This window comes from Bradyrhizobium sp. BR14999 (assembly GCF_056106085.1).
Window position 1 is genome coordinate 7,229,606 of sequence record NZ_CM148536.1, and the last position, 450,798, is coordinate 7,680,403.

At 62.3% G+C, this 450,798-nt stretch carries 430 protein-coding genes, 2 tRNA genes, 7 pseudogenes and 1 riboswitch (1 of these 440 running past the window's edge); of the genes and pseudogenes, 164 read left to right on the plus strand and 275 right to left on the minus strand.

Annotation, left to right across the window (positions count from 1 at the left end; genetic code table 11):
• Nucleotides 1–140 precede the first annotated feature (140 nt).
• On the plus strand, nt 141–962 hold the full coding sequence (locus ACR9YP_RS33760; RefSeq protein ID WP_474217912.1) for an enoyl-CoA hydratase: 822 nt from the start codon (nt 141–143) through the stop codon (nt 960–962).
• A gap of 105 nt (nt 963–1,067) precedes the next feature.
• On the plus strand, nt 1,068–1,355 hold the full coding sequence (locus tag ACR9YP_RS33765; RefSeq protein ID WP_130213122.1) for a hypothetical protein: 288 nt from the start codon (nt 1,068–1,070) through the stop codon (nt 1,353–1,355).
• Between the two features lie 34 nt (nt 1,356–1,389).
• Here the strand turns inward: ACR9YP_RS33765 and ACR9YP_RS33770 are convergent, their stop codons facing one another.
• The 8 genes from ACR9YP_RS33770 to ACR9YP_RS33805 form a co-directional block, all read right to left on the minus strand.
• Complete coding sequence (locus ACR9YP_RS33770; RefSeq protein WP_438110139.1) at nt 1,390–2,469, minus strand: isocitrate/isopropylmalate dehydrogenase family protein; 1,080 nt, start codon at nt 2,467–2,469, stop codon at nt 1,390–1,392.
• 131 nt (nt 2,470–2,600) lie between these two features.
• Nucleotides 2,601–3,668: an alcohol dehydrogenase gene (locus ACR9YP_RS33775; RefSeq protein ID WP_438110141.1), complete on the minus strand. Its 1,068-nt coding sequence runs from the start codon at nt 3,666–3,668 to the stop codon at nt 2,601–2,603.
• 80 nt (nt 3,669–3,748) lie between these two features.
• Complete coding sequence (locus ACR9YP_RS33780) at nt 3,749–4,720, minus strand: ABC transporter ATP-binding protein (protein WP_438110143.1); 972 nt, start codon at nt 4,718–4,720, stop codon at nt 3,749–3,751.
• A complete protein-coding gene (locus tag ACR9YP_RS33785) occupies nt 4,717–5,709 on the minus strand; it encodes an ABC transporter ATP-binding protein (protein WP_438110145.1) in 993 nt (330 codons plus the stop codon). The genes ACR9YP_RS33780 and ACR9YP_RS33785 overlap by 4 nt, the downstream gene beginning before the upstream one ends.
• Nucleotides 5,706–6,578 carry an ABC transporter permease gene (locus ACR9YP_RS33790; protein ID WP_438110147.1) on the minus strand — a complete coding sequence of 291 codons (873 nt, stop codon included), beginning with the start codon at nt 6,576–6,578 and terminating at the stop codon, nt 5,706–5,708. The genes ACR9YP_RS33785 and ACR9YP_RS33790 overlap by 4 nt, the downstream gene beginning before the upstream one ends.
• The gene (locus ACR9YP_RS33795) at nt 6,565–7,515 is read right to left on the minus strand and encodes an ABC transporter permease (RefSeq protein ID WP_438110149.1); all 951 of its coding nucleotides are present in this window, start codon (nt 7,513–7,515) and stop codon (nt 6,565–6,567) included. Before ACR9YP_RS33795 ends, ACR9YP_RS33790 begins: the two co-directional genes overlap by 14 nt.
• Nucleotides 7,516–7,522: 7 nt before the next feature.
• Entirely contained in the window at nt 7,523–9,058 is a 1,536-nt protein-coding gene (locus ACR9YP_RS33800) for an ABC transporter substrate-binding protein (RefSeq protein ID WP_438110151.1), read from the minus strand.
• Nucleotides 9,059–9,191: 133 nt separating this feature from the next.
• The gene (locus tag ACR9YP_RS33805) at nt 9,192–10,388 is read right to left on the minus strand and encodes a CaiB/BaiF CoA transferase family protein (RefSeq protein WP_474217916.1); all 1,197 of its coding nucleotides are present in this window, start codon (nt 10,386–10,388) and stop codon (nt 9,192–9,194) included.
• Between the two features lie 194 nt (nt 10,389–10,582).
• Here ACR9YP_RS33805 and glgA point away from each other — a divergent pair, with 194 nt between their 5' ends.
• Nucleotides 10,583–11,998 (plus strand): glycogen synthase GlgA, encoded by a 1,416-nt coding sequence (glgA, locus tag ACR9YP_RS33810; RefSeq protein WP_438110153.1) that lies wholly within the window; start codon nt 10,583–10,585, stop codon nt 11,996–11,998.
• Nucleotides 11,999–12,168: 170 nt separating this feature from the next.
• On the opposite strand, the gene ACR9YP_RS33815 is transcribed toward glgA, so the two are convergent.
• The 3 genes from ACR9YP_RS33815 to ACR9YP_RS33825 all read right to left on the minus strand — a co-directional run bounded on the left by ACR9YP_RS33815 (nt 12,169) and on the right by ACR9YP_RS33825 (nt 15,254).
• Nucleotides 12,169–13,119 carry an oxygenase MpaB family protein gene (locus ACR9YP_RS33815; RefSeq protein ID WP_438110154.1) on the minus strand — a complete coding sequence of 317 codons (951 nt, stop codon included), beginning with the start codon at nt 13,117–13,119 and terminating at the stop codon, nt 12,169–12,171.
• A gap of 91 nt (nt 13,120–13,210) precedes the next feature.
• Complete coding sequence (locus tag ACR9YP_RS33820) at nt 13,211–14,359, minus strand: patatin-like phospholipase family protein (RefSeq protein ID WP_091892815.1); 1,149 nt, start codon at nt 14,357–14,359, stop codon at nt 13,211–13,213.
• Between the two features lie 70 nt (nt 14,360–14,429).
• The gene (locus ACR9YP_RS33825; RefSeq protein ID WP_438110156.1) at nt 14,430–15,254 is read right to left on the minus strand and encodes a 3-hydroxybutyrate dehydrogenase; all 825 of its coding nucleotides are present in this window, start codon (nt 15,252–15,254) and stop codon (nt 14,430–14,432) included.
• 193 nt (nt 15,255–15,447) lie between these two features.
• Here ACR9YP_RS33825 and ACR9YP_RS33830 point away from each other — a divergent pair, with 193 nt between their 5' ends.
• Nucleotides 15,448–16,335 carry a LysR family transcriptional regulator gene (locus ACR9YP_RS33830; protein WP_091892731.1) on the plus strand — a complete coding sequence of 296 codons (888 nt, stop codon included), beginning with the start codon at nt 15,448–15,450 and terminating at the stop codon, nt 16,333–16,335.
• Nucleotides 16,336–16,514: 179 nt separating this feature from the next.
• Here ACR9YP_RS33830 and ACR9YP_RS33835 read toward each other — a convergent pair whose 3' ends face one another.
• Together ACR9YP_RS33835 and ACR9YP_RS33840 are read right to left on the minus strand one after the other, a co-directional pair.
• Nucleotides 16,515–17,243 carry a peroxiredoxin-like family protein gene (locus ACR9YP_RS33835; protein ID WP_128943981.1) on the minus strand — a complete coding sequence of 243 codons (729 nt, stop codon included), beginning with the start codon at nt 17,241–17,243 and terminating at the stop codon, nt 16,515–16,517.
• An 81-nt stretch (nt 17,244–17,324) separates the two neighbouring features.
• Nucleotides 17,325–17,609, minus strand: a complete 285-nt coding sequence (locus ACR9YP_RS33840) for a hypothetical protein (RefSeq protein WP_438110158.1) — start codon at nt 17,607–17,609, stop codon at nt 17,325–17,327.
• Between the two features lie 237 nt (nt 17,610–17,846).
• Here ACR9YP_RS33840 and ACR9YP_RS33845 point away from each other — a divergent pair, with 237 nt between their 5' ends.
• Both ACR9YP_RS33845 and ACR9YP_RS33850 read left to right on the plus strand, forming a co-directional pair.
• A complete protein-coding gene (locus tag ACR9YP_RS33845) occupies nt 17,847–18,326 on the plus strand; it encodes a cupin domain-containing protein (RefSeq protein WP_438110159.1) in 480 nt (159 codons plus the stop codon).
• An 82-nt stretch (nt 18,327–18,408) separates the two neighbouring features.
• Nucleotides 18,409–19,611, plus strand: a complete 1,203-nt coding sequence (locus ACR9YP_RS33850; protein ID WP_438110160.1) for an MFS transporter — start codon at nt 18,409–18,411, stop codon at nt 19,609–19,611.
• Here ACR9YP_RS33850 and ccoS read toward each other — a convergent pair.
• The 10 genes from ccoS to ACR9YP_RS33900 form a co-directional block, all read right to left on the minus strand.
• A complete protein-coding gene (ccoS, locus tag ACR9YP_RS33855) occupies nt 19,589–19,774 on the minus strand; it encodes a cbb3-type cytochrome oxidase assembly protein CcoS (protein ID WP_091892724.1) in 186 nt (61 codons plus the stop codon). The two genes, ACR9YP_RS33850 and ccoS, sit on opposite strands and share 23 nt — an antisense overlap.
• Nucleotides 19,774–21,963: a cation-translocating P-type ATPase gene (locus tag ACR9YP_RS33860; protein ID WP_474217918.1), complete on the minus strand. Its 2,190-nt coding sequence runs from the start codon at nt 21,961–21,963 to the stop codon at nt 19,774–19,776. The genes ccoS and ACR9YP_RS33860 overlap by 1 nt, the downstream gene beginning before the upstream one ends.
• Before the next feature lie 12 nt (nt 21,964–21,975).
• Nucleotides 21,976–22,461, minus strand: coding sequence for a FixH family protein (locus ACR9YP_RS33865; protein ID WP_438110164.1), 486 nt, complete (start codon nt 22,459–22,461; stop codon nt 21,976–21,978).
• A gap of 16 nt (nt 22,462–22,477) precedes the next feature.
• Entirely contained in the window at nt 22,478–23,944 is a 1,467-nt protein-coding gene (gene ccoG / locus ACR9YP_RS33870; RefSeq protein ID WP_474217919.1) for a cytochrome c oxidase accessory protein CcoG, read from the minus strand.
• Between the two features lie 120 nt (nt 23,945–24,064).
• Entirely contained in the window at nt 24,065–24,937 is an 873-nt protein-coding gene (ccoP, locus tag ACR9YP_RS33875) for a cytochrome-c oxidase, cbb3-type subunit III (RefSeq protein WP_438110166.1), read from the minus strand.
• 6 nt (nt 24,938–24,943) lie between these two features.
• Nucleotides 24,944–25,108 (minus strand): CcoQ/FixQ family Cbb3-type cytochrome c oxidase assembly chaperone, encoded by a 165-nt coding sequence (locus ACR9YP_RS33880; protein ID WP_063691463.1) that lies wholly within the window; start codon nt 25,106–25,108, stop codon nt 24,944–24,946.
• 13 nt (nt 25,109–25,121) lie between these two features.
• Nucleotides 25,122–25,856, minus strand: a complete 735-nt coding sequence (gene ccoO / locus ACR9YP_RS33885; RefSeq protein WP_128943989.1) for a cytochrome-c oxidase, cbb3-type subunit II — start codon at nt 25,854–25,856, stop codon at nt 25,122–25,124.
• A gap of 12 nt (nt 25,857–25,868) precedes the next feature.
• Nucleotides 25,869–27,518 carry a cytochrome-c oxidase, cbb3-type subunit I gene (gene ccoN, locus ACR9YP_RS33890; RefSeq protein ID WP_128935213.1) on the minus strand — a complete coding sequence of 550 codons (1,650 nt, stop codon included), beginning with the start codon at nt 27,516–27,518 and terminating at the stop codon, nt 25,869–25,871.
• Nucleotides 27,519–27,826: 308 nt separating this feature from the next.
• Complete coding sequence (locus tag ACR9YP_RS33895) at nt 27,827–28,252, minus strand: CBS domain-containing protein (RefSeq protein ID WP_091892710.1); 426 nt, start codon at nt 28,250–28,252, stop codon at nt 27,827–27,829.
• Between the two features lie 42 nt (nt 28,253–28,294).
• The gene (locus tag ACR9YP_RS33900) at nt 28,295–29,128 is read right to left on the minus strand and encodes a universal stress protein (protein WP_438110168.1); all 834 of its coding nucleotides are present in this window, start codon (nt 29,126–29,128) and stop codon (nt 28,295–28,297) included.
• A 204-nt stretch (nt 29,129–29,332) separates the two neighbouring features.
• Here ACR9YP_RS33900 and fixL point away from each other — a divergent pair, with 204 nt between their 5' ends.
• The 4 genes from fixL (at nt 29,333) to ACR9YP_RS33920 (ending at nt 32,748) form a co-directional block, all read left to right on the plus strand.
• Complete coding sequence (gene fixL, locus ACR9YP_RS33905) at nt 29,333–30,850, plus strand: sensor protein FixL (protein WP_438110170.1); 1,518 nt, start codon at nt 29,333–29,335, stop codon at nt 30,848–30,850.
• Nucleotides 30,851–30,853: 3 nt separating this feature from the next.
• Nucleotides 30,854–31,471, plus strand: coding sequence for a response regulator FixJ (gene fixJ, locus ACR9YP_RS33910; RefSeq protein ID WP_128939628.1), 618 nt, complete (start codon nt 30,854–30,856; stop codon nt 31,469–31,471).
• A 58-nt stretch (nt 31,472–31,529) separates the two neighbouring features.
• Entirely contained in the window at nt 31,530–31,946 is a 417-nt protein-coding gene (locus ACR9YP_RS33915) for a response regulator (RefSeq protein ID WP_438110172.1), read from the plus strand.
• 103 nt (nt 31,947–32,049) lie between these two features.
• Entirely contained in the window at nt 32,050–32,748 is a 699-nt protein-coding gene (locus ACR9YP_RS33920) for a helix-turn-helix domain-containing protein (protein WP_176945822.1), read from the plus strand.
• Nucleotides 32,749–32,801: 53 nt separating this feature from the next.
• Here the strand turns inward: ACR9YP_RS33920 and ACR9YP_RS33925 are convergent, their stop codons facing one another.
• The 4 genes from ACR9YP_RS33925 to ACR9YP_RS33940 are packed head-to-tail and all read right to left on the minus strand — an operon-like array spanning nt 32,802 to nt 38,708.
• Nucleotides 32,802–34,115: an MFS transporter gene (locus tag ACR9YP_RS33925; protein ID WP_438110174.1), complete on the minus strand. Its 1,314-nt coding sequence runs from the start codon at nt 34,113–34,115 to the stop codon at nt 32,802–32,804.
• A gap of 23 nt (nt 34,116–34,138) precedes the next feature.
• The gene (locus tag ACR9YP_RS33930) at nt 34,139–34,660 is read right to left on the minus strand and encodes a PRC-barrel domain-containing protein (protein WP_165405311.1); all 522 of its coding nucleotides are present in this window, start codon (nt 34,658–34,660) and stop codon (nt 34,139–34,141) included.
• A gap of 23 nt (nt 34,661–34,683) precedes the next feature.
• Nucleotides 34,684–36,888, minus strand: coding sequence for an amylo-alpha-1,6-glucosidase (locus ACR9YP_RS33935; protein WP_438110176.1), 2,205 nt, complete (start codon nt 36,886–36,888; stop codon nt 34,684–34,686).
• 56 nt (nt 36,889–36,944) lie between these two features.
• Nucleotides 36,945–38,708, minus strand: coding sequence for an ABC transporter ATP-binding protein (locus ACR9YP_RS33940; protein WP_438110178.1), 1,764 nt, complete (start codon nt 38,706–38,708; stop codon nt 36,945–36,947).
• Between ACR9YP_RS33940 and ACR9YP_RS33945 the strand changes: the two genes are divergently transcribed.
• Both ACR9YP_RS33945 and ACR9YP_RS33950 read left to right on the plus strand, forming a co-directional pair.
• The gene (locus ACR9YP_RS33945; RefSeq protein ID WP_438110927.1) at nt 38,631–38,828 is read left to right on the plus strand and encodes a hypothetical protein; all 198 of its coding nucleotides are present in this window, start codon (nt 38,631–38,633) and stop codon (nt 38,826–38,828) included. The genes ACR9YP_RS33940 and ACR9YP_RS33945 overlap by 78 nt on opposite strands.
• Before the next feature lie 159 nt (nt 38,829–38,987).
• On the plus strand, nt 38,988–40,058 hold the full coding sequence (locus tag ACR9YP_RS33950; RefSeq protein ID WP_091892693.1) for a glycosyltransferase family 4 protein: 1,071 nt from the start codon (nt 38,988–38,990) through the stop codon (nt 40,056–40,058).
• Nucleotides 40,059–40,250: 192 nt separating this feature from the next.
• On the opposite strand, the gene ACR9YP_RS33955 is transcribed toward ACR9YP_RS33950, so the two are convergent.
• The 5 genes and pseudogenes from ACR9YP_RS33955 to ACR9YP_RS33975 form a co-directional block, all read right to left on the minus strand.
• Nucleotides 40,251–42,179 (minus strand): alkyl/aryl-sulfatase, encoded by a 1,929-nt coding sequence (locus ACR9YP_RS33955; protein WP_438110180.1) that lies wholly within the window; start codon nt 42,177–42,179, stop codon nt 40,251–40,253.
• A gap of 198 nt (nt 42,180–42,377) precedes the next feature.
• Nucleotides 42,378–43,658, minus strand: coding sequence for a TRAP transporter large permease (locus ACR9YP_RS33960; protein ID WP_245471180.1), 1,281 nt, complete (start codon nt 43,656–43,658; stop codon nt 42,378–42,380).
• A gap of 216 nt (nt 43,659–43,874) precedes the next feature.
• Nucleotides 43,875–44,354: pseudogene (locus ACR9YP_RS33965) on the minus strand (TRAP transporter small permease); the annotation flags it as partial.
• A 155-nt stretch (nt 44,355–44,509) separates the two neighbouring features.
• Entirely contained in the window at nt 44,510–45,511 is a 1,002-nt protein-coding gene (locus ACR9YP_RS33970; RefSeq protein WP_438110182.1) for a DctP family TRAP transporter solute-binding subunit, read from the minus strand.
• A 198-nt stretch (nt 45,512–45,709) separates the two neighbouring features.
• Nucleotides 45,710–46,480 (minus strand): methyltransferase domain-containing protein, encoded by a 771-nt coding sequence (locus ACR9YP_RS33975; protein WP_438110184.1) that lies wholly within the window; start codon nt 46,478–46,480, stop codon nt 45,710–45,712.
• A gap of 143 nt (nt 46,481–46,623) precedes the next feature.
• Between ACR9YP_RS33975 and ACR9YP_RS33980 the strand changes: the two genes are divergently transcribed.
• Nucleotides 46,624–47,367 (plus strand): SDR family NAD(P)-dependent oxidoreductase, encoded by a 744-nt coding sequence (locus ACR9YP_RS33980; protein WP_438110186.1) that lies wholly within the window; start codon nt 46,624–46,626, stop codon nt 47,365–47,367.
• Between the two features lie 287 nt (nt 47,368–47,654).
• Here the strand turns inward: ACR9YP_RS33980 and ACR9YP_RS33985 are convergent, their stop codons facing one another.
• From ACR9YP_RS33985 to ACR9YP_RS34000, 4 genes are all read right to left on the minus strand, one after another.
• Nucleotides 47,655–48,269 (minus strand): DsrE family protein, encoded by a 615-nt coding sequence (locus ACR9YP_RS33985; protein WP_438110188.1) that lies wholly within the window; start codon nt 48,267–48,269, stop codon nt 47,655–47,657.
• Between the two features lie 26 nt (nt 48,270–48,295).
• Nucleotides 48,296–48,925, minus strand: coding sequence for a hypothetical protein (locus ACR9YP_RS33990; RefSeq protein WP_370985022.1), 630 nt, complete (start codon nt 48,923–48,925; stop codon nt 48,296–48,298).
• A complete protein-coding gene (locus tag ACR9YP_RS33995) occupies nt 48,922–49,905 on the minus strand; it encodes a TAXI family TRAP transporter solute-binding subunit (protein ID WP_474221158.1) in 984 nt (327 codons plus the stop codon). The genes ACR9YP_RS33990 and ACR9YP_RS33995 overlap by 4 nt, the downstream gene beginning before the upstream one ends.
• A gap of 123 nt (nt 49,906–50,028) precedes the next feature.
• Nucleotides 50,029–51,612, minus strand: a complete 1,584-nt coding sequence (locus ACR9YP_RS34000) for a coiled-coil domain-containing protein (protein WP_438110192.1) — start codon at nt 51,610–51,612, stop codon at nt 50,029–50,031.
• A gap of 1,013 nt (nt 51,613–52,625) precedes the next feature.
• Here ACR9YP_RS34000 and ACR9YP_RS34005 point away from each other — a divergent pair.
• The gene (locus ACR9YP_RS34005) at nt 52,626–54,014 is read left to right on the plus strand and encodes an MFS transporter (protein WP_438110194.1); all 1,389 of its coding nucleotides are present in this window, start codon (nt 52,626–52,628) and stop codon (nt 54,012–54,014) included.
• A gap of 16 nt (nt 54,015–54,030) precedes the next feature.
• Here the strand turns inward: ACR9YP_RS34005 and ACR9YP_RS34010 are convergent, their stop codons facing one another.
• On the minus strand, nt 54,031–55,635 hold the full coding sequence (locus tag ACR9YP_RS34010; RefSeq protein WP_438110195.1) for a B12-binding domain-containing radical SAM protein: 1,605 nt from the start codon (nt 55,633–55,635) through the stop codon (nt 54,031–54,033).
• A 340-nt stretch (nt 55,636–55,975) separates the two neighbouring features.
• On the opposite strand from ACR9YP_RS34010, the gene ACR9YP_RS34015 reads away from it, so the two are divergent.
• The 7 genes from ACR9YP_RS34015 to soxA all read left to right on the plus strand — a co-directional run bounded on the left by ACR9YP_RS34015 (nt 55,976) and on the right by soxA (nt 62,155).
• On the plus strand, nt 55,976–56,425 hold the full coding sequence (locus tag ACR9YP_RS34015) for a (2Fe-2S)-binding protein (RefSeq protein WP_128935233.1): 450 nt from the start codon (nt 55,976–55,978) through the stop codon (nt 56,423–56,425).
• 11 nt (nt 56,426–56,436) lie between these two features.
• The gene (locus tag ACR9YP_RS34020; protein ID WP_474217922.1) at nt 56,437–58,623 is read left to right on the plus strand and encodes a xanthine dehydrogenase family protein molybdopterin-binding subunit; all 2,187 of its coding nucleotides are present in this window, start codon (nt 56,437–56,439) and stop codon (nt 58,621–58,623) included.
• A gap of 54 nt (nt 58,624–58,677) precedes the next feature.
• Nucleotides 58,678–59,949 (plus strand): FCSD flavin-binding domain-containing protein, encoded by a 1,272-nt coding sequence (locus ACR9YP_RS34025; RefSeq protein WP_438110197.1) that lies wholly within the window; start codon nt 58,678–58,680, stop codon nt 59,947–59,949.
• Between the two features lie 199 nt (nt 59,950–60,148).
• A complete protein-coding gene (gene soxX, locus ACR9YP_RS34030; protein ID WP_438110199.1) occupies nt 60,149–60,586 on the plus strand; it encodes a sulfur oxidation c-type cytochrome SoxX in 438 nt (145 codons plus the stop codon).
• A gap of 8 nt (nt 60,587–60,594) precedes the next feature.
• Nucleotides 60,595–61,062: a SoxY-related AACIE arm protein gene (locus tag ACR9YP_RS34035; protein ID WP_370985015.1), complete on the plus strand. Its 468-nt coding sequence runs from the start codon at nt 60,595–60,597 to the stop codon at nt 61,060–61,062.
• Complete coding sequence (gene soxZ, locus ACR9YP_RS34040) at nt 61,062–61,379, plus strand: thiosulfate oxidation carrier complex protein SoxZ (protein WP_438110201.1); 318 nt, start codon at nt 61,062–61,064, stop codon at nt 61,377–61,379. Before ACR9YP_RS34035 ends, soxZ begins: the two co-directional genes overlap by 1 nt.
• On the plus strand, nt 61,376–62,155 hold the full coding sequence (gene soxA, locus ACR9YP_RS34045) for a sulfur oxidation c-type cytochrome SoxA (RefSeq protein ID WP_438110203.1): 780 nt from the start codon (nt 61,376–61,378) through the stop codon (nt 62,153–62,155). The genes soxZ and soxA overlap by 4 nt, the downstream gene beginning before the upstream one ends.
• 27 nt (nt 62,156–62,182) lie before the next feature.
• Here soxA and ACR9YP_RS34050 read toward each other — a convergent pair whose 3' ends face one another.
• Both ACR9YP_RS34050 and ACR9YP_RS34055 read right to left on the minus strand, forming a co-directional pair.
• Nucleotides 62,183–62,881, minus strand: coding sequence for a cysteine hydrolase family protein (locus ACR9YP_RS34050; RefSeq protein ID WP_438110205.1), 699 nt, complete (start codon nt 62,879–62,881; stop codon nt 62,183–62,185).
• A 65-nt stretch (nt 62,882–62,946) separates the two neighbouring features.
• Complete coding sequence (locus ACR9YP_RS34055; protein WP_438110206.1) at nt 62,947–63,900, minus strand: hypothetical protein; 954 nt, start codon at nt 63,898–63,900, stop codon at nt 62,947–62,949.
• Nucleotides 63,901–64,065: 165 nt separating this feature from the next.
• On the opposite strand from ACR9YP_RS34055, the gene ACR9YP_RS34060 reads away from it, so the two are divergent.
• The gene (locus ACR9YP_RS34060; protein WP_438110208.1) at nt 64,066–67,542 is read left to right on the plus strand and encodes an indolepyruvate ferredoxin oxidoreductase family protein; all 3,477 of its coding nucleotides are present in this window, start codon (nt 64,066–64,068) and stop codon (nt 67,540–67,542) included.
• A gap of 256 nt (nt 67,543–67,798) precedes the next feature.
• Here ACR9YP_RS34060 and ACR9YP_RS34065 read toward each other — a convergent pair whose 3' ends face one another.
• The 4 genes from ACR9YP_RS34065 to ACR9YP_RS34080 form a co-directional block, all read right to left on the minus strand.
• A complete protein-coding gene (locus ACR9YP_RS34065; protein ID WP_438110210.1) occupies nt 67,799–69,529 on the minus strand; it encodes an FAD-dependent oxidoreductase in 1,731 nt (576 codons plus the stop codon).
• A gap of 58 nt (nt 69,530–69,587) precedes the next feature.
• Nucleotides 69,588–70,607, minus strand: a complete 1,020-nt coding sequence (locus ACR9YP_RS34070) for a S1C family serine protease (RefSeq protein ID WP_370985009.1) — start codon at nt 70,605–70,607, stop codon at nt 69,588–69,590.
• Nucleotides 70,608–70,689: 82 nt separating this feature from the next.
• Nucleotides 70,690–71,139: a hypothetical protein gene (locus ACR9YP_RS34075; RefSeq protein WP_438110211.1), complete on the minus strand. Its 450-nt coding sequence runs from the start codon at nt 71,137–71,139 to the stop codon at nt 70,690–70,692.
• 207 nt (nt 71,140–71,346) lie between these two features.
• On the minus strand, nt 71,347–72,945 hold the full coding sequence (locus ACR9YP_RS34080; RefSeq protein ID WP_474217923.1) for a GMC family oxidoreductase: 1,599 nt from the start codon (nt 72,943–72,945) through the stop codon (nt 71,347–71,349).
• Between the two features lie 198 nt (nt 72,946–73,143).
• Between ACR9YP_RS34080 and ACR9YP_RS34085 the strand changes: the two genes are divergently transcribed.
• Nucleotides 73,144–73,932: a thermonuclease family protein gene (locus tag ACR9YP_RS34085; protein ID WP_474217924.1), complete on the plus strand. Its 789-nt coding sequence runs from the start codon at nt 73,144–73,146 to the stop codon at nt 73,930–73,932.
• Between the two features lie 336 nt (nt 73,933–74,268).
• Here ACR9YP_RS34085 and cyoD read toward each other — a convergent pair whose 3' ends face one another.
• From cyoD to ACR9YP_RS34105, 4 genes are read right to left on the minus strand one after another with little or no spacing between them, the layout of a single operon-like run.
• Entirely contained in the window at nt 74,269–74,658 is a 390-nt protein-coding gene (gene cyoD, locus ACR9YP_RS34090; protein ID WP_091893731.1) for a cytochrome o ubiquinol oxidase subunit IV, read from the minus strand.
• Nucleotides 74,655–75,296: a cytochrome (ubi)quinol oxidase subunit III gene (locus ACR9YP_RS34095; protein WP_438110216.1), complete on the minus strand. Its 642-nt coding sequence runs from the start codon at nt 75,294–75,296 to the stop codon at nt 74,655–74,657. The genes cyoD and ACR9YP_RS34095 overlap by 4 nt, the downstream gene beginning before the upstream one ends.
• On the minus strand, nt 75,296–77,296 hold the full coding sequence (gene cyoB / locus ACR9YP_RS34100; RefSeq protein WP_438110218.1) for a cytochrome o ubiquinol oxidase subunit I: 2,001 nt from the start codon (nt 77,294–77,296) through the stop codon (nt 75,296–75,298). The genes ACR9YP_RS34095 and cyoB overlap by 1 nt, the downstream gene beginning before the upstream one ends.
• Nucleotides 77,286–78,119, minus strand: a complete 834-nt coding sequence (locus tag ACR9YP_RS34105) for a cytochrome ubiquinol oxidase subunit II family protein (protein ID WP_438110220.1) — start codon at nt 78,117–78,119, stop codon at nt 77,286–77,288. Before ACR9YP_RS34105 ends, cyoB begins: the two co-directional genes overlap by 11 nt.
• Before the next feature lie 253 nt (nt 78,120–78,372).
• On the opposite strand from ACR9YP_RS34105, the gene ACR9YP_RS34110 reads away from it, so the two are divergent.
• Nucleotides 78,373–79,173, plus strand: coding sequence for an SDR family NAD(P)-dependent oxidoreductase (locus ACR9YP_RS34110; RefSeq protein WP_438110222.1), 801 nt, complete (start codon nt 78,373–78,375; stop codon nt 79,171–79,173).
• A 185-nt stretch (nt 79,174–79,358) separates the two neighbouring features.
• Here ACR9YP_RS34110 and ACR9YP_RS34115 read toward each other — a convergent pair whose 3' ends face one another.
• Nucleotides 79,359–80,696 (minus strand): PQQ-dependent sugar dehydrogenase, encoded by a 1,338-nt coding sequence (locus tag ACR9YP_RS34115; RefSeq protein WP_438110224.1) that lies wholly within the window; start codon nt 80,694–80,696, stop codon nt 79,359–79,361.
• A 225-nt stretch (nt 80,697–80,921) separates the two neighbouring features.
• Here ACR9YP_RS34115 and ACR9YP_RS34120 point away from each other — a divergent pair, with 225 nt between their 5' ends.
• From ACR9YP_RS34120 to ACR9YP_RS34130, 3 genes are all read left to right on the plus strand, one after another.
• A complete protein-coding gene (locus ACR9YP_RS34120) occupies nt 80,922–82,148 on the plus strand; it encodes a urate hydroxylase PuuD (protein ID WP_438110226.1) in 1,227 nt (408 codons plus the stop codon).
• Between the two features lie 147 nt (nt 82,149–82,295).
• Nucleotides 82,296–83,153, plus strand: coding sequence for a VOC family protein (locus tag ACR9YP_RS34125; protein ID WP_474217925.1), 858 nt, complete (start codon nt 82,296–82,298; stop codon nt 83,151–83,153).
• A 77-nt stretch (nt 83,154–83,230) separates the two neighbouring features.
• Nucleotides 83,231–83,506: a hypothetical protein gene (locus ACR9YP_RS34130; RefSeq protein ID WP_128935257.1), complete on the plus strand. Its 276-nt coding sequence runs from the start codon at nt 83,231–83,233 to the stop codon at nt 83,504–83,506.
• On the opposite strand, the gene ACR9YP_RS34135 is transcribed toward ACR9YP_RS34130, so the two are convergent.
• Entirely contained in the window at nt 83,503–84,537 is a 1,035-nt protein-coding gene (locus ACR9YP_RS34135; protein WP_438110229.1) for a L,D-transpeptidase family protein, read from the minus strand. The two genes, ACR9YP_RS34130 and ACR9YP_RS34135, sit on opposite strands and share 4 nt — an antisense overlap.
• A 182-nt stretch (nt 84,538–84,719) precedes the next feature.
• Between ACR9YP_RS34135 and ACR9YP_RS34140 the strand changes: the two genes are divergently transcribed.
• Both ACR9YP_RS34140 and ACR9YP_RS34145 read left to right on the plus strand, forming a co-directional pair.
• The gene (locus ACR9YP_RS34140; RefSeq protein ID WP_438110231.1) at nt 84,720–85,682 is read left to right on the plus strand and encodes a transglycosylase SLT domain-containing protein; all 963 of its coding nucleotides are present in this window, start codon (nt 84,720–84,722) and stop codon (nt 85,680–85,682) included.
• Between the two features lie 82 nt (nt 85,683–85,764).
• Nucleotides 85,765–86,226 (plus strand): NUDIX hydrolase, encoded by a 462-nt coding sequence (locus tag ACR9YP_RS34145; protein WP_438110233.1) that lies wholly within the window; start codon nt 85,765–85,767, stop codon nt 86,224–86,226.
• 41 nt (nt 86,227–86,267) lie between these two features.
• Here the strand turns inward: ACR9YP_RS34145 and ACR9YP_RS34150 are convergent, their stop codons facing one another.
• Complete coding sequence (locus tag ACR9YP_RS34150) at nt 86,268–87,242, minus strand: Bug family tripartite tricarboxylate transporter substrate binding protein (RefSeq protein ID WP_438110235.1); 975 nt, start codon at nt 87,240–87,242, stop codon at nt 86,268–86,270.
• Between the two features lie 445 nt (nt 87,243–87,687).
• On the opposite strand from ACR9YP_RS34150, the gene ACR9YP_RS34155 reads away from it, so the two are divergent.
• From ACR9YP_RS34155 to ACR9YP_RS34170, 4 genes are all read left to right on the plus strand, one after another.
• A complete protein-coding gene (locus tag ACR9YP_RS34155; protein ID WP_438110237.1) occupies nt 87,688–88,350 on the plus strand; it encodes a hypothetical protein in 663 nt (220 codons plus the stop codon).
• A gap of 59 nt (nt 88,351–88,409) precedes the next feature.
• Entirely contained in the window at nt 88,410–88,622 is a 213-nt protein-coding gene (locus ACR9YP_RS34160; protein WP_474217926.1) for an HGGxSTG domain-containing protein, read from the plus strand.
• 79 nt (nt 88,623–88,701) lie between these two features.
• Nucleotides 88,702–90,222: a CYTH and CHAD domain-containing protein gene (locus ACR9YP_RS34165; protein ID WP_438110241.1), complete on the plus strand. Its 1,521-nt coding sequence runs from the start codon at nt 88,702–88,704 to the stop codon at nt 90,220–90,222.
• A gap of 10 nt (nt 90,223–90,232) precedes the next feature.
• Complete coding sequence (locus ACR9YP_RS34170; protein WP_438110243.1) at nt 90,233–90,625, plus strand: avidin/streptavidin family protein; 393 nt, start codon at nt 90,233–90,235, stop codon at nt 90,623–90,625.
• Between the two features lie 79 nt (nt 90,626–90,704).
• Here ACR9YP_RS34170 and ACR9YP_RS34175 read toward each other — a convergent pair whose 3' ends face one another.
• The 4 genes from ACR9YP_RS34175 to ACR9YP_RS34190 form a co-directional block, all read right to left on the minus strand.
• Nucleotides 90,705–92,612, minus strand: a complete 1,908-nt coding sequence (locus tag ACR9YP_RS34175; RefSeq protein ID WP_438110244.1) for an outer membrane protein assembly factor BamB family protein — start codon at nt 92,610–92,612, stop codon at nt 90,705–90,707.
• 324 nt (nt 92,613–92,936) lie between these two features.
• Complete coding sequence (locus tag ACR9YP_RS34180) at nt 92,937–93,116, minus strand: hypothetical protein (RefSeq protein ID WP_091893701.1); 180 nt, start codon at nt 93,114–93,116, stop codon at nt 92,937–92,939.
• A 175-nt stretch (nt 93,117–93,291) separates the two neighbouring features.
• On the minus strand, nt 93,292–93,516 hold the full coding sequence (locus ACR9YP_RS34185; protein ID WP_091893699.1) for a hypothetical protein: 225 nt from the start codon (nt 93,514–93,516) through the stop codon (nt 93,292–93,294).
• Nucleotides 93,517–93,671: 155 nt separating this feature from the next.
• A complete protein-coding gene (locus tag ACR9YP_RS34190; protein ID WP_438110246.1) occupies nt 93,672–95,102 on the minus strand; it encodes a TAXI family TRAP transporter solute-binding subunit in 1,431 nt (476 codons plus the stop codon).
• Between the two features lie 306 nt (nt 95,103–95,408).
• On the opposite strand from ACR9YP_RS34190, the gene ACR9YP_RS34195 reads away from it, so the two are divergent.
• From ACR9YP_RS34195 to ACR9YP_RS34210, 4 genes are all read left to right on the plus strand, one after another.
• On the plus strand, nt 95,409–96,656 hold the full coding sequence (locus tag ACR9YP_RS34195; RefSeq protein WP_438110248.1) for an MFS transporter: 1,248 nt from the start codon (nt 95,409–95,411) through the stop codon (nt 96,654–96,656).
• Nucleotides 96,657–96,792: 136 nt separating this feature from the next.
• A complete protein-coding gene (locus tag ACR9YP_RS34200; RefSeq protein ID WP_438110250.1) occupies nt 96,793–97,986 on the plus strand; it encodes a M20/M25/M40 family metallo-hydrolase in 1,194 nt (397 codons plus the stop codon).
• Between the two features lie 74 nt (nt 97,987–98,060).
• Nucleotides 98,061–99,149, plus strand: a complete 1,089-nt coding sequence (locus ACR9YP_RS34205; protein ID WP_438110251.1) for a mandelate racemase/muconate lactonizing enzyme family protein — start codon at nt 98,061–98,063, stop codon at nt 99,147–99,149.
• Between the two features lie 282 nt (nt 99,150–99,431).
• A complete protein-coding gene (locus ACR9YP_RS34210; RefSeq protein ID WP_438110253.1) occupies nt 99,432–100,580 on the plus strand; it encodes an amidohydrolase in 1,149 nt (382 codons plus the stop codon).
• A 6-nt stretch (nt 100,581–100,586) separates the two neighbouring features.
• On the opposite strand, the gene ACR9YP_RS34215 is transcribed toward ACR9YP_RS34210, so the two are convergent.
• The gene (locus ACR9YP_RS34215; protein WP_438110255.1) at nt 100,587–100,802 is read right to left on the minus strand and encodes a hypothetical protein; all 216 of its coding nucleotides are present in this window, start codon (nt 100,800–100,802) and stop codon (nt 100,587–100,589) included.
• A 115-nt stretch (nt 100,803–100,917) separates the two neighbouring features.
• On the opposite strand from ACR9YP_RS34215, the gene ACR9YP_RS34220 reads away from it, so the two are divergent.
• From ACR9YP_RS34220 to ACR9YP_RS34235, 4 genes are all read left to right on the plus strand, one after another.
• Nucleotides 100,918–101,640, plus strand: coding sequence for a DUF72 domain-containing protein (locus ACR9YP_RS34220; protein ID WP_438110257.1), 723 nt, complete (start codon nt 100,918–100,920; stop codon nt 101,638–101,640).
• 235 nt (nt 101,641–101,875) lie between these two features.
• On the plus strand, nt 101,876–103,312 hold the full coding sequence (locus tag ACR9YP_RS34225) for a sodium:solute symporter family protein (RefSeq protein ID WP_438110258.1): 1,437 nt from the start codon (nt 101,876–101,878) through the stop codon (nt 103,310–103,312).
• Nucleotides 103,309–104,502 (plus strand): sialidase family protein, encoded by a 1,194-nt coding sequence (locus ACR9YP_RS34230; RefSeq protein ID WP_474217927.1) that lies wholly within the window; start codon nt 103,309–103,311, stop codon nt 104,500–104,502. The genes ACR9YP_RS34225 and ACR9YP_RS34230 overlap by 4 nt, the downstream gene beginning before the upstream one ends.
• 4 nt (nt 104,503–104,506) lie before the next feature.
• Entirely contained in the window at nt 104,507–105,187 is a 681-nt protein-coding gene (locus tag ACR9YP_RS34235; protein ID WP_474217928.1) for an SDR family NAD(P)-dependent oxidoreductase, read from the plus strand.
• Between the two features lie 34 nt (nt 105,188–105,221).
• Here ACR9YP_RS34235 and ACR9YP_RS34240 read toward each other — a convergent pair whose 3' ends face one another.
• Entirely contained in the window at nt 105,222–106,409 is a 1,188-nt protein-coding gene (locus tag ACR9YP_RS34240; protein WP_438110262.1) for a CaiB/BaiF CoA transferase family protein, read from the minus strand.
• Nucleotides 106,410–106,575: 166 nt separating this feature from the next.
• Between ACR9YP_RS34240 and ACR9YP_RS34245 the strand changes: the two genes are divergently transcribed.
• A complete protein-coding gene (locus tag ACR9YP_RS34245; protein ID WP_438110264.1) occupies nt 106,576–107,463 on the plus strand; it encodes a VOC family protein in 888 nt (295 codons plus the stop codon).
• 224 nt (nt 107,464–107,687) lie between these two features.
• On the opposite strand, the gene ACR9YP_RS34250 is transcribed toward ACR9YP_RS34245, so the two are convergent.
• From ACR9YP_RS34250 to ACR9YP_RS34280, 7 genes are all read right to left on the minus strand, one after another.
• Nucleotides 107,688–108,065, minus strand: a complete 378-nt coding sequence (locus ACR9YP_RS34250) for a PRC-barrel domain-containing protein (RefSeq protein ID WP_438110266.1) — start codon at nt 108,063–108,065, stop codon at nt 107,688–107,690.
• Nucleotides 108,066–108,888: 823 nt separating this feature from the next.
• Nucleotides 108,889–109,017: a hypothetical protein gene (locus tag ACR9YP_RS34255; RefSeq protein ID WP_018322638.1), complete on the minus strand. Its 129-nt coding sequence runs from the start codon at nt 109,015–109,017 to the stop codon at nt 108,889–108,891.
• Between the two features lie 116 nt (nt 109,018–109,133).
• A complete protein-coding gene (fahA, locus tag ACR9YP_RS34260) occupies nt 109,134–110,483 on the minus strand; it encodes a fumarylacetoacetase (protein ID WP_474217929.1) in 1,350 nt (449 codons plus the stop codon).
• Nucleotides 110,480–112,174 carry a cation/acetate symporter ActP gene (actP, locus tag ACR9YP_RS34265; protein WP_474217930.1) on the minus strand — a complete coding sequence of 565 codons (1,695 nt, stop codon included), beginning with the start codon at nt 112,172–112,174 and terminating at the stop codon, nt 110,480–110,482. The genes fahA and actP overlap by 4 nt, the downstream gene beginning before the upstream one ends.
• Entirely contained in the window at nt 112,171–112,491 is a 321-nt protein-coding gene (locus ACR9YP_RS34270; protein ID WP_474217932.1) for a DUF485 domain-containing protein, read from the minus strand. The genes actP and ACR9YP_RS34270 overlap by 4 nt, the downstream gene beginning before the upstream one ends.
• Nucleotides 112,492–112,535: 44 nt before the next feature.
• Complete coding sequence (locus ACR9YP_RS34275) at nt 112,536–113,828, minus strand: CaiB/BaiF CoA transferase family protein (RefSeq protein WP_474217933.1); 1,293 nt, start codon at nt 113,826–113,828, stop codon at nt 112,536–112,538.
• Nucleotides 113,829–113,839: 11 nt separating this feature from the next.
• The gene (locus ACR9YP_RS34280) at nt 113,840–114,616 is read right to left on the minus strand and encodes an enoyl-CoA hydratase/isomerase family protein (protein ID WP_474217934.1); all 777 of its coding nucleotides are present in this window, start codon (nt 114,614–114,616) and stop codon (nt 113,840–113,842) included.
• A 138-nt stretch (nt 114,617–114,754) separates the two neighbouring features.
• Here ACR9YP_RS34280 and ACR9YP_RS34285 point away from each other — a divergent pair, with 138 nt between their 5' ends.
• Nucleotides 114,755–115,426: a GntR family transcriptional regulator gene (locus tag ACR9YP_RS34285; RefSeq protein ID WP_474217935.1), complete on the plus strand. Its 672-nt coding sequence runs from the start codon at nt 114,755–114,757 to the stop codon at nt 115,424–115,426.
• A gap of 46 nt (nt 115,427–115,472) precedes the next feature.
• On the opposite strand, the gene ACR9YP_RS34290 is transcribed toward ACR9YP_RS34285, so the two are convergent.
• Both ACR9YP_RS34290 and ACR9YP_RS34295 read right to left on the minus strand, forming a co-directional pair.
• Nucleotides 115,473–117,035 carry a fatty acid--CoA ligase gene (locus ACR9YP_RS34290; protein WP_474217937.1) on the minus strand — a complete coding sequence of 521 codons (1,563 nt, stop codon included), beginning with the start codon at nt 117,033–117,035 and terminating at the stop codon, nt 115,473–115,475.
• A 163-nt stretch (nt 117,036–117,198) separates the two neighbouring features.
• Entirely contained in the window at nt 117,199–118,146 is a 948-nt protein-coding gene (locus ACR9YP_RS34295; protein WP_474217938.1) for a LysR family transcriptional regulator, read from the minus strand.
• 194 nt (nt 118,147–118,340) lie between these two features.
• On the opposite strand from ACR9YP_RS34295, the gene ACR9YP_RS34300 reads away from it, so the two are divergent.
• Nucleotides 118,341–118,799: a MaoC family dehydratase gene (locus ACR9YP_RS34300; RefSeq protein ID WP_474217939.1), complete on the plus strand. Its 459-nt coding sequence runs from the start codon at nt 118,341–118,343 to the stop codon at nt 118,797–118,799.
• Between the two features lie 56 nt (nt 118,800–118,855).
• Here the strand turns inward: ACR9YP_RS34300 and ACR9YP_RS34305 are convergent, their stop codons facing one another.
• The 8 genes from ACR9YP_RS34305 to ACR9YP_RS34340 all read right to left on the minus strand — a co-directional run bounded on the left by ACR9YP_RS34305 (nt 118,856) and on the right by ACR9YP_RS34340 (nt 127,706).
• Nucleotides 118,856–119,647: an SDR family oxidoreductase gene (locus tag ACR9YP_RS34305; protein ID WP_474217940.1), complete on the minus strand. Its 792-nt coding sequence runs from the start codon at nt 119,645–119,647 to the stop codon at nt 118,856–118,858.
• A gap of 53 nt (nt 119,648–119,700) precedes the next feature.
• Nucleotides 119,701–120,492, minus strand: a complete 792-nt coding sequence (locus ACR9YP_RS34310; protein ID WP_018322627.1) for a crotonase/enoyl-CoA hydratase family protein — start codon at nt 120,490–120,492, stop codon at nt 119,701–119,703.
• 186 nt (nt 120,493–120,678) lie between these two features.
• The gene (locus tag ACR9YP_RS34315; protein ID WP_474217941.1) at nt 120,679–121,779 is read right to left on the minus strand and encodes an NADH:flavin oxidoreductase; all 1,101 of its coding nucleotides are present in this window, start codon (nt 121,777–121,779) and stop codon (nt 120,679–120,681) included.
• 70 nt (nt 121,780–121,849) lie between these two features.
• Nucleotides 121,850–123,028 (minus strand): ABC transporter substrate-binding protein, encoded by a 1,179-nt coding sequence (locus ACR9YP_RS34320; protein ID WP_474217942.1) that lies wholly within the window; start codon nt 123,026–123,028, stop codon nt 121,850–121,852.
• A gap of 99 nt (nt 123,029–123,127) precedes the next feature.
• Nucleotides 123,128–124,723, minus strand: a complete 1,596-nt coding sequence (locus ACR9YP_RS34325) for a class I adenylate-forming enzyme family protein (RefSeq protein ID WP_474217944.1) — start codon at nt 124,721–124,723, stop codon at nt 123,128–123,130.
• A 231-nt stretch (nt 124,724–124,954) separates the two neighbouring features.
• Nucleotides 124,955–125,734 (minus strand): SDR family oxidoreductase, encoded by a 780-nt coding sequence (locus tag ACR9YP_RS34330; protein WP_474217945.1) that lies wholly within the window; start codon nt 125,732–125,734, stop codon nt 124,955–124,957.
• Nucleotides 125,735–125,802: 68 nt separating this feature from the next.
• Nucleotides 125,803–126,807: an NADP-dependent oxidoreductase gene (locus tag ACR9YP_RS34335; protein WP_474217946.1), complete on the minus strand. Its 1,005-nt coding sequence runs from the start codon at nt 126,805–126,807 to the stop codon at nt 125,803–125,805.
• A 35-nt stretch (nt 126,808–126,842) separates the two neighbouring features.
• Entirely contained in the window at nt 126,843–127,706 is an 864-nt protein-coding gene (locus ACR9YP_RS34340; protein WP_474217948.1) for an alpha/beta fold hydrolase, read from the minus strand.
• A gap of 275 nt (nt 127,707–127,981) precedes the next feature.
• On the opposite strand from ACR9YP_RS34340, the gene ACR9YP_RS34345 reads away from it, so the two are divergent.
• Entirely contained in the window at nt 127,982–128,413 is a 432-nt protein-coding gene (locus tag ACR9YP_RS34345) for a winged helix-turn-helix transcriptional regulator (RefSeq protein WP_474217949.1), read from the plus strand.
• 78 nt (nt 128,414–128,491) lie between these two features.
• On the opposite strand, the gene ACR9YP_RS34350 is transcribed toward ACR9YP_RS34345, so the two are convergent.
• From ACR9YP_RS34350 to ACR9YP_RS34365, 4 genes are read right to left on the minus strand one after another with little or no spacing between them, the layout of a single operon-like run.
• The gene (locus tag ACR9YP_RS34350; RefSeq protein ID WP_474217950.1) at nt 128,492–129,313 is read right to left on the minus strand and encodes an enoyl-CoA hydratase-related protein; all 822 of its coding nucleotides are present in this window, start codon (nt 129,311–129,313) and stop codon (nt 128,492–128,494) included.
• Nucleotides 129,314–129,348: 35 nt separating this feature from the next.
• Complete coding sequence (locus tag ACR9YP_RS34355; protein ID WP_474217951.1) at nt 129,349–130,053, minus strand: SDR family NAD(P)-dependent oxidoreductase; 705 nt, start codon at nt 130,051–130,053, stop codon at nt 129,349–129,351.
• A 17-nt stretch (nt 130,054–130,070) separates the two neighbouring features.
• The gene (locus ACR9YP_RS34360; RefSeq protein ID WP_474217952.1) at nt 130,071–132,392 is read right to left on the minus strand and encodes a molybdopterin-dependent oxidoreductase; all 2,322 of its coding nucleotides are present in this window, start codon (nt 132,390–132,392) and stop codon (nt 130,071–130,073) included.
• A gap of 17 nt (nt 132,393–132,409) precedes the next feature.
• Complete coding sequence (locus ACR9YP_RS34365; protein ID WP_474217953.1) at nt 132,410–133,033, minus strand: TetR/AcrR family transcriptional regulator; 624 nt, start codon at nt 133,031–133,033, stop codon at nt 132,410–132,412.
• 162 nt (nt 133,034–133,195) lie between these two features.
• Here ACR9YP_RS34365 and ACR9YP_RS34370 point away from each other — a divergent pair, with 162 nt between their 5' ends.
• Both ACR9YP_RS34370 and ACR9YP_RS34375 read left to right on the plus strand, forming a co-directional pair.
• Nucleotides 133,196–134,392, plus strand: a complete 1,197-nt coding sequence (locus ACR9YP_RS34370; RefSeq protein WP_474217955.1) for an acetyl-CoA C-acyltransferase — start codon at nt 133,196–133,198, stop codon at nt 134,390–134,392.
• 99 nt (nt 134,393–134,491) lie between these two features.
• Nucleotides 134,492–135,694, plus strand: coding sequence for a multidrug effflux MFS transporter (locus tag ACR9YP_RS34375; RefSeq protein ID WP_474217956.1), 1,203 nt, complete (start codon nt 134,492–134,494; stop codon nt 135,692–135,694).
• Nucleotides 135,695–135,811: 117 nt separating this feature from the next.
• Here ACR9YP_RS34375 and ACR9YP_RS34380 read toward each other — a convergent pair.
• The 7 genes and pseudogenes from ACR9YP_RS34380 to ACR9YP_RS34410 form a co-directional block, all read right to left on the minus strand.
• Nucleotides 135,812–136,479, minus strand: a pseudogene (locus ACR9YP_RS34380) (flavin reductase family protein).
• A gap of 127 nt (nt 136,480–136,606) precedes the next feature.
• On the minus strand, nt 136,607–137,620 hold the full coding sequence (locus ACR9YP_RS34385) for an NAD(P)H-dependent flavin oxidoreductase (protein WP_474217957.1): 1,014 nt from the start codon (nt 137,618–137,620) through the stop codon (nt 136,607–136,609).
• Between the two features lie 23 nt (nt 137,621–137,643).
• The gene (locus ACR9YP_RS34390) at nt 137,644–138,831 is read right to left on the minus strand and encodes an acetyl-CoA C-acyltransferase (protein ID WP_474217958.1); all 1,188 of its coding nucleotides are present in this window, start codon (nt 138,829–138,831) and stop codon (nt 137,644–137,646) included.
• A 15-nt stretch (nt 138,832–138,846) separates the two neighbouring features.
• Nucleotides 138,847–139,977 (minus strand): acyl-CoA dehydrogenase family protein, encoded by a 1,131-nt coding sequence (locus ACR9YP_RS34395; protein ID WP_474217959.1) that lies wholly within the window; start codon nt 139,975–139,977, stop codon nt 138,847–138,849.
• Nucleotides 139,978–140,000: 23 nt separating this feature from the next.
• Entirely contained in the window at nt 140,001–141,182 is a 1,182-nt protein-coding gene (locus ACR9YP_RS34400) for an acyl-CoA dehydrogenase family protein (protein WP_474217960.1), read from the minus strand.
• Between the two features lie 14 nt (nt 141,183–141,196).
• Nucleotides 141,197–141,934 carry an SDR family oxidoreductase gene (locus tag ACR9YP_RS34405; RefSeq protein WP_474217961.1) on the minus strand — a complete coding sequence of 246 codons (738 nt, stop codon included), beginning with the start codon at nt 141,932–141,934 and terminating at the stop codon, nt 141,197–141,199.
• Nucleotides 141,935–141,952: 18 nt separating this feature from the next.
• Complete coding sequence (locus ACR9YP_RS34410) at nt 141,953–143,557, minus strand: class I adenylate-forming enzyme family protein (RefSeq protein WP_474217962.1); 1,605 nt, start codon at nt 143,555–143,557, stop codon at nt 141,953–141,955.
• A gap of 234 nt (nt 143,558–143,791) precedes the next feature.
• Here ACR9YP_RS34410 and ACR9YP_RS34415 point away from each other — a divergent pair, with 234 nt between their 5' ends.
• Nucleotides 143,792–144,535 (plus strand): SDR family NAD(P)-dependent oxidoreductase, encoded by a 744-nt coding sequence (locus ACR9YP_RS34415; protein WP_474217963.1) that lies wholly within the window; start codon nt 143,792–143,794, stop codon nt 144,533–144,535.
• Between the two features lies 1 nt (nt 144,536).
• On the plus strand, nt 144,537–145,214 hold the full coding sequence (locus tag ACR9YP_RS34420) for a glutathione S-transferase family protein (RefSeq protein ID WP_474217964.1): 678 nt from the start codon (nt 144,537–144,539) through the stop codon (nt 145,212–145,214).
• 25 nt (nt 145,215–145,239) lie between these two features.
• Here ACR9YP_RS34420 and ACR9YP_RS34425 read toward each other — a convergent pair whose 3' ends face one another.
• Nucleotides 145,240–146,439 carry a CaiB/BaiF CoA transferase family protein gene (locus ACR9YP_RS34425; RefSeq protein ID WP_474217965.1) on the minus strand — a complete coding sequence of 400 codons (1,200 nt, stop codon included), beginning with the start codon at nt 146,437–146,439 and terminating at the stop codon, nt 145,240–145,242.
• Nucleotides 146,440–146,542: 103 nt separating this feature from the next.
• Complete coding sequence (locus ACR9YP_RS34430) at nt 146,543–147,175, minus strand: DsbA family protein (protein ID WP_474217966.1); 633 nt, start codon at nt 147,173–147,175, stop codon at nt 146,543–146,545.
• Between the two features lie 241 nt (nt 147,176–147,416).
• Here ACR9YP_RS34430 and ACR9YP_RS34435 point away from each other — a divergent pair, with 241 nt between their 5' ends.
• Entirely contained in the window at nt 147,417–147,932 is a 516-nt protein-coding gene (locus ACR9YP_RS34435; protein WP_474217967.1) for a winged helix-turn-helix transcriptional regulator, read from the plus strand.
• A gap of 137 nt (nt 147,933–148,069) precedes the next feature.
• On the opposite strand, the gene ACR9YP_RS34440 is transcribed toward ACR9YP_RS34435, so the two are convergent.
• From ACR9YP_RS34440 to purU, 4 genes are all read right to left on the minus strand, one after another.
• Nucleotides 148,070–149,434, minus strand: coding sequence for an MFS transporter (locus ACR9YP_RS34440; protein WP_474217969.1), 1,365 nt, complete (start codon nt 149,432–149,434; stop codon nt 148,070–148,072).
• A gap of 97 nt (nt 149,435–149,531) precedes the next feature.
• Nucleotides 149,532–150,440 (minus strand): bifunctional 5,10-methylenetetrahydrofolate dehydrogenase/5,10-methenyltetrahydrofolate cyclohydrolase, encoded by a 909-nt coding sequence (locus ACR9YP_RS34445; protein ID WP_474217970.1) that lies wholly within the window; start codon nt 150,438–150,440, stop codon nt 149,532–149,534.
• Between the two features lie 7 nt (nt 150,441–150,447).
• The gene (locus ACR9YP_RS34450) at nt 150,448–151,728 is read right to left on the minus strand and encodes an aminomethyltransferase family protein (RefSeq protein ID WP_474217971.1); all 1,281 of its coding nucleotides are present in this window, start codon (nt 151,726–151,728) and stop codon (nt 150,448–150,450) included.
• Between the two features lie 19 nt (nt 151,729–151,747).
• Nucleotides 151,748–152,620 (minus strand): formyltetrahydrofolate deformylase, encoded by an 873-nt coding sequence (gene purU, locus ACR9YP_RS34455; RefSeq protein WP_474217972.1) that lies wholly within the window; start codon nt 152,618–152,620, stop codon nt 151,748–151,750.
• Nucleotides 152,621–152,857: 237 nt separating this feature from the next.
• On the opposite strand from purU, the gene ACR9YP_RS34460 reads away from it, so the two are divergent.
• Nucleotides 152,858–153,826, plus strand: a complete 969-nt coding sequence (locus ACR9YP_RS34460) for a LysR family transcriptional regulator (protein ID WP_474217973.1) — start codon at nt 152,858–152,860, stop codon at nt 153,824–153,826.
• Nucleotides 153,827–153,829: 3 nt separating this feature from the next.
• Here the strand turns inward: ACR9YP_RS34460 and ACR9YP_RS34465 are convergent.
• The 4 genes and pseudogenes from ACR9YP_RS34465 to ACR9YP_RS34480 all read right to left on the minus strand — a co-directional run.
• Nucleotides 153,830–154,027 (minus strand): annotated as a pseudogene (locus ACR9YP_RS34465) (ATP-binding cassette domain-containing protein); the annotation flags it as partial.
• 289 nt (nt 154,028–154,316) lie between these two features.
• Nucleotides 154,317–155,525, minus strand: coding sequence for an ABC transporter substrate-binding protein (locus tag ACR9YP_RS34470; protein ID WP_474217974.1), 1,209 nt, complete (start codon nt 155,523–155,525; stop codon nt 154,317–154,319).
• Nucleotides 155,526–155,563: 38 nt separating this feature from the next.
• Nucleotides 155,564–157,222: a hydantoinase B/oxoprolinase family protein gene (locus ACR9YP_RS34475; RefSeq protein ID WP_474217975.1), complete on the minus strand. Its 1,659-nt coding sequence runs from the start codon at nt 157,220–157,222 to the stop codon at nt 155,564–155,566.
• Between the two features lie 3 nt (nt 157,223–157,225).
• Nucleotides 157,226–159,259, minus strand: coding sequence for a hydantoinase/oxoprolinase family protein (locus tag ACR9YP_RS34480; protein ID WP_474217976.1), 2,034 nt, complete (start codon nt 159,257–159,259; stop codon nt 157,226–157,228).
• Between ACR9YP_RS34480 and ACR9YP_RS34485 the strand changes: the two genes are divergently transcribed.
• Nucleotides 159,252–160,004: a helix-turn-helix domain-containing protein gene (locus ACR9YP_RS34485; protein ID WP_474217977.1), complete on the plus strand. Its 753-nt coding sequence runs from the start codon at nt 159,252–159,254 to the stop codon at nt 160,002–160,004. The two genes, ACR9YP_RS34480 and ACR9YP_RS34485, sit on opposite strands and share 8 nt — an antisense overlap.
• Before the next feature lie 141 nt (nt 160,005–160,145).
• A complete protein-coding gene (locus tag ACR9YP_RS34490; protein ID WP_474221159.1) occupies nt 160,146–161,315 on the plus strand; it encodes a saccharopine dehydrogenase family protein in 1,170 nt (389 codons plus the stop codon).
• Nucleotides 161,316–161,358: 43 nt separating this feature from the next.
• On the opposite strand, the gene ACR9YP_RS34495 is transcribed toward ACR9YP_RS34490, so the two are convergent.
• The 8 genes and pseudogenes from ACR9YP_RS34495 to ACR9YP_RS34530 form a co-directional block, all read right to left on the minus strand.
• Entirely contained in the window at nt 161,359–162,660 is a 1,302-nt protein-coding gene (locus tag ACR9YP_RS34495; RefSeq protein ID WP_474217978.1) for an NAD(P)/FAD-dependent oxidoreductase, read from the minus strand.
• 41 nt (nt 162,661–162,701) lie between these two features.
• Nucleotides 162,702–164,188 (minus strand): annotated as a pseudogene (locus tag ACR9YP_RS34500) (aldehyde dehydrogenase family protein).
• A 10-nt stretch (nt 164,189–164,198) separates the two neighbouring features.
• Nucleotides 164,199–165,458, minus strand: coding sequence for a metal-dependent hydrolase family protein (locus ACR9YP_RS34505; RefSeq protein ID WP_474217979.1), 1,260 nt, complete (start codon nt 165,456–165,458; stop codon nt 164,199–164,201).
• Nucleotides 165,459–165,505: 47 nt separating this feature from the next.
• Nucleotides 165,506–166,195, minus strand: coding sequence for an ABC transporter ATP-binding protein (locus ACR9YP_RS34510; RefSeq protein WP_474217980.1), 690 nt, complete (start codon nt 166,193–166,195; stop codon nt 165,506–165,508).
• Nucleotides 166,189–166,959 carry an ABC transporter ATP-binding protein gene (locus ACR9YP_RS34515; protein ID WP_474217981.1) on the minus strand — a complete coding sequence of 257 codons (771 nt, stop codon included), beginning with the start codon at nt 166,957–166,959 and terminating at the stop codon, nt 166,189–166,191. The genes ACR9YP_RS34510 and ACR9YP_RS34515 overlap by 7 nt, the downstream gene beginning before the upstream one ends.
• A 3-nt stretch (nt 166,960–166,962) precedes the next feature.
• Nucleotides 166,963–167,946, minus strand: coding sequence for a branched-chain amino acid ABC transporter permease (locus tag ACR9YP_RS34520; protein ID WP_474217982.1), 984 nt, complete (start codon nt 167,944–167,946; stop codon nt 166,963–166,965).
• A gap of 1 nt (nt 167,947) precedes the next feature.
• Nucleotides 167,948–168,823 (minus strand): branched-chain amino acid ABC transporter permease, encoded by an 876-nt coding sequence (locus tag ACR9YP_RS34525; RefSeq protein ID WP_474217984.1) that lies wholly within the window; start codon nt 168,821–168,823, stop codon nt 167,948–167,950.
• A 27-nt stretch (nt 168,824–168,850) separates the two neighbouring features.
• Complete coding sequence (locus tag ACR9YP_RS34530) at nt 168,851–170,044, minus strand: ABC transporter substrate-binding protein (protein WP_474217985.1); 1,194 nt, start codon at nt 170,042–170,044, stop codon at nt 168,851–168,853.
• A gap of 134 nt (nt 170,045–170,178) precedes the next feature.
• Between ACR9YP_RS34530 and ACR9YP_RS34535 the strand changes: the two genes are divergently transcribed.
• Both ACR9YP_RS34535 and ACR9YP_RS34540 read left to right on the plus strand, forming a co-directional pair.
• The gene (locus ACR9YP_RS34535; RefSeq protein ID WP_474217986.1) at nt 170,179–170,826 is read left to right on the plus strand and encodes a TetR/AcrR family transcriptional regulator; all 648 of its coding nucleotides are present in this window, start codon (nt 170,179–170,181) and stop codon (nt 170,824–170,826) included.
• Nucleotides 170,823–171,062, plus strand: coding sequence for a hypothetical protein (locus tag ACR9YP_RS34540; RefSeq protein ID WP_474217987.1), 240 nt, complete (start codon nt 170,823–170,825; stop codon nt 171,060–171,062). Before ACR9YP_RS34535 ends, ACR9YP_RS34540 begins: the two co-directional genes overlap by 4 nt.
• A 576-nt stretch (nt 171,063–171,638) precedes the next feature.
• On the opposite strand, the gene ACR9YP_RS34545 is transcribed toward ACR9YP_RS34540, so the two are convergent.
• The 25 genes from ACR9YP_RS34545 to ACR9YP_RS34665 all read right to left on the minus strand — a co-directional run bounded on the left by ACR9YP_RS34545 (nt 171,639) and on the right by ACR9YP_RS34665 (nt 198,444).
• Nucleotides 171,639–172,733, minus strand: a complete 1,095-nt coding sequence (locus ACR9YP_RS34545; RefSeq protein WP_474217988.1) for a branched-chain amino acid ABC transporter permease — start codon at nt 172,731–172,733, stop codon at nt 171,639–171,641.
• Entirely contained in the window at nt 172,730–173,596 is an 867-nt protein-coding gene (locus ACR9YP_RS34550) for a branched-chain amino acid ABC transporter permease (protein ID WP_474217989.1), read from the minus strand. Before ACR9YP_RS34550 ends, ACR9YP_RS34545 begins: the two co-directional genes overlap by 4 nt.
• Nucleotides 173,597–173,603: 7 nt before the next feature.
• The gene (locus ACR9YP_RS34555) at nt 173,604–174,308 is read right to left on the minus strand and encodes an ABC transporter ATP-binding protein (RefSeq protein ID WP_474217990.1); all 705 of its coding nucleotides are present in this window, start codon (nt 174,306–174,308) and stop codon (nt 173,604–173,606) included.
• Nucleotides 174,305–175,018 (minus strand): ABC transporter ATP-binding protein, encoded by a 714-nt coding sequence (locus tag ACR9YP_RS34560; RefSeq protein WP_474217991.1) that lies wholly within the window; start codon nt 175,016–175,018, stop codon nt 174,305–174,307. The genes ACR9YP_RS34555 and ACR9YP_RS34560 overlap by 4 nt, the downstream gene beginning before the upstream one ends.
• Nucleotides 175,019–175,102: 84 nt before the next feature.
• Entirely contained in the window at nt 175,103–176,428 is a 1,326-nt protein-coding gene (locus tag ACR9YP_RS34565; protein WP_474217992.1) for an ABC transporter substrate-binding protein, read from the minus strand.
• 74 nt (nt 176,429–176,502) lie between these two features.
• Complete coding sequence (locus ACR9YP_RS34570; RefSeq protein ID WP_474217993.1) at nt 176,503–178,293, minus strand: FAD-dependent oxidoreductase; 1,791 nt, start codon at nt 178,291–178,293, stop codon at nt 176,503–176,505.
• A gap of 35 nt (nt 178,294–178,328) precedes the next feature.
• Nucleotides 178,329–179,231 (minus strand): intradiol ring-cleavage dioxygenase, encoded by a 903-nt coding sequence (locus ACR9YP_RS34575; protein WP_474217994.1) that lies wholly within the window; start codon nt 179,229–179,231, stop codon nt 178,329–178,331.
• 18 nt (nt 179,232–179,249) lie between these two features.
• The gene (locus ACR9YP_RS34580) at nt 179,250–180,371 is read right to left on the minus strand and encodes a maleylacetate reductase (RefSeq protein WP_474221160.1); all 1,122 of its coding nucleotides are present in this window, start codon (nt 180,369–180,371) and stop codon (nt 179,250–179,252) included.
• Between the two features lie 169 nt (nt 180,372–180,540).
• On the minus strand, nt 180,541–181,428 hold the full coding sequence (locus ACR9YP_RS34585) for a helix-turn-helix domain-containing protein (RefSeq protein ID WP_474217995.1): 888 nt from the start codon (nt 181,426–181,428) through the stop codon (nt 180,541–180,543).
• A gap of 150 nt (nt 181,429–181,578) precedes the next feature.
• Nucleotides 181,579–182,781 (minus strand): ABC transporter substrate-binding protein, encoded by a 1,203-nt coding sequence (locus ACR9YP_RS34590; RefSeq protein WP_474217996.1) that lies wholly within the window; start codon nt 182,779–182,781, stop codon nt 181,579–181,581.
• 147 nt (nt 182,782–182,928) lie between these two features.
• Entirely contained in the window at nt 182,929–183,825 is an 897-nt protein-coding gene (locus ACR9YP_RS34595) for an SDR family oxidoreductase (protein ID WP_474217997.1), read from the minus strand.
• A gap of 192 nt (nt 183,826–184,017) precedes the next feature.
• Nucleotides 184,018–184,317 (minus strand): DUF1330 domain-containing protein, encoded by a 300-nt coding sequence (locus ACR9YP_RS34600; protein WP_474217998.1) that lies wholly within the window; start codon nt 184,315–184,317, stop codon nt 184,018–184,020.
• 103 nt (nt 184,318–184,420) lie between these two features.
• Complete coding sequence (locus ACR9YP_RS34605; protein WP_474217999.1) at nt 184,421–185,497, minus strand: alpha/beta hydrolase; 1,077 nt, start codon at nt 185,495–185,497, stop codon at nt 184,421–184,423.
• Between the two features lie 18 nt (nt 185,498–185,515).
• A complete protein-coding gene (locus tag ACR9YP_RS34610; protein ID WP_474218000.1) occupies nt 185,516–186,766 on the minus strand; it encodes an acyl-CoA dehydrogenase family protein in 1,251 nt (416 codons plus the stop codon).
• A 54-nt stretch (nt 186,767–186,820) separates the two neighbouring features.
• Nucleotides 186,821–188,068, minus strand: coding sequence for an MFS transporter (locus ACR9YP_RS34615; protein ID WP_474218002.1), 1,248 nt, complete (start codon nt 188,066–188,068; stop codon nt 186,821–186,823).
• Between the two features lie 49 nt (nt 188,069–188,117).
• Nucleotides 188,118–188,747 carry an NADPH-dependent FMN reductase gene (locus ACR9YP_RS34620; protein WP_474218003.1) on the minus strand — a complete coding sequence of 210 codons (630 nt, stop codon included), beginning with the start codon at nt 188,745–188,747 and terminating at the stop codon, nt 188,118–188,120.
• A 298-nt stretch (nt 188,748–189,045) separates the two neighbouring features.
• Nucleotides 189,046–189,981 carry a helix-turn-helix transcriptional regulator gene (locus tag ACR9YP_RS34625; RefSeq protein ID WP_474218004.1) on the minus strand — a complete coding sequence of 312 codons (936 nt, stop codon included), beginning with the start codon at nt 189,979–189,981 and terminating at the stop codon, nt 189,046–189,048.
• 16 nt (nt 189,982–189,997) lie between these two features.
• Nucleotides 189,998–190,858 carry a helix-turn-helix domain-containing protein gene (locus ACR9YP_RS34630; protein WP_474218005.1) on the minus strand — a complete coding sequence of 287 codons (861 nt, stop codon included), beginning with the start codon at nt 190,856–190,858 and terminating at the stop codon, nt 189,998–190,000.
• 214 nt (nt 190,859–191,072) lie between these two features.
• Nucleotides 191,073–192,293, minus strand: coding sequence for an FAD-dependent oxidoreductase (locus ACR9YP_RS34635; RefSeq protein ID WP_474218006.1), 1,221 nt, complete (start codon nt 192,291–192,293; stop codon nt 191,073–191,075).
• A gap of 123 nt (nt 192,294–192,416) precedes the next feature.
• Nucleotides 192,417–193,205, minus strand: coding sequence for an SDR family NAD(P)-dependent oxidoreductase (locus tag ACR9YP_RS34640; RefSeq protein WP_474218007.1), 789 nt, complete (start codon nt 193,203–193,205; stop codon nt 192,417–192,419).
• A 25-nt stretch (nt 193,206–193,230) separates the two neighbouring features.
• Complete coding sequence (locus ACR9YP_RS34645; protein ID WP_474218008.1) at nt 193,231–194,031, minus strand: SDR family NAD(P)-dependent oxidoreductase; 801 nt, start codon at nt 194,029–194,031, stop codon at nt 193,231–193,233.
• Nucleotides 194,028–194,588 (minus strand): VOC family protein, encoded by a 561-nt coding sequence (locus ACR9YP_RS34650; protein WP_474218009.1) that lies wholly within the window; start codon nt 194,586–194,588, stop codon nt 194,028–194,030. The genes ACR9YP_RS34645 and ACR9YP_RS34650 overlap by 4 nt, the downstream gene beginning before the upstream one ends.
• Nucleotides 194,585–196,279 carry a thiamine pyrophosphate-binding protein gene (locus ACR9YP_RS34655; RefSeq protein WP_474218010.1) on the minus strand — a complete coding sequence of 565 codons (1,695 nt, stop codon included), beginning with the start codon at nt 196,277–196,279 and terminating at the stop codon, nt 194,585–194,587. The genes ACR9YP_RS34650 and ACR9YP_RS34655 overlap by 4 nt, the downstream gene beginning before the upstream one ends.
• Before the next feature lie 66 nt (nt 196,280–196,345).
• Complete coding sequence (locus tag ACR9YP_RS34660) at nt 196,346–197,557, minus strand: ABC transporter substrate-binding protein (RefSeq protein WP_474218012.1); 1,212 nt, start codon at nt 197,555–197,557, stop codon at nt 196,346–196,348.
• 185 nt (nt 197,558–197,742) lie between these two features.
• On the minus strand, nt 197,743–198,444 hold the full coding sequence (locus ACR9YP_RS34665; protein WP_474218014.1) for a GntR family transcriptional regulator: 702 nt from the start codon (nt 198,442–198,444) through the stop codon (nt 197,743–197,745).
• Between the two features lie 394 nt (nt 198,445–198,838).
• Here ACR9YP_RS34665 and ACR9YP_RS34670 point away from each other — a divergent pair, with 394 nt between their 5' ends.
• Together ACR9YP_RS34670 and ACR9YP_RS34675 are read left to right on the plus strand one after the other, a co-directional pair.
• On the plus strand, nt 198,839–198,931 hold the full coding sequence (locus ACR9YP_RS34670) for an RraA family protein (protein WP_474218015.1): 93 nt from the start codon (nt 198,839–198,841) through the stop codon (nt 198,929–198,931).
• Nucleotides 198,932–198,982: 51 nt separating this feature from the next.
• Nucleotides 198,983–199,171 (plus strand): hypothetical protein, encoded by a 189-nt coding sequence (locus ACR9YP_RS34675; protein ID WP_474218016.1) that lies wholly within the window; start codon nt 198,983–198,985, stop codon nt 199,169–199,171.
• 142 nt (nt 199,172–199,313) lie between these two features.
• Here ACR9YP_RS34675 and ACR9YP_RS34680 read toward each other — a convergent pair whose 3' ends face one another.
• From ACR9YP_RS34680 to ACR9YP_RS34715, 8 genes are all read right to left on the minus strand, one after another.
• Nucleotides 199,314–200,147: a hypothetical protein gene (locus tag ACR9YP_RS34680; RefSeq protein ID WP_474218017.1), complete on the minus strand. Its 834-nt coding sequence runs from the start codon at nt 200,145–200,147 to the stop codon at nt 199,314–199,316.
• 665 nt (nt 200,148–200,812) lie between these two features.
• Nucleotides 200,813–201,307 carry a Zn-ribbon domain-containing OB-fold protein gene (locus ACR9YP_RS34685; RefSeq protein WP_474218018.1) on the minus strand — a complete coding sequence of 165 codons (495 nt, stop codon included), beginning with the start codon at nt 201,305–201,307 and terminating at the stop codon, nt 200,813–200,815.
• Entirely contained in the window at nt 201,304–202,491 is a 1,188-nt protein-coding gene (locus tag ACR9YP_RS34690) for a thiolase C-terminal domain-containing protein (protein ID WP_474221161.1), read from the minus strand. Before ACR9YP_RS34690 ends, ACR9YP_RS34685 begins: the two co-directional genes overlap by 4 nt.
• A gap of 5 nt (nt 202,492–202,496) precedes the next feature.
• Nucleotides 202,497–203,786, minus strand: a complete 1,290-nt coding sequence (locus ACR9YP_RS34695; RefSeq protein WP_474218020.1) for a CaiB/BaiF CoA transferase family protein — start codon at nt 203,784–203,786, stop codon at nt 202,497–202,499.
• A 53-nt stretch (nt 203,787–203,839) separates the two neighbouring features.
• A complete protein-coding gene (locus ACR9YP_RS34700) occupies nt 203,840–205,063 on the minus strand; it encodes an ABC transporter substrate-binding protein (protein WP_474218021.1) in 1,224 nt (407 codons plus the stop codon).
• Between the two features lie 32 nt (nt 205,064–205,095).
• Nucleotides 205,096–206,058 carry a PDR/VanB family oxidoreductase gene (locus ACR9YP_RS34705; RefSeq protein WP_474218023.1) on the minus strand — a complete coding sequence of 321 codons (963 nt, stop codon included), beginning with the start codon at nt 206,056–206,058 and terminating at the stop codon, nt 205,096–205,098.
• 34 nt (nt 206,059–206,092) lie between these two features.
• On the minus strand, nt 206,093–207,412 hold the full coding sequence (locus tag ACR9YP_RS34710; RefSeq protein ID WP_474218024.1) for a Rieske 2Fe-2S domain-containing protein: 1,320 nt from the start codon (nt 207,410–207,412) through the stop codon (nt 206,093–206,095).
• Nucleotides 207,390–207,758, minus strand: a complete 369-nt coding sequence (locus ACR9YP_RS34715; protein WP_474218025.1) for a hypothetical protein — start codon at nt 207,756–207,758, stop codon at nt 207,390–207,392. The genes ACR9YP_RS34710 and ACR9YP_RS34715 overlap by 23 nt, the downstream gene beginning before the upstream one ends.
• Before the next feature lie 205 nt (nt 207,759–207,963).
• Here ACR9YP_RS34715 and ACR9YP_RS34720 point away from each other — a divergent pair, with 205 nt between their 5' ends.
• Nucleotides 207,964–208,446, plus strand: a complete 483-nt coding sequence (locus ACR9YP_RS34720; RefSeq protein ID WP_474218026.1) for a MarR family winged helix-turn-helix transcriptional regulator — start codon at nt 207,964–207,966, stop codon at nt 208,444–208,446.
• A 44-nt stretch (nt 208,447–208,490) separates the two neighbouring features.
• On the opposite strand, the gene ACR9YP_RS34725 is transcribed toward ACR9YP_RS34720, so the two are convergent.
• Genes ACR9YP_RS34725 through ACR9YP_RS34750 form a run of 6 tightly spaced genes read right to left on the minus strand, consistent with a single transcriptional unit; the run spans nt 208,491 to nt 216,242 of the window.
• Nucleotides 208,491–209,729, minus strand: a complete 1,239-nt coding sequence (locus ACR9YP_RS34725) for a cytochrome P450 (protein WP_474218027.1) — start codon at nt 209,727–209,729, stop codon at nt 208,491–208,493.
• A 29-nt stretch (nt 209,730–209,758) separates the two neighbouring features.
• Entirely contained in the window at nt 209,759–210,871 is a 1,113-nt protein-coding gene (locus tag ACR9YP_RS34730; protein WP_474218028.1) for an NAD(P)-dependent alcohol dehydrogenase, read from the minus strand.
• A gap of 30 nt (nt 210,872–210,901) precedes the next feature.
• Nucleotides 210,902–212,110: a CaiB/BaiF CoA transferase family protein gene (locus ACR9YP_RS34735; protein WP_474218029.1), complete on the minus strand. Its 1,209-nt coding sequence runs from the start codon at nt 212,108–212,110 to the stop codon at nt 210,902–210,904.
• An 8-nt stretch (nt 212,111–212,118) separates the two neighbouring features.
• Entirely contained in the window at nt 212,119–214,359 is a 2,241-nt protein-coding gene (locus tag ACR9YP_RS34740) for an acyl-CoA dehydrogenase family protein (protein ID WP_474218030.1), read from the minus strand.
• Nucleotides 214,360–214,367: 8 nt separating this feature from the next.
• Nucleotides 214,368–215,177: an enoyl-CoA hydratase/isomerase family protein gene (locus tag ACR9YP_RS34745; protein WP_474218031.1), complete on the minus strand. Its 810-nt coding sequence runs from the start codon at nt 215,175–215,177 to the stop codon at nt 214,368–214,370.
• Between the two features lie 57 nt (nt 215,178–215,234).
• Entirely contained in the window at nt 215,235–216,242 is a 1,008-nt protein-coding gene (locus ACR9YP_RS34750; RefSeq protein WP_474218032.1) for a FadR/GntR family transcriptional regulator, read from the minus strand.
• On the opposite strand from ACR9YP_RS34750, the gene ACR9YP_RS34755 reads away from it, so the two are divergent.
• Nucleotides 216,180–217,319: an acyl-CoA dehydrogenase family protein gene (locus tag ACR9YP_RS34755; protein WP_474218033.1), complete on the plus strand. Its 1,140-nt coding sequence runs from the start codon at nt 216,180–216,182 to the stop codon at nt 217,317–217,319. The genes ACR9YP_RS34750 and ACR9YP_RS34755 overlap by 63 nt on opposite strands.
• A gap of 84 nt (nt 217,320–217,403) precedes the next feature.
• The gene (locus ACR9YP_RS34760) at nt 217,404–218,570 is read left to right on the plus strand and encodes an ABC transporter substrate-binding protein (protein WP_474221162.1); all 1,167 of its coding nucleotides are present in this window, start codon (nt 217,404–217,406) and stop codon (nt 218,568–218,570) included.
• Between the two features lie 212 nt (nt 218,571–218,782).
• On the opposite strand, the gene ACR9YP_RS34765 is transcribed toward ACR9YP_RS34760, so the two are convergent.
• The 6 genes from ACR9YP_RS34765 to ACR9YP_RS34790 form a co-directional block, all read right to left on the minus strand.
• Nucleotides 218,783–220,015, minus strand: a complete 1,233-nt coding sequence (locus ACR9YP_RS34765; protein ID WP_474218034.1) for an ABC transporter substrate-binding protein — start codon at nt 220,013–220,015, stop codon at nt 218,783–218,785.
• A gap of 87 nt (nt 220,016–220,102) precedes the next feature.
• The gene (locus ACR9YP_RS34770) at nt 220,103–220,882 is read right to left on the minus strand and encodes a 2-keto-4-pentenoate hydratase (protein WP_474218035.1); all 780 of its coding nucleotides are present in this window, start codon (nt 220,880–220,882) and stop codon (nt 220,103–220,105) included.
• The gene (locus tag ACR9YP_RS34775; protein ID WP_474218036.1) at nt 220,879–221,688 is read right to left on the minus strand and encodes an alpha/beta fold hydrolase; all 810 of its coding nucleotides are present in this window, start codon (nt 221,686–221,688) and stop codon (nt 220,879–220,881) included. Before ACR9YP_RS34775 ends, ACR9YP_RS34770 begins: the two co-directional genes overlap by 4 nt.
• A gap of 29 nt (nt 221,689–221,717) precedes the next feature.
• Nucleotides 221,718–223,250 (minus strand): AMP-binding protein, encoded by a 1,533-nt coding sequence (locus tag ACR9YP_RS34780; RefSeq protein WP_474218037.1) that lies wholly within the window; start codon nt 223,248–223,250, stop codon nt 221,718–221,720.
• A complete protein-coding gene (locus ACR9YP_RS34785; protein ID WP_474218038.1) occupies nt 223,238–223,627 on the minus strand; it encodes a hypothetical protein in 390 nt (129 codons plus the stop codon). Before ACR9YP_RS34785 ends, ACR9YP_RS34780 begins: the two co-directional genes overlap by 13 nt.
• A gap of 85 nt (nt 223,628–223,712) precedes the next feature.
• Nucleotides 223,713–224,822: an amidohydrolase family protein gene (locus ACR9YP_RS34790; RefSeq protein WP_474221163.1), complete on the minus strand. Its 1,110-nt coding sequence runs from the start codon at nt 224,820–224,822 to the stop codon at nt 223,713–223,715.
• Between ACR9YP_RS34790 and ACR9YP_RS34795 the strand changes: the two genes are divergently transcribed.
• From ACR9YP_RS34795 to ACR9YP_RS34830, 8 genes are read left to right on the plus strand one after another with little or no spacing between them, the layout of a single operon-like run.
• Complete coding sequence (locus ACR9YP_RS34795; RefSeq protein WP_474218039.1) at nt 224,737–226,134, plus strand: NAD(P)/FAD-dependent oxidoreductase; 1,398 nt, start codon at nt 224,737–224,739, stop codon at nt 226,132–226,134. The genes ACR9YP_RS34790 and ACR9YP_RS34795 overlap by 86 nt on opposite strands.
• A 17-nt stretch (nt 226,135–226,151) precedes the next feature.
• Complete coding sequence (locus ACR9YP_RS34800) at nt 226,152–227,447, plus strand: aromatic ring-hydroxylating oxygenase subunit alpha (protein ID WP_474218040.1); 1,296 nt, start codon at nt 226,152–226,154, stop codon at nt 227,445–227,447.
• Nucleotides 227,448–227,457: 10 nt separating this feature from the next.
• On the plus strand, nt 227,458–227,943 hold the full coding sequence (locus ACR9YP_RS34805; protein WP_474218041.1) for an aromatic-ring-hydroxylating dioxygenase subunit beta: 486 nt from the start codon (nt 227,458–227,460) through the stop codon (nt 227,941–227,943).
• A 15-nt stretch (nt 227,944–227,958) separates the two neighbouring features.
• A complete protein-coding gene (locus ACR9YP_RS34810; protein WP_474218042.1) occupies nt 227,959–228,720 on the plus strand; it encodes an SDR family NAD(P)-dependent oxidoreductase in 762 nt (253 codons plus the stop codon).
• A complete protein-coding gene (locus ACR9YP_RS34815) occupies nt 228,720–229,043 on the plus strand; it encodes a non-heme iron oxygenase ferredoxin subunit (protein WP_474218043.1) in 324 nt (107 codons plus the stop codon). Before ACR9YP_RS34810 ends, ACR9YP_RS34815 begins: the two co-directional genes overlap by 1 nt.
• Nucleotides 229,030–229,776 (plus strand): TetR/AcrR family transcriptional regulator, encoded by a 747-nt coding sequence (locus ACR9YP_RS34820; protein WP_474218044.1) that lies wholly within the window; start codon nt 229,030–229,032, stop codon nt 229,774–229,776. The genes ACR9YP_RS34815 and ACR9YP_RS34820 overlap by 14 nt, the downstream gene beginning before the upstream one ends.
• Entirely contained in the window at nt 229,773–230,660 is an 888-nt protein-coding gene (locus tag ACR9YP_RS34825) for a VOC family protein (RefSeq protein ID WP_474218045.1), read from the plus strand. Before ACR9YP_RS34820 ends, ACR9YP_RS34825 begins: the two co-directional genes overlap by 4 nt.
• Before the next feature lie 28 nt (nt 230,661–230,688).
• Nucleotides 230,689–231,537: a VOC family protein gene (locus tag ACR9YP_RS34830; protein ID WP_474218046.1), complete on the plus strand. Its 849-nt coding sequence runs from the start codon at nt 230,689–230,691 to the stop codon at nt 231,535–231,537.
• Nucleotides 231,538–232,134: 597 nt separating this feature from the next.
• On the opposite strand, the gene ACR9YP_RS34835 is transcribed toward ACR9YP_RS34830, so the two are convergent.
• From ACR9YP_RS34835 to ACR9YP_RS34850, 4 genes are all read right to left on the minus strand, one after another.
• Nucleotides 232,135–232,377, minus strand: a complete 243-nt coding sequence (locus tag ACR9YP_RS34835) for a hypothetical protein (protein WP_474218047.1) — start codon at nt 232,375–232,377, stop codon at nt 232,135–232,137.
• Nucleotides 232,378–232,467: 90 nt separating this feature from the next.
• Nucleotides 232,468–233,481, minus strand: a complete 1,014-nt coding sequence (locus ACR9YP_RS34840) for an MBL fold metallo-hydrolase (RefSeq protein ID WP_474218048.1) — start codon at nt 233,479–233,481, stop codon at nt 232,468–232,470.
• A gap of 63 nt (nt 233,482–233,544) precedes the next feature.
• Nucleotides 233,545–235,005 (minus strand): porin, encoded by a 1,461-nt coding sequence (locus ACR9YP_RS34845; RefSeq protein ID WP_474218049.1) that lies wholly within the window; start codon nt 235,003–235,005, stop codon nt 233,545–233,547.
• A 385-nt stretch (nt 235,006–235,390) separates the two neighbouring features.
• Nucleotides 235,391–236,377, minus strand: coding sequence for an MBL fold metallo-hydrolase (locus ACR9YP_RS34850; protein ID WP_474218051.1), 987 nt, complete (start codon nt 236,375–236,377; stop codon nt 235,391–235,393).
• Between the two features lie 338 nt (nt 236,378–236,715).
• Here ACR9YP_RS34850 and ACR9YP_RS34855 point away from each other — a divergent pair, with 338 nt between their 5' ends.
• Nucleotides 236,716–237,201 (plus strand): MarR family winged helix-turn-helix transcriptional regulator, encoded by a 486-nt coding sequence (locus tag ACR9YP_RS34855; protein ID WP_474218052.1) that lies wholly within the window; start codon nt 236,716–236,718, stop codon nt 237,199–237,201.
• A gap of 723 nt (nt 237,202–237,924) precedes the next feature.
• Here the strand turns inward: ACR9YP_RS34855 and ACR9YP_RS34860 are convergent.
• Together ACR9YP_RS34860 and ACR9YP_RS34865 are read right to left on the minus strand one after the other, a co-directional pair.
• A complete protein-coding gene (locus tag ACR9YP_RS34860) occupies nt 237,925–240,066 on the minus strand; it encodes a 3-hydroxyacyl-CoA dehydrogenase NAD-binding domain-containing protein (protein ID WP_474218053.1) in 2,142 nt (713 codons plus the stop codon).
• Nucleotides 240,067–240,079: 13 nt separating this feature from the next.
• Nucleotides 240,080–241,288 carry an acetyl-CoA C-acetyltransferase gene (locus ACR9YP_RS34865; RefSeq protein ID WP_474218054.1) on the minus strand — a complete coding sequence of 403 codons (1,209 nt, stop codon included), beginning with the start codon at nt 241,286–241,288 and terminating at the stop codon, nt 240,080–240,082.
• A gap of 406 nt (nt 241,289–241,694) precedes the next feature.
• Between ACR9YP_RS34865 and ACR9YP_RS34870 the strand changes: the two genes are divergently transcribed.
• Both ACR9YP_RS34870 and ACR9YP_RS34875 read left to right on the plus strand, forming a co-directional pair.
• Nucleotides 241,695–242,468, plus strand: coding sequence for an SDR family NAD(P)-dependent oxidoreductase (locus tag ACR9YP_RS34870; RefSeq protein ID WP_474218055.1), 774 nt, complete (start codon nt 241,695–241,697; stop codon nt 242,466–242,468).
• A gap of 105 nt (nt 242,469–242,573) precedes the next feature.
• A complete protein-coding gene (locus tag ACR9YP_RS34875) occupies nt 242,574–243,437 on the plus strand; it encodes an SMP-30/gluconolactonase/LRE family protein (RefSeq protein ID WP_474218056.1) in 864 nt (287 codons plus the stop codon).
• Nucleotides 243,438–243,530: 93 nt separating this feature from the next.
• Here ACR9YP_RS34875 and ACR9YP_RS34880 read toward each other — a convergent pair whose 3' ends face one another.
• The 3 genes from ACR9YP_RS34880 to ACR9YP_RS34890 all read right to left on the minus strand — a co-directional run bounded on the left by ACR9YP_RS34880 (nt 243,531) and on the right by ACR9YP_RS34890 (nt 247,063).
• Nucleotides 243,531–244,784, minus strand: coding sequence for a cytochrome P450 (locus ACR9YP_RS34880; protein WP_474218057.1), 1,254 nt, complete (start codon nt 244,782–244,784; stop codon nt 243,531–243,533).
• 584 nt (nt 244,785–245,368) lie between these two features.
• On the minus strand, nt 245,369–246,139 hold the full coding sequence (locus tag ACR9YP_RS34885) for an SDR family NAD(P)-dependent oxidoreductase (protein WP_474218058.1): 771 nt from the start codon (nt 246,137–246,139) through the stop codon (nt 245,369–245,371).
• 198 nt (nt 246,140–246,337) lie between these two features.
• Nucleotides 246,338–247,063: a CoA transferase gene (locus ACR9YP_RS34890; protein ID WP_474221164.1), complete on the minus strand. Its 726-nt coding sequence runs from the start codon at nt 247,061–247,063 to the stop codon at nt 246,338–246,340.
• Nucleotides 247,064–247,144: 81 nt separating this feature from the next.
• Between ACR9YP_RS34890 and ACR9YP_RS34895 the strand changes: the two genes are divergently transcribed.
• Nucleotides 247,145–247,893 (plus strand): IS5 family transposase gene (locus tag ACR9YP_RS34895; protein ID WP_474217651.1). Its coding sequence is split into 2 segments (ribosomal slippage): nt 247,145–247,475 and nt 247,475–247,893, totalling 750 coding nucleotides; the frame shifts between segments, so codons are not numbered across the junction.
• Here the strand turns inward: ACR9YP_RS34895 and ACR9YP_RS34900 are convergent.
• Together ACR9YP_RS34900 and ACR9YP_RS34905 are read right to left on the minus strand one after the other, a co-directional pair.
• A complete protein-coding gene (locus ACR9YP_RS34900) occupies nt 247,890–248,306 on the minus strand; it encodes a CoA transferase (protein ID WP_474218059.1) in 417 nt (138 codons plus the stop codon). The genes ACR9YP_RS34895 and ACR9YP_RS34900 overlap by 4 nt on opposite strands.
• A 181-nt stretch (nt 248,307–248,487) precedes the next feature.
• Complete coding sequence (locus ACR9YP_RS34905; protein WP_474218060.1) at nt 248,488–249,240, minus strand: TetR/AcrR family transcriptional regulator; 753 nt, start codon at nt 249,238–249,240, stop codon at nt 248,488–248,490.
• 87 nt (nt 249,241–249,327) lie between these two features.
• On the opposite strand from ACR9YP_RS34905, the gene ACR9YP_RS34910 reads away from it, so the two are divergent.
• On the plus strand, nt 249,328–250,395 hold the full coding sequence (locus ACR9YP_RS34910; RefSeq protein ID WP_474218062.1) for a phosphotransferase family protein: 1,068 nt from the start codon (nt 249,328–249,330) through the stop codon (nt 250,393–250,395).
• 186 nt (nt 250,396–250,581) lie between these two features.
• Here ACR9YP_RS34910 and ACR9YP_RS34915 read toward each other — a convergent pair whose 3' ends face one another.
• Complete coding sequence (locus tag ACR9YP_RS34915) at nt 250,582–251,817, minus strand: acyl-CoA dehydrogenase family protein (RefSeq protein WP_474218063.1); 1,236 nt, start codon at nt 251,815–251,817, stop codon at nt 250,582–250,584.
• Between the two features lie 234 nt (nt 251,818–252,051).
• On the opposite strand from ACR9YP_RS34915, the gene ACR9YP_RS34920 reads away from it, so the two are divergent.
• The 6 genes from ACR9YP_RS34920 (at nt 252,052) to ACR9YP_RS34945 (ending at nt 259,982) form a co-directional block, all read left to right on the plus strand.
• Entirely contained in the window at nt 252,052–253,020 is a 969-nt protein-coding gene (locus ACR9YP_RS34920; protein ID WP_474218064.1) for a phosphotriesterase family protein, read from the plus strand.
• 99 nt (nt 253,021–253,119) lie between these two features.
• On the plus strand, nt 253,120–254,658 hold the full coding sequence (locus ACR9YP_RS34925) for an AMP-binding protein (protein WP_474218065.1): 1,539 nt from the start codon (nt 253,120–253,122) through the stop codon (nt 254,656–254,658).
• A 1,220-nt stretch (nt 254,659–255,878) separates the two neighbouring features.
• On the plus strand, nt 255,879–257,453 hold the full coding sequence (locus tag ACR9YP_RS34930) for an AMP-binding protein (protein ID WP_474218066.1): 1,575 nt from the start codon (nt 255,879–255,881) through the stop codon (nt 257,451–257,453).
• Nucleotides 257,454–257,513: 60 nt separating this feature from the next.
• The gene (locus ACR9YP_RS34935; RefSeq protein WP_474218067.1) at nt 257,514–258,488 is read left to right on the plus strand and encodes an NADPH:quinone oxidoreductase family protein; all 975 of its coding nucleotides are present in this window, start codon (nt 257,514–257,516) and stop codon (nt 258,486–258,488) included.
• Between the two features lie 144 nt (nt 258,489–258,632).
• A complete protein-coding gene (locus ACR9YP_RS34940; RefSeq protein ID WP_474218068.1) occupies nt 258,633–259,817 on the plus strand; it encodes an ABC transporter substrate-binding protein in 1,185 nt (394 codons plus the stop codon).
• Between the two features lie 18 nt (nt 259,818–259,835).
• A complete protein-coding gene (locus ACR9YP_RS34945) occupies nt 259,836–259,982 on the plus strand; it encodes a hypothetical protein (protein ID WP_474221217.1) in 147 nt (48 codons plus the stop codon).
• On the opposite strand, the gene ACR9YP_RS34950 is transcribed toward ACR9YP_RS34945, so the two are convergent.
• The 20 genes from ACR9YP_RS34950 to ACR9YP_RS35045 all read right to left on the minus strand — a co-directional run bounded on the left by ACR9YP_RS34950 (nt 259,922) and on the right by ACR9YP_RS35045 (nt 279,563).
• Nucleotides 259,922–260,242 (minus strand): AMP-binding protein, encoded by a 321-nt coding sequence (locus tag ACR9YP_RS34950; protein WP_474218069.1) that lies wholly within the window; start codon nt 260,240–260,242, stop codon nt 259,922–259,924. The genes ACR9YP_RS34945 and ACR9YP_RS34950 overlap by 61 nt on opposite strands.
• Nucleotides 260,243–260,271: 29 nt before the next feature.
• On the minus strand, nt 260,272–261,141 hold the full coding sequence (locus ACR9YP_RS34955; RefSeq protein ID WP_474218070.1) for a MaoC/PaaZ C-terminal domain-containing protein: 870 nt from the start codon (nt 261,139–261,141) through the stop codon (nt 260,272–260,274).
• Nucleotides 261,142–261,227: 86 nt separating this feature from the next.
• The gene (locus tag ACR9YP_RS34960) at nt 261,228–261,908 is read right to left on the minus strand and encodes a 3-oxoacid CoA-transferase subunit B (RefSeq protein ID WP_474218071.1); all 681 of its coding nucleotides are present in this window, start codon (nt 261,906–261,908) and stop codon (nt 261,228–261,230) included.
• Nucleotides 261,905–262,576, minus strand: coding sequence for a 3-oxoacid CoA-transferase subunit A (locus ACR9YP_RS34965; RefSeq protein WP_474218072.1), 672 nt, complete (start codon nt 262,574–262,576; stop codon nt 261,905–261,907). The genes ACR9YP_RS34960 and ACR9YP_RS34965 overlap by 4 nt, the downstream gene beginning before the upstream one ends.
• A 44-nt stretch (nt 262,577–262,620) precedes the next feature.
• Nucleotides 262,621–263,043, minus strand: a complete 423-nt coding sequence (locus ACR9YP_RS34970) for a Zn-ribbon domain-containing OB-fold protein (RefSeq protein ID WP_474218074.1) — start codon at nt 263,041–263,043, stop codon at nt 262,621–262,623.
• A 4-nt stretch (nt 263,044–263,047) separates the two neighbouring features.
• Nucleotides 263,048–264,211: a thiolase domain-containing protein gene (locus tag ACR9YP_RS34975; protein ID WP_474218075.1), complete on the minus strand. Its 1,164-nt coding sequence runs from the start codon at nt 264,209–264,211 to the stop codon at nt 263,048–263,050.
• 38 nt (nt 264,212–264,249) lie between these two features.
• The gene (locus tag ACR9YP_RS34980) at nt 264,250–265,455 is read right to left on the minus strand and encodes an ABC transporter substrate-binding protein (protein WP_474221166.1); all 1,206 of its coding nucleotides are present in this window, start codon (nt 265,453–265,455) and stop codon (nt 264,250–264,252) included.
• A gap of 210 nt (nt 265,456–265,665) precedes the next feature.
• Nucleotides 265,666–266,865 (minus strand): NAD(P)/FAD-dependent oxidoreductase, encoded by a 1,200-nt coding sequence (locus ACR9YP_RS34985; RefSeq protein WP_474218076.1) that lies wholly within the window; start codon nt 266,863–266,865, stop codon nt 265,666–265,668.
• Between the two features lie 348 nt (nt 266,866–267,213).
• The gene (locus ACR9YP_RS34990) at nt 267,214–268,392 is read right to left on the minus strand and encodes an NAD(P)/FAD-dependent oxidoreductase (protein ID WP_474218077.1); all 1,179 of its coding nucleotides are present in this window, start codon (nt 268,390–268,392) and stop codon (nt 267,214–267,216) included.
• Between the two features lie 28 nt (nt 268,393–268,420).
• Complete coding sequence (locus tag ACR9YP_RS34995) at nt 268,421–268,939, minus strand: nuclear transport factor 2 family protein (protein ID WP_474218078.1); 519 nt, start codon at nt 268,937–268,939, stop codon at nt 268,421–268,423.
• Between the two features lie 48 nt (nt 268,940–268,987).
• Complete coding sequence (locus tag ACR9YP_RS35000; RefSeq protein ID WP_474218079.1) at nt 268,988–270,022, minus strand: Bug family tripartite tricarboxylate transporter substrate binding protein; 1,035 nt, start codon at nt 270,020–270,022, stop codon at nt 268,988–268,990.
• 43 nt (nt 270,023–270,065) lie between these two features.
• Nucleotides 270,066–271,229 carry a PrpF domain-containing protein gene (locus ACR9YP_RS35005; RefSeq protein ID WP_474218080.1) on the minus strand — a complete coding sequence of 388 codons (1,164 nt, stop codon included), beginning with the start codon at nt 271,227–271,229 and terminating at the stop codon, nt 270,066–270,068.
• 12 nt (nt 271,230–271,241) lie between these two features.
• Nucleotides 271,242–272,507 (minus strand): CaiB/BaiF CoA transferase family protein, encoded by a 1,266-nt coding sequence (locus ACR9YP_RS35010; protein ID WP_474218081.1) that lies wholly within the window; start codon nt 272,505–272,507, stop codon nt 271,242–271,244.
• 26 nt (nt 272,508–272,533) lie between these two features.
• Nucleotides 272,534–272,731: a ferredoxin gene (locus ACR9YP_RS35015; RefSeq protein WP_474218082.1), complete on the minus strand. Its 198-nt coding sequence runs from the start codon at nt 272,729–272,731 to the stop codon at nt 272,534–272,536.
• Between the two features lie 20 nt (nt 272,732–272,751).
• Complete coding sequence (locus ACR9YP_RS35020) at nt 272,752–273,954, minus strand: cytochrome P450 (protein ID WP_474218083.1); 1,203 nt, start codon at nt 273,952–273,954, stop codon at nt 272,752–272,754.
• Nucleotides 273,955–273,972: 18 nt separating this feature from the next.
• Complete coding sequence (locus ACR9YP_RS35025) at nt 273,973–274,794, minus strand: SDR family NAD(P)-dependent oxidoreductase (RefSeq protein WP_474218084.1); 822 nt, start codon at nt 274,792–274,794, stop codon at nt 273,973–273,975.
• Nucleotides 274,795–274,930: 136 nt separating this feature from the next.
• A complete protein-coding gene (locus tag ACR9YP_RS35030) occupies nt 274,931–275,824 on the minus strand; it encodes a fumarylacetoacetate hydrolase family protein (protein ID WP_474218085.1) in 894 nt (297 codons plus the stop codon).
• Between the two features lie 25 nt (nt 275,825–275,849).
• Nucleotides 275,850–276,896 (minus strand): cupin domain-containing protein, encoded by a 1,047-nt coding sequence (locus tag ACR9YP_RS35035; protein WP_474218086.1) that lies wholly within the window; start codon nt 276,894–276,896, stop codon nt 275,850–275,852.
• 52 nt (nt 276,897–276,948) lie between these two features.
• Nucleotides 276,949–277,875 (minus strand): methylisocitrate lyase, encoded by a 927-nt coding sequence (gene prpB / locus ACR9YP_RS35040; protein ID WP_474218087.1) that lies wholly within the window; start codon nt 277,873–277,875, stop codon nt 276,949–276,951.
• A complete protein-coding gene (locus tag ACR9YP_RS35045) occupies nt 277,872–279,563 on the minus strand; it encodes an FAD-dependent oxidoreductase (protein ID WP_474218088.1) in 1,692 nt (563 codons plus the stop codon). The genes prpB and ACR9YP_RS35045 overlap by 4 nt, the downstream gene beginning before the upstream one ends.
• A 251-nt stretch (nt 279,564–279,814) precedes the next feature.
• On the opposite strand from ACR9YP_RS35045, the gene ACR9YP_RS35050 reads away from it, so the two are divergent.
• The 3 genes from ACR9YP_RS35050 to ACR9YP_RS35060 all read left to right on the plus strand — a co-directional run bounded on the left by ACR9YP_RS35050 (nt 279,815) and on the right by ACR9YP_RS35060 (nt 283,083).
• Complete coding sequence (locus ACR9YP_RS35050) at nt 279,815–280,618, plus strand: FadR/GntR family transcriptional regulator (RefSeq protein ID WP_474218089.1); 804 nt, start codon at nt 279,815–279,817, stop codon at nt 280,616–280,618.
• 62 nt (nt 280,619–280,680) lie between these two features.
• On the plus strand, nt 280,681–281,691 hold the full coding sequence (locus ACR9YP_RS35055; RefSeq protein ID WP_474218090.1) for a LysR family transcriptional regulator: 1,011 nt from the start codon (nt 280,681–280,683) through the stop codon (nt 281,689–281,691).
• Between the two features lie 168 nt (nt 281,692–281,859).
• Nucleotides 281,860–283,083: an ABC transporter substrate-binding protein gene (locus ACR9YP_RS35060; RefSeq protein ID WP_474218092.1), complete on the plus strand. Its 1,224-nt coding sequence runs from the start codon at nt 281,860–281,862 to the stop codon at nt 283,081–283,083.
• A gap of 277 nt (nt 283,084–283,360) precedes the next feature.
• On the opposite strand, the gene ACR9YP_RS35065 is transcribed toward ACR9YP_RS35060, so the two are convergent.
• From ACR9YP_RS35065 to ACR9YP_RS35100, 8 genes and pseudogenes are all read right to left on the minus strand, one after another.
• On the minus strand, nt 283,361–284,143 hold the full coding sequence (locus tag ACR9YP_RS35065; protein ID WP_474218094.1) for an SDR family NAD(P)-dependent oxidoreductase: 783 nt from the start codon (nt 284,141–284,143) through the stop codon (nt 283,361–283,363).
• A gap of 133 nt (nt 284,144–284,276) precedes the next feature.
• Nucleotides 284,277–284,690, minus strand: coding sequence for a nuclear transport factor 2 family protein (locus ACR9YP_RS35070; RefSeq protein WP_474218096.1), 414 nt, complete (start codon nt 284,688–284,690; stop codon nt 284,277–284,279).
• An 821-nt stretch (nt 284,691–285,511) separates the two neighbouring features.
• Nucleotides 285,512–286,297, minus strand: coding sequence for a type IV secretion system protein (locus ACR9YP_RS35075; protein WP_474218097.1), 786 nt, complete (start codon nt 286,295–286,297; stop codon nt 285,512–285,514).
• Nucleotides 286,298–286,311: 14 nt separating this feature from the next.
• Nucleotides 286,312–286,887, minus strand: a pseudogene (locus ACR9YP_RS35080) (hypothetical protein); the annotation flags it as partial.
• Nucleotides 286,769–287,140, minus strand: a complete 372-nt coding sequence (locus ACR9YP_RS35085) for a TrbC/VirB2 family type IV secretion system protein (RefSeq protein WP_474221167.1) — start codon at nt 287,138–287,140, stop codon at nt 286,769–286,771. The pseudogene ACR9YP_RS35080 and the gene ACR9YP_RS35085, both read right to left, overlap by 119 nt.
• A gap of 1 nt (nt 287,141) precedes the next feature.
• Nucleotides 287,142–287,237: pseudogene (locus ACR9YP_RS35090) on the minus strand (P-type conjugative transfer ATPase TrbB); the annotation flags it as partial.
• Nucleotides 287,225–287,713: pseudogene (locus tag ACR9YP_RS35095) on the minus strand (ParB/RepB/Spo0J family partition protein); the annotation flags it as partial. The pseudogenes ACR9YP_RS35095 and ACR9YP_RS35090, both read right to left, overlap by 13 nt.
• Before the next feature lie 105 nt (nt 287,714–287,818).
• Nucleotides 287,819–288,781 carry an ArdC family protein gene (locus ACR9YP_RS35100; RefSeq protein ID WP_474218098.1) on the minus strand — a complete coding sequence of 321 codons (963 nt, stop codon included), beginning with the start codon at nt 288,779–288,781 and terminating at the stop codon, nt 287,819–287,821.
• A 1,381-nt stretch (nt 288,782–290,162) separates the two neighbouring features.
• On the opposite strand from ACR9YP_RS35100, the gene ACR9YP_RS35105 reads away from it, so the two are divergent.
• On the plus strand, nt 290,163–290,441 hold the full coding sequence (locus tag ACR9YP_RS35105; RefSeq protein WP_474218099.1) for a hypothetical protein: 279 nt from the start codon (nt 290,163–290,165) through the stop codon (nt 290,439–290,441).
• A 25-nt stretch (nt 290,442–290,466) separates the two neighbouring features.
• Here the strand turns inward: ACR9YP_RS35105 and ACR9YP_RS35110 are convergent, their stop codons facing one another.
• Nucleotides 290,467–290,655 carry a DUF3606 domain-containing protein gene (locus tag ACR9YP_RS35110; RefSeq protein WP_474218100.1) on the minus strand — a complete coding sequence of 63 codons (189 nt, stop codon included), beginning with the start codon at nt 290,653–290,655 and terminating at the stop codon, nt 290,467–290,469.
• A 104-nt stretch (nt 290,656–290,759) separates the two neighbouring features.
• On the opposite strand from ACR9YP_RS35110, the gene ACR9YP_RS35115 reads away from it, so the two are divergent.
• Both ACR9YP_RS35115 and ligD read left to right on the plus strand, forming a co-directional pair.
• A complete protein-coding gene (locus ACR9YP_RS35115) occupies nt 290,760–290,903 on the plus strand; it encodes a hypothetical protein (RefSeq protein WP_235885817.1) in 144 nt (47 codons plus the stop codon).
• Nucleotides 290,900–291,847 (plus strand): non-homologous end-joining DNA ligase, encoded by a 948-nt coding sequence (gene ligD / locus ACR9YP_RS35120; RefSeq protein ID WP_474218101.1) that lies wholly within the window; start codon nt 290,900–290,902, stop codon nt 291,845–291,847. The genes ACR9YP_RS35115 and ligD overlap by 4 nt, the downstream gene beginning before the upstream one ends.
• A 54-nt stretch (nt 291,848–291,901) precedes the next feature.
• Here the strand turns inward: ligD and ACR9YP_RS35125 are convergent, their stop codons facing one another.
• The 3 genes from ACR9YP_RS35125 to ku form a co-directional block, all read right to left on the minus strand.
• Nucleotides 291,902–292,366 (minus strand): metallophosphoesterase family protein, encoded by a 465-nt coding sequence (locus ACR9YP_RS35125; RefSeq protein WP_474221168.1) that lies wholly within the window; start codon nt 292,364–292,366, stop codon nt 291,902–291,904.
• Nucleotides 292,363–292,866: an NUDIX hydrolase gene (locus ACR9YP_RS35130; RefSeq protein WP_474218102.1), complete on the minus strand. Its 504-nt coding sequence runs from the start codon at nt 292,864–292,866 to the stop codon at nt 292,363–292,365. The genes ACR9YP_RS35125 and ACR9YP_RS35130 overlap by 4 nt, the downstream gene beginning before the upstream one ends.
• A gap of 282 nt (nt 292,867–293,148) precedes the next feature.
• Nucleotides 293,149–294,078: a non-homologous end joining protein Ku gene (gene ku, locus ACR9YP_RS35135; RefSeq protein WP_474218104.1), complete on the minus strand. Its 930-nt coding sequence runs from the start codon at nt 294,076–294,078 to the stop codon at nt 293,149–293,151.
• A gap of 143 nt (nt 294,079–294,221) precedes the next feature.
• Between ku and ACR9YP_RS35140 the strand changes: the two genes are divergently transcribed.
• From ACR9YP_RS35140 to ACR9YP_RS35155, 4 genes are all read left to right on the plus strand, one after another.
• Entirely contained in the window at nt 294,222–294,617 is a 396-nt protein-coding gene (locus ACR9YP_RS35140) for a hypothetical protein (protein ID WP_474218105.1), read from the plus strand.
• Between the two features lie 45 nt (nt 294,618–294,662).
• Nucleotides 294,663–295,112, plus strand: coding sequence for a hypothetical protein (locus tag ACR9YP_RS35145; RefSeq protein ID WP_474218107.1), 450 nt, complete (start codon nt 294,663–294,665; stop codon nt 295,110–295,112).
• A 3-nt stretch (nt 295,113–295,115) separates the two neighbouring features.
• Nucleotides 295,116–295,841, plus strand: a complete 726-nt coding sequence (locus ACR9YP_RS35150) for an SOS response-associated peptidase (RefSeq protein ID WP_474218108.1) — start codon at nt 295,116–295,118, stop codon at nt 295,839–295,841.
• Between the two features lie 187 nt (nt 295,842–296,028).
• The gene (locus ACR9YP_RS35155; RefSeq protein ID WP_474218109.1) at nt 296,029–299,688 is read left to right on the plus strand and encodes an SIR2 family NAD-dependent protein deacylase; all 3,660 of its coding nucleotides are present in this window, start codon (nt 296,029–296,031) and stop codon (nt 299,686–299,688) included.
• 74 nt (nt 299,689–299,762) lie between these two features.
• Here the strand turns inward: ACR9YP_RS35155 and ACR9YP_RS35160 are convergent, their stop codons facing one another.
• The gene (locus ACR9YP_RS35160; protein ID WP_474218110.1) at nt 299,763–305,105 is read right to left on the minus strand and encodes a P-loop NTPase family protein; all 5,343 of its coding nucleotides are present in this window, start codon (nt 305,103–305,105) and stop codon (nt 299,763–299,765) included.
• A gap of 232 nt (nt 305,106–305,337) precedes the next feature.
• Here ACR9YP_RS35160 and ACR9YP_RS35165 point away from each other — a divergent pair, with 232 nt between their 5' ends.
• Both ACR9YP_RS35165 and ACR9YP_RS35170 read left to right on the plus strand, forming a co-directional pair.
• On the plus strand, nt 305,338–305,790 hold the full coding sequence (locus tag ACR9YP_RS35165; protein WP_474218111.1) for a mobile mystery protein A: 453 nt from the start codon (nt 305,338–305,340) through the stop codon (nt 305,788–305,790).
• Nucleotides 305,787–306,377, plus strand: a complete 591-nt coding sequence (locus ACR9YP_RS35170) for a mobile mystery protein B (protein ID WP_474218112.1) — start codon at nt 305,787–305,789, stop codon at nt 306,375–306,377. The genes ACR9YP_RS35165 and ACR9YP_RS35170 overlap by 4 nt, the downstream gene beginning before the upstream one ends.
• 13 nt (nt 306,378–306,390) lie before the next feature.
• Here ACR9YP_RS35170 and ACR9YP_RS35175 read toward each other — a convergent pair whose 3' ends face one another.
• Genes ACR9YP_RS35175 through ACR9YP_RS35190 form a run of 4 tightly spaced genes read right to left on the minus strand, consistent with a single transcriptional unit; the run spans nt 306,391 to nt 308,740 of the window.
• Nucleotides 306,391–306,960, minus strand: coding sequence for a hypothetical protein (locus ACR9YP_RS35175; RefSeq protein ID WP_474218114.1), 570 nt, complete (start codon nt 306,958–306,960; stop codon nt 306,391–306,393).
• 50 nt (nt 306,961–307,010) lie between these two features.
• Entirely contained in the window at nt 307,011–307,766 is a 756-nt protein-coding gene (locus ACR9YP_RS35180; protein WP_474218115.1) for an ImmA/IrrE family metallo-endopeptidase, read from the minus strand.
• A gap of 10 nt (nt 307,767–307,776) precedes the next feature.
• The gene (locus ACR9YP_RS35185) at nt 307,777–308,181 is read right to left on the minus strand and encodes a hypothetical protein (RefSeq protein ID WP_474218116.1); all 405 of its coding nucleotides are present in this window, start codon (nt 308,179–308,181) and stop codon (nt 307,777–307,779) included.
• On the minus strand, nt 308,168–308,740 hold the full coding sequence (locus ACR9YP_RS35190) for a hypothetical protein (protein WP_474218117.1): 573 nt from the start codon (nt 308,738–308,740) through the stop codon (nt 308,168–308,170). Before ACR9YP_RS35190 ends, ACR9YP_RS35185 begins: the two co-directional genes overlap by 14 nt.
• A gap of 151 nt (nt 308,741–308,891) precedes the next feature.
• Here ACR9YP_RS35190 and ACR9YP_RS35195 point away from each other — a divergent pair, with 151 nt between their 5' ends.
• Nucleotides 308,892–309,176, plus strand: coding sequence for a DUF3892 domain-containing protein (locus tag ACR9YP_RS35195; RefSeq protein ID WP_474218118.1), 285 nt, complete (start codon nt 308,892–308,894; stop codon nt 309,174–309,176).
• A gap of 23 nt (nt 309,177–309,199) precedes the next feature.
• The gene (locus ACR9YP_RS35200) at nt 309,200–309,406 is read left to right on the plus strand and encodes a DUF2188 domain-containing protein (protein ID WP_474218119.1); all 207 of its coding nucleotides are present in this window, start codon (nt 309,200–309,202) and stop codon (nt 309,404–309,406) included.
• Nucleotides 309,407–309,567: 161 nt separating this feature from the next.
• Here the strand turns inward: ACR9YP_RS35200 and ACR9YP_RS35205 are convergent, their stop codons facing one another.
• From ACR9YP_RS35205 to ACR9YP_RS35215, 3 genes are all read right to left on the minus strand, one after another.
• A complete protein-coding gene (locus ACR9YP_RS35205; RefSeq protein WP_474218120.1) occupies nt 309,568–309,828 on the minus strand; it encodes a hypothetical protein in 261 nt (86 codons plus the stop codon).
• A 183-nt stretch (nt 309,829–310,011) separates the two neighbouring features.
• Nucleotides 310,012–311,376 (minus strand): hypothetical protein, encoded by a 1,365-nt coding sequence (locus tag ACR9YP_RS35210; protein WP_474218122.1) that lies wholly within the window; start codon nt 311,374–311,376, stop codon nt 310,012–310,014.
• Nucleotides 311,377–311,406: 30 nt separating this feature from the next.
• Nucleotides 311,407–312,183 carry a hypothetical protein gene (locus tag ACR9YP_RS35215; RefSeq protein WP_474218124.1) on the minus strand — a complete coding sequence of 259 codons (777 nt, stop codon included), beginning with the start codon at nt 312,181–312,183 and terminating at the stop codon, nt 311,407–311,409.
• Between the two features lie 435 nt (nt 312,184–312,618).
• On the opposite strand from ACR9YP_RS35215, the gene ACR9YP_RS35220 reads away from it, so the two are divergent.
• The gene (locus tag ACR9YP_RS35220; protein ID WP_474218126.1) at nt 312,619–313,923 is read left to right on the plus strand and encodes a hypothetical protein; all 1,305 of its coding nucleotides are present in this window, start codon (nt 312,619–312,621) and stop codon (nt 313,921–313,923) included.
• 158 nt (nt 313,924–314,081) lie between these two features.
• On the plus strand, nt 314,082–314,693 hold the full coding sequence (locus tag ACR9YP_RS35225) for a hypothetical protein (RefSeq protein WP_474218128.1): 612 nt from the start codon (nt 314,082–314,084) through the stop codon (nt 314,691–314,693).
• 1,104 nt (nt 314,694–315,797) lie between these two features.
• On the opposite strand, the gene ACR9YP_RS35230 is transcribed toward ACR9YP_RS35225, so the two are convergent.
• Nucleotides 315,798–315,998 carry a hypothetical protein gene (locus ACR9YP_RS35230; RefSeq protein WP_474218130.1) on the minus strand — a complete coding sequence of 67 codons (201 nt, stop codon included), beginning with the start codon at nt 315,996–315,998 and terminating at the stop codon, nt 315,798–315,800.
• A gap of 179 nt (nt 315,999–316,177) precedes the next feature.
• Between ACR9YP_RS35230 and ACR9YP_RS35235 the strand changes: the two genes are divergently transcribed.
• Nucleotides 316,178–317,692 carry a DUF2235 domain-containing protein gene (locus ACR9YP_RS35235; RefSeq protein WP_474218132.1) on the plus strand — a complete coding sequence of 505 codons (1,515 nt, stop codon included), beginning with the start codon at nt 316,178–316,180 and terminating at the stop codon, nt 317,690–317,692.
• Nucleotides 317,693–318,041: 349 nt separating this feature from the next.
• On the opposite strand, the gene ACR9YP_RS35240 is transcribed toward ACR9YP_RS35235, so the two are convergent.
• Nucleotides 318,042–318,446: a hypothetical protein gene (locus ACR9YP_RS35240; protein WP_474218134.1), complete on the minus strand. Its 405-nt coding sequence runs from the start codon at nt 318,444–318,446 to the stop codon at nt 318,042–318,044.
• A 12-nt stretch (nt 318,447–318,458) separates the two neighbouring features.
• A complete protein-coding gene (locus ACR9YP_RS35245; RefSeq protein ID WP_141340072.1) occupies nt 318,459–318,659 on the minus strand; it encodes a hypothetical protein in 201 nt (66 codons plus the stop codon).
• Between the two features lie 753 nt (nt 318,660–319,412).
• Between ACR9YP_RS35245 and ACR9YP_RS35250 the strand changes: the two genes are divergently transcribed.
• Nucleotides 319,413–320,738 carry a hypothetical protein gene (locus tag ACR9YP_RS35250; protein ID WP_474218137.1) on the plus strand — a complete coding sequence of 442 codons (1,326 nt, stop codon included), beginning with the start codon at nt 319,413–319,415 and terminating at the stop codon, nt 320,736–320,738.
• Between the two features lie 293 nt (nt 320,739–321,031).
• Here ACR9YP_RS35250 and ACR9YP_RS35255 read toward each other — a convergent pair.
• A tRNA-Gln gene (locus ACR9YP_RS35255) sits at nt 321,032–321,106 on the minus strand.
• 261 nt (nt 321,107–321,367) lie between these two features.
• On the opposite strand from ACR9YP_RS35255, the gene ACR9YP_RS35260 reads away from it, so the two are divergent.
• Entirely contained in the window at nt 321,368–323,146 is a 1,779-nt protein-coding gene (locus tag ACR9YP_RS35260) for an acyl-CoA dehydrogenase family protein (protein WP_438111719.1), read from the plus strand.
• Between the two features lie 209 nt (nt 323,147–323,355).
• Here the strand turns inward: ACR9YP_RS35260 and ACR9YP_RS35265 are convergent, their stop codons facing one another.
• Complete coding sequence (locus ACR9YP_RS35265) at nt 323,356–324,594, minus strand: MFS transporter (RefSeq protein WP_474218139.1); 1,239 nt, start codon at nt 324,592–324,594, stop codon at nt 323,356–323,358.
• A 262-nt stretch (nt 324,595–324,856) separates the two neighbouring features.
• Here ACR9YP_RS35265 and ACR9YP_RS35270 point away from each other — a divergent pair, with 262 nt between their 5' ends.
• The 8 genes from ACR9YP_RS35270 (at nt 324,857) to ACR9YP_RS35305 (ending at nt 334,211) form a co-directional block, all read left to right on the plus strand.
• Nucleotides 324,857–325,615 (plus strand): enoyl-CoA hydratase-related protein, encoded by a 759-nt coding sequence (locus ACR9YP_RS35270; protein WP_474218141.1) that lies wholly within the window; start codon nt 324,857–324,859, stop codon nt 325,613–325,615.
• A 265-nt stretch (nt 325,616–325,880) separates the two neighbouring features.
• The gene (locus tag ACR9YP_RS35275; RefSeq protein ID WP_438111716.1) at nt 325,881–327,542 is read left to right on the plus strand and encodes a bifunctional metallophosphatase/5'-nucleotidase; all 1,662 of its coding nucleotides are present in this window, start codon (nt 325,881–325,883) and stop codon (nt 327,540–327,542) included.
• Between the two features lie 133 nt (nt 327,543–327,675).
• Nucleotides 327,676–328,605 (plus strand): histone deacetylase family protein, encoded by a 930-nt coding sequence (locus ACR9YP_RS35280; RefSeq protein WP_474218143.1) that lies wholly within the window; start codon nt 327,676–327,678, stop codon nt 328,603–328,605.
• Nucleotides 328,606–328,678: 73 nt separating this feature from the next.
• Nucleotides 328,679–328,930, plus strand: a complete 252-nt coding sequence (locus tag ACR9YP_RS35285; protein ID WP_008551229.1) for an exodeoxyribonuclease VII small subunit — start codon at nt 328,679–328,681, stop codon at nt 328,928–328,930.
• A 608-nt stretch (nt 328,931–329,538) separates the two neighbouring features.
• Nucleotides 329,539–331,467, plus strand: a complete 1,929-nt coding sequence (gene dxs / locus ACR9YP_RS35290; RefSeq protein ID WP_130220925.1) for a 1-deoxy-D-xylulose-5-phosphate synthase — start codon at nt 329,539–329,541, stop codon at nt 331,465–331,467.
• A 186-nt stretch (nt 331,468–331,653) separates the two neighbouring features.
• Nucleotides 331,654–332,208, plus strand: a complete 555-nt coding sequence (locus ACR9YP_RS35295; protein WP_438111715.1) for a nucleoside 2-deoxyribosyltransferase — start codon at nt 331,654–331,656, stop codon at nt 332,206–332,208.
• A 28-nt stretch (nt 332,209–332,236) separates the two neighbouring features.
• Nucleotides 332,237–332,971 carry a TlyA family RNA methyltransferase gene (locus ACR9YP_RS35300; protein ID WP_370984963.1) on the plus strand — a complete coding sequence of 245 codons (735 nt, stop codon included), beginning with the start codon at nt 332,237–332,239 and terminating at the stop codon, nt 332,969–332,971.
• Nucleotides 332,964–334,211, plus strand: coding sequence for a class I SAM-dependent RNA methyltransferase (locus ACR9YP_RS35305; protein WP_474218147.1), 1,248 nt, complete (start codon nt 332,964–332,966; stop codon nt 334,209–334,211). The genes ACR9YP_RS35300 and ACR9YP_RS35305 overlap by 8 nt, the downstream gene beginning before the upstream one ends.
• Nucleotides 334,212–334,221: 10 nt before the next feature.
• Here ACR9YP_RS35305 and ACR9YP_RS35310 read toward each other — a convergent pair whose 3' ends face one another.
• From ACR9YP_RS35310 to ACR9YP_RS35330, 5 genes are read right to left on the minus strand one after another with little or no spacing between them, the layout of a single operon-like run.
• Nucleotides 334,222–335,073: an ABC transporter permease gene (locus ACR9YP_RS35310; protein WP_438111714.1), complete on the minus strand. Its 852-nt coding sequence runs from the start codon at nt 335,071–335,073 to the stop codon at nt 334,222–334,224.
• A 2-nt stretch (nt 335,074–335,075) separates the two neighbouring features.
• Nucleotides 335,076–335,924, minus strand: coding sequence for an ABC transporter ATP-binding protein (locus ACR9YP_RS35315; RefSeq protein WP_438111713.1), 849 nt, complete (start codon nt 335,922–335,924; stop codon nt 335,076–335,078).
• Nucleotides 335,921–336,967, minus strand: a complete 1,047-nt coding sequence (locus ACR9YP_RS35320; RefSeq protein ID WP_474218149.1) for an ABC transporter substrate-binding protein — start codon at nt 336,965–336,967, stop codon at nt 335,921–335,923. Before ACR9YP_RS35320 ends, ACR9YP_RS35315 begins: the two co-directional genes overlap by 4 nt.
• A gap of 44 nt (nt 336,968–337,011) precedes the next feature.
• Complete coding sequence (locus ACR9YP_RS35325) at nt 337,012–338,226, minus strand: CaiB/BaiF CoA transferase family protein (protein ID WP_438111712.1); 1,215 nt, start codon at nt 338,224–338,226, stop codon at nt 337,012–337,014.
• Nucleotides 338,223–339,158: a hydroxymethylglutaryl-CoA lyase gene (locus tag ACR9YP_RS35330; RefSeq protein WP_438111711.1), complete on the minus strand. Its 936-nt coding sequence runs from the start codon at nt 339,156–339,158 to the stop codon at nt 338,223–338,225. Before ACR9YP_RS35330 ends, ACR9YP_RS35325 begins: the two co-directional genes overlap by 4 nt.
• A gap of 89 nt (nt 339,159–339,247) precedes the next feature.
• Here ACR9YP_RS35330 and ACR9YP_RS35335 point away from each other — a divergent pair, with 89 nt between their 5' ends.
• Both ACR9YP_RS35335 and ACR9YP_RS35340 read left to right on the plus strand, forming a co-directional pair.
• A complete protein-coding gene (locus ACR9YP_RS35335) occupies nt 339,248–340,156 on the plus strand; it encodes a GntR family transcriptional regulator (protein ID WP_474218151.1) in 909 nt (302 codons plus the stop codon).
• Nucleotides 340,157–340,342: 186 nt separating this feature from the next.
• Nucleotides 340,343–341,338: an Acg family FMN-binding oxidoreductase gene (locus tag ACR9YP_RS35340; RefSeq protein ID WP_474218153.1), complete on the plus strand. Its 996-nt coding sequence runs from the start codon at nt 340,343–340,345 to the stop codon at nt 341,336–341,338.
• On the opposite strand, the gene ACR9YP_RS35345 is transcribed toward ACR9YP_RS35340, so the two are convergent.
• Complete coding sequence (locus tag ACR9YP_RS35345; protein ID WP_474218155.1) at nt 341,335–341,934, minus strand: hypothetical protein; 600 nt, start codon at nt 341,932–341,934, stop codon at nt 341,335–341,337. The two genes, ACR9YP_RS35340 and ACR9YP_RS35345, sit on opposite strands and share 4 nt — an antisense overlap.
• A gap of 109 nt (nt 341,935–342,043) precedes the next feature.
• Between ACR9YP_RS35345 and ACR9YP_RS35350 the strand changes: the two genes are divergently transcribed.
• Together ACR9YP_RS35350 and ACR9YP_RS35355 are read left to right on the plus strand one after the other, a co-directional pair.
• Entirely contained in the window at nt 342,044–342,871 is an 828-nt protein-coding gene (locus ACR9YP_RS35350; protein ID WP_474218156.1) for a nucleotidyltransferase domain-containing protein, read from the plus strand.
• A 16-nt stretch (nt 342,872–342,887) separates the two neighbouring features.
• The gene (locus ACR9YP_RS35355; protein ID WP_474218157.1) at nt 342,888–343,661 is read left to right on the plus strand and encodes an enoyl-CoA hydratase/isomerase family protein; all 774 of its coding nucleotides are present in this window, start codon (nt 342,888–342,890) and stop codon (nt 343,659–343,661) included.
• A gap of 12 nt (nt 343,662–343,673) precedes the next feature.
• On the opposite strand, the gene ACR9YP_RS35360 is transcribed toward ACR9YP_RS35355, so the two are convergent.
• Together ACR9YP_RS35360 and ACR9YP_RS35365 are read right to left on the minus strand one after the other, a co-directional pair.
• On the minus strand, nt 343,674–344,309 hold the full coding sequence (locus ACR9YP_RS35360; protein WP_091893624.1) for a hypothetical protein: 636 nt from the start codon (nt 344,307–344,309) through the stop codon (nt 343,674–343,676).
• A gap of 178 nt (nt 344,310–344,487) precedes the next feature.
• On the minus strand, nt 344,488–345,351 hold the full coding sequence (locus ACR9YP_RS35365; protein ID WP_438111704.1) for a DUF1194 domain-containing protein: 864 nt from the start codon (nt 345,349–345,351) through the stop codon (nt 344,488–344,490).
• A 248-nt stretch (nt 345,352–345,599) separates the two neighbouring features.
• Nucleotides 345,600–345,677: riboswitch (Fluoride riboswitch) on the plus strand.
• Between the two features lie 128 nt (nt 345,678–345,805).
• Between ACR9YP_RS35365 and ACR9YP_RS35370 the strand changes: the two genes are divergently transcribed.
• From ACR9YP_RS35370 to clpS, 5 genes are read left to right on the plus strand one after another with little or no spacing between them, the layout of a single operon-like run.
• Nucleotides 345,806–347,014, plus strand: coding sequence for an MFS transporter (locus ACR9YP_RS35370; RefSeq protein WP_438111703.1), 1,209 nt, complete (start codon nt 345,806–345,808; stop codon nt 347,012–347,014).
• 19 nt (nt 347,015–347,033) lie between these two features.
• Nucleotides 347,034–347,423, plus strand: a complete 390-nt coding sequence (crcB, locus tag ACR9YP_RS35375; protein WP_438111702.1) for a fluoride efflux transporter CrcB — start codon at nt 347,034–347,036, stop codon at nt 347,421–347,423.
• Between the two features lie 6 nt (nt 347,424–347,429).
• Nucleotides 347,430–347,858 (plus strand): fluoride efflux transporter CrcB, encoded by a 429-nt coding sequence (gene crcB, locus ACR9YP_RS35380; protein ID WP_438111701.1) that lies wholly within the window; start codon nt 347,430–347,432, stop codon nt 347,856–347,858.
• Between the two features lie 2 nt (nt 347,859–347,860).
• A complete protein-coding gene (locus ACR9YP_RS35385; protein WP_091893616.1) occupies nt 347,861–348,202 on the plus strand; it encodes a DUF190 domain-containing protein in 342 nt (113 codons plus the stop codon).
• Between the two features lie 43 nt (nt 348,203–348,245).
• The gene (gene clpS, locus ACR9YP_RS35390) at nt 348,246–348,551 is read left to right on the plus strand and encodes an ATP-dependent Clp protease adapter ClpS (protein ID WP_091893614.1); all 306 of its coding nucleotides are present in this window, start codon (nt 348,246–348,248) and stop codon (nt 348,549–348,551) included.
• Nucleotides 348,552–348,554: 3 nt separating this feature from the next.
• Here clpS and ACR9YP_RS35395 read toward each other — a convergent pair whose 3' ends face one another.
• The 4 genes from ACR9YP_RS35395 to fabI all read right to left on the minus strand — a co-directional run bounded on the left by ACR9YP_RS35395 (nt 348,555) and on the right by fabI (nt 352,555).
• Complete coding sequence (locus ACR9YP_RS35395) at nt 348,555–349,745, minus strand: adenylate/guanylate cyclase domain-containing protein (protein WP_438111700.1); 1,191 nt, start codon at nt 349,743–349,745, stop codon at nt 348,555–348,557.
• Nucleotides 349,746–349,859: 114 nt separating this feature from the next.
• On the minus strand, nt 349,860–350,948 hold the full coding sequence (gene aroC, locus ACR9YP_RS35400) for a chorismate synthase (protein ID WP_370984947.1): 1,089 nt from the start codon (nt 350,946–350,948) through the stop codon (nt 349,860–349,862).
• Between the two features lie 124 nt (nt 350,949–351,072).
• Nucleotides 351,073–351,672 carry a histidine phosphatase family protein gene (locus ACR9YP_RS35405; RefSeq protein ID WP_474218163.1) on the minus strand — a complete coding sequence of 200 codons (600 nt, stop codon included), beginning with the start codon at nt 351,670–351,672 and terminating at the stop codon, nt 351,073–351,075.
• Nucleotides 351,673–351,745: 73 nt separating this feature from the next.
• Nucleotides 351,746–352,555, minus strand: a complete 810-nt coding sequence (gene fabI, locus ACR9YP_RS35410; protein WP_128935306.1) for an enoyl-ACP reductase FabI — start codon at nt 352,553–352,555, stop codon at nt 351,746–351,748.
• Between the two features lie 171 nt (nt 352,556–352,726).
• On the opposite strand from fabI, the gene ACR9YP_RS35415 reads away from it, so the two are divergent.
• Together ACR9YP_RS35415 and ACR9YP_RS35420 are read left to right on the plus strand one after the other, a co-directional pair.
• Nucleotides 352,727–353,215, plus strand: a complete 489-nt coding sequence (locus ACR9YP_RS35415; RefSeq protein WP_091893603.1) for a sigma-70 family RNA polymerase sigma factor — start codon at nt 352,727–352,729, stop codon at nt 353,213–353,215.
• Nucleotides 353,216–353,318: 103 nt separating this feature from the next.
• Nucleotides 353,319–354,089, plus strand: coding sequence for an anti-sigma factor family protein (locus ACR9YP_RS35420; RefSeq protein WP_474218166.1), 771 nt, complete (start codon nt 353,319–353,321; stop codon nt 354,087–354,089).
• A gap of 322 nt (nt 354,090–354,411) precedes the next feature.
• Here ACR9YP_RS35420 and ACR9YP_RS35425 read toward each other — a convergent pair whose 3' ends face one another.
• Both ACR9YP_RS35425 and ACR9YP_RS35430 read right to left on the minus strand, forming a co-directional pair.
• Nucleotides 354,412–355,377 carry a DnaJ C-terminal domain-containing protein gene (locus tag ACR9YP_RS35425; RefSeq protein WP_474218168.1) on the minus strand — a complete coding sequence of 322 codons (966 nt, stop codon included), beginning with the start codon at nt 355,375–355,377 and terminating at the stop codon, nt 354,412–354,414.
• Between the two features lie 108 nt (nt 355,378–355,485).
• Nucleotides 355,486–355,893 (minus strand): RT0821/Lpp0805 family surface protein, encoded by a 408-nt coding sequence (locus tag ACR9YP_RS35430; RefSeq protein WP_164934631.1) that lies wholly within the window; start codon nt 355,891–355,893, stop codon nt 355,486–355,488.
• A 113-nt stretch (nt 355,894–356,006) separates the two neighbouring features.
• Here ACR9YP_RS35430 and pdxH point away from each other — a divergent pair, with 113 nt between their 5' ends.
• The 5 genes from pdxH (at nt 356,007) to ACR9YP_RS35455 (ending at nt 362,062) form a co-directional block, all read left to right on the plus strand.
• Nucleotides 356,007–356,648, plus strand: coding sequence for a pyridoxamine 5'-phosphate oxidase (gene pdxH, locus ACR9YP_RS35435; protein ID WP_128935310.1), 642 nt, complete (start codon nt 356,007–356,009; stop codon nt 356,646–356,648).
• 38 nt (nt 356,649–356,686) lie between these two features.
• Complete coding sequence (locus ACR9YP_RS35440) at nt 356,687–357,439, plus strand: SDR family NAD(P)-dependent oxidoreductase (protein ID WP_128939757.1); 753 nt, start codon at nt 356,687–356,689, stop codon at nt 357,437–357,439.
• Nucleotides 357,440–358,356: 917 nt separating this feature from the next.
• Entirely contained in the window at nt 358,357–359,604 is a 1,248-nt protein-coding gene (locus ACR9YP_RS35445; protein WP_474218171.1) for a tyrosine-type recombinase/integrase, read from the plus strand.
• 1,196 nt (nt 359,605–360,800) lie between these two features.
• Nucleotides 360,801–361,277 carry a hypothetical protein gene (locus tag ACR9YP_RS35450; RefSeq protein ID WP_474218173.1) on the plus strand — a complete coding sequence of 159 codons (477 nt, stop codon included), beginning with the start codon at nt 360,801–360,803 and terminating at the stop codon, nt 361,275–361,277.
• Nucleotides 361,278–361,399: 122 nt separating this feature from the next.
• Nucleotides 361,400–362,062 (plus strand): SOS response-associated peptidase, encoded by a 663-nt coding sequence (locus tag ACR9YP_RS35455; protein WP_474218174.1) that lies wholly within the window; start codon nt 361,400–361,402, stop codon nt 362,060–362,062.
• Nucleotides 362,063–362,338: 276 nt separating this feature from the next.
• On the opposite strand, the gene ACR9YP_RS35460 is transcribed toward ACR9YP_RS35455, so the two are convergent.
• On the minus strand, nt 362,339–362,620 hold the full coding sequence (locus ACR9YP_RS35460) for a hypothetical protein (RefSeq protein WP_474218175.1): 282 nt from the start codon (nt 362,618–362,620) through the stop codon (nt 362,339–362,341).
• Nucleotides 362,621–363,702: 1,082 nt separating this feature from the next.
• Here ACR9YP_RS35460 and ACR9YP_RS35465 point away from each other — a divergent pair.
• On the plus strand, nt 363,703–363,912 hold the full coding sequence (locus ACR9YP_RS35465) for a PRC-barrel domain containing protein (RefSeq protein WP_474221169.1): 210 nt from the start codon (nt 363,703–363,705) through the stop codon (nt 363,910–363,912).
• 31 nt (nt 363,913–363,943) lie between these two features.
• On the opposite strand, the gene ACR9YP_RS35470 is transcribed toward ACR9YP_RS35465, so the two are convergent.
• The 11 genes from ACR9YP_RS35470 to ACR9YP_RS35520 all read right to left on the minus strand — a co-directional run bounded on the left by ACR9YP_RS35470 (nt 363,944) and on the right by ACR9YP_RS35520 (nt 370,721).
• Nucleotides 363,944–364,093 (minus strand): hypothetical protein, encoded by a 150-nt coding sequence (locus tag ACR9YP_RS35470; RefSeq protein WP_474218177.1) that lies wholly within the window; start codon nt 364,091–364,093, stop codon nt 363,944–363,946.
• A 319-nt stretch (nt 364,094–364,412) separates the two neighbouring features.
• Nucleotides 364,413–364,634 (minus strand): hypothetical protein, encoded by a 222-nt coding sequence (locus ACR9YP_RS35475; protein WP_474218178.1) that lies wholly within the window; start codon nt 364,632–364,634, stop codon nt 364,413–364,415.
• 368 nt (nt 364,635–365,002) lie between these two features.
• On the minus strand, nt 365,003–365,605 hold the full coding sequence (locus tag ACR9YP_RS35480; RefSeq protein WP_474218180.1) for a MarR family transcriptional regulator: 603 nt from the start codon (nt 365,603–365,605) through the stop codon (nt 365,003–365,005).
• Nucleotides 365,606–365,902: 297 nt separating this feature from the next.
• The gene (locus ACR9YP_RS35485) at nt 365,903–366,979 is read right to left on the minus strand and encodes a hypothetical protein (RefSeq protein ID WP_474218182.1); all 1,077 of its coding nucleotides are present in this window, start codon (nt 366,977–366,979) and stop codon (nt 365,903–365,905) included.
• Between the two features lie 57 nt (nt 366,980–367,036).
• Nucleotides 367,037–367,444: a hypothetical protein gene (locus ACR9YP_RS35490; protein ID WP_474218184.1), complete on the minus strand. Its 408-nt coding sequence runs from the start codon at nt 367,442–367,444 to the stop codon at nt 367,037–367,039.
• Nucleotides 367,441–367,638: a hypothetical protein gene (locus ACR9YP_RS35495; RefSeq protein WP_474218186.1), complete on the minus strand. Its 198-nt coding sequence runs from the start codon at nt 367,636–367,638 to the stop codon at nt 367,441–367,443. The genes ACR9YP_RS35490 and ACR9YP_RS35495 overlap by 4 nt, the downstream gene beginning before the upstream one ends.
• Nucleotides 367,639–367,779: 141 nt before the next feature.
• Nucleotides 367,780–368,142: a hypothetical protein gene (locus ACR9YP_RS35500; protein WP_474218188.1), complete on the minus strand. Its 363-nt coding sequence runs from the start codon at nt 368,140–368,142 to the stop codon at nt 367,780–367,782.
• Nucleotides 368,142–368,309, minus strand: a complete 168-nt coding sequence (locus ACR9YP_RS35505) for a hypothetical protein (RefSeq protein ID WP_474218189.1) — start codon at nt 368,307–368,309, stop codon at nt 368,142–368,144. Before ACR9YP_RS35505 ends, ACR9YP_RS35500 begins: the two co-directional genes overlap by 1 nt.
• Nucleotides 368,310–368,331: 22 nt before the next feature.
• Nucleotides 368,332–369,876: a DNA polymerase gene (locus ACR9YP_RS35510; RefSeq protein ID WP_474218190.1), complete on the minus strand. Its 1,545-nt coding sequence runs from the start codon at nt 369,874–369,876 to the stop codon at nt 368,332–368,334.
• Nucleotides 369,876–370,484, minus strand: a complete 609-nt coding sequence (locus ACR9YP_RS35515; protein ID WP_474218191.1) for a hypothetical protein — start codon at nt 370,482–370,484, stop codon at nt 369,876–369,878. Before ACR9YP_RS35515 ends, ACR9YP_RS35510 begins: the two co-directional genes overlap by 1 nt.
• Before the next feature lie 90 nt (nt 370,485–370,574).
• A complete protein-coding gene (locus ACR9YP_RS35520; protein WP_474218192.1) occupies nt 370,575–370,721 on the minus strand; it encodes a hypothetical protein in 147 nt (48 codons plus the stop codon).
• Nucleotides 370,722–370,947: 226 nt separating this feature from the next.
• Between ACR9YP_RS35520 and ACR9YP_RS35525 the strand changes: the two genes are divergently transcribed.
• From ACR9YP_RS35525 to ACR9YP_RS35535, 3 genes are read left to right on the plus strand one after another with little or no spacing between them, the layout of a single operon-like run.
• Complete coding sequence (locus tag ACR9YP_RS35525) at nt 370,948–371,532, plus strand: hypothetical protein (RefSeq protein ID WP_474218193.1); 585 nt, start codon at nt 370,948–370,950, stop codon at nt 371,530–371,532.
• A gap of 11 nt (nt 371,533–371,543) precedes the next feature.
• A complete protein-coding gene (locus ACR9YP_RS35530) occupies nt 371,544–371,774 on the plus strand; it encodes a DNA-binding protein (protein ID WP_474218194.1) in 231 nt (76 codons plus the stop codon).
• 14 nt (nt 371,775–371,788) lie between these two features.
• Nucleotides 371,789–372,061, plus strand: a complete 273-nt coding sequence (locus tag ACR9YP_RS35535) for a helix-turn-helix transcriptional regulator (RefSeq protein WP_474218195.1) — start codon at nt 371,789–371,791, stop codon at nt 372,059–372,061.
• A 64-nt stretch (nt 372,062–372,125) separates the two neighbouring features.
• On the opposite strand, the gene ACR9YP_RS35540 is transcribed toward ACR9YP_RS35535, so the two are convergent.
• Nucleotides 372,126–372,659, minus strand: a complete 534-nt coding sequence (locus tag ACR9YP_RS35540) for a cytochrome b (protein ID WP_474218196.1) — start codon at nt 372,657–372,659, stop codon at nt 372,126–372,128.
• A 575-nt stretch (nt 372,660–373,234) separates the two neighbouring features.
• On the opposite strand from ACR9YP_RS35540, the gene ACR9YP_RS35545 reads away from it, so the two are divergent.
• Nucleotides 373,235–374,005, plus strand: coding sequence for a class I SAM-dependent methyltransferase (locus ACR9YP_RS35545; protein WP_474218197.1), 771 nt, complete (start codon nt 373,235–373,237; stop codon nt 374,003–374,005).
• An 80-nt stretch (nt 374,006–374,085) separates the two neighbouring features.
• Here the strand turns inward: ACR9YP_RS35545 and ACR9YP_RS35550 are convergent, their stop codons facing one another.
• A complete protein-coding gene (locus ACR9YP_RS35550; RefSeq protein WP_370984943.1) occupies nt 374,086–374,304 on the minus strand; it encodes a hypothetical protein in 219 nt (72 codons plus the stop codon).
• Between the two features lie 206 nt (nt 374,305–374,510).
• Entirely contained in the window at nt 374,511–375,488 is a 978-nt protein-coding gene (locus ACR9YP_RS35555; protein ID WP_091893590.1) for a magnesium transporter CorA family protein, read from the minus strand.
• Nucleotides 375,489–375,823: 335 nt separating this feature from the next.
• On the opposite strand from ACR9YP_RS35555, the gene ACR9YP_RS35560 reads away from it, so the two are divergent.
• Nucleotides 375,824–376,510, plus strand: coding sequence for a L,D-transpeptidase (locus ACR9YP_RS35560; RefSeq protein WP_130212824.1), 687 nt, complete (start codon nt 375,824–375,826; stop codon nt 376,508–376,510).
• Between the two features lie 36 nt (nt 376,511–376,546).
• Here the strand turns inward: ACR9YP_RS35560 and ACR9YP_RS35565 are convergent, their stop codons facing one another.
• Entirely contained in the window at nt 376,547–377,632 is a 1,086-nt protein-coding gene (locus ACR9YP_RS35565; protein ID WP_474218198.1) for an extensin family protein, read from the minus strand.
• 65 nt (nt 377,633–377,697) lie between these two features.
• Here ACR9YP_RS35565 and ACR9YP_RS35570 point away from each other — a divergent pair, with 65 nt between their 5' ends.
• Both ACR9YP_RS35570 and ACR9YP_RS35575 read left to right on the plus strand, forming a co-directional pair.
• Nucleotides 377,698–379,326 (plus strand): fatty-acid--CoA ligase, encoded by a 1,629-nt coding sequence (locus ACR9YP_RS35570; protein WP_370984941.1) that lies wholly within the window; start codon nt 377,698–377,700, stop codon nt 379,324–379,326.
• Nucleotides 379,327–379,589: 263 nt separating this feature from the next.
• Nucleotides 379,590–380,444, plus strand: a complete 855-nt coding sequence (locus ACR9YP_RS35575) for a DUF1499 domain-containing protein (RefSeq protein WP_474218199.1) — start codon at nt 379,590–379,592, stop codon at nt 380,442–380,444.
• A 170-nt stretch (nt 380,445–380,614) separates the two neighbouring features.
• Here the strand turns inward: ACR9YP_RS35575 and ACR9YP_RS35580 are convergent, their stop codons facing one another.
• The 4 genes from ACR9YP_RS35580 to ACR9YP_RS35595 all read right to left on the minus strand — a co-directional run bounded on the left by ACR9YP_RS35580 (nt 380,615) and on the right by ACR9YP_RS35595 (nt 386,064).
• Entirely contained in the window at nt 380,615–381,535 is a 921-nt protein-coding gene (locus tag ACR9YP_RS35580) for an MBL fold metallo-hydrolase (RefSeq protein ID WP_474218201.1), read from the minus strand.
• Between the two features lie 184 nt (nt 381,536–381,719).
• On the minus strand, nt 381,720–382,934 hold the full coding sequence (locus ACR9YP_RS35585) for an acyl-CoA dehydrogenase (RefSeq protein ID WP_091892433.1): 1,215 nt from the start codon (nt 382,932–382,934) through the stop codon (nt 381,720–381,722).
• A 146-nt stretch (nt 382,935–383,080) separates the two neighbouring features.
• On the minus strand, nt 383,081–384,157 hold the full coding sequence (gene ribB / locus ACR9YP_RS35590) for a 3,4-dihydroxy-2-butanone-4-phosphate synthase (RefSeq protein WP_091892435.1): 1,077 nt from the start codon (nt 384,155–384,157) through the stop codon (nt 383,081–383,083).
• A 176-nt stretch (nt 384,158–384,333) separates the two neighbouring features.
• Nucleotides 384,334–386,064, minus strand: a complete 1,731-nt coding sequence (locus tag ACR9YP_RS35595) for a cation:proton antiporter (protein ID WP_474218203.1) — start codon at nt 386,062–386,064, stop codon at nt 384,334–384,336.
• 67 nt (nt 386,065–386,131) lie between these two features.
• Here ACR9YP_RS35595 and ACR9YP_RS35600 point away from each other — a divergent pair, with 67 nt between their 5' ends.
• Together ACR9YP_RS35600 and ACR9YP_RS35605 are read left to right on the plus strand one after the other, a co-directional pair.
• Complete coding sequence (locus ACR9YP_RS35600; RefSeq protein WP_474218204.1) at nt 386,132–386,659, plus strand: DUF3124 domain-containing protein; 528 nt, start codon at nt 386,132–386,134, stop codon at nt 386,657–386,659.
• Nucleotides 386,660–386,711: 52 nt separating this feature from the next.
• Nucleotides 386,712–387,944 (plus strand): aminotransferase-like domain-containing protein, encoded by a 1,233-nt coding sequence (locus ACR9YP_RS35605; protein ID WP_474218205.1) that lies wholly within the window; start codon nt 386,712–386,714, stop codon nt 387,942–387,944.
• 17 nt (nt 387,945–387,961) lie between these two features.
• On the opposite strand, the gene ACR9YP_RS35610 is transcribed toward ACR9YP_RS35605, so the two are convergent.
• Complete coding sequence (locus ACR9YP_RS35610) at nt 387,962–388,234, minus strand: helix-turn-helix domain-containing protein (protein WP_128935322.1); 273 nt, start codon at nt 388,232–388,234, stop codon at nt 387,962–387,964.
• Nucleotides 388,235–388,392: 158 nt separating this feature from the next.
• Between ACR9YP_RS35610 and ACR9YP_RS35615 the strand changes: the two genes are divergently transcribed.
• Together ACR9YP_RS35615 and ACR9YP_RS35620 are read left to right on the plus strand one after the other, a co-directional pair.
• Nucleotides 388,393–388,845 carry a hypothetical protein gene (locus tag ACR9YP_RS35615; protein WP_370984935.1) on the plus strand — a complete coding sequence of 151 codons (453 nt, stop codon included), beginning with the start codon at nt 388,393–388,395 and terminating at the stop codon, nt 388,843–388,845.
• Nucleotides 388,846–388,931: 86 nt separating this feature from the next.
• Nucleotides 388,932–389,159 (plus strand): hypothetical protein, encoded by a 228-nt coding sequence (locus tag ACR9YP_RS35620; protein WP_474218206.1) that lies wholly within the window; start codon nt 388,932–388,934, stop codon nt 389,157–389,159.
• A gap of 65 nt (nt 389,160–389,224) precedes the next feature.
• Here the strand turns inward: ACR9YP_RS35620 and ACR9YP_RS35625 are convergent, their stop codons facing one another.
• From ACR9YP_RS35625 to ACR9YP_RS35665, 9 genes are all read right to left on the minus strand, one after another.
• On the minus strand, nt 389,225–390,043 hold the full coding sequence (locus tag ACR9YP_RS35625) for an aldo/keto reductase (RefSeq protein ID WP_474218207.1): 819 nt from the start codon (nt 390,041–390,043) through the stop codon (nt 389,225–389,227).
• A 263-nt stretch (nt 390,044–390,306) separates the two neighbouring features.
• On the minus strand, nt 390,307–391,881 hold the full coding sequence (locus ACR9YP_RS35630; protein WP_474218209.1) for an alkaline phosphatase D family protein: 1,575 nt from the start codon (nt 391,879–391,881) through the stop codon (nt 390,307–390,309).
• 286 nt (nt 391,882–392,167) lie between these two features.
• Nucleotides 392,168–394,366: a tetratricopeptide repeat protein gene (locus tag ACR9YP_RS35635; RefSeq protein ID WP_474218210.1), complete on the minus strand. Its 2,199-nt coding sequence runs from the start codon at nt 394,364–394,366 to the stop codon at nt 392,168–392,170.
• Nucleotides 394,367–394,827: 461 nt separating this feature from the next.
• Nucleotides 394,828–395,247, minus strand: coding sequence for a hypothetical protein (locus ACR9YP_RS35640; protein WP_438111684.1), 420 nt, complete (start codon nt 395,245–395,247; stop codon nt 394,828–394,830).
• Between the two features lie 108 nt (nt 395,248–395,355).
• Entirely contained in the window at nt 395,356–396,357 is a 1,002-nt protein-coding gene (locus ACR9YP_RS35645) for an NAD(P)H-dependent flavin oxidoreductase (protein WP_474218211.1), read from the minus strand.
• A gap of 97 nt (nt 396,358–396,454) precedes the next feature.
• Nucleotides 396,455–398,074 carry a DHA2 family efflux MFS transporter permease subunit gene (locus ACR9YP_RS35650; RefSeq protein WP_474218212.1) on the minus strand — a complete coding sequence of 540 codons (1,620 nt, stop codon included), beginning with the start codon at nt 398,072–398,074 and terminating at the stop codon, nt 396,455–396,457.
• Nucleotides 398,071–399,225, minus strand: coding sequence for an HlyD family secretion protein (locus ACR9YP_RS35655; RefSeq protein ID WP_474218213.1), 1,155 nt, complete (start codon nt 399,223–399,225; stop codon nt 398,071–398,073). The genes ACR9YP_RS35650 and ACR9YP_RS35655 overlap by 4 nt, the downstream gene beginning before the upstream one ends.
• Nucleotides 399,226–399,417: 192 nt before the next feature.
• Nucleotides 399,418–399,579 (minus strand): hypothetical protein, encoded by a 162-nt coding sequence (locus ACR9YP_RS35660; RefSeq protein WP_165405280.1) that lies wholly within the window; start codon nt 399,577–399,579, stop codon nt 399,418–399,420.
• Between the two features lie 15 nt (nt 399,580–399,594).
• Nucleotides 399,595–399,969, minus strand: a complete 375-nt coding sequence (locus tag ACR9YP_RS35665; RefSeq protein WP_438111679.1) for a PRC-barrel domain-containing protein — start codon at nt 399,967–399,969, stop codon at nt 399,595–399,597.
• A 156-nt stretch (nt 399,970–400,125) separates the two neighbouring features.
• Here ACR9YP_RS35665 and ACR9YP_RS35670 point away from each other — a divergent pair, with 156 nt between their 5' ends.
• The 7 genes from ACR9YP_RS35670 to ACR9YP_RS35700 all read left to right on the plus strand — a co-directional run bounded on the left by ACR9YP_RS35670 (nt 400,126) and on the right by ACR9YP_RS35700 (nt 404,093).
• Nucleotides 400,126–400,605, plus strand: a complete 480-nt coding sequence (locus tag ACR9YP_RS35670; RefSeq protein ID WP_474218214.1) for a thiamine pyrophosphate-binding protein — start codon at nt 400,126–400,128, stop codon at nt 400,603–400,605.
• 8 nt (nt 400,606–400,613) lie between these two features.
• A complete protein-coding gene (locus ACR9YP_RS35675) occupies nt 400,614–400,841 on the plus strand; it encodes a hypothetical protein (RefSeq protein ID WP_438111675.1) in 228 nt (75 codons plus the stop codon).
• 86 nt (nt 400,842–400,927) lie between these two features.
• Nucleotides 400,928–401,479 (plus strand): DUF4142 domain-containing protein, encoded by a 552-nt coding sequence (locus ACR9YP_RS35680; protein ID WP_474218215.1) that lies wholly within the window; start codon nt 400,928–400,930, stop codon nt 401,477–401,479.
• A gap of 207 nt (nt 401,480–401,686) precedes the next feature.
• A complete protein-coding gene (locus ACR9YP_RS35685; protein ID WP_474221170.1) occupies nt 401,687–402,577 on the plus strand; it encodes an SDR family oxidoreductase in 891 nt (296 codons plus the stop codon).
• A gap of 99 nt (nt 402,578–402,676) precedes the next feature.
• Nucleotides 402,677–403,258, plus strand: coding sequence for a phosphatase PAP2 family protein (locus tag ACR9YP_RS35690; RefSeq protein WP_474218216.1), 582 nt, complete (start codon nt 402,677–402,679; stop codon nt 403,256–403,258).
• A gap of 2 nt (nt 403,259–403,260) precedes the next feature.
• Complete coding sequence (locus ACR9YP_RS35695) at nt 403,261–403,608, plus strand: DUF3147 family protein (protein WP_130212845.1); 348 nt, start codon at nt 403,261–403,263, stop codon at nt 403,606–403,608.
• Nucleotides 403,608–404,093, plus strand: coding sequence for a hypothetical protein (locus tag ACR9YP_RS35700; RefSeq protein WP_474218217.1), 486 nt, complete (start codon nt 403,608–403,610; stop codon nt 404,091–404,093). The genes ACR9YP_RS35695 and ACR9YP_RS35700 overlap by 1 nt, the downstream gene beginning before the upstream one ends.
• A gap of 148 nt (nt 404,094–404,241) precedes the next feature.
• On the opposite strand, the gene ACR9YP_RS35705 is transcribed toward ACR9YP_RS35700, so the two are convergent.
• Complete coding sequence (locus ACR9YP_RS35705) at nt 404,242–404,400, minus strand: hypothetical protein (RefSeq protein ID WP_474218218.1); 159 nt, start codon at nt 404,398–404,400, stop codon at nt 404,242–404,244.
• A 175-nt stretch (nt 404,401–404,575) separates the two neighbouring features.
• Between ACR9YP_RS35705 and ACR9YP_RS35710 the strand changes: the two genes are divergently transcribed.
• Entirely contained in the window at nt 404,576–404,824 is a 249-nt protein-coding gene (locus ACR9YP_RS35710; protein ID WP_091892472.1) for a hypothetical protein, read from the plus strand.
• Nucleotides 404,825–404,966: 142 nt separating this feature from the next.
• On the opposite strand, the gene ACR9YP_RS35715 is transcribed toward ACR9YP_RS35710, so the two are convergent.
• On the minus strand, nt 404,967–405,170 hold the full coding sequence (locus ACR9YP_RS35715; RefSeq protein ID WP_122404722.1) for a hypothetical protein: 204 nt from the start codon (nt 405,168–405,170) through the stop codon (nt 404,967–404,969).
• A gap of 324 nt (nt 405,171–405,494) precedes the next feature.
• Nucleotides 405,495–405,689: a hypothetical protein gene (locus ACR9YP_RS35720; RefSeq protein WP_091892476.1), complete on the minus strand. Its 195-nt coding sequence runs from the start codon at nt 405,687–405,689 to the stop codon at nt 405,495–405,497.
• A gap of 94 nt (nt 405,690–405,783) precedes the next feature.
• Between ACR9YP_RS35720 and ACR9YP_RS35725 the strand changes: the two genes are divergently transcribed.
• The gene (locus tag ACR9YP_RS35725) at nt 405,784–406,296 is read left to right on the plus strand and encodes a DUF4142 domain-containing protein (RefSeq protein ID WP_474218219.1); all 513 of its coding nucleotides are present in this window, start codon (nt 405,784–405,786) and stop codon (nt 406,294–406,296) included.
• Nucleotides 406,297–406,299: 3 nt separating this feature from the next.
• On the opposite strand, the gene ACR9YP_RS35730 is transcribed toward ACR9YP_RS35725, so the two are convergent.
• On the minus strand, nt 406,300–406,593 hold the full coding sequence (locus ACR9YP_RS35730; RefSeq protein WP_474218220.1) for a hypothetical protein: 294 nt from the start codon (nt 406,591–406,593) through the stop codon (nt 406,300–406,302).
• A gap of 282 nt (nt 406,594–406,875) precedes the next feature.
• On the opposite strand from ACR9YP_RS35730, the gene ACR9YP_RS35735 reads away from it, so the two are divergent.
• Nucleotides 406,876–413,172, plus strand: a complete 6,297-nt coding sequence (locus ACR9YP_RS35735; protein ID WP_474218221.1) for a HAMP domain-containing protein — start codon at nt 406,876–406,878, stop codon at nt 413,170–413,172.
• 13 nt (nt 413,173–413,185) lie between these two features.
• Complete coding sequence (locus tag ACR9YP_RS35740) at nt 413,186–414,676, plus strand: HWE histidine kinase domain-containing protein (protein WP_370984916.1); 1,491 nt, start codon at nt 413,186–413,188, stop codon at nt 414,674–414,676.
• 88 nt (nt 414,677–414,764) lie between these two features.
• On the opposite strand, the gene ACR9YP_RS35745 is transcribed toward ACR9YP_RS35740, so the two are convergent.
• Nucleotides 414,765–414,986 carry a hypothetical protein gene (locus ACR9YP_RS35745; RefSeq protein ID WP_438111659.1) on the minus strand — a complete coding sequence of 74 codons (222 nt, stop codon included), beginning with the start codon at nt 414,984–414,986 and terminating at the stop codon, nt 414,765–414,767.
• Between the two features lie 140 nt (nt 414,987–415,126).
• Between ACR9YP_RS35745 and ACR9YP_RS35750 the strand changes: the two genes are divergently transcribed.
• Entirely contained in the window at nt 415,127–415,384 is a 258-nt protein-coding gene (locus tag ACR9YP_RS35750) for a hypothetical protein (RefSeq protein WP_091892489.1), read from the plus strand.
• Between the two features lie 94 nt (nt 415,385–415,478).
• Nucleotides 415,479–415,721, plus strand: a complete 243-nt coding sequence (locus tag ACR9YP_RS35755) for a hypothetical protein (protein ID WP_091892492.1) — start codon at nt 415,479–415,481, stop codon at nt 415,719–415,721.
• A 202-nt stretch (nt 415,722–415,923) separates the two neighbouring features.
• Here the strand turns inward: ACR9YP_RS35755 and ACR9YP_RS35760 are convergent, their stop codons facing one another.
• Genes ACR9YP_RS35760 through ACR9YP_RS35770 form a run of 3 tightly spaced genes read right to left on the minus strand, consistent with a single transcriptional unit; the run spans nt 415,924 to nt 416,617 of the window.
• On the minus strand, nt 415,924–416,136 hold the full coding sequence (locus ACR9YP_RS35760; protein WP_438111657.1) for a hypothetical protein: 213 nt from the start codon (nt 416,134–416,136) through the stop codon (nt 415,924–415,926).
• 34 nt (nt 416,137–416,170) lie between these two features.
• A complete protein-coding gene (locus ACR9YP_RS35765) occupies nt 416,171–416,380 on the minus strand; it encodes a hypothetical protein (RefSeq protein WP_474218222.1) in 210 nt (69 codons plus the stop codon).
• Between the two features lie 18 nt (nt 416,381–416,398).
• Nucleotides 416,399–416,617 carry a hypothetical protein gene (locus ACR9YP_RS35770; protein WP_438111796.1) on the minus strand — a complete coding sequence of 73 codons (219 nt, stop codon included), beginning with the start codon at nt 416,615–416,617 and terminating at the stop codon, nt 416,399–416,401.
• A gap of 115 nt (nt 416,618–416,732) precedes the next feature.
• Here ACR9YP_RS35770 and ACR9YP_RS35775 point away from each other — a divergent pair, with 115 nt between their 5' ends.
• Both ACR9YP_RS35775 and ACR9YP_RS35780 read left to right on the plus strand, forming a co-directional pair.
• The gene (locus ACR9YP_RS35775; protein ID WP_128935346.1) at nt 416,733–416,927 is read left to right on the plus strand and encodes a DUF3072 domain-containing protein; all 195 of its coding nucleotides are present in this window, start codon (nt 416,733–416,735) and stop codon (nt 416,925–416,927) included.
• An 88-nt stretch (nt 416,928–417,015) separates the two neighbouring features.
• Nucleotides 417,016–417,312 carry a DUF6496 domain-containing protein gene (locus ACR9YP_RS35780; RefSeq protein ID WP_128935347.1) on the plus strand — a complete coding sequence of 99 codons (297 nt, stop codon included), beginning with the start codon at nt 417,016–417,018 and terminating at the stop codon, nt 417,310–417,312.
• A 6-nt stretch (nt 417,313–417,318) separates the two neighbouring features.
• Here ACR9YP_RS35780 and ACR9YP_RS35785 read toward each other — a convergent pair whose 3' ends face one another.
• On the minus strand, nt 417,319–417,681 hold the full coding sequence (locus tag ACR9YP_RS35785; protein ID WP_438111654.1) for a hypothetical protein: 363 nt from the start codon (nt 417,679–417,681) through the stop codon (nt 417,319–417,321).
• 265 nt (nt 417,682–417,946) lie between these two features.
• Entirely contained in the window at nt 417,947–419,491 is a 1,545-nt protein-coding gene (locus ACR9YP_RS35790; RefSeq protein WP_474218223.1) for a Do family serine endopeptidase, read from the minus strand.
• Nucleotides 419,492–419,699: 208 nt separating this feature from the next.
• Between ACR9YP_RS35790 and ACR9YP_RS35795 the strand changes: the two genes are divergently transcribed.
• Nucleotides 419,700–420,536, plus strand: a complete 837-nt coding sequence (locus ACR9YP_RS35795) for a universal stress protein (RefSeq protein ID WP_474218224.1) — start codon at nt 419,700–419,702, stop codon at nt 420,534–420,536.
• A gap of 20 nt (nt 420,537–420,556) precedes the next feature.
• Here ACR9YP_RS35795 and ACR9YP_RS35800 read toward each other — a convergent pair whose 3' ends face one another.
• From ACR9YP_RS35800 to ACR9YP_RS35840, 9 genes are all read right to left on the minus strand, one after another.
• A complete protein-coding gene (locus tag ACR9YP_RS35800; protein ID WP_091892637.1) occupies nt 420,557–420,769 on the minus strand; it encodes a hypothetical protein in 213 nt (70 codons plus the stop codon).
• A gap of 534 nt (nt 420,770–421,303) precedes the next feature.
• Complete coding sequence (gene rpe, locus ACR9YP_RS35805) at nt 421,304–422,041, minus strand: ribulose-phosphate 3-epimerase (protein WP_474218225.1); 738 nt, start codon at nt 422,039–422,041, stop codon at nt 421,304–421,306.
• The gene (cbbX, locus tag ACR9YP_RS35810) at nt 422,038–422,970 is read right to left on the minus strand and encodes a CbbX protein (protein WP_474218226.1); all 933 of its coding nucleotides are present in this window, start codon (nt 422,968–422,970) and stop codon (nt 422,038–422,040) included. Before cbbX ends, rpe begins: the two co-directional genes overlap by 4 nt.
• 99 nt (nt 422,971–423,069) lie before the next feature.
• Nucleotides 423,070–423,477 (minus strand): ribulose bisphosphate carboxylase small subunit, encoded by a 408-nt coding sequence (locus ACR9YP_RS35815; protein ID WP_438111646.1) that lies wholly within the window; start codon nt 423,475–423,477, stop codon nt 423,070–423,072.
• Between the two features lie 10 nt (nt 423,478–423,487).
• Nucleotides 423,488–424,948, minus strand: a complete 1,461-nt coding sequence (locus tag ACR9YP_RS35820) for a form I ribulose bisphosphate carboxylase large subunit (protein WP_474218227.1) — start codon at nt 424,946–424,948, stop codon at nt 423,488–423,490.
• A gap of 29 nt (nt 424,949–424,977) precedes the next feature.
• Nucleotides 424,978–426,063 (minus strand): class II fructose-bisphosphate aldolase, encoded by a 1,086-nt coding sequence (gene fba, locus ACR9YP_RS35825; RefSeq protein ID WP_091892520.1) that lies wholly within the window; start codon nt 426,061–426,063, stop codon nt 424,978–424,980.
• 20 nt (nt 426,064–426,083) lie between these two features.
• Complete coding sequence (gene tkt / locus ACR9YP_RS35830) at nt 426,084–428,102, minus strand: transketolase (protein WP_474218228.1); 2,019 nt, start codon at nt 428,100–428,102, stop codon at nt 426,084–426,086.
• Between the two features lie 31 nt (nt 428,103–428,133).
• Nucleotides 428,134–429,009, minus strand: a complete 876-nt coding sequence (locus tag ACR9YP_RS35835; RefSeq protein ID WP_474218229.1) for a phosphoribulokinase — start codon at nt 429,007–429,009, stop codon at nt 428,134–428,136.
• A gap of 12 nt (nt 429,010–429,021) precedes the next feature.
• Nucleotides 429,022–430,059 (minus strand): class 1 fructose-bisphosphatase, encoded by a 1,038-nt coding sequence (locus ACR9YP_RS35840; RefSeq protein ID WP_370984904.1) that lies wholly within the window; start codon nt 430,057–430,059, stop codon nt 429,022–429,024.
• Nucleotides 430,060–430,179: 120 nt separating this feature from the next.
• On the opposite strand from ACR9YP_RS35840, the gene ACR9YP_RS35845 reads away from it, so the two are divergent.
• On the plus strand, nt 430,180–431,157 hold the full coding sequence (locus tag ACR9YP_RS35845) for a LysR family transcriptional regulator (RefSeq protein ID WP_474218230.1): 978 nt from the start codon (nt 430,180–430,182) through the stop codon (nt 431,155–431,157).
• Between the two features lie 257 nt (nt 431,158–431,414).
• Here the strand turns inward: ACR9YP_RS35845 and ACR9YP_RS35850 are convergent, their stop codons facing one another.
• From ACR9YP_RS35850 to ACR9YP_RS35870, 5 genes are all read right to left on the minus strand, one after another.
• Entirely contained in the window at nt 431,415–431,624 is a 210-nt protein-coding gene (locus tag ACR9YP_RS35850; protein WP_091892639.1) for a hypothetical protein, read from the minus strand.
• Nucleotides 431,625–431,762: 138 nt separating this feature from the next.
• Entirely contained in the window at nt 431,763–432,182 is a 420-nt protein-coding gene (locus tag ACR9YP_RS35855; protein ID WP_474218231.1) for a DUF4118 domain-containing protein, read from the minus strand.
• Nucleotides 432,183–432,320: 138 nt separating this feature from the next.
• On the minus strand, nt 432,321–433,508 hold the full coding sequence (locus tag ACR9YP_RS35860; protein WP_474218232.1) for an MFS transporter: 1,188 nt from the start codon (nt 433,506–433,508) through the stop codon (nt 432,321–432,323).
• A 52-nt stretch (nt 433,509–433,560) separates the two neighbouring features.
• Nucleotides 433,561–434,115 carry a TetR/AcrR family transcriptional regulator gene (locus ACR9YP_RS35865; RefSeq protein WP_438111638.1) on the minus strand — a complete coding sequence of 185 codons (555 nt, stop codon included), beginning with the start codon at nt 434,113–434,115 and terminating at the stop codon, nt 433,561–433,563.
• A 434-nt stretch (nt 434,116–434,549) separates the two neighbouring features.
• The gene (locus tag ACR9YP_RS35870; protein WP_474218233.1) at nt 434,550–435,509 is read right to left on the minus strand and encodes an N-carbamoyl-D-amino-acid hydrolase; all 960 of its coding nucleotides are present in this window, start codon (nt 435,507–435,509) and stop codon (nt 434,550–434,552) included.
• Nucleotides 435,510–435,743: 234 nt separating this feature from the next.
• Between ACR9YP_RS35870 and ACR9YP_RS35875 the strand changes: the two genes are divergently transcribed.
• A complete protein-coding gene (locus ACR9YP_RS35875; protein ID WP_438111634.1) occupies nt 435,744–435,968 on the plus strand; it encodes a hypothetical protein in 225 nt (74 codons plus the stop codon).
• A 218-nt stretch (nt 435,969–436,186) separates the two neighbouring features.
• A complete protein-coding gene (locus ACR9YP_RS35880; protein ID WP_091892543.1) occupies nt 436,187–436,513 on the plus strand; it encodes a hypothetical protein in 327 nt (108 codons plus the stop codon).
• 112 nt (nt 436,514–436,625) lie between these two features.
• Here the strand turns inward: ACR9YP_RS35880 and ACR9YP_RS35885 are convergent, their stop codons facing one another.
• Nucleotides 436,626–436,874 (minus strand): hypothetical protein, encoded by a 249-nt coding sequence (locus tag ACR9YP_RS35885; protein WP_438111632.1) that lies wholly within the window; start codon nt 436,872–436,874, stop codon nt 436,626–436,628.
• A gap of 677 nt (nt 436,875–437,551) precedes the next feature.
• Between ACR9YP_RS35885 and ACR9YP_RS35890 the strand changes: the two genes are divergently transcribed.
• From ACR9YP_RS35890 to ACR9YP_RS35900, 3 genes are read left to right on the plus strand one after another with little or no spacing between them, the layout of a single operon-like run.
• Nucleotides 437,552–438,787, plus strand: coding sequence for a hypothetical protein (locus ACR9YP_RS35890; protein ID WP_474218235.1), 1,236 nt, complete (start codon nt 437,552–437,554; stop codon nt 438,785–438,787).
• A gap of 2 nt (nt 438,788–438,789) precedes the next feature.
• Nucleotides 438,790–439,869 (plus strand): caspase family protein, encoded by a 1,080-nt coding sequence (locus tag ACR9YP_RS35895; RefSeq protein WP_474221171.1) that lies wholly within the window; start codon nt 438,790–438,792, stop codon nt 439,867–439,869.
• The gene (locus tag ACR9YP_RS35900) at nt 439,835–441,802 is read left to right on the plus strand and encodes a pYEATS domain-containing protein (protein ID WP_474218236.1); all 1,968 of its coding nucleotides are present in this window, start codon (nt 439,835–439,837) and stop codon (nt 441,800–441,802) included. The genes ACR9YP_RS35895 and ACR9YP_RS35900 overlap by 35 nt, the downstream gene beginning before the upstream one ends.
• A 206-nt stretch (nt 441,803–442,008) precedes the next feature.
• On the opposite strand, the gene ACR9YP_RS35905 is transcribed toward ACR9YP_RS35900, so the two are convergent.
• Nucleotides 442,009–442,085, minus strand: a tRNA-Pro gene (locus ACR9YP_RS35905).
• Between the two features lie 68 nt (nt 442,086–442,153).
• On the opposite strand from ACR9YP_RS35905, the gene ACR9YP_RS35910 reads away from it, so the two are divergent.
• The 7 genes from ACR9YP_RS35910 to ACR9YP_RS35940 all read left to right on the plus strand — a co-directional run bounded on the left by ACR9YP_RS35910 (nt 442,154) and on the right by ACR9YP_RS35940 (nt 449,422).
• Complete coding sequence (locus ACR9YP_RS35910) at nt 442,154–443,143, plus strand: L-threonylcarbamoyladenylate synthase (protein WP_474218237.1); 990 nt, start codon at nt 442,154–442,156, stop codon at nt 443,141–443,143.
• A 23-nt stretch (nt 443,144–443,166) separates the two neighbouring features.
• Nucleotides 443,167–444,594 carry an FAD-binding oxidoreductase gene (locus ACR9YP_RS35915; RefSeq protein WP_474218238.1) on the plus strand — a complete coding sequence of 476 codons (1,428 nt, stop codon included), beginning with the start codon at nt 443,167–443,169 and terminating at the stop codon, nt 444,592–444,594.
• Complete coding sequence (locus tag ACR9YP_RS35920; RefSeq protein ID WP_474218240.1) at nt 444,591–445,046, plus strand: GNAT family acetyltransferase; 456 nt, start codon at nt 444,591–444,593, stop codon at nt 445,044–445,046. The genes ACR9YP_RS35915 and ACR9YP_RS35920 overlap by 4 nt, the downstream gene beginning before the upstream one ends.
• Before the next feature lie 203 nt (nt 445,047–445,249).
• Nucleotides 445,250–446,353: a hypothetical protein gene (locus ACR9YP_RS35925; protein WP_474218241.1), complete on the plus strand. Its 1,104-nt coding sequence runs from the start codon at nt 445,250–445,252 to the stop codon at nt 446,351–446,353.
• A gap of 61 nt (nt 446,354–446,414) precedes the next feature.
• Nucleotides 446,415–446,996 carry an NUDIX hydrolase gene (locus tag ACR9YP_RS35930; RefSeq protein ID WP_438111612.1) on the plus strand — a complete coding sequence of 194 codons (582 nt, stop codon included), beginning with the start codon at nt 446,415–446,417 and terminating at the stop codon, nt 446,994–446,996.
• Between the two features lie 268 nt (nt 446,997–447,264).
• Complete coding sequence (locus tag ACR9YP_RS35935; RefSeq protein ID WP_474218242.1) at nt 447,265–448,194, plus strand: glycine reductase; 930 nt, start codon at nt 447,265–447,267, stop codon at nt 448,192–448,194.
• 34 nt (nt 448,195–448,228) lie between these two features.
• Nucleotides 448,229–449,422, plus strand: coding sequence for a CaiB/BaiF CoA transferase family protein (locus ACR9YP_RS35940; RefSeq protein WP_474218243.1), 1,194 nt, complete (start codon nt 448,229–448,231; stop codon nt 449,420–449,422).
• Nucleotides 449,423–449,536: 114 nt separating this feature from the next.
• On the opposite strand, the gene ACR9YP_RS35945 is transcribed toward ACR9YP_RS35940, so the two are convergent.
• Nucleotides 449,537–450,301, minus strand: coding sequence for an SOS response-associated peptidase (locus ACR9YP_RS35945; RefSeq protein WP_474218244.1), 765 nt, complete (start codon nt 450,299–450,301; stop codon nt 449,537–449,539).
• Nucleotides 450,302–450,364: 63 nt separating this feature from the next.
• Between ACR9YP_RS35945 and ACR9YP_RS35950 the strand changes: the two genes are divergently transcribed.
• Nucleotides 450,365–450,798, plus strand: partial view of a hypothetical protein gene (locus ACR9YP_RS35950; RefSeq protein ID WP_128935520.1) — the 5' portion only. The gene runs 67 nt beyond the window's last position; only the first 434 of its 501 coding nucleotides appear in the window; the start codon lies at nt 450,365–450,367; its stop codon lies off the right edge, out of view.

Genomic DNA, 450,798 nt, shown 5'->3' on the forward strand with positions numbered 1-450,798 from the left:
CGGTCTGCTGCCATGCGCCGAACTTCGCGCGCGCCATGCAATCGCAGCACAGGCGGATGCAAGCTCGCCTACCCCGGCCCCGGTTGACCGCGGTGGCGCCCGCGCCGCACATTGCCTCGCCAACGATCAGCGAGCGCGCGATGTCCGATATGTCCAGCACGACCGAAACGGCTTACGCCGACGGCAATATCCTCATGCACGCGGCCGGCGGCGTCGGCGTGATCACCTTCAACAATCCCGACAAGCGCAACGCGATGTCGCTGGAGATGTGGGAGGGATTTGGCGAGGCACTGATCAGCCTGCGCGACGACGAGACGGTGCGGGTCGTAATCCTGCGCGGCGCCGGCGGCAAGGCGTTCGTCTCGGGCGCCGACATCAGCCAGTTCGCGAAGGTCAGGCACAATGCAGCGGCGTCCGAGGAGTACGCCAAGCGCAGCGCCGCCCAGCGCGCGCTGCTCGCCGACTATCCCAAGCCGACCATCGCCTGCATCCAGGGTTTTTGCCTCGGCGGCGGCATGCAAGTCGCGATGCTTGCCGACATCCGCATCGCTTCGCACGACAGCCAGTTCGGCATTCCCGCCGCCAGGCTCGGCATCGCCTATGGCTATGACGGCTTGCGTCATCTGGTGTCGCTGGTCGGCCCGTCCTGGGCGCGCCTGTTGATGTACACGGGCATGCGCATCGATTCCTCTGAGGCGCTGCGCATTGGCCTCGTTGAGCGCGTGATCCCCGACGATCAACTCTGGGGCGAGACCATGGGAATCGCGCAAACCATTTCCGAAAACGCGCCGCTCGCCATCAAGGCCGCCAAGATCACCATCGCGCAGGTTCTGAAGGACGAGAGCCAGCGCGACATGGACACGATCAAGGCGATCGGCAACGCCTGCATGGACTCTCAGGATTTCCGCGAGGGCCGGCAGGCCTTCATGGAAAAGCGCAGACCCAAGTTCCAGGGGCGCTGAAACTGAACCTTCGTTCAGGAAGATTAAATTTCCCGCGCGCACGCACCGCGATAGCAACCAGTTGATCTGTCGAAAGTTCTCTCGCCACCAACGAGGGAGATTGCGATGAAACTCAAATTTGCTGTTCTCGGTCTGGCTGCCTTGGGCGGTGCGGCGCTCGCCTCGGGTCCCGCTCTCGCGGCAATGCCGAACGGCATCCCGCAGGCGGACAAGATTGCAGGCGGTCCCGCCGCCGATGTCGATCAGGTGCGCTGGGTCTGTAACCCCTGGGGCCGCTGCTGGTGGCGTCCGAACTACTACGGCGCCTACGGCTATTATGGCGGCCCGCGACGCTTCTACGGCCCGCGTCCGTGGGGCTGGGGTCACCGCTACCACCACTGGCGCCGCTGGTGAACGACAGGGGGCCTGCGGGCCCCTTTTTCCTTGACTACAGCGCCGCGAGCACCGCTTTCGTGATGTCCGCCGTGCCGTTGTTGCCGCCGAACTCCATCGGCTTGATGCCGCCGGCGTAGACCTTGTCTACCGCACGCTCGATCGTCTCGCCGGCCTCCGTCGCGCTCTCGACGCCATGCTTGTCGGCGAGCCAGTCCAGCATCAGCGCCGCCGACAGGATCATGCCGGTGGGATTGGCCTTGCCCTGCCCCATGATGTCGGGCGCGGTGCCGTGGCACGGCTGAAACACCGCATACTTGTCGCCAATGTCGGCCGACGGCGCCATGCCGAGGCCGCCGATCAGGCTCGCGGTGATGTCGGAGACGATATCGCCGAACATGTTCTCCATCACCATCACGTCGAAATCCCAGGGCCGCTTCACCAGCATCGCCGAGCAGGCATCGACATAGAGCCAGTTGGTCTTCACCTCCGGATGCTTTTTGGCGATCTCGTCGAAGATGCCGCGGAAGAAGGCGAAGGCCTTGAACACGTTCGCCTTGTCGACGCAGGTGAGCGCACCGGGCTTGCCGCGCGCCTTGCGCCGCTCGGCAAGGCGAAACGAGAACTCGAACAGGCGCTCGGACGTGTTGCGCGTGATCACCATGGTCTCGCGCGCATCCTCATGGGTGACGACGCCCTTGCCCATCGAGGCGAACAGGCCTTCGGTGGACTCCCTGATCACGACAAGATCGATGCCGCGCCGGTCGGCGCCGACGATCGGGCTCGGCACGCCCGGAATGAGCCGCGCCGGACGCACGCCGGCATAGAGATCGAAGATGAAGCGCAGTTCGATCTGCGGCGCGATCTCGGTGTTGTCGGGGTAGCGCACCGAAGGCAGGCCGCAGGCACCTAACAGGATCGCATCCGCCTCCTCGCATAGCTTGATCGTGGTATCAGGCATCGACTTGCCGGTGGCGAGATAATTGTTGGCGCCGGCCGGGGCCTCGGTGAAGCGGAAGCGCAAATCCGATTTCTGTTCGATCTTGCGCAGCACCTCGATCGCCGGCGCCATGACTTCGGGACCGATGCCGTCACCGGCGAGCACGGCAATGTGGAAGGCGTTATTTGCGGACATAAGAGCCTCAAGGAAGGAGTTAGCCAAGTCGTCATTGCGAGCGAAGCGAAGCAATCCAGGATCTTTCCGCTGAGGCGGTCTGGATTGCTTCGCCGCTTTGCTTCTCGCAATGACGGAGGAGAGAGCGTTCGTTACGGCGTCAGCACGGTGCGTCCGACCACCGCGCCCTGCTGCAACTGCAGCAGCGCGTCGTTGGCCCTGGCGAGCGGTACCGTCGTCACCGGGATCGGCGGCACCTTCTTCGCTCGCACCAGATCGAGCAATTCCTGCGTCTCACGCAAATTGCCGACATAGCTGCCCTGGATCGTCACGGCCTTGATCGGAATCAGCGGCAGCGCCCAGGTCGCACCGCCGCCAAACAGGCCGACGATGACGAGCTTGCCGCCCTTGGTCAGGCAGTCGAAACCGAGCTGCGTCGTCGCGGCATTGCCGACGAGGTCGATCACGGCGCGGATCGGCCCGCCCGCCTTCTTCGCGAGCTGCTCCAGCGCATCCGGCGCCTTGGGATCGACCGTCGCGAGTGCGCCGGCCTTATCCGCCGCTTCGCGCTTCTTCGCATCGATATCGACCATGATCGCGCCCTTGCCGCCCATCGCTTTCAGCAGCGACAGCGCCATCAGGCCGAGGCCGCCCGCGCCGAACATCACGATCGGCGTGTCGAAATGCTGCTCGACCTTTTTCAGCGCGCTGTAGGTGGTGACGCCCGAGCAGGCGTAAGGCGCGGTCGTCGCGGGATCGAGCCCTCTCAGATTGAGCAGATAGCGCGGATGCGGCACCAGCATGTGGTCGGCATAACCGCCGTCGCAATAGACGCCGAGCGAGCGCGGCGTCAGGCACATGTTCTCGTCGCCGCCAAGACATGTGGCGCATTTGCCGCAGCCGATCCAGGGATAGACCAGGCCGACATCGCCGAGCTTGAGGTCGCCCTGGTCGGTCGGCTTCACGTCGGGACCGAAGGCGAGGACTTCGCCGACCGTCTCGTGGCCCATGGTCAGCGGCAAATTGATGCCGCGGTCCTTCAGCGACAGCGGCTTGCGGCCGTGACCGAGATCGTAGCCGCCTTCCCAGATGTGGAGGTCGCTGTGGCAGACGCCAGCCGCCTTCACCTTGATCAGAACCTGGGTGCCCGAGGGCTGCGGCGTGGCCTCGTCGACCTCCTGCAGCGGCGCCTTGAAATCGGCGACCTTGAAGCTCTTCATCGACATCCTCCCGGCATGTTCTTGTTGTCGCGCCAGCATGCCACGACCGGCGAGGCGAGACAAACCCCGACCGTCTTAGTTTAGGCCAGCGGATAATGGCAAGCCGCGAACTGGCCGGGCGCGATTTCACGCAACTCCGGTATCTCCGCGCTGCATCGCTGATCGGCCCGCGGACAGCGGGTGCGGAAGCGGCAGCCGGACGGCGGCGCAATCGGCGATGGCGGCTCGCCGGTCGCTACACTCTCTACGGGACGCACATCCGGATCGGGCACCGGGATCGCCTGCAACAGCAACCCGGTATAGGGATGCGCCGGCTTTGCGAACAATTGCTCCGACGGCCCGACCTCGCAGAGCCGGCCGAGATACATCACCGCGACGCGGTCGCTGACCGCTTTGACCACCGCGAGATCATGCGCGATGAACAGCAGCGTCAGGCCGAAGCGCGCCTTCATCTCCTCGAGCAGATTGAGAATCTGCGCGCGGATGGAGACGTCGAGCGCCGACACCGGCTCGTCGCAGACGATGAACTCAGGATTGAGCACCAGCGAACGCGCGATGCAGATGCGCTGGCACTGCCCGCCGGAGAATTCATGTGGCAGACGACCCGCCACGATATCAGGGTCGAGCCCGACCGCGGAAAGCACCTCGTGAACCCGCCGCTTGCGCTCGGCGGCGTCCTTGACGCCGGCGATGATCAGCGGCTCGGCGACGATATCGCCGATGCGCCGGCGCGGATTGAGCGAGGCGATCGGATCCTGGAAGATCAGCTGCACGCGGCGGCGCATCTTGCGCAGCGCCTCGCCCTCCATCGCTGTCAAATCCTCGCCGTCGAACATCACCCGCCCGGATTTGGCGCGGCGCAACTGCAGGACCGCGCGCCCCAGCGTCGACTTGCCGCAGCCGGATTCGCCGACCAGCCCCAGCGTCTCGCCGCGTGCGACCTGAAGGCTGACACCGGAGACGGCATGCACTGTCTTGTTGCCGAGACCATATTCGACGACGAGATTGTCGACATTCAGCAGCGGCTCGGGGCGCACGGCAAGCTGCATCATGCGCCGATCCCCTCGGCCATCTGGATCGGATGGAAGCAGGCATAGAGATGCCTCGGCACCTCCGCGCTCTTCAGCTCGGGCTTGGCCTCGTGACAGCGCCCCGCGGCATAGCGGCAGCGCGGCGCAAAGGAGCAGCCACGCAGCGGCCGCGTCGGATCGGGCGGGCGGCCGGAGATCGCAGGCAGCGGCGTATGCGGCGCGGTCTCAAGCTTCGGGATCGCCGCCAGCAGCGCCTCGGTGTAAGGCATGTGCATGCGCTTGAACAGCGCCGGCGTCGGCGCGCGCTCGACCACCCTGCCCGCATACATCACGGCGACCTCGTCGGCGCGGCCGGCGACGACGCCGAGATCATGGGTGATGATGATCATCGCCATGTGGCGGCGCCGCTGCTCGCGCGCCAGGAGATCGAGAATCTGCGCCTGGATGGTGACGTCGAGCGCCGTCGTCGGCTCGTCCGCGATCAGCAGTTTCGGCTCGCAGGACAGCGCGATCGCGATCGCGATGCGCTGGCGCATGCCGCCGGAGCATTGATGCGGGTATTGTGCGAGCCGCTGCTCTGGTGCCGGAATGCCAACGGCCGCCAGCAGCCCGATGCTGCGCTTCCTGGCCGCCGGGGCATCCAGCTCGAGATGCTCCTGGATCGTCTCCGTCAATTGGGTGCCGATGGTGAGCACGGGATTGAGCGAGGTCATGGGATCCTGGAACACGACCGCGAGATCGCGCCCGCGCAGGCGCCGCAGCCGTCCCGCATCGAGCCGCACCAGATCCTCGCCGTCGAACATCACCCGGCCCGTCAGCTTCGCCTTCTTCGGCAGGAGCTGAAGCACTGCGCGCGACAGCATGGTCTTGCCGCAGCCGGATTCGCCGACGATGCCGAGTGTGCGGCCGGCCGCCAGCGACAGGTCGACGTGATCCACCGCGCGCAAATTGCCGCGCGGTGTCGGCAGCTCGACCGCAACGTCTTCGATGGTCAAGAGCGGCGCGCTCACAATGCCCCCTGACGCGGGTCGGTCAGCGCCCGCAAGGTATCGCCGACCAGGTTGAAGGCCAGCACGGTCAGGAACAGCGCCGCCGCCGGCAGGAAGGCGAGCCGCGGCGCGACGTCGAGGCTCTCACGTCCCTCGCCGATCATACTGCCCCAGCTCGCCATCGGCGGCGGCACGCCGAGACCGAGAAAGGACAGCGCCCCCTCGACCACGATGGTGACGGCGACGCCGAGCAGGAAGAAGGCGAGCAGCGGCAGGATCACGTTCGGCAGCAGTTCGCGCAAGATGATGCGCGCATGGCTGGCGCCGAGCGCCTCGGCGGCAATCACGAATTCCCGCCGCGCCAGCGTCAGCGTCGCCGCACGCGCCACCCGCATGAAGGCGGGAATGCCGAGCACGCCGAGGATCAAGGTCAGATTGGGGACGGATTGGCCGAGATAGGCAGTCACGGCGAGCGCGAAGATCAGCGGCGGAAAGGCCAGCAGCACGTCCATGCTGCCGACCACCAGGGTCTCGAACCGGCCGCGGAAATAGCCGGCGAGCAGGCCGAGTGCGCCACCGAAAACGAGGCTGATCATCGGCGCGATCAGCCCGACCGTCAGCGACACCCGCGCGCCGAAAATCAGGCGGGCGAGTTCGTCGCGGCCGAGCCCGTCGGTGCCGAGCCAGTGCTCTCCAGAGAATGCCGCGCGGCGTTCCAGCATGTCCATGTCGGTCGGGTTCTGCAGCGGCAACACCGGCGCCAGGATTGCGAGCGCGAGAATGATGGCAAGCCAGCCGCTTGCGAGCCAGAACAGCAGGCCGAGCTTGCGCCTGCCGCGAACGGGCGCGACCGCCGCCTCATCCTGAATCGAGAGCTCAAGCGTGGCCATGGCGGATCCTGGGGTCGAGCACGGCATAGAGCATGTCGACGATGAAGTTGACGAGCACGAAGCCGCAGGCGACCAGCAGCACCACGCCCTGCAGGATGACGAGGTCGCGGGTGTAGATCGCGCCGACCAGCAGCCGGCCGATCCCGGGCAGTGCAAAGATCGATTCCACGATCAGCGTGCCGCCGAGCAGGCGGCCGATATTGATCCCGGTCACCGTCACCAGGGTCAGCGACGAGGGCTTGAGCGCATGCACGAACAGGATGCGCGCCGGCTTGAGGCCCTTGGCCTTGGCGAGCGCGATATAATCCTCCTGCAAGGTGGCGATCATGTCGGAGCGCAGCACCCGCATGATGCCCGGCCATTCCGCCAGCGCCAATGTCAGCGCCGGCAGCACGAAGAAGCGCAGATTGGCCAGCGGCGCCTCGGTGAACGGCACATAGCCGGTCGCGGGCAGCCAGTGCAGCTCGACCGCGAACAGATAGATCAGGAGGATCGCGGTCAGGAAGGACGGCATCGACAGCATGGCGAAAGCGCTGCCGGTCATGAAGCGGTCGAAGGCGCCGCCGGCGCGCGCGGCGCAGGCGATCGCAAGCGGCACGCCGATCACGAGCCCGATGAACTCGGCCATCAGCATCAGCTGGAGCGAGACCGGAATGCGCTCGGCCACCGCCTGGAGCACCGTCTGCCCGGTGCGGAAGGAGCGGCCGAGATCGCCCTGCAGGACATGGCCGAGCCAGCTCAGGTAACGCCACCACAGCGGATGGTCGAGCCCCATGTCACGGCGCAGCGCTGCGACATTATCCGGCGTTGCCTGGTCGCCGAGGATGACCAAGGCGAGATCGCCCGGCAGCAGCGAGGCAATCAGGAAGGTCAGCAGCGAAACGGCCAGCAGGACCGGCAGGATGGCAAGGAGCCGCCGAACGACGAAGTTCAGCATCGCGCTTTCATTCCAGCCAGGTGTTCGAGACGTCGATCACACCGTTGTAGATTTTCGGAAAGCCCTTCAGCTTGGCGCTCGACAGCGCGTAATAGGTGTTCTGGAAGGTCCAGAACCAGATCGCCTGCTTGTTGATCAGGCGGCTGATCGCGCAATAATCCTCGGTCCGTTGGCCGAGGTCGGCCGTGACGCGGGCATGGTCGAGCAGCCGGTCGAGCTCCGGATCGGCGTAGTTGGACAGCGCGAGCGGGCTGCCGCTGCGGAAGTTCGCATACATCTGTGGATCGGGATCGGCGAGATCGACGATACGCCACGGCGTCAACTGGAACTGGCGGGTGAAGGCGCGCGACGGGATGGTGGCCTGATCGACCTGCTCGATCTCCATGTTGCCGCCGACGCGCTTCCAGAACTGCTGGAGCACCTGGCCGATCATGCGGCCACGCGGCGTCGCGGTCACCAGCATCTTAAACTCGACCGGCTTGCCGTAATCCTTGATCAGCGCCTTGGCCTTGTCGATGTCGAACGGCCGCGCGCCGTCGTCCTTGCACTTGACCCAGGAGCCGTCGCCGTACGGATTGGTCGCGGGCCGGCTCAGGCCGTTGCTGATCGCCTGCGACATTTTTGGACGGTCGATCGCCATCACCAGCGCCTGCCGCACGCGAACGTCGTCGAACGGCGCGACCTTGGTGTTGAAGGCGTAGACCTGCGCGCCCGAGCCCTTGTAGGTGTGCACGGTGAGCTTGGAGTCCTTCTGCGCCCTCATGATGTTGTCGGCGTCGTTCTCGTCGTCCCAGATGATATCGGCCTCGCCCGATTGCAGCGAGGCAAAGCGCGACTGCGCGTCGGGCAGCGGCTTTAAGATGATGCGGTCGAGATGGGGACGGCCCTTGTCCCAGTAGTCCGGGTTCTTCTCCAGCACCATGCGGTCGCCCGCAGTCCAGGATTTCAGAATGTAGGGGCCGGTGCCGACGGGATTGCGATTATAGTCGTCGCCCTTGGTCTTCCAGGCCGTCGGCGAATGAATGGCGTTGTTGGAGCTCTGGATGGTGATCACCGCCGGCAGGTTCACGGAGGGATCGGTGAGATTGTAGACGATGGTGTATTCGTCCGGCGCCAGCACCTCCTTGACGTTGGTGATGTAGAAGGCGCAGCGGCACTTGTTGGCGGGATCCTTCTGCCGGTCAAAGTTTTCCTTGAAAGCCTGCGCGTTGAACGGCGTGCCGTCGTGGAATTTCACGCCCTCGCGCAGCTTGAATGTCCAGCTCATGTAGTCGTCGGAATGGGTCCAGGACACTGCGAGTTTTGGCGCCGCCTCGCCTTTCTCGTCGAGCGTCGTCAGCGTGTCGAAGATCGCAGCGGCGGCGGTGAAGGTGGAGGTGTCGTAGACGCCGACCTTGAGCGGATCGAAACCTACAATCTCCAGCTCCTGACCGACGGTGATGCTGCCGCCCGATTTCTGCGCCTGCGCCGGCGCTGCCAGTGCAAATGCCGCAACAAGGAAAATCGGCACGCACTTGCGTGCCACGGCAGCCGCATTCGTCATGGTTCCTCCCGGGGTCCCTCGTCCGATGTTTCGGATCGTTGAATGACTCGGGGAGCGAGATTGGCGACAAATGTCCGCCACGGCAAGAGGAACGCACGAGGGTTCGAGCGCCGCATACCGCGGCGCGATGCGTTCAGCGCGTCGCGGCCGTTTTGCCTGACGGAATTGGCGCCTCGTCCGCAAGACCGATCTCATCGCGTAGCGCATCCGTGTGTTCGCCGAGCACGGCCATCGTCTTGGCCGGCGTGGTGTCGGCGCCCGACATTCGGAACGGCAGATTGAGGACCTGGAATGAACCGCCTCCGTCCCGCACCTCGGACAGCGCCTGCCGGTGCGCGAGCTGCGGATCGGCCAGCGCTTCTGACACGGTGCGATAGGCCGAGGCCGGGACGCCGGCTCCGCCGAGCGCGGCAAGGCATGCATCGGTCGAGAGCTGCCGTGACCAGGCTTCGACCCCGTCCATCATGTCGGCCCAGTTCTCGCGACGCGCGGCGTAAGTCGAGAAGCGCGGATCGGAGATCCATGCGGGGCGCCCGATCACCCCCATCAAACCCTGAAACGTCTTCTCGCTGGCGATTGTGATCATGACATAGCCGTTTTCCGTCTCGGTCGGCCCGAACATCGGGCGCGGCGGCGGCTTCACGGCGAATTGCGAGCTCTGCAACTCGGTCAGCGTCAGCGACAGCATGGTTTCGAGCATGGAGACGTCGATGTGCTGGCCAAGGCCTGTCACGGTGCGCTGATAGAGCGCGGACGCGATCGCGCCGAAGCCGTAGGTGCCGGTGACGACGTCGGCATGATAGATGCCGCAATAGTCGGGGCGGTGACGGCCGGGCTGATAGGCGAGATGCGCCATGTCGTAGCCCGAGGCCGCATGGATCACCGGGGCATAGGCCGGCAGCTCGGCCGAGGGGCCGGTCTGGCCGTAGCCCGAGATCGAGCAGTAGATCAGCTTTTGGTTGACCTGACGCATGCTGTCGTAGTCGAGCCGCAGCCGGTGCATCACCCCCGGGCGGAAGTTCTCGACCAGGATGTCTGATGTCGCGGCCAGCCGGCGCACCGCCTCCAGGCCGTCCTCGGATTTGAGGTCGAGCACCACGCTCTTCTTGCCGACATTGAGCTGGCCGAACGTGGTGCTGCACCCCTTGCGCAGCGGCGGCCGGGTCCGCATCGTCTCGCCGCCGTCGGTCTCGATCTTGATCACCTCGGCGCCCATGTCGGCGAGCATGCGCGTGCAGTGGGGACCGGCAATCGTGGTCGAAAAATCCAGGACCCGCAGGCCGGCGAAGGCCTTTGTCGTCGTCCCCTCATGCTTATCTGCTAGCTGCATGCCTGCCCACGTCCTTGGGTGTCTTAGGAACTTATCGAAGTTCTCTGTTGTTGATGCGGCGACCCTAGAGGGCGGCGGCTGAGTAGGAAAGTGTTTACCGAACCGACGCGCCGCATGGGCGGGCTTGGGAATTCCGGAACAACTGGACCCGTTCTTGCATAGCAGCGAACGGGATCGGCAGAGGGCGGCTGTTCTTGAGGGTCTTGTTCGTCACGACAGAGATGGACGACTTCGTCCGCGTCGGCGGACTTGGAGCCGTTTCTGCCGCCCTTCCCCGCGCCCTTCGCTCCTTTGCCGATATCCGGATCATGCTGCCCGGCTATCGCGACATCATCGAACAACTCACGCACATTCAAATCGTTGGCCGCTGTCCGGCATTCGCGGAGATGCCAGCCTGCTCGCTCGGGCGGGCCGCGACCAAGGACGGCCTGCCGGTCTACGTGCTGTTGTGCTCACAGCTCTATGACCGGCCCGGCAATCCCTATGGCGACGAATCCGGGCGCGATTGGCCGGACAACGACATCCGCTTCGCACGCCTTGCCTCGGCCGCCGCTGAGCTGGCCATGGGCACGCTGGACAAGAATTGGGCAGCAGACCTGATCCATGCCAATGACTGGCAGGCCTCGCTCGTGCCGGCCTATCTCGCCTGGCGCGGCGCCAAGCTGCCGTCGATCCTGACCATCCACAACCTCGCCTATCAGGGCCTCTTCCCAAAGGAATCGCTGCGGCGGATCGGCGCGCCGGAGAGCTCGTTCCATATCGACGGCGTCGAATTCTACGACCAGGTCTCCTTCCTCAAGGCCGGGCTGGTGTATGCCTCGCACCTCACCACGGTCAGCGGCACCTATGCGCGCGAGATCACGACAACCGAATTCGGCTGCGGCCTCGAAGGCCTGCTTCGCGTCCGCTCCGACGCGGCCGAGCTCACCGGCATCCTCAACGGGATCGACGAGAGCTGGGATCCACGCTCCTGCGCACAGCTCGCCCAGCAATTCGGCGCCGGCGACTGGGTCGGCAAGAAAGCGAATGCGGACTACGTGCGCAAGCAGTTCGGGCTTGCGGTGTCACGCGGGCCGATGTTCGGCATCGTTGCCCGCCTCGTGCACCAGAAGGGCATCGACCTCGTGCTGTCGGCCGCCGACGAGATCGTCGATGCCGGCGGCCAGATCGTGATCACCGGTTCCGGCGAGCCGGCGCTCGAGCAGGCCGTGATCGATGCGCATCGCCGCCGCCCCGATGCCATCGGGGTCGTGATCGGCTTCAACGACGCCCAGGCGCGCCGCATTTTCGCCGGCAGCGATTTCACCCTGATGCCCTCGCGCTTCGAACCGTGCGGGCTCAGCCAGATGTACGCCCAGCGCTTCGGCTCGCTGCCGATCGGACACCAGACCGGCGGCCTTGCCGAGACCATCACCGACGGCGAGACCGGCTTCCTGTTCGCAAGACCCTCGCGCGAATCCTTCATCGGCGGCGTCCGCCGCGCGTTCGAGGCGTTCATGGCGCAGGACCAGCTCGATACCATGCGCCGCAGTGCGATGGGACGATCATTCTCCTGGAGCATCTCTGCCGGCTGCTACAGCGCGCTGTACCGGAAGCTGGCGTCGGTGTGAGCCTGAGGCGTTTCCTCACATCCGTCATTGCGAGCCAACGGGTCCGCGCGAAGCGCGGCCCGATGACAGGCTCCGCGAAGCAATCCAGACTATCTACGCGGAGGCAGTCTGGATTGCTTCGTCGCAAGGGCTCCTCGCAATGACGGAAGCTGTGGCAGCAGCGGAGGACTTCACCCCTTCCCGCGCACGTCCATCTGCGGCCGCCCGATCCAGGCGCGGTTGAGGCACCGGATCATCCAGTCGGGCTGCGGCTCGCCCCGCAGGCGCGCCTGCGCCTCCTGATAGGGGCCGACATAGCGCAGCCGGTCAGGCAGTTTCGGATAGACGCGCCTGATCCAGGTCAGCGCATTGTCGGCAGCTCTGATGTCGCGCGCGTCAAGCACAAGGCCGAACCCGGCGCGCAGTCGCTCCGGCAGCATCCGCGCCGCGAGCGCGCGGTACCATCGCGGTGGCCGCAACCAGGGGCGGGCGCCGCTGAAAATCTGCTCGGCGATCTCGCGCGCCGCCGGGCTGACGGTCAGCGTATCCGACTGCGCCATCGCCGCATTGTAGGCTGCGAAGCCCGACCAGTCCGCCGGCAAATCATCCCCCGTCAGTCCGAACAGGGCGCCGTACAGCCGGGCCTCGCTCCAATAGCGCTCGCGCTCCTCCGCCGAGAGCGGCGGCAGCACCAGATCATGCACCATCAGCGCGGTCTCGACCAGCGTCGCATGGACCCAGCGCAGCGAGGGAATGTCGTTGGCGCAGTAGCGCGAGCCGGCCGCGAACGGACCGACGGTCTCAGGCATCTCGCCAATGATCATGCTGTGGCGCCGGTACAGTTGCCGGGACGACAGCAGCGCTCGGTCCAGCGAGCCGAACACCATGGTAAAGACGATGTCGAACGTGCGATGGAAGCGGCCGATCGGGTCGGCAAGGGTACTCGAATGCTCGGCGATCGCCGCCGCCACCCATGGGTGCGCCAGTTGCAGCAACAGCGCACGGCCGGCGCCGAGGAAGATCACGGCCTCCCGGTCGATCCGCCAGGTCAGCGAGGACGGACCGAACACGCCGGCGACCGGTCCCGCCGCGTTCGCACGCAGCGTTTCGAGCGATGCCTCCAGATCTTTCTCACCGACCAATTGCAAGCCTCGCGACGAAGACACGGCGACAATACCCCGGACCGCGCCCCTGCGAAATCATCATCACGTAAAACAATGACGAACAAGGCCCTCACTCCGCCGCAATCGGCAGCACGTCCATATGCTCGTGCAGCACCACGCCGGCGAGCGGATCGAATTCACCGATCCACGGCTTTCGCGCAAGCACGGATCTCGTGTGGGCATAGCCTGCATCCCAGCGCTGCATGATGCCTGACGGACTGAAATCGATATCCTTGGTGTGACTCTCGCGGTCCAGCTGCGGGGCGAGCAGGCGCACGACGTGCATGCGCGTCGGGCAGCCATGGCTCGTGAGCTCACGCACCGCCGGATCGCTGCGCTCGCGCTCGGGCAGTCGCGCGGCGAGCTGGTTGATGACGTGGCGCAGGCGATGGGCCTGCTGCTGGCGCGCGATCTGGCTGGCGATCCGGCTGGAATATTGCACGTCCTTGTGACGGTTCAGCACCTCCGCCATCGTGGTCGGCTCGGCTCCGACCGGATTCCACAGATGCACCGCGAAGATCAGCGAGTCCTTGCGCGGATTGTCGTCGAACACCGCCTCTGTCGGCGTGTTGGACAGGATGCCGCCGTCCCAATAGAGCTCACCGTCGATGCGCACCGCCGGGAAAGCCGGCGGCAGCGCGCCCGAGGCCATGACGTGCTTCACCGTGAGATCACCGTCGCGGCTGTCGAAATAACGCATCTGGCTGGTGCGGACATGAGCCGCGCCGACCGTCAGGCGCGGCGAGCAGCGGTTGACGAGGCTGAAATCAACGAGTTCGAGCAGCGTCTTCTCCAGCGGCGCAGTCGAATAGAAGCCGGCGTGGTCGGCGCCGAGCGGAAAGGAATCCCCCGCATGCGCCAGCGGATTGGGCCGGAAGAAGCCGGGAATGCCGTTGGTGACCGTCGACCAATAGGTCAGCTTCTCGTTGAACCCGGGGAACGCGGTGCGCAAATTCCAGATCGGATTCTGCTCCATCCGTTTCCAGAACTCCCTCAGACGCGCGAGTCGCTGCCGAGGCGCGTTGCCCGCAATGAGGCTCGCATTGATGGCGCCGATCGAGGTGCCGATGATCCAGTCAGGTTCGATGCCGGCCTCGTGCAGCGCCTGGTACACGCCGGCCTGATAGGACCCGAGTGCGCCGCCGCCCTGAAGCACCAGGACGACCTGGCCCGGCAGGTCCGTACCATTGTTCTGCGCGTTGTCCTGCATGCCGTTCATGTCTCGCTCCTCATGCGCTTGCGCCGATCGAATGTTCGCAGTCCGCCGCAGCTTGTTGCGCCGACCCATGTCAATGCGCGGTCCAGCCGCCATCGACCGGAAGTGCAATGCCGGTGATGGAAGCGGCCGCTTCCGTCGCCAGGAAGACCGTGAGCGCACCAAGCTCCTCGACCGTGGCAAAACGCTTGTTCGGCTGCTGCGCGAGCAGCACGTCGCGGATCACCTGATCGCGGGAGACGCCGTGCGCCTTGGCCTGTCCGTCGATCTGCGCCTCGACCAGCGGTGTGTAGACGTAGCCCGGGCAGACGGCATTACACGTGATGTCCTCCTCCGCGGTCTCGAGCGCCGTCACCTTGGTGAGACCGACGATCCCATGCTTGGCGGCGACATAGGCCGCCTTGAACGGCGAGCCGACCAGACCATGCGCAGAGGCGATGTTGATGATCCGGCCAAAACCGTTCCGGCGCATCGCCGGTAGCGCGAGCCGCGTGGTGTGGAAGGCCGACGTCAGATTGATCGCGAGGATCTGGTCCCATTTCTCGACTGGAAACTGGTCGAGCGGCGCGACATGCTGGATGCCGGCATTGTTGACGAGGATGTCGAGCCGGCCGGATTGGGCGATGGTGGCCGCGATCATCTCGGCGATCGATTTGGGCCTCGTCATGTCTGCGGCCGAGTAGCTCGCCTTGATGCCGAACTCGGCGGCGATGTGCTCGCGCGTCCGGCCAATCTCGCTCGCGACACCGAGGCCATTGAGCACGATGTCGGCACCCGCGGCGGCCAGCGCCCGTGCGATGCCGAGCCCAATGCCGCTGGTCGAGCCCGTGACCAGCGCAACCTTTCCGGCCAGCGCGCGCGCAGGTTGAGACGTCTGTGGCTTCAGCGATATGTTCATGCGAGATCCTCCATTGGCGATCGCTGGGCTTGGCCCCGGCGCCCGCTTTCGCAGGACCATGAGGCGGCGCCGGCCCGAATGGAAATGCCGCCTGGCTTCCGAAACCATACGCGCCCGCTATTGCGGCCGGGATGTCATTCCCTGCCCCGATCGGCTAGAGTTTTGCTGCCCGATCCTGCTGGGGAGCCGATCCATGGAAATGCATCAGGTCCGCTATTTCCTCGCGGTGGCGCAGCTGTTGAACTTCACGCGTGCCGCCGAGGAGTGCAACGTGACGCAGCCGTCGTTGACGCGCGCGATCAAGCAGCTCGAGGCCGAGCTCGGCGGCGACCTGTTTCGTCGCGAGCGGCCCGCTGCGCAGCTGACCGAGCTCGGCCAGCGCATGCATCCGCTCTTGAAGCAGTGCTATGACGCCGCCGTCGGCGCGCGTTCCCTCGCCTCCTCCTTCAAGAGCGGCGAGATCGGCGCGCTCCGCATTGCGCTGACACATTCGATCGATCTGTCGCTGCTCATTCCCCATCTCAACCAGATCAGGCGGCAGTTCAATCGGCTCGAATTCCGCTTCCTGCGCGGGACGAGCCGCGAGGTCGGCGAATTCCTGAAGAAGGGCGAGGCCGAGCTCGGGATTGCCGCCGAGATCGACGAGGCCTGGGAGCGGCTCGACGTCTGGCCCCTCTTCACGGAAACTTTTGAGCTCGTCGTCGGCGATGGCCATCGGCTGGCCGGCCGCAGCTCGGTCGAACTGGAGGACTTGCGATCGGAGCAGCTTCTGAGCCGGACGTTCTGCGAGCATTCCGGCCGGATCTCTGCGAGCCTACGCGAACACGGCATCGACATCGAACATGGCCACGAAGTCTCGAACGAGCGCGATCTGATCGAGCTGGTCGAAGCCGACATGGGCATCGCCATGCTGCCGCACACCTCGCCCGTGCCGGAACGGCTGACACGCGCCGCCGTGACGGGGCTGGACGCCCGCCGTACTGTCAGCCTTTACGGGGTGGCCGGCCGGCAGCGCACGGCAGTGGGCAATGCCGTGATGCGCATGCTGCGCGGCGCGGACTGGCGAGAGCTGGCGGGCTAGTGCGGACGCTCTTTCTTCCCCTCTCCCCTTGCGGGAGAGGGTGGCTCGCCGCGACAGCGGCGAGACGGGTGAGGGGTTGTCTCAGCGCGCTAGTCTTTTGCATCGAGGGCGCAGAGAGAACCCCTCATCCGGCGCTTCGCGCCACCTTCTCCCACAAGGGGAGAAGGGAAGAAAGCGCGTTATGCGAAGCTCAGCTTTCCCCTGCGTGCATCCTCCAGCGCGGCCAAGAGATCATCGATCTCCATGCGCTTGCGGAAATCGGGATCGACGAAGCGGGCCTTCACGAGGCCGTCGCGTCCGACCACGAACACGGCCGGGATCGGCAGCACCCAGCCGTCATTGCCGTGGAATTTCGCCATGTCCTGATAGGACAATAGATGCTGGATCTCGGCGCCGAGCCAGATCGCGAGATTGAGCGAGAGCGCGTAGCCGTTGTCGAGATCAGTCAAGATTGGAAACGGCGCACCGGCATCTGACTTGAGCTGCCGCGTATATTCCTGAGTCTCCGGCACGATTGCGACGACCTGTGCCCCTATCGCCTTGATGCGGCCGAGTGCCTGGACTACCGCGCGGACATTGAGCCGGCAATACGGGCACCAATGACCGCGGAAGAACATCACCGCAACCGGGCCGCTCTCCAACAGCGCATTCAGCGCGACGAGACGTCCACTCTCGTCGGGCAGCATGAACGGCGGCATCGCATCGCCCGGACGCGGCGCCGTCTCACCACCCCCGTTTCCGTTTAACCGCGCGACCAGGCGATCGACCGCCTCGCCATAGGCGGGGAACACCTTGCGGCTGGCGTCGGCATAGGCGCGGAGTTGGTCGTTCAGCGTACCATCCATGTCACGGCAGCGCTGGAAGGCAAGCCTGAGCTGTTCGGCGTCGGCGGGCGAGAGAGACGTCATCTTCTGCTCCGGCGTTCAGGGGACGAATATTAGTTGCGTGGTCGGGCCGCCCGCAAGGGGGCGGCCGTCCTGCGCACGTGATCAGTTCACGTAGAAATTGCCGGTCGGATCCAGCCGCCCCGATGTGGAGTACAGCGTACCCTTGTCCGTGAAGAAGACGGTATTGTCGGGAACCTTCTTCGCGTTCTTCATCATGGCGTCGTGGTTCTTCTCGGCCGGCGCCATGGCCATCGCCGACATCTTGCCAGGTCCGCCATAGACGTAAGCCATGCCAGCCTTGAAGTCCCAGGCGGCCTCCGAGAAAGCCGACGTGGCGATCACCGCGAAGGCCGCGGTAAAGATCAGGGTTTTGGACACTTTCGTCATGAGATGCTCCTCCGGATTGACGTGAACGCCCGCCAATCGGGCGCCCTGTCATCGGACGCCAGATCCCCCGGAGGCGGAAATGCCGATGCCCAATCGGTTCGATAGCCGCGGCGCATCAACATAGCGCCGGGCTATCGCATCGAAAGCGAGCCGGCATTTCAACATCGACGCGGTCTCGACGAAGCTCCTGCCATAGCCGGCGACCACCACGGTTGCGGCCAACACAGGAGAGTTCCCATGTCTAGGCATCACATCGTGTCGCGCGTGGTTTGGACAGGCGTTGCCGTTCTCGGGGCGCTGACATTTGCGACACCGGTTTTCGCCGGCGCGTGCCCCGCCGACAAGATCAAGCCGAACGCCCAGCAGATGGTCGACTACAAGCCGGTCGGCGTCACCGACGTCACGCTCGGCGCGATCGACCTCGGCAAGCAGCCGGCCCATATCGAGGGCCGCGAGCTTCGCTTCCGCAAGCTGACGATCGCGCCCGGCGGCATCGTGCCCTGGCACAGCCATGACGACCGCCCCGCTTTGATCTTCGTGCAGCAGGGCGAGATCGTCGAATACGCCTCCAACTGCGCCGATCCGATCGTGCACAAGGCCGGCGACATCCGTCCCGAAGTCTTCGGCACCTCGCACTGGTGGAAGAACCTCGGCAAGGAGACCGTCATTCTCTATGTCGGCGACGTCCGCAAGGACCCGAACGACCACCACATGTAGCTCGGCCCCCGGCGCATTCGTCACCCGATGTGGTGCCCGGATCTCATGCCGGGCGCCACGTCCCTCACAGGACAAGCGTGCCATGATCGATCTTTCCACCCCGATCAAACCGGGCGCGGTGCCCATGGATGGGCTTTCCGCAGATCTCGCGCTGCGTTCGCTCGTTATCGGCCTCACCGCATTCCTGACCGTCGTCGACCTGTTCGCGACGCAAGCGATCCTACCCTCGCTGACGCGCCACTATGGCGTCACGCCGGCGGCGATGGGCTTCGCGGTCAATGCCAGCACCTTCGGCATGGCCGTCGCGAGCCTCGTCGTTGGCTTCTTCAGCCCACATATCAATCGTCGGAACGGCATCCTGCTCAGCCTGGCACTTCTTGCGATTCCGACGAGCCTCCTGGCGTCCGCACCCAATCTTGCCGTCTTTACCGCCTTACGCGTTGCTCAGGGCCTCTGCATGGCATCCGCCTTCGCGTTGACGCTCGCCTATCTCGGCGAGCAATGCAGCGCGATGGACGCCGGCGGCGCGTTTGCCGCCTATATCACCGGAAACGTCGCCAGCAATCTCGTCGGCCGGCTGATCTCGGCGGCCGTCGCCGATGGCCTCGGCCTCGCGTGGAATTTCTACGTTTTCGCTGCCCTCAATCTCGCCGGCGCGGCGCTGGTCTATTTCACCATCAAGCACGTCCAGCCGATGCATGCGATGAGCGCGACGGAATCGCCGCTCGCCGCGATGTTCGCACATTGGCGCGACCCGCGATTGCGCGCCGCCTACGGCATCGGCTTCTGCATCCTGTTCGCCTTCATCGGCACCTTCACTTTCGTCAATTTCGTTCTGGTGCGGCCGCCGCTATCGCTCGGCATGATGGGTCTGGGCTTCGTCTATGTCGTCTTCCTGCCCTCGGTGCTCACGACATTGCTAGCGGGCAGAATAGCATCGCGCCTCGGACCACGGCCCACGATCTGGGGCTCGCTCGCCGTCGCCGGGATAGGTTTGCCGTTGATGCTGACGCCGCATCTGAGCGCGGTGCTCGCGGGGATGGTCCTGGTCGGCGTCGGCACGTTCTTCGCGCAAGCGACCGCCACCGGGTTCGTCGGACAGGCGGCCACCGACGGCCGCGGCATCGCCAGCGGCACCTATCTCGCCTGCTATTTCTGCGGCGGGCTCGTCGGCACGGCCGTGCTCGGACGGCTGTTCGACGCCTTCGGCTGGCAGGCTTGCGTGGCCGGCGTGGGTCTGGCTCTCGCGGCCGCAGCTCTGCTTACGATTGACTTGAAGCGCTAGCGCTAGTCGGCGCCTGCTGCGGAGGCTCGTCGTCGGCAATCGCGCGCCAGGCAGCGCCGTCGAGATCGTCGTATTGGCCGCTCCGCAGCGACCAGAGGAAAGCTATGAGACCGGCACCGCCGAGGGCCAGCGCCAGCGGGACCAGAATGACCAGGATCTCCATCACACGATCTCCCGCGAGGCGCTGCGCGCCCGCAACGAATTGAGCATCACCAGGATCGACGATCCGCTCATGGCGGCCGCCGCGATCAGGGGGGTCACGACACCGCTGATCGCAACCGGAACAGCAAGCACATTGTATCCGATCGCAAGCCAGAGGTTCTGCCGCATCAAATGCAGCGCCTTGCGCGCGGAGTCGATGGCGGCGACGACTGGAGCGAGCGGCCGGCCGAGGAAGACGAGATCGGCGGTGGCTTGGCTCAGATGCGCGGCGGAGATCGGCGACATCGAGACATGGGCCGCCGCCAGCGACGGCGCATCATTCATGCCGTCGCCGACCATCAGCACTTTTGCGCCGCGCCGCTTCAACTCCTCGATCCGCGCGATCTTGTCGGCCGGCGTGACGCCGGCGCGCCATTCGGGAATGCCGAGCGCGTGCGCCGCCGCCTTCACCGCTGGCTCACGGTCGCCGGAAAGGATCTCGATGCCGATGTTGCGCGCCTTCAGCGCCGTGATCACGCCTTGCGCGTCGGGGCGCAGGCCCTGGCGGACGGAAAGGATGAACTTTTCGTTGCCCTTGCTGAATGCCACGATCGAGGCTTCGGGATCGAGCGTGGCGCCGCCGACCAGCGTCTCGGCACCGCAGAACGACGGACGGCCAAGGCGAAGCTCGACGCCGTCGACGGTCGCGCGGACGCCCTGACCGGATTCCTCGACAGCGCCGACGATCGGAGACTTCGCACCGGCAGCCTGCGCAACTGCGGCTGCGACCGGATGATGGCTCGACAGCGCGAGGCGGCCGGCGAGCGCGAAGATATCGGCAGGGATGTCGGCGGCATTCATGACTTCGAGATCGGGCAGCGTCAGCGTGCCGGTCTTGTCGAAGATGACATGGTCGGCTTCGGCCAGCCGCTCGATTGCGTCGCCCGCATTGAGCAGCACCCCCGCCTTGAACATCGCGCCCGAGGCCACCGTCTGCACCGTCGGGATCGCGAGCCCGAGCGCGCAGGGACAGGTGATGATCAGCACGGCGACGCCGGTCACGATCGCATCATGCCAGCTCGCGCCGGCGATGACCCAGCCGAGGATGGTCAGGAGCGCAGTCGCATGCACGACAGGCGCGTAGAGGCGCGAGGCGCGGTCGGCGAGCCGCATGTAGCGCGAGCGCGCCTGGAGCGCGTTGTCGAGCAGCCGCGTGATCTCGGCGAGCAGCGTCGCCTCCGACGCCGCCGAGACCCGCACCCGCAGCGTGCCGGAGATGTTCATCGACCCCGCATAGACCGGCGTGCCCTGCTCGGCCGTGACATAGAGCGTCTCGCCGGTGATCAGGCTCTGGTCGATCTCGGAACGCCCCTCGATCACGGTGCCGTCGACCGCGCAGCGTTCGCCGGGCCGCAAGAGCACGATGTCGCCGGGATGGATCGCGGCGACCGGCACCTGCGAGATCTCGTCGGGACCAATGAACTTCGCGGCTGTCTCCGCCTTCAGCGCCGCGAGATTGCCGGCGACCGCACGGGTCCGCCGCCGCATGTTCTGGTCGAGGAAACGGCCGACCAGGAGGAACGTCAGCAGCATGATCGCGGCGTCGAAATAGGCGTGCTCGGCGTGGTGGACGGTCTCGACCACGGACATGCCGAGCGCGAGGATCACGCCGATCGAGATCGGCACGTCCATGTTGGTGGTCTTCGCTGCAAGCGCCCGCCAGGCCGAACGGAAGAACGGCTGACCGGCATAGGCCGCCGCCGGCAAGGCGATCAGCGCCGAGAGCCAGTGGAAGAAGTCGCGCTGCTCGGGCAGCATGTCGGAGACGTTGCCCGACCATACCGGGATCGACAGCATCATCACGTTCATGGTGGCGAACGCGGCGACGCCGAGGCAGCGCAGCAGGAAGCGAGATTCGGCGACCTCGGTTGCCTCCGCGCTCTCGGTCTCGAACGGATAGGCCTTGTAGCCGAGCTCTTCGAGCCGATCGATGAATTGGCCAGGATCGAGCGTGCCGGCCTTCCATTCCAGCGCGACGCGGCGGTCGGTGAGGTTCACCCGCGCCAGGGTGACATCAGGGATGGCGGACAGCCCGCGCTCGATCTTGGCCATGCAGCCGGCGCAATGGACGCCTTCAACGGCGAGATCGATGTGCTGGAGGCCCTCGCCCGCGGTCCGGACGTAGTGCGAAAAATCCCGCGTGACCTGCATGACGAAATCCCTTCAGTTCAGGATCACGCGGTTGCGCGACAGGAACACACGTGCCCCCCGCGCCTCGCCCTCGATCACCAGATCCCACTGGCCGGGCGCGACGGCGGCGGCATGGCCGCGATAGATGCCGATGCCGGCTTCCGTGAGCTCGACGGCGAGATCGGCGCGCTTGTCGGTCGGCCGCTCCAGGCGGCCGCCGAACTTCAGTCCGGCGATCGGCTGGCCGCCCGCATCGCGTGCTTCGACCTGAAGCACGGCGCCGCCGTCGCTGCGGCGCTCGATATGGGCGTTGACCTTCCATTTGCGCAGCGCCTGGTCCTGCGCCGCCGAGATCTCGCGGTCATAGGTGAGGCCCGCGGCATAGGGGCTGTCGACGTCGGTGCCGGGCAGCGTCGCGATCGCGAGCTTCATCATGGTCACGTTGACGCCGATCACGAGACCGAAGAAGGCGACCAACATCAGGAACACCTTGGTTCCGGTCAGCGGCTTGGAAGCCATGGCTGTCTCCTGATCCTTAAGGCGAGACGAAATTGTCGGTGGCGCTCGCGGCGACGCCCAGTCCGATGTCCATGACGTGGAAGCGGACCGGAATCGACTTCTCCGGATTATTTTCGGCCGGTGCGGTGACGAGCAGCCGCAGCTCGCTGGTGGAGTCGCGCGGAATCACGATGATCGGGCGGTCCGGCGTCACCGAATCGACGCCGACGACGTGCATCGTCGGGTTGACTGGCCCCTCCACGTCGATGGCGATGACGCGGTCGTAGCCGCTCTTGTTCAGCAGCCGCACCGTGTAGGCGTTACGGATCGAGCCGTCGCTGAGCTTGACCGCGACCGGATTGCGGTCGTGCAGGACGTTGACGTCGAGCAGGCTGCGGGTCGCGAGCGTATAGATCATGATGCCGCCGACCGCCGCGATGATCGCGCTGTAGACGACCGTGCGGGCACGGACGATGCGGTAGATCGGCGCCTTGCCTTCCTGACGGCGCTGGATGTTGATGTCGTTGTCGTAGCCGATCAGCCGCTTCGGCCGGCCGATCTTGGTCATCACGTTGTCGCAGGCGTCGATGCAGAGCCCGCACTGGATGCATTCGAGCTGCGGCCCGTTGCGGATATCGATGCCGGTCGGACAAACCGCGACGCATTGATAGCAGTCGACGCAGTCGCCGACTTGCTGGCCGAGGGCGCGCAGCTCGGCGGCCTTCTTCACCGAGGTGCGCTTCTCGCCGCGGTCGTAGCGATAGGTGACGTTGAGCGCCCATTCGTCGGTCAGCGCCGCCTGGATCCGCGGCCAGGGGCACATATAGGTGCAGACCTGCTCGCGCATGAAGCCGGCGAGGACATAGGTCGATGCGGTGAGGATGCCGATCCAGACATAGGCGATCATCGGCGCCTGGAAGGTGACGAGCTCTTTGACCAGCGTCGGCGCGTCGTTGAAATAGAGCACCCAGGCGCCGCCGGTCCACCAAGCGATCAGCAGCCAGATCGAGTGCTTGAGCACGATCTCGGAGATGCGCTCAAGCTTCAGCGGGTCGGACGATTTGTCCTTCCTCATCCGCTCGCGCCGGTCGCCCTCGACGAGACGCTCGACGGCATAGAACAGGTCGGTCCACACCGTCTGCGGACAGAGGTAGCCGCACCAGATCCGGCCGCCGATGGAGTTCATCAGGAACAGCGCGACCGCGGCGACGATCAACAGGCCGGTGAAGTAGTAGACCTCCTGCGGCCACAGCTCGATGAAGAAGAAGTAGAAGCGGCTGTTGGGGAGATCGATCAGCACGGCCTGGCTGGGGGCGCCGAGGCCGCGGTTCCAGCGCACGAACGGAAGGAGATAATAGACGCCGAGGCAGAACGCCATCAGGCCCCATTTGATCCGGCGGAATGTGCCGGAGACGCTCTGGGGATAGACTTTCTTGCGGGCTGCATAGAGCGGCGCGTTGTCGTCGGCCGGCTTGAGTTCGTTCGGATTGACGGTCTTGTTCATCGCGGAATCTTCTCAAGAGGTGCGATCAAACCTAGACTCGGCGCCGGCACGTCCCTTGATCCAACGCAAACGGGGGCGCTTTTCTTCGCCCCCGCCGGAAGTCGTTGGCCGTGGATCGGCTTATTTGCCGCCGCCGAGCGAATGAACGTAGACCGCCATCGCCTTGATGGTGGCGGGATCGAGCCGCCCTTCCCAGGCCGGCATGACGCCGGCGCGGCCCTGGCTGATGGTCTCGATCAGGCTCGCCTCGTCCGAGCCGTAAAGCCAGATCTTGTCGGTCAGGTTCGGTGCGCCCATCTCCTGGTTGCCCTTGCCGCCGTCGCCGTGGCAGGCGACGCAATTCTCCGCGAAGATCTTCTCGCCTTTGGCGGCATCAAAGCCCTTGCGGGTCGAGAGGCCCGACAGCGACCGCACATAGTTGGCGACCGTGACGATCTCGTCGCCCTTCAGCACGCCGTCCTTGCCGAAGGCGAGCATCTGGCCTTCATGCGTCTTGGCATGGCCGGAACGCGCGCCGTACTGGATAGTCTGCATGATCTGATCGAGCGTGCCGCCCCACAGCCAGTCGTCGTCGTTCAGGTTCGGGAAGCCCTTGGCGCCGGCGCCGCCGGAGCCGTGGCACGGCGCGCAATTGTCGCCGAACACGGTTTTGCCCTTGGCACGGGCGAGCGCGAGCAGCGCGGGGTCCTTCTCGATGTCGGCCAGCGAGGCGGCGCCCAGCGCCAACATCTTGTCACCGCGGATCTTCTCGAGATTGGCGAGCTCGACCGCGACGTCGGCGCGCGACGAATAGCCGAACACGCCCGTGGTGTTGCTGGCGATCAGCGGCCAGGCCGGATAGACGATCCAGTAGCCGATCGCCCAGACGATGGTGAGATAGAAGGCGATCACCCACCAGCGCGGCAGCGGCGTGTTGAGCTCCTTGATGCCGTCCCATTCGTGTCCTGTCGTGGACTTGCCGGTGACGGTATCGACTTCGCTATGATCGGTCATGGTCTCTCACTCCTCCCGCAACGGCAGGTGTGCTGCTTCGTCGAACGCAGCCTTGTTACGGGGCCAAAATGCGTAGGCGATGATCGCGAGAAAGATCGCGACGAACACCGGCGTCCAGATCGTCGTCACCAGCTCGGACGCGAGATTATGGACTGTCAGGATAGCTTTCATCGTTGATGCCTTCTCAGCGAAGATTGGCTTTCTCGTTGTAGAGCTTGAAGTCGACCAGCGTGCCGAGCATCTGCAAGTAGGCGATCAGCGCGTCCATTTCGGTCGGCGTGCCGGTCTTGCCGTCGAAGTTGCGCACGACGGCCTTGGCGTAGCGCTTGCTGAAGGCATCGCCGCCGGCATTGTCCGGATCGGCCTGGGCCTTCAGGTCGGCGCCTGCGCTCGCGATCTGGTCGTCGGTGTAGGGCACGCCCACGGCCTTCAAGGTGCGCATGTGGTCGGCGATCGTGTCCGGATCGACCTCGGTGTGGCTCAGGAACGGATAGCCCGGCATCACCGATTGCGGCACGATGGCGCGCGGGTTGGTCAGATGGGTGACGTGCCAGTCGTCGGAATATTTCGCTCCGACACGGGCAAGGTCGGGACCGGTGCGCTTCGAGCCCCACTGGAACGGATGGTCGAACATGCTCTCGGCGGCGAGCGAGAAGTGGCCGTAGCGCTCGACCTCGTCACGCAAGGGGCGGATCATCTGCGAATGGCAGAGATAGCAGCCTTCGCGGACGTAGACGTTGCGCCCCGCCAATTCCAGCGGCGTGTAAGGCCTGACGCCGTCGACCGCCTCGATCGTGCTCTTGAGGTAGAACAGCGGAGTGATCTCGACGAGACCGCCGATCGCAACCACGAGCAGAATGCCGACGACCAGGATGATCGAGTTCTTTTCAAAGACTTGATGGCGTGTCCAGAATGACATTGCTTGAGCTCCTCATTCCGCCGGCTGAAGAGCGACGGGCATCTGGACTTCCTGCTCGCCGACGCGGACGGTCATCCAGAGATTGTAGGCCATGATCAGCGCGCCGATCAGGAACAGGCCGCCGCCGGCGGCGCGGATGATGTAGAAGGGATGCATCGCCTCGACGGTCTCGATGAAGGAATATTCGAGGAAGCCGAGCGAGGTGTAGGCGCGCCACATCAGGCCCTGGAGGATGCCGGACACCCACATCGCCGAGATGTAGAGAACGATGCCGAGGGTGGCGATCCAGAAGTGCCAGTTGACGAGCTTCAGGCTGTAGAGGCCCTTGCGATTCCAGGCCCACGGCACCAGGCAGTAGAGCGCGCCGAAGGAGACGAAGCCGACCCAGCCGAGCGCGCCGGAATGCACGTGGCCGATGGTCCAGTCGGTGTAGTGGCTGAGCGAGTTGACCACCTTGATCGACATCATCGGACCTTCGAAGGTCGACATGCCGTAAAAGGCGACGGAGACCACGAGCATGCGCAGCACGGGATCGGTGCGCAGCTTGTCCCAGGCGCCCGACAGCGTCATCAGGCCGTTGATCATGCCGCCCCAGGAGGGCATCCACAGCATGATCGAGAAGGTCATGCCGAGCGTCTGCGTCCAGTCCGGCAGTGCCGTGTAGTGCAGGTGGTGGGGACCTGCCCAGATGTAGAGGAAGATCAGCGCCCAGAAGTGGATGATCGACAGCCGGTAGGAATAGACCGGCCGCTCGGCGCGCTTCGGAATGAAGTAGTACATGATGGCGAGGAAGCCGGCGGTCAGGAAGAAGCCGACCGCGTTATGGCCGTACCACCATTGGAACATGGCGTCCTGGATGCCGCCCCAGGCGACATAGGACTTCGAGCCGAACACCGAGACCGGGAGCGCCGGATTGTTGCCGAGATGCAGGACCGCGATCGTCACGATGAAGGCGAGATAGAACCAGTTCGCGACGAAGATGTGCGGCTCCTTGCGCTTGAAGATGGTGGCGAGGAAGACCAGCAGGTAGGCGACCCAGACGATGGTCAGCCAGAGGTCGGCATACCATTCCGGCTCGGCATATTCCTTCGACTGGGTGACACCGAGCAGATAGCCGGTGCCGGCGATCAGGATGAAGAAGTTGTAGCCGATCACGACGAACCAGGGCGCGAGATCGCCGGCCAGGCGCGCGCGGCAGGACTTCTGCACGACGTAGAACGACGTGCCGATCAGCACGTTGCCGCCGAAGGCGAAGATCACCGCGGAGGTGTGCAGCGGCCGCAGACGGCCGAAGCTGGTCCAGGGCAGGTCGAAATTCAGCGCGGGCCAGGCCAGCTGCGAGGCGATGATGAGGCCGACGAGGAAGCCCGCGATGCCCCAGAACATCGCCATGAAGGCGGTGAACTTGATCGGCCCCATGTTGTAGTTGGGCCGGCCATTGATCTCCGCCGGCGGCAGCGTGGCCGGCCGTTCGAAATAGCGGTTCACGATAAAGAACACCGCAGCCAGGCTCGCCGCCGCGCTGAGCGCAGCATGGAAGGCAAAGGGCGCATCGAGCGCCTTGGCCGCAGCGATCACGCAGAGGAAGGCGGCGACTGCAAACACGACAGACAGGCCGCTTTCGCCGATGGTCATGGATTTGGAGATGGAGGGCTGGCTCATGCGGATTCTCTCTCGAAAGAACACGATGCCAGAAACCACATTCACCCTCGCGGGGAATTGATTGAAATCAAGATGGCCTTGGAGGTTAGCCGTAGCCGACGAATATTTTCTGGGTTCCTCCGTATTTTTTCGGTACGGCCAGTTGAAGTGCCCTCTCCCCTTGTGGGAGAGGGCAGCGAGGACAGCGCGGCAAACTCGCTTGGGTGAGGGGTTGGTGCGGCGGGGAACGGTGTCTCTGTGGAGACATACCCCTCATCCGGCGCTTCGCGCCACCTTCTCCCACAGGGGAGAAGGGGAAAGGCATCGCGTCAGTCCCGCGCCGTCGCCTTGAGCGCCGCGATGACGTCCTCGCGGGCGATAATTCCGGCCAGATTCTGCGCGCCGTCGAGCACGATGATGCTCCTGATGCGATGCTCGACCATGATCTGGAGCACGCGCGTCAGCCGCGTCTCGGGGCCGACATAGATGAACTCGGGTGTCATGACGTCGCCGATCTTGCGACTCATCAAGTCGGGATAGCGCGGCAGCATCTGGCTCGGCGTGAAGGCGAAGCACTTCAGGATGTCGAACTTGGTGACGATGCCGACCACCTGGCCGTCATCCACGACCGGATACGAGTTGAAGTCGTCGGTCTCGAACATCTCGCTGAGCTCGAGCAAGTCGCGGTCGCGCTGCACCGTTTTTACGTTGCGTGTCATGTAGCGGTCGACGGTTTGTTCGAGAAATCTGTACATGGCGCGTCCTCCTCGAGTCGCTACTGGCCGGGCGGCCGGCCCTCAGTGCGACAGCAGCACGCTGCGGGCAGATTGTGTGACCAGATACTGGGTGACGCCGCCCAGGATCAGTTCACGAAATCTCGAATGACCATAGGCGCCCGCAACGATCAGGCCGGCGCCAACATCGCCGGCGACCTTGTCCAATTGCGCGGCAGCGCTTTCGTTCCGCCCCGCCTCCGAGACGCGCGCTGTCGCGGTGACCCCGTGACGGGCGAGCCAGGCGGCCACGTCGCTGACGCCGGCCATCACGACCGAGCGGTTGTCGCCCTGCTCCGGAATTTCGACGATGGTGACGTCCCTCGCCTTGCGCAGCATCGGCAACGCGTCGACGACTGCCCGCCGCGCCTCCGGCGTGTCCTTCCACGCCACCAGCACGCTGCGCAGATCGAGCCAATTGGCGTTATCGGGAACGACCAAAAGCGGCCTGCCAGCCTGCATCACCAGGTCCTTGGCGCTTGCGAGCGCAAAGGCGTCAGAGAAGGCGGGGCTCTGTCCGCCGCTGATGACGATGTCGGCGCAGCGCGCCTGCTCCAGGACAAAACGCGTCGGAAAATCCATGGCGCTGCGCCACTCCGCGTGTCCGCCGCGATTCCTGGTGGCGGCGCGGAACTGCGCCTCGAGACCGGCGAGCCGCCGCTTGACGGAGGCTTCGCCATCCTCGATCAGCACTTGTGCTTCAGCGCCGTCGGCGAAATAAAGCGGCGGCGCGAACTGAGCCGCGGCAACGCCGACGATGGCCGCCTCGAATCGCTCGGCGAGCTCGCCCGCGACCTGAAGGCGCGCCTCGTTGGACTGATCGAGCGCCAGGCTGACCATCACGGTCGCGTATGTCATCGGGATTCTCCGGCAGGCAATGAACTGCCGCGAAATCTAGCCTCGCCGACGCAAGGCAGGATGAGATAGATCAAATCGCCGGCCGTCATGTCGCAGGAATTCCGCCAATGAATTCAATCCGGCTTGCCTCCGAACGAACCTTGAGCGACATTGTCATGAGCGGTAAGCGCATCCTGCCGACCGCGCTTTAGCGAGGAGTGAAGTTTGGCGCCGACCCGCGTAACCCATCCGGCAGACGATGGTCGGGGCGAGCATTTCCGGCTCCGCATCGAAGGATTCGGGGTTGGCACCTGGGATCTCGATTTGCGAACTCGGGACCTTGAATGGTCCGAGATGTCCAAGCGGCTGTTTGGCCTCGAGGGGGATGATGCCATCAGCCACGATCTCTTTCTGTCGCTGCTGGCCCCCAGCGATCGGGACCGCGTCTTGCAGGGAATCGAGCGCAGCTCGGAGAGCGGCGCAGGATTCGACGTGTCCTTCAAGGTTGGCGGTCCTGCGGGGAAGGGCCAATGGATCCGGGCCAGGGCCGGCGTGATCCGAGACGATTCCGGCTCGCCACGTCACCTCAGCGGGATATTCCTCGACATCAACGAGGAAAGACATCTGGAAGAGGCCCTGCGCTCTCAGGAGAATCATCTTCGCTCGATTCTCGAAACGGTGCCAGACGCGATGATCGTGATCGATTCGCGCGGCATCATGCAGCTCTTCAGCAGCGCCGCGGAGCGGCTGTTCGGCTACAGCAGGCAGGAAGCCATTGGTCGGAACGTCAGCATTCTGATGCCGGAGCCTGATCAATCGCGTCACGACAGCTATATCGTGCGTTACCTCAAGACCAACGATCCCCACATCATCGGCATCGGCCGCATCGTGACCGGCAAGCGCCGCGACGGCACGACGTTCCCGATGCACCTTTCGGTCGGGCAGACGCAACGGGGCGGCGAGCTCTATTTCACCGGCTTCGTGCGCGATCTCACCGAACATCAGCAGACCCAGGCGCGGCTTCAGCAGCTGCAGTCGGAGCTCGTCCACGTTTCGCGGCTGACCGCGATGGGCGAGATGGCCTCGGCGCTCGCCCACGAGCTCAACCAGCCGCTGGCGGCGATCAGCAACTACATGAAGGGATCGCGGCGCCTGCTTGCCGGCAGTGTTGACCCGAATACGACGAAGATCGAAAGCGCGCTGGACCGCGCCTCGGAGCAGGCCTTGCGCGCCGGCCAGATCATCCGCCGCTTGCGCGACTTCGTCTCCCGCGGCGAGTCGGAGAAGCGGATTGAGAGCCTGTCCAAGCTGATCGAGGAGGCCGGCGCGCTCGGGCTCGCCGGCGCGCGCGAGCAGAATGTCCAGCTCCGCTTCAATCTCGATCCGAAGGCGGACCTCGTGTTGGCCGACCGCGTGCAGGTCCAGCAGGTCTTGGTCAACCTGTTCCGCAACGCGCTGGAAGCGATGGCACAGTCGCCGCGGCGAGAGCTCGTGGTGGCCAACAAGCCCGTTGCCGACGACATGATCGAGGTCGAGGTTTCCGACACCGGCTCCGGCTTCCAGGACGACGTCATTCCAAACCTGTTTCAAACTTTCTTCACCACCAAGGAAACCGGCATGGGCGTAGGGCTGTCGATCAGCCGTTCGATCATCGAGGCTCACGGCGGCCGCATGTGGGCCGAGAGCAACGCATCGGGCGGGGCGACATTCCGCTTCACCTTGCCAGCAGCCGACGAGAACTGATTCATGACCAACAAGGGACATGTCTACGTCATCGACGACGACGCTGCGATGCGGGACTCGCTGAACTTCCTGCTGGATTCTTCCGGCTTCGGCGTCACGCTGTTCGACAATGCGAAAGATTTCATCGACACCCTGCCCGGCCTCGCCTTCGGCTGCGTCGTCTCCGACGTGCGCATGCCGGGCCTTGACGGGATCGAGCTTCTGAAGCGCATGAAGGCGCAGAACAGCCCATTTCCAATCCTGATCATGACCGGGCATGGCGACGTGCCGCTCGCGGTCGAGGCAATGAAGCTTGGGGCGGTCGACTTCCTGGAGAAACCCTTCGAGGACGATCGTCTCATCACCATGATCGAGACGGCGATCCGCCAGGCCGAGCCGGCGGCCAAGAGTGAGGCCATTTCGCAGGACATCGCCGCCCGCGTCGCCTCCTTGAGCCCGAGGGAGCGCCAGGTCATGGAGGGACTGATCGCAGGCCTTTCCAACAAGCTGATCGCCCGCGAATACGACATCAGCCCGCGGACCATCGAGGTGTACCGGGCCAATGTGATGACCAAGATGCAGGCGGGCAGCCTCTCGGAGCTGGTCCGCATGGCGATGCGCGCCGGCATGCTCAACGATTGAGCCAGGTCGCCTTGAGGCAGGTCAAGGCCCTTGGCGAGACCCGTGCTAGTCAAGCAGCATGATCGAGGTCAGCTCACACCATGCGCGGCCGTCGTCTCCCACAAAACCCACCGTCTATGTGGTCGACGACGATGCCGCCGTCCTGGGATCCCTGCGGTTCCTACTGGAGACCGACGGCTTTGCCGTGCGGACCTTCAGGAGCGGCACGGCCCTGCTCAACGCGAGCGGTGCTCCGGGCGCGGACTGCTACGTGATCGACTACAAGATGCCCGACATCAACGGCATCGAGCTCGCCGGCCGGCTGCGCCAGTCCGACAGCGAGACCCCCGTGATCCTGATCACCGGCTATCCGGACGAGAACATCTCGGCCCGGGCGGCCGCGGCGGGGGTGAAAGACGTGGTCCTGAAGCCGCTTCTCGACGAAAACCTGCTCAAGCGCATCCGCCGCGCCATCCAGGACCACCCCCGCGCCTGACCTACGGGATTCTACGTAAGGCAACCCCCTTAAGATATCGCTCGAAATTTTCGAAGCCCCCGATACCGCGTACCAATGCGTCATCACAACGGAGATGGCGCAGATGCTGACCCAGACGATCAACACCAAGGCAATCAATACCCAGATTGGTGGCAAGATTGCTCCTGCCCATCCCGTCACCGACCAGTTCGGCGCGATCACGGGCCATGTCGGCCTCGTCGCCACGGAGTTCTCCTACCGCAAGGACGAGGAGATCTATGGCGAGGACGAGCCGGCCGAATATGTCTATCAGGTCATCACCGGCGCGGTGCGCAGCTACAAGCTTCTCTCCGACGGCCGCCGCCAGATCGGCGCCTTCCATCTTCCCGGCGACGTGTTCGGGCTCGAATCCGGCGCCAGTCACCGCCTCGCCGCCGAAGCCATCATCGACACCACCGTGCGCCTCGTGAAGCGCGCCAGCCTCGAGAAGGCCGCCGGCATCGACGTCCAGGTCGCCCGCAAGCTCTGGGCCATGACGGCTTCCGAGCTGCGCCACGCCGAGGACCACATGCTGCTGCTGGGGCGCAAGACCGCGATGGAGCGCGTTGCGACCTTCCTGCTCGAAATGGACCGCCGCCTCGCCGTTGCTGGCATGATGGCGCTGCCGATGTGCCGCCGCGACATCGGCGACTATCTCGGCCTCACGCTCGAGACCGTGTCGCGTGCGCTGTCGCAGCTTCACACCCAGGGCATCCTGGGCTTCTCGGGCGCGCGCCAAATCGTGCTGCGCAACCGCCAGCGCCTGCACAATCTGGACGCCTGATTTCGACGACCTCCTCCCCACCCACTCGACTTTTCCTTGGCCGGCTGAATTCGTCAGCCGGCCATCTCTTTGGCCGCGATCATACCCGCGCGCCGCGTCTCGGGCATCACGAACAGAATCAGCAGAAGCCCCATCGCGGCGATGCCGGACAGTCCGATGAAGGCGGTGGCGTTGCCGAACTTGTCGCTGACATAGCCGCCAAGCGCGGTGCTCAAGGACGCACCGATGCCGGTCGCCGTGCCGACGATGCCCTGCGCCAGGTTGAAGTGACCGCTGCCGAAGGCGACGTCGGCGACGATCAGCGGAATCATCACCGCGAACACGGCCGCGGTGAGGCCGTCGAACACCTGCACCAGCACGAGCAGATAGGGATCGCGCACGGTTGCGAACAACAGGCCGCGAATCGTCAGCGCGCCGAATCCGATCAGGAGCAGCGGCCGCCGGCCCCAGAGTTGCGCCTTGCGCCCGATGGTCGGCGACAGCAGCGCCACGATCGCTTGCGGAACGACGATGCAAAAGGCGACGAGCACCGTCGCCCACTGGCTCGACCGCGCCGTCACCGCGCTCGCCATCAGCGGCATCATTGCGGCGTTCGCGAGCTGCAACAAGAGCACGCTCAGCGCGAACACGATCAGCGGACGCTGCCGGATCAGGTGCCAGACATTGGTGTCGCCGCGATCGGCGGCCTCAGGCGGCATCTCGCCGTGACAGCGTCTAATGTCGACCTCGTGCTCGCGGATGCGCGAAAGCGCGATCAGGGTCGGGATCGCGAGCAGGAAGGTGACCAGGAAGACCGAGCGGCTCGAGAGCAGGTACCCGGCAGTGCCCATCACCGCCGCCGCAACGCCGTTGCCGAGCGAGGCAAAGCGGGCATTGCGGCCGAGGCGCTCGCCGATCGCGAGCGGGCCGACCAGGCCGAGGCTGATCGCGGCAATCGCCGGCCCCAGCACGCAACTCGCCATCGCATGCAGGGTGGCGGCGGTCACCACGACGGGGAAGATCGGCATCGCGGCGTAGGCAAGCGCGCAGCAGCCGATGGTGGCAATCGCAAGGGCGGCCACCAGCCGTTCCGATTTTGCCGCATCGATGATCGCGCCGCCCGGCATCTGCCCGATCAGGGCGACGATGCCACCGATCGACAGCACGAGGCCGATCTCGACCTGGGTCCATTTCTGCGTCGTCAGATAAACCGCGATGAACGGACCGAATCCGGTCTGCACATCGGCAAGGAAGAAGACGAACCAGTCGAGCCCGCGCAGGCTCTGGCGCGACGGTGCCGGAAGGCCTGCAGCCGGCGACGCGGCGACGTTGTTCTGCTCAACGCGGCCGTCGCGATCTGCATGTTTCGGCTTTCTCGACAACAGCACAGGCGGTCAGCCCTCCGGGCACCTCACTGAATCGCTTGCAGCGGTTGAAGGCTGCCGGACGCGCCGAGCACGACGATCGGCGTGTCTTCCTTGTATTCCGGCGCCGCCGCGACCTGCGCCTTGGTCAATTCCAGCGTGATGCTGTCCTTCTTGTTGGCGATCTTGCCGAAGCGCAGCGCGTTCCAGTCCACCACGATCTTGCGGCTGCCGACGCCGAGGAAGCCGCCGAAATCGATCGCCGCCGCGCGCACATGGCCGGTGCGATCGACGATGACGTCGACGATGCGGCCCATGTCTTCGCCGGCGGCGCTGCGCACGTCGCGGCCGAGGACGCCATGCGCCTCGCTTGCGCCGATGATGGTCACCGAGGGCGGCGGGGCGGCATCCTTGGGGGTGACCGGAACGGTCGAGGCCGGCGGCTGTGCCGTCGGCGGCGCATTCGCTTCGCTCGCGCCCGCGGGCTGATCCTCCGCGGCGCGCGAGGTCGCCACCGCCAGGCCCGAGACGATGGCTATGCCCAGGATCAGTGCTCCGATCGCACGCATCGCACCCTCCTCACGGCGCGCCGCTAGCGCGCCAGCACGATCGAGACCTGGATCTGGCCGCGCGTGCGCAACACCTCCAGCGCCACGTCGTCGCCGTGGCGGCTGACGCGCAGATCCACGCTGGACCCGCCCAGACGCAGATCGCGCAGGATCACCTCGTTCAGGAACGTCGGCAGATGCGGATTGCGCAGGCGAATCTCACAGCGTGCCACGTCGAACTCGATGCCCAGCGCCGCCTCCAGCAGCGTGAACGGCGTCGCGCTGGCCCAGGCCTGCGGTGCGCAGGCGACCGGATAGAGCGTCGGGCCGCGCCGCTTCTCGCGCCGGAAGCCGCAGAACAATTCGGGCAGCCGGCGCAGGTCCATATAGGTCGCCGCGTCGAACAGCCCCTTGAAGACATGCGCCACCGAATGCTTGAGGCCGTAGCGCGCGAGCCCGAGCGCGATCAGCGCGTTGTCGTGCGGCCAGATCGAGCCGTCATGATAGGACATCGGGTTGTAGCGCACCTCGCTCTGCGCGACGGTGCGGATGCCCCAGCCCGAGTAGAAATGCGGCCGCATCAGATCGGCGGCGACGAGACGGGCGCGATCCTCGCGGATCATGCCGCTGAACAGCACCTGCCCGGCATTCGAGGTCCGCACCTTGCAGGGGCGCTTCCTGCCGTCGAGGGCGAGCGCATAGGTGCCGAGCTCCTCGCACCAGAACGCCTTCTCGAAGCGCTCGGCCAGCGCCTTGGCTTCGGCCTCGAGCTGGCGCACGCGGTCCGGCTTGCCGAGCCGCAGCGCGCAGCGCGCGGCGAGCTGCTTGGCCGCGTAGACGTAGCCCTGGACCTCGGCGAGCGCGATGTTGCCTTCCGCGAGCTGGCCGTCGGCATGGAAGATCGCGTCGTAGGAATCCTTCCAGCCCTGGTTGGCCAGCCCCTTCTCCGTCGCGCGCTGGTATTCGACGAAGCCGTCCTGATCGGGATCGCCAGGACCGTCGATCCAGGCGAGGCCCGCTTCGATCGCCGGCCACAGCTCGATCAACGTGGCCTCGTCTCCAGTGCGCTCGAAATAGCTTCCGGCGAGCAGGACGAACAGCGCGGTCGAATCGACGCTGCCGTAATATTGGGAGAACGGCACCTCGCCCAGCGCCGCCATCTCGCCGCCGCGCATCTCGTGCAGGATCTTTCCGGGCGCGGCGTCGGCGAGCGGATCGATCGCCTTCGCCTGGAAATGCGCGAGCCGTCTGAGCACGCCCCTGGCGACGCGCGGATCGACCCAGAGCATCTGTAGCGCAGTGATCAGGCCGTCGCGGCCGAAAGTCGTCGAGTACCAGGGTATGCCGGCATAGGGATAACGCCCCTGCGGGGTCTCCGTCATCAGCATGTTGAGGTCGGCCATGGCCTGGCACAGCACCTCGTTGAAGATGTTGTTGGAGGTCTCGATGCTTGCGGCGCCCATGGTCGACCGCCGCATCTCGCGGCGGTGCGCCAGGAGGCCCTGGAAGAACCGCGCCGGCTTTTCCGTCACCGGCCGGTTGCAGGAGACGGCGACGAACAGCGATCTCGCCTCGTGCGGGTCGAGCTCGAGCTGCCATGTCGCGGCATTGACTGACAGCCGCGTCGGGCGCGGGTCGAAATGCAGGCCGGTGGTGCGCTCGGCGTCGTCGAGGCCGCGATACCCGAACAACACGTCGGTCGGGCCTAGCAGCCGGCTCGTGCCCGTCCCGCGGCGCGGGCGCCGCTCGCCGCGGACCTCGAACAGGTCGGCGAAGTCGTTGTCGAACAGCAGCGTCAACTCGAAGCTGGCGCGCGCGTCGCCGTGGTTCTGCACGCCGATGCGTTGATAGGCGGCACCGCGCCACAGGAAGATCGTGCGCACGATGTGCAGCAGATCCTTTTGGAACACGAGGCGGCCCTGACGGTAGATGTCGGGATTGGTCAGATCGACTGTCAACGCCGAATTGTCGTCGCGCAGATTCGAGCCGAGCAGCAGCGGCTGGAGATCGTCGAGCACGAGCTCCAGCCGCGCCAGATAGCGCGTGTCGTGGTGAAACAGCCCGTCCGGCCCGCCCGCCGAAGCGCCGATGTCGCCATGGCTGTCGAGAACGATGAAGGTATCGTCGTGCTTGAGGGACCGCCGCGGCCGGGCGGCGGGTCCCGTCATCGGAATGTAGAACGTCTGCTCCGCGACGGCTTCGGCCGTCTGCGATATCGAAATGATCTGGGTTACGGTTTCGGCTGCCATGAGCTGCTCCCCTGCGCCTTGATTCGAAACGCAACCAACGAACGCGACTGCTGGATCTACGCGGCGAACTTCGAGAGCCGGCTCATCTCCTGCGTCACCAGTTCACGGTAGGGACCGTGAGCCTGCATCAGCCGGTCGGGCGCGCCGTCCTCGATGATCTTACCGGCCTTGAGCACCACCACGCGATCAAAATTGCGCAGCGTCGCCAGACGGTGCGCAATCGCAATCACCGTGCGGCCGCGCATCAGCCGCGACAGCGCCTCGCGGATCGCCTCCTCGGATTCGCTGTCAAGCGCTGCGGTCGCCTCGTCGAGCAGCAGGATCGGCGCGTCCTTGAGGAAGGCGCGCGCAATCGCGATGCGTTGGCGCTGGCCGCCCGACATCTTCACACCGCGGTCGCCGACCATGGTGTCGAGGCCGTCGGGCAGGCTCTCGACGAAATCGCAGCGCGCCGCGATCGCCGCGCGCAACACCTCGTCATCGGTCGCGTTCGGGCGACCATAGCGGATATTCTCGCGGATGGAACGATGAAACAAGGAGATATCCTGCGGCACGACCGAGATCGCCTCGCGCAGGCTCAGCTGCGTCACCTTCGAGATGTCCTGTCCGTCGATGGTGATGCTGCCCTCGTCGGTATCGTAGAAGCGCTGGAGCAGCGTGAACAGCGTCGATTTGCCGCCGCCGGACTGGCCGACCAGACCGACGCGCTGGCCGGGCTGCAGGCGCAGGCTGAACCGCTCAAAGATCTTCTCGCCGCCGGGATAGCCGAAGGTGACGTTGTTGTACGCGATCGCGGCGCCGCTCTTGACGAGGGGCTCGGCCTCGGGGTGATCGCGCAGTTCGTGCGGCACCAGCAGCGTGGCGATCGCCTCGGTCAGCCGCGCGACGTGCTGGGTGACGTCGACCAGCGCCACCGCGAGGTCGCGCGTGGCATTGAGAATGGATAGGCCAAGGGTGCAGACCAGCACGACGTCGCCGGTGGTCGCCTCACCCCGCTGCCACAACGTGATCGCCCAGGCCATCAGCGCCACCGTCAGCACGACGGTCACGCCGGCATGCGTGAGCCGCAGCTTCTCCAGATAGCGCAGGCTGCGGCCGCGCGCGGTGAGCTCCCGGTTCACCGTCGCATCGAAGCGCTCATGCTCGTGGCTGATGCCGCAGAAAGCGCGCACCAGCGGCATGTTGCTGATCACGTCGATCATCTCGCCGTCGACCACCGCGGCCTTGTCGGCGAAATCGTCATGCAGCGGCTTGCCGGCGGCGGCCAGGTGGAACATCGCGATCACCATGCCACCCGCGATCACGATCAGGCCGAGCGCCATATAGGGACTCACGGTTCCAATCAGCATGATTGCCGCAACTGTGGCAATGCAGGGCGGCAGCACGTTCCAGACGAACATGTTCTCGACCGTGAACACCGCGTTCGAGGTCGCCGTGATGCGGCTCGTCAGCATGCCCGGCATGCGATCGGAGAAGTAGCTCGGCGCGTGACCGGTCAGATGACGAAATATGTCACGGCGTAAATCACCCGTGACCCGGACGAAGGTGAAGCTCGCCGTCCAGCTCGCGACCCGCCACAGGAAGTTGTCGGCGGTGATCAGCGACATGAGTAAAATGAATGCCAGCCATACGCTGCCACCATGTGATGGTCCGGCGGACAGACTATCGACCAGGGATTTGACGCCATACTGCGTGCCCACGGAGCAGGCAACGGCTGCCACGACAGCGGTCAGGATCACCAGATGCGACGCAAGACGACGCCGGAGATAGCGCAGGACAAAAGCAAATGGCCTGCGCGCGTATCCAGAAAGCTGATCCATGTGGCTACCGACCCCGTCGTGATGATTTTCGGATGTTGTTTACTGATCGAACTGAACATCGACCGCTTCGCCTCGGTTCCCGGGCGGGGCGATCACGACATGCGGATGCGGACGATCTGAGAAGATGTGATGGCAGCATCGAGACAGCCCCGGACGTGTCGAATATGTAACGTTTGGAGGAAGGAACTTCGCAAGTGCGGGAACGTTCCCTTGTCTGGCATTGCCGGTGCCGTACTGGCGGGGGCTCTTCGATCATGATCGCACAAAGGAGATGGTGAGATGCGCATCGCGCAGGTTGCTCCGTTGACGGAGGCTGTTCCACCCAAGCTGTATGGCGGCACCGAGCGGGTGGTGCATTGGTTGACGGAAGAGCTGGTGGCCCTTGGACACGATGTGACGCTGTTCGCCAGCGGCGACTCGCAAACCTCGGGAAAGCTGGATGCGTTATGGCCGCGGGCGCTCCGTCTCGACGGTTCCGTGCGCGATCCCAATGCGCTGCACATGGTGCTCCTGGAGCGGGTGCGGCAGAAATGTGACGATGAGGAGTTCGACTTCCTCCACTTCCATCTGGACTATTACCCGTGGTCGCTCTTCCACCGGCAGCCGACGCCGTTCGTGACCACGCTGCACGGCCGGCTGGACCTGCCGGAGCACCAGCCGGTCTTCAACACCTTCACCAAGATGCCCGTCATTTCGATCTCCAATGCGCAGCGCCGCCCGGTGCCGCAGGCAAGCTGGGTGACGACGATCCACCACGGCCTGCCGGAGAACCTGCTGACGCCGAAGCCGGCTCGCCAAGAATATCTCGCCGTGCTCGGCCGCATCGCGCCGGAGAAAGGTGTCGACCGCGCCATCAAGATCGCGACCCATTGCGGCATCCCGCTGAAGATCGCCGCCAAGGTCGATCGCGCCGACCAGGATTACTATGACGAGCTGATCCGGCCGATGATCGAGAACAATCCCCTGGTGGAGTTCATCGGCGAGATCAGCGATCACGAGAAATCGGACTTCCTGAGCGGCGCGCTCGGCCTCTTGCTGCCGATCGACTGGCCGGAGCCGTTCGGCCTCGTGATGATCGAAGCCATGGCCTGCGGAACGCCGGTCGTCGCCTTCAACCGCGGCTCGGTGCCGGAGATCATCGACGAAGGCTTGACCGGCTTCGTGGTCGAGGACGTCATCAGCGCGGCAGGCGTGATCAAGCGCCTGCCGCAGCTCGACCGCGCCGCGATCCGCAAGCAGTTCGAGACGCGCTTCACGGCGCGGCGCATGGCACTGGACTATCTCGCGGCGTATCGCAGCCTGACCGAGGAACAAGCACCGCGGATCAAGCTGGTGAGCAGCGCGGAGTAGATTTTCTACACCGCCAGTGGAAGTGCCCTCTCCCCTTGTGGGAGAGGGCTCAAGAACCAAGCGGCACAGTCGCTTGGGTGAGGGGTTGCTTCCGCATAGAAAAGTTTCTCCGTGGAAAGAGACCCCTCATCCGGCGCTTCGCGCCACCTTCTCCCACAAGGGGATAAGGGAAGAAGCCGACACCGCGCTTCCCTACACCACGCCCGTCCGCTTCGGCTCGACGATCTCGAACATGCGCGGGAATTCGTCCATCAGGCCCATCAGCTCGGCGAGCCGCATCGGATTGCCTGAGAGCTTGATCTTGCCGGCGGCGACCGCCTCCGGAAAGCTGGTCTGTTTCGCGATGACCTCGTCGAGCGTCGAGCGCGCCAGCGTGAAGCTGGCATCGGCGCCGTCCGCCTGCACGCCCTCGGTGTAGGTCAGCGCAGAGTTCTCCAGATTGAGAACGAAGGTCTCGCCGGTGTCGGAAAAACTCCAGTTCAGCACGATGTGCTTGCCTTCCGCTTTCGGGCCGTTGAGGCGAATGCCGAGCACGTCCCAGAGCTGCGAGGTGCGCAATGCGGCCAGCGTCTCGCGCGGCATCGGCGGGCGCGCCGACACCTTCGGCATGCCCTGGCGCAATTCCTGGGCGCCGAACAGATAGGCGTTGCGCCAGGTCGCGCTTTCGGCGGCATAACCGAGCTGCTCGAGCGTATCCGCCAGCAACGCGCGCGCCGCCTGATTGTCCGGCTCGGCGAAGACGAGATGGCCGAGCGCTTGCGCGATGAAACGAAACTCGCCCTTGTCGAAATCCGTCCGCGCCCGCGCCAGAATGGCATCCGCGCCACCCATGTACTCGACATACTTCCTGCCTGATTCAACCGGCGGCAGCGGGTCGAGATTGACCGGATTGGCGTCGTACCAGCCGAGATATTTCTGGTAGATCGCCTTCACGTTATGCCGGATGTGGCCGTAATAGCCGCGGCCGTGCCAGGCGGCTTCCAGGCTCTTCGGCAGCTGGATCGTTTCGGCGATCTCGGCGGCGGTGAGGCCGTGGTTCATCAGGCGGATGGTCTGGTCGTGCGCGAATTTGTAGAGGTCGCGCTGCTGCCGGATCATGGTGCCGATCCGATCCCTCCCCCACACCGGCCAGTGATGCTGGCCGCACATCGCCTCGGCCTTGCCGTCCCAGAGCAGCAGGGCCTCGCCCAGATATTTCGACCAGGCCAGCGCGTCGCGCACATCGGCGCCGCGGAACGGCAGCAGATTGTGGAAATTGTGGGTGCAGTTCTCGGCGAGGTTCAGAAGCCTGTAGCGCGGGACGAAGAAATGCATCTCCGCCGGCGCTTCGCTGTTGGGCGCCATCTGGAATTCGAACTCGACGCCGTCGATGACGCGCGTCTCGCCGGTGGCCATGATCAAATCGGTCGGGCGCAGCAGCGCGACCGAGCCTGCCGCCATTGACTTGCCGAGGCCGCAATCCACCTGCCCGCGCGCGCCCTTGGCGAGGAACGGTCCGAACTGGTACTGCGCCCGGCGCAGCATCGCCGGTCCCGCGATGATGTTCTCGGAGACGGCGTGCTCCATGAACAGGTTCGGCGCGATGACCGGCACGCGGCTGGTCGCCAGCGCATCCTCCTCCAGCACGCCGCGCGCGCCGCCCCAATGATCGGTGTGGGTGTGCGTGAAGATGACGGCCGCGACCGGGCGCTCGCCACGATGCCTGAAGTAGAGATCGAGCGCAGCGCGCGCGCCCTCGATCGAGGTCAGAGTATCCACGACGATGACGCCACTGTCGCCCTCGATCAGCGTCATGTTGGCGATGTCGAGCCCGCGCACCTGATAGACGCCGGGCACGACCTCGAACAGACCGTGATGCATGTTGAGCCGCGATTGTCGCCACAGGCTCGGATTGACCGTGGGCGGCGCTTCTTGCTCGGCGAGGAAGCCATAGGGCGCAAGGCTCCAGACCGTCCGCCCCTGCGGATGTGTGACCGTCGCGTTCTCGATCGTGCCGAGAAAGCCGCGCGCCGCGTCGTCGAAATCCCGCATGTCGGAAAACGGCAGCGCGTTCAGCATGGCCTCGTGTTGCGCGATGACGGACGGCGTTGCGCTCTTCGGCTCGCTGCTGTGTTCTGTCATTTCTGTTCTCCGGCCTGTCGCGGCCATCTAACCGCATCTCGCGGTTGATTGCCATCGGAGGAAAGAGCGAACCGAAGCCCGGATGGAGCGAAGCGCAATCCGGGGTTTCGATCCAGACGCGGGAAAGTCCCGGATTACGCTTGCGCTCCATCCAGGCTACGATTTGCCCTCTCCCCAGAACGAGACGGGGTTAAGCCGCTACATCCCCAGCAGCGTCGGCAGCCACAACGACAGGCCGGGCCAATAAGTCACGATCACCAGGAACGTCAGCATGGTCAGGAGCCACGGCCACACCGCGACCGTGAGCTCGGTGATGCCCATCTTGGCGATGCCTGAGGCGACGTAGAGATTGAGGCCGACGGGCGGATGGCACAGCCCGACCTCCATGTTGACCGTCATCAGGATGCCGAAATGGATCGGATCGATGCCGAGCTTGACCGCGACCGGAAACAGGATCGGCGCCATGATCAGGATGATCGAGGACGGCTCCATCACGTTGCCCGCCAGCAGCAGCAGCAGGTTGACGACGAGCAGGAAGCCGATCCACCCCAAGCCCTGGTCGATCATCCATTGCGCCAGCGCCTGCGGCACGTTCTCGTAGGTCATCAGGAACGAGAACAGCACGGCGTTGGTGATGATGTAGAGCAGCATCGCCGAAAGGTTCGCCGATGACAGCAGCACCCGCGGCACGTCGCGCAGCTTCAGATCCTTGTAGATGAACACTGCGACGATGAAGGCGTAGACCGCGCTGACGGCGGCAGCTTCGGTCGGCGTGAACAAGCCGCTGTAGATGCCGCCGATCACGATCACGATCAGCAGGATGCCCCAGATCGACTTGCGGAACGCATCCAGACGCTGGAGGAACGTGGCCTTCGGCATCCGCGGATAGTCGTTGCGCCAGGCACGATAGAACGTCGTGGCGCCGAGCAGCGTGGCGAGGACGAATCCCGGCACGATGCCGGCGATGAAGAGCTTGCCGACCGAGCTGTTGGTGGAGACGGCGTAGAGAACCATCGGGATCGACGGCGGAATGAGAATGCCGAGCGAGCCTGATGTCGTGATCACCCCCGCCCCGAACCGCTTCGGAAACCCTTGCGCGACCATCGCAGGCAGGATCACCGAACCGATCGCCACCACGGTCGCCGGCGAGGAGCCGGAAATTGCCGCGAACAGCGCGCAAGCGACCACGCCCGACAAAGCGAGACCGCCGTACCAATGGCCGACCAGCGCGGTCGCGAACGTGATCATCCGGCGCGCCACGCCGCCATGAGTCAGGAAGTTGCCGGCAAGGATGAAGAACGGGATCGCCATGATCTCGAAATTCTCGATGCCGGTGAACAGCTTCAGCGCCACCGATTCCGTTCGCACATCGGTCAGCGTGAACATGAAGCTGAGCACGGTCAGGCCCAGCGCGATCGAGATCGGCATGCCCGTCAGCATCAACGAGAGTAGAAGTGCGAACACGATGACGACGCGCAGGCCATGCGGCAGCGTGATGACGTGGCCGGCATGCGCAAAGCACAGGGCGACGATCAGGACCGGCAGCAGCATCAGGATCCAGCCGAGCGGGCTGCGCTCGTCCCGGACGACCTGGCTGGGTGTGACCGGGGCCGGATGCACCGGGTCCGCCTCGACGCCCTCGACGCCCGCCATGTCGTGATGCGGCAGCTCGCCGGTGCGGTAGAACGACCACGCGACCTGGAGGAAGCGGAAGCACATCAAGCCGGAGCCGAGCGGGATGGTGAGATACACCACCCACATCGGCGCTTCGAGATCGTTGGACTGCTGGCCGGTCTGCCACATCTGGCTGACGAACGCGGCACCGAAATAGCTCACGATGGCGGTGAAGAGCGCGCCGCACAACAGCCCGAAGGTGATGACGCGGCGGCGCGATCCGCCCGGAAGGATGTTGACGAGCACGTCGACGCCGACATGGATGCCGGTGCGCACGCCGTAGGCGGCGCCGAACTTCGCCATCCAGATGAACATGTAGATGCAGAGCTCTTGCGCCCAGGACAGGTCGAGCGAGGCAAGCCAGCTGAACGTCGCGCGCGCGGGAACGGCGAGGAAGGCCAGATTGCGGGCCTCCGCCCATCTGGCGATATCGATCGACAGGCCGGCGCCGTAACGATGCAGCACCGCGACGAAGATGAGCGACGTCGCAGCCGCGATCATCGTCGCGATCAGCCATTCCTCGAGATGATCGAGCACTCGATTCAGCACACGCAGCAACTTGGTCCCCCCAGCATTGGCTCGTCCATTCAAGAGCGAAACGGCCGGGAGTGCGATCACCCCCGACCGTTGTTATTGTTCTTAGTAGGGCGCGGCCGTCAGTTCATCTTGACGTCGAGTTCCTTGGCGAGGAGATCGAGCACCTCCTGCCCGACCCGTCCCTTCGCCCATTTGTAGGTCGGCTGCATCGCCTCCTGCCACGCCTTGCGATCGGCGTCGGTGAGATAATGCAGATTGGTCTTGCCGAGCTTCTTGATCTCGGCCAGCGCGTCCTCGTTCTCCTGACGCGCGATCGAGTTGGTGTAGTCGGTCGCCTCCGCCATCGCCTTGTCAAGCTGGGTGCGGATGTCGGGCGGCAGGCCCGACCAGAATTTCGCGTTGACGATGACGGCATATTGCAGATGCGCGTGATAGGACACGGTAATGTCCTTCTGCACCTCGTAGAACTTCTGCGTCAGGTAGTTGGACGCCGTGTTCTCGCAGCCGTCGACCACGCCCGTCTGCAGCGCCTGGTAGACTTCGGAGAACGCCATGATCTGCGGGATCGAACCCATGATGCGAAGATATTGGTCGGCGATCTTCGATCCGGAGATGCGGAATTTAAGCCCCTGGAAATCGGTCGGCTTCAGCAAGGGGCGGTTGGCGGAGAGCATGTGGAAGCCGTTGTCCCAATAAGCGAGCCCGGTGATGCCCTTGGCCTCGAGCTTCTGGAACAGCCATTTGCCGACCGTGCCCTTCATCGCGTTGGCGTAGGTCTGGTCATCCCTGAACAGCCATGGCAGGTCGAGCGCCTCGAACTCCTTGACGCCGAGCGGCGCGAATTTCGCGGTCGACGGCGCGAGCATCTGCACCGAACCGAGCTGAAGCGCCTCGATCTCCTCCTTGTCCTTGTAGAGCGTGGAGTTCGGGTAGACTTCGACCTTGACCTTGCCGTCGGTGTACTTCTCGGCGAGCTCCTTGAACTTCAGCGCGCCCTTGCCCTTCGGGGTGTCATTGGCGACGACGTGGCTGAACTTGATGACGATGGGATTCTGGGCCTGGGCGAAGGCAGGGACCAACAGAATAGCCGTGGCGGCGACTGCAAGAAGCAGCTTGCGCATGAAGTAACCTCCCAACAACCTGTTTAAACTGGGTCTTTTTGTTTTTCAGGTCAGTAGTGGCAGCAATCCGCCACCCGAACAACTAGACCTAAGCCCAATTTGCCGCAGCCAAGCTAACTTGACCGCTGCCGGATGCGCAACCCGGCGCCCGCTTCAGTCCAAGGAAACGAGCGCTTTTGCCGCATTGCGGCAGTGCCATCAGTTTTTGCGCTGGGCGACTATGAAGAGGCGCCGGAACGGGAACAGCGTCTGCCCCGCCGCATTCTTCGGGTAGGCCTTTGCGACCCGCATCCCATAGGCGGCTTCGAACGCAGCCTTTTCATCACCCTGCAAGACATCGAGATAGCGCGTCAACCAGGTCCCCTTGGTCCACTCCTTCACCGGGTTCTCGCCTTCGAGTACTTGCAGATATTCAGTTTCCCAGATGTCGATATTCTGCGAGAGCGGCGCGAGCAGGTCGTGATAGAAGGCCGGCCCTTCGACCGGCGGCGGGGTGACGAGATGCTCGACCTTGGACCGCCAGGGACCGTTCAGCGCGGTCTCTCCGATCAGCACATGCGACGGCGCGGTAAAATTGCGCGGCATCTGCACCGCAAGCATGCCCCCACGCGTCACCTTCTCCATCACCGACGGAAACAGTGCCGCATGATTGGGCAGCCAGTGCAGTGCGGCATTGGAATAGATCAGGTCATACTGCTTCGCTGGACGCCAATGGCCGAGGTCTTCATGTGACCATTCCACGTCGGGCGCGGCCTTGCGGCCGGCCGCGACCATCTCGGCCGAACCCTCGACCCCGGTCACGGTGGCATCCGGCCAGCGCTCCCTGATCAGTTTTGTCACGTTGCCGGCGCCGGCGCCAAGATCGGCGATCGCGCGTGGGCCGAAATTCGGAATCCGCATCAACAGGTCGACGGCGGGCCGGAGCCGGTGGCCGGAGAATTTCAGATATTGCTGCGGGTCCCAGACCATCACTCGCGCCTTTTCTTTTTCGTGTTTCCTTCGCCGAAGCTCTTGGTTACCACTGCTCGTCCCGGTCGGGCAATTCGCAAAGCTCACAGGACGCGGCAGGAAACGAAAGCAACAGCCAAGAAACAACAAGAGAGCGTGTCACCATGGACCTCGGGCTCAAATCGAAAACCGCAGTCGTCACGGGCGCAAGCATCGGCATCGGCCGCGCCATCGCCAAGGGCCTTGCTGCCGAAGGCGTGCGCGTCGTTGGCGTCGCGCGGCGGACCGATCTGCTCGCCGAGCTGGTGAAAGAGGTCGGCGGCGGGCTGATAACGCCGTTCGAGCAGGACGTGATGGCGAAGGACGCGGCCGAGAGGATCGCGGCGTTTGCAATCAAGGAGCTCGGCCATGTCGACATCCTCGTCAACAATGCCGGCGGCAGCCGTCCCCTCCCCGTCGATGCGCCCGACAGCAAATGGGACGAGGCGATCGCGCTGAATTTCACCAGCTACCGCCGCATCGCACATGCGCTGCTGCCGCAGATGATCGAACGCAAATGGGGCCGCATCGTCAACATCACCGGCAAGTCCGAGCCGGAAGGCCTCAACGCCGCCTTCGCCGCGAAAGCCGCCGTGCACGCCTGGGCCAAGGGCCTGTCGCGCGAGATCGGCGCGCACGGCGTCACCATCAACTGCATCCCGCCCGGCCGCATCATGAGCGAGCAGATCCGCCGCAACTACCCGCCGGATTATCGCGAGCGCTTCGCGGAGGAAGAGATCCCGGTCGGCTATTGGGGCGAGCCGGAGGATCTCGCGGCGCTCGCAGTGTTCCTGGCCTCACCGGTGGCGCGCTACATCACGGGCACGGTGATCCCGGTGGATGGAGGCTTGCGGAGATACCAGTTTTAGAGGTGGTCTCCTGAACCCGCTCGGCCCGCGAACGCATGCCATGTCCGATTTGCCGGCATGGCTATCGCGTATGATCTCTTGGAGCCGCCTGAGCAAGCGCCTCGTCCTTCGAGACGACCGCTTCCAGCGGTCTCCTCAGGATGAGGCGAGTTGGCATCGAGGCCGTTGAAACTGCTTCCGCACACTCCGCCCTCATCCTGAGGAGCCCGCCAAAGCGGGCGTCTCGAAGGATGGGCCGCAGGGAATCCGCTTCCCATATGCGATTGCCCTGGGTTTGCCGCCGGACCTCACGGTTTGACGTAGCTCCAGCCCTGCTCCTGCAGCTCCATGACGCGGACGACACCGGATTTGACGACCGTGGCCTGTGGAATCAGGTTGATGTCCTTGTTCTCCGCCTTGCGCATGTTTTCCTGGGTGTTGCCGCAAGCTTTGAAGGAGATTTCGGGATGGCTCATCGCGAGCACCTCGATGCGCGGCTTTACCGGCGAGGTGTCATCGCGCAGCATGTGAAGGCCAGGACCGAAAGTGACGACCTCGATCGACACTGGTTCACCGAGATCGCGGTAGTATTGCGCGACGTTGGTCGCATTGTTGAGTGTGAGGTTCATCATCGCAGGTTCGTTGGAATTGACCTGCAGTATCAGCCGATGCGGCTTCCTGGCGCTCTCGGCTTTCGTCGCCAGAGCCATCTTCGTGTTGTTCGCACGATCCTGCTTGATCGCCTGATTCTGCGCCGGCTTGCTCACCTGCTTCTGTCGAGCCGGATGCTTCTGGTTGCTCGCTTGGCTCTTCTCACGCACCTGCGGAATCAACTGGTTGTCCTGCTGCGCCGCGCTTGGTCCGATCAGAAGCAGCATCGCCAGGCCGCTGATGACTGCCATCGCCCATTTTGGATTGATCATCTTGTATCTCCCATTTTCCCTGCCCATCACCTTCCTGGTCTGGCGACGGCATGGGGCCATTTGCATGCAGCCGCCATTTTCTTGCGCACATTTTCGAATCCGCTGAGCAGGAATTGTCCGTCTTGCACCGGACCAGCGCGGGTGAAAAGGCGCACAACGATGTGACCGTCGTCGGGTAGCGAGCTTAGCAACTTTACGACGTCGCCCCCGAAAGCGACGCCGGAGCCGAATGAGGGCGACGATGCCGTGAGTTGCATTGGCGTATCCGCATTCAGCCGAAAAGAGATGACGTATTCGTTGGCACTGCGTGACAGCGCCGGTCCGGTGACCACGACTTCCGTGCGGCCTCTGCGGCAGTGGATTGCGAGTTGCATCGCGGCGCCATCAGAGCCGCTAACGGATGAGGTGGTGGCGGTGACGATCGGCAGATAATCCACCGGCGAAGTGGTCTCGCTGACCAGCCAGCCGTCATCTGCCCCCCGCCGACTTGGCGGAGGGATCTTACGTGATAAGTCTTGCAGACATTCCAGCCGGGCTTGCCCCTCCATCGCCGAACAAGCCCGAAGTGTTTCCATGGGATCGCCAGTGTTTTGCGCGTAAGCGATTCCGCAGGCGACATTCAAGGCGACGGCGAGCCGAGGAGCGGCAGTCTTCATGGCCCCGCCTGTACGCTGCGCGCCTTGCGATCCAGCCATTCCTGCGCGGCTTGGAAGCGGGTGAGCCCGGGAACGGATGCCGCGAGATTGATCGACCGCCATTTCGGATCGAAGCCCGGAGCCTGCAGGCGGTCGATTCGCGAGAACAGGTACTCGACAAGGCGTGCCACACGTTGATAGCGATTGGAGCGTGGCGGCCAGTTGAACGCAACGAGCGCCGTCGGCACCGCGATGGTCGAGACCCGCTCGCCTTGCTTGATCAGATTGGGATACTCATTGGGGTCCAAGGTCGCAGGCAGATAATAGTCCTCGAACTTCCTATCGTACTGCACCGGGAGGAACTTGAATCCAGCCTCCCAGCGGCCCTTTACGAAGGCGTCGACGGGTTTCGACGTGATGAACACGACGGCCGACATCTCGCCTTTGCGCATCTGCTCCAGGGCCACCTGATGCGGAATGAATGTCTTGTCGACATCGATGCCGAGACGGCTGAAGATCAGTGGTCCTGAATAGGCAGCTGCGGTGCCCAGGGTATTGAAGTTCACCTTCTTGCCGGCAAGATCCTGCAGGCTCGCGATTTCCGGTCGCACGAAAATGTGCAGCTCGGATGGGAAGAGATTGAGCAGATACGTGATGCGGCTTCGGATCTGCGGTGCCTGAGCCTGATATTCTTCGAGCGCGTCGGAATTGATGATGGCGGTATCGACGCCACGCAAATAGAGCAGCGCATTCAGATTGTCGGTGGCGCCCCGGGTGACGATCGGCAGGAGATGCAGGTCTGCTCCATCGTCGACGACCCGGGCCATTTCTGCGGCGAGGCGGATCGGCGCGCCCTCGAGCAGGCCGCCGGCGAGCCCGACCGTCCAGGCGTTCATCCGGTCCTTTTCATTCTCTTGCGGGAGCGGCCGTCGGACGAGCTGAGCATCGGCCCTGGTATTTCTCGCGGTTTGCGCTTCCAAGCAGGCCGTTTGAAGCATCATCGCAACCGGCACCAACCAGGTGAGCAGGAGCAACGAGAGTGACTTTGGCGCCTTGTTCATGTCGTTCCCTTCTGAATCAGCCACCACAACCTTTCGTCCCTTCGAAATGCAACGAGCCCATTCTCAGCGCTGCAGCGCATCCAGCCGTTCCTTCGCTTCGCGAATACCGCCCCGGTATGCCCTGGCGTAGAGCTCTCGCGCCTTGGCCGCTTCGCCGCGCGTTCCATAGGTACCCCAGGCGGCCAGAACCGCCGGATCATAGGTCTCCGCGAGCATGAAACTTGCCTGCGCAATGTCCTTCTCGGCCGCGAGCTCGAGGACGATGCGCGCTGCACCGATATTACCCTGATCGAGCAACGCCCTGGCGCGCGGGATCAATCGGGCATCCGCGTCGTTTTGGTTTGCGGCTGTCGGCGGCTCCGCTGCGGTCACTTCCACGTTCTGCGTCGCCGGCAAGATCGGGGCTTCATTCGCTTGCTCCACCGGAAGGCGCGCATCGGTCGGGGCCCATGCCGATGCGCGGTCTCTTTGCTTGGCTTCGGTCGCGCTCCGCTCCTGTTGCAGCGACTGCCGCAGTTCAGCAATCTCTCGGTCTGCGGCCTGTCTCTGCTGCGAGGCCGCATCGTTCGCCTCGCGCAATTGCACGTTCCGGGTTTCGATCTCACGGCGCGTTTCAGCGAGTTCTCTTTCCAGCGTGGCGGCGTGCGCCTGGGCCTCTTCGAGAGCGCGACGTTGTTGTTCGGCATTGGCCATTGCCGCCTTCGCCGCTTTGGCCTCGGCGACAAGGTCGGCGTTCTTCCGCTGCTCATCTTGCAAAGACTGCCGCAGCTCCCGCTCCGTCGCCTCCGTTTGTTCCGCGGCCGCAGCTTCCGCCATGAGCGATCCGCGAGGAATTCCGGCGAGTTCGCTCGCGAGTGCGGCGGCGCGTGCCTGAGCCTCGTGGCGTTCTTGCTCCGCGCTCGCCGCTGCTGCCTGCGCGGTGTTCGCCTGCTTCACGAGGAGGCCGCTTCTTTGCCGCTCCTGTTGTAGGGACTGCTGCAGTTCTGCGATCTCTCCCGCCGCCGCCTCTCTCTGCTGCCCGGCCACATCGTCCGCGTTGCGGGATTGTGCCTTACCGGCATCGATCTCGCGGCGGGCTCCGGCAAGTTCGTTCGCGAGCTCGGCGCTGTGGGCTTGCTCCTGTTGAAGTGATTTCCGCAGCTCCTCACCGGCGAGTTCCGCCGTCTGCGTGCGCTGGACTGCCTCGTCGAGCTCTCTGTTCGCCTCGGCCAGCTCGTTGGCGAGCGCTTCAATGCGCGGAGCCTCTTCCTCCAGCCGCGGCTGTGGTCGCACCACGCTTGCCGGCTCCGCCTGCATCAGAGCTCCGGCCGTTTCGCGCCGAAGGAGAGCTAGCGATCCGGCCGTGATTTCCGGCCGCTGATTGAGGCTGAGGGCGCTCTCGTCGCCGGCGCGAGTCATGTCCGGAAAGGGTTGCGCGTGGAATGGCTCGAACACCCCGAGCAAGGAAGCCCCAACGAGGATGACGGGAACAAAAATTGCCACCGTCACAAGCCAACTGCCCGATCGTTCCTCCTCTGGATCGACATCCTCGATCACGGGACACCAATGGGTCGGCGCAGGATTGATTGGAGAGCCGTCCTGCCAGACCCATTTACCCGCCTCTGATGACCAATGGCCGACCTCAACAGCCCCGGTCGCACCTTCCACCCAGATGCCTTCTCCGTTCCTCGGTGCAGTCTCAATTGGTCGGCGCATGGATCACGCCTCTCTCGACAGCAACTCCAATGGAGCAAATGGCCCGGCCTGTTCGCATGGTTACAGTCCTCGATCAGAACACGCTTAGATCGAAATAACTGTCTATAATGATTAAATAATTAAATATATTAACTATATAATTTTGACCCTGCGCAAAAGTCAAATTAAATCAACCGGTACGGCATGGCCGGCACCAGAGCATCGGCCGAAGCACGTCTGGTCCATCCCGACGGAACTCCAGATCGAAGGCCGCGCCGCGGTCTGGCGCGCTGTTCAACGTCGCCATCAACAGATGAATGCGCGCTCTATCTTCCCGTTAGGGAAGAGGTCCCCTTTCCTGGCGCGGTCGTGCGAATTCATAGGCTGATGGCGAAGTAGATGTGTCGTCCGCTGGCCACATCGCAGTCGAGACAACAGGCAGGCCCACACCTCGCGTGATCGCGGCGGCATCGACCGCAGACTAGTGACGATTTGCGATCAGGTTCGGCGCCGATGCTGCCCTGGACTACACCGGCGAGAGGTGGCGCGATAAGCTCGACGAGCTGACGTTGTCCGGATCAGTTGACGACAGCGAGCATCCGGTCAGTTGGGCGCGCGGCGATGAGATGAGCGGATGCGCTGAACTTGCTCGCGAAGCGGACATCGCGCATTCAAGCGAACCTATGCGGGCCTTGTGACCCCTCGTTGGCAGCATAGCATTTTGCCGGTGTTTTGCCCGACGTGTCAACGTCGCGGCGACGACGGGTGTCATCCCAGCGCAGTTTGAAAATCCCTTATCGATCAAGCCCATCTCTACTGTGCATGGGGTTGTTTTCGCACTTTTTGTCTGAGCGCACAGCCGCGGACGGCGCGCATACACCGCATGCGTGCTTGTCTCTGTGGCAGGCCGCCCGGCCGTAGTACATGCCGAAAGCCCCTTTTGGCCACGCCGCCGGAGCAACGCGCCAGGCAATGACAATAAGAGAATGACAATCACGTTACCTGCCGCCGCGCGCGAGCCCGACCACACCATGTCCGATGGCCTGCCGGCCGCGCAGCGGCGCTGGGCCATCGCGGCGATCTTCACCGCGCTGGCGATGGCTTCGCTCGACACCGCGATCGCCAACATCGCCCTGCCCGCCATCGCCGCCGACCTGCATGTCACGCCGGAGCAATCGGTCTGGGTCGTCAACGTCTATCAGATCGCGCTGGTGGCGACGCTGTTGCCGCTCGGGGCGCTCGGCGAGATCGTCGGGCACCAGCGCATCTATCTCGGCGGCCTGATCCTGTTCACCGTCGCCTCACTGCTCTGCGCGGTGGCGTGGTCGCTGGACAGCCTGCTCCTCGCGCGCACGCTGCAGGGCTTGGGGGCCAGCGGCATCATGAGCGTCAACACGGCGCTGGTGCGCTTCGTCTATCCGGGCCGGATGCTGGGCCGCGGTTTCGGCCACAACGCGCTGGTGGTCGCGACCGCCTTCACCTTCGGACCCTCGATCGCCTCCGCCATCCTCGCGCTCGGGCCGTGGCCGTGGCTGTTCGCCGTCAACATCCCGTTCGGCCTCGTCGCGATCGGCATCGGCTTTGCGATGCTGCCGAAGACACCGCGCGCCGATCACGGTTTTGATTTTATCGGCGCGATCCTGGCGTCGGCCTGCCTCGGCCTGTTCATCACCGGCATTGGCAGCGCCGCCCACAATTTGTCGCCGGTGGCCGTGGGAATCGAGTTGGTCTCGGCCCTCGCCTTCGGCTTCATCCTGACGCGCCGCCACGCCGACCATCCCGCGCCGATGTTGCCGATCGACTTATTCAGCCGGCCGATGTTCGCGCTGTCGGCGGCGACGGCGGTGTGCTCCTTTGCCGTGCAGGGCCTCGCCTTCGTCTCGCTGCCGTTCTACTTCGAGGACGTGCTCGGGCGCTCGCAGGTCGAGACCGGCTTCTTCATGACGCCGTGGCCGCTGGTGGTCGGCATCATGGCGCCGATCGCCGGACGCCTGTCCGACCGCCATGCGGTCGGCCTGCTCGGCGGCATCGGCCTCGTGCTGCTCGGCCTCGGCATGGCGCTGCTCGCGATGCTGCCGGCCAATCCCGCCATTGCCGACATCATCTGGCGGATGGTGATCTGCGGCATGGGGTTCGGCTTCTTCCAGGCGCCGAACATGAAGGCGGTGATGTCGAGCGCGCCGCCGCATCGCAGCGGGAGCGCCTCCGGCATCGTCGCCACCGCGCGCCTGACCGGCCAGACCACGGGCGCCGCGCTCGCCGCGGCCTGCTTCGCACTCGCGGGCCACGACGGCGCGACATTGGCGCTGGCGCTCGGCGCAGGCTTTGCCGCGCTCGGCAGCGTGATGAGCTTCCTGCGACTGGCGGTGAAGTAAGCTCTCAAGCCAGACGTCAGGCCGCCGTCACGTCGACAGTCGCCGGAGCGACGGTTTCGTTGTCCAGCGCCGCCAAGCGCGCATCGATGGCAGCGATGACCTTGCGCGAAAACGGTCCGAGATGGGCGTAGGCGGCGATCATCTGCACGGCGATGCGCGCCGATGACGTGTCGCGCTTGGCGCAGTTCATGAAGGTCTGCCACAGCGGTCCGCGCGCCTCGGGAAGGGCGCTGACCACACGATGCACCGTCTCCATCGCGCCGAGCTTGGCGCGGATGTCGCCTTCCGCGAGCTCGTGGCGCTGCCGCGAGCGGTCGAGCAGCGTCATCAAGCGGTCGACGCGTCCTGCATAGGCTGCCGGGCTGTAGATGTGCTCGAGCACCCGCTTGTAGTCCATCAGGATGTCGCGCAGCGGGCGCACCGGATCGAAATTGATCCCGGCCGTGCACTGATCGGCGCCGATGGTCGGCGCCACGTCGTGGCCCTGGTGGAGCCGGCCTTCGCGCTCGAGGCGGCGCGTCAGCTGCGTGTTCGGCAAGGCATAGAGCAGGCCGACCATGCTGACGGGGATCGACGCCTCCTCGATGAACTCGATCATGGACTCCGCCATCGAGACCTTCTCGTTGTCGAAGCCGACGATGAAACCCGCGGTGACGAGAATGCCGGCAGCGTAGATCTTGTGAATGCTCTCGGCGATGTTACGCCGCGTGTTCTGCTTCTTCCGCATCGCGACCAGGGTCGCCGGATCCGGACTTTCGATGCCGACGAAGATGCCGAAGAAATTGGCCGCCCCCATCAGCTCCAAGAGTTCCGGATCGTCGGCGAGGTTGACCGAGGCTTCGGTGGAGAATTCGAACGGATAGCCGTGGGCGCGCTGCCATTCGGCGAGCTGGGGCAGGAACAGCCGCAGCGATTTCTTGTTGCCGATGAAATTGTCGTCGACGAAGTCGAGATGGCCGCGATAGCCCATTTGGTAGAGCGTATCGAGCTCGCGCAGGATCTGCTCGTTCGTCTTGGTCCGTGGGACGCGTCCATAGAGCTCGATGATGTCGCAGAACTCGCAGGTGAACGGACATCCGCGGGAATACTGCACACCGAGATAGAGGTAGTCGTCGAACTTGAGCAGGTCGAAACGCGGCACCGGCGTCTTGGTGACGTCGGCCTGGAACTTCGGCGCGGTGAAGACGCCGGACCGCGCGCCGCTGTCCCAGGCCGCGATGAACTGGTCGATGACGCTCTCGGCCTCGCCGAGCACCCGGAAGTCGGCCCGCTCGTAGATGTGGGGGCTCGAGGTGGGATCGGGACCGCCGACCACCACCGGCTTGCCAGCCGCGCGGCAGAGCTCGATCAGGCGCAGCGTGTCGGCCTGCTGAGGCAGCATTCCGCCGGTGAAGACGACGTCGGCCCAGGCGAGGTCGTCGTCGCTGAGCGGCGCCGTGTTGCAGTCGATCAGCCGGACCGTCCAGCTCTCGGGCAGCATCGCGGCAACGGTGATCAGCCCCAAAGGGGCGGCAGGGCGCTTGACGCCCAACACTTTGCAGGATTCGCCAAAGGTCCAGAAGGACTCCGCCGAGAACAGCGGGTAGAGCATCAGCACGTTGCAGGGACTCGGCACGTTCATGGAACTCCTGTTGGCGGCGGCGCAGTGTATCAAAGCGCCTGCGTCTTGCACCCCGGCAAAAGGGACAAACTGTCGCCGCTGTGCAGCGGCGATCCGGCCCGGAACCGGCGTTCACGGCCGGACGTCGCCTCAAGCCGTGGATTGGCGCCCGCGGAAGAGGCGCCAACCCGAATCGATTGAGAAGGGGATGAGGCAAAACAACGCTCCGGTCCATACTTTCAAGCAGGAGGGCCATGCATCCCGGCCACCCCGCGGACTGTTGATTTGAACAGTTCCAGTTTGCCGGACACATTCCGCCGCTGAGTTCAATCGGTGGATTGGGCCAATCAGGGGACTTGCGATGGCAAACCTAACAATCAACGGAAAAACCTTCACACTCGACGTGGAGCCGGATACGCCGCTGCTCTGGGCGATCCGCGAGAATGCCGGCCTGACCGGCACCAAATATGGTTGCGGCATCGCACAATGCGGCGCCTGCACGATTCACATCGATGGCGTGGCGATGCGCTCCTGCGGCGTTTCGGTCAGCGAGGCCGAGGGCAAGAAGATCACAACGATCGAAGGGCTCGCATCCGGAAATTCGCTGCACAAGGTGCAGGAAGCCTGGATCGCCCAGGACGTGCCGCAATGCGGCTATTGCCAAAGCGGCATGATCATGGCGGTCGCGGCGCTCTTGAACGAGAAGCCGAAGCCGACCGACGCCGACATCGACGAGGCCATCACCAACATCTGCCGCTGCGGCACCTTCCAGCAGGTGCGCGAGGCGATCCACACGATCGCAAGCGCGTAAGGAAATCCCACATGAACAAGCATGTTTCGCCGCGGCTCAACCGCCGCGCCTTCGTCATCGGCACGGCCGCGGTCGGTGCCGGTCTCGCAATCGGCTTTGACATTCCTTTCGGCGGCCCCGCCATGGTCCGCGCCGCCGACGGCTCGCCCGAGATCGGAGCCTGGGTCGTGGTCCGGCCCGACGACACCATCGTGATCCGCATCGCCCGCTCCGAGATGGGCCAGGGCTCGCTGACCGGCCTCGCCCAGCTCGTCGCCGAGGAGCTCGAATGCGACTGGACCAAGGTCACGACCGAATATCCGACGCCCGGCCAGAGCGTCGCCCGCAAGCGTGTCTGGGGCGATTTCTCGACCGGCGGCAGCCGCGGCATCCGCTCCTCGCAGGACTATGTCCGCAAGGGCGGCGCCACCGCGCGCGTGATGCTGATCCAGGCCGCCGCCGATGCGTGGAAAGTGCCGGCATCCGAATGCACGGCCGCGAACAGCGTCATCACCCATACGCCTTCGGGCAAGACCACGACCTACGGCAAGGTGGCCGAGGCTGCGGCGAAGCTGACGCCGCCGGCGGACGTCAAGCTGAAGGATCCGAAGGACTGGAAGCTGATCGGCAAGGGCGTGAACCGGCTCGACACCGCCGACAAGACCACCGGCGCCATGACCTACGGCATCGACGTCAAGCTGCCGGGCATGCTGAATGCCGCGATCAAGGACTGCCCGGTGTTCGGCGGCAAGCTGAAGAGTTTTGACGAGGCCAAGATCTCCGGCATGAAGGGCGTCAAGAAGGTCGTCAAGGTCGGGGACACCGCGGTCGCCGTCGTTGCCGACACATGGTGGCACGCCAAGACCGCGCTGGAGGCGCTGCCGATCGTCTGGGATGAGGGCGACAACGCCAAGGTCTCCAGCGAGTCGATTGCGAAATGGCTGACTGAAGGCCTCGACGACGCGCAGCCGGCCTATGTCGGCAACAAGAACGGCGACGCGAAGGCCGCGATCGCCGGTGCCGCCAAGAAGATCGAGGCGGTCTACAGCTATCCCTACCAGAACCACGCCACGATGGAGCCGATGAACGCCACCGCGCTCTACACGGCGGACAAATGCGAGGTCTGGTGCGGCACGCAGAATGGCGAGGCGGCCTTCGCGGCGGTGCTGGAGGCGTCGGGCTTGCCGGCGGAAAAGTGCGACGTGCACAAAGTGATGCTCGGCGGCGGCTTCGGCCGGCGCGGCCAGACCGACTATGTCCGTCAGGCGGTCATGATCGCCAAGCAAATGCCGGGCACACCGATCAAGCTGTTGTGGTCGCGCGAAGAGGACATGGCGCACGGCCGGTATCACCCGATCACCCAGTGCAAGATGACCGGCGCGTTCGACGCCAACAACAATCTGGTCGCGCTGCACTACCGCCTGTCCGGGCAGTCGATCCTGTTCTCGCTGCGCCCCGAAGCGCTGCAGAACGGCATGGATCCGGCGGCATTCCAGGGCGTCGCTCAATCCGGCGAGGCCGCGTTCGGCTATTCGGTGCCGAACCTGTTGATCGAGCATGCGATGCGTAACCCGCACGTTCCGCCCGGCTTCTGGCGCGGCGTCAACGTCAATCACAACGCCATCTACATGGAATGCTTCATGGACGAGCTGGCCCAGGCCGCTGGCCAGGACCCGCTCGAATTCCGCCGCAATCTGATGGGCAATCACCCCAAACACCTCGCGGTGCTCGATGCCGTGGCCGAGAAGATCGGCTGGACCACGCCGGCGCCGCAGGGCGTGTATCGTGGCATCGCGCAGGTCATGGGCTATGGCAGCTACGTCGCCGGCGCCGCCGAAATCTCGGTGACCGACGGCAGCAAGATCAAGGTGCATCGCATCGTCGCCTCCACCGATCCCGGCTATATTGTCAATCCGGCGCAGGTGGAGCGGCAGATCGCGGGCTCCTTCGTCTATGGCCTCTCGGCGCTGTTCTACGGCGGCTGCACAGTCAAGGATGGCAAGATCGAGCAAACCAACTTCGACACCTACAACTCGATGCGCATCAACGAGATGCCGAAAGTGGAGACGGTGATGGTGCCGAGCGGCGGGTTCTGGGGCGGCGTCGGCGAGCCGACCATCGGCGTCGCGGCGCCCGCGGTGCTCAACGCCTACTTCGCGGCGACGGGCAAGCGCATCCGCTCGGTGCGACTGCGCGACCAGAACATCACCTTCGCCTAAGAGAGCGCTGCGGCTGCCACAACGGCAGCCGCGGCATTTTTCCGGACAAGTCTCATGAATGCGCCGGTGACACGGCGGAATGCCGTCCTCGGCATCACCGCCGCGGCCACATCGCTCGCCGCACCTTCGATCCTGCGCGCGCAATCGGCGGGCCGCATTGTCGTGGTCGGCGGCGGCTTTGGCGGCGCGGCCTGCGCCCGCGCACTCAAGCGCGCTGACGCGAAATTGCAGATGACCCTGATCGAGCCGAACAAGACCTTCATCTCCTGTCCCCTCAGCAACGAGGTGATCGCGGGCCTGCGCGATATGGAAGCGCAGCAGTTCGGTTACGACAAGCTCGCCGCCGAGGGCATCAGCGTCGTCGCTCAGGCTGCGACGACCATCGACACGCAAAAGCGCAGCGTGACGGCCGCCGACGGCGAAGCGTTTGGTTATGACCGTCTCGTGCTCTCGCCCGGCATTGACTTCCATGTCGAAGCTCTGCCCGGCTACGACGACGCTGCGTCGGAAAAGATGCCCCACGCCTGGAAAGCTGGTCCGCAGACACTGCTGCTGCGCAGGCAATTGGAGGCGATGGCGGACGGTGGCACGGTCGCGATTGCGATCCCGGCCAATCCCTCGCGTTGCCCGCCGGCACCTTACGAGCGCGCCAGCCTGATCGCGCATTATCTCAAGACCACGAAGCCACGCTCGAAAGTCCTGATCCTCGATGCCAAGGACGCCTTCTCCCAGCAGCGGCTATTCGAGAGAGCTTGGAAAGAGCTCTACGGCGACATGATCGAGCGGGTCGCGCTGTCGCAAGGCGGCCGCGTCACCTCGGTCTATGCGGCGAGCAGGACCATCGTCACCGAGTTCGGCAACTACACCCCTGACGTTGCCAACGTCATTCCGCCGCAGCGCGCAGGGCGCATTGCCGAGATCGCGGGCGCCGCGGATGCCACCGGCTGGTGCCCGATTGATCCCGTCACTTTCGAATCGAAGCTCGTCAAAGACATCCACGTCATCGGCGACGCCTGCCTTGGCGGCGGCATTCCCAAATCGGCTTCCGCTGCAAGCGCACAAGGCAAGGCTTGCGCCGCCGCGATCATCGCTTTGCTCGCGGGCCGCACGCCGGAAGCGCCGCGACTGACAGGCGTCTGCTACACCACCGTCGCACCCGGCTACGGCTTTTCGCTTGCCGGCAACTACCAGCCGAAAGGTGACATCTTCGCCGAGGTCGAAGGCGGCGCGACCAGCCCGGTCGATGCCCCGCGCGAGCTGCGCGTCCGGGAGGCGGCCGAGGCGGAGCACTGGTTTCAAACCATCACGGCGGATTGTTTTGGCTAATGCAATGGTGAGACGAAGCTGTCACCACCAATCCGGTGCGCTCCCTCCCCCGCCTGCGGGGGAGGGCTGGGGAGAGGGTGTCTCCGCACGCGAGAACCCCCAAGAGGAAAGAGCCCTCACCCGCGCCTTCGGCGCGACCTCTCCCGCAAGCGGGAGAGGTAAGTGGAGCTCGCGGCTAGATTTCTCGTCACACAACCGATTGATTGTCGCTGCGCTGGTCGCAGCAAATCTTACACTTGGGGGTGGTGCGACTGCCGAAGACCTAGTGCCTTACAAAATCGTCGGCGACGGCATTCCGGCTTCCCTCACCGGCTCGCTGGGCGATGCCGCGCGCGGACGCGCGCTGGTGCTGGCGCGCACGACGACCTGCATCCTCTGCCACTCCGGTCCCTTCCCGGAAACGCGTTTCCAAGGTGATCTTGCGCCCGATCTCACCGGCGCCGGGAACCGGTGGACGGCGAGCCAGTTACGGCTTCGGCTGGTCGATGCGTCGCGCTTCAACGCGGAGACCATCATGCCCTCGTATTATCGCAAGGATGACCTCGTGCGTGTTGGACGCAGTTTCGCCGGCAAGCCGATATTATCGGCTGCGGAGATCGAGGACATCGTGGCCTTTCTTGCAACGCTTCGGGACTAGGACTGATCATGCCGACCACGCGACGCCAATTCTTGAGCCTTGCCGGCAGCGTGACGGTCGCCGGCGCGATCCCGATCGTCACGCTGCGACCGGTCGAGGCGACGCCGGCGATGCTCACCACCGCGATCCGCAACATCGTCGGTGAAGCGCAGATTCGCACCGGCAGGGTGAAGCTCGACATTCCGCCGCTGGTCGAAAACGGCAACACGGTGCCGATGACGGTCAGCGTCGCAAGCCCGATGACCGCGGACGATTACGTCAAGAGCATCCACGTCTTCAACGAGAAGAACCCGCAGCCGAACATCGGCAATTTCCATCTCGGCCCCGCCTCCGGCCGGGCCCAGGTCTCGACCCGGATCCGGCTCGCCGACAGCCAGAAGGTGGTGGCGATCGCGCGCCTGTCCGACGACAGCTTCTGGCAGGTCGCCGCCGACGTCGTCGTGACGCTGGCCGCCTGCACCGAGGAGATGAACTGATGGCCGCCCTCATCAATGTTCCCTCGAAGGCCAAGCGCGGCGAGATCATCGAGATCCGCACGCTGACCTCGCACATCATGGAGACCGGCTTCCGCCACACTACGGACGGCAAGCTGGTGCCGCGTGACATCATCACGAGCTTCAGCTGTCGCTACAACGGCGCCGAGATCTTTCGCGCCGATCTGTTTCCGGCGATCGCCGCGAATCCATATTTGTCCTTTTTCACGGTCGCCGAGGAGAGCGGCAAGTTCGAGTTCGAATGGATCGGCGACAACGGCTATTCGTCCACCGCATCGGCATCGATCATCGTCGAATGAAGTCTTGGCGCGCGATAGTGGTGGCGGCGCTGACCGCCACGGCCCCTGCCCTCCTCGCAGGTGAAATCCCGCCCGAGGCGCGCCGCTCCGGCTATTCCTTGATGGGACCCGACACGCGCGCGATGCAGGATGATGATACGTCCAATCCGGGCATGCTGTTCGTGCTCGACGGTCAGGCACTGTGGGGAAAGAAGACCGGCGGTGCGGAGAAATCCTGCGCAGATTGCCATGGCGATGCACGTAGCAGCATGAAGGGCGTCGCGGCGCGCTATCCGGCTTTCGACAAGGCGCTCGGCCGTCCCGTCACGCTCGACCAGCGCATCAACCTCTGCCGCGGCAATCACCAGCAGGCGACGCCGCTGCCCTATGAGAGCCGCGATCTGCTGGCGTTGTCCGCCTTCGTCGCTCATCAATCGCGCGGCGTTCCGATCACCGCTGGCGATGATCCGCAGGTAAAACCCTTCATCGAACAGGGCCGCGACCTGTTCATGCAGCGCGAGGGCCAGCTCAATCTCGCCTGCGCCAATTGCCATGACGACAATTTCGACAAACGCCTTGCCGGCGCGCCGATCACGCAGGGACAGCCGACCGGCTATCCGCTCTACCGCCTGGAATGGCAGACGCTGGGTTCGCTGGAGCGGCGGTTGCGCAGCTGCATGACCGGGGTGCGCGCTCAGGCTTATGATTACGGTTCGCCCGAGCTTGTCGCGCTCGAGCTTTATCTGATGTCGCGGGCGCGCGGCCTGCCGATCGAGACGCCCGCGGTGCGGCCGTAGGCGATAACGGCCTGGACTGGCCGTCGTCTAAGCCGTCGAAGCCTTCATCGCCTCCAGGACTGCGGCCGAGCTAGCCACCCAGCCGAAGATGCCGCCTTGGGCCTTGATCATCTTCAGGCCCATCTCGTGAAACTCGGGAAAGTAGGATGCGCAGCCGTCGGAGATGACGACGCAGCGATAGCCACGGTCATTGGCCTCGCGCACGGTGGTGTTGACGCAGACTTCCGTGGTGACGCCGCACACCAGCAAATTCTCGATGCCGTATTTTTCCAAGACGTTGCCGAGCTCGGTGGCGTAGAACGCGCCCTTGCCCGGCTTGTCGATCACGATCTCACTGTCGAGCGGATAGAGCTCAGGAATGATGTCGTGGCCGGCCTCGCCGCGGATGAGGATGCGGCCCATCGGGCCGAGATCGCCGATGCGCAAGGACGGCGCACCGCGCTCGACCTTCGCCGGCGGCGCGTCGGAGAGGTCAGGCAGATGGCCCTCCCGGGTGTGGATCACCAGCATGCCGGTGTCGCGCGCGGCCTTCAGCACCGCGCCGATCGGCTTCACCGCGCGCCCGAGCTGGCTGACGTCATTGCCCAGCGTCTCGCCGAAGCCGCCTGGCTCGAGAAAATCGCGCTGCATGTCGATGATGAGAAGCGCGGTGGCGGGCCAGTCGAGCCTGATCGGCTCGGGCTCGGCGCTGATGACGCTCCCTGGCGGCTTGGTTGAGTTCAGCATGATGCCAATCCTTGCGAGAACACCCTTTGCCGGAACTTCTGCAAGCGCCGTGCCACCGCTCGCCCCTACCGCCCCGCCCCGTACAGCCGCCGATACTCGTCCTCATACGGCGCATACGACTCCTTCAGCGTCGCCATGTTCAGCAGCATGGTCGCGACCAGCAGATTCGCCTTGTCGAACACGCGCGTCTTGGCCCAGGCGCTTTCGGTGCGACGGCTGCCGGAGAGCGCGACCACCTCGCGCTCCACTTCGTAATCCTCGTCGACGAAGAGCGGCCCCTGCACCAGCCTGATCTCCTGATCGGCGAACAGGCCGACCGCCGGTCCCTTGGCCGGCAGCGGATCGTCCTTGGAGCGGTACTGGAGCAGCACGCTCAGCATCTCCGTCGGGATGATGGGCTTGCGCCACGGATTATCGGCGCCGGAATAGTACGGCGAGTTTTCGGTAATCACGGCGAGCTTCTGCCGGAGAGAGAACGGATAGAGGTCGCCCATGATCTGGTCGAACACCATCCGCACCGTCTGCCGCCTGCTCGTCTGCGCCACCTTCACGTCACGCAGGATCACGGGATCGGTGAGCGGCTTGAGCTCGGCAAGACGCGCCTCGAGCGCGGTCGCTGCGTGCGGCTCGCCGACCGAGGCCGTGCCGCGCAGCACCTCGGTGCCATCGCGCTTGACCATCTGGATCTGGCACTGGCGGGTAGCAGGCAGCGGCTTCGACAGGATCGCCTGCACCTCCTCACCCTCGTAGCAGACGCTGCGGTAATGCGCGGAGAGGCACCCCGTTTCGAACCAGGCGCGTCCCCACAGCCGTTCGCCAAGCGGTGCGAACTGACTGAAATGCGTCGGCCCCTCGATGGTGCCGCCCTTGAAGCCGAGCTTCCGCGCGGTGGCGTCGTCATGAATCGAGGCGTGCGCGTCGTAAGTTTGCGCTTGCAGCATCTGGCGCGGCCGGCGCCACGGCCCGATCAGGGCCTCGACCGTCTCAGTGATCTCGGTGTCGAATGCGTTTGCAGCCATGGTGTTCTCCACAAGCAGCCATGACTAGCAGGAGCGCCACGGATGCGGCCAGCGATATTGACTTCGCCTGTGCATGCTTTTGACTGTCACAATTCGCGCCGCGCTGCCGCAATCCTTCCCGCGGCGCAAACCCCACGCCCCAACGAAAGCCCGAGGACTTCCGAAATGACGCTGATGCAGGTCGAGCTGGACGATAAATACCGGCTCGAATCGAAGCGGATCTTCCTGTCCGGCACCCAGGCTCTGGTCCGGTTGCCGATGCTGCAGCGCGAACGCGACCGGCTTCAGGGGCTCAACACCGGCGGCTTCATCTCGGGCTATCGCGGTTCCCCGCTCGGCATGTACGACCACGCGTTGTGGCGCGCGAAGTCTTTCCTCCAGCAGCATGACATAGCCTTCGTCCCCGGCCTGAACGAGGATCTGGCCGCGACCGCCGTCTGGGGCAGCCAGCAGGTCGGCCTGTTTCCCGGCGCCAAGGTCGATGGCGTGTTCGGCATCTGGTACGGCAAGGGGCCGGGCGTCGATCGCTCGGTCGATGCGCTCAAGCACGCCAACGCAGCGGGTAGCTCGCTCAATGGCGGTGTGCTGGCGCTGGCCGGTGACGATCACGGCTGCCAGTCCTCAACGCTGGCGCATCAGAGCGAGCAGGTGTTCGCGGCAGCGCTGATCCCCGTGATCAATCCCGCCACGCTCCAGGATTATCTCGACCTCGGCCTCTACGGTTTTGCGCTGTCGCGTTTCTCCGGCTGCTGGGTCGGCTTCAAGGCGATCAGCGAAACCGTCGAGAGCTCGGCGTCCATCTACAGCGATCCCGAACGCATCAAGATCGTGCTCCCCGACGATTTCGAGATGCCGCCCGGCGGTCTCAACATCCGCTGGCCGGATCCGCCGCTGGAGGCCGAGAGGCGCCTGTTCGGACCGAAGATGGAAGCGGTGCAGGCCTTCGCCCGCGCCAACCAGCTCGACCGCATCGTGCTCGATTCCAAGCCCGCGCGGCTCGGCATCGTCGCCACCGGAAAGGCCTATCTCGACCTGCGCCAGGCGCTCGCCGACTTGGGGATCACCGACAAGGACGCGCAGGACCTCGGCCTGCGCATCTACAAGGTCGCGATGACCTGGCCGCTGGAGGAAAGCGGCGCGAAGCGTTTCGCAGAAGGCCTTCAGGATGTGCTGGTGGTCGAGGAGAAGCGCGGCTTCATCGAAGACCAGCTGATGCGCATCCTCTACAACATCGATGCGTCCAGGCGCCCGACCGTCACGGGCAAGCGCGACGAGCGCGGCGCACCGCTGCTGCCGAGCGAGGGCGAGCTGACGCCGACCATCGTCGCCTCTGCGCTGGTAGCGCGCTTACGTAAGCTCGGTCACCACAGCCCGGTGCTGGAGCAGCGCCTGGCGCGGCTCGAGGCGTTCGACAACCCTGTCACCACCAGCACGCCAATCAAGCTCGCGCGCACGCCGTTCTTCTGCTCGGGCTGCCCGCACAACTCCTCGACGCGCGTGCCCGAAGGAAGCCGCGCCATGGCCGGCATCGGCTGCCACGGCATGGCCCTGAGCATGCCGACCCGCCGCACCGATCTGATCTCGCATATGGGCGCCGAAGGTGTGAACTGGATCGGGCAATCGCCCTTCACCACCGAGAAGCACATCTTCCAGAACCTCGGCGACGGCACCTACACCCATTCCGGCCTTCTCGCCCTCCGTGCCGCCTCGGCCGCCGGCATCAACATCACCTACAAGATCCTCTACAATGATGCCGTCGCCATGACTGGCGGCCAGCCGGCCGAAGGCAGCTTCAACGTCGCGCAGATCGCGCATCAGGTCTGGGCCGAAGGCGTCAAGCGGCTCGCAATCGTTTCGGACGATCCGAGCAAATATCCGCAAGAAAATTACTTCCCGCACGACGCGACCATCCACCACCGCCGCGAGCTCGACGCCGTGCAGCGCGAGCTGCGCGACATCAAGGGTCTCACGGTCATCATCTACGACCAAACCTGCGCCGCCGAAAAACGCCGCCGCCGCAAGCGCGGGCTCTATCCCGATCCCGCCAAACGCGCCTTCATCAACGAGCTCGTCTGCGAAGGCTGCGGCGATTGCTCTCAGGCCTCCAACTGCGTCTCGGTACAACCGCTGGAGACCGAGTTCGGCCGCAAGCGTCAGATCGACCAGTCGAACTGCAACAAGGACTTTTCCTGCGTCGAAGGCTTTTGCCCGAGTTTTGTCACCGTGCATGGCGGCAGCCTGAAGCGCATGAAGAGGTCAGCGGTCGATTCCGGCCAGCTGTTCGCCGACCTGCCGCTACCGCCGGCGCGCGAGCTGGACAGTCCCTACAACATCCTCGTTACGGGCATCGGTGGCACCGGCGTCATCACCATCGGCGCCCTGCTTGGCATGGCCGCTCATGTCGATGGTCGCGGCTGCTCGGCGCTCGACTTCACCGGCCTGTCGCAGAAAAACGGCGCCGTGATGAGCCATGTCCGCATCGCGCCGAATCCGGAAGACATCTCCGCCGTCCGCATCACCACCGGCGGCGCCGACGTCATTCTCGGCTGCGACATGATCGTCTCGGCCGGTCCCACTGCGCTGAGCCGCGCCGAGCGCGGCGTGACCAGGGCCTACATCAACGCCGACCTGCAGCCGACCGCGAGCTTCGTGCAAAACCCCGATCTCGATTTCGAGATGGGCGCGATGCAAACCGTGCTGCGCGACGCGATCGGCGACAAGAACCTCGACATCATCGACGCGACAGGCATTGCCGCCGCGCTGATGGGCGATAGCATCGCCACCAACCCCTTCATGCTCGGCTTCGCCTTCCAGAAGGGCGCGATCCCGCTGTCGCTGGAAGCCCTGCTCCGCGCCATAGAGATCAACGGCGCCGCAATCGAGATGAACAAGCTCGCTTTCACCTGGGGCCGTCTCGCCGCCCACGACATGTCGCGGGTGCGCAGCGTGCTCCAGTTCAAGAACAGAGCGGCCGCGCCGACGAAGTCACTCGACGATGTCATTGCGACCCGCGCCGAGTTCCTGACTGGCTATCAGGACAAGGCCTATGCCGAGCGCTACCTCGCAGCTGTCGCCAAGGTGCGCAAGGCGGAGAGCGCGGCCTCGCCGCGCTCCACGGAACTGACGCAGGCCGTCGCAAAGAACCTGTTCAAGCTGATGTCCTATAAGGACGAGTATGAGGTGGCGCGGCTCTACACCGACGGCAGCTTTGCCAAGAAGGTGTCGGAAAAATTCGACGGCGACTTCACGCTGAAGTACCACCTGGCACCGCCAATCTTTGCGAAGCGCGACAAGGCGACGGGCCGGCTCCAGAAGCAGGAGTTCGGCGGCTGGATGATCCACGCCTTCCGCGTTCTCGCGAGGCTCAAATTCCTGCGGGGCACCGCGTTCGATCCGTTCGGCCGTACCGAGGAGCGCAAGACAGAGCGCAAGCTGATCGAGGATTATCTCGGCATGATCAATCAGCGGATTGCGAGACTGAAGGCCGAGCAGATCCCGCTGCTGGCACAGCTTGCGCGCGTGCCGGAGACGATCCGCGGCTTCGGTCACGTCAAGGAAGCCAACATCAAGCAGGCGGCGGCCGAGACGGCGCGGCTGGAAGCGGAGCTGGAGAACAGCCGCTTTGCGGCGGCTGCGGAATGACGGATAGCCGCGCACTCTCTACGCGTCATTGCGTGGAGCGAAGCGACGAAGCAATCCAGAGTGCCTCCGCAGAGGCAGCCTGGATTGCTTCGCTACGCTCGCAATGACGAGATTGTGGAATGCGCTCGCCACACACTCGGTGTCATCGCCAGGCTTGACCGGGCGATCCAGTACTCCGAGACAGTTGTGTTTAAGCCGATAAGCCGCGGCGTACTGGATGCCCCGCCTCCGCGGAGCATGACTGCGGTGGAGATGGCTAGACCGACGTCGTGGCAACGCTTGATGCGACCGACGCCACATGCCCCTCCGCCAAATGCCGCCCCGCGATGTACCCGAATGTCAGCGCTGGCCCCAGCGTGATGCCCGGGCCCGGACAGTTGCCGTTCATGATCGAGGCCATGTCGTTGCCGCAGGCATAGAGGCCGGCGATCGGCGTGCTATCCGCGCGCAGCACGCGGGCCTGCGCATCGACCTTCACGCCGATCGCGGTTCCGAGATCGGTTGGATGGATGCGCATCGCGAAGAATGGCGCGCGGATAATTGGCGCGACGCAAGGATTAGGCTTGTGAGCGGCATCGCCGAGATGACGCTGGTAGATGGTGCTGCCGCGGCCGAATTCGGGATCGCGGCCCTCTTTCGCACCGGCATTGTAGGCCGCGATCGTCGCCGCGAGCGGGGACGGCTTGATGCCGATCTTTGCCGCGAGCTGCGCAACGTCAGAACCCTCGGTCAACTCGCCGCTCGCCACATAACGCCGATAATTGCGCGTGAACGGCTTGATGCGGCCGAGACCGTAGCTCCACAGGAACTGGCGGTCGCAGATGAGGTAGAACGGCCGGTCCGGCTCACCATTGCCATCACGCAACATGGCGAGCACGAATTCGTGGTAGGACAGCGCCTCGTTGACGAAGCGCCGGCCTGCGGCATTGACGGCGATCACACCGGGCTTGGCGCGGTCAGTCACCGTGTGCGGAAAGACGCCACGACTGCCGTCGGCACGGCGGAACAGCGAGGCCGGCACCCAATAGGCCGGGCTGGTCGCGTCCGTGTTGAGCGCGGCACCGGCAGCAGCCGCAAGCCGAAGCCCGTCGCCTGTCCCTGATGGGTTGGTGGCGGAGACAAAACCGGTAGCGGCCGGGAAGAAGCGTTTGCGCAAGCGCGCATCGTGCGAGAAGCCGCCGGTCGCGAGTACCACGCCGCGACGCGCCGCGATCAGGCGGTCGCGGGCGCCGTGTCGGATCACCACACCAGCCACGCGATCGCCTTGCATCGACAAGTCCTCGACATCGGCGCTGAAGAGAATTTCGACCTGCCGTGCAAGAAGCGAGGCATACAGCCGCGCGGCGAGCGCATTGCCGAGATGCAACGTGGTGCCGCGCGGCGCGCGCAAGCGCTGCCACGCATACGCTGAAACCAGCCGCGCTGTGCGTAACGTCGATCGCAGTGATTTTCCGACCTGGCGCAGATGCGAAATGTCGAGACCGTTGACCATCATCCCGCCGAACAGCGTGAATTCCGGCAGCGGCGGCCGTAAGCGCGCAAAAGCCTTGCCAAGCCGCGTGCCGTCGAACGCCACCGGCTCCAGCACGCGCCCGCCGGACGTCGCACCCAGCCGCTCCGGATAATAGTCCGGATAGGCTTTCACCGGCCGGAGGCGCAATTCGGTGTTGGCTTCGAGATAGGCGATAGCTTCCGGTCCGCGCGCGAGGAAGGCGGCGCGCAGGCCGGCATTGGCCGGCTCGGGCACCGTGCTCGACAGATACTGCACGGCGTCCGCGACGCTGTCGGACAGCCCCGCCTCCTTCATCTTGGGATTGGCGGGGATCCAGACCATGCCGCCGGACCATGCGGTGGTGCCGCCGACGAAGGCGGTCTTCTCGATCACCAGCACCCGCAGCCCTTCGGCGGCCGCAACGGCCGCCGCCGTCATGCCGCCGGCACCGGCGCCGATGACAACGACATCGTAGGTCTCATGCGCCGGCATCATGCGGCAAGGTTCCGGGAGCGAGGCATGACACCGTCATACCTCGCTCACCGGCCCGCAGCTAGCGCGCCTTCTTGCGCTCGACCGGGTCGATGTCGATCGCCCGCAGGCGGCCGAGCCGCAACACGTCCATGGCCAGCCGCCGGCCGATGCGGTCGCGGTCGAGCACGCGGATCAGGTCGTCGACGCCGTTGATCTCGACACCGTCGAGCCTGACGACGACATCGCCGGGCAACAGGCCCGCTTTCGCGGCCGGGCCGTCCGGCTCGATCTGCATCAAGAGCGCGCCCATCTTGTTCTCGACGCCGGCCAGCACGGCATGCCGCCGCGGGACCGGCGCGGTTTGCCCGGCAACGCCGATATAGGCGCGGCGGACGTAACCGTGGCGGATGATCTCCGACAGCACGAATTGCGCGGTGTTGCTGGCGACCGCAAAGCAGATGCCTTGCGCACCGTTGATGATGGCGGTGTTGATGCCGATCACCTCGGCATTCGACGACACCAGCGGGCCGCCGGAATTGCCCGGATTGAGCGCGGCATCGGTCTGGATCACGTCCTCGATGGTGCGCCCGCTGACCGAGCGGATCGAGCGGCCGAGCGCCGAGACCACGCCGGCGGTCACGGTCGATTCGAAGCCGAGCGGATTGCCGATCGCGATCACGAGCTGACCGCGCCGCAGGTTCTTGGAATTGCCGAGCGCAGCATAGGGCAAATGGCGCACGCCATTGGCGCGCAGCAGCGCAAGGTCAGTGTCGGGATCGACGCCGAGCACCTGGGCATCGCCGACATGGCCCTCGACGTCCCGCAGCCGGATCTCCTTGGAGGAGCCGACCACATGGCTGTTGGTGAGGACGAGTCCGTCCGGCGAGATCACGATGCCCGAACCGAGCCCGCCGCGCTCGCGGCCGTTTGGCACTTTTGGCCCGGTCTCGACCCGCACGACCGCAGGGCCGACGCGATCGGTCACGTCGATCACGGCATTGGAATAGGCGTCCAGCAAGGCCCGGTCATCGACCGGGGCAGACGCCGTCGTTCGCGATGACGATGCATCACCGGCGATATCTGAGGTGAAGTCCAACATGGCAAGAGTCCTTGAGGCTCACACAGATGGTGGCCTGTTCCCTCCAGCGCAAGTGGCCCAACCGGGGCGCAGGGCTGGGCTGCTAGGGTACCCGCCTCAGCGAGCCGCCTCTTGCCTTGACCGGATCGAGCAGCGACCAGTCTCCATCCGGGAGCACATGGCCCTTGGGAAACGGCGCGCGCAGCTCGAGCCCGAGCGAGCCCAGCACGCGGTCGTCGCGGTAGTAGCATTGCAGCACGACGCGGACGAGCGTTGCAGCGGCGACGTCTCCGTGCTTGCGAAACTCCTGCGCCACCGCATCGCGCTTGGCAACATCGAGCGCGGCGAGCGGCGCTCCGGCGAGCCGCGCCAGATGATCCAGCGCCGCCGCCACCAATTTGGTGTCGCGGCCGAGGGTTGTCAGCATGTCGGCCTGGATTGCGGAGTCGTCGGCGCCGGGAACACGATATTCCTCGCTCGCGGGAATGATCATCGCGGCGATGGTGCGCAGGTCCTGGCGCTGCCGAGGCGTGAGGGTGAGCTGATCAGTCATTGGGGCCTCGCGTCGGAACGTTGCGGCTAAGGTGACGGTGCGCTCCCTCCCCCGCTTGCGGGGGAGGGTTGGGGAGAGGGTGCATCCACAGAGGGACTCCCCAAGAGGAAAGAGCCCTCACCCGCCGCGCTCTTCGAGCGCGTCGACCTCTCCCGCACGCGGGAGAGGTGCAGCGAGTTCGTGGCGAGCTGCGTGCAATCATCATCTCTAGTCGAACAAATTGGCGAGGCGCTGCTTCATCTGATCGGCGATGTAGAGCGCGAGGGCCTGGATGGTGGACGTCGGGTTCACCCCACCCGAGGTCACGAAGATGCTGCCGTCGACGATGAAGAGGTTCTTCACGTCGTGCGAACGGCCCCATTCGTTGACGACGGAGCGTTCGGGATCGGTGCCCATCCGCGCGGTGCCGAGCAGGTGCCAGCCGCCCCACGGAATCGGCGAATTGATGCAGATGTCGGTCGCCCCCGCCGTTTCGAGAACCTCGCGGCCGCGAGCCAGCGCATGCTCCATCATCTTCCGGCTGTTCTCGCTGATCGTATAGTCGATCTTCGGCGCGGGAATGCCGTGGCTGTCCTTCAGGACGGGATCGAGCGTGACGCGGTTGTGCTCCTCGGGCAGGTCCTCGCAGATCGCGGAGAAACCCAGCCGATGGCCGTTGAGCTTGCGGAACACGCGGTGATGGTCGGCGCCCCAGGGCAGAATGCCCTTCTGCTCGCTGACGACGGCCTCGAACACCGGCCCTGCCCCGCGTACGAACTGCACGCCGTAGCCGCGCACGAAGCCGCGCGAGAGGTCCGTGTCGTACCACTGCTTGCTCCACAGGCAGGTCGGCGGCGCGCGGTTGGAATCCGTCGGCTCCTTCACATAGCCGTAGATCTGCGCATAGGGGTGGAACATCAGGTTCTTGCCGACGAGGCCCGACGAATTGGCAAGTCCGTTCGGGAAGCGCCCCGAGGCCGAGTTCAGCAGCAGTCGCGGCGTGCCGACGCCATTGCAGGCGATGATGACGACGTGGGCGGGCTGAAACTGCTCGACGCCGTCCTTGTCGTAATAGACCATGCCCGAGGCCATGCCGTTCTCGTCGGTGGTGATCTCACGCACCCGGCAATGGGTGCGCAGCTCAACGCCGGCGCGGATCGCATGCGGCCAATAAGTGATCTCGGTGGAAGACTTTGCACCTTGCGCGCAGGCCGGCGTGCAATGGCCAAGATTGATGCAGCGCGCCCGCCCCTCGTAGTCCATGGTCGCGACCGTCGTGTCGGACGGCCACCAGTGCCAGCCGCGATCGTTCATGGCCTTGGCGATGATGGCGCCGGATAATCCGAGCGGCTGTTGCGGCATCGGCGGATGCGTCAGCGGCGAAAGCGGATCGCCTGACAGGCCCGACGTACCCATCATCCGGTCGTTCTCCTCGAAGAACGGGGCCAGCGCGTCGTAGTCGATCGGCCAGTCGTCGGCAACGCCGTCGAGCGTCTTCACCTTGAAATCGGAGGGATGCAGCCGCGGCCAGTGCGCAGTGTACATCACCGTCGAGCCGCCGACCGCGTTGTAGTTGACGACCTTGATCGGCGAATTGTCGTCATTGATCGGGTAGTCCTCGGGCCGGCCGCGAACGTTGGGGCTCGACGACCATTCGCCGTAGAACTTGGCCTCCCAGTCGCGGCCCGTGCTGGGATATTCCGCCGGGTTCATCCAGCCGCCCTGCTCCAGGCAGAGAATGTGCATCTTGGTCTCGGCCAGCGACCACGCCACCGCCGCGCCGGAAGCGCCGGCGCCGATGATCAGGACGTCCACGGGGTCTTTCATTGCAACCTTGTCCTCCCCCTCGCCGCTTCCGGGCGATTCGGCCTCTGCAGTCCGCAAGGCCTGCGAACGATAAGATCAGAGCAATGGCTGAGTAAAGCCGCGAGGCCGGAATGTCGCACTTCGCAGGGCGCAGACCATTGGTATCGCCACATCCGGATGCTAGGAACAGGGCGCACGAGCCATCGATAGCGAGATCGTATGTCCTTCCGAAATTTCTTTGCCCCCGCCTGCGCTTTTGCGCTCGTTTCGTTTTTCGCCTTGTCCGGATTTCTGGCCTCGTCGGGGCCGGTCTCCGCGCTGACTGCCGCCGCGACGGTCCGCGACGGCAACTCCGTCCAGCTCGGCGACGTCACCTACCGGCTCGACGGCGTCGACGCGCCCGAGCTGGACCAGGTCTGCATCGACGATCACGCCGATTCCTGGACCTGCGGCATCGAGGCCCGTGACCAACTGACGAAGCTGATCGGCAAACGGACGGTGCGCTGCGACGACGTCGGACCGGAGAAGAGTTTTGGCAAGCGGCACCGCGCCATCTGCACGGCCGAGGGCGACAAGGCCAGCTTGAACGAGCAGCTGATCAAGCTCGGCTTTGCCCTCGCGCGCGAGCCGATCAAGGCCAACGTCAAGCCCGCGGCCACCGAGGCCAAGACGGCGGCGGTCGGGATCTGGAAGGGCTGCTTTGTTGCACCGCAAGATTTTCGTAGCGGCAAGAAGGACGGCGCGCTCCTCGGCGCCGCGTGCCGCCCAGACCGCGACAAGGAAATCCGCGCCGTGCTGTTCCCGGAGGAGCTGACGATGCCGCCGAGTTGCAGCATCAAGGGCAAGCTCGCAGTGCGCGCACGCGTCACCGGCAATATCGGCATCTATCATTTGCGGGGCTGCCCGAGCTATCCGGCGACCACCAAGCCCGACCGCTGGTTCTGCTCGGAGGACGACGCGCAGGCCGCCGGCTTCCGCAGGGCCTATAATTGCCGTCGGCCGAAGTGAAAAATTCCTTCACACATCCGTGAGTGGTAGTCCGAGACCGTATTGATCCGGAATTGAACTCGATCGGGGGTTGCGTCATTTGTATTGGTACGCAAGCGCCTTGCGCGAGCGTTTCCTTGGCAGCAATCCGGCTTCGGCCCGATTGCCTTGCTCGGGCGTTTCCTCCCTAGACTTGGGCCGCTTGTCATCACAAGCGGCTCTTCTTTTTTGGAGCGACGCCAAAGCAGGATGAGCCTTGGTTGAATCGATGCGAGCTCCGGGTTCACCTCTCCCGCAGAGAGAGGTGACCCCCGGCAACCGGTCGAGCCAAATTCAGTAAGGCGATAGCGCCCTAGACTAACCGCGCATCTGCATGATCTGGTCCATCGGCGGCATGTTGGCGTTCAGATGCGCCATGATCCAGACGGTGCCGCCGACCACCAGGAAGACGACCAGGAGGCCGAAGGCGAGAGCCAGCACGTTGTTGGTATTGTCGGGGCCGGTGGTGATGTGCAGGAAGAACACGAGATGCACGCCCATCTGCGCGATCGCGAGCACGATCAGCGCCACCGGGATAGACGGCTGCCAGACCAGATCGGTGCCGGCGATGAAGAACGACGTCGCCGTGAGCAGCAGGGCCAGGACAAGACCGACGACGTAACCGAGGATGCGGACGCCGACACTGTGTTGCTCTTCCTCGCCGGGCGCGAGGTCGTGTTTGACCAACTCATGCGTCTGATCGCTCATGGCGCACTCCCAAGCAGGTAGACCACGGAAAACACGGCGACCCAGATGATGTCGAGCGCGTGCCAGAACAGCGCAAAGCACATCATCCGCCGCTGGATGTCGGCACGAAAGCCCTTGGCGAACACCTGCGCCATCATGGTGAGCAGCCACAACACGCCGGCCGAGACGTGGAGGCCATGGCATCCGACCAGCGAGAAGAACGCGGTCAGGAACGCGCTACGCGAGGGGCCATAGCCACGGGCGACGAGGCCGGCGAATTCGCGGAACTCGATGGTGAGGAATATGAGGCCGAGCACGCAGGTCACGGCCATACCGAGATAGAACCAAAACCGGTTGCGCACGTCGGCGGCAATGCTGGCCATGCCGCAGGTAAAGCTCGACAGCAACAGGCAGACCGTCTCGATCGCGACGTTCTTCTGGTCGAAGATCTCCGAGCCCTTCGGGCCGCCGGCGGTCTGGCCGGCCAGCACGGCGTAGGCCGCAAAGAAGCAGGAGAACATCACGATGTCGGAGAGCAGGAAGATCCAGAAGCCGTACGCGGTCACGATCCGCTTCGGCGCGGGTCCGGTATGCTCGATGACGACACCGATGTGATGGGGATCGGCATGGGCGTGGCCAGCGGTCGCGGTCATCGACATCAAACTGCCCCCGCCATGCTGACGAGCCTGCGCCGTTCCTCCAGATTGACGCGGTCGATACGGGCAACCCGATCGGCCGGGATGACGTATTCGTCATGGTCGCGCCAGGCGAACACGACGAAGGTCGCGAAGGCACCTAAGCCGCCCAAAATCACCATCCACCAGATGTGCCAGATCAACGCAAAGCCCATGATGCTGGCGAAGAACGCGCAGACAAAGCCGGTCGGCGAATTCCGGGGCATCTCGATGTCCTGATATTCCGGCTCTTCGTGCTCGAGCAGCTGCTGCTTGGCATGGGCCTTCATCTCCCAATAAGCGTCCTCGCCACGAACATCCGGATTGAAAGCGAAATTGAACACCGGCGGCGGCGACGAGGTCGCCCATTCCAGCGAGCGGCCGTCCCAGGGATCGCCGGTGCGGTCGCGCAGGGCCTCGCGGTCGCGGATGCTGACGACGAGTTGCATGATCTGGCAGATCACGCCGATCGTCAGCACCGCCATGCCGACCGCCGCCACCAGCATCCAGGGCCGCCAGGCCGCGACGTCATAATGCTGCATGCGCCGCGTCATGCCGAGCATGCCGGCGACATAGAGCGGCATGAAGGTGATGAAGAAGCCGAGGAAGGTGAACCAGAACGCAGCCTTGCCCCAGCGTTCGTCGAGGCGGAAACCGAACGCTTTCGGAAACCAATATTCGAAGCCGGCGAAAGCGCCGAACAGCACGCCGCCGATGATGACATTGTGGAAGTGCGCTACCAGGAACATGCTGTTGTGAAGCATGAAATCGGCCGGCGGCACCGCGAGCAGGACGCCCGTCAATCCGCCGACGATGAATGTCACCATGAAGCCGACCGCCCACAGCATCGGCGTCGCGAAGCGAATGCGGCCGCCATACATCGTGAATAGCCAGTTGTAGATCTTCACCCCCGTCGGCACCGCAATGATCATGCTGGCGATGCCGAAGATGGCGTTGACGTCGGGCCCCGCTCCCATCGTGAAGAAATGATGCAGCCACACCATGAAGGAGATGACGCAGATCGCCATGGTGGCCAGCACCATCGAGCGATAGCCGAACAGTGCCTTTCCGGAGAAGGTCGAGACCACCTCGGAGAAGATGCCGAAGGCCGGCAGCACCAGGATGTAGACCTCGGGATGGCCCCAGGCCCAGATCAAATTCATGAACATCATGACGTTGCCGCCGGCCTCGTTGGTGAAGAAGTGGAAGCCGAGGTAGCGGTCGAGCAGCAGCATCGCCAGCGTAGCGGTGAGGATCGGGAACGCCGCGACAATGAGGAGATTCGAGGCCAGCGTGGTCCAGCAGAACATCGGCATGCGCAGATAGTTCATGCCTTTGGTGCGCAGCTTCAGCACGGTGGTGACGAGATTGATGCCGGCGACCAGCGTGCCGACGCCGGAGATCTGCAGCGACCAGGCGTAGTAATCGACGCCGACGCCGGGCGAGTAGGACAATTCCGAGAGCGGTGGAAAGGCGAGCCAGCCGGTGCGCGCGAATTCGCCGACCACGAGTGAGATATTGACCAGCAGCGCACCGGTCGCGGCCAGCCAGAAGCCGACGGAATTGAGCGTCGGGAACGCGACATCGCGCACGCCGAGCTGGAGCGGCACGATCAGGTTCATCAGCCCGATCACGAACGGCATCGCCACGAAGAAGATCATGATGGTGCCGTGCGCGGAAAAAATCTGGTTGTAGTGCTCGGGCGGCAGATAGCCCTGCGACTGGTAGGCGACGGCCTGCTGGATTCGCATCATAATGGCGTCGCTGCCGCCGCGCAGCAGCATCACCGAGGCCAGCAGCACATACATGACGCCGATGCGCTTGTGGTCGACGCTGGTGATCCATTCGCGCCAGAGATAGGGCAGATGACCCTTGATCACGACCCAGGCCAGCACGCCCAGGATTGCGACCAGCACCACCGCGCCCGCGACGAGCGGAATCGGCTGATCGAACGGAATGGCGGACCAGTCGAGCTTACCGAGCATCGTGGCCTCCACTGTGCGACCGGCCCGCTTCGGATGCGAGCTCCGGTCCAGGACCCGGCGGAATATGCTGGGTCGCGATCAGATCGAACAGACGCGGATCTTCGAGCCGATAGGTCGGCCGCCCCGTCTCGACGCCTTGCTGCATCAGCTTTGTGTAACTGTCCGCATTCAGCACGGCGTCCGTCTTCGCCGTGGTCGCCACCCACTCCGGAAAGGCGAGCGGCGAGATCACGTTGACGTCGAACATCATGTCGGGGAAGCCGTCGCCGGAGAAATGCGCCGACAGGCCCTGCAGCTTGCCCTCGTTGTCGGCGCGCAGGTTCAGCTTCGTCACCATGCCGTTCATGGTGTAGATCATGCTGCCCAGCTGCGGGATGAAGAACGTGTTCATCACGCTCGACGACGTCAGCTGGAAATTTAGCTCGGCGCCGGCCGGTACGGTCAGCGTATTGACCGTGGCGATGCGCTGATCCGGATAGATGAACAGCCATTTCCAGTCGAGCGAGACGGCCTGGATCCGCACCGGGCTGCCGGTGCCCGGCACGGGCGCTGCGGGATCGAGCTGGTGCGAGCCGATCCAGGCGACGCCGCCGAGCAGGATGACGGTGAGCGCAGGGATCGCCCACACCACCATCTCGACGCGGCCCGAATAGACGAAGTCGGGCTGGAAACGTGCTTTCGGATTGGACGCGCGAAACCAGAACGCGAAGCCGAGGATCGCGAATATGGTCGGCACCACGATCACGAGCATGATGAAGACGGAATCGATCAGGATGGTGCTGTTGGCCGCAGCCACAGGCCCTTGCGGATCGAACAGATTCATCGGCGAGCCACTGGCGGTTGGGAAGCCCCGGGACAGAGCCTAGCGCGGGAAAGGCTCCGCAACAAACGCGATTGCCTGAAAACGGTTCCTGAACCGCGAAGGGTCAGCTATGCGCGATGGGCCGGGCGCAACATGCAATTCCATGTGATCTCAATGACATGAACGCAGAGACGCGCCCTTCTCTCCGATTGGAGCGATTGCTAATCTGCACGAAAATACCGAATGAACAGACCGAGCCTGGGAGTGAACCGAGATGCGCTTGAAGGACAAGGTTGCGATCGTCGTCGGCGCCGGCCAGAGCCCCGGCGAGGGCATGGGCAATGGCCGCGCCACCGCGCTCACCTTCGCTCGCGAGGGTGCCAAGGTCTTGTGCGTCGATCACCAGCTGGAGTCGGCGCAGGAAACGGTTGCAATGATCACGGCGAAGCAGGGCACGGCCGCAGCCTTCAAGGCTGACGTGACCAAAGCCGCCGACATCAAGGCGATGGTCGCGGACGCGCAATCGCGCTGGGGCCGGATCGACGTGCTGCACAACAATGTTGGCGTCAGTCTCTCGGGCGGCGATGCCGAATTGCTGCAGCTGACCGAAGAGGCATTCGACCGCGTCGTCGCCATCAACCTGAAGAGCTGCATTCTCGCCGCGAAAGAGGTGATCCCGATCATGCGCGCGCAGAGAGGCGGCGCCATCATCAACATCTCCTCGATGGCCGCGATCACGACCTATCCTTATGTCGCCTACAAGGCGACGAAGTCGGCAATGATCGCCTTCACCGAACAGCTCGCCTACCAGAATGCCGAATACGGCATCCGCGCCAACGTCATCCTGCCCGGCCTGATGAACACACCGATGGCGGTCGATACCCGCGCCCGCGAATGGCACAAGACCCGCGCCGAAGTCGAAGCCGAACGCGACAGCAAGGTGCCACTGCGCAAGAAGATGGGCACCGGATGGGATGTCGCGAATGCCGCGCTGTTCCTGGCATCAGATGAAGCGAACTTCATCACCGGCGTGACGCTGCCCGTGGATGGCGGGGCGAGTGTGCGGCGGGGGTAGGTCCAGGCGAGCGCCTCTCTTACCCTCCCCTGGAGGGGCAGGGTCGCTGTGCATGCAGCGAAGCGAAATGCGCAGCGGGGTGGGGTGATCTCTCCCCACGGGCACCGCCTCAATGGATAGACTGTCACCCCACCCCGCTCGCGCTGCGCGCGATCGACCCTCCCCCTCCAGGGGAGGGTGCAGCGTCATTGCGGCACGTGCGTCACCCGCCAGATCGTGCCGTTGCCGTCCTCCGACACCAGCAGCGATCCATCCTTCGCCACGGTCACTCCCACCGGCCGTCCCCACACCTCGGTATCGCTCACCACGAACCCCGTGACGAAATCCTCGTACTCCCCGGTCGGCTTGCCGTCCTTCATCTTGATGCGGATCACCTTGTAGCCGGTGCGTTTCGATCTGTTCCAGGAGCCGTGCTGGGCGGCGAAGGCGTCGCCCTGGTACTCGGGCGGAAACTGCGCGCCCTGGTAGAAGGTCATTCCGAGCGAGGCCGAGTGCGGCTGGATCAGCACATCCGGCATCGTCACCTTGTCCTTGAGGTCCGGCCGCGCGCCGGCCTGGCGCGGGTCTTCGTTGCCGCCGATATAGAACCAGGGCCAGCCGTAGAAGCCACCCTCCTTCACGCTGGTCACGTAATCGGGCACCAGATCGTCGCCGAGACCGTCGCGCTCATTGGTCGAGCACCAGGGCAGACCGGTCTGCGGCTGGATCGCGAGGCCGACGCAGTTGCGGAGGCCGGTGGCGTAGATCTTCCGCTCCTTGCCGTCAGGATTGAAGACCAGCACGGCGGCGCGCTCGGTCTCGCTGGCCCAGGCCGCGCCAAGCGGTTGCGCTTTTGACCACGCCTCCATCCCGCCCGGCGGCGTGCCCATGCCCTCGGCGACGTTGCTGAGCGAGCCGACCGACACCAGCATGCGCTTGTTGTCCGGCGTGAACACGATGTCGCGGGTGGAATGGCCGCCATCATGCGGCAGGCTTGCCACGATCGTTTCCGCCTTGCCGCGCGCCTTGAGATCGCCGGCCTGATAGGGAAAGCGAACGACGCTGTCGGTGTTGGCGACATAGACCCATTGCGGGTTGTCGCCGTTCGGAAAAAAGGCGATGCCGAACGGCTGCCTCAGTCCACTGGCAAACACGTCGTTGGTCACCTTGCCGCCATCGCCCGCGCGCAGCACGCGGATGTTGCCGGCCCGCGTCTCCGCGACGAAAACATCGCCATTCGGCGCGACCCGCACGACGCGTGGCGTTCGCAAGCCTTCGGCGAACAGCTCGATCTTGAATCCGGCCGGCACCTGGAGCGCAGCCTCGGGCGGACGCGGCACCACACGCGACGAGCTCGCGACCGACCGCGTCGCCCCGGGCCTGATCAGATCCTGTGGCCGGATGAACCTGACCGTGCCAGGCTTGTCGGCCCGCCAGTCGCCATAGGCGTCCTTGCCCTGCAGCACCGGCTCACCTCGTGCGCCGGTCACAGCCGCGACCAGCCATCCCGCGGACATCGCAACGGACCATATCCTGTTCTTCACGTCTTCCTCCCGGCCTGCGCGTCTCAAACGTCAATATGCGACGACCCGCAAACGTTCTGCGGCAGGTCATGCTGCCGAATTCCACGTCAGCTCATGCCCGTACGATGGGCATCAGCCGCGGCCCATCGTACTGGAAAATGCGGCTGATCGGTGCGACACATTGGCGGGGCGCGACCGGCGGTTGTTCAAAGCTGCGGCATTGGTGTCGCGAGTGATGGGGTGATCATGTGGGGATCCGTCATATCGGAATGGGCGAGCCTGCTGCTGCGCTGGCTGCACGTGGTTGCCGCGATCGCCTGGATTGGCAGTTCCTTCTATTTCATCGCCCTCGATCTCACCCTCAGGCCCAAGGACGACCTACCGAGCGACCTACCGGGCGACCTACCGGGCGACCTGCCTGATGGCGTGCAGGGCGAGGCCTGGCAGGTCCATGGCGGCGGCTTCTACCGGATCATGAAATATCTGGTCGCACCGAGCCAGATGCCGGACGAGCTGACCTGGTTCAAATGGGAGGCCTACACCACCTGGCTCTCCGGCTTCGCGCTGATGGTGGTGGTGTATTATCTCGAGGCCGATTTGTTCCTGGTCGACAAGTCCATCCTCGACCTGACGCCATTCCAGGCCGGCCTGTTCAGCTTCCTTAGCCTCGCTCTGGCATGGCTGCTTTATGAGGCCGCGTGCCGCTCTGGGCTTGCGCAGCGCGAGCTGCCCTTCGCCATCGGCGGCTATCTGTTCCTGGTCGCGCTGACCTACGCCTTCACCCATGTGCTGAGCGGTCGTGGCGCCTTCAACCAGATCGGCGCGATCATCGGCACCATCATGGTCGCCAACGTCTTCGCGCTGATCATCCCGAACCAGAAGAAGATCGTGGCCAGCCTGATCGCGGGACAGGCGCCCGACCCGAAGCTCGGCAAGGCCAGCAAGGAACGCTCGGTCCACAACAACTATCTGACCTTGCCCGTGGTCGTGCTGATGATCAGCAACCACTATCCCCTGCTCTACGCCACGCGCTTCAACTGGATCATCGTCGCGATCATCCTGGCGCTCGGCCCCGTGATCCGCCATTTCTTCAACGCGCGGCATGCGGGGCGCAAATCGCCGTGGTGGGTGTGGGGCGTCGCAGCGCTCGGCGTGATTGCGATCCTCTTCCTCTCCGCCGCCGGACCGCGCGACGTCAAGATCAGCGCGCTGCCGGCGCAGCCGACGCTCGCCAATGTCGAGGAGATCGTGATGTCCCGCTGCAGCATGTGCCACGCGGCCGAGCCGGTCTGGGCCGGCATCGTCACTGCGCCGAAAGGCATATTGCTTGACGCGCCCGAGCACATCCATCGCAACATCCGCCTGATCGGGCGTGTCGCGGCCTGGTCCAATGCGATGCCGCCGGGCAATGTCACCGAGATGACCAGCGAGGAGCGCGCCATGCTCGCCGCCTATATCGAGCAGGCGAATTGATGCCGTCCCGCGTCGGCACAGCATTTCGCGGAATGAAATTCCCGCATCTCCCACTGAATTGAAAATGACTCGACCGTCTATCCGGCGTAGACAGGAGCCGTGGCCGCTGCCGCGGCCAAAGTCAGTTGCATGCGCGGGGAAAGAACAGTGGCTCTCAACAACGTCATCGGCATCGACCACGCCGTGGTCATGGTGAAGGACCTCGACCAGGCTGCCGAGAATTACCGGCAGCTCGGCTTCACCGTCTCCCCGCGCGGCACCCACAGCATCCATATGGGCACCGGCAACTACACCATCATGTTCGACCCCGACTATATGGAGCTGCTCGGCGTGCTCGCTGCGACAGAGCTCAATGCCCCGGCGCGCGCTTTCCTCGACAAGCACGGCGAAGGCATCGAGCGCATCGCCTTCACCGCAATCGATTCCGCCGCCGGCGCCGAGGAGATCCGCGCACGCGGCCTGACGCCGATCGGCCCGACCGATTTCGAACGGCCGGTGACGCTGCCTGATGGCACGGTCTCGGCGGCAAAGTTCCGCACCTTCATGTGGCCGACCGCGGAAGCGCCCGGCGGCGTGCGTATCTTCGCCTGCCAGCACAAGACTCGCGAGACCGTGTGGATTCCGGAATTGATGAGACACGCTAATGCGGCCAGGCGGATCAAGCAGACGTTGATCGCAACGCCCGAGCCCGCGAAGGAGGCCGCGCATCTCGGCCGGCTGATCGACCGCGAGCCGAAAACGGCTGCCGACGGCGCGGTCACCGTGCCCTCCGGCGGCGACCGTGCCGACTTCGTCTATCTGACGCTGGACCAGCTCAGCAAACGCTATCCCGGCGTGCAGCTCGCGGGCCTCTCCGAGCGCGGCGGTGCGGCGCTGGTGCTCCTCAGTGGCGATCTCACTGCTACCGAAAAGGCGCTCGGTTCGGCTGCTGTGCGCAGCGGGGCTGCGATCTGCGTGCCGCCGGCCAAGGCCAACGGCACCCTGCTCGCCTTCATTGCCGGCTGATTTGAACTAATTCTTTAACGCGTATTTACCCGGCGGCTTTAGGATTTCCGGCAGTCCAAGCCGCCGGAGCCAAACGCATGTTCAAAGAGGGATCGCCGATCGCCTATGACGCGCCGGCCGAGCTGAAGAAGTGGCCATCGCTGAAGGGACAGAGGCAGAAGGACCGAGGCCCGCCCTATCTCGTCTACAACGGCACGCTCGCTGACTGTGTCCGCGAGCTGATGGGCAAGCCGATCAAAGGTATTTCGCTCTACGACATCATGACGAAGCCGCAACCGGCCTTCGACCAGACCGTGCTGTCGCCCGGCGATGCCGCCGAGATCGCGATGCGCAAGGATTTTCCGAAAGACTAATTCGAGGCGCGGCTGCCGGCCGTCTTGCCCTGCTGCCTCGAGGAGGTATCCGTCGGCGCATCGAGAAACACGACGGGCGTGCCGCGCTTCACGTTCTCGCCGAGCACACGCGCGTCCCAATTGGTAAGCCTGATGCAGCCGTGAGACGCGGACTTGCTGACCCTGTCGGGCTCTGCCGTTCCATGAATGCCATAGTCCTGCGCCGACAAGCCGATCCAGTACGAACCTACCGGATTGTTCGGCCCCGGCTTGATGTCGAACGGCCTCTTGGATTTGACACTCTTGAACTTGTACTCGGGATTGTAGTGATAGGTCGGCTGCTCGTGGGTGCCGGTCACCCTCAGCGTCCCCATCGGCGTCGGACGATCCGGACTGCCGATTGTCGCCGGGTAGAACGCGATGAGACGACCGGAGCCGTCGAACGCCTTCAACGTCGCTCGCGTCTTGTCGATCTCGACCCGCGCAATGCGCGGAAGCTCCCGTCGCGCCGGAACGTTCGCCACGACGATCGTCTCGCTGGCTTTGTCGAAGGCCTTCCTTGGATTGAGAGTCTTCAACAGTTCTTCGCTCATGTGGAATTTTTCCGCGAGTCCTTCGAGCGGACTGGTGTAGCTCAGCGCCTGCAGTGACTTCATCTCGTCGAGCTTGGCCGGCAGCCTCTTGAGGAACGGCCCCTTCACGTCTGCGTCGGTGATCGTGTAGTCGACGACGGCAGGGCCTTCGCTCGCTGCGTTCAGCTGGTCCCACAGTTCGGGGGCAATCGTCTTGTCGGGGGCGATCCCGTTCTGCTCAGCGAACGCCTTCATCGCCTTCTGCGCGTTCTCGCCGAACTTGCCGTCGATCTGGCCGGGCGAGAATTGCGCACGATCGAGCAGGATCTGAAGCTTCGTCACCGAAGCGTTGAGCTTGTCGGTCGCCGGCTGCTTTTCGGGACGCGCAGCATCATTCACCGCCACTGCATCGAGATTGCCCGCGAGTGCCGGGCAGAAAAACCAGAGCGACATCACCGCGCCAAGCATCCATCGCATCATGATCGCTCGTCCCAATTCGCAAAGTGATCCGCAAAACCGCGGAGAGTTTCCCTTTGGGAACACCGTAGTAACACCGACGGAACCCATGAGACCGCAGCTTTGCCGCAATCGCGCGGTTAAGAACTCCTTATCGCCGGCGCATCGCCGGCCGTTCATCCCACAGTTCGAGGTTGCCCCAGCAAATGCGATTTGTCGTCGCGGCTTGCGCCGCGTTCATGATTTTGATGTGCGACCTCGATCCGCCGGCGTCCCGGCAAACATCAGCATTCGACACCACTACTCTCCAGAACAATCATGCCTCGCCACTTGTTCCGGTGGTCGAACTCTTCCTCGCCAGCGTGCAGGCCATCGAGCTCGCCAATGCACACGCGGCCCTTGAGGAGAAAAGCGAGCCGCCGCGCGCGGCCGAAACCGTCGCCGAGGGTCCGGTTTCGCCGACTGAACGATTCTGCCATGCACTTCGCGAAGCCGCCGAGGCCAGCGGCATTCCGGTGCCGTTCTTCGCGCGCCTGATCTGGCAGGAAAGCCGCTTCAAGTCCAACGAGGTCAGCCACGCCGGCGCCCAGGGCGTTGCGCAATTCATGCCGGAAACAGCCGCCGAGGTCGGGCTCGACGATCCCTTCGATCCGATGAAGGCGCTGCCGGCATCGGCAAAATTCCTGCGCAAGCTTCGCGACGATTTCGGCAATCTCGGCCTCGCCGCCGCCGCCTACAACGCCGGCCCCGGCCGCATCCAGAAGTGGCTGGCCAAGGAGAGCGAGCTGCCGCGCGAGACGCGCGACTATGTCCGCATCATCACCGGCACCAAGGCCGAGGACTGGACCGAGCGCGCGGAAGCGCTTGCGATCCGGATCGACCTGCCGCGCGAAGCCCCGTGCGAAGGCATCGGCAGCCTCTCGAAAGCCAAGGAAGTCGCCTGGGTTCCGGTCAACCTGACGCCATCGGTCACGACCATCATTCGCAAGGCGGAGCAGCTCGCCACACGCTTGGCGGAGAACCGCGCCCGCAAGCGGTTCGCAACCTTGCTCCGGAAGAATGCGTCGGCTCACGGCAAGGCGCGCAGCATGATTGCAGCACGCGCGGCCGGCAAGAGTGCGAAAGCCCGCGCCGTTCGCTTCGCATCACGCGAACGGCCGTCCGGCTAGTTTTGGAGCTGCCCGAGCGCTAAAATGCTCCGTTCCGCTTTCCCGACAGAGGGGTGGACCCTGTGTCTGCACGGAACCTGCGATGCCATTGAAGAGTGCCGGGATCATCGCCTATCGGAAGCGCCGCAGGCTCGAGGTTCTCCTCGTTCATCCCGGAGGGCCGTTCTGGCGCAACAAGGATCTCGGCGCATGGTCGATCCCGAAGGGCGAATATGCGGAAGAAGAAGATGCGGAAATCGCCGCGCGGCGGGAGTTTGCCGAAGAGCTTGGGCTTGAGCTGTCCGTGCCGCTGATCGCGCTTGGAGAGGTCAAGCAGCGCGGCGGCAAGCTCGTCACCGCGTTTGCTGCCGAGCTCGACATCGATACGAGCAGCATTCGCAGCAACACGTTCGAGATCGAATGGCCGCCACGCAGCGGCAAACGGCAGACCTTCCCGGAGGTCGATCGCGCCGAATGGTTCACGCTCAAAGAGGCGCAGGAGAGGATCAATGCAGGACAACGCCCGCTGCTTGATCGGCTAGAGCGACTGGCCAGCGGCGAGTAGGCGCGTCGCGATGACGGCTATTCCGAGCAAAGCAGACTTTCCTACTCCGCCTTGATGTTCGCGGCGGCCACGACCTCGGCAAGCTCCTTCGTTTCCTTCGCGATCTTGGCGGCGTACTCAGTCGGGCTGAGCACGCTGACCACGCCCTGCGAGCCGAGCTTCTCCTCAACAGCCGGATCCTTGGCAGCGGTGACGATCTCCCGGTGAAGCGTCTCCAGGATCGGCGCCGGCGTCGCCTTCGGCATGAAGAAGCCGACCCAGAACGAGATGTCGAAGCCGGGATAGCCGGCTTCCGCGACGGTGGGCACATCGGGCAGCGCCGGCAGCCGCTCGGCTGACGACACCGCCAGCGCGCGCAGCTTGCCGGCCTTGACCAGCGGCACGGCGGAGAGCGGATCGAACACCGCCAGCACCTCCTGCGCGAGCAGGCCGACCTCGGACGCCGAACCGCCGCGATAGGGCACGTGGATCATCTTGATGCCGGCCTTCTGGCTGAGCAGCTCCATGGCGAGATGAGCGAGGTTGCCGTTGCCGCCCGAGCCATAAGCGAGCGCGCCGGGTGCGGCCTTCGCCGCGGCGACAAGATCGGCGACAGTCTTGATGCCGGCGGTCTTGCGATTCTCCGGATTGACCACGAGCACCAGCGGCGCCGAGACTACGGTCGTGAGCGGCGCAAAGTCCTTCTCCGGATCGTAGCGGATATCTTTGAACAGCGTCTTGTTGAGCGTGATCGTGGACGAGTTGCAGGCGAGAATGGTGTAGCCATCGCCTTCCGCACGCGCGACGCCTTCGGCGGCGATCATGCCATTGGCGCCGGCGCGGTTCTCGACCACGAAGGGCTGGCCGAGCTTGTTGCTTAAGCGATCGCCGATGATGCGCGCGACCACGTCGACCGGGCCGCCGGCGCTGAAGCCGACCGCGATCTTGATGGGCCGCGCCGGATATTTCTGCGCGAGCGCCTGTGTCGTCACGCACAATCCGGCGACAATCGCCATCAGGCGAAGCGTTCGTTGCATTCGTTCCCTCCCCAGACCTGATCGCGCCGCTTGTGCATGTTGGCGCGGCGCGCTCGAGGGACATGATGAGCGGCGGCGCCGAAATTCGCAATCGCGTCTGCGCGCCGGCATTCCGCCGCGCGGCACGAGAGAGCAGCTCCGCAACAAAAAATGCGAAAACAACCCCATGCACAGTAGCCGACCGTTGTCGAAACAACGACTTGGGCAGGACAAAGCAGATTTCTGGTATTACGAATTCGAGTTGACACGTCGGGCAAAACACCGGCATAATGGCATGATCGCAACGGCCGTGAGCGCCAAGGCCATTTCAGCCCTGCGCGGCTCGAGCTGGTTGCACGTAAGCCCCCTTCATCGACATCTGAAAATCGCAATCACCGCGCGGCACGCGCGCGACCGGCCTCGCGCCGCAAGCGCTCGCGCCAGCGCCAGCAAAGGACCTTAGGACATGACGCCATCTCCCCATCGCACCAGCATGTCACCGATCGCGGCAACGGATCGCAGCAGACCCACGCCCCGGATCAAGCTCACCCGACGACGCCTGGAGATCCAACATCCCGACGCGCAAACTGGCGAACGGCTGCTGGCCGAGGCGCTCGGCGCAGTCGATCGCGACGCGCTGCACGGCATCCTCAAGCAATTGCTCAAGGCGAGCGTGATCGAGCAGAAGCCCAATGAGGCCAACCTCGCCTTCATGATCTCGATGATGAAGAGCATCGCACCCAGGGATTCCGTCGAGGCCATGCTGGTGGCGCAGATGGTGTCCGTCCACGTCGCGGCGATGCGCTCCGCCTGCCGCCTCGCCTTCACCGACCATCTTCAGCAGCAGGAAGGGATCACCCGCGCATTGACCCGGCTGGCCCGCACTTTTGCAGCCCAGATCGAGGCGCTCAGTCGCCACCGCAGCAGCGGCGAGCGCGCCATCACGGTGCAGAATGTGTCGGTGCAGGACGGCGGCAGCGCGATCGTGGGCAACGTCACGCAGCATGCGAGCGTCATCGTGGCGGAAGCGAGCGCGGCGGATACGGCGGCGAATGCAGAAACGGCCGCGAGCAGCGAGGACCAACGCGGAAAAGACGAGCTCTGCGAAGAGAGCGGCGCCAGCGCATGAGCCGCGATCACGTCCGTAACACGGATGCCATGCAGTCGAGCCCGCGCTGCGGCGCACGGATGCGCGGGGGTACCGTCTGCCGCGCACCGGCGCTGCACGGCAAGGCCCGCTGCCGCATGCACGGCGGCGCGTGGGGATCGGGCGCGCCGAGGGGAAATCAGAATGCACGGAAGCATGGCGCATTCGCGCAGGACGGACTAGCGGAGCAGCGCGCGATCCGGGTGCTGCTGGGTGAGCCGAGGAAGCTGCTGGCCGAGCTGAAGTCAGGTTAGCGTCCGGATTCAAATGCTCGCGGCCTCGGAACTTCCCGCACTGGCATCGCTTTGAATTCGGCAAATGGAAGAATTTGCCATGACCTCCGAAACGGAACTGAAATTCCGCGTTGCGCCGCGAAACTTGTCGTCAGTGTTGCGGAACGGCCGTTTGAGCGGGCGGCGCGGCGACCAGTGCGAACAGTCGCTCGCGTCGACCTACTACGATACGACCAAGCATAAGCTCAAACGCCATGGCGTGACGTTACGCGTCCGCAAGATCGAGGGCCGCTACGTGCAGACCGTGAAAGCCGGCGGCGCGGGCAGCGTGACGCGGGGCGAATGGGAGCACGAGGTTTCCGGTGCAAACCCCGACCTGAGCAAGACGAGGCATACGCCGCTCCAGGAGCTTGCGACCCGAAAGCTTCCGCGCAAGCTGAAGCCGGTCTTCCAGACCGACATTCATCGCATGGCGCAGGCGCGACGCGTCCGGAAGAGCCAGATTGAACTTGCGGTCGACCGCGGTCGCATCAGCGCCGGACGCCATTCGCGGCCGGTTGCCGAGCTGGAGCTGGAACTGAAGTCCGGCCATGTTGCAGACCTGTTCCGCCTTGCCCGAGATCTCGAGCGCAGAACTGGGGCAGAGCTCGATCTGCGCTCGAAGGCCGAGCGAGGTTATCTGCTCGTCGCGGGTGGTGGCGGCGGCGCGCAACGCGCCGAACCGATCGCGCTGAAGGCTGGGCTGTCGCCGCGCGAGGCCTTCCGAATCATCGCGCATTCGACGCTGCGTCAGGTCACGGCGAATGCCGATCCGGTGCGTGACATGGACGCCGAAGGGGTCCATCAGATGCGCGTCGGCCTGCGGCGCCTGCGTGCGGCCATCTCGTTGTTCGCCGATATCATGCCGCGCGCGAGCACTGCGCGGATCAAGGCCGAGCTGAAATGGCTCACGGGCGAACTGGCGCCTGCGCGTGAAATCGACGTGTTCCTGAACGAGAGCATCCGGCCGATCACCGAGCAGGACGTGCCGCGACGCGGTGCCCGCGCGATCCGCAAGAGGTTCTCCGGGCAACGACAGGCGGCATTCGAGCGCGCACGCGAGGCGGTGATGTCGGGGCGTTACCGCCGCCTGCTGATCGACGTGATCGAGTGGATCGAAGGCGGACGGCCTCACACCGATGACGACCGCACGATCCCCGCCTACGCTGCGGAGATTCTCGATCGGCGCATCCGGAAGGCGCGCAAGCAGGGTAATCGACTGAACGATCTCGATCCGATGCAGCGTCACAAGCTGCGGATCAAGATCAAGAAGATTCGCTACGCCGTGGATTTCTTCGAGAGCCTCTACAGCGATGGCGACCAGAACGAGCTCGCAGCCCTGTCCGACCGGCTGAAGCAGATTCAATCCGCGCTGGGATCGCTGAACGACTTCATGGCGCATCGCGAGCTGGCGACGGAGGCTGCATTGACGGCGCCGCCTGCGCACCGCCGCGCTCAGGCTTTCGCGGCGGGCATCATCGTCGGTGCGGAACGCAAGGCCGCGGACGGCCTGATGCAGGACGCAGCAAACGAGCTGCATCGGTTGCGCCGGCTGCGCGCGGCGCCGAATGGACGAGCGTAGGAGCACCGACATGGGATCCGACATGGCTTGGGTCGGCAATTGGCGAAATCAATTCGGCTCCATCTTGCGCATCACTGATGATGCGAACGGCCGCATCGCGGGGAATTTCGAGACCGCGCTCGAAGACAGCGGTTTTTACGGGCAGGCGGTGCCGATCACCGGGTTTCACAAGGGCAATTGCATCGCCTTTGTCGCGGTGGGCTCATCTGCGACGGGCGACCGGGCCGTCTCCTATACCGGACTGCTGCGCCACGGAAAGATGGAGACCGCCTGGTTCGTGATCGCAGACCAAGCGCTGAGCGCGGCCAGGGAGGGTGAGCCGGCGAAGCTGAAACCACAGAATTGGTGGCGCGCCGTGACCTCGAACGTCGATACGTTCGAACGGAGCTACGGCCACTCATAAATCGTGTCCGCTTCGCTCTGCTTACGGCGCACAGCGGACTTTCTCGTGAATTCCAACCGCGTTGCGCGAAAACTCCCGCCTACTGTCCGTCCACGGAGAAGGCGAGCAGCACGTTGCCGGGCGCGGTACCATAATTGGTGTAGCCCGAGTTGACGTAGAGGATGCCCCCGGCGATCACCGGTCCCGGCCCATCGAGCGAGCCGCCATGCGCCGACACGCCGTTTACGGTCGCATAGTCCCGCATGGTGTCGACGTCCCAGATGATCTCGCCGCTCTTGGCGGCATAGGCCCGCAGGTGGCCGTCCAGTCCGCCGGAGAACACCACACCAGGAATGGCGGTTACCGCAGCCGACTGCGCAGGGCTGCATCCCGGCCGATCTCCGCAGCCCGGATGTGCCGCGTGCCAGACGATCTCGCCCGTCGCCTGGGTCATCGCATACAGCCCGCCGCCCTGACTTGGATCGAGCTTCATGGGTATCCCGAAGACCGATTTCTGCGCGCCGGGGGCGGCCGGCGGCACGGCCTTCATGCCGACATCCGACACCGCGACATAGACGTTCGCATCATCCGCAGCCGAGCCCCATTGCACGCCGCCGAGTGTGCTGCCGAGTCCCACCCGGCGCTGCCAGATGATGGCACCATCGCGGTCCGGATCGAGCGCGTACACCATGCCGGATTTCTGGCCGGCAATGAGCGCACGACGTCCGTCAAGTAGATCGACCAGCATCGGAGAGGAGCCGAAATCGAAATCGGGACCCTTGGTGCCGGGGCAGTTAGCGCGATACTGGCTGCTGCACGCGACGTTGTAGGCATCACCCTCGGTCAGCTGCCGCGACCAGACGAGCCGTCCGGTGCCCAGATCGAAGGCCACAAACGCGTCGGAGGTCGTGGAAGCCGGGTCCAGATAACTGTCGCCCGTCGTCGCATAGATCCGACTTGTCTTGAGGTCGACGGTCGGCGACGACCAGATCGCGCCGCCAGAGGGTCCGAAGAGTTGGACACCGATCTCGTTGAGGCGGATTGGCCGGGCCGGCGGGCTGACATAGCCGCGCCACAGCACCTCGCCGGTCCTGGCGTCGAGCGCGGCGATCAGACCGCGGAAGGTGCAGCAAGAATAGTGTGGATCGATCGCCAATACCTCTTCGACGGAGGAGACTGGCACATAAAGCACATTATTGGCCAATGTCGGCGCGCCCGTGATCACGGCTCCCGCATGCGCATCGACACGTCGCCTCCACAGCAGCTTTCCGCTCTCGGCATCGAGCGCATAAGTTTCACCGCGTTGATCGCCGAAATAGGCGGTCGTGCCCCGCTCATCCTCGCCGATGGTGATCGCGGTGCGTACGCCAAAGCCGGCGTCGAACACCCAGCGCTGGCAGCCAAGTCTGGCATCCAGCGCATAGACCTTGCCCCCCGCACTGCCCACGAAGACCCGGCCGCCCCAAACCGTCGGCTGCGCGTAGGCTCTGGTATCGCCGGGAAAGCCGAACGCCCATTTGAGCTTCAGACGCGGAACATCGTCCGGCGAAAGCTGGGCCATGGCAGCGGGTTGAAACCGGTGTTGAGCGATGTCGACGCCCCAGCCGTTCCAGCGCGGCAACGAAGCGTCCGCTACCGCGGGGCCCCGCACATCGCACGTGGAATCCGGCAGTGCTTGCTGCTGCTCCGGCGCTGTCCCGACGAGATAGCGAACGATGGCCTGAATTTCGCGTTGGCTCAGGTCGCGCCCCTGCTGGCTCATCATGCCGAACATCAAGGCAAAGCTCATGCGCTCAGGCCTGAATTGCCGCAGCGCGTTGGCGTCAGGCGCACGTGCCACGCCACCCTCGTGGCACGATGCGCAGCGGGTGCGGTAGAGCACCTCGCCACGCGAGTTTAGCGCCTCCTCCGCATGAACCGGAAGCACGCCAGTGAGCAATATGCCCACTCCAAGCAGGAGGCGTGCGGAGAGCGTGCATCCAGAGCGGCGCCTGGCCGTACTCGTCATTCTCGCCTCCCTCGCATAACTGAAGCGTGCTTCGGCAACAGAAGATCAGCGCGCGCGGTCGTCAACGCGTACCACGAATAAACAACCAAAGCGAGCTTGAGGGATCCAGGATTACCGGTGGCGGTCATCTCGCGATACGGTCCTGTGACGGGCCGCCTGCGCCGCGGCTTATCCGCTTGCGCGGCGTCTGCCTCGTAGGCGCTTCGGGAAGGACCCGAAACGGCAGTTCTCGGGCGCAAACGGGACGTTGGCAGGAAGGGTGAGGGTCCGCAGAGAGCCAATTTCGGCGGATTCATCGGGACTTTAGGCGGATTGATGTCCGCGCTAGCGCGGCGTGATCTCATTGACGGCAGCAATCTGCAGCCCAGCCTCGTTCAGGGCTTCAGTGATCTGCTTGGCCAGCAGCTTGGCTTCTTCGGTTCCGATTTGGACGTCAGGATGTCCTTTGAAGAACGCGCAAACCGTCGTGGCGATGATGGTATTCACCTGGTGCGGATCATCCATTTTCTGCACGCGAAATTGCGAATGACTTCACCGGATCGGCGGTGCGTCAGCCTGCGGGACCGAGACGATCATCGCAAGCCAAAGAACGAAAGAATGGCCGCGATCACAACGACGAGCCCTATGAGGTAATCAGGCCGTTCTTCGCAATTCTCCTCTTCGACTTGATGACTTGAATTTATTCGAGGGTCGTGGGCGTATCCTTGGCATTACACTGCTGAACGGTCAGCTTCTCGATCTCCACTTCCTTCTCTATGGCCGTTAGTGAGTTGCCGATCTTGTCGACGATCCTGACCAGATCGGTATTGGAGATGCGAAGCCGCCTGCGTACGGACTTGACCTGCACTGCGTTCGCAAGATCGAGCGTTGTGCGGATGGGCCGTGGCGGTCTTGAGGACAGCATGAGTAGATCTCCTGACCGAGGTAAGAGCGACGATGTCTTTTTTGTTCCTATCGTCCGCCGACCGAAGGCCCCCGAACGGAGATGAGTACGGCGAGGCGGCTGGCAGCCGTCGCGGGCACCGCGGAGCCAGCTGCGACAGGTTCAGATGGCCGCCCTCATCCGCGCGGCGTAGCGCCATGGCCCGCTACCGCGCCGCGAACGGTTTCGATTGTGGCGCGTTGCAACGCGGCTCGCCTCTCGGCAATGGCATTGCCCAAGAGGTCGAGCACCAGCCCAAATGCCGCCAGCTCCTCCCCCTCGATAGCGCCGTCATCGTAGCACTCGAGCGTTTCAGCGATGATGGCGTCGGCCTCGCGCTGCAGGGCCAGAAGTTCCTGATTGGATTCCACGGTGCGCGCGCTGGAAACCATGGCCAGGATTCTCTTGCGATGGCTGGTGTTGTCCTCCCTTTCGTCGCGGTTCAAATAGCGACGCAACCAGGCGCCGGCCGAGCCGATTCCGGAGAGAAGCAGGAGCCCGAACCAGAAGTAATCGCCATACCGGTCGAGGAAGGTGCGTTCATTGCCGTCGATGACGGCCGCCGCTCCCCGATGGACCTGCAGCTCGGTGTCCTTCTCGAGGTCCGGCTTGGTGATGTGCGCAGCGCCGGGGGCCAGCCGCGCAATCGTCTGGCGAATGGCAAAGAGCTGCCGGAAAAAGGCGGCGACCGTCGTTTCGGACAAGGTCTTTCTCGCCACGATGAGATGGCTGACGCTGACTGTCTCAACTTTGTCATCCGGCCAGGCTGGATCCGCATTGAAGACGCTGGGCGGAATCTCCTCGGATTCATAGCGGGGATACTTCAGGGCGATCGCTTCCGATGTCTCGATGGCGAGAAACTTCGGCTCGCCGCGTGCCCGCGCCGTTGCGACGACGGCCTCCGCTGTAATTTTGCTGTCGAGCGGCCCGACCGCCATGAATGCATCGAGGGTGCGATCGCGCGCCAGCTCCTGGATCTGTTCAGTGCCAAAGTGCGTCACCGCGACCTTGTCCGCCTGCACTCCGGCGGCGCTCAGGATGACGCGCAGCAACGCGGCGTTCGCCGGGGCCCGCCCGATCACGCCGACACGGCGCCCTGCGAGATCGGCGACCTCCTTGATTTTCGGCGGGCTCCTTCTTTTCGAACTCTTGCCGGCAAGTCCAGACGGCGCCCACAGCACAACGAAGTTCTTGCGCAAGACGGCGACGGTTTGCGCCGCGGCGGGCATTTCCAGGTCGCCGCGGCCGACGGCAAGGTCCGCCTTGCCAGCCCCAAGCAGAGCGAGAGACTCCACCGCCCCTTCGGTTTTGATCGGAGCCAGCCTGATAGTTCGACTTTCGCTGCCGAAGGCATCGGCCATCGCCTGAATGACTTTGTAGTCGTCGCTGCCCGGCGGTCCAACGGCGATCCGGAGAATGTCCGGCCGCAACGCATAATAGAGTGCACCCGTTGCGGCGCCGAAAACAAGAAATCCAACGGCGAGGACCAACAGTAAGGAATTGCTCCTTCTCCGCTCTCGGCGGGCCGCGTCACTGGTCGTCTGACTTGGACTCTCGGACGAGGACATTGCCGCTGCCGCCGCAGATCAAGGCGCCTCCCGCTTGGCAGGATACCACGTTTTCCCGAGCATAACGTCTTGGCGGCCGTCCTGGTTCACAACCGTCCGAGGCCGCCTGAACGCCTGCCAAGCGCGCCGTCGTGACGGCCGGCACTCGGCAAGGGTCATGCTGATTGCCGGCTGCCTGCACACCTGGTCTTTCGCGCGGTGATCCAGAGAAGCCACATTCCGGAATGAGGGGGTCCCGCTGCCGCCATTGGCGCCCGCCCCGCGATCATGTACGCCGATCCGAAATCTTCTCGGGACGGGACGCCCATGACGACCGCTGCCACGAAAGACGCGGGAGATGGCACCCGCGCGCTGATCTTTGCGCTGCTCGCGCTGGCCTGCGGCCACATGCTCTCGACCCTGCTGCGCACCATTCCGGCCGTCAGCCTTGACCTGATGGCGGCGGATTTCGACATGGAGCCGCAGGCGCTCGCCAGCCTCACCTCGGTCTATCCCTTCGCCTTTGCCGCGGCGCAGATCCCGGTCGGCGCGGCGATGGATCGCTTCGGCGTGCGGCCGGTGGCGCTCAGCCTGCTCGCGGGAACCGTGATCGGTGCCATCGCGTCGGGGTTTGCGACCCGGCCTGCGAGCTTTGCAGTCGGGCAGGTGCTGCTCGGCGTTGCCACCTCGGGCATGCTGATGTGCCCGATGACTCTTGCCGCCAAGCAATTGTCGGCCGGCCGCTTCGGGCTATGGTCGGGCGCGATCCTCTCGATCGGCAATATCGGCATGCTGCTGTCGTCGAGCCCGCTCGCCTTTGTAGTCGACAATTGGGGCTGGCGCGCCGGGTTCTGGATCTCCGCAGCTGGCGGCGTCGCGGTGGCGCTCGCCGTGTTCGCGCTGGTGCCGCACCAGGCGGCCGAGCACAAGGACGATTCCTCGCCGCTATCGCAGATGATCGAGGTGCTCCGGCTCGGACTGTCGCGGCCCTTGCGCGGCCTGATCGCGTTGGCGCTGGTATCGCTCGCGAGCTCGCTGGTGCTGCGCGGCCTGTGGGGCGGACCGTGGCTGATGCAGGTCAAGGACCTGTCGCGGGTCGAGGCCGGCAACCAGCTCGGCGCGTTCACGCTGGCGATGATCGCCGGCCCGCTGTGCATCGGCATGATCGACCGGAGGCTGGGCCGCCGCCGCGCGCTGGTGGCGGCCTCGCATATGGTCGGGGCGCTGCTCCTGGCGCTGATGGCGTTGGGGGCGCCGCATTACCCGGTCTCCGTGCTGTTCGGCCTGCCATCGATGCCGCCACAATACGACCTTGTGCTGTTCGTGCTCATTGGCCTTGCGACCTCCGCGCAGCCGTTGCTGTTCGGCATGTCCCGGCAGCTGGTCGATGCGCAAACCGCGGGCAAGGCGCTCGCGGCCGTGAACCTCGCATTCTTTCTCGGCGCGGCCTTGATGCAGTCGGTCACCGGTGCGGTGGCGGCGCTCGCCGGCCTGCCGGCGGTGCTGCTGTTCATGGCTGCCATGCTGGCATTCGGCGTGCTGATCTTCTTGGCTTACACCTCGCCAAGCCCATAAAGCGCGATGAGATCAGAATGAATCGTCATCGCGCTTTTAGGTTATTTGTTTGAGCATGATCTTTTCGGAAAACCGCTGCACACTTTTCCGGATCATGCTCTAGGATGACGCGCCCCGCCCGCCAAAGGAATCACTCATGCCCGTCGACACCAAAGCCGCCACCGACCGCCTCATGCGCTTCCTCTCCGTCGAGGGCGTGACGGGACAGGAGGCGGCGATCGGGCGAGAGCTCACGGCCGCGCTGAAGGAATGCGGCGTGCCGGCCAAGGCGATCCGGCTCGACGATGCCAACACCCGCATTCCCGTGCCGACCGAGACCGGCAACCTCATCGTCGACCTGCCCGGCCGCGGCGCGCTGCACAACCAGCCGCGCATCATGTTCATGACCCACATGGACACCGTGCCGCTCTGCGCCGGCGCGAAGCCGAAGAAATCAGGCCGCAAGATCGTCAACGCGGCCAAGACCGCGCTCGGCGGCGACAATCGCTGCGGCTGCGGCGTGCTGGTGACGCTGGCCGCAGAGCTTGCGAAGCAGAAGCTCGATCATCCGCCGATCACGCTCTTGTTCTGCGTGCGCGAGGAGAGCGGGCTCTATGGCGCGCGCCACGTCAAGCTCGACGAGCTCGGCGCGCCGGTGATGGCCTTCAACTATGACGGCGGCTCGGCCTCCAACGTCGTCATCGGCGCGGTCGGCGCCGACCGCTGGACCGTCGAGATCTTCGGCCGCGCCTCCCACGCCGGCGTGGCGCCGGAGCGCGGCATCTCCTCGACCATGATCATGGCGCTGGCGCTCGCCGAGGTGAAGGCGGGCGGCTGGTTCGGCAAGGTGGTGAAGGGCAAGCAGCAAGGCACCAGCAATGTCGGTCCCGTCACCGGCGGCGAGGGCCGCCCGGCGGGCGATGCCACCAATGTCGTCACCGACTACGTGCATGTGCGCGGCGAATGCCGCAGCCATGACGGAAAGTTCTTCAAGGAGATCACCAAGGCCTACAAGGCCGCGTTCGAGAAGGCCGCCAAGAAAGTCACCAACGCGCAAGGCAAATCCGGCAAGGTCAAGTTCAAGGCGCAGACCGACTATTATCCGTTCCGCATGAAGGAGAGCCTGCCCGTGGTCAAACGCGCGATCGCGGCGGTCTCTGCCGTGGGCGGAACTCCGAACGTGCGCGCCGCCAATGGCGGCTTGGATGCCAACTGGATGGTCCGCCACGGCATTCCGACCGTGACCTTCGGCGCCGGACAGAACGAGGCGCACACGATCGACGAATGGATCAATCTCGACGAATACGACCGCGCCTGCGCGCTGGCGCTGCAGCTCGCGACGATGCGGTGAGCCGCCCTGCACGGTGCGCGCTTGCCCGCCGGTGCGCACCGTCCTAGCCTGCAAAGAAAACGCAGGAAGGAACCATGGCGCGTATCACAACGACCGAGACCGGACTCTACCGGATCCCCCTCCCCATCACGCTCTCCGACTCCACCCATGGCGAGATCGCCGCGTTCGAGCTGATCACCTGCCGCATCCGTGATGCCGACGGCGCCGAGGGTGTCGGCTACACCTACACTGTCGGGCGCAACGGCGGCGCCGCGGCCGACATCCTCACGCGCGAGATCCCCGCGCTGATCGAGGGACGCGAGGCCGACGACACCGAAGCGATCTGGCATCACCTCTGGTGGGCGCTGCATTATGGCGGCCGCGGCGGGCCGGTGGTGCTGGCGCTGTCCGCGCTCGATATCGCGCTGTGGGACCTGAAGGCGCGGCGCGCCAAGCTGCCGCTGTTCCGCCTGCTCGGCGGTTTCGACGCGGCCGTGCCGTGTTATGCCGGCGGCATCGACCTCGATCTTTCCGTCGATGCGCTGCTCAAGCAGACCGACGGCAATCTCGCCAAGGGATTTCGCGCCATCAAGATGAAGGTCGGCCGGCCCGACCTGAAATCCGACGTCGCCCGTGTCTCCGCGATGCGGCAGCATCTCGGCGACGGTTTTCCGCTGATGGCGGACGCCAACATGAAATGGACGGTCGAGGAGGCGATCCGCGCCGCGCGTGCTTTCGTTCCCTACGACCTCACTTGGCTCGAGGAGCCGATCATCCCCGATGACGTCGCAGGCCACGCACGGATCATGCAGGCCGGTGGCGTGCCGATCGCGGCCGGCGAGAATCTGCGCTCGCTGTGGGAGTTCAAGAACTACATCGCCAGTGGCGCGGTGTCCTATCCCGAACCCGACGTCACCAATTGCGGCGGCGTGAGTGCGTTCATGAAGATCGCGCGGCTGGCCGAGGCCTTCAACCTGCCGGTCACCAGCCACGGTGCGCACGACATCACCGTGCATCTGCTCGCGGCCTGTCCGAACCGCTCCTATCTGGAGGCGCATGGTTTCGGGCTGGACAAATATATCGAGCATCCGCTGGTGCTGAAGGACGGCATGGCGCTGGCGCCGGACCGGCCCGGCCACGGCATCGGTTTTGACTGGAAGGGGCTGGCGAAGCTGGCGGGGTAGCGGGCGGTGCGCTTAACCTCTCCCGCTTGCGGGAGAGGTCGTATCGCATCGAAAGATGCGATACGGGTGAGGGTTCTTTCCTCTTGGGGAATCCCATTGCGGAGCCAACCCTCTCCCCACCCCTCCCGCGCAAGCGGGGGAGGGAGCACACCTTGCCCGAAGTTCGCACCGAGCTGACGGCGAGCGACGTTGCTGCACGCGAGGCATTCCAACGTGCTGGATGCAGTGCACGGATATTGCCGCTATGGTGCCGCCGCCAATACCTTGCGAGAGTCACCCATCTTGACACCCGAGCTGCACCAGAAACTGACCGCGTGGCGCCAGCACCTGCATGCGCATCCCGAATTGTCCCTCCAGGAGAACGCCACCGCCGCTTTCGTGCAGGATAGGCTCACCGAGCTCGGCATCCCCTTCGTCTCAGACATCGGCGGGCACGGCATCGTCGCGACCTTGATGCGCGGGCATGCGCAGAGGCGCGTCGGCCTGCGCGCCGACATGGATGCGTTGCCGATCACCGAGGACACCGGCCTGCCCTACGCCTCAAAAACGCCCGGCGTGATGCATGCCTGCGGCCATGACGGGCACACCGCCTCGCTGCTCGGCGCGGCGGCGCTGCTCGCCGCCGACACCGATTGGAGCGGCACGGTCGATTTCATCTTCCAGCCGGCCGAGGAAGGTTTTGGCGGCTCGCGCGCGATGGTCGCGGCCGGGCTGTTCGACCGCTTTCCGATGGAGCGGGTGTTCGGCTTTCACAACTGGCCGGGCCTTGCCGCCGGCACCATCGCGGTCCATGACGGCGTCGTCATGGCCTCCGGCGGACGCATCACCATCACCATCGAGGGCCATGCCGGGCATGCCGGCATGCCGCATCTGACGCGCGATCCGGTGATGGCGGCCGGCCATCTGATCGTGGCACTGCAATCGATCGTGGCGCGCGGCGTCGATCCGCTCGACACCGCCGTGCTCTCGCTGTGCACGATCGAAGGCGGCACCGCGCCGAACCAGATCGCCGGACGCGTCGTGATCCGCGGCACGCTGCGATACCACCGCGATGCGGTCAAGGACACCATCCTCGACGGGATCGAGCGCACGTGCGCTGGCATCGCGACCAGCTTTGGCGTCAAGGTCACGCCCGAGATCGTCATGGGTGTGGGCGTGGTGATCAACACGCCGGCGGAAGCGGGCCTCGCCCGCATCGCTGCGGAGAAGGTGCAGGCTCCCGTGCGGCGCGACCTCGCGCCCAGCATGGCCGGCGAGGATTTTGCGTTCTACCTCCAGCAGCGGCCGGGCGCCTTCGTCTGGATCGGCAATGGGGACTTGCGCGACGGCGCGGAGCTACACGGCCCGCGCTATGATTTCAACGACGCGATCCTCCCGGTCGCGTCGAGCTGGATGGCCGAGGTCGCCAAGACGGCGTTGGCGTCGAACTAGGCCTGCTCAGGAAATCTCGCGCGGCAGCTTCCAGTCCGGCAGCGGCTCGCAAACCTCGTCAACCCGCTCGACGTGATAACCGGCGGGCAAAAGATGGCCGCCCTCCTCGTCCGCGACGGGAACGTCGGTCACCAGTCCCTCGATCAAGGCGGCTTCCCACACCTCTTTCTCGGTGGGAAAGGGACTGCCGATCTGCTTGTTGCCTTCGAACAGCGCGTACATCGGTTCCGGTCCTGCGTTGGCTAGAGCATTATCGAAAACGCTCTAAGTTCACGAGCAACGTATCGGCCGCACGGACGTTCCCTTCCGGCAAATGGCAACGGATGGCACGCAAAAGATGGCGCGCGTTCTGATCGGCACCTCCGGCTGGCACTACGCCTCCTGGCGAGGCCCGTTCTTTCCCAAGGGCGTGACGCTGAAAGAGCAGCTTCGCTACTACGCCGGACAATTCGACACCACCGAGCTGAACGGCGTGTTCTACCGCACGCCGACGCCGGAGGCGGTGAAAGGGTGGCGGGAGCAGACCGGGCGTGATTTCGTCTTCGCCTGGAAGGCGTCGAAATTCATCACGCACTGGAAGCGCCTGTCGGGCCGCTCCGTCAACAGCCTCGAGCTGCTGGAGGATCGCATCTCACGGCTGGGCGGCAAGGCCGGCCCGATCCTGTTCCAGCTCCCGCCGCAATTCGAGGCGGACGCCGACCGCCTCGCCGCCTTCTTCAAGCTGTTGTCGCGGAGGCGACGCTACAGCTTCGAATTCCGTCATCCGAGCTGGTATCAACCGCGCATTCTGCGAATGCTGGCCGACGAGAACATCTCGCTGTGCCTGTCCGACCATCACGATGCGCCGGCACCATGGAAGCGCACGGCGGATTTCGTCTATGTGCGCGGACACGGCCCGAGCGGGCGCTATCACGGGCACTATACCAAAGCCACGCTCGCGCAATGGGCGCGACGGATCAAGTCGTGGAAGCGGCAGGGCTGTGACGTCTATGTCTATTTCGACAACGACCAGAAGAGCGCGGCACCGGCCGATGCACGGGCGTTGAAGCAGTTGCTGTAGCAGGCGGACGCCGGCTCGCCCCGCATAGCTCGACCTCTTGATTCCCGCCGTGGACGAAGGGAACGGGCACCCGCTTCCCCGCGCGTTCCGCGCCTCGCGGCGCGCCCGTGCGCTTGACGCAAGGCGTCTTGAGAGGTCTAATAGTCACTGACAACAATTGTTCGCATTCCGAACATTTTGCTCGGACCAGAGCGGGCTCACAACACCGCGTCCGTCACCAGAGGAAACGCCAACGATGCAAGCCATCCTCAACGGCGAGAGCACGCTCATCATCACGATGATCGTCGCCTATATCGCCTTCACGTCCTGGCTCACGCTGAAACTGCGCAGCCGAACCAGCGAGCAGTTCATGACCGGCGCGCGCGCAATGCCGGCCGTCGTCGTCGGCGTGCTGATGATGTCCGAATTCGTTGGGGCCAAGTCGACCGTCGGCACGGCGCAGGAGGCCTTCCAGTCGGGCATCGCGGCAGGCTGGGCCGTGCTCGGCGCCTCGATCGGCTTCTTGCTGTTCGGGCTGTTGATGGTGAAGAAGCTCTACAATTCCGGCGAGTACACCATCTCGGCCGCGATCGCGCAGAAATACGGCAAGTCGACCATGCTCACGGTATCGGTGATCATGATCTACGCCCTGCTGCTGGTGAATGTCGGCAATTACGTCAGCGGGGCAGCCGCAATCGCCACGGCGCTGCATGTCAGCCTGCCGATCGCGATGTGCGTCATTGCTGTCGTCAGCACCTTCTACTACGTGTTCGGCGGGCTGAAGGGCGTCGCCTGGGTGACGATCCTGCACAGCGCCTTCAAGGTCGTCGGCATCCTCATCATCTTTGCGGTGGCGATGTCGCTGACCGGCGGGATTGCGCCGATGCAGGCCAAGCTGCCGGCGCACTATTTCAGCTGGGACGGCAAGATCGGCTTTGCGACCATCTTCGCCTGGACCTTCGGCACGGTCGGCGCGATCTTTTCGACGCAGTTCATTGTCCAGGCGATCTCCTCGACGCCGAGCGCCGACGACGCCCGCAAGGCGACCTTCTATGCCGCCGCGTTCTGCCTGCCGCTCGGCATCCTCCTCGCACTGATCGGTGTCGCCGCGAAATTCCTCTACCCTGACATGAACAGTCTCTACGCCCTGCCGGTGTTCCTCGAGAAGATGCCGCCGCTGGCCTCGGCCTTCGTGACCACCTCGCTCGTCGCCTCGATCTTCGTCAGCGTCTGCACGGTGGCGCTCGCGATCGCCTCGCTCGTGGTGCGCGACTTCTACGTTCCATACTGGAAGCCGACGCCGGAGCGCGAGCTGAAGATGACCCGCGTGTTCTCGGTGCTGATCGGCATCGTGCCGCTGGTCTTCGTCTTCTTCGTTCCGGAGATCCTCAAGCTGTCGTTCTTCACGCGCGCACTGCGCCTGTCGATCACGATGGTGGCGATGATGGGCTTCTATCTGCCGCTGTTTGCCAGCAACCGCGGCGCCACGGCCGGGCTGATCGGCGCGGCGGTGTCGACCACGGTCTGGTACCTGCTGGGCAACCCGTTCGGCATCGACAACATGTACGTCGCCGCCGTGACGCCGTTGATCGTGATGGCGATCGAGCGCCTGGTGCTGAGCCGCTCGCCCACCGCCCCGGCGACGCCCCAGGCGGCGCAACCAAACGCCCTGATGGAAAGGACCTCGACATGATCGCCGACATGGAGATCGTTGCCGATGGCATCGTCCGCCCGGCGGCCGGTGATCCCGAGCGGTTCGACGCCTTCATTCCCTCGCCTTGCGTGCAGAACCACGCCGCCAATCTCATGCCGCTCGCGGGCGGCGATCTGGCTTGCGTCTGGTTCGGCGGCACGCAGGAGGGTATGTCGGATATCTCCATCTACTTTTCACGCCTACCCCGTGGCGCGACGCAGTGGTCGCCGGCTGAAAAGCTCTCCGATGACAAGGGACGTTCGGAGCAGAACCCGGTGCTGTTTCCCGCTCCCGACGGCACGCTGTGGCTGATGTGGACGGCTCAGCTCGCCGGAAACCAGGACACCGCGCTGATCCGCCGCCGTCTCTCGCGTGACAATGGCAAGAGCTGGGGCCCGATCGAGACGCTGTTCCCGGAGCAGCGCGGCCGCGGCACCTTCATCCGCCAGCCGGTCGTCGTGCTCGACAATGGCGACTGGCTGCTGCCCGTGTTCTATTGCCACAGCACGCCGGGCCGGAAATGGAACGGCGACGAGGACACCAGCGCGGTGAAGATCTCGTCGGATGCCGGCGCGACCTGGCGAGACGTCGACGTCCCCGGCAGCCGCGGCTGCGTGCATATGTGCATCGCGCGCCTCGACGACGGCTCGTTGCTCGCGCTGTATCGCAGCCGCTGGGCCGACAACATCTATCAGAGCAGATCCGCGGATCACGGCCGCACCTGGTCGGCGCCGGTTGCGACCGCGCTTCCCAACAACAACTCATCTATCCAGTTTACGCGGCTCGTGAACGGCCATCTCGCACTCGTGTTCAACGACTCGAGCGCCAATGACGCAACCGGGCGTCGGCTCTCGCTCTATGACGAAATCGAAGATGATCTGCCACCGGTTCTCGCCGCCGACGGCAGCACGGCGAACGGACGCACCGCATTCTGGGGCGCGCCGCGGGCACCGATGACGCTGGCGGTCTCGGCCGACGGTGGACGGAGCTGGACCAGGCGCAACGTCGAGACCGGCGACGGCTATTGCATGACCAACAATTCGCGCGAGCAAAGCAATCGCGAGCTATCCTATCCTTCCGTCAAAGAGACCGCCGACGGCGCGCTCCACATGGCGTTCACCTTCCACCGCCGCGCGATCAAATATGTGCGCGTGAGGGAGCCATGGGTGATGCGCGGCGCCCGGGACTGAGATCGTGGACAAGCGGCCTCACGCCCTCGTCACCGGCGCCAGTTCGGGGATTGGCGCTGCGATCGTCGAGCGGCTGCTGCGCGACGGCTGGCGCGTCACCGGGATCAGCCGGCGGGCCGCGCCATTCGACCATCCGGCTTTCGAGCATGTGTCGCTCGACCTTGCCGACGTCGAGGCCATCGCGGACGCCGTCGCGGGCATCGCGCCGACCGCGCTGGTTCATGCCGCCGGCATGCTGAGGGTCGGCCAGCTCGGAACGCTCAGCCATGAGGACGGCGCGGCGATGTGGCGGCTGCATGTCGAGGTTGCCGAGCGCCTCGCCGACGCGCTGGCACCGCGCCTGCCGAAAGGAGGGCGCATCGTCTTCATCGGCAGCCGCACCGCATCGGGTGCATCTGGCCGCGGGCAATATGCCGCGACGAAGGCGGCGCTGGTGGCGCTCACGCGGTCCTGGGCAATCGAGCTCGCACCTCGCGGTATCACCGTCAATGTCGTTGCGCCGGCTGCGACCGAGACGCCGATGTTGAAGGATCCCTCGCGCGCTGATGTTGCGCCAAAACTGCCGCCAATCGGCCGTTACATCCGCCCCGAGGAAGTTGCCGGCGCAGTCGCCTTCCTGCTCTCGGCGGAAGCCGCCGCCATCACCGGACAGCAGCTGGTCATCTGCGGCGGCAGCTCGCTTTGAATGCTCCGCCATCCCGGAGCTTGCAGCATGATAGCTAGATGATGCCGCCCTGCCGGAGCGCCGCGATCGCGGCCTCGTCGTAGCCGAGCTCAGCCAGGACGAGAGCGGTGTGCTCGCCAAGGGTCGGCGGGCGCGTTGCGATGTCGCCCGGCGTCTCCGACAGCCGCACCGCGGCGCGGGCGACCGGCGCCGGTTTCGGCAGGCCGGGATAATCGACGTCCTGCATGAAGCCGGCGGCACGGATGTGCGGATGGTCCAGCGCCTGTTGCGGGCTGAGGACAGGTCCGGTCGGAATCATCGCTCGTCCCAGCATGTCGACGGCCTCCTGCGTGGTGCGCTCGGCGCACCAGCGCGCCATCCGCTCGCTGATGATGGGGCCGTTGTTGCCGCGGCTGATGTCGTCGGCAAAGCGCGGATCGTTCAGCCACTGCTCTTCCTCGCCCATCAGCCTCGCCCAACGCTTGAACAGCGGATGACCGGTGACCTGGCACAGCACCCAGCCGTCTTGGGTGCGGTAGATGTCGGCTGGAGCCGCGGTCTGGCCGAGATTGCCTGTCGGCACGCGGTTGACTGATATGACCGCCTGCTCGATCAGCGTGGCATTGGTGAAGGACAAGGCGGTTGCGAGCAGCGCGCCCTCGACGATCTGCCCGCGCCCGGATTTGCCGCGCTCGATCAGCGCGGCGAGCGTTCCGAACGCGCAGTGCAGCGCCGTGCCGAAATCGACCCAGTTCACCGCGGCCCGATACGGCGGATCGCCCGCGCCCGTCATGTACACCGAGCCCGACATGACCTGCCCGACGCCGTCGAAGCCGACGCGGTCGGACCAGGGCCCCGGCCCGCCAAACGCGGTGGCCGTGGTCAGGATGATGTCGGGCTTGACCGCCTTCAAAGATTCGTAATCGAGCTTCATCGCGCGCAGGGTCTGCGGCGGCAGATTGGCGACGACCACGTCGGCGGTGGCAACCAGGCGGCGCATCACCTCCTGCCCCTCCACCTTCATCGGATCGAGCGTGATGCACTTCTTGTTGCGATTGACCTGGAGGAACAGCGCGCCTTCGCCATCCTCGCCCACCGGCGCCACGAAGCGATCCTCGCTGCCGTCGCGCTTTTCGACGCGAATGACCTCGGCGCTGAATTCGGCCAACAATGTCGCGCAATAGGGACCTGCGATATAGCGCCCGAAATCGAGAACACGGACGCCTTCGAGAACTCCTCCCATCGATCCCTTCCCCAATGTTTTCGTCAGATTACAGGGACTGCCCACCACAGCAAGGCGGCAATGGACATGATGCCCAGCTCGTAAGATGTGAACGGCGACCAGTTTCGGCGGACGGAAATACTGCTCTAGTATTGCCGCTAGATCCCCCAGCCGGAAGCAAATATCCATGCCGCAGCCATTCGATCGATCAGCCGAAGATCTCGGGAATGCGATCCATTTCGAGCACGTCAACGTCCAGGTCCCGGATCAGCGCCTGGCGACCCTGTTCTACGTCACGGGCCTCGGGCTGACCCGCGATCCCTATCTGATGGTGTCCGACACCAACATGTGGATCAATGCCGGGCGAAGCCAGTTTCATTTGCCGAGCGGCAGGCCGCAGGTGCTGCGCGGCCATATCGGGCTGGTCATCGCGAGCCGCGAGGCGCTGCTGGCGCGGCTGGCATCGGTCGCGAAGAAACTCGAGGGCACGGCCTTCGCATTCGCCGAGCGCAACGACCATGTCGAGGCGACCTGCCCGTGGGGCAACCGCCTGCGCTGCTACGAGCCGGACGCTGCGCGCTTCGGGCGCATCGCGCTCGGCATTCCCTATGTCGAATTCGACGTGCCCTTGGGCTCCGCGGCCGGCATCTGCGCGTTCTATCCCGAAGTCATGGGCATGCCCGCCGACTTGCGGAACGGCGACGGCAAGGTTGCCGCAGTGAAGACGGGCCGCGACCAGCATTTATTGTTCCGCGAGACCGATCGGCCGCAGGGCGACTATGACGGCCATCATGTGCAGATGTACATCACCGATTTCTCCGGCCCGTACCGCAAGCTGCTGGCGCGCGGCCTGATCTCCCGCGAGGACAATCAATACCAGTACCGGTTCTGCGACATCGTCGACCTCGACAGCGGCAAGCACCTCTTCACTGTCGAGCACGAGGTGCGCAGCGCCACCCATCCGATGTTCATGCGCCCGATGGTCAATCGCAATCCGGCGCTGACCAACCGGAATTATGCGTACGGGCACGACGAGGCGGCCTGGGCAATGGGGCCGGATCAGTATGAGGGATAGGGATAGGGAGCGCTGGCTGAACGTTTGAGCATGATCCCCGCGCAAACGCGTTCGGCGTTTGTCGCGAGGAAAACCGCTGCACACTTTGCGCTAACGCGGCCCTTCGGGTCCGGATCATGCTCTAGCGTCAGTCGGCAGGATCAAATCCGACAGCATCCAATGAGGGCCGGCCGATCAATTCAGCTGGCACTCACGATTGGAAATTTCCGACGCGCCGCCTGGCGTTATAGGCCACCCCGCCCTTCCCAATAGGTGGGCATCCCATAATAGCGGTGAGTTCGCGTTTCCCAGTCTCGATCCTGCCAGGAGTCATCGCTGAACTCAGGCGCATCCTTCAGCTGTTGCTCGGTGATGTTGGTTCGAAAACCTTCAAGCGACGTATCATATGTCAGAGCGCCCCAGGGAATGGGGTAGTGGCTATGACCCAAGCCAACAAATCCGCCGAAGCTCATGACCGCATAAGCCACGCGGCCTGACACCTTGTCGATGATGAGGTGATCAATCTCACCGATATTCTTTCCATCTGCACCGTACACCTCGGTTCCCTGAACATCTTCGCTCGAGATGCATTGATGATTCGGATGTGCTGTTGCGCGGGCCATGACCTTGTCTCCTTCACAAGTGGTTTTGTCGGCCTAACGCGGCCGCTCCGAGGGCGTTCCTGTCTTGGGAGAACATGTCGCAGCGCCGATCACCAACTTGTCGTCGCTGACACCGACTGTAACAACCCAGCCCTGGTCGCTCCGAGGAGGCACGCACACATGGCGACAAGAGCCGGGGCGACAGGCCGACAAAGAAGCTACGAAAGGACGCCCAACGAGGACGATGCAGGCACGCTCCACGTCGCGGGCTTCGTCGGTCTGCCACGACACTTTCGAGCGACAGCGCGCATCGCGCTGAGACCCGGACGGGCGGTCGCGCTCCGATGCGACTTCACTACGTGACGAGGCCGCGCCAGACCCAGCAGCTCCCCAGCCAGGCTGATTTCGGGAGTGGTCTCAGGCTGAGCGGGAGATCTGGCTGCGGCGGGAGGGATCGAACCTCCGAATGGCGGAATCAAAATCAGTTTGATTATTCAACGATTTCAAGCCGCATTTGGAAAAAATGTGCGAATTGGCCCCTAGTGAGATCAATTGCTTAGCAGGCTTTTCCAAATGGAAAAGCGCCCAGCGCGGATCGCAATCGGGCAGCCAACCCGCGACCTAGACCCTTGGTAGTTCGTCAAAAGCCTCCCTTGAAGCAACGGCTTGACAGCTACTAAACGAGTGCGCCGAGAGACCAAAATCGGGACCCGCTGCCGCGCAGGCCAATTCAACGTTCGCGCACAATCTACAGGGAGCGCCGCAGTTTCCATCACGCAGGCTCCCACACACGATTGCCGAGTTTGCTTGACCCCACGGCTACATCAACCACGTCGTGAGGGGCTCAGAAGACAAACGCAGCCAAGCGGCCCACCACGGCGACCGATAAGGCTACGAGAACGACGAGAAGTTGCCCAAACTGGACCTCTTCCATGTCGATGTCCGGCATCGTGATCATGGCGTATGCGATCATGTGGCAACTGTCCATGGCAGTTCCTCTCCTAGCTATCGTTCTGCCGTCTTCCGGGCAGTACCAACCCGCTCGGAGCGGATCGCTCGAGGGGCGACTCTTCGCTTAACACGCGCGGATCAGGCCGCCCTGCTTTCAAGCTCCGTCTGATGAGATGCCGCAATCGTTCCGACGCACACTCCGAAGCCGATGGATGCAAAACCCTCACGAGTGCAGCGCCCCTCAAATCGGATCTCGTCACCGTCGTGTAGAAAGCCGCGACGCTCTCCGTTGGGAAGCGTAATGGGGCGGGTTCCGGCAGACGTGAATTCGAGCATGCTGCTCAATTCAGCGTCGGTAGGTCCGGAAATCGTGCCGGTGCCGATCAGGTCCCCCGGTAGAAGGTTGCATCCATTGATCGTGTGGTGCGCAACCATCTGCGCCGGTGTCCAATATAGATATTTGGCGTTCGAGTTGAGAATTTCGACCGGAACGTCCCTTGCGGCCCGCATCTTTTCGGTCGTGAGAAACACCTTCAGGCTTATGTCCAGCCCGCCACTTTTCTGATCATCGTCGTCGAGCAGATATTTCAACGGCTGGGGGTCCCCGTGAGGACGAACCATCGCCGGAATGCGGAACGGCGCCAATGCGTCCGCGGTAACAACCCACGGCGACACAGACGTTGCGAAACTCTTGCTGAGGAATGGGCCGAGTGGGTACATCTCCCAGCGCTGGACGTCCCTCGCCGACCAATCGTTGAGTAGTGAATAGCCGACAATCTGTTCGCTTGCGCGCGCAACCGGGATTGGACTTCCGAGCTCGTTGCCGCCGCTGAGATAGAATCCCATCTCCAATTCGAAATCGAGCCGATCGCAAGGGCCGAAGCCGGGGCTGCCTCCGTCCACCGATGGCGTCCGCTGTCCAATGGGTCGGCGAACAACACCCTGCCCGACTTGCACCGAAGACGCCCGTCCGTGATAGGCAATCGGCACCCATTTGTAGTTGGCGGGCAGCGGATTTTCAGGCGTGAGAAGTGCGCCCGCCGCCTTCGCATGATGTATGCCGGCATAAAAATCCGTGTAGTTCGGCACCGCGGTCGGACGATACATCGTGCAAGCGCTCATTGGGACCAGCAGGTCCGACGCATGGCGGCGCGCAGCCTCACCGTTTGAACCCGCGTCAAGCGCGGCACTGATTGCCTCTCGTAAGGTGCGCAACGCGCGAGGTCCCAATGCAAACAGCGAGTTGAGCGAGGAGTCGGCGACGGTCCACTCGGGAATTTCTGCCGGCAGGAGACCGGCCCTGTGCGCCACATGAAGATCGAGGATCTGGTCGCCGATCCCAACCCCCGCGGATCGTTTTCCGTCCTTGTCACGGCTGAAGACACCGAGCGGCAGATTCTGAATGGGGAAGTCGCTGGAGGGATCGCTGGCGGCCGGCACAAAACTGCGGCGCGCCGGATCGTGGGTCTCGTCGATCGTGGCGTTCATCGTGCAACTCCTGCCAGCGCGTTGTTGCCTTCAGAGGGGCCGATGCCGATCTCCGATTGCACAAACTGAGCATCAAACGCGCGCCGCTCCGCCGTAGCACGGGCCGTTCGGTCACTCAGCGAACCGAGCCAAATCACCAGAAATGCCATAGGCATCGAGAAGAGCGCTGGATTGTCGTAGGGAAACAACGGTACCGCGAAATGGAACACCGCGACCCAGACTGTTTTGCTCAGCACGACGAACACGAGTGAGCTGAATAGGCCGACCAGGCCGCCGGCAACCGCGCCGCGCGTGGTAGTACCGCGCCAGAAGATCGCCATCGCCAGCACAGGAAAATTGCAGCTTGCCGCGACCGAAAGCGCTAACCCCGCCATGAACGCGACATTCTGGTTCTCGAAAGTGATGGCAAGGCCAACCGCGACGATGCCGGTGGCCACCGCGGCTATCTTCGCTACCATCACTTCGCGTGCCTCCGGCGCGTTACCCTTCGCAATCACCTGCCCATAAATATCGTGGCTCACCGCGGAGGCGCCCGCCAGCGTCAACCCGGCTACCACGGCGAGAATGGTGGCAAACGCGACGGCCGAGATAAACCCAAGCAAGATCGGTCCGCCCAGTGCGCCCGCCAGGTGGACGGCCGCCATATTGGGACCGCCGATCAGATCGGTGACCTTGTTGAACTGGCCACCCAATCCGACGTTGAAGAAACTCGCATCCGGCATAAGGACCACCATCGCGGCAAAGCCGAACAGCGGGATGACCAAGCAGAAGTAAGCCACGCAGGTCGTCGCATAGAAAACCGACTTCCTTGCACCTGCGGAATCCTTGACGGTGAAGAACCGCATCAGGATATGCGGCAATCCAGCGGTCCCGAACACCAGCGCGAGTCCAAGCGAGATCGCGGAGACCGGCTCAGCGAACAACCCGCCGGGAGAGAGAATTGCTGCACCCTTGGGGTGGACCCGGCTCGCCTCGGCGAAAAGGCGTTCAAGGCTGAAATCGAAGCGCCACAGCACCACCAGCGCCATCAAGGTGCCGCCGATCAGCAGTAGCAGCGCCTTGGTGATCTGAACCCAGGTGGTCGCCTGCATGCCGCCGACAGCCACATAGACGATCATCAGAAGTCCGACGCCAACGACTGCGAACAGATAGTTTACGCCGAACAGAAGCTGAATCACCTTGCCGGCGCCGATCATCTGCGCAATCAGGTAGAACAGCACGACCACGAGACTACCGGTGGCGGCGACCAAACGGACCGAGGTCCGATCGAGGCGAAACGACGCTGCGTCGGCGAACGTGTAACTGCCGAGGTTACGCAAGCGCTCCGACATCATGAACAGCACGATCGGCCAACCCGTCAAGAAGCCTAACGCATAGATGAGGCCATCAAAGCCGGTCGCATAGATCAGCGCCGAGATACCGAGGAAAGCCGCGGCCGAAAGAAAATCCCCCGCAATCGCCAGGCCGTTCTGGAGGGGTGTGATCTCATGTCCCGCGGTATAGAAGTCCGCTTTCGATTTGGTTCGACCAGCCGATCGATAGGTGATGAGGAGCGTGACGGCGACGATCAACAGGAACATGCCGATGGCAAGCCAGTTCAGATCGCGACCCGCTACAACAGCGGTCGCCTGCGCATGTGCCGAAAAGGGCACCGCCGCCGCAATGGCGGCCAGTAGAATACGCATAATCATCGGCCACACTCCCGGCGGATCAGCTGTGTCAGGCCGTCGAAGTAGGTGTTGGAACGGCGTACATAGTAGCCAGTCAAGGCAACGACCAAGGCGATCATGCCTAGCGCGATCACCATGCCCAACGGAACGGCTCCGCCTGCCGTGCTCTTCCCGAGCGCTGACGACGCCGCTGAGATCAGCCCGATGAAGCCGAAGAACATCAACAACGTGACGATCGAGAGTCCCCACCGCAACCGCGCCCGTGCGGCGGTCAGCTCCCGAAACGATGGATTAGACAGGATTTTTCGCGTTTGTTCCGAAGACAGCAACAACGACATGATTTCCCTCCCGCATCTTTTTTGGCTAGTTGGCTTCGGCGCAGCTAGGACGCCTGTTTCAGGGCATCGCCGCTATCGGGCGGCGCGGATACTCCTGGCAAGGGCGAGGGTCGCGGCGGAATGTTCGTCAACAGCACGCCCGAATTGGTAAGGGCAGTAATCTCCTGATCGGAGTAGCCGTATTCCTTCATCACTTCGACGTTGTGCTCGCCGCGAAAGGCAGCTTCGCGCGCGGCGGAAAGTGGCGTCTTTGAGAAGTGCCAGGGCTTGCCGGGGATTCTGACAGCTTTGCCGCGGCGGTCGGTAACCTCTTCTATCGCGCCCCACCATTTGACCCACTCCGAACCGGCGAAGTCCTTGACCGAGCGGACCACGCCGAACGCCAGCTTCACTTCGTCGAGCTGGGCATCGAGTTCGCCGGCCGTGGCAAAGGAGAGAATCCACTGCTGGATGATCTGGTAAAGGGCGTTGAGATTCTTCCGGCGCGCCGCCGGCGTGGCGAATCTGGGATCTGAAGCGAGATCGGGGCGACGCATCGCCGCGATGTAATTCGGGAACGTCAGACTGCTGACGACACTGGTCGCGATTGTGATGACGTCACCGTAGCTTGTCTTGAAGAACGGCGAGTCAGCAGGTCCGAGCGCCGCCGGTTCGGCGCCGAGATCCACGTCGGAGAGATCGGCGTGCACCCGCTCGTTGACGGCAAGCATGGTGGCGGCCATCGCAATATCGACATATTGGCCCTCGCCTGTTTGGTCGCGGTGATGCAGTGCTGCCAGAATGCCGATGATCGCTTCGAGGCCCGTATAAACATCAGCATGCGAATAGGCATCATGCCGCTTGACCGTGAGATCCTCGCCGAGATGGTCGATCATCCCGCCGACAAAGCCGGATTCGGCATGGACGGTCGGCGCGTAGGCGCTGCGGTGTGACAGCGCGCTGCCCTGGCCATAGCCGCTGATTGAGGCGTAAATCACTTTCGGGTTACGCGCGGCGACGGATTCATAATCGAGGCCGAAGAATTTCAATGTGCCGGCGCGAAAATTCTCAACGATGATGTCGGCGCTGTCGCACATCTTGCGCACGACTTCTCTTCCTTCGGGGAAGTTAAGGTCGATGCTGATGTTCCGTTTCCCGACGTTCTGTTGGATATAGTAGTAGGACATGCTCGCGGTATCGTCGCCGGGCAGTGCGTACCGTGAGATGTCTCCGCGCGGCGGCTCGATCTTGATCACGTCGGCGCCGAGGTCCGACAGGGCCCTGGTGCAGTGGGGACCAGCAAGGACGCGCGAGAAGTCGACGACCTTGATTCCTGCAAGGGGTGTATGATTTATCATGACAACGTCCCTCAGCGGCCCGAGAAAATGGCGTGACCAGGCCCGGACTCGCGGAAGGCCTTGAGGCCGACGACGAGATCGTTGCTCTGGAAGATTGGACGCTGCGCGTCAGACATTGCGCGGTCGGCTTTCACGACGGTCTCTTCCGTGTATTCCCGGATCAGCCGTTTGGTGGCGCCATGCGCCACTGTTGGGCCCACCGCAAGCTCGAGCGCGAGGATCCGCGTCGTTTCTTCAAGCTGGGCTTCGGGCACGACGCGATTGATGATATTCCACCGCTCCAGCGTCGCCGCATCATAGCGACGTCCGAACAGAGCCATCTCCTTGGCGCGCGCCACTCCGGCGCGCGATGCCACACGTTGTATGGCGCCCATCAGCGGATGTAGGCCCAGCGTCACCTCGACCATGCCGGCCTTCGCGGAGTCCGCGGCAACGATGATGTCGCAGGCCAGCGCCAGCTCGAATCCGCCACCGAGGGCCAATCCGTGCATGCTCGCGATGATCGGCACAGGAACCTGTTCCAGCGCATCCAGGCAGGCGCACGCATCAATTTCGGGCAGCCGTTCGCCGTGATTGTCGAATAGTTCTATTTCAGCACCGGCGGAGAAGTGTCGCAAGCCGCTGCGAAGGATAATGGCGCGCGCGCCTTCCTTATGAACCTTTTCGACTGCGTCCAGGAGCGCAGTCAGCAGCGGCTTTGCCACGAGATTGTAGGGCGCGAAAGTCATCGTCAGGGTAACGAGATCGCCCTCCCGACTGACGGTAACCAACTCGTTCGGTGTGGTCATTGAATTCCTCCGGATTTTTTTGATTCAGTCGTTGGGTTCGATAAGGGAACGGTACCTGAAAAACTCATACGGTCAATATAAAAAAGATATTATTGGATCTATCTTGTATTCCTCCGAATCCTTGTGAAAATGGGCAGGATGCCCCAGGACGCGACCAGCCTTACCGTTTCAGCCTATGTTCGACTTCGCTCGGACATCTTGGCCGGCCGCTTGCCGCCCGACGGAAAGCTGAAAATTCAAGATCTGGCTCAATATCTTGGGGTCAGCCCGAGCGTTGTACGGGAGGCTCTTTCGCGTCTCTCCGCCGAGGCACTGGTTATTGCGGAGCCCCAGCGGGGTTTCCGGGTGGCGCCCATCAATGCCGCCGACGTTTCGGATCTGACGACCGTTAGGATCGACATCGAACTGAAATGCATGCACCGCGCGATGAAACTCGGCGGCCTCAAATGGGAGGCTGCTATTGTCGCAGCCGATCATGAACTCTCGCATACGGCCCATGACATTCACGACCTGGGCGACGACTGGATGATCGCACACGCGAAATTCCATGCTGCCCTGGTGGCGGCCTGCGACAGCCCCTGGCTGCTGCGAATCCGCGAACAACTCTTCGTCCAGGGCGAACGCTATCGCCGCATCAATGTGCGAATGTCGCGCGCGGATCGTGATCTGCGCGCCGAACATTCCGCACTGGCCAAGGCCATTCTTGGCCGGGATGTGAAACTCGCCACCGAGTTGATGACGGAACATCTGCGCTTGACCGAGGTGCTGACGCTTCAGTCGCTCAAGTTGCAGGACGCAGCGGTCGCCTAGCAAAAAGCGTCACCCGGTCCGATACTTTCAATTCGGCCAACCGCACTCAATTGACCATCCGCTCGTATCCTTCCCAGTAGCGCTCTCGCAGCAGCCGCTTCAGGATTTTCCCGGATGGATTGCGGGGAAGCTCGTGCACGAATTCGATCGACTTCGGGATCTTGAACCCCGCCAGCCTTCCTCGCGCGAAATGCAGTATGCCCACCGGGTCCGCCGTACGATCCGGCTTCAACACGATGAGGGCCTTGACCGCTTCACCCCACCGGTCGTCAGGCACGCCGATGACGGCGACGTCGGCGATATCCGCATGTCCATACAAGGCACTTTCGATCTCGGCGGGGTAGACGTTCTCTCCGCCGGAAACGATCATGTCTTTCAAACGATCATGAATGTACAAATAGCCGTTTTCATCAAGGAATCCGACATCGCCGGTATGCAGCCATCCGTTCCTGAGAGTCCTCGCGGTGTCGTCTGCCCGATTCCAGTATCCCTTCATATTTTGCGATGAGCAGCATACGACCTCACCCACCTGTCGGGCCGGCAGCGATCTTCCCAAAGCATCGATGATCCGAAGTTCGACGCCTTCGATAGGGCGGCCACACGACCTCAAGAGTTCGCCATCGCCAACGGAATGGTCCGCGTCGCTCAAAACGGTGATGACGCCAGCCGTCTCGGTTAGACCGTAGACCTGGAAGAACCCCGTATGCCTGAATACCCGGAGCGACTTCCTGAGGAGCTCGAGCGGGATCGGCGACGCCCCGTAAAGAATTTGCCTCAGCGAGGAGAGATCGCATGTCTCGACGTTACGTTCGGCCAGCATCGCCAATAACATTGCCGGAACGAGGAACGTGACCGTAACTCGATCGCGCTGTATCGTTTCGAGCGCCGCCGATGGAACGAACTCGCGAAGCACGATCGTCCTGAGGCCGGCGACCAGACCGAACACGCCGGTACCGACTCCAGCGATGTGGAACAACGGCATTGCGAGCAACATGACATCGTCGGACGACCACGCTTTCCAGTCGTCAATCGCGTGTAGTGGAAAATTTGCGTGAGAAAGCTGCACGCCCTTCGGATAGCCGGTCGTGCCACTTGTGTAGAGTTGCAGGCAAACGTCATCGGGGCCGACTGGCAGGCTCGCTTCAGTCGGCGGGTGGGCATCGCGCCACTTCAGGTAACGAGAGTCCAGCACAATGATTTGGTAAACAGTGTCCAGCTGATCCTGGATTTCAGTGATGAGTTTCTCGAACGATTCCCCAACGAAGAGAATCTCGGTTTTGGCATCGTTGACCGCGAAAACGACCTCGGGAGGTGCCAGCCTTGCATTGATGGGAACCAGGACGGCGCGGGCCTTGGCTGCCCCGAGAAGCACTTGAAAAAAGATATCCGAATTCTTGTCGAGTATCGCAATTCGGCTGCCCGGTCGCACACCCCCAGCCAAGAGGCCATTGGCGACTTGATTGGATAGTTCGTCCAGGACCCGATAGCTTGTCTCGCGCCCCTCGAAGCTCACGGCGACGGCGTCGGGAGTGACGGCCGCGTAACGTCGTGGAATTTCCGCGATCGTCTGGATCGGGGTTGACAGCAAAGCCCCTTCCGATTTGGACATCCATCCCTCCCATGATGACTTTTCGGGTGGAGGATGACCGGCACCGCGCACGGCAAGTATCTAAATTCTGAACTACCGCTATTCAGCATAGAATGACCACGGCCTCTTCGCGCGTCTTACCGCGATATTTCCAGACACGGCGAAGGCAGCATGTGAGACGGCCTCAGGCCTTGCGCTTGGCCACTCTCGCATTTCGAGGGCTGCCGGTGAGCCATTCCCTGGAAGCGGCGAATTCTACTTCCAGGAATCGCCTGACTTCACGAGTTAATTTTCGCAGGTCGCTCTCGCGCTTGCGCAGCAGCCATACGTTCATCGTAACTGTCTCTTGCGGCAAGACCTGAACCAGCCCCTCGGCCTGCGCGAACGGTACAGCAAGAAGCGCAAGCCCGAGACCGCAACCGGCGGCGGCGAAATGGTTAGCAACCGGGTTGACCCGCACAACGCTGCGAATGCCTGCCGCTTCCGAGAAATACTCCAACAAATGCTTCTGATTGGGCCGAACGTTGCGGAACGAGACAAAATCGGCAGTATGGCCGATGATGTCGTGATCCCTCAGCTCTGACAATGACCGAGGCGCCGAGCGCCCGGCAAGGTACTGCTCGGAGGCAAAAATCCCCATTGGTACGTCCGCGACCCGCTTTCCAATGAGATCGTTCTCGCCGGGATCTCCCATCCTGATGACGTAGTCCAGATCGCTCGTCGCCAGGCTCTGCTGGTTCACCGTGGAGATGATTTCCAGATAGATTCGACTATCGCGCCGTCGCAGCTCCGCAACCCGCGGGAGAAGCCAGTGCTTGGTCATGCCTTCGGTCGCCGATATCCTGACTACTGACGATCGTTGCCCGACGCGCGAACGCAGATCGCGATGAAACGACTCGAATGCGAGCATCATATCGCCGGCCGAGCGTTGCAGGTCCTCGCCTTCCCGCGTCAGCTTCACCCCGGACGAAGCGCGAAAGAACAGGGGAGCGGCCACGTAGCGCTCCAGCTCCTTTAGACGCCTGCTCAATGTCGGTTGGCTCATTCCCAGTTCGTGTGCGGCGCGGTTGACGCTTCCAGTTCTCGCCACCACCGAAAACAAGCGAAACAAATCCCAGCTGGCCTCGGTCATGCTCGTCCTTTGCGCAAGCGCTTTGCGTTCCTAATCGCCGAGTGCGAACGACGTCGCAGGACCCGGAAACGCAAACGAAAAACTATCAAAGCCTGGCCGCTATTCAATATTGCGTTCCCTGTTCAACAAAATCGACATGGCCTTCCTCGCAGTTTGGGGAAATATGCGAAACAGTTGAACCAACGGACACGGCGATGGCAAAGATCAAGCTCGAGGCGATCAGGGATCTCGTAGGCCAGAATCTCGGAACATCCGACTGGATCACCATCGACCAGCCCATGATTGACCAGTTCGCGGCCTGTACTGGAGACAGGCAGTGGATTCATGTGGACGCGGAGCGCGCCAGCAAGGAAAGTCCCGCAGGCGGCACCATTGCTCACGGTTTCCTGAGCCTGTCGTTGATCGCGCCACTCGGCATGAACCTGGGTCTTGCTCCGGTCGACGCATCTGCCGTCTTCAACTATGGCCTGGACAAGGTCAGGTTCCTGACACCGGTGAGATCGGGTAACCGCGTTCGCCTTCAGCTTTCCATGACCAGTGTCGAACCAAAGGACAACGGGCGTTTGTTGATCAAGAGCAACGCGGTACTTGAGATCGAGAATAGCCAAACGCCGGCTCTGGTCGCCGAGACGCTGACCCTGGTGGTCCCCTAGCTCTCCACCTGCCACGAACGGTATCCGCAGAACCGAAGGCGGCTGTATAGCGACGGTCAGGAAGACGATAGCACCGAAGTCAGACCGCCATCCACGGCAAGAATCTGTCCGGTAATGTGCTTGCCAGCGTCGCTGGCAAAGAGAATCGCGGCCCCTTTCAGATCGTCTTCGTCACCGATGCGGCGCAGCGGCGCACCGGCGGCGAGCTTCTCGACACCGACAGCTTCGATCGTACCCTTCGTCATCCTCGATGGGAAAAATCCCGGCGCCAGAGCATTGGCTGTAATTCCGTAGCGCCCCCAACTCCCCGCCAGCGCCCGCGTGAAGTTGACCACCGCACCCTTGCTCGTATTGTAGGCGACAGTCTGCATATCCCCGGAACTTCCGAACAAGCCCGCGATCGACGCAAGGTTGATGATGCGCCCATATTTGTTGGGAATCATCGATCCCTTCGCAACCTGTTGACTGAGCAGGAACAGCGAGCGGATGTTCAGGTTCATCACCTTGTCCCACGCTTCGATCGGGTGATCTTCCGTCGGCGCGCCCCAAGTTGCGCCCGCGTTGTTCACTAGTATGTCCACCCGTCCGAGCTTCTTGATCGTTTCGTCGGCGAGCCGCTTGACTTCTTCGTCCCTGGAATTATCTGCTGCGATCCACTCCGCCTTGACGCCGAGCCCGGCAAGATGCGCCTGGGCCTTTTCCAGGTCTGGAGCCTTGCGAGAGGAGATCACGACCCGTGCTCCTTGCTCACCTAGCGCCTCGGCGATCTGCAACCCAAGGCCGCGGGAGCCTCCGGTAACAAGGGCGTTCCTGCCGGTGAGATCAAATGCCTTCTTGATGCTTCCCATGGTCAAATCCTCTGGCTCGTGAGCGAAGTCCTACTGTCCGGTCCGCCGGATTCCTATTTCCCGCGGAACACGGCCGAGCGACGTTCCACGAAAGACTGGATGCCTTCCTTCATGTCTTCGCTGCTGAAGACGCGATCCTTGATCTTGGGAATGTAGTCGATCGCGGCTCTCTCGCCGGCCTCGATGTATTTCAACGCGGCCTCTTTCGTCACCTGAATGCCGATCGGCGCGTTCTTGGCGATCAAATTCGCAATCTCCATCGCGCGCGCAATCTGCTGGCCGGATGCAACGACTTCCTGAACGAAGCCGATCTTGTGAGCCCGGGCTGCGCCGAACTCATCGCACAGGAACAGGTGATACATCGCGTCTCCCCAGCCCGCCCGCGTCAAATACCGGAAATGGGCACCACCAAGAGGCGCGATCCCCCGCTTGGATTCCATCTGACAGAACCTGGCGTCGTCGGCCGCCACGACGATGTCGCCAGCCAGCATCATTTCGATTCCGATTGTGAAGCAGATCCCCTGTACGGCCGTCACAATCGGCTTGCGGCACCGGCTCTTCAAGGCGAACGCATCGATGTTGCCGGGCTCTAACTCGGTATTCTCGGCCTTGGGTCCGAAGAACTTCGGCATATCCAGCCCGGCCGTGAAATCCGGACCCTCGGCGCAGAGTACCCCGACCCAATAATCGTCGGTGCGATCGAGAAGGGTCATCGCATCCGACATCTGCGCCATCATCTGCGGACTGAATGAGTTCTTCTTCGCCACGTTGTCGATGATGATCTTGAACACATGCCCGTGCACCTCGGTGCGAATATGGCCGACTTGGGTCTTGGCGTCGCTCATTGTTCGTCTCCAAATTGCTTCCAGGCGACTGCGCAATGACGCGCATGTCCCTCCCGTCGACCGGCATGCGCCGATCTTCTTTAGCAGTCAGCTTGGACAGATAGGCGAAATATCAGCCACCAAATATTTGGATAACCTTTATTCAGCGGCGACGCAGCCCGCCTCGCAACCCGTCATCGCTGAGCCTTAGCTCAGCGCAGCAAACGCAGTCCGTTCGAAGGCCATCAATTGCTCCGTCCGGCCGTCGCGTATCTTCAGGAGCCATCGCGGATCCTGAAGCAGCGCCCGCCCCACCGCGACAAGATCGAACTCCTCGCGATCGAGGCGGCGGATCAGTTCGTCGAGGGACGCCGGACGGGAGCTCTCCCCGCCATATGCGGCAATGAACTCGCCGGTCAGGCCGACCGACCCGACCGAGATTGTCGGCACCCCCGTCACCTTTTTGGCCCATCCGGCGAAGTTCAAATCGGAACCATCGAACTCCGGCTCCCAGAAGCGCCGTTGCGAGCAATGCAGAATATCGACCCCCGCATCGACCAGCGGTTTGAGCCAGGCTTCCAACGCGCGAGGCGTATCGGCCAACTTCACTTCGTAGTCCTGCTGTTTCCACTGGCTGATCCGCAGCAATATCGGAAAGTCGGGTCCGACCGACTTGCGCACGGCGTGAACGATATCAGCGGCAAACCGCGCCCGACCCGGCAGGTCCTTGCCTCCATAGGCATCCTCGCGGCGATTGGTGCCTTCCCAGAAGAATTGATCGATCAGATAGCCGTGCGCCCCGTGCAATTCGACAGCGTCGAACCCCAAGCGCTTCGCGGCAAGCGCCGCATCGGCGAAAGCGCGGATGGCGTCTGCGATGTCCTCTTCGCTCATCGGCTCGCCGAATTTCTTCTCCGGTCGCGACAGGCCGGACGGACTGTCGTAGGCACCCGGAGGAGACCAATCCTTGGCGCGGGTGCGAACGGCTCCGACGTGCCATAGCTGCGGTGCCATCAGACCACCCGCGGCATGCACCTCGTCGACCACACGCCGCCACCCCGCCAGCTCCTTCTCTCCGTGAAAACGGGGAACGTTCGGATCGTTCAGGGATGCCGGACGATCCACGCCCGTACCCTCCGATATGATGAATCCGACCGCTCCTTCGGCACGCCGGCGGTAATACCGCGCGACGTCTTCGGTCGGGATTCCGCCCGGAGAGAATGAGCGCGTCATCGGCGCCATCACGACCCGGTTCGGCATGTTCAGCCCTTTCAGCTTGAAAGGCCGGAAAAGAACGTCGCTGGACATCCGTGCTCCATGATCTAGTGGTCGTCTTGCGGACTTAGATCATCCGCCCCGCATGTTCAGAAGGTACAATTCACTTTGCGTCGGCACTGAGTACGTCACCGAATTGCTCCCACGTGGTCCCGTTCCAGCGCTGAAGCTGCAGCTGCGTGTACGCCATGCTGCCTTCCGGGCCCGTGTTGATCACGACACCCGGTATGGAAGTCGGAAGAGACAGCCCGCGTATGCTGCGCGATTGCCTGACGATATTCTCGCGCGAGAGATCGTTGCCGCACTGCTTGAGCACCTGCTCCAGGATCTGTCCCTGCTGGGTACCGAACAGATAATTGTTGTCGCCGATATCGGCGCCTGACAGGTATTTGGCAAAAAAGTCGCGGTACCACTTAATGCCCGGATCATCGGCCCACTTCTTGTCGTTCGGATCCTTCGTGATTGTCGCGGCGACTATGCCTACCGCCTTTTCCGGTCCTGCGGGGATGATGGTCGACGACACGGAGCTCGAAACGAAGTTGATCAGGAACAGCGGCTTCCAGCCGATCTCATCGACTTTCTTGATGGCCTGCGCTGCGAATTTCGGCGTGCCGGCGACCAGAAAGGCCTCTGCGCCAGACGACTTCAGCGACACGACGTGGGAATCAATGGTCGGTTCGGTCACCTCATAGGAGGACACGACGACTTTCTTGTCGAAATCGTCCTTCAGGTAGGCCTTGAATGCATTGACGAAGTCCTTACCCAAATCATCGTTCTGATACAGTATCGCGATCTTCGCGTCGGGACGGGTCCGGGTGATGTATTTTGCGTAGATTCCTCCTTCGGTGTCGTAGCTCGGCAATCCCGTCGTGGTCATGGGGAATTCAGCGAAATTCGTGAACTTGCTGACCCCGCTCACGACAAACAGGTGCGGCACTTTCTTCGCGTTGACGTACTTGATGGTGGCGCTGATGCCGGGCGTACCCAAGGGGCCAAACAGGAACGCCACCTCGTCGCTCTCGATGAGTTTCCTGGTCTGCTCCACCGTCTTGGGAGGGCTGTAACCATCGTCGTAGGTGATAAGGTTGATCTTCCGCCCGTTGATGCCGCCACGCTCGTTGATCGAATTGACGTAGGCGATCATGCCCTTTCCGGTATTGCTGAGCGGCGAAGCGGGGCCGCTGAAAGGGAACGTCGCTCCTATCTTTATCTCGGATTCGGTGACGCCCGACGTCTGCGCATGCGCGCCGGCTATGGATGCCGCGAGCGCGGCTACAATCATGGCGCTTCTCAACATTGTCATCTCCCTTCGGCGACAAGTCCGTCGCTAACGTTCTTTCTTAAACCGGCATATTGCCGTTCAAATCACTCCCGGCGCCCGTCAGCCAACGGCTGCCGCACGCGACGCCTTCGGGGCGGCCTGTTCGTTCGCCATCTCCCGCAGCTTGTGTTTCAGTATCTTGCCGGTGGAGGCCGAGGGCAGAGCGTCAAGCACAATCAATTCAGTCGGACGCTTGTAGGACGTGAGCAATTGGGCCGTGTACGCCTTGAGGTCTTCCGCGCTGATGCTCGCACCGGGGAGAAGTTGAACGAACGCGACGACCTCCTCGTTGCCCTCGACCTTTCGTCCGACGACGGCCGACTGAACGACCTGGTCGTGCGCGTTCAGGACCGCTTCCACCTCGGCGGGATAAACGTTGAAGCCGGAGCGGATGATAAGCTCCTTGGTGCGGCCGGCGATATAGAGATGCCCCTTGCCGTTCACCCGTGCGAGATCTCCCGTGTTGAACCATCCCTGCTCATCGATCGCCGCCGCCGTCAGGTCGGGCGCACGATAGTAGCCGAGCATGATGTTCGGACCTCGAACGTGTAATTCGCCCACCTCACCGGTCGCCACCTTTTTTCCTTGTCCGTCCACGATCCGGTGCTCGATGCCGGGAAGAAACGGGCCGACCGACTCGTCCGAGACAGGCTGTTCCGAACGGACCCCCGTGAGGCCTGGTGAGCATTCCGTTATGCCGTAGTTGTTCAGCAGCGGGATTCCAAACTCGTCCTCGATCCGCTTCTTGAGATCGAGGTCGAGCGGAGCGCCAGCCACCGCCATGATCCGCAGGCTGCCCCGTTCGAGCCGTTGGATGCCCTTGACCGCCTTATATTCGAGCAGGCGCTGATATGTGGCAGGCACGCCGAACAGGCTCGTGATCCCCTCCTTGGCGATAGCATGAGCCAGTGCGGCGGGATCGGCCTTGGCTACGACATGCAACGTGCCGCCGTGCATCAGCGTCGAAATCAGCAAGATCGCATACCCGACGATGTGCGACATCGGTAGCACGCCGTAAATGCGGTCGCCTGGACTGCTTCGGCGAAGGATTCCCGACGTCCTTGCGGTGAAGAGCAGATTGCGGTGGCTCAGCATGACGCCCTTCGGCGCACCGGTCGTGCCCGAGGTGTATAAAAGGCCTGCGACCTGGCGGGCGCCATCCTTCTCGACGGGCTCTGCTTCCGCATCCGCATTGAGAGGACCGACACCGATTCCACCAAATGGCCCGACGGCGCCGATTTTCGCTCCGACGCGGCTGGCATGATCGGCCGCTTCTTTCGACAGAGCCGAGTTGAACAGTACGCGTCTGGCACCGCTGTGCGTACCGATCAGGTCGATCTCTCGGGGCGAAAGGCGGGGATTGACCGGAATACCCCAGGCATCGAGCTTGCTCGCTGCGAAGAGCATCACGCCGAGGGCCACGCTGTTCTCACTGGCAATCATCACGCGATCACCGGGCCTGATGCCCAATCCGGCGAGATTCTTTGCCGCAGCGTCGACCGCATCCGCGAACTGCCGGTAGCTCCAGGAACGCCCGCCTTCCACGAAGGCCGGATGATCCGGAATATCCCGCACGAACGGCGCGTAAACCTCGTGCACTCTGGACGGCAGGCCGTCCAGCAGTTCGGCTGCGGTGAGCTCGTCCACGCTCCTCATGCCATCCTCCCTCGCGCCTTGTTTTCGGCAGCGTGCGCGGCCCCCTTCAACCGGGAGGTGCGCACCCTTCATTTCTATCGGCTCGCGGAGTAAACCGTTCTAAAATAGAACTGTCAATACGAGCAAACGTCAAATTACCAGAAAATGGCGGAATTCTTGATGCAGAAATCGAATTCCAATTTAGAATTTGTGATCTCCGCGCACTTGTTCGGAAGGGTCAGCTGAGCGTAATTACCATTTCTCGACCCACGGCCGCAGCACGACTTCAAAAGCCCAGGTCGACCGATGCTGGCGGTGCAGCTGCAGATAGGTTTCCGCGATATGGACAGGGTCGGCCATGTTGTCGTCCACGGTCGTTCCCGCCAACCGGTGCGCGCGGGTCCCATCCTCCTGAGTCCAACCGATCGCGGCATCGATCGGCACATTCGCCACATGGATTCCCTGCGGCATCAATTCTCTCGCCATGCTTTGCGCGAGTCCGGACTTGGCATGGCACGCCATCGCAAATGCACCACTCGATTTAAAGCCCTTGAGCGCCGCGCTGGCGTTCGTAAAGATTATCGTTCCTCTCGTACCATTGACGTCGGGTTCGTTTCCGAGCATGAGCCGAGCTGCCTGTTGACCTACCAGAAACGCGCTGAATGCCGAGTTTCGGATTGTTTCGAGCGCCATCATCGGGTCGGCTTCGAGAATGCCCTTGCGGAAAATGCCGGGAACGCGGCCATCGATGTTATGCACGACAAGCCTCGGCGCTCCGATCTCTCGAGCGACATTCGCGAACAGCTGTGCCACGGCCTCCGGTTCGCTTGCATCGCAGGCGTACCGACGCACGCCGTGCATCTTTTCGAGAGTCTCAAGGACGGCTTTTTCCGGATTCCTGGCTGCGACGGCGACACGCATCCCGTTTTCCGCGAACAGCCTGGCGCAACTCGAACTGATGCCCGGGCCACCGCCGACAATGAGTGCAACGTCCTGCAGGAAAGGCTGTGTATCGCGGTTGGATTCAGTCATGTCGTTTCCTCATGCACTTGGTGCCGGCCGGCGTATGGCGTCGCAACGCAGGTGGCACCGTTACGGAACTATTGTTTCACCGCAATCGCGACCTTGCCCCTTGCTCGACCGGTCTCGACATAGGCGAGCGCGTCGCCGGTTTTTTCGAACGGGAAAACCTTGTCCACGACCGGACGCATCACGCCGGATTCGATCAGGGACGTGATTTCGCGTAGCTGCTGTCCCTGCGCGCGCATGAACAGGAATGAGAAGCGCACACCAAGTTTTCTGGCTTTCTTCCGCACACCATGGCTCAGCAAACGCAGCACCAGTTTCAGGAAGATGTTCATCCCCTGGTCCCTCGCGAATTCGGGGTCGGGCGGCCCGGAGATCGAGATGAGCAGGCCGCCCGGCTTCAGCACGCGCAGAGATTTTTCAAGCGTCTTGGCGTCCTGGCTGTGCAGGACCAGATCGTAGCCCGACAAGACCTTCTCGAAATCCTGGGTCTTGTAGTCGATGACCAAGTCCGCGCCGAGGCTCTTGACCAGCTCGACATTCTTCGCGCTCGTCGTCGCCGCGACGACCGCACCGAGATGTTTGGCGAGTTGGATCGCGAAACTCCCCACCCCGCCGGAGCCGGCCTGGATGAAGACCTTCTGGCCGGGCCTCAGCTTGCCCACCTCGACTAGCGCCTGCCAGGCGGCCAGCCCCACCAACGGGATGGAAGCGGCCTCTTCCATGCTGATGTTCGAGGGCTTCGGCGCCACGTCGGCTTCGTTCATGGCAATGAATTCAGCGAATGTTCCGATCCGATGATCGCGCGGCCGTGCATAGACCTCGTCGCCTGCCTTGAATCGCGTGACATTGCGGCCAACCCTGACGACCGTCCCGGCAACATCGTGGCCCAGAATGAAGGGCGGACGATACGGCAGGATGAGCTTGAATTCTCCATCCCTGAGCTTGGAGTCCAGGACGTTCACAGCAGTTGCGTGAACCCCAACCAGGACATCATCGTCCCGCAACTCCGGTTCTGGCATGGTTGCCGAGCGCAGAGCCCCTTTCTTCTTGTATTTGTCGACGACGAATGCCCTCATGATGTCATCTCCAATTTGACAATTTGGTCGCGGCGTCAGGCGTCGAGGAACGACAGCGCCTTCGGCACGAAATCGGCGTGGTACTGGAAAATCCCGCCATGCCCGGCATCTTCGTAGATGACCAGTTGGGCGCCCGGGATACGCCGTGCCATGTCGGCGCTGTTTGTGGTCGGCACCATGATGTCGTTATCGCCATTCGCGATCAGGACCGGGATGCGGAGGCTGCCGAGATTCTGAGGCGCCTGCTGGCCCCAGCTCTTGATCGCCTTGAGCTGCCGCAACAAGGCCACTGGCGTGGCTCCTTTGTCCCGATTTGACTTGCGCTCCTTCAGCCTTTCCAGAAAGGCCTTTGCGGCCCGGCGGCCATTGGCCGTGGAGGTGAAGAACAGATAGAATTTCGGGTCTCGCAAAGTCAGCAAGCCCTTGATCATCAGCGGCCAGGACACCGGCCCGACCTTCTCGATACCTTTGCCGCCTGCCGGGCCCGTGCCGGTCAGAATCAACTTTCGCACGAGACCAGGGGCCTTCAGCGCGATATCCTGGGCTACGAAGCCGCCGAGGGAAAAGCCGAGCAGATCGACTTTTTCAAAGCCCAGCGCGGCGATCAGAGCGATCGTATCTTGCGCCATTTCGCCAACGGTGACAGGCGCTTTCCCGCCTGAAGCGCCGATGCCTCGGTAGTCGATCGCCATGACGCGATGCCTGGTGGCGAGCCCATCGACGATCGGCGGATCGAAATTGTCGAGAACCGCGCCCCAATGGTTGAGAAGGATCAATGGCACGCCAGTGCGTGGACCGATATCGCGATAGGCAAAAGTTGTTCCTGCAGCACTGATCGAAAGATTCGGCGCATCGACATAGCGCACGACCGATCCGGCGTGGCTGACATGACTGGGCATCACTTACTCCATAGTTCGGCTGAAACCGGAATGCCTGAGATCGGGAGGACTCGGCCGGATCGCGCGGCTTCTCGTTTGCGCATCATGAGATGCACGTGCTGATCGCGCCGCGACGCGCGCGCGGACACCAGCCCAACGCTGTCGGACGCACCCGGGATCGGCACAATGGCGCGTCCTGTCTTACACATTTCGGTTTTTTCAATTTGTCCTGGAACTTCGACGAGCAATCTGTTACTATCAATTTAGTACGAAGTCACTACTAAAATGAGACTGACATGAAAAAACTTTCGAGCCAGCCCTGCATGATCGCCCGGAGCCTGGCGATTGTCGGGGACGCATGGAGCATGCTGATCATGCGCGATGCCCATGCGGGGCTGACCCGCTTCGACGATTTTCGCAGGAGTCTCGGAATCGCGCCGACGATGCTGACGGGTCGGCTTTCAGCCTTGGTTGACGAGGGATTGCTGGAGAAGCGCCGTTATTCAGACCGTCCGCCACGGGACGAATACGTGCTGACAGAAGCCGGGCGCGACTTCTTGCCGGTGCTCTTTGCGATTGGCGCCTGGGGACGTAAGCATCGCGGCGGAGGCAAGGTGACCCGGTTCTTCGATGCCGAGAATGGAACGGAAATCGATCCCCTCACCATCGACCGCGCCACCGGCGCTCCGATCGGGACGCGTTCCATCCGTATCGCCGAACCCGAATGAGCTATTCTCCTGGCCCATCCATCTTTTGCGTTGCGAGCACGGCCCATTTTGCCTTCAAGGCAATGAACCCACTGGGCTTCACCTGTAACTGGGAGAACGTTTCTCAATGAAAGCCCGGACGGCTTCGGTGTGCCGCGCAGTGCCCGCCGCAACGACCATCCTCTCGGCCTCCTGATCCATTGATGTCAGGAAGTCAGCCGACAGCGCAAGGTCTAGATTATCCTTCATGGAAGCATAGGCGCTCGCCGGACCATTCGCCAACGTCCTCGCCACTGCAAATGCTTCGTGCTGCAGCTCAGAATCGGACACCACGCGATTGATAAGGCCCAATACTTCGCAGCGCCGTGCACTGATCCGTTCAGACAGAAACATCAGTTCGCGAGCACGTGCCGTCCCGGCAAGCCGGGTCAACAGCCACGAAATGCCGTAATCGCCGGTGAGCGCAATCCTGGCATAGCCTGTCGTCATGATCGTGGATTCGGCCGCAATACGAAGGTCGCAAGCGAGTGCGATCGCAAGCCCGGCGCCAGCCGCCGGTCCCGGCAAAGCTGCGATGGTGGGCTTCCGCACCGAAACAAGTACGCCGGCCAAGGTTCGCTGACGTTCCCGCAATCGCGCAACCTTGTCGCTGAATGACATCGTTGGCGCGGCAGCGTTGCCGCCCATCCCCTTAACATCGCCGCCCGAACAGAAGGCAGTGCCTGCACCGGTAATCAGGAGGGCTCCGACCTCAGGATCATCTCCATTCTGTTTGATCATCCGGCGCAACGCCGGCGTAAGATGATCGGACAACGAATTTCGGGCTTCGGGCCGGTTCAAGGTGATCACTGCGACACGATCCCGGATCACACACAGAAGTTCGTCCGTCCCCGTATCAATTGAGATTGATTCATCAGTCATGGTTCTGACCTTTCAAGTCCTGCGCAGGGCAAGTCTCACCAATTCTCGTTGAATGGCCGCAGCTCCGTAAGGAATGACCAGGCCGATCGGTCCTGACCGTAGAGGTGGTAGAGTTCGTCGGCGATCGCGGCAGGCTTGATGAAGAATTCATCCGGTTTGTCGCTCATCCGCGCGCGCATCCGGGGCGTATCGATCACGGCGTCGATGAGAACGTAGGAGACGTGCACGCCGCGAGGTCCCATGTCGCGTGCCATCGACTCGGCCAGAATGCGCTGCGCCGCCTTTGTCGGAGCGAAGCCGGCGAAATTGGCTTTACCTCGGATCGACGAGGTGTTTCCGGTCACCAGGATCGCGCCCCTGCCCCGCTCGATCATGTCAGGAGCGACTTCGCGTGCCAGGTATAACAGGCCCATCACGTTGACTTCGAAGTTGCCCTTCAGCATCTTCGGGTCGATCTCGCGAAAATTCCCCCAGCCTCCTCCCACCGCGTTGTGAATGAGAACTTCGGGGGCGCCAAAGCGGCGCTTCACCTCAGTGACCACGGTCCGCACCTGGCTCTCGTCCGAGACGTCGCAGGTCACGGCGTGCACGTCGGGAAGCTCTTGTGCAAGTCGATTGATGAGCTCCGCAGAGCGAGCAAGCGCGATGATACGGAAATCACCGGCAGAGAAGCGCTTGACGATGGCAGCTCCCGTGCCCGGCCCCACCCCGGTCACGATCGCGATTGGTTTCTCGGTCATTCGACACTCCCTTCGAGCTATTGTCCGGCCGCTCTCTTGTGAATTCGCTCGGATTGCGACTGATAGGTGGCAGCTTCGTGCGCGGACACCCGGGCCAGACGGACCGCAACGTTCTTGTGGTAGGGCGTGCCCGCAATGGGGTCGCGGTTGCCACTCTCGGTGAGCAGATTGATGCGCGGTCCGTTGATCAGGCGCGCTCCGTCCGACGTCGGGTATGCCTGACCGTAGCCGTGCGGCAGCGCCAACTGGCCCTTTCGCATGGCATCGTCGACCTTGCAGCGGACGACGAGCCGTCCGACCACCGACTCGACGGCGATCCAATCGCCATCCTTCGCGCCCAACTCGCTCAGATCGCTCGAATTGATCAACATGGCGCCGTCCGGATCCTCGCGACGCCACGCGGGATCGCGAAAGATCTGGTTGGCATTGAACATGCGGCGGCCACCGGCCGCCAGCATGAACGGAAATTCCTTTGGCGCGCCTGCGGTCCGCGGATCGAGACGCGCCAACCATTCCAGCATCTGCGGGACGGCCAGCCGTACCTTGCGATCCGAATGACCGATCAATGACCAGACGTCGTCGTAATCGTGTTGAGTAACCGCCGTGCCCTGCCGTGTGGCCACGATGGTGTCGAACAGGCGATCGCCGAGTTGATGATCCGCTACTTCGTCAGATGCGTTGATTGCGCGCCGCACCGCTTGCGGCGATCGCTTCGCGCAAGCCAGTGCCGCGCTCCACAACGGTGCGGCGGCCGCGGTGCCGTCCGGAAGCGTCTGCCCGAGCGTATGGTAGAGCACAAGCGAAGGCACCGCCGGCGGGTTTTCTGCAATGAAAGCACGAAATGCGGCTGCGAAGTCAGGGCGAGAGCGACGCGCAATCTCGCGCAGGGGTGCCAGCACATTGTCACCCGGCAGAAGCCCAAGAGCAATGGCGAGCCGCGTATAGATCTCAGGCTCTGGCAAGGTGCCAGCGAGCGGCGGCAATACTCCAGCGCGGACGTGAAAAAAATTGGTCGGGAATTCGAAGTTGAAGAGAGTGAATTCTGTTTTTTCGAATTGCGAGGAAGCCGGGAGAACATAATGCGCGAGTTGCGCGGTCTCGGTCATCGCAACGTCGACCACCACGCATAGATCGAGCGAACGCAGCGCTCGTTCCACCGCTTCGGTGTTGGCTGCGGTGTTGGCAGGATTGGAACTGTCGATCCAGGCGCAGCGCAATCGTTCGGGATGGTCCTTGAGCACTGCTTCGGGGAAGATATTGGGAGGCAACAGACCCCCAATGATCGCGTCGCCGGTCGGAGCGTAGGTCTGGTTCGGCGAATTTCCCCACAGCGGCTGAAGCCAGCTATGCAATTGGTTTGTACCTTTACGGCCGAAGCTGCCGGAAAGCATGATCAAGAGCTTTTCGAGATAAGAATTGAGCGTCGAGTTGATGCCTTGCTGGATGCCAAGCTCGACCCGCACCACCATGGCCTTCGCCGCCGCGATCATCGCGGCGCAACGCTCCAGATCGGCGATCGAGATATCAGCCGCGACCGCCCATTCTTCAACGCTGATTTTCAATAGCGCTTGCCTCACTTCCGCGAAGCCGATCGTGTGCTCCTCAATGAACGCGTGGTCGATGAGGTCGGAACGAACAAGCGTGGCCAACAACGCGCCAAGGAGGAACGCGTCGGCGCCGGGACGAACTGCGAGATGCAGGTCCGCCAATTCGGCGGTTTCAGTCCGGCGTGGATCAATGACGATCAACTTGCGCGCGGAATCCTTGCGGATCTGATTGAGATGATCCCGCGCATTGGGGAAGCCGTGCGCGATCCAGGGATTTGCACCGATGACGAACAGGAGATCGCAATGATGCACGTCCTCGGCGGTGTGGCACGTCTGGCTGCCGAACATGTGGCCATTGACCCAGAAATCGCCGGTTTTCTCCTGCGAAAGGGCGTTGAAGACGCAGCGTGAACCCAGCGCGCGCAGCAATCCACTGGCGTAGGCACCGCCGGCGTGGTTGCCCTGCCCGCCGCCGCCGTAAAGGGCAATGCTCTTGCCGCCATATTTGTCGACGATGTCTCGAAGCCGCTCCGCGATTTCCGCGATCGCCACGCCCCATTCGATCTCGTCGAAACCACCATCGGCGCGACGACGCAGCGGGGACGTGAGCCGATCCTTGTCATTCGCATAATACGGAATGCGGGTCGCTTTATTGCACAGATAGCCTTGCGACTTCGGGCTTGAACGGTCGCCTCGCACTTTCTCCAGGCGGCCCTCGTTTACCTGGACTTCGATGCCGCAATTGACGTAGCAAAGGTTGCAGGCTGTTTTCAGCCACTTGCCGGCCGTCATGGGTGACCTCCCTTGTTTTATGATTTTTCGCAGCACATCGCGTTTGCTGTTCTGCGCCGCGGCTTGTGAGTTCGGCCGCTGGCGGTCATCCGTCCGGCGTCGAGAATATCGTCGGAAAGCTTCCCGGCGCCGACAGCACGTGACAGCACGATCGATCCAACCATGGTTGCAATGGCGCCCGTCGCGATTTGGCGCGCCTGTTGGGGACCCTCGGCGGGAAGCACTTCGACCAGGATGTCGATCATCTCCTCCAGCTTGGAAGCAAGCGCCCGTTGCTCGCTCGGGCTCGATCGAGCGACATCTGCGGCCAGGGCCGGAAGCGCGCAACCTTGTCTGGGATTGTCGCGGTGACGGGAACTTAGGTAATCGGCGATCAGCGTCTCGAAGCGATCCCCGCTGGCCTTCCGGTTCGCCAGCTTTCTCCACCGCTCGACCATTTGGTCCATCGCAAACGCGATTGCCTCGCCAACAAGTGCGGCACGTGACTCGAAATGGTTATAGAACCCGCCGTGCGTAAGACCCGCGAGCTTCATCAACTCGACAACGCTAAGTCCTTCGGCACCGTTTTGACGCAAGCCGTAGGAGGCATTTTCAACGATCCGGCTGTGGGTCTGGCGCCTATGGTCTCCTACGTAACGCATCTCCCCTCCGTGCAAGCTGCTCGGTGACCGGCTGTTCGATCGATCCCATCCACCAGCGCTTCTGGACCGCGCTTTTGAAGTGACGGCAATATTTCATTGCAACGTCGACCATGTTATATGATTAACGTCATATAACAACAGCAATCAACAGGAGAATTCGCCATGGCCGCCGCTTCCGATCCCGTCGTCATCCTCTCCGCAGCCCGTACGCCGCTCGGCCGCTTCATGGGCGAGCTCTCGCCACTCAGTGCCCACAAGCTCGGTTCCCATGTGATCGGATCGGCTTTGGAACGGGCCAAGCTGGCACCCGAACGGATCGACGAGGTCTTCATGGGCAACGTGCTGCCGGCCGGGCAAGGCCAGGCGCCGGCGCGCCAAGCCGCGCGCGGCGCCAAATTGCCGGATGCCACCGGCGCCACCACCATCAACAAGGTCTGCGGCTCCGGCATGAAGGCCACCATGATCGCTCACGACATCATCAATGCGGGCTCCGCCGAGATCGTTCTATCCGGCGGCATGGAGAGCATGAGCAATGCGCCGTATTTGCTGGCAAAGGCACGCGGCGGTTATCGCGCGGGACATGACCGGATCATCGACCACATGATGATGGACGGCCTGGAAGACGCCTACGAGACCGGCCGCTCGATGGGTGATTTCGGCGAGGCCACCGCGGAAGCCTATCAGTTCACCCGCAAGGACCAGGATGCCTACGCGATGGAGACCTTGACCCGCGCACGCAAGGCCGTCGAAAGCGGCGCGTTCAAGGCCGAGATTGCGCCGATTACACTGTCGGAAAAGGCCGGGCCACGGATTATCGCGAATGACGAGCACCCGCTCAAGGTCGATCCCGCCAAGATCCCCGGGCTGAAAGCCGCGTTCCGCGCCAATGGCACCATCACGCCTGCCGCCTCGTCGGCAAATGCCGACGGCGCTGCGGCGCTTATTCTGGCAAAGCGTTCGCTCGCCGATCGCGACGGCCTCCCCGTGCTGGCCGAGATCAAGGGCCACGCCACCCATAGCCAGGAGCCGCAATGGTTCACCACGGCGCCGATCCCGGCCATTCGCAAGCTGCTGAACAAGATCGGCTGGAGCGTCGACGACGTCGATCTGTTCGAGATCAACGAGGCGTTTGCCGTGGTGGCGATGGCCGCGCAGAAGGATCTCGGCATCCCCAGAGAGAAGCTGAACGTCAATGGCGGCGCCTGTGCACTCGGCCATCCCATTGGCGCCACCGGCGCGCGATTGATCGTGACGCTGCTGCACGCGCTGGAGGCGCAGAACCTCAAACGCGGCGTCGCGGCGCTGTGCATCGGCGGCGGCGAAGCAACCGCGATCGCGATCGAGCGCATCATCCGCTGATAGCACGGTCGGTCCGACAGGAAAGGGCTCGGCGAGCGGCGCGAACCGCATCACTCGCCGTCTTGTAACCTGACTATCCCTACCAACGCGAAAGTTGCCATGGCTGACCAGATCAAGACCGCGCCGCGGGACGTTGCCTTCTCCGGCGTCCTGCATATCGCGGTGCTTTCCGTCCTGGCCGCCATGGGAACGCTCGCGACCAACATCTTGCTGCCGTCGCTGCCTCAAATTGCGGTCTCATTGAATGTCACGAGCGCGGCAGTCACGTCCGCCATCACCGCCTTTCTTGCAGTGTTTGGGGTGGGCCAGCTCCTGGTCGGACCGCTCTCGGATCGCTACGGAAGACGCTGGCCGGTCCTGATCGGATTTGCCGTGTTCTTTGGCGGCAGCGTTTGGTGCGGTTTGGCAAACGACCTACCTAATCTTTTGGCCGGCCGCATCGTGCAGGCTGCCGGCGCTTGCGCGACATCCGTGCTGTCTCGCGCCATCGCCCGCGACATGTTCAGTGGCGCTGCGCTGGCACGCGCGATGGCGCTGATCATGATCGTGATGTCGGCAGCTCCTGGATTCTCGCCGCTGCTTGGTGGCGCACTCGATCATATTTTTGGATGGCGCTCCGAATTCGTGCTGGTCGCGGCCTTTGCCGCGGTTAGCGCCATTGCCTACAGCATCGCCCTTGGCGAAACCCACCATTCGACCCGCACGCCGCTCAATCCCCTCGCCATCGCAAAGACCTATGTAGGCCTGATTGGCGACCGTCGTTTCGTTATCCCGGCTGCAACCTCGAGCCTCATCATCGGCGGCTTATTCTCGATGTTTTCGGCTGCGCCGCGCCTGTTCATCGAAGCGCTGCACTTCACGCCGATCCAGCTCGGCCTGTTCTTCGCCGGTACCGTCTTTATCGTATTCGCCGCGGGCATGCTGGCAACAAAATTGGCACCTCGCTACGGGCTCGATGGCCCGATCCGGGCAGGTTTGTGGGCGACGACCGCCAGTAGCCTTGCGATCCTGCTCATCTCGATGGTCAACCCGACTTTCTTGCCATTTCTAGGTGCGATGAGCGTATTCCTCCTCGGCATGGGCATTGTCAGTCCACTAGCCAGCGCGCGAGGGCTCTCTCCATTCGGAGAGAAAGCCGGCGCGGCCTCGGCGTTGCTGGGCTTCTGGCAAATGATGACTGCCGCAATCGGTGTATGGCTTGCCGCCACGGTATCGCATCAAGCAATGTTGGCGCTGGGCATCGTGTTGACCGCGTTTTCTCTGCTGGCTCTCGGCCTGTACGCGCGGGGCCCGGGATCTTGATTGACGTATAACTCCGAGCGCGCTCCTTTTCAGCCACTCATCAGCTTTGCGAACCGCGGCTTACGCCGTCGGGCAAACGCGGCAAAGGCTTGGTCGGCCCGACATTCACCCACCGAGTCAGGTCCCGTGGAATTCCGGCTTGCTGCTGCCCGCTGGACGCTTCATCTCGAACATGTTCTCGGTCCTGACCTCAAGATAATCTCCACCCCGGCCGGCGCGCAGAATGGGACGCGCAAGTGCCGTGTTGTAGACGCCGTCCTCGATCAACGTTTTGTCGATGTGGACCGCGACGACCTCACCAAGCACAAACCATCCTTCGACCTTTTCTCCGCGTGCGTTGGCCAGCTGAGAGACCTCGATGACCTTGCATTCCATGGCGGCCCTGCTCTCGCCCACGCGCGGCACAGCAACGTGGCGTCCGGGTATCGGCGTCAAACCGGCTGCTTCGAACTCGCTCACGCCGTGATCGAGCGGCGTCGCTGTCACGTTCATGCGCTCGCCGAGATCCATGGTGACCAGATTCCAGACGAATTCGCGCGTCTCGCTGACGTTCTTGACGGTGTCTTTCCACGAAATCGAGGAAAATCCGATGATCGGAGGATCGTAGAGGAACGCGTTGAAAAAACTGTAGGGGGCCAAGTTCAATCGACCGGCTGCATTGCGCGATGAGATCCACCCAATCGGACGCGGCGCGATTATCGCATTGAGATTATCGCATTGAACGGATTATGCCGGAGCCCGTGGCCTCTCGAAGGCTCGTAGTAGTGGAAGTCGGCCTGCTCCATAAATGCCCCCGAAGCTGCCGAAGGCCGTCGATCTGGCCCGTTGAGCTTCAACAAAGATCGACGCACGCATGACCATGCGTGCGCATAGCCTCCGTCAGAACGTCCGGAAGCGGTATGTCCTCCCCGGCTAAGCCATCGCCCACGCCGCAGCCGGCCGCTGCCCGGCGCCGTCGAGGAAACCAGTTAGGCGCTGCCGGATGAGTTTTTCCGCATCCGCCATGATGCGGTCGATCAGTTCCTTCACGGTCGGAATGTCGTGAATGAGCCCGACGACCATGCCGCAGCTCCAGGCGCCCGCATCCATGTCGCCGTCGATCATCACCTTGGGATAGACGCCCGCCACCTGGTCATGGATGTCCTCGATCTTGAGGCTCTTGCCCTTCTCGCGCTCGATCTCGAGCAGTTGCTCGACGCCCTTGTTGTTCAGGACCCGCTCTGTATTCCGGAGCGCACGCATCACGAGCCTGGTGTCGAGTTCCGTCGCCGCGACCAGCGCCTTCTTGACGTTCTCGTGCACCGGCGCTTCCTTGGTGGCGATGAAGCGCGTGCCCATGTTCATGCCCGCAGCGCCCATCGCCAGGGCGGCAACCAGGCTGCGCGCATCCGCCATGCCGCCAGAGGCAACGAATGGGATCTTCAGTTCCTCCGCCGCGCGCGGCAACAGGATCATGTTCGGCATGTCATCCTCGCCGGGATGGCCACCGCACTCGAAACCGTCGACGCTGACGGCATCGCAACCGATCTGCTCGGCCTTCAGTGAATGCCGGACGGAGGTGCATTTGTGGATCACCTTGATGCCGCCCGCCTTCAGGGCCGGCATGTACTGTTCGGGGCTGCGCCCGGCGGTTTCGACGATCTTGACGCCGCCCTCCCTGATGGCCGCGATGTATTCCGGATAGGGCGGCGCGCTGAAGGTCGGCAGGAACGTGAGGTTGACGCCGAACGGCTTGTCCGTCATGTCGCGGCAGCGCGCGATCTCCTTGGCCAGCAGTTCCGGCGTTCTCTGCGTCAGGCCCGTGATCAAGCCGAGCCCGCCCGCGTTGGAGACGGCCGACGCCATTTCCGCGAAGCCGACATAGTGCATGCCGCCCTGGATGATCGGGTGCTCGATGCCGAACAGTTCAGTGATCGCTGTCTTCACGAATGGTCTCCCCGCGTTGCCGCTCAGTGGATGATTTCGAACAGGCCGGCTGCGCCCATGCCGCCACCGATGCACATGGTCACCACGCCGTATTTCGCCTTGCGCCGCCGGCCCTCGATCAGGAGATGGCCGGTGAGCCGCGACCCGGTCATGCCGTAGGGATGGCCGATCGCGATCGAGCCACCATTGACGTTGAGCTTGTCGGGATCGATGCCGAGCTTGTCCCGGCAGTAGATCACCTGCACCGCATAGGCCTCGTTCAGCTCCCAGAGATCGATGTCGTCGATCTTGAGGTTATGGCGCTTGAGCAGGCGCGGGATCGCGGCGACCGGGCCGATGCCCATCTCGTCCGGCTCGACGCCGGCGGCGACGAACCCACGGAAGATGCCAAGCGGCTTGAGGCCCTTCCTGGCCGCAATCTTGTCGCTCATGATCACACAGGCCGATGCGCCATCCGAAAGCTGGCTGGCATTTCCCGCGCTGATGGTCTTGCCCTCGAACACCGGCTTGATCTTGGCGAGGCCTTCGGCGGTGGTTTCGGGGCGTGGCCCTTCGTCCTTTGTGAGCGTCACCTGCTCGTAGGTGACCTCCTTGGTGTCCTTGTTGACCAGCGCCATCCTGGTCGTGAACGGCACGATCTCGTCGTTGAAGCGGCCGGCCTGCAACGCAGCGCCGACACGGCGCTGGCATTCGAGACTGTATTCGTCCTGCTTGTCGCGGCCGATCTTGTAGCGCTCGGCGACGACCTCCGCCGTATCGAGCATCGACATGTACATTTCGGGCTTCATCGCCATCAGCTCGTCGTCGACGGAGTGGAACCTGTTCATGTGCTCGTTCTGCACGAGGCTGATCGACTCGATGCCGCCGCCGATCGCGACCTCGACGCCATCAAGCATCACCGAGCGCGCAGCGACCGCGATGGCCTGGAGGCCGGAGGCGCACTGCCGGTCGATGGTGGTGCCGGCGACCGTCACCGGCAGGCCGGCGCGGATCGCGCCCTTGCGCGCAACGTTCATCACCATGGTGCCCTGCTGCATGGCGCAGCCCATCACCACGTCTTCCACCTCGCCCGGCGCGATGCCGGCGCGCTTCACCGCCTCGGCCATGACGTGACCGGCCATGGTCGGACCGTCCGTATTGTTGAGTGCGCCACGGTACGCTTTGCCGACGGCTGTCCTTGCGGTGGAAACGATGACTGCTTCAGTCGTCATGCTGGCCTCTTCTCGTTACGCGGCCGCGTCCAGCCGCGCGTAACGCAGCACATGGAACGCGGGATCGCCAAACTGGATGTTGATGGAGGAGATACGCTTGAAATAGTGCCCGACGTTGAGCTCGTCGGTCATTCCCATGCCGCCGTGAAGCTGCACCGCCTGATCGGCGACGAACTTGCCGGCATAGCCGATCTTCGATTTGGCACCCGAGGCGAGCCGCGACAGGCCGGCATTGCCGGCGCTGAGGCTGAGGTTCAGATGCTGCATCAGGGAAAGCGCTTCCTGATGGGCGATGAACATGTCGACCATGCGATGCTGCAGTACCTGGAAGGAGCCGATGGTGGTGCCGAACTGCTTGCGAGTCTTGGAATAGTCCAGCGTCGCCGAATTCAGCTCGGCGATGGCGCCGACGGCCTCCGCACAGAGCGCGCCGATGGCGCGATCTCGGCTGGATTCCAGCGCGGCGACTCCCTCGCCTTCCGCTCCCAGCAATTGCCCGCGGACCTCCCGCAGGCTGACCTCGGCGGCCCGGCGGCCGTCGATGGTCTTGAAACTCTGGAGGTCGACGCCGGTCGCGCGCCGATCGACCACGAACAGGCTCACGCCGCCGCAGTCACGGTCCTCGCCGGAGGTCCGCGCCGAGACGATCAGATAGTCGGCCCAGGGCGCGGCCATCACCATGGTCTTCGCGCCGGTCAGCACGTAGTCGTTGCCCTCGCGCCGCGCTCTCGTCGTGACATTGGCCAGATCGAAACGCGATGTCTTCTCCGTCCAGGCCAGGGTCCAGATTTTCGAGCCGTCGATGATTTCAGGGATGAAGCTCTGCTGCTGCTCCGGCGTGCCCACGTGCTCGATCAGGCCGCCGGCCAGCACCACCGTCTCGACGAACGGCTCGACCACGAGGTGACGGCCGAACTCATGCATCACGATCATGGTCGACAACGGACCGCCGCCGAGACCACCGACTCCCTCGGAGAATGACGCGGCGAGCAGGCCGAGCTCAGCGAAAGCGTCCCACTGCTTCCGGCTGAAGCCTTCCTCGCTCGTCACGATCTTGCGCCGCGCCTCGAAGTCGTACTGGTCGCGCAGCAGGCGCTGGACGCTGGACCGCAGCAATTCCTGTTCTTCCGTGAACTGAATATCCATCCGATCCTCCCGATCCGCCGTCGCTAGAGCCCGAGCACGGCTTTGGCGATGATGTTGCGCTGGATCTCGTTGGATCCGCCGTAGATGCTGAGCTTGCGCGCGTTCAGGTATTTCTCCGACGCGGTGTGGCCATGATCGGGGCCAGGCATGAAGCGGTTGGCGCTGACCGGATGCTCGCGGATGGCAAGGCCGTAATTGCCGATGGCGCGATGGGTGAGCTCGGTGATGTCCTGGAAGATCTCGGTGCCGCGGATCTTGAACAGCGAGGCCGCCGGCCCGGGATCGATGCCGCGCGCCATCTGGGCGACGACACGCAGCTCCGTCGCCTCCAGCGCCAGCACGTCGAGCTCGATGCGGGCGATGTCGCGCAGGAATTCGAGATGCGCGGGATCCTCGGCCGGTATTTCGGCCTTCACGATCTGTTTCAGCTTGTTGATGTAGCGGGTGGACCGGCCGATGCCGGCCATGCTGGTGCGCTCGTTGCCCAGGAGGAACTTGGCGTAGGTCCAGCCCTTGTTCTCCTCACCGATCAAATTCTCGACGGGCACTCGGACGTTTTCGAGGAAGACGTCGTTGACCTCATGACTGCCATCGATGGTGATGATCGGCCGCACCGTAACCCCGGGCGACTTCATGTCGATCAGCAGGAAGGAGATGCCAGATTGCGGCTTCACATTCGGATCTGTCCGCACCAGACAGAAGATCCAGTCTGCGTGCTGGGCCAGCGTGGTCCAGGTCTTGTGACCGTTGACGATATAGTGGTCGCCGTCGCGCACGGCCCTGGTTCTGACCGTCGCGAGGTCCGAGCCGGAGCCGGGCTCCGAATAGCCCTGGCACCACCAATCCTCGCCGGACAAGATCCGCGGCAGAAATTTCTTCTTCTGCGCCTCGTTGCCGAACGTGTAGATCACCGGCCCGACCATGGTGACGCTGAAGGCGAGCGGCGGCAGCGTGCCGGCGCGCGAGGTCTCCTGCTCGAAGATGAAGCGCTGCGTGACGGACCAGCCCGGGCCGCCATACTCCTTGGGCCAGAGCGGGGCGATCCAACCCTTCTTGTGGAGGATCCGGTGCCACAGCAGCGATTGCTCCTTGGTCAGGTCGGTCTCCGGATTTGGAACGCGCATTTCCGACGGATAGTTCTCCGCAATGAAACTGCGCACCTCGTCACGAAACGCGGCGTCCTCGCGGGAAAGCTTGAGCTCCATCGCAGCAGGCTCCGCTACCACTTCTCGCCGAAGGGACGGATCTCCAGCTCGAACGTCCATGCGCTTCTCGGCTGCTGGTAGAGCTGCCAATACGAAGTTGCGACGGAGGACGGAGGCATCAAGGCATCCGGATCGTCCAGCGCGGTGGGCCCGAGAGCCTCCAGCCGGCGTTGCCGAACCCACTCGGTGTCCACGCCGGAATCGATGATGAGATGCGCGACGTGAATATTTTTCGGGCCAAGCTCGCGGGCCATTGCTTGCGCGACCGCACGAAGGCCAAACTTGGCGCTTGCGAAAGCAGCATATCCGCTGCCGCCTCGGAGCGAGGCGGTCGCCCCGGTAAAGAAGATGTTGCCAGCCCCGCGCGGAAGCATGAGGCGGGCCGCCTCGCGACCGGCCAGAAAGCCGGAATAGCAGGCCATTTCCCAGACCTTGCGGAAAACGCGTTCTGTGGTTTCCAGAATCGGGAAATTGACGTTCGCCCCGATGTTGAAGATGCAGACTTCCAGCGGCGCATGCTTGTCTGCATCGTTGAGGAAGGAGATGATCTCGTCTTCCTTGCGAGCATCAAGCGAGCGTGCGTGAATCTCTCCGCCGGCAGCCTCGATATCCCGAACGAGCGGAGCCAATTTTTCGCCGTTACGACGGCCGGCGAAGACCGTGAAGCCTTCTGCGGCGAATTTTTTGGCGATCTCGCCGCCGATGAAGTCCCCGGCGCCGATGACGGCCGCGGTTGCGTTTCTCTTTTGCAAGGGTGTCCTCCCGATAAGTTAGATATGTTGCCTGCGGAATTCGGGCGCCTGCACCGCAGGGGCTGCGCCACCTTCGCGCAAGCTCTCCGCGAGCTTGTGCTTGAGTATCTTGCCGGTCGATGTCGCCGGCAAGGCACCGAGGATGACAATTTCGGACGGGCGCTTGTAAGAAGTAAGCTGAGACCGGACAAAATGCATCAGGGTCTCTGGTGTCGTGCAAGATCCTGGCAGCAACTGCACAAAGGCCACGATCTCCTCATTGCCGTCCGCGGCACGACCGACCACAGCGGATTGCACGACGTCCTTGTGTGAACTAAGGACTGCTTCGACCTCCGTGGGATAGACGTTGAAACCGGAACGAATGATCATTTCCTTGGTGCGGCCGACAATGTACAGACAATCGCCGTCGAAACGTGCGAGATCGCCGGTATTGAACCAGCCCTCGCTGTCAATCACCTTCGCGGTGAGCACGGGGGCACGATAGTACCCCAGCATCACGTTGCGCCCGCGAACATGCAACTCGCCGACTTCACCGGATACAGTCGGAAATCCTTCGATGGTTCGCACCCGCGCTTTCACACCAGGCAGCAGCGTTCCAACAGCCTGATCCGAGCGTGGCCTATCGAAACGTACGCCTGATATTCCCGGCGAGCATTCGGTGATCCCGTAACCGTTGAGCAGCGGAAGCCCGAACTCTTTTTCCACGCGCAACTTCAGGTTCAAATCCAGCGGCGCGCCGGCGACAGCAATCAAGCGCAACGAGCCTCGCGACAATTGTTCCACGCCTGATACGCTCTTGTACTCCAGCAGGCGCTGATAGGTGGCAGGCACGCCATTGAGGATGGTGACGCCCTCCTCCGCGATGGCCTTTGCGGTCGCGGCAGGATCGTATTTGCTGACCATCCGCACCGTGCCGCCAACCATCAGCGTCATGATCAGGAGCGAGATGCCGACGATATGCGAGATCGGCAACACAAGATAGATCTTGTCCGTCTCGTTCATCGCGCGGAAGTACGCGGTGGTCTTTGCGCTGATCAGAAGATTGTCATGCGAGAGCATCACGCCCTTAGGAGTCCCCGTCGTCCCTGACGTGTAGATCAAAACCGCGACTTGCCTTGCTGGATCGGCCTCCACGGGCTGGACTGTCGCGCTTTCGTTGAGCGGGCCAATCCCAATGTCAGCTAGCGGGCCAATACGCCGATTCTCGGCGCCGTAGCGCGAGGCGTGAGCAGCGGCCTCCTTCGAAATACCCGACGTGAACAACATCCGCCGGGCGCCGCTGTGATCGCGGATCTGGTCCAGTTCGCGTGCCGACAAGCGCGGGTTGGCGACAATTGCCCAGGCGTCGAGCCGGCTCGTCGCCAGCAGCAAAGCAGCAAGCGCAATACAGTTTTCGCTGACAATGATCATCCGATCGCCGGCCCTGATCCCCAGCGATGAGAGCACGGTGGCGATCTCGCCAACGCGCTGCTCCAGTTCTCGATAGCTCCACGAAGCCCCCTCCTCGACCAGCGCAATCCGGTCGGGCGCTCTGGCAACCGGTCCTGCCGTTACTTCATGGATTCGGCTCGGCAAGCCGACAGCGATCTCGTCGACACTGATCGTCTCTGAAAGCTCCAGCACGACTGACCTCCCGACCGACCGTGCCAACTTTGCAATGCGGCACACTTGGGCCTCGGTTTATAGTTCTTTTTTAGAACTCGTCAATCGATAAATCGTCGTCGGACTTTTTTCAGGGGTCGAATGGACAATCCATCTCCGGCAATGGTTTTGCGCGGCTCATAAAACCGTCGTTTACAACTCATCATCAGACAGCTAGTCTCCAGTATCAAATAAGAACTTATGGGAGGATCGAGGATGGCGGCGAGCCGCGGTGTAGCGATACTTGTTGGCGCAGGCGATGCTATCGGCGCGGCGGTCGCCCGGCGTTTTGCCGAGGGCGGCTATACGGTTTGCATCTGTAGGCGCGATGCGTCCAAATCGCAGGGGCTTGTGGCCGAGTTAAGAGCTCTGGGACATAACATTCACGCGTTCAGCGTCGATGCTCGCCAGGAAGCAGAAGTCCAAGGCATATTCGCGCGGGTCGAGAAAGAGTTCGGCCCTGTCGAGGTTTGCCTCTACAACGCCGGCTCGAACGTCAACAAGCCTCTGCTCGACACGACGGAGAAGTTGTTCTTCAAAGCCTGGGAACTCGCCTGCTATGGTGGTTTCCTGGTTGGACGTGAGGCTGCCCGTGTGATGCTGTCGCGCGGACGCGGCACCATCTTCTTTACGGGTGCGACGGCAAGCGTGCGTGGCGGCTCGGGGTTTGCAGCATTTTCATCAGCGAAGTTCGGACTTCGAGCAGTGGCCCAGGCGATGGCGCGCGAGCTTGGACCGAAGAACATTCACGTCGTGCATCTCCTGATCGACGCTGGCGTGGATAGCGAGGCGATTCACCAACGCATGAAGGCAGCGAAGGGGATCGAAGCAAGCGATATCCCGCCGGATAGCCTGACCAAGACGTCTTCCATTGCCGAAGCCTATTGGTTCACCCACCAGCAAAGCAAAGATGGCTGGACCCACGAGCTCGATCTCCGCCCGTCCGTGGAGAAATGGTAATATGGATGCGACACCAAACCTGACCCTGTGGGGCGTTGGAACGAGTCGCACCATTCGTCCGCATTGGGCCATGCACGAACTCGGCTTAGCCTATAAGACAAAGCCCATTGGGCCACGAACCGGCGAAACCAAGACCGCAGAATACTCGAAGCTCAATCCGCGCCAGAAGATCCCGCTGCTTCAGGATGGCGACTTCTGCATCGGCGAGAGCGCAGCGATCGTTGCCTACCTGTCGCGCATGTATTCAACGCCGGAACGATCGCTGATTCCGGAAGCCCCGCGCGAGTATGCCGCGTGGCTGGAATGGTGCTTCTTTATCGTCGCGGAGCTGGATTCCACCAGCCTTTACGTGATGCGCCGCCATCGGGCCGACGCGCTCGGACCGATCTACGGCATTGCGCCCGAGGTCGTTGCCCAGGCCGGCGAGTATTTCCGCCAGCAGTTGCGCCATGTCGAAGTCGCGCTCGCAGATGGCCGGCAATTCCTGATGGGCGACCGGTTTACGAGCGCAGACATCCTGCTCACGACGTGCCTGGAGTGGGCCACCGCCTATGGCGTCGGCATTTGCGACAACGCTCAGCCCTATCTCGAACGCATCAGGAAACGGGAAGCCTTTCAGCGCGCCGTTGCGGCGAATGTTCCGGTGGCACCGACCACGCCGGCGCCGGCGAAGGTCTAAAATACGTCGCCAACGGGCTTCGCGGTTAGACCGCGACGCGCACGCTGCGCTCGGCGACCATCTTGTCGATGGCGCCGTCGTCGTAGCCCAGCTCGTGCAATACGTCGCGGGAGTGCTCGCCCACCCTGGGAGCAGGCCCACCGATCGCGGCCTCGTTGATCGCAAAACGCGCTGCCGGCTTAGGTTGCCGCACCCGCCCCACTTTCGGTTGATCGAACTCGGCAATGATACCGCGCGCGACCACCTGTTCATTGTGGATGATTTCGCCCCGCCGCAAGATCGGCGAACAGGGGACGTCGGCGGCATCCAGACGCTCCAGCCATTCTGCGGTGGTGTGCTGGCTGATATATTCGGCCATTTTATTGATGCGTGCCGTGGCGTTGACCGAGCGCGCCGATGGCGTCGCAAACCGGGGATCCTTGGCAAGCTCGGGGTCGCCGGTGGCGCGGCAAAAACCCTGCCATTCGGAATCGGAAATAGTACCGGCGGTGATGTAGCCGTCGCTGGTCTTGAACACGAGATCAGGCCGATCGTTAGGATCGGCAGCAGTGGCCTCGGCACCCACCACCGTGTATTGCATCATGCCTTCCGGCCACAAATACGAGATCATCGCATCCAACATAGCGACCTGAATGTGATCACCTTGCCCTGTCTTCTCGCGGGCATAGAGTGCTGCCGCTACCGCCTGGGCGGTGAACACCGCTGTAGTCTTGTCACATACGATGGTTCGGATCATCTGCGGACGGTTCGTGACCGGCTGCGACTGGATATCGGCAAAGCCCGAGAGGCCCTGAATGATCGGATCGTAAACACGCTTCTTCACATAGGGTCCGGTGTCACCAACACCGCTGATCGAAACATAGATCAGGCGCGGATATCGCTGGCGCAACTCTTCTACGCCGAGACCGAGACGCTCCATAGTGCCCGGCCGGAAATTCTGCACCAGGACATCGGTTTGCGCGACCAGTTTGGCGAGAACCTCACGGCCGGCTGCGCTTTTGACGTCAATCGACAGCGAGCGCTTGCCGCGATTTGAAGAAATGAATAGCGCGGAGAACTCGCCATCCCTATCAATGGTGGCACGGCTGCGCCGGGTAATGTCGCCGCCGATCGGCTCGATTTTCAGGACGTCCGCGCCCTGATCCGCCAGGAACATGGTCGCGAAAGGACCCGACATCACGCCTGTCAAATCCAGGACGCGAACGCCGTTAAGGGGACCGGGCATCACATTCTCCCTGAATTGACTTTGTTGTTATAAGGTCGACTGAGGTTTCGTCATGCAGCTGCGCGGACGTCTGCCCAGCTCTGCAAGGGTTCAGGTTCTGGCCTTAGGCCGTCTTCGAAACGGGCTGGCCGATCTGCTCGACGATCGACTCCTCCACATCGCGAAGCTGGTCCTTGCCGAAGAACATCTCATTTCCAACGAAGAAAGTCGGCGAGCCGAATGCGCCGCGGTTGACCGCGTCGGTGGTCCGATCGATCAGCCGCTTCTTGACGTCATCCTGCTGTGCACGCGCAATCAGCCGGTCGATATCGACGCCTGAGGAGGTGAATGCCTTTCGGAACGTTTCAAGGTCATCCATCTTCTTCGGCTCCTCCCACATGTGGTGGTAGGCCGCGCGGAAATACGGCTCGAACACGCCTTCGAACTGCGCCGCGACGGCACCGCGCATCAACATCAGCGTATTGACCGGAAAGAACGGATTGGGACGAAACTTCGTCACGTTGTGGCGGCGAATGAAACGCTGGGTCTCCAGAGCCTGGTATTCCGGCTTGTTCTTGATGCCACGAAGGGAATCGAACGGGGACATGTTGCCGGTCGCCTTGAAGATGCCGCCAAGCAGGATCGGGACATATTCGAATTTCACGCCAGTGCGCCGTTCGATTCCCGGAAGGGCCAGTTCCGCGAGGTAAGCATTCGGACTGCCGAAATCGAACAGGAATTCAACTTTGAGGGACATGTCAGCTCCTCCCGCAGAGCGCGATATTGGTCAGATTTGGGTGATCTTCCAGGCCGAACGCAGGCTGTCACTCATTTCTATAGTTCTAAAATTGAACTGTCAAATCCACTCTGAAATCGCGAGGTTTTGGACGAAGGGCGGGGTATTGTATCCACTTTAGTACCTATCTAGAATGGTGTGAGCGGTGCTGCCGCTCCCCCCTGATTCGAGCGGAACAGGCGCCGGCCGACCGGAGAGCAGAATGAAATGGGATGAACTTGAGGAAGAGCCGTGTTCGATGGCTCGCACCATCGGTGTGATTGGTGACCGCTGGACTCTTCTGATTCTCCGCGAATGCTTCCTGCGCACGCGGCGCTTCGAGGGTTTTCAGTCAGCGCTTGGAATCACACGGCATTTGCTCGCCGAGCGGTTGAAGAAGCTGGTCCGGCAGGGCGTCCTGCGCCGCATTCCCTACCAGGAGTCGCCTAAACGCCACGAGTATATCCTGACGCAAAAGGGCCTCGACCTCTATCCGATCATGATGGCGCTCGTACACTGGGGCGACACCCACATGGTCGACGAACGCGGACGTCCCCTGCTGCATGAGCACCGCAGGTGCGGAAAGATGTTCGACCCGGTGATGGTGTGCTCGGAATGCGGCGAGCCGCTTTCAGCCAAGGAAGTTCATGTCCACCCTGGTCCAGGCGCGCGCCCGGCTCCAGAGAGGGTCTTGCTTGACAAAAAAGCAAAGCCGAAGCCCCGCAGGAAAGCGGCGTAACGGCGACGAGCCGCGTTTCCCCCGCAACGGCCGCAGCGCCACGGCCGCTGACCCTGCGCCATCGGCTGGGTGAACTGGGTCTCGTCCCAAGCTTTGCCTTCCGCGTTGTAGGTCTTAGCTTCCGGCGTTCGGTTTCCTCACTCCGAGAGTGCACGGCTCTTCGAGCCGCGCTGGTGGATATCGGCTTTCCACACAGCAATAAACGTGACGGCGACACAGGCGGCGATAACGGCGAAGAACATCGTGGCACCATAGTTGAGAGCGTACGTGCCCACATAGGCGCTGACGATCGCGCCCGCCCTGCCGAAGCCAGCTGCCGCACCGACGCCGGTCGAACGGACGTTCGTGGGATACACGTAGGCAGCGAGCGCGTACAGCGAGCCCTGCGCGCCAAGCAGACAAAATCCTTCGATACATAGTAGGACCATCAGCAGCGGCTTGGTCTCGACCGACAGCGGTATCGATGCCAAGATCGCCGCCCCGACGATCGCAGCGCCCGCGACCGTCAGGATCGCAACCCGAGAGCCATACCGGCCGATCGCCCAGCCGGTGACGATGCAGCCGCCGACACCGCCGAGGTTGAATAGCGCGAGGCCAAAGCTTGCCGTCTGCACGTCGAAGCCCTTGCCGGTCAGGAGAGTGGGAGCCCAGGCGTAGAGCACGTAGACCGGCAACAGGCAGAAGAAGAATGCGATCCAAAGGGCCGTCGTCGTACGACGGAGGCTTGCAATGAACAAAGCGGCGAGCGACGCGCGTTGGCCTCCGGCATCGCGCCGATCGACGAAGACGCCGAAGGTTGCGGCGGTTTTGTCGAGGATCCGCACGGACCTCGCCACCTTCTCCTTATCAGCGCCGCGCGCCAACAGGTACTGTGGGGATTCCGGGAGTGCAAACGCAAGGATCATTGCAACGATCATCGGCAAGACACCACTGACCACGAACAGCAGGCGCCAGCCGTATTCGGGCTGAAGCTGGGCCGCGAGCACGCCGCCGATCATGCCGCCGATCGGGATACATACGATCCCTAACATCACGGACAGGCTGCGGTTTCGCCTGGGCGTGAATTCGGCGATCAGCGCCGTTGCCGCCGGAAGCGCACCGCCGAGCCCAAGACCCGCCAGAAAGCGGTATAGGCTGACTTCACCGACGCCATGTGCGGCGGCGATTGCAAGGGTTACCGCGCCGAACAGAAAGACCGACGCGATCAGGGCCACCTTGCGTCCAAGCCAGTCTCCGACGATGCCTCCGATCGGAGTGCCTAGCGTCATCCCGACGAAACCGAGCGCCAGGGCCGGCGCGAAGTCGCCTCGCGTGACGCTCCACTCCTTGATCATGGATGGTATGGCGAATCCGAGAATCTGATTGTCCAGACCATCGAGAATAATGGCGAGGGCGCACAGCAGCAGCACCTGCTTTCGCGAGGTACTCCAGATCCCCTCCTCGGCCAGCGATCCGATGTCGATGACTGGCTGCTGCGTCGTTTCCAAAGCGTGTGTCGTCACGTTTCGTCTCCCCCTTCGTATCAACGTTCGAATTCTTTCCCTGGAAGCCACGAGACGCAGCTTCGGAAGCTCTCACCGCACTTCCCGGCATTTCTGGTCAGGCACCGGTCGTCCTATCGATTTCCGCCTCCTTCGATCGAGCGGCTTTCATTTTGGCTGCAGTCAAAGTGTTGGCGAGCAGACAGGCGATGGTCATCGGCCCGACGCCACCGGGCACCGGCGTGATCGCGCCGGCGGTTTCCGCTGCCTCGTCAAAGGCGACGTCGCCGACTAGCTTCTCGACGCCCGTCTCGAGTTTCACGTGGCTGATGCCGACGTCGATGACCGTCGCCCCCGCCTTTATGAAATGCCCACGGATCAGACCTGCGACGCCGGTTGCGACGACGAGGATGTCCGCTTCCCTGCATCGCCGCTCGAGGTCTGTCGTGCGGATATGTGCGATCGAGACCGTGCACAGTTCCTGCAACAATAGCCGCGCCATCGGACGGCCCACGACGTTCGACGCCCCCACAACCAGTGCTCCAAGGCCGGCGATCTCGTCGTGCACCGACTTGATCAGACGCATAACGCCGAGAGGCGTGCAAGGAACCAGGGCGCCTTGCATTCCGGCCGCCGTTCGTCCCACGTTCAACGGATTGAATCCGTCGACGTCCTTGTCGGGACGAATGGCGGTCACGACGCGCCCCGTATCGATGTGGGGCGGCAGCGGAAACTGGACCAATATGCCGTTCACCGCGGGATCCCGGTTCAACTCCTCGATCAAGTCCAGAAGCTGCCGCTCCGTCGTGGTCGCACCGAGTGCGAAGCGACGCGACCGCATGCCCACTGCTTCGGTCTGCCGCACTTTGTTCGAGACATAGAGGTGACTGGCCGGATCGTCGCCGATCAGCACGACGGCAAGTTCCGGAACGGCGGCGCCGTTGCCCACGAGCGCAGCGACGCCTTCGGCCACTTCTTTCCGAACCTCGGCGGCGAGCGCCTTTCCATCAATGATGCGGGCGGTCATGGTAGGCTTAGACCTTGGAGAGGTCGGCGCGACGGTTGTCCTTCTTGTAGGGCGCCGGAGCCACCTTCGCACGAATGTGCTTTTGGCGACGTCCGGGCTCGCCCCAGACCACAACGACCTCACTCCCGATCTCGGAATGACCCACGTCGATGGTGCACAAGGACAGCATCTGGCGGAAGTAGTAGCTGTAGCCTCGCGACGTGGTCACGCCGACGTCCTTGCCGCCGCTCAGCACGCGGTCGGCATACATGAAGCCGCGTTGGTCGCGAGGCATTTCCATGTACTGGTATGGCTCCTGCTCCTTCTGGAAGAGCGAAGCGTGGACGTCGGCAACGTCGTCTCCGTTCCAGACTAACGTGCGGATCACACGCCGCGGATTGGCCACTTCTTCCTCGAGCGCCGCACGCCCCATGAATTCGTGGTCGAATTTGATGTTCTTGGCCCAGCCGAGCTCGACCGGGCTTCGGTACCAATCCCGGATGTCGTCTGACTGGAAGCTGCCTGCGATATTGAAGGTCGAGGCGAAGCCCGGCATCGCCGCGCGGAATTCGTCTTGATACTCCTTCATGTCCTCATCGAAGATTGCTGGCATGTAGTCGGTGACGATCGTCGGGAAGCAGGCCTCGAGGTGGTTGATGAAGATCGCACGGCCGCCGATGCGGCGGAGACCGAACTCCTGGCCGGCGGCGACGATGGCGTCGTAAACGGCCGCGGCCTGCGTCATGGGTCCCTGCAGCTCGAAACCGATCTCGCCCGACATGCCCTGCCGCAGCGCGAGCATCTTGCAGCCGGCGATCTCGATCTCGCCCGAGTGCATGAACTTCACGTCGCGCAGCGATTGCTTCGAGACCTTCTCCAGCAGCGCTATAGACGTCGGACCCTGGACCTGGAAATTGAACCAGTCGTCGGCCTCGGACGTGACGTTGTAGTCGCCGTGGCGACGGATGTAATCGACCCAGAACGTGCCGCGTCCGAACAGCATGAACTCATCGTCGGACAGCCGCGTGAGAATGCCCTCCGCGATAACCTTTCCTTGTTTATTCGTGTGAACGACGTGCTTCGATTGCCGGATGTCGAACTTCTGGAAGCTATTGACCGACGTATCCGAGAATAGCCTCAGGGCATCGGGCCCCTTGAAGCGCCGCTCCCACAGGAACGACCAGTCGCCGAGCGCGCAGGTCTCCTTCCAGGACATGCTCTCGTCGATCCAGTCGGTATATTCGGGAAGACCCCAACGCGAGGTGAAGTAGCCTTCGGGCGTCCTGCGCATGCCCTTGGGTGTCAGCATTGGTTGTTCTCCGTTCTGCTCAGTTGGCGAAAACGATGGTTCGCTCGCCGTTGATAATGATGCGATCCTCGAGGAAGAGATGAACCGCGCGCGAAAGCACCCGGCGCTCAATGTCGCGGCCCCTCCGGATCAGGTCTTCCGGCGTGTCCCGGTGGCTGACACGTTCGACGTCCTGTTCGATGATCGGACCTTCGTCGAGGTCGCCGGTTGCGAAGTGCGCGGTCGCACCGATCAGCTTCACGCCGCGCGCGTGCGCCTGATGATAGGGTCTGGCTCCCTTGAATCCTGGCAGGAAGCTGTGATGGATGTTGATGCAGCGACCGTGGAGATGGTGCGCGAGGTCGTCCGAAAGGATCTGCATGTAGCGTGCGAGGACAACGAGATCGGCCTTCGTCTGTGCGACAAGCGTCCTGATCTGCGCTTCCTGCTCCACCTTCGTGTCTTTCGTGACAGGCAGGTGATGAAAGGGAATGTCGCCCACGAGGCTGACGGTGAGTGCCGAGCGCGGATGGTTCGAGACAATCCCAACGATGTCCATGTCGAGCTCGCCGAGCCGGTGCCGATACAGGAGATCACCGAGACAGTGATCGAATTTGGAGACGAACAGCAGGACCCGCTTGCGTTCGGCCTGAGACCGCAGCTTCCATTCCATTCCGAACTTCCGGGCGATCGCCTCAATGCCTCGACGAGCTCCTTTGGCGCCCTCTTCCGAGAGCGTGACGCCGACTCTCATGAAGAAGCGTTCGCTTATGATCTCGTCGACCTGCGCAGCTTCGACGATGTTGCCGCCATTTTCGAACAGGCAGCGCGAGACATCGGCCACGATTCCGGGGACATCGCGGCAGGACAGGGTAAGGATGTATTGTAACCTTGATGCAGCTTTATCGGGCATAAGCGGACGATTTCTCGCGACCATAGGCGATCGGTTCCGACGGCACCGACCTGGGTGAGTGGATGTTTGAAGACTGAGAGGTGGACCGAGGAAGAGTACCGAAAGGGCTGCGCGCCCCCGCCGGCTACGGCTTTGAGTTCACTCCCAAAAGTCGCCTCTGAGGACGTTGCGGACTGACCATTGCGCAGAATGCCGTCATTGAAAATCCGGTATTATTCGATACAAGATATCAGGATTATGGATATCAGACGGCTCGACCTGAACCTGCTTCTCCTGCTCGACGGGCTCTTCCGGGCGCAGAACTTGTCGGCGGTATCCCGCCAACTGGGAATGAGCCAACCGATGGCCAGTGCGGGCCTGCGCAAGCTGCGGGACTTCTTTGGCGATCCCATGTTTCTGTCGACGGGGCGCGGCATGCGGCCGACACCCTTTGCGGAATCGATCGCCGAAGCCGTGCGGACGGTGCTGTCCACCGTCGATCAGCAGATACTGCGCAAACCGCGCTTCCTGCCCGAAGAGAGCGATCGCGTCTTCACGGTTACAACCTCCGACATTGGCGTCATGATCTTTATTCCGCCGATCCTCCAACGCATCCGCACGATGACTCCCGGGGCCAGCCTGCGGTGCGTGCCGACGTCACACGAGGATTTGGAGGACGCGCTTGAAAGCGGCGGGATCGATCTTGCGATAGGCTATTTCCCAGACCTCATCGGCCCAAACATTGTGACCGAAGACCTCTTCGATCATCCGTTCACCTGCATCGTGCGCAAGGATCATCCGACGATTGGCGATACCTTGTCGCTTGAACAGTTTCTTGCGGCGGACCACATCGTCGTCAACCAGCAGGGCCGCAGCCAGGAGATTTTTGAAAAGCGGGTTCGAGAGCTCAAGCTACAGCGGCGCGTCGTTCTGCACCTGCCGCATTTCATGAGCGTGCCGCAATTGGTCGCGACCAGCGACATGATCTCCACCGTTCCGTTCTCGCTTGGAGCTTGGTACGCGGATGCGGGCCTCAAGCTGTTACCTCCTCCGGTCTCTATACCCCTCATCGAACTGAGGCAGCACTGGCACCGCCGGATGGACCATGAACCGGCGGTGCGCTGGCTTGAATCAATCGTGGCCGAGGAGTTGCGCGATCGTGATCCCGCATTGGCGATGTCGGCGGACTATGCGAAATCGCGCGCCAAGGCTGCGCCGGCGCGGTAATATCTCGCTCTTCATGAACTTCCCCGCAGTTACCTCCAGAGATTTCGTAAGCAGGTTGAAGCAAGTCGTTTTGCCGGCACCGTTCGGTCCGATCAGCGCATTAATGCTGCCGCGACACACCTTCAAGGAAACATTCCGGACCGCGACGAAGCCAGGGAACTCTTTCACCAACCCACGCGCTTCGAGGATAAACTCGGCCACATGCGCTCTCGAAGCATTTACCCAACAATGCCAGTCGTCCTATTAGCTCTCACTGCTTCGAGTTCCTTCGGACGCTCGCAAGACGTGCCGTCAAGAGCCGCGCATTGCTCCGTATCTAATTCGCCAACCAGACCGAAAGCATTGCGCCAAGGTTCACTACAACTCCGAGGGCGGCCAGAGCGTGGACCTGGCATTCGGTGAGAGCCGGCAGCTCGGAGTCCGGTGGTTGCCAAAGCGGATGCAATGACGGGTTTCTTTCAGATGACCTCGTGATGCCGGTGTACTAACATCACCTGACGAGGTCGCAGCCGCCTTCATTGAGCGGACGAAACGCACGATCCGCCTCGACGTTTCCAACCACCTTGTAGTAGTCCCAGGCTCCGGTCAATTCGCTGCGCGTCTTCACCTGATACAAAGTGATGGGATAGAGAACCCGGCCATCGATGCGGATCGAGCCGGCATGGCCGAAATAGTCGACGGGCGCCTTACGCATCTCCGCCGCGACAACATCCGCATCGACCGATTCCGCGCTCTTCACCGCCTTCAGATAGTGCGTGATGGAGGCATAGACAGAAGCTTGTTCCTTCGTCGGCATTCGCTTGGTCTTTTCGAAATAGCGCTTCGACCAGGTCCTGGCGACGTCGTTCTGATCCCAATAGAAGCCTTCGGAAAGCAGCAAACCGTTTGTCGCGTCCAAGCCCAGACTGTGGACGTCCGTCAGGTACACAAGAAATCCGACCAGCTTCTGCCCGCTGTCAGAGATGCCAAACTCCTTGGCTTGCTTAATCGAATTAATCAAATCGGCGCCGCCGTTCAGAAGTCCGATGACTTGAGCCTTGGAGCTCTGCGCTTGCAAAAGGAAGGAGCTTAAGTCGGCAGTATTAACGGGATGTCGCGCCGCTCCCAGCACCGATCCACCTGCTTCGGTGATGAATGCCGTGACGTCCCGTTCCAACGCATGGCCGAACGCATAATCGGCTTCCACGAAGAACCAGGTCTTGCCTCCATTCTTTACAGTGCTTTGTGCGGAGGCTTTCGAATAGGAATAGGTGTCGTCCTGCCATGCCGTGCTATACGGAGAACAAGCCTTCCCGGTAAGATCCGAGGTCGATCCCTGCATCAGCGTGATGCGACGAGCCCGTCGGCCAATCTCTTGCACGGCCAACGCGACCGACGAGACCGGCACATCGGCGATGGCATCGACACCATCAACATCGAACCAACGACGAGCCGTAGCCGATCCGACGTCGGCCTTGTTTTGGTGGTCGGCGGAAATGATCTTCACGGGGACGCCGTTGACGGCTCCTCCGAGATCATCAATCGCCATCTGGGCAGCGGTCACCGAGCCCGGACCACCCAGATCGGCATAAGGCCCGCTCATGTCATTCAGGATCCCGATCTTGACGACATCCTTCTCGATCTTTGCTTCGCAGGGGACGACGGGGGAAAGTCCGAGGACGGCCGCAACGCTCATACCGATACAATAACGAATAATCATAGGTGATGCCTCATCGTTGATGAAAACGGACCGTCAACTCATTGGACGATGCTACGATCGTCCGCCGTGACCAGAGCTTGTTCGAGATCGTCCCGAACAAGCTTGGGATCGCGATCCCGCGGATCGCCGTATCCGCCTCCGCCAGCGGTCTCGATCACGAGACGATCGCCGCGTCGGAGTTCCGTATTGCCTTTCGATGGAAGACTAATTTGCTCGCCATCGCGTTCGACCAAGAAACGGGAATTCGCGCCGGGCTTGCCGCCGAACAAACCCCATGGACGTATCTTGAAGCGGTCGGAGTAGGAATTGAACGTGACGCCATCATCCATAATGCGATACACGCGTCGCGCGCCCAGGCCGCCGCGATGTTTTCCCGCACCGGCCGACCCGCGGCGCAGCGCGTACTCCTCCACCCGCATGAAGGGGTAATCGGCCTCGAGCGACTCGACGGGGACGTTCGAGCAATTTCCCACGTAGCCATCGACGACATCCGCGCCGTCCGAGCCGGCCGAGGCGCCCCACCCTCCACCGACGACCTCCATGTAGACCCGGTATCGGTCGGAGCCCATATGACCCATGCCGATCGCGTTCGTCGTATCGTGGCCGGACGTCAGGACCTGGCTCGGGACCACTTCAGACATTGCGAGCATGATCGAATTGTAGACCCGATGGCATGCGTTGTTGCGGGCCCTCACTGCCCGAGGCTGACTGGGATTGAGGAACGATCCATAAGGTACTTTCACGGAACGGATCGGCCGATAGAGACCATCATTCACCGGAATGCGACCTCCGCCCAGCAAGATCGCGATTGCTCCATAGGCCGCCGATACCGTCGACGCGTGCGGTGAATTGATCATTCCCTTCGTCTGCGACGAACTGCCCTCGAAATCGATTTCGATTTCGTCGCCATCGATGGTAATTTTGACGGCAACCCGTAATGGATCCGCTGTGAATCCGTTATCGTCGACAAAATCTTCAGCGCGATAGACCCCGTCAGGAATTGCGCGCACGGCATCGCGGGCGAGCCGCTCGGAATAATCCTGGAGATCGCGCGCCGCAGCCAGAACCGTTTCCTCGCCGAACCGATCGAGCATCTCTATAAAGCGAGCCTGACCGGTCCGATTGGCGGCCAGCTGGGCATAGATATCGCCCATGACGTCGTCAGGCGGACGGACGTTGATTCTGATGAACTGTTCCAGAAGGCCGTCGCCGAGATCGCGATCCACGTCGAAACGGCAGAGCGGGATACGCAGCCCTTCCGAGAACACGTCGGTAGCGCTGGCGTTTGGTCCTGCCGCGCCGCCGCCGACATCGATATGGTGGCCAAGCGATGCACTGAAGGCAAGCAGCTTGTCACGATAGAAGACAGGCGTGAACAGCACGATGTCGTTGAGGTGCTGGGCACCATGGTAGGGATCGTTCGTGATCAAACCCTCGTTGGGCTTGATGGTCGAGAGATCGAACTTCGCGGCAAATGCCTCGAACACTTTGCCGAAGGAGTTCATGTGGATCGGGCAGAACTGCGCCTGGGCGATGATGCGGCCATTGCGATCGAGAAAGGACGTCGAACAGTCTCTCGCCTCGCGGATAATGGTCGAATAGGCCGAGCGCACGAGCTTTTCGCCCATTTCCTGCGCCATGCCGTGCAGACCATGGCTGATGATGTTGAACGTCGCTTGATTGAGATTTGTGCTCATGACCTAGCATTCCGGAGTGAGAATGAGCGCGCCGGTGTTGTCGACGGTGACGATCCATCCGTGCGGTACGAACGTCGTTGCTGTCGGCTCCTCGATCACTGCGGCGCCCTTGAGAACCGCGCCCGGAGCCAAACTGCTGCGCCAGGCGAACCGACAGGGGATTTTTCCGCCTCCGAAGGTGATCTGTCCCTCCTCGATTTCTGCCTCGCCCTTCTTTTCGCTCATCCGGGTCAACGAGTTCAGCACCGTTGAGGGCGTCGGCACGTGCGCAGTCAGACGGAACGTCACGATTTCTATCGGTGCAGCGCGAGAGGTCGAGCCGTAGCGGGCCTGGTGAGCGGCACCGAATACTTCACGAAGGTAACTGACGCCTTCGCGATCCAGACGATCAAGGTCGATCGTCGCCAATAGCTCGAAGCCCTGCCCCGCGTAACGCATTTCGAGGGCGTGTTCGTAGACGATTTCGGATGCCGCATAGCCGTATTTGATGAACTCCGATTCCGGCTCGCGCTTCATCAGGTGGAATGCGCTTGCGATGGTACGGGAGCTTTCGGCATCCACGGGCAGGAAACGGGTCTCCCGATAGATTCGCTTGACGTCGGCAACGAGAAGACCCAGCGCGGAGAACAAGCCCGGATAAGGCGGGATCACGACGCGGCGTATCTTGAGGTCGGAGGCAGAGAGCGCGCTGATCATCGGCCCCATGCCTCCGTAGCCGTAGAGCGAATAATCCCTCGGATCGTGGCCGCGCTGAACCGAGACGAGGCGAACTCCCTGGCTGATATGCGCAGTGCTGATGTCGACCATCGCCTGGGCCATTTCGTCGATGTTCTGGCCGAGTGGTTCAGCAAGCGTCTTCAGCGCCTGGTCTGATTTTTCCGGATGCAACGTCATCCTGCCGCCGAGAAAACGGTGCGGCCGAATCCATCCAAGGCGCACCAGCGCGTCGGTCAGGGCTGGAGCGCTGCCGCCGTGTCCGTAACAGGCAGGCCCCGGCCTTGCGCCCGCCGAGCGGGGTCCGACCTGCAGCATTCCGCCTTCGTCGATCCAGCCGATGCTGCCCCCGCCCGCGCCGATGTTCGCAATGTCGACGCTGGGCAGACCCACCGGCAGCCCGTCCACTTCCGTCTCGGCGGTAATGCCGGGTATCCCGTTCGCAATGAGGCAGATGTCCGCGCTCGTTCCGCCGACGTCCAGCGTAATGACGTTGCGATCACCAATGACGCCAGCCATCCGCGTCGCCCCGATCACGCCGGCGGCCGGCCCCGAATTGAGCATCTCCACGCCCCGGCCATGCGATCCGGAACTCGGGAGCACACCGCCGGACGATTGCATCACGAACAGACCACTTCCGGGTGCGCGATCGCGGAGATGATCCTCAAGACGGCGCAGATAACGACCGACCAGCGGCACCAGATAGGCTGCCATCACCGTCGTCGACGCCCGCTCGTATTCGCGGAAAGTCGGCAGCACGTCCGACGACAGCACCACGGGCAGATCCGGATAGCGTTTGTTCACGATCCTTCGCACCGTCTGCTCGTGCTCGGGATTCCGGTAGGAGTGCAGCAGGCAGACCGCAAGCGCTTCGGGCTTTTCCTTTTGAATCAATTGGTCGATCGTCCGACACAATTCGTCTTCGTCGAGGGAGAGAACGGCTTGCCCAGAGACATCCATTCGCTCGGTCACTTCGACGGAGAGCTTGAGGGGTATCAACGGCTCCGGTTTCTCGCAGGCAATCGCGTAGACGTTCGGACGAAGCTGCCGCTGCAGGACCAAAAGATCGCGGAAACCGCGGGTCGCCAGGAACGCCGCGCGGCATCCCTTCCGCTCGATGACCGCGTTGGTGGCCACGGTGGATCCGTGAAACAGGTGCGTCAGCTTGGGAAGATTAGCGCCAAGGGACTGTGAAAGACCATCGATCACACCGATCGACGCGTCATGGGGGGTCGAAGGCAGCTTATGCGAACGGACATGATCGCCTTCAATCCAAATTAGATCGGTAAAGGTACCCCCGACCTCGATCGCCATCTTGATCATCACTGCAAATCCGCACTTCACTGGTTGGACAGCCAAAAGGGACAATTCCGGTGGAACTCGCCCTCCCCATGAAGTACGACAGAAAAGCAAATTTTTAGCAAGAGTGAAAATGAAGCGAGATGACCGAAAAGCCGGCAAGTCGGTGCCGAGCCGCCAGGCGGGAGCCAAAACTCGAACCCCAAAGGGCAGCCCGGCACTGGCCGATCTTCTACGGGAGGCCAGGAAGAGCAAAGATTTAAGCCTCCAGGAGGTCGCGGATGCCACCGGACTGTCGGTCGGGCTGATCAGTCAGATCGAACGGGGCCTAACCACACCGTCCATGCGATCGCTCAGGCAGATCGCCGATGCCGTGGGCGTCTCGGTGAGCTCCCTATTCGCAAGGACAGACGCTGAAGATGTCGGCGAGGATCGCCACATCACCCGAAAAGACAGGAGACGCGTGCTAAATCTCGATAGTATCGGCATGCACATGGAAATCATGACCCCCGCCGAGGGGGCTCCTATCCAGGCTTTCGTGGCCTACCTTCTTCCCGGCGGGATGTCAGGAACCGAATTCGACAGCCACGTAGGCCATGAGTTCGGAATCATCATCGATGGCCAGCTTGAGCTTTTCCTCGGCCCTCAAAGATATCTGCTCAATCCTGGCGACACCTTCAGCTTCAATTCGGAAACGCCCCACCGCTACGTCAATTCCGGCACCACGATGACTTACATCCACTGGGTCATCACGCCGCCGATCTATTGATCCGCCCAAAAAAATCCTTTGCATTGCGACCGCGCAGGCTGTTAAATTTCACTATGACTAAAAAATTGATGCTTTAGGGCCGGCCGCAATCCGGAAGGGAAACTGATGGCGAAAATACTTGTTCTGGGTGGCGCCGGCGCCATGGCGAGCGGCACAGTGCGGGACCTCGTAGCACCCTACTCGTCCCGCGCCATCGAGTTGATCACAGTTGCCGACTTCGCTGCCGACCGCGCCAACAAGCTCGTTGCCGAACTTGCGGATCCACGGCTCCGGGGCGTCGAGCTCGATGTCAATGATGCCGGTAAGCTGGCAGACCTGCTGACGGAGCACGACCTCTGCATCAACGCAGTTCCCACGTTCGCAGGTCATCAGATGGCGATCTTCGAAGCGTGCCTGCAAGCCCGCCGCACTTACGTCGACTACGGTGGAATGGGCGTCTTCACCGTACAGCAGAAGAAGCAACATGACGCGTGGAAGGCGGCCGGCGTCACCGCCGTGCTGGGACTCGGAGCCGATCCGGGCGTCTCCAATATGATCTGCAAGGCTGTGGCTGAGCGGCTGGATACGATTGATCGCATCAATCTCTATTGGGCCGCTACCTTGGTCGGAGAGGAAAATCCGATTCTCGTGCCGCCCTACAGTGTCTCCACCATTCTCGGCGAATACGCCAATCCCTCGATGCAATTCCTCGACGGCTCGTTGAAGGAAGTCGCTCCGCAATCCGGAAAGGAAATACTTCTCCTGCCCGAACCATGGGGCCGCACCGAATTCATGTATACCCAACACTCTGAACCACTCACCGTACCGTTCGCAGAAGGTATTCGGGAGAAGGGCATTCGCGAATTCACCTGGAAGCTGCATTTGCCGCACCGCGAGCACGAGGCCTGGACCGGGTTGGTCAAGGCCGGGTTCGGAGCCTTCGATCAGCCGATCGAGATCGGAAACGCCAAGATCACGCCGGCCGAGTTCCTCGAGGCCGTGATCGCGCGCAACATTGCCACCAATCGTCATCGTATTCCTGCACAGCAGAGCCACGAAATCCATCTCGCGATCGGTCACGGCACAAGCGGAGGGAAAAAGACTACTCTGAATTTCGCCGTGATCGGGCATCCGCATCCTTCGTTCGATGGTTATGTCGATGCGGGCACATCCATGGGCCTTTCCATCGGCGTGCAATTGCTGCTGTCGAAAGCGGGCAAAGCCGGCGTCTGGGGACCGGAAGAGTACTATGACGTTCCCTCCTTTTTGGCCGAGTTGCGGCGGCGCCACTTCGAAGTCCACGAAAACATCGACGTCGAACCTGCCGCGTAGCGGCGGGCTCGATTTTTCCTCAAGGGCAATCCTCCAACTCAGCTCACATGGCGCCGGATTGTCTATCCAGAGGTCCCTCGGAAAACCGGGACAATCGGAAGGCATCGAGATCGAGCGGCGCGATGCCTTCGAGAATCAGACTCGAAATGACCTCCCCTACGGCGGGCGCCAGCGCGAAGCCGTGACCGTTGAATCCGGCGACTAGCATCAAGTTCTCGAACCCGCAACGCGACATGATCGGAATTAGATCCGGTGTCGCATCGATGCGGCCAGCCCATGTGCGTCGGGTGCCGAGAGTTCTGAGCTCCGGAAAGACCCTGTAGAATTCTTCCAGGTTTCGCCCGACGAGCTTCTGATTGATCTCAGGCTCCTCATTCGGAATCGAGAGCCGGCGGCTCCTTAGTTGATGCCGCAACGTATGTAACGCTTCTCGTCCGAACCTGATCTGGATCACGCCCCTGTTGGCGATGAAGGTTGGAATGAATTTGCCGAAATGACCGAAAGAATGCAGCCCGATGTCGTGTTCCGCATCGATTCCGCGATAGCCGTTCGACACATAAAAGCTGCCATCACGCTTCGGCCTGAAAGCAACCCGCGGCGACCAGACCGGCACCGATAACCGCCTGTTGGAAGGATTTGTTTGCGCGACTGACGCACGCACGGGCTGGACCGGAATCGATACGCCGATGCCCCTCATCAATTCGGCGCTGCCAACGCCTGCCGCCACAACGACTTGATTTGCGCGCACCGCGCCATCGGCCGTCACAACGGATACGTTACCCGTAGCTGACCGTCGCAGCCGTATTACCCGGGAGTTCTCCTTGAAGACAACGCCAAGCCTTTTGGCTGCAGCGGCAAATGCCAAAGACGCCTTCACCGGCTCCGCATGCCCGTCGCCCGGCGTAAAGAGGCCGCAGACCCATTCCTGACGCTCGCCTGGAAAGAGTTTGGATATCTCGCGCGAGTCGATCAGATCTGACTTGATGCCGGCAGCAAGTGCGGCCTTCAACGCGGCGTTCAGACGCTGCTCATCTTCGGGCGTTTCAGCGGCGAGCAGAATACCCGAACGGATATATTCGAGATCGGCATCGAGCTCGTCCTCCAGGTGCTCCCACATCCGGCAGGCTTGCGCCGCGAGAGGCATTTCCGCCGAATGGCGGCCCTGTTGACGGATGAAGCCCCACGCTCGGCTCGACTGTTGCGCTGCTATATTGGCCTGTTCAAGCACGATGACGCGTGCGCGACGGAGAGCGAGGCGATAGGCGATGGCGCAGCCGACGATGCCGCCACCCACGACCACAACGTCGAAGACTGGTTCAAACGAAATCGAAGATTCGCTGGTCATGTATTAATTTGCATGTGGCTCAAGCTGCGCACTGAAGACGTTTACGATGCGTTCGATTTCTCGGCGTACCAATCCCACACATGGCCGCGCTTGAACCGGGTGACCTGCTTCACTTCAAGATAATTGCCGAGGCCCCATCGCCCCAATTCACGACCAATCCCGCTTTGCTTGTATCCCCCCACGGCGCCTGGGTAAAAGTAGGCTGAGAGCAGTTGATCCATACGATCCCAGCCCGAAGAGCTTCTGACATACGCCTGCATCTTGTTTCGTCTTCCGACATCACGGCGGCGGCAAGGCCGAAACGGGTGTCGTTCGCAAGCTTGAGCGCCTGCTGCTCATCGGAAAACCTGTGCACCACAAGGACTGGGCCAAAAATCTCGTCGCGCCAGATCGACGAATTCAGAGGTACGTCCGTAAAGACCGTCGGCCCGATGAAGTAGCCGCGTGACATATTGGCCGGCCTCTCCCCTCCCGTGACAAGTAGGGCGCCTGCTGCCACGCCTTGGGCAACGAACTGGCGAACTTTTTCGTATTGTCCGTGGCTGACGAGAGGGCCGAGCTTGGTGCGAGGATCAAGACCATCCCCGATCGGGATACTTCGCGCGCGCTCAACGAGCCGCTTCACCAGTCGATCCGCGATTCCTTCCTGTACAATCAGGCGCGACGTTGCGCTGCAGACCTGCCCCTGGTTCCAGAAAATTCCAAACATGATCCATTCGACGGCAGCCTCGATGTCAGCGTCGTCGAAAACGATAAAGGGCGACTTGCCGCCGAGCTCAAGGCTGACATTCTTGATCTCCTGCGCAGCACCCATCATGATTTTTGTCCCGGTCGGAACCGATCCGGTGAAGGCGATCTTGTCGACGTCTGGATGTCGCGCCAAGTGCGCTCCCGCGACAGAACCGAGCCCCGTGACAACGTTAAGAACGCCTGCGGGCAAGCCCGCATCGACTGCGATCTCGGCTAGTTTCAGGCTAGTCAATGATGTCAACTCGGAAGGCTTGAGCACCATGGTGCAGCCCGCGGCGATCGCCGGGGCGACCTTCCAGGCGGCCATCAGCAATGGATAGTTCCATGGAATGATCTGGGCCGCGACACCAACGGGCTCGCGCCTGACCGAGCTTTCGAACCTTTCGTCCGGAAGGGCGATCGTCTCGTCCTGTGCGGCATCGAACTCCTGGGCTAGATCCGCGTAAAAACTGAAGCAGCCTGCGGCATCGTCGATGTCCCACAGGGCTTCCGCCAAGGGTTTACCGTTGTCGATCACCTCCAAGCGCGCCAATTCCTCGCGTCGGTCGGAGATGCCCTTGGCGATCGAGCGAAGTAGATTCGCCCGCTCAGCCCCATTCACGCTCCTCCACTCGCCCTCGAACGCTCGGCGGGCGCAATCGACCGCAAGATCGACGTCCTGCGCTGTGGCGGCCGAAAGATAGTCGATGCGCTCCTCCTTTGCGGGGTCAATGACGTCAATCACGGCGCCATCACGAGATGGACGCCATTCGTTGCCGATGAAGATCGTTCTTGTCATTGGCAATTGCTCAGGCAGGCAGACCGGGCGTCAGCCGGGGTATGATCATTCCGTCCTGGATGATGGTAGTCAGATTCGAATGACTGGTGAGGTCCGCGAGACTTCTGCTTAGGTCACCGCGTACGATGATGACGTCGGCGGCTTTTCCTTCATCGAGCGAACCGGTCTCAGCGCCAAGACCGAGAAGTTCGGCATTGGAAGACGTCGCCGCCTGGAGAACCTGCAGCGACGTCAAGCCCGCCTCTTCCATGAGTTCGAGCTCACGGATGTTGTATGGACCGAACGCGGTCATCGGTTCGGAAAAGGCGTCACAACCCGCACCGATCCTCACACCCATCTCGACCGCGAGCTTGAACGAATTCAGGTGGGCTTGGAACATCGGACGCGCCTTGATCTTCGCGTACTCGGGAACCCCTGGTGTATTGACGACGCGATCCAGCAAAGCCAGCGTCGGCACGAGAAAGGTCCCCTGTCGCTTCATCAAATCGCAGCATTCGTCATTGAGATCGAAGCCATGCTCGATGGAATCGACACCGGCCCTGATCGACGCGAGCGCGCCCAACAGGCCCTCTGCGTGTGAGGCGATCTTGCGACGCAGCGCGTGTGCTTCCCCGACCGCCGTCTTGATCTCTTCGTCGCTGAAATGCTGATCTTCGAGGCTGTCGCGCTCGGACATGGTCCCACCGGTGGTCCAGATCTTGACCACGTCGGCGCCATCGCGCACCGATTGCCGCACAGCCTTTCGCACGGCATCGACGCCATCGACCACAAAGGCCATAGCGGAGCAGCCGCACAGCCAGTCGCTCGGCACATTGTGCACGTCGCCGTGTCCGCACGTCATGCTGAGGCCCATATGGGCAGGAACGGTCTTCGGTCCGAGGATGGTGCCTTCGTCGACCGCACGCTTGATTGCCACGCCGTTCCGCGATCCCATGTCACGGGCCGTGGTGAAGCCATAGTCGAGCAACCGGCGCGCATCCGCCACCGCACGAACGCAGTTGAGCTCCTTTTGCTCCATAACCCACATCATGGGATCAGGGCTGCGGCTCCCGAACCAATGCAGGTGGGCGTCGATCAGCCCGGGAAGGACGGTTTGCCCCTCGGCATCGATGACCACCCAGTCGTCCTGCAACCTCAGACTCCTTTCAGCGGTGATCTTGGTAATCCTGCCGTTCTCGATGAGGAGAGCTTGTCCTCTGACGGGCTCGAGGTTGATGCCCCGCAGGAGAGTGCCTCCGCGAATAACGATTGATTTTTGATTCTTCTTCATGACGCCTCTCCTCGAATGCAAATCTTGTGTTTCGCGAGCCGTGGCCTCTATCCGATGAACGAATCGAAGAGGTCCTTGCTCTCGCGCACATCGTCTTTCCGCGCGAGCTTTCCGCTGTTCATGAGGTAAACGGAATCAGCCACGGCCAGGGCCATGTTCACGTTCTGCTCGACCAGTATGGTCGTTTGCCCCCCGGCCTTCAGCGCCATCAACGTCTCCCGCACCTGGTCAACGATCTTTGGCGCAAGTCCGGCAGTCGGTTCGTCCAACAGCAACACTGAAGGACGAGCGACAAGGGCGCGACCAATTGCGAGCATGGCTCGCTCGCCGCCAGACAGACCCCCGGCAGGCTGCATGACGCGCTCGCGAAGTCGCGGAAAAAGCCTTAGGACGTCCTCGATACGCTCAGGCCCAGCGCGGCGGGCGGAAGCAGGCACGCCCAGATCGAGGTTCTCCCGGACCGTCATCTCCGGGAAAAGCTCACGCCCCTGAGGCACAAGCGAAATCCCGGCTCGGCACGTCAGGTGGCTCGGCAGCCGCCCAATGGATTTATCACCAAGTGAAATCGCGCCGGAGCGGATTCGGATTATTCCGGCGATCGCATTCAGCAGCGTTGACTTGCCCGCGCCGTTCGGTCCGAGGACGGCAATGAGTTCGCCCTTGCCGACCTTAAGATCGATCCCGTGGACGACCTCGAGCTGACCGTAACTGATCGCAACGCCGGAGAGGCTCAGCATGCGACGTCCCCAAGATAGGCCCTGCGAACCTCGGCGTTATCGGCAATTTCCGCGGGAAGGCCAGTCGCAATCACCAAACCATTATCAAGCACGACGATTCGATCGCACAGTTTGAAGACAAGGCTCAGAACGTGCTCGACGATCAAGATAGACAGACCAGATTTTCGGCTTAAACGCACGAGTAATGCTTCCATGTCCTCGACTTCGTCGGGGCTGAGACCTGCCGCCGGTTCGTCGAGAAGGAGAAGGCGAGGCTCCGAAACCAATGCTCTGGCGATCTCCACCCTGCGCTGCTGCCCAAAGTCAAGGCTGCTTACGCGCGTCAACGCCAGATCGCCCAGGGAAAGGCTCTCAAGCACCTCGTAGGCGCGCTTCTGGGCCACGTAGTCCTGCGAGCGCGATGTCCGGAATTGCCCGAACAGATCGAGAAGACTCTGATCGAGCCGGCTATGCATCCCGATCATGATGTTTTCGATAACCGAAGACTCCTGAATGAGCTGCACCGCCTGAAACGTCCGGGCGATGCCGAACTTTGACCGCTCATGAGCCGGCCGTTCGGACAGGCATACATCATCGATCAGGATCTGCCCGCTCGATACCGGCACGAGACCTGAGATCGCGTTGAACAGCGTGGTTTTTCCGGCGCCGTTCGGGCCGATCAGACCCACAATTTCTCCAGGCGCGATTTCGAGCGAGGCCTCGTGAACCGCCTTGAGACCGCCGAAATGTACGCTCACTCCCTCCACTGAAAGACGCTGTGCCATTAGCTAAGCATCCTTCTGCTTGTGGTGACGCGCGCCAAAGTAGGTCACGGCTCCGCGCACAAGAATTTCCTGCGGCACGACGCCGAGACGGCCAAGCAATCCAACGATGCCGCGCGGCATGAAGATGACGAACAGGACAAGCAGCACGCCATACAGCATTTCTTGGTAAGCCTGGACGTTGCGCAGAAGCTCAGGCATCACGGTGAGAAGGAGAGAGCCAACGAGGCCACCAAGCAAGCTGCCCAGACCTCCGATCAATACCATTGAGAATTGCAGGACTAGCTGAACTAACCCGAAACCATCCGGAACGATAAAGCGGATCGTCACAGCAAACAGCGCGCCACCAATGCCGGCATAGAACGCGCTAATGGCATAGGCGATCATCTTGGTTCGTTCGACGTTGATCCCGGAGCAGCGCGCAAGAGTTTCGCCTTGACGGATGGCGAGAAAGGCACGTCCCAGCCTGGACCGCACAATGCGCAGCGCGCTCCAATAGCTGATCGCGACGACTACGAGAATAACGTAAAACGTGTTCTTATCGCCCTGAGCTACGTAGGATCCTACGGCGGGCCAGCGCACTCGCACACCGTCTGTTCCGAGGGTCACCGCGTTCCAATGGATGAAAGTCCATTGCACCAGTTCGGCGAACGCCAGGCTCGTCATTGCGAGATAGACCGTGGAAAGCCGCAGAGCGGGGCCGGCGACCACCAATCCCAGCACGGTCGAGGCCATGCCGGCGGCGGGAAGCGCAACCAATGATGGTACGCCAAGACGGGACGTCAGAAGCGCGTAGGTATAAGCGCCGATGCCCATGAACGCCGCATTGGCGAACGAAAACTGGCCCGCATAGCCCAACAACAAATTGAGGCCGAGGCAAACCAGGGAATAAGAGAGGGCTAGGTTGACTAGATACTGGGTGTAGGCGTCGAGGACGAACGGCGCGAACAGCAGCAGCACAAGCAAGGGAATGACGACTGCCGGCCGCATCTTAGACCCTGACGATCTGGCCGCGGCCGAACAAGCCCTGCGGTCTAACGAACACGACAAGGATGATGATGACGTAAGACGAGATCTCGATCAGGTAGGTGCTGAAATAGGCTCCCACGAGCTTTTCGAGTATCCCGATGGCGATTCCCCCGACGACCGCGCCAACTGGGCTTCCGAAACCTCCAAGGACCGCCGCAGCGAAGCCCTTGAGCAGGAAGGTGGCGCCCATGTCGGGATAAAGCAACGTGAGCGGAGCGGCCAGAACACCCGCCGCTCCCCCGATGGCAGATGCAACCGCCCAGCTCGAACTGTAGACCTTCCCGGTGTTGATGCCGACTACTTTGGCACCAAGATAGTTTTGCTGAGTTGCGCGGATCTCCCGTCCAAGCCGTGTCTTCCAGATGAGAAGAAAAACTGCGACTGAAATTGATACTGCCAGGACGATCGTCAGGACGGTCTGCGCCGAAATCACCAACGAACCGATGAAGACAGGAGCGGTGGAAATGATGGAAGGAAACGACAGAATGTCGCTACCGAATGGCAGCCTCGCCGCCCCGCGGACAGCCACCGACACGCCGACGGTGGCCATGGCGAGCGTGGCGTGGGGATGATTCGCAAGCGGCCGGATCACGCCCCTTTCAACCGCCACCCCCAGCAGTGTGCTGGAGAGAACAGCCAGGACGAGAGCTACCGGAAACGGCCATGACATCGGCTGGAAGGCCACATAGCCAACGAAAGCACCGGCCATCAGCAGTTCGCCGTGGGCGAAGTTGACGATGCTTTGCGTCCGATAGATCAGTACGAGCCCCAAAGCCATCAGCGCATAAAGGCTGCCTACTTCCAACCCAGCGGTGATGAGAGTGAGCAACTCAGACATGACCGTGACCTGCCGCGTGGATTTCTCTCACTGCTTTGGCTCGATCCAGGTGGGACCGACGGGAACTACCTTGCCATCGACGAACGACCATACCGTTCCATGCGTGCACCCCTGATGGTTCTCCGGCGTGATGCTGACCTTGCAATAGGCCGGGCCCGCGTCGAGATCCTTGGTTGTCTCAAGCGCCTGGATGAACTTTTCGCGCGTGAGATCCGGGCCGGCTCGCCTGAGGGCATCGACCACGAGGAGCGCACCCGACATACCGAAGAAGGACAGCGTCTGCAGCTTGTCGTTCGGAAAGCTGGCCTTGTAGATTTCATCCCATTTTGCCGACGCCGGAGAGCCTGGAGGCGAGGCGAGGAATGAGGCGGCGTAAACCTGCTTCATGACATCGACGCCACCGGCTCGCTGAGAGAGATCGGCAAGGTCCATAACCGATGTCGTAGCCAGGAACGGTACCGTGAGGCCATACTTTCGCGCATCACGCAGCAAGACCGCGGTTTCGGCCGGATAGGTAAATGCGATTACGACGTCGGGATTGAGTTGCTTGATACGCACCGCCTGTGAGACCGCGTCGGTCACTTTACGGTCGATCTGTTCGGTAGCGACAACCTTGATTTTCTTGTCGAGCGCGGCGCTGAAAGCGTCAGCCTTCGTGTCGGCCCATTCGTCCGAATGCTTGACGATGGCGACTGTCTTCACTTGCGGCATAGAGGCCACGAATCTGGCCATCACCGATCCGTCGCCGCTTCCTGGCATTGTCGTCGTATAGATGTACTTGTTGACGGGGCTCGATATCTTGTCGAGGGTGGCTGCCATGACGACGTATGGCATCTTCGCCTCGATAATGTCGTCCTTCGCCGCCATGACGGTCGCGCTGCACGTCCCCCCGTGAATTGCGAACACATCTTCTCTTACGATCAGTTTCTTGACTGCCGCGACCGCTTTCGCAGGGTCACAAGCATCATCTTCATCGACCACCTCGATCTTGCGACCGTATATTCCTCCGGTGGCGTTGACATGATTGTAAACGGCGATCGCGCCGTTGTTGATTGGATAGCCCCACAGGCTGACCGGTCCGGTCAAGGGCCCGAACATCCCAATCTTGATCTTGTCCGGCGCGATGCCTGGCTCGGCCGACCAGGCGGCAGAGCCTCCTACACAGAGGACCAAGCCGATCGACGCCAGTCCGGATAGCCTCCGTAACACCTGCATAGACATGCCTCATCCCCCTCTTTTTACAGTCAAGTGTAAATTTACAGCTAACTTTCTTATTGTCAATCGGCTAGTCTTTGACGATGAAAATCGCGGCACCCGCGATAGCGGACGAACGCCCAATCGCCAGGCGAAGTGTGATGAACGAAAGCAAAAAAGACCGAAGGAAAACCGACCTTCTCGATGCCGCAGCCGAGCTCTTTCGGAAAGTCGGCTATGAGAGCACTAGAATGGAGGACGTCGCGAAAGCCGCCGACGTGTCTCCGAAGACCGTCTACAATTACTTCGCGAACAAGCAGCGTCTCCTGATCGAATTCCTGCAAAGAGACCGCACGGCACTGATTCCAGCCTACGAAGAGGTCGTGGAGAACCCGTCGCTTACGCTGGCCGAGACCTTGGCGCGGCTGATCCACGCCGATATCGGCAATGTGATTACGAGCGCCGACAAGACCTTATGGAGGGAGGTGCTTGCAGCCGAATTGCGGTCCCATAAATCCGGAAGCGACGGATTCGCCGCCAACCGATCGGTCTTCCTGCGTTTCGTGCGCCGAGCCATTTTGAAATTTCATAAGGTCGAAGATCTCGCGGTGCCCACATCGGTCGCTGTGGAGATGGTCTACGCCCTGAGCTCCTACAACTTCCGGGAATACTGTGCGAACGACAAACTGACCCCGAACGACATGCTCAAGCTCGCGAACGTGCATATGCACCACTTGGTGGAGGATTGGACAAAACGCCGTCAAACCGCGAGGAGAGAATCTTGGGAAAGGACACGAAAAGGTCCTTGAAGCATCACTTCGGGATCTTTGCCGACGGAGGCGGGGCGTTCGATTTGCCGCAGGCGAATCAGCCGGCATCTGCGGATCAAAGTGCCAACGACGAGCGGCATTGCGTGAGCGAGGAGCGGGGTTCTCCCTCGCTCGCAAACCTTGTGGCATGGATTTTCCGGGCGCGCACGTGCCGGCTGTCGTGGCATCTGCGCCGAGCCGCCGTTCGCGCGCGATTCGTCGCCGGCAAAAAGTAGCCGGGGAGCAGGTTCAAATAGTGGAGGCGCACTCCCACGCGCCAGCCGACAGAGATCCGCGGTACGCGCCTTTGCAGATTCGCTCATGGCGCAACTTGAGGATCAAAACACGCGCTCCTGAGAGTGACCTCATCGTTGGCCCGCCTCCCGGCTCGCTTCGCAAGCTGGCCCACACAGTCGCAGGTGCTTGAGCGTGGAACCATCGGTTCGCGCACACAGCAATTGCCCGATTTACTTGACGAGAAACTTCGCTTGCAGTTGGACGTCGAAAACGTCCAACTGAAAAGTCCGTTCCGATGCTCAATCGCTGCAAGCAATTGGTTTTATTTGGTGGGCGCACAGGGCTCGAACCTGGGACCCGCTGATTAAGAGACACGATAAGATCATTGATTTCTCAAGAGAATTTTTCCAACTAAGCCAAAATCCGATCATTGGAGATCAATGGCTTACAGCGAAACGTCCAACTGCAAAGGCGCCTGGACGCCCGAGCGCCTCCTTCCCAAAGATGGACTGGTGGCGCTTCTGAATGGACGAAGCTACTCGGCACAAGGTTGGTTAGAATGGCATTGGACCAGCCTACCCGCTGCGACCGAGCCAGCGCTGGGTCGGGAACAGCTGCAGTTGCCAGCGTCGAGCGGCCGCGCCCCACACGCCGGTGGGCATGAACAGCATGATCAGGATGGCGAGCGTGCCGAGCACGACCAGATAGAGACTGCCATACTGGGCGAGATAGGTGACGAGCCCCCACAGCAGCAACACGCCGACCATCGGACCTTCGATGGTCCGCACCCCGCCGATCACGACGATGAAGATGACATAAGCGGTCCAGTCGGTGACGCTGAAGGCCGCATCAGGCGAAATACGCGCCTTCTGCAAATAGACCACGGCGCCGACCATGCCGGTGGCGAACGCGACCGCGATCCACAGCACGTGGCGGACCCGCGCGGTGCGGACGCCGACGCTGCGCGCCGCCGCTGCGTTGTCACGGCTTGCGGCCAGCGCAAGGCCGTGGTGCGAGCGCATGAAGGCGTAGATGCCGAGCGTGACCAGCACGGCGAGCAACAGTGCCAGCCAGTAAACCAGCACGTCACGCGCGGCCGCCGGGCGCAGGCCAAGCAGCGCCTGCACCGCCTTCAGCCCGACTATCTGCGACAGTTCGCCCGGCGAGATCGACATCCCGGTGCCGCCGCCGAGCGACTTGAACTGGGCGCAGATGAGCCGCAGCGCTTCGGCGGCGACCCAGCTGCCGATCGCGAAATATGGCCCTTCCAGCCGGAACAGCAGCGGCCCGAGCACCGCCGCGACCAGCGCCGCGAACAGTCCGGCCAGTGGGATCGCCGCAACCGGATCGAGCCCCGCCATCACGATGCCGGCAAACAGCGCATAGGCGCCGAGCCCGACAAACGCCTGCTGCCCGACTGATACCAGCCCGCCCCACCCGGCCAGCACGTTCCAGAGCTGTGCCAAGGTCAGCATGGTGAAGACGAAGATCAGATCCTGGATCAGGTTGCGCGAGGCGATCGTGGGCAGCGCGGCCAGCGCTAGGATCAGCGCGATGCCGGCCACGGCCGCGATGCGCGACAGCCGTGTGCCGACTTGAACCTGCCACACCGGCGCGTCCGCCGGGCGCAGCTTGCGGCCTGCCGGGATATGGATGCTTTCGACGCTCATGCCCGCCTCGCCGGGAACAGGCCGCGCGGCCGCACCATCAGCACGGCAAGGAAGGCGAGATGGCCGGCCAGGATCTGCCATTCCGGATTGATCCGCCCTCCGATCGCCTGCGCCAGCCCGAGCACGATGCCACCCGCCAGCGTCCCCCACAGGCTGCCGAGCCCGCCGATGATCACCGCCTCGAATGCGTAGAGCAGCCGCGCCGGTCCGATCGACGGATCGAAGCTGGCGCGGATACCGAGCACAACGGCGGCGATCACCGACACTGCGAGCGACAGTCCGACCGCGATGGCGTAGACATTGCGCTCGTTGACGCCCATCAACTGAGCGATCGCGGGATTATCCGCAGTGGCGCGGAAGGCGCGGCCGAGCGAGGTGCGATAGAAGATGAGCTGGAGCAGCGCGACGGCGGCAACCGCCGTCACCAGCGCGGTCAGCGGCGCCAGCCCGACGCTCAGGCCGGGGGCGAGCGCCACCGACGAGGATTCGAAGGCGCCTGCCTGCAGCCGGCGGCTGTCGGCGCCGTAGCCGAGCAGCAGTCCGTTCTGGATCACGATCGACAGGCCAAAGGTGACGAGCAGCGGCGGCAGGATGTCGTCGCCGAGCACCTGCTCCAGCACCAGCCGCTGCAGCACGAAGCCGAGCACGAACATCGTGATAACGGCCAGCAGGGATGCGGCCGCAAGCGGCAGACCGAGCGCATTGGTGGCGCTGAGCACCAGATAGGCGGCAAGCAGGATCAGATCGCCATGCGCCAGATTGACCAGGCGCATGATGCCGAAGATCAGCGACAGGCCGAGCGCGAACAGCGCATAGACGCCGCCGAGCAGCACGCCTTCGATAATGGTGTCGAACCCGCTCATCGCTCTCTCATGCTCCGAAATAGGCCGCGCGGATCGTGTCCTGATCGACATCCCCTGGCCGTCCGCTCAGCGTCACCCGTCCCTCCTGCAAACAGTAGAAGCGATCCGAAGCCCGCAAGGCGCGGGCGATGTCCTGCTCGACCAGCACGACGGCGGTGCCGCCAGAGCGGATCTGCGGCAGCATGCGGTAGATGTCCTCCACGACGATCGGCGCGAGGCCGAGGCTGATCTCGTCGCACAGCAGGATCGACGGGTTGGACATCAGCGCGCGGCCGATCGCCACCATCTGCTGCTGCCCGCCCGACAGCGCGGTGACGGCGCCGCGCCGCCGCTCCTTCAGCACCGGGAACATGCGGTAAACGGCGGTGAGATCCCACGGCGCGTGGCGTTCGCCGCCATATGCGCCGATCAAGAGGTTCTCCTCGACGCTGAGCGAGGGAAACAGCTGGCGGCCCTCCGGCACCAGCGCGAGGCCGAGCCGGACGATGCTGGCGGCGGACGCATCGCCGATCGCCCGTCCCTCGAGACGGATGGCATCGGGACGGTTCTTCACTAGCCCCGCCAGCGATTTCAGCATGGTCGACTTGCCGGCGCCATTGGCGCCGATCACTGCGACCGCCTCGCCCTCGTTCAGCTCGAAGTCGATGCCGAACAGCGCCTGGAAGTCGCCGTAGAACGCATCGAGCGCCGTGACATTGAGCAGCGCGGTCATGCCGGCACGCCCATATAGATGGTCTCGACCTCGCGCGAGCGTATCACCTCGACTGGTGCGCCCTGGGCGACGACCTTGCCAAAGTTCAAGACGACCAGCCGCTGCACCACCGCGAGTAGCGCATGCACCACGTGCTCGATCCAGATGATGCCGACGCCTTCGGCATGGATGGTGTGGATGGTCTCGACCAGTTCGTGGCATTCGGCATCGGTGAGGCCGCCCGCGATCTCGTCGAGCAATAGCGTGCGCGGCCGGGTGGCGAGCGCCCGCGCCAGTTCGAGCCGCTTGCGATCGAGCAGCGGCAGGCTGCCCGCGAGCCGATTGGCCTTGGCTTCGAGGCCGGTCAGATCAAGCATCCGGCCGCAGTGCTGAACCGCATCCGCTTCCGACAGCCCGCCGCCGAACAAGGCGGCGACCGCAAGGTTCTCGAACACCGAGAGATGGTCGAACGGTTGCGGGATCTGGAACGAGCGCCCGATGCCGGCGCGACAGCGTGCTTCCGGAGAAAGGCCCGTGATGTCGACGCCATCGAGCGCGATGCGACCGGCGTCCGGCCGCAGCAGCCCGGTGATCAGGTTGAACAGCGTCGATTTGCCGGCGCCGTTCGGCCCGATCACGCCCAACGCCTCACCCGAGGACAGCGTGAGGTCGATCGCATCTGCAACGACGATAGCGCCGAACCGTTTCGAGATGGCATGGAGTTCGAGCATGGTCGCTCACATCCGGTTTCGGCGGAGAGGAGATGCGCAGCAACGCCACGCATCTCCTGCCTTCGATGAAGCAGCTGGCTTGCGCTAACTCAGCGCCTGCATGTCGCCGCCCAGCGGAATTTGCGGCGCCAGCTTGTTGTCCGTGATCACCATGTTGTACTTATCGCCGCTGAGCCGCCACTGGCCGCCCACCAGCGGCGTCTTGGCGATGTTCTTCGCGGCGAACGGCGGCACGGCGCTGGAGCCGAACTCGATCTGGCCGACGATCGTATCGAGCTTGGTGGCGCCGATCGCCTTCGCAAGCGCCGCGCCATCCGCTGGGTCGCCGGAGCGCTTGATCGCGTCGATCGCGACCTCGAATAGGGAATGGACGAAGCCGATCGGCTGGGTCCATTGCTTGCCGGACGCCTGCTCATATCCCTCGGCGAGATCGGCGGCGCTGACGCCGCTGAGGCTCGATTTGTAGGGATGCGTCGGCGTCCACCACACCTCGGTTGAGATGTTGTTGCCGCCCTTGCCGAGCGCCTGCACCGACGCCGGGAACAGAAGCGCCTTGGCGACCGATACGACTTTCGGCTTCAGCCCCTTCTGCCGCGCCTGGTTCCAGAACGTGGTGAAGTCGGGCGGGATGATCACGCCCGTGACGATCTCGGCATCGGCACCACGAAACGCCGCGATCTGCGAGCTGAAATCGTCGGTGAGGTTCTGGAAGCGGCCGGGATCGGTCAGCTTGAAGCCCTGCTTGGCCAACACGGGCGGGAAGCCGATGGTGGTGTCGCCCCAGGCGTTGCCGTCGGCATCGTTGGGGAACAGCGCGCCGACCGACTTGTTGGTCGCGACCTGGCTCCACATGCTGGTGAAGACGCCGATCACGTCTTCCAGCCCCCAGAAGTAATGGAAGGTGTAGTCGAACGGCTTCCAGCTCTTGGGATCGCCGGGATTGGCCTGGCGGCCGATGAAATTGGTCTGCCACGGCGCGACGCTGGAGATGCACGGGACCTGCTCCAGCTCGCACTGCGTCGCGACCGGATTGTTGGTCTCGGGCGTGGCGCCGACCACTATCAGCCCGACATTGTCACGAGTGATCAGCTCCTTGGCGACCTCGGCGGCGCGGTTCGGATTCGACTGGCTGTCTTTTGTCACCACCTCGACCTGATAGGTCTGTGATCCGACCTTGACGCCATCCCTGATGAACCTTCTGAACTCGCCGAGCACGAAATCGTCAGCTTCGGCGAAAGCGGCCAGCGGACCGCTCTTTGGCGAGACATAGCCGATCTTGATCGGCTTGTTGGCAGCCCGCACAGAAGGCGCGAACAACGTCGTGCTGCCGGCGGCGGCAAAACCACCGGCGATGCCTTGCAAGACGCGGCGGCGATCGAAAGACTTTATGTTCAATAGGTCCTTGGTCATTTTCCCCTCCCTTGAGGCAAGCCGGTTCAAGCCGGCTGCCGTTCATTCCGCTCTGAAATCCGCGCAGCGTCACATCACGCGGCGGCGACGGACTTCGCCTGCGTCTTCGCACTACGGCCGAGGATCTGGCCGAACACGTCGAGCAGCACGTCCGGGGCATTCACTGCTGCCTCTCTGGCACGCCAGGCGACATACATGTCGGGACGCACCAGCACGCAGCCGTCCTCGTCCACCTCGCTCTGGCGATACCAGTCGGCATAGATGTCGAGCGCGTCGCAGCCCTGCGGACCGATCGTCACCACATCGACCGGCAGGCCGTAGGTCTTCCCGATTGCGGCAGCCGCCGCCTTCCAGCCATCGCCCCCGATCCCGGTGAGCAGCGTGAAACGGCCCTTGCCGACAAGATCGAGCGTCGATTTGCGCTGGCCCTGATGCTCGACCCAGACATGCGGCAAGTGCGCGCCGGGCCAGGTTGTGGCCTGATAATAGAGCTCATGATCCCGGGTGAAGGCCGGCATCGGCGTGCCGTCGGACACCACGGCGGTCGAGCCGTAGCGCTGGTTCAGCTCGACGCCGTGGCAGTTGAACTCGTAGCTCTTGTTGGCGATGGCCTCATAGAGCTTCTTGCGCCGCGCCTTGCCCTCGGCGGTCGGCGCCTTGCGCGCGGCGATCGCCTTGCGTGCTTCCGCCGGATCGGTCGAAGCGACGAGCCCCACCGCCTCGAAGATCGGCGGGAAGTCCCCGATGCTCTTGTTGGCGCGGGTCACGATCTGTTTGCCGACGGGCTGGCGCTCCGCCGAATAGGTCTCGAGCAGCGACGGTGCGGCATGGCCTTCGAGCACGAGCTTCAGCTTCCAGCACAGATTGAAGGAATCCTGGATCGAGGTGTTGGAGCCGAGGCCGTTGGTCGGCGGATGGCGGTGCACGGCATCGCCGACGCAGAACACGCGACCCGATGAATAGTGGCCGGCATACATCTCGTTCACGGTCCAGGTCGAGGTCGAGCGAACCTTGACCTCCAGCGTCTCGTCGCCGACGAGATTGCGCACGACCGAGATCGCCTCGTCATTGCTGAGCTTGCGCTCGCCCTGCTCGATGTCGTAGCCCCAGATGATCAGCCATTCATTCCAAGGCCGCACCATGCGGACCAGTCCGGCACCGATGCCGCCAATCTCAGCGCCAGGCTGGAGCACCCAGTACAGCACGCTCGGCCGGTGCGCGACGTACTTGCTCAAGTCGGCCTGCACGATGATGTTCATGCTGCCGGCGCGGCCCATCTGACCCTCCATCGGCAGGCCGATCACCTCGGCAACCCGGCTGCGGCCGCCATCGGCGCCGATCAGATACTTCGCGCGGATCTGGTAGGTCTCGCCGGATAGTCGATCCTTCACCGTTGCCGTGACGCCGTCGGCATCCTGCACCAGGTCGACGAATTCGGTGTTGAAGCACAGCGCGGTGCCGCGCTGGCCCGCAGCCTCGATCAGGATCGGCTCAAGCAAATTCTGCGGCAGGTCGCAGATCCGGGTCGGGCTGGCGAGATCGTAGTCCGCCTTGCGCGAGGGATGATTGCCCCAGGAATAGAGCCGGCCGAACTCTTCGCCGGCGAGGCTTTCGCAGAACACGTTGTTGGCCATCAGATGCTGCGGCACCGCCTGCGCCACCGCCTTGTCCTCGAGGCCGAGGTCGCGCAGCACCTCCATCGCGCGCTGGTTGGTGATGTGGGCGCGCGGCGTGTCAGCCAGCCAGCCATATTTCGTCACTAGGATGTGCTTGACGCCGTACATGCCGAGCAGCGCCGCCGCCGTCGCGCCGGCCGGGCCACTACCGACGACGAGCACGTCGGTCTCAACAGGTTTGCTCGTCATGTTTCTCTCCCTGGTCGTGTTGTTGGTTGTGATCGTTATTCCGCGGCCATCATCGGCTTCGGCACCAGGCCGGCGCCGGGCCGCATCTGGAAGTCGTAGGTCATCAGATGCCACGGGCGGGAGACCTGCTCGCCGTTTGGCAATGCCGGCTCATTGCGCGGTTCGACGCGCGCGATGAGCTCGTCCTTGACGCCGAACACCACGTCGCTGCGCAGATATTGGTCGCCATCGAGGAAGACGTGGGTGATCAGCGGCTCGTAGCCTTCGGCCTTGACCAGGAAGTGCACATGCGCGGGGCGCATCGGATGACGCTGCGTGGCGGTGATGAGATCGCCGACCGGGCCGTCGGTTGGGATCGGATAGCTGCACGGCAGGATGGTGCGGAACGAGAAGCGGCCGTCGGCGTCGGTGACAAAGCGCGCGCGCAGGGACGGACCGTGGGTCGCATAGTCGGCCTTCTGCGAATCGTAGAAGCCGTCGTCGTCGGCATGCCAGACGTCGATCTCGGCACCGGCGAGCGGCTTGCCGGCGAGGTCGGTGACGCGGCTCTGCACGAACATCACTTCACCGTCGATGCCCTCGGAAATATTGGCACCGTGCGGCGTAACGCGGTGCTCGCCGACATAGAACGGGCCGAGCACCGTAGTCTCGGTCGCGCCCTCGCGCTCGCGGTGATTGACGGCGTCAACCAGCATCGAGACGCCGAGCACGTCGGAGAGCAGGATGAACTCCTGGCGCAGCGGCGTGCAGGTCTGGCCGGTGCGGGTCAGGAACTCGATCGCCTGATTCCATTCCTCGAAGGTGAGTTCGGTGCGGCGCACCAGATCGTGCAGCGATTTCACCGTCTCCTCGATGAGGAACTTCAGCCGCTTGTTCGGCGTGCTGGCGAAGCTGCGGAGCACTTCCTCAGTGAGATCATGTTCGTTGAAATTGGCCATCATGCTGTCCTTAGAGGTTCAGTGCTGCGCAGGCACGTCGCCGCGCCAGGCCCTTGCGATCAGGTCCTGGATCGCGACGCGCTCCACCGGTCTTGGGTTGGCGTAGGGGCTGCGGACAGCCATCTCAGCGGCGCGCACAATGCCGTCCTCAGGCATGCCGATGTCGGCCAGCCGGCGCGGCAGTGCGAGCCGGCGCGCAAGGTCGAACAACCCCTGCGGCGCATCCGTCGTGCGCAATGCGCGCGCAATTCGGGTCATCGCATCAGGCGCAGCGGCGGCGTTGTAGGCGGCGGCGTGCGGCAGCACGATCGCGTGGGTTGCGGCATGCGGCAGGTTGAACATCCCGCCCAGCACGTGGCAGAGCTTGTGGTGCAGCGACATGCCGACCGCGCCGAGGCAGACGCCGCACAGCCAGGCACCATAGAGTGCATCGCGGCGTGCTCCGGCATCGGCCGGCGCGGTCATGATCCGCGGCAGCCCGCGGGCAAGCGCCGCGATGCCGTCCTCGGCCATCAGCGAGGTCAGCGGATTGGCGTCGGGCGCATAGAGTGCCTCGACGGCGTGTGCGATCGCATTGAGGCCGCTGGCGGCGGAGACGTGCGGCGGCAAGCTGACAGTGAGATCGACGTCGTAGATGACGGTGTCCGGCACCAGATCCTGGGATTGCTGCGTGGTCTTGATGCCGTTGGCGGTTTCACCAAGGATCGGCGTCATCTCCGATCCGGCATAGGTGGTCGGGACAGCGATGTGCGGCAGCCCGGTGCGCAGCGACAGCGCCTTGCCGAGCCCGACCGTCGAGCCGCCGCCGACCGCAACCAGCCCGTCGACGTCGCGGGATTCCACGATGCCAAGCGCCTCGTTAGTAACCTCGACTGGCGTGTGCATGCGCGCGCCGGCATAGAGACCCGCGAGCCGGTCGCCGAGGCCTGCGCCGAGCCGGCGTCCGAGTTCCTGCTGTTCGGGGGTCGTGAGCACCAGCGCCCGCTTGATGCCAAGGCGCTCGCTCTCCTCGCCGAGTCGCGCGGAGGTGCCGGTGCCGAACAGGACGCGATATTGCTGCGAACAATAGGAAAAGGTGCCCAGGCCGGCATCACCGGTCGCCGCTACAGGTGCGATGGATGCGCTTCCGGCATCCGGCATCGCCATACTCATGGCATTTCTCCCAAGCCGGCGAACCGGCAGTCTCGTCTTTTTGGGAGAAGCTAGCGGCGAGCGGCCGTGGCGGGCCTGCACGAAACCGAAGAAAATCTGCACAAAACCGGAAAAATAATGCGTAGCAACCGGGCCTCGCCCGCGCCTGCTGCCGGGACTAGTGGCTACGCCGATATCGCCCCGGCGTCAGCCCGGTGAAGCGACGGAACATCCGCGTAAAGTGCTCCTGATGGGAGAAGCCACAGGCCAGCGCGATGTCGGCGAGGCTCTGCGTCTCGTCGGCAAGCAGTATCCTGGCGCGCTCGATGCGCAAATTGAGCACGTATTGATAGGGTGAGACACCGCTGGTCGCCTTGAACAGGCGCACGAAGTATTCGGTGCTGCGACCGCACAGCTCCGCCAGCTGGTCGAGCCGGATATCGGTATCGAGGTTGGCGTCGACGAATTCGCGAATCCGCGCCATCTGCTTGACGCTGAGCAGGTTTGGATGCTTGCCGGCCTCCACGCTCGGCTTGTGGAAATTAATCGCGACAAAGCGGTTGGCAATCGCCTGCGCGATTGGATCGACGAACAGCGATGAGGCCGGCAGGCCGCCGGTGATGGTGTCGCCGATCGCAGCAGCGAGATGCTCGAGCACGGCATCCTGATCGCCGAGCATCGGCGCCAGCCCGCCGATGAGGCTCGAGCCTCCGTCGCGGCCCGCGAACAGGTCGGAGCGCAGATAGATGTGGGTGGATTCCAGTGCCTCGCGCAGCACCACGTTGCAGGCATGGCCTGCGGGCAGGAAGAACACGCCGCCGCGCGGGATGTGCCGGGCGACCGACTTGCCCTCCATCACATAGGTGATGTCGACCGGGCCGCCCCGGTGCAGCACCATCAGATTGTCGGATAGGGCGTGGAAGTGCCCGTCAAACGGCCGTTCACGCTGCACCGAAGCATAGGCCGACGACCAGCCGAGCCCTTCGCTCGAACCGCGGAATTCGGCCTGGAAACGGTCCAGGATCCCGTGCGTCTCCTGCACCCCAAAATTCGACGTCGCCTGCATCCGACAGACCAAGGGCTCGAGGCTTCGGTGCCGCGGAGTAAAACCCAATGGCCCTCAATTTTCAATACGATCACTCTGATCGTTGCTGCAGCGCAATGGCAACACCCGCGGACCAACCCGCCTCGACATCATTGGGGGTCGATATCGACGCTACTTGGTCGAGAGCACCTCGCCGAACCGCTCCCACCGCTTGCCGGTGAAGTGCATGAACTGCAGCTGCTCGACAGGCAGATGGTCACTCTCGCCGGTATTGACCTTGATGCCGGGCAGCAGCATCGGCAACTCCAGATCTTTGATCGACAGCGCCTGCCGCAGGATGTTCTCGCGACTGAGGTCGTTGCCCGCCGCCTTAAGCACGTGCTCCAGCGCCATGCCGTTGTTGTAACTGTTGACGTAGTTGGAATCGCGGACGTCTCCGTCAGGCACATATTTGGCCATGTAGTCGCGCCACCCCTTTACGCCGGGATCGTCCGCCCAGACCGGATCGAGCGGATCCTTGACATAGGCGCTCGATATGATGCCGGTGCCGGCGTCGAGCCCGGCAGGCTCCATCACCGAGGACATCCAGACCGACACATTGGTCAGGAACGTCATCGGACGCCAGTTGATCTCGTAAGTCTTGCGGATTGCCTGCGCAGCAAATTTTGGCGTCGCGGCGATCACGAGCGCATCCGCACCGGTCGATTTAAGCTTCACGATCTGGGAATCCACCGTCGGCTCGGTCGTCTCGTAGGTCGCCGCCGTGACGGCGGTCTCGAACCGATCGCCGAGCACGTCCTTGAGCCCGGCGAGGTAGTCGCGGCCGAAATCGTCATTCTGCGCCAGCACCGCGAAGGTCGCGTCGGGTTTCTTCTGCAGCGTATAGCGCGCATACATGCGGGCCTCATTGCGGAACGGTGCCATCACGCCCATCAGCGTTAGGGGAAACTGCGCGGGATCACCGAACTTCGAGGCGCCCGAGGCGACGAACAGCTGGGGCACCTTCTTGCCCTGCAGATATTTGGCGATCGCCGTGTTATGCGCGGTTCCCATTGTCGAGAAGATGAACGAGACGTCGTCGCTCTCGATCAGCCGGCGCGTCTGCTCCACGGTCTTCGGTGGCACGTAGCTGTCGTCGAGCGAGAGCAGGCTGACTTTGCGGCCGTTAATGCCGCCGCGCTCGTTGACCATCTTGAAATAGGCGACCTCGCCTTTGCCGAGGATGCCGAAGGCGGACACTGGCCCGCTATAGGGCATGGTCTGTCCGATACGGATCTCGGTGGCGGTGATGCCGGGCTCGTCTTCGGCTACCGCCGGCGCCGCGAGAACGGACCAGATCACGTACAGCCCTGCGGCTACGATAGCGCTTCGCATCGACACCTCCCTGATAGGCCGCGATGAGAGCGGCCGTTTGTCCGGAGCATAGCTTCGCCCCGATTCTTGCGACGTTTTTCGAATTACTCGGCTGCGAGCGGGCGTCCAATGGAGATCGGCGCGGTTCTCGAGCGCCAGATCGAAGTTCTAACCAATGCTTGCAGCCAAGCGCTTGGCCTCCGTCGTCGCTTGCCGGCGCATCGCTTCGAACTGTTGCCGTTTCGGATCGACGTCTCGGTCGGTGGGGAACGACTGAAGTATCTCTCCGAACGACTCTGCGACTTCGTCTTTGAATTCGCCGTGCGGAAGAATGTATGGCTCGTTCCCGACGATTCCTTCGACCACCCGTTCGCCTACGGCGAGAGGATCCATCCCGGCTTCCAACGGCGAACCGCCGGCCGCGAACGGGCCGCCCCCCGGTTGAGCAGAACCGAACGTGTTGAGGTGAAGCGTCGTGTCAACGAGATTGCTGCGAACCAGGCCGGGGCAAAGGAGCGAAACGCCAATGTTGTGCGGTCCGAGCGCCATTCGCAACGACTCCGTCAGACCGCGCACCGCGAATTTGGATGTCGAGTAGATGCCGCCGGGATTTGGAAGAGCGAGAATGCCGGCCATCGAGGAGGTGTTGACGATGTGACCACCTTCTCCATGCGCCCGAATCCGCGGAACGAACGTCGCGACGCCGTTGACGACGCCCCCGACGTTGATGTTCATCACAAAATCCCAATCCGCAAAGCTCGCGTCTTCCATTGGCACCATACTCGATACGCCTGCATTGTTGCAGAGTATGTGGACCTTGCCGAATACCTTCTCGGTCTCCGTCGCGGCCCGTGCCATTGACGTGCGGTCGGTAACGTCCAGACGGATCAGATGGTAGTTCTTGTTGGAGCGATCGAGGGCGGAAGCCGCCGCATCGAGATGCGATTGACGGACGTCTGCGATAACGACCTTCACTCCATGCTGCAGGAACGCGCGGGCCATTCCGAACCCGATCCCACTCGCGCCTCCCGTGATGAACGCGACCTTGTCTTCGATATCTTTCATTTGATGGTGCTCCTGATCCTTGCGCACGCCCCTCGAGGTCATCGCGCCTTCTCGAGCATGAGCGAGAAGGTGGAATGCAAGCCCCGCCGCTACGGCTACGGATACTGACCGGCATACTGTGGAACGAATTAGCGTCTCCACCTCCGGCTAGGCTCTTAATCACAAGTTGCCAGACCCCGCCGCGGATCGCTATTAGTCCTCGTGGCCCTCGATCATGACGAAATCGGAGGTGCTGGCTTCGTTGCGAATCTTGGCCGCCGCCTGATACTCGGGTGAGTCGTAGCAGGCCTTGGCTATTGCGTAGCTTTCGAACTCGATGACGACGTGGCGACGCCCTTGAAGTGCGTCGCCGTGCACTTCGCATGCACCGTTTCGAACAAGGAACCGCGCACCGTACTTCTTCAATGGTACCGCGTTGGCCGCGATGTAGTCCTTGTAGCGCTCCGGGCTCGTGACGTTGATGTGACCGACCCAATATCCCTTCTTCGCCATCTCGCACTCCTCTTGCGCTAACGGTCTGTTGACAAACTGGACCACCTCACTCGCACCTTCCGGCCACTGCTTCACCACAAGTGCGCGGCGCGAAACACCGAATTCATGTCGGTCGTGACCCCACATATTCCGAGATCCACCTTTCCAGAAAGGCAGCAATGTCATCGCTGTTCCTTTCTTGCATCATCAGGTGGCCGTTGCCGTGCAGGCCGTGGTCCTCGAGCCGCAGATGGACGGCTCGCACGCCGGCCTGAACGAGATAATCGACGGTGCCGTGGTCGTGCATGGACCAGGCCGACGCCTCCGATGTCACGACAGCAACGGGTATCGATGCCAGGTTGGGAAGACGCCTCGCCGGCTCTTTCTGAACGAAGCAGTCCGCCAGCCCCGGCTTCGGAGCCTTGCGGATTTCGCGCCGCAGTTCAGTTGGGGCTTTGAGGGGCGGATCGAACGTCATCGGGATCGCAGTGAGCCCGTAAGAGAGGTCGCCAAGCCCCATCGGCAATTGGGCGAAAGGCGGCCCCATCGGCTCGACCGCCACAATGCCTTTCACCAGGTTCGGCCGACTATCTGCCACGAGCCAGCCGAAGGGCGCCCCCATGGAATGTGTGAGCAGGATCGCTGGACCGATGCGATCCAGCAATTCGGCACCGGCCCGCTGCATCAGCTGCTGCGTCTGTGCCAAAAAGACAAGGAATGGACCTTGGGTCGCGATGAATTGGTCCAGAATTGGATCGCCGACGACGCCGGAGCCAGGCCACTGATTGTGCTTTTGCGCGTTCGGCCAGCTGTTCGGCTGCTTGCCAGGCGCGGTAAATAGCGTCATGGCAAATTCGTATGTCAGCGGAGGTGTCATGGGACCCAGAGCCTCCGGATGCAGGGGTGAGCGACCATGCCCTGGGCGGTCGACGACATAGACCGCGTAACCCTGTTTCAGAAAGTAAGTGGCCCATCCAGGCCGTCCATCGGGAGTACCGAGAAAATCCGTTCCCTGCCCCCCACCTCCATGCACCATCACGATGGGATATGGATGCCGGATGTGCTCTGGGATCTGATACTGTACGAACATCTGGCCCGCAGCGATGGTGCCATTCGGTGTCTGCTGGCGGACCAAACCGGTCCAAAAGAATCCCTGATCTGCCAGCACCAACGGAGCAGGTTTTGCTTTAGTTTGGGTCACGTCCCCCTCCGACTTTCTTCAGAGATCCAGAAAACCGGTCGGCAGCCCGAGATTGCTGCGACCAATGTACTTCGCGAAGGTCATGTATTGGGAGGACATGTGTCCTCGATACATCTGGGCGTCGCCAAAGTATCGAAGCATCCTTGAGCCCTTCCGCGCCGCGGTCGACCCGGCGGTCTGAAACAAGAGCTCGATGGCGTCACAGGCAAGACGTGCGCCGGTCTGCAGCATTCCCCAGAGGCGCAAGTTTTCTTCCACGGAGGCTCGCAAACCCGTCTTCGCCCACCGCTGGCAGTAGTCCATGTGCTTACGCAAACCCTGGAGCAGCACGCCTTCGGCTGCATCGGTCAGCGCTATGGCGCGGCCATAGTTGACCTGGAAATCAGTCTCGAAGGCACGCTTGATGAAAGGTGGAACAAACGTGTTTTGCGAGAGCAGGATATCGCGATACTCATCGATCGCCGCGCGCGCGGCACCGATGATAGGCGATGTCAGGGACGCGTGATAAGGACCCATGAGAACGCCGAGATACATAGGGTTGCCATGCAATCGCGTTCCGGGTGTGCCATCGGAGAGATCCTGCTTCACACCCAGCGCGTCGAAGAACGCGGTCATGTGCTCGGGCACGAAGACGTTGTCCAGCTTGACGCTGTTCGAGCCGGACCCGCGCATGCCCAAGGTGCGGTCCCCACCCCAATCGGCCAGAATTGTGTATTGCCCCTGCGGGACAACGAAGTTCAAAATGCGTGGTGGGAACGAAGTTTGAAGCAACGTGGCGCCCAGGAAGTGCGTGCTGTGCGGTATTCCCGACGAATATGGCCACACACCACTGATGACATAGCCGCCCTCGACCGGCAGGCACGTGCCACCGGGGGCAGCCCGGTGCGGTGACGCGAAATGTCCGGATGAACCGAAGATTTCGATCTGTGCAGCTTCCGACCAGTGCGAGGCTATGACGGGCGCATGAGAAGCGGCCAACGTCAAGCACCACCCCGCGGACGGATGACCGCGCGATATCTCCACCATGACGCGAAAAAATGTTTCGTAATCGAACTCGTAGCCACCAAACATTTTGGGCTGCAAGATCCGATAGAATCCAGCATCGATGAACTTCTGCTGGATTTCGTCCGAAAAATGTCCCCGCTCATCGGTCTCGTCTTGCGATTCCCGCAGCAGCGTTCTCATCGAGGCGGCGCGGTCGACCAGATCCTGCGGAGTGAGGTGAGGTTCCGGTGCCGGCAGGCTCTTGCGCATGGCCTGAACGTTCATTTCAATCTCCTGATATTTCCGTTGAGCGCGTCGCAGCTAATCGGCGATAGGCATTTATGCCGGCGAACTCACAATCATTCTTTTGTGGCGCTCGAGCACCCGCGGCGCGGTTTCGTCCAGCATCAGGCAAAGCAAGCCTGCACAGATACAAAGCGTAGCAGCGATCCACATCGAGCTGGACGGACCGAACACGTCGGAAGCGATCCCGGCGAGGGCCGGGCCCGCGAAGCCGCCTGCGAGCTCGCCCACTCCCATGATGAAGCCAAGCGCAGTAGCAACATGGGTCCGCGGGATCGTCTCGGAAGGCACAGTGGCCATGAACAACGAGAAGCTGCCAACGGCGAGATGGCCGAGGCCCATGAACAACACCAACAATGGCAGCGGTCCGTCGAACATTACGATCGCCACCGGGGCTATCACGCCGACGAAACCTGACAAGATGAGAATCGGACGGCGGCCAAAGCGATCCGACAGCGCCGGTACGATGATCGAAGACGCGACCGTCGCGATACCGGTCGCGGCCACGGCAACGCTCATCACGCTGGGCGACAGACCGCGAACCTGCACCAGGTAGATCGGAAGGAACGTTATCTGAATCAGGAGCCAAGAGACCATCAAGCAGCTCACGATCGCGCAAACCCAGATGTTGCGATGTTTCAGCATCGTCGAAAGCGGGATCGTGTTGCGCGCAGACGCAGTCGATAGCGGAGCGGCACCCGACGAAGGTTCACGGATAAAGGCGACAATCAGGGCCGCCACCACGAAGCCCGGCACCGCCGCAATGTAGAAAGCACTTCTCCAGCCGTAGATCTGCCCAATTGCGACGAGCACCAGAGGAGCGGCAAAATTACTCAGGAGCGCGCTGAAGAAATTCTGCAGAACGCCCATGTTGAAGCCGCGGCGGTGCTCCGACGATTCCGCTGCCATGATCGATTGCGCGATCGGAAGTACAGGTCCTTCCGCAAATCCCATAACGAGGCGGGCGGCAAGCAACGTCAGAAACGAATTGGCGAGACCGGATCCGACCGAGCAGATCGAGAAGATCACTATCGCGCAGACCAGGAGTGTTTTGCGATTTTGAAAATAGTCCGAAAGAGTGCCGACGGCATAGCCGGCGATTGCCCAGGTCAGCGCCAGGCCACCCGCGAGGGCACCCAGCTGGGTGTTGTTCAGATGGAGCTCGGGTACCAGAAATGGAGCGAGAAAATTCAGCGCCAGACGGTCGAAAAACACGAAGCCAAACGCGGCTCCCATCAAGACGACAACGAGATTTTCATAACTGAGGATGCGATTCTTGCTCATGACCCTTCCCTCCCTAATGTTTCCCGTTCTGGTTGTTTGCGGCCGCGTTCTATGCGCATTGCGCCGGCGCGGCTTCTGATATTTCTTGAGGCGCGAGCCCATTGCGCCGGCTCTCATATAGCCGCCGCATTCTCGCGAACTCGACGACCTGCTCGGCCACGAATGCAAGCTGTTGCGCTATGATCGGATCACTGCACGCACCATCTGCGGAAAATGGCCTCTGAGCGGCGTTAATCACCGCTGAAAATGGAGTCGGCCAACCGCGCAGCGCGTGAACAATGGTCCGCAGAGTCCCCAGCGTCGCGCCCATGGCCTGGGCTCCGCCCGCGCATACGATGGCGCCGACAGCGCGTCCGGCAAGATAGCTGCGCGCGTCGGCGCGGAGATCCTCGGTGTAGTCTATAGCGTTCTTGACCAGGCCCGAGATCGAGCCATGATAGCTTGGGGTGGCAATGATGACTCCGTCTGCCGCGCGCAGTGCTTCGACCAACGACGCCGCACGCTCGGTACGTTCAATGCTGTCGTAGTGCGGGAGATTCAACGATTGCCCGGCGAAGATCTGCGTTTTCGCACCGAGCCGCGCGGCTTCCGTCAAAGCCAGGCGGAGCGCCCTCTCCGAGGTTGATCCGTCGCGCAACGTTCCGCCGATCCCGACGACGAGTGGAGACCAGTCTTTCATCGCAGCGGCCCACTTTCCTGCGCGGCACGATCACCCGAGGTGCAGGGCTCCTCAAGCGAATGCTGGCCAATTCGGATATGCGAGCACCCTCGCCCGGCATCGAACAATGCCATGCGCGTCTCTCCCTATCGTGGGCGCCGTGATTGCGTCTGGCGCCTCTTCGTGAGGTGAAAGTAGGACATGCCGGGTGGCTAAGCCTGCACAAACCGGACCGGTTTGCAGGAAACTGACACAAACTGCCCGCTTCGTTTACAGGAACGAGCCAGCGTTCAGATCGGAAAGGCTGATCGTGGAGTTCTTAATTCATCGCCCGTCGGTAAGCGCCCGGCGACAAGCCGGTCATCCGACGGAACGTGTTCGTGAAATGCTGCTGGTGCGCGAACCCGCATTGCCTCGCGACTTCCGCGAGGCCAATGTTTGGATCCGTCAGGAGCAGTTTCGCATGATGAATTCGCATCCCCACCACGTAGCGGTGAGGAGACACGCCCAGCGAGGACTTGAACACCCGTATGAAATACTCGGGACTTACGCCGCAGATCGCAGCCAAATCGTCCAGCTTGATGCAATCCGCGATATTGGCTTCGACAAAATCACGAATCGAGCGGACGCTACGTGGACTCAGCTGGCGTTCGACAGCACACGGCGCTTTCCGCTCCCGTGCATTGAGCACGATAAGGCGATTGGCTATTGCATGCGCAATTGAATCGGCCAGGAGGGAGCACGAGGTATCGCCCTCACGCACCATTTCTTCCACCACTGCCAGGAGATTGTCGGTTAGGGGCTCCGGCTCACCCAACAAAGGCAGGAGGCCAAAATCGGAGTTCTGCGCTTTACCTTCAGAGCCAGAAAACAATTCAGGGCGCAGGTACACATGGATCGAATTCAACGGCGTATTTAGCGTCACTTCACAGTCGCGGTGCGGCGGCAGGAAAAAGATTCCCTTCTCCTGCAAGTGCCTGGATACAACGCGCCCATCGATCCGATAGGTAACATCGACGGGTCCAGTAGCTCCAGTCACCAGCAGGGCGCTGGCATTGGCTTCGAAGCGGCCCCTGAACGGCTCTTCGCGCTGAACCGATGCGAACATAGTCGACCAGCCGAGCCCCGCACTGGATGCCTCGGGTTTCACGGCGAACTGTCGCAGCACGGAATGGACCTCGCCTCCGTCGAAAGGCCGCACGGTATGCTCATTTTGCGCTGCGGCTGGCGATGGTGGATAGGAGCGTTTCTGCATTGGCCCTGGCTGCTTGTCAGTTGACGCTGCGACGGTAGCGACCGGGCGTTTGACCCGTCAGCCTGCGGAAGGCGCGCGTCAAGTGTTCCTGATGGGAGAAGCCACAGCGCAGTGCTATCTCAGCGAGGCCTTCCTGGTCTTGCTCGATCAATCGCTTCGCCCGTTCGACACGTGCCGCGATTACATATTGGTATGGTGACTTGCCGGTCGTTGCTGCAAACGCCCGAACGAAAGACTTTGTGCCAATTCCGCACGCGCTGGCCATCGCAGCAAGGGTGATCTCACCCTCAAGATTGGCTTCTATGAAATCGTTAAGGCGCCGAAGTTCGTAGTCCGGCAGCCCAGCGGTCTGAACCTGCCATGGTTCGCTACTCCTGCTGATCGCGGAGACCCTGTCCGCGAGCGCCCGCGCTATCGGATCGATGAAGAGATCTGAATTCGAGACATTCTCGCAAACGGCCTGCTCAACCGCCTGCGCCAGATGCTGTATCACCACGTCCCGTTCCACCAGCAGCGGTGTAACATTGTGGACAGAAACTAAGTTTGCGCGCAGATAGATATGGAGCGTATCCAGCGCCCCATGCAATCCCACCTCGCACGCATGACCTGCTGGCAAAAAAAAGATGCTTCCTTTTGGAATGCAACGTGACGTGACGTGCCCGCCTGATGCAAAAGTCGTCTGCACGGGACCGCTACGGTGCAACACGATGAGGTCGTCAGCGATCGCTTCGAACCGCCCCTCGAAGGGATTCTCCCTTTGGATCGACGCGTAAATCGAAGACCACCCATGCCCCTCACTCGTTGCACGGATGTCGGCCCCAAACCGATGCAGAACACCGTGGGTATCGGAGCCCCTAAACTCGCGCCTGGCTTCCATCTCGTGCTCCGCGTGTCGTCTGACGGGGCCCGCTGCAGCGCAATATGCGCCTCGTGGTGATGAAGAATAATTCCTTATAACAACAATGCTCTGAGCACGCTATGTGTTCGTTTGGCTGCCCAGGAGGAAGCTGCCGTCGATCTGCTCGCCAACGAGCCGGAACGAGCCGCCTGCCTCGAAGCCGAACCCGTTGAAGAGGCGCATTATCTACACTTCAGTGCGTCGAATTGAGACTTGACCTTCTGAGGTCTTGCCGCGGAGACGCCTCGCTGCGCATTCGCACTGTCAGCATAAGCCGGTCGAGCAGCACCTCCTTGTCTGTCAGACGGCGCAAACGGATGAGATTGGCCTCGTGCTGCTCCGGATCTGTCGTGTCGAAGATGATCCGCTTGTTGTCGACCGCCGCGGGCGAGACGACCTCGAGGAAGATGCGGCGGCGCTCCTCGGCGTATTGATCGAGGACCGCGCTGTCGACGTCGCCGCGAACGACAGCAGCCAGCGCCTTGTAGAGTGCAAATGCGTCGAACAATCCCGATGTGAGCCCGTAGGCGCCGCTGGGATTCGTTGCATGCGCTGCATCGCCGGCCAGCAACACTCTGCCAACACGGAACCGCTCGGCTGCCCGCTGATGCATGCGATAAGGCGCAAAGGCAACGACCTCAATGTCGCGCGCTCCCGGAAGGATGACGTCGAAGTACGCGGTCATACGCTCGGCGATGCTTTCCTCGGGTAGATCGAGCGGCTCGCTGTAGGTGCAGCGCCACAGATCGCCTTTATCCAGCTTTACGATGATTGCGCCATGGGTCGGGTGAATCAGAAAGGTGGTGCGCGCGTAGCCGTGCTTCGAAAAATCGTGCCGGACGTTGGCCGCGATAAACCGTTTCGGCCATGTGATACCCTCGAACTCCAGATGCAAGGCCCTTCGAACGTTGCTCGTCGCGCCGTCGGCGCCGATAACCCATCCGGCACGGAGTTTGGAAGGGCCCTCGGGGCCGTCAACCGAGAGAGTGACCCCGCTGCCATCCTGCATCAAATCGCGCATTGTCACACCCCAGCGAACCTCGGCATGCGGAAACTGCTGGAGTCGGCGCAACGCAATTCCGGCAAGTAGGTTTTGGCCGAGATGGAGGTTGAAAGGGAAAGGTGTCCGTCCGTCGAGAACGTCCAGGCTGTAGTTGATTTTCTCGCCGGTCGCGAAATCCAAGTAGGTATAGTCCTGCTTGGCGAACCCGACGTCTAGCGCCTCTTCAAGCAAGCCAAGCCGGTCGAGGCCCTCAAGTACAGACCAGTGATACGTTATCGCGCGCGGGGAGGCGATGATTTCCGATGCACGCTCGATGACGATAACCGGGATGCCCGCCTGGGCGAGCCCGAGAGCGCTTAGCAAACCAACCGGGCCGGCGCCCACGATGGCGACTCTTTCTTCAACGGACATAAATCCCTCTTCTGTTTCCTAGTCGCGAAACGAGTTTGGCCGTGAGCCGCTCACCGGAAAAATCCGCGCAAGGCAAGGAACTCTTTCTGTAACTGAACGGCACTTGCTTATGATGTGTTTCGATCAGGCCTGAGTTCCGCCATCGACCGGGATGATTGCCCCGGTCATGTAACTCGAGGCCGGCGAAGCCAGGAGCAGCGCGAGACCCTTGATTTCGTCGAGCTCAGCGAGCCGCCCGAGCGGTACCGTGCTCGCAAACAAGGCCGCCCCTTCCGCCGTGTGCATCCGGCCGTTGCCGATATTGGTCTTGAACGGTCCCGGCGCGATCGCATTCACTCGCACATTGTGTGGTCCAAGTTCGAGCGCCGCCACGCGCACGACCTGCGCAATGCCGGCCTTGGCGGCGTGGTAGCCGTAGCTCGGCGCTGCAGAGGCGCGAAGCGCGGCGACTGACGACGTCACCACGATCGATCCGCTTCGCCGCGGCTTCATGTGCTTCGCCGCGGCTTGCATGGTGTGAAATGCGCCATCGAGATTGACACGCAGGCAGTTGTTCCAGAGGTCAAGGGAAGCCGCGTCGAGCACGCCGTCCGGCTTGCCGAAGCCGGGCCCGCCGCTGATGCCGGCGTTCGCGAACACACAGTCCAGCCTTCCGTACTTCGCGACACAATCGTCGATGGCGGCTACGACCTGCCCGCCCTGGCGCACATCGACCACAACCGTGTCGACGCCCGCGCCCGCAGGCCGCACGCAGTTTGCGGCCCCGACAAGCCGATCTCCGTCGACGTCGATCATGACGACGCGGGCTCCGTTGGCCGCGACAACCTGGGACGTCGCTAGACCGATCCCCGACGCAGCCCCTGTGACCACGACCACATGGCCGGTCAGATCGAACAGTGCATTTGCCTTCATTGATCTTGCGTCTCCATAGGGGCCGTCAATCCGCGCGGCCGAGCAGCGAGCCGCCGTCGATCACGATGTGCGTTCCGGTGATGTAGCTCGATGCCGGAGACGCCAGAAACAGCGCAAGTCCCTGGATCTCCTCGGGTCGGCCCACGCGGTGCATGGGGCTTCCCGCCTCGAAACGTTTCTGCAGCTCCGGCGTCGTGAGCTCGGTCAGGAACGGGCCCGGCAGGATTGCATTGACGAGAATGTTGTATCGCGCCAGCTCGAGCGCCGATTGCTTGGCCAGGTGCGCGACGCCCGCCTTCGAGATTTGATAGGGCATGCCGACGATGGCTCCCGGCCGAACGCCCGCGATCGAGGCCGTCAGAATGATGCGCCCGCCATTCTGCCGCTTCATGTGAGGCGCAGCCGCCTTGATCGTGGCGAACATCGACGTCAGATTGGTGTCGATGACCTTGTCCCAGAGGGCGTCGGGAATCGCTTCGATCGCGCCCTTCGGGTCGCGTTCGCCGGACATCGAAAGGAAGCCAGGGCCCGCATCGATGCCGGCATTGGCGAAGACCACATCCACCCGGCCGCGCTTCTCGACCATTTGGTTGACGGCCGATGCGATCGCGGCGCGATCAGTGACGTCGACCGCGCTGCCGTCGACATCGCCCCGCGTGCTCAATTCGGAAACCGTTCGGTTCAGCGTTTCCCGATCACGATCGAACAGCGTGACGCGCGCACCGTTGTCCACCATGGCTTCGGCGAACGCGCGGCCAAGGCCCTTGGCCCCGCCGGTGATCGCCACGGACAGCCTCGCAACGTCGAAGAGCTCTTGCGACTTCATTTCGAATTTCCCGTCTTCAACGACCAACGCCGGATCGGATCCTTGCCGTCCCAATCCCGTGCCGCGGCGAAGTAGCCGTGATAAATTCCTTCAAGCGCCTCCGTGGTCTCGATAATCTCCAACATCCCCGGCAGGTCTCGTCGCGTATCGACATAGACGATCCGCACGCCACGCGGGGAAATGTCGGAAAAGACGACGGGATAGCCGGCCGCTTCATAGCGCGCGACGTCCGAATCGAAATCCTTGGAGCAAATTGCCCAGTGATGAAAGCCGTGTCCCTTGACCTTGATGGTCTCCTGATAGACGGACGGTTTGGTGTCGTGCTGCTCGATCAGCTCAACCATCATGTGGCCGGTGAACGCGACGGCGAGTGTGAGGCTCATGTCGGTTGGTTCGCCACGGTAGAAGCCCTTGGCGGGGACGAAAGGCCCGCTCACGGACCACGGTCCGATATTGAGCGCCTCGACGTAGTGCTGCATCGCGGCGTCGATGTTCTCGACCGTGTACGCGGCCTGAACAATCCCGCCGACGGGTTGACCGAAGGAAAGTCGCTTCATCGCGCAAAGAACTCCGTGCTGCCTTTGAGCCACTCCTTGGCGACGACGAGATCGAGAACGGCCGGCTTGCCCTCAGCGTTGGCCGTCATTGCGCGCTGCAGGGCCCCTTCGATGCCGTTCGGATCGGTGATGCGCTCGCCATGACAACCCGACGCCCTGGCGAGGCCGGCAAAGTCGAGATCGAGCATGAAATCGGTGGCGATGAAGCGCTGGTTGAACGCCTGGACCTGGATGTCACGGATCGAGCCCAGTGCGCGATCGTTGAAGATGCACCAGGTGACGCCGAGCTTCAGTTCGGCGGCGACCGGTAGGATGTTCATCACCATCTGGAATGAACCGTCGCCAACGAAGCAAACCGCCGGCCGGTCCGGATAGACCAAGCGCGCTACAGGGAACGCCGAGGCCGAGAAACCCATGCCGTAGAAGCTCGACGGCACGATCGTTGCTCGCGGTTCGTAGATCTTGAAATAGGGATAGGCTCCGCCCATGCCCTGCGCGAGGACGCCGACGTCGATCGCAACCGTGGCGTCGCGCGGGAACGTCCGCCGGATCCTGTTGAAAATCCGGATCGGATGGATCGGCTGCATGTCGGAGCCGGCCATAACCTCGATTTCAGTCTCAAGTTGCGCGCGACGTCGCGACAGCTCATCGAGCCACACTCTCGTCTCCGCTCCCGGGTTGGACTTGGCGGGCCCGATTTCAGCGATCAAGTCCTGCAGCACCAGCCGGGCGTCGCCGGTGATGCCAATTGCGGCGACCACCGAGCGGCCGATCTCATTCGGGTCGATATCGATCTGGATGTATGTGGCGGATGGCGCCGGCAGATAATCCCGCTTCCAGTTGGTCTCCTGCTGCTCAAAGCGCGCGCCGACGCCGATGACAACGTCCGCGTTCGGAAGCAGGTATTTGGTCACATCCTGGCGGTGATGGCCGATGCCGCCGGCGGCTAATGGATGGTCGTCCGGAAGAATGCCACGACCGGCCAGCGTGGTGATCACGGGGCTTCCGAGCGTTTCGGCAAGCTGTCGAACTTCCGCCCAGGCACTAGCCGCGATCGCGCCGCCTCCGGCAACGATCAGCGGCCTCTGCGCGGCAAGTAGGGCGGCCGCCGCGGCCTTGATACGCTCGTTGTCGCCTCTGACGGCGGCAGGCTTGCCAACGGGGCGATACTCAGCAACGTCAATCTGCGCGGCGAGAACGTCCTGCGGGATATCGACGAGCACCGGCCCCGGCTTTCCGGAACGAGCGATCGTGAATGCCTGACGGAGGCTCTCGACGATGAGATCTGGCCGATCGACCCGAATGCCCCACTTCGTGATAGCGGCGAAGATCTTGACCTGATCAATCTCTTGGCTCGCGCCCCGGTGCGCGTTGCGGGTCGCGCCACGACCGGCGATGATGATCATCGGCAACGCGCCCACGAAAGCTTCCGCAACGCTCGTTACCAGGTTCGTCGCGCCCGGCCCGGCGGTGACGCAACATACGCCCGGCTCGCCGGTGAGCTGCGCGTATCCGGCAGCCATGCTCGCGGCATGCTGCTCGTGGCGCACGAGGACATGAGATATCTGCTGCTGGCCGTAGAGCGCGTCATAGATGCCGATGGTATGGCCACCGGGCATGCCGAACACGAACTTGACTCCCTCGGCCTTGAGGACATCCACGACCGCCTGGCCGGCACTCATCATCGTCATTGCATTCATTCCAAGTTCTTGGTCCCCGTCACCCGAGACACAGCGCGAGGCTTCGAGACGACCGTTTTATTGTTTGCCTGAGACCGCCTTCACCAAAGGACAGCCTCCTTGATCAAGCGGACGAAACGCCTGCTCTCCCGGCACCGTGGTGACCACGTTGTAAATGTCCCATTTGCTCTTGGACTCAGCGGGCTTCTTAACCTGCAACAGGTAGAGGTTGCGCATCACCCGCCCATCGAGGCGCACCTTGCCGTCCTTGGTCGCGAAGTCGTTGACGGGAATCTCGCGCATCTTCGTCGCAACCGCGTCGGCGTCGCGCGTACCGGCAGCCTTCACCGCCTTGAGGTAATGGAAGACTGCGCTGTACGCCATGGCCGGATCCCAGTCCGGTGGGTGGCCGATCTTCTCCTCGAACCGCTTCGACCAAGCGCGCGTTTCATCATTGAGATCCCAGTAGAACGGATTTGCCAGGAGCAGGCCCTGCGCCGCCTTCAAGGTGATGCTTTGGACATGCTCGAGAAACAGCACATAGGCCGCGAAGGTGGCGCCATTGGACGTGAGACCGAATTCGACGGCCTGCTTGATCGAATTCACCGTGTCGTCGGACGAATTCGCAAGCCCGATCACATTCGGATTGGTCGGCTGCGCCTGCAACAAGAACGACGAGAAGTCCGCCGTATTCAGCGGCGCATAGACCGCGCCCAGCACTTTGCCGCCATTCGCCTCGATCACCGCGCTGGTATCGCGAACGAGCGCTCGACCGAAGACGTAGTCGGCACCAAGAAAGAACCAGCGATTGCCGCCTCGCTTGAGCACGGCCGTACCCATCACATTTGCGAGCGAATAAGTGTCGACGGCCCATTGCGTCGTATAGGCGTCACACTTCGGGCCAGTGACGTCCGAGCTCAGCGCACCGACGAAGAGCGAGATCTTCTTCTTGTCCCTGGCCAGGGACTGCACCGCGAAAGCCACCGCCGAATTCGGCACGTCGACTATCGCGTCCACTCCGTCCACGTCGTACCACCGCCGCGCGATGGCCGATCCCACGTCAGGCTTGTTCTGATGGTCGGCGAAGACAAGCTCGACCTTCTTACCGAGCACCGGGCCCGTGTCTTCGATGGCCATCCGCACCGCCTCGACGGTCTCGCGCCCGCCGGCAACGGCGTAGACCGAGGACATGTCGTTCATGACGCCGATCTTTATGGGGGTCTCGTCTGCATACGCGGCGGTCACGCAAAATAGCGCCGAGCCCAGCAACAAAGCACGTGCGACCCTCATGGACTTTCCTTCCCTCAACCGGCGGCGAAGCCTGAATTTCGCTCATTTTTGATTTGTGATAACAAATCACAAATCTCATTACAAGCCGTCGGCGCAAGATTTGTTGGCTTCTGCCGCTCGGCCGCGCGCATCCGTTCCGGCGTTCAATGAACGCCAGCACTCGCTGCAAGGTGAGATCAGAGCTTTCAGCCCGCGGGCTGCTTGTCCTGAATGAGGGTCGCGATGACGCGATCTCCACCCTTCATGAGATCCTCGGTGAGCGCGGCCCGCGCCGCTTTGGTATCGCCGGAGCTCAGGGCCGTGATGATGCGGTGGTGCCCTCGGGCACCTTCCGATGTGAGGTTGATCGGGATTTGGTTGAATACAGGCCCGATTTGGAGCCAGAGCGACTCGATCATCGAGAGCAACAACGGGCTCTTGGCCGCTTCATAGATGGTGAAGTGGAACTCCTGATTGAGCGCCCAAAACTGCCGCTGCTTGTTCGTGCCCAGCAACTTGATCTTCTCATGGAGTCGCTTGAGCTCGGCAATGCCATCGGTGCCGATGTGCGCGCAGGCGAGCGCGGCTGCCTCGCCTTCCAAGAGAATACGCACACGGCGGATCTCCAGGAATTCGTCGATCGTTATTTCGGGCACGATCACCCTGTGATTGGGCAGCATCTTCAGCGCGCGCTCGACCACCAAGCGGCCGATGGCATCGCGAACCGGCATGAGGCTGACGTGTAGGCTTTGCGCCAAGGACCGAAGCTTCATCTCGGCTCCAGGAACGAAGCCGCCCGACATGATCATCGTCCGTAGCTCGCGGTAGACCCGGTCATTCAGCGTCTCCCGCTCGACCGCGCGTATCGAGCTCTCGAAATTGGTTTTATCGCCCCCCTTGGATATCAACCGAACCGTCCCTCTTCGCCGATCTGCAGAATGCTCAGCTTAGCAAGAGACCCCGGCTAGGCAAAATGGGGCGGGCCAGGGCTGTCCAATCGGGAGCCCTCGCCTCGAATTGCCAAATGGCGCGCCCGGCTGTCGCTTTGAACGTATGCTCACGACGAAAAGACTGGAATGGGCATGGGCTTGATCATCTCCAGATCCATCGTTGAGGCACGCGGAGGCCGCACCTGCGCCGAAATCAATTCGTCTTTGGGCGGCGCACGGTTTTGCTTCACGCTACCAGCGATCGCGCGTGTCAAATCGGCGCCATGTTAGCAACTGGTCACCGGACGAGAGGGGATCGCATTGATCGCCGCGTCGGAATGACACTCGGCGCAGCCTCGCTCGGGCTGCCGGCATGGTGCTCGACGGCGCCATTCGCGACGCTGCGGAGATTCGTCAGCGCACTTTTCCTGTCTATGCCCGCGGCGTAACCCATCGCGGTCCATAAAAGGACGTCCCGGAGCGATCAATGTCCCGATTACGGTCGGCGGCATGCCCCGTGAACGCTGGCGACATCATCGTGGGGGACCAGGACGGCCTCCTGGCATTTCCACCCTCCCTGGCTGCAACGGTCATCGAGAAAGCATTGTCGCAGGAGCAAAAAGAGCAAGGCACCATCGACGCGATCCGTGAGGGCCGATGGGATCGCGCCTTCGTCGATGCCCTCGAGGCGCGTTGCGCGAACTGAACGGCGGTGGCGCTCTCGAATTCGAACAGTTGACGTTGGCCGTCGCCACCCAGTTGTCATCGCATCATCAAGCGCCCAACTGATCGCAACAAATCGTACGGCGGCCTACGAAATCGCGAACAATCGTAGCGAAATTTCCCAACTAAAAAGGTCCGTTCCGATGCGCAACCGCTTTAAGTAATTGATATTGCTTGGTGGGCGCACCAGGGCTCGAACCTGGGACCCGCTGATTAAGAGACATGCTATTGGCCTTGATTTCCCAAGAGAATTTTCCCAAATCCTTCTGCGGCTGATCCATGTCGTCATCGAGTTGCGAGTCCATGCCCCAAATCCACCATTGTGGGGTCAGTTGAAGCGCAAAATAGCTGCGCCGCTGGTGTGTTCGCCAGCCACCAAGATGGAGGTGCTCTCGCCGGCTGAAGAGTGCCAGAAAGAGCACTAGGCCGTCATACCAGTCGTGGTTTCCGGGCAGTGCATAAACCGGGGGGCCTTTCAGGAGACCAGGATGGGGATCGGGAAAGGCCCACCGGTAAGGCGTTAAGAGCTTATCGCGGTACGCCTCGGCTGAGGCATGCGGGTAAACTTCATCACCGCCCATCACCAGCAATTGGCCGCGAGGCAAATCCTTGCCTTCGAAGTCAAGCGTTTCTCGTGCCAGCAGGGACGCCATGGCGTAGGTCGCATCGAAGCCGTCGCCAAGGTCCGCGACGTAGTCGATCCAAACGGCCCCTTCCTCATCGGGTTTAAAGGCCCAAACTTCTTCATTTTCGTTGCCAGGCATGAATTGCTGTGCACGCCGGACCAACTCCTTCGGGTCGACGGGATCTAGCGCCGCCAGCACCAAGCGGCGATCAGCATACTGCCCGAAAACATCGGAGACGATGACGCGCCAAAGCAGTTTGATAAGCAGCCCAGGCTCAAACCAACTTGCCATGTACGGCAGATCGCGGGGGGCCTTGTCAGATGGTGTCGCCATACGATTCTCCCTTCACGGTAGAATACGCGGCTCCTTTCTCGTACTCCGTGCCTTAGGGGCTTTTCCACCGAAATTGCGCGACTACTCCCGTGCCCTACGTCCCGAACGCGGTGAGCATCTTCTAAGTTATTGATCTTTCTTGAGGTGGCAGTCGTTCCCGTCCCGTTTTGTTCACGGTAGTTTCACCCAATTCATTGCGATTTCGTTGCGGGCGTTTCTCAACGAGAACGGCACCCTCCCAGAGGCGTTGCGATCTTCGGGCGGCTGACAAGTTTATCGGGCTTGGGCAAGGTCTACTGACCGGGCGGATCTTTGCTGGGACCGCATACGCCACGGGACGGAGCGCTCGGCTATCCAGTAGCGAGTTTGCTCTGAGCTGTCGGGGGTTCGAGTCAGTGGAGCGCTACCGCCTTTCCCCCACGTCAGCCAACCTACGATATTTTATCCAGTCCTAGGCATAGGTTCGTTCGTACGCCGAGCACTGGCACAATTGTATGCTGGTACGGAAGAACGTTGAAGAATATTCGACACCTCTTCGAATGAAAGCGATGTTGTCGCGGAAAATCAAAGACCGGTGATTCCACTGCCGCTTGAGCCGCGCAGCCCGCGCGTCGGGCTAATTGATCTCGGTATTCCGACCTCTATCGCGGAATAACGCGCGGCGATCAGTCGTTTGAGAAGCTGTTGCCTTGCGCGGGAGGCCGAGTCGGGACAATCCGCCAGTGCAGCAGCGAATACGGAGGCGCGCGATCAGAATGATGTTCGAACACCCCTTCGACATGCGTTCCGATTACGACGGTCTGCATTGGATCACCGAGTAAATTTCCCACCATCCGCACGCCGCCGACATGCGGAAGCTCCACGAGCACGGCGAGATACGGAGCGTGCTGCTTCAGGACCTTGTGCGAAGGATGCCAGACCCGCTCCCAGCTGAAGATCCGTCCATGGGGATCGGTTTCCGTCCATTCGGGATCGAAAGCGTGGCAGCGATGACAGATCCACTCCGGCCCAAATTGCCAGGTGCCGCAATGGCAGCACCGTTGCACCATGAGCCTATTGCGGCGCAGCCCCGCCCAATACGGGGCTGACAGACCGTCGGGCTCCGCAACCGGAATAGGCAGGCCATTGGGAAGATAGCTCGCCCCCCGGTCGCTGCTCACAATGTCGCCTCCGAGCCGAGAAGAAGATTGCTGACCGGCGTCACCATGGGGCCGCCGATGACCATGGCGACGTCATTCCGCCTCGCCTGGCTGGTCGAGACGCCGCGCACCTGGCGCACGGCCTCCAGCACGAGCTCGAACCCGTGCATGTAACATTCGGCCAAATTGCCACCGCTGGTGTTGAGCGGAAGCCGCCCCGATGGCGCAACGAGGTTGTCGAAGGCGAGATAGTCGTTGGCCTCCGCCGGCGCGAAGAAGCCATGTTCCGCGAGCGCCATCACGACGCCGCCCGTAAAGTTCTCGTAGCACTGGACGACGCTGACGTCGGATGGACCGAGCCCAGCCATCGCATAGAGATCGGCCGCGACGGTTTCGAAGCCGGCGCTCGCGTAATGCGGCGAATTGTGCGGGATCGCGCCCGCACGATATCCGGATCCGACGGCGGCCCCCAGCACATAGGCCGGCTTGTTGCGAAATTCTCCGGCGCGCTCGGCAGCCACCAGCACGAGCGCGGCGGCGCCATCGTTCTCCATGCAGCAATCGTAGAGGTGAAACGGTTCGGCGATCCAGCGCGAGGCGTCATACTTGGCTGCGTCCAGCGGCTTGCCGTACATGACGGCCCGCGGGTTGGCCTGCGCATGATGATAGGAGGCCAGCGCGATCGCCCGCAGCGCCTCCTGACTGACGCCGTGCTCATGCATGTAGCGGCGCACGCGCATGGCGAAGCGCTGCGGCGGCGCCAGAACGCCGTAAGGCATCAGGTAGGCCTTCTCGCCGGAAATCGTGTCGATGCCCGTCGTCTGCCCGAACCGGCCGTGTTGGCCCTGCGCGAGCGAGCGAAACACGACGACGCAATCCGCAAGGCCGGCGACGATCGAGGCCGCCGCATTGGCGACGGCCGCGCAACAGCCTCCACCTCCCCCGCCCCATTGCATGGTCGCAGCACGAAGTCGCCGCGTGCCGAGAGCGGAGGCAAGCCTGGACGGCTCGCTCCGCTCCTCGCTGTAGGAGGCGAAGCCATCGATGTCGCGCGGATCGATGCCGGCATCGCTGCACGCCGCCAGAATGGCCTTCAGCGCGAGCTTGAACTCCGGATCCGGCGATGCGCCGTGGCGGTAATAGTCGGTCTCGCCGATCCCGACGATGGCAACGCGGCCTCTGAGCGTGCGATCGGCCGTCGCCATCGCGCTCACGTCCGCTCCGCTTTCCCTGGATCTGCCCCGGTCTCTCCGAAGGCGCCGGCCGCGGCGAGCAGCGCCAGACGTGCATCGTCGTAGCCCAGCAGCTCCTGCAGCACGGCCCCGGTATGCTGGCCGACCGCGGGCGCGGCCACGGGATCCACAACGGGCGTCGCGGAATAGCGGATCGGCAGGCTGACATTCGGGATCCAGCCCAGCGTGTCATGCGGGATGCGGGTGACAAGACCGCGCTCCCGCGCCTCGGGTGACCGGATCGCCTCGCCGACAGTGCGCACCTGCCCGCAGGGGACGCCGGCCGCCCGCATCCGCGCCTGCCAATGGCTCCACGGCCGTTGCGCGAAAGCCTCGCCGAGGATTGCGAACAATTCGTCCCGCCGCCGGATGCGCTCGGATCCGGTGGCATAGGCCTCGGCCGCGGCGAGATCGGCGCGGTCGAGCACCTGCGACATCAGACGCTGGAAGATCTTGTCGTTTCCGCAATTGATGTAGAAGGCACAGTCCTGCGCCTGGAACACGCCGGAGGGACAGGTATCGGGGCTGGTGTTGCCGTGCCGCTGCGGATTGGCGCCGGTGAACAGATGCTGCATCGTGGCATAGCCGGTCATCAGCACGGCATTGTCGAACAGCGACACCTCGACCGCCTGTCCGAGCCCGCTGCGCTCACGGGCGACCAGCGCGCCGAGGATGGCGTTGCAGGCCATCATCGCCGTGCTGATGTCCATCACCGGCGACAGCGCCCGCACGCCTTCGCGATCCGCATAGCCGTTCATGGACACGAACCCGCTCTCGACCTGCGCGATCGGATCGAAGCCGAGCCGGTCCGCGAAGGTCCCCTCGCGTCCATAGGCCGACACCGAGCAGTAGATGATATCCGGCTTGATCGCGCGGCATGCCGCATGGTCGAGCCCGAACCGCTCCATGACGCCGGTGGAGAAATTCTCGACGACGACGTCCGCCGTCGCGATCAACTCGCGCACCACTGCGACGCCCTCCGGCGACTTCAGGTCCAGAGCCACACTTCGCTTGTTGCGGTTGGTCCAGACGTACGGCGCCCCGGCTTTGAGTTCGGGATGCACCGGCGGGTAGCGCCGGAGATCGTCGCCGCGACCGGGCGCTTCGATCTTGATGACCTCGGCGCCCATATCGGCCAGGATCATTGTGGCGAAGGGGCCCGCAATGAAGTGGGAGAAATCCACGACCCGGATTCCCGCGAGCGCCCTCGGCGCATCGGATGGCCGCGGCGTGTAGGCGGGGAAATCGGCTTCGATGTTGTCCAGCATGGTGCATCCATTATTCTTCGCGGCAGCCTTGGCGGGACTGATCGCAACCGGCGTCAATTGTCCTTGGCCTGCTCGACCATCGAACAGCCGCCCTGGTCGATCGGACGGAACGCCTCGGGCCCACTCAGGGCGCCGACATCGTCGAGCAGGTCCCATTTGCCCTTCGACGCCTTCGGCGCCTTCACCTTGAAGATGTACATGTTGTGGATGGCGCGGCCGTCCGCCCGCACCACGACCGGACCGAACAGCGCGTCATCGATCGGCTGCTCCTTCATCTTTCGGATGACCGCCTGCGCGTCATTGGTTCCCGCGGCCAATGCGGCATTCAGATAGGCCAGCACCGAGGAATAGACGCCGGCGTGAAACGCGGTCGGCGACTGATCATGCTGCCGCGCGCTGAACTTCGCCGACCAGGCCCGGCTGGCCTCGTTGAGGTCCCAATAGAACGGCTGGGTGATGATGAGTCCCTGCCCGACCGTAAGCCCGCTGGCCTCGATGTCGTTCGTCGTCGTCAGCATCGCGGCGAAGATCCGGCCGTTCTGCTTCAAGCCGAACTCGGCGGACTGCTTGATCAGGCTGACGGTATCGCCCCCAGCAGTCGCGAAAGCGATCACGTCGGCGCCAGAGGCGTCCGCCTGCAGGATGAACGAGGCGTAGTCGGCGTTGTTGATGGGAACGTTGACCGATCCGAGCACGGCGCCGCCGCCCGCATTGATGACGGACGTTCCGTCCCGCACCATGGACTTGCCGAGCGCATTGTCGGTGGCGATGAAGTACCATTTCTTGCCACCGTGACGAACCAGGTAATTGCCGATCGTATGCGATGCCGCCCAGGTGTCGAACGTCCACTGGATCGTGTTGGGCGAGCAGTATTTCCCGGTCAGGTCGGATGATGCAGCGCTGGAGGCGATAAGGGCCGCCTTGCCGCCGCGAACCACCTCATTGACGGCAAGGCCGACCGCGGAGTTCGGCACGTCGGCGACGGCGTCGACCTTCTCCTGCTCGATCCAGCGACGCGCGATCGCCGCCCCGACATCCGCCTTGTTCTGGTGATCCGCCGAGATGATCTCGACTTTGAAGTCGGGATGCTGCGCCATGAAGTCCTCGGCCGCCATTCTCGCCGCCGTCACGGAGCCCTCGCCGGCATTGTCGGAATAGGGACCCGACGCATCATTGAGGACGCCGATCTTGATGGTGCGCGTTGCGGCCGCCCATGCGGGCGAACACAGACCGGCGAGGAGCAAGGCTATTCCGGTAACGCGCAAAGCCACTTTCATGTTTTCCACCCTGTTGACGAGCTTTGTTGTTCTTAGAGGTCCAGCACCAGCGTGCCCGACCTCGCGCCCGAGCAGCAGATCATCATTGTCTTGTTGGATGCCTGCTCGTCCTTGCTGAGAAACTGGTCGCGATGATCCGGGATGCCTTCGAGCACACGCGTCTCGCAGGTGCCGCAGACCCCCTCCGAGCAGGCATGGTTGGCCGCGATCCCGGCCTCGAGCAGCGCCTCGAGAATCGTCTTTCCGGCTTCGACCGGAATCGTCCGGTTGCTGCGCGCGAGCCTCACCTCGAAACCGCCCGCGATCGCGGGAGCTTCAGTCGCCTGGAAGTATTCAACGTGCACGTGATCGGCCGGGCGACTGGCTGCCGCGGCTTCGAAGGCTTCGAGCATCGGCTGCGGCCCACAGCAATAGAGATGAGCCTGCGCCGGTGCCCGATCGATGACGGCCGCAAGATCGAACAGACGCCCGGAACGCTGGACGTCGAAGTCGAGGCGCACCTTCAAGCGCCCCTTTGCCGCGAGCACCTCGATCTCATCGAGGAATGCCGCCACGCGTGGCGTCCTTGCCGCATAGAACAGTTCGCAGGACCGCCCGAGGGCGTCGAGGCGACGGGCCATGGACAGCAAGGGCGTGATGCCGATTCCGCCTGCGATCAGGACCGAATGCTCGGCCTGCTCGCAGAGCGCAAAGTTGTTGCGAGGCTGCGACACCCTGACGATGTCACCCGCCTTCAGATTGTCGTGCAGGAAGCGTGAGCCACCCCGCCCGGCCATGTCCTTGTTGATCGCGATCACATAGCGATGGCGCTCACGCTGATCGTTGACGAGCGAATAGCTGCGGACCATGCCGTTCGGCAGATGCAGATCGATATGACCACCGGCCGTGAAGGGATCGAGATCGCGGCCGGTCGGCGAGATCAGTTCGTAGGAATTGATCCCATCCGCCTCGTAGCTGATGCGCTTGACGCGAACGTCAAACAAGCCATTGCTCATGGCGCGCGCCTCCGCGGAACCGCTATCGAAGGGCTCACATCTCGTATCCGAAATCGGCGCCGAGCTTGGCACGCATGAAGGGCGCGCCGACGTCGACCCACGAATCCTCCTGCGGCAGCCGCATTGACACCGCGCGGACCATGAACACGTCGGGGTCCGTCACGCCTTTGGGCTTGGTTCCGTGATCGCGATAGGCCCCCAGTGCCTCCAGGATGAAACGTCGGGTCATCGCGATGCCGGTGTCGCTCGAGCAGAGGTTTTCCCTGGTCCGGTCGAAGATCGGCGACACGCCGCTCTGGCAGGCCCCGTCCTGCACCCACAAGCCCGGCAGGCCCGAAAACCAGGCCGTCTGCTGCGCCTGGTAGTCGAACTGGAAGCCATTCTGCGGATTGTATTTCGTCCAATAACCCGCATAGGGGACCGTCACCGGGTGCTCGACCAGCGCATGGCGACTGGCATGCCCGCTCTCGCGACCATTATGTCCTTCGGAGAAGACCTGCCGGGTTTTCGGCAACAGGGGTTGCGATGGGTGGTAGGAGAACATGATGCAGAGCGTGTTCTCGTCGTCGATCGGCACCCAGACGTGGCCGCTGAGATCCGGAAACGGCATCAATGGCGGGACCAGCGTGTAGAACGGCAGCATGAACTGGTTGACGCGCCAGTACAGCGTATTGGCATCGTAATTGCGCCGCGCCGCGATGCTCATGCCGAAGTCCTGCTTGATGCATTCGAATGTCGGACGCAGATCGCGCTTCTGGATCCAGGCGCTGGTCGTGCCCTGCGCGTCCAGCCGCCCATGCAGCAGCGGCGCGTGGGCAGAATCGATCTCACCCTCGACCGCCTGAAGCCAATTGCACTCCTGCACGCGCAGCGAGATATGCACCTGCTGTTGCGGCACCAGATTCCATTCGACGTTCGGCAGCGGCGGAAGATCAGCCTGGTCGGGTCCCATATAGGTCCAGATCATCCCGTTGCGCTCCCGGCACGGATACGCCTTGATCCTCACGCGCTCCTTCAGACGGCTGCGGACCGGCTCGGCCGGCATATCCGTCGTGGCGCCAGTCACGTCGAATTTCCAGCCGTGGTAGACGCATCGCAGGCCGCAATCCTCGTTCCTTGCGAACACCATCGGCGCCCCGCGATGCGGACAGGCCTGGTCGACCAGCCCGACGCGGCCCTCCGAATCCCTGAATGCGACAAGATCCTCTCCGAGGAGCCTGATCCGCTTCGGCTGGCCGTCTTTGGTCAGATCCGCCGACGGCAGGAACGGAATCCAATAGAGGCGGAACAGGTCTCCGAGCGGCGTGCCCTTGCCGACCCTGACGAGCCGTTCATTGTCTTCGCGTGACAGCATGTGCTTCGTCCTTCAATGGCAACCCGTCGCCGCCTTGCTCTGGTGCAGTGCCCAGCAGCGCTGCGACACGCGCCGACAGTCCGAGATCCCGTGCAGTCCAGAGCGGATCGGCCGAAGCCAGTGGCTGCCGTGGTATGGGCGGCATTGCCCCGGCCTCGACGAGCTTGACGATCGTCTCGATGCGGCGCCGCTCGAGATCCCGCAGGGCTTCCTCGACCACCACACCTTCCGCGCTGCAGCCGGGCAGTTCGGGATAGGTCAGACGTACGAGCCATCGACCGGGTTCGGTTTCGACCGCCTCGGCTTCGAGAAGATAGGGAATCGACAGGAGCTCGCGCAGATCCAAGCAGTCCTCCCCGGCAGCGCAGTTCAGCGCCCTTATTGATACGTATACGTACTATATGAGCGAATGGTTTGCAATAGCAAATCTGGTCTCGCCGGCATTTCCGGGCGCAGCGCTCACAAACGCGCATTCCGCCAAGGGGTTGAGAGCCGTCGGGCAAGCTGCTAACGCCTGAGCCGTTCTCGGAGAGATTCAGGTCAACGACGGCATGCCATCGTCCAAGGAAAAGAGCGCGGTGGAGATCGCGCGCAACTGGCGCCTCGAAGGGGGCGTTGGATTTCTGCTTCGACTGCTCGAGGCCCGCTATGACCTGCTCTACCAGGACCTGACCGGCCAGAGCGACATCACGCCACGGCAGTTCGGCGTGTTGATCGCGCTCTATCAGGATGGTCCCCTTACCCCGTCCGCCCTCGCCGCGCGCATCAGCAGCGACCGCAACACGCTCAGCGAGATGCTCAAGCGCATGACGGCGCGCAAGCTGATCGCGAAACGAAGCAACGCGGAAGACCGGCGGTCGATCCAGGTCCAGATCACCGCCAAGGGCGAGGAAGCCCTTCTCGGAGTCATCCCCGCCGCGGCCGAGCTTCAGAACACCCTGCTTGCGCCCTTGACCAAGGAGGACCGTGTCCACTTCCTCAACTGCATGCTCGCGATCGCCAAGGCGGCCGCGCCCTCGTCCTCAGGGACCTGATCCTGTCCCTGCCTTCGAGGACGCGCACGCGCCGCGATGCTTCCCTATCGTACCGAATAACGGATCGGCAGGCGTTTCACACCGCCGAGAAACGAGGTTTCGGTCCAGGCCGGGGCGCCCGCGAGCTCGACCCGCTCGGTCCTGCCGAGGAATTCGCGGAAGAAGACGACGATCTCGGCCTTGGCGAGATGCCGGCCGATGCAGGCGTGAATGCCAAAGCCGTAGCCGAGATGCCGATTGGGCGACCGATCGGGAATGAACTGGAAGGGCCGATCGAAGGCTTCCTCGTCCCGATTGCCTGAGGGATAGCTGAGGAGGATGCTGTCCCCGGCCCTGATCGTCTTGCCGCGAATGTCGTAGTCGGCCGTTGCGGTGCGGAAGAAGTGTTTGACCGGACACACCCAGCGCACCATCTCCTCCGCGGCGTCCGAAAGGAGCTCGGGTTCGCGCTGCAGGCGGGCCATGGCCTCGGGGTTCTCGATCAAGGCAAGCAGACCGCCGGCGATCGTCGCGCTCGTCGTGTCGTGTCCCGCGCTCGCGAGCGCGACATAGTACGAATAGGCCTCGAAATCCTCGATCGGTCGGCCGTCGATCTCGGAGGTTGCGATCACCGTCGCCACGTCGTCCTGCGGGTTCTTCCGTCTCGCCCGCGCGACGTCCTTGAAATAGTCGACATAGGCGATCGTGGCGTCGATCAGGTCCGAGCCCTTCTGCATCTCCGGATCGCCGCCGCCGAAATAGGCCTGTGTGATCTTGAGCAGGCGTTCCTCGTCGCTACGCGGCAGGCCGAGGATGGTCATCAGGACGCGTAGCGGATAGTAGATCGCGATATCGTTGTAGAAATCGCACTGGCCACCCATCGCCACCAGGCGATCGACGCTCTCCTTCGCCAGTGCCGCCATCCGCTCGGACAGCGTCCGGATGTGCCGGGGCTGAAACCAGGCGTGGGTGAGTTTCTGATACTTGCCGTGATCGGGGTTATCCATCTGCGGCAAAGCCCGGACCAGCATGGGCTTGCCGCTCATCGCCTCCCTGACCTTGCTTTCGAATTCGATGCTGAGAAGCTTCGTCCGCGGCGCGTTGATGAAGCGATCGGCCTGGCGCTCGATCTCGATGATGTCGGCGTATTTGGTGATGGTCCAGAACGGCCGGTATCCATGAGGTTGCGTCCAGTGGACCGGATCGTCGCGCCGCAGCTCGCCGAAGAGCCGGTGCTGCAGACCGACATTGCCATAGGTTCTGTGATCGGCGATTGCATTGTCCGTTGCGATGTCGAGCATCATTCCTCCTCCTTGCTTGTTTTATGTCGTTGTTAGGCGCTCCCAATCCCCGCCATGGTCAGAACGGGCTTGACCACGCGGCCGCTGTCGAGATCATCGACGGCCTCGTTGATCCCCGCGAGCGGATAGGTCTTGACGAATTTGTCGAGCGGCAAGCGGCCCTCGCGGAAGAAGCCGATCATGCGCGGAATGAACAGCTGGGGATTTGCATCGCCCTCGACCACGCCGCGGATGGAGATACCCCGCCCGACCACGACACTGGCTTCAGCCGCATACATCGTTCCCCGGGGCGGAGCCGCGACCTGCGCGCTGACGCCTCGCGCGCGCAGGCAATTGATTGAGCTTGCCACCGCCGCGGGCACGCCGGTCGTGTCGAGCGAGACATGCGCGCCGCCCTGCGTGAGCTCGATGATCTCAGCCGCGGGATTCTCCGCGCGGCCAGACACCGCATGTGTTGCGCCCAGCTCTCGCGCGACGCGCAACCGCTCCGGCACGACATCCACGGCGATGATGGTCGAGCAGCCGACGATCCGCGCGGCGATGATGGCGGACAGGCCGACCGCGCCGACGCCGAACACCGCGATGGAAGTCCCGGCCTGCGGCCGCAGCCCATTCATGACCGATCCCATGCCGGTCTGGATGCCGCATCCGAGCGGCGCAAGAAGATCCAGCGGCAGATCGCCATCGACCTTGACGATGTTCCTGGTGGTGGCGATCGCGTGGGTCGCGAAGGCCGATTGCGCGAAGAAATGACCGCCGAGCTCGCTCCCGCCCCGTGACAGCGCCGAGCCGCCCGACCTGTTTCCGAACAGGTTGATGGCGCGAAAATGATCGCAATAGCCGAGCGCGCCGTCGCTACAATTTGCGCACTCGCCGCAGGAGCCGAAGCTCATGAGCACGTGGTCGCCGGGCCGAAACGACGTCACGCCGGGGCCGACCTGTTCGATCACGCCGGCTCCTTCGTGGCCCAGGACCTTCGGCATCTGCACCGGGATGTGCCCATACTTGACCGCCAGATCGGTGTGACAGATGCCGCACGCGTGCACCCGGACCAGGACTTCGCCGGCGCGCGGCGCCGAGAGTTCGCAAGGGACGATCTCGAAAGGGTCGCGCGGCCCATTTGCTATCGCAGCGATGATCTTCATCGACGGTGCCCTCCGGCGCGCTGACGTGAACTAGCCTTTCGACCGGGCGCTGGCGTTTCCAAACACTCCGGCGTCAGCGAGGCCGGCGATGGCCTCGCCGGACAGGCCGAGGACCCGGGACAGCAATTCGTCCCGGTGCGCACCGACCGCGGGGATCTCCCGCCGCATGGCGGTCGATCCGCCCGACATCTTCCAGGGCGCATTGACGCCAAGGAATTCCCCGGCGCTATCGGCAATCGTCGCGAATGCGCCGCGCCGCAGGAGGTGCGGATCGGTCAAGGCGGCTCCCGGCTCACGGTATTCGGCACTGGGAACGCCGGCTTTTTCGAGAGCAGCCATGCACTCGCGCACCGTATGCTGTTCGGACCATTTTTCGACGACCTGCATCATCGCGGTCCAATTGGCCGCGCGGCCGGGCACCGTCTTGAAGCGCGGATCGTTCGCGAGATCGCCCTGCCCTGTCACCTCGCACAAGGCTGCGAAATTTCGCGGCGTGATCGGCGCAACCAGGATGTCGCCATCGGAAGCCCGGACCGGACCATAGGCGGCGCGCGGGGCCTGCGGGGCGAACTGCGCTTCCTGCAATTCGTAGACGAGCAGATTCAGCATGCAGTCCATCAGGGCAACATCGATCCTTTGGCCCGTCCCCGTTCGCGCACGCTGGACCATAGCGGTCTGGATCGCCGAATAGCCGAAGATCCCGCCGAGCACGTCTGCGACGAAAACGGCCCCCGCCGCCGGTCGGTCACGATCGCCCGCATACCGCATCAGCGAGCGGTCGAAGCCGCTCTCGGCGTGAACGATCATGGCATAGGCGGCGCGCTCGGCGGCCGGCCCCGTTTGCCCGTAGCCCGAGATCGAGCAGTAGATCAGGCGTGGATTGATCGCGCGCAACGCGTCGTAGCCGAGGCCGAGCCGGTCCATCACCCCCGGCCGGAAGTTCTCGACCAGGATATCGGTCTCCTTGACCAGCCGGCGCACCAGTTCGATCGCCTCGGGGTTTTTCAGGTCGAGCGCAAGGCTGCGCTTGCCCGCGTTGAGCTGGCCGAAATAAGCACTCTGGCCCTCCCGCAACGGGGCCCGCAGACGCATGTCGTCGCCCTCGGGCGGCTCGATCTTGATGACCTCCGCGCCGGCATCGGCGAGCAGCCTCGCGCAATAGGGACCTGCCAGCATGATCGAGAAATCGAGCACGCGGATCCCCTCGAGCGGCAGATTCGTGGTCTCCTGTACCTGCATGCTCACTCCTATCTCGGCAGCCCAAGCGCCCGTTGCGCGATGAGGCTGCGCTGGATCTCGTTGGTGCCGATGCTGATCACCCACATCAGCGAATGACGCAGGTTCTGCTCGAAACGACCATTGTCGATGGCGCCCGGCATCTGCTCCGACAGCGCCGCCCGCATGCCGAGGATGTCGAGCGCCGCCCCGCCGAAACGCTCCATCAACTCCCCGGAGAACACCTTGCTGATCGCGCCGTATTCCGGCGGCGTCACGCCGTCCGCGGCGAGCTCGGCACAATGCATCATCAACTGACGCCCGATCTCAATCTCGGCCGCCAGCGTCGCCATCCTGTCGCGCACGATGGGATCGTCGCTGAGCGCCCTTCCCGCGGCGTCCTTCTGCATGACGTGTCCCCGCAACTGCTCGAAGGCGTGAGCGACCTTCAGGACGATGCCCCCGCCGACCAGCCCGCGCTCGAAGGCGAGCGCGCCGGTCAAGACCTTCCAGCCCCCGTTGATCTCGCCGACGAGGTTCTCCAGGGGAATGCGGACATTGTCGTAGAAGATGTTGGCGAAGGAGCCGTCATACATCGTGGTCGCGGGGCGGACCGTGATCCCCTCGGCATTCATGGGCACGATGAACATGCTGATGCCGGCGTGCGGCGGCCTTGCGTCCTTGTCGGTGCGCGCGGCCAGGAACATGTATTTACCCCACCAGGTCGTGGTCCAGATCTTCTGACCGTTGATGACCCAGTGATCGCCATCACGCACCGCGCTGGTGCGCAGCGCCGCAAGATCCGAGCCCGCCTGTGGTTCGCTGTAGCCCATCCCGTGCATGGCCTCGCCGCAGAGGATTTCGGGCAGATAGCGTTGCTGCTGCTCGGGCGTTCCGAACATCATCAGGGCATTGGCCTGGATCGCGGCGCCGATGCGCGGCGCTTCGCCTAGCTCCATCGTCTCCATGAACGCGATCTGCTCGAGCGGCGAACGGGCCTGGCCGCCGAACTGTCGGGACCAGCCGAGTCCGATCCAGCCCGTCTCGCCGATCTCGCGCGAAAAGTCGGCATCGAACTCGCGTTTGGCGAACGGCTTGCGATCGAATTCGGCCTTCCGGTCTCCCGACCAATGCTGCTCAAGCCAGCTCTTCACCTGCTGGCGCAGCGCATTGCCGGCCGGGCCAAGATCATATTCAGGCAGACCCGAGCTGCCGGGATCCAGCAAAGAGCACGCCAGCGATCGCTTCACCGGCGCCGCTCCGCCCAACATGATCGCATCGAGATGCACCCGCTTGAAATGCAGCGGGGCTTCGTGCTCGTCGGCATAGCCGATTGCCCCGAACGCGTGATGCGTCTCGAGCGAGACCCGCCGCAAGGCATCGCTTGCGAAGGCGACGGCGGAGTTGGCGAAGTACCGCCAATCGTCGTCGCCGATATCGTGGAGCCTTGCCGCATGATCGACGATCAGGCGCACCCCTTCGAGGGCGATGAAGCCATTGGCGAGCTTATGCTGAATGGCCTGGAACCTGCCGATCGGCTGGCCAAACTGATGCCGCTCCTTGGCATAGTCCGTCGCCAACTCGAACGCGCGCCGGGCAGCACCATGCGCCCGCGCCATCAGCGCCAGCTTTCCCCTGAGCAGGAGATCGTCGAGGACGTCCCTCTCCAGAGCGATGAGGGTGACCGGCGCCGAAGTGAGGCGGACTTCACAAAAGCCCCAAGCGCCCATGGCGCGGGTCGGGACGACGGCCACGCCCGCGGCATCCAGCGCCACAAGGCCAAGAACCGACCGGTTGATGACGACAAGCAGATGCGTGCAGCTTTGCGCGGCTTCCACGAGACGAAGCAATCCGTCCGCGCGGCCTTCCCGGACCTGGATCGCGCCCGTGCCCGAGTCAGGATCGAGCGCCCCGAACGAAACGGCGAGCCGCACCGAACCCGCGTGCAGCCTGCTCAGACAATCCTCTGCCACCTCGGACTTCGCGGCTGAAAGCGCGAAATTGGAAAGCGCTGCCGACCACATCGGAGCAGGGCACGCCGCGCGCCCGAGTTCGGCGAGCACCACCGCAACCTCGCGCAGGCCCCCTTCTTCTGGGTCAGAGCCCAGACTGGCGACACCCTGCCCGACCAGCCTGGTCCATATCGCAGCAACGTCCTGCGGCGACGGGCCATGCCTGACGCAGTCGGCATTCCACTGCTCGCCGAGAAACCCGCGAAGGGAATCCCGGAGCATCAGCCTGATCTCGTCGTTCGGGAGTTCGGTCGCGTCCATGGGCTCAACTAGCCCTGGCCGAACCTGGGCTTGCGCTTCTCCTTGAAGGACATGGTGGCCTCCTTGTGGTCGGCGGTTTCGAATGTCACCTGTTCGAGCGCCATCGAGGCCTCGAGCAGCATATTCACGCGATCCTTGACGATCTGATTGATCGACAGCTTGGTCCAGCGAATGGCCCAGGTAGGACCGTTGGCGAGCTCGATCGCGATCTCCCGAGCCATTGCCAGCACCTCTGATCGGGGAGCGATGTGATTGACGAGGCCGATCCGCTCCGCTTCCTTTCCCTTCAATAGGGTTCCGCGAATGAGGAATTCCTTGGCCTTGTTGATGCCAACGAGCAACGGCCAGATCACCGTGCCGCCATCTCCAGCCACTAGGCCGACCCGCGACACATGCGTGTCGCCGATGCGCGCATCTTCCGCCATGACGGTGATATCGCAGAGCAGCGCGTGGGTCGCCGCAAGGCCGATGGCATCGCCGTTGATCGCGGCAATGATGGGCTTGTCGAGCTCGAGCTGGCGCGTCACACCGCGGCGGCTGATCATGGGGTCGTGGACCTCGCCCTCCTCCAGGACGTCGCCGCCTGGCCGTTCCGACATCGCCTTGACGTCGCCACCGACGCTGAAGAACTCGCCGGCGCCGGTCAGCACCACGACGTTGACGGCATGATCGTCGGCGAGATCGTCCCAGATCGTGCGGAGCTCGCGGATCAGCTTCTGATTGATGGCATTGCGGGCCTGCGGCCGGTTCAACGTCACCGTCGCGACCTTGTCGGCGACATCCACGGTCAAACACTCGTACTTTGCATATCGGGACACTTCTTCCTCCGTTCGTTTTTCTTATTCACATCCGACCTGCTGCCGGATAAACGCGCGTCATTTTATGCCGGGCTTCATCTCCGCCAAGGCGATCTGGAGTGACATGGCGCCTGGATCCTGCTCGAGCATCTTCTGAACCGCACCCAGGTGACTCCGCATCAAGCGGGCCGCCGCCGCTGCATTCCGCTCGCGCAGCGCTGCCAGGAATTGCCTGCGCCTCTCGACCAGGCGCGCCATCGCAACCCCACTCGATGCGACCTTGGCATAGACAAACCGCATGTGGATTTCGGTGACGGCATCGGTGATCATGGCGATCACCTTGTTGCCGCACGCCACGGCGAGCAGCTTGTAGAACTCCCGCGCGCATTCGACCCGCTCGAGCAACCGGCCCTCACGGGTAAAGAGCTCCGTTCGCTCGACATTTGCCTGCAACGCCTCGAAATCCGACTGTCGGGCGTTCGCGCAGGCCAGGCGCACCACGAGGTCGAGAACGTGGACTCGCGCTTCCGACAGCTCGCGGACCGAGATCGTTCCCAGGCTCAGCATGTCGCGCATGACCACGTTCATGCGGCTGGTGTCACCCTGCTGAACGAACGCGCCGCCTTTGACGCCCTTCTGCAGCCGGAGCACGCCGGCCATTTCAAGGCTGCGAAGCGCTTCTCTCAGGACGTTACGGCTGACGCCGAGCTGTTGAGCGAGATCGCGCTCGGGCGGGAGCTTGTCGCCGGGCTTGAGAACCCCCAGCGCGAGCTGCTCGCGAATCCGATCGCAGATTTCCTCGAAGGCGCGCCGCGTGTGAATCGGCCGAAACGCCACGGGCGCCGGTGATCCGGCCGTGCGGTGATCGGGAGCCCGCTCGCGACGCTTCGACGACGCAACGCGCGGGCCAGTGAACTTTTGGGGGCTTGACTTGGTTGGCATGCAATGGATTATTAAATGGATCACCCATTCAATGGAAGCCCCTTTTTGGCCCTCCCAACGAAAAAAGCAGCGGAGACGTCCATGAGCTTCACCGAGGAGCAGATCGCATTTCGCGACAGCGTCCGGAAGATGGCCACCAAGCATGTGGCGCCGATCGCAGCCGAGATCGACGACACCGACCGCTTTCCCCTCGAACTCGTCAAGCTTTTCGGCGAGATGGGGTTGATGCAGCTCTGGGTCCCCGAGCAATATGGCGGGCCGAATGGCAATCTGACCATGGCCTGCATCGCGCGCGAGGAGATATCGAGGTTCTCTCCCGCCTGCGCGTCGATCGCGGCACTGAACACCATGTTCATCATGCCGCTGCTCCACTTCGGCTCCGAAGAGCAGCGGAAGAAGTACCTGCCGTTGATTGCCAAAGGCGGCATCGTGACGGCGATCGCAATCTCCGAGCCTCAAGCCGGCTCCGACGTGACCGCGATCAACACGCGCGCGAAGAAGGACGGCGACTGCTACGTCCTCAACGGCCGCAAGCAATGGTGCAGCTACGGTGTGGCGGCCGACTATATCGTCGTAATGGCGCGTACGAGCGACAGCCCTGGCGCGGACGGGATCAGCGCCTTCATCGTCGAACCTAAGAACATGCCGGGCATCACGTTCGGCCGGCACGAGCGCAAGATGGGCTTTCGCGGCGCGCCGAACACGCCGATCTTCTTCGACAACGTGCGGGTGCCGGTGGAAAACCTCGTCGGTGAGGAAGGCAAGGGTTTTCGCGCCTCGATGCGCGCGCTCGATCTCAACCGCCCGACGATCGGCGCGCAGTCCGTCGGCCTCGCCCAGGGAGCGCTGGATGCCTGCCTCGCCTACGCGAAGGAGCGCAAGCAGTTCAAGAAATCGATCTCTGAGTTTCAGGGAGTCCAGTTCATGCTCGCCGACATGGCCATGCAGATCGAGGCGGCGCGCGCCCTCGTCTATGAATGCGCGCGCGCCGGCGACGCCGGCGACTGGAAGCGCCTGAACGTCCTTGCCAGCATGGCCAAATGCGTCGGCAGCGACATGGCCATGAAAGTCACGACCGACGCCGTGCAGATCTTCGGCGGGTATGGCTACACGATGGACTATCCGGTCGAGCGCATGATGCGTGACGCCAAGCTGACGCAGATCTTCGAGGGCACCAACCAGATCCAGCGGATGGTCATTGCCCGCGAGCTTCTACGATAAGAGCCTGAAAAACAAATAAATCGGGAGGATCTAACCTTGAACAGCCATTTCGGGCACGCGCTCGGCCTGATTGCAGCATCAGCGATGCTGGTGTCCATACCGCTCCACGCGCAAAAAGACTACGGGCCGGGCGTCAGCGATACCGAGATCAAGCTCGGGCAATCGACCCCGCTGAGCGGTCCTGCGTCTGCGTTCGGCGCCGGCGCGGGACGCGCCGTCATCGCCTATTTCGAGATGCTCAACGAACAGGGCGGAATCAACGGACGCAAGATCAACTTCACGCAGCTCGACAATGCGTACAGCGCCCCCAAGGCGGTCGAGCAGTCGCGCAAGCTCGTCGAGGACGTCGGCGTGCTAGCGGAAGTCGGCACCATCGGCACGGCGCCGAACGTCGCCGTTCAGAAATACCTGAACTCCAAACAGGTTCCGCAGCTGTTCATCACCGCAGGTGGGCGGCGCTTCAACGATCCCAAGAGCTTCCGCTGGACCGTGCCGCTCTATCCCGATTTTGAGACCGAGGGACGCGTCATCGGCAAGTATCTGCTGAAGACCCGGCCGCAGGCCAAGATCGGCGTCCTCTACCAGAACGACGATTACGGAAAGGACTATCTGAAAGGCCTTCGCGCCGGTCTCGGCGACAAGGCCTCGCAGATCGTGCTCGAGGCATCCTACGAGCTCGCCGACCCCACGATCGATTCGCAGATCGTCCAACTCAAGTCCGCCGGCATCGACACGCTGGTCGAGCAGTCGTCCTCGAAGGCGGCGGCGCAGTCGATCCGCAAGGCCCATGAACTCAACTGGAACCCGTTGCACATCATCGGGGGATCGACGGCCTCCGTCGAGACGATCCTGAAGCCCGCAGGCCTCGACGCCTCGAAGGGCCTCGTGACCACGCAGTTCCTCAAGCAGCCCGGCGACCCCGCCTGGGCCAATGACGATGAGGTCAAGGCCTACAAGGCCTTCCTGAAAAAGTACGCCGCGTCAGTCAATCCGGACGATTATTCGGTCCTCGTGGCCTACATGAACGTCCATGCGGTCGAACTCGTGCTGAAGAAGTGCGGCGACGATCTGACGCGGGAAAGCCTGATCCGTCAGGCGACATCGCTGCACGGCGAACGCCTGCCGATGATGCTGCCGGGCATCTCGATCAGCACCAAACCCGACGACTACGGAGCGTTCAAGACCTTGCGGATCGCCGTTTTCGACGGTCAAAGCTGGAGCCTTACCGGGGATCCCATGTCGGCGGACTAAGCGTCTCGCCGCGTGGACGAAGGCAGGAGACTCAGCCCCCTACCGGCCCTCGCTCTCCTTTGGCCGTTCTGTCATTCACAAAGAAGTTTTGCCGAGATCCACTGCGCCGCCGACGGCGTTTCTATCGTTGCGGAGGACGGGCGCGGGATATGTCAGGCGGTCCGGCGAGATCCGTCAAGAGAATCTCGCCGGGCTGACGCGCCTTCCGCCACTCAGGATGCTATCCCGTCGAGATCGACCAGATCGCCGATCGGGACCCAGTTGGTACCATCAAATCGCGTGATTTGAAGGTTGTGGATCGCACGGTAGTCAGTTGAGGAGTTGCCGACCTTGATTCCGGGCAGGAACAGAGGCGGCTGCTCGTCCCTGAGCGACGTCGCCTGATTCAGCAGATTTTCGCGTGTTAGGTTGTTACCGCATCGCTTGAGCACCTGCTCGATCATATAGGCGTTGTTGTAGCCGGGCGTCGCCGTATTGTCGTCAATACTCACGGACGGCATATACTTCTTCATGAACTCGACATAGGCCTTCACGCGGGGATTGTCCTGTTGGCGCGGGTCTGTGGGGATGACCTCCCACCATGCCGAGACCAGACCCTTTGCGTTGTCTAGACCCGCGGGCGCCAGAGTCCCTCCTACCGAGCTGCAATTCGAATTGACGATATGCAGCGGCTTCCAACCGATGGCTGCCACTTTCCGAATGCCCTGTGCGGCGAACTTCGAATAGGTGAGTTGCACGAAGACGTCCGCACCGGCGCCTTTGCAATCGGCGACCTGGTTATCGATAGTCGGCTCGGTGATCTCGTGGCTGATTTCCTTGACGATGGCACTGACCTTGCCGCCCAGCCCCTTCTTGAGACCGCGAAGAAAGTCCTTGCCCAGATCATCATTCACGTATTGAACGGCGATCTTCGCGTCCGGTTTCTCGCTCAGGATGCGAGCCCCTAGCGCGGCCCCCTGCGCGACATAGATCGGATAGAACGGTACAATCCAGGGAAACTCCTTCGGATCGTTGAAGCGCTCGGCGCCCGACGTCAAGAATAGGTTCGGCACCTTCTTCGCATTGAGATATTTCTGAACGGCGGCGTTGGTGGCTGTCCCCAAGAACCCTGCAATCGCGAACACTTCCTCGGACTCGACGAGCTTGCGCGTCTGCTCGACGGCCTTCGGCGGCGAGAAAGCATTGTCGAGCGAGATCAGATTGATCTTTCGACCGTTTATGCCTCCGTTGTCGTTGATCATCTGGAAATAGGCCGTCTGGGCCTGCCCGTAGACGCCGTAGCCCGAAGCGGGACCGCTATACGGTGCCGTGGTTCCGAGCTTGATTTCGGTGTCGGTCACACCTAGCCCGTAGCTTGCTGCTGCGCGCGCGCGTGACGTTCGCCCGAGCGTCAACGCCGAGACACCGAGGCCCGCCATTGCGGACCGCCGCGAGATCGATCGCATATTGGCTTCCTCCCTGTTCATGCTTCTCAATAGCAATCAAAGTCCACACGTCTCCGCCTCAACGATCCTGACGGCACGAACAGGCCCTCAAGTGAAGGAGACGCTCACCGGGCCGAAACCCGAGATCATGGCCTCGTAGACCTCCCCGGCCGCAACCGGGGATACCGGGCCCAAGGCGCCGGTCAATACGACGTCGCCGCTTCGCAGCGGCTGTCCGGCACGAGCCATGGTCCGTGCGAGCCAGAGTGCGGCCCGCAGGGGATGACCAAGACAGGCCGATCCGCAACCGACAGACACGATCGCACCGTTGCGCGTCATGGTCATGCTGCAAGCGGCGAGGTCCATGTCGGTCAATCGCCGCGGGGAGGCGCCGAGCACGTAACGCGCGCTCGAGCCGTTGTCAGCCACGGTATCGAGAATGGTGATCTTCCAGTCTCTGATCCGGCTGTCGACCACTTCGAGCGCCGGAACGGCGTAAGCGGTCGCGCGCATCAACTCGCCGAGCGTAAGATCGTGGCTCGGCAGATCGCGCTCCAGCACGATCGCGATCTCAGCCTCGACGCGAGGCTGGATCAACCGGCTGGCGTTGATCGCCTCGCCCGTCACGACCTCCATGTCAGCGAAAAGGGCGCCATAGTCCGGCTGGTCCACCCCGAGCTGCTGCTGCACGGCTTTCGAGGTCAAGCCGATCTTCCGCCCCACGAGCCTTCTGCCATTGGCGATACCGCGACGGGTCACTTCCGCTTGGACCGCGTATGCGAGATCGATCTTCCCTGCTCCGATGTCCACAGCGATCGGATCGATCGCTCGCCGGGAAAATTCGGCTTCCTGTAGACGCGTAGCGATGGTCTCGACAATCGTGGTCATGGGCGATCCAGGAAGTCGGCGACCAACGCGTTGAACTCATCGGCCTTTTCCCACTGTGCCCAGTGACCGCACTTTGGATAGACGTGGAGCTGAGCGTTCGGCATGGTCTTGAGCAGAATGAAGCTGGAGTCGAGGGGAACCACACGATCGTCACGGCCCCAGACCAGCAACGTCCTATGCTTCAGCGAAGCAAGGTTCTCGCGCCAGATATCGAGCGGCGGGCGCTTGAAGATGTCGATGACGTCCTTTCGCATCGCGGCCTTCAGCCGCTCCTCAAGCAGCTCGTCCGTGATCGATTTGGAATCAAAGACCAGAAGCTCGATGACTCCCTTCAACTTCTGCATCGACGGGCCCTCGCCGCCGTGAAACATCGCCATGCGACGCAAGCCCTCGGTCGGCATCGGCGTGAAGATCGCGTGGCTGCCGCCCGTTCCCATCAGCACCAGCCGATTGACGCGCTCGGGCGCACGCAACGCGACCATCAAGGATGTAGCTCCGCCGAGCGAGTTCCCGACGAAGCTCGCCTTCTGAACGCCTATCGCATCCATGAAGGAAAGGACGAAATCGCCCATTGCCTCGAAGACCGGGCCATCCTTCAGCTTGCCTTCTGTCTCGCCGAAGCCGGGCAGGTCGATGACGATGACGCGGCGGCCTGCGGCGAGCGGCTCGACGTTCTTGCGATAGTTGCTGAGCCCCGATGCGCCGGGGCCGCCGCCATGGATCAGGATCGTCGGCTCGCCCTGCCCGACATCATGGTAGCGCGTGCGCGTTCCGCCAACGTCGATGAACTTATCACTCAGATCCACGTTTATCTCCTGTTGATCGCGAGATTGCTTCACGCCGGCGTTGCGCCGATTTGAAGGTAACTATCCCGCAGCTTCCGCTTGAAAATCTTGCCGCTCGCCTCGCGAGGCAGGGCATGGTGAAAGACGAACCGCTTCGGCACCTTGAAGCGCGCGAGCCGCTGCTCGAGGAACGCCATGACATCAGCGGTGTCGGGCCGCGCGTCCGGCTCGGCTTCGATCGCCGCGATGAGGCTTTCGCCGAATTCTTCGTCCGGCACACCGAACACGGCGCAATCCCGTATGCCGGGACAGTTGACGAGAACGCTCTCGATCTCCGCCGGATAGATGTTGACCCCGCCGGAAATGACCATGTCGCGCTTGCGATCGCAGATATAGAGAAAGCCATCTGCATCGAGATATCCGACGTCGCCACATGTCACGAGCCCGCCGCGATCGACCTGAGCGCGCTGGTCGGGCCGACCGTGATAGGTGAAGTCGGAATAGGCCTCCGTGCGGAGATAGATCTCTCCGATGCCGCCCGGAACGACCTCTTCGCCATTCTCGCTATAGATTCTGATCTCGGTGCCGGCCATTGGTCGCCCGACCGTGCCCGGATGCGCGAGCCATTCCTCCGTGTTGCAACCGACCGCGGGGCCGGTCTCGGTCGCGCCATAGGTCTCATGGATCACCGGTCCCCACCACTCGATCATCCGGCGCTTGACCTCCGGCGGGCACGCGGCGCCGGTGTGCGTGACCCAGCGGATCGACGACAGGTCGTAGCTGCCGCGAACCGCATCGCTCAGCCGCAAGAGGCGCACGAACATGGTCGGCACCATCGTCAGGTGCGTGATCCGGTGATGAGCGATCACGCGCAGCAGATCCTCGGGATCGAAGCTCTGCTGCAGCACCGTCAGGTCGGCGTGTTGAAAGGCTTGCCGGGCAAAGGCGCCGGGAGATGCATGATACAGCGGACCGCAAACGAATGCCCGCATCCCCTTCTCAATGCCGTAGATTTTGCGGAGCAGAGCTGCGTTCTTGTGGATCTGCTCTGGCGTCATCGGTGCACGACGCACGCCCTTCGGATGTCCTGTCGTGCCTGAGGTGTAGATCATCGTGCCCCGCGGTGCGCGCCCGGGCTGCATCCATGCCGGGGCTTGGTCGCGGACCGTAGCCCAGCTCTTCGCATGCGAGGGCGAGATCTTGGATGGCGTATCATCCGCGACCGGATTGTCGATCACCAGCGTCGGCAGATCGGCGGGCACGGCCTGCGATATTACGCCGATGAGATCGACATGCCCGATCAAAGCACGCGGCGTACAATCGGATAGGATGTATGCGATTTCGCTGGCTGTACTGTGCCAGTTGAGCGGCACCACATAGGCGCCGAGCAGCGCGGCTGCGTGCAGAACCTCGAAATAGCAGCTGTCATTCCTGATCAAGAGTGCAACGGCATCGCCTTCGCGAACGTCGAGCGTGTCCAAGGCGGAGGCCGCGCGGCTCCCTTGGTCAAGCAACGCCTCGCACGCGACCTGGCGAGGCCCGACGATTACCGTCCCGTGAGGCATTGCACTCACTCCAGACATATCGTCACCTCGGCTCGTACGGGCGGCAGCAGGATGCTGTCGAGTTGCCGAAAACCGTCCTCCGTCAGGGCGAGCGGCGCCGAGAACGTCAGGGCGTCCATGTGACCGCTGAGAATGGTCGGATAACGCCACTCGGCTCTGGTCACAGTGCGCGTGCCGGTCCGAAACTCGATCACAAGCGGCTGCGGCGCGCTGGAGCCGTGTCCGCTCTGATAGCCATCACCGATGGCGTAGACCTCCCATTGAAACATGCCGGGGCCGCGGCGCTGAATCGCGACCTCAATATCCAGCAGGCCGAACGCGGGATCGGCCTTGGTGCCGTCCTGGTAGAAATAGATGAAGGGAATGCGGCCATACTTGCTCTCGCCCCTTGTCATGTCCGAGGGCACCTGCGCATCACTGCGACCGGGGGTTCGCGGCGGAACAGGGCCGAGCAGACACATTTGCGGAAGTGAGCGGCATTCAGCCACGGGCAACACTCCCCTGACCAGCTTCCCTTACGCCGCCAAGCGCCTGGATGTTGTAAGTCCGGCCAAGGAAACCGAAGGCATTCTGGGCGAGAACCGCGTCGCTGCTGAGTACGCGTCTGGCGAACGCACCGGGCTGTTTCTGCCGGATCGCAAAGGGATAGTCGGACCCCGCGACGATGCGGCCCTCGCCGACAGCACTGGCGAGAAATGAGAGGGGGGCCGGATCGTACAGAATGGTGTCGTACCAGAACTGCCTGGCGAGATCCGATGGCTGACGCGTCATCCGGCCCTTTGCGCCCAGCGACCAACCGTAGTCCATGCGCGGCAGAATCCATGGCAGCGCCCCGCCACCATGACTCAGCAGGATCCGCAGGCGGGGAAATCTCTCGAGGACGCCCGCCGCAAGCAACGAGACCGAGGCCAATGCGGTCTCCAGCGGAAATACCGCCGTTGCGGCAAACTCCGGACTGCTCGCGACCCGCTCCATGCCGGCTGGATGCAGCGGATGAACGAACAGACCGAGTTCGAGCGCTTCAGCCGCCTCATATAGCGGAAACAGAGTCTCGCTGCCGAGCGCAACACCGTCGATATGCGTTCCGATCTCGATCCCGCCGAATCCGAGGCTCTTGATCTTCTGCAGTTGCCGCACGGCGCGCGGCACATCCTGCGCGCACACCATCCCGATGCCGGCAAAATTGCGCGGTGCCCGCGCCGTCATGGCGGCGATCTGATCATTGATGACGTCAGCGAGATATTCAGCATCGGCGGGCGGCAACCAATGCGACAGCAGTTCGGGCATCGGCGAGAGCACCTGCAGGTCAGTGCCGTCCTCGACCATGTCCGCAAGCCGCCGTTCGACGTCCCACGACCGCGTATCGAGCTTGCGAAACACCTTGCCCGCGATCATCACCGCGAACTGATCGCCCGTCGAATGCTCGACGCTCGGCCAGCGCGCGTCCCGCTTTGGGTCTGCGGCCAGCCGTGCAGGCACGACATGGGTGTGAATGTCGATCACGTTGCCCAAGGCGCTCTCCCTTATAGCTCGTTTGCGAGCTTCTTCGTGCAATCTGTGGCCGCACCGAGCAGCGGCAACATATTTCACTTTACAAACAGGAATGATTGTTTTTATTTCGCTTGTCAAGACGTCTCAGAACGTAATGCGGCTGCGACCGCCACTGCGGCGAGCCAGGGAGCGAATGCAATTGGACCCGCTGCAAACACGCGTCGTCATTGCCGGAGCCGGACAAGCCGGCGCGCGCGCTGCCGAAGCATTGCGCGCAGTTGGGCATCGCGGCCCGATCGCCCTCGTCGGCGAGGAAGAGCACTTGCCCTATGAGCGACCGCAACTGTCGAAAGCCATGCTGCTGGATCGGGAGCCTGATCCAGCATTCATCCGGACGGCCCAGGCGTGGCGCGATCTCGGCATTGAGCTGCTGACTGACTCGCGCGTGCTCGCGGCCGACGGCGACAAGCGTGTGGTCGGACTAGCGAACGGGCGCGAGCTGGCATTCGATCGCTTGCTGCTGGCGACCGGAACGCGCGTACGGCGACTGGCTGAGCTCGATGACGGCCCTCTGCCCGTGCACTATCTGCGCGGGCTCGGTGACGCGCTCAAATTGCGTGAGACTTTGCAGCCCGGGCTGCGCATCGTTCTGGTCGGCGGCGGCGTAATCGGGCTCGAAGCGGCCTCCGCTGCGATCGCCCGCGGATGTCGCGTCACCGTCCTGGAGAAGGCCGACAGGCTGCTTCCGCAGATCGGATCGAATTCGCTTGGCGAATATATTGCGGATCTCCACGCCTCGAAAGGCGTCGACATCATATGTCGTGCTTCGGTCGGTCGTGCACGGCCTGACGGACTGGAGCTGGACGACGGTCAATTCATTGCGGCCGACCTGGCGCTGATCGGCGTCGGGGTCGAGCCGGTCGCCGACTTGGCCCGCCAGTTGGGGCTCGATATCGAACGCGGCATTCGCGTCGCACCGACCGGCGCCACCGCTGCCGACGGAATCCATGCCGCCGGTGACGTCGCCGAGCAATGGAGCAGATGCCACGATCGGTGGATGCGGATCGAGAACTGGGCCAATGCGCAGAACCAGGCGATTGCGACCGCGAGAGCAATGGCCGGCATCGAGACCGCCTACGACGCCCCGTCCTGGTTCTGGACCGACCAATATGATGCCAACGTCCAGGTCGTCGGCAATCCCGCTGGCGGAGAAGAGATCGTCAGGGGAGACGTTCCGGGTGGACGTTTCATGATGATCGCCATTCGCGATGGCGAGGTCGTTGGAGGCATCACCGTCAATTCGGCGCGAGACATGGCCGTACTGCGGCGCCTCGTCATTTCGCGCAAACGGGTCCGCAAAGCCGACCTTGAGAATCCGGCATTCGAACTGAAGCGATCGCTCGCTGCCTAGGGAAAGAGGAACCTCCGATGAACGCACAAAGCCCACAGCCGGCCCTGCTGGTCGATCCGGCCCAGCGCATTTTCAAGGTCGCGCGGCGCAACTTCGTCGATCCGGAGATCTTCAAGGCCGAGAAGGAACGAATCTTCGATCGGTCATGGCTCTATCTCGGGCATTCGTCCGAGCTGCCCAATCCCGGCGACTTCGTCACGCGCAAGGTTGCGGGCCGAGGCATCCTGTTCACCCGCGACAGCAAGGGACAGCTTCGCGCCCTGCTCAACACCTGTCCGCACCGCGGCGCGCAGGTGTGCCGCGAGCGGAAGGGGAATGCCAAGTCGTTCCAATGCTTCTATCACGGCTGGGTCTTTGGCGCGGATGGCAAGCTTCGCAGCCAGCCTGGCGAGGCCTCCTATCCGGAAGGCTTCAAGGGGCGCGATACCTCGAACATGCAGCCGGTGCCGCGTTTCGAGACCTATCGCGACTTCAACTTCGTTTCGTTCGACAGCAACATCATGCCGCTGGTCGACTATCTGGCCGGCGCCAAAGAGTATCTCGATGTCATCTGCGACCAGACCGACGCCGGGATGTCGATCGTGGCCGGCAGCCAGGAATACTCGATCCGGGCCAACTGGAAGCTGCTCACCGAGAACAGCATAGACGGCTATCACGCCTCCACTACCCACGCGACCTATTTCGACATCCTGATGAGATCGACCGACAACCTCGCCAGCGGAATGGGCGGCGGCGGTTACGGTTACGATCTCGGCAACGGCCACGCCGTCCTGGAGTATAGCGCACCGTGGGGCCGCCCGGTCGCGCAGTGGATCCCCGGCTGGGGCGCGGCAGGCAAAACGGAAATCGCCGGGCTCTACGAGAATCTCGTCAAACGACACGGCAAGGAGCGAGCTGAGAGGATCGCGCGGAAGAATCGCAACCTGTTCATCTTCCCGAATCTCGTCGTCAACGACATCATGGCGCTGACCGTGAGGACCTATTTCCCGATGGCGCCCGACTACATGGTGATCAACGCCTGGGCGCTCGCACCCAACGACGAATCGGCATGGGCACGGAAGTATCGCCTCAACAACTTTCTTGAATTTCTCGGACCCGGCGGCTTTGCGACGCCTGACGATGCCGAAGCGCTCGAGCATTGCCAGCGCGGCTTCGAGAACTCCAAGGAGGCGTTGTGGAACGACATTTCCAAGGGAATGGGCAAGGACAAGGCGCATCACGATGACGAATTGCAGATGCGCGCATTCTGGACCCAATGGAACAAGCAGATGTTCCCCGGGCCAGTTGCCAGCATCAAGGACGTAGCGGCCTGAGGAGGACGACATGCACACCGTGAGCCGAGCCGACGTCGAGGATTTCCTGTTCAACGAAGCCGATCTACTCGATCAATGGCGCCTGCCGGAATGGCTGACGCTGTTTACCGACGATGCCAAGTACGAGGTACCCTGCACCGACCTGCCTGCGGACGCATCGTCCGCTACCAGCCTATTTTACATCGCGGACGACCGCGCGCGGCTTGGCGAGCGCGTGAAGCGTTTGATGAAGCGCACGGCACACGCCGAGTTTCCTCACTCCAAGACCAGCCGGATCGTCGGCAATGTCCGCATCCGGCCGACAAAGGACGACCAAATCGAGGTCAGTTGCGTGTTCCAGACGCTGCGCACCAAGGACGGCAACACCGATCTCTACTTCGGAACGAACAAGTATCGATTGGCCATCCAGGAGTACGGATTCAGAATCCGGGAGAAGCGTTGCCTGCTCGCCGGCGACGGCCTGCGTCCGAGCGGCCGTATCAGCATCGTCCTCTAGCGGGAAACGGACCAGATGAGCTCTGACTTCAACGGGCAGACGGCCGTGGTAACCGGCGCCGCCAGCGGCATCGGCGCGGTCATCGCACGGCATTTCGCCGACGCTGGCGCGCATCTAGTGCTATCGGATGTCGACGAGGAGCACCTTGGCCGGGTCGCGGAAGAGATTGCAGTAACGGGGCGCGATAGGCCGATCGTCAAGGCGGGCGACCTGTCGCAGGAGCCGATCGCCGGTCACGTCATCAAGGCGGCTGTCGAAACATTCGGCGCGCTCGATATCCTCGTCAACAATGCCGGCGGTGGCATCATCAAGCCCTTCCTCGACCACACCCCCGAGACGCTCCGGACCACAATCGACCGCAACCTGTGGACCACGCTCTGGTGCACCTGGCACGCCGTACCGGTCATGAAGGCGCGAGGCTACGGCCGCATCGTCAACATCGGCGCGGATTCGGTGCGCAACGGATTGTGGGACCACGCGGCTTACAACGCCGCCAAGGGCGGCGTGCACGCGATGGCGACGGGATTGGCACGTGAGTTCGCCAAGGACGGTATCACCGTCAACGTCGTCGCGCCCTGCATCGTCAACACCCCTCAGGTGCAGCGGGCGACCCTGAAGGCGCCCAAGGCGCTGCAACGCTTCGTCGATGTAGTGCCGATGGGGCGCGCCGGTGAAATGGATGAAGTCGCCTCGATGGTCTGCTATCTGGCTTCGAGGGAGGCCTCGTTCGTTACCGGACAGGTCATCAGTGTCAACGGCGGAAGCACGATGCTGTGATGAACACCATGACAAAGGAGGTTCTTGTGGGGACGATCGCGGACTTTCCCGAAGGAGAGATCCGCCCCGCCACCATGCCTGACGGCACCAATCTGGCGGTCTATAATGTCGAGGGAGCCCTGTACGCCACCGCGGATCTCTGCACACATGGAGAGGCGTCGTTGTCGGAAGAAGGCATTCTGACGGGAAAGATCGTCGAATGCCCCTGGCACTTCGGCACGTTTGACGTAACGGACGGGAAGCCGACCGGCATGCCATGCACCGTTGCGCTGAGGACGTTCGCAATCAAGGTTATAGAGAACAACGTCTATGTCGAATTCTAGCGAATCCAAACCGCGCTCCCGCAGTACGCGGGAAGCGTCGCGCGCGCCCAGCGCGCGTCAGAAGCTGCGGTCCCGCCGGGACAGCACGGCCGAGCCAAAATATGCGCCGCGTCGGACGCAGGCGGAACGGAGCGAGACCACCCGCAAGCAGCTTCTGGACGCGGCAGTCAAGCTCATTCGCAAAAATGGCTTCGGCGGCTTGCGGACGATCGAGGTCGCCGATCTCGCGGGCGTCTCCCGCGGTGCGCTTATGCATCATTTTCCGAGCAAGCATGAACTCGTGGTCGCAGTTCTCACCTATGTCAACGAGATCACGTTCACCCAGAGTACGCGCCGGGCGCAATCGGCGCGGCGCGATGGCGGCGACCCGATCGATGGCATCATCCAGGACGCCCAGGAATTCTTTTTTGGTGACTATTTCTTCATAGAACTCGCTATTGGCATGAGCGATGACAGTACGCGCAAACTCAAGCGCGAAACTCAGCAGTTCGCTCGCCAGACGCGCTTTTCCATCGAAGCGACCTGGCTCGACACGCTGATATCATCTGGAATTCCGGAACGGCTTGCGAAGGACGTGCTCGCCCTGACCCTGAGCGTGGTCCGGGGATTTTCGGTTAGAATGCTGATCGAGAACGATCCGGAGCATTTCTCCCGCCTGCTCGGCGTCTGGCGGAGCATCATCCGGCAACACATCGAGCGCGCCATGCCGAAGCAATCGAGAAAGCGGACATGAGCGGTCAGAATTTGCCAGGTGCCCCAGCGCGCGGTCCGTTGATCGATCTCTGCTATGTCAGGCTCGCCCTCGCGCAGCCGCAAACGGCAACCGAGTTCGCAACCACTATACTCGGTCTGCAGCCGGTGCTGGCTAAGCAGGCGCTGCTGTTCCGGTCGGATCATCGTTATCACACGCTTTCGCTCGTAACGGGCGTGAGGTCGTCGGCGGGACTGGAGGTGGCGGACCAGGCGGCGCTCGAGTTTTTGGAGGCCGGGCTGCAACGCGACGGATTTCAGGTGCGCCGCGCCGAACCTGCGGAATGCGGACAGCGGTTCGTTCGCGACGCATTGATCGCCCAGGATGCCAGCGGCAACGAAATCGATCTCGTGCTGCGTCCGGCCCGGAGCGGCCGCCGTTACTTCCCAAGCCGGGACGCCGGCATCACCGGCCTGCAAGGAATCGGGTTGCGCAGCACCGCGCTCAAGGACGATTTGAGATTCTGGACCGTGATCCTGGGCGCCCAGGTCAGCGACTGGGCCGGTGACGTCACCTACCTGCGGTTCGACCACAAGCATCATCGGATCGCGCTCTATCCCTCGACACGACCCGGCATTCTCTACGTGAGTTACGGCGTCGAAAGTCTGGATGTGCTCATGCAGAGCCATTATTTCGTCCAGGAGCGGCAGATCAAAATCGTCCATGGGCCCGGCCGCGAGCCGGCGTCGGGACAGATCTTCCTGAGATTCGAAGGCCCCGAGGGTCACCTCTTTTCCTATAGCTACGGTCTCAACGACATCGATCCCAATCACCACCCGAGGCAGTTCGCCGCCCAAGCGTCATCGCTCTGCGAATGGGGTAGCGATTATCAGACTGTGCCTGAACTGAAGCTTGCGAACGATTAAATGACATTCGAGAGAATGGAGAGGCCGAATGATTGAACTGAAGGATCTCGCCTATGTGCGGCTCGGCGTGTCCAACCTCGAAGACGCGCAAAGCTTTGCGACCAGAAGCCTGGGTTTGCAAGTAGGAGAGCAATCCAAAAATTCCCTTTACCTTCGTTCCGACGATCGCGCTCACACGCTCTGCTATTTCGAGGGCGATCCTCGCGAGCAAACCGTTGCGTTCGAGGTCGTCGATGACGGCAAGCTTGAGGCCGCCGGGGCAACGCTCGATACGCTTGGCCACGCCGTGCACGCCGGCACCGCGGCCGAGTGCGCGCAGCGCAAGGTGAAGGGGTTCATCGGCTTCAACGATCCGACCGGGAACCGGATCGAGCTTGTGGTGCGCCCGGAGCGAAGCGGAAAACGCTACTTCGCCAGCCGCGATGCCGGCATTACCGGATTCAGCCATATCGGCCTTTTCACGACCGACCCCGTCCGCGATGAGCAGTTCTGGACGCAGGTCTGCAATGCCCGGGTCAGCGACCGCATCGGCGACATCGCGTTGATGCGGGTCAACGCGATTCACCACACAATGGCGCTGGCGCCAGGCCGCGGCCCCGGCGTTCACCACATCAATCACCAGGTCGAGAGCAACGACGACGTGCTCCGCTCCTACTACCACCTGAAAGGCCAGCGCGTGCCCATCGTCTTCGGCCCAGGCCGGCATCCCACATCGGGTGCACGGTTTCTCTATTTCCAAGGCCCCGACGGTATGGTGTTCGAATATTCGGTGGGCGTCGACGAAATCGAAGACGAGGAAACACACCGCCCCCGGCAATTTGGCTTCGAGCCGTCGAGCCTCTGTATGTGGGGTGCAAAGGCGCAACGTCCGGGGTGATCCGGGGCTTGGGTTTCTTCTGATCATTTCGGCTGGCTTGCCTTCGTCCTGACGTAGGGGCGAGCCTTGCTCTTGCCTCGCTTCTTGTCGCGAGGCTCAGACCTGCTCACGGCCAGAGTGCTGTCAAAGCCCTGGATTTCAGGGAAGAGCCGTCTTCTCACGCCGAAACCGCCGATCACGGCTATTCTGAGAAAAATACCAGCGGCGCCCTCAGACGAGAGATAGCGGGCTTAGACACCGGAGCGCGCCAACCCGCTAGCTTCAGGAAAACAAAATGGTAAAAGATCGTAGTCTGGCGCACAAAATTGTACGATTGGTAGCGGGGGTCCGCTACATGGCAAGACCCACTATTTCCGAAGCCCTGTTTTCCTACCGGAGGGCAGTCTAACTAGCGGTGTTGGCCGTTGGTAATGCGTCAAAAGCCACCTTTCGCACGCTATCGCCAACTCTGGTCCCAGCCCGAGACAAGCCCCATCGGCGCGATTGCGCTCAAGATCTCTTCATCGGTTAGCGTCCTCTGACGCCGGCGGCTGGCTATCCAAAAGTCAGGCGCCAGCCGGCGCGACAGTACGACGCGCGACAAGGGCGGCGGCGCGTTCAGACTAGCGATGCACCCAGCGCCATCAGCGCACCGGAAAAGCCGGTTTTGCCGAATTGATTAAGCGACATCACCGGTGGCAGCAGAAACGCATCATGGTAAGACCGGCCGAAGAGAGGATCGGCCAGCAAGCTTTCGACGAAACGGGCGGCCTGCAAAATCCGCGGCGTATCGCGCGGATCGTCCAGAAGCCGGAAATTGATGGTCGGAGGCACTTCCAGCGCGGCGTTGGTCACAGTCACGGTGCCCCGCGAACTGGGCCGCTCCTCGGGACATCAGTTCAGAGAAATGGTCCGCCGGGCCCTTGGCCCGGAGCCATCCCCGGACCTGCGTCAAAGCGGTAGTTCAAGCAGGTCCTTGCCAATCACGAGCGGGCCCGAGTACGTTTGCGCCACCGCGTCTCTCCACATTTGTTCCGTGATATTCTTATCGTCAGAAGGAACGAAATGAGTGAGAACAAGCTTTTTGACGCTCGCGGCAGTCGCAATCCGTCCGACATCCTCCGCTAAAGTGTGTGCGGCCTTCAGGTGTGTAAGCATGGTGCGCGCGTTTGGATTGCTTTCGGCGAGCCGCGCGATTGCGGGCCCATACATCACCTCGTGGATCAGATAATCCGCTCCCCGTGCGAACTCGGCGAGCGGCGGGAAAAAGGTCGTGTCTCCCGAGAACACAATCTTTCGACCGTCGCTGAGCTCAAAGCGAAGCGCAAAGCTCTCGGTGATCGGGGGGTGCAGGTTGCGAAGAGCCGTGACCTTGACGTCCGAATTGGCGAAGACATCGCCCTCCGTGTACTCGTGGGTTCGGACCAGCTTGCGCAGATCGGAGCGCCCGGAATCCACAATTCGCGTCTCGATGTCGAACTGGTTGGATCGCCAATACGCGTCGAGCTGATCGTGGGTCCCGGCAGGACCGAAAACGTCGACTTCGTGGCCAAGACCCGTCACCCATGCGTTATAGATCAGCGGACCGAGGTCGAGATCATGATCTGAATGGTGGTGCGTAATGAAGATGCTACGCAAGGCGGGCAAAGGAAGGCCGGCGGCGACAACCTTGAAAGTCGCGCCATATCCGGCGTCGATCACATAGGGGATATTCTTGTAGACGAGAAGGTTGGCCCAAGGGCTGGGAGTATATCCGCGGATCGTCGGTCCTCCCTTGGTCCCGAGCAACACGATACGGTCGGAGCCGTTGATTGAATTCTGTGCGCTTGCTCCAAGAGGCTTCGAGCAAAGCAGGGCGAGGCCGGAGAGGCCCCCGGCGAGAATATTTCTCCTCGTCCATGGCCTCCGATCGAGAGCGCATAGTTCGAGCAGCTCGCTGATGGAGGATTCGCTGCTGTTCGTCATGAGATTAGGTCCGCAAATTGCGGCTCCGACGGTTTCCGTCGGAGCCCGAAAGACATCGTATGATCAGAAATTCCGCTGCACGCGAAGGCCACCGACAACCGTGCTCTGATCTTTGAACGCGTACACTCCAGCAGGCTTGGTCCCGATCGCGGGGAGAGTGATGGTGCCTGAATTGTTCTGATCGAGACGGCTCCACATGAGCTCAGCCGAGAAGGTTAGTCCGGTGACAGGTGTCCATCGCGTCGTGGCGCCGAGCTGGGCAATATTGAAATTCGGGTTGCACGTGCCGACGATTGAAGCCATCACAGCCGCATTGCAAATGAGCCCCCTCCCCCTCGATCCCCAGTTAAGTGATGTATACGCACCGAAGATCGACGTATTCCAGAACGGATTCCAGTTATGGGTATAGGCGCCACGGAGGCCCCAAAGATCCGATTTCGAGATGCTGGTGCCGGTTGCAACACTCGTCCCGGAGAAAACGCCGTCACCGGCGGCTCCGAAGGCGATGCTCTGATATGCACCTGGGACGCTTGTGCCGCCATACATAGCGAAGCTGTTTCCACTAACACCGCTAACAATGTAGCGGCTTGCGCCGTTCGCAATACCAACAGACACGTTGATCGTGTCTCCCGGCCCCGTCGGAATGTGCTTTATCGACAACGCAAGTTGTCCGGCCCAGCCCCATGCGTCGATTGGGTGCCCTGACGTTTCTGTAGGACCGTAGTAGGCCGAGTGACTATCGTGCGCAGCAACCGAAGCCTGGAACAGACCCCAGTGCTGGTCAACTCGAAGCTGGCCGATAACGTCCGGAACCCGCGTCCCTCCATAAGAGTTCGCACCGAGAACGCCAGTTGCGTAGAGGGCTGGCGTTTCAGCCGACATATTGCCCAATTGCGACGCGCGGTACGAGGCTTGATCCTCTAGCGAGACGGAGGCCGTTACACCACTACCGAAGTCCGCAGTGTAAGCCGCTAGATTAATACCAGTCTGATCGTCATATCCGCCGAGCACGAAGGACCCGATGTTTCCTGGATAACCACTCCACGGAGCGTCAAATTGCGAGACGGTTCTTCCAAACGTGAATCCCGCGAACTGAATGAACGCCCTCGGCAAATCGAGCGATACGCCGCTAGAGGCGTCCGAGCCAGTCGTATACTGAAACGTCCCCTCATAATAGGTACGGACCAGGCCATATTCGGTGGCAGTACGCGTGTCGATGTTGATGTTCTGGCGCGCTCTCAAAACGTAATAATTCCTAAGGCGATTCGCCTGGCCCGAATTGCCCACCCATGACGGGCTCTCGAAAGGTCCATTGCCATTGAGCGTCGCATCTTGCCGCGAATACCCGCCTATTTTCACGCAAGTGTCGGTGCCCGGCATGTAGTAGAAACCCGCTCCATAGGTCGAGCAGATCTTCACGTACTCGACTGCTTTGGCTTTCACAGGCAGGTCGGCAGCTTGCGCCCCGCAGGCTGTGAACAAGCCGACAGCTGAACTCACGGCAAAACGGTTGATTGTTCTCACAAAAACTCCCCCTGTTTAGTCGGTCTTAAGTCGCACCGACGGGCGCCATCGACGTATCGACACATGTGGAGATAGACCCCCGTCGGTCTCTCGCGGCCAACGCTTGCTTCTTGAATCAGCGACCCGCGCCCCGATCGCGAACGTATTTGCCGCAATCTCGATTGACCAAATCAAATGAGTTTGCACTTGCACAATCGCGACGGCCGGCGACTCTAGACGGGCCACGGACCGTTCGAGGTGCCGCGGCCCCACGCAAAAACTCCGCTTGCGCGTCTGCCCCGACAAGCGAATCCCTGCGCCAGGCGTTCGACGCACGGATCAGACGCCATCGAAATTGCAAATGTCGACGCGTTCGCGAAGGGCTGCTGGAATCCGCGTGCACGGCTTAGCGCGCGCCTTGCTCTTGCAACGGCTTGATCAGCTCGCCGTTCGGCCCCACCGCCGAGACATCATCACGGATGACGAAGGACATCAGATCGCGACCAATCACCATCGGTCCCTGATATGTCGCGCGCGTCCGCTCAACAAGCGCCTGTTCCGGCACGTCCTGCACAGGCGTCTTCGTTGCAAACACGATATGCGAGTAAACCGCCAGCTTCGGTTTCGCCAACGAGAAAATTCGCCCGACCTCTTCTGGAGAGCTGTGGTGTGCTTCGATTTCGCGGTAGGAGGGATAAGTCTTGGAAAGCTCGGGCTCGATGATGGCGACCTCGTGGATCAACAGATCGGCCCCCTTTGCGGCATTTGCTACTCGTTCGTCATATTTTGTGTCGCCGGACAGGACGACCTTCTTGCCGTCATACTCAATCACGTACCCGAAGGCCGGCTTGATCTTCTCGCCGTGGTTGACTTCAATGGCGGTCACTTTCACGCCGTTTTTCTCGTAAACAAGGCCAGGCTGGATGTCCTTGGCATCGAACGCCACACCTTCCGGCGGCAGATGTTCGTCATCTTCGCGGATGCGTATGTCCTCGGAGAACGCTTTGGTCAGGTTTTGCGTCATAGCGACGATTCCGGTCGGCCCAAAGAGCACCATCGGCGATTTTCGTGACGCCCAAGGCGTCGCGATCCAGCCGCTCAACCAGAGGTCCGGCAGACCGACGATATGGTCTGAGTGCAGATGGGTGATGAAATGAGCGGTAATCGCACCAAGCGGAATTCGCTTCTGAAAGAGGCGAATGGTCGAACCGCGACCAATGTCAAAAAGCAATTTTTCGGGCCCGGCCTCGACCAGCGTGGACGCACTGAAGCTTCCGATCCGTGGCGTCGGCGTGCCCGTTCCGAGCAGCGTGACCTTCATCTCGTTCGCAGATGAACCGTGAGCCCAGAGCAGCGTGCCGGCTGCAATGATCGACGCGACTGCCTTCAACATGGTATTCTTGATTCCACTCTTGTTGTTTCGAGACCGGCGATGCCTCTGGGGTGCCGTCAAGTTTCGAAGCGCGCTCCTCAGCAGAGGCGCTTCGACCCACGGGTCACGGCTTCTGCAGGTCGTTCTTTTTGTCGCGGACACGTTTCGACCCGCAGCGACCCTATCGCCCGTCTGAACACTTGACCAAGTCAAACGTGTTTGCAGTCGCACAATATTGCTGGCGACGGTCGACGCGTCAGGTTACCGTTCAAAGGTGATTGCCAATCGCGGCAGGGTCATAAATGTCGCCTCATCAACGCCCCCCAACAAACCCGACTGGCCAGAACGCCGCATTTGTCATGAAGAATCCGAGAAGCATCGACGAGTTGATCGCGTTCCGTATCTACAATTTGGGAAAACTTGCGGCGCGCGGTGCGGGAATCATGCTCCGGCGGGAATTGGGGATCAGCCGGCGAGACTGGCGCATTCTAGCTTACGTCGCACAACATCCCGACATGAGCTTGAGCGAGCTATCGCACGTCGCCGACATCGAGCCGGAACTTGCAAGCCGGGGCGTCGCCAAACTTGTCGCAGGTGGAATCATCGCCAAGACCCGGCTGCAAACCAACAAGCGCCTGCTTGTGCTCTCGCTGACAAGTGCCGGGCGCGCGCTGTACGAGCAGGCGCAAACGAAAACCAGATCGTACAACGTAGACTTGGCGACTTGTCTGAGCGATCAGGAGGCGGAGGCTCTAGACCTTCTGCTGAAGAAGCTCTCCGAGCGCGCCACTGAGCTCACTCAACAAGAACTTGCTCTGGGCGGCTCGGACGATGCCGTCGACTAGTTCCGGAATTGGTGCGCTGCGCCGAGATGAAGTTGAAATCGCATTGGTGGTGCAACCTTCTCCAGCTGCCCGTCGGGCTTGCCTGAGAGTGGAAAATCGTAGTCTGGCGCACAAAATCGTACGATTGGCAGCGAGGGTCCGCTACATTGCTAGACCCACTATTTCGGAAGCCCAATTTTCCTACCGGAGCGCAGTCTAACTCCCGACGTGGACCCTTGGCAGTCCGTCAAAAGCCGCCGTTGGTACGCAATCCATCGCCAGCTTTGAAATGATCCCTGAGTAGGTTCAAATCCTGGAGGCGCAACCACTGATACCGACATTCGGTTCAGGTTGCGATCTAACTAATTGGCGACATTTCCTTTTCTGCATTTCAACCTCGATCGGCATGAGCTTTGCCCGCGCTTCGATCGTTTGATCTCTCCTCCGAACCTACGCTCACAAGCTACGGCTTGCGCGGTGACTAGGAGAAAACATCGGTGGATTCGCTGCAATGTCGGGCTCGCGCGCCCCAGCGATTAACCCCGGCCGTCGAAGCGGTCCGATACGCTGGAAAACAACGCGATGGCGGAGAGAATGTCGGTCAATCCCCATTGAAAGACAACGCGTTTCCGACCTTGCTAGACCAAAACCCACCACTTGAGCTACGGCCGGAAACGGGAGTTTCGTCCCGACGAGAGTCAATTCGATTACGAATCCAGGCGGGTTCAGCGCCCGGCCGCCCCTTCAGGCGCAGAACCGGCCGTCACCGTCGGCCATCTGCACCAGCATGCGCGGCGGCAGAAAGCGGTCGCCGCATTTCGCCGCCAGCTCAGAGGCGCGTCGTGCGAAGTTTTTCGCGCCGATCATGTCGATGTACTGAAGAGGTCCACCGGTCCATCTGGGATAGCCGATGCCGAGCACCGCGCCGATATTCGCATCACGCGAGGACTCGACGACGTTCTCCTCGAGACAGCGCACAGCTTCGATGGCCTGGATATGGAGGAAGCGGTCGGACAATTCCTGCAAAGGAGGCTGCCTCGAGCTCGGTGGAAATTCACGACGCAAGCCGGACCAGATTCGCTTCTTCCCACCGGCAGGATATTCATAGAAGCCGCCGCCACCGGCCCGCCCCGGCCGCTTCAACACGTTGACCATCCTGTCGACGACGGCCCAATGCGGATGGTGCGTCGTCGGCCGCCCCTCGGCCTCGAGGTCGGCAATCGTCTGAAGGCGAACGCTCCAGGCCAGCGCAAGTGATGTCTCATCCATGACCGCGAGAGGGCCGACGGGCATCCCGGCCCAGATCGCTGCGTTTTCGATTGTCCCGGCATCGACGCCCTCGGCAAGCATGGCGCCGGCTTCGCGCGTGAAAGTTCCGAACACGCGGCTGGTGAAGAAGCCGCGGCTATCATTGACCACGATCGGCGTCTTCTTAATCTGCCGCACGAAGTCATAGGCGCGGGCCAAGGTCTCCGCCGACGTCCGGGCTCCCCTGACGATTTCGACGAGCGGCATCCGATCGACTGGGGAAAAGAAATGCAGGCCGATGTAGTTTGCGGGACTGGCCGAAGCTTGCGCGAGACCGCTGATGGGCAGCGTCGATGTATTGGACCCCAGGATGCCTCCGCACGCCAGATATCGCTCGGCCTCCTGAGTCACGCTTCGCTTGAGTTCACGGTCCTCGAACACGGCCTCGATGATCAATTCCGATCCCGCCAGATCGCTCGTCGTTCCCGTCGGCGTAATCAAGGCAAGTACGGCGCTCATCCGGTCGGCCGATAGCCGACCCTTCTCAACCTGCTTTTGCAGAACATCGGCGACTTTTGATTTGGCTTGATCCGCCCGCTCGTGCGTCACATCCTTAAGGACGACGGCAATACCACGCTGGGCGGCAACTTGGGCGATGCCGCGGCCCATCAGTCCGGCCCCCAACACGCCGATTCGTCCGAAGCTCGCGCCGGGAATGCCCTCCGGCCTGCTCTTGCCTGCCTTGACGTCGTTCATCTGGAAGAAGAAGGTCCGGATCATGTTCTTGGCGACGCCACCAACCGCGACCTTCGCCAGGTAACGGCTCTCAATCCGGGATGCCGTGTCGAAATCAACGATTGCGCTTTCGACCGCCGCCGACATCGCGGCTTCCAGGGCTGGATAACGCTGGCGGTTCTTCGTCATCAGCAGCATGGGTGCGGTTCGCAGCCAGGCCAGCGGCGCCGCGGCCGTAGGCGTCGATCCTGGAATGCGAAACCCTTTACGATCCCAAGGTTGGAAGGCCTCGGGATTCTCCAGTATCCAGCTGCGTGCCTTCGCGAGAAGTTCATTCTTGTCGCGCGCGAGGCCGCTCAACAATTTCAGTTCAAGGGCGCGCTGCGGACCGAAAACCGCCCCGTCGAGAATGAGCGGCATCGCAGCCTCGAGCCCCAGCATGCGGACCAGCCGCACGATGCCTCCGGCCCCCGGAATTAGCCCGAGGCTGGTCTCCGGAAGCCCGAGCTGGAGGCCTCCGTCATTGATGGCGAAGCGCGCATGACACGCGAGAGCGAGCTCGAAGCCGCCGCCGAGCGCAGCACCACTGATGGCTGCGACCATGGGCTTTCCCAGCTTCTCCAACCGGCGCATGGTCGCCTTGGCGAATTCGGCGCGCGCGAACAGCGCGACTGCATCATCTGCGGCGAGCAGACTCTTGAGATCTCCGCCGGCAAAAAAGGTCGGCTTGTTCGAGGTGAGGATGACCCCGATGATACTCTCGCGATCCTGTTCGATGCGCTCCACAGCCGCGCGGTAAGCGTCACGGAACGCCTCCGTCATGGTGTTGGCGGCCTCGCCCGGCATGTCCATGGTCAGCGTGACGATGCCTTGATCATCCTTGGCATAAGCGATGGCGGTCATTCCGGGTCCCCGATCAAACGCGTTCAATGACAGTTGCGACGCCCATGCCGTCGGCCGCGCACAACGTGACGACGCCGCGCCTGAGCTGTCGGCGCTCGAGTTCGTCAAGCAGCGTTCCGAGCAACATGCAGCCGGTTGCTCCCAGGGGATGCCCGAGAGCAATCGCTCCACCGTTGACGTTCACCCTCTCGAGCGGGACCTTCGTTTCGTCAATGAAGCGCAATACGACGCTGGCAAAGGCCTCGTTGACCTCGTAGAGATCGATGTCGTCGAAGCTGAGGCCCGCCTTGCCGAGCGCGGCTTGCGTGACCGGGGCAGGCCCGGTCAACATGATCGTCGGCTCGACGCCAAGCGCGGCAGTGGCGATGATCCGCGCACGTGGCTTCAGGCCGAGAGCGCGTCCCTTTTCAGGGCTGCCGACCAGAATGAGAGCGGCACCGTCGACAATTCCCGAGGAATTTCCAGCCGTATGAACGTGCCTGATCTCGTCGAGGTGAGGATATTTCGACTGCGCGATCGCATCGAAACCGCCGAATTCGCCCATCTCAGCAAATGACGGTTTGAGCTTCGCCAAGCCTTCCACGGTCGCGTCAGCCCTGATCGCCTCGTCCGCCGCAAGCAGGATGATGCCGTTGATATCGCGCACCGGGACGAGAGATCGGTCGAAGTGCCCTTCGTCGCGCGCCTGAGCTGCCAGGCGCTGCGAACGCAGCGCGTACCCATCGACATCCTCTCGCGTGTGGCCGTCCTGCGTCGCCAGCAGATCGGCACTTACGCCCTGCGGAATCATCTTCAGCTCGAACGACAGCCGCGGCTGATGGTCACGCACGCTCGGTGCCGTGCCGATGCCCATGCGCGACATCGATTCGACACCGCCCGCCACAACCAGCTCATCCCACCCTGAGCGGACCTTCTGCGCCGCAAGGTTCGCCGCGTCCAGGCCCGAGCCGCAGTATCGGTTGAGCTGCAACCCAGGTCCTTGCCAATCCCATCCTGCTGCGAGCGCAGCCGTCTTGGCGATGACGCCTCCCTGCTCTCCATACGACTGCACGCAGCCGATCAGGACGTCGTTGATCTCGGCTGTGTCGAAATGCATGCGTCGCTCGAGCTCGTGCATGAGGCCGGCCAGCAGCTGCACCGGCCCGACCTCGTAGAGCGCGCCGTCGTGCCGTCCCTTGCCGCGAGGTGTGCGGATTGCGTCAAAGATGATCGCTTCGGTCATCACCAGTTCCCCTTGTGACGTTCAATCATGCGCGACCATACTGCGCCGCTCACCTTCGCATCGCGTATCGGATCGGCAGGTGCTTTAGACCGCTCACCACGCTCCCCTCGATCCAAGCCGCCTCACCGGCAAGCTAAGACGTGCTCGACCCTGCTTAGACGTCAAGCTCCGCAAAACTGCGATTCCCATCTCCACACTCTAACTAAAATCCAGATGCCGGCGCCATCAACGTTTTGGTCTCACGCCAAACGCAGAAAGTATTGGACGAGTTGTCTTCGTTTTCCAAATCTGCCGACCAAGAGCGGCGTTACGCGAAGGATTAGTGTCGAACTTGCATCGATACGAACAGTTCTCGCCGCTGAGAGAACGCCCAACGCCCGTCATGGGCAGAACGAGGAAATGTCTAATGGAGGAGTTGGTCAGGCTCGATGGCCGTACAATTGTCGTTACCGGTGCTGGACAAGGGATCGGCAAAGCGATCACTGAGCTTGCTGTCACCCTCGGCGCCCAAGTAGTGGCAGTTGATATCAACGGTTCCTTGCTGGACGACGCACTGAAACCTCTCGCTTCGGCACGCGTGATGAGGGTGGTCGGTAGCGTTACCGAAGCAAACTTGGCATCACGAACTATAGATGATGCCGTTGAACGCTTCGGCGCCGTTCATGGGCTGGTCAACAATGCAGGAATCACTCGACCAGCGATGATCGAGAAAATGTCTGCGAAACAGTGGCACGACGTTATCGATGTACACCTCACCGGGTCATTCTATTGGCTACAGGCCGTTGGCAGGCACATGATTGATCGTGCCAAAACCGGCGACGACGCGGGAGGAGCTATCGTTAATATTTCGTCGGATGCCGGTCGCAAGGGTTCCGTCGGGCAGATCAACTACGCCGCAGCAAAGGCCGGTCTGCTCGCCATGACGATGACCGCTGCCCGAGAATGGGGCAAATTCAACATTCGAACAAACTCCGTCTGCTTCGGCGTGGTGGAAACGCCAATGACCGAGGTGATACGCGGAGAACGATTTCGCGACGGCATGTTGGCGCAGATACCACTAGGGCGCTGGTCTTCGCCCGAGGAAGTTGTTCGAACGGTAATATTTCTCCTCTCCGATGCATCCTCCTACACAACGGGCCAGCACATCGGTGTAAATGGCGGGTTTCACGTTAGCTTGTAATCTGGCCCGCACCTCCTGGAAGACAAGTGAACTTGGTCGAGCACGATCATTCTGAACGTTACTTCTAGTCGAACCACCCTCTCGAGGCCGAGGTAGTACAAACGGATGAAACCGGAAGTCTTTCAAAGCGGACTTGGCTTCGTGGAGGGGCCGGCGTGGCGCTCTCCATTCGAATTGTTCGTCACCTCCATCTCTCACGGGTGCATCTATGTGCTGGGCTCGACAGGCCAGGTGGTTCGCAGGATCACCACCGGCGGCGGACCGAACGGTTTGGTACTTGGCAATGACTCGATTTTTGTCGCGCAAAATGGTGGGATATTCGGCGCGCCAGCCAAGACGGCGGCTTGCATCCAGCGCATCGATTTCGAAGCTGCAACGATCTGCCCGTTGTTCGCCGAACATTGCACCGCGCCGAATGACATTTGCTTCGGCCCGGACGGACGATTGTACTTCAGCGACCCGCAATCCGAGAAGGGAATTCTAGAGCCGATTCTAGGCAAACTCTTAGCTGGCGACATAAACACCGGACGAGCCGAGGTGATAGCCGAAGGAAGCTATTTCCCCAACGGTCTCGCCTTCAATGCTGATGGCTCGAAACTCTTCCTGACGCACACTCATACCCGTCTAGTTGAACGTTTCTCAGTGTGGGACGGCAATTTGACGTCGGACGGGATGTTTTGCCAGCTCGCGAAAGGGCGGCCAGACGGGCTTGCGATCGACCTCGAAGGCAATCTTTGGATTTGCACGCCTGCGACCGGCGGCTTGGAAATCTTCTCAAAGAACGGTTTGCCGATTCGGCGCTTAGAATTTGGGGAAGGTACCATGACCACCAATTGTTGTTTCGGAGGTGATGACATGAAAACACTGTTTGTAACGGCAGCGGGCATCGGCACTGTGTTAACCTTGCCCGTGGACGTGCCAGGCTTGAGATTGCGATCAGGCGGACGAGACACGCGCCTCAACAGCTGAGGCGATACGTTCGCAAAGCGCACGCCTGGCCCCCAAGAATGCTGAGCGGCGTCAACCTTCATGGCCGGCGGCTCAAGAATGAAGGGCTATTGGTTACGCCGACAGTTTTCGCATTGTGTAGCCGATAGGAAGCTTCTCAAGTCCGCCCACAAAGTTGGCCTCGGTCCACGCTAAACTGCCGTCAAGGCGTATAGTATCTATTCTCCGAAGCAACTCCTGATAAAGAGCTCGCATTTCCATTTTTGCAAGGTGCATGCCCAGACAAAGATGCGCACCATACCCAAATGCCAGATGGCGGTTGGGTGACCGGTCCACTTTAAACAGGAATGGATCCTCGAAGATTGCTTCATCACGATTTGCCGACGGATAACACATCATGAGAGAATCGCCGGCCCGAATTTGTCGACCACGCAACACGTAGTCCTGCTGCGCCGTGCGGAAGAAATGCTTAACAGGACTAACCCAGCGCAACATTTCATCTATGGCGCTACTGAGCAATGTTGGCGCGGACTTCAGCTTGTCGAATTCAGCGGGGTTCTGAATTAGCGCGAGAAGTCCTCCAGACGTTGTAGAACTGGTAGTGTCATGGCCAGCTGTCGCAATGATGATAAAGTATGCTATCGCGTTAGCCGCCTCAATTGGCTCCCCCGAGATCCTACTGTTAGCAATCACGGTAGTTAGATCGTCGCACGGCCGCTCGCGACGACTTTTCATCAACCCGTCGAAATACTGCCCGAACTGGCGCGCTGCATCCAACCGAACTTGCGCGTTGGAACGTCCTCGCATTATCCCCGGATCCGAAGATCCAAACAGTTCTTGCGTCAACTTTAACATCAAGGCGTCATCCTCGCGAGGAACTCCGAGGATCATCATAATCACCCGTAGGGGGAACCAGACCGCGATATCCTTGACGAAATCGCAGCCTTCACCAGCCGCCTCCATCTTGTCCACGAACTCTTTCGCAAGAACGGCCAAGCCTTCTTCGAGTTTTTGCAGGTTTTTCGGCATGAACCATGCCTGAGTAAGGGCGCGGTAGGTCCGATGTTCCGGCTCGTCCATACTGACCAGAGTGCGAGCGGCGGCAGCCACGCCTGTGGCACTTTTGACTGCTTGTTCGTCCTCCGTACGTTGAAGAATGAGGCGCGGAGCATTGATGAAAAGTTGATTCTGGCGCTCGATTTCTATGATGTCGTCGTACTTGCTGACCGTCCAGAAAGGACTGTAATTGGTCGGCTCGGTCCAATGAACGGGAGCTTCACGCCGAAGGTTTCGAAACAGCTCGTCATACATGCCCTGGTTGGCGTACGTACTTGTCGCAACAATGGCGTTGTCAACGCTACTATCCATGCCTTCATCCCCCACGCCGAGTTTTCTGACGGCGCGAGAGCGGACGCGCATGTCGACTTGGCTGTTATAGACAGCCTCTAAGCTGCCTGTTTCCGTGTCATTGTCTAAGATTGTATTTCGCTGAGCTGAGACGCGTTTTGTATTTGAAACCGTTGCGCCCTGGCTGCGATCAATGCACCATTAAATTGATGCACTTGCACAACCGTTTCGGCTTCAACAAGAAGCGACCCAACCGGAAGCCGGCGTCGGCACGCTACCATTCCTGGTTGTTGTCGCGGTGACGCAAGGCACAGGAGAGCGAGACGCGACATGCAGCGGTCTGCGGCGCGTCTTGACGTTCGCGGCGTTCCGTTCGCTTAAATTACGTGAGGCGAATCCGGACGGCAACCTATCAGAGTGGTATGTTGATTGACTTGCGTTTTTCGCCCCACGTTTACACGGCACTAGCGAAGCGACCTAGCTCGTCGTCGCGTGCTCGCGAGATCATCTAGCCACCACAGCGGAGTGTCCGTGCGGAAGCTCGAGTTAGAAGGGCGATCTCACCTTTACGCGGCCGCGCGCTCATCACCGGCTTGATCAATCCACTAGCTTATTATTCCGCCGCCGTCGATTATGAGGCTTTGACCATTGACGAACGCACCCGCCTTAGCAGCGAGGAAGATGGCAGCGCCTGCGACCTCATCCGGCGTCCCGATACGCCCCATGGGTGAACGCGCCTCACTCCTCTTTAGGGCTTCCGGATCGTCCCAAACCGCCTTAGCGAAATCCGTTTTGATAAGTCCTGGAGCAATGCAATTTACTCGGATGTTGTGTCTTCCGTACTCGACCGCCAGGTTGCGGGCCAGCTGCAGATCGGCCGCCTTGGAGATGCAGTAAGCACCGATCATAGGTGATCCTTTAACTCCACCGACTGAAGATATGATAATGATCGAACCATCCAACCGCTCTATCATCTGAGGCACTGCGAAGCTGATCAACCAATTGTTCGCAATGATATTGTTCTCAAGAATCTTCCGGAATTGGTCGTCGCCAATTCCGGCGAGCGGACCGTAGTATGGATTCGAGGCCGCATTGCATACCAATATGTCGATCTTTCCTAACCGCTCCGTCGTTTGGTCGACAAGGTTCTTCAAGTCGTCCTTATTCGAAATATTGCATGCGATCGAAATCGCCCTTCCCGCTCCAAACTTGGTGTTGATCGCGGCGGCAACCTCTTCGCATGGCGGCAGTTTTCGCGAGGACACCACGACCGTGGCGCCGTGCTCAGCCATCCGCTCTGCAATCGCTCGGCCGATCCCGCGCGACGAACCAGTGATAACTGCGACTTTGTCCTTGAGATCAAACAACTCTTGCATGGATCTTCCCATCGAAATTACGTCGGGCCAGGTTGGCTAGGCGTGAATTGAGGTGGCTTGCACGGCGGCGGCGCTGCAAAGGCCCGCTGCATACTTTCGGCCCTGAGCTCCAGGTTAAGTTCCACCGGATACAAAGGGATTGGCACGACGGGGGCCCCTTCTCTCCGTTTGGCGGAAGGCCTGTTGAGTTTCTGCAACTCATCTTATGGCGCCTGCCGCTCGCAGCGTTTCGATCCGGGAAGCGCCAAACCCAAGACTGGCAAGAGTAGAATCAGTTTCCAGCAAGGGGTCTTTCGCCGCAGTCGGTGTCTTGATGTTTCCATCGGAGAAACGCGGAGCCGGCGCGGGCTGAAGCTGACCTTCAACCCTCACAAACGTCTTCCTGGCGACATTGTGCGGATGATCAGGCGCTTCGCTGATTGTAAGTATTGGGGCAAAGCAAACGTCTGCGCCCTCCAAGAGTTCGCACCATGCATCGCGCGTCCTCGTAAGAAAGACAGCCTCCATTCTTGATCTGAGACTAGCCCAGCACGATCTATCCATTTGTGCATTCAAATCTGTATCGTCAGCCAACCCGAGCTTTTCAAGCAAAAGCTGATAGAACTGACGCTCGATGGCACCGATCGCGACGAATTTGCCGTCTGAACATTCGTAGGTACCGTAGAAGGGCGCACCACCGTCCAGTAGATTGGTGCCCTGCTCATCGTTCCATCGACCACTTCCGCGAAATTGCCAGATTATTGACGACAGGAGGGCCGAGCCGTCTGTCATTGCCGCATCAACCACCTGCCCACGCCCAGTCCTGTCAGCCGCAAGCAGTGCAGCCAACATGCCGAAGGCCAGCAGCATTCCGCCTCCGCCGAAATCTCCTATGTAGTTGACCGGAACTACAGGCTTTTGACCGGGATTTCCGATGGAATGCAGAACACCGGTTAAGGCCTGTTTACAGACAGGATTCCCAAATCAGTAGAAAATTGATTCAAGGCTGAAAATTGGAGATCAGCCTTGATTCGATTGATGTTGAGCGATGCGCAGTGGGAGCGGATTGCGCCGGAATTGTCTGGCAAAGCCGGTGATCCCGGCGGCACCGGGCGTAACAACCGGCTCTTTATCGAAGCAGTTCTTTGGATTGCGCGCACGGGCTCGCCGTGGCGAGATCTGCCGGAAGCGTTCGGCAAGTGGTTCACAGTGTATACGCGCTTCTGGCGCTGGGCGCAGAAGGGGGTCTGGGAGCGGGTCTTCAAAGCTCTCTGTGACGATCCCGATTTCGAATATGTCCTGATCGACGGCACACTCGTCCGGGTCCACCAACATGGCACCGGGGCAAAAGGGGGACTCAAAATCAGGCCATAGGCCGCTCGCGTGGTGGCCTGACTACCAAAATCATGGCTCTGGTCGACGCACTCGGCAATCTCATTCGCTTCACCCTGCTGCCCGGCCAGCGTCACGACAGCATTGGCGTCGAGCCTTTGATCACTGGCCTCGATTTTGAAGCGCTGATCGGCGACAAGGCCTTCGATAATAACTGGCTGCGCGCCAATCTGAACCAACGCGGCGCCGCAGCGGTCATCCCGTCCAAGGCCGACCGCGCCGGGCGCATCCCGCACGACGCCGAAATGTACAAATGGCGCCACCTGGTCGAGAACTTCTTCTGCCAGCTCAAGGCATTCCGCCGCATCGCAACTCGCTACGAAAAGACAGACGCCTGCTTTGCCGGCCTCCTCAATCTCGTCGCGGCTTTCCTCGCAAACTAGCGACTGTAAACAGGCCTTAGTCCGATATAATTGATGTCGTGTCCGGCTGCGCCGGACATCGGCCCCGATTGGCCCCAGCCGGTCATCCTGCCGTAAACCAGTTTCGGATTGCTCTTGAGGAGAGTGCCTGGCCCAAGCCCCAGTCTCTCCATGACGCCGGGACGGTACCCCTCGATAAGGCCATTGGCTTGCCGACAGAGCTCTAGAACTAATTCCAACCCCGCGGGCCGCCTGATATCCACGCACATCGTTCGACGCGAGCGCGCAAGTACATCGAAGCGGTCGAACTTTGCCCCAGGCCGCTCGATGCGAACAACTTCTGCGCCATGATCTGCGAGCATCATACCGCAAAACGGGGCCGGCCCGACCCCGCCGAATTCGATGATCCGAAGACCCGAAAGAGGACCAGACAATTCGTCGACTCCTACTTTTGATTTCGCGGCTTCAATGATCAGTGCCGCAGTTGCCGTAGCTCGGCCGTCGGTCGGCCGCTCAACGGCAATCCGCCACGTTAGGTCTAGTACACTGTACTACTTCAATCAAGCTCCGGTGCGCGAGCGCTGCACAATTGTGGCAAGTTAGACGCCGCCCCTTCTAGCCGCGGCGCTTGCTTGGCCGGGCACCCGCAGTCTTCAGCTTCGCTCTAGAGCGTGATTCTTTGCCCTCATCGACGAAAAGCGGCTTCCGATCCGCATCGTAAGGCGGACGCAGCACCGCCACGCAAGCGTCGATCAGCGTTTCTACGATGGTTGGCGATCGCCAAATCTTGCGTGCGCGCTCGACAATCGGGTCGGGAGAAATCTCGGCTGCGCGCTCCCTTGCTGAAATGCTGTAGCCGATCATCTGCATCATACAGAGCACGCGCTCGTTGAGCAGGTCGCGGGGAAGGTCGGGGCGAATTCGGCGTATGTGCGCCAAGCACCCCTTGTAGCCGACATCCAGCTGGCCCGAAATGACCTTTGCGTAGACTTTACGATGGCTCGCAGCCACTTCCGCAAAGAAGCGCGCGTAGGTTTGGCCGTCTTCGTTAACTTCGCCCTCTGCGTTGATACAGGAGTAAACGATAAGCTCTATGACCTCACGCAGTGTAGGGGTTCGCCCACCGGCCTCGAGTACGGCAAGGCCTGCCTGTCGGCGCTCGTCGATCACCCGGGCGCCGTCGGCCAGAATTTCTTCGAGCAAGGCCTCTTTCGACGAAAAATAATAGCCTATGCCGCCAACATGACGCTGACCGGCCGCTGCCAAGATCTTTCGGACCGAGACATGCTCAAAGCCCTGCTCAACGAACAACCGCCGCGCAGCCCGCTTTATTCGTTCACGGGCCGGCAGCGACTTGGGACTAATCATTTTTCTTTCTAGCCGCTTAATTTTTGCCTCCCAAATTTCAGTACAGTGTACTACCCATTGGCCCAAGCGCTTGAAGCGGAGGCACCTATGACCGGCACATTATCGGAAAGAAACGACAGCGATACTAGTCGGGGCGTTCCGGTCGATCTCGTCGTTCTGGCTGAATGGATGGACTCGCAAGGATTGGGTTCCGGTGCCATCAGTAACGTTCGGAGTCTGGCCGGAGGCACGCAAAATCTCATGCTGGCGTTTGACCGTGCGGGTGATCGATTTGTGCTTCGCATGCCGCCTATCCATGGGATGGCAAACGGCGGCACTACGATGCGGAAAGAAATCCAAGTTTTGAGTGCGCTTGCTCAGACCGAAGTACCACATCCACGGCTGCTCTGCGGATGCGAAGATGCGACGGTCCTTGGAAACATATTCTATCTCATGGCGCTCGTGGACGGGTTCAACGCCGCCGTATCGATGCCGGATCTTCATGCGAACAACGCGAGCATTCGACGTCAGATGGGCTTCTCGTTAGTCGATGGCATAGTTGCCTTGTCCTCCGTAGATTACGAGAACGTCGGCCTGAAAGGGCTTGGACGCCCTGACGGTTTTTTGCAGCGTCAAGTTCCACGTTGGCTCGGGCAACTCGACTCATACGCGAAATTCGAGGGCTGGCCGGGAGGAAGCCTGCCGAACGTCGACCACATTGCGAACTGGCTTGAGAGAAATCTTCCCTCTAACTTCGTTCCAGGGATTATGCACGGCGACTACCACTTATCAAACGTGATGTTTAGGCGCGACAGCGCTGAGCTGTCCGCGATCATCGACTGGGAAATGACGACGATCGGCGATCCTCTACTAGATCTCGGCTGGATGGTTGCGGTTCGACCCGAAAATGACAATCCAGTGAGCAAGCATGAAGCCGCATGGCGCGGCCTGCCCGATAGCAAAGAACTTATCGCTCACTATCGTTCGCGCAGTGAGCGCGATCTTTCTGCCATAGATTGGTATGTCGTATTGGCCTGCTTCAAGCTTGGAATCGTTCTGGAAGGCACCTTTGCGCGGGCTTGTTCTGGACGCGCGAATAGGGCAACAGGCGAGATGCTTCATGGAAAGGCCGTAGGCCTACTCCAGCGCGCGGGAGGACTTTGCGGAATAGCTTGATCGCGATGGCGTTGGCTCACCCGACGACTGACACAGCAAACGAAGCAGCCCACGTCGTCAGATTTGGCTGTCCGGCGCAAGCGTGCAACGCTGGCCGTGCCCCATCAGGTCTTGCCTGCTGCGAGCACGGCCGTCGTACTACATGCAAAGTCGCAGCAGGACCGCGTCCTCGAGCTTAAGGCCCAATCAAAAGAGGTCGCCTCCCGCGGCGCGAGCCGTAGTTCCATCGGCTGTGAAAGCCTTGATAACGTTTCTACCCGTGGTCCATTTGTGCACTTCGTCGGGCCCGTCAACAATGCGCTGCATGCGCGCTTGCGTGTACCAGCGAGCAAGGGGGGTATCCTGACTGTAGCCTAGCGCGCCGTGGATTTGGATAGCGGTATCGACGACCTTGTGGACCATCTTCGCGAGAAACAACTTTGCGATACCATTCTCCTGCCGAATATCCATCCCTCGTTCGGCTTTGTATGCAATGTGAAGAATCATTAAGCGGGCGATGTACAGCTCACTCGCGCAATCGGCGAGCATGAACTGGATGGCTTGCCTATCGGAGAGCCGTCGACCAAATGTCGAACGCTCGCAGGCGCGCGCCGCGGCCATGTCGAGCGCACGCTGAGCGATGGCTACATTGTGCGTTCCATGGCGAAGTCGTCCGTAAGCCAGACGAAACTGGCCCATTTCGAATCCGTTACCTTCACCTCCAACAATATGGTCGGCGGAAACGACCAGATCATTAATTTCGACTTCCGCATGACCTACATAGACCAGCTGCGATAGCGCGGTCTGCAATTCCATTGTTTGCACGTCGCGCTTCACGCGAAATCCTGGATTCGGAAGGTCGACCAGAAAGGTAGAGAATTGCTTGTGTCGCGGCGCGTCGGGATTCGTCTTCGCCATAATCATAGCTATGTCAGCGCCCGAAGCCCCGCTGATGAACCACTTTTCGCCGTTCAGAACGTAACTTCCGTCAGCGCGTTTCGTAGCGACCGTTTGCATGCCGGTGGCATCTGCGCCGGCCGCCTTCTCGGTCATCGCAAAGCAAATTCGTTTTTCGCCGCGAAGTATCGGCTGCAGGAAATGGCTCTTTTGATACTCGGTCCCCTTATTCAGGATTGTCAATGTCGAAGCGTCGTCGGGACCTTGCGAATTGGTTGAGAGAGCGCCAAACGGGCTTTGAAATAACTCCATCTGTACGAGAGCATTCGCCAGCGGCTTCAGTCCCATTCCGCCGACTTCCTTGGGCAGAAACGGCATCCAGAGCCCGCGATCCCTGGCCTTTGCACGCAGTTCGTTGATGAGGTCCTTGAATGGTGCCCCCGCCAGGACGCGCTGCTCCGCAGGTTTGCATTCTTCGTTGACCCATTTGCGAATATCTAAGCGAACAGCCTCCACATCTGCTGGTATCTCAAAATCAATCGCCATCCTTGCCTCGCCTGAAGGGTTCGCAAATTGTTCTTATCGCAGCGGAATGCATGCGACGCCGCGCGTTAGACTCACGTCTTCCTCTAGTCTCGCGTCAGTTCCCTGAATTCCGTCGAGCCATCCATGACAAATCCGTCCGTACGGCTAGATCGCGGCGCAGCAACTATTGTAACCGATCGATGCTCCTGATAGTACAGTGTACTACCTTTTGCAACATTGCAAAACTGGTGATCGATGACGACCATCAACACCGTGTGCGGGGTCATGGATTCCGCGGATCTTGGACGAACGCTCATCCACGAGCACGTCATGGTCGGCTTTCCAGGGTGGTATCTCGACCCGAGACGGCCGCGATTTGAGCGAGGTGATGCGATGAATCGCGTCGTGGATGCCTTTCAAATGCTGCACGAATTTGGTGTGCGCACGGTGGTGGATCCCTGCCCCATGGACATGGGAAGAAATGTCGAGTTTTGCGCAGAGGTTTCGCAACGCTCTGGTATCAATCTGATCTGTGCCACCGGACTGTATACTGAGGCTGCCGGTGAACCGTTTATCTTTCGCCCCATGTCGGTAGATGAGATCACCGATATTTACGTTCAAGAACTGGAAGATGGCATCGCAAACAGTGGCATCCGTCCAGGCATTATAAAGATCGCTACGGGCGATGGCTTTGTATCCGAGTTCGAGCGCAAGGTTTTGACCGCGGCTGGCCGAGCGGCCCGCATTGCGGGCGTGCCGGTGTTGTCGCACACGGAGAACTGTTCTTGCGGCCATGATCAGATTGATATCATCACCGGGGAAGGTGTTGCCGCGGACCGTCTTCTCGTTGGCCACAGCGATGGTCGCGACGACCTCGACTATCAACGCTCGATCGCCGAGCGCGGAGCCTATGTCGGGTTTGACCGATTCGGCCTTGACCGCCTGATTTCCGACGATGTCCGCATGAAGAACCTTAAGCTGCTTGTTGATGCGGGGCATCGAGATCGAGTGATGGTATCGCACGACAACGTAGAGTGTTTGCTGGGAGGCTTGCCTGGAAATGTTCGGGTTAATGCCTTACGGGACATCTATCCGAACTCCCGAATGACCCATCTTTTCGAGAATGTCTTTCCGCGGCTCATTGAGCTGGGTGTAGCCGCGGGGGATCTCGACTTCATACTGCACGACAACCCAAAGCGCTTCTTTGAATCCTCTTCGGAGTAAAACCGCGCATTGATTCGTCCGAAGCCACAATCGCGATCCGCAGAACAATGAAATCCACGCTTGCCGGCATTGGCAACAACAATTCTTCGGGGGATACAGATGGCCACAATTTTTCAGGCAGGGCACACGTACGAGCTGACAGATATTAAGGCGAACGGTGCTCGCGCAGCGACCGGCCTGAAGTCGATTGGAATCAGCGCTGGCGATGGTGTCGCGATCATGTTGCGGAACGATGTTTCATTTCTGGAAGTTTCCGCTGCGACGGGACAGCTTGGGGCCTATATCGTCGCCTTGAACTGGCACTTCACCGCGAACGAGGCACAATTCATTCTGGAGGACAGCAAAGCCAGCGTCCTCGTCGTTCACGCCGATCTGCTGATCGAAATCCGAGAGATTATCCCGGTGGGGGTGACGGTGCTTGTGGTGGAAACGCCTCCCGAAATCCGCATGCAATACGGCATCGATGACGCAATCTCGGCAGTCCCCACTAACACTTTGAATTGGAGCAAATGGCTTTCAGGGTTTGCGCCGATGGAGGGACCACCGAAGCCCAGATTGAGCGCCATGATCTATACGTCAGGGACGACAGGTCGTCCGAAGGGCGTTCGGCGCGCACCACCTACCGCTGAACAGAGTCAGGTGCACGCACGGATGCTGGCCAAGTCTTATGGATATACCGACTACCTCGATCGGCCGGAATCGATCAGTACGGCAATTGTTGCTCCAATTTATCACGCTGCCCCCAACGGACATGCGACTTTCTCTCTGCGGATCGGCGCGAACATCGCGATCATGCCGAAATTTGATCCGGAAGGGCTCCTGAAACTAATTGAGGAACGGCGGATCACGCATCTCAATATGGCACCGATCATGTTCAATCGTCTACTGAAGCTTTCGGAAAGCGTGAAATCCAAATACGATTTGTCTTCCTTAAGTTTCGTAGTCCATGCAGCGGCTCCGATCTCTCCCGCAATCAAAAAGGCCATGATCGATTGGTGGGGGCCGGTCATATACGAGTATTACGGCTCCAGCGAAATGGGCAACGTAACGTTCTGCAACACCGAGGAATGGCTGGCGCACGTCGGTACCGTAGGACGCCCGATGCCCGACACCGAGCTCCGAATAGTGGGAACAGATGGGATTGAGTTGCCGACGGGCGAGATTGGGCAGGTGACCGCACGCATCCAGGGGGCAAGTTCAGTCGAATATTACAACAGCTCGTCGACCCCCTATTGCGCACCTGGTTTCATCGCATCTGGAGACGTTGGTTATGTCGACGAACAGGGATTTCTCTATCTTTGTGACAGGGCGACAGACATGATCATCTCCGGTGGGGTCAATATCTATCCTGCCGAGATAGAGGCGGCGCTGCATGCGATTCCCGAGATTGCTGATTGTGCTGTATTTGGCGTCCCGGATGAAGAATACGGAGAATCGGTCGCTGCGGCGATACAGCTTCAGCCAGGAGCATCGCTGAATGCCGACGATATTCGTCGTTGTCTGCGAAAGAGCATCGCAGGATTCAAGGTGCCTCGCCAGATCTCTTTCGAGGATCTATTGCCGAGAGAGGATTCTGGAAAGATTTTCAAGCGGAAGCTCCGCGATCCCTATTGGGTAGGCGCGAACCGTCAAATCTAAACCCACGAGAAACTTAAAGCATCGTTTCCGAGTTGGAGAACGGCTAACTACCAACATCCTCTAGGCTCGGGGGGATGCGATCCTGCGAGGCAGCAAGAATGTCCCGTCGCTCAGGCACCGGAGTATTTCTGATTGACGGATTAATTGTAGACGCCGTTCATGCCGTGTGGACTCGGCAACGCCGAAAGGGGGTCGCTAACGCAGCTACACGCCTCACACGTTTCGGTTCTGAAGGCGATCGCCGAGCGAAAAGAGCTCAAACTTCACATGCCTGCGACGCTGTTTGGTCCACATCGGCGCTGTATGCGGGACACGATCTCGCGGTCAGCAGGATGATACTCGATCGAGTTGGTGCGGTGGCGGCATAACGACTGTCAATGCGCTCGAAAAGGACAGTTGAGGGACTCTCCAACAATCAGCCGCAAGACTAGTCGCCTTATCATAGCAAGGCAGTCTTAGCAGATACGACAATCATATTGGACTTGATCTTCGGGAGCTTGACATAATTTTTCCTGCAACATGCACTCACTCTAACTCTATCCGCTAAGGTCGCGAATTTCACGGCGTCACGTCTTGGCTAAGAGAATAGATCTGAGCGATCCGCGAAACCGCAACTGCTCCTCCGAGCAAATGCATCATCAGGCACCCCGATCGTTGTCGAGGCGCAGTTTGCAAGCAACAAGAAGCTCACCAGCGCCTATGCCGATCGGTACCGAATATGAGGAAGCGTACATAAGTTCGACATCACGGCTGGACGGAGGCTCCAATACGACTTTGACCGTTTTGGCGATTTCAAGCGCAATGAAGTCGAGCCGATCGATCTTATCTCGGCAGCGCCTTGATACGGACAATTCAAATCGCAATGCGCTCGCGTATCCAAATCACGGCTGCGTCAACGAACGCAGTTCGAGCCGACGCCCCTTGGATCCAAGTAAAGCTAAAGGTTATTGGCCGGCTAAACCCACACCACGCGCAGCCCCCGCGAGACTTCGCCTCTCTGTTAGTACAGCGCGTTCCGCGGCACACGCCAGAGGATTAATGAACGCAGACTTGCGCACGCCCGCGCAGGCGACTCAAGAGTGACGGGAGAGACCGACCGCACGCGGCACATGCAACGTTATTCTAGCGGGCCGTACCATGGTCTAAGGGCTGGGATCACGTCACCTGGCGCAGAGACGTTCATAGAACCGTGGTCGAAATCGGCGGCAAGGGAGAGCCATATGAACACCGAGCAGCAGCTGTACCACATCGTAATCCATGCAAAGGAAACTCCGGATCGGCCTGCGTTTGTAATGGCGGCGACTGGCGAGAAGATCAGCTATTTCGAACTGAACAGCCGCTCGCGTAAGCTCGCACGATATTTGAACGAACAGGGTGTTGTTCCAGGCGACCATCTAGCCGTGATGATGAACAACAACGAGGACTTTTTGGTCGTTTGCTGGGCCGCCCAGCGTTTGGGGCTGATCTACACGCCGATCAATTGGCACCTTGCCTCGAGCGAGGTCGCTTATATCGTGCAAAACTGCGAAGCAAAAGTTCTTGTTGTTTCAGAGGACGTCCGCCAGGTTGCCGAGGCAATTTCGAACGACATTCCAGGCGTAACTGTCGCCCTGACGCATGGACCGGCTTTCGGTGGCTTTCGCAATATCGGAGAGGTCATCAATCACACCCCCGATGGTCCGGACATTGGTCTCTTGGAGGGCGAATGCATGTTCTATTCGTCCGGCACGACAGGCCGTCCGAAAGGCATCGTCAGGATGCAAAGCGGCGAGCTTTCATGGGGACAGCAGCCCCCCATCAGTCAATTCTTGCGCTCGTTCTACGGGTTCGATCGTGACACTGTCTATCTGGTCCCTGCCCCACTCTATCACGCGGCGGGACTCTCATGGAGCATGAACGTGCTGCGCGCCGGCGGCACGGTGATAGTCGTTGATAGGTTCGATTCGCGCGACACCCTCCGCCTGATCGAAACTTACAAGGTTACGCATGCCCAGTTTGTTCCGACGATGTTCGTTCGAATGCTGCGACTGCCGGAAGCCGAGAGGACGCAATTTGACACCTCCAGTCTTCGGGTCGTGGTCCATGCGGCGGCGCCTTGTCCGCCCGAGATTAAGCGAGAGATGATCGAATGGCTGGGACCCATCGTCCATGAGTACTACGCTGGGAGCGAGAGCAACGGGCTGACTGCCGTCGACACGCAAGCATGGCTCAGCCATCCCGGCACGGTGGGCCGTCCCGTTTTTGGCAAAGTTCATATCGTGAGCGAGGATGGCGACGAATTGCCCGCCGGAGAAGTCGGCACGATCTATTTCAGTGGGGGCGGTCGGTACACATATTTTAATGACCCCGAAAAAACCGCATCATCGCACAACGCGCGGGGTTGGAGCACGATGGGAGACATCGGATACGTCGATACGGACGGATTTCTATACCTGTCTGACCGGCGCACGGATTTAATACTGTCGGGTGGTGTGAACATCTATCCGCGAGAGATCGAAGATACCCTGATCCAACACCCCTCTGTGCTTGATGTCGCTGTGATTGGCGTCCCAAATCACGAATTCGGACAAGACGTCAAAGCCGTAGTGCAACTAAGGAGCGGTATAGAGGAAAGCAGCGCACTCGGTACCGAAATGATCGCCTTTTGTCGCGCACGTATTGCATCCTACAAATGTCCCAAGACTGTTGACTTCGCGGTACTCCCTCGATTGCCGAACGGAAAGATGCTGAAGCGGGAGTTGCGGGACCGTTACATCAAGGCCGCAGGCACGGCCGAGAAGCCTACGGCAAGCTGACTGATAAGATTTTCGAGAGCAGTCGGCATTCCTGTATATTCTGAAAGGACCGGCAGTTACATGCGCGCAGTTGTTTGCGAACAATTCGGTAGCCCTGATGTTTTGAGAGTGCGGGATCTCCCGGTACCTGGGCCTGGTCCCGGTCAAGTACGAATACGGTTGCATGCCGCCGGCATCAATTTTCCCGACGGATTGATGGTCGCGGGCCGCTATCAAGCGAAGCTTGAGCCGCCGTTTGTCCCTGGAGGAGAAGGTGCGGGGATTGTCGATGCTCTCGGAGAGGGCGTTAGGGCATTCAAGCCTGGGGACCGGGTAGTCGCCTTTGTCAGAGGGGCGTACGCTGAGCAGGTGATTGTAAATGCAGGCCGGGCGCTGCATCTGCCAGCGTCGGTCGGATTTGATGTTGCGGCGGCCTTCACCGTAACATACGGAACGACGATCCATGCTTTGCGCACTCGAGCACGGCTTCTTCCGGGTGAGACCTTGCTCGTGTTGGGTGCCGGTGGTGGAGTAGGCAGCGCGGCAGTCGAGCTGGGAAAGCTCCTTGGAGCACGCGTAATCGCTGCAGCTTCTAGCGCCGAGAAGCTCCATGTGGCGGCGCGTTGCGGTGCGGATCATCTGATAAATTATCGCACGTGCGATCTCCGCCAAGAGATAAAGAAACTCTGCGGGACCAAGGGAGTCGACGTCGTCTATGATCCAGTTGGCGGCGACTTGTCGGAGCCGGCTTTCCGCTCACTCGGATGGAGCGGGCGGTTTCTAGTAATTGGTTTCGCGGCCGGGCGGATTCCCAGCTTGCCCCTTAATTTGCCATTGCTAAAGGGGGCTTCGGCGATTGGGGTTTTTTGGGGGGCTTCTGTCGAGCAGCAGCCGGAGCAATTCCAAGCTGACATGAAGGATCTCATTGGATGGCTCGCTTGGGGCAAGCTGAAGCCGCACATCGGCGCACGTTATTCTCTTGAGCAAGCTCCACGCGCTATTGCCGACCTGATGGAAGGTCGGGCTACCGGAAAGCTCGTGATCGAAATCGATTAGAAAAGAGGTTGGACCAAGCTCACGTTGCCTTGCGAAGTGACAACGTCGGCATGTCATAGCTCGGAACGCTTCAAACCAAATCTCGCTTCGATACGCAGAAAAACAAGGGCGTCGGACTTCAGGCGCGCTTACTGGGAGAAAACTATGAAACAGGCAAGATCCTTATTGGCGCTTCTCGGCTCATTAAGCATCGGTTGGGGTGTAACCGGCGGCGCCATCGCGCAAACTCCCGGGGTTACAGCAACGGAAATCAGGCTGGGTCAGACCAAGCCCTACAGCGGGCCCGCCTCGGCTTACGGAATTAACGGTAAGGCGGAATCCGCCTACTTCCAGATGATCAACGATAAGGGGGGCATCAATGGCCGCAAGGTCAATTTGATTAGTCTAGACGACGCCTACAGCCCACCCAAGGCCTTTGAGCAAACGCGCCGCCTCGTCGAGCAAGATGAGGTCGCGGCGATCTTCGGAACACTGGGTTCTCCCACGAATACAGCTATCAAAAAATACCTAAACGGGCGCAAGATTCCACAGCTGTTCATCGTGGCCGGGGCATCGGCTTTCGCCGATCCCGAGCACTTTCCCTGGACGATACCGGGCATATGGATCTATTCCGATGAGGCCAAGGTCTACGCTGCGGAAATCGTCAAGAACACACCCCACGCCAAGATCGCCGTTCTATATTCCAACGACGATGCCGGCCGAGACTATGCTGCCGCCTTCAAGGAAGGGCTTGGCGCCAAGGTCAGTCAAGTTGTTAGCGAGCTGAGATATGAATCGACCGACCCGACTGTGGACTCACAGGTGGTCGCTTTGGCTGCGAGTGGCGCTGACGTTTTCTTTTATCAAGCGACTCCCAAGTTCAGCGCGCAAATCCTTAGACGGAAGCATCTGATCGGCTGGAACGCAAAGACCTATATCGCGGCGACGGGAGCTTCCGTCGCGTCGGCTCTAGTGCCCGCGGGAATGGACGCAGCTCAGGGCGTCATCTCAGGCGCTTACCTCAAGGATCCGGACGATCCCCGATGGGCAAACGACCCAGGTTACAAGGAATACATCGCCTTCATGGACAAGTATCTTCCAGGTGCGAACAAGTCAGATAGTCTCTACGTTAGCGGTTTTAACAATGCGCAAGTAATGGCCGAGGTGATTGCAAAATGCGGAAGCGATCTTAGCCGCGAAAACATCTTGAAGCAGGCAACCAGCCTAGATCTCGAAAGGCCGATGCTGCTGCCCGGTATTCGCTTTAAACTCGCGTCTGACGATTATCGTCCGATCAAGAACATTTACTTGCAGGTGTTCAAGGGCGATCGATGGGTGCTCGTGGACTAAAACTGGAGCATCGACAAGATGCCTAGCAAATTGCGGCAGTGGGTTTTTGCCAAACCGATGGTCGACAATGTCTTGGGACCAGCGCAATTCGAACTGCGAGAAGTTCAAAGTCTCGAACTCCAGTGGGGCCAAGCGCTGGTGGATGGCTTTGCTGCCGTGGAATAGCCCCCTTGCGCTAAGAACCACGGGCTCTCCCAAACCGCCGAGTTTTGGAGAAAGGTGGATATGGCGTGCGAGCTGAGCGCGCCCTTGGGTCGGCCGGTCGTTCCCGATGTGTAAAAGATCGTAGCCGGATCATCCGGCAATAATGTCACATCAGACTGCGAACTTGTTGGAGGCGACAAGGGTTCCTGGGTCAAACAGACGCTTCGTCGAACGGCTTGGCGGCGACCGCTGCCAAGGCCGGATGCGCCATCGCATTCCACTTTTCCTCAGCCCATTTGGTGGATTGAAACTAGATTGTGAGAGTCGCCGAGCCGTGGGTTAGAACAGTGACATTGCGCTCGGCTACCTCTGCGCGAAATGCCACACGATCGTCTTCCCGCCAACACACGAGGCGGATCGTTTCGCCAGGATAGACCGGAGCGGACATACGGGCGCGGATATCTCGCAGCCGCCCGGCATCGGCCCCGCAATATGTCTCAACGATGCCGCGGCAGGCGATGCCGTAACTTGCGAGGCCATGTAGGATTGGCTTAGGAAAGCCTGCCTTACGTGCAATGGACGGGTCAATGTGAAGAGGATTAAGGTCACCCGATAGCCTATACAATACAGCCTGATCGGGCCGGGTTGTAAGTTCGATCGTATGATCCGGCTCTCGTTGGGGAGTGCCAGGCGGCGGAGGGGCAGCCGCATCGCCGCCGCCGTTGCGCGAGAACCCGCCGTCTCCGCGCAAAAATACAACATGCTCGCAGGTAGCAATGATCTTTCCTGTAGATTCATCGCGGAGCTCTTTCTCCACATGCATGACTGCGCCCTTGTCTTGCCCCTTATCAACCAAGCGCACTACACGGCTTTGGCCGATTATACTTCCGGCCGGCGCCAACGGCGCGTGCATGCGTACTATTTGCTCTCCGTGCAAAACCTTGAGGTAGTCAATATCGAGTTGCTTGTTCTCTTGCATCCAAGCGCCTGGGGTTGCGAGCACCGTCGCCATTGTCGGTAGCGCAACCAAGTTTCTCTCGAAAACGAAGCGCAGCTGCTGATCCTCAAGTGGGTCTGACGCAGCGCCGACGCCCAGCGCATAGAGGATCGTGTCCTTTTCAGTGTAGACGTGGCGGATCTCAGGGGACTGCCAAGCTCGCACACTCAAGTAGTCTACCATAGATACTCCGCGGTCAAAAATGAATTCCAGGCTCCGCCAAACGTTAAGCTGTTAATGGTCAGACGTGCCTGCTGTCCGACATCCCTTTATCGGACAATCCTTGGCGGCGTATCCAGGACCCGCAAGTCAGTCGCGAACCGCAGCTTTGGCTCGGTGATCGACTGAAGCCTATCTGCGCTCATACCGGCAATTACTTCGCGAACGAGCAGGCCATTCGGGTCGATGTCGATTACGGCGCAATTGGTGTAGATCCGTTTGACTACCCTAGATGCCGTGAGCGGAAGGCTACACTTGAGACGAATTCGCGGCTGCTTATCCCTTGTTGTGTGCTCCATGAGCACCCGTACCTCTCGAGCCCCGACCGCCAAGTCCATAGCGCCTCCCACACCGGGCGGAAACGTCGGATCACCGGTCGCCCAATTGGCGAGATCCCCGCTCTCCCCCACCTCGAACGCGCCGAGTAAGCTTACATCGAGATGCCCACCTCTAATCATCAGAAACGCGTCAGCATGGTGCATGTAGCAACCACCTTCGGCCAAGGTCGTAAAATTCTTTCCCGCATCGATGAGATTTTCGTCTTCGGCTCCATGCTCTGGTCGAGGCCCAAGACCAAGAATACCGTTCTCACTATGAAAGATGACCTCTCGGTCCCTAGGTACGAAGTTAGCCGCCAACGTTGGGATTCCGATACCGAGATTGACGTAGTCTCCCTCGCGCAAGTCCTGAGCAGCGCGCCAAGCAATTTGTTCTCGCGTCAATGGGGTCATGCGATCGCTCCAATCGCCACGATACGGTCAACGAATATGTTTGGAGTAGCAATCGCCTCCGGATCCATGCTTCCCAAGCTTACAATTTGATCTACTTCGACGACTGTAAGCTTCGCCGCCATCGCCATGACAGGGTTGAAATTCCTCGCGGACTTAGCATACGTTAGATTTCCCCAACGGTCCGCCTTGTGCGCCTTGATGAGCGCGACGTCGCCTTGCAGCGGGGGTTCGAAGACGTGCAGTCGGCCCTTGATGTCTCTCGTCTCTTTTCCCTCAGCCAGTTTGGTACCGGCAGAGACCGGCGAGAAGAAGCCGCCCAGCCCTGCAGCTGCACATCGCATTCTCTCGCTGATCGTTCCCTGTGGCACGAGTTCGAGTTCCAACGTCTTTGCTTGGTAAGCCGCAAGAAACGCCTGGTAGTCTCCTGATCGTGGATAGGAGCAAATCACCTTTCTGACACGACCTGAATTGATCAGCCTTGCAAGCCCCGCGGTACCAGTACCGGCATTGTTGGCCACGATCGTCAGTTCCTTGACCCCCTGATCATGAAGTGCCTCAAGCAGGTTGTCCGCTACCCCAACAGCTCCGAATCCGCCAACCAGCACGACCGCACCGTCTGCAATGCCCTCGACAGCATCGGAGAATGTCCTTACTTCTTTATCGATCATGTAGAGAGGCGTCCTTTTGTGGGTGGTCGCGCGTTGCTTGCAGATCACGCATCCGGGCGCTTAAGATCGTCGCTCAGCGGCGTAAACATCGGCACCAGCGCTCCAGTCTTCGAAGCTACGTAGACCGCCGTTACGCGTTGCCCGATCGAAATCTTGTTGGGATCACATTCAACAATGTTTGTCAGCATCGAAGGACCCTCTTCGAGCCGTACGTAGGCGAGAACGTAGGGTCGCTCAGCCTTTCTCAAAACCGTAAAAGAATATATCTGGCCGTCCCCTGACGCTCTTGACCATTCGACATCAGTAGACAAACAGAATGGACAAAAATGTCTCGGATAAAAATATGACGCCTTGCATGCACGGCACTTTCCTACCAACAACTCTCGCTGGGATGCAGCGGCCCAGAATTTCTCGTTGTCCAGATCGATCGCAGGGGCCGGGACATCGGAATCATGTTGCGCGTCCATACACTTACTCTCTTTCCAGGATTAGAGTCGCACTACAATGCCGGGAAGCGATCCAGCCTCCGGTGCCATGCGCCAAGCCAAGATCGCAATTCGGTACCTGTACCGCTTTATGGGCTTCACCGCGCAACTGCCTAACGAGTTCGATGATCTTCGTCATGCCCCCACGGTTAGCAGGATGGTTATTGCAGAGCCCGCCTCCGTCCGTGTTGAACGGAAGCCTGCCAACGCCCGAGATGAGATTTCCATCCGCCACGAACTGCCCGCCGCGGCCTTTCTCGCAAAATCCAAGATCCTCAAGCGCAATGAGAACCGAAATGGTGAAACTGTCGTATATGCATGCGCACTTGATATCCTTCGGCGACACGCGCGCCTCCGAGAACGCCTGAGCTCCTGAGACGACCGCTCCCGAAGTGGTCATCTCCGGGTAGCCGCCAAGAATGCATTTGACGTGTTCACCAGCTCCACGGACCTTTATTTTTGGCCGAGACAGCGATTTCGCAATCTCTTCGCCCACTACGACCACTGCTCCGCCCCCATCCGTCATCACGCAGCAATCGAGCCGATGCAGCGGATCCGCAATCATCGGCGACATGAGCACGTCTTCGACGGTGACGACTTTGCGGAGCAGCGCCCTGTCGTTGTATTGGGCATGCGTCGAAGCTGCCACCCGAATCCAGGCAAGTTGCTCCGCGGTTGTTCCGAACTCATGCATGTGCCGGGCCGCCGCCATCGCATACATTCCGACCACTTGGGATCGATACGGGCTCTCGAAGCCGACGTCGGGTCCAGCAAATTTCGACGCTACCGCGGTCATACCTTCAGCGCGCGGTCGGCCGGCTAGTGTGATCAGCGCGACGCTGCACTTCCCGGCAGCGATCGCTTGCATGGCATGGTTTACATGCACCAGATAGGAGGAGCCGCCGACGTCGGTGGAATCGACAATCTTGGGTCGAATACCGAGATGCTCCACCATCGCAATGGGGCCTAACCCCGGAGCGTCAGCCGTGTAAAACGCGTCGACATCTCCAAGCCCCAGTCCGGCATCTTCAAGGGCGCCCTTCGCCACTTCCATTTGGAGCTGTGCAACGCTCTGAGTCGTTGCGAGCCGGGTCGGATGCTCGAACGCACCGACAATGTACGCCCCTCGGGCTATCGATCTACTAGACAAGATAATATTCCAATCTGCTACGCCGATGACGATCGCGACTACGGCTTCACTAGCGGTCCAGACAGATCCCAATGCTGGCCGTTGAACCGCATCATTTGGAACTGATCAATCGGAGAATAATTCGTAGGGCTCGTGTTGAGCGTGATCCCGGGAAGCAGCAACCCGATTTGCACATCATGAAGGTTCGCGGCTTGTTTCATGAAATTCTCGCGCGTCAGCTCGTTCCCGCACCGCCGCAACACATAAACGAGGCTTTGCGCCGACGCATAACCCAAAGCCGCAATGTCGTTTTTGGCGCCCCCTGGAACGTATTTGTCCATGAACGCAAAGAACTCCATCATACCCGGATCTTTCGCCCAGGCAGGATCTTCCGGATCCTTTCGGTAAGCGGCGGACATGAGACCGGTTGCGTTCGATAGCCCTGCTGGTTTCAGCGTTGTTTCGATAGTCGCTGCCGTATTGCTAATATAGATCGATGGCTTCCAAGACATTTCCGCCACGGTCCGGATCGCCTGCGAGGCGAACCTCGAGATCGCGGCAATCAAGAGCGTGTCTGCGCCCGACGCTTTCAGCGTGATGAGCGACGACGCTATATTCGGATCGGTCGTCTCATAAGGCGCCTGGGCAACGATCATGCTGGAGGCCCCCTCACCCAACCCCTCCTTCAGGCCGGAGAGATAATCGCGTCCAAAATCGTCGTTCTGGTACAAAACGGCGATTTTCGCGCGCGGATTTTGAGCGATAATTTGCTTCCCGTAGACGATTCCTTCGCGCCGGTAATGAGGAATCCAGCCCATCGTCCATGGAAAGTTCTTCGGATCGCTAAATTTCTCCGCCCCTGTTGTAACGAAAATCTGCGGGACCTTCCGTGCGTTGAGGTACTTCATTGTCGCAGTGTTAGAGGCCGTACCAGGCGAGCCGAATATCGCGAACACCTCGTCGCTTTCTACGAGCTTCCTCGTCTGCTCGACTGATTTTGGAGGGCTGAACGCATCATCGTAAGAAACGAACACAATCTTGCGCCCATTGATGCCACCATCGTCGTTCACTTTTCGGAAGTAAGCTTCTTCTACTTTTGCGAGAACGCTATAGTTGGAGGCAGGCCCGCTGTACGGCATCAAGTTGCCAATCTTGATCTCGGTATCGCTCACCCCATTTTTCGATTGCGCATATCCAGCAGCCGGTACCGCGAGAGCTGCAATTATACACCCTAGGCTAATGGCTTTCACCGGCTCCCCCTGAATTATCAATTGGCAACCGGCGCAATCCAAACATCGCCTGCCGGCCTCATCACTACGTAAGCGGATGTAACGGTCGATTGAGCCGGACAACAAATACCAAATTCTGATTACGTAATAGCCGATACGTCTAACCAACTCGTCAGCTGTCAATCTGTCCCACCATTGCGCCCTACACGACTGGCTCGCGCATTGAGGGCGTGCTCGATGAACTTTCTACGACTTGGCAATTTCGGTATCTAACGGCCTATTATCTCTGCAACAACGACGTAGGCGGTAGCGCATCGTTTTAACGTCGACGTTACAACCCACGACACCTATTAATTCCTGCGCCTTGCGATACTCGATCAAGAATGCCTGCTTCTTATCGTCCTGATGTACGGTTCGAACGTCGTCGGCTTGGGCCGTAGAACCAAGCAGCTGCAATTGAAGGCCATAGAGGTCGGAATAGAAGCAGGGCACAAACTCTCCCCAAGAGTTTTTATCTTGACGAGTGATCGACTGGGCAACGATACGCGCTTGTTCTTTTGCCGCCGCCCAATGCTCGTGTCTTACGTATTGCCCGCTCGCCGGATCTATCCAGGCAGCCACATCTCCGGCCGCAAAAATTCCCGGCACTTGAGTCCTTCCTCGCTCGTCGCATGGGACGCCATTCGATGTCGCGAGCCCCGAGGAAATTAGCCATTCCACGTTAGGCACCGAACCGAGCCCCGCAACGACGATGTCCGCATCGATCACCATGTTCTTGGCTAAGGTGACTCGCTGACGAGATCCCATTCTAGTTACTTCGCTTATTTGAACACTATGCAGTAGCTCCACCCCGTTGCGCATATGCAGGTCAGCAATTCGGGCGGCAACTTGACTTCCCAGAACTCGCTCGAACGGAAGTCCCGTTGCATCTATCATGACGACCTTCAGCCCGGCACGAACTGCCGCAGAAGCTAGTTCGCTACCAATAAAACCTCCCCCGACTATGACGATCTGCTGCCCTGCACGAGCTTGATCGCGCAGCCGCCTCGCGTCGTCCAAATTGCGCAACAAATGCACCGATTCCATACATCGACCAATAGGGAACGGCTTGGCACGAGCCCCTGTTGCGAGGACGATGGCATCTGCAGCCAACGGACGGCCCGATCTAAGGAAGACCGTGCGCTCGACCGCATCAAGCGTCTCCGCTGGGCTAGCGAGATGTAGGTCGATATTCATCCGCGCATAATACGCACTATCGTGAAACCGAAGCTGCTCAATGTCTACGTCGCCGCCAAACACGCCCTTCGACAATGGCGGCTTGTCATACGGCAGATGAGCCTCTGCATCGGCGAGCATGATCCGACCGGAATAGCCGAATCGCCTCAATTCATCTGCCACGCCGACGCCGGCCACGGACGCACCAACAATAAGGACGCTACTAGTCATGCATTGTATTCCTGAGGCAGATTCAAGGTTCGCCGGGGAACACATGAGCAGTGATCAGCGCCCTCCAATTACCTCTTCCAGCTTTCCATCCATTTACCCACCGTCGCCGCAGCGCTCCGAGGCTTTTCGCGGTATCGAAACACGACAGACGTGCCGCAAGTTCGGTAACCTCCTGGCTGAGATATGGTGTCGCTATCCGGCACAATTAATCGGATAGGCGCTTCGTACACCTAGCCTGCCTTCATCCTGATTTCGTATATTCATTGGCAATGCGAAGACTCGAGTCATTGGTGGCCCCAAGTCGCGCGGCAAGTGGCGTCTGTCTCCACCGTAAATTGATTTTCGACATCATGAGACGATAACCGCACTACGCGATAGCTGTGGCATGTAGCGCATGACCCGTGCTGCTGCATTGCATCCCACGACTCCTAAGAGCTCGCCATCTCTTCGATACTCTGCCACGAAAGCGCGCTTGTCGGGCTCGTTATGCACGATGCAAGTCTCGTCCGCATTTTGAGCGGATCCTAGCATCTGCAGACGCACCTTGTGGAAATCGGACCAGAAATACGGAATGAAGGCGCCCCATTGCAGGGTATCCTCACCAACAATCGTTTGAGCTACGATGCGAGACTGCTCTCTTGCTGCCGTCCAGTGCTCATGCCTCTCCCAATATCCCGTCAGTGGATTTTGCCAACAAGCGACATCACCTGCAGCAAAAATGCCGGGTGCGCTCGCTTGGCCGCGTGCATCACAAACGACGCCATTGGCAATTTTCAATCCCGACGACATCAGCCATTCCACGTTTGGCAGCGCGCCAAGGCCCGCCACCACGATATCAGCGTCGACCAATTCGCCGCTCGTCAAGGCCAGCCGGCTCCGACCGTCGATCTCGTCGATACGATCGACCGAGGCACCGCACGCGAGCTCTACGCCCGCTTGCAAATGCAGATCGGCGAGCCTGGCCGCAATCTCGCTCCCCAGGATTCGCACAAATGGCAGTGGCATCGCCTCGACGAGCACGACCTGAAGCCCGAGAGCGGAAGCGCTCGAGGCGACTTCGGCTCCAACGAAACCTCCGCCAATAACCGCAACGCGGCGGCTCTTCCGCAAACCTGCGTGTAAGGCGTTTGCATCATCGATATCACGCAGTAGATGAATGTCGGCTGTGCAACGTTCTGCAGGAAACGGCCGGGCGCGGGCACCGGTCGCGATGATGATGCAATCAGCAGCCAGTTTCTCACCTGACTCGAGAAGCACCATACGCTTGTCTACTTCGAGTGATTTTATGGGGTGACCAAGGACAAGATCAATCTTGGCTTGAGCGTAGTAGTCCCGACTGTGAAATTGCAACTCTGAGGTCGCAACCTGCCCGAGCAACGCCGCCTTGGACAGCGGCGGCCGGTCGTATGGCAGATGGTGCTGCGCATCCACAAGCGTAATCTTTCCCGAGAACCCGCAGCGCCGCAATTCATTCGCGGTACCGACACCAGCAACCGAGGCGCCGACGATCAAGACACTATCAGTCATCTGAGCCGCTCTCCAGGTCCTGCTCGAGTTAAAGCGTCTCTACGATGAACGCGTTCGCGATCTTTCGCTTGAACGCGAAGGCCGCCGTCACGGGATTAAAGTATTCTCGTACATGGCAAACCCGCCCATTCCGGATCGAGAAGCGGAACACATACCGGTTACGATAGGAGCGACCATCGGAGAGGATCATATTTCCCCTCTGCTCGATGAATACCCTGCTGCCATCAGCGTTGATACAAAGCTCGACATCTTCAGGACCCAGGCTCTTCGGGCCATTTGCCGTTGTGCCCGTCCAGAACTCGATGACGGCGGCTGCTCCCACGTAGCGACGGAATTGACCTGGTTCGGTCGAGCCGCTCTCGCTGAATGGGATCTCGTACACCGCGTCCTCGGTGACACTGTTGGCGAGCGCCGTCATGTCCTTGGTCGCGACGGCCTTGAAAAAGGCTAGGATCGCATCTTTGGCGGCCCTGCGTCCTTCCGACGAATCGACCGGATCGTTGTTACTTTTCAGAAGCGAGCCCAAGCTCGCTACGGGCTTGTTCACTCCGTGTCTCCCTCATATGTGCTGGTCATCTCATGAGCCTGGTTAGATCTATTCGGCCTGAATGTTAGCGGCATCGATCATGATCTTAAGTGCCGCGGTTTCCTTGCGTACCACGTCAGCAAGTTGTTCCGGTGTGCTTGCAATCGGTTCGAGCCCCTTCGCTGCAACTTGCTGCTCGACAAACGACGGATCCTGCAAGATCTCGCACAAAGCCGTTGCGATCTTGTTCACGATGCTCGGAGGCGTGCCGGGCGGTGCGAACACCGCATACCAGATTGACGACTGCAAGTAGCCGAAGCCCGCCTCCTCTGTCGTTGGCACTTCCGGAAACTGTGGTGATCGCTTCTTTCCAGCAATGGCGAGTGCCTTGAGCTTTTCTGTGCGCAAAAGCTCACCCGCAACACCGGCACTGCCTGTGGTAAATGATACTTCCCCCGTCATGATCGCGATCAACAGCGGCGATATGCCGTTGTAGGGCACGTGCAGAAGATCGAGTTTTTCTTTGCTGTTAAGATACTCAAACAGGAGTTGCGGCTGCGAGCCGCGACCAAACGAGCCGTAGTTCCACTTATTTGGCTCCTTCTTGACAAGGTTGACCAGCTCGCGAAGGGAGTTAGCCGGAACGGAAGGATGCGCGAGAATGAAATTGTCACTGCGCACCATCAGCGTGACGGGCGTCAGCTTGGACGGTTCATATTGCAGCGATTTAAATAGATACGGCGCTGTAGTGATGGTCTGATTGACGGTTGCCAACAAGGTGTAACCGTCCGGTGGTGCGCGATAGACAGCTTCCGTTCCAACGGTACCGCCTGCACCCGCGCGATTTTCAACGATCACCGGCGTGCCCCACTTCGCACTGAGGTCCTGAGCCGCTGCCCGGATGACTAGATCGACGCCGCCGCCAGGAGGGAACGGCACGACGAAGCGGACGAGACGCGTGGGATAATCTTCAGCGTTGCAGAAACCCGTGCTGCCAACGGCGAGCGCAAATGCCAAGACCGCGGCGGGAACGCCTCTATTGATCATGCCGCTGGTCTGCCAGGTTCGAGGTGACTTCAAGGCCAACGCACGGAACTCCAACATCTCTCCTCCTCCGTGCCGCGGTCGGAAATTGCCGCAGCCTCTGTTACTGGGGAACGAAGACGTGCCCTTCAAACAGGCGTCGAGCCGTCCGATACACCCCGGCCTCGGGCACTCGCCACATTCCGCCAGCATTCTCGCAAACCGCCGTTAGCTGCAGTATGCCCGAGGGATGCCCGACCTTAAATTCTTCGCGAGAGATTCCCCTGCTGGTTGCAGCCTCATTGGCGATGGTCCCAGTAATCTTGCATGCCGCTGCCAAACATATCGCTCCAGTAAGAGGAGAGGCCTTGTGTGGCGCGCCCATCGATATCATTTGCGTCACAACATCGATGTCCTCCGCGTCGACAGTGACACCCGTTGCCGCGCGATAGGCGTTCGGCTTCCGCACGATGGCGATCAAGGGCAAGTTCGTCAGGCGTACGCGGGCCGCCTCCTCGTCCGGGACGAGCCCCATCGCCTGCGCGGCCGCAACCCGAACGTCTTCCAGCAAACGGCGCTGCTCGGCCGACTGAAACCATGCTGTATCGAAGCCATCGGTGCTCGGACACACGTCGTCCATGTCGATGATGACAACAGGATTGGCCACGTCGACAAGGGACGCCTCGATCTTGCGGCCATTGCCGATGTCCAGGACGTCCCGAACGTTGCCGGTCGGCAGCAATTTTCCGGTGGCCGCCCCCGCCGGATCGATGAAAGTGAGCTTGATGGGAGATCCACGCCTGGAGACACCGTCGATCCGGAGGTCGCCTTGGACCCTGGCTCTGCCATTCTCAACGGCAAACTGTGCAACGAGCCTCTTCTCCGTGTTCGTGTTAAAGATCCGTACCGTTGTGGGCCCATCGCTCGATGACACCAATCCTTCGTCAATGGCGAATGGTCCCACAGCAGAACTGATATTACCGCAATTGCCCCGATAGCTGACGACGGACTTCTCTATGCCGACCTGTGCAAAGGTGTAATCGACGTCGCTGTCTTCTCGGCTCGACGGGGAAATGACTGCGATCTTCGAAAGCGAGGAAACGCCTCCGCCCATGCCATCCAGTTGGCGCTCAGCAGCGTCGGGACTGCCCATCAGAGACAGAAATAGACGATCCCATTCGGCGACGTTGTCGGGCGGAGCCCCTTCCGGAAGATCCTCCTTCCGAAAGATCACTGCCTTACTCGTGCCGCCGCGATAGAAGGCCGCCTTCAGTCGACGCTGAGTCAACACCAACTCCTGTCAAATCGCCTGACTTGCCCGCAGTTCCTTGATCGCGGCTTCATCCATTCCTAGAATTTCTTGCAGGACGGTGTCGGTATGCTGGCCAAGCGTCGGCGGACAGGTGATCGGCGGTGTCGGCGAGCCACTCATCTTGACGGGCCATCCTGGCAGGACAACGGGACCGCGAGTGGGGTGAACGATCTCAGTTAACATTCCCGTTGCACGAAATGAGGCGTCGTTCATGAGGTCGCCGGTATCAAACACCGCTCCTGCCGGAACGCCGGCGCCGTTCAGCTTTTCCATCGCGGTTCTCTTATCCTGGCTCGCCATCCAGGGTCGGATGATCTCGTCGACCTCCTCCTTTCGCTTGAAACGCGCCTCAGGCGTCCCAAAGCGCAGATCTTCAAGCAGATCCGACCTTCCGATTGTATTCAGCAGAGCGCGCCATTGCTTATTACCCGTCAGTTCGTCACGGGCGGTGTAGATGAAGCAATAGTCGTTCGGCCCCCCGCCCAAGCATGAATAGAGTCCCGAAGGCGCGGCGGTGCTGCTCGGCGACCCATTGCCGACACGCTCCACCGGCTTTCCGGTAAGCTGATGGCGAGCGAAGGTGATGCGGCCGAAATTCATCACTGCTTCCTGCATGGCAACGCGGATACATTGCCCCTTGCCGGTGAACTCGCGTTGATAAAGCGCGCCCAATATCCCAATCGCCAGATGCAGGCCCGAGCCCGTATCAGCGAAGGTTGGCCCTGGCTTTAACGGTGGTCCGTCGGGCTCGCCTGTAAAGGCAACAGAACCACCTGCAGATTGCGCAATCGCATCGAAGCAACGGAAATTGCGGTAAGGACTTTCCTCACTGAACCCGCGAACGGTGCCGTAGATAATTCTGGGATTAATCTTGCTGACTGCCTCATAGCTGAGCCCAAGCTTCTCGGTCGTGCCAGGTGCAAAATTCTCCAGAAAGACATCGCACTCGCTAATTAGCCGGGTTAGCACGTCCTTCCCCGCCGGCTTCTGCAAATCGATCGTGACGCTCCTCTTGTTGGAATTCAGCACGAGAAAGTAGAGCGAGTCGGCATCGGGCGAGTCGGCCGAGGCAATTCGGGCAGGATCGCCGAGTTTGGGCCGCTCGACCTTGAGCACATCAGCGCCAAGAAAGGCAAGCGACTGCGCGCACGCAGATCCAGCCTCCCACTGGGTGAGATCGAGAACCTTCACTCCCGTCAGGGCGCGCGGATGTTGCAAGGCGGCCTCGGCCGTGATCGTGTCATGTCGATTCATGCTGTTCCCCGTCTTGCGCGCCGCGCCTAATCCTCGTAGATGGTAATGGCCTCGGACGGGCAGACCCGTGCCGCCAGCCTTGCCGCTTCCTGAAGCTCCGGAGCGGGATTGTCGGTACGCAGAATGACCATGCCATCCTGCTCGTCCTGATCGAACACCTGCGGTGCTTTCAGCACACATTGCCCGGCCGCAATACAGCGGGATTTGTTGATTTCAATACGCATGAAGCTCGCTTTCGTTGGTATCACCAAGCAAGTGGCAGCTCGTGAACGCCATAGACAAACATGTCGTGGCGAAAACGCAGCTGTTCGAAGGGGACCGCGAGACGGAGGTTTGGCAACCGGTGAAATAGTTTCCCATAGACAACCCGCAGCTCCGCTCGAGCCAGCACTTGACCTAGGCATTGATGGATGCCGAACCCAAACGCCACATGCCGCGCGGCGTCCCGCTGTACGTCGAATTTGTCTGGATTTGGAAACAGGCCAGGGTCACGATTGGCGGCCGGGATCGAGCAGATCACGCCCTCCCCCTCCTTCACGAGCTTGCCGTTGACATCGATATCCTCGAGCGCGACGCGTCGCGCACCGACGTGAAGCACGCTCGAATAGCGAAGCAATTCTTCGACCGCACCGGGAATGAGGTTAGGATTCGCTTTGATTAGTGCGAGCTGATCGGGATGCTGCAACAGCGTCAGCACGCCAAGCGCGGTCATGTTCTGCGTGGTCTGATGGCCCGCGCTCAGAAGCAGCCTGACGATGTTGATAAGTGTGAGGCGGTCGACATGTCCCGGCACAAACTGCTCGGCCACCAACCGGGAAATGATGTCGTCCTGCGGCTCACGCTCTTTCCGACCGATCAGCGCGTCAAGATAACCAAAGAGGTCGTCGAGCGACTTGCGGACCTCCGCCGGGGTGGATTTCGACCCGAACTGAATCCGCGTGGCTTCATGGAAGAAATGATGATCCTCGTAAGGAATCCCGAGCAGGAACGTGATGATCTCGGTCGGCAGCGGCGCTGAGAAGTGCTCTACGAAGTCGGCGCCCTGCGGCAACTGCGCAAAACTATTGATTAGTCGATCAACTGTCTCCTCGATGCGTGGCGTCAGCTGCTCGATACGGCGGACCGTGAACTCCTTTGTCACCATGCGGCGCAGGCGATCATGCTCCGGGTTGTCGAGTCGCAGAAATGACCTGTCAGCCTTATCTGCGACCATTCGCCCTTCGAAGACGTGCGGAAAGCCTTCACGGTTGGGTTCGCAGCTGAATTTCTGATTGCTCAGAACGGAGCGAATGTCATCGAAGTTGGTGAGCAGGTACGGATGGCTGCCGTCCCAGAGCCGTACGCGCGCAAACGGCTGATCGGTGCGCAGGCGCGCGTAGTCGGGGGGCGGATTGAACGGCTCCGCCCTCGCCATTGGATACGACAATTCTGCACCGGCTTGTGACATCGCTCTTTCTCCGTTACTTCAAGATGCGGCCGCAGCCGGCGCGGTCGGCATCAACCTACGCCTCGCGGCTCGCATCCGCTCCAGCCAATGTTCTCGATCCGCCGCCCTGCGCTGTTCGTAATCAGCGACGCGCGGATGGGGCAGCACAAGGAAGCGTCGCGTCCTGAGCGCATCAAGGATTGCGTCGGCCACCTGCTCCGGTTCCAGGAAGTTACCCGCCGCACCCGTCTTGAGACTGTCAGGCCTTGTCATTCCTGTTCGAACGCCCTCCGGACACACACATGAGACGGCTACGCCATCATCGGAATGCTCGATCGCGAGCCATTCGGCCAACGCGACCGCGGCATGCTTACTGGCAGCGTAAGGCGCGCAGCGGAAGTCGGTGAGTAGCCCCGCGGCGGAAGCGGTGATGATGAAGTGTCCGCCACGCCGCGCCGCCATGCGCGGGATCACCGAATGCGCGGCATGAACGTGCCCGAGCAGGTTCACGTCCAGGCATTTCTGCCAATCGCTTAGTGAGCCAAGCCCGTCGCCGGCGTGAATTCCGGCGTTGGAACACCAGAGGCCGATCGGACCGAGGGCGGCCTCGACATGTCCGACCACGGCGTCGACGGCCTGTCCATTCCCAACATCAAGTTCCAGAGCGGAAATCTGACAGTGCGGATGAGCACTCCGGATCGTCTTCGCCGCCTGCTGCGCGCCGTCAAAATGCAAATCCGCCACGACGATGTGACGGGCACCAGATTGCGCCAGCGCCAGACATAGCGCCCGGCCGATCCCGCTCGCTCCTCCTGTCACGACTCCAACCTTCTCGCCGGCCAATGCGATCGGCAGTTCCATGCTCGCCTCCTCTTTTGGTCTGACCATAGGTCCACTTGGCTCTTTGGTCAATCCATGAACCGGTGACCCTTCTGCATTTCAGCGATGTATAAGATGCATCGATGTTGGAACTTCGGGTCACTGAAGTCCGATCAAATCAGGCGTTCTGTGCCGCCTTGTTCCACACTGGGTGAGCGCCGTCCGGACCCTGCGTCACATCCAGGACCATCTCTCCAATGCGATCGATACGGATGGTGACGCGATCTCCGGATCGGATCGGCCCCACGCCAGCGGGCGTACCGCTTGCAATGATATCACCGGGGTATAGCGTCATTACCGATGACGCCATGGCGATCATCTCTGGAACGCCGACGATCAAATCGCGTGTGTTCGCCTTTTGACGGATCTGGCCATTCACACTGAGCTCAAGCTCGATATCGTCATAGTGCGGCACCTCGTCGACAGTCGTCAGGTACGGTCCCATCGGACAGAACGAGTCGAACGATTTGCGCATGACGCGCTCTTCCTTTCCTCGAACGACGACGTCGATGAGACAGGAATAGCCGAATATGTGCTCGATAGCGCGTTCGCGCGGGATGCTCCTTCCGCCCTTCCCGATAATGATCGCGAGTTCGCATTCGTGGTGGATCTCGCGGTCGGGCAGCGACGGCAGAACGATCGGGTCCTGAGGACCACTCAGGCTCGAGTTCGCCTTGAGGAAAAAGCCCTGTCCGCTCGCGTCGAACTTCGAGATTAGGCCAGTTCCGGTCTTCATCTCTCCGATATGCGCGTGATAATTCGCAGGATAAGCGATCACCTTGTTCGGCCATGCTATCGGGCTGTTCAGTAGCGCCTTCGATATTGAAATCCTCGGGGCTGTTGGCAGCGTTTCCAGAAGCCGCGGCTTGATATGATCGAAGGACGCAATGAATCTCAGCATGCCAGTTGGCGGCCAGCAGACCGGATCGTAGGCGATGACGTCAGAAACGTCGGCAATCGAATCGCCGTCGACGATACCGATTCTGCCTTGATTGAAATTGGCTACCTTCACACGTTTTCTCCTAAGGCCGCAGGCGTCATGCCGCTTCTTCGCGGTAGAGGCCGAGCGCCTTCAACACCGGAATGTCGTTAACCTGAAATACAACTGCGTCCGATTTATCGGACCGGTTCTGATGTGCATGCACCGCCCAGGGGGGCAGCGCGAGGAAATCGCCCTTCGACCAATCAAATCTCTGGCCGTCGATAATTGTCGTCCCCTCACCGCGAACGACGTAGTAGACGACACTACCCGTGTGCCGATGCGGCTTGCATATTGCACCGGGCCGAAGCATCTGAATCGCGGTGCCAATCGTCGGTAGCGCTGGTCCGCCCGTGAGCGGGTTTTGATATTCGAGCAGCGTATCGTCAAAAGGATCCGGGTCTAGCCCAAGGGCCTGGGCTAGTGCGTCCAGCACCTTCGGCCAGGTATAGGCAAGGACCGGGCTCGGACCTCCGCTTCGCCTTTCATGCATAGGCCGGAGCAAGCCGCTGCCGAATTCGCGGTAGGAACGGTCGGAAATGCGGTTAACGTTCTGGCGCGGCGTGCTCGATCCTTCAAAGAAGGTCGCGTGCAAGGACCGCACTAGCGAAATGTCCAGCACGTCAAGCCAGACCATCGGCTTGCTGCCCTTGTGCTCGTGATCATGCCAAGTCCAGCTCGGCGTGAGCACGAGGTCGCCTTCGTTGATGATATATTGCTCCCCATTCACGATCGTATCGGCACCGCTGCCTTCCATAATAAAGCGCAGCGCTGTCGCGGCATGACGATGCGCGCTCGCGACCTCGCCTGGCAGAATATACTGGATCGACGCCCAGAAGGTCGGAGTGGTGCCATAGGGAAGACCTGGGTTGGTCAGTCGCAATGTACGACGTTGCCCACCCTGCTCGAGCTTGAGCGATGCGCCAATCTTTTCGAGCAGGCGAGAGAGATCGCTCGCCTTCCAGTGAAACGGCTGCATCGCGCTCTTCGGCTCCTTGGTAAAGAGCGGGGGATCGTTGGGTTGCGCGACGCGCACACCGTATTTCGCCAACTCGTCGGCGAGTTTCTGACGCTCCAAGGCATCGCTCATGACTTCGGCTGCCATCTCTCACTCCCTTATCGCCGGACTTCCTACGAAGCCCTTGTTATTATCGCGCCTATTCGGCGGCCGCGCCGCGCATGGCATCGGTAACGATAGTCTTTCGAAGCGATCCATCGAGCGCTTCGTGCCCGGAGTAGTCGATGAGATCGTAAAGCTCAGCTCTGGTAAGCATGCGATCGAGCATGCCATCGGCCCGCCCTTTTTCTTCGAGATGTGTGTAGAACGTCTTGTGGGCCTTTGCGGCGATACGAAGTGCGCTGACAGGCCAGATAACCATTTTGTAGCCGAGGACCTCAAAAGCGTCGGCAGACAGGTAGGGCGACTTTCCGAACTCCGTCATGTTCGCGAGCAACGGCGCCTTCACCTGACGGGAGAATTCCCGAAACATTTCCTCGGTGGTCAACGCCTCAGGAAAGATCGCGTCCGCGCCAGCCTCCAGATAGAGCCTCGCTCTGCGGACAGCGGCGTCGAATCCCTCGCTGGCCGCAGCGTCCGTTCTGGCAATAATCATGAGGTGCTTACGCGCGCGGGACGCAGCTGCGACCTTTGCAGCCATTTCTTCGGCCGAGATCAGGTTCTTGTCATTCAGATGGCCGCACTTCTTGGGAAGCTCCTGGTCTTCAATTTGCACTGCCGCCGCGCCCGCTTCCTCGAAGTTGCGCACGGTGTCCATTGCGTTCAAGACGCCGCCGAATCCGGTGTCGCCGTCGACAATCAACGGGATATCCGCTGCCCGGCAAATTTGCCGGATGAAGAAACACACGTCGTCCTTGCTGATGATGCCAAGGTCCGGCAGGCCCATCGAAGCAGACATAGCTGCGCCCGATAGATAAAGGGCCTTAAAACCTGACCCTTTCGCCTGCAAGGCGGTCAAACCGTTGTAAGCACCCGGAATCCTGAGGATACCAGGCAGCGCAAGCAAATCGCGAAGGCGTTCGCCGGCGGGTTTGTCATGACGGCACGTTGCAACAAGGGGAGTCATCGAACGCTCCCTGCCATCGCCGCATCTCGCTTGCCGCTTGGACTGTCGTTAGCCGGACGGTTCGATGCAACCCCGCGTACGACATCGAGCACATGGCCGACATTTTCGGGCAACGCGTCACCGCGCCAGGCGACATGCCCATCGGGCCTAACCAGCACGTAATTTGCGCCGTAGAGCTCGTGAACACCGATCTCGTTGCTGAGATCCACGACTTGCAGCGGAAGCCCACGGACCCGCGCTGCCGGTGAAAAGACCTGACCTGCGGTGCCGCGCGGCTCAAAGGAAAGCAGGACAAAGCCGCGGCCAAACAGATCAAGCGTGGACCGGCCGTCTTTTAGCCAGGCGTGAGGCGCGCGGTGGCCGGGACGCCCGGTCTGAAGATAGTTCGATACTTCGTCTGGCGGCGCCGTGCTGTCATCCGGATAGATGACGGGCGAATGATAGTAGTTGAAGCCAAGATGGATACCGATCGAGTACCATTCCCGCTTCATGATCTCCGTATACCAATCGCCATATTCCTTCCGTGCCGCGTCACCTTCCGCACCAACCTGAAACGCGCTCTCGGGCGGGCCTTTTTTTCGCGCGACAAGCATACGCCCGAGATTGCCGCTCGCCTCCTTGACTGCTCGCTCTGCCACCGGCTTGCGCTCGATGCCATAGGAACCGAGGAGCTCGGGACCACCCCAGCCCTTGATCATCGCTTCCAGTTTCCAGGAGAGATCGATTGCGTCGGCAATGCCGGTGTTCATGCCAAAGCCGCCGGTCGGCGACATCAGGTGACAGGAATCGCCGGCAAGAAATGCCCGATTGGTTCCGTAACTTTCGGCAACGAGTTCGCGTCGAACCCATGGCATGATCGACTCGATCTCGAAGTCGAACGGCTTCCCCATCGCCCGCACGATCAGCGCACGTATCTCGCTTTCAGAGGTTTCTCGCTTGGACTTGTCACCAATGATCGACATTCGCCAACGATCGGCGCCATCGATGGCGACGATCGTTAGCCAGGTTCCCTCACGGTCGATGAAGATAAATCGATAGGCCTTACCTTTGTCGTGCAGCGCCGGCAGATCACGGCAACGGAAAATCACATTTGTGGTATAGGTAAGAACCGGTTCGCCACGCATAGGAATACCGAGCTTTTCGCGGACCCCGCTCGCAGCTCCGTCGGTTCCGATAAGGTAATCGGCTGCGAGTTTGTACTCGGTACCTGTCTCCAGATCCCGCAAAGTCGCCACGACACCTGAAGCGCTTTCTTCGAGGTCGACGAATTCGGTCCGATACCGGAACTCGACCCCGCTGAACTGGCTCGCAAAGCGTCGAAGGATGGGGTCGAACATGTCCTGGGGACAACGCTCCCTCTTCTGCGGGCTTTGAGGCGGGCATGGCTCGTCATTCTTGCTTGCCATGCGCTCACGCCCGAATTCAAAACCGGTCAGAGACTCAACCCAGACATTGTCCTGTGGATAGTCGCGCGGATAGGGCGAGTTCTCGACCCACGTTGCGATACCCCAACGTCGGCAGAACTCCATGGTCCGGATGCCGACCATGTCCATCCTGGGTTGATAAATTGTGCCATCGGTTTTTTCGACAAGGCAGCACTGCACGCCTCGCCATCCTAGGTCACCGGCCAGAGAAAGGCCTACGGGCCCTGCGCCGATGATAAGAACAGGAACCTTGCCGCTGGTCATCTGGGTCAACTCCACGCGTAATCTCGCGCCATGATTTAAGTCGTCACCGAACATGCGGATCAACGCGGCCGTTGTCTAAGACGGCTTGCGACCGACGTCATAGCCATTCGGTATCGCTCGGGCATGCCGTCAAGGTCGGAGGTGGACCGTTGGTTGGACCAAATGCCGTTTTGGTCTATAAAGGAGGCTTCCCGTTGCCCAAGGAGGCTTGCCGGGAGAAATCGCTTTATCTTGTATCGACGAGAGATCGAATGAGCCCTGCACCTGCAAGGAAACGGCCGCCGTCCGCGCAGCCCGCAACCCCCATCTTCAGTCCTGCTCGGCCGCGGAGGACCTTTGAAGAGATCATCAGCCAAATCAAAGCCAATATTGAGCAGGGGCGGCTGCAGCGCGGCGACAAGCTTCCTACCGAAAGAGCGCTTGCCGGGGAGTTCCAAGTGAGCCGAAGCACGGTACGGGAGGCGCTGCGAACGTTGGAAATAAGCGGGTTCGTTGTTCTGAAGCGAGGCCCGGCTGGTGGCGCATTTGTCGCCGCCAGCGATCCGAGGATTCTCAATAGCCAGCTGACGAGCGCGCTTCGGTTGACCGACTTCTCCGTTGCAGATCTGACGAAGGCGATGCGTGCCATCACGATCATGCTGCTTGATGCGGCAATGCCCACCCTGAGTGAAGCAGATCTTGCCGCCATGGAGGCGAACATCAAGGAAGCTGAGGCAGTTGTCGATGATCCTCAACGCCGCTCGACGATTCTTATCCAATTTTACCGACTTTTGGCGCAGGCAAGCGAGAACAAGATCCTTGTCACGATCGCCGACACCTTCGTGGACCTGTTGCAACAGTGGGTCGTCAGGTTAGGTTCGTTAGGGGGCACGCGCGTCATCCGCTCCCGGCGCGCAATCGTCAAGCATCTGCGGGCGGGCGACGCCAAGGCTGCTCGTAAGGAACTGGACCAATACCTGCAACAACTCCACGATGTTTGGCTTCGTGGTGAGACTACACATGTCCGCCAGCCCGCCGACCCTGAGCTAAAACGACCCACCTCGGCGCGTAGATGAATCAGCCGTGATGTTAGATGCCCGTTGAAGCGTTCTGAAGCTCAAGAGTTGGAGAACCAGAGGTGCCGAAGACCCGAAGAGATAGGCGTGCGCAGTTCGTAGACGATAAGAGCGAGCGGGTTGACGTCTACGCACGCACTCCTCGGATCGAACTCCGGCAGCTGCGGTACTTTTTGGCCGTAGCCGAACACTTAAACTTCACACGCGCCGCGGAGCAAATGGGCATCGCGCAGCCGCCGCTTAGTCAACACATTCTAGCGCTCGAGCGACAATTAGACGTTAAGCTCTTCGTCCGGTCCCGTCGCGAGGTCTCTTTAACGGCTGAGGGCGAGGCTCTTGTTGGTTATGCGCGCCGGCTGAACAATACCACCCAGATCGCGGCGCAAGTCGTTCAAGCAATCGCAAGGGGCGAAGATGGGCCCCTTGCCATGGGGGCCATTTTCTCATCAATCTATTCGATCATCCCGCACATCCTCCCGCCGTTCGTTGAACGATACCCCAAGGTCAAGCTGCATCTTCAGGAAATGACGATTTCGCAGCAAATTGCGGCCTTGAAGGAGTATCGTATCGATATTGGCATTGTTCGTGGACCAATCCATGATCGAGAGCTTGAAGCAGTCACCCTAATACAGGAACCCTTCGTGGCTGTCCTGCCAGCGGGTCACCAGCTCTGCCGGGAGAATGCACTGACGCTCGCACAGATCGCAGATCAACCCCTTATTCAAATTTACCCGAGCGCTAATCGCGACTTCAGTAGGCGAATGTTCAGCGCCCTGCTCGAGCGTGGTCACAAGCTTAATATCGTTCAAGAGGTTTCAGACACGCATACCCTTATCGGACTGGTCGCCGCAAAGATTGGAATTTCATTGGTGCCCGCATCGTTACAACATCTCCAGATCGCACAGGTCGAATATATTCCTCTTCGTGAGCAGACTCCCATGACGACGATTCAACTCGTCTTCCACAAAGAGAACTCGTCGGCCGTCATGCGCAATTTTGTGCACATGGTCGAAGCCATGGCGTCCGACTTCGCGGCCGTCTTGGCCGCACCACCACCCCGGACTAGAACTTAGTGATTTGGCCCTCTGGCCCAATTAGACAATTTCAATATCAGCTTCTTAGATCTGGGTATTAGACAGTGCTGCACTAAAATGCATGATCCTGGATCATCTCTGGCGTAGCCCGGCTGTCCGTGAGCGAAAAACAAGAAAGAGCCAGGGGGAATTCGTCGAGGGAAAGAAATGCATAGAGGATTCCGCACCGTCGCAGGTTCAACGGTCCTGGTCACCATTGCTGCCTTAATCGGCTTGGGACCCGCTCTCGGTCAAAGCAGCGAGCCTACCATCAAGATCGGCTATTTGACCGATGTTGGCGGTCCAAGCTCAAGCAATGATGGCGCGGCAGGCGTCGATGCCGCCCGCATGGCTATCGAGGACTTTGGCGGCGCCGTTTTGGGACGGCGCGTTGAACTGCTGGTCGGAGACCATCAAGGAAAAGTCGATGTCGGCGCTGGAATTGCTCGGCGATGGCTCGACGTTGACGGCGTGGACGCCGTCATGGACATGAACAATTCAGCCATTGCCCTGGCGGCCAGCAACCTCGTGCTTGCCAAAAACAAAGTCCTGCTCGCCACAGCAGCAGCCTCAGACAGTCTGACGGGAAAGGATTGCTCCCCCAACTTGGTGCAGTGGCTGCCCGACACCTACTCTAACTCACGGTCGATCGCCTCGCTGCTCACTAAAAATGGCATGGATACTTGGTTCTTCATAAGCGTGGACTATGCGCTGGGACACGCCTTGGTAAATGCGGCGAGCCAAGCCATCTTCGACAACGGAGGCAAAGTGCTGGGTACTGTCAAGCATCCCTTGGGCACGGCCGATTTCGCTTCCCTGTTATTGCAAGCACAGGCGTCCAAGGCCAAAGTACTTGCGATCGCGAGCCCCGGCGCGGATATGGCGAACCTCGTCAAGCAGGCTCACGAATTCGGCCTCAACATGAAGATGGCTGTCTTCCTGCTCTACATTATGGAGGTTCACAGCCTCGGCCTTGCCGAAACTGCGGGCATCGAATTTGTCGATACCTTTTATTGGGACAACGACGACAAGAGCCGGGCTTGGTCGAAGCGCTTTTTTGACCGCAATGGCAAAATGCCCACCGCGCCGCAGGTGAACGCCTATGAAGGTGTTTATCACTATCTGAAGGCGATCAAAGCAGCCGGCTCGATGGATACGCAATCCATCATGAAAAAAATGAAGGAACTGAAGGTTGACGATCCGACTGGCGCAACAGGCTACATCCGCGATGACGGTCGCGTGATCCGTGACATGCAGCTGTTCGAAGTGAAATCACCAAAGGAGTCGAAATACCCGTGGGATTACTTCAAGAAGATTGGAACGCTTCCAGGTGATCAAGCCTACCGACCGATAGCCGACGGTAAGTGTCCATTCGTAATGAAGAACAACTAAACCGGGCTCCATAACCGAGGATAGACATGTAGAACCGCTGGCAGACCGGTCGTCTGCTCCTCCCTTGACTTGGCCGCTGTCGCCGCTGCGACAGCGGCTTTTTCCGTAGGGAGCGCTAACCCTACTGCGTCATGTGTTTTGGTCGCGGCGACGCCACGGGCCTGGATTTCTTTTCTTAAGTTGTCGGGGGTATCCGACGGGTTCGACGCTAGACATACATACCTGCCTGAATCCCTTTCGATGGCATCCATCAGCGCACGATAGCTTCGCTTTGGCGTCAGCGCGGCGCCATGCGGATGGCGCCATCGAGGCGGACGTCTTCGCCGTTGAAATAGCCATTGGTGATCATCGTCAGCGCGAGCTGGGCATATTCCTCCGGCAAGCCGAGGCGCTTCGGGAACGGCACCGAGGCGCTCAACGCGGCCTTGACGTTCTCCGGCGCGCTCTGGAGCAGCGGGGTGTTAAAGATGCCCGGCAGGATGGTGTTGATGCGGATTCCTTCGTTCATCAGATCGCGCGCGATCGGCAGGGTCATGCTGACGACACCACCCTTGGAAGCCGAATAAGCCGCCTGCCCCATCTGCCCGTCTTCGGCCGCCACCGAAGCCGTATTGACGATCGCACCTCGCTCACCGTCCGCCAGCGGTGTCAGCGACAGCATGCCCTGGGCCGACTTGGCGATACACCGGAAAGTGCCGACGAGGTTGATCTGGATGATGCGATTGAATGCATCGAGCGGGAAATGCGTTGGTTGGCCGGTGGCCTTGTCGCGGCCGGCGGTCTTCACGGCGTTGCCGGTGCCGGCGCAATTCACCAGGATCCGCTCCTGACCATGGGCCGCCCGCGCTTTGGCGAAGGCCGCATCGACCTCGCTGTCAGAGGTGACATCGACCTTGCAGAACACCCCGCCGATCTCCTTGGCAGCGGTCTCACCTTTCTCCGCTGCGAAGTCGAAGATCGCGACCTTGACGCCCTGCGCGGCCAGCGCCCGCGCGGTGGCGGCACCCAGGCCGGAAGCGCCGCCCGTAACGACGGCGACGATCGATGAATTGAGTTTCATGGCAGCTTTCCTCTTCGAACGTTGTTGGTTGGCCGGATCGCGAATCGCATTCTTGGTGTCAGATGCGGCGCGCTATGTCACCGCTCAGCGACTTACGGTAGACGGAGGTAATTGCTAAGGCGGTCGCTCTCACCTACCTAATCCGTTCAAAGCTGTATCCTGGTTCACGTCCCTGCATGAAATCCAGCACCAAAGCGCTATCGAGCATTTCGTTGACTTCCCTAATGCCCGTGTCGTCCGATCTGACAAAAAGCGCGTATTCGTTGCGATACCAGCGTCCCGCCCCTAGCGAGTGCGCCTGATAGACAAATCGAACTGCGCTCAATCGATTGTCGCCGACGTCACTAATGATATCGACGAGGCAGTCCGGAGAATAGAAGCTGGTCCAGATTTCTTGGTTAAATGCCACAACCGCCTCCTTCCCAACAATAGGCCGTGGAAATCTGGTCATCGACTCCGGCAGTGACCACGTCACGTCGGTCGCATAGAGACGCTTCATTTCTTCTACTTTTCCAAAGTTTTTGACTAATTTCGCCGCGGGCGTCATCTCCCTTCTCCATCTCCGTGATTTCGAGTTTTGCCGAATAATCAACGCGCGTGTCGCCGCCTTCTCAACTTCGGCAGCCGCAGCCCGATGAAATCGCCATTGCGCTTCATGAAAGAGCGAGGAATGGTTCCCCAACGATCAAGCGTTGTCGCGATCGGGGTCCCGAACGGTCGAGTCGGCGAACCGGGCGAAAGGAAATGCGTTACCACGTCCCATTCCGCGGTCGAAACGTCGCCAGCTAAGGCCTGCTTCAGAGTCGAGGCGAAATTGGCCTCTTTCGATCGCGGACCGAGGCGGAGGGCGCCAGTGCACGCAGGATCACCCCTCCACCAAGCTCCGTGCCAAGCGCCGTGCACAAGCACAAAAGCCGGATTGCACTTCGGCTCCATTGCCATGGATCTTTCAAACTTCATCAATGTCCATCCGAACTGGAACGCAGTTTCAAACTTTTGCAGCAGCTAGAGGCGAACTGCTCGTTAGCCTCCGACAAGCGATGAAGAAGGCTCTTGCAACAGCGCTCTCTTCGATCGATTCGCGACAGATGGATGTCGCCCGTCCCAGCGAGACAGAAAACCACAGCGCCGCCAGTTCATTTGGGGAGTCCCAATATCCGTGTTGCAACGATGGTTCGCTGTATTTCAGAGGTACCGCCATAAATCGTCGTGGGGCGGGAGTAGAGGAATTGCTCATGCGCCCATAGTGAACGGAAGGTCGTTTGAACATCGATGGTTGCCCCTGAGATCAAGTGATCGGTTTCGAGTCGAGCGGCGTCGGCGTTTGAGACGCCAGCGCAGTGGGTGGCGAAGGTGCAATGCTGCGTGTCACCGCTCTCCTTCAGACAAATCGACGGAGGAGCCGCTGCCACCATGATCGCCTGAGCGGACCGCGTGGCCGGCTGCCGACGCTCCATGTCGAATAGTCTGGCCACGCTTCATGCGCCGCGCCCAATCGGGCTGCCCTTCGGCCGAAGTGCTCGCGGCCTGCACGCTCGCTTGCCCACCTCCACTGGATGCGGCCGCTGCGCGGCGCAACGGGCTCATGGCAGCCGAACCTCCAGCCTCCGCGACGCCGGAGAGCCCGCCGCTTCGATAGGCCGCGGATGCGCCGCTCAAGACGGAACCGCCACCACGCGCGGCGGCTGCCATCGCCCCACCAGCGAGACCAGCGCCACCGGCGGCAAGACCTGCTCCGGCAGCAACAACCCCGCCTGCTGCCAGACCGGTTCCAATCGCGGCGCCAGCGCCGAGTTGCGGTCCGCCGGACACCAGACCATTTGCGATTCCAGGTCGTAGGAAATCCGATGCGGAGAGGCTTGCGCCGGAAGCTTTCAGCCCAAGACCGGCAAAGCTTTCGAAGACGATGCGCGCCAGGCTATTCCAGTTGCCGATGAGGTAAGCAAAGACCCCGACAAAGAGCGTCTTCTTGACGAGGCGCGCGATGATGTCCTCGTCCGGCGCCCAACTCCAGAATAACGCGGCGAGTGTAATGTCGATCGCCGCAAGGGTCGTTGCGAGATATCCGACATCGCTACCCAGCAGCCCGAAGCCGTTGTCGATATAGCGCGTGAACGTTTCCAGGAACTGGTCGATGATTCCGGAGCCGGTCATGGCTTGCTCGCGTCAGGTGTCGCCAGGGGCGGATATCCTTGCGGCATCCGACCCTGATCCTTTGGGGCAGGCGCCAGGCCTGCGACGGGATCATCGTGGCCAGGAACCGCTGGACCGTCTTTCTTGCCAAAGAAGCGACGCCGGTTTTCGTCCCAAACCCGCTTGCAACGTTGATACCCTGCCGTGTCCTCCGAAGTGATGGTCGAGTGCAGGTAGGTCAGCGTGTCCTGATCATCGAGCCAGGCGCATTCCGGCATGAACCCTTCGACGAGTTGAAGCACGCGGTTTGTTTGGTCGATAAACCCGCGGAGGATCTCGCGCGCGTCGGCTCCGACGGTGCGGTCGCGACCCTCGTAAAGCAGTTGCTCTGCCCTGGCGGCCCCTTCCTCTGGAGGCAGGTACAGGAAGGTCAGGAAGTAGCTGGACTCATAGTGGGCACCCGCCTCTTCGAACTGAGCCCTGCGTTCCGCGTCAACCAGCGCAGACGCGACATCCGGAAAGGTATTCGGCGGGTAGGTCCCCGCAAAATGACGCTGTGCCTCGACGAATACGGCCCAGCCTGATGCCAGGCGACGCAAGGCGTTGTTCAAGACCGAACACGATCTGGATCAGCCTGCGGAAACCACCTGACGAGTCTCCGAACGCGAGCGTGAGCCCGGTCACCACGATGATGACGACGGCGATGATCTTGGCGACCGGCCCTTCGACCGATTGCAGGATTTGATTGAGTGGCTGCTCCCACGGCATGTTCGAGCCAGCCGCCCATGCCGGCGCCGCTCCCAAAACAACCGTGCCGAACACGGCCAAAGATGCACCTTGAAGAAAGCGAAATTGCTGACGCATGTCAGTCTCCTGCTGATGAAAGGTCGTAGTCGCCGGCGGCGCCAAGCCCCGAAACGAGGGCGAGCTCAGCGAGGCGGCGGTCAGCGCCGCGGCCCGCAGCCGCAGACGCTGCTTGACAATTGCAGGGTTCACGAAATGGCGGGCGGCAATATCTTCCTCGCTCATGCCGAGATCGCGGAGTGTCTGGAAGGCCCGAAACTGATCGAGCGGGTGCAGGCCGACCCGCTCATCGTTCTCCGCCACCGAATCGTCCGCGGCAATGCCCCCTTCGCGAACGACGCACGGCACTGCCTGCGTCTTCGACATCCGCTTCTGTTTCACCAGGAGCTCGAGAGCGCGATAGCGCCTGCCGCCCGCCGGCACCTCGAACATGCCGCTCTCGTTGCCATCTGCATCGACGACAGCCCGGACACTCAGACTTTGCAGAAGCGTACGCTGCGCGATGCTCTCGGCTAGCTGCTCGATCGAGACACCGGCCTTGACGCGGCGAACGTTCGACTGGCTGAGCACGAGCTTGTGGAAGGGGATGTCCCGGGAAGGCGACAGCGTGATCTTTTGGACGGCTTTCGTCATTTTGGCTCTCCACGGCGGGCGGCCGTGAGACTCTCTCTCGGCTTCCAACCCGCCGCGAATAACCTCCCCTCCTCTCACTCTCGCGCGGCCACACGAGGCGAAGCATCACGCCGCCTCGTGATCGGCGACAACCGAATCCAGCGACGCCGACTCAATGGACCCGGGAACGAAGCCGAGCAAATAGTCCGCGGCCTTGCTCGCCTGTGAGGCGGCACGCACGATGGCCCGACTGTCTTCACTTAGGACTTCAAGCCAGGAGCCGATATAGTCGGCATGGCGCACGGTCGGGACGATCCCGAGCGACGCGCAGCTGAATGCGGAACTCAACTCGGCGACCAGTTCTTCAAAGGCATATTTCTTCGTACCGTAGGATCCGCTCTGGTCGCGATTGAGGCGCGAGGGATGCCCGGTCGCATGACCGAGTTCATGCAACGCGGTGCGGTGCCAGTTTATGGGTTCGAAATAGGCCTGCGGCGGCGGGACCTGAACATAGTCTTCGGCTGTTGCATAGAATGCGCGATCTCCACCAATGCGAAATGAAACTCCGCTGGCCTTGATCAGGGCGTCGACCGTGGGTTCGATGAGGCCAGCCGGCGGTGGCGGCGCAGCGGTGGCAATCTCGTCAGGCAGATCTGCGCACTGATCGGTGTTGAAAACGGTAAATCGTTTGAGGAATGGAATCGCCTGCGCGTCTTCACCGGTCTCGGCGGCGCGGCGCTTTTCGTCATTCGGCACGAAACGATCTGCGTAAACAACACTAGTACCGCGCTCTCCCTTGCGAACGTGGCCGCCAAGCGAGAGCGCCTGACGAAAGGTGAGCCAACTTTGACCTGTAAATCCGCGTTCGATCACGGCTCCCCAGAGGATGAGGATGTTCACCCCACTGTATTGCCGGTTGGTTGACGCGTTTTTCGGCATGGCCAGCGGCGCTTTCGCCGCGGCCGTCCCCCAGGGCTGGGCCCAGGGGACGCGTCCAGCCTCAAGCTCGGCAATGATCTTGTCGGTAATTTCGTTATAGAGGTTCGCCCGGTCCTGGCCGGCGCGCGCGCAAGCAGTAGGATTCGACATCGCGGATCTCCGCGACGGGCGCCACGAGCCTCTCTCGCAGCTTGTAACCCGTCACGGAAAAACCCAGCCTGCACTCTTACTTTCAGCCTCTAGCGCCATCTACCTGGGACCCAGGCCCGATCAAGCGTGTGCCCAAGGGGCGCATCGCCTCAACGGAAAATGGCACCCGGAGAGCGTGAGCATAGCGACCCGAAGGGGCACGCGGGTCCGAGTGCAGCGACGAGACCGGTTCAATAGTGGCACCCGGGAACGGGGCAGTGATAGCGATCGCCGCAGGCGAGCCCCTTTCCCGAGTGCCCCCGGCGAGGAGCACCAAAGCTCTAGCGCGAGGGATCGAAGCCGCAAGGCCGAGACGCTGCGCGGCTCGGTTCACGAGAGCCCGGTGTGGCCCTGGCCGCGCGCGCCAAAGCCTGAGCGAACGTGAATGCAGGCGATGATACGAGAACCGCGCGGCATTTTCACAGGAGTCTCACAATTATGGAAGAGAGGCCTGTGGTCGGAGCGAAAGCGAAGACCACTCGCGGACGCGGCGAAAGAGGCACCCGCAGGAGGGTCAGCATAGCGCCGACGCGTAGCGGCGGGACCCGGGACCGAGTGCAGTCGGAAGACCGGTTAAGAAGGCACCCGACCCGAAGGGCAGTGATAGCGACGCCGGCATGCAATGACGGCGGGCCCGAGGGCGAGTGCCTCCGGCGAGCGACTCAATGCGGCGTCTGCTTGGTATCAATTTTGCTTTTGTGATAACGTCTCACTCGTGCGCATGTCTATGCACGGCATGGGCATGTTCACTGAGAGCCAATTCTTACAGAGGACGACATGGCCAAGAAAGCGAAGAAGGCAAAGAAGACCGCGAAGGCTGCCACCAAGAAGGTGGCAAAGAAGACTTCAAAGAAAAAGAAGTAGCCGTATCGGCTACTGATCTATTGCCGCCTCCGGGTCGCAACCCGGATGAAAAGCGAGACCTTCCCAAAGGATATGAAGCGTCCTTTGCAGCCGTTTGGTATCGCGGCACGCTAAGATAAGGCCGGACCTTTGTGCAGGTGGCTGCTGCATAAAGGTCCGGTTTTTCGTTTCTGCCCCGCGAGTGCGTGACCGGCTCGTGCGCGAGGGATAACAGCCGCAGGGCCAAGACGCTCCGCGGCTCGGTTCACGAGAGCCCGGTGCGGCGACAGCCGCACGGGCAAAACGGACAACGAGCGACCACCAGAGCTCGGGCGTCTGGTTTCTTCAGTTCGTTCTCGCCCACCCTCGCACCTGGCCGGGCGGAAAATTCGGCCTTTGAAGGACCACGAGATCCCACGATCCGGAATCCCAGTCGTGTGTTAGCGATGGGGAACGTCTGCGAGACTAAATGATTCGTCTCAGCGTGGGAGAACCTTCAATGCTGATGACCAAGCAGAGACGGCCAGCGTTCCGCACCCTGCGCGGTTGGGCGATCAACGTGCTGAACGAAGCCGGCGCCATCCGCGAGTGCGAGGAGCACGGTTGGATGCAAGACCGCGCCGATCCCCATGCACGAGAGCGGGCCTTCGACATCGCCCGTCGAGATCCGCCAGCAGACGTATCCCGTCAAGCAGCGGAGGCCGCGGTTCGCGACGCGCTGGACTCGATTGGTGATATCTGCCCAGAATGCCCTCCTGACGAGGAGGACCGGCGCTAGGCCCCGACCCCGACCCTTCTCCGCCTCAGCGGCCCAGCCGTTTCTCCACGCGCTTGCGCGCGTTGCCGACCTTTTTGACGGCCTTCTTCACCGCTGGCGCCGACCTTCCGGTTTTCTTTGCCTCGTACTGCACTTCGTAGTCCTGCCCGCCTGCCACCCGCGCCCGGTCCTGCTTCCTTCCACGGGCCGTCTTGCTCTTTTTCGCACCCGCCATGGGTGCCTCCTGTTGTGACATCGAAGCAACGCGACAGGGATTCGCAGGTTCCGGAACGATTCGAACTGTGCCAATTTGAATCGGCTGCAGCGTGGAGTTCTTCAGTGGCGTTTCAGCGTAAGAAGCAGGCGGTTATCGGCGTCAAGGCGCCTTTCCCCGGCTTCATCGAACCGGCCCTGGCCACCTCGAGCGATAAGGTGCCGTCCCTGCATTACGCAACACGCACTGAAGGATTGGCCCTTGAATGAGCCGGAAGTCGACCCTGCCCAAGCGCTTACAGCCAATGCTCGCTACGCTCACCGACGCGCCGTTCGACGACCCAGACTGGGTTTTCGAGGATAAGTACGATGGCTTCCGGATGATCGCGGAAATCCGGCGGGGCAAGGTTTCGCTCTACAGCCGCAACGGCAAGATCATCAGCCGCAGCTATATCGAGGTCGCCAAAGCGCTGGAGGGCGTGACGGGCGACGCCGTGATCGACGGCGAGCTCGTCGCGATCGGAAAGGACGGCGTCTCGCATTTTCAGTTGCTGCAAAACGCGCTGCGTCATGAAGCGAAGCTCCTGTATTGCGCCTTCGATCTCATGTTTCAGAACACAGTTGACTTACGCAAACAGCCTCTTCTCGAGCGCAAGGAACGGCTGAAAGCGATCTTGCCGCGTCACCGGCTGATCACCTTCAGCCGTCACCGCAAAGCGAGCGGCACGAAATTCTTCGCCGAGGCCGAGCGGAAGGGTTTGGAAGGCGTCATGGCGAAGCGCGCCGACGGCGCGTATGCGTCCGGAAGCCGGACGGCGGATTGGCTGAAGATCAAGACAGCAAAGCGGCAGGAAGTGGTGATCGCGGGCTTCACGGCGCCAAGGCGTACAAGACCATACTTCGGCGCCCTGGTCCTCGCCGTGCGGGAAGACAACACATGGCGCTACATCGGACATGTCGGCACTGGCTTCAGCCATAAGGTCCTGGAAGACCTTCATACTAAGCTCGTGAAGCTGACGACCCCTAAATCACCCTTCCCTGCCAAAGTGAAGGATGAGGCCGCTACGACCTGGGTCAGGCCGTCGTTGGTTGCCGAGGTCAAATTCGCGGAGTGGACGAGTAAGGGCGAACTGCGCCAGCCCGTCTACCTCGGGCTCAGGTCCGACAAGCGGGCGAAGGACGTCGTGCGTGAGCGAGAACGTCCGCGCAAGTAGAACTTCCCTTCGGCGAAAGCCGGCAAAAAGGATTGACGCACGCCCGGCCGATACTCACTCGCCTCCAAGGTCGTGGATTTCCGGTCGCATGCCATCAGGCGTGAGTTCGAGCGTCGCAAACGTGATCGGCAGCTTGAAACGGCGAGGTCCCGCGCTGCCGGGATTCAGGTAGAGAATGCCACCGACCGTGTCGATCTTCTGCACGTGGGAATGCCCGGAGATGATGACGTCGATGCCGGCGCCGGGATCAACCTTCAGCGTCTTCAGGTCGTGAAGAACGTAGATCGACTTGCCCGCCAGACGTACGAGTTTCGTGTCGGGGTAGTCGCGAGCCCACTCGCCACTGTCTATGTTTCCACGAATGGCCGTGACGGGCGCGATCCGGCGAAGCGCGTCGACGATCTCGGGGCGCCCGATGTCGCCGGCATGAATGATGTGATCGACGCCCGTCAGGCCTCGTTCGGCCTCGGGCCTCAACAGGCCGTGCGTGTCCGAAATGATTCCAATTCTGAACATTATTTCCCGGCGCTCTCAACCGCGATTGCCAAAAGACGATCGAGGAACTCTACCTGAGCGGAAAGCATCTTGGTCCGCGCGAGTTCGATATCAAACCATTCCGCGCGGTCGACTTCGGGAAAACTCTGCCGTCGACCGCTTCGGGGCGGCCATTCGATATCGAAGGTATTGCTGGTCAGCGCTGCCGGATCAAAGTGTCCCTGGCCGGCGAATGCGATGACGCGCTTGCCTCCTCGCTGTCTGACTTCCCCCAGCGCCTGGAGTGGACCAATCGAAGCGCTCGGGCCGAGTTCTTCGGCAAATTCCCGTCGAGCGACGTTCTCCGGAGCATCATTGGCATCGATTTCCCCCTTAGGAATGGACCAAGCGCCATCATCCTTCTTGCGCCAGAACGGACCGCCCGGATGAACGAGCAATACCTCGAACCCACGAACACCCTTGCGGTATGCGAGAATGCCCGCGCTCAAGGTCGATCTCCTGGCAGTCTTTTTCACCGCAGCCATGTCGCTCCTATGCAGAGCAATCGAGAGCCCGCGAGCCGTCGTCCCGCCCCAATACCGGACCGCGCTCGCCGAGCGCCTGCTTTGCCTCGTCCACGGTCCTATGCACCCTTCGGCCTCGCGGTCGGCCGCCTTCCTGGCGCGCGTACCGCCCCGCCGGGCCGCCATTAGACGGCCGACGAGATGATCGCCCGTGACCTCGTCGAGATGGGATTTGCCATTCGCCAGAGACTGCCGCGGACGACGAAGTATGGCCGTCCGGCGTCACCGGATGCTTCACGACACCTAGGCCGACTTCCGCTGCTGCTTGGCCGCCGGCTTCTTCGCCGCGGTCTCCTTCGCCGGCATCTTGCCTGCGATTGGCATCAGCATTTCCTTCTGCCCGGCCGCCTTGCGCGGCTTTTTTCCTGATTTCTTGGGTGCCTCCGTCGCGGCCGCGCCCTCTCTTCCGATGCTCTTGCGCAGTGCGTCCATCAGATCCACGACGTTCTCGCCTCGAGGGCGCGCCTTCGCGGTGATGGGTTTGCCGGCGCGCTTCTGGTTGATGAGATCGATGAGCGCAGTCTCGTACTGGTCTTCGAACTTGTCCGGCTCGAAGTGGCCCGCCTTCTGATTGACGATGTGCTTGGCCAGGTCGAGCATGTCCTTGGTGACTTTGACGTTCTGGATATCGTCGAAATATTCCTCCGCGGAACGGACTTCGTAGGGATAGCGCAGCAGGGTCCCCATCAGCCCTTTGTCGAGCGGCTCCAGCGCGATGATGTGCTCGCGATTGGTCAGCACCACGCGACCGATCGCGACCTTGTTCATTTCGCGGATGGTTTCGCGGATAACCGCGAAGGCGTCGTGCCCGACTTTGCCATCTGGGGTCAGGTAGTAAGGACGGATCAGGTAGCGTGGGTCGATCTCGCTGCGGTCGACGAACTCGTCGATCTCGATCGTTCGCGTCGATTCCAGCGCGACGTTCTCGAGCTCCTCCTTCGTCACCTCGATGAATGTGTCGGTGTCGACCTTGTAGCCCTTGACGATGTCCTCGTTGTCGACCTCCTCGCCGGTATCGGCGTCCACCTTGGCGTACTTGATGCGGTGGCCGGTCTTCCGGTTGAGCTGGTTGAACGAGACTTTTTCGGATTCCGACGTGGCCGGATAGAGCGCTACCGGACAGGTGACGAGGGAAAGACGCAGGAAGCCTTTCCAGTTAGCGCGCGGGGCCATCGCAGGGGAACTCCATTACTGACGCCAGATTCAAGACGAACGGCCCGGCCTGGTTCCGACACCGCGCCCCTCCCGACAGGATGATTTTTCACAATGAGGGTTCGACGGACTCGACTTTTGTTCTTGTTATGTTCTAATTCGGAATGACCGATCGACCCGCGAGCTGGCGCATGCCGACCCCAAAACAGATGGAAAACCTGGCCGCTGAAGCTGCCCGTAGACCGGGCCCCTCCGCAGCGGCTCCGGATGGGCCGCTGCCAGCGGAATATTGGGAATCGGTCCTGAAAGACCCTCGCGCCAACGAGAGCGGAGCCGAGAAGCGACAGCGACGTCTTTCCGAGATTCAACGCCATGTTCTGCGCATCTCTTGCCGCCGCTGCGAGCGGACCGTGGAAATCCAGAAGGCCGATGCAGTCCGATTGTATGGCGAGAACGCGGTCTGGAAGGACGTGGCGCAGCGCCTGCTCGACAACACCTGCCAGCAGCGCACCGGCAGGCATGAAGAAGACGGGTGCTGGCCGGCGTTCGAGGCGCCGTAATCGCTCCGGATTGCCGTTCCGATCTCTTAGCGCCTGGATGTCCGGATGGCCCCGAAGTATCACCCCACGCCCCTGTCGGGCGGCGATCGCAAGGCTCTGGCGAAAGAGCTCGGCAAAGCACGTGCGATGGCCAACATGCTGGCCGCTCAATCGGCGGAGATGCGGGCCAAGGGTGAGGCCATGATTCAGCAAGCTGACAGGCTGCTTTGCGAAAGCTGGAACGAGCGCATGTGGAGCGACGGCGAGCCGATCGATCCGTCGCCCACCATCGACCAGGCCGTGAACGGAGGCTTCCCTTGGCTAGAGATCAGGTGCGCTCGCTGCAAGACGCCGAGCGACGTCGACCTTGCGGCGATGAAGCACCCGCCAACGACGTTCGTGCACGAACTTGCCAGCCGGCTGCGCTGCCGCAAATGCGCCAAGGCGGGCCGGCGTCCGTTCGCGACTCTGCTACAATTGGCATGGCAGCCTCGCCACCGCAAAACCGAAGCCTGACTGATGTGCAATCTCTATTCGATCACGACGAACCAGGCCGCAATTAGCGCGCTGTTTCGCGTCGTGAACCGATACGTAGGCAATCTGGCACCCATGCCCGGCGTGTTTCCCGATTACAAAGCGCCGATCGTGCGCAATGGAGCCGAGGGCCGCGAGCTTGCGACGGCGCGGTGGGGAATGCCATCGTCATCGAAGGCACTCATGGACGCCACCAAGAAGCGAGCCGAAAAGCTGCAGGCCAAGGGCAAGACGGTTGATTTCAAGGAATTGCTCAGAATGGAGCCGGACGGCGGCACGACAAACATCCGCAATGTGAAGAGCAAGCACTGGGCCCGCTGGCTCGGCGTCGAAAATCGCTGCGTGGTGCCGTTCAACTCGTTCAGCGAATTCAACAAGGCCGAAGGCGGCGACATCTGGTTCGCGCTCGACGAGTCGCGGCCCCTCGCCTGCTTCGCCGGCATCTGGACAAACTGGACATCCGTTCGAAAGATCAAGGAAGGCGAGACCACGAACGACCTCTACGCGTTCCTGACGACGGAGCCGAACGCCGAGATCGGCGCCATCCACCCGAAGGCGATGCCGGTGATCCTAACGACGCCGGAAGAAGTCGACGCTTGGATGACGCTTCCTTCGGATCAGGCTCTGGAGTTGCAACGGCCGCTTCCGGACGGAACGCTCCAGATCGTCGCCTGCGGCCTCAAGGAAGATACAGCCGCGCTAGCGACGTGACCATTGAGGATTCCATGGCTCGCTCCGCTCCGCGGACGCGCCCGACCACATCGGCGACTCCGCTTTATGTCTCCTAGACCTGCCGGCGCGTGCAACCTTAGCTGAACTATTGTAGATATTCGAAACTAGGGGGAAATGCCGCTAGAATGCCCTTGGTGTTGCCGGTTTCACATAAAACGCATTGGTCATGACTGATTTCAAGTATGATATCGCAAGCCTTCCTGACTATCCCGCTCTGCAACAATTAGCACGCGCTCTGTGGCGCGACGGCTCGGTTCGGGGAGCCTCGATCCTGGTGGGAGCCGGGATGAGCAAAAATGCGCAACGTCCGGCCGACGACTCGCCCGAACCTCCCTTGTGGGGCGACTTGCTGAAAAAGATGGTCGCGCGGCTCTATTCGCACGATCCTGACGCTGCGCCAAAAGACCCACTCCGTATTGCCGAACAGTACCGCACCTATTTTGGTCAGGCTGGCCTGGACGAGTTCATACGATCTAATTTCCCCGACAAGTCCTGGCTCCCGGGCACGCTTCACATGGATTTGTTGAAGCTGCCATGGACGGACGTCCTGACGACCAATTGGGATACGCTGCTGGAACGGGCGGCGGAGAACCTGGACGATTACTCTTACGAGGTTGTGCGCACTGAGGCCGACTTGACCTTTGCGAGGTCGCCTCGGATTGTGAAGCTGCACGGCACAATCGGCGATGCCAGCCCGCTTATTTTTGCTGAAGAGGATTATCGGACGTATCCGACAAAATATGCCGCGTTCGTAAACTTCGCCCGGCAAGTATTCATTGAGAATGAGCTGTGCCTTTTTGGTTTCTCTGGTGACGATCCAAACTTCTTGCAATGGGCTGGTTGGGTCCGTGATCATCTGGGAGGCAACGCGCGCCGCATCTATCTCGTCGGCAATCTACATCTTGAGCGCGCGGCGCGAAAATATCTGGAAGCGCATAATGTGGCGCCCATCGACTTCGGGCCGCTGGTCAACCATCTTCCCTGGAAACTTCAGCACGCAGCGGCAACACGCATCTTTATCGGAGAACTGCAAAAGGCAAAGCCGTCCCTGCGGCACGAATGGAAGCCGACAAAGGGAGAGCATTTCCCTCTCCATCGCGCGGGCATCGACGCCTATCAACGCGTCCATAAGGATCATGCGTTTGCGGCCGATCTCCTGAAAAAGACCGTGCCGCTGTTCAAAGCGGACCGCGCGAGCTACCCGGGCTGGCTCATTTGTCCAAATCAATATCGGCATTCGCTGACTTATGGTGGCGATGCGCACTGGCTCCTGCGCAAATCCACCCTTGATTTGCTCAAGCCAAAAGAACGCGCCGAAGCTCTCTTCGAGGTCCTGTGGCGGCGGACAACGGCGTTTGCTCCGATCGATGTGCGCTTTGCCGAAGCCTTGACAGAACTTTTGAATACAAAGCCACGCGAGGTCGACCCCGAAATGCGGCTGGAGTTCGCGTTGGCGATGCTGCGTGATACCCGCGTCTCGCGCGACGATGAAGGCATGAAGCGATGGTCGGACCTCGTCGAAACGGAGGCCTCGGCGGAATCCGCTTTGCACCTGGAGGTCGAATATCAATGGTGCCTCCGCGCACGCGATCGAATGGATTTGGACGCTCTTGCGACCCGGCTCGTCAAAATCACCTCCAATGAGCCGATCTGGAAGTTGCGGCGTGCGGCCTTGCATACCGAGATTGCCGAATATGCGGCTGCGGCGAAACTCATTAAGGAAGCGACGGCAGAACTGGAGCGGCGTCACAGACTGGACCGCAATTCCCTGCGAATAAAATCGCAACTGGCTTGGGCCAGTTGGATAAGCCGGGCCGCGGACATGATGACGGTGAATTGGGCCGATCTCCCCCAGCCGCGTGACTATAAAGAACTTGATATCGATCCTCTTGGCGAGATCGAATTCTTCAGCACCAGGGCCGACAAGCTCAACGAGGAGCGTCGGGCGGCCGCGGTGGCCGTGCGTCCGGCGTTTGAGGCGGGACATTATCGAGAAGCTTCAGATACCATCCACGTAGGATCTGAAAATTCAGGGACCATCCTGCTCTACGAACTTGACCAGCTCATTGAGCAGGTGGGGCTTCCGTGCCGAATCAATCATGTCAATATTTGCGCGGATGCCATGGCGGCCGTCGTCGAGGCGGCGCAGCAAGATCACGTGGAGTGGCATGTCTGGCTGCTGCGGGCGCTGCATAGCCATACGGACCAGAGGTTTGAACGCCATTTCGGCCGTATCGCGCTCGCTCGGATGCCGGCGGCGACAAGCTCTGCTCTAATTGCAATTGTCGAAACAGCGATTGCGTTCTTGACGCAGAAAATGGCGACCACCCGCAGTCCCGAGTTGAGGAATGACTTCAGCAGAGCCGTTGACGCCTTGCGGTTGATGCTCGTGACCCTCTCGCGACTGACGGTCCGGATGTCTCCGACGCATGCCAATGATTTGTTGCAACGCGCAACCAAGATGGCGGTCGATCCTCAATTTTCCAACATGTGGCTAATCGAGGCCCTGGGTGAAGTTGTAAAGTTCGCTGTCGCCGCAATGCCTGCGACCGAGCAAGCCTCTCTTGTGTTGGCGGTCCTTGAATTTCCACTGCCTTCCGAGAAAGGAGGAAACATACCCTTCTGGCCGCGGCTAATTACCGAGATTTGGAGCGTCCAGCCTAAGCGGGAAGTCGGTGATATGCGTTGGGACCACCGTATTCATCAGTTCCTGACGGCCGCGCAGAAAGGTGCCGCCGAAAGAGAATATCCTATTTTGTGCCTGGCCTATCTCGCCTTGCGACACGTGTTGCGTCCGGACGAAGCCGCGGCGTTTGGCAAGGCCCTCTGGTCAGACGTCGATGCACAAGAAAATGCCTTGCCGCAGAACACAACGCTGGGTCCCGGCAGTCTCCTCGAGTTGCCGGCGGACGAGGGAATTGATGTCAAGGCGCGGCTTCGTGCACGGCTGTTTGGCGCCGACTTGCGAGAGGTTATGAGCTTGCGCCGGCCGACCGGATCGGTCGAGATCGGGACTAAAATTGACTATCTAAACGCACTCACGCAGGGCGTGAGACTTGGGCTCGACTTGCCTTCGGATATCGCGGTCCAAATGTTCGACCAGATCGTTGTCTGGGAGCTCCAAACGAGCGACCGTCAAGATCCGATGGCGGCGTCTTTCTTTAAAAGCTTTAACGACAGCGTACGGTTTGCCGCCGGGTATCTGTTGACCATAGCGGTCGTGCCGGCGCTGACAGCCGAAGAGCGCACAGAGCAACGTGCGCACGATCTCATGACATTCATCACGCGGACACGGTCATGGACGAGCCTTGGCGCATTGCCACTGTTTTTTTCGTCAGCCGAAGGTACTCGCGAAGAGATTGTTTCCTTTATTCGACGTGGGTTGATCAGTCTGGACGGCCAGCATGTGGGCGCTGCCGCGCTGGCGGTCACCGGCTGGGCGGAGCTGGTGCGTAAAGGGCCGGTCGCGGAGTTACCCCGTCGCTTGATCGAGCAACTTGTCGCCACCGTCGAAACCTGCCGCGAGATAGGGCTCGCGGCCCTAATTGATACTGTCAAAAAGCTCCTGGAGACCGATTTCTTGAAAGAGGAAGACCTCCACCGACTATTGGAGACACTAGCTGTTATTCGCAGCGAATTTCGATATGAAAACGTCCAGCTCGATACGATGGGGGCTGTATCAATATCGCTCGCGCGGGCAGCGTGTGTGAAGCTGGCAGCGGCTCTTAAGGATCGTGTTGCAGATGATGGCACGCTTCAAGGCTGGATCCATGATTCGAAATCTGACCCATTGCCGGAGGTCCGATTCGCTTTGGAATGCAACTAGCCGGCCGAGCCGAGCTATAATGAGGACGATGGTGTGGTGCTGGGCACCTCGCGCTGCGTAAATTATGGCGATCTTCAAGCCGTCGCCGAATTGACGACATGATCCCGCAGGGCGATAGCAGCATGGCTTCCTCGGGAGACAGCGGTCGTCAGCAGGGCGCTAAAATCTCGCTCCAGATCAGGATTGGCCGATATCTGTTCGCCTTTGCGTTCCCAACAGGCCCGCAGGAACGCGATCAGATTTCCTTCAAGGCCATCCCGCCAGTCATAGGAATCGAGAGTCGGGATGACCGGGGCCAGCCACCTGATTGCTGGAACAAGCAGACCGACCGCAGCGGGCTGCATGACCCAGTAGAGGAGTCCGGAAACCAGTTTCGCTCCCTTGAACCACCGCGCGACAGCCGTCGCGAAAAGACCTTCCATGCCGGAAAGCGCGGCGGCAAACTCCGGCCTTTCGCCGATCTTGTTGATTTTCGTGCCGAGGCCGAGAAGCCAGAAAATGGCGTCATCGAGGTCATAAGATCGACCTGACGCAGGATCCCATGCAGGGCTTTGCAACGCGTGCTCCATCATCGCGCTCCAGATTGACGCAAAGCGCTCGGGAGCTTGCGCAGCTCGCACACCAACCGTGAACCACTCCCAGAAAAAGCGTTCGATCCATTGATGGGCTGACGGGCCGCGATCGAGGATTGGTTGCCATAGCGTGCGGTGATCCTCCACAGCGGTCAGGCTGGGGATCGTTCGTGCCACAACACCATAGACCCAGGCATCAAACTCGTCCGGATGATCCTCGGTCCGCTGCCGACGTGGATCGTCGATCTTGGGAATTAGCCCCAGCGCAATGTCGAGGAACATGCGAACGAAACCGAGCCACTTGGTCCTCTCATCGGGCCGCGCCGACGCGAGGTCCAGCCAGGCGAATGCCGCCGAAATAACGCGAGTATCGACGCTGAGCCGTCCGCGATGAAGGGTTTCGACCTCACTGCCTGGGCGGTGCGTGCCGCTCTCACGGCGACGCAAGCGTGCCATTTCAGGGAATTGGCGCGTACGAATGGCTTCGATCTCTCGCTCGGCCTGCGCGCTCAATTCGAGGATATCGGGCAGCTCCGTCGGTAACCGCGCTTCGACAAATTCCCCGATCAGCCGTTCTTTGCCGGCATGACCATCCTCGGCGTCGGTATCGGTCCTGAGCCTCTGCGCCATGCTGTGAGCAGGTCGCTCCCCGGCCCATTGTACCGCCAAGCAAAGCATGCGATCGAAGTCTTCGCCGAGTTGTTCCCGGCGTTGAGAAGCGCGGATCAGTGTCCGGCTTGTCGTGCTGTAATGGAAAGAGAGAACGCTGGCTGCCACAAGGCGGCGGGCCAAGAGGTCGTTGCGATCTTGCGCAAGAAGAGTGACGCCAGCCTCGCCTGCGAAGGAATCCCATTTTCGATCACCGTCGGCTTCAGCGGAGTCGAACCGGAGCGGCGCAGGCGGTTGACCGATCACGGCTTCCAGTTTGCTCCGGCACCAAGCCATGCGTTCCGGATTGGCTGCGAGCCAGTCGTGATGCTTAACGATCAGCGCGGCAATGGCGCCGCAGAGCAAGTCCTCGATCTGATGCAGCGGATCGCCGTCATTGGCAAGCCGCGGCGAGAGGTCTTCAAGGCCCTGGACAAACTCCCAGAACTGCGGGAGCTGGGCCTGCGAGAAACGCTCGTTTGAATCGAGCAGTTGCCGCATCTGGAAAGGAAGATTGGTGATCGTCTGGTCCGTGGCGATGCGCTGAAGATCCTCGTGATTCTTCTGCCTAACCTCTTCCGACCAGTCGAAGCTGACAGCGACGCGCTTTCCGTCACGCGTCTCGAAGGCGTAATTGTCGGGGTTGAGACGTTCGCTCAGCAGCCGAAGGGCTTCCGGCGGCTCCTCGCCGTTGAGGTCGGAAACCCACCCCGATCGCAACTGTGTGAGGAAGGGCCGCTCGGCTTCATTGGTGACCAGCGTTTCAACGATGCCGCCGCCAATATAAAGCAACATGTCCTGCCGATGCGGCATTCGATACCACGCCCGGCCAAGCTCGATCATGGCACGGGGCTGGTACGTCCAGAGGCCCATGGGATCGGAACCGCCCGATCTCCGCAGCGTGGCTATTTGGCGGTCCCAATCGAGAAACAGCCAGTTTTGGAGAAGCGGCCTCAGGACGCCGGCGAACAGCGCTGGACAGTATTTGCCGACATCGAAGAGGAGGCCCGCGAACGCAAGCGACTCACCCTCGCTCAAGATGCGGTTGATCCACGCGTCAACAGATTCACCGTGGTCGATCTTCTTGTGGAGCCAATGTTCCAGCGCCATGAGTACGCTATGAATCGTCGAACCAGACGGGACCGGCCAATCATGATGCCACCGGAAGACGTTCGGATCGCCGCACCAGAGGCGGGCTTCGCTTCCGATGCGAACGGAGAGCCCATGGCCCTCACAAAACCGCCGGGTCGCAAAATTGATGAGCCGCAGCGCAAAGGACAGCCCCTGATCCGGAGCCAGTTGGAGAAACTGAAGGAAAGGCCCCCGACAGTACAAGGGCGGGTCGTGATCATTGCGGTAGTCGAGGCCGGTTACACGCATTGAGCTGCGACCGAAATCCTCTTCTTGCGGGGATTCGATGCAGACCGCCAACAAGACCTCAAGTGCGGCGTCCGGTCTAGCGCGCACGAGCACCGGAAAGGCTCCGGTATCAAGGCACGCGTCTTGAAAAGCATTCTGCACGCCATCGCGCGGGCCATCAGGCCAAGGGTCACGTCGCTCACCGCGAGGCCAAGCTGGAGGGAGCCGTTCGCGCCTCTCTCGTCGTTCCGGATTCGCCGCAAGATATTGCCGTCGTTCTTCGCGACGCCGTTCATGCGCTCGCTCGACGCGAGCGCTAATTTCCGGGTCTAGATCGCGTCGCTCCGAAAGTTCAAGACAGAGCTGCGCGACTTCATCCGGCAACTCTGGCGCGGCGAACAGTACCGCTTCGTAGACCACCTTGTCGTGGCCGTCGGAATAATAGTTGCCCTCAGCATTGAGCGCCTGGACCTCGCGGCCGATGGCCAAGGCGAGTTCAGCGGCCTCTTTCCGCCAGGGCATCGGCTGCCCCTCGCTCAGTTCGACCGGAACCGATTTGAGCCACAGCGCACAAAGCTTGGCGGCTGCATGCGGGACAAGCCGAGCAACCTCGTCGCGATGCGCGTTGAGCACGGTCAGCATCGGCCCCCAATAAGGCCAATACGGCAGCCGGAACAGATGGTCCCACTCGCCAGTGTCCTCTGTCGCGGACAACAACGCACCGATCCTCGGATCGGGCAGCGTCGCAGCAAACATGAAACGCTCAAGCATCAGCGCGAGAAGGCGACCGCGATTTGCGGTCAGGGGCTCCCAACTGCGTTGGAGCAGAGCGACCGCGTTCGTGGCAAGGAACAGCGCCTCAAGGAGTTGGTCACGGATAATCGCGCCTTCCTCGGTGCCATCCTCCAGACCCTCGACCGCTTGTCGCCACCGCTCGGGGCCATCGTCGGCGTGTTCGAGAAGCCGCTGTCCAAAGAGGCGCATGGCACGATGCCAGCGCGGCAGCTTCGCGCGGGCGCGAACAGATGGAGCGGAAAGGCCCGGCTCGCCGATCAGCACGTTCAGGCGGGCCCAGTCGCCAAGCATGTCATGCGTGAATCGCACCCGCTGGTCGCGGATGCGTACGAGGTCCGAAGCAGTCAGGCTCCCAAGCGCAGCCTGCTCGCTTTGTTCCAATTGCATGCGCGGCACGCTGGCGAGAAGCGTGTCGCCTTCGAGCGTGCCTAGCCGCATGAGCAGATGTGAGCGGCCAAGCTGATCGGCACCGCCTTCGACCCAGCGCTCCCAGAGCGCATCGACCAGATAGCTGACGCCAATGATCGACGCGGGATTAATCGCTTTCCCGCTGCGCGCGGCTGCGACCAGCCAGTCCAGGATCTTCAGGTTCGTCAACAAGGGGCGAAGCTCGGGCCGCAACGATGCCCATTGCAACTCCGAGAGCGGCGCGACAAGGCTTTGGATGTCGTCGGCCGATGGCAGATCGAGTTGCGTCGTTCGGTGCAGCGTCGCCGGCAGTCCGGCCTCCATAAAGCTCCGGATGAGTTTGGGCGCTGGCTCGATCTGGCTCGTGATCAGAAGATAGATGTGCTTCGGACCATTTTCGGCAAGCAGTGCCTGCATCCAGCGGTGGGCGAGGCGTTGCGCGCGCGGCGAGTATCGTTCGAAGCTGTCGAAAACGATCAAACACGGCTCGGGCGCGACGGACAGAATCTTGCAAAGCGGATGGGCGATACCGATATCGCGCTCGAACGCAGCTTCCGTGTCGCAGTCGATCGTGGTCTCGGCAAACCATATGCACCGGCCGTAACCCGTCTCGCCGATTTGCTTCGCCAAGGCGGACTTGCCGCTTCCGGACTCTCCGATGAGAAAGCACGCGCGGTCCCGGTTGAGGCAACCGAGCACCTTGGCGCGGGCTTCATCACGAGGCAGCGGCGGCAAGCCAGAAATCTGGCTGCGAACATCGGCCATAAGCTCGCGGCTTGAGCGATCCAAGACTTCCCAATCATGCCGATAGTCAGGATGGTCGTGCAGATCGAATTCATCACGCAGCTCGACAAGCAAGCTTGCCAGATCGATCGACCCGCCCGCCCGGTTGGCGTCCGCCAGGGCAACAAGGCGAGACCACAGACTCCTTGCCTCGTCAGCATCGCCGGACCGCAGAATGGTCTGGCAGTCGTGCATCGCGTGATCATTATCACGCGATGGCGTGGCCTCGAAGTCGAAGCGCATTAAGCGTACGCGGCAGAGAAACTGCATCGCGGCGCTGTCACTGGCGTCACCTTCGTTTCGAAGCTCTTCTGGGCAACGCAGGCTCGCGAAGAGTGCCCGCTGGAGCACAGAGGATTGCGAACCATCGGCGGCTACGGGCTCGGCAAGCCGGGCGAGCATGCGGTCGGGCGTTGTGCGCAGGGCGTCGCCGAGCAGATTCGACCAGGCGTCTTCGACATCATGCGCGAGACTGCCAACCATCAGGACAACAGCGTCGTTGCTGGTGTGAAGGACACGCTCGGTCTTGACGCCGAACCATTGCGCCCATGCGATCCCAACGAAATCAGGAGGGAAGCCCGAGCTCGTGACTTGCCGGTCGCTTTTGATCGAAATTCCGGCGGACCGCTTTCCTGTGGGAGCTGTGCATTCCACGATAAGATCGTCTGCAAGCCAGCCCAGGTCTCGTCCCTGCCATTGCAAGCGATCAATCTTGCCGAACTCAGCGCCGAGCGTGTTGGTCCTCGCCAAAAGATCGAGAAGAAAGCGCGCAGCGATGCAGTTCTCATTGCGGAAGCCGGTTCCAGCAGTGAGCTGAACAGGGGCTTTCTTCTTCGAGGTGACCTTCTTCATGGTGTGTCCATGCGGGATAGCCTTCTAGAACGTTCCGAGAACATCTGCAATGAGCTGGGATAGCGCGAAGGTACCGGCCGATCGATTGAAGGACATAAAGGCCGCGCTATTTCAATAAGATATTCCTTATTAGCTGGCGGCCATTCTATAAGGTACAGCTTATTACTCGACGAGATTCCAATAAGCCATATCTTATATATTTATCAACTCATTATATGCTATATCTTATCGTATGAAAGACGCCATCCGCCATCTCGACAGCCGCTTTGCCACACTCCGGGCGCTCTCGCACGCCCAGCGCCCTCCCAAGGGCTGGATTCGCGCGATCCGCGACGCACTCGGCATGACCACCGCCCAATATGCCAAGAGGCTGGGGGTTTCGCAGCCACGCATCGTGGAACTTGAAAAATCCGAGCAAGGCGGCAGTGTAACCCTCAATACGCTTCAACGCGCGGCCGAGGCCCTCGGCTGCAGGCTGGTCTATGTGCTTGTACCCGAGCGCCCCCTCGCAGAAGTTGTAACCAAGCGAGCTGCCGAGATCGCCGAGCGGCAATCACGAGCCATCGAACAAACGATGCGGCTTGAGGACCAGGCCGTGGAGGACAATCAGGCTGCCCGCGCACTTCGGGAGCAAGCCATCGAGGATTTATTGAAACGCCCCGCGCGTCTCTGGGATGATGAATGACTGATACTGATCTGCACGCCGCCGACGATCACGCGACACCGCTGACGCCCGAGGAGCGCGAAGATCTTATCCCAACGCACATTACTTTGCGTAGCGAGTTGAACGAACTCGAGCAGCAGAACATCGCGACGGCAAACCGTTGGGCATTCGGCCGCCGGAAAGTTGCGACGCGAGAAAGTTTTCTCAAGAGCCTGCACCGGCGCATGTTCGAACGTGTCTGGCGCTGGGCTGGAAAATTCCGAACGACGGAGCGCAATCTCGGCGTTGCGTCGCATTTGATCGAAGTTTCACTGCATCAGGTACTCGACGACGCAAGGTATTGGGTCGAGAACAACACGTATCCACCGGACGAGCTTGCCATTCGCTTCCATCACCGCCTCGTATCCGTACACCCGTTTCCAAACGGCAACGGCCGCTGGTCACGATTGGCTGCTGATGTGTTAGTCGTGCAGCTTGGCGGCCGGCGCTTTACATGGGGCGGCGCAGACTTGCAGACAGCCGGTACCGCGCGCACGGCCTACATTGCAGCGCTTCAGGCTGCCGATAACCATGATCTCGGGCCACTCATCGCCTTCGCACGATCGTGAACTGGTCAAATCATCACCCTGGCAAAGCCTCGGCAAAGTCCCGCATCGCAACAAAGAGCTCATAGCCGGCCTTGTGCCAGAACGATTCGAACGTGATGGTTTTCCCATCGAGGTCCGGAGTCAGAGAAATGCCGCGCCACGTGATGGGGAATTTCTCCGGCTTGTATCGCGAAAAATCGAAACGGAAATTGTGCGATACCGTGTTTCGGATGGCTCGCGCATATTCGTACCAATCTGCGTCGCGGAGCTTTTTGACCATCGCACTTCCAGGGGCCGCGCGATCAAAATCCTCGCAATAGTCGCTTAACAGCTCGAACGGGACGCGAATGAGGGCATGAAGCTGGTTAAGCACAAAGTCGGTAGTGATCGAAAACCGCGTCGTGTCTTGCTCAAGTAACATTGCAAGATCGGAGTAAGACACCCACGTGTCGAGCACCTTCATCTGTAGGCCTAGCGCTTCTTCGACAGCACTTGGCTTGTATTGCGCGCCGCCTTGGAGCCAATGGCTCGAGATGATGGCCAGCCGATAGGATCGGTCTTGCCGCACAAACTCGTCGAGAATTTCCGATTTCGTAAAGCGCATGCAACTCGGCTGACGATTGGCAGTGTATTTGTGCCTCAAAGTGTAGTGGCCTAACCTTCGAGCATGCGCTCGTCCTCGACAATCACCAGGCTAAGGGTTTCATCCTCACTGATACGCACCGTTTGCTCCCGCACCACAAACCGGGAAGCATCGGAGCGGTCAAACCAGGCATCGGCCTCAATCTTGCGTGGGGCCGAATCATCCGGACGGCGGCCGAACTGAACGCCGAAGGCAAAGCTATCCGAATCAAGGTCCTCACGTGGAAACCAGTGACGCGGCACGCAGGGTGCCCTTGCGAACCATTTACGACCACGAGGGCCATGGCAAATAACGAAGGCCGGCACGTGATCGAGGTCGATGAGGCGGATTGATGTCGCGGTCAGGCTCGTCTTGAAGATTCCGCCCAACTTGTCGACCATATCAAAGGTCAGTTTGCCGAGGCTCCGTGCTTGAGGTTGAAAGAGATATCTGGGCATTAAGAGGTCTGCGGCGTAACTATCTGCTACCTTCTCCGGCGATAGCGCATCGCGCGGCTTGTAGTCATCGACGCGACAGACAAGCGTCTTACCGCGATGAAAACGCCAATGCCCCAGCTCATGCGCGATGGAAAATCGCTTGCGACGCGGAGAACTGTCGTTCTTGATCGTGATAACGGCGGCGCCATTGCATCCAAGAATATGGGCCTCACAGCCACACAGTGCGCGATATCGGACGCGCGCCCCTACGTGGTGGGCAATGGCTTCGAGGTCGATTTCGCCCGGGTCAGTGACTCCAAGCTCCTGGAGAAGCATTTCCGCCGGCGTCACGGTGCCGTCCTCATTCGATCAGGCCGAGGTCGCGCATGGCTTCAAGCATATCGAGCACATCGGCGTCCGTGAGTTCGCTTTCTTTCCGCGCCGCCAGGGTAAATGTCTTGTCATGGGCATGTGCCGCCAAGACCTGCCGCAGCCGCGCGCGGGCCTCGGCGATGGGAATGGCGGGAGCCGAGCTCGGAACCCTACCCGCCGCCACACCGGCGCGCGCAGCATGAAGACGGTCCTTGTTGGCGAGCAGGATCGTTTTCTCGAAGGCTTCGCGCATATGTTTCGCGTTCGCTTCGGCCGAGCCAAGGTCCGCCGCAAACTGCGCCAGAACTTCCTGGTCGGACGCCTTCAGCACATCGTCGACCATGGCCTGCTTCAAACGGCGAAGGCCCGCCTTTGTATCTTCAGGATCGGACATCTTCCCTCCGTCCCGCCGCGAATTTCAGAAGGCGTCGCCGGACCAGCGTGCGTTTGCTGTCGTAGGCTGTACCCTGCAGACCTGTCAGCGCCTTGAGGTCATCGGTGCCGAAGCCGGCCACAATTCCCTCGACCAGCTCTCGGCCCTTTTCGTCGTCATCGAATAGGGCAAGCAGCTCCTTATATGACCCTTCGAATACCGCATTGTCCTCGGCCGACCAATCAGGTGATTCGGGGTCCTCGGCGCCGGCTTTGGCGGCGCCCTGCAGGATCGCCACGTGCGGCATCTGATTGCGAGCCTTCTTTCGCTCGCTGTCGGCGACGCTGCTCATCGTGTCGATTAAATGCTTCATGACGTCCACATCTACCGGGCAATTGCGCGTTCCCCGCAGGGTCCGCAGCTGTGCCTCTTGGATTAAGTCCTCAAAGTCCCAATCGGTACCCGTGGCAAAGATCCTGCCGACTTTGTGAAGACGTGCCCAGTCCGCCGTGGAGAAGCCCTTGATGGTGGCCTCGATCTCGGCGCGCGGTCGGAATGTCTTCTCGGTCTCAGCAGGCAAGCGTTCGCCCCCTCAAACGCTTATGCGGTGTCCGGACGCGGCCGCGGACACGCTCGAAAGTTATTTTTCACCCCAATGTCGGCGGGGCCCTGTCCGCCCAGCATAGGTCATTAGAGCACAATTTTGTGCCGCAACCCAAAAGGGAAATGAAATGGCCGACGTTCTTGTTACTTGTATCACCAAACCGCATCCGGACAGCCCCCATGAGCACATCACGGAGCTCGGAAATCCGCGCGAGAACTGGAAGTGGTCCCGGGAGCGGATCATCGCCAGCATCGAGGCCAAAACCAACACCTTCTACACGCGCGATCCGCGCACTGGCAAACGCGCGGACGTCGGCGTCGTGCGACCGCATGGTCGGCCCGCCTACGTGCGCACCTACGCCGACGGCGTCTGGAACGATAACCTGCTGGCAATGGATCAGTGCCCCCTCTGAGCGGCTAAGGAGTAAGAAGACCTATGAGCAAAAAGCAGCTGTTTGTGGAGCGGCGACCGCAGGGCGACTACGCCGTGCGGCGCGGCGGTTCGGAACGCGCCAGCGATGTTCTGGAGACGCAACGGGAAGCCATCGACCGGGCTCGCGAGCTCGAGCCTGGTCGTGAGCCTTTGGTTGAACGGGTGCGACATACGAGCGCCGGGCGGCCGGACCGTTGGCGCAAGCCGTAGCCGCCGCGACCGGCGGGCTGCGAACCAGGATTTCCTTCCGACTCGTCCACATGCCCCTGGGCGGCGTGTTCGCATGCCCGGTCATCATGGCGCCGGCCTTACCGCTCCATGCTGCGTGGAGCCGCTGTCACGACTTGGTAGTCCTTGGAATCAAAGGGGGCTCAGTTTGAGATTTCTGCGTTCTCAACGGTAATATCGTCAGGATCGCAGCGGGCGCTAGTTAAGGCCTTCAATTTCCTCAAATGCTCGTGGGCATCCCACGCATTGCCTGCACGCTTGCCGTTGGTCAGCACCTCACGAGGCGCGCCAGGCTCCTTATGAAACCAGACCTGTAGCCAGTATGTTTCACTGTCCAGGAGCCGGATTCGAGCTTCCAGCCTTGGAAACGTAAGTTCTGGATCGTCATAATCGTTTTTTGGCATGCCCGGTCTCTTAGTTTGGAATTCAGGTTCTTAAGCCCCGATGAGCCATCGCCGCTATGACCTCTTTATTGATGTCCATGCGCTTGGACATTTGCTTCTCGCTCAATGAGCGCTTGCGCTTGGTATCTTGAAGGAACTCGTATTCCCACTGATTGATCAGGCGGTTCTTAAGACCGAGAACGATTACTGCCCAGGCCGGTTCGGTAGATTATCTGCTGCAAAATCCGCATTAGGTGCAGGCGGAAAATCCGCGTCGTGGCAATTGCCTATATAAGAGATATACCGCCCCTTGTAGCCTATGGCCGTCAAGAGAAACCGGACAACGACCTCTCTCACGACGGTGACATGCGTCCAGAGATCCGCGTCCGCTTCCTTGCCGTTATCGTAGTATTGCCCGCGATGAACAACTCTGTCGCGGGCATTCTTGGCAGCTCGAAGACGCCCTTCAAGACCTTCGAGAGGAACGCCCCAGCGCGTCGCGAGTAAATCGAGTTTGGCCAGAAGCGACCGGCGGTTCAGGTCGGCCAGCTTTTCATTCAATTCCCTCAGGGCGCCGTCTGCATCCCCTACGGACTGCTTTGCGAGACATTTTCTGATTACCGCCCTCAAGGCACTGCGGGTTTTATCAAACTCCCGTGGGCGCTGGATGAGGGACTCTGCATCAATGGCATTCGCATCGATAAGAATTTCAAGAGCCGTCATCGCCGCGACCAACCGCACCTCGTTGTAGGTCGCATTCATGCCAAACCATTCGATTGCAAAGAACAGCTTGTTCACAGCGATGGGCGGATCAAAGAACGATCGGATCGCAGCATCGAACATGTCCTGCTGCGCAAGGAAATGCACAATGCGGAATCCCGATCGCTCCTGCCGGGTCTGCGACCACATCGTGACCTCCACGTCGATACCGTCAGCGAATTCAGAGATGGGAGAGCGAAGGAGGGACGAAGCAGCCAGCGACATGATCCTGCGGATATGTTCAAGCAGCTTCTCGGCCTCGGCGCGCCATGCGGCAACGTTCTCGGGCGCAGCAACCGCCTGGACCATCACAAATCCGGTGACGGCGTTCTGGTCCTCGACCGAATGTTCGCCCGACATGGCGACCCGGCCGAGAGCGCATTCTCCATGCAGCGAGCCAAAATTCTCAAAGCCCTTCAAACGCACCCGAAGGACCGGCACCTCGGCGGGCTTGGACAGCGTGTAACGCAGTTGTCCCTTCCCGCACCGTGCTTTCGGTCGCATCACCGTTCCGGACGCATCCGATGTCTGTCCGAGCGCCGTCAGATGGAGGTAATCGGTCTCGAACCACGCCCCGTCCTCTGCCAGACCCTTGAACGAGAAGTAGCGTAATTTATCGCCCTTCTTATACCAGCTCAGCAGAATGAACTTTGTCTCGTTCGAGAGCTTGATTGGATCGAACTCGAATTCCACCTCGCCGGAAGAATCAATCCCGATACGGATAGCGAGCGGCAGCGTGTCTGCGCCGATTGCGAGATGGCCTGAGAAGGATTTCGCCTCGGCAAGTTTCGGACGCGGTTCTAAGGACATGGTTGCGCAAACAGGGGGCCGGTCGGAGGATTATTCAGGCGCCATGCGCTGAAGGTCAGGGCCAAGCTGGATGTCGTAGGCCGAAGCCAGATTTCCGATCTGCAACCCCACGGACTTGCGCAAGGTCTTAAGGGCGTCCCTGAACCGCAGCCATTTCGGGTCGTTGCCATCGCACCGCAATGTCGTGAGATCGCTTTCCTCAACCTGATCGAAGAAGACGTGGATGGTCCTGGTGAGCGCGAGGAGGATTTGATCCATTCCCGTTCCATCCGGAATCCCGCCACGCATATCGACGAGTTGCCGCCGCAAATCGTCGAGCGAGGTCCTGACACGCGCCGGAAATTCGGCATCGAACCTCGCCCAAAATACGCGCCGGTCTTCAAGCAGCGCAATGACACGCCGCGCGAGCGCCGGCTCTTGCCGCCGGGTCTGAATCAACTCAAGGCTTCGGGCATACCCCTTGGTGCCGATCTCCGCGATCATGGCTTCGTGGTTGCGTTTCCACTGCCGCAATGTATCTGCGCTGTGGGGAGCGGTATCCTTATCGACGATGTCGCCACAAACCCGGCAGAGCCATAATCCATTGGCGATTGACTGACGCTCAGCCGGCGTCTGGCTCGGGTTAAAACGCGGTCCGTGCGGGGCCGCCGCGTGGATGTGGGCCGCGTGGCCAGTGGAAAGACTCTTGTGCTCGTCGGAGTGCGGCCCAGCCGTCAGCTTCAGGCACTCAGGATTCGAGCAAAAATGGGCCGCCCGAACCGCGAGCGTCTGCTTCGTCTTGGCAGTAAATTCGTCACGTGCTGGCATGGCGCGACAGGTCTGATGGTTGGGTCGGAATCGACCGTATCTAGTGTGACGGGGCTGAAAGCTCGTTGCAACTGGCCAGCCCCTCTACCTAAGGAGTATAAACAGCGTCGTGACCATCTGCCAGGACGGCGCGTCGTTGAAGCCCGCTCGCTTCCTCCTCTTTTTCTATTTATTGAACTCGCGCAGCTCCGCGCCCGGACCCGCGGATTAAGGCTCTAAACATTGAGCCTCGACCGCACCGCACCAGCAACAGCGCGAACGAAACGCCACGAACGTGATCAAACCCCGAACAAGAATGCAGCGAAATCAACAAGGCCGATCGATAGTCTGCCGCTCATAACGGTCTGGTTAGAGGCTCGAGTCCTGCCGCGCGCGGAAACGACGGCCTTGGGCCTTGATTGATGGAACGGAAGGCGTCGTCTACAGTTCAGCGCTATGAAACAGATCCCGGTCAATTCGACCCAGGAGCTTCGTCAGGTCCTGGCCGCATTCGATGGAAACGCACTCTTCCGCGGGCAGAATGGGCATTACGTAAAGGATGGACACGCCTCGGTCGTGACATCTTTCGACCGCCACGGCTGCATTCCTAGTGAAATGCCTAAATGGCTCCGCTACACGGGCAATGTCCTCGATGTCTATATCGGGGAGGTCGGGAAGTCGGCCGATTTCACCCAGGCGCTGTTGCAGCACTACGGCTGGCGCTCCTTCTACGTCGATTGCTCGGCCACCGCTGCCGTGGCGGCATGGTTTGCCGGTCACAAATATGAGGAGAAAAGTGCGATCGAGCTATGTGAGGATTACGAGGAACGGCCCGTCATGCTGATCAAGCGGATGGCACAGTATGGCTATGAGGACGGTGAGGGGCATCTCTACGTCTTCGACAAAGCCGTCGCGCAGCAATGCGTCGGCCTGATCGACCTGGCCGCTCTTAAAATTGACGGGGCGCGCCCCCGGACGGCAGCGCAGGATGCCTGGCTGCTTGGACCGCTCTCGAACAAGGTCGTGCCGCCGGAATGCTTCGCCGCGCATATCACGGGCAGTCGTTCAGTGTTTCGCGATTATGCGGCCGAAGAAGGCATTGTCGACACCGATAGGTTATTTCCATCCTCGAAGGAAGACCCGCTTCTGCACGCGCTGCTTGGCCTGCCGTGGAAGAAGGTCAAGGAGCCGCATGAAACGATTAATATCCCGATCTTTCGGCGTGCTCTCGACGTGCAAGAATATCATGATAGCTTCGTCAAGATCGCTGCACGCCGGACGGCGTTCTATCAGGGTGCCAGCGTTACCGATTACGGCAGCATCGATGGCGGCAAATACGGCGGCATCGCCATTCGTGTTCCCGAGATTACGCTATTCGGAGTGGCGCGGGAAGCGCCATTGCGTTTTCCCAAGGTCACCGCGCTGCTTGCCGAACACCGCGCGGTCGCGTTTGAAATCGACGAACTTATTCAACACGCCAATCTGGGTGGCGCGCAGCTCTATCAGAAGGGCATTGTCGTAACAGCGCATGAGCCTGACCTCGTAGACCTGTGCGAACTGGCTGTAGAGCATCCAGGCCTGGACCTGACACGGGCTGGAATGATTCCTGGCTGGTACTACCGGATTGGTCCCGACGGCTTATGGACGCGCGAGGTTCACCCAGAGCAGTGTGATTGCGGCAACAACGATGTCCATAGGCGCCATATTTCCGCATTGCATATTATTGAGCGTTATCTCGCTGCTCCGGAGACATTTGGCTGAGATACTGTGGCATCCAGATCTTCCCTGCACGGGCGATGGAGCGATTCGATGAGGGGCACGAGCCGCGCTCAGAACTGCAATCAGTGAGCTGAAACCATGTGACATGCTTGAATGGGGCAACCAATTGGCCACAGTCGGGCTAAGAGACGGATGATTTTGTGCAGACGGTAAATTCAGCGGCCGATCGGGTTTTTCGCTCCTATGCGCGACATTGCCTTGAACCGGATGAAGACACGCTTTTCGGATATCTCGACGCACTTCACAGCTTTAACGACAAGTTGCGAAAGGCCGGAAAAGGAGACCTGTTCGGCTCCGCCGATTTCATGGCGCTGAAAGCACTTCGCAATCTATTTCACCACGAAATGGAATTATTGCATGAGATAAAAATCATTCCCGCGGAGAGGTTACCGCTCATCGTGATCGATCTCGGTATCGTATGCCTCGTTGATCGCTCCGTCGTGGAGCGCGCAATACAACGGGAAAAGCCGGAACAGCGCGACGCCATCAGGGGAGCGTTCAAATGGTATGGCACCGTCGTCAATATTCAGCCATGTGTTTTCAATGGATCGGTCGACGTATTCGAGGCGGTTCAATCAGCCGACTTAACGCCGCAATCCGAGGCTTATCAGGAGTTTGAATCAAGCTATCGCGATGAGGAGTGGAACGGGCACGCCCATCGCGTTACAGGAGAGATTTCATGCGCCGCGGGCTCGGTGGAAACCGTCTTACAGGAAGTCTTCCGGCAAAAGCCGATTGGGGCGGAAAACTGAAGCAAGGTCTGCGCGAATCTCCTCTGAGGGCAATTACCCAAATGTTGGTTTGGCCGCCCCCTAAGTCGCACGTCCATTAGTTCGACATGTTGGTGTCAAGGAGCGCCAGAAGTGAGCGCACCACTACTAGTCGCCGACGTCCGATCGTTGTCGTGACGATACACCCAGCTCTATCAGCTCGTAAAGCTTCGTGCGTCCCAAGCCGGTTACTTCGCATACATCGTCAATCGTGCAGGTGAGCCGCTGCGCGAATGGCGTCGAACTCGGTTCTGCGGCTTTCGGAGCGGATAGACTGACTTGTGACTGTTGTCCGCCAGTTCTCTCTCGTCGATTGTACCTCACGTGGCCCTCCTATTCGCACAAAGCTCGACGGGACAAGAGTCGATAGTGCGACGAGCAACGTCAATGCGAACACCCGAGAGCGCTCGCGTACGAGAGCGCACGTTAGCGGCGGTTTGAATGTTTCCGGACACCAGGGCGACGAGGAAATTTTTTTGCGAATGCGCCAGCCACAGTGAGGCATCGCGCAGAAGCTGATGTACCAATATCGGGGACAAATTCCGCAGACGTTCGCCGCTATTCACCAGGTCTTATTCAACCATTATTCAACGAACGCGGCTGATGGCTAGCTAAGTGGCTGAGTTTGCTGGCGCTCCCTAGGGGAATCGACCCCTGTTTCAGCCTTGAGAGGACCGACACAATCGTTTCGGCGGTCATTGAGTAGGGTCCTATAGTATCGGCAATGCAGGCGTGACCGCACCAGTTTCGCACCAGAAAGGACCCTCACTGAGACGCAGCAAACGCCATCCAACGCAGATCAAACCGCGGGAAAATCAGCGAAACTGGCCGGTTGTCTGCCGCTCATAACGGTCTGGTTGCTGGTTGAAGGCGTGCCGCACCCATCTGGAAGCGTTCGCCCTTGAGATGGGCTTCTTTTCTGCTCAGCCTTCGAGGATATCTGGTCAACCGCTAATTGCGGTTGCCCAGCTGAAGTCGTAGTGAGCGCTCAACAACTTCATTGCGACAACGGCGACGAGAACGCAGATGATTTGCAACAGCGTTCTGGTTGAGAACACTCTATTGAGGAGCGTCATGATGCCGCCTCTAGCGCTGGTGACCGAGCCGGATTCCAAGCTTGAGCGCCTTTTGGCGGAGTGATCCCTCGGAGCGCTTCGTGAGCTTCGCGATATTTGCAACGGGCGTCTTTGCTTTCGAATGTGCGCGCAGTTCTTTCACGTCAGCTTTTGTGTATTCACGACGCACAGTTTTCTTCTTTGTAGCCGTCTTCTTTGCGTTCTTCGCCACTTTTAACTCCTCGATTCGAGAGTGGGCGTACTAGCACAGCCGCATTGAGGCGCAACTCTCGATCAGTTGACTCTATATCCTGGTCCGGGCGCGCTGTACGCAAGTGGGCCAGCTCACAGTTGGGCTCACGCAATCTATGATATAGACTGGCTTTTAGCGCACTTTGGGGGATGGTGTGAATGCCGAAGAATATTGTGATCTTTTCCGACGGCACAGGTCAGGCCGGCGGCATCAATTTCGACGAAGCGCGGACGAACGTTTACAAGGTCTACCGCGCCAGCCGCGTCGGCCCCGACACGAAGGTCGAACCATCCGAACAGGTCGCCTTCTACGATGCCGGTCTCGGTTCTGCGTCTGATGGCGGTCATTTTAAGATTGGCTGGATGCGATGGCTGTACAATCTCGCCAGCATGGCGACGGGCCTCGGGATCACTCGGAACATCGTCGATTGCTACGCCGCGATCATCGCCCTGTATGAGGACGGCGATCGGATCTTCCTGATCGGTTTCAGCCGGGGCGCCTACACGGTCCGATCGGTTGCAGGGGTCATGACCTATTGCGGCGTCCCTCGCCATATGCCCGATGGCTCGCCCTTGCGCCGCGACCGAAAGAGCATCCACAAGCTGGCCGAGCATGCGGTCAAGGATGTCTATCAATTCTGTCCATCTTACTCGCGCAAGATTCTTGGATACCGGCGGTTCCTGCTGGAGACTCGAGATGCAATCGCCGCACAATTTAGACAGCAGTACGGCAGTACAACCACCGTCAACGGCGCCGAGCACGCGAACGTCTTTCCCTACTTCATCGGCGTGTTCGATACGGTCGCCGCCCTTGGCCACAAATATCTGGGCGCAGCGCTCGTGACCTCCGGCATTGCGCTACTGATGGAGTTGCATTGGCTCGGAGGCTTCCTTCAGCCAGTCTTTCCATGGGCCGGATGGGTGGCCTGGATGCTGAGCTACCTCGGCATCGCCACAGCGCTGATCGCTTTTCTCATGAACTATCTGAAGATCGCGCCATCCTTGCCCAACTATGGATTCTGGAAGCGCCTCCAGACCGTGCATTTCGCTCCGCCGAAGCACAAATTCTACGACACGACACTCAATCCCAACGTGGGCTACGCCAAACATGCGATCTCGATCGACGAGAACCGCGCCGATTTCAAGCGCGTCACCTGGTCGCCCACGGCCGAGAAGCAGGACCAACGAGATGCGCACGGCAATCTTTTCTTCGAACAGGTCTGGTTTCCGGGCGTGCACGCCGATGTCGGCGGCGGCTATCTCGAGAATGAGGCTCGGCTCTCAGACGTTGCGCTGAACTGGCTGCTCGCCGGAGCTTCGCTCATTCCGGACGGCCTGAAACACGACGGCAGTGTGCTACGGCTGTCGCCCAATCCCGCGGGTCCCCAGCACAATGAGCAGGCGGGAGGCTTCCTCAAGGCCGGAGTTCGTGACCTGCCGATCGATCCCGAAACGGAAGAATTGAGATCACCGATGCACAAATCGGTCTATCGGCGTTTCGAGGCGGCGTCCGTTCTTCTCTACGATCGCATGGCGGCCTACCGCCCGGACAACATGAGGGTCCACGTCGACTTCAAGCACTATTTCGATGGAAGCGCGGGTCAGCTGCCCCAATGCGTGGCCGATGACATTGAACAGAAGTGGGAGAATGCAGGCTATGTCGGGCGGCTCTGACCCGGATACAAACATTGACGAAGCGTTTCTGTCGGGCAGCCTTCGAGACGGCCTTCGGCCTCAGCGGAGACGAGGGGGCGGACATCACAATGCCGAGAGTGGACTCGCCACCTAGCCGCCAAAAACACCGTTTGAAAAACCGTTTTAGTTCGGCTCTCTCAAACGGTTTCTCTCGCTAAAGTCTTGATTTATATGGTGGGCGCACCAGGGCTCGAACCTGGGACCCGCTGATTAAGAGTTCAGAAACATCGCGATCTACGTTGGACGGGAGATGTTGCTCTGATCATTCGCTTCCATGAACTCCGCTTGGTTTGGCTCACTACTTCGAAGCCGGCCCGCGTACGCGAGCTTAGGAAGCGTTCGCCCGCGCCCGTTCTCGTGCTTCACGACGCCGCTCGCGACGTTCGCGCCGTCGCCTAGCGCGCTCCGCCAATTGTGGAAGCGGAGGTATAGGCGCATCGCTGCTCTCCGGCGCCACCTTCTCTCTTGGTGGCTCGACGGCGGAGCGCGCTTCCATAAACTCCAGCACTGTCCGTCCCTTGTCGGTGATTTTCCAGCCGCCGTTTTCGCGCTCGACGAGACCTTGCGAAAAGATGTCGAGGTCAGGTACACGCGCGGCCAGACGCTTTGTGCGATCGGCCCAGTCCCGGCCGCTGGTCGCCAGGATCGCCATGTCGCGCTTGAGATCCGCCATCGCAGCAAATCCATCCGGATAGCTCACCAGGATCTTAAGCACCGTGACCTGGAAATTCACCCCCGCCTCCGGTCATCGCCACATCGTCGGCGCCTGCGAGAGAGCGTGACGCCCGATCTGCTTGAGGTGATCCGGAGAGATGTCCCCTTTGGTCGCGGCTTCCAGAATTTTCGAGGCCACATGGGTACGAGCGCCGGTTTCGCTCCGCGAAACGCTTTCGCAGACCTCATCTAGGACGGCGCGCAATAGCGCGGTGGTCGCGGGATCGAACATGAGAACCCCCATAAGAAAACTTACTGCACCGCAACAGCGGCAGCATCAAATTTGAGCGTGTTGAAAATCGGTAGAACTCTACACCCCTGATGGGACTTGGCAATACCGACGAGAATGGCCGATGAACCAGAGGAACTATGAAGGCGACAGGTGGTGTGTGTCTCCTCCTGGTGCCTTGTCCGTCCAAGGTTTGCGAGCTGCGCCAGTGGCCACGTCCCGGCTTACCGGGCGGACTGTCTCCGCCGCGTCAGGTTCCGCTCCACTGGCCTCGTTGCCGAGTCTTCGCACATCTGCGGTACCCGCCGTCTCCAATTAATCCGCATCGTCCTCTGCTGGGTCACGTCCTTTGCAAAGGCCTTCCGCTCTCTCGTGCCCGAGGCATGTAAGTCCGAGGTGTCCTTTTCAGGCGCTGCACTACGCTCCTGTGCGATCCGATCGTCCTCGCAATTTCAATCCTGCTGGTGATCATCATGATGGCCAAGACGAGCAAAGAGAATTTCAGCAGCTCACGCATATGCAAATGACACGTCCTACCATCATTCCAGCGGGTTCTTGGCCGCGCCGTATGTCTGCTGGAACCGCAGCAGCGTATTGCGGAGAATCGACCGTGGAAGCCTTTCTCAAACGAGTCGGTAAGGAGTATCCTCGACCACGTGTGAAAGAAGGAAGGCGTCAGCTGTGGTTGAAGGACGATCTGGACCGGGCTATCGCGCCGGACATAATGCCGGGCGACCTCGCAGAGGATTTGTGACCTTGGAGCGGCCGCTTCCACGTTTTGTGGAGGTGCGTCGGCTTGCCCGGGGTTCAATCGCGTTCTATTTCCGGATCCCCACCTATTATCGCAGTCTCGGCTGCAAGATGGCGAATGAGCCACTTGGGACGAGCTACGAAGCCGCATGCGGTCAAGAGGGAAAGGGCGGACGCGCTGCCACGCTCAATGCCCTCTTTGATGAATGGAACAGTCACCGGAGGGGGGAGCCTGGTGAACAGGGAAAGATCGCGCGCTATGGCACGATCGATTGGCTATTCCGGCAATACAAGACGGAGAAGGCTTATACCGAGAAGGTCTCACCTCGGTCCCGCCCCGATTACGAACGGATCATGCAAATGATCTGCGACACGGTCGACAAGAACGGACGGCGGATTGGTGAACGGCAGATCATGGAGGTTACGCCACGAGCTGCCGATAAGATCTACGACAAAATCATCAACGGGCCGAACGGCATCAGGCTGCGGCAGGGAGAAAAGGTCGTCGGCCTCTGCCGAAAGGCGTGGCGGATCATGCGTCGTCTACACCCGGAGTTGTTCGACAAGAAGCATCCGAACCCCTGGGACGATTTCACCCTCAAGAGCCGCACCAAGAACAAGAAGCATGCGGTCACGCGCGAAGAGGTCTATAAATTCGCATGGGGCTGCATCAAGGAAGGCCGGCCTGAACCCGCGGCCGTCGCGGTGATCTGTTTTGAATGGCTGCAGCGACCGGAGAACGTGGTGGCGGGCTTTTTGACTTGGCCTGACTATCGCAGCAAGAACTGGCCACACGCAGTGCGGATCGAGCACCACAAGAACAAGGTGCTGGTCTGGCATCCGCTCGAAGAAACTCTCGATGGAGAGACCGTCAAATTCTATGCCGAAGCCGAGGACGTTTTGAGTCATCTGCCAAAGCTTGGCGTCCCGATGATCATGCGTCGAATCCAGAGAGGCGAACGCAAGGGCGATGCGAAAGTGTGGTCCTATCCAGGAATGGAGAAGGTAGTGCAGCAGATGCGCAAGAAGATCGATGGCGTGTCAAAGCTGTTCACGCTTGATGCCTGTCGACACGGCGGCATGACCGAACTCGAGGAAGCGGAGCTGACGGACGGCCAGGGCCGTGCGCTCTCGGGCCACAAGACCGCACAGGCCTATCGCGGCTATGCCAAGGAAACAATGATGCGAGCGTTGGCTGCGACCCGTAAGCGGCATGCACATCTCTTGGCACAGAAGGAGCTCGATCAGCAGAATGCTGATGGAGCAGCATCACCTCGAGACGAAGCGCAGACTTCCCCAATTTCGAAGACTGGCGTTCGATCTCAAGGATAGACTTCGCGCTCCGTTGAACGCTGCACAGGGCAGCGGCGTTTTGCAATTGTTGATCGCGCACGCGACGTCGACGGCTGCGGTGGGAAGCTTCCAACGCTCAGACGCCGTTCAGCCGCTCAATTCGTATTTCGATAAGTTGAGCGACGTTCAACGCGCGATGACTTTCATCTGCCGTCGATTAAAAACGAAACCAGCACAGAATTTCCAAATGCGAGGCAAACGGAATTTCCAAATGCGCGAGAAATTCTGCTTTGGGCAAGGCCGTTTTCACAACAGAATCAGCGCGTTGTCTCTGGCTGGGGCGGGAGGGATCGAACCTCCGAATGGCGGAATCAAAATCCGCTGCCTTACCGCTTGGCTACGCCCCAACAGGTGACTGACGGAACGGCGGAAGATCGGGCTACCGCGGATTTCCCTCAGGTGCTGTCGGTCTATAGGGAGCGGCGCGGCATTTCAACCGCCTGGAGGGGCAAAATACCACACGGGCCGACGCCCCTCCCCTCTTCACTCTATATTATAGGCGCGGCGATGGCCCTGCGGCCGACCGGCGCCGGCCCGCCTCCCGGCCATTGAGACCGCCCCCGTTTCATGGGAATACGGCGCCAATATTTTGTCCACGGGAGTGAGCCATGACCTACCGCGCGCCGATCTCTGACATGCTGCTGTCGCTCAACCACGGCGCGGGCCTCAAGGCCGCCGTGGCGGCCGGCCATTACGGCGATTTCGACGCCGACATTGCCGCGGCCGTGCTGGAGGAAGCCGGCAAGTTCGCATCCGACGTGCTGGCGCCGCTCAACAAGGTTGGCGACGAACACGGCATCAAGCTGAGCGAGGGCAAGGTCACGACCGCGCCGGGCTGGCCGGACGCCTACAAGCGCTGGACCGAGGGCGGCTGGAACGCCGTCTCCGGCCCGGAAGGTTTTGGCGGCCAGGGCCTGCCCCTCGCGATCAACGCCGCCTGCACCGAGATCTGGAGCGCCGCCAACCTCGCCTTCGGCCTCTGCCCGCTGCTGACGGCCTCCGCGATCGAGGCGCTGGAGGCGCATGGTAGCGACGAGCTGAAAAAGATCTATCTCGAGAAGCTCGTCTCCGGCGAGTGGACCGGCACGATGCAACTCACTGAGGCGCAGGCCGGCTCTGATGTCGGCGCGCTGCGCACCCGCGCCGAGCGGCAGGCCGACGGCACCTATCGCATCAAGGGGACGAAGATCTTCATCACCTATGGCGAGCACGACATGACCGACAACATCGTGCATTTCGTGCTGGCGCGCCTGCCTGACGCGCCCGCCGGCACCAAGGGGATCTCGCTGTTCCTCGTGCCGAAATTCATGGTCAATGCCGACGGCTCGCTGGGGCAGCGCAACGACATCTATGCGAGCGGCGTCGAGCACAAGCTCGGCATGCATGCTTCCCCGACCTGCACCATGACCATGGGCGATCATGGCGGCGCCATCGGCTTCGTGATCGGCGAAGAGAACCAGGGCATGCGCTGCATGTTCACGATGATGAACCAGGCCCGCCTCGGCGTCGGCCTCGAGGGCGTCGGCGTCGCCGATCGCGCCTTTCAGCAGGCTCTGTCCTACGCCCAAGAGCGCAAGCAGGGCCGCGCGGTCGGCAAGAAAGGCGACGGCTCGGATGCGATCTTCGTCCATCCCGACGTCAAGCGCATGCTGATGCGGATGCGGGCGCAGACCGCGGCGGCGCGCACCATCTGCTATGCGACCGCGGTCGCGATCGACGTATCGACCCGCGCCAAGGACGCGAAGGTGCGTGCCGATGCGGCCGCACGCGCGGCGCTGCTGACGCCGATCGCGAAGGGCTATTCCACCGACATCGGCAACGAGGTCGCCTATCTCGGCGTGCAGGTGCATGGCGGCATGGGTTTCATCGAGGAGACCGGCGCTGCGCAGCACTATCGCGATGCCCGCATCACCGCGATCTACGAAGGCACCAACGGCATCCAGGCGATCGACCTCGTCACGCGCAAGCTCGCGGCCAATGGCGGCGCCTCGGTGTGGGCGTTGCTCGACGAGCTCTCGGCCACCGTCAGCCAAGTCGAGGCCTCCAACGATCCCACCTTCGGCACCACCGCCACCAAGCTGCGCGAGGCGCTGGAAGCGCTGACGCGCACCAGCAAATGGCTGCTGGAGCGCGGTACGTCCGCGCCGAACGAGGCGCTGGCCGGCGCGACGCCCTATCTGCAGCAGTTCGGCGCCACGCTCGGCGGCTGCATGCTGGCCTCTGAGGCGCTCGCCGCCAAGGCCGACGGCACCACGGACGCCGCGCGCTACGTCTCGCTCGCCCGCTTCTTCGCCGAGAACATCACGGTGCAGGCGCCTTCGCTCGAGCGCACCGTGACGGAGAGCGCGGAATCGGTCGCGGCGGCGGATGCGGCGCTGCTGGGGTAAGATCTGCCTGCCTGCCTGCCTGCCCGTCATCGCTACCGCGCCTTCATCCTCCGCTGTCATTCCCCGCGAATGCGGGGAATCCAGTACGCCGCGGCTTCTCGATAAACGACTGACGCCACTGGGTACTGGATCGCCCGATCAAGTCGGGCGATGACACCGAATGTGTGGGACGAGCGTACCACACACGAGGGATTGCGCCGCGCTCCAGGCTACGAAGCTGCAACCTCAGCCCTTCCCCCCGGCCGCCACAGCACGATTGCGGCCGCGACGAGATCGAGCACCACACACAGCGCGAACGCCGTCGTGTAGTTGCCGGTGAAGCTCCGCACCAGGCCGACGATGCCGGGGCCGAAGGCGCTGACGATGCCGCTGATCGAGGTGCCGAGCCCCATCGCGGCCGCGAAGGCGGCAGCGCCGATCTCGCGCTGGATGATCAGCGGCGGGAACGTGATCATGTTGCCGATCGAGAAGCCGTAGACGGCGCAGCAGGCCAGCAGCACGGTCGGACTCGTGCTTTGGAGCAGCACGAAGAGAGCCGCGGCCTGGCTCGTCATCGACGCCGCGCAGGCGAGCCGCGGATCGAGCCGGTCGACGAACAGGCCGAGCGACAGGCGGCCGACCACCGCCATCGCCGCCATGAGAGTGACGGCGAGGCCCGCGCTGGCGCGCCCGATCAGCGGCTCGAGGAACGTCACCTGATGGATGATAAAGCCCATCTGCGCCAGCAGCGCGATCGCGATCGGCAGCACCATGGTCCAGAACGCCGCGTTGGCGAGCAGCGCCTTGCGCGACTGGCTGGGTGCGACCGCATCGCCACTGGACGGACGTCCGGCCGATGCCGGCGAGGTCCCGGCGGGCCAAGCGATGAACGTCACGACGACCGGCAGCACCAGCAGCACCATTGCAAACGTGACCACCAGCATCGCGAAACGGAAGCCGATGCTGCCGGTCAGCGACAGCAGCAGCGGGACGAGGACGATGCCGCCGCATGTCGCACCATTGAAGGCGAGGCTGAGCGCGAGCCCGCGGCGCCGCTCGAACCAGGAGTTCAGCACGGTCGCGATCACCACGGTGCCCATACCGGTCCAGCCGACCGACATCAGCGCATAGGCGAGATAGAGCTGCCAGGGCGTCTGCATCAGCGCCAGCAGCACGGTCGACGCGCCCAGCGCCGACAGGCCGCACAGGATCAGCCTGCGCAGCCCGATGCGGGCGAGCAGATCGTCGGTGAAGATGACGAGGACGGAGGTCAGGAGGAACGAGAAGGTGCTGGCCGCGGAGACCAGCGTGCCCGGCCAGCCATGGGCGCGCTGCAGCTCGGCGAGATAGACGCCTTGGCCGTAGAGGCCGAAGCCGAACATGAAGAAGGCCATCAGGAAGCAGGCCAGCACCACACGCCAGCCGCGGTAGTGCAGCGAGGATTCGTCGACACCAGTTTTGGCAATCATCAATCGAGCAATCGGTCAAAGCAAACGGTGCAAGGTACGATCGTGCCCCACAACCAGCGGTTATTCAATTGAAACATTGTAGCCATTTGTTGCAACGCGCAATAGCGAGATCCCACCGATGCTGCGGGCGCCATGTACCTGCGTCACAAGATCGGCATCGAAAAGCTTGAGCCAGCGCATTGGCACGCCTGCAAGATGATGTAGGCTGACGTTTCGTGAGTCATGCCAAAGGCAAGCGCCGCGGCGACCGCAGGGGGCTCTCATGCCGAATGGCAATATCGTCGTCACCGAAGAGCTTGGAACGCGCGTGATCACCCTGCGTCGTCCAAGCAAGAAGAACGCGATCACGCAGGACATGTACCGGGAGATGAGTCACGCAATCGACACCGCGCAGAACAACTCCGACATTCGCTGCATGATCATCACCGGCGGCTCCGGTGTGTTCACCGCCGGCGACGACATCGAGGATTTCCTGAAGGCCGACGCCTCGCACCCCGAGATGCTGTCGAATGGCGCCAAGTTTCTCTATTCGCTCGCCCTCAATGCCAAGCCGATCATCGCGGCCGTGGACGGCGCCTCGATCGGCATGGGCACCGTGATGCTGTTCCACTGCGACTATGTGCTCGCCTCGAACGCTGCGACCTTCTCCGCACCCTATATCCATCTCGGGCTCGTACCAGTCGGCGCGGCCAGCCTGCTGATGCCGAACACGATGGGCTACCAGTGCGCCTTCGCGATGCTGGTGATGGGGCGGACTTTTTCCGCCGCGGAGGCGCACGCCGCAGGCTTCGTCAACACCGTGGTCTCGCCGGGACACACCGAGGTCGAGGCGCGCAAGGTGGCGCGCGAGATCTGCCGCTTGCCGGCCGAGGCGGTCGCGACCTCGCGCCGACTGCTGCGCGCTCCGCCCGAGGAGCTCACCCGCCGCATCGACCAGGAAGGCCATCTGTTCGGCGAGCGGCTGCAGTCCGACGAAGCGGTGGCGGCGTTCAATGCGTTTGCGAACCGGAAGAAGCGGTAGGGAGCGCTCTGCTGCCACCCTCCCCTGGAGGGGGAGGGTCGCTCGCGCGAAGCGCGGGCGGGGTGGGGTGGGCCGCACAAAGACTCCCGCCCGTATGCGCGAGAATTTCTGGCACCTTCTGCCAGGATGGTCTGTCACCCCGCCCCGGTTCGCATTTCATGCGAACCGACCCGCCCCCTCAAGGGGCGGGTGGGAGTGCGCGGCAGTCGCCGCATGCAACAGAAGGTTTCGTGAAATCTTCGCGCCGAACGTCTAATCTGGTTCCATGCGACATCTTCTCCGCCTGACCGCCTTCGCGCTCGCCCTTACCTTTGCCCTCCCCGCCTCGGCCCAGACCGCCGCGCCGGTCGATCTGCGCATTCTTGCGATCAACGATTTCCACGGCAATCTGCGCCCGCCGCCGGGCGGCATTCGCATCGGAGATCCCGAGGATAGAGCCAAGAAGGTGATGGTGGCGGCCGGTGGCGCCGAATACATGGCGACGCTGGTGAAGCAGCTGCGCGAAGGACACAGGAACACGATCTTCGTCGCCGCCGGCGACCTGATCGGCGCGAGCCCGTTCCTGTCGGCGATGTTTCACGACGAGCCTTCGATCGAGTCGCTGTCGATGATGGGTCTTGCGATCACCTCGGTCGGCAATCACGAATTCGACGAGGGCAAGACCGAGCTCTTGCGGATGCAGAACGGCGGCTGCCATCCGGTCGACGGCTGCCAGGGGCCGCATCCCTTCACGGGCGCCAAATTCCATTACCTCGCAGCCTCCACAATCGAGACCGCGACCGGCAAAAGCGTGCTGCCGCCGTTTGAGATCAGGGAGTTCGACGGCATCTCCGTCGGCTTCATCGGACTGACGTTGAAAGGCACCGCCGGCATCGTCTCGCCCGCCGGCATCGCCGGTCTCGAATTCCGCGACGAAGCCGAGACGGTGAATGCGCTCGTGCCGCAATTGAAGGCGCGCGGGGTGGAAGCGATCGTGGTGCTGATCCACGAAGGCGGCGAGCCTGCCGGCGACTACAACGAATGTCCCGGCATCTCGGGCCCGATCGTCGACATCGTCAAGAAGTTCGACCGCGCCGTCGACGTCGTCGTCAGCGGTCACACCCATCGCGCCTATGTCTGCGATATCGATGGACGGCTCGTCACCAGCGGCGACAAATTCGGCACGCTGGTCACCGCGATCGACCTCAAGCTCGATCCCGCAAGCCGCGACATCGTCAGCGCCAGGGCCGAGAACGTCATCGTCGCCAATGCCTCGCTGGCCAAGGATGCCGAGCAGACCGCATTGATCGAAGCCTACGACAAGCTGTCGGCGCCGATCGCCAACCGGCCGGCCGGATCGGTGACGCAGACGCTGTCGCGCATTCCGAACGAGGCCGGCGAAAGCGCGCTCGGCGACGTCATTGCGGATGCGCAATTGCTTGCAACCCGCGATGCCAAGGACGGCGGCGCCGTCATCGCGCTCACCAATCCCGGCGGCATCCGCACCGACATCGTTCCGAAGGAGAACGGCGCGATAACGTTTGGCGACGTCTTCGCCAGCCAGCCGTTCCGCAACCGCCTCGTCACCATGACGCTCACAGGCCGCCAGCTCAAGGACTTGCTGGAACAACAATGGCTCGACCCGAAGCGGCCGCGGATCCTGCAGGTGTCGAACGGATTCAGCTATGCCTGGGACGCGGCGAAACCATTCGGCGAGCGCGTAATGCCGGAGAAGATGACGCTCAGCGGCAGGCCGATCGAAGCTGGAAGCGGCTACCGCGTCACCCTCAATGATTACCTCGCCGTCGGCGGCGACGGCTTTACCGTCGCCAAACAGGGCTCGGCGCCGCAATATGGCGGCTACGACGCCGACGCGCTGTTCGCGTTCTTCCGGGCGCATGGGCCGATCGGTCCGCTACCGCCCACCCGCATCCTGCGGGTGAATTGATCCGGATCAAACGGGCCGGCGCGGGACGACCCTTTGCCATTGCCGTCCAAACGCCTAGATTGGGTTTTGCATTGCGTTTTGGCGCCGGATGCGCCAAGCGACGTCAAGAGCCGTTTTCTGTGAGGCCGACCTGATGAGCACGCTCCTTCTCTCCCACAAGGCCTGCCTCGACCACGTCACGCCGCCGGGACATCCTGAGAGGCCGGATCGTCTGCGCGCGGTGGAGGAAGCGCTGTCGCACGAGCGTTTCCAGTTTCTGGCGCGCGACCAGGCGCCGGAGGGCGATCTCGATCTCGTCACGCTGTGCCACAACGAGCACTACGTCACCGAGCTGCGCCACATCGCGCCGACCAGCGGCCAAGTCTATCTCGATGGCGACACCTCGATGTCGCCGGGCACCTGGGAAGCGGTGATGCGCGGCGTCGGCGGCGCGGTCGCGGCCACCGAAGCGGTGATGGCGGGCGAGCATCGCAACGCCTTCGTCGCGGTGCGCCCGCCCGGACATCACGCCGAGATCGGCAAGCCGATGGGCTTCTGCTTCTTCGACAATGTCGCAATCGCGGCGCGCCATGCGCAGCGCAAATACGGCATCAAACGCGCGGCCATCGTCGATTTCGACGTGCATCACGGCAACGGCACGCAGGACATCTTCTGGTCGGACCCGACCGTGATGTACTGCTCGACGCACCAGATGCCGCTGTTTCCGGGCACCGGCGCCAAGAGCGAGCGCGGCGACCACGACACCATCGTCAATGCGCCGCTCGCGTCCGAGGACGGCGGGCCGGAATTCCGCAACGCGTTCGAGAATCTGATCCTGCCGCAGCTGGAAAAATTCAGCCCCGAGCTCCTCATCATCTCCGCCGGTTTCGACGCGCATTATCGCGACCCGCTGGCCTCGCTGAACCTGCGCGCCGAGGACTATGCCTGGGTGACGCGCAAGCTGATGGACCTCGCCGACAAGAGCGCAGGGGGCCGCATTGTTTCGGTGCTCGAGGGCGGCTATGACCTGCAAGGGCTGAAAGAATCTGTTACGGCGCATGTCGGCGCCCTGATGGGCGCGTGACGAACCCGCCACATTAAGCCCGCAAAATTCTGCTTTTGCTCATGTGAAGCGAATCGGGCAATCGGAAACGGATATGGCCGAAAATACCCAAATCGACGTCTCCAGGCTCACCTTCGAGCGCGCGATCGAGGAACTCGAAACGATCGTGAAGCGGCTCGAAGACGGCAAGGTGCCGCTCGAGGAATCCGTGACGATCTATGAGCGCGGCGAGGCCCTGAAGCGCCGCTGCGAGGACCTGCTGCGCCAGGCCGAGGCCCGCGTCGACAAGATCACCACCGACGCCAGCGGCCAGGCCACCGGCACCGCACCGCTCGACGTCCAGTAAGCCAAGTTCCCCCCCCTTCGGTTTCTGACCGCGCTTGTCCCTTTAACAGGGCACACAGGGAGCGCTGCCAGCTGCATTTTTCATGATCGCACGGCGCCGTCCCATGAAGCGTGACGGTTCCATGGGTGGGGAGCTGGTCGGGGTCGTTCCGGATTGAGGCCTTCCGAGGGACGAAAAAGATCTGATTCTGGCAAAAAAGTCCGCCAAGAAACCGGACGAGCCCGGAACCCCCCGTCACGGGCCGCAGTTAACCAAGCCGGCCCGCCGGTTGCACCTGCATACCCCCAATCGGCCCGGCGGGTTGGCTTTGGCCCAAGCTTTGGTGTAAAGCTGCGCGGAGTGTGGCTTTTTGTAAGCCTTGCGTGGGCAACGATTACCGACGACAAGCGCTTCAAACTGCTGATGAAATTGGCTGGGACGGGCGAAGCCGATCTAAGTGACAGGGATCACAGAGACTGAACCGGAGCGCACTTAAGCTTACCTAAGCTTGAAGACGGGGCCTGGCCCCATGCAGGTGGCTCCGACGGTTTGAGGACTCGCGCTGCGCCGATATTGAGCAAACCCATCGCGCACCGGAACCTTCCGGCGCTGACAAATTGGAAATGGCCGTGAACGCATACAGTAAAACGCCGCTTCTCGACACCATCCGGACGCCGGAAGACCTGCGCAAGCTCAAGATCGAGCAGGTTCGCCAAGTCGCCGACGAGCTGCGGCAGGAGACCATCGATGCTGTCTCGGTGACCGGCGGTCACTTCGGCGCGGGTCTCGGCGTGGTCGAGCTCACCACCGCGATCCATTACGTCTTCGACACGCCGCGCGACCGGCTGATCTGGGACGTCGGCCATCAGGCCTATCCGCACAAGATCCTCACCGGCCGGCGCGACCGCATCCGCACGCTGCGCACCGGCGGCGGCCTGTCCGGCTTCACCAAGCGCAGCGAGAGTGACTACGATCCGTTCGGCGCCGCGCATTCCTCGACCTCGATCTCGGCCGGCCTCGGCATGGCCGTGGCGCGCGACCTCTCCGGCGGCAAGAACAACGTTATCGCCGTGATCGGTGACGGCGCGATGTCGGCGGGCATGGCCTACGAGGCCATGAACAATGCGGGAGCGATGAACTCGCGCCTGATCGTGATCCTCAACGACAACGACATGTCGATCGCGCCGCCGGTCGGCGCCATGAGCGCCTATCTGTCGCGGCTCTACTCCGGCAAGACCTATCGCACGCTGCGCGATGCGGCCAAGCAGATCAACAAGCGCCTGCCCAAGATCCTCGCCAACCGCGCCAACCGCGTCGAAGAATACTCCCGCGGCTTCATGATGGATGGCGGCACGCTGTTCGAGGAGCTCGGCTTCTACTATGTCGGCCCGATCGACGGCCACAATCTCGACCACCTCCTGCCCGTGCTGAAGAACGTGCGCGACATGGAGGAAGGCCCGATCCTGGTCCACGTCGTGACCCAGAAGGGCAAGGGCTACGGCCCGGCGGAAGCGTCCGCCGACAAGTATCATGCGGTGGTCAAGTTCGATGTCGCCACCGGCACCCAGGCCAAGGCCAAGCCGAACGCGCCGGCCTACCAGAACGTGTTCGGCCAGAGCCTCGTCAAGGAAGCGCAGAAGGACGACAAGATCGTCGCTATCACCGCGGCCATGCCGTCGGGCACCGGCGTCGACATCTTCAACAAGGCGTTCCCCGACCGCACCTTCGACGTCGGCATCGCCGAGCAGCACGCGGTGACCTTCGCCGCCGGTCTTGCGACCGAAGGCTACAAGCCGTTCTGCGCGATCTACTCGACCTTCCTGCAGCGCGGCTATGACCAGATCGTGCATGACGTCGCGATCCAGAACCTGCCCGTCCGCTTCGCCATCGACCGCGCCGGCCTGGTCGGCGCCGACGGCGCGACCCATGCGGGCTCGTTCGACAACGCCTATCTCGGCTGCCTGCCGAACATGGTGATCATGGCGGCGGCGGATGAAGCCGAGCTCGTGCACATGGTGGCGACCCAGGTCGCGATCGACGACCGTCCGAGTTCGCTGCGCTATCCGCGCGGCGAAGGCCGCGGCATCGACATGCCCGAGGTTGGCATTCCGCTCGAAATCGGCAAGGGCCGCATGATCCGCCAGGGCAGCAAGATCGCCCTGCTCTCCTTCGGCACGCGCCTCGCCGAATGCGAGAAGGCGGCCGACGAGCTCGCAGCCCACGGCCTGTCGACCTCGATTGCGGACGCGCGCTTCATGAAGCCGCTCGACACCGAGCTGGTGCTCAAGCTCGCCCGCGACCACGAGATCCTGATCACGATCGAGGAAGGCTCGGTCGGCGGGTTCGGCTCGCATGTCGCGCAGTTCCTGACCGATCAGGGCGTGCTGGACAGCGGCATGGTCAAGTTCCGCTCAATGGTGCTGCCCGACGTGTTCCAGGATCACGACACGCCCGCCGCGATGTACGCCCGCGCCGGTCTCGACGCCAAGGGCATCGTCGCCAAGGTGTTTGAAGCGCTCGGCAAGGACGTCAAGGCCGAGACGGTCAAGCTGGCTTGATGGGTTTCACCTCTCCCGCGCGCGGGAGAGGTCGGATCGCGAAAGCGATCCGGGTGAGGGCTTTCTCCTCTTGGGGGTTCTCGATTGCCGAGATACCCTCTCCCCAACCCTCCCCCGCAAGCGGGGGAGGGAGCAGACCGCACGCGGTGGCTTGCTCCTCGACCCTAATTTTCCGGTTCTGACTCCATGAAGATCTATCTGGCAGGCCCCGACGTGTTCCTGCCGGACGCGGTAGAGATCGGCCGCCGCAAGGTCGATATCTGCACGGCTCATGGCCTTACCGGCCTTTATCCCCTCGACAACGCGATCGACCTCACCGCGCCCGATGTCTCGCGGCAGATCTTTTGCGGCAACGAGGCGATGATGGACAAGGCCGACGCCATCATTGCGAACCTCACCCCCTTCCGGGGCGCCGGCGCCGATCCCGGTACCGTCTACGAGCTCGGCTACATGGCCGGGCGGCGTAAGTTCTGCCTCGCCTATTCCAATGACGGCGCCGTCTATGCCGACCGCGTCGGCCGTTTCATGGACGTCGCCTCCGAGGACGGACGGCTGGTCGATGCGCAGGGGCTGACGGTCGAGGATTTCGGTCTCGTCGACAACCTCATGATGATCCACGCGCTGGAACTGCACGGCTGCCCGCTGGTGACACCGGCGCAGATGCCGGTCGATGTCTGGCACGATCTCGCCGCGTTCGAGGCTTGCGTCCGGATGGCGGCCGCGCGATTGATCGCTACATAAGCACTTCAGTCGTGCCCATGAGAGCGTGATGCCCCCTGCCCGCAAGCGCGCGGATGTATTGCTGGTTGAGCGCGGCCTGTTCGAGAGCCGGGCACGGGCGCGCGCGGCGATCGAGGCCGGCCTCGTCACGGCCGACGACAAGCCGGTTTCGAAACCGTCCGAGACGATCGCCGAGGACGCGGTGATCCAGGCCGAGCCGGCGCATCCCTATGTCTCTCGCGGCGGCGTCAAGCTCGCCGGCGCGCTCGAGCATTACCCGATTGAAATCGAGGACCATGTCTGCCTCGATGTCGGCGCCTCCACCGGCGGCTTCACCGAGGTGCTGCTGGCGAACGGGGCAAGCCTGGTGTTCGCCATCGACGTCGGCACCAGCCAATTGCATCCCTCGCTGCGCGATCATCCCAAGATCGTGTCGATGGAGGAGACCGATATAAGGTCCTACGAAGGCAAACGTCTGCCGGCGCGGCCCGATATTGTCGTCATCGACGTCAGCTTCATCTCGCTCAAGGCGGTGCTGCCGGTGGCGTTGTCGCTGGCGGCGGCACCCATGAGCCTGCTGGCGCTGATCAAGCCGCAATTCGAGGCGGAGCGAAAGCACAACAAGAAGGGCATCATCCGCGACGCCGCCGTGCACCAGGAGATCTGTGACGACATCGCGGCCTTTGCCGCTTCGCTCGGCTGCACCGACATCGAGATATTCCCCTCACCGATCACGGGCGGCGACGGCAACATCGAATTTTTCCTGGGCGCGCGCCGTGGTTGAGCGCCTGACGATTGATCATGTCGGCCATCGCGGCGACGGCGTCTGCCTGGACGCCGGCGCAGCGATCTATGTGCCCTATACGCTTGGCGGCGAGACCGTCGAGGTCGATCACGTCGCGGGCCACCATCCTGACCGCCGCAAGCTGCTCGCGGTCGACGTCGCAAGCCCCGAGCGCATCGAACCGTTCTGCCCGCATTTCGGCGTCTGCGGCGGCTGCGCCATCCAGCATTGGGCGAGCGAACCCTATCACGCCTGGAAGCGCGGCATCGTGGTCGAAACGCTGGCGCAGGCTGGCGTCGATTGCGAGGTGGCACCGCTGGTCGATGCGCACGGCGCCGGGCGCAGGCGCATCACGCTGCACGGCCGCTTCGGCACGCATGACGTTCTCAAGGTCGGCTTCTCCGCGACGAGTTCGCACGACGTCATTCCAATCCATCGCTGTCCCATCCTCGATCCCGCGCTCGCCGGCGCGATAGACGCCGCCTGGGCGCTGGCCGAACCGCTGACGACCAAGATGCCGGTGACGAAGCCGCTCGATATCCAGGTCACCGCCACCACCAACGGCCTCGATGTCGATGTGCGCGGCTCCGGCCCGCTGCCGACGCCACTGGTGACGGCGCTGTCCCGCGTCGCCGAGCAGCACCGCCTGGCGCGACTGACGCGGCATGGCGAACTGGTGCTGCAGCGCCTGCCGCCGACGGTCAGGATGGGCCGCGCTGAGGTGACGCTGCCGCCGGGCTCATTCTTGCAGGCGACCGTCGCAGGCGAAGAGACGCTGGCCGCGCTCGTCGCCGAGCGCGTCGGCAAGGCCAAGGAAATTGTCGACCTCTTCTGCGGCGTCGGCCCGTTCGCGCTGAGGCTGGCCGAGAAGGCCCGCGTGACCGCCTATGACAGCGACGCCGGCGCGATCGCAGCGCTGGCGAAAGCGGCGCGCACGCCCGGCCTGAAGCCGATCAAAGCCCAGCCGCGCGACCTGTTCCGCCGTCCCGTAGTGCCGCAGGAACTGCGCGACTTCGACGCGGTGGTATTCGACCCGCCGCGCCAGGGCGCCCAAGCTCAGGCGCTGAAGCTTGCCGCAAGCAAGGTGCCCGTCGTGGTCGCCGTGTCCTGCAACGCCGCGACCTTCGCCCGTGATGCGCGACTGCTCATCGACGGCGGCTATCGGCTGGAGGCGGTGGTGCCGGTCGACCAGTTCCGGCACACGCCGCATGTGGAGCTGGTGGCGCGGTTCAGCCGGTGACGTCGGATCGCTAAGCCGACGGCTCGAATTGCGGTTGCCATCGCAGCAGGTAGGACTGGAGCGAACGCACCGCGATCGCCAGCAGGATGCCGACGAACATCATGACGAAGATGGCGACCATCATCTCGCTGGCATTGGCCCGCGCCTCGGCTTCGATGATGAGCTTGCCAAGGCCGCGCTCGGCACCGATGAATTCGCCGACGATGACGCCGATCAGCGCAAAGGACACCGCCGGCAGCAGCGAAGCGAACACCCAGGCGAGCGCGGACGGGATCACGACCGTGCGCAGCACGGTGAATTCGCTGGCGCCGAGCAGACGGGCGGCGGCGATCTGGTCGCGGTCGACCGCACGCGTCCCCTCGAAGGTGTTGAAGAACACCACGAAGAACACGACGAGCCAGGCGGTCGCGATCTTGGAGAGATCGCCGAGTCCGAAGATCAGGATGACGAGCGGTACCAGCGCGATGCGCGGTATCGAATTGAATGCCACGATGTAGGGCCCGAATACGCGGGCCAGGAAATCCGAACGGCCGAGGATCAGGCCAGCCGCGATGCCGCTCGCAGATCCGAACAGGAATCCCCACCAGGTGTTCTTCAGCGTGACGAGCGTTGCAAGCCACAGATTGTTGTCGTTGGCCTTGATGCAGGCGGCAAAGCCGCTGGTATCGGCAAAGCAGCCAAGCCGCAGGAAGCTCTGCCAGATCAGCGACGGCTTGGCGACGAAATAGGGATCGAGGATCTTCGGTACGTAGGCCTTCGGCAGCAGCGCCTTGCTCCATTCAAAGCCCCACTGCCAGATGACGAGAACGGCCGCGAGAATGGCCAGTTGCCAGAACAGGATGACGGTGCGGCTGTTGGACATGGTCAGTCGGCCCTGGTGCGGCGGAACTCTTCGCCGAGCGAATGCCAGATGTGGGAATAGAGACGGCCGAACTCGGCGGTCTCGCGCACGGCCACGGGATCGCGCGGACGCGGGATGGCGACGTCGAAGTCTTCCTTGAGACGGCCGGGCCGCGCCGAGAGCAGGATGATGCGGCTCGCCAGTGTCAAAGCTTCGCCGAGATCGTGCGTCACGAACAGCACGGTCTGCCGCTCGCGTTCCCAGATCTCCAGCAGCGTCTTGTGCATCTCCAGCTTGGTGTGAGTGTCGAGCGCGCCGAACGGCTCGTCCATCAGCAGAATCTCGGGCTCCAGGATCAGGGTGCGCATCAAGGCGACGCGCTGGCGCATGCCGCCGGACAGCATGCGTGGAAAGCTCTGCGCAAAACCCGAGAGCCCGGCCTTTTCGACCGCCGAAGCGACGCGCCCTGCGCGCTCGGTCTTCGGCAGTCCCGCGATCTCCAGCCCATAGCCGATGTTCTGCTCCACGGTTCGCCAGGGAAACAGCGTATCGCGCTGGAAGACATAGCCGACCCTGGGGTTGACCTTGCCGGTCTCGACCGTGTCCTCGTCGATCAGGATGCGTCCGCCAGAGCGCGGCAACAGCCCCGCGACCATGTTGAGGATGGTGCTCTTGCCGCAGCCGGAGGGACCGAGCAACGCGACGAACTCGCCCTGCTTGACCTCGAAGGAGACGTCATCCACCGCCACGAACTCGCGGCCGGACGCGTTGAATCGCTTGGCGAGCCCCTGCACGGCAATGCGGGTGCGCGCCGCCGCTATTTGATCCTCGTCTCGCGCGAGCGCGAGGCCCTGACCTGGCGCGGCGATCATTTGTATTTCGCCCTGGCTGCCTGGAGGAAGCTCATGTCGACGACATCCTCGTATCTGGTCTCGGGAATATCAGTTCCCTTGCGGTACCAGGGCTTGGCGCCACGTTCGAACGCGGGCTTGTCGATCACACCGTCATAGGCCCAGGTCGACTTGTCGAAGCCGAGCTCGGCGCTGACCGCGTCGGGATCGATGCCCGAGAAATATTTCGGCGTGACCAGCGCCTGCACCTCGGCGAGCGGCGTCGCCTTCACGAAAGCCATCGCGCGATGGATCGCATTGACATAGGCCTGCACCATCGCCTTGTCCTGCTCGATCGTGTCCTGGAGCGTGTAGATCACCAGCACGGGCAGCGTCCCGCCGAAATCCTTCTCAAACACGCCGGGCTTGGACGTGTCGTAGATCGTCCGGCCAAAGCCCTTCTTCTCGACCTCGACGATCCAGCTCGGCGGCGCCATGATGGCGTCGAACTGCTTGGTCTGGAGCGAGGGGAACATGGTGTTGGTCCCGCCGCCCGCGACCCAGTTCACCTTGCCGCCGAGCCCGCGCGCTTCGAACACATAAGTGCCGAACACCCAGGTGCCCGACCCGATGGCGGTCGCGGCGACGATCGGCTTGGCGCCATCGGGGCGCTTGTAGTCCGCGAGCTTCTCGACCGAATTGATGCCGGCGTCGTAGAGGTCCTGCCGGACCATGATGCTGGCGTAGGAGCACACCATCTCGGTCGCGAGCAGGATCTTGCAGGGCTTGCCACGCGCGCCGAGCTGGAGCGGATGGCTGGCATCGCCATGGGCGAACAGCGCCTGCCCCGCCGCCAGGGTCTGGCGACCGAACGTGCCGGCATTGCCGGTGACGAGCTTGGAATCGAGTCCTTCGTCGCTAAAGTACCCCTTCAGCTCCGCGATCATGCCGATGGCATAGACCGGCGACACCGGTCCGAAGGCGAGCGAGACCTGCTTGGCCTCGGCGCGCAGCTGCCCCGGCAGCAGCGATGCGCCGGCCCATGCGGAGCCTGCGATCAGCGCCTGGCGCCTGGTAATGCTCATGTGCTCCTCCTCCCTTGGTTTCTTTGTTCGATTGCGCCGATCGGTCAGGACGGCGCGACCTTGATCGTCCCTGCTTGTCGCAGCGTTTCGATCTCATTCGGCGACATGCCGATCTCGCTCAGGATCTCGCCGCTGTGTTCGCCGATCTCGGGTGGATCGTAGCGGTTGGGCAGGCGCCTTCCGTCCATGGAAATCGGCAAGAGCGGCGTCTTGGCCTCGCCGCCGTCGGGCAGCCGAATATCGGTCAGGCCGCCGGACTGGTTGAGATGCGGATCATCGAAGAGATCGCCGGGCTTGTTCACCGGCGCGTAGGGCAGATCGAGCTGCTCGAGACGCGCGGCGAGATCGGCCTTGTCCCATTGCTTGAAGATCTTCGCGATCTCGGGGATCAGCCAGCCGCGATGATCGACGCGGTCGTTGCTCGTTGCAAAGCGCGGATCAACGAGCCAGGCTTCGCGATCGAAGGCGCGGCAGAACGCCGCCCATTGCTCTTCACCGACGATGGTGACGAATAGTTTCGAGCCGTCCCGGGTATCGAAGAGATCATAAACCGGCCATGGGCTGTCCTTGATCGAATACGGGATCGAGGGCTGGCCGCTGACCACCTCGCACATCATGGCCTGCGCCATCAGGAACACGTTGTTCTCGTACAGCGCACTCTGGATGTAGCGACCCCGGCCGGTCCGCTGCCGCTCGGCCAGCGCAGCCTGAATTGCGATCACGCCGAACATTCCGCCCATGACATCGTTGACCGAGGCGCCCGCGCGCATGGGCCGATCGGGCAAGCCGGTCATGTAGGCGAGGCCGCCCATCATCTGCACGACCTCGTCGAGCGCGAGGCGATTCTCGTAAGGCCCGGGCAAATAGCCTTTGAGCGAGCAATAGATCAGGCGTGGTGCAAAGGCCGCGACGCTCTCGTAGTCGAGGCCGATCCGCTTCAACAGGCCCGGCCGGAAATTCTCGATCAGGACGTCGCTGTTCTCGATCAGCCTGCGTGCGATGTTCTGGCCTTCCGCGGTCGACGTATCCAGCGCGATGCTGCGCTTGTTGCGGCTGTAGGTCGCGAAGAAGCCGGCGGCGGGCCCCTTGAAGTACCGAGTGCGGTCGCCCTTGGGCGGCTCGACCTTGATCACGTCGGCGCCGAGATCGGCGAGGATCAAGCCGCAGCTCGGCCCCATCACCATCTGGCTGAACTCGATGACCCGCAGGCCTGCCAGCGGACGAAGCTCCGATGCAGTCTCACACGCAGCCCTGGTCATGCCGCGCTCCGCAGGACCTTGGGGATGCCGGCCTCGTGCAGATGCCCCGTCAAATGTTTTGCCGGGATATGGCGGGCGAGAATATCGCGCGTTTGCATCAGGCGGTCGAGGTCGATGCCGGTAGAGAATCCCATGCGCTCCAGCATGAACACGAGATCCTCGGTGACGATGTTGCCACGCGCACCGGGTGCAAAAGGACAGCCGCCGAGGCCGGACACCGCGGCGTCGAAACGGCGGATGCCCGCTTCGAGGCCGGCGACGGCATTGGCAAGGCCCGCACCGAGCGTGTCGTGCAGATGCAGTCGCAGCGTCATTTGCGGCCCGACCTCGCGACGCACGGCCACGACGATCTGCCCGATCGATTTGGGCGTCGCATAGCCGACGGTGTCGGCAAGCCCGATCTCGTCGGCGCGGGCTTCGGCAAAAGCGCGTGCCACACGGCACACGGCCGCCTCGCTCACCGCGCCCTCCAACGAGCAACCGAAGGAGGTGGAGATCGCGCCCATCAGTTGCGGCCGCTGGTCCACCGGCCGGGCGTCGATCGCGGCGCGGACCGCGCGAAAGCCGTCGAGCTGCTCTTCTATCGTGCGGCGCACATTGGCGCGGTTGTGCGTCTCGCTTGCCGAGATGACGAAATAGACGGCGTTGACGCCTGCTGCGATGGCGCGCTCGGCGCCCTTCGGGTTCGGCACCAGCGCGCCGATGGTTGCGGACTTGTGTGTGAGCGCATGCGCCATCACCGCATCGACGTCGGCGAATTGCGGCACGACCTTTGGCGGGACGAAGGATCCGGCATCGATCTCGCGCACGCCGGCGGCCGCGATCGTGTCGATCAGCGCGCATTTGGCTTCGGTCGGAACGAAGATGTCCAGATTCTGGAGACCATCGCGGGGAGCAACCTCGCAAATGTGGACATCGGGCGCGCGCGCCATCGTGGCTCTCCCTGGGCCGATTGTATATTGTTGCATAAAAGAACAATCCATGGGACAGTCTGTCAAGCCCAAAACTTGCGTGCACTGCAATGATCGCATCCGACAGTTCCCGACAGCGCAGCGTCAAAAACGGTTCCGAGCGCGCCGAGCACCTCGCCGGCCTGATCATGGCGCTGGCCCGGCGCGAAGGCATGAAGGTCGGAGACCGCCTGATCGAACAAAGGCTTGCGGATGCGCTGGACCTTTCACGCGCGCCGATCCGGCTCGGCCTGAAGGCTCTGGAAGCAGCGGGGCTGGCACGCGGCGAGCCGCATCGCGGCTTTGTGCTGGCAAAGAATCCCACCAGCGGCGCCGCCCAACCCGCGCTCGCGGCGGTCAGGCGCAACGAGCAGGTTTATGCGACCATCGCAGGCGACGTGCTCGCAACGCGGCTGCCGGCCGACGTCACCGAGGCCGAGCTGATGCGCCGCTATGGCCTCAGCCGGGCCGAGCTACAACGGCTGCTGGACCGGATCGCCGCCGAGGGCTGGATCGCGCGCCTGCCCGGCTATGGCTGGCGCTTTGCCGAGACGGTCTCGAATCCCGAAGCCCAGGCCAAGGCCAAGGCATTTCGCGCGGTGATCGAGCCGGCGGCGATCGCGCAGCCGGGCTTTGCGCTGCCGCAGGAGGTGATCGTACGCTTGCGCGAGCGCCAACAACGCGTCTTCGAAGGCGAGCTCGAAAAGATGACGATCGGCGAGATCTTTCACTCCGGCTGCGAATTCCACGAAGAGATCATCCGCGGCGCCGGCAATCCCTTCTTTCTCGACGCGCTCAAGCGCGTGAACTCGATCAGACGCCTGTTCGCCTATCGCAGCTTCGCCGACCGCGACGGCATGCGGCGGCACGTGCGCGAGCATCTGCGCCTGCTCGACGTCCTGGAGACGCGGCGCTACACTGAGGCGGCCGACCTGATGGCCCGGCACCTGCAACGCCCGCTGGTGGCGGGCTTGTCGTGATGCGCGAACCAAATTGCTGCCATCCCAGCTTGATTCCGGTCAATCGCTCTCGCGTCTGTTGGTGCTAACGCGTCCCTGCGCATCGGCAGGGAGCGGACGTTCGTGTTCAACCGACGGCAGTTCATCACAACCGCGCTCGGGTGGTCCGCGGCTGCGGTCAGCGGCTCGCCTGCTGCAGGAGCAACGATGACCTACGACGAGGCGGTGGATGCATCACGGGCCCCACTTCAAGCCAGGCCGAGGGATCGCGAGCTCGTCCGATTTGCGACCCTGGCGGCCAACAGCCACAACACCCAGCCGTGGATCTTCTCTGCGCTCGGCAACGAAATCGTAATTGCCCCCGACTTCGCGCGCCGCTGTCCGGCCGTCGATCCGGATGACCATCATCTCTTCGTCAGTCTCGGCTGCGCTGCGGAAAACCTCATCCTCGCAGCTTCCACACTGGGTTGGCACGCCACTCCGTTCGTCGATGGCGACCGGATCGTGATCACGCTCGAAGAGGCCCCGCCGGCAGCATCGGAGCTGGCCGCTGCGATTCCCGTCAGGCAATGCACCCGTGCGACCTTCGACGGCAGGCCGGCCACACCGGAGATCTTGCGCCGGCTCGAGAACGCCTGTCGCGAACCGAACGTCGCGGCGGTCCTGATGACCGAACGCGCCGCGATCGCTGAGGTCACCGACTATGTGCTCGAAGGCAACTCGGCGCAAATGCGCGACAAGGCCTTCATGCGCGAGCTCGTCAGCTGGATCCGCTTCAACGAGGCGGAGGCGCTCGCGACCATGGACGGGTTGTTCTCGCCCGCGTCGGGAAACCCGTCGCTGCCTTCATGGGCGGCGCGACCGCTTCTGAAACTCTTCTTCACCGAGAGCGGGGAAAACAAGAAATACCGCGAAGAGCTCGAAAGCTCTGCGGGCGTCATCGTGCTCGCTGCCGATCGCAGCGACAAGTGGCATTGGATCGCGGTCGGCCGCGCCTGTCAGCGTTTCGGCTTGCAGGCGACCGCGTTGGGACTAAAATATTCCTTCGTCAACCAGCCGGTCGAGGTGGCAGCGCTGAGGCCGCAATTTGCGACGCGGCTCGGGCTGGGCGAACGGCGCCCCGACATCGTGATGCGCTTCGGGACCGGCCCGAACCTGCCGAAATCGCTGCGACGTCCACCAGAGCTGGTGATGCAATTCTAACGACGCAAGCCGCCCAGCGCCGGCGACTCGCCGGGCAGCATCGAGGAGTTGATGTCGCTGTCCATGCGTCCCGATTGCTGTTGGATGAATCCGGCACCGAACGACAGGCTGAGATTGGAGGTCGGCTTGAACTCGACACCCGCGAACGCGCCATAACCGGGCGTGGCGCTGGAGGTCAGCGGCGCCAGCGAGCTGCCGATGCCGTTGCCGAATTTCAGCGTGTCGAAGCCGGCGAAGAACGTGACGGGGATGCCGCCCGCCGTCTTGGTGTTGTAGCCGAACTGCGTGCTGTCATAGGACAGCGCGCTGAAATTGCCGGCCGAGCCGGCCTGATTGAAGCCGCTCAGACCAAAATTGCCGCGCTCGCTGCCGACGAAGAAACCGTTCGCATAGCTGGTACGCCAACCCGCATCGCCGGCATTGAAGCTCGAGAAGCCGCCGTAAGTATCGGAACTCTGCTCGGCACCACCACTGAGGCCGAAAGGCCCGCCGGGAATCCAATATCTCAGCGGCGCAACTTGCGCATGAGCCGGTGCGCCGGTGAGGCAGAGCAAGGCGAGAGTTGCAAGAGCGCGTGAAGCTGCGGGGTTGAACATTCAGATGACCGTCAAGAGTTTTGCAAATTATACTCCTCGGACATCACCAATGCCAGCGGTGCGACCGCGCCGACGTCACGGCCCCGAGCCTCCCGGAGAGCTCCACCTGATGCCCCACGATCCGCTGCTCACGCGCCTGACATCCGCCTTTGCCGGGGTACCGGGCGTCGAGGCTGTCGTTCTCGGCGGCTCGCGTGCACGGGGCAGCGGGCACTCCACGTCGGACTACGATGTCGGCCTCTATTTCAAGACGGCGATCCCGCTGGATACCGAACGGCTGCTGGCCGCCGCAAAAGACATCGCCGACGATCCCGCAGCCACGACCGTGACGCCGGTCGGCGAATGGGGTCCGTGGATCGTCGGCGGCGCCTGGCTTTCAGTGGAAGGCCGCAAGGTCGACCTGCTCTATCGCAACGCCGACGCGGTCGAAGCGGCGATGGAATCCAGCCGCGCCGGCGTGGTCACCATGGATTATCAGCCCGGCCATCCGCATGGCTTCTGCTCGGCCATCTGGATGGGCGAGATCGCGTATTGTCAGCCTCTGCACGACCCGAAGGGTTTGATCGTTCATCTCAAATCAATCGCGCTTCCGTATCCGCAGGCTCTGCGCCGCGCCCTGATCCGGCGCTTCCAGTGGGAAGTCCTGTTCAGCATCGAAAATGCCGAGCTCGCGGCGGCACGTAACGAGCGGACCCACATCGCGGGATGCCTCTACAGATCGCTCGCCTGCATTGCGCAGGTGCTGTTCGCCCTGAACGAACGCTATCTCATCAACGAAAAGGGCGCGCTCCAGGAGGCGGCCGGCGTGCCGCTGACGATTCCGCAACTGGAGGAGCAGGCAAACGAGGTCTGGCGGCTGATCGGCGACGGCACCTTTGCGCCCGCTTGCGAGGCCTTGCGCAGGATCGACCGGCAGCTGAAGGTGCTGACATCTTGAAAGCATGGAGAACCCAGTGACATCGGATAGTCCCGTCACTTACGAATTTGCAGGCAACATCGCCCGCATCACGCTGCGCCGCCCGCCCGTCAACGCGCTGAGCCTCGAGGTGATCCGCGCGGTGGTCGCGGCGCTCCGCCGCGCCGCGGACGATCCGGAGGCGCGCGTGGTCGTGCTGGCGAGCGCTATCCCTAAGCGCTTCTCGGCCGGCCTCGATCTCGACATCCTGCTCGGCAAGCCCGGCGCCGAGATCCGCGAATTCCTCCAGGCGCTCTATATCGACCTCTACGACGCGCAGTATCGGCTCGGCAAACCGTCGATCGCCGCCGTCGGCGGCGCGGCGCGGGGCGGCGGCATGACCATGGCAGTGTCCTGCGATGTGGTGCTGGCGGCCGAGAGCGCGACGTTCGGCTATCCCGAGATCGACGTCGGCGTCATCCCGGCGATCCACTATGCCCATCTGCCGCGGATCGTCGGACGTCACCGCGCCTTCGATCTGCTGTTCACCGGCCGCGTCTTCAGCGCCGCGGAGGCGCGCGAGCTCGGCGTGGTCAACCGCGTCGTCGCCGACGCGGAGCTCGAGGCCGAGGTCGCAAGGCTCGCGGCGCAGTTCGCGGGAAAATCGGCGGCGGTGCTACGGATGGGCCGCGCCGCCTTCATGCGCCAGATCGATCTCGACTATCGGCGCAGCATTGCAAGCGCCGTCGACGATTTCTGCAATGTCGCGACGTCGGATGAGGCGCAGGAGGGCTTGAGAGCGTTCGTGGAGAAGCGGCCGCCGAAATGGTGAGGACGGCAGCTTTCAGGCGGTCTTGTCGACCGAAGACGAGGAGTCGGCCGGCGGATATTTCGTCACCGGCACCATGAAGGATTTCGTGCCGACCTGGTAGATGATCTTGCCGTTCTGCCCGTCATCGGTTGCGATCTGCGCCTGGCCGAACATGATGACGTTCTTGTAGACGGTGCCGGTGCCCTGGCGGGTGACGCCGTCGGTGGTGACGCTGACCTGGGCTTCCTTGCCGTTGACCGAGAGCACCTTGAAGCTCGCGCTCTTGCCGTTCTCGCTGGAATAGCCGCCCCAGCTTCCCATGAGGCGGCTGTCGGAAGCCGGCGGGTCCTGCTTCTCGAGGTTCGCGGTCTGCTTGCCAGCGCCCCCGAAGGAGAACAGCAGCACCATGTTCTTGCCGTCCTTGGTGCCGACCGTGACCCCGCCAAAGGTGATGAGCGTGCCCTTGACCTCGGCAAAGCCGCGCTCGGTGTGGCCGTTATGGGTGTACTCGACCTGCGCCCGGGCACCGCGGATGTTCACGACCTTGAAGCCGACGGGCTGGTTGTTGCCCACCCAATTGCCCTTCCAGTCACCAAGCAGCGCGCTCTGGTGATACAGCCGCTCGTTGGCGGGAGAAATCTGGCTGGTGCTCGACGTGACGATGGCCATGGTCTGCTCGGTGGACGGGTTCGACGAACCCGCTCTCGTTCGCGCGCCCGACAGCAAAGTCAAAACTGCGATCGGAAACGAACTGAAACAACCGGATTAGGGCCATGTGCCGGTTAACGAGCGGTTAAATTCAACCGTCGGGCGAGATGAAGCGAAAGGTCCCAACCGGCGTGCGCTATTAACGGCCCCAGCGGTCCGACCAGATCTTCTCGCCGATCATGCAACTGACGCGCGGCTCCTTGTCCGCAACCCGCATCACGGGGCGCTCCGGCATGCGGCCAGCGACCTCCATCAGCAGCTTGGTGCGGATCGCTTCCTTGAACTTGTCGCGATCCTTGATCGTGATGACGAAAGAGCCGGGACCGCCGATGACGCAGTCCTCGTAGTAGAAGTCGAGATTGTCGATATCCATGGTCGAATAGGACGGCTCCTTGACCATGATCGGCAGACCGTTGATGACGATGCCCTTCTCGAGCGCGGCATCGCGCGCCACCGTGACCGGGATGCCATTGTTGTTGGGGCCGTCACCGGAAATGTCGATCACGCGACGCAAGCCCCGATATGGATCCTCGTCGAACAGCGGCATCGCAAACGTGATCGCGCCGGAGATCGAGGTGCGCGAGGCACGCCGGATCGGCGTCTTCATGATCTCGGCGGCAACCGCATCCGCGGTCTCGGGGCCGTCGATCAGGCGCCAGGGGATGATGATCTTCTGGTCGCTGGAGGCGGCCCACTCGAAATAGGTTACCGCGATCCGGCCGTTCGGACCGAGCTTCAGCGCCTGGAGGAATTCTTTGGACTGGATCGCCAGCGCGTAGCCTTCGCGCTGGACCGCGAGCTCGTCCATGTCCATGGAGTAGGAGACGTCGACCGCGAGGATCAGTTCGACGTCGACCGTCTGTGCATCCTTGTCGGCAGCCAGCCGCTGCGGCTGATTCTCAAGCGGCTCGAATTTAGGTCCTGGCGCCGCGATGCCCGCGACGTCCCCTCCGGCAAGCACGCCGGCCACCAGCACAGCCCCGATCGAGAACAGCAAGCGCATCGCAGCGGTCTCCCGTCGTATGACGCGATGGTGACATGCAATCGCCTTGCCGCAAAGTGCGAAGATCGCTTGCGCTTCACATTCGAGTTAGGAACGACGTGCTCGCCGCCGTGTTGCCTCGCTTCGCGCGACTGGAACACACAGCGAGACCGGCACCGTCGTTCCAGAGCTCGCGACGCGCGCAGAATGACGCCTAGGGACAGCGCGGCCGGCCCACTTGTCCGCCGCAATTTCCATGCTAGGCTGGATGCACAGATGGGGATGGAGTCCCCCGACAACCGCCCGGCGGTCGATGATCGTACTGGGCTGATGACTCCTGCTTGAGGTGGGGCAATCTTTGAGCCTCTGCCTTTGGTGGGAGCATGGACCGACCCGCCGATGGCGGGTTTTTTGTTGCCTGGTGGCGAAGGCAGGAAACTGGGCCAGCAAGCCAAGGCCAGGAGAAAGTGAAGACGTGACCACGACGACACCGAATGCTGCGCGCGCCACCTTACCCAGGGGAATCTGGGTGCTCGGCTTCGTCTCGATGCTGATGGACATCTCCTCCGAGATGATCCATGCGCTGCTGCCGGTCTATCTCGTCACCGCGCTCGGCGCCTCCACGCTCACGGTCGGCTTCATCGAGGGCATTGCCGAGGCGACCGCCTCGATCACGAAGATCTTCTCCGGCGCGTTGTCGGACTGGCTCGGCCGCCGCAAGCTGCTCGCCGCGCTCGGCTACGGGCTGGCCGCCTTCACCAAGCCGCTGTTTCCGCTCGCCCCGAGCGTCGGATGGCTGGTGGCGGCACGCTTCATCGACCGCGTCGGCAAGGGCATTCGCGGCGCGCCGCGCGATGCGCTGATCGCCGACATCGCTCCCATCGGCCTGCGCGGCGCGAGCTTTGGCCTGCGGCAATCGCTCGACACCATCGGCGCCTTCGTCGGGCCGCTCGCGGCCATCGGCATGATGTGGTGGACGGCTGACAATTTTACGATCGTGTTCTGGGTGGCAGTGCTGCCGGCCTTTCTGTCCTTCGGCCTGATCGCCTTCGCCGTGCACGAGCCGGAGCCGGATCCGAACCGAAAACCTGCAACGAACCCGCTCAATCTTGCCGCGATGCAGCAGCTCGGGGCAGTCTACTGGCGCGTCGTCGCGGTCGGTGTCGTGTTCACGCTGGCGCGCTTCAGCGAGGCCTTCCTGATCCTGCGCGCGCAGAACATCGGGCTCAACCCGATGTGGGTGCCGGCGGTGCTGGTGCTGATGAACGTCACTTATGCGCTGTCGGCCTATCCCGCCGGCGTGCTGTCGGACCGGATCAACCGCACCGGCCTGCTCGCGCTCGGCCTGGTCTTCCTCGCCGGCGCCGACCTCGCGCTGGCACTGCTCCCGAGCCTTGCAGGCCTCGCGCTCGGCGTCGTGCTGTGGGGGCTGCATATGGGGCTGACGCAAGGCCTGCTCTCGGCCCTCGTCGCCGATGCCGCGCCGCCGAGCCTGCGCGGCACCGCATTCGGCTATTTCAACCTGCTCACGGGCCTGGCCCTGCTGGCTGCGAGCGTGATCGCCGGCGCGTTGTGGGATGCCTATGGTCCGGCAGGCACGTTCCTGGCGGGACTCGGCTTTGCCCTGATCTCGCTCATGGGGCTGCTTGCCGTCGGCAACGGTCTGGCAGCGGAGCAAGAATGATGACGGGGAGGCTTTCGTCGTGCTGAGTGGGGTGCTTGCGATCATGATGGGTAGCGTGCTCGGCGGCTGTGCGCGCTATTTCGTGTCCGGCGCGATCGCGCGGCGATTGGGCGAGACGTTTCCGTGGGGCACCATGACCATCAATGTCACCGGCGCCTTCCTGATCGGCATTTTCGGCGCGCTCGCGACCCATCCCGGCTCGGCCTTCGCCACGCCCACCCCCTGGCTGTTCGCGGTGACCGGCTTTCTCGGCTGCTACACCACGGTGTCCTCGTTCAGTCTGCAAACCCTGACGCTGGCGCGGAGCGGCGAGCCGCTCTCCGCGCTCGGCAATGTCGTGCTCTCGGTCGGGCTGTGCCTTGCAGCCGTCAGTTGCGGCTTCCTCCTCGCGGACAGGCTTGGAGGATAGAAGCGCATGGCCGTCCCCTCCTCCGCCGAGCGCTGGCGTAGCGCGATACTCTACGCCTGGGTTGCCGCCGGCAGCATCGTCGGCGGACTGACCCGTTATCTGGTCGGTCTCGCGCTCGACACCGGACCGGGCTTTCCCTTCGCCACGCTGTTCATCAACGCCACGGGATCGCTGATCATCGGCTTCTACGCGGCGCTGACCGGCCCCGACGGCCGCATGCTGGCGCGTCCGGAGCACCGGCAGTTCGTCATGACCGGGTTCTGCGGCGGCTACACCACGTTCTCGACCTTCAGCCTGGAGACCTTCCGACTGCTCCACGGCGGCCTGAAGTACACGGCACTTGCCTATGTCGCAGCGTCCGTCATCTGCTGGCTGGTGTCGGCGTGGCTCGGGCATATGATGGCGAGCCGCTACAACCGCTTGACAAGGAGTTGACCATGCAAATCCCCGCTCAGGCCGTTTTGCTTCGGATCTTCATCGGCGAGAGCGACCATTTCGACGGCAAGCCGCTCTATGAAGCGATCGTGATGACCGCGCGCGAGCGGCACCTCGCCGGTGCCACCGTGCTGCGCGGTCCGATGGGCTTCGGCAAATCGAGCCGGCTGCACACTTCGAAGATCCTGCGACTTTCGGAAGACCTGCCGCTGCTGATCGAGATCGTCGACAGCGAGGACAACATCAACGCATTCCTGCCCATCCTGGATGGCATGATGTCGAGCGGCCTGATCACCTTGGAGAAGGTGCAGGTCCTACAATATGGTGCGAAGGCCGCGAGCTGATCGCTCCAGCAGGAACCCGAGCCCGCCGTGTCCGGGAGGCGGAATGAACGATACTGTTACCACACCGAAAACCAGGACGAAGACCAAGGTCGAGCGGCCGCGGCTGCACAAGGTCATCCTGATCAACGATGATTACACGCCGCGCGAATTCGTCACCATGGTGCTCAAGGCCGAATTCCGCATGACGGAGGATCAGGCCTACAAGGTGATGATCACCGCGCACAAGCTGGGCACCTGCGTCGTCGCCGTGTTCACCAAGGACGTCGCCGAGACCAAGGCGACGCGTGCCACCGATGCCGGCCGCGCCAAGGGCTACCCGTTGCTGTTCACGACGGAGCCGGAGGAATAAAGCTCAGCCCACCAGCGCGTGCGTTTCTTCGGCCAGCCCGTACACGCGCTGTGCCTTGGAAAATCCTGCGATCGGAAATTCGCCGAGCTCGTGCCAATCGTGGTGGCAGACATTGGCAAAACCTTCCGAGGCCACAACGGTCCGCCCCAGCCGCCCCGTGATCTTCTCCAGCCGGGCCGCGAGATTGACGGCGGGGCCGATGCAGGTGAAGTCCAGCCGGTTGCCGCCACCGATATTGCCGTAGAGGATGTTGCCGATGTGCAGCGCGACGCCAAAGCGGAAGCGCTCGACGACATCGCCGACCGGAAACGCGAGCTGCTCCACGCTGGCGCGCGATTCACGCGCCGCCTCCAGCACGCGCGCGCAGACATGGGCGGCATCGCCGACATATTCGTCGATCGGAAACACTGCGAGCAGGCCGTCGCCCATGAATTTCAACACCTCGCCGCCGTGGCCCCGGATCGCGGTGACCTGGCAATCGAAATAATGGTTGAGGATTGCGACCACCGTCTCGGCTGGCAGCCGGTCCGACAGCGCAGTGAAGCCGCGCAGGTCCGAGAGCCAGATCACCGCCTGCATGGTGTCGGTGTGTCCACGGCGGATCTGGCCGCCGAGAATGCGTGCGCCGGCGCGGTTGCCGACATAGGTGTCGAGCAGCATCTCGGCGGTGCGTCGCAGGCTGATGATCTCGCTGACGCGCGCGAGCGGCGCTATGATGCTTCGGATCGCCGCGATGTCGTCGTCGCTGAAGCCGCCGGGATACTGCGTGATCCAGCTCGTGGCGTGGATGGAGCCATCGAGAAAAGGCACCGGCACGGCAATATAGTCGGTCGCGCCTTCGGCGCGCATGTCGTCGAGGAACGGAAATCGCTTGCTGTCGGGATCGCTCGCGCGTCCCCTGACCTCCACCCCCTGCTCGAACACGATGCGGAGCGGGCTGCGGGCGAATTCGGGCGTCTCCAGGATCTCGAAATCGACGCTGCCGATTTCGACCTCCCCACCCTGCCGCCAGATGAAGTTGCGGCCGAAGATTTCCGGATGCAGCGTGCGGATGAAGATGCCGAACCGCCACACTGGCAGGCCGGCCGCGACCAGACGTTCGCAGAAATCGGCGATCATCTCGGCCGGCTCTAGCGACGACCAGGCACCGCCGATCAGCCAGTTGCAGATGCGCTGGAGCTCGGAGCTGTTCATGCCCGCATTTGCGGACGAAGTTGTGGGCCCGTCAAGCTGCGCGGTGGGCTAGTACCGCGACAGGGCGCGTTATCCGCGGTGTGCTCACCTCTCCCTACGGGAGAGGTGAAAGAACTAGCGTCCCACCTGCCCGCGATCGCGCAAAAAGTGATCCGCCAGCACGCAGGCCATCATGGCCTCACCGACGGGGACGGCGCGGATGCCGACGCAGGGATCATGGCGGCCCTTCGTGACGATCTCGGTATCAGTGCCCTTGCGATCGACGGTGCGGCGCGGCTGGAGGATCGACGAGGTCGGCTTCACGGCAAAACGCACCACCACCGGCTGTCCGGTGGAGATGCCGCCCAGAACACCGCCGGCATGGTTGGAGAGAAAGCGCGTGCCGTCATTGCCGGTGCGCATCTCGTCGGCGTTCTCTTCGCCGGTCAATTCGGCCGCGCCAAATCCGGCGCCGATCTCGACGCCCTTCACGGCGTTGATGGTCATCATCGCGGCCGCCAGATCGGAATCGAGCTTGGCATAGATCGGCGCACCCAGGCCCGCCGGCACGCCCTCGGCGACGACTTCGATCACCGCACCGATCGAGGAGCCGCTCTTGCGGATGCCGTCGAGATAGGTCTCGAAGAAGGCGGCCTTGTCCTTGTCGGGACAGAAGAACGGATTTTTCCCGATCTCGTCCCAGTCCCATTTGGCGCGGTCGATCTTGTGCGGGCCGATTTGCACCAGTGCGCCGCGCACCTTGACGTCGGGCAGCACTTTTCGCGCGATCGCCCCGGCGGCAACGCGCGTCGCGGTCTCGCGCGCCGAGGAGCGCCCGCCGCCGCGATAGTCGCGCAGGCCGTACTTCGCCTCATAGGTGAAGTCGGCATGACCGGGGCGAAACTTGTCCTTGATCTCGGAATAGTCCTTCGAGCGTTGGTCGGTGTTCTCGATCAGGAGCCCGATCGGGGTGCCCGTCGTCACCTGCACGCCGGTCTCCGGATGCGCCATCACGCCGGACAGGATTTTGACCTGGTCCGGCTCCTGGCGCTGGGTGGTGAAGCGCGACTGGCCGGGCCGGCGGCGGTCGAGATCGCCCTGGATGTCGGCCTCGGTGAGCGGGATCATGGGCGGACAGCCGTCGACCACGCAGCCGATCGCCACGCCGTGGCTCTCGCCGAAGGTGGTGACGCGGAACATGTGGCCGAAGGTGTTGAAGGACATCCGTCTCTACTCGTCAGTCAGTTCTGACTTGTGGTGGTAACGCGGGGGAACACCCGGGTCAAACACACACTCGGTGATTCCGGGGCGATGCGAAGCATCGAACCCGCAATGACCGCGTTCCAGGCTAACTAAACTTCTCCAGCCGCCGGTCGCGGAACACATAGACGGCGCCTTGCTCGATATAGAGCTCGGCGGCACCGGCGGGGGTCTCGATGCCCAAAGCTACCATCAGGGCCCGGCAGGTGCCGCCATGGGCGACCGCGACGGTATCGATCAGAAGCGACTCGTACCAATCGAGCATACGCAGCTGCACGGCCGCATAGGTCTCTCCACCGATTGGCGCGACCGTCCATTTGTCGGCGAGGCGCCTTGCGTAGACCTCGGGATCGGAGGCCTCGCTTTCGGCCAGTGTCAGCCCCTCCCAGGTGCCGTAGCCGATCTCCCGCAGGCGGTCGTCGAGCGAATAATCGGCAAGCGGCATTTCAAGCTTGCGGCGGACGAGTTCCATGGTCTGGCGCGCACGCCCGAGTGGGCTCGACACGTAGGGCAGCGCCGCCTTGTCCTTGCCGTCGCGCCTCAACAGATCGGCGAGAACGCCGGCTGCGTGCACGGCCTGTCCGCGGCCACGTGCATTCAGTGGAATGTCCTGGGCGCCCTGGAGCCGCCCGAGCGCGTTCCACTCGGTCTCGCCGTGGCGCAGGAAATAGATCGTGGGCACGGGCATTGCGGTTCGAAGGCTAGTCTTGTTCGAGCATGATCTTATCGGAAAACCGGTTCCCACTTTTCCGGATCATGCTCTACCCGCCGAGTGAGATATCCGGCGCGTCCGGGCGCTTCATGCCGAGCACGTGATAGCCGGAATCGACGTGGTGCACCTCGCCGGTCACGCCGCGCGACAAGTCGGAGAGGAAATACAGCGCACTGCCGCCGACATCCTCTGTCGACACGTTGCGCCGCATCGGCGCGTTGTACTCGTTCCACTTCAGGATATAGCGGAAATCGCCGATGCCGGAGGCGGCGAGCGTCTTGATCGGACCTGCCGAGATCGCGTTGACGCGGATGTTCTTCTCGCCGAGATCGGCGGCGAGATAGCGCACGCTGGCTTCCAGCGCAGCTTTCGCCACGCCCATGACGTTGTAATGCGGCATCCATTTCTCGGCGCCGTAATAGCTGAGCGTGATGAGCGAGCCGCCATCCGTCATCAGCTTCTCGGCGCGCTGCGCCACCGCGGTAAACGAATAGCAGGAGATCAGCATCGACTTCGAAAAGTTCTCCTGCGTGGTGTCGACATAGCGGCCGTCGAGCTGCTCGCCATAGGCGATCGCGTGCACCAGGAAGTCGATCTTGCCCCACTTCTCCTTCAGCACCGCGAAGGCGGCGTCGATGGTGGCGGCATCCGTGACGTCGCAATGGCCGAGCACGAGACCGCCGACCTCCGCGGCGAGCGGCTCGACGCGCTTCTTCAGCGCATCGCCCTGATAGGTGAAGGCGAGCTCGGCACCGGCCGCGCGGCATGCCTTGGCGATGCCCCAGGCGATCGATCGGTTGTTGGCAACGCCGAGGATCACGCCCCGTTTGCCCTGCATCAGACCTGAATTCTGCGCCATTTTTTCAACGTCCCATCGAGCGGGTTAAGGTCTGGAGGTACACCAGCCCTCCTTCGCGGTACAGTCCTAATACGCGGCGTTAACGCTGTTTCGAGCACCGGAATAGCCGTTTCATTCGGGTGTTATGATCGTTGTGGCGCTCGCGCCGAACACCGGGACGTGAAAACCGCAATGAATGCGTTTCGCCAGAGTGTGGAAACCATGATCCCGGCGTTGCGCCGCTATGCCCGCGCGCTCACGCGCGATGCGGATGCGGCCGACGATCTGGTACAGGATACGTTGGTACGCGCGCTGCGTTCGGAGCGTCTGTTCCTCGGGGGCGACGTCAGGAGCTGGCTCTACACGATCCTGACCAACCTCAACAAGAACCGGCGGCGCTCACTGGCCAGGCGGCCGCAATTCATGCCGCTGACGGAGAACAACCCGGATGCCAGCGGGACTGAGGCCGAAGGGCGCGACATCGAGAAGGCGCTGGCGACGCTGGTCGAGGAGCAGCGTTCGGTGCTGCTGCTGGTGATGCTGGAGGGCATGAGCTATCGCGAGGTCGCCGACATTCAGGGCGTGCCGATCGGCACCGTGATGTCGCGCCTGGCGCGCGCCCGCGCCCACGTCAAAGCCTCGCTCGAGGGCGCGCGCCCGGCGCTCAGGCGGGTGAAATGATGGCAGGGCTGATGCATCTCGTGTTGTCCGCCCACACGCAGATGGAGCGAGCGGCGTTGAGCCACGAAGGACATTTTGGGCCGCAGAGCCAGAGACGACCGATATGAACGACCGCAACATTCCGATCACCGAAGACGAGCTGCACGCCTATGTCGACGGCGAGCTGCCGGCCGAACGTCGCGCCGACGTCGAGGCCTGGCTTGCCGCCCATCCTGACGAGGCCGAGCGTGTGCAGTCCTGGCGCGCCATGGCCGACATGCTGCACGCCCGCTACGACTCCGTCGCCCAGGAGCCGGTGCCGGCACGGCTGGAGCTCGAGCGGCTGGAGCGCCGACCCCGGCAATGGCTCTATGGCGCCGCCGCGGCTGTGCTGGTTGCTTTCGTCGCCGGCGGCACGACCGGTTGGATCGCGCATGGCGCCGCCAACGCGCCCTCGACCTTCCAGAGTTTTACGGCGGACGCGCTCGACGCCCACCGCCTCTACGTCGTCGAGGTCCGCCACCCCGTCGAGGTCGGCGGCAACGAGCGTGACCATCTCCAGGCCTGGCTGACCCGGCGCTGCGGCTGGACCGTGTTCGCGCCGAACCTGGAGGCGAGCGGGCTGAAGCTCGTCGGCGGCCGGCTCTTGCCGGGGCCGAAAGGTCCGGCGTCGTTCCTGATGTATGAGGGCGCCTCGGGCGAGCGGTACACGATCTACACGGCCAAGACCGAGAACGGCGCGACGCAGATGCGCTACGCCAAAACGGACAAGGACGGGGCGCTGTTCTGGGCCGAGCGCGGCGTCGGTTACGTCGTCAGCGGCGGCGCCGACCGCGACCGGCTGACCAAGGTGGCGCAGGCCGTTTACGACCAGGCAGAGAAGCACGGTACCTAGACAACCCGCGCTATCGCGATGCCTCGATTCCGACATCGAAAATTTGGAATCAGGACATCGACGCGTCTCAGAATCGCACCGGATGATCACGCGAAAATGAGCAGCGTTCGATCCGCCGATCGACGCAGGCGGCCTCGATTGGGGTTTTTGGTACCGCGCTGGTCCCCCTCTCGAGGCCGCACCTTTTTATCGGCGGCCCCGCCGGACAGCCGACACGCCTCAAACGTCAGCGTTGAAGCGCGACCGCGCTTCAGGCGTATGTTGAGCATCATCCTTTCAGGAAGAGAATGCTCCGATCGTCGAGGCGGCCTCGGATAGCGCCCTAGCCGAGCCCGCTACGCGGATTGTAGGGATGTTGGTCCCGCCACTTTTCCATCAATGTCTCAAGCTCGGCATCGTTCCCGTCCGGTAGCATAATCCTGATGACGACGAAGAGGTCTCCGGTTCCACCGGCCTTCGGCAGTCCCTTGCCCTTGAGGCGGAAGGTTCGGCCGCTGGAGGTGTTTTTCGGGACCGAGAGCTCCACGGCATTGCCGAGGGTGGGGACGCGGACCTTGCCGCCGAGCACCGCCTCATAGAGCGTGACCGGCAGGTCGATCCGCAAGTCGGCGCCCTCGACCTTGAAGTGGGGGTGGGGCGCGATGTTGATGGTGATCAGGAGATCGCCGGGCGGATGGCCCTGCGCGCTCTCGCCCTGGCCCCTCAGCCGGATCTGCTGGCCCTCGGTGACGCCGGCCGGAATCTTGACGTTCAGCTCCTTGCCCGTGGGCAGCCGGACACGCTTCTCGCCGCCCTTGACCGCCTCTTCCAGAGAGACGGACATGGCAACGTTCACGTCGAGATCGAGCCCGATCCCGCCGGTGTCGAAGTCGAACTGGGCGCCGCCCCCGGCCCCGGGCCGCGCGCCACGCATCCCACCGCCGAACATGCTGTTGAGGATATCCTCGAACGCGCCGCCGCCCGGGCTGGCACCCGCACCGCCGCTCCGGAACGTATAGCTCTCGAACCCGCCGGGGCCCGCGCGCCCGCGCGGCCCGCCGCCCCCCGGAAAGCCCTGGAAGCGCGGCTTGCCTTCGGCGTCGATCTCGCCGCGGTCGAACTGCTTGCGCTTGTCCTCGTCGCCGAGAATCTCGTTGGCCGAGTTGATCTCGGCGAAGCGCTCGGCAGCCTTCGGGTCACCCTTGTTGCTGTCGGGATGATGCTTCTTGGCAAGCTTGCGATAGGCGCTCTTGATGGCGGCAGCGTTGGCGCTCCGCGGCACCCCCAAGACCTCATAGGGGTCGCGCATCCGTCACGTCTCCTTCACGGAATCGAATTGTTCAAAGGGCTCCCCGCCCCACCTGCAGATCATGTGGGGAGAGAGTGGCATTTTTGCAACTAGGGCCCGCGCCGGATCCTAGCTCCGCCACGGCTTTAGCGTATGAATCTCCCAACGGCCACGGCTGCTTTGGCAGCCGGCGCCCTGGAGCCAGCTTTCGGTATTGCCGTTGACGTAGCTCGCCAGGAAGTCGCGGCACTTGCGGCCGTCTTCGGCGGCATAGGATTGGGCGATCGGGGTGACCGAGCCGCGCGCCCCGGTCTCCGGATTCTCCCAGTGCTGGCTGGAATCCTTGTCGCCCTTGCTGAGGACGTCGGAGGCGGCGTTGCGGGCGAAGGCGAGATCGGTCTCGGTCGGCGGGGCGTCCTTCGCCGGCCGCGCGATCGATCCGGTCAGGTCGCTGTCGTCGGCCTTGGCATAGGCACTGCTGTCGTTGCGCGAAAAGCTGCAACCGCCGGCACCAAGCCCGATTAGAATCATCGTCATGACGAAGCCGGACGGACGGATCACCGATAGGCCAACGCGTCCCCATGCCCTATATAGGGCGGTAGCGGACAATAGCGCGTTTTGGGCCGCGGGACGCAACTCGGACTCCAGACATGACCGACACGACCTCGATGAAACACCAGACACCCTTAACATCCGGTGATTTCACCGCCGCCGACGAGCCATTTGCATTGTTCGAGTCCTGGCTGAACGAGGCGATCAAGAGCGAGCCGAACGATCCGAACGCGATGGCGCTCGCGACCGTCGACCCTGATGGGCTTCCGGACGTGCGCATGGTGCTGATGAAGGGTTTCGATACCGAGGGTTTCGTCTTCTACAGCCACATCGCCAGCCAGAAGGGCCGCGAACTCGCCGCAAATCCTAAGGCAGCATTACTTTTTCACTGGAAGTCGCTGCGCCGGCAGGTCCGCATCCGCGGCAACGTGACGCCGGTGACCGACGCCGAGGCCGATGCCTATTTCGCCACCCGCCCCAAGCAGGCCCAGATCGGCGCCTGGGCGAGCAAGCAATCCGAGGCGCTGGAGAGCCGCTTTGCCTTCGAACAGGCCATCGCGAAAGTCGCGGCCAAATACGTCATCGGCGAGGTGCCGCGGCCGCCGGGCTGGAGCGGCTGGCGCATCACGCCGGTGCGCATCGAGTTTTGGCACGACCGCCCATTCCGCCTGCACGACCGCATCGAATTTCGCCGTGACGCGGCCGGCCAGAAGTGGTCCAAGACGCGGATGTATCCTTGAGCCTTGTCTTTAGCTTTTGGCCGACCTGAAAGATGTCCATGCCGCATTCGTCCAATGTGCCGCGTCGTACGCTGCTCCTGACCGGGGCCAGCCGCGGCATCGGCCACGCCACCGTGATCCGTTTCTCCTCGGCCGGCTGGCGCGTCATCACCTGTTCACGGCATGCTTTCCCGGAGGACTGCCCGTGGGACGCAGGCCCCGAGGACCACATCCAGGTCGACCTCGGCGATCCCGAGGATACCGCGCGCGCGATCACCGAGATCCGCCGCCGGCTCGAGGGTGGCACGCTGCATGCGCTGGTCAACAACGCCGCGATCTCGCCGAAGGGCGCGGGCGGCGCGCGGCTCGGCTCGGTCGACACCGATCTCGACACCTGGACGCATGTCTTCAACGTCAACTTCTTCGCGCCGATCATGATGGCGCGCGGGCTGATCGAGGAATTGAAAGCGGCCAGGGGATCGGTCGTGAACGTCACCTCGATCGCGGGCTCGCGCGTGCATCCCTTCGCGGGCGCCGCCTACGCGACGTCGAAAGCCGCGCTCGCCGCGCTGACGCGCGAAATGGCTTCCGACTTCGGCCGCATCGGCGTGCGCGTCAACGCGATCGCGCCCGGCGAGATCGACACCTCGATCCTGTCGCCCGGCACCGAGAAGATCGTCGAGCAGCAGATCCCGATGCATCGGCTCGGCACACCCGACGAGGTCGCCAAGATCATCTATGTGCTGTGCACGGACACCAGCTCCTACGTCAACGGCGCCGAGATCCACATCAACGGCGGCCAGCACGTTTGATCCGTTCTCGTCGCTGCACTCGCAATGACCGAGCATGAGGCGACGGCTCGCACTCCAATCTCCACTGTCATTCCCCGCCACCGGGTCTCGCCTTCGGCGGGCCCGATGACAGGCTCCGGCGGGGAATCCAGTACGCCGCGGCTTCTCGATTCATCACTGCCGCTTCGGCGTACTGGATCGCCCGGTCAAGCCGGGCGATGACAGCGAGTTTGTGGCTGCAGACATGCGTTCGCATTCTCGCGGCGTTTTTCGCCCGAGCTTTGCTTCATCTCTCCACCCTCGAAGCCAAGAGGGCGCAGGGAAGGCCGGGTGCTGACCTAGCACCCGCGGTCCGCTGCGCGAAAAGCACACGCAGGAAGAACCGCACAGCAGCATACAGGTGTAGCCAATCACTCGGCCTTCCCTGCGCGATGGTCGGACGGCGTATACCGAGCTCTCCCGGGAGCCGAGTTCCTTCTGGCCTCCCTCACGCTTGCGAAAGTCGCCGACACCGCGCCGGTTGACGCGATTGCCGCATCCGCAAGAGCTTGACCGTAGCAACGACGGCCAGGACCACACGTCTATATTTTGGCATTCGGTGAGACCGGCTGAAACTAACAAAACCCTTTAAAACAAGCCCTTTCCGTCTAGCCTGTTTCTGGGCGCTTCGGCGGGTTTCGTCAAATCTAGGGCCCGGCCCTAAGCCTTTCAGCGTCCGCACGACAAACTGAAAGCCTCAAAGCCGAGCCCTTTGGTCCCAAGCCTTAGGAGCCGAAACCGAAATGGATACTACCATCACCGCCGCCCCCGCTGGCAAGCGCGCCCGCAACGGCAGCGTCATTCTGACCAACCGCCTTTGCGAAAGGCGGGTGCCCAAACGGGTCAAGTTCTACGACCGCAAATGCCCCGGCCTCTATGTCAGCATCACCACGGCTGGCGTGGCGACCTTCTCCTTCAAGTTCAGCGATCGGGCGACCGGTAAGCAGCGAACCGGATGGCTCGGCCTCTATAACCCCGAGACCTTCACCGTCGAGGACGCTCGGAGCAAGGTCTACGGCCTCAAGGGCATGGGGGGCGAGGCGCTGGCCGAGACCTTCCGCGACCGGAAAGAGCGGCAGGCGAAGCGGGGCAAGACGGTCGACGAGATCATCGAGGAGCGGATCGAGTGGATGCAGACGCCCGTTCGCAAGGCGGACGGCGAGATGCGGCCCCGGCTGGAAAGCTGGGAGAACACCGCCAGCCATCTGCGCCGCTTCATCGGCTCGAAGCTGGGCCGGAAGATCGCAGCCGACGTCACCCGAGGCGACATTCAGGCTTTGTCGGACGACATCGTGGCGGGTCGGCATGGCGGCAAGCCGTCGGTCAGCAACGCGCGTCACATGCGCAAGGCGGCATCGGGCATGTTCCGGTGGGCATTGCGGCGCGAGTACATCACCGCCAACCCTTGCAGTGATCTTGAGCCCCTCGACCCGGAGCATCCGCGCACGCGCGTGCTGAGCGAGGACGAGATCAGGATTTTCTGGCACGGCCTCGACCGCGAGGACCTGATGACCTCATGGGACCGGAGGACCCGGCTCGCGCTCAAGTGCGAGTTGGCAACCATGCTGCGCTCGGCCGAACTGCTCGGCGCGCATCGCAACGAACTGATCGACCTAGACGGAGAGCAGCCGCGCCTCGACGTGCCACTTAAGCGGGTCAAGAAGCGGCGAATGATCCAACAGCCGCTGTCGAGCCTCGCGGTGGAGATCGTCAGGGAAGCCTTGAAGGGGAACAACAAGGATTTCGTATTCGCCAGCCCGCTCGACAACAAGCCGATGCACCGCAAAGCAATGGCCGACGCGCTGCGTGGCGACAAGCGCAAGGGCAAGGTGAGGACGCCCGGCATCTGCCAGTTGCTCGGGTTGGAGCCGTTCACGCCACACGATCTGCGGCGGACGGCGGCAAGCTGGGCGCGCCGGATCGGTCAGCCGATGGCGAAGATCGCGCTTTGCTTGGATCATCGCGTGACCACGGAGGACGGCATCAAGCTGCCACCCGTCACCGGCAAGCACTACGTCCACGCTGAGGATCGCGAGGTGAAAGAGAAGCGGGAAGTCTTGCAGGCATGGGCCGCAGAACTGCGGCGGATCATTGCCGAGCCTGCACCAGCGCATCAAGCGGACACCGGCCTGCGGCTCGTCGCCTGATCGCTCAGTGCATCACGGATGGGTCAGACAAAACGAAATGGCCGCAGATTGCTCTGCGGCCCACCGGAATGAGTTATCTTTCCGTACTGAGATTGCCAGCCCCGGTGCGAACTGCGTTCTAACGCGAATTGCGCTGGCAATGCGATCCGGGCTTCTACGGTACGTCGAAGGTCTCATGCAGCACTGGGAAAAGTCCCAATTGACGCCCGGCCGATTGAGCGTCATCCACGCGGCGCAATGCATTGCTTCAATTCTTATTGGGCGTGGGACGGTCACTTCTACGTCATCTATCTCTGTTCGGGCTCGCCGCAGTCGGCCTGCGTGTGGATGGTGGCCTAGAGAACGCGTGACGAAGCGTGATGGTGGCCCGTCCGCTGCTGGCGCTGCGGTCACACGGTCGTCGTCACCGCCTGAGGTACGCGTCAAACTTTCGTGCCCGAGATGATCGTCCGTGCACCGCGCCATTGCCAAGTGCCTCGACCATGCCGTGACCAAGGACGATGGCGAGAGGGTCAACCGGGTGACGAGCACCGTCTACAATCAGTCGAAGCGGATGCAACAGAAGCGCGCCAGGCTGGACGGGGGTCGCGGCCGAGCCTCGGCGGATCATTGGCGGCGAAGCACAGGCAGAACTGCGTGTGGCCGCCTAAACCACCTTCTTGAGAACTTTAAGCCAGCACAACGTGACCGCCGGAGGCCGTCTCGGCGGGCTTCTTGCATCCAGCTTCAAGGGGATACACGCTTTCTTTCGCATGCTAAAGCCTCGACGCCGCTACCACAGATGACGATCAGCAGAACCGCAGCAGTTCCTACTATGCCCTCCGCCTTGAGATGCAGTCCCCAGAAACTGACCTGTAGTCCGATTGCGCATGCATGGCTCTCCATTTGGAAAGCTTGAGAGCCTTTCGGAGAGGCGATTTATGCGCGCGTCCATTCGTATGCCGGTCAACCGAAATAGTGCCCGCTTTAACTTCCTTGGCAGGGGGAGCTACCTGACTGCGGCAAAGGATTGGTCGGGAACGACAATCGGCAGCGGCTTCCAGCCGCTGTGCCAATGGTGTGCCAAACCGCGCTTCTTATCTCCGGAGTTGTCCACAGCTAATGACAACTTGAGGCTTCCGCGCAGAACGACCCGGTTCAAATTATCGTACGCCCATTGGGCTACACCGTGCCAAATGCCGTGACACGTCGGGCACTTGGTGCCGTTTTTCGCCGGGGTGGAAATCGTGAAGCGGTCACAGGAAGAGTATGAGCGACTGACGGCAGCGCACGAGCGGGCGATTGGCAAGATCGTGGTCGCCTGGAACGACTATCAGGAAGAACTTGCCACATTGTTTGGAAAGCTCTTTACACGGAAGGATTGGCCTCTTGCGCTTTCCGCGTGGCATGCGCTTGACAGCGACAGATCGCAAAGAAGGATGTTGCTGGCAGCAGCGCGCGCGAAGTTGAAACCGGATAATCCATTGCTCGCCGAGATCAAGTGGCTGATTGATAATAGCGACAAGATCGCTGACCAACGCAACATCGGCATTCACATGCCCTTGGATGAAATGCACGGAACTGGATGGCACCTTCCACATCCTGCCTCTGGCGCTGTTCGGCAATCCAAAGGCGATCAAAATGACGGGGCGAGATCTTGTCAAAGAGTATGCCCATTACGAGCGCCAGATTAGAAGAATGCTGAGCCACGCAATGGCTCTCAGTTTTGCGCTTACGCCAAAGCATCGGCGGCGCGGGCGTGCGACGTTGCCGGAGCGACCAAAGTTGACCGTGTTTTCTCCGACAGGAGAAGCCGGTGTGTAACCTGTATTCGATCACCACGAACCAAGAGGCGATCCGCGCGCTGTTCCGCGTGGTCAATCGCTACGTCGGCAATCTCGCCCCGATGCCCGGCGTGTTTCCGGACTATCCGGCTCCGGTGATCCGTAACAGCGACGCAGGGCGCGAGATGGTGTTGATGCGGTGGGGGATGCCGCCGCCACCGCGCACGGGCGGGCCGCCAGTGACGAACATCCGCAACACGTCCTCGCCGCACTGGCGCGGATGGCTCAAACCTGAGAACCGCTGCTTGGTGCCTGCGAACAGCTCCGCGGAGTATGCGCCCGAGCCGAACCCCGAGACCAAGAAAAAGGATGTGGTGTGGTTTGCGCTGAATGAAGATCGCCCGCTGTTCGCCTTCGCGGGCGTCTGGACCGAGTTCAAAGGCGATCGGGGCACCAAATCCAAGCCGATCCCCGGACCACATTTGGTCTACGGCTTCCTAACGACCTCACCGAACGCGGTGGTCGAGCCGATCCACTCGAAGGCCATGCCGGTGATACTGACTACCGACGAGGAGCACGACGTCTGGATGCGCGCGCCGTGGGGTGAAGCGAAGGCAATGCAACGGCCACTGCCGGACGATGCACTCAGGATCGTGATGCGAGGCGAGGACAAGGAAGACCGTGCGGCGGCATAAGCACGATTGAACGTGCTTGCCTACACAGCCTCCTTGGATGAAAAGGCGGTCCCCCGAAGCCCATCACGAGGATGGACTTCCAACAATGGCTGTGGAGGCCAGCAAGATCGGCGCTCACCAAGCCCCAACAACCATCAAACCGATAATAGTTAGGGACGAGACGCAAGCGACCATCACGGTATAACATTCGGGTGTGTTCATTGTTGCCCTCCCAAACTGTTGCCAGTTGGTTGCTCACTGCTGCGGCAAGGAGAGGCCCCCAGTTTCGGGGGCGCTTCAATTCGGCGCGCCGTGACCGATTTCGTGCCGCGTGTCTGTCCCACCAACACCGCTCTGATCAGCAAGATCGCAATCCGCGTGTAGGAAGTCAGGACTTTCACGCGCGATCAGAAGCTGTTTCCGCATTTCAGCGAGGCGGGCGCGGCAATATTCGCGGTAGAGCAGGTTGAATATGGCGGGCATGGAGGGCCCCCATCCTTTGATTATCGCAATGAGATATTTCCACCACGGATTTTCGGATAAACTTAGCCCCAGCGATGGCTGTCCGATGTAGCCCATCCACAGGCTGCGCCAATCTCAAAGAATGATTGGCTGACTTGCTTGTTCGGTGCAAAAACGGAACAGGGCTAATTACCTAAAATTTAGCATAGCAGCCTTCTGTTTCAGCAAAACTTCATCAAACAACTCAAGATCGCTGCTGCGCAAATAAAAATCCAACTACAGCGCGAAATGACTTAACCATTAGATGTGAGCATCGTTGGATGCAACGCAGACCGAAGAGGTCGCGCTAAAGCTGTTTTGCCACCCGTCGCGCAGCGGTCGGCAGATCGCTCAAAGCTAGCGCGGGCCGCGCGGGTTCCGCGACAGTTAGCTTATTGCCAGTTCTCTACGAGCCTGCCTCACCGCATCTGTTAGCCACCGGACCGCACCAAAAACGGGTGCGTGGACATAGCTAATCGGTCCGCAACTTGCGTGGCCGACGTGGACTGCTTTCCGGTAGGCAGCGACAGCGAATTGACGGCCAGCCCGGTGCAAGCAATAAGAGCAGCTATTGCAACCGCAGCGAGATATTCGGTTCTCATCGGATGTCCCTCCCTTCATCGCCATGAACTAACCGAGCGCTCTTAGAAATCGTTCCCGAGTGCTGTTCGTTTGCCCGTTCGAAGGACCCTGCGTCGATCCCAAGGAACGAAAGCGCCTGCCAGGGCTTCTGGAAGAACACGAGGCCGCCGCTCGCCGGTACTAACACGGCGCATGTCGCGGGATAGCCAAAGGTCGCCGTGAGCGATCCGCTGTTCTGAATACAAGCGCTCGCGCAGATAGCCAAAAGCGGCGGTCTCCGGTTCCTTTACTAGGGCAGCCGTGCTCGCAGGCGGAGAAGCTGCGAAAGGGGCAGGCAGGAGGTTTTGTCGTGCCCCGCCGCATTGACATAGACCACAAACACAGCCGAGCCATCGCTAAAGAAATTGCCGAGAAATTGCGCGAGGCGCTAAAGCCTGAGCCGGACCAACCGGAGAGGCTTAAAACGCAAATCGAACGGCTCCGGAACTTAGAGGAGCGCTCACCGTCAATCGTTCCCGGTGTAGAGCATAGGAAAAAACCTCGTCGTTGAGCCGCAGATGGCCGAACATGGACGAGCAATGCCATCGGTGAAACGCCGTGCATTAAGAATTTTGAGTGAGTACGGTGAGGCGCAGTCCGAATTGATCGGCAAAGCTGTCGTGCTCACCGATGGAAAGGCAGGCAAGGTGGAGAACGTTTCGCTGGATGAATTGCACGGGCTTCGGATTTCGATCAAAGGCCACGACGGGAGATGGCCGGTCTCAACCATCAAGCTTGTGGAGGGCTAGACCCTCACATGGGCTCCGAGCCTTGCATCCGCTAATCGTTGGATGCTTGCAGCGCCGCCTCTAATTCCGCAACAATGTCGTGCAGGAGGCCGAGCGCGAGAGGATCGGTGACATCACGCTCCATCATGCGGTAGCGCATGATCTGATCTTGAAGCTCTTGCTGTTCCTCGTCGTCGTCCATAACACGCTCCGCACTTCGAGCCATGACGCCGAACGGTGCCGATGGTTGCGGGGAACTTTGAAAAATTTGAGCCCGAATTTAGACATCCGGACGCCGCAGGCGTGTCCCTAAACGAACGAGGCTCAGAACATCCCGACCAAGATAAAAAGGCCAACCTCGACCATGAAGGTCACGGCCATGATTGCGACCATAAGAAACACATCGCCGACCGGCAGAGGGGTCATGGCGCGCCTCGCATATTGCGAAGCCCCGCAGCCCAATAGCCAACCTCCCGACGGTGGGAATGTTTCGGTTCCAACCCCTCTAAGGGCGCAGTCGCTCAGCGCATTTCAAGTTCCTTGATCGCCAGGGCTGAGATTTGCGCGGGGTCTTTGATGCCGGTTTGCGCGATCTTGATGATCTTCTTTGCGATCATTTCCGTGAGCGGGTCGTCGCGATCCTTAACGCAGAGGGCACGTAATGTTTGCTCGTAAGCCCTTGTAATACAGGCAATCTCTTTCGGTGCCATACCGTGGGTCTGCAAATGTAGGTAGATAGCCATGTCTGCCCTCCAGCATGCCTATGACACTGCACAGTACCATGGAACCGGAGCTTACCGCCGCCGATCATGAGGCCGCCGGACGTCGGGATGAGGGCGAGCAAAGAGCGTTCTCGGTAGTTCTACTGATAGTAGAACAAATCTAGTACCCCACTTGTGCGGGTCCTCCTAGCGAAACAAAATTGCGCCGGGACGCGCGACCGCCCCCTTCGAGGATATTTCGTCCGGGTGTTTTTCGGGTTTGGTTTCTGTAGGAGCGCCGCCTGTGCGCTGTCGGCGGGGCCTATGGGAGGAGGACCGCGCAGGATTGCGTAAACGCCGGTAAACGGCTCGTAGCCCGCTTACCGGGGCAAAGAGCAAGTGGCGCTCGCTCAGCTATGAGAAGTCTGGAACGCGCCTCCCTTATGTTGTTCGAAGTTGACGCACAGAAGATCGAGTTCTGATCCACTGAGACGGGCTCGAAAGAAGCGGCATGTGTATTCCGGCAGCGTTTTGCTCCCACGCTTGGAGGTCGGTTCAGTCAAAAAGATGCACTGTCTGCAACTATCCGCATGGTGACGATCCCGACGGGCGTCCAACTGCTCCAAGATATTACGAAGTAAGTCGCGAAATTTATTCGCGCCAAGTGCAAGTCCCGCAATCGCATTGACGAGCGGCGCGATGGGATCGCTCGCAAGGACATTTTCTCCTTGAGGGGTGACATCAAGGATCACCGAGCGCTTGTCTTGATCAGAACGTCTGCGCTGGATGTAACCTTTATCTTCAAGACGCCCAACGGTCTGAGAAGCTGTGGCCCGACTGGTGCCGACGAACTGGGCTAATGCGGAGGGTGTTCTTGAGAACCTGTTAGCACGAGCAAGAAATCGCAGCGCCAACCATTCTCGATCAAGCAGTCCGTGCCGATGATCCTCAAACTGCCAGTTGCTCGCCGCCTGTATCAGCAGGTCGACTGCCTCACGTGCTGCTGTGATCATCCTCGCGCCCGCCCCTCGTATCCTATGGCAATGTATCGCTTGATTGAAGTCGGAACGCACTAAGAAAGGAGCCGGACGCTTACATACGAAGGTTTGCAATGACCGCGCAAAGCCGGATTTTTGATCCTTTCCTTACATGAACCTGACTACGCTGGCGTCAAGGACAGACTGCCATTCCCCCTAACAAAGCCAGTTGCACTCGACAGGCACGCGGCGAACAGGAAGGAGCAACCGCCTATCCGCCGCGCCAAACGCGCCGCCAACTGCTCGACGTAGTCGGCAGCGCATCCCGGAAACCTAGCCTGCATCGGCGATGGACGTGGGGAGCAGCCGCACGCCCAACAGCGCCGCCGGACTGAGATCGACCCGATGCAGGATCGGCCCGCCGTCGGCCGCTTGACGCCAACATAGCTCGGCCTCCTCGCGCTCGATGCTCAGACGATCGGCGCTGATTTCCGCTTGCGCCTGGCGGCGCTGATCCGCATCCAATGCGTTGGCGTCATCGGCCGTCGCATCGATCTCGGCGTCCAGCCTGCGGATCAACTCGTCTTGATGCAGCCATGCGAGCAACGCCATTACGTCCGGGATTTCGCCGAAACCGATCGCCTCCGGCGTGCTGTTGAGAATTCGAACCGGAACGTTGCGCGTCGCGAACACCACCGCCTCGTTGAAATCAACGAGATGATGCGCCGCTGGCCGACCGGCTTCCGCCATCGACACGATCTGCGCCCGCATCCGCTCTCGCGCGAACGAGGACGGCCACGGCGCGGCACGGACCCGATCGAGATCGGCTTGCAGTTCCCGGCCGCGACGCCGAAGGCGCTCGACGGCATCGGCGATGGCCTCGCCCTTTTTCAGTTGCGCCTCGACCGGCGGATGCATCGCGATCGTCATGCCGGTGGGCACGGTCTTGATCCAAGTCTCTGTCGCGGCGACCAACGTCGAAAGAACGCGCCGCCGCGCGCCGTGCTGATCTTCCGCCGCCTTGAGCCGGGCAAGCTCGGCCTCCTGCTTGGTCAGCGCTGCCTGCTCGACCGTGACGCGCGGATCGTCGTCATCCAGAGCGTAGCCGGGCTCGGTGAGGCCTTTGCCCACGCCGCGCGGCGCACGCAGTTGGCCGATGCGACTGCGGCGGCGCTGCGCCTCTGTATGCAACTCTTGCCATTGTTCGAAAGCGGCGCGCGTGAGGACAGCAGCGTCCTCGCGCTCCTGCCGCAGCCTGTGCAAACGTTCTGCCGCCGGGTCGGGCAGTGCATCGACCACGTCGCCGAGCGCCAAAGCCGTGATGCCGGGCACCAAACCCGGAACGATGCCCGCGTGCAGCGGCGACCCGGCGGGCGCAACGGGAAACCCAGAATTCTGAGATCGCGTCATGATTGCCTCACTCGATGATCGATGACGCGATCAGACCACACTTCGTTTGCAACGAAATCAGGGGAGCCTGTTGCAAACCGTTCGGCCGGAAAGGATTTGATCGATCCTCCGCGCCTTGAGAGATACGGGCCACGCCTTGAAAATTCGCCAGAGAAGTATTCGATGAGGATCGCGGTGGGGACACTCAAGCGCGGCGCGCGCATGCCGCCAAGCGCCCGCTTCGTAGCGGGCCAAATCGCGTTCGATGCATTGCGACTGCTCGTTTCGACTGCGACCCGGATAACGCTGGCGCGCATATTCCCGGATCAAATCGTCCCGCTCCGCGAGCGCGGCTCGTGTCGCCCAAGAGCGCTCGCCGGGCTTGACCCGGAGCGCATCTGCAAGCCGGGCCGCGTCGAGCGCATCAATCGAGCCGTCACGAAGCGCGATCAGGGACGCAGGTTCGAGGCGCAGCGGCGTGGTCATGGCGGGCTTTCGTCTTCGGCTTTCAACAGCCGAACCTTCTCCAAGCAAACAACGTTTGGTGATCGAAACCAGCGGTAGCCGCCTTCCCACTTTGCCGAAGTGTATTTCGCTCGATCCTCTTCGGGTAGCAGAAGCTGCCGGGCGAAGGCATGCTCTTCTTCGTATTGGGTCACCGCCTCAATGATGGTGCTCATGGTTGAGTTCCGCAGCTTCTAAACAGGAGAGAATATGAGAGACACAGATAAGACTCAGATCGGGTGAGCGCCGCCGCAGCAGGTTTTCGAAAATCCTGCTGCACATATGCAATGCCGACCTGCTGCATCGATGCAGCACGTTCAGAGATGGACCGTAATCTTTGGCGATCGATGGGGACGTTTCTCGACCGAAATCAGGCCGAGCTGTTCCAATTCAGCCAACGCGCGCCACTTGGCAAACCGACTGACCCCCTCCATTGCAAGCATCCCGTTGGGCAAAACGAAAGGTTGGTCGCCGCGCCTCCAGCGCTCGTACAGCAGATGCAGTGCCACCCGATAGGTGTTAGCACTTTTGGTCTTCACCATCCGCTCGATCCACGACCACGGCACTTTGACGAATTGCTCCCGGCGCTTTTGTACTCTTCTTGGAACCAAGGCCAACTGTGCCAGTTTTTCTGGTGTCAGCCGATGCTGCTTCAGCTCGGCATAGGGATCGTCGTCCATCACACGGTTTGCCTTGTTAGATCAGTTTGGTTGAGCAGCTCGGTGACCCGGTTCCACATAACGCGGCCGCGTGCGTCCATGTATCGATCTGGGTAGCGCACGATGTGGACATCGGTCCCGAGTTCGAAGCCGCCGAGCACCGCCCTCGACGCCTCGGCCATGGCCATGCGCAGGATCTCGATATCGGCTTCAAGCCGATCGAGTTGTGCACAAATAAGAACAAATAAGAAAAGCATCGTGCACCGGGGCGCAAACCTCGATCCCGCGTTCCGTTGCGAGGCAGGCGGCCAAGCGCATCATCTCGGCGCCGTTCGCTTGCATGGGAAAATTGCGGAGGCTTCGCGGGTTGGGCTTTTCGCCGATGTGGACGTGCCAGCCAAAGACGGTGTGCAACGAGCCGGTAAGCATGGCGGTATCGAGCGCTGCGTCTGACCATGCCCAGAACCGGCGGTAGGTGTCGCGGTGTGCCCGCAATAGATCACGTGCGACGATGCGTGGTTGCCCGATCCGTAGCGCGAGGCTGGTGGCTTCCATGCAATACTGCACCGCCAAAGCGCATTGCTTGAACCGCTCGCGCTGCTGGCCATGCGTCTCCTTGGTGGCATCCGCCGGCACCGCGCCCGCCTGCTTCGCAAAGGCAAGGTACGGTTCGCCGGAACGGTAAGCCTCCTGCATTGCCGTGTCGCCAGACAGGGCCGCGGCAATGCCGAACTCTTGCTGCGCCCAATCCACGTAGGCCACGGCATGGCCCGGCGGTGGCTTGATCAGGCCACGAAGCCATACCGAAGGCCCAAATATGAACCGACTATTGGAAGGTTGATTGCGACCGGTGCGCGATCTAAACACCGACAATATTGTGCGGTTGCGACCATCTTTCCCGACGGCAAGATCGTTGAGACGCAAGTCGGATAGAGAGCTACGGAGCTCGCGATATGGCGACACCACGGGATAAGACTTCGCCAACTGCCGAAATGTCTCGTCGCTCAGATCCAATTGACCGGTTTCGTGGACCGGCCATGGGATGCCCAACGAGGCCATGAGCTTGGCCCACCGTTCGGACTTGAACGATCGCCCTTCGCAGACGTCGTAGTTGTCGATCGCGCGGATGAGGTTGTCCTGCATGCCCGTCCAGCGCTGCCGCAGGCGCGCCAGCATTTCGACGTCGATCGGCGAGCCGTTGTGCTCCATGCCGGCGACAGCCGCCATGTAGCGCCCGCGTAGCAGCCCCCGCGGAAGATCGATCCGCGGCAGCATGAGGGGCAACAGGCGAACGAGCGCTCTAACGTCCGTCTCACAATAGTCGAGGATATCTTCGGGCGTGTACCGGCCCTGCCAAGTGCCAGCACCGATTGCCTCTTGCATCTCCTGCTTCTCGATGGCGCCCATGGCGTCAAGACCGAAGTAGGTCAGCGCGCCCAACAATCCCGAGCCGGCTGGCGTTGACAAGCCGTTGGTGCGGTCGCGGAATTCGATGAAGAGATCGAGGATGCGCTGCGGCATCGGCCAGCCAAGCGCGCGATAAACGCCCAACTCCGCGGACGCGTAGAAGGCCACGAACAGCGCATCGGGTCCGGCCGCATATGGTGGCGCCGGTCCGAACTGGCCCTGAAAAATGCGGAAGCGACGACCGCTCCGCAACTCATGCGCGACAAGGCAGACAGGGACCGGTCGCTCGCCGGCGGTGGCGGTGAACTCCGTATCCACCACCACCACCTCGCGGAAGGTGTCCAGCATCACGCCTGCCCGCGCAGCCGCTTGATCACCGGGTGGTCGATCCGATCGATCAGATGGTCACGGAAAGCGATCCTGATCAGATCCCAGAAACCCAGTCCCGGCCACTCCGGCTCGCTCATCGCGCTCTCGGCCTTGAAGATCTCATAGGCGCCGAGGCTCATATTCGGCTTAATGCGAACCCAGTCGCTTGCCGCAAGCGCTGCGGCCTCCCGTGCCGAACGCCACCAGTTCATGTCCTTGCCGTCTGCAGAAGGAAGCCGCACGGGCCAGAAGAACAAGGTGCCCTGCCGGTTGATCGCCGTATACAGTGTCTTCGTGACGAACTCGCCGGCAAGTTCCGGCACAAGGGCGGTGGTGACGATGTATTCGTCCCGCTCGTCTTTAAGCTCGATGATCGGGAAGTTCTCGCGATATTCGGGACTGGGATGCACCCGGACGAAGTCTTGCGCCCCTGGCTTGCGTACCGGGACCGTCGTCAGGAGCTTCTTCACGCCCACCGTCTCGGTGAACGACTGGCTCAAGCGCAGGTTCTCGGGGACGAAGGGATCGAGCGAGGGGTTGGTGTCTGCGGCTTCCGGGTTGACCGCCTGTAATGTGGGCTTATTCATTCGAGGTTTCCTGAATTCGTAGGGACTGGCCCCGCTCGATCGAGCGGGGTTTTCTTTTTGCGGATGCTGTGGGAGGCGCGCGGGCGGTGTTCATCGGACCGCCCCAACAAAAACTTCAGCGAGGATCGCTTGCACGGCGTCTTGTCCGATCGCAGCGACGATGCCGTAAAGGATGGCGCGGTTCTCGACTTGGGCGAGAAAGGCGACGGTGGCCGTGGAAGCAATGAGATCGTTCATGGCCCGGCTCGCGCTTGCGGGGTTCGGATAGACCGGGCTAAAAAGGGGCGCTCAAGGTCCCGACCTTCATCCGGTCGGCAATCAAGTTTGACGCCGCTCCTGCTTGCCCCCAAGCAAGCAGGGCGGCGTCTTCGTTTCGGACAGCATTCCTGCCATCTGTCTTTTTATCGAATGGGAGTTTGACACATCCCCGACCATTTGCAAATATTACAGATGGGAGCCAGTCATGGCGACGCTTAGCGAATTGGTTGCGGCCATAGCCGCTGTGGAAGGCATCGACGCGGAGCGCGTTGGCGCGATCGCCCGCGCGGTTCGCGAGCACGGTCTCATCCGGACCTCCGGGAGGGGAACCTCTGCTGCCCAAATGTCTGAGCCGGACGCGGCGAACCTGTTGATCGCAACGAATACTGCGGATACGGCGCGCACCGCGCCCGCCGCCGTCGAGGCGTATCGAGCGCTCGAAGCGAAGCGCAGACCGAGCCAGTTCGGCAGCGAACTGGAAGAAATGATTTCGGCAGCAAAGCGGGAATGCTTGGCCGATTACGTTACCAAGGCGGTAACCCTTCTCGGGACACGTGGCCATCGTCTCGGTAGGCGGCCCTATGCCGACGGCGAGTATCGGCTCGAGATCGAGTTCGAGAAACCCGCGCCTTCAGTCCTACTCGGAATTTGGGGACCGCACAGCCAAGGAGTTTACATCGATTTTTTCGATCGACGGCGAGCAGAAGCCGAAACGCATGGTGACCGCAAGGAAAGAACAAGAATAACTCACCGAACGATACTGGCTGTCGCCGATGTTCTTCGTGCGTAGGAGAGAAGCACATGAAATCCGTCGAAAACGATTGCGTTGCCGACGACTTGCTTGAAGGCGCGAACGAGATCGCCCGGTTTCTGTTCGGCTCGCCGAACAAGCGGCGGCGCGTCTACCATCTGGCTGCACGCTCGGGGCTGCCGCTGTTTCGTCTCGGTGACGTGATCTGCGCCCGCCGAAGCACGTTGCGCGCGTGGATCGCCGAGCAAGAGAAGACAGCGCTCCCGAGTGTTTACCCGTAGTCGAGGAGTTCGCGATGCTGGATGCGAAGCGAGCCGAGGTTGAGGCGGAAGACGGTGCGCCGGACAAACCCTTGGCTCGTCCTCGACGCATGCTGAACGAAAGGCAGGTACTTGAGATCGTCCCGGTCGGGCGCTCGACGTTGTGGCGAATGGAACGCAAGGGCGAGTTTCCGCGATCGACTTACATCTCACCGAACAGACGCATTTGGTTCGAGGACGAGATCGTCGCGTGGCAGAACGCGGTGAATGGCCGTAGCCGGGGCAAAGCACGCCGCCGGTCACAATGAGCAAGGCGCGGAAGGCCACCGGCTCGAATATAGAAAAAGTCTAAGTGTGATTGCTTGTGAGCGGCTACGGCCGCATACGGTCGAGCAAATGGTCACGCCATACGTATTGATGCCCCAGCGCCGCCAAGGCGTGAACTGCGGCGACCAAGACTAGCGCATTGGCCGCGAATTCGTGCCACTCGTTGATACTATGACGGGTCGCCGCGTCACCGCTGCCGAATTGCGGCACCGACCACAGTCCGAAGATATTGAAGCCGCGATACGATGCATCAACGATGCCAGCCACGACCACGAGGCCAAGCAGGACGTACAAGGCGAAGTGCGTTAGTCTCGCGATCATATAGAGGGTCCCGCTATCGGCAGGCGGCAGCACGCGCCCAAAATGCGCCCGCCAAGCAACTCGCGTCATGAGAACGAACGCGGTGAGGAAGCCCAACACGACGTGCGTGGACCACACTGCGGTGCGGAGTGGTCCGCGCGGAAAGAGGTCTCCGGTCTGACCTATTCCCCATAAGACAACGATGAGGGCGACGGTGATCCAATGCAGCCAGACGGTGGTCGGATCATAATGTTCGCCTGTTTCGACAATGCGGCTCATGGTTATTTTATCGCATGCGCACAGGCAGGCAGTTTTGATCTTGATCAGACCTAAGCGGCGAAGCTTGAAACAGGGCCTAATAGGTCCCGGCTGATCCCGGCGGGTCTTTTTCCTTGTCGGCGAATATCGCCTAAGTCTTTGATAAATCTACGTTTTGTCTGTTGAATGAAGAACAGAAATTGAGCTTGCAGTCAGGACCACACGGTTTTGCCGTACGCACGGTCCGCCATTTCGCCGCAGTTTTCCCAGCCCTGTCGACGGAGCCGGAAACTTACGGGCGAGACGAACCTGACAGCGCCGTCCGTCCGCACGAAGCCCTGGGCTCACGGAGAGCAATCCGCCCTGCCCCTGGCTGTTCGCGCCCGACGCTGCTGCATCCACCGCAAGCCCGGCTCGCGAAACATGACGACCACACGATCGCCCCTCAAGGATGAGCCGGGATGGGCGACACATACGACAAATCCGAATTTCGGTAAAGTGGAATATTTCCAAGCGGGCCCCTTGACAACACAGTTGTGATCGCGCGGTGTTTTGCCCGACGGGCGACATTACGTATAGGCCAGAACGGTGGAAGCATGGGCAGATTCGCAAGCACGGCGTCACTCTACGAGCATTTGCGCCCGCCTTACCCGGGCGAATTCTTTCGCAGTGTCGCGCACAAGCTCTGCCTCTCCAGGGAGAGCAGCCTGATCGATCTCGGCACCGGACCCGGGCTGCTGGCGCTCGGCTTCGGCCCTTATGTGGGCCGTGTCGTCGGTGTCGACCCTGAGCCTGCGATGCTCGACGCCGCCCGGCTCGCGGCAGCGCGCGCGGGGCGACATGTCACGCTGATCGAAAGCAACGCCGAGACGCTCGCCTCCGACATCGGCAGTTTCGACATCGTCACAATCGGCCGCGCGCTGCATTGGATGGATCGTGACTTGACGCTTGCATTGCTCGATCGGCTGGTCGCGCACGACGGTGCGCTCGCGATCTGCGCCTCGTTCTCGGCCGCCGATGGCCGCAACTCCTGGCTTGATGGCTACAACGAGATCCGCCGCCGCTGGTCACCGGCAAAGCTCTGGGAGGAAGCCGGCCGGGGCACACGGACCCACCGCGACCTTCCCGCGTTCTTCCGCGGCAGCTCGTTTCAGCCCGCCGAGCTCGTCACAGTCGAAACCAGCCATCTGGTCGGCCTGTACGACTTGGCGCAACGCACTCTCACTTATTCGTCGTCATCACCGGATGCTTTGGGCGAGAATGTCGAGGCTATGCTGCGCGATGTCTTAAAGCATCTCGTCGCTTTCAGCCGCGACGGCGCCATCGCCGAGACCATTGTCTCGACGGCGCAGATCGTGAAGCGCTAGCTGATTTGCCGAAAGACGGAAGCAAGGCGATCCAGACAACGCCGCCGCAAGACCTGGATCGCCCGCCTTCCTTCCGTTCCTCAATCGAGTCGAATCCGACGCGACCGTTCGCGCAGCCGCGGAGCGGCGACGTTCAATGCAGTCGAGCAGTCGTCGTCGTTTTCGCCGTCGAGCAGCGGAGCACCACAGTGTCGGCACAGGCGTGCCGACAACGACGGCGCCTTGCCGCTCGTCACGACCTGACGATAGTTCGCCAGATCGATGACGTTGCGGGGCGTCGTTATGTGTTTTTCAACCATGGCTGTTCCTCGCGGCTAACACGCTGCTTATCGCAGACAAGTTTCGCGCAAACGTTCAGCCCACCGCTCAAATTTTACCGGAGGAATTGGGGCACAGCGCACACATCACGGCAGCGCCTCAATCCCGCTCTATTCTGCGACACGATCGACCGTGTCTTTGCGAACCGCGTAAGGTCTCGGTAGCTATCTTCCGAGAGCGCGGGAGATCAGAGCCACTTCTTCCACTTGAAGATCCAGTACGGGACGATCGCTGCCACCAGCATCATCACCAGCGCCATCGGATAGCCGTGGATCCATTCGAGTTCCGGCATCACCTTGAAGTTCATGCCGTAGATCGAGGCGATCAGCGTCGGCGGCATCAGGACAACAGCCATGACCGAGAACAGCTTGATGATGTTGTTCTGCTCGAGATTGACGACGCCGAGCATGGCGTCGAGCACGAAGGTGATCTTGTTGGAGAGGTAGGATGCGTGATCGGTCAGCGAGCCCACGTCGCGCTGCATGGTCTTGAGCTGCTCGCGCATGTCCTTCGACCATTTCACGCCTTCCACCACTGCGGACAAGAAGGTCACGACGCGGCCGATCGACACCAGGCTCTCCCGAACCTTCGAGGTCAGATCGCCCTTGCGGCCGATCGAGATCAGGATCTGGGAATATTGCTTGGCGTGGCCGTGGCGCTCACTCTCGGGTTCGAAGATGTCGTGCGAGACCTGATCGATCTCGGCGCCGCAGCGCTCCAGAATGTCGGCGCAGCGGTCGATCACGGCGTCCAGGAGTTCCATCAGCACCATCTCGCCGGTGATGGAAGGCGTGCAGGAGCGACCGAGCTTGGCCTCGACCAGGGCGAATGGCTTCGGCAAATCGTAGCGCACCGTCACCAGGCGGTGGTCGCCGAGGATGAAGGTCACTGCCGTGGTCCGGGGCATGTCGGTATCGGAGTGGCACATCAGCGTCGCGGTCATGTAGCGCGCGCCGCTCTCGATATAGAGCCGGCTGGAGATCTCGATCTCCTGCATGTCTTCCCGGGTCGGGATGGCGATGCCCGCCAGCCGCTCCACCGCCTTGTCCTCGGCCGCGCTCGGGTTGACGAGGTCGATCCAGACCGCGCTCTCCGGCAGCGCGGTGAGATCTTCGATGACAGCCTTCTTGAGGGAGGCCTCGGAGGGAACAAACACCGAAAACATGACAACTCCAGAGAACCTGCGACAGAATGACAGCCCTTAGCGCGATTCTGACAAGTTCACGATGACAACTGGATTAACGAAGCGTTGGTATTTGTGGCGGGGTCGGGGTTCAACTGTGGCGCGGAATCGACAGTTCGAGGCCTCCTGCCGCAAAATCCGCACAGCGCCGCAAAACTTGCGGCAAAAAAGCCACAGCTGGGGTCTTGCAGCGCGGGATAAGGGCTTCAGTGCTGGAATTGTGGCAGATTTCAACGATAATGGGATTAACGGAGTCGAGGAACTTGGGCGCTAAGCTCAGGCGTTCCGTACGGTATTGTTTTGATTGGAACCAAACCATGTCGTCGCTGAAAGTTAAATTGGGGATCTTGGCCGCTGGCCTGATGCTGTCGGGCTGCATGCAGGCCACGCATTTCGAGGCGACCGACACCAAAGCCTTCAAGCCGAAGGACAAGGAACTCCTCGCCAAGGTCCGGTATGAAAATACCCCGGTCGCAGAGCCGTTCCGCCGCGCCATCGTCGAGTATCACCGCAAGGAATCGCCGGGCTCGATCGTGGTCGATTCCGACAACCACTACCTCTATTACGTGCTGGAGGGCGGCAAGGCGATCCGCTATGGCATCACCGTCGGCGAAGAGGCCATGGCCTGGTCCGGCATTGCCAAGGTCGGCAGCATGACCGAATGGCCGGCCTGGCATCCGACGCCGGGCGAGATTTCGCGCCTGGGCGTGCCGACCTATGTCGCGCCGGGTCCGGACAATCCGATGGGTTCCCGCGCCATGTACCTCTATTCGGGCGGCAAGGACACGCTGTTCCGCATCCACGGCACCAACCAGCCGGAATATATCGGCGCCTCGATCTCGTCGGGCTGCATCCGCCTGACCAACGAGGACGCGATCGACCTCTACAACCGCGTCAAGGTCGGCACCATCGTCGTGGTGCTCGAGCCGAAGCATGGCGACTCGCCGTATAATTCGCGCCTGGCGCTCGGCGGCAGCCAAACCGGCCAAGCCGGCAGCTACTGATCGCATTCTGATCTCTGACATCCAAAAGCGCCGGTCTTACCGGCGCTTTTTTGTTGCCGGCTTGTGCGACCGGGCTTTGTTGCCACCAGCCGACGGCTTGTCCGCGGCCGCAGGGGGAGTCTCCGCTGCCCCTTCGTCGGCGTCCTCCTTGCCGTCGGGCTTGGCCGCGACCTCGCGCGGCGGGGCCTCCTCGGGGCGCTCCGCCGGCAGCAGCGGGGCGACCTGCGGCAGGGGATCCCAGACGTTCCACTGGCAGATCCGGTAGTCATTGCGCCGCTGCGCCAAATCGAGATGGATGTGGTCCTCGTGGTACCAGTCCGAGCCCGGACCGAGCACGGTGGAAAAGCGCGCGCACACCGAATGCAGCACGCGCTCGCGCACCTCGCGCGACATGGTGCGGTCGGTCAGGCCGATCGACTGGCCGTTGGCCAGCTTGATGGCGCGGACGTCGAGGGCGTTGGCCTTGCCGTGCTCGGACAGCATCGCGCCGACGACGCGGTTGCGGCCACGGCACTCGAAGCTGTCGAAATTGTCGAGGTCGCTGATGGTCGAGCCGAGGCTCGCCGCCAGCGGCACCATGTCCTTGCGCACCCAATCGGCGACCGCGGACGCCATGTTGCAGCGGAGGATCGCTGCCGGCTTGACCACCACCTTACGCTTGTCCGGCAGCACGATAGCCTCTAGCCGCACCAGATCCTCACCGCCGCAGGCGCCGGGCCCGCGGATATCCGGAATCGACGGCGCGATCGCGATCTCCTCGGTCAGCGCCAGCCGGCAGGCCGAGGCCTGCTTCTCGGGCGGCGGCGCGGCCTCGGCGGGCTTGTCGGCGCTTGGCTTGTCCTCGGATGGCTTGCCTTCTGGCTCCGGCGCCCCCTCGTCCGACGCCTTGGGGGCCTCTTCGGGGCGCGGTTTTGGCAGTGGAATCTTGGCGTGACGAACGGCTGCGCGCGGTCGTGGTGTACCAAGGCCGAAGATATCCCATGGCGCAGGATATTTCCGCGCCTCAGCCCTCTCGGCGAGCACTAGCGACAGCGCGAGCGCGGCGGTAACCATTGCCGCGCCGGTGGACATATAGCCGCGACAAGACCATTTGCGGCGAAAGTCCGGCAGGCTAAAACTCATCACAATTGTTTGGCCCAAGGCTGAGAGCGATAACGCGCCCAGCGACTTCTCGGAGGAACGTCAGAATGCTCGGTTTGATGCAAGATTGGCCCCTGCTCTGCCACCGGATCATCGAACACGCCGCCAGGATTCATGGCAAGCAGGAGGTGGTCACGCGCTCTGTCGAGGGGCCGATCCATCGCACCAACTACGCCGAGATCCACCAGCGCGCGCTCAAGGTCTCGCAGATGCTGGAGCGCGACGGCATCAAGCTCGGCGACCGTGTCGCAACGATCGCCTGGAACACCTGGCGCCATCTCGAGGTGTGGTACGGCATCATGGGGATCGGCGCCATCTGCCATACCGTCAATCCCCGCCTTTTCCCCGAGCAGATCGCCTGGATCATCAACCATGCGCAGGACCGCATCGTGATGACCGACATCACCTTCGTTCCGATCCTGGAGAAGATCGCCGACAAACTTCCGAGCGTGGAACGCTATGTCGTGCTCACCGACAAGGCGCATTTGCCGGAAACCACGCTGAAGAATGTGGTCGCCTACGAGGACTGGATTGCGCAGGCCGACGGCAAATTCAAATGGAAGGACTTTGACGAGAACACGGCGGCCGCGATGTGCTACACGTCGGGCACGACGGGCGACCCGAAGGGCGTGCTGTATTCGCATCGCTCCAACGTGCTGCACGCGCTGATGGCCAACAATGTCGACGCGCTCGGCACCAGCGCCTCCGAGACGATGCTGCCGGTGGTGCCGCTGTTCCACGCCAACAGCTGGGGCATCGCCTTCTCCGCGCCCTCGCAGGGCACCAAGCTGGTGATGCCCGGCGCCAAGCTCGACGGCGCCTCGGTCTACGAGCTGCTCTCGACCGAGAAGGTGACGCACACCGCAGGCGTGCCGACGGTGTGGCTGATGCTGCTCCAGCACATGGCCGCCAACAATCTGAAGCTGCCCGACCTGAAGATGGTGATCTGCGGCGGCTCGGCGATGCCGCGCTCGATGATCAAGGCCTTCCTCGACATGGGCTCGAACGTCCGCCACGCCTGGGGGATGACCGAGATGAGCCCGATCGGCACCGTCGCGGCGCTGAAGCCGCCGTTCCAAAACGCGACCGGAGAGGCGCGGCTCGACGTGCTCCAGATGCAGGGCTATGCGCCGTTCGCGGTGCAGATGAAGATCACCGACGATGCCGGCAAGGAGCTGCCCTGGGACGGCAAGACCTTCGGCCGCCTCAAGGTCGCCGGCCCAGCCGTCGCCAAGGCCTATTACCGGCTCGACGCCAACATCCTCGACGAGGAAGGCTTCTTCGACACCGGCGACGTCTCGACCATCGACGAGGACGGCTACATGCGGATCACCGACCGCTCCAAGGACGTGATCAAGTCCGGCGGCGAGTGGATCTCCTCGATCGATCTCGAAAACCTCGCGATCGGCCATCCGGCCGTGGCCGAAGCCGCCGTGATCGGCGTGTTCCACCCGAAATGGGATGAGCGGCCGCTCCTGATCGTGCACCTCAAGCAGGGCCAGCAGGCCACGCGCGAGGACATCCTGAAGTTCATGGATGGCAAGATCGCCAAGTGGTGGATGCCCGACGACGTCGTCTTCGTCGAGGGCATTCCGCACACCGCGACGGGCAAGATCCTGAAGACGGAGTTGCGCGACCAGTTCAAGGATTACCGTTTCCCGAACGCGGCGGCGTAAGACGGTGCCACCCTCCCCTGGAGGGGGAGGGTCGGCTCACATGGAGCGAAGCGCAATGTGAGACGGGTGGGGTGATCTCTCCACACGGGCACCGCCTCAGTGAGAGACCGTCACCCCACCCCGCTCGCGCTTCGCGCGATCGACCCTCCCCCTCCAGGGGAGGGTGAACGACCCTTGAATTTGCCCCCGCGCCGTGGTCTCAACGGCGCATCGTCGCGCCATATCGGCCGGCGCCGCCCGCAACACCCGGCAGAGCTCACCCGATGGCCCGCAGGTTTTCCGCTCCCTATCAGTCGGAGCCCGTGTCCAGCCTCGCGAGCTGGGCGCGTAATCTGGCCGTGTTCGCGGTGGTGGCGGTGGTGGTCTCGATCATCATCGTCCGCTTCGACTTCCTGGAGATGAAGCCGGCGCTGATGGCCTTCTTCGGCGGGCTCGCGATCGCCGGCCTCTCGATCCTGTTCGGGCTCGCCGGCTTTGCCGCGATCTGGCAGAACGGCTCACGCGGCATGGCGCGCATCCTGCTCGCTTTCCTGATCGATGCGCTGATCCTCGCCTATCCCGCCTATCTCGGCCTGCAATATCGTAAGCTGCCGGCGATCCACGACATCACCACCAACCCGATCGACCCGCCGCGCTTCGACGCGTTGGCGCCCATACGCACCGGCGATGGCACCAACACCGCGGTCTATACCGGCCTCTATTCGGCCGAGCAGCAGCGCCAGTTTTATCCCGACATCGAGCCGATCGAGCTGGAGATCCCGGTGGACCGCGCCTATGCAATCGCACGCCAGCTCGTCAACAAGCGCAAATGGCTCGTCATCGACGAGCGTGCGCCGCAGCCGCCGCGCCGTATCGGCCGCATCGAGGCGGTCGCGCGCACGCCGATCATGGGGTTCCGCGAGGACATCTCGATCCGGGTCGTGCCTGATGGCGATGATTCCCGCGTCGATATCCGCTCCGCCTCGCGCTATTTCGAGAGCGACCTCGGCAGCAACGCTGCCCGCGTCAAGAAATTCATTGATGACCTCAACACCGCCGCCGATGCCGATGCGCTCAAGCCGGTGAAGAAGACGCCGGTCGCGCCGCCAAAGGCGCCGGCGAAGACGGTGAAGAAGTGACGCGCTAGTCTAGCGCACGATGAGATTAAGCTCGGCCAGCTTGCTCCGGATCACCTCTCCCCAGCGGGGAGAGGTGAACTCCGGGCCGCCTGCCGGGCCGCCTGGAATATCGAGATTGTGGCGCGAGATCCCGGGTTCGATGCTACGCATCGCCCCAGAACGACGGGCGGCTAGCCCGCCATCCGATATGTCCCGCCGATCACGGGATCGCCATCCGTCGCGACCACGCCTCGCGCGACCAGGTCTTCCAGGTGCGCCAGCACGGAGTAGCCAGCGGCGGTCGTGAGCCTGGGATCGATCCCGATATAGATCGCGCGCACCATGGTGGGGATGTCGGCCTCGCCCTTGGCGAGGCGGTGCAGGATCGAGGCCTCGCGCGCTTTGCGATGACGGATCAGGAAACGCACGAAGCGCGGACCGTCCGGAATCTCCGGGCCATGGCCGGAGAAGTAGAGGTCCTCCTCGCGGGACGCGAGGCGGTCCAGCGAGTCCATATAGTCGATCATCGAGCCGTCGGGCGGTGCCACGATCGATGTCGACCAGCCCATGACGTGATCACCGACGAAGTTGAAGTTCCGCTCGGGCCAGGCAAAGGCGAGATGGTTTGCGGTGTGGCCGGGCGTTGCCACCGCCTCGAGCTGCCAACCGGCGCCTTCGACGACGTCGCCATGGGCGATCCTGACATCGGGCGCGAAATCGCGGTCCGCGCCGGATTCCGGATTGTGCTTCTCGCTCTCGAAGCGCGGGCGCGAGGCCCGGTGCGGGCCTTCGGCATAAACGGGCGCGCCGGTCGCCTGCTTGATCCGCGCGGTGTTCGGCGAATGGTCGCGGTGGGTGTGGGTGACGAAGATATGGCTCACCGTCTCACCGCGCACGGCATCGAGCAGCGCTGCCGCATGCGCCGCATCGTCCGGGCCGGGATCGATGATTGCGACATTGCCGGTGCCGACGATGTAGCTGACCGTGCCGGTGAAGGTGAACGGGCTCGGATTGTTACAGAGCACGCGCCGCACGCCGGGGCGGACCTCCTCGACGATTCCGGGCTTCAGCGGAAAGTTGCGGTTGAACGGGACGTCGTCATTGTCGGACATGGGACTTCCTGTGCGTACCGCCACACTCTTCGTCATACCCGGCGAAAGCGGGGTATCCAGTACGCCGCGGCGCCTGTGACGAAGGCGAGGTCTCTGGGATGCTGGATCGCCCGCCCCAATGCGCATTGCGCACAAGGCGGGCGATGACAGCTCAGCAAAACAACCGCCACGGAATGCGTGACGACTAGAAAAACGCCTGAATGCCCGTGATCGCGCGGCCCAGGATCAGGGCGTGGACGTCGTGGGTGCCCTCGTAGGTGTTGACCGTCTCGAGGTTATGGACGTGGCGCATCACGTGGTACTCGATCGAGATGCCGTTGCCGCCGTGCATGTCGCGGGCGGTGCGGGCGATGTCGAGCGCCTTGCCGCAATTGTTGCGCTTCATGATCGAGATCATCTCGGGCGCGAACTTGCCCTCGTCCATCAGGCGACCGACACGAAGCGAGCCCTGCAGGCCCAGCGCGATCTCGGTCTCCATGTCGGCGAGCTTCTTCTGCACCAGCTGGGTCGCGGCGAGCGGCTTGCCGAACTGCTTGCGGTCGAGCGTGTACTGGCGGGCGCGGTGCATGCAGTCCTCGGCGGCCCCTAACGCACCCCAGGAGATGCCGTAACGGGCGCGGTTGAGACAGCCGAATGGGCCCTTCAGGCCGGAGACGTTGGGCAGCAGCGCGTCTTCGGGAACCACGACACCGTCCATCACGACCTCGCCGGTAATGGAGGCGCGAAGCGACAGCTTGCCGCCGATCTTCGGTGCGGAGAGGCCCTTCATGCCCTTCTCCAGCACGAAGCCGCGGATCTGGTTGTCGTGCGCCGCCGACTTGGCCCACACCACGAATACATCGGCGATCGGCGCGTTCGAGATCCACATCTTGCTGCCGGTGAGGCGATAGCCGTCCGAAACCTTCTCGGCGCGCGTCTTCATGCCGGCCGGGTCGGAGCCGGCATCGGGCTCGGTCAAGCCGAAGCAGCCAACCCACTCGCCGCTGGCGAGCTTCGGCAGGTACTTCTTGCGCTGGTTCTCGTCGCCATAGGCGTAGATCGGATACATCACCAGCGAGGACTGCACCGAGTTCATCGAGCGATAGCCGGAATCGACCCGCTCGATCTCGCGCGCGACGAGGCCATAGGCGACGTAGCTCGCATTGGCGCAGCCATATTCCTCCGGCAGGGTGATGCCGATCAGGCCGAGCTCACCCATTTCGTTGAAGATCTCGCGATCCGTTTTTTCTTCGAGATAGGCCTGGGAGACACGGGGCAGCAGCTTGTCCTGGGCATAGGCGCGAGCGGTGTCGCGCACCATGCGCTCGTCTTCGGTGAGCTGCTCGTCGAGCAGGAACGGATCGTCCCACTGGAAAGAAGCCGCAGCCGGCTTGTCCTTGGCCTGAGGGCGCACGCTCATGAAACGTCCTTTCGCGTCTGGTTCCGTCAAAAATTGCCCGACAAATTAAAGCGCCGCGGCAACAAGTGCAATTGCATCCTGGTTTCGGTCATTCCGGGGCGAGGCGAAGCGTCGAACCCGCAATCTCCTCGCCTCTACACTGCGTGTCAGCTTTCGAGCTGCTCGTTGGCGACGATCTCGATGCCGAAGCCGGACAGGCCTTTGTAGTCATGCACCGAAGAGGTGAGGTGCCGGATCGAGGTGACGCCGAGATCGCGCAGGATCTGCGCGCCAACGCCGACCTCACGCCACTGGCGGTTGCGGTCGGCTTCCGTGGACGTCTCGTCCGGCAGCGGCTCCACGGGCACACCGGCTGCGCCATCACGCAGGTAGACCAGCACGCCTCGGCCGGATTTCTTGAAATGCTCGAGCACCGCCGCCATGCGCTTGTGGCCGGTGAAAGCGTCCTTGACGATGTTCGGCTTGTGAAAGCGCGTCAGCACGTTCTTGCCGTCGCCAACGCCATTGTAGACGAAGGCGACGTGGGCGATGGAATCGAACGGCGAGCGGTAGGCATAGCCCTGCAAGGGCCCGATCGGGCTCTCGGTGACGAAGGTCGAGACCCGCTCGATCAGTTTTTCGCGCCCCTGGCGGTAAGCGATCATGTCCGCGATGGTGACGTGCTTGAGCTTGTGCTCGGCGGCGAAGCGGGCGACTTGCTCGCCCTTCATCACGCTGCCGTCGTCGTTCATGAGCTCGCTGATGACGCCGACCGGCGGCAGGCCGGAGAGCTTGCAGAGGTCGACCGCGGCCTCGGTATGGCCGGAGCGCAGCAGCACGCCGCCATCCTTGGCGATCAGCGGAAAGATGTGGCCCGGGCGGGCGAAGTCATTGGCGCCGACATTGGGATTGGACAGCGCCCGGCAGCACGAGGCGCGCTCCTCGGCGGAGATGCCGGTGCCGCCGTCGGGCTTGTAGTCGATCGAGACCGTGAACGCGGTGGTATGCGCGGAATCGTTGTGGGCGACCATCGGATCGAGCCGCAGGCGGCGTGCGTCCTCCGTGGTCACGGGCGCGCAGACGATGCCGGAGGTGTGGCGGATGATGAACGCCATCTTCTCGGCGGTGCAGAGCGAGGCAGCGACGATCAGATCGCCCTCGCCCTCGCGATCCTCATCATCGGTGACGACGACAAGCTCGCCCCGGGCAAAGGCCTGCAAGACTTCCTGAATGCTATCGGGCATTTCCCAATCTCTATCGGTTATGGCCGGGAGGCTTAGCCGGACTTGAGCCGGGGCGCTAGTCTTCCCAGCGCAACCACATATGCCGGACGGCAGGCCTGCCAGGGTGGTTCAGGCTTGCACCGAAGATACCAGGGATATAGGCGCCGACCCGCCGGAAGGGAAGGCGGCCGGCGCGGTCAGGGGAGCACTTCGCGCCGCTCGCCGAGCCGCTGATCGAGCTCGGCGCGCTTGTCGGCCAGAAGGCCGGCCTGGGCGGCTTCGATCACCGTGAACAGCTCGTGCGCATCGCTGAGCCGGGTCACGGTGACGTAGCTGGCGCCGGCCCCGTAGAGCTCGCCGACATCGGCCAGGAGGTCGGCGGTCGCCACGATCAGGGCGGTGGGGTTGAGCGCGCGGACGTGGCGGACCAGCTTCTCGTTGGTGGCGCCCTTCAGCAGCGAATCCGGCACGCTGAGAATGATCATCTCGGACTTGCCGACGCCGGCATGGAGCAGCGTGTCAACATTGCTGATGTCGCCATAGATCACGTGCAGGCCGCGCGAGAGCAGGGTCTGGTACACATTGGGGTTGAAATCGACCACCGTGATCTGCTCCAGCAGCACCGGGGTCTGCCGTTCGATCTCGGCCAAAAGCGCGCTCGCCGCACGGAAAAAGCCGAGGATGACGATGCGGCGGGCCTCGCCATGGCCGCCCCCATGGGCCTCCTCGGCATGCCCGCTGCCGTGATCGAGGTCGCGCAGGCCGATCCGCTTCAGGGGGCCGATCATCCAGCGGGTGATCTCGTCACTGCGCGTCATCACGAATGTCGAGAGCACGGCCAGCACCACGAAGGCGAAGGAGGCCGCGTTCGCCGTCTCCGGCGCGATATGGTGGTCGGCGATGCCGGTCTGGATCACCACCAGCGAGAACTCGGAGATCTGGGCGAGGTTGAGGGCCGGCAACAGGCTCGCGCGGAGCCCCTGCTTCATCAGGTAGAGCGGGATGAAAGTGGTGATGAGGCGGCTCACCACCGTAAACGCCGCGATCATCAAGGCGAGCCCGATCACGGAGAGGCCGGGCACGGGAATGGTCATGCCGAGCGCGACGAAGAACAGCGTGATGAAGAAGTCGCGGAGTGTCGTGACCTTGGCGGTGACGTCGAGCGCGTAAGGAAAGGTCGAGAGCGAGACGCCGGCGATCAGCGCGCCCATCTCGCGCGACAGCGACAGCCGCTCCGCAGTTTCGGCGACGAGAAAGCACCAGGCGAGCGCGCCGAGCAGGATCAGCTCAGGGCGGCGTGCGATCTGGTGGAACAGGCGTGGCAGCACGTAGCGGCTGACCAGAAGCGCGGCGGCGACCAGCACCGCGACGCGGCCGATCGAGAGCAGGATGACGCTGACTTGCAGATTGGCAAGGCTCGGCTGCACCGCCAGGAACAGGATGGCGAAGATATCCTGGAGCACCAGCACGCCGAGGGTGATGCGGCCCGGCAGCGTGTCGAGTTCGCGCTTCTCGTAGAGCACCTTGACGATGATGACGGTGCTCGACAACGCGCAGGCGACGCAGAGATAGACTGCATCGAAATGCCCGCCGCCGAGCGACAGGCCGATGCCGACAAAGAACAAGACCCCGAGCAGGCAGCCCCCGAGCAGCTGGCCGCCCGCCGCGAACAGGATCACCTTTCCTGCCCGCACGATCTTCTTCAGGTCGATCTCCAGCCCGATCATGAACAGCATGAAAATGAGGCCGAGCTCGGAGATGACGCTGATCGATTCCTGCGATTTGACCCAGCCGGCGCCGAATGGACCTATGCAGAAGCCGGCGATAAGGTAGGCCAGGATCAGGGGTTGCCGGGAGAAATGGGCGAGCAGGCCCAGCATCCAGGCAAACAGGATACAGAGAGTGATGTCGCGAATGAGCTCGTGCATGCCAAATTGGTCCGTTTTGCCGCACCCTAGAGACGGGTTGCGGTGCGGCAAGCGAGCAATTCGTCACATGTGGAAAGGGCTCTTCGCGGCAATGCTGCTATGCCCCCTCGCCTACGCCGTGCCCGCCGCCGCGCAATCCAAAGTCAGTATCGAACAAAACTTTGCCGATTCGCTAACCGCGATGCCGAAGGAAGAACTTGCCGTCTCCGGCGGGTTCTACGTGCCCGCCTATTCCAGCGTCGCGATGAGCCAGGGCAAGCTGCGTGTCGACTTCTCGGTGACGCTGAGCGTGCACAACGCCTCCGAGACCCAGCCGCTGGTGGTCAAACGCATCGCCTATTTCGACACCGCAGGCAAGCAGGTCGAGAGCTATCTGAAGGCGCCGGTCGCCTTGAGGCCGCTCGCCACCGTGTCGATCTTCATTCCGACCGACGACGTCCGCGGCGGGACCGGTGCCAATTTTCTCGTGGACTGGGCCGCGACAAGCGAGATCGCCGAGCCCGTGGTCGAAGCCTTGATGGTTGGCGGCGTCGCCAATGCGCATTACGCTTTCATCAGCCAGGGACGTCCGACCCGGACGGCCAGCAAGAAGTAAGACAGGCCGGTGCAACGCCGGCCGCCCAACAAGAACAAGACGAGGAACGCCCATGACCTCCAGCTTCGATTTCGCGCCCCTGTTTCCCGCAGGGCTGCCGGCCCCCTCTGCGCGCTGGACGGGCCTTGCCAAATACAGCTTCGTCGGCGGCAACAACGACTCCGAGCAGGTGCCGCTCGAGGGTCTGATCGAGGCGACGAACCTGGCGCTGCAACGCGAGGGCCGCTCGCTTGCCACTTACGGGCTGGCGCACGGTCCCCAGGGTTACCTGCCCTTGCGCGAATTCCTGGTGACAAAGCTCAGGCGCGATGCCGGCATCACCTGCACGGTCGACGATCTCCTGATCGTCTCGGGCTCGCTCCAGGCGCTCGACCTCGTCAACGCCACGCTGCTGACGCGCGGTGACACCGTGATCTTCGAGCAGGAGAGCTATCAGGGCGCGCTGACGCGCCTGGCGCGGCTCGGCGTCAATGTGGTGGGCGTCCCTCTCGACAAGGACGGCATGCGCATGGACGCGCTCGCCTCCACGCTAGCCGACCTGAAGACCCGCGGCATCCGGCCGAAATACATCTACACCATCCCGACGGTGCAGAACCCGACCGGCAGCATCATGCCGGAGAGCCGGCGCGTCGAGCTGCTGCGGCTATCGGCGGAATACGGCGTGCCGATCTTCGAGGACGATTGCTATGCCGACCTCGTCTGGTCGGGACAGCGGCCGCCTGCGATCCATGCGATGAGCCGAAACGGTGGCGTGATCCATATCGGCTCATTCTCGAAGTCGATCGCGCCGGCGCTGCGCGTCGGCTTCGTCGTGGCGCCCTGGGATGTGATGTCGCGGATGCTGGCCCTGAAGACGGATGCCGGCTCGGGCGCGCTGGAGCAGATGGTGCTCGCCACCTATTGCAAGCCGCATTTCTCGACCCACGTGCCGGCCCTGACGAAGGCGCTGCGCACCAAGCTCGATACGCTGATGGAAGCCCTCAACGAGCAGTTCGGGACGGCGGCCGAGTTCGAGGAGCCCAAGGGCGGCATCTTCCTCTGGGTCAAGCTGCCCGACCAGGTCGATACGCTCAAGCTCTATCAGGCCGCGCTTGCCGCCGGCGTCTCGATCAATCCGGGGCCGGAATGGTCGACCAACAAGAACCATTCCAGCTCGCGGCTGAGGCTGTGCTTTGCGAGCCCGACGCATCAGCAGATCCGTGAGGGCGTCGCCGTGCTGGCCGAGGTCTGCCGCAAGGAATTTGGCGTGCCGGCCCGTAGCGCCAATGTGGAGAAGCGGGCCTGATATTAAGCCGCCTGATATTAAGCCACTTGGGGCTGGCTGCCGTGGATCGCGGAGGCGAGCCGCAGCAGCAGGACGATCGAGACGTTGCCCTTGCCGGCCTCGATCTGGGCGATGTAGCGCTCGGAAATCCCGGAGCGGCGGGCCAGCTCGCGGCGCGACAGGTCACAGCGCGTGCGCGAGGACCTTAAGCGCTCGCCCAGCTCGGCCAGAAACGCGGTCTCGGAATAAGGCGGCACGGCGCAGCTCCCCGGGAGCACTTCGCCCGCAAAATCCACGACTTGATTGAGCATTGGTCCATCCACGCATCGCCTTCGGGAAGCACATCCTAACCCGGAAACGGCCGGCCTCATTGACGCGGATCAAATTCGCGCGCGATCGGCAGCTGGCGTGGACGGCCGTGCGCGGGATGCTACACTTTGGAATTCTTCGAGGCGGGGCTTGCCAGGACATGACGGGTTGTTTGAGCCGCTGGATAGCGGCTGCGCTGCTGTGGGTCGCACTCGCGTCCGCGGCGCGTGCCGAGACGCTTGCGGCGACGGTCGAACAATGGGGCCTGCTCGGCTCTTGGGCGGTCGACTGCGCGGTTCGGCCCGACCGCGACAAGCGCGCGCTCTTGACCTACGAGATCAGGAAGGACGGCCGGGTGATGTACGGGCGCAACTTCGGCGACGCCAGGGACGAGAACGAGGTCGTCTCCGCCACGGTCAATGCCGAGGGCCTGCTCAATGTGATGGTGTTCTTCCCCTCGCTGCATCAGACGCGCGAATTTGGACTCCTCTTGCAGAAGGATGGCAGCCTGCGCGCGATCTACAATCGCAGCGAGCGCGGCGAGTACACGATCAGGGACGGCAAATACGTCGCGACCGGCGCGCCGACTCCGGCGCAGCAACGCTGCGATTAACAGCCGTTCAGAATTCTCCCGCAGTTCCTCCGGAACGTACGCATGCATGCGCGGTTTAGATGTGCATTCGATTGGAGGAGGACATCATGAAGAGGCTTGGTTATGTGGTTGCAGCACTCGGCGCGCTGGCGATCGCGGCGCCGACGCTGGCGAGCGCCGAGACGGTGGTGATCAAGCGCGGTCATCATCACGGCCCGTACGGCGCCCGCGCCGAATATCGCATGCACCACGACTACGGCTGGCATCGCGGCTGGCACCATCGCGGTGACAAGGTCGTCGTGATCAAGCGCAGCCACCGCCACCACTGGGACTAACGCGCAACGCAGCATGGAGATGGCTCCTCATGGGGCCATCTCTTTGCGTACGAAAGCACTCGCGGCTAATCCCACGCCGGCGCGAAGCCGGGATTGACGCAGCGCATGTCCTTCGGCAGCGCGGCGATCTTGTTGCGGTCGGCGTCGTCGAGCGTGATCTTCAGGGCATCGAGATTGGCCTTTTGGCTCTCGCGCCGCGAGGCCTTCGGAATCGCCGCGACGCCGTTCTGATCGAGCAGCCATTTCAGTGCGACCTGCGCGGCGGTCGCATTGTGCTTAACCCCGATCTCGCTTAGCACCGGATCTGCGGCGATGCGCCCCTGCGCCAGCGGGCAATAGGCGACAAGCGGGATCGACTTGGCGTTGAGATAGGCCAGCACCTTCGATTGATCGAGCATGGCATGATATTCGATCTGGTTGCAGGCGATCGGCGCCTTGATGTCCTCGACGGCGATCTTGAGCAGCGCTGTGGTAAAGTTCGCAACGCCGATCGCCCGTGTGCGCCCCTCCTCCTTGAGCTTCATCACGGTCTCGAACACCGCGCCCCAATTGGCGGCTCTCGACGGCCAGTGCACGAGATAGAGGTCGACATGGTCGAGCCTGAGCTTGTTCAGGCTGGCGTCGAAAGCGCGACGGATCGCGTCCGGTGCCAGATTCTCGTGCCAGACTTTTGTGGTGACGTGCAGCTCGCCGCGCGGCACGCGGGAAACGGCGATGGCCGAACCGATCGACTCCTCGTTGGCGTACATCTCGGCGGTGTCGATGTGGCGATAGCCGATCGACAGCGCACTCTCGACCGCGGCGCGGCAGACGTCGCCCTGCATGCGGAAGGTGCCGAGGCCGAGCTTGGGCATGCTGATGCCCTGTGTCTGCAGATGCTCCATGAACAGGCTCCTGACGTCATTCATCCCGCCGGACGCGCGGTGACAGACTCTTCGGTGATGGAAAGGAAGTGGTGGGAGTGGCGACCATAGCGCGGGCGGCGCCGGGCGGCCAATCAAGATCGGGTTAGCTTTGGGGCGCACGATGCTTCCCCATCGTCATGGCCGGGCTTGACCCGGCCATCCACGCCTTGCCCGCGGCACAAAGAACGTGGATGCCCGGGACAAGCCCGGGCATGACGACCAGGGCTCAGTGCGGCCGTCCCTCACGAATGCTGCGCCACCACGGCCGGTCGGGCCGGCGGCCGCGGCACGATATCGACCGACCAAAGGTCACGGTTGTCGACGTCCTTCAGGGTCACGGTCATCACGCCGCTGCGGCCATCGATGTCGACCCGGCCGAAGAACTGCAAGCCGAAGCACGGCGCCAGATTCTCGCCCTGCGCCGCGCTACAGCCGTGCTGGTACATCGCGACCGGACCAAACGTGTCATCGAGCTCGCCCGGCCCCCAGGTGCCGGCATGCAGCGGGCCGGAGACGAACTCCCAGAACGGATCGAAATCCTGGAATTGCGCCTTGTTCGGATCGTAGTAGTGCGCGGCGGTGTAGTGCATGTCGGCGGTGAGCCAGACGATATTGCGGATTCCAGCGCGCTTGATGAACGCCAGCAGATCGGCAATCTCGTGCTCGCGCCGGTCGGGCGGCCCATTGCCGAGCGCAACGGCGTCGAGGCTGATCAGGCCGATCGGCAAATCGGCCGCGATCACCTTCCAGGTTGCGCGCGAGGCGGCGAGCTCGCGCTTGAGCCAGGCGAGCTGCTCGGCGCCGAGAATCCAGCCGCGATGGTCGTTTCCTTTGTTCCAGGTCTCATCGCGATAGCTGCGCATGTCGATCATGAAGACGTCGAGCAGAGGGCCGTAAGCGATCTTGCGATAGACCCGGCCCTGTCGCGCGCCGATGTCGCGGATCGGCATGAAATCGAAGAAGGCGTGGCGGGCGCGCGCGACCAGGAGCGGCGTGCCGTCGTCCTCATAACCGGCGGCGTCGTGGCTGCCGGTCGGCGACCAGTCGTTGGTGACCTCGTGATCGTCCCATTGCGCGAACATCGGCACCTCCGCATGGAAGGCGCGGAAGTGCTCGTCGAGGTGGTTGTATTTGTAATTGCCGCGGAACTGCGCCAGCGTGTGCGCGACCTCGGATTTTTCCTCGGTGACGATGTTGCGCCACGTCTCGCCGTTCGGCAGCTTCTGCTCGGAGGGAATGGTGCAGTCGGCGTAGATGTGGTCGCCGGAGTGGATGAAGAAATCCGGGCGGTTGTCGAGCATGGTGCGATAGCTGCGATACCCGCCGCGCGAGACATCGATGCCCCAGCCCTGCCCCGCGGTGTCGCCGGACCACAGGAACGAGATCGACCGGCCCGCGGCCGGCGCTGTGCGGAAGTGGCCGATGCGGCTCTCGCCGGCGATACCGGTCGCAATATCGTCGAAGCGCACGCGATAGAAGATGTCCTGCCCGGGCGGCAGATCGTTCAGCAGCAGCTTTGCAGTGAAGTCGGCATCGGGCAGCGCATCTCGCGAAGCCGACGCAATGATCGTCTTAAAACTCTCGACGGTCGAGCATTCCACCTGCATCCGCGCCGGCCGGTCGGCGCGCGCCCAGATCACGGCGGCGCCGTCTGAGACATCGCCGGACTGGATGCCGCTCGTGATCTGCGGACGATCGGCGGCGCGACTGAGATGCGGCTTTGCGAGCGTCCCAAGCGAGGCGATGGCGAGGCTGGAGGTCGAGCGAACCAAAAATTGCCGCCGGGTCCATGCCCGCGCGGCGCGGAGCGTTGCCATTCAGGAAACCTTCGTCGAATCGCGACGGAAGGTGCCTGCGCTCCTTGACTTCCAGCTTACGGTTTCTTGACTCCGCGCCTACGGTTTTGCGACGCGGGGATGACGGGCGCGGACGGATCTAGGGCATTTGAACACAATCGATCCGTGGCCGACGCACCAAGTGCACGCGATAGGCTACAGCCAAAGCGTACTGGTGCTGTTTGCTGGAGGCTGCCGTTGCACGCAAAATCTCGCAAATGCCGCGCGCGGGCTATCCTGTCGCAAATGACCGCGAACAGAGGCGCTGCTAGCGGCGCACGTTCTGCACGATCGTTCCGAGCATCTCCAGCATCAGTCGTTGCTGCTGTTGCTGCACGGCGAGATCCTGTGTCGCTTTTGCCTCGTTCGCCTGCTCGACCTGAAGCGCCCGCTGCGCGCCCTGATGCCCGAGTGCTCCCGCTCTCGCATAAAGGGAAATTTTCGTTTCGCTTTGATCCGTGGGGACGGCGTATTTCCGATCGATCATCTCGGCGAGGCTCACCATCGAATCGGGATCGCCGAGCCGCACGCCCATGCGAAAGGTATTGACCGCCTCCGGGATGTTCTTCTTGTCCTGATAGAGAATCCAACCCAGATTGTCGTAGGCGGCGGGATAGCGCAGGCTAACGAGCTTGCGATGGATTTCGTAGGCCCTGTTGCGATCTCCGAACTGCAGCGATCGCCCCAGTTGATACTGAAACCGCAGCTGATCCGGATACTGCCGGACAGCCAGCTCACAATTGGCCACCGCGTCGCTGACCCGGGCCTTGAGCGCGTCGAATGAGGCCCCCGGTCCTGACCGTTGCGGGTCGGTCGGATTTCCGGCCAGCTGGTCGCAAAGGTTAGCGGCCTGGGTCTCGCGTTGGAGCTCGGCCTCGCGCTTCTTTCTCTCCTCGTCCAGCCTTTGGGCGGCTTCACGTGTTTCACGCTCAAGCCGCTCGGTCCGCTCACGCTGCTGTTGCTCGATCTTCAATCGCTGCTGTTCGAGCTCCTTTTGCCTCGCTTCGGCATCCCGCTTGAGCTGCTCGAGGGTATCCTTGGTGACGACAACCAGCGCGTCGCCGGTGTGCGGCTGGAAACCCGGGGCGTCGTAGAATTCGTACTCGCCCTTCTGACTGCGCCAATACCAGACGCGCGCGTTGCCGGTGAGGGGATCGAAGAAGGCGTACTTCTCGGGATCGATCCGCTGCGGAGCCCTGACGCTTTCGGACTGCCGCTGCGCTTTCCAAGCTTCCACGATGTCCCTGTTGACCGGCAAAAGCTCCTCGCCGCTCTCGGGATGGAAGCCCATCAGGTCGAAGATCTCGATCGCGCCGGATCTGGCCTTGTAATACCAGACGATGGGTTCTCCGGTTCGCAGATCAAAGAACACCGGGTCCGGCGGCGCCTTGATCGGCTTCGGACGATTGCCCTTCTCGTATTCCCTGAGCCGCTGGAGCAGTTCGGCCGTCAACAGCCGGCATTCCTTGCCCGTGGCGCTGTCGATGCCCGGCTTGTTGCCGTATCGCACCGCATCCTTGGTGATGACGTAACATTTTTGGGATTCGCTATCGCGCTTGTACTGTTGCCAGGCTGCGATCACGTCGCGCGAAACGACTGCGAGGGCATCGCCGGTTCGCGGGTCGAAGCCTTCGCGATCGTAGAACTCGAAATCGCCCGTCTTGTCGGCGCGTCGATACCACACGCGGGCCTTGCCGGTGATCGGATCGAAGAACGCGTATTTCTCGGGATCGATCGGCGTTGGAGCCTGGCGCGCCTCTTTCTGCTTCTGCAGGCTCCAGGCTTCGACGACGTCTTTGGTGATCGGAAGCAATTCCTCACCGGAAGAGGGATGGAAACCCATCAGATCGAACAGTTCAATCTCGCCGTTCTTGGTCTTGGAGTACCAGACGATCGGTTCTCCCGTTCCGAGGTTGAAGAAGGTCGGCGTGCCGCTGATCTGAGTCGGACGACTGCCCTTCTCGTATTCGCGAAGACGCTCAACCATTTCGGGCGTGACGGCACGGCATTGGCGTCCGGTCCCCGGATCGATGCCGGGCCGTTCGCCATATCTGACGCCGTCGCGCGTGATGACGTAGCACTTCAGGGCGCTGCCATCGCGTGAAATGATCTCTTTCGAGGTTCCCCGCCACAAGATGAGGGACTGCCCGACCATCAGGACGAAGACGCCGAGAAGCCCCACAAGCCGCCGTCGCTTCGACAGCGAAATCGTCAGCCCACCGAAGAAGACGAGCGCAACGAAGGTCACATAAACAAGCGCATTGGCAAGATGCTTGTTCAGGTCGAAGACGTCAGCAACCTCCTGGACATAGCTGCGGGCCAGGAAGTAGACGAAGATCTTGTCAAGGACCCATGCTGCCACGAACAGGACAAGCAGGCAGCCAGCCGCAGCGAGAATTGATCGCAGGGGGTTGGTCTTGAACGCGAATGCGCGGTCCGCGGCCTCGCGGATCTTTTCAACCAGCATCGCAAAGCGCGTTCGGGTCTTTCCAGTATCGTGACTTTCCCCCGCACCCGACGGCGGCAATAAACTGGTCGGCTCGTCAATCATCTAACTCAACCTCGGTGGTATGGTCGCAAATAGCGATAGCTGCATAATCGGAAAGCTCTATCCCAGAGCAAGGAGGACGAAACAGGTCAATTAGACGTTGTGGTATTTCGCGCGCCACTCCCAATGATTCGGATTGTCCAGATTAACCACCAATATCATAGCCCATGTCTGGCTCCGGGCGCGACGTGATCGTCCTGGAGCACTAGCAACGTGGAGCAAACGCGCTAGACGTCAGTAAGTCGCCCGGACAAAGCCGATGGCTGTGGCCGGTCAAAACTGGACCGTACACATTTAGCAAAGGCGGCCAAGTGTGTTTCGCTAGTTCGCGCCAACCGCTTGTGATCTTGTGCCAAAATCGCGACGAAGACCAGACTGCTCTAGCGCTTCCAGTTGCAGATGCCGCCGGAGCGGCACGGCCACGTCTGGATGCGCGTGTCCCTTGCCTGCGCTTCCAGCGGATTGCCGTGACGACGTGAGAGTTTGGTGCGCGCCGCACCGCGCGGCTGGGCGCTCCGGGCGTGGCCGACCTTGGGCTCGGCCACGTGCACGCGTTCAGCGGCGACCTTCTTTGGCACGTCGATCGGCTCGGCACGCGCCTGCGCCTCGTTGCCGCCGCGTGCCTCCAAAGCGACCGGCGCGAATTTCGTCTCCGGGCCGAGCCGCTTCGGCGACAGCACGGCCTTGGACAGATCGAGACTGAGATATTCGTCAGGCTTGTAGTCGTCAGCGCGCGCGATGCCCGCCCCTGCGAGCACGAGGGCCACGGCAATTGCAAAGGGAACGCTTTTCAGGACCACGGACGCCTCCTGAAATCGATTATGAAAGGGGCAATTTACCCGTATTTAGGAGGCGTCGCGCGCAATTCCAGCGGCCAATTGCCGCCGTGGTTAAGAAGTTTGGCGATGTCAGGCGACCTTTCGCGTCGTCCCTGTCCCATCCAGGAACCCGATCAGGCGGCTGCGGATGATGGTTTCCGCCTCGCTCATGATGCGGTCGACAAGTTCCTTGCAGGAGGGAATGTCGTGGATGAGGCCTGCGACCATGCCGCAGCTCCAGGCGCCCGCGTCCATCTGACCATCCAGCATGATCCTGGGATACACACCAGCGACCTGGTCGTGAATGTCGTCGATCGTGAGCTTGGCGCCCTTCTCGCGTTCGATCTCGAGCAGACGGTCGACATTGGCGTTCTTCAGGACGCGCTCGGTATTGCGCAGCGCCCGCATGATCAGGCGGGTGTCGAGCTCGGTGGCGGCGACCAGCGCATTCTTGACGTTCTGATGCACCGGCGCTTCCTTGGTGGCGATGAAGCGCGTGCCCATGTTCATGCCGGCTGCGCCCAGCGACAACGCCGCGACGAGGCTGCGCCCGTCGGCCATGCCGCCGGAGGCGACGAACGGGATCTTCAATTCTTCCGCAGCGCGCGGCAGCAGGATCATGTTGGGAATGTCGTCCTCGCCGGGATGGCCGCCGCATTCAAACCCGTCGACGCTGACGGCGTCGCAGCCGATCCGCTCTGCTTTCAGGGAGTGGCGCACCGAGGTGCATTTGTGGATGACCTTGATGCCGGCGGCCTTCAGCGCCGGCATGTATGCTTCCGGGCTGCGGCCCGCGGTTTCCACCGCCTTGATGCCACCTTCGACGATGGCCGCGATGTATTCCGGATAAGGCGGCGCCGAGAAGGTCGGCAGGAAGGTGAGATTCACGCCGAACGGCTTGTCGGTCATGTCGCGGCAGCGCGCGATCTCCTTGGCCAGCAACTCGGGCGTCTTCTGCGTCAGCCCGGTGATGATGCCGAGCCCGCCGGCATTGGAGACGGCGGCAGCCAGCTCGGCAAAGCCGACGAAATGCATGCCGCCCTGGATGATCGGGTGCTCGATGCCGAACAGTTCGGTGATCGCGGTCTTCACTTAGTTCTCCTCCCGGAATTTTGCCTGATGTCAGGTTCAGTCTAGCCGCAGTCTCGTGCCGCGGTCACCATTTCTCTCTGAATGGGTGGAGGGCCCGTCAGTGCCCCCGCGCCGGCGCGCTCAAATCGATCCGGCGCAGCACGGCCGCGGTGGGAATCATCAGCACCGCGACGATGGCGAGCGTCCAGAACACGTCGATATAGGCGAGGAGGTCGACCTGCTGCTGTAAGGTCTTGCCGACCCATGCGACCGCCTGCGACGCTGCATCGCTGGCATTGGAGCCCTGCGCTTGGAAGTAGCGCGTCATCGCCTCGATGGTCTGCTGGTAACCGAGATCGGACGGCGCGGCGTGCTCGATCAGCCGGCTCTGGTGGAATTGCTGGCGCTGCGCCAGAATGGTCTGCGCCAGCGCGACCCCCATGGAGCCGCCGATATTGCGGGCGACGTTGATCAGCGCCGAGGCTTGATTGGTCTTGTCCGGCGCGATGCCGTCATAGGAGGCGGTCGTCACCGGCAGGAACAGGAAGGGAAGACCGAGCGCGAGGAAGATGCGCGACAGCGCAGCGTAGCCGTAGGTGATGTCTCCGGTCAGCCCGGTGAGATGCCACATCGAGAACGCGGCGATGGCGGCGCCAAACATGATGAGATATTTCGGCTGCACGATGCCGACGAGGCGGCCCACCACCGGCATCAGCACCAGCGTCGCGACGCCGCCGGGCGACAGCGCGAGACCGGCCAGCATGGCCGTGTAGTTCAGCTCGGTCTGGAGCAGTTGCGGCAGGAGCTGCGTCGTCGAGATCAGCACCGCGCCGGTGCCGAGCATGACGAGGAAGCAGGCACCGAACTGACGCCGGCCAAGCAGACGAAGGTCGACGATGGGCTCCTCCCGCGTCAGCTCCCACGGAATCAGCGCAAGCAGCGAGACGGCCGCCAGCACCGCGAAGACGACGATCATGTTCGATCCGAACCAGTCATTGCGCTGGCCTTCGTCGAGCACGAATTCGAGCGAGCCGAGCCCGATCGCGACGAGGGCGAAACCGACATAGTCGACGCGCAGACCCTTGCTGAGCAGCTTCTCCCTCTCCTCCTCCGCGCCCGACGGCTCCTTGACCAGCGTGCCGACCAGGAACAACGACAGCAATCCCATGGGAACGTTGATCAGGAACACCCAGTGCCAGGTATACGTATCGGTAATCCAGCCGCCGAGCGTCGGGCCGATCACCGGCGCGACGACGACGGCGACGCCGTAGATGGCAAAGGCCTGGCCGCGCTTATGCGGTGGGAAGGAGTCGGCGAGGATCGCCTGCTCGCTGGTTGCCATGCCGCCGCCACCGAGGCCCTGCAAGATCCGGAACAAGACCAGCGATTGCAAATTCCAGGCGGAGCCGCACAGGAGCGACGCGATCGAGAACGTCGCGACGCACATCATGTAGAAGCGCTTGCGGCCGATCACGGTCGACAGCCAGCCCGAGATCGACAGCACGACGGCGTTGGCGACGAGATAGCTGGTGATGACGTAGGTACTCTCGTCGATGCCGACCGCGAGCCCGCCGGCGATGTGGCGCAATGCGACGTTGGCGATGGTGGTGTCGAGCACCTCCATGAAAGTCGCGATCGAGACCACGAAGGCGATCAGATAGGGATTGTGCCCGCCCGCCGCCGACCGCTCCGGCGACCAGCCGCCGGCGGACGCGCCGCCTTGCGTGAGGTCCGTCATCGCACCCTGGTCCAGGGCACGACCGACATGCCGGGACCAACAGGCAGATCGGGCGGCCAGTTGTCGACCACGATCTTCACCGGCACGCGCTGTACCACCTTGACGTAGTTGCCGGTGGCATTCTCCGCCGGCAGCAGGCTGAACGCGGTGCCCGAGCCCGGCTGCACCGAATCGACGTGGCCGGTCAGCTTGCGGCCGGGATAGGCATCGATGCGGATCTCCACCGGCTGGCCCGGACGCATGTCGTTGAGCTGCGTCTCCTTGTAATTGGCGACGATCCAGACCTCGTCCGGCACGAACATCATCAGGCTCTGGCCGGCAGTGACGAATGTGCCCTTGGCGCCGCTCAGCTTGACGACGCGGCCGGACTGCGCGGCAACGACGCTGGTATATTGCAGGTTCAGCTTGGCCTGATCGAGCTGCGTTTGCGATTGCTCCAGCTGCGCCTTGGCACCTTCGCGCTGCGCTTTCAGCGATTTGATGCCGAGTTGTGCCGCCGTGACTGCGGTCCTCGCGCGCTCCGTGTTGGCTTGCTGGGCTTGAAGATCGGAACGGGTCTGCTGCTGGCGCTGCACGGTGCCGGCGCCCCTCTCGACCAGATCCTGCGCCCGCGCAAATTCTTCCTGCGAGAACTGAAGCTGAGCTTGCGCCTGCTCGAGCTGAGCCTGGGCCTGCTTGATCTGCTCCTCCTGCGAAACGATCTGCGCCTCGACATTGTCGATGTTCGCCTTGGAGACCGCGACCTGCGCGTTGGCCTGGTCGGCCGCGATCCGGTAGTCGCGCTCGTCGATCTTGGCGAGCAGGTCTCCTGCATTGACGTGCTGGTTATCCGTGACCGGAACGTCAGTCACGTAGCCACCCACTTTCGACGCCACGGAAAAGCTGCGCGCGGCGACGAAAGCGTCGTCGGTGGATTCGTAATGGCGGATCTCGAGCCAATAAAGCAGACCGCCGACAAGCGCCGCGATCAGCACAATGGCGCCGCCAGTTGCGAGCAGCCAATGCTCGCGAAGCCGCGCGCGCAACGGCGGCGCCGGCTTGTCCGACTGGTCTTTGACGTCGCGGGCTTGATCAGGATTCGTGGTCGGAGCTTCCTTCGCCCTCTGCGGCTGCTCCGCGGACGGCCCACGCTCCCGGGTTTGAGCATCCACGCTGAACACCTTTTCTCGGGACTACCGGCCGCGAGCCGATTGAGCCGAGCTCGCGCGCCGGGAGCCCAACCACAGCGCGGAAGCATGGTTCCGTCTTGCTGGAACGCCGCTGCCATTCGTGAACGCGGTGCTCAAAAAAAGCGCGGCGCCGGCGCGCCACGCTTCGATGGTCTTACGGGAAAGTACGCACCGCTAGTGCGTCTTGGTCTCGTGCCACTTCTCGAGGTCGGGCTTTACCTCTTTGTCCGAGACCTGTTCTTTCTCTGGATTGCCCTTCCAGGGCTTGTCCGTCTGTCTGTGCGAGCCCCAGTCGTTCCGATCCCGGGGATCGTCGGTGGGTCGTTCCTTGCTCATCGCATCGTCCTTTTGCTACACGAAGGGGACGCCGTAATAGGCATTGATACCGCGTACAGCAGCGTCATCGCCCCAGTTCCACTCGGTCTTTTCGCCGTATTTTGGAGCGCCTTCCAGATCCTTCGCGGTAATCGCGGTAACATAGCCGCCGAGCTCGGTGTCGTATTTCAGCGACTGCCAAGGCAATGGATAGTGGTCATTGCCGAGGCCGAGAAATCCGCCGAAGCCAAGCACTGCGTAAGAGACCTTGCCACTGATCTTGTCGATCATCACACGTTCAATCGAACCGATCTTGTTTCGATCGGCCCCATAGACCGATGTTCCCTCGACCTTGTCGCTCCCGATCAGGCGGCCCATCTCATTTCGGTCAAGTTCGCCCTGATTCAGCATCGTAATTCTCCACTCAGCCATCCGTGAATCAACCGCGAGGGGTCAGCGATCGTTCCGGCGCGTGTTCCGCAAGCGCCAAGGAACAGCGCCAAGGAACATCACCGTAAACAACAGGTTCTGAGGCTAATTGGGTTCGAACCTGGAGAGCCACGCGCAATGTCTCAGACCGTCTCCGACTTCATCGTTCAGCGCCTGCATCAATGGGGCGCGCGCCACATCTTCGGTTATCCCGGAGACGGCATCAACGGCGTGCTCGGCGCAATCAACCGGGCCGAAGGCAAGATGAATTTCGTGCAGGCGCGGCACGAGGAGATGGCGGCATTCATGAACAACATGGCCGAGCTGATCACGGCCACGAAATACTGGCGCTCGTGGCGGGACCCGCGCTTCATCGTCTGCGTCTTCAACAATGAAGACCTCAACCAGGTCACCTGGGAGCAGGCGCTGGCGAGCGATATGCCTGTCGTGCTGGAAGTGAAAACCGATCCCGAGGTGCCGCCGCTGCCGCCGCACATCACCTTGCAGCAGGCGAAGAACTTCTCGCTCGCCCTGATGAAGGGCGATCCGAACGAGAGCGGGATGATCAAGGGAGCTGCGCGGCAGGTGCTCGAATCGATTCGGCCCGGAAAGCAATGAGGTGAACCATGAGTGACTTCCGCGACATCCAGCACGGCGTCAACGACCCCGTCGACGGCGTCGACGTGAAGTGGCATTTCAACGACAACCGGACGCCGCATGAGCGGGCGCAGCGTCATGCCGACGTGCGCGCCGACGCCACCGCCGCGCCGGCCGAGGCGTTTCTGCCCGAGCGGCTTCGACGCAAGCCGACCGATCCCATCAATCCGCGCACGGGGCGCAATCCCACGGACTAGTCCGTTAGGAACCTCGGTCCTTGCGGCGTGTTGATCGGCGCAACATGGCGCGGCAAGTGGCCGCGACCAATTGGAGGGATCGGACCATGAAGCGAACCATCGTCGCCGTTGCTTGTGTGCTTCTGGCAGGCCCCGCATTGGCCCAATCGCTGGGCGAGAAGACCGGCGTCAATTCGGCGCTCGGCGTCGCGCCAACGACCGCCGACTTCGTCAAGGAGGTCGCCATCAGCGACATGTTCGAGATCGAGTCGAGCAAGCTCGCCGAGCAGAAGGGCAATGCGCAGGAGAAATCCTTCGCCCAGCAGATGGTGTCCGATCACACCAAGACCAGCGGCGAGCTGAAGGGACTGGTCGGCAACGGCAAGGTGCAGGCGACGCTGCCGACGGCGCTCGACAGCTCGCACCAAAGCAAGCTCGACAAGCTCAAGAGTGCGAACGGCAAGGACTTCAGCTCGGACTACAATTCCTACCAGGTCAGCGCCCATCAGGACGCCGTCTCCCTGTTCGACCGCTATGCCAAGGGCGGCGATAATGCCGCGCTGAAGGATTGGGCCGGCAAGACGCTGCCGGCGCTCAAGCACCATCTCGACATGGCCAAGGAGCTCGGTAAGGCGCCGAGCGTCGGTCAGTCCAAGTAGGTCTCGACCGGGGACGCCCGGCTCTGCCGGCGTCCTCCTCGTCTCAGCAACGATGCCCTTCTCCGCACGTTGGATCACGGAATCGCGGAGATCCTCATGGCGCAGCAAGACAAGACCTCGATATCCCGCCGGCACGTCGTCCACGCCGCGAGCGCAACGCTGGCGGCGGCTTCGCTGGCCTCCTCGACGGCGAAAGGAGATACATCCATGGCCGAGCACGACCTGATAAATCCCGTCAGCCGCTATCCGAAGCCGCCGTTCAAGAAGCAGGCGCAGCCCTGGCCGGGCCTTGCCGGCAAGATGAAGCCGCGGCCGGATCATGGCGAGACCAGCTACAAGGGCTCCGGCCGGCTCGCCGGCCGCAAGGCATTGATCACCGGCGGCGATTCCGGCATGGGCCGCGCCGCCGCGATCGCCTATGCGCGCGAAGGCGCCGACGTCGTCATCAACTATCTTCCGGCGGAAGAGCCCGATGCGCAGGAAGTGATCGCGCTGATCAGGAAGGAGGGGCGCACCGGACTCGCGATCCCCGGCGACCTCAACGACGAGGCCTTCTGCAAGCAGCTGGTCGAGCAGGCCGCGCAAGGCCTCGGTGGGCTCGACATCATCGTCAACAACGCAGCGCGGCAGCAGACGCGCGCCTCCATCCTCGACGTCTCGTCGGAGGATTTCGACGCGACCATGAAGACGAACGTCTACGCGCCGTTCTGGATCATCAAGGCAGCGCTGCCGCATCTCAAGCCGGGGTCCTGCATCATCGGCACGACCTCCGAGCAGGCTTACGATCCCTCGCCGGATCTCTATGATTATGCGCAGACCAAGGCGGCGACGATGAACTATGTGAAGTCGCTGGCCAAGCAGCTCGCCTCCAAGGGCATCCGCGTCAATGGCGTCGCGCCCGGACCGATCTGGACGCCGCTCCAGGTCTCCGGCGGCGCCACGATGGAGAAGCTGGAAAAGTTCGGCGGCATGACACCGCTCGGTCGTCCCGGCCAGCCGGTCGAGCTGGCATCGATCTACGTGCAGCTTGCAGCGGCTGACGCAAGCTATGCGACTGGGCAAGTGTACGGCTCCGCCGGCGGAGCCGGACAGCCATAGTCGCGGCGCCGCCGGCTGATACCACGCGATTGAAACAGGAACATTCTTTGTCTCCGAGTTTTACAAAACTGACATGGAGGACTTCTCGCCGGCGGACCGATGGCGCTCGTAGCAATCAAACCCACCCGGATCGACGCGGCGATCGCGAACGAGATCGCGCACAACACCACTTCGGGGCTCGAGCATGTCGCCCAGACATTGACCTGGGGTGCCGACGAGCATGTGCTCGTCGCGCTCGCCACGGCAGGATGGCTCTACACCCGGCTACAGCAACCACAGAAGCGTCGCATCGCCGATCACTTACTGATGGTATCGCTGGCGACGGCCGTGCTGCCGCATGCGCTGAAATCCTTGTTTGATCAGACGAGGCCGGACCGGCTGACGGTTAGCGGCCACCGGCGCGGGATTCCCTATTCGGGGCGCCCGCGCGATGCGTTTCCCTCAGGTCACGCCGTGCACATGGGCGCCCTCGCCTCGGCCGCCGGCCTGTTGCCGCCGGTCCCGCGCCGCTTGGTGCGCTGCCTTGCCGTGGCCTTGTCGTTGACGCGCGTCGTGGTGCTTGCACATTGGGCCAGCGACGTGGTGGCGGGCTTCACCCTTGGCGTCGTCGTCGAGCGATTATTCAGGCCGTTCACACTGGCAAAGTCACGGCAGCAGCGGCCTCCAGCCTCGCGGGGATGACCATGACGGAATATCTCGTGCGCTTCGTCGCCGGCGGTCTGATCGTCTCCGTGTTCGCGATCGTCGGCGACATGCTGCGGCCGAAGAGCTTTGCCGGGCTTCTCGGTGCGGCGCCGTCGGTCGCACTCGCCACGCTTGGCATCGCAGTCGTTCAGCACGGCCCGCAATATGCCGCGGCCGAGAGCTGGACCATGATCTACGGCGCGGTCGCCCTCGGCTGCTACAGCCTCGCCGTCTGCCACCTCCTGATGCGATTTCGTCTCGCCACGCTGCCGGCCACCATCCTCGCATTTGCGGTTTGGCTCGTGGTCGCCTTCGGCTTGCTAGCCGGGTTCGGAGGCGCCGCCTGATGCTGGTCAAGCTGTCATCATCCGCGCTGAAGCAGACGCATTGGTATGAATACGCGGTGCGTTTCGTGCTGGGCGGCCTTGCGACGGTAGCGGCGGGCCTGATCGGCAGCCATTTTGGCGTTGCCATCGGCGGACTCTTTCTCGCGCTTCCCGCCATCCTCTGCGCCAGCGCGACGTTGATCGAGCGCCATGAACGCCGCGCCAAGGAAAAAGCCGGCCTCAGCGGGCGAAGACGCGGGCAGCAGGCTGCAGCGTTGGACGCGGCGGGCGCCGGCCTCGGAAGTATTGGCCTCGCAGCGTTCGCAGCGGTCTTCTACGTCGTGGTGTCGCCAAGCATCATCGGGGCATTCGCCGCCGCCATCCTGGCCTGGGCCATGGTGTCCGTGTCGGCATGGTGGCTGAGGCGGAAGCTTCGCGTCACCTCGGGCCGCCGGCAGCCCGAACGCGGGGCGCGATCAGCGAGGGGCTGGAGTTTCTTGCCGTAGCATCAGGAAATCGTACATCTCGGCAGCAGTCTGGAGCTGTTCGAGACGCGCAACAAGGCAATCGCGTTGCTGCCCGTCCGGCAGCCTCGCCATCTCGTGCTCGAGCCGCAGCCTCTGCGCCTCGAGCCGTTGCTCGAATGTGTGTGGCTCAGAGCGTCTTCGCATTTTCCGTCCTCGGTGGCTGCAGGCCCGGGCTGTTCGCCCAGCGCTCCACCTCCTCGATCACCTTCTGATGGCTGGGGCGCACGGGCTTCGATGCTTCTGCCTCTTCGGAAAGCTTGCGGGGCAACTTGACGTCGTCTGTCATCGCCTCTCTCCCTTCGCAGGGGGAAATGCGCCAGCGCACGACTGGTTTCAATATTAACTTATTGATTTTACTTGCTATTCTTACTCATTTGGTGATTATTTCGACTCTTGTGGAACTCCCGCCAAATTCGTCGATTGAGTAAAATACTCAACTTGCTCAATTTGCGTGTTCGACCATGAATGACCTTCGCGCCGAGCGCCTTCAGGTTATGCTGTCGCCAGAAGAATTGGCCGCCATCGATGATTTCCGGTTCAAACATCGCATGCCGACACGGGCGGCAGCTGTCCGCGAACTGCTCAAGTTCGGGCTCGCCGCCGTGGGCGTCGATGCGGCAGCCGGCGTGAAGTCGAGCAGCTTCGGCGTATTTGGCCGCGGACCTGACGGACATACTCAGGGCGATCCCGACGGCGGGACCGAGAACTGACCCATAGGACGCTCCACAAACAAACGACCCCGGCACGGGGGTGCCAGGGCCGTCCTTGGAGATTGCTTCCGGCGCACCGGGGGCATGACAACCGGAAGCAATCCGTCGACTCTTCGCGCGGGAATTCGTTCCTCGTAAAGCGCTAACCCGTAGCGTCGCTCGAACCGTCCGGCATCACGCCGGAGCCTGGCGTCTTACTATCATCGCTCAGCTTGGGATCGCGTGTCGCCTCCCGCGACGGCGAACCTTTGGGATCCGTCTTGTGCACGGACTGCGCACGCCGCTTGTCACGCGGCTGCTCCTCCGCCCGCTTGTCCTTGACGATGCCGTGATCGGAATGGGCCATGATCTGCTCTCGCCTCTCTTGATGTTTCGCAGCGGTTACGCGCTGGCACGTCGATTGTTCCGGGCCAGAAACACCCGAAGCTAGCTGTGAGCCGCGTGGATCGCAGCCGATGCATTTTCCAGATGCACCTGCCGTACCGTCGTTACCGTCGCGAAGGCGACCGAAACGCCAAAAGCGAGAATCAGGGAAAGGAGAGCCAGACGTGGAGTCATTGCGAAACCTCCTTCTGGAATCGAAAATCAACGCGATCGACTGTTCACGGATGATCCTGGATTGGTCTCTTGCATTCCGTGCGCGGTCTCACACACGGCCTCACGAGGACGACTATCTGTCCTGTTTTTGAGGGATATGGATCGTCACGGGCGGGATTTCTCCATCGAGCCAATCCTGTTCCGTCGCAAGCGCCGTCCAGGCGTCCGCCATGCGCGAATAGCGCCTGTAAGCGGGCTTCCCTTCCGCGCGCTCGGCGAGCTGAAGACAGTTGTCGGCGTTATCTCTGAAAATGTCAGACTGTTTCATGCCGGAAGACGTGGGGACGGAACTCTCGGGTCGCAATGCCCTTACCGGATCGTAACGTTCGGGGAACTTCGCACGTCATCCGTCATTGATATCGATGCGAGTTCTCGTCGCCATAGTCCTGGTGTTCATCAGCACTGCGGCGCCTGCTGACAGTACTGGCGAGCGAAACCTTGGCGACCGCATGCCGAGCGCAACCGACGTCATCGGCGGCCTCTACGCCTTCAGTCGCTTCCAACAGGGTCTGCTGGAGAGCACCGACCTGAAGGGCAACACGGAGGTCAAGAATCTCGCCGCGCTGCGGGCCGAAGAAGCGGCCAAGCGCGACAAGGCGCTGAAACGAATTCAAGAGACGATCGGTGCGGAGCCGCACGTCAGCAAGGCGACGTCGGCAAGCGCGAGCCTCATCGAACCCGAAACTTCGGACGGACCGACTTACGTCAGAAGCTTTTATGCCTCGCAGATTCCCGAATATGACGCGGCCATCAACCTGCTTGAACGCTACCTGAAGGCGCCCGACAATGCTGCGCTTGCAGCGTTCGCGCGCGAGCAGCTCCCGATGCTGCGGGCGCAGGTCAAGGCTGCCGAGCGCACCATGGCGGACAAGTAGCCTTTACTTGTCATTCGGATAATGCTGCTGACTCTGCGGCCGCACGGTCCGGTCGCTCTCAGGCATTCTGTCCCGGCCTGCATCGCCATTGTCATCCTTGCCGCCCGAGGTCGAGGTGCCGCTGCCGCTCGGGTTCGATCGGGTCGCCGTTCCCGTGGTGGACGGATCCGCGCGAGGCGTGGCCGAGCTCGCGGCGGGATCGCCGGTCACGGCCCCCCGGCCACTGGGCGCCCCGCCTTGTGCGAAAGCTGCTCCGGCAAGCAACATGACGACGATCGCAGCCAATCCAGCTTTCATCTGCGCTCTCCCTGCTCTTTGCAGGCTAACCGCAGGGCTGCCGCTGCGTTCCGCAAGGAGTGGTCCGCGAGGCGCCGACCAATGGGGGCCGCCGAGGCCAAATTCTTTGGAACTTGCGTGGAACCAGTCCGATCGTTTGCGGTTGGTACAACCGGGCTGAGCAAAGCAGGTTCCATTTCCCTGCGCCGCAACCTTGGCGCTTGATTTCGAATTTGGCTGACGCTCTATTTTGACCAAACGCGTCTTGCCTGGGATTCGGCCGACGCCTGCGGGGGAATCAGTATGAGCGACCTCGATCCCGGCACTGCATCACGCTCCGGTCGCCGCGTCCCAAAGCCAAAGCCCAACGGTACGTCGGAGCAGGATTCCCGGGCGGAATTGCTGCTTGCCTTGCAGGCGATGCGCAGCGGCGATTTCTCCGTGCGGATGAGTGGCGACTATCTCGGCATCGACGGCAAGATCGCCGACACTTTTAACGAAATCATCGCGGCCAACCAGCGCATGGCGCAGCAGCTCGAGCTGGTCGGCCAGGTGGTTGGCCGCGAGGGCAAGACCCGCCAGCGCGTGAAGTTCGGCCTCGCTTCGGGCTCATGGGCCGACATGGAAGGGTCCGTCAACACGCTGATCGACGACCTGTTGTGGCCGACCCGCGAAGTGACGCGTGCAGTCGCGGCGGTGGCGCAAGGCGACCTGCTCCAGACCGTCAAGCTCGACGTCGACGGCCGCCCCCTGCGCGGCGAGTTTTTGCAATCGGCGACCATCGTCAACACCATGATCAAGCAGCTCGGCGTGTTCACCTCCGAGGTGACGCGCGTGGCGCGCGAGGTCGGCACCGAAGGTAAGCTCGGCGGCCAGGCCCAGGTGCCTGAGGTGACCGGCGTCTGGAAGGACCTCACCGAGAGCGTCAACTCGATGGCGAACAACCTGACCAACCAGGTTCGCAACATCGCCGAGGTGACGATCGCGGTCGCCAATGGCGACCTGTCGAAGAAGATCACCGTCGACGTCCGCGGCGAGATCCTCCAGCTCAAGGAAGCCATCAACACGATGGTCGACCAGCTCCGCTCCTTCGCCTCCGAAGTGACGCGCGTGGCGCGTGAGGTCGGCACCGACGGCAAGCTCGGCGGCCAGGCGATCGTGCCCGGCGTCGCCGGCACCTGGAAGGACCTCACCGACAGCGTCAACGCGATGTGCGGCAACCTGACCGCACAGGTGCGCAACATCGCCAACGTGACCACCGCCGTGGCGCGCGGCGACCTCTCGCGCAAGATCACCGTGGACGTGCGCGGCGAGATTCTGGAGCTGAAGGACACCATCAACACCATGGTGGACCAGCTCAACTCGTTCGCTTCGGAAGTGACGCGCGTCGCGCGCGAGGTCGGCACCGAAGGCAAGCTCGGCGGCCAGGCCCAGGTGCCCGGCGTCGCCGGCACCTGGAAGGACCTCACCGACAACGTCAACTTCATGGCGTCGAACCTGACCGCGCAGGTCCGCAACATCGCCGACGTCGCCACTGCGATCGCCAGCGGCGACCTCTCGAAGAAGATCACCGTCAACGTCTCGGGCGAGATCCTTCAGCTGAAGGAGACGCTCAACACCATGGTCGACCAGCTCAACGCCTTCGCCGGCGAAGTGACGCGCGTCGCCCGCGAAGTCGGCACCGAGGGGCGGCTCGGCGGTCAGGCCAACGTGCTCGGCGTCGCCGGCACCTGGAAGGACCTGACCGAGAGCGTCAACTCGATGGCCTCGAACCTGACTGCGCAGGTCCGCAACATCGCGGAGGTGACGACGGCGGTCGCCGGCGGCGACCTGTCGAAGAAGATCACCGTGGACGTGCGCGGCGAGATCCTGGAGCTGAAGGACACCATCAACACCATGGTGGACCAGCTCAACGCCTTCGCCGGTGAAGTCACGCGTGTGGCGCGCGAGGTCGGCACCGAAGGCAAGCTGGGCGGCCAGGCCGTCGTGCGCGGCGTCGGCGGCACCTGGAAGGACCTCACCGACAGCGTCAATTCGATGGCCTCGAACCTGACCGGACAGGTCCGCAACATCGCCGAAGTCGCGACCGCGGTGGCGAAGGGCGATTTGTCGAAGAAGATCACGGTGAACGTCTCGGGCGAAATCCTTCAGTTGAAGGAAACGCTCAATACCATGGTGGACCAGCTCAATGCCTTCGCCGGCGAGGTGACGCGCGTGGCGCGCGAGGTCGGCACCGACGGCAAGCTCGGCGGCCAGGCCGGCGTGCCCGGCGTCGCCGGCACCTGGAAGGATCTGACCGATTCGGTGAACTCGATGGCGGGCAATTTGACCGCCCAGGTGCGCAACATTGCCGAAGTCGCGACCGCGATCGCCGGCGGCGACCTCTCGCGCAAGATCACCGTCGATGTGCGCGGCGAGATCCTCCAGCTCAAGGACACCCTGAACACGATGGTCGACCAGCTCAACCGCTTTGCGGGCGAGGTGACGCGCGTCGCGCGCGAGGTCGGCACCGAAGGCCGCCTCGGTGGTCAAGCCAACGTGCCCGGCGTGGCCGGCACCTGGAAGGACCTCACCGACAGCGTGAACTCGATGGCGGGCAACCTCACCGCCCAGGTCCGCAACATCGCCGAAGTCACCACCGCCGTCGCGCGTGGCGACTTGTCCCGCAAGATCACGGTGGACGTAAAGGGCGAAATCCTCGAGCTGAAGAACACCATCAACACCATGGTGGATCAGCTCAATGGCTTTGCCGGCGAAGTCACGCGCGTCGCCCGCGAGGTCGGCACCGAAGGCAAGCTCGGCGGTCAGGCCGAAGTGCCCGGCGTCGCCGGCACCTGGAAAGACCTCACCGACAACGTCAACTTCATGGCCTCCAACCTGACGGCCCAGGTCCGCAACATCGCCGAGGTCGCGACCGCGATCGCCGGCGGCGACCTCTCGAAGAAGATCACGGTGGACGTGCGCGGCGAAATCCTTCTCTTGAAGGACACGCTGAACACCATGGTCGAGCAGCTCCGCTCCTTCGCCGCCGAAGTCACGCGCGTGGCGCGCGAGGTCGGCACCGAGGGCCGGCTCGGCGGTCAGGCCGTCGTGCCCGGCGTCGGCGGCACCTGGAAGGACCTCACCGACAACGTCAACCTGCTCGCCGCGAACCTCACCACGCAGGTCCGCAACATCGCCGAAGTCACCACGGCGGTCGCGCGCGGCGACCTCTCGCGCAAGATCACCGTCGACGTGAAGGGCGAAATCCTGGAGCTGAAGAACACCATCAACACCATGGTGGACCAGCTCAACGCCTTCGCCGGCGAAGTCACGCGCGTGGCGCGCGAGGTCGGCACGGAAGGCAAGCTCGGCGGACAGGCGCAGGTGCCCGGCGTTGCCGGCACCTGGAAGGACCTCACCGATACCGTGAACCTCATGGCTGCGAACCTGACCGAGCAGGTGCGCGGCATCGTCAAGGTCGTGACTGCGGTCGCCAACGGCGACCTCAAGCAGAACCTGACGATGAAATCGCGCGGCGAGGTCGCAGCCCTCGCCGACACCATCAACAACATGACCGAGACGCTCGCGACCTTCGCCGATCAGGTGACGTCGGTGGCGCGCGAGGTCGGCGTCGAGGGCCGCCTCGGCGGCCAGGCCAACGTGCCCGGCGCCGCCGGCACCTGGAAGGATCTCACCGGCAACGTCAATCTGCTGGCGGCCAACCTGACCTCGCAGGTGCGTGCGATCGCGGAAGTCGCGACCGCCGTGACCAAAGGCGACTTGACGCGATCGATCCAGGTCGATGCCCGCGGCGAAGTCTCGGAGCTGAAGGACAACATCAACACGATGATCACGAATCTCCGTCTGACGACGGACGTGAACACGGAGCAGGACTGGCTGAAGACCAACCTCGCGAAATTCACCAACATGCTCCAGGGCCAGCGCGATCTCACGACCGTCGGGCGGCTGCTGCTCACCGAATTGTCGCCCTTGGTGAACGCGCATACCGGCGTGATCTACCAGGTCGAGAACGAGGACAATTCCCAGCTCCTGCTGCTGGCGTCCTACGCCAGCGACGGCATCTATCCCTATCAGCGCGTGCTTCAGTTCGGCGAAGGCCTGATCGGCCAGTGCGCCCTCGACAAGCGGCCGCGCCTGGTCGCCGACATTCCATCCGACGTGGTGCCGATCAACTCGGCACTGCTCCGCGTCGCACCGAAGAACCTCGTGGTGCTGCCGGTGCTGTTCGAGGGCCAGGTCAAGGCCGTGATCGAGCTTGCTTCGCTGATATCGTTCACGACGTCGCAGATGACGTTCCTGGAGCAGCTCACCGACTCCATCGGCATCGTGCTCAACTCGATCGAAGCGACGATGCAGACCGAAGGCCTGCTCAAGCAGTCGCAGCAGCTCGCCGGCGAGCTCCAGACCCAGCAGCGCGAATTGCAGCAGACCAACGACCAGCTCGAACAGAAGGCGCAGCAGCTCGCCGAGCGCAACGTCGAGGTCGAGCGCAAGAACCAGGAAATCGAGCAGGCCCGCCGTGCGCTGGAGGAAAAGGCCACCGAGCTCGCACTGACCTCGAAATACAAGTCCGAATTCCTCGCCAATATGAGCCACGAGCTGCGCACGCCGCTGAATTCGATCCTGATCCTCGGACAGCAGCTCACCGACAATCCGGACGGCAACCTCTCGGCCAAGCAAGTCGAATTCGCCCGCACCATCCACGGCGCCGGCACCGACCTGCTCAATCTCATCAGCGACATTCTCGATCTCTCCAAGATCGAGTCCGGCACGGTGACGGTAGATGCCGAGGAAATCCTGACCGCGAACCTGCTCGAGACCGTCGGTCGGCCGTTCCGGCACGAGGCCGACAACCGCAATCTGGCGTTCAAGATCGACATCGATCCGAACCTTCCGCGCAGCATCGTCACCGACTCCAAGCGCCTGCAACAGGTGCTGAAGAACCTGCTCTCCAACGCCTTCAAGTTCACCGCCGAAGGCGAGGTGCGGCTGAAGGTCGCCGGCGCGGTCGGCGGCTGGGGGACGGATCACCCGGTACTGAACTCCGCGCCGGCCGTGATCGCGTTCGAAGTGACCGATACCGGCATCGGCATTCCCCTGGAGAAGCAGAAACTGATCTTCGAAGCGTTCCAGCAGGCGGATGCCGGCACCAGCCGCAAATATGGCGGCACGGGCCTCGGGCTTGCGATCAGCCGCGAGCTCGCAAGCCTGCTCGGCGGCGAAATCCACCTGAGCAGCTCGCCGGGCAAGGGCTCGTCGTTCACGCTTTACCTGCCGTTGAAATATTCCGGCCCGACGCTCGCACCGCGCGCGGCGCCTGCGCCACAGCAATACAGCCAACCGCCGGCGCTGCAGCCGGCCGCGCCCGACCAGCAGCGCGTCATCGAGCAGCTTCCCGACGACCGGCTCAACCTTGAGCCCGGCGACACCATCCTCCTCATTGTGGAGGACGATCCGCACTATGCGCGCGTGCTCGTCGATCTTGCCCGCGACAAGGGCTTCAAGGTCCTGGTTGCGGCCCGCGGCGCCGAAGCGCTGGAGCTCGCCAAGCAGTACCAGCCGACGGCCGTCTCTCTCGACGTGTTCCTGCCGGACATGCTGGGCTGGACCGTGCTGAGCCAACTCAAGCACAATCCTCTGACCCGCCACATTCCCGTGCAGATCATCACGCTCGACGAGGACCGCCAGCACGCGTTGGCGCGCGGTGCGTTCTCCTTCGTCAACAAGCCGACGACGACCGAAGGCGTCTCCGCCGCGCTGACGCAGATCAAGGAATATGCGCGGCCGCGGCGTAAGCGACTCCTGATCGTCGAGGACAACGAGGCCGAGCAACTCTCGATCCGCGAGCTGCTGCACCACGACGACATCGAGATCGTGACGACGGATACCGGTGCCGGCGCGCTCTCGACACTGCGCGAGCAGCCTTGCGATTGCGTGGTGCTCGACCTGCGGCTGCCCGACATGAGCGGCTTCGAGGTGCTCGACGAGATCCGCAACGACGAGGCGCTGTCGAACGTCCCGGTCGTAGTGTTCACCGGCCGCGAGCTTTCGGCGGAAGAGGATGCGGAACTCCACACCATGGCGCGCAGCATCGTGGTCAAGGGGGTGGAATCGCCGGAGCGCCTGCTCGACGAGACTGCGCTGTTCCTGCACCGCGTCATCACGGAACTACCGCTCGAGAAGCAGCGCATGCTGGAGAAGCTGAACAGTTCCGACGAGGACCTGATCGGCAAGACGGCCCTGCTCGTCGACGACGACGCCCGGAACATATTCGCGCTGTCAAGCGTGCTGGAACGACGCGGCATGAAGGTGCTGACGGCCACGACCGGGAGCGAGGCGGTCACGCTGGTCGAATCCAATCCGGAAATCGCCATCGTGCTGATGGACATCATGATGCCGCAGATGGATGGCTATCAGACCATGGGTGTGATCCGCGAGAACCCGGCCTTCGCGCGGCTACCGATCATCGCGCTGACCGCCAAGGCGATGAAGGGCGACCGTGAAAAATGCCTGGAAGCCGGCGCGTCCGACTACCTCGCCAAACCCGTCAACACCGATCAATTGCTGCTTGCGATCCGCATGTGGCTGCACCGCTGAGTTGGATCCGCGAATGGACCAAGAGAAGGTCAACATCCTGCTCGTCGACGACCAGCCAGCCAAGCTGCTGGCCTATGAGGTGATCCTGAAGGATCTCGGCGAGAACCTCGTGATCGCCTCGTCTGGACGCGAAGCGCTGGAGGTTCTGCTCAAGACCGAGATCGCGGTCATCCTGGTCGACGTCTGCATGCCCGAGCTCGACGGCTTCGAGCTCGCCGCGATGATCCGCGAGCATCCGCGCTTCCAGAAGACCGCAATGATCTTCATCTCGGCGATTCAGGTGAGCGATATCGACCGGTTGCGCGGCTACGAGATGGGCGCGGTCGACTACGTTCCGGTGCCCGTCGTGCCGGAGGTGCTGCGCGCCAAGATCAAGGTGTTCTCCGAGCTCTATCGCAAGACCCGCGAGCTCGAACGACTGAACCAGGAGCTCGAGGACCGCGTCCGCGCACGCACCGCCGAGCTGGAAAATTCCACCGCCAAGCTTCGCGAAAGCGAGCAGCGGCGCAGCATGGCGATCGCCGCCGGCAAGATGGGCTCATGGGATTGGGACTGGATCACCGGCGACTGGATGTGGGACGAGGGGCAATATCGCATCTTTGGGGTCAGCCCGGAGAGCTTCGAGGTCAACCCGGCCAACGTTCAGGCGCTATTGCATACCGACGACGTCGATCAGTTGCGCAAGGCGATCGCCGAGTTCAACAAGGGCGCACGCGCCTACGAAACGGAATTCCGCATCGTGCGGCCCGACGGTGATGTGCGCTGGTGCGTCGGCACCGCGGCGGCAACGGTCGACGAGAGTGGTCGCGTGGTTCGCGTCAGCGGCGTCACCGTCGACATCACCGAACGCAAGCGTGCCGAGGAGCGGCAGAATCTCCTCGCGCGGGAAGTCGATCATCGCGCCAAGAATGCGCTGGCGCTGGCGCAATCGATCGTGCGCCTCACCCGCGCCGACGAGGTCAAGGCCTATGTCAATGCTGTCGAGGGGCGCATCAATGCGCTCGCGCGCGTGCATACCATCCTGTCGCTGTCGAGTTGGCAGGGCGCCGAGCTCTCCAAGCTGATCGACGAGGAGCTTGCGCCCTATTCGCTAGGCGGCCAGATCAAGCTTGCCGGGCCCGAGGTTCAGTTGCTGCCGGCGACCGCCCAGACGCTGGCGCTGGCGCTGCACGAGCTCTTCACCAATTCGGCCAAGTATGGCGCACTGTCGACGCGATCCGGTCGGCTCATGATCGGTTGGCAGACCGAGGACGACCGCCTCACGCTGACCTGGGAGGAATCCGGCGGCCCGCTGGTCAGGACGCCGAAATCCCGCGGCTTCGGCACGCGGAGTCTGCTTGCAAGCGTCGAGTCCCAGCTTGGCGGACAGGCGCAATTCGATTGGCGCGCCGAGGGCTTGTTGTGCCGCCTGCAGGTGCCCTTGACACGCAAGCCGGTGGCGACGACGGCACCCGGCAAATTCGATGCCGCCGCCGCGGCCGAATTGCAGCGCGCATCCGGTTAGAGCGTTTTCCAGCGAAGTGGTGACCGGTTCGCGTCAAGAAAACGCGTCAAGCGAAGAATCGAGAGCTACCGCAATCGGAACGGAAGCTCTAGCCGGACGCCGCGCTCGTGATGCGCTGCTCCGTCCGGGGGTCGCGCGCGACGCGTCCTTCGAGCCAAGCCTCCGTTCGAGCGAGATCGCGTAGCGCCTTCGCATAGCGGCGAGCCGCGCTTCGTTCCGCGCCGCGCGGGAGCTTGCGCGCCTTGCGCAGGATGTCCGCGGCCGCGTTGCGATAGGCCAGCGAGCGGTACAGAAAGACTACCTTGCCCATATCGATATTCCCGTGTTGATGGCGCTCATCTTCGCAAGCCGGGCATGAACGTCGGATGAAGCTGGCGATGACAATTCCTTCATCCTGATGGAACCAATGACGATCGCGCGCGTTTGCCTGCCAGATCGGGACATAGTTCCATGCGCGCGAAAAAGTCGTCGAACCTGATCTCTCCCACCGGCCTTATCAAGCTGATGACACATGCGATGATGGGGGCAGCCCTCGGCCTCGCGTTCAGCCTCGCACTCATCCTGACCAATCCAGCCGTCGCCAACCTGCTGAGCCATGGCGGAAGCCAAGCCGCTATAGTCTTCGCTCTCACGCTGGTGACGACCTTCGCGATCGGCGCGACGCTCACTGGCATCGTGTTCATCCTCGAAGAGAACAAGCAATCTTGAAGCGTGCGCGACGCGTGGAGAAGCTTTGTTGGGAACTCCTGCGAGGAACGGCCGTTGGCCGCCTGCGTCAATTTAACCCAGGGAGTTCCCACATATGAAGACCGTCAAGCTCGTCCTCACCGCAATGTTGGCAACCGGCCTCGCCGCCGCGCCGTTCGCCGCGCAGGCGAAGTCGCACAAGGCCAAACATGGATCCTCGATGTCGTCGTCGCAGACCACGGGCGCGAATACCAAGTCCTCCAAGGGTGCCGATCCCTCCGGTCAGGGCGGCTCTGGCCCCGGCTCCGATCAGGGCGGCACGATGACGAACAAGGGCGGCATGAGCAACACCAAGTGAGCTCTGCCCATAAAGGTGAGAGTCCCGCGTTCAGCGCGGGGCTCTTCACTCGAGGACGACGACGATTCATCCTGTCCCCGTCGCGCTCCAAAGCGCGATGAGATTTGGATGAATCGTCATTGCGCTTTAGGTTATTTTTTGAGCATGATCTTATCGGAAGACCGCTGCACATTTTGCGCAAACGCGGCTCTTCGGCTCCGGATCATGCTCTAGCGCCACATGGTCGGCACGCTGACCAGCGCATCGCGCGACCGGCCTGCTTCAACTCCTCCAGGGAATAGCGATCGGCGCGCAAGGCCTCGCGCAGTTTCGCGGCAATGCGGCGGCGTGTCACCACGTCGGATGAGGGAACGTTGACGCAGACCTCGTCCAGCACCGCCCGCAGCAAGGCGGCCAGTTCGGCGTCCGACGGCATCGACAATCTCCAGCATGTCGCTTGCGCGCACGCCTTAGCTGCGTCGGATGTCAGTGATGTTGAGACAGCTTGCCGCGGAATTCGTCTTAGCGAGATGCTCGAGCTGCGCCCGCTTGCGCGCGATCAGGAGTTGGGCCGCAGCGTCGTCGAGGCCCTCGCGCTGCAATTGCCGGATGGCGGAGCCCAGTTCGAGAATCTCGGCGCGCAATTTCAGGATCCGGTCGTTGTCCGGGTCTTCCTCCACCGCGCGGCCCCCAATGTCTCAGCGGCGGGCCAACACGCGCGCCGGCTTGTCGACATTCACGGAGCGAAGACGCATCCGGTCGCGGACGTCGGGCAGGACATCGCCGCCCCCGGCCGACTTCCATTCGTCGATGAGCAGGTTGATCTTCCGGCGCAGATTGATCTGCGCCAGAGCTTGTTCGCTGCAGTCGCAATCGCCGTTGACGAGAGCGCGCACAGACGCCTCGACATCGGCCAGTTCGAGCCTCAAGGCGCTGATTTTACGCCGAATTTCATTAATTCTGTTGTCCATGGCTTGTTAGAACAAAATAAGAACATATAGTCAAGCCAGATTTCAAGGACGGAGGAGCGACATGCAGGTCCAGGCCAAATACGACGCCAGGGTTTTCCTTGGCGAGCAGATGACACGGGCGCAGGGATTGAGGTTGAAGCGGCTGAGCGAAGAGGCCTATCAGCCGGCGCAATATGCGCGAGATCTGTCCTCTGCCGAGGCTGCGCGGCGCATTCAGGTACTGGAGGCGGAGATCGAGCTGGCGAATTCGTTCTGAGCTGCCTTCACCGCCCGGAACATTGCAGGCGTGCTGTCGGAACCATGCCAGTGTCGAATGGTTCTCCCTCCGCCAAGGGAGAACAGGCATGGCACGCAAGGCAAAGAAGCGCCGCTACTCACGCAGCTCCGGCAGCGATGTCGAAAGCGAGATGCGGCGTTACAAGAAAGGTACCGCGAAGAGCGGACGTGGCGGTCGCGGCGGACGCGTGAAGAGCCGCAAGCAGGCTATCGCGATCGGGCTGTCGAAGGCCCGCAAGAAGGGCAAGAAGGTCCCGAAGAAGGCCTCCAAGCGGAAGACGTCGAAGAAGAAGACGTCCAGGAAATCTTCCAAGAAATCTTCCAAGAAATCGTCGAAGCGCAAATCCAGCAAGCGATCGCGCTGACCCCAGTCAGATCATGCTGCCCGGCATGAAGCAGCGGATCGAAATCCCGAACGCAGTTTTCACCGGCCACACCATCGTGCGGCCGGCGCGGTTCGGCTCGGTGATGACGGCTTCATCCGGCACCTCGACCCATTGCCCGTCCAACCGAACACGATAGTGCCCGTTGTGCGATTCCCAATCGGGATCGGAGACAGCAAAGCCATCCGCATCCGAGCAGCACGGACCGAGGTGGCTGCGCAGACTGTCGAACCATGGCTTCAGGGGCGAGTTCGCATAGCGGCCATCGTCGCGCCCGAAGGCGTTTCCAGCCGGCAGCACGAACAACGCCACGAGCAGCGTACTCATCAGCGAGAGCTTCAATCGATCCATGTCGGCACCGATCAATGTGAACCAGCGGCCAGTTCCACAAAGCGGCCGGAGGTTCGAAGGTTCCACGCTCGCGAGCCCACTCCGCGGCTGCACTGCCGCCGAGCAGATGCCCGACCAGAAAGTGTGATGACCGAACACGGCTTTTTCGGACGAACCGGGTCACCCTCCCTGCCGTTAACGAGAATGTTATCGGGTGACCTGTGGGTGCGAATGCGAAGGGCGGCCCGAGGGCCGCCTTTTTGAATTGTACCGATCGAGGTTCGCCTTACGCGAGTGGCACCGCGACGAACCGGGTGGCATCCGCGCTTCTGACCTGCAACAGCACGCTGCGCTTGCCGGACGATTTGGCCTGCGCCAGCTCCGAGCGCACATCGCCGACATTGCTGACAGCCTTGCCACCGACATTGAGGATGACGTCACCGGTCTTGATGCCGCGCTGCGCGGCCGGCCCTTCCGGATCAACCTCGGTGACGACGACACCCTTCTGGCCGGCGCCCTGCACATCGCCGGCCGGAGCCAGACCAAGCCCGAGGCGCGGCGTGCCGGCGCCCGGCTGCACCTTGCCGTCATAGGCCTTGCCTTGAGCCTGCCGTTCGTTCGGCAGTTCGCCGAGCGCCAGCGTCACCGTCTTGCTCTCGCCGTTGTGGAAGACGTCGAGCTTGACTGAGCTGCCGGGCGCCAGGGTGGCGATGGTGCGGGCGAGATCGCGGGAATCCTTGACTGCCGTGCCGTTGACGGCGGTGATGACGTCGCCCGCCTCGATGCCGGCCTTCGCCGCCGGGCTGTCGGGTTGCGGATTGTCGACGATCGCGCCGCGCGCCTGCTTCAGTCCGAGGCTATCGGCGATATCCGACGTCACCGGCTGCACCTGCACGCCGAGCCAGCCGCGGGTGACCGCGCCCTTGTCCTTCAACTGCGCCACCACCAGTTTTGCGGTCGTGGCCGGAATGTCGAAGCCGATGCCGACCGAACCGCCGGAGGGCGAGAAGATCGCGGTGTTCACGCCGATCACGTTGCCGTTCATGTCGAAAGCGGGACCGCCGGAATTGCCTTTGTTGATCGGCGCGTCGATCTGGATGAAGTCGTCATAAGGACCATTGCCGATGTCGCGGCCGCTGGCCGAGACGATGCCGGCGGTGACGGTGCCGCCGAGCCCGAAGGGATTGCCGACCGCGACCACCCAATCGCCGATGCGCGGCTTCTGATCGGAGAACTTGACGAACGGAAAATCCTTCTTGCCGTCGACCTTGATTAGCGCGAGATCGGTCTTCGGATCGGTGCCGACGACCTTCGCGGTGTAGGTCGTGCCGTCGTCCATGGTCACCTGCACGGACTCGGCGTGATCGACGACGTGGTTGTTGGTCACGGCATAGCCGTCGGCGGAGATGAAGAAGCCCGAGCCCTCGCCCGTGATCATCTGGTGGCGCTGACGCGGCATGCCGTTCATGCCACCATCCGGGAAGCGGAAGCCGAACTGTCGCGAGAACTGGTCGAACGGCGAGTCTTCGTCCGAATCCATCCGATTATGTTGCAGCATCGCGCTCTTGTCGCTGTCCTGGTCGATTCTGACCCGCACCGAGATGACGGCGGGTTTGACCTTGGCCACGAGATCGCCAAAGCCCGGCGGGGTCGCAGCCGTTTCCGCGGCCTGGGCCGGCGCGACAAAGGAGGTCAGGCCGAATGGCGAAGCACCGGGAGCAGCCGCCAGCACGGCCGCGCCAAGCGCGGCTGCGGTGCCGAGCAGCGCGAGCCTGCGCGGCCTCAAGATCTTGCGGGACGTGGGGGTGTCGGAATTGACGCGATCGTTCATGTCGAAATGTCCATGTTGAGCAGGTGTCGCCTTGCGCGTAACATGGGCGTTGCCACCTTACGGCGTCCCGTCCAGGCGATTAAATCTTGGCAAAGGATTGGGACCGGGCCCCGCGGCGAGTTCGTCGCTGCACATTGATGCAGCTCAACGCAGGTCCTTCGTGCAGTGAAAAACTGCGTCACCGCATGATGTTCATCGGAGGCGCGCCATGTATAAAGACATTCTCGTCCACATCCCGACCGAGCGTCCGATGCGTCCCGCGATCGATGGCTCGATCTCGCTCGCGGCGCACCTCAACGCCCATCTCGACGCGGTCGCGGTCGGCTATATCGCAACCAGTGCGGCTTACGTCATGGAGGGTGGCGCCGCCGTGGCGGCCGTGTTCGAGCTGGAACGCGAGCGCGCAATGGAGCGGGCCGAGGCCGCGCTCGCAATATTCAGGAGCGAAGCGGCGAACGCGGGCATCTCCTACGCCTGCCACCCGCTCGGCGCGATCCCGATGGATGCAGCCGGCACGCTCGGCGAGATGGCGCGACTGCACGACCTCAGCATCGTGCTCCAGCCCGATCCGACGCAAGGCTCGTTCGACAACGACATGCCCGGCGAGATCCTGTTCCAGGCGGGCGGCCCGGTGCTGTTCCTGCCGTACACCTTCCGCGGGACCTTCAAGGCGAACCGGATCGGCATTTGCTGGGACGGCAGCCCCCTCGCTGCCCGCGCAATGCGCGACGCAGCCCCGTTCCTGGCCCGCGCCGAGGCAATCGTGATCATCACGATCAACGAAGCCGATGTGGCCTGCGGCGAAGCTTCAGCGACCAATCTGGCAAGACATCTCGGCCGGCGCGGGCTCTCGACCCGCACGGTCGGCCTGTCGGCCACGCGCGCCGACATCCAGCCCACGATCCTGTCTCTGGCGGCCGATGAGAGCCTCGATCTCCTGGTGATGGGCGGCTACGGCCATTCGCGATTGCAGGAGCGTTTTCTCGGCGGCGTCACCCGCGCCATGCTGGAGGCCATGACGGTTCCGACGCTGATGTCGCACTGAGCCGAGCCGGCCCGCCGCTGCTACGCCGCGGCAGGTGTCTTCAATGCGACGGCTTCAGCGACGTCCTCGCCGCCTTGTGCATTGCACGCGTCGAAATGCGCCTTGAGCTCGACTTCCGCGAGATATTCGAAATGTTCGGCCTGGCCGAGGAGCTCCCAGTTCTGGAGCGGCCGGTAGGCGGCCTGCTGACGACAGAGGGACGCCAGCGCCCGGTAGCGACGTACGTTCTCCATGAGACCCTCCCTCGCATTCACAGGGCTTATTGCCCGGATTTGCGTCAGGCCGATGGCGGTCATGCAAAAGTTTTGCTGCGCCCGCCGCGGCGCCGACTTCGGCTAGTTCTAGCAAATGCCCAAGGAAGCCAAAGTTCCAGTCGACGCAGACTCTCGCTCTGAATTCCCGCCGCCCACGCCATGGGCTAGGCGTAGAGGCGGCGGTCGACGGTCACGCCGACGAGATCGAGATAGCTCCTCACGGCTGCCGAAATAGAGCACGAGCTGAGCGGGCCCGAGCAGTGGATCAGCTCCGCGCCAGCCATGGGCAGTATTCCAATGAAGATATTGAATGTGCATCCACGCCTCTGCAGTTATTAAACCACAGATTGTAGCGCGGTGCATTAATCGAACGCGTGCTTTGGCGCTCTTGGTTACCCTGGCATGAAGGGTGTTGCCGATTCGCGCTGGATTCTCCGTAGGACCCCGGAGAAAAATGCGCGCTATGAAGCGATCGATACCTCGGCGTAATCGCCTGGTGATGCTCTCCGTAGTCTACCGGATGCGCGCACTTTCTCCGACGCGCAGCGGCCGCGCGGCATTATCTTTCGTCTTTGGAACCTGGCCGGCCTCGGCGGCGGTGCGAATGGCCGCAATATTGGATGCGTATTCGGCGGCGCTCTTGCCGCGAAACACGGCGGACCCCGCCACAAGCGTATCGGCGCCCGCGGCAGCCACGGCAGCGGCATTGTCGCGCGTGATACCGCCATCGACCTCGAGCCGGATCGGCCGGTCGCCGATCATGGCCTTGATCCGTGCGATCTTCGCCAGCTGGGAGTCGAGGAAGGACTGGCCGCCGAAGCCGGGATTGACCGTCATCACCAGCACGAGGTCGAGACGATCGAGCACATACTCGATCGCGCTCTCCGGGGTCGCGGGACACAGGCTAACGCCGGCTTTCCTGCCGAGCGCGCGGATCGCCTGAAGCGAACGGTCGAGATGCGGGCCGGCTTCGACGTGCACGGTGATGACGTCCGCACCGGCCTTCGCGAACGCCTCGAGGTAAGGATCAACAGGCGCGATCATGAGATGCACGTCGAAGACTTTCTTCGTCAGCGGCCGGATTGCCTTGATGACGTCCGCGCCAAAGCTGATGTTCGGCACGAAGTGTCCATCCATGACGTCGCAATGGATCCAGTCGGCCCCGGCCGTATCGATCGCCGCGATCTCCTCGCCGAGACGCGCGAAATCCGCGGCCAGGATCGAAGGCGCAATGATCATCTCTCTCGTCATGATTTTGTACTCCGCGAGTCGGCGCCGCCGCTGAAGACGCGGCTCGCCAGGACGTCCATGGGATCGATGGTTTCGAGGTCGGCGACGTCGAGCATGCGATCGAGATCGGACACCAGGCGATCGGCCTGCCGCAGGCGAATGCGGTCGACGGCGTTGCGGATCGAGCGCGCATTGGAGAAGAACGGCTGGGTACGGCGCAGCGCGATGTATTTTTCGAACGCCTCGCGCGCCGCTGCCGAGAAGCGATAGCCGCGCTCCTTCAGCATCAGCTCGGCGATGACGAGCAGCTCGGCTTCGGCATAGTCCGGAAATTCGATGTGGTGCGCGATGCGCGAACGGAAACCGGGATTGGAGGCGAAGAAGCTCGTCATCCGCTCCCCATAGCCGGCAAGGATCACGACCAAATCCTCGCGCTGGTTCTCCATCACCTGGAGCAGGATTTCGATCGCCTCCTGGCCGTAGTCGCGCTCGTTGTCGGGGCGATGGAGATAATAGGCCTCGTCGATGAACAGCACGCCGCCCATCGCCTTCTTCAATATCTCCTTGGTCTTCGGGGCGGTGTGGCCGATATATTGGCCGACGAGATCGTCGCGCGTGACCGAGATCACCTGCCCTCGCCGCACGAAGCCGAGGCCGTGCAGGATCTTGGCCATGCGCAGCGCCACCGTGGTCTTGCCGGTGCCGGGATTGCCGGTGAACGACATGTGCAGCGTCGGCGGCGCGGAGGCCAATCCAGCGCGCTGCCGAATGCGCTCGATCAACAGCAGCGAGGCGATCTGGCGCACGCGGTTCTTCACCGGCTTCAATCCGACCAGTTCGTGCTCGAGCTGTTGCAGCGTGTCGGTGATCCCGGCCGCTTCGGCCTCCTTGCGGAGATCGAAACTGGTCTCGCTCTGTTCGGTCATCGTTGCGTGGGGCACATCGAGCATCGGCACCTCGAAGAAAAGGGCTTCGCCGCGGGGGGAGCGGCGAAGCAGTGGTCCGCCAAGGATGCGGAGCAGGGAGAGCTCCGCGCGGAAGCGGATGCCTTAAGTTGACGCTTGCGCGGCCGGTCGGCGCACGGTCGTGTAACGGATTGCGCGGCCGCCCACCTCCTGCCGCACCAGCTCGAGCTCCGCCTCCTGCTTCGGCCGGTTGACGAGGAAGGAGATGCGCACCGATTCCCAGCCGTGGCTGGAATCGAAGCCGCTGATGCGGATGTAGCGGTCGCCGTACACCCTGCGGCACTCGGCGAGCTCCATCATCACGCCGGCGGCATCCTGGAGATCGAACATCGGCAGGCCCCACATCTCCCAATAAGTGTTGCGGGGATGCGGATCGTCGGTGAACTCGATGTTCACAGCCCAGCCTTTGGCGAGGCAGTACTGCACCTGGCTGTAGATCTGGTCATCGGTCAGATCAGGCAGGTATGAGAAGCAGCCCTGGGTCAGTTTCATGTGAATCTCCTCAAACGGTTTCCAGCGCCGTCGGCACGAAGTCCGGCGTGTCGGTGGATTGATAGTTGAAGGTGACGTCCTTCCAGACTTCGAGCGCGGCCTTCAGCGGCGTGCAGGTCTCGGCCGCCTTGGCGAGGATCTCCGGACCTTCGTGGACGTAGTCGCGACCCTCGTTGCGGGCGAGGATCATCGCTTCCAGCGCCACGCGATTGGCGGTCGCGCCGGCCGCAATGCCCATGGGATGGCCGATGGTGCCGCCGCCGAATTGCAGCACGACGTCTTCACCCAAGAGGTCGAGCAGCTGGTGCATCTGCCCGGCATGGATGCCGCCGGAGGCGACCGGCATCATCTTGTTCAGGCTCGCCCAGGACTGGTCGAAGAAGATGCCGTGTTCTAGCTTCGTCGGGTTAAAATCTTCGCGGCAGACGTCGTAATAGCCGCGCGTGGTGTTCGGATCGCCCTCGAGCTTGCCGACCACCGTGCCGGCATGAATGTGGTCGACGCCGGCGAGCCGCATCCACTTGGCGATGACGCGGAACGACACGCCGTGGCTCTTCTGCCGCGTATAGGTCGAGTGGCCGGCGCGATGGAGATGCAGAATCATGTCGTTGCGCCGCGCCCATTTCGCCATCGACTGGATCGCGGTGTAGCCGATCACGAGGTCGATCATGACGATGCACGACCCGAGCTCCTTCGCGAACTCGGCGCGCTCGTACATGTCCTCCATCGTGCCCGCGGTGATGTTCAGGTAGGTGCCTTTGATTTCGCCCGAGGCCGCTTGCGCGCGGTTCACCGCCTCCATGCAGTAGAGGAAGCGATCGCGCCAGTGCATGAAGGGCTGCGAATTGATGTTCTCATCGTCCTTGGTGAAGTCGAGCCCGCCCTTCAGCGCCTCGTAGACCACGCGGCCGTAGTTGCGCCCCGAAAGACCGAGCTTGGGCTTGATGGTCGCACCCAGCAAAGGGCGGCCGAACTTGTCGAGCCGCTCGCGCTCGACCACGATGCCGGTCGCCGGTCCCTGGAACGTCTTCACATAGGCGACCGGGAAGCGCATGTCCTCCAGACGCAGCGCCTTGAGCGGCTTGAAGCCGAACACGTTGCCGATGATCGAGGCCGAGAGGTTGGCGATCGAGCCCGGCTCGAACAGGTCGAGATCATAGGCGATGTAGGCGAAGTAGGAGCCCGGCGAGCCCGGGACCGGATCGACGCGATAGCACTTGGCGCGATATTTCTCCGCCGCGGTCAGGCGGTCGGTCCACACCACGGTCCAGGTCGCGGTTGAGGATTCACCGGCGACCGCAGCCGACGCCTCGATCGGGTCGACCCCCTCCTGCGGCGTCACGCGAAACAGCGCGATAACGTCGGTGTCCTTTGGCGTGTAGTCGGGCTCCCAATAGCCCATGCGCTTATATTCCATCACGCCCGAGCGATATCTTTCCTTGCCGCGAACGGTTCCTGCGTGTGCGTTCATGACTCTCTCCTGCTCTTCTCTCTGAATGACTAGGCAGCGACCGGTTCGCGGGCGTCGATGCGCGGATCAAGTTCGCCGGCGCGATAGCGCCGCGCCATCTCGCTCATCGGAACGACCTTGATCTTGCTGGCATGGCCTGCCGTGCCGAACTGCTCGAAGCGCTCGCGACAAAGCTCGCGCATCGCATCCATCGCTGGCTTGAGGAACTTTCGTGGATCGAACTCGGAGCGCGCTTGCGCGGCGACCTTGCGGAATACCGCAGTCATCGCAAGACGGCAGTCAGTGTCGATATTGACCTTGCGCACGCCGCTTCGGATGCCGCGCACGATCTCCTCGACCGGCACGCCCCAGGTCTGCGGCATCTCGCCGCCGAACTGGTTGAACATGTCCTGCAGCGGCTGCGGCACCGAGGACGAACCGTGCATCACGAGATGCGTGTTCGGCAGCCGGCGATGGATCTCCTCGACCACCCGCATCGCCAGAATGTCGCCGTCCGGCTTGCGGCTGAACTTATAGGCGCCGTGCGAGGTGCCCATCGCGATCGCCAGCGCATCGACCTTGGTGGCGCGGACGAAATCGACGGCCTGGTCCGGATCGGTCAGCAGCTGGTCGTGGCTGACCTTGCCCTCGACGCCGTGACCATCCTCCTGCTCGCCGCCGCCATGCTCGAGCGAGCCGAGCACGCCGAGCTCCCCTTCGACGGATGCGCCGACCCAATGGGCGAGGTCGACGACACGGCGGGTGATCGCGACATTGTAGTCATAATCGGCCGCCGTCTTGGCGTCGGCCTTGAGCGAGCCGTCCATCATCACCGACGTGAAGCCATGGGCTATGGCGGAGGCGCAGGTCGCCTCGTCATTGCCGTGGTCCTGGTGCATGCAGAGCGGGATGTCGGGATAGGTCCGCTCCAGCGCATCGATCATGTGCGAGAGCATGAGATCGCCGGCATAGCTGCGCGCACCGCGCGAGGCCTGCATGATGACCGGCGCATCGACCTCGGCCGCCGCCTGCATGATCGCGATGCCCTGCTCCATGTTGTTGATGTTGAACGCGGGCACCGCGTAGCCGTGGCTGGCGGCGTGATCGAGCAATTGACGAAGGGTGATACGAGCCACGATTGATCCTCCTTATTGTTTTATTGTTTCTTGCGGGCGATCGCCCGCCGGGCGGCTTCCGCAATGCTTTGCGGTGTGATGCCGAACTCGCGGTACAGTACGGGCGCCGGCGCCGAGGCGCCGAAGCCGCGCATGCCGACGAACTCGCCCTCAGTGCCGATCCAGCGCGGCCAGTCGCCCGCTACGGCCGCCTCGATGCCGACACGCGGTGCAGTACCGAGCACCGTGGCGCGGTAGTCGTCTGGCTGTTCCTCGAACAGGGCGAAGCAGGGTGCAGAGACGACTGCTGCGCGGATGTGCTCGGTCGCGAGCAGGCGGGCCGCCTCCAGCGCGATCGACACTTCCGAGCCGGTCGCGATCAGCGTCACATCGCGGCCGCCGTCAGGGGAGACGACGAGATAGGCGCCGCGCGCGACACGATTTCTGCCGCGGACATCGCTGCGGAAGGTCGGCAAGGCCTGACGCGACAAGCACAACACGGACGGACGGCTCTCCGTGCTGAGTGCGCAATCCCAGGCTTCCAGCGTCTCCACCGCATCGGCGGGGCGGAACACCAGAAGGTTCGGAATTACCCGCAGTGCGGCGAGATGCTCGACCGGCTGGTGCGTCGGGCCGTCCTCGCCGAGGCCAATGGAGTCGTGGGTCATCACATGGACCACGCGCAGCCGCATCAAGGCCGCAAGGCGAATCGCCGGCCGGCTGTAGTCGGAGAAGGCGAGGAAGGTGCCGCCATAGGGGATGAAGCCACCATGCAGCGCGAGGCCATTCATCGCGGCAGCCATGCCGTGCTCGCGAATGCCGTAGTGGATGTAGTCGCCAGCGAACGCCCCGCGCGTGACGGGAGTCTGCACCTTGGCATGCGTGAGGTTCGAATGCGTGAGGTCCGCGGAGCCGCCGACCAAGCCCGGAATCGCCCCGGCGATGCCGTCGAGCACCTGTTGCGAGGCCTGGCGCGTTGCGATCTTCGGACGCTCGCTGGCGAAGCGCTCGCGCAACTTCGCCGCAGCCAGCGCATAGGCGCCCGGCAAGGCGACGGCCTTACCCTCGACGAACAGGTCGCGCTGCTCGGGCGTCGCACGTTCATAGCGATCGAGCCAAGCGAGACGGGCGACCTGCCCGCGCTGTCCGATCATCCGCCACGCCTTCGAGATCGGGAGCGGCACCACGAAGGGCTGATAGTCCCAGCCCAGCGTCCGCCGCGCGGCCGCGGTCTGCTCGGTGCCGAGCGGCGCACCATGCGCCTTCTCGGTGCCCTGTCTATCAGGCGCGCCATAGCCGATGATGGTGCGGCAGGCGATCAGCGACGGCTTTGTGGTTTCACGCTCTTGCGCAATTGCCTGTGCAATGGCTTCGGGATCGTGTCCATCGACACGGCGCACCGACCAGCCGGAGGCGGCGAAGCGGGCGAGCTGGTCGTCGGAAGTCGCGAGCGAGGTCGGCCCGTCGATGGAAATGCCGTTGTCGTCGAACAGCACGATCAGACGCGCGAGCTGGAGATGACCGGCGAGCGAGATCGCCTCCTGGCTGATACCCTCCATCAGGCAGCCGTCGCCGGCGATCACATAGGTGAAGTGATCGACGAGGCCGTCGCCATGCCGCGCATTGGCCATGCGTTCGGCGAGCGCCATGCCGACCGCCGTCGCAATCCCCTGCCCCAGCGGTCCAGTCGTGGTCTCGACGCCCGGCGTGTGGCCGTATTCCGGATGTCCCGGCGTCCTGGAGCCCCATTGCCGGAACGCCTTGATGTCGTCGAGGCTGACATCGCCGCCGGTCAGATGCAGCAGCGCATAGAGCAGCATCGAGCCGTGGCCCGCCGACAGCACGAAGCGGTCGCGGTCGGGCCAGTTGGGATGGGCCGAGTCGAATTTGAGGAAGCGCGAGAACAGCACGGTCGCGACGTCGGCCATGCCCATGGGCAGGCCGGGATGGCCCGACTGCGAGGTCTCGATGGCATCGACCGCGAGGAAGCGGACGGCGTTGGCGAGATCGTTATGCGTGACCGCCGTAAGGTCGGCTTCGGCATGAACCGAGATATTCATCGGATCCTCCCGTTGTTGTCATTTCTGTGCGTCACTTCAGGCTCCGCTTGCGCTCGATCAGCTGCATGATCAGCGGCGTCAGGATGAGTTGCATCGCGAGATCGAGCTTGGCGCCGGGGCAGACGATCGAATTCGCGCGCGACATCCAGCTTTGCGGCAGCATCGAGAGCAGATAGGGGAAATCGATGCCGCGTGGGTTCTTGAAGCGGATCACGACCATTGATTCGTCCGGCGTCGGGATCCAGCGCGCGATGAACGGATTGGAGGTGTCCACCGTCGGCACACGCTGGAAGTTGATGTCGGTCTCGGTGAATTGCGGGCAGATGTAGTGGATGTAATCGGGCATCCGCCGCAGGATGGTGTCGGTGACGGCCTCGGTCGAATAGCCGCGCGCGCTGCGATCACGGTGCAGCTTCTGGATCCATTCGAGATTGATGACGGGCACGACGCCGATCTTGAGGTCGGCATAGCGCGCGACGTTGACCTTGTCGGTCACGACGGCGCCGTGCAGGCCCTCGTAGAACAGCAGGTCCGAACTCTCCGGCAGCCGCTTCCACTCGGTGAAGGTGCCGGGAGGCACGCCATGCAGCGCGGATTCCTCGGCGTCGTGGACGTAGTGACGCGTCGTCGCGGTGCCGGTCTCGCCATAGTCGCGGAACGCGCGCTCCAGCTCCTCGAACAGGTTGGTCTCGGGGCTGAAATGGCTGAAGTGCTTGTTGCCGCGCTCGGCCTCCTTCGCCATCTGCGCGCGCATCTCGGCGCGGTCGTAGCGATGGAACGCGTCGCCCTCGATGTAGACGGCGTTGACCTTCTCGCGGAAGAATATCTGCTCGAAGGTCTTCTTGACCGAAGTGGTGCCGGCGCCGGAGGAGCCGGTGATGGAGATGATCGGATGCTTCCTGGACATGGGACGCCTCGCTCAGAGCCGGAAGAATCCGCGCCGCGCGAACAGCGGTGCGGAGACGCTGGCAACCAACAGGGGATCGCAATGCAATTCCTCGACCCGCCGCACCTCGTTGCTCGAGCCCATGATCAGCGGCACGCGCTGATGCAGGCTTTGCGCAGACAGCTCGAGGATGCGCTCGCGCCCGGTCGTGGCCGAGCCGCCGGCCTGCTCGATGATCATCGCCATCGGGTGCGCCTCATAGGTGAGGCGCAGGCGGCCGTCGCCATAGCCGGGGCGCGCGTCCGAGGGATAGAGGAACACACCGCCGCGGGTGAGGATGCGATAGGCCTCCGCGACCAGCGAGCCGATCCAGCGCATGTTGAAATCGTGGTTGGCGGGCCCTTCGACACCGGCGAGGCATTCGTCGATGAAGGCGCGCACCGGCGCGTCCCAGTGCCGGCGATTGGACGCGTTGATCGCGAACTCCTCGCAGGCCTCGGAGATCTGCACGCCGCTGCGCGCGAGGCGGAAGCAGCCCGCCTTACGGTCAAGCGTGAAGATGTCGACGCCGTCGCCGAGCGTCAGCACCAGCGAGGTCTGCGGGCCATAGGTGACGAAGCCCGCCGCGAGCTGCGCCGAGCCGCGCTGATGGAAGGCGAGTGAGAGATCATCGGGTGCCGGCAGGATCGAGAAGATCGTGCCGACGGTCATGTTGATGTCGATGTTGGAGGAGCCGTCGAGCGGGTCGATCGCGACGCAGATGCGGCCTTCGCGGTCGACGATCTGGGCCTCGCGCATCTCCTCCGACGCCAGCGCCGCGATCGGCAGCCTGCCGAGACAGCGGCGCAGGATCGCATCGGCCTGGACGTCGAGATCGCGCTGGACATCGCCGTCGCTGTTGCGGCCGGTCGTCAGGCCCGAGGCGTCGGCGAGATCGCCGGAGGCGATGAGGTCGGCGATCTCGATCGCCGCTGCCGCGATGGCATCGACTGCGGCCGCCACGGCGAGCGCGTGCGGCGCGGTCTCTGAGTACCGTTGAAGGTGGTCGTCCAGCCTGAGTTGCCCGGTCATCTGCGTCCATCCCCTTGCTGGCGCCGCATCCATTTCCCTCCCCCTTGGAGGGTCGATGCGGTCCGTCCCAGCACGACGAGATTGACAGGGCGAGCTTAATAAGGAAAATTTCTATTCATAATGAGCCTCAAAGAATTTTCTTATAATTGTGCCGGCCATGCGGCGGCCCAGCTCCGGCATCTGACGATCCGGCAGCTGCGCTCGCTCGCGGCGCTTTCGGCCAAGGGCAGCGTGACGGCGGCCTCCGGCCATCTCGGGCTGACCCAACCGGCCGTGACCCAGCAGCTCCGCCAGCTTCAGGACCTCGCCGGCCTGCCGCTGGTGCAGCGGACCGGTGACGGCATGCTGCTGACGGAGGCTGGCAAGGAGGTGCTGGCGCTGGCCGAACGGGTCGAGGCCGCGATCATGGACTGCCAGGGCTCGCTCGATCTGCTGGCGGGGCGGACCGGCGGCACGGTGCAGCTCGGTGCGGTCTCGACCGCAAAATATTTCGTGCCGCACGCGATCGCGGCATTCTCGAAGCGCTATCCCAAGATCGAGATCAAGCTCACCATCGGCAACCGCGAGGAGATCCGCGAGGCCATGCACGGCTACGACCTCGATTTCGCCGTGATGGGTCGGCCACCGGCCGACGTCACGGTCGACGTCCGTCAGCTCGGGCGCAATCCGCACATCATCGTCGCGCGCAAGGGACATTGGCTGGAGAAGGATTCCGGCCTCAACCTGACCGATCTCGTGCACGAGACCTTCCTCACCCGCGAGCCGGGCTCGGGCACGCGGACGCTGATGGAAGGCATGTTCCAGAAGTCGGATCTCGAGCCGATCATCGGCATGGAGATGAGCAGCAACGAGACCATCAAGCAGGCGGTGATTGCCGGGCTCGGCATCGCCTTCATCTCGGCGCACACCGTGGCGCATGAGCTCGCCGAGGGCCGGCTCATCGTGCTCGACGTCGCCGGCCTGCCGATCGTCCGGCAATGGTACGTGATCCGCCGCAGCGACAAGGTGCTGCTGCCGCCGGCGCAGGCGATGTTCGATTTTCTGGGTTCGGAAGGCTCGAACTATCTGCCCGAGGTGCCCGAACTCGGCGGGCGATAGGCAGCCGAAGCTCAGCTCATCAGCTTCATGGCGATCGTCGCGATCAGAACCACGATGATCTGGAGCAGGCGCTCCGTCGTGAAGATGCGGTTGAAGGTGATCATCGCTTGCCCCGGCCGACGTGAAGGATCTCGATGAGCCGTTGCTAGCACAGGCGCGTGCCGAGACAACTCCATAATCGCCCCGTGGTGTCCCGTGCACGATCCGGCGATCGCAGCTTCGGCAAGATGGACCGAGGCCGCGCCGATGGTTAACAATCAGGCCGCGAGTGGGGCGGCGTAATCTGCGCGTGCCGCGAAATAGGCTTCCAGCTCCGACAGCGCCCGCGCCTCCCAATCCCTCGCCTGCTCCAGCAGCGACCAGCTCTGGCCCGGGCGGAATGCAGCGGTCTGGCGATAGAGCGATGCGATGCCGCGATAGCGGCGCACGTTCTCCAAGATGGCGTGCCCGGTTATTTGGCCGTTCATGTCCGAAAACTCCCTCGTCATTCCCGCGGGAGAAACTGCGGCCAAATCTTTTTCGAAAAGTTAGCGGCGCGCGGCAGGCTCGCGGATGGTTGCCGAACTGTTGCGCGCGCGCAACGCGTACGGTCGTGCAAAGCCGACTTATTGCGGATTCGTTGCCGCGCTCTCGCCCGGGCGCTTCAGCCCGCAGCGGCTGACGATCGCCATCGTCTCGCGGCAGAGATCGGCGAGGCCGATCAGCAGCACGGCCAGCAGGCAGAACAGGTTGATGGAATCGGTGTTCGCGCTGGTCAGCGAATTGAACTCGAAGAAGGGCGGCATGAACGCCCACCACACCAGCGGAATGGTCAGCAGCGTGGCGAGGGTCGCCGCCGGCACGCCTGCGACAAGCCCGAGCACGAAGAGGCCGGGCAGGAACGCCGCGAAATAGAGTTTTGCGCCGAGCGCGACACAAATCCCCTGAAGCAGCGCCGACATCGCGACGACCACGAATCCGAGCAGAAACGCCTGCCACGACCATGGCCGTACCTTCGGTACGCCAAACAGCCCCGTACGCCTCATCAGCCTCCCCCTGCCGCCTGTTAACCAGGTCCGCTTGCGACCAAAGTACTACAGCGGCGGCCGGACCGCGAGCCGGAAATTGCGTCCTCGCGGGGTTGGTAAACGGGCCGTATCGCACCATTCCGGCCATGCCGGCGGCTACTCGGTCGCCGCATAGAGCAAGCCGGCCACCGGCAGGGCAAGGCCAATGGCCGATGCCAGAGTCCAGCCGCCTTGCGCGAAGGCGAAGGCGCCGAGCGCGGAGCCGGCGGCGCCAGCGGCGAAGAACGTCGCCATGTAGAGGCCGTTGAGGCGGCTGCGGTGCTCGTGCCCGAGCAGGAAAATGGCGCGGAAGCCCAGCACCACATTGCCCTGCACGCCGATGTCGATCGCGATCGCAGCCACTGCCAGGCAGGCGAGGTTCAGCAGCGATCCGGCCGCGCCGACATGCGTGATCAGGAATCCGACAGCCGCGAGCAGCATCGCGACCAGCGTCGCGATTCGGCTATGGCCGCGATCGGCGAGCCGTCCTGCGATCGGCGCCGCGAACACGCCGGCGACGCCGGCGAGCGCGAACAGCGCGATGCCGCGTTGGGTGAAGCCGAACGCGTTCGCGAGCTGGAGCGGCGCCACCGTCCAGAACAGCGTGAAGCAGCCGAACAGGCTCGCCTGGTAGAGCGCGCGGCGGCGCAGCAGCGGCGTCGTGCGCACCAGCTGCGGCATCGACAGCAGCAACGCGCCATAATGCATCCGCGCGACCGGCTTGCGCGTCGGCAGCGTCACCCAGAGCACGGCTGCGAGCGCGATCATCAGCGCGGCCGAGCCGAAGAACACCGCATGCCACGATAGCGCCGCCGTGACGAAGCTCGACACCGGGCGCGCCAGCATGATGCCGAGCATCAGGCCGGTCGAGACGTTGCCGACGACGCGGCCGCGGATGGCCTCGGGCGCCAGATGCGCGGCATAGGGAATGATGATCTGCACCGCGACCGAGCCGAGCCCGATGAACAGCGCGGCGATCAGGAATGGCAGTGCGTGGGTCGCGAACGCCGCGGCAAGCAGTGCCGCCGCCCCGAGCGCGATGACCGAGCAGATCAGCGAGCGGTTCTCGACGAGATCGCCGAGCGGCACGATGAAGAGAAGTCCCACGCCATAGCCGATCTGCGTCATGGTGACGATCAGCCCCGCGGCGGCATGCGACAGGCCCAGCGCCGCGCTGATCGGTGCGATCAGCGGCTGAGCATAATAGATGTTGGCGGCGACCATGCCACAGGCCGCGGCAAGCACGAAGGTCAGGCGTTGCGACACCGCATCCGGCGCGGTCTCGATCGTGGCATTCATCGTCATTCGCATAGACTCCATGAATAGGGAATGACTATTCCCTATTATGACAAAAAATTCAGGCAAGCAGCTTCATCGCGACGGCGACGAGGCGCATCCCGTCGAGCGGCAGGCGCGCCTTGCCGACGACGCGCATGCCTTGCGTGATGCAGATCATCAGCCGCGCGGTGTCGTCGGCGGCGACATGGCGGGGAATCGAGCCATCGGCCTGCCCCTTGCGAATGAGGCCGGCGATGAAGCTTTCGTTTGTCTTGAGCTGCGCATTGACGCGGGCGCCGACCACCGGATCGAGCGCGGACAGTTCGACCGCGCTGCCGACGACCAGGCAGCCGCGCCGCCCCTCGGTGCCCTGGGAATGGTCGACGTAGGACAGCAACACGTTGCGGATTTGCTCGCGGCCGTTTGCGCCGCGCGCCGCAGCGCTGCGCGTCTGCTCCTGGCGCAGCGTGGTGTAGCGTTCGAAGGCGGCCAGAAACACGGCATGCTTGTCGCGAAACGCCTTGTAGACGCTCCCCGTGGCCAGCCGCATCGCCGCGGTGAGGTCGCCGATCGAGGTGGCATGATAACCGCGCTCGCGAAATACGCGCACGGCCCTGTCGAGCGCGGTGTCCATGTCGAACTCCCGGGGGCGGCCCGGAGGACGGGCGGCGGGCTGAGATCGGCGGGGGGCTTTTTGCATTGCGGAATGATAGGAAATGATCGTTTCCGAATAAAGACACTTGGTTGTGAATGGAGGGGCGGCGGAGGGGCGCTCGGACAAGCAGACCCACCACGCTCGTGTCCCGGATGGCGGCACGGAATGCTCGGAGACATGGGCCCCGGCTCTGCAGCGCATCGCTGAAGGGCGCTGCGCTGCGTCCGGGGCACGAGAGAAGAGTGAGGCATGCTCTCTCAACGTCGTCATTGCGAGCGCAGCGAAGCAATCCAGAATCCCTCCGCGGCAAGACCCTGGATTGCTTCGTCGCAAGGGCTCCTCGCAATGACGGAGTATGGAGCATCGGCTCCGCCATCGGAAAAGCAGCGTCGCAAGGTAAGGCACGAAGCCAATCACGCCCTCGGCGGCACCGGCGTCCCATCCGCCATGGTGGCCACGCCCTTCCGCTCCACGATCATCCCATAGGCCCGTGGCCGGCGGTGAACGTCGAAATTGAACGTCGTCCGCTTGTAGGAATTGCAGAGATCGAGATCGCAGCGGGCGAGCGCGATCTCGTCGCCGTTCGTCGTGCAACTCGCAACGATCTCGCCCGAGGGCGCGATGATGCAGCTGCCGCCGATGTGCTCCACGCCCTCCTCGATACCGGCCTTGGCGACGCCGACCACGAAGGTGCCGTTCTGATAGGCGCCGGCCTGCATCACCAGATGGTTGTGAAACAGCGAGAGATGGTCGTGCTCCGGTGCGGGCGGATTGTGCTCTGGCGTGTTGTAGCCGATCAGCACCATCTCGACGCCCTGCAGGCCCATCACCCGGTAGGTCTCGCTCCAGCGGCGGTCGTTGCAGATCGCCATGCCCATTACGCCACCGAACGCGCTGGTCACACCGAAACCTGCGCCGGGCTCGAAATAGCGCTTCTCCAGATGCTGGAATTTGCGCCACGGCTCGTGCTCGGCATGGCCCGGCAAGTGGACCTTGCGATATTTCAAGACGATCGCGCGGCTTCTGTCGACCAGGACGGAGGTGTTGTAGCGTCTGGCGATCCCGGCCTCGACCGTCAGCTCGGCATAGCCGAGATAGAACCCGATGCCGAGCTCGCGCGCGAGGTCGAACAGGCCTCGCGTCTCCGCCCCCGGCATTTCGCGCTCGAAGAATTTGTCGATTTCGGCCTGATCCTCAAAATACCAGCGCGGAAAGAACGTGGTTAGCGCGAGCTCGGGATACACGATCAGGTCGCAGCCGTCTGCGTGCGCCCGGTGCATCATGGCCATCAACCGCGCCACAACCTCGGTCCTCGTCTCGCTTTTCGCGATCGGGCCAAGCTGACCGGCCGCAACATTCACAAATCTCGCCACGTGTCTTTCCTTTGTTCGCTTTGCGGTTCGTCGATACCGCGGAAACGCCCTCGACTTCGCGGGTAGGAATCAAATTCTGTGCCTGCAGGTCTCATCATGCGATTGTGCGCCATAACAAGGGAACTTCGTTGCCAATCTGCAACGGTTCCCCACCGTCTGAAGCCGGACAAAAGAAACTCCCATTCCGGCCACGAACCGCTCTCACAACGCCGTGAGACCAGCAGGGGAAATACGATGCGTGCACAGCGCGTTTGGAAAGTGAATGGGGCCGCCAGCATCGGGCAGCTCCAGTCGAGACTGGACGAGCTGAACAAGCGGCTCGGCCAACTCGAAAGCCAGCATCCCGAGGGCTGGAAGATCGAAGAGCTGAGATCGAGCGCGCTCAGCCTGTCGCGCGAGATCGACGACATCCGCTGCGCGGAGGCGACGGCCGCCCTGAGCGAGCTGCTGCGCAAGTAATCAGGGCAAGTCATCAGGCCTTTCGCGATTCGCGTGTGCCGCAAGGAACCAACCTCGCGCACCACCATTTCCATGCTGAACATGGAGCAAGACCATGACCAGGCATCTGTCGCGGGCCCATCTCGCGCGCGGCGTCACCGGCGCGATTTCCACGCTGGTGCTGTGCGCGACGGCGGCATTCACCATCGCGCGCCACTTTGCGCCGTGAGGGATTTCGCATGACGTCCGACCCCGAGGAGTCGGTGAGGCTGCAAGGCTATGGCGAGATGACGTTGCGCACCGCGATCGCGACGCTGATGGCGCTCGCGCCGCGCGACCGATCCGACGCCGCCATCTTCCGCGTCCGCGACGGCTCGCGCTTGGCCACGCGCGAGATCACCGACCTCGCCTCGGAATGGGGCATGACGCCGCTGGCCGACGTCAGGTCGCCAAGTCTCGTCCCGGCCCCGCACTGGCCCGACATCGTCCGCGGCATGGTGCGCGAGGCGCCGCTGCCGTCGCTGATGCTGGCGTTTTTGGTCGGCGTGCTGGTGACGCGGCGGTGATCTCGTTGTGCTTTGCGGCCCAGGCCGTTGCCGTGGGCGACGCGGGCCAAACAGCCAAAACAGGCGGCCGGTCAACCAACCCAACGCATGGCGGACGGCCAGAACACCGACGTCACGCCGCCGCGCGGCCCGATTTCGCGCGTTGCTCCAGCGCGTTTATCGTCGACACGAGATTCTCACGTCGCGCGCGAAGGTTCATCGCGAGCAACGGATAGGACGGGTCCTTCTCGTCAAACACCCCGGCCTTGGCCTCTTCTTCGAGGATGTCGGAATTCATGAGCTGAACGCGCCACCACAGATCCGCAATCAGCGCGCTGAGCCGAAGCTCTCCGGTAGAGCCGAAACGGGACACTTCTTTCATTGTTTTGCCTCAACCTGAAACAGTCCCTCCGCTAGGGGCTGCCTTTGGTCCTGACTGAGCAAACAGAGTGCCAGGGCTGCGGGCGGGTCGGACTGCGGGCGAGTCGGACCGGGCGCGGCGTCACCGGCGGCAGCACAATTTATTCCCTCTGTGTGAAGTATTTCACACGCTTCACGCGAGCGACCTCGCTAGGCTGAGCTACTGGAGGCGAGGCTCGTCCCGCCGCGATTGCAACGAAATTTGTGAAAACTCGACCGTTCGGCCGCACGCAAAGCTGCGCCGGCGCAGGCATTTTTTGATTGTGTTTTGAATTAACCGGCCACATCGCACCGCGCGAGGGAGGCCGGGAGCGTGAGCTTAGCGGGGGGATTCCGATGCCAATCAGCATCTTGCGCACTCGTGACGGCAAGCTCGATCAAGCAAGCCAGCACGATTTCGACGCCCTTGCCGGCCGCCTTGCGGCGCAGCCATCAAAGGTGTTGCTTCATTTGCATGGCGGCCTGGTGAACGAGGCGGCAGGCCTTGAGACCGCGCAACGTTTGAGCGGCATGGCACCCGCAGGCTTCGGGCTCGGGCCCGACTGGGAGCAGATCTATGTCGTCTGGCGGACGGGCGCGCTCGAAACGCTGAAGACGAACTGGCAAGATCTCTTCAACAACGATCGCATCTACCACACGGTGCTGAAGAAGCTGATCGGCTTCATCGGGTCCAAGCTGGAATTGCCTGGAGGGACGGGGCGCTCCGCCTTCGCGGCAGTCAATTTGACGCCCGCGGAAATCGAGGCCCGGCTGCGAAGCCAAACCAGCCGGGATCCCTTTGCCGATGTCGACGTGCAGATCGAACGCGATACGCCGGCGGGACGCGGGCCGGCGGTAGCGGCCCAGAGCGATGCGGCCCTTGCTCAGGAATTCAGCCTGAGCCTGCAGATCGATCCCGAATTCATGGGCGCAGCAGACAATGTCTCGGCGGCGCTGACCTTTGATCCACTGCAAGGGCGCAGCATTGCTTCCCGCGGAAATGCAAATACCGGCCGCGCCGATCTCGAGCGGCTCGACGAGCGGATCAAGAGGGAATTGACCGACGCGGTCCCGACCCAACCCGCCGGCCGCGATCTGTTTACCGCGGTCGAAGTCGCAAAATTCCTCATCAAGCACGCGACAGCGATCGCCCTGCGTGTCATCCGGCGCTTCCGCGCGCGTCGGGATCATGGGTTCTATCCCACGATCGTCGAGGAGCTCGTCCGCGAAATGTACGGCGACATGATCGGGGCCGCGATTTGGGGCATGATGAAAAAGGATGCCGCCGACCATTTTGTCGCGAACGGATGCGGCGCGGCATTGATCAAGGCATTTGAGGCAGGCCGGCCGTCCCTGCTTTGCGTGTCGGGGCACAGCGCCGGCTCGATCTGGGCCGCGGCACTGATCCGGGCCCTCGCATCGATAGCCAATCCTCCCGACGTCCGGCTCGCTTTCCTTGCGCCCGCCGTGCGCATGGATGAGTTTGCCGACGTTCTTCAACTGGGAACGCCATTCGTCCGCGCATTCCGCATGTTCACGATGAACGACGAGTTGGAGCGTAAGGATGCGGTCCTCGGTCCCGGAACCGCCGCCATCTATCCATGCTCGCTGCTCTACGTGATCTCCGGTGTGCTCGAGGACCAACGGGCGGAGGCGTTTCCGGACGCGCCGATCGTCGGGATGCAGCGCTTCCTCGGCTCCGATCCTGCGTGGCTCACTGATCCCAGGCAGATCGCGTCGGCGCGCGCTGTCCTGAACTTCCTGACCTCTCCCAACCACGGCGTGGTCTATGCGACCACGGAAGGCAACCCGGGACTCTCCTCTCTCGCCACATCGCACGGCGCATTCGACGATGATCAAATGACGCTTGCGAGCGTGGTCACTTTCTTCGGGTGATCATGATGAACGCGTGCGCACTGGTTGTCGGCATCAACAACTACCAGAAGCCCGGCATTCCCACCCTGTTTGGTGCCGTTGCCGATGCGGCGGATTTTGCGGACTGGGCACTGGATCCCGCTGGCGGCAATGTGAGTCCCAATCATTTGTACTTCTGGACCTCGCCGGCCCCGGCAGCACCGTCAGCCAGGCTTGCGGCTTTCCTTGCAAGTCCGACCCTCTGGGTCAACGACACCACTCCTGATCTCAGCAGGCCTCCACGGGCCCAGGAGATTTCGGACACTGCGCTCATGATGTCGAAAAATCTGCCAAGCGCGACGCCGGCGATCACACGCATCTACGTCTTCATGGCCGGCCATGGCGTGCAATCCGTGGCGATCGGCATCGAGCGCGACGCGCAAACCTGTTTTGTCGCCGGCGACTTCAATCGTGACTCGGCCACATATGGATTGATCCCATGCGACGACCTGCGGCGCGGTCTTCTTCAGATGGGCTACTTCTCGGAAGCGATCATGTTCTTCGACTGCTGCCGCAGTCCGATGAATTTGAACGACCCGGCGCCTCTACTGCCTTGGCCGCGCGGTGCGGGACAGGACGCACCCTTTGGCATCGGCCGGGCGGCGAAGCGCGGCGCCAAGGCCTTTGAGACGCCGGAGAAGGCGCCAAACAGGGGGGCGTTCTCGACGGTGCTGATGGAGGGACTTCGGCGCCACCGCAATGCTGCGAACCAGCTGACGCTCAACGATCTCGAGGTCTACGTCTCCAACACCATTCAATCCGTCCTCGATGAGAGCCGGCAGTATCCCTATTTCGATATCGACCCCCGAAACCCTCCCTTCTGCGTGCTGCAGACGCCGGTGGCGAGCCCCACCGTTCCGATCGACATCACGTTCGAGAACGGCGCCACACCCAGACCGCTGCAACTTGTCGGGGCGGATGGCACGGTCATCAAGGCAGAGATCAACGGCACAGCGCGCATCGAAGCGCCGGCTGGCACGTTCTATTCGCTCGAGACGCCCGACCATAGATTCTCGCACCCTTTCAAGCATGATGGACCGGAGCCGACCCATGTCAAAGTCTAGCTCGCTCCCGGATCTGACAAAGCTTTCGGCAGACGGCCCGCCCGGCATCGAGATCCAGATCATCGACGGGCACTATCAGATACGCGCTCGCGGCACGGAACGGGTCGAAAAGCTGCTGCCGCAGGGAATCTATATCGTCCGCTGGCTGCTGCCGGAAAAGCCCGAAGAGAAGTTCGTGCGCTTGCTGCCGTCCGCACCCCAGAATGTCGAGTTCTCGGGAAATGCGCCGCCCGCGAATTCCGCCAGAGACCTGTTCGCGCGCGCTGCCGCCACGGCGGAAAAGGCTCCGCAGCAACAGCAATCGGACATTGTCATTCTGGTGCGCAATCGAGGCAATGTCAGCCCCGGTTCCACGGACCAAGAGAATGACGTACGCCTGTTCGATCGCGACGAAATCGCGATGCAATCCGACAGCAGCGCACTCGCGGCTGCGCAGACCGAGCGGCTCGATGACGGCGCCGTCGTGTTGCAGGCATACCGCGTGCCCGCGGGCAATTACCGCATTCGCTACAGGACCAGCACCGGGCTTCAACTCGATCAGACTATTGTCGCCATCGAGGGGCGGCGCACGCTCGTGTTCCTGACCCGCGAAGCCACCGAGACCCTCGTCTCGGCCGGCGACAAGTTCGAACGTCACAGCTTTTATGGCGTCAATCCCGAGCGCACTGTCGTGCTGACGGTGCCAATCCAGGCTGGGCCCGTCCCCCCAACGAATGATGTGCGGATGGCAGAGGTGCTGCTGGATGCGCTCGCGATCGGCGGCGACCCGCTGGATGCGCGGATGCTGAAGCGGCTGGACGCCCCCGACGTCGACCCCTTGCTGCGCCTCTATGCGGCCGGCCTCATCGTATCGCAACTCGCGCGCAAAGGCTCGCCCGCGCTCGATGATCCCTATCCCGCCGGCTCCGGTCCCTCTTCAAGGTCAGCCGGCGATCCGGATTTTGAGAAGCGATGGCGCGGCAAGGCGCTCGATCTGATCAAGGGGATCGTCCCGCAAGACAGTTCGCCGGATTTGTTTTCGCTGCGATGGGAGCTGGGTCACAGCACGGAAGGCAGATTGACCGCGCCGACGATGCTTGCGATCAGCTGGGAATGCGCCGCACGGCACAGCGCGGGCACAGAGAGCGCCGTACCCGATACGGCCAGCTTCCGCGGCGCATCGCTCGGCCGCGTCGCGGCCGGACCCTGGCTCGCATGGCGTCCGAGTGCGGCAAGGGAGACGTCGCTCCTCGAAGACACGCCGAAGGCCGCGCCGAAATCATTGAATGATGCATTTTCAGAATTCGCCTCCGGACTGGACTTGGCACTTCCCCCGAATACGGACTTGCCGGCTCTGCATGACACGCTGAGCAAGCTCTCGCTGAGCACGCGCGGACTTATCTCGGCAGCGCGCGATCTGAATTTCGCACCGAACCTGACCAAGAGTGCCGCGGCAAGCCTCGCGGGAACACTGTTAACACCGGCCGGACAGCTCCGGGACCGCCTGCAACAGGCCACCCAAGAGCTGGCAGCCGCAAAGACAAACCCGCCGCCGAGCAGCTCGTCGTCCGCAGCGGAGCCGCCCGCCCTGCATCGTCCGATCACTCGTTTCGACGATCCCCAGAAAGGCCGTTTCGGCGGCCAATCGGAAAAGGACGGCTTCGCGTTGAGAGCGAGCTTTGCGGACACCAACGATCCCAAATGGGTCCAGATCAACCTGGTGGTGACGGCGGCCCCGGGCGAGCCGCAGACGGCGACCGAAGCCGAGTTCTTTCTGCATGACACGTTCCGCCGCGAGCGCGTCAAGGCGCCGTTCCGGCAAGGAGAGGCGCATTTGCCGCTGCGCGCCTTCGGCGGCTTCACGGTGGGTGTGTGGATTGCGTCACATCGGGTGGAGCTCGAGCTCGACCTTGCCGAGCTGCCGGATGCGCCGACGATCGTGAAGGAGTGGTGAGCGGTTAGATCTGGGCCAGGCGAGCCGTCGTCCCAGACCAAGCCCCCGGCCGTCCCGCTGCCGACGAGCCATGCCACGCGCACAGATGTCCCTGCTTGGGCCAAATCGGCCGTGGACCCGCCTCGAAAATCGTTGCAAAAAGGCGCTCCCGAGGCGCCGGCGGCCGGTCTGCCAAGCCTCTGGGAATACGTCGACTTTTGGAAGAATGGTCGGAGTGGCAGGATTCGAACCTGCGACCCCTGCGTCCCGAACGCAGTGCTCTACCGGGCTGAGCCACACTCCGACAAGAAGGCGGCTTATAGCGTCGGGTTTGGCGCACCGCAAGCGGCCGAGTTGAGGAATTTTATCCCTGTGAAAACGGGTCTTGAAACGCTGATTTTACCGGCCGGAGAGGCTGCCGCCGCGGCCGCGGCCCGGGCGCTCACGGCCGGCGGGCTGGTCGCGTTTCCGACCGAGACAGTCTATGGGCTCGGGGCGGATGCCGCCAATGCCGCCGCGATCGCCCATCTCTACGCCGCCAAGGGGCGGCCCGCGTTCAATCCGTTGATCGCCCATGTCGCGGACGTTGCCGCCGCGCGGCGGATCGGCCGGTTCGATGCACGCGCCCTGAAGCTCGCGGAGGCGTTCTGGCCGGGGCCGCTGACGCTGGTGGTGCCGAAGACGGACGACTGCCCGGTGGCCGATCTCGCTACCGCCGGCCTCGACACGGTCGCGATCCGCATCCCCGCTCATCCGGTGGCGCAGGCGATCCTGCGCGCTTTTGGCGGGGCGGTGGTGGCGCCGTCCGCAAATATCTCCGGCCATGTCTCGCCGACGCTGGCCGCCCATGTCGAAAGCGACCTTGCGGGGCGGATCGACCTGATCGTCGACGGCGGGCCCGTCGAGGTCGGCGTCGAATCGACGATCGTCGGCTGCTTCGAGACATTGATGCTGCTCCGCCCCGGCGGGCTGTCGCGCGAGCGAATCGAGGCCGTGCTCGGCGCGCCCTTGGCGCGGCCGCCAGCGGAGGCCGAGAGCGAGGACAGCCAGCCGCTGGCGCCGGGCATGCTGGCCTCGCATTACGCGCCGCGCGCGGCCGTGCGGCTCAATGCGCGCGAGGTCGCGCCGGGCGAAGCGCTGCTGGCCTTCGGCCCGGCACGTCCGCCTGGCCTTGATGCCGCCGCCGCTGTCATGAATTTGTCGCCCGCCGGTGATCTCGATGAAGCCGCGGCCAATCTGTTCGGCTATCTTCGCGCCCTCGATGCCAGAGGGCCACGCGCGATCGCCGTGATGACGATCCCCGAAGAAGGACTCGGCGAAGCGATCAACGACCGGCTGCGTCGGGCTGCGGTTGCGCGATAAGAAGCTTGAGAAGAGACAACACCATGAACGTCAATAAGTCCGCCACCCTGCCGCTTGCGCCCGATCTGATCGAACAATTTCGCAAGATCGTCGGCGAGCGCCACGCGATCACCGATACCGCCGACATCGAGGCTTACGTCACCGAGGAGCGCAACCTCTTCCACGGCCGCTCGCCGCTGGTGCTGCGTCCGGGCTCGACGGCTGAAGTCTCGGAGATCTGCAAGCTCGCCTCCGCGCACAGGATCGCGCTGGTGCCGCAGGGCGGCAATACCGGCCTCGTCGGCGGGCAGACGCCGCACAATGGCGAAGTGGTGGTGTCACTGCGCCGGCTCGACAAGATCCGCGAGGTCGACACCGCCTCCAACACCATGACTTGCGAGGCCGGCGTCGTGCTGCAAATCGCGCAGCAAAAGGCGGCGGAGGTCGACCGGCTGTTTCCGCTGTCATTGGGTGCCGAAGGCAGCTGCACCATCGGCGGCAATCTCTCGACCAACGCCGGCGGCACCGCCGCGCTCGCCTATGGCGTCGCGCGCGAGATGGCGCTGGGGTTGGAAGTGGTGCTGGCCGACGGGCGCGTGCTGAACGTGCTGTCGAAGCTGAAGAAGGACAACACCGGCTACAATTTGCACAACCTCTTCATCGGCGCCGAAGGCACGCTCGGCATCATCACGGCGGCGACTTTAAAACTATTTCCGAAGCCGCGGGCAATCGAGACCGCCTTCGTCGGGCTGAAGTCGCCGGCGGCGGCGCTCAAACTGCTCACGATCGCGCAATGCGAGGCCGCCAATGCGCTGACGAGTTTCGAGCTGTTGTCGCAGATGGCGGTCGATTTCTCGATCCGCCACGGCATCGACGTGCGCGATCCGCTCGCAGAAAAGCATCCCTGGTACGTGCTGATGGAATTGTCCTCTCCGAGCGAGGATGCGCGCACGCCGCTGGAGACGATCCTGACCCGCGCCATGGAAGAGGAGATCGTCGACGACGCCGTGATCGCGGCCAACCTCACCCAGCGCGCCGGCTTCTGGAAGCTGCGCGACGAGATGTCGGCGGCACAGAAGCCGGAAGGCGGCTCGATCAAGCACGACATCTCCGTGCCCGTCGCGGCCGTGCCTGCCTTCATCGCCGAGGCCGATGCCGCCGTGGTGAAGCTGATCCCCGGGGCGCGGCCGGTGCCGTTCGGCCATCTCGGCGACGGCAATCTGCACTACAATGTCAGCCAGCCGGTCGGCGCCAACAGCGCGGACTTCCTCGCCCGCTGGCACGAGATGAACGCGGTGGTCTTCGAGATCGTGCTGCGCATGGGTGGCTCGATCTCGGCCGAGCACGGCATCGGCGTGCTCAAGCGCGACGAGCTGCCCGAGGTGAAGGACAAGACCGCGATCGAGCTGATGCGGTCCATCAAGGCGATGCTCGATCCGCTGGGAATCATGAATCCGGGGAAGGTGCTGTGAGAGCGTCGATCCCGCCTGCTCCGCTCGCGATCGCCGCCATCACGGATTCCGACATCGAGCCCGTCGTCGCGCTGTGGCAGCGCTGCGGCCTGACCCGGCCCTGGAATAATCCGCATGCCGACATCGCGCTGGCGCGGCGGCGCGACAATTCCACCGTGCTGGTCGGCCGCGACAATGGCGCGATCGTCGCCACAATCATGGTCGGCCATGACGGCCATCGCGGCTGGGTCTATTACGTCGCGGTCGATCCCGATAGCCAGAAGCGCGGCTACGGCCGCGTCATCATGGCAGCGGCCGAGGACTGGCTGCGGGCGGCCGGAATTCTCAAGCTCCAGCTCCTGGTCCGCCGCGAAAACGCGCAGGCCAATGCGTTCTACCAATCGCTCGGCTACGAGGAATCCACCTCGGTGATGTTCCAGAAGTGGCTCGACGGCCGCGCGACGACGTCTTAGGACGCCGGAAACTCAAGCATCAAACGATCGCGACAACCTGTCACGAGGGCGCGGTGACGAATTTTCGGGCTGCACCACTTGATTGTTGGTGCAATTTATTACACGCTTTAGTGGTCTTTATAATTTGACGATCGCGAAGGTGGTCGGTGCTCACGATCCACCTCACCGCGATCCATATTCGAGTTATTTCAAGGGGGCTTGCAATGAGCAACATGCAGAACACGATTCTGATCAGCGCCGGCGTCGTTGCGGCGCTGCCATTGATCCCACTCGGCCACTATATCTACCATGGTTGGGCAGTCCGAAAGCAGCAGATCGTGTCGCGGTTTTCCGATGAGGCGGTCAAGCTCTACCGCGATACGTTCTGCCCCCAGAGCCAAACTGTGACCGCCGAAGCCTTCGCCAAGGAATATGACCAGCGCTACGGTCGGCGGCACTTCACCTTTCCAACCTTGCTGTTTGCCGCGACGCTTCTATTCGCGGCATTTCACAGCATGAGATGGGTCTTCACCCACGACTGGATGAGCGCGGGTGAAAACATCGCGCCAAAGATCGCGATTTCCGGTTTAGCCGGCGCCTATGTCTGGGTAACTTATGATCTGATTGGCCGCGTGCGGCAGAACGACGTGGTAACGTCCGACGTCAATCGGGCGACGCTGCGTCTCCTGCTCTCCTTGCCGTTCGGCTTCGCGATCGCCGCGTTCGCCGGCACAATCTCCGGGACGAATATCACGCAAGCCGCGCTGGCCTTCTTCGTCGGGGCGTTTCCGACCGACACTGTGCTAAAGTTCATGCGCCGGACCGGATCGACGTCGCTGAAGCTCGACGCAGGCTCTTCGAGCGACGCCGTTAAGGAATTGCTGACCATCGACGGTGTCGCGACACCGATCGCCGAGCGCTTCGTCGACGAGGGCATCAACACCAAGCTGCAGCTCGCCTATTGCGACCCGGTCGTGCTGACCATCAAGACCGGAATGGATTTTGCGTTCATTCTCGACTGCTGCGGTCAGGCCCTCGTCCGAACATATTTCAACGACGAGCAGATGAAGATCCTGAACAAGTTAGGTTTGCCTACGAGCATCGAGGTGATCGGGCTGATTGATCCGCTCGATGAACTCGACAAAGCCACCACGAACGCGCTGGCAAACGGTGGCCAAGCGCCTGCGGTGTCCCCGGCGCAGGCTGCCGCCCAGAGGCAGCTCACAGCGGTGGCGGCCGCATTGACACTAGACGAAACCTCGACACGGTTTATTTTGGGCCAGATCGCGGGGGATCCTTACTCGCGCTTTGCATTTGAAATCTGGTGAAATCTGGGCCCGGTCTCCTGCTGCGTGACGGGTGCGGACCCGCAGCAATCTGGAGAATGGCTTGTCAATTTCCGACCGTGTCCGCATCAAGGACGTCCGCGTGCTCTCGGACAACTGGACCCCGCTGAAGAACACCACGTTCGAGTACCGGCGCGCCAATGGCGAGTGGCAGACGCAGCACCGGGAAACCTATGAGCGCGACAACGCCGCAGCCGTGCTGCCCTACAACCGCGCGCGGCGCACGGTGATCCTAGTGCGCCAGTTCCGCCTGCCGGCCTATATCCGCGGCTACGACGATCTCCTGATCGAAGCGGCCGCCGGCGTGCTCGACGATGCCGCACCCGAGGTGCGCATCCGCGCCGAGGCCGAGGAGGAAACCGGTTATCGCCTGCACGACGTCCACAAGGTGTTCGAGGCCTTCATGAGCCCCGGCGCCATCACCGAGAAACTGCATTTCTTCGTCGCCGAATACGAGCCGGAGATGCGGGTCAGCGACGGCGGCGGCCTCGAGCACGAGGGCGAGGACATCGAGGTGCTGGAGCTTTCCATCGACGAGGCGCTGGCGATGATCGCAGACGGCCGCATCATCGATGCCAAGGCGATCATGCTGCTGCAATACGCGGCTCTGCATATTTTTAGGTAGGGCTTTCTTCACCTCGCCCCGCTTGCGGGGAGAGGTCGATCGCGAAGCGATCGGGTGAGGTGGAGCCTCCGCGAATTCCACTGTCACCTTCCTCGCGGAGACTCCCCCTCACCCCAACCCTCTCCCCGCAAGCGGGGCGAGGGAGCGGACCTGCTTCGCGGCGAGCCATTGCGCAATGCAATTCTGACCTGCGCCACCCCACTCCCCGTTGAGCAACTCGAAAACTATCTCTAGTCTGGGCCCTAACCAAGAACCAGGAGACGCGCCCATGTCCGCTCCGCGCGACGACGAATTTGGCTTTGCGCCCGACTACGATTCGCCCGTGCCCTACATGCAGCGCACGCGCGACTATTACGCGGCGATCGGCTACACCACGCCGTATCGCTGGGCGCATTACACGGAGGCACCGTTCCAGCCGCTGAAGAAGCCATTGGCGCAGTCGCGCGTGACGATCATCACGACAGCGGCGCCGTTCGATCCGGCCAAGGGCGATCAGGGACCGGGCGCCGCATATAACGGCAGCGCGAAATTCTACCAGGTCTATGACGGCGACACGTCGACAGAGCACGACCTTCGCATCTCGCACATCGGCTACGACCGCAAGCACACTTCGGCCACCGACAGCGGCACCTGGTTTCCGCTGCCGCAGCTCTTGAAGGCGAGCGCCGCAGGACGGATCGGCGAGGTTGCGCCGCGCTTCTTCGGCGCCCCGACCAACCGCAGCCATCGGGTCACGCTGGATACCGACGCGCCGGAGATCCTGGCGCGCTGTCTTGCCGACAAGGTCGACGTCGCCGTGCTGGTGCCGAACTGCCCGGTCTGCCACCAGACCACCGCGCTGGTGGCGCGGCACCTGGAGCGGAACGGCATTCCGAGCGTGATCATGGGCTGCGCCAAGGACATCGTCGAGCACGCGGCCGTGCCGCGCTTCCTGTTCTCCGATTTCCCGCTCGGCAATTCCGCCGGCAAGCCACATGATGTCGGCTCGCAGGCGCAGACACTCGAGCTCGCGCTAAGACTGCTGGAGACCGCGAGCGGCCCGCAGACGACGATGCAATCGCCGCTGCGCTGGAGCGAGGATGCCTCCTGGAAGCTCGACTACAACAACGTGGCGCAGCTTTCGCCGGAAGAGCTGGCGCGGCGCCGCGCCGAATTCGACAAGCAGAAGGAGATCGCGCGCGGCAACCGCGCCGCCTGACGTCCTCCGATAACGAAGAAAAAGGGAGAGCGACGTGACGCGACCGTTCGAGGGCGTGAAGATCCTGGACTTCACGCAAGTGCTGGCCGGTCCCTATGCGAGCTATCAGCTCGCGCTGCTAGGAGCCGACGTCATCAAGGTCGAGCGGCGCGAGGGCGAGGACATGCGCCGCACGCCGCTCAGCCGCGAATGGGCCGAGCGCGGGCTGGCGCCGGCATTCCAGGCCATCAACGGCAACAAGCGCAGCCTGACGCTCGATCTGCAGAAGCCGGAGGCGATCGCGATCGTGAAGAAGCTCGCAGAGACCGTCGACGTCGTGATGGAGAATTTCCGCCCCGGCGTGATGGACAAGCTCGGCATCGGCTACGAGGCGCTATCCGCGATCAATCCGAAGCTGATCTATTGCGCCGTATCAGGCTTCGGCCAGACTGGCCCGGACCGCCTGCGGCCCGGCTATGACGGCAAGATGCAGGCGCTGTCGGGCATCATGGCGATCACCGGCCATCCCGAGACGGGACCGACGCGCGCGGGCTTTGCGGTGTGCGACGTGCTGTCGGGCGCAACCGCTGCATTTGGTGTGTCGAGCGCACTGTATCAGCGCGACCGCACCGGCAAGGGCCAGCTCATCGACGTCTCCATGCTGGAGGCGACGATGGCGTTCCTCTCGGGCCAGATCGCAGATTGGTCGGTAGCGGGCCATCGCCAAACACTCTCGGGCAACCAGGCGGTGAGCCGCAGGACCACGGCGAACCTGTTCAAATGCAGCGACGGCCACATTCTGCTCGCGGTCAACAACGAGAAGCAGTACCGCGCGCTGATGAGCACACTCGGCTGCGAGGATACGCTGACTGATCCGCGCTTTGCCGACTGGTTCTCCCGCAACGAGAACGAGGGCGCGCTCCGCGCCATCATCGAGGAAGCGCTGGCGGCCAAGCCGGCGCGCGAATGGGAGACGATCCTGGAAGACGCCGGCGCGCCCTGCGCCAGCATCTGGAAGGTCGAGGAGGTGATCGACCACCCGCAGATCAAGGCGCGCGGCGCGATCCAGGAGCTGGACACGCCCTACGGCCGCCTGCGCTTTGCCGGCAGCGGGTTCAAGCTCGCCCATGGCGGCGGCAAGCTGGATCGCATGGCGCCTGAGCTGGGGGCTGATACGGATGCGGTGCTCGGCGAACTCGGGTTCGATGCGGCGGAGATCGCAGCGCTGCGGGCAAGAGAGGTTGTTTAAAGCACCGCTGCGGTAGGGTGGGCAAAGGCGCAACGCGCCGTGCCCACCATTTATCTGCTTGCTCGATACACGATAGTGGGCACGCTTCGCTTTGCCCACCCTACGGCACCGCAGCTAGAACAACGAGCCCTGCCCGTCATCCGCCGGGCTAGCAGCAACCTTCCGCACCGCCTTCCTGGGCTTCACCGCCTCGGCCGCCGCCTCCGTCCCCTCCGCGCTGATCGGCAAGAGCAACTGCTCGTCGTCATTGACGACGCGGTTGACGCGGGTGGAGACCGGGTGCCAAGCGAACTCGCCGATGCGCGGGGCGGTCATCAGCGGCAGGATCGCGTCGATTTCGTCGCTGCGGCAGTCGAGCCAGCGCTCGAAATCGCGCGGGCTAATGGTGACGGGCACGCGGTCATGCAACGCGGCGAGGTCTTCGCCTGCGGCCGCCGTGACGATCGCGACGGTGTCGAGTTCCTCGCCGTTCGGCCCGACCCATGTCTCGAACAATGCGGCAAAGCCGAGCGGCGCGCCGTCGGCGCGGTGGATGAAGAAGGGCTGCTTGCGACCACCCTCCGCCTTCCACTCGTAATAGCCGTCCGCTGGGATCAGGCCGCGCCGGCGGCGAACCGCCTTTTTGAAGGCGGGCTTCTCCAGCGCCGTCTCGGAGCGGGCGTTGATCAGGAGCGTAAATCCGCGGGGGTCCTCGACCCAGCCCGGCACGAGGCCCCAACGCATCAGACGGAAATGGCGTGCGCCGTTCTCGATCAGCACGACCGGAATCGGCTGCGTCGGGGCGACGTTGTACCGGGGCGGGAAATTCGGCTGCTCAATGTAGCCGAACAGTTGCCGCAAAGCCGCGGGGGCCGAAGTTATGACGAAGCGTCCACACATCCTGGGGTATCTATATAGGGTCCGTTCAGGTCCTTTTAACCCCGAACGTTAACACTGCGGCCGATGAGCTCAACGGTCTCCCAACCCGCGCGGACGCATGTACAGACGGGCCCCGAGGCCGCCGCCTGGGCCGAGCGGCTGCGCGTCGCCAACATCAACCCGCGGACCGGGCTTGCCACCGACTATCTCAACCATTTCAATGAAGCCGTGATGCTGCTGGAAATGGTCCCCGACATGCCGGAATGCGCGGAAGATTTTCTGACCTGGACGCCACTGTCCTATGCCGAGCATTTCACCGCGTCGAATTTCAGGGCGCGCGACCTCGCCATCGAGGCCTATGAGAAGGCCGATCCAAACGTGCGCGCCCAGTTCGACCACATCACGGATACCATGACCTCGATCCTGACCGCGGTCGGCTCGGCCATGCGCGAGGTCGAGAAGGACACGACGCGCGTCCGGCTCGCCGAGCAGGCCACGGCCTGGGTCAAGCCGCTGAT

What these genes read in the sequence shown, in the direction of transcription:
- ACR9YP_RS34780 (WP_474218037.1), bottom strand. Translation starts at nt 223,250, where the DNA reads ATGTCTGGAGTGAGTGCAATGCCTCACGGGACGGTAATCGTCGGGCCT.
- ACR9YP_RS34695 (WP_474218020.1), bottom strand. Translation starts at nt 203,786, where the DNA reads ATGCTGGACAACATCGAAGCCGATTTCCCCGCCTACACGCCGCGGCCA.
- ACR9YP_RS34285 (WP_474217935.1), top strand. Translation starts at nt 114,755, where the DNA reads ATGCCCCAGGACGCGACCAGCCTTACCGTTTCAGCCTATGTTCGACTT.
- ACR9YP_RS35850 (WP_091892639.1), bottom strand. Translation starts at nt 431,624, where the DNA reads ATGAACGGCCAAATAACCGGGCACGCCATCTTGGAGAACGTGCGCCGC.
- ACR9YP_RS35715 (WP_122404722.1), bottom strand. Translation starts at nt 405,170, where the DNA reads ATGGCCCATTCCGATCACGGCATCGTCAAGGACAAGCGGGCGGAGGAG.
- ACR9YP_RS34650 (WP_474218009.1), bottom strand. Translation starts at nt 194,588, where the DNA reads ATGAAGCGACTTTCCTTCGGTCAACCCGTCGGCGGGATTGTTCAGGCC.
- ACR9YP_RS34055 (WP_438110206.1), bottom strand. Translation starts at nt 63,900, where the DNA reads ATGGCTGCAAACGCATTCGACACCGAGATCACTGAGACGGTCGAGGCC.
- ACR9YP_RS34375 (WP_474217956.1), top strand. Translation starts at nt 134,492, where the DNA reads ATGGCTGACCAGATCAAGACCGCGCCGCGGGACGTTGCCTTCTCCGGC.
- ACR9YP_RS34855 (WP_474218052.1), top strand. Translation starts at nt 236,716, where the DNA reads ATGAAGAATCCGAGAAGCATCGACGAGTTGATCGCGTTCCGTATCTAC.
- ACR9YP_RS34575 (WP_474217994.1), bottom strand. Translation starts at nt 179,231, where the DNA reads ATGGCCAATTTCAACGAACATGATCTCACTGAGGAAGTGCTCCGCAGC.
- ACR9YP_RS34915 (WP_474218063.1), bottom strand. Translation starts at nt 251,817, where the DNA reads ATGGCGATTGATTTTGAGATACCAGCAGATGTGGAGGCTGTTCGCTTA.
- ACR9YP_RS35420 (WP_474218166.1), top strand. Translation starts at nt 353,319, where the DNA reads ATGAACGACCGCAACATTCCGATCACCGAAGACGAGCTGCACGCCTAT.
- ACR9YP_RS34965 (WP_474218072.1), bottom strand. Translation starts at nt 262,576, where the DNA reads ATGATCGATAAAGAAGTAAGGACATTCTCCGATGCTGTCGAGGGCATT.
- ACR9YP_RS35165 (WP_474218111.1), top strand. Translation starts at nt 305,338, where the DNA reads ATGAAAGACGCCATCCGCCATCTCGACAGCCGCTTTGCCACACTCCGG.
- ACR9YP_RS34865 (WP_474218054.1), bottom strand. Translation starts at nt 241,288, where the DNA reads ATGACCGAAGCGATCATCTTTGACGCAATCCGCACACCTCGCGGCAAG.
- ACR9YP_RS35315 (WP_438111713.1), bottom strand. Translation starts at nt 335,924, where the DNA reads ATGATCGCCGCGCCAGGTCAGGGCCTCGCGCTCGCGCGAGACGAGGAT.
- soxA (WP_438110203.1), top strand. Translation starts at nt 61,376, where the DNA reads ATGAAGTCTTGGCGCGCGATAGTGGTGGCGGCGCTGACCGCCACGGCC.
- ACR9YP_RS34295 (WP_474217938.1), bottom strand. Translation starts at nt 118,146, where the DNA reads ATGACCGAGGCCAGCTGGGATTTGTTTCGCTTGTTTTCGGTGGTGGCG.
- ACR9YP_RS33775 (WP_438110141.1), bottom strand. Translation starts at nt 3,668, where the DNA reads ATGAAGAGCTTCAAGGTCGCCGATTTCAAGGCGCCGCTGCAGGAGGTC.
- ACR9YP_RS35565 (WP_474218198.1), bottom strand. Translation starts at nt 377,632, where the DNA reads ATGAGTTTTAGCCTGCCGGACTTTCGCCGCAAATGGTCTTGTCGCGGC.
- ACR9YP_RS34810 (WP_474218042.1), top strand. Translation starts at nt 227,959, where the DNA reads ATGAGCTCTGACTTCAACGGGCAGACGGCCGTGGTAACCGGCGCCGCC.
- ACR9YP_RS34945 (WP_474221217.1), top strand. Translation starts at nt 259,836, where the DNA reads ATGCCTAGCAAATTGCGGCAGTGGGTTTTTGCCAAACCGATGGTCGAC.
- ACR9YP_RS34325 (WP_474217944.1), bottom strand. Translation starts at nt 124,723, where the DNA reads ATGAGGAGCGTGGACGAGCTCACCGCAGCCGAACTGCTGGACGGCCTG.
- ACR9YP_RS33935 (WP_438110176.1), bottom strand. Translation starts at nt 36,888, where the DNA reads ATGGCAGCCGAAACCGTAACCCAGATCATTTCGATATCGCAGACGGCC.
- ACR9YP_RS35610 (WP_128935322.1), bottom strand. Translation starts at nt 388,234, where the DNA reads ATGCTCAATCAAGTCGTGGATTTTGCGGGCGAAGTGCTCCCGGGGAGC.
- ACR9YP_RS35360 (WP_091893624.1), bottom strand. Translation starts at nt 344,309, where the DNA reads ATGGCCATCGTCACGTCGAGCACCAGCCAGATTTCTCCCGCCAACGAG.
- ACR9YP_RS34215 (WP_438110255.1), bottom strand. Translation starts at nt 100,802, where the DNA reads ATGTACGCGCTGTTCGAAGGCAACAAGCAGATCGGCAGTCCCTTTCCC.
- ACR9YP_RS35200 (WP_474218119.1), top strand. Translation starts at nt 309,200, where the DNA reads ATGAGCAAAAAGCAGCTGTTTGTGGAGCGGCGACCGCAGGGCGACTAC.
- ACR9YP_RS35320 (WP_474218149.1), bottom strand. Translation starts at nt 336,967, where the DNA reads ATGAGCATTACCAGGCGCCAGGCGCTGATCGCAGGCTCCGCATGGGCC.
- ACR9YP_RS33830 (WP_091892731.1), top strand. Translation starts at nt 15,448, where the DNA reads ATGGAAATGCATCAGGTCCGCTATTTCCTCGCGGTGGCGCAGCTGTTG.
- ACR9YP_RS34670 (WP_474218015.1), top strand. Translation starts at nt 198,839, where the DNA reads ATGGTGCTCGACGGCGCCATTCGCGACGCTGCGGAGATTCGTCAGCGC.
- ACR9YP_RS35285 (WP_008551229.1), top strand. Translation starts at nt 328,679, where the DNA reads ATGGCCGAAAATACCCAAATCGACGTCTCCAGGCTCACCTTCGAGCGC.
- ACR9YP_RS35045 (WP_474218088.1), bottom strand. Translation starts at nt 279,563, where the DNA reads ATGACCAGCGGCAAGGTTCCTGTTCTTATCATCGGCGCAGGGCCCGTA.
- ACR9YP_RS35155 (WP_474218109.1), top strand. Translation starts at nt 296,029, where the DNA reads ATGACTGATTTCAAGTATGATATCGCAAGCCTTCCTGACTATCCCGCT.
- ACR9YP_RS35615 (WP_370984935.1), top strand. Translation starts at nt 388,393, where the DNA reads ATGACGGGTTGTTTGAGCCGCTGGATAGCGGCTGCGCTGCTGTGGGTC.
- ACR9YP_RS35110 (WP_474218100.1), bottom strand. Translation starts at nt 290,655, where the DNA reads ATGGCGGGTGCGAAAAAGAGCAAGACGGCCCGTGGAAGGAAGCAGGAC.
- ACR9YP_RS34690 (WP_474221161.1), bottom strand. Translation starts at nt 202,491, where the DNA reads ATGGCGACGGCCGATCGCACGCTCAGAGGCCGCGTTGCCATCGTCGGG.
- ACR9YP_RS35440 (WP_128939757.1), top strand. Translation starts at nt 356,687, where the DNA reads ATGCCGCATTCGTCCAATGTGCCGCGTCGTACGCTGCTCCTGACCGGG.
- ACR9YP_RS34320 (WP_474217942.1), bottom strand. Translation starts at nt 123,028, where the DNA reads ATGATTGTAGCCGCGCTCGCGGCATCCATAGCCGGCGCGCATGCGCAG.
- ACR9YP_RS33835 (WP_128943981.1), bottom strand. Translation starts at nt 17,243, where the DNA reads ATGACGTCTCTCTCGCCCGCCGACGCCGAACAGCTCAGGCTTGCCTTC.
- ACR9YP_RS34805 (WP_474218041.1), top strand. Translation starts at nt 227,458, where the DNA reads ATGCACACCGTGAGCCGAGCCGACGTCGAGGATTTCCTGTTCAACGAA.
- ACR9YP_RS33805 (WP_474217916.1), bottom strand. Translation starts at nt 10,388, where the DNA reads ATGCAGCTAGCAGATAAGCATGAGGGGACGACGACAAAGGCCTTCGCC.
- ACR9YP_RS35945 (WP_474218244.1), bottom strand. Translation starts at nt 450,301, where the DNA reads ATGTGTGGACGCTTCGTCATAACTTCGGCCCCCGCGGCTTTGCGGCAA.
- ACR9YP_RS34815 (WP_474218043.1), top strand. Translation starts at nt 228,720, where the DNA reads ATGAACACCATGACAAAGGAGGTTCTTGTGGGGACGATCGCGGACTTT.
- ACR9YP_RS34070 (WP_370985009.1), bottom strand. Translation starts at nt 70,607, where the DNA reads ATGTTGGACTTCACCTCAGATATCGCCGGTGATGCATCGTCATCGCGA.
- ACR9YP_RS34880 (WP_474218057.1), bottom strand. Translation starts at nt 244,784, where the DNA reads ATGGATAGTAGCGTTGACAACGCCATTGTTGCGACAAGTACGTACGCC.
- ACR9YP_RS35735 (WP_474218221.1), top strand. Translation starts at nt 406,876, where the DNA reads ATGAGCGACCTCGATCCCGGCACTGCATCACGCTCCGGTCGCCGCGTC.
- ACR9YP_RS35350 (WP_474218156.1), top strand. Translation starts at nt 342,044, where the DNA reads ATGCCCCACGATCCGCTGCTCACGCGCCTGACATCCGCCTTTGCCGGG.
- ACR9YP_RS33940 (WP_438110178.1), bottom strand. Translation starts at nt 38,708, where the DNA reads ATGGATCAGCTTTCTGGATACGCGCGCAGGCCATTTGCTTTTGTCCTG.
- ACR9YP_RS33795 (WP_438110149.1), bottom strand. Translation starts at nt 7,515, where the DNA reads ATGCTGAACTTCGTCGTTCGGCGGCTCCTTGCCATCCTGCCGGTCCTG.
- ACR9YP_RS34350 (WP_474217950.1), bottom strand. Translation starts at nt 129,313, where the DNA reads ATGACTGATGAATCAATCTCAATTGATACGGGGACGGACGAACTTCTG.
- ACR9YP_RS34495 (WP_474217978.1), bottom strand. Translation starts at nt 162,660, where the DNA reads ATGACCAGCGAATCTTCGATTTCGTTTGAACCAGTCTTCGACGTTGTG.
- ACR9YP_RS35235 (WP_474218132.1), top strand. Translation starts at nt 316,178, where the DNA reads ATGCCGAAGAATATTGTGATCTTTTCCGACGGCACAGGTCAGGCCGGC.
- ACR9YP_RS34705 (WP_474218023.1), bottom strand. Translation starts at nt 206,058, where the DNA reads ATGAGCAATGGCTTGTTTGACGTTCGCGTCAAGCGCATCAGCTACGAG.
- ACR9YP_RS35685 (WP_474221170.1), top strand. Translation starts at nt 401,687, where the DNA reads ATGGCCGAGCACGACCTGATAAATCCCGTCAGCCGCTATCCGAAGCCG.
- ACR9YP_RS34935 (WP_474218067.1), top strand. Translation starts at nt 257,514, where the DNA reads ATGCGCGCAGTTGTTTGCGAACAATTCGGTAGCCCTGATGTTTTGAGA.
- ACR9YP_RS34535 (WP_474217986.1), top strand. Translation starts at nt 170,179, where the DNA reads ATGAACGAAAGCAAAAAAGACCGAAGGAAAACCGACCTTCTCGATGCC.
- ACR9YP_RS35500 (WP_474218188.1), bottom strand. Translation starts at nt 368,142, where the DNA reads ATGGACGACGATCCCTATGCCGAGCTGAAGCAGCATCGGCTGACACCA.
- ACR9YP_RS34175 (WP_438110244.1), bottom strand. Translation starts at nt 92,612, where the DNA reads ATGACGAGTACGGCCAGGCGCCGCTCTGGATGCACGCTCTCCGCACGC.
- ACR9YP_RS34230 (WP_474217927.1), top strand. Translation starts at nt 103,309, where the DNA reads ATGATCGCCGACATGGAGATCGTTGCCGATGGCATCGTCCGCCCGGCG.
- ACR9YP_RS35340 (WP_474218153.1), top strand. Translation starts at nt 340,343, where the DNA reads ATGACCTACGACGAGGCGGTGGATGCATCACGGGCCCCACTTCAAGCC.
- ACR9YP_RS35925 (WP_474218241.1), top strand. Translation starts at nt 445,250, where the DNA reads ATGAGCAACATGCAGAACACGATTCTGATCAGCGCCGGCGTCGTTGCG.
- ACR9YP_RS33895 (WP_091892710.1), bottom strand. Translation starts at nt 28,252, where the DNA reads ATGTACAGATTTCTCGAACAAACCGTCGACCGCTACATGACACGCAAC.
- ACR9YP_RS35395 (WP_438111700.1), bottom strand. Translation starts at nt 349,745, where the DNA reads ATGAACAGCTCCGAGCTCCAGCGCATCTGCAACTGGCTGATCGGCGGT.
- ACR9YP_RS34225 (WP_438110258.1), top strand. Translation starts at nt 101,876, where the DNA reads ATGCAAGCCATCCTCAACGGCGAGAGCACGCTCATCATCACGATGATC.
- ACR9YP_RS35630 (WP_474218209.1), bottom strand. Translation starts at nt 391,881, where the DNA reads ATGGCAACGCTCCGCGCCGCGCGGGCATGGACCCGGCGGCAATTTTTG.
- ACR9YP_RS33800 (WP_438110151.1), bottom strand. Translation starts at nt 9,058, where the DNA reads ATGACGAATGCGGCTGCCGTGGCACGCAAGTGCGTGCCGATTTTCCTT.
- ACR9YP_RS34560 (WP_474217991.1), bottom strand. Translation starts at nt 175,018, where the DNA reads ATGCTCGAACTCCATGCCATCTCGAAACGGTTCGGCGCTATCGTCGTT.
- ACR9YP_RS34050 (WP_438110205.1), bottom strand. Translation starts at nt 62,881, where the DNA reads ATGCTGAACTCAACCAAGCCGCCAGGGAGCGTCATCAGCGCCGAGCCC.
- ACR9YP_RS33950 (WP_091892693.1), top strand. Translation starts at nt 38,988, where the DNA reads ATGCGCATCGCGCAGGTTGCTCCGTTGACGGAGGCTGTTCCACCCAAG.
- ACR9YP_RS35580 (WP_474218201.1), bottom strand. Translation starts at nt 381,535, where the DNA reads ATGTCCGACAATGACGACGTCCCGTTCAACCGCAACTTTCCGCTGAAG.
- ACR9YP_RS34430 (WP_474217966.1), bottom strand. Translation starts at nt 147,175, where the DNA reads ATGTCCCTCAAAGTTGAATTCCTGTTCGATTTCGGCAGTCCGAATGCT.
- cyoD (WP_091893731.1), bottom strand. Translation starts at nt 74,658, where the DNA reads ATGAGCGATCAGACGCATGAGTTGGTCAAACACGACCTCGCGCCCGGC.
- ACR9YP_RS34590 (WP_474217996.1), bottom strand. Translation starts at nt 182,781, where the DNA reads ATGCGAAGCGCTATCGTAGCCGCAGGGCTGTACGTGATCTGGTCCGTT.
- ACR9YP_RS34620 (WP_474218003.1), bottom strand. Translation starts at nt 188,747, where the DNA reads ATGAAAGACTGGTCTCCACTCGTCGTCGGGATCGGCGGAACGTTGCGC.
- ACR9YP_RS35275 (WP_438111716.1), top strand. Translation starts at nt 325,881, where the DNA reads ATGCGACATCTTCTCCGCCTGACCGCCTTCGCGCTCGCCCTTACCTTT.
- tkt (WP_474218228.1), bottom strand. Translation starts at nt 428,102, where the DNA reads ATGAATATCTCGGTTCATGCCGAAGCCGACCTTACGGCGGTCACGCAT.
- ACR9YP_RS34750 (WP_474218032.1), bottom strand. Translation starts at nt 216,242, where the DNA reads ATGCTTGGTGGCCATCTTCCGGACGCTGTCGCGAAATGCGATCTGCTC.
- ACR9YP_RS34530 (WP_474217985.1), bottom strand. Translation starts at nt 170,044, where the DNA reads ATGTCTATGCAGGTGTTACGGAGGCTATCCGGACTGGCGTCGATCGGC.
- ACR9YP_RS34595 (WP_474217997.1), bottom strand. Translation starts at nt 183,825, where the DNA reads ATGAAAGATATCGAAGACAAGGTCGCGTTCATCACGGGAGGCGCGAGT.
- ACR9YP_RS35595 (WP_474218203.1), bottom strand. Translation starts at nt 386,064, where the DNA reads ATGCACGAGCTCATTCGCGACATCACTCTCTGTATCCTGTTTGCCTGG.
- ACR9YP_RS35280 (WP_474218143.1), top strand. Translation starts at nt 327,676, where the DNA reads ATGAGCACGCTCCTTCTCTCCCACAAGGCCTGCCTCGACCACGTCACG.
- ACR9YP_RS34710 (WP_474218024.1), bottom strand. Translation starts at nt 207,412, where the DNA reads ATGCTGTCACGCGAAGACAATGAACGGCTCGTCAGGGTCGGCAAGGGC.
- ACR9YP_RS35170 (WP_474218112.1), top strand. Translation starts at nt 305,787, where the DNA reads ATGACTGATACTGATCTGCACGCCGCCGACGATCACGCGACACCGCTG.
- ligD (WP_474218101.1), top strand. Translation starts at nt 290,900, where the DNA reads ATGAGCCGGAAGTCGACCCTGCCCAAGCGCTTACAGCCAATGCTCGCT.
- ACR9YP_RS34470 (WP_474217974.1), bottom strand. Translation starts at nt 155,525, where the DNA reads ATGATTATTCGTTATTGTATCGGTATGAGCGTTGCGGCCGTCCTCGGA.
- cbbX (WP_474218226.1), bottom strand. Translation starts at nt 422,970, where the DNA reads ATGCTCGATGTGCCCCACGCAACGATGACCGAACAGAGCGAGACCAGT.
- ACR9YP_RS35510 (WP_474218190.1), bottom strand. Translation starts at nt 369,876, where the DNA reads ATGCTGGACACCTTCCGCGAGGTGGTGGTGGTGGATACGGAGTTCACC.
- ACR9YP_RS35585 (WP_091892433.1), bottom strand. Translation starts at nt 382,934, where the DNA reads ATGAGCGTGCGCCCTCAGGCCAAGGACAAGCCGGCTGCGGCTTCTTTC.
- ACR9YP_RS34200 (WP_438110250.1), top strand. Translation starts at nt 96,793, where the DNA reads ATGCCCGTCGACACCAAAGCCGCCACCGACCGCCTCATGCGCTTCCTC.
- ACR9YP_RS35160 (WP_474218110.1), bottom strand. Translation starts at nt 305,105, where the DNA reads ATGAAGAAGGTCACCTCGAAGAAGAAAGCCCCTGTTCAGCTCACTGCT.
- ACR9YP_RS33770 (WP_438110139.1), bottom strand. Translation starts at nt 2,469, where the DNA reads ATGTCCGCAAATAACGCCTTCCACATTGCCGTGCTCGCCGGTGACGGC.
- ACR9YP_RS34110 (WP_438110222.1), top strand. Translation starts at nt 78,373, where the DNA reads ATGCGCTTGAAGGACAAGGTTGCGATCGTCGTCGGCGCCGGCCAGAGC.
- ACR9YP_RS34820 (WP_474218044.1), top strand. Translation starts at nt 229,030, where the DNA reads ATGTCGAATTCTAGCGAATCCAAACCGCGCTCCCGCAGTACGCGGGAA.
- ACR9YP_RS35720 (WP_091892476.1), bottom strand. Translation starts at nt 405,689, where the DNA reads ATGAAACAGTCTGACATTTTCAGAGATAACGCCGACAACTGTCTTCAG.
- ACR9YP_RS35060 (WP_474218092.1), top strand. Translation starts at nt 281,860, where the DNA reads ATGCATAGAGGATTCCGCACCGTCGCAGGTTCAACGGTCCTGGTCACC.
- clpS (WP_091893614.1), top strand. Translation starts at nt 348,246, where the DNA reads ATGAACGATACTGTTACCACACCGAAAACCAGGACGAAGACCAAGGTC.
- ACR9YP_RS34550 (WP_474217989.1), bottom strand. Translation starts at nt 173,596, where the DNA reads ATGAGCGGGTTCGACACCATTATCGAAGGCGTGCTGCTCGGCGGCGTC.
- ACR9YP_RS34930 (WP_474218066.1), top strand. Translation starts at nt 255,879, where the DNA reads ATGAACACCGAGCAGCAGCTGTACCACATCGTAATCCATGCAAAGGAA.
- ACR9YP_RS34740 (WP_474218030.1), bottom strand. Translation starts at nt 214,359, where the DNA reads ATGGACGCGACCGAACTCCCGAACGACGAGATCAGGCTGATGCTCCGG.
- ACR9YP_RS34580 (WP_474221160.1), bottom strand. Translation starts at nt 180,371, where the DNA reads ATGCCGGATGCCGGAAGCGCATCCATCGCACCTGTAGCGGCGACCGGT.
- ACR9YP_RS34645 (WP_474218008.1), bottom strand. Translation starts at nt 194,031, where the DNA reads ATGAAGTCGCAAGAGCTCTTCGACGTTGCGAGGCTGTCCGTGGCGATC.
- ACR9YP_RS35575 (WP_474218199.1), top strand. Translation starts at nt 379,590, where the DNA reads ATGGCCCGCAGGTTTTCCGCTCCCTATCAGTCGGAGCCCGTGTCCAGC.
- ACR9YP_RS34185 (WP_091893699.1), bottom strand. Translation starts at nt 93,516, where the DNA reads ATGCTGTCCTCAAGACCGCCACGGCCCATCCGCACAACGCTCGATCTT.
- ACR9YP_RS34515 (WP_474217981.1), bottom strand. Translation starts at nt 166,959, where the DNA reads ATGGCACAGCGTCTTTCAGTGGAGGGAGTGAGCGTACATTTCGGCGGT.
- ACR9YP_RS35300 (WP_370984963.1), top strand. Translation starts at nt 332,237, where the DNA reads ATGCCCCCTGCCCGCAAGCGCGCGGATGTATTGCTGGTTGAGCGCGGC.
- ACR9YP_RS34085 (WP_474217924.1), top strand. Translation starts at nt 73,144, where the DNA reads ATGTCCTTCCGAAATTTCTTTGCCCCCGCCTGCGCTTTTGCGCTCGTT.
- ACR9YP_RS34635 (WP_474218006.1), bottom strand. Translation starts at nt 192,293, where the DNA reads ATGTCCGTTGAAGAAAGAGTCGCCATCGTGGGCGCCGGCCCGGTTGGT.
- ACR9YP_RS34105 (WP_438110220.1), bottom strand. Translation starts at nt 78,119, where the DNA reads ATGAATCTGTTCGATCCGCAAGGGCCTGTGGCTGCGGCCAACAGCACC.
- ACR9YP_RS35605 (WP_474218205.1), top strand. Translation starts at nt 386,712, where the DNA reads ATGACCTCCAGCTTCGATTTCGCGCCCCTGTTTCCCGCAGGGCTGCCG.
- ACR9YP_RS35065 (WP_474218094.1), bottom strand. Translation starts at nt 284,143, where the DNA reads ATGAAACTCAATTCATCGATCGTCGCCGTCGTTACGGGCGGCGCTTCC.
- ACR9YP_RS35525 (WP_474218193.1), top strand. Translation starts at nt 370,948, where the DNA reads ATGGCGACGCTTAGCGAATTGGTTGCGGCCATAGCCGCTGTGGAAGGC.
- ACR9YP_RS35260 (WP_438111719.1), top strand. Translation starts at nt 321,368, where the DNA reads ATGACCTACCGCGCGCCGATCTCTGACATGCTGCTGTCGCTCAACCAC.
- ACR9YP_RS34920 (WP_474218064.1), top strand. Translation starts at nt 252,052, where the DNA reads ATGACGACCATCAACACCGTGTGCGGGGTCATGGATTCCGCGGATCTT.
- ACR9YP_RS34025 (WP_438110197.1), top strand. Translation starts at nt 58,678, where the DNA reads ATGAATGCGCCGGTGACACGGCGGAATGCCGTCCTCGGCATCACCGCC.
- ccoS (WP_091892724.1), bottom strand. Translation starts at nt 19,774, where the DNA reads ATGGAGATCCTGGTCATTCTGGTCCCGCTGGCGCTGGCCCTCGGCGGT.
- ACR9YP_RS35205 (WP_474218120.1), bottom strand. Translation starts at nt 309,828, where the DNA reads ATGCCAAAAAACGATTATGACGATCCAGAACTTACGTTTCCAAGGCTG.
- ACR9YP_RS35025 (WP_474218084.1), bottom strand. Translation starts at nt 274,794, where the DNA reads ATGGAACTGCCGATCGCATTGGCCGGCGAGAAGGTTGGAGTCGTGACA.
- ACR9YP_RS34700 (WP_474218021.1), bottom strand. Translation starts at nt 205,063, where the DNA reads ATGAAAGTGGCTTTGCGCGTTACCGGAATAGCCTTGCTCCTCGCCGGT.
- ACR9YP_RS35105 (WP_474218099.1), top strand. Translation starts at nt 290,163, where the DNA reads ATGCTGATGACCAAGCAGAGACGGCCAGCGTTCCGCACCCTGCGCGGT.
- ACR9YP_RS35195 (WP_474218118.1), top strand. Translation starts at nt 308,892, where the DNA reads ATGGCCGACGTTCTTGTTACTTGTATCACCAAACCGCATCCGGACAGC.
- ACR9YP_RS35265 (WP_474218139.1), bottom strand. Translation starts at nt 324,594, where the DNA reads ATGATTGCCAAAACTGGTGTCGACGAATCCTCGCTGCACTACCGCGGC.
- ACR9YP_RS35840 (WP_370984904.1), bottom strand. Translation starts at nt 430,059, where the DNA reads ATGACCGGGCAACTCAGGCTGGACGACCACCTTCAACGGTACTCAGAG.
- soxZ (WP_438110201.1), top strand. Translation starts at nt 61,062, where the DNA reads ATGGCCGCCCTCATCAATGTTCCCTCGAAGGCCAAGCGCGGCGAGATC.
- ACR9YP_RS35795 (WP_474218224.1), top strand. Translation starts at nt 419,700, where the DNA reads ATGTATAAAGACATTCTCGTCCACATCCCGACCGAGCGTCCGATGCGT.
- fixJ (WP_128939628.1), top strand. Translation starts at nt 30,854, where the DNA reads ATGACCAACAAGGGACATGTCTACGTCATCGACGACGACGCTGCGATG.
- ACR9YP_RS35365 (WP_438111704.1), bottom strand. Translation starts at nt 345,351, where the DNA reads ATGCGCTTGCTGTTCTCGATCGGGGCTGTGCTGGTGGCCGGCGTGCTT.
- ACR9YP_RS35325 (WP_438111712.1), bottom strand. Translation starts at nt 338,226, where the DNA reads ATGACCAGGGCTGCGTGTGAGACTGCATCGGAGCTTCGTCCGCTGGCA.
- ACR9YP_RS33990 (WP_370985022.1), bottom strand. Translation starts at nt 48,925, where the DNA reads ATGAAGACTGCCGCTCCTCGGCTCGCCGTCGCCTTGAATGTCGCCTGC.
- ACR9YP_RS34130 (WP_128935257.1), top strand. Translation starts at nt 83,231, where the DNA reads ATGTTCAAAGAGGGATCGCCGATCGCCTATGACGCGCCGGCCGAGCTG.
- cyoB (WP_438110218.1), bottom strand. Translation starts at nt 77,296, where the DNA reads ATGCTCGGTAAGCTCGACTGGTCCGCCATTCCGTTCGATCAGCCGATT.
- ACR9YP_RS35780 (WP_128935347.1), top strand. Translation starts at nt 417,016, where the DNA reads ATGGCACGCAAGGCAAAGAAGCGCCGCTACTCACGCAGCTCCGGCAGC.
- ACR9YP_RS33820 (WP_091892815.1), bottom strand. Translation starts at nt 14,359, where the DNA reads ATGAACGGCATGCAGGACAACGCGCAGAACAATGGTACGGACCTGCCG.
- ACR9YP_RS35690 (WP_474218216.1), top strand. Translation starts at nt 402,677, where the DNA reads ATGGCGCTCGTAGCAATCAAACCCACCCGGATCGACGCGGCGATCGCG.
- ACR9YP_RS35740 (WP_370984916.1), top strand. Translation starts at nt 413,186, where the DNA reads ATGGACCAAGAGAAGGTCAACATCCTGCTCGTCGACGACCAGCCAGCC.
- ACR9YP_RS34425 (WP_474217965.1), bottom strand. Translation starts at nt 146,439, where the DNA reads ATGCCCGGTCCCCTTAACGGCGTTCGCGTCCTGGATTTGACAGGCGTG.
- ACR9YP_RS33915 (WP_438110172.1), top strand. Translation starts at nt 31,530, where the DNA reads ATGATCGAGGTCAGCTCACACCATGCGCGGCCGTCGTCTCCCACAAAA.
- ACR9YP_RS34165 (WP_438110241.1), top strand. Translation starts at nt 88,702, where the DNA reads ATGACCTCCGAAACGGAACTGAAATTCCGCGTTGCGCCGCGAAACTTG.
- ACR9YP_RS34020 (WP_474217922.1), top strand. Translation starts at nt 56,437, where the DNA reads ATGAACAAGCATGTTTCGCCGCGGCTCAACCGCCGCGCCTTCGTCATC.
- ACR9YP_RS34885 (WP_474218058.1), bottom strand. Translation starts at nt 246,139, where the DNA reads ATGCAAGAGTTGTTTGATCTCAAGGACAAAGTCGCAGTTATCACTGGT.
- ACR9YP_RS34075 (WP_438110211.1), bottom strand. Translation starts at nt 71,139, where the DNA reads ATGACTGATCAGCTCACCCTCACGCCTCGGCAGCGCCAGGACCTGCGC.
- ACR9YP_RS35680 (WP_474218215.1), top strand. Translation starts at nt 400,928, where the DNA reads ATGAAGCGAACCATCGTCGCCGTTGCTTGTGTGCTTCTGGCAGGCCCC.
- ACR9YP_RS34720 (WP_474218026.1), top strand. Translation starts at nt 207,964, where the DNA reads ATGCCATCGTCCAAGGAAAAGAGCGCGGTGGAGATCGCGCGCAACTGG.
- ACR9YP_RS34005 (WP_438110194.1), top strand. Translation starts at nt 52,626, where the DNA reads ATGACAATCACGTTACCTGCCGCCGCGCGCGAGCCCGACCACACCATG.
- ACR9YP_RS33790 (WP_438110147.1), bottom strand. Translation starts at nt 6,578, where the DNA reads ATGGCCACGCTTGAGCTCTCGATTCAGGATGAGGCGGCGGTCGCGCCC.
- ACR9YP_RS35490 (WP_474218184.1), bottom strand. Translation starts at nt 367,444, where the DNA reads ATGACCACGCCGCTGCGCCTCGAACCTGCGTCCCTGATCGCGCTTCGT.
- ACR9YP_RS35860 (WP_474218232.1), bottom strand. Translation starts at nt 433,508, where the DNA reads ATGACGATGAATGCCACGATCGAGACCGCGCCGGATGCGGTGTCGCAA.
- ACR9YP_RS33985 (WP_438110188.1), bottom strand. Translation starts at nt 48,269, where the DNA reads ATGATCAATCCAAAATGGGCGATGGCAGTCATCAGCGGCCTGGCGATG.
- ACR9YP_RS35405 (WP_474218163.1), bottom strand. Translation starts at nt 351,672, where the DNA reads ATGCCCGTGCCCACGATCTATTTCCTGCGCCACGGCGAGACCGAGTGG.
- ACR9YP_RS34525 (WP_474217984.1), bottom strand. Translation starts at nt 168,823, where the DNA reads ATGTCTGAGTTGCTCACTCTCATCACCGCTGGGTTGGAAGTAGGCAGC.
- ribB (WP_091892435.1), bottom strand. Translation starts at nt 384,157, where the DNA reads ATGCCCGATAGCATTCAGGAAGTCTTGCAGGCCTTTGCCCGGGGCGAG.
- ACR9YP_RS34035 (WP_370985015.1), top strand. Translation starts at nt 60,595, where the DNA reads ATGCCGACCACGCGACGCCAATTCTTGAGCCTTGCCGGCAGCGTGACG.
- ACR9YP_RS35310 (WP_438111714.1), bottom strand. Translation starts at nt 335,073, where the DNA reads ATGTCCAACAGCCGCACCGTCATCCTGTTCTGGCAACTGGCCATTCTC.
- prpB (WP_474218087.1), bottom strand. Translation starts at nt 277,875, where the DNA reads ATGACTCCCCTTGTTGCAACGTGCCGTCATGACAAACCCGCCGGCGAA.
- ACR9YP_RS34310 (WP_018322627.1), bottom strand. Translation starts at nt 120,492, where the DNA reads ATGAGCGACGCCAAGACCCAAGTCGGCCATATTCGCACCGAGGTGCAC.
- ACR9YP_RS34195 (WP_438110248.1), top strand. Translation starts at nt 95,409, where the DNA reads ATGACGACCGCTGCCACGAAAGACGCGGGAGATGGCACCCGCGCGCTG.
- ACR9YP_RS34160 (WP_474217926.1), top strand. Translation starts at nt 88,410, where the DNA reads ATGCGCGGGGGTACCGTCTGCCGCGCACCGGCGCTGCACGGCAAGGCC.
- ACR9YP_RS35695 (WP_130212845.1), top strand. Translation starts at nt 403,261, where the DNA reads ATGACGGAATATCTCGTGCGCTTCGTCGCCGGCGGTCTGATCGTCTCC.
- ACR9YP_RS34825 (WP_474218045.1), top strand. Translation starts at nt 229,773, where the DNA reads ATGAGCGGTCAGAATTTGCCAGGTGCCCCAGCGCGCGGTCCGTTGATC.
- ACR9YP_RS35000 (WP_474218079.1), bottom strand. Translation starts at nt 270,022, where the DNA reads ATGTTGGAGTTCCGTGCGTTGGCCTTGAAGTCACCTCGAACCTGGCAG.
- ACR9YP_RS34830 (WP_474218046.1), top strand. Translation starts at nt 230,689, where the DNA reads ATGATTGAACTGAAGGATCTCGCCTATGTGCGGCTCGGCGTGTCCAAC.
- ACR9YP_RS35430 (WP_164934631.1), bottom strand. Translation starts at nt 355,893, where the DNA reads ATGACGATGATTCTAATCGGGCTTGGTGCCGGCGGTTGCAGCTTTTCG.
- ACR9YP_RS33860 (WP_474217918.1), bottom strand. Translation starts at nt 21,963, where the DNA reads ATGCAGGTCACGCGGGATTTTTCGCACTACGTCCGGACCGCGGGCGAG.
- ACR9YP_RS35035 (WP_474218086.1), bottom strand. Translation starts at nt 276,896, where the DNA reads ATGGCAGCCGAAGTCATGAGCGATGCCTTGGAGCGTCAGAAACTCGCC.
- ACR9YP_RS34010 (WP_438110195.1), bottom strand. Translation starts at nt 55,635, where the DNA reads ATGAACGTGCCGAGTCCCTGCAACGTGCTGATGCTCTACCCGCTGTTC.
- ACR9YP_RS35345 (WP_474218155.1), bottom strand. Translation starts at nt 341,934, where the DNA reads ATGTTCAACCCCGCAGCTTCACGCGCTCTTGCAACTCTCGCCTTGCTC.
- ACR9YP_RS35210 (WP_474218122.1), bottom strand. Translation starts at nt 311,376, where the DNA reads ATGTCCTTAGAACCGCGTCCGAAACTTGCCGAGGCGAAATCCTTCTCA.
- ACR9YP_RS33840 (WP_438110158.1), bottom strand. Translation starts at nt 17,609, where the DNA reads ATGACGAAAGTGTCCAAAACCCTGATCTTTACCGCGGCCTTCGCGGTG.
- ACR9YP_RS34850 (WP_474218051.1), bottom strand. Translation starts at nt 236,377, where the DNA reads ATGTTGAAGGCAGTCGCGTCGATCATTGCAGCCGGCACGCTGCTCTGG.
- ACR9YP_RS34520 (WP_474217982.1), bottom strand. Translation starts at nt 167,946, where the DNA reads ATGCGGCCGGCAGTCGTCATTCCCTTGCTTGTGCTGCTGCTGTTCGCG.
- ACR9YP_RS34330 (WP_474217945.1), bottom strand. Translation starts at nt 125,734, where the DNA reads ATGACTGAATCCAACCGCGATACACAGCCTTTCCTGCAGGACGTTGCA.
- ACR9YP_RS33955 (WP_438110180.1), bottom strand. Translation starts at nt 42,179, where the DNA reads ATGACAGAACACAGCAGCGAGCCGAAGAGCGCAACGCCGTCCGTCATC.
- ACR9YP_RS35295 (WP_438111715.1), top strand. Translation starts at nt 331,654, where the DNA reads ATGAAGATCTATCTGGCAGGCCCCGACGTGTTCCTGCCGGACGCGGTA.
- ACR9YP_RS35755 (WP_091892492.1), top strand. Translation starts at nt 415,479, where the DNA reads ATGAAGACCGTCAAGCTCGTCCTCACCGCAATGTTGGCAACCGGCCTC.
- ACR9YP_RS34060 (WP_438110208.1), top strand. Translation starts at nt 64,066, where the DNA reads ATGACGCTGATGCAGGTCGAGCTGGACGATAAATACCGGCTCGAATCG.
- ACR9YP_RS34395 (WP_474217959.1), bottom strand. Translation starts at nt 139,977, where the DNA reads ATGGATATTCAGTTCACGGAAGAACAGGAATTGCTGCGGTCCAGCGTC.
- ACR9YP_RS34340 (WP_474217948.1), bottom strand. Translation starts at nt 127,706, where the DNA reads ATGCCCAGTCATGTCAGCCACGCCGGATCGGTCGTGCGCTATGTCGAT.
- ACR9YP_RS34150 (WP_438110235.1), bottom strand. Translation starts at nt 87,242, where the DNA reads ATGCAACGAACGCTTCGCCTGATGGCGATTGTCGCCGGATTGTGCGTG.
- ACR9YP_RS35175 (WP_474218114.1), bottom strand. Translation starts at nt 306,960, where the DNA reads ATGCGCTTTACGAAATCGGAAATTCTCGACGAGTTTGTGCGGCAAGAC.
- ACR9YP_RS35745 (WP_438111659.1), bottom strand. Translation starts at nt 414,986, where the DNA reads ATGGGCAAGGTAGTCTTTCTGTACCGCTCGCTGGCCTATCGCAACGCG.
- ACR9YP_RS34760 (WP_474221162.1), top strand. Translation starts at nt 217,404, where the DNA reads ATGCTGGTGTCCATACCGCTCCACGCGCAAAAAGACTACGGGCCGGGC.
- ACR9YP_RS33980 (WP_438110186.1), top strand. Translation starts at nt 46,624, where the DNA reads ATGGACCTCGGGCTCAAATCGAAAACCGCAGTCGTCACGGGCGCAAGC.
- ACR9YP_RS35215 (WP_474218124.1), bottom strand. Translation starts at nt 312,183, where the DNA reads ATGCCAGCACGTGACGAATTTACTGCCAAGACGAAGCAGACGCTCGCG.
- ACR9YP_RS33900 (WP_438110168.1), bottom strand. Translation starts at nt 29,128, where the DNA reads ATGACATACGCGACCGTGATGGTCAGCCTGGCGCTCGATCAGTCCAAC.
- ccoG (WP_474217919.1), bottom strand. Translation starts at nt 23,944, where the DNA reads ATGAACAAGACCGTCAATCCGAACGAACTCAAGCCGGCCGACGACAAC.
- fahA (WP_474217929.1), bottom strand. Translation starts at nt 110,483, where the DNA reads ATGAACGCCACGATCGACGAGACCCACGATCCGGCGCGCCGCAGTTTT.
- ACR9YP_RS35820 (WP_474218227.1), bottom strand. Translation starts at nt 424,948, where the DNA reads ATGAACGCACACGCAGGAACCGTTCGCGGCAAGGAAAGATATCGCTCG.
- ACR9YP_RS35330 (WP_438111711.1), bottom strand. Translation starts at nt 339,158, where the DNA reads ATGGCGCGCGCGCCCGATGTCCACATTTGCGAGGTTGCTCCCCGCGAT.
- ACR9YP_RS34925 (WP_474218065.1), top strand. Translation starts at nt 253,120, where the DNA reads ATGGCCACAATTTTTCAGGCAGGGCACACGTACGAGCTGACAGATATT.
- ACR9YP_RS35835 (WP_474218229.1), bottom strand. Translation starts at nt 429,009, where the DNA reads ATGTCCAGGAAGCATCCGATCATCTCCATCACCGGCTCCTCCGGCGCC.
- ACR9YP_RS34630 (WP_474218005.1), bottom strand. Translation starts at nt 190,858, where the DNA reads ATGGAAGCCAGGCGCGAGTTTAGGGGCTCCGATACCCACGGTGTTCTG.
- ACR9YP_RS34170 (WP_438110243.1), top strand. Translation starts at nt 90,233, where the DNA reads ATGGGATCCGACATGGCTTGGGTCGGCAATTGGCGAAATCAATTCGGC.
- rpe (WP_474218225.1), bottom strand. Translation starts at nt 422,041, where the DNA reads ATGACGAGAGAGATGATCATTGCGCCTTCGATCCTGGCCGCGGATTTC.
- ACR9YP_RS34365 (WP_474217953.1), bottom strand. Translation starts at nt 133,033, where the DNA reads ATGCGTTACGTAGGAGACCATAGGCGCCAGACCCACAGCCGGATCGTT.
- ACR9YP_RS34990 (WP_474218077.1), bottom strand. Translation starts at nt 268,392, where the DNA reads ATGACTGATAGTGTCTTGATCGTCGGCGCCTCGGTTGCTGGTGTCGGT.
- ACR9YP_RS34270 (WP_474217932.1), bottom strand. Translation starts at nt 112,491, where the DNA reads ATGTCGTTGTTGCTGTCTTCGGAACAAACGCGAAAAATCCTGTCTAAT.
- ACR9YP_RS35020 (WP_474218083.1), bottom strand. Translation starts at nt 273,954, where the DNA reads ATGTCACAAGCCGGTGCAGAATTGTCGTATCCAATGGCGAGGGCGGAG.
- ACR9YP_RS35145 (WP_474218107.1), top strand. Translation starts at nt 294,663, where the DNA reads ATGGCCCCGAAGTATCACCCCACGCCCCTGTCGGGCGGCGATCGCAAG.
- ACR9YP_RS33880 (WP_063691463.1), bottom strand. Translation starts at nt 25,108, where the DNA reads ATGAAAGCTATCCTGACAGTCCATAATCTCGCGTCCGAGCTGGTGACG.
- ACR9YP_RS35520 (WP_474218192.1), bottom strand. Translation starts at nt 370,721, where the DNA reads ATGAACGATCTCATTGCTTCCACGGCCACCGTCGCCTTTCTCGCCCAA.
- ACR9YP_RS34095 (WP_438110216.1), bottom strand. Translation starts at nt 75,296, where the DNA reads ATGTCGATGACCGCGACCGCTGGCCACGCCCATGCCGATCCCCATCAC.
- ACR9YP_RS33970 (WP_438110182.1), bottom strand. Translation starts at nt 45,511, where the DNA reads ATGCGCAAGCTGCTTCTTGCAGTCGCCGCCACGGCTATTCTGTTGGTC.
- ACR9YP_RS35855 (WP_474218231.1), bottom strand. Translation starts at nt 432,182, where the DNA reads ATGAGGCGTACGGGGCTGTTTGGCGTACCGAAGGTACGGCCATGGTCG.
- ACR9YP_RS34730 (WP_474218028.1), bottom strand. Translation starts at nt 210,871, where the DNA reads ATGAAGATCATCGCTGCGATAGCAAATGGGCCGCGCGACCCTTTCGAG.
- ACR9YP_RS35130 (WP_474218102.1), bottom strand. Translation starts at nt 292,866, where the DNA reads ATGGCTGCGGTGAAAAAGACTGCCAGGAGATCGACCTTGAGCGCGGGC.
- ACR9YP_RS34155 (WP_438110237.1), top strand. Translation starts at nt 87,688, where the DNA reads ATGACGCCATCTCCCCATCGCACCAGCATGTCACCGATCGCGGCAACG.
- ACR9YP_RS35775 (WP_128935346.1), top strand. Translation starts at nt 416,733, where the DNA reads ATGCAGGTCCAGGCCAAATACGACGCCAGGGTTTTCCTTGGCGAGCAG.
- ACR9YP_RS34625 (WP_474218004.1), bottom strand. Translation starts at nt 189,981, where the DNA reads ATGCAGAAACGCTCCTATCCACCATCGCCAGCCGCAGCGCAAAATGAG.
- ACR9YP_RS34305 (WP_474217940.1), bottom strand. Translation starts at nt 119,647, where the DNA reads ATGGGAAGCATCAAGAAGGCATTTGATCTCACCGGCAGGAACGCCCTT.
- ACR9YP_RS35865 (WP_438111638.1), bottom strand. Translation starts at nt 434,115, where the DNA reads ATGGACACCGCGCTCGACAGGGCCGTGCGCGTATTTCGCGAGCGCGGT.
- ACR9YP_RS34015 (WP_128935233.1), top strand. Translation starts at nt 55,976, where the DNA reads ATGGCAAACCTAACAATCAACGGAAAAACCTTCACACTCGACGTGGAG.
- ACR9YP_RS34870 (WP_474218055.1), top strand. Translation starts at nt 241,695, where the DNA reads ATGGAGGAGTTGGTCAGGCTCGATGGCCGTACAATTGTCGTTACCGGT.
- ACR9YP_RS35480 (WP_474218180.1), bottom strand. Translation starts at nt 365,605, where the DNA reads ATGATCACAGCAGCACGTGAGGCAGTCGACCTGCTGATACAGGCGGCG.
- ACR9YP_RS34770 (WP_474218035.1), bottom strand. Translation starts at nt 220,882, where the DNA reads ATGACCACGATTGTCGAGACCATCGCTACGCGTCTACAGGAAGCCGAA.
- ACR9YP_RS35460 (WP_474218175.1), bottom strand. Translation starts at nt 362,620, where the DNA reads ATGGGCTACATCGGACAGCCATCGCTGGGGCTAAGTTTATCCGAAAAT.
- ACR9YP_RS34080 (WP_474217923.1), bottom strand. Translation starts at nt 72,945, where the DNA reads ATGAAAGACCCCGTGGACGTCCTGATCATCGGCGCCGGCGCTTCCGGC.
- ACR9YP_RS34315 (WP_474217941.1), bottom strand. Translation starts at nt 121,779, where the DNA reads ATGTCCAGCGACGTTCTTTTCCGGCCTTTCAAGCTGAAAGGGCTGAAC.
- ACR9YP_RS34275 (WP_474217933.1), bottom strand. Translation starts at nt 113,828, where the DNA reads ATGATAAATCATACACCCCTTGCAGGAATCAAGGTCGTCGACTTCTCG.
- ACR9YP_RS35900 (WP_474218236.1), top strand. Translation starts at nt 439,835, where the DNA reads ATGATGGACCGGAGCCGACCCATGTCAAAGTCTAGCTCGCTCCCGGAT.
- ACR9YP_RS34480 (WP_474217976.1), bottom strand. Translation starts at nt 159,259, where the DNA reads ATGATCAAGATGGCGATCGAGGTCGGGGGTACCTTTACCGATCTAATT.
- ACR9YP_RS34140 (WP_438110231.1), top strand. Translation starts at nt 84,720, where the DNA reads ATGCGATTTGTCGTCGCGGCTTGCGCCGCGTTCATGATTTTGATGTGC.
- ACR9YP_RS35545 (WP_474218197.1), top strand. Translation starts at nt 373,235, where the DNA reads ATGGGCAGATTCGCAAGCACGGCGTCACTCTACGAGCATTTGCGCCCG.
- ACR9YP_RS35385 (WP_091893616.1), top strand. Translation starts at nt 347,861, where the DNA reads ATGCAAATCCCCGCTCAGGCCGTTTTGCTTCGGATCTTCATCGGCGAG.
- ACR9YP_RS35535 (WP_474218195.1), top strand. Translation starts at nt 371,789, where the DNA reads ATGCTGGATGCGAAGCGAGCCGAGGTTGAGGCGGAAGACGGTGCGCCG.
- ACR9YP_RS34655 (WP_474218010.1), bottom strand. Translation starts at nt 196,279, where the DNA reads ATGACGATGATGAGTGCCGGCCAGGCGGTCGTGGATGTCCTCAAGGCC.
- ACR9YP_RS33850 (WP_438110160.1), top strand. Translation starts at nt 18,409, where the DNA reads ATGATCGATCTTTCCACCCCGATCAAACCGGGCGCGGTGCCCATGGAT.
- ccoP (WP_438110166.1), bottom strand. Translation starts at nt 24,937, where the DNA reads ATGACCGATCATAGCGAAGTCGATACCGTCACCGGCAAGTCCACGACA.
- ACR9YP_RS33930 (WP_165405311.1), bottom strand. Translation starts at nt 34,660, where the DNA reads ATGCGTGCGATCGGAGCACTGATCCTGGGCATAGCCATCGTCTCGGGC.
- ACR9YP_RS34245 (WP_438110264.1), top strand. Translation starts at nt 106,576, where the DNA reads ATGCCGCAGCCATTCGATCGATCAGCCGAAGATCTCGGGAATGCGATC.
- ACR9YP_RS34600 (WP_474217998.1), bottom strand. Translation starts at nt 184,317, where the DNA reads ATGGCGAAGAAGGGATATTGGGTCGGTCACATCAACGTCACGAGCCCG.
- ACR9YP_RS35010 (WP_474218081.1), bottom strand. Translation starts at nt 272,507, where the DNA reads ATGAATCGACATGACACGATCACGGCCGAGGCCGCCTTGCAACATCCG.
- ACR9YP_RS35700 (WP_474218217.1), top strand. Translation starts at nt 403,608, where the DNA reads ATGCTGGTCAAGCTGTCATCATCCGCGCTGAAGCAGACGCATTGGTAT.
- ACR9YP_RS35625 (WP_474218207.1), bottom strand. Translation starts at nt 390,043, where the DNA reads ATGGAGCATCTGCAGACACAGGGCATCAGCATGCCCAAGCTCGGCCTC.
- ACR9YP_RS33825 (WP_438110156.1), bottom strand. Translation starts at nt 15,254, where the DNA reads ATGAACATATCGCTGAAGCCACAGACGTCTCAACCTGCGCGCGCGCTG.
- aroC (WP_370984947.1), bottom strand. Translation starts at nt 350,948, where the DNA reads ATGTCCTTCAACACCTTCGGCCACATGTTCCGCGTCACCACCTTCGGC.
- ACR9YP_RS35015 (WP_474218082.1), bottom strand. Translation starts at nt 272,731, where the DNA reads ATGCGTATTGAAATCAACAAATCCCGCTGTATTGCGGCCGGGCAATGT.
- ACR9YP_RS33995 (WP_474221158.1), bottom strand. Translation starts at nt 49,905, where the DNA reads ATGATGCTTCAAACGGCCTGCTTGGAAGCGCAAACCGCGAGAAATACC.
- ACR9YP_RS34135 (WP_438110229.1), bottom strand. Translation starts at nt 84,537, where the DNA reads ATGATGCGATGGATGCTTGGCGCGGTGATGTCGCTCTGGTTTTTCTGC.
- ACR9YP_RS35070 (WP_474218096.1), bottom strand. Translation starts at nt 284,690, where the DNA reads ATGACGCCCGCGGCGAAATTAGTCAAAAACTTTGGAAAAGTAGAAGAA.
- ACR9YP_RS34145 (WP_438110233.1), top strand. Translation starts at nt 85,765, where the DNA reads ATGCCATTGAAGAGTGCCGGGATCATCGCCTATCGGAAGCGCCGCAGG.
- pdxH (WP_128935310.1), top strand. Translation starts at nt 356,007, where the DNA reads ATGACCGACACGACCTCGATGAAACACCAGACACCCTTAACATCCGGT.
- ACR9YP_RS34905 (WP_474218060.1), bottom strand. Translation starts at nt 249,240, where the DNA reads ATGATTAGTCCCAAGTCGCTGCCGGCCCGTGAACGAATAAAGCGGGCT.
- ACR9YP_RS34220 (WP_438110257.1), top strand. Translation starts at nt 100,918, where the DNA reads ATGGCGCGCGTTCTGATCGGCACCTCCGGCTGGCACTACGCCTCCTGG.
- ACR9YP_RS33845 (WP_438110159.1), top strand. Translation starts at nt 17,847, where the DNA reads ATGTCTAGGCATCACATCGTGTCGCGCGTGGTTTGGACAGGCGTTGCC.
- ACR9YP_RS35675 (WP_438111675.1), top strand. Translation starts at nt 400,614, where the DNA reads ATGAGTGACTTCCGCGACATCCAGCACGGCGTCAACGACCCCGTCGAC.
- ACR9YP_RS35725 (WP_474218219.1), top strand. Translation starts at nt 405,784, where the DNA reads ATGCGAGTTCTCGTCGCCATAGTCCTGGTGTTCATCAGCACTGCGGCG.
- ACR9YP_RS33920 (WP_176945822.1), top strand. Translation starts at nt 32,050, where the DNA reads ATGCTGACCCAGACGATCAACACCAAGGCAATCAATACCCAGATTGGT.
- ACR9YP_RS35245 (WP_141340072.1), bottom strand. Translation starts at nt 318,659, where the DNA reads ATGTTCGATCCCGCGACCACCGCGCTATTGCGCGCCGTCCTAGATGAG.
- ACR9YP_RS35875 (WP_438111634.1), top strand. Translation starts at nt 435,744, where the DNA reads ATGCGTGCACAGCGCGTTTGGAAAGTGAATGGGGCCGCCAGCATCGGG.
- ACR9YP_RS35425 (WP_474218168.1), bottom strand. Translation starts at nt 355,377, where the DNA reads ATGCGCGACCCCTATGAGGTCTTGGGGGTGCCGCGGAGCGCCAACGCT.
- ACR9YP_RS35505 (WP_474218189.1), bottom strand. Translation starts at nt 368,309, where the DNA reads ATGGCCATGGCCGAGGCGTCGAGGGCGGTGCTCGGCGGCTTCGAACTC.
- ACR9YP_RS33945 (WP_438110927.1), top strand. Translation starts at nt 38,631, where the DNA reads ATGCGACGCAAGACGACGCCGGAGATAGCGCAGGACAAAAGCAAATGG.
- ACR9YP_RS35895 (WP_474221171.1), top strand. Translation starts at nt 438,790, where the DNA reads ATGATGAACGCGTGCGCACTGGTTGTCGGCATCAACAACTACCAGAAG.
- ACR9YP_RS34510 (WP_474217980.1), bottom strand. Translation starts at nt 166,195, where the DNA reads ATGCTGAGCCTCTCCGGCGTTGCGATCAGTTACGGTCAGCTCGAGGTC.
- ACR9YP_RS34570 (WP_474217993.1), bottom strand. Translation starts at nt 178,293, where the DNA reads ATGACGAGCAAACCTGTTGAGACCGACGTGCTCGTCGTCGGTAGTGGC.
- ACR9YP_RS34680 (WP_474218017.1), bottom strand. Translation starts at nt 200,147, where the DNA reads ATGGCGACACCATCTGACAAGGCCCCCCGCGATCTGCCGTACATGGCA.
- ACR9YP_RS34460 (WP_474217973.1), top strand. Translation starts at nt 152,858, where the DNA reads ATGGATATCAGACGGCTCGACCTGAACCTGCTTCTCCTGCTCGACGGG.
- ACR9YP_RS34190 (WP_438110246.1), bottom strand. Translation starts at nt 95,102, where the DNA reads ATGTCCTCGTCCGAGAGTCCAAGTCAGACGACCAGTGACGCGGCCCGC.
- ACR9YP_RS34505 (WP_474217979.1), bottom strand. Translation starts at nt 165,458, where the DNA reads ATGAAGAAGAATCAAAAATCAATCGTTATTCGCGGAGGCACTCTCCTG.
- ACR9YP_RS34345 (WP_474217949.1), top strand. Translation starts at nt 127,982, where the DNA reads ATGAAAAAACTTTCGAGCCAGCCCTGCATGATCGCCCGGAGCCTGGCG.
- ACR9YP_RS35515 (WP_474218191.1), bottom strand. Translation starts at nt 370,484, where the DNA reads ATGAATAAGCCCACATTACAGGCGGTCAACCCGGAAGCCGCAGACACC.
- ACR9YP_RS34360 (WP_474217952.1), bottom strand. Translation starts at nt 132,392, where the DNA reads ATGACGGCCGGCAAGTGGCTGAAAACAGCCTGCAACCTTTGCTACGTC.
- ACR9YP_RS34860 (WP_474218053.1), bottom strand. Translation starts at nt 240,066, where the DNA reads ATGACCGCCATCGCTTATGCCAAGGATGATCAAGGCATCGTCACGCTG.
- ACR9YP_RS35620 (WP_474218206.1), top strand. Translation starts at nt 388,932, where the DNA reads ATGAAGAGGCTTGGTTATGTGGTTGCAGCACTCGGCGCGCTGGCGATC.
- ACR9YP_RS34450 (WP_474217971.1), bottom strand. Translation starts at nt 151,728, where the DNA reads ATGCTGACACCCAAGGGCATGCGCAGGACGCCCGAAGGCTACTTCACC.
- ccoO (WP_128943989.1), bottom strand. Translation starts at nt 25,856, where the DNA reads ATGTCATTCTGGACACGCCATCAAGTCTTTGAAAAGAACTCGATCATC.
- ACR9YP_RS35185 (WP_474218116.1), bottom strand. Translation starts at nt 308,181, where the DNA reads ATGTCCGATCCTGAAGATACAAAGGCGGGCCTTCGCCGTTTGAAGCAG.
- ACR9YP_RS35540 (WP_474218196.1), bottom strand. Translation starts at nt 372,659, where the DNA reads ATGAGCCGCATTGTCGAAACAGGCGAACATTATGATCCGACCACCGTC.
- ACR9YP_RS33760 (WP_474217912.1), top strand. Translation starts at nt 141, where the DNA reads ATGTCCGATATGTCCAGCACGACCGAAACGGCTTACGCCGACGGCAAT.
- ACR9YP_RS34300 (WP_474217939.1), top strand. Translation starts at nt 118,341, where the DNA reads ATGGCAAAGATCAAGCTCGAGGCGATCAGGGATCTCGTAGGCCAGAAT.
- ACR9YP_RS35150 (WP_474218108.1), top strand. Translation starts at nt 295,116, where the DNA reads ATGTGCAATCTCTATTCGATCACGACGAACCAGGCCGCAATTAGCGCG.
- ACR9YP_RS34290 (WP_474217937.1), bottom strand. Translation starts at nt 117,035, where the DNA reads ATGTCCAAATCGGAAGGGGCTTTGCTGTCAACCCCGATCCAGACGATC.
- ACR9YP_RS35650 (WP_474218212.1), bottom strand. Translation starts at nt 398,074, where the DNA reads ATGACGGACCTCACGCAAGGCGGCGCGTCCGCCGGCGGCTGGTCGCCG.
- purU (WP_474217972.1), bottom strand. Translation starts at nt 152,620, where the DNA reads ATGCCCGATAAAGCTGCATCAAGGTTACAATACATCCTTACCCTGTCC.
- ACR9YP_RS34400 (WP_474217960.1), bottom strand. Translation starts at nt 141,182, where the DNA reads ATGGAGCTCAAGCTTTCCCGCGAGGACGCCGCGTTTCGTGACGAGGTG.
- ACR9YP_RS35470 (WP_474218177.1), bottom strand. Translation starts at nt 364,093, where the DNA reads ATGGACGACGACGAGGAACAGCAAGAGCTTCAAGATCAGATCATGCGC.
- ACR9YP_RS34615 (WP_474218002.1), bottom strand. Translation starts at nt 188,068, where the DNA reads ATGAGCAAGAATCGCATCCTCAGTTATGAAAATCTCGTTGTCGTCTTG.
- ACR9YP_RS35140 (WP_474218105.1), top strand. Translation starts at nt 294,222, where the DNA reads ATGACCGATCGACCCGCGAGCTGGCGCATGCCGACCCCAAAACAGATG.
- ACR9YP_RS34960 (WP_474218071.1), bottom strand. Translation starts at nt 261,908, where the DNA reads ATGACCCCATTGACGCGAGAACAAATTGCTTGGCGCGCTGCTCAGGAC.
- ACR9YP_RS34280 (WP_474217934.1), bottom strand. Translation starts at nt 114,616, where the DNA reads ATGACCACACCGAACGAGTTGGTTACCGTCAGTCGGGAGGGCGATCTC.
- ACR9YP_RS33780 (WP_438110143.1), bottom strand. Translation starts at nt 4,720, where the DNA reads ATGATGCAGCTTGCCGTGCGCCCCGAGCCGCTGCTGAATGTCGACAAT.
- ACR9YP_RS34565 (WP_474217992.1), bottom strand. Translation starts at nt 176,428, where the DNA reads ATGACCAAGGACCTATTGAACATAAAGTCTTTCGATCGCCGCCGCGTC.
- ACR9YP_RS34755 (WP_474218033.1), top strand. Translation starts at nt 216,180, where the DNA reads ATGAGCTTCACCGAGGAGCAGATCGCATTTCGCGACAGCGTCCGGAAG.
- ACR9YP_RS34840 (WP_474218048.1), bottom strand. Translation starts at nt 233,481, where the DNA reads ATGACGAACAGCAGCGAATCCTCCATCAGCGAGCTGCTCGAACTATGC.
- ACR9YP_RS35705 (WP_474218218.1), bottom strand. Translation starts at nt 404,400, where the DNA reads ATGACAGACGACGTCAAGTTGCCCCGCAAGCTTTCCGAAGAGGCAGAA.
- ACR9YP_RS35555 (WP_091893590.1), bottom strand. Translation starts at nt 375,488, where the DNA reads ATGTTTTCGGTGTTTGTTCCCTCCGAGGCCTCCCTCAAGAAGGCTGTC.
- ACR9YP_RS35550 (WP_370984943.1), bottom strand. Translation starts at nt 374,304, where the DNA reads ATGGTTGAAAAACACATAACGACGCCCCGCAACGTCATCGATCTGGCG.
- ACR9YP_RS34250 (WP_438110266.1), bottom strand. Translation starts at nt 108,065, where the DNA reads ATGGCCCGCGCAACAGCACATCCGAATCATCAATGCATCTCGAGCGAA.
- ACR9YP_RS34435 (WP_474217967.1), top strand. Translation starts at nt 147,417, where the DNA reads ATGAAATGGGATGAACTTGAGGAAGAGCCGTGTTCGATGGCTCGCACC.
- ACR9YP_RS34420 (WP_474217964.1), top strand. Translation starts at nt 144,537, where the DNA reads ATGGATGCGACACCAAACCTGACCCTGTGGGGCGTTGGAACGAGTCGC.
- ACR9YP_RS35570 (WP_370984941.1), top strand. Translation starts at nt 377,698, where the DNA reads ATGCTCGGTTTGATGCAAGATTGGCCCCTGCTCTGCCACCGGATCATC.
- ACR9YP_RS34800 (WP_474218040.1), top strand. Translation starts at nt 226,152, where the DNA reads ATGAACGCACAAAGCCCACAGCCGGCCCTGCTGGTCGATCCGGCCCAG.
- ACR9YP_RS34985 (WP_474218076.1), bottom strand. Translation starts at nt 266,865, where the DNA reads ATGACTAGTAGCGTCCTTATTGTTGGTGCGTCCGTGGCCGGCGTCGGC.
- ACR9YP_RS35415 (WP_091893603.1), top strand. Translation starts at nt 352,727, where the DNA reads ATGAATGCGTTTCGCCAGAGTGTGGAAACCATGATCCCGGCGTTGCGC.
- ACR9YP_RS35880 (WP_091892543.1), top strand. Translation starts at nt 436,187, where the DNA reads ATGACGTCCGACCCCGAGGAGTCGGTGAGGCTGCAAGGCTATGGCGAG.
- ACR9YP_RS34725 (WP_474218027.1), bottom strand. Translation starts at nt 209,729, where the DNA reads ATGATGCTCGACATCGCAACGGACAATGCAATCGCCGATCACAGAACC.
- ACR9YP_RS34875 (WP_474218056.1), top strand. Translation starts at nt 242,574, where the DNA reads ATGAAACCGGAAGTCTTTCAAAGCGGACTTGGCTTCGTGGAGGGGCCG.
- ACR9YP_RS35885 (WP_438111632.1), bottom strand. Translation starts at nt 436,874, where the DNA reads ATGAAAGAAGTGTCCCGTTTCGGCTCTACCGGAGAGCTTCGGCTCAGC.
- ACR9YP_RS33975 (WP_438110184.1), bottom strand. Translation starts at nt 46,480, where the DNA reads ATGGTCTGGGACCCGCAGCAATATCTGAAATTCTCCGGCCACCGGCTC.
- ACR9YP_RS34180 (WP_091893701.1), bottom strand. Translation starts at nt 93,116, where the DNA reads ATGGATGATCCGCACCAGGTGAATACCATCATCGCCACGACGGTTTGC.
- ACR9YP_RS35560 (WP_130212824.1), top strand. Translation starts at nt 375,824, where the DNA reads ATGTCGTCGCTGAAAGTTAAATTGGGGATCTTGGCCGCTGGCCTGATG.
- ACR9YP_RS34555 (WP_474217990.1), bottom strand. Translation starts at nt 174,308, where the DNA reads ATGACCGCGCTGCTCAATGTCACGGCGCTCGATGCGTTCTACGGCGAC.
- ACR9YP_RS34255 (WP_018322638.1), bottom strand. Translation starts at nt 109,017, where the DNA reads ATGATCGCATACGCCATGATCACGATGCCGGACATCGACATGGAAGAG.
- ACR9YP_RS35760 (WP_438111657.1), bottom strand. Translation starts at nt 416,136, where the DNA reads ATGCCGTCGGACGCCGAACTGGCCGCCTTGCTGCGGGCGGTGCTGGAC.
- ACR9YP_RS34735 (WP_474218029.1), bottom strand. Translation starts at nt 212,110, where the DNA reads ATGCAGGTACAGGAGACCACGAATCTGCCGCTCGAGGGGATCCGCGTG.
- ACR9YP_RS34335 (WP_474217946.1), bottom strand. Translation starts at nt 126,807, where the DNA reads ATGAGGGCATTCGTCGTCGACAAATACAAGAAGAAAGGGGCTCTGCGC.
- ACR9YP_RS35660 (WP_165405280.1), bottom strand. Translation starts at nt 399,579, where the DNA reads ATGAGCAAGGAACGACCCACCGACGATCCCCGGGATCGGAACGACTGG.
- ACR9YP_RS35730 (WP_474218220.1), bottom strand. Translation starts at nt 406,593, where the DNA reads ATGAAAGCTGGATTGGCTGCGATCGTCGTCATGTTGCTTGCCGGAGCA.
- fabI (WP_128935306.1), bottom strand. Translation starts at nt 352,555, where the DNA reads ATGGCGCAGAATTCAGGTCTGATGCAGGGCAAACGGGGCGTGATCCTC.
- ACR9YP_RS34355 (WP_474217951.1), bottom strand. Translation starts at nt 130,053, where the DNA reads ATGACCGAGAAACCAATCGCGATCGTGACCGGGGTGGGGCCGGGCACG.
- ACR9YP_RS34065 (WP_438110210.1), bottom strand. Translation starts at nt 69,529, where the DNA reads ATGATGCCGGCGCATGAGACCTACGATGTCGTTGTCATCGGCGCCGGT.
- ACR9YP_RS35935 (WP_474218242.1), top strand. Translation starts at nt 447,265, where the DNA reads ATGTCCGCTCCGCGCGACGACGAATTTGGCTTTGCGCCCGACTACGAT.
- ACR9YP_RS35600 (WP_474218204.1), top strand. Translation starts at nt 386,132, where the DNA reads ATGTGGAAAGGGCTCTTCGCGGCAATGCTGCTATGCCCCCTCGCCTAC.
- ACR9YP_RS34970 (WP_474218074.1), bottom strand. Translation starts at nt 263,043, where the DNA reads ATGGACGCGCAACATGATTCCGATGTCCCGGCCCCTGCGATCGATCTG.
- ku (WP_474218104.1), bottom strand. Translation starts at nt 294,078, where the DNA reads ATGGCCCCGCGCGCTAACTGGAAAGGCTTCCTGCGTCTTTCCCTCGTC.
- ACR9YP_RS35485 (WP_474218182.1), bottom strand. Translation starts at nt 366,979, where the DNA reads ATGACGCGATCTCAGAATTCTGGGTTTCCCGTTGCGCCCGCCGGGTCG.
- ACR9YP_RS35800 (WP_091892637.1), bottom strand. Translation starts at nt 420,769, where the DNA reads ATGGAGAACGTACGTCGCTACCGGGCGCTGGCGTCCCTCTGTCGTCAG.
- ACR9YP_RS34610 (WP_474218000.1), bottom strand. Translation starts at nt 186,766, where the DNA reads ATGAACGTTCAGGCCATGCGCAAGAGCCTGCCGGCACCGGAACCTCAC.
- ACR9YP_RS34765 (WP_474218034.1), bottom strand. Translation starts at nt 220,015, where the DNA reads ATGCGATCGATCTCGCGGCGGTCCGCAATGGCGGGCCTCGGTGTCTCG.
- ACR9YP_RS35790 (WP_474218223.1), bottom strand. Translation starts at nt 419,491, where the DNA reads ATGAACGATCGCGTCAATTCCGACACCCCCACGTCCCGCAAGATCTTG.
- ACR9YP_RS34370 (WP_474217955.1), top strand. Translation starts at nt 133,196, where the DNA reads ATGGCCGCCGCTTCCGATCCCGTCGTCATCCTCTCCGCAGCCCGTACG.
- ACR9YP_RS34475 (WP_474217975.1), bottom strand. Translation starts at nt 157,222, where the DNA reads ATGAGCACAAATCTCAATCAAGCGACGTTCAACATCATCAGCCATGGT.
- ACR9YP_RS33765 (WP_130213122.1), top strand. Translation starts at nt 1,068, where the DNA reads ATGAAACTCAAATTTGCTGTTCTCGGTCTGGCTGCCTTGGGCGGTGCG.
- ACR9YP_RS35220 (WP_474218126.1), top strand. Translation starts at nt 312,619, where the DNA reads ATGAAACAGATCCCGGTCAATTCGACCCAGGAGCTTCGTCAGGTCCTG.
- ACR9YP_RS35465 (WP_474221169.1), top strand. Translation starts at nt 363,703, where the DNA reads ATGCCATCGGTGAAACGCCGTGCATTAAGAATTTTGAGTGAGTACGGT.
- ACR9YP_RS35100 (WP_474218098.1), bottom strand. Translation starts at nt 288,781, where the DNA reads ATGTCGAATCCTACTGCTTGCGCGCGCGCCGGCCAGGACCGGGCGAAC.
- ccoN (WP_128935213.1), bottom strand. Translation starts at nt 27,518, where the DNA reads ATGAGCCAGCCCTCCATCTCCAAATCCATGACCATCGGCGAAAGCGGC.
- ACR9YP_RS35750 (WP_091892489.1), top strand. Translation starts at nt 415,127, where the DNA reads ATGCGCGCGAAAAAGTCGTCGAACCTGATCTCTCCCACCGGCCTTATC.
- ACR9YP_RS35785 (WP_438111654.1), bottom strand. Translation starts at nt 417,681, where the DNA reads ATGGATCGATTGAAGCTCTCGCTGATGAGTACGCTGCTCGTGGCGTTG.
- ACR9YP_RS34545 (WP_474217988.1), bottom strand. Translation starts at nt 172,733, where the DNA reads ATGAGCGTCGAAAGCATCCATATCCCGGCAGGCCGCAAGCTGCGCCCG.
- ACR9YP_RS34205 (WP_438110251.1), top strand. Translation starts at nt 98,061, where the DNA reads ATGGCGCGTATCACAACGACCGAGACCGGACTCTACCGGATCCCCCTC.
- crcB (WP_438111701.1), top strand. Translation starts at nt 347,430, where the DNA reads ATGGCCGTCCCCTCCTCCGCCGAGCGCTGGCGTAGCGCGATACTCTAC.
- ACR9YP_RS35670 (WP_474218214.1), top strand. Translation starts at nt 400,126, where the DNA reads ATGTCTCAGACCGTCTCCGACTTCATCGTTCAGCGCCTGCATCAATGG.
- ACR9YP_RS33865 (WP_438110164.1), bottom strand. Translation starts at nt 22,461, where the DNA reads ATGGCTTCCAAGCCGCTGACCGGAACCAAGGTGTTCCTGATGTTGGTC.
- ACR9YP_RS34445 (WP_474217970.1), bottom strand. Translation starts at nt 150,440, where the DNA reads ATGACCGCCCGCATCATTGATGGAAAGGCGCTCGCCGCCGAGGTTCGG.
- ACR9YP_RS35915 (WP_474218238.1), top strand. Translation starts at nt 443,167, where the DNA reads ATGAACGTCAATAAGTCCGCCACCCTGCCGCTTGCGCCCGATCTGATC.
- ACR9YP_RS35495 (WP_474218186.1), bottom strand. Translation starts at nt 367,638, where the DNA reads ATGAGCACCATCATTGAGGCGGTGACCCAATACGAAGAAGAGCATGCC.
- ACR9YP_RS34120 (WP_438110226.1), top strand. Translation starts at nt 80,922, where the DNA reads ATGTGGGGATCCGTCATATCGGAATGGGCGAGCCTGCTGCTGCGCTGG.
- ACR9YP_RS34240 (WP_438110262.1), bottom strand. Translation starts at nt 106,409, where the DNA reads ATGGGAGGAGTTCTCGAAGGCGTCCGTGTTCTCGATTTCGGGCGCTAT.
- ACR9YP_RS35845 (WP_474218230.1), top strand. Translation starts at nt 430,180, where the DNA reads ATGAGCCTCAAAGAATTTTCTTATAATTGTGCCGGCCATGCGGCGGCC.
- ACR9YP_RS34785 (WP_474218038.1), bottom strand. Translation starts at nt 223,627, where the DNA reads ATGACAAGGGGCGAGAGCAAGTATGGCCGCATTCCCTTCATCTATTTC.
- ACR9YP_RS35635 (WP_474218210.1), bottom strand. Translation starts at nt 394,366, where the DNA reads ATGCTGGTTGAAAAGATCCGCGAGGCCGCGGACCGCGCATTCGCGTTC.
- ACR9YP_RS34910 (WP_474218062.1), top strand. Translation starts at nt 249,328, where the DNA reads ATGACCGGCACATTATCGGAAAGAAACGACAGCGATACTAGTCGGGGC.
- ACR9YP_RS35335 (WP_474218151.1), top strand. Translation starts at nt 339,248, where the DNA reads ATGATCGCATCCGACAGTTCCCGACAGCGCAGCGTCAAAAACGGTTCC.
- ACR9YP_RS35075 (WP_474218097.1), bottom strand. Translation starts at nt 286,297, where the DNA reads ATGACCGGCTCCGGAATCATCGACCAGTTCCTGGAAACGTTCACGCGC.
- ACR9YP_RS35710 (WP_091892472.1), top strand. Translation starts at nt 404,576, where the DNA reads ATGAATGACCTTCGCGCCGAGCGCCTTCAGGTTATGCTGTCGCCAGAA.
- actP (WP_474217930.1), bottom strand. Translation starts at nt 112,174, where the DNA reads ATGATTATGCGTATTCTACTGGCCGCCATTGCGGCGGCGGTGCCCTTT.
- ACR9YP_RS34955 (WP_474218070.1), bottom strand. Translation starts at nt 261,141, where the DNA reads ATGGTAGACTACTTGAGTGTGCGAGCTTGGCAGTCCCCTGAGATCCGC.
- ACR9YP_RS34660 (WP_474218012.1), bottom strand. Translation starts at nt 197,557, where the DNA reads ATGAGGGTCGCACGTGCTTTGTTGCTGGGCTCGGCGCTATTTTGCGTG.
- ACR9YP_RS35050 (WP_474218089.1), top strand. Translation starts at nt 279,815, where the DNA reads ATGAGCCCTGCACCTGCAAGGAAACGGCCGCCGTCCGCGCAGCCCGCA.
- ACR9YP_RS34390 (WP_474217958.1), bottom strand. Translation starts at nt 138,831, where the DNA reads ATGACGACTGAAGCAGTCATCGTTTCCACCGCAAGGACAGCCGTCGGC.
- ACR9YP_RS34490 (WP_474221159.1), top strand. Translation starts at nt 160,146, where the DNA reads ATGGCGAGCGGCACAGTGCGGGACCTCGTAGCACCCTACTCGTCCCGC.
- ACR9YP_RS34940 (WP_474218068.1), top strand. Translation starts at nt 258,633, where the DNA reads ATGAAACAGGCAAGATCCTTATTGGCGCTTCTCGGCTCATTAAGCATC.
- ACR9YP_RS35665 (WP_438111679.1), bottom strand. Translation starts at nt 399,969, where the DNA reads ATGCTGAATCAGGGCGAACTTGACCGAAATGAGATGGGCCGCCTGATC.
- ACR9YP_RS34415 (WP_474217963.1), top strand. Translation starts at nt 143,792, where the DNA reads ATGGCGGCGAGCCGCGGTGTAGCGATACTTGTTGGCGCAGGCGATGCT.
- ACR9YP_RS35815 (WP_438111646.1), bottom strand. Translation starts at nt 423,477, where the DNA reads ATGAAACTGACCCAGGGCTGCTTCTCATACCTGCCTGATCTGACCGAT.
- ACR9YP_RS35270 (WP_474218141.1), top strand. Translation starts at nt 324,857, where the DNA reads ATGCCGAATGGCAATATCGTCGTCACCGAAGAGCTTGGAACGCGCGTG.
- ACR9YP_RS35085 (WP_474221167.1), bottom strand. Translation starts at nt 287,140, where the DNA reads ATGCGTCAGCAATTTCGCTTTCTTCAAGGTGCATCTTTGGCCGTGTTC.
- ACR9YP_RS34585 (WP_474217995.1), bottom strand. Translation starts at nt 181,428, where the DNA reads ATGCAGGCGACGTCGAATTTTGGGGTGCAGGAGACGCACGGGATCCTG.
- ACR9YP_RS34640 (WP_474218007.1), bottom strand. Translation starts at nt 193,205, where the DNA reads ATGAAGGCAAATGCACTGTTCGATCTGACCGGCCATGTGGTCGTGGTC.
- ACR9YP_RS35475 (WP_474218178.1), bottom strand. Translation starts at nt 364,634, where the DNA reads ATGGCTATCTACCTACATTTGCAGACCCACGGTATGGCACCGAAAGAG.
- ACR9YP_RS35530 (WP_474218194.1), top strand. Translation starts at nt 371,544, where the DNA reads ATGAAATCCGTCGAAAACGATTGCGTTGCCGACGACTTGCTTGAAGGC.